399 protein-coding genes, 4 tRNA genes, 1 other RNA gene, 6 pseudogenes and 3 riboswitches (2 of these 413 only partly in view) are annotated in these 453,238 nt (G+C 72.8%); of the genes and pseudogenes, 194 read left to right on the forward strand and 216 right to left on the reverse strand.

From position 1 onward, the window contains the following. On the forward strand, positions 1-95 hold the 3' portion of the coding sequence (locus QSK45_RS05490) for a GNAT family N-acetyltransferase (RefSeq protein WP_285553779.1). It extends 463 nt beyond the left edge of the window; 95 of the gene's 558 nt are visible here — the last part of the coding sequence; its start codon lies beyond the left edge, outside the window; it ends in the stop codon at positions 93-95. Between the two features lie 763 nt (positions 96-858). Here QSK45_RS05490 and QSK45_RS05495 read toward each other — a convergent pair. The 3 genes from QSK45_RS05495 to QSK45_RS05505 all read right to left on the reverse strand — a co-directional run bounded on the left by QSK45_RS05495 (position 859) and on the right by QSK45_RS05505 (position 4,718). Further along, the gene (locus QSK45_RS05495) at positions 859-1,683 is read right to left on the reverse strand and encodes an SDR family oxidoreductase (protein WP_285553781.1); all 825 of its coding nucleotides are present in this window, start codon (positions 1,681-1,683) and stop codon (positions 859-861) included. A 113-nt stretch (positions 1,684-1,796) separates the two neighbouring features. Continuing rightward, complete coding sequence (gene pepN / locus QSK45_RS05500) at positions 1,797-4,289, reverse strand: aminopeptidase N (RefSeq protein ID WP_285553783.1); 2,493 nt, start codon at positions 4,287-4,289, stop codon at positions 1,797-1,799. Between the two features lie 96 nt (positions 4,290-4,385). Continuing rightward, the gene (locus QSK45_RS05505) at positions 4,386-4,718 is read right to left on the reverse strand and encodes a chorismate mutase (RefSeq protein ID WP_285553785.1); all 333 of its coding nucleotides are present in this window, start codon (positions 4,716-4,718) and stop codon (positions 4,386-4,388) included. A 549-nt stretch (positions 4,719-5,267) separates the two neighbouring features. Here QSK45_RS05505 and QSK45_RS05510 point away from each other — a divergent pair. Then, on the forward strand, positions 5,268-6,149 hold the full coding sequence (locus QSK45_RS05510) for a hypothetical protein (protein WP_285553787.1): 882 nt from the start codon (positions 5,268-5,270) through the stop codon (positions 6,147-6,149). Here QSK45_RS05510 and QSK45_RS05515 read toward each other — a convergent pair. Next, complete coding sequence (locus QSK45_RS05515; RefSeq protein WP_285553789.1) at positions 6,043-6,654, reverse strand: VWA domain-containing protein; 612 nt, start codon at positions 6,652-6,654, stop codon at positions 6,043-6,045. The two genes, QSK45_RS05510 and QSK45_RS05515, sit on opposite strands and share 107 nt — an antisense overlap. A gap of 149 nt (positions 6,655-6,803) precedes the next feature. On the opposite strand from QSK45_RS05515, the gene QSK45_RS05520 reads away from it, so the two are divergent. After that, a complete protein-coding gene (locus QSK45_RS05520; RefSeq protein ID WP_285553791.1) occupies positions 6,804-7,670 on the forward strand; it encodes a rhomboid family intramembrane serine protease in 867 nt (288 codons plus the stop codon). A 160-nt stretch (positions 7,671-7,830) separates the two neighbouring features. On the opposite strand, the gene QSK45_RS05525 is transcribed toward QSK45_RS05520, so the two are convergent. The 3 genes from QSK45_RS05525 to QSK45_RS05535 form a co-directional block, all read right to left on the reverse strand. Continuing rightward, positions 7,831-9,294, reverse strand: coding sequence for a glutamate synthase subunit beta (locus tag QSK45_RS05525; protein ID WP_285553793.1), 1,464 nt, complete (start codon positions 9,292-9,294; stop codon positions 7,831-7,833). After that, on the reverse strand, positions 9,287-13,798 hold the full coding sequence (gltB, locus tag QSK45_RS05530) for a glutamate synthase large subunit (RefSeq protein ID WP_285554631.1): 4,512 nt from the start codon (positions 13,796-13,798) through the stop codon (positions 9,287-9,289). The genes QSK45_RS05525 and gltB overlap by 8 nt, the downstream gene beginning before the upstream one ends. A gap of 540 nt (positions 13,799-14,338) precedes the next feature. Beyond that, the gene (locus QSK45_RS05535; protein ID WP_285553795.1) at positions 14,339-15,070 is read right to left on the reverse strand and encodes a VIT1/CCC1 transporter family protein; all 732 of its coding nucleotides are present in this window, start codon (positions 15,068-15,070) and stop codon (positions 14,339-14,341) included. A 273-nt stretch (positions 15,071-15,343) separates the two neighbouring features. Here QSK45_RS05535 and QSK45_RS05540 point away from each other — a divergent pair, with 273 nt between their 5' ends. The 7 genes from QSK45_RS05540 to QSK45_RS05570 are packed head-to-tail and all read left to right on the forward strand — an operon-like array spanning position 15,344 to position 23,427. Beyond that, entirely contained in the window at positions 15,344-16,888 is a 1,545-nt protein-coding gene (locus QSK45_RS05540) for an ADP-ribosylglycohydrolase family protein (RefSeq protein WP_285553797.1), read from the forward strand. Positions 16,889-16,908: 20 nt separating this feature from the next. After that, complete coding sequence (locus QSK45_RS05545; protein ID WP_285554634.1) at positions 16,909-18,003, forward strand: ADP-ribosylglycohydrolase family protein; 1,095 nt, start codon at positions 16,909-16,911, stop codon at positions 18,001-18,003. Between the two features lie 7 nt (positions 18,004-18,010). Further along, positions 18,011-19,189, forward strand: a complete 1,179-nt coding sequence (locus tag QSK45_RS05550; RefSeq protein ID WP_285553799.1) for an ADP-ribosylglycohydrolase family protein — start codon at positions 18,011-18,013, stop codon at positions 19,187-19,189. Beyond that, positions 19,177-20,538 (forward strand): ADP-ribosylglycohydrolase family protein, encoded by a 1,362-nt coding sequence (locus QSK45_RS05555; protein WP_285553801.1) that lies wholly within the window; start codon positions 19,177-19,179, stop codon positions 20,536-20,538. The genes QSK45_RS05550 and QSK45_RS05555 overlap by 13 nt, the downstream gene beginning before the upstream one ends. Then, positions 20,535-21,431 carry a ribokinase gene (gene rbsK, locus QSK45_RS05560; protein ID WP_285553802.1) on the forward strand — a complete coding sequence of 299 codons (897 nt, stop codon included), beginning with the start codon at positions 20,535-20,537 and terminating at the stop codon, positions 21,429-21,431. Before QSK45_RS05555 ends, rbsK begins: the two co-directional genes overlap by 4 nt. Continuing rightward, positions 21,428-22,624 carry a CaiB/BaiF CoA transferase family protein gene (locus tag QSK45_RS05565; protein WP_285553804.1) on the forward strand — a complete coding sequence of 399 codons (1,197 nt, stop codon included), beginning with the start codon at positions 21,428-21,430 and terminating at the stop codon, positions 22,622-22,624. The genes rbsK and QSK45_RS05565 overlap by 4 nt, the downstream gene beginning before the upstream one ends. After that, positions 22,621-23,427 carry an HpcH/HpaI aldolase/citrate lyase family protein gene (locus QSK45_RS05570; protein ID WP_285553807.1) on the forward strand — a complete coding sequence of 269 codons (807 nt, stop codon included), beginning with the start codon at positions 22,621-22,623 and terminating at the stop codon, positions 23,425-23,427. Before QSK45_RS05565 ends, QSK45_RS05570 begins: the two co-directional genes overlap by 4 nt. A 97-nt stretch (positions 23,428-23,524) precedes the next feature. Here QSK45_RS05570 and lgt read toward each other — a convergent pair whose 3' ends face one another. The 9 genes from lgt to QSK45_RS05615 all read right to left on the reverse strand — a co-directional run bounded on the left by lgt (position 23,525) and on the right by QSK45_RS05615 (position 30,512). Continuing rightward, the gene (gene lgt, locus QSK45_RS05575) at positions 23,525-24,481 is read right to left on the reverse strand and encodes a prolipoprotein diacylglyceryl transferase (RefSeq protein ID WP_285553809.1); all 957 of its coding nucleotides are present in this window, start codon (positions 24,479-24,481) and stop codon (positions 23,525-23,527) included. 82 nt (positions 24,482-24,563) lie between these two features. Further along, positions 24,564-25,340, reverse strand: a complete 777-nt coding sequence (locus tag QSK45_RS05580) for a DsbA family protein (protein ID WP_285553811.1) — start codon at positions 25,338-25,340, stop codon at positions 24,564-24,566. Between the two features lie 98 nt (positions 25,341-25,438). After that, entirely contained in the window at positions 25,439-26,257 is an 819-nt protein-coding gene (gene trpA / locus QSK45_RS05585; RefSeq protein WP_285553813.1) for a tryptophan synthase subunit alpha, read from the reverse strand. Continuing rightward, a complete protein-coding gene (gene trpB, locus QSK45_RS05590; protein ID WP_285553814.1) occupies positions 26,254-27,537 on the reverse strand; it encodes a tryptophan synthase subunit beta in 1,284 nt (427 codons plus the stop codon). The genes trpA and trpB overlap by 4 nt, the downstream gene beginning before the upstream one ends. Positions 27,538-27,607: 70 nt before the next feature. Next, positions 27,608-27,811: a tryptophan biosynthesis modulator TrpM gene (gene trpM / locus QSK45_RS05595; RefSeq protein ID WP_285553815.1), complete on the reverse strand. Its 204-nt coding sequence runs from the start codon at positions 27,809-27,811 to the stop codon at positions 27,608-27,610. Between the two features lie 20 nt (positions 27,812-27,831). Next, positions 27,832-28,641: an indole-3-glycerol phosphate synthase TrpC gene (gene trpC, locus QSK45_RS05600; RefSeq protein ID WP_285553818.1), complete on the reverse strand. Its 810-nt coding sequence runs from the start codon at positions 28,639-28,641 to the stop codon at positions 27,832-27,834. A 134-nt stretch (positions 28,642-28,775) separates the two neighbouring features. Further along, positions 28,776-29,168, reverse strand: coding sequence for a DUF2752 domain-containing protein (locus QSK45_RS05605; RefSeq protein ID WP_285554636.1), 393 nt, complete (start codon positions 29,166-29,168; stop codon positions 28,776-28,778). Positions 29,169-29,441: 273 nt separating this feature from the next. Beyond that, entirely contained in the window at positions 29,442-29,705 is a 264-nt protein-coding gene (locus tag QSK45_RS05610) for an HGxxPAAW family protein (protein ID WP_285553819.1), read from the reverse strand. Between the two features lie 168 nt (positions 29,706-29,873). Continuing rightward, positions 29,874-30,512 carry a TIGR02234 family membrane protein gene (locus QSK45_RS05615; protein ID WP_285554640.1) on the reverse strand — a complete coding sequence of 213 codons (639 nt, stop codon included), beginning with the start codon at positions 30,510-30,512 and terminating at the stop codon, positions 29,874-29,876. A gap of 259 nt (positions 30,513-30,771) precedes the next feature. Here QSK45_RS05615 and QSK45_RS05620 point away from each other — a divergent pair, with 259 nt between their 5' ends. Then, positions 30,772-31,980, forward strand: coding sequence for a S53 family peptidase (locus QSK45_RS05620; protein ID WP_285553821.1), 1,209 nt, complete (start codon positions 30,772-30,774; stop codon positions 31,978-31,980). Between the two features lie 11 nt (positions 31,981-31,991). On the opposite strand, the gene QSK45_RS05625 is transcribed toward QSK45_RS05620, so the two are convergent. Next, the gene (locus QSK45_RS05625; RefSeq protein WP_285553823.1) at positions 31,992-33,479 is read right to left on the reverse strand and encodes an anthranilate synthase component I; all 1,488 of its coding nucleotides are present in this window, start codon (positions 33,477-33,479) and stop codon (positions 31,992-31,994) included. Positions 33,480-33,490: 11 nt separating this feature from the next. Next, positions 33,491-33,940: a phosphoribosyl-AMP cyclohydrolase gene (gene hisI / locus QSK45_RS05630; protein ID WP_285553824.1), complete on the reverse strand. Its 450-nt coding sequence runs from the start codon at positions 33,938-33,940 to the stop codon at positions 33,491-33,493. Between the two features lie 82 nt (positions 33,941-34,022). Between hisI and QSK45_RS05635 the strand changes: the two genes are divergently transcribed. Both QSK45_RS05635 and QSK45_RS05640 read left to right on the forward strand, forming a co-directional pair. After that, positions 34,023-34,658: a TIGR03085 family metal-binding protein gene (locus QSK45_RS05635; protein WP_285553826.1), complete on the forward strand. Its 636-nt coding sequence runs from the start codon at positions 34,023-34,025 to the stop codon at positions 34,656-34,658. A 16-nt stretch (positions 34,659-34,674) separates the two neighbouring features. Next, entirely contained in the window at positions 34,675-35,073 is a 399-nt protein-coding gene (locus QSK45_RS05640) for a VOC family protein (RefSeq protein WP_285553827.1), read from the forward strand. 3 nt (positions 35,074-35,076) lie between these two features. Here QSK45_RS05640 and QSK45_RS05645 read toward each other — a convergent pair whose 3' ends face one another. From QSK45_RS05645 to hisD, 10 genes are all read right to left on the reverse strand, one after another. Then, positions 35,077-36,324 (reverse strand): MFS transporter, encoded by a 1,248-nt coding sequence (locus QSK45_RS05645; protein WP_285553829.1) that lies wholly within the window; start codon positions 36,322-36,324, stop codon positions 35,077-35,079. A gap of 398 nt (positions 36,325-36,722) precedes the next feature. Continuing rightward, on the reverse strand, positions 36,723-37,313 hold the full coding sequence (locus QSK45_RS05650; RefSeq protein WP_285553831.1) for an ArsR/SmtB family transcription factor: 591 nt from the start codon (positions 37,311-37,313) through the stop codon (positions 36,723-36,725). A 120-nt stretch (positions 37,314-37,433) separates the two neighbouring features. Further along, positions 37,434-38,204: an imidazole glycerol phosphate synthase subunit HisF gene (hisF, locus tag QSK45_RS05655; protein WP_285553833.1), complete on the reverse strand. Its 771-nt coding sequence runs from the start codon at positions 38,202-38,204 to the stop codon at positions 37,434-37,436. Positions 38,205-38,210: 6 nt separating this feature from the next. Continuing rightward, complete coding sequence (locus QSK45_RS05660) at positions 38,211-38,606, reverse strand: RidA family protein (RefSeq protein WP_285553835.1); 396 nt, start codon at positions 38,604-38,606, stop codon at positions 38,211-38,213. Continuing rightward, positions 38,603-39,328: a bifunctional 1-(5-phosphoribosyl)-5-((5-phosphoribosylamino)methylideneamino)imidazole-4-carboxamide isomerase/phosphoribosylanthranilate isomerase PriA gene (priA, locus tag QSK45_RS05665; protein WP_285553836.1), complete on the reverse strand. Its 726-nt coding sequence runs from the start codon at positions 39,326-39,328 to the stop codon at positions 38,603-38,605. The genes QSK45_RS05660 and priA overlap by 4 nt, the downstream gene beginning before the upstream one ends. Positions 39,329-39,331: 3 nt before the next feature. Beyond that, positions 39,332-39,982 (reverse strand): imidazole glycerol phosphate synthase subunit HisH, encoded by a 651-nt coding sequence (gene hisH, locus QSK45_RS05670; protein WP_285553838.1) that lies wholly within the window; start codon positions 39,980-39,982, stop codon positions 39,332-39,334. Beyond that, entirely contained in the window at positions 39,973-40,137 is a 165-nt protein-coding gene (locus QSK45_RS05675) for a hypothetical protein (RefSeq protein WP_285553840.1), read from the reverse strand. The genes hisH and QSK45_RS05675 overlap by 10 nt, the downstream gene beginning before the upstream one ends. A gap of 3 nt (positions 40,138-40,140) precedes the next feature. After that, positions 40,141-40,734 carry an imidazoleglycerol-phosphate dehydratase HisB gene (hisB, locus tag QSK45_RS05680; protein ID WP_285553842.1) on the reverse strand — a complete coding sequence of 198 codons (594 nt, stop codon included), beginning with the start codon at positions 40,732-40,734 and terminating at the stop codon, positions 40,141-40,143. Then, entirely contained in the window at positions 40,731-41,843 is a 1,113-nt protein-coding gene (locus tag QSK45_RS05685; protein WP_285553844.1) for a histidinol-phosphate transaminase, read from the reverse strand. The genes hisB and QSK45_RS05685 overlap by 4 nt, the downstream gene beginning before the upstream one ends. Continuing rightward, positions 41,840-43,165, reverse strand: a complete 1,326-nt coding sequence (gene hisD, locus QSK45_RS05690) for a histidinol dehydrogenase (protein WP_285553846.1) — start codon at positions 43,163-43,165, stop codon at positions 41,840-41,842. The genes QSK45_RS05685 and hisD overlap by 4 nt, the downstream gene beginning before the upstream one ends. Positions 43,166-43,360: 195 nt before the next feature. Between hisD and QSK45_RS05695 the strand changes: the two genes are divergently transcribed. The 4 genes from QSK45_RS05695 to ybaK all read left to right on the forward strand — a co-directional run bounded on the left by QSK45_RS05695 (position 43,361) and on the right by ybaK (position 47,518). Further along, positions 43,361-44,938 carry an oxidoreductase gene (locus QSK45_RS05695; RefSeq protein WP_285553848.1) on the forward strand — a complete coding sequence of 526 codons (1,578 nt, stop codon included), beginning with the start codon at positions 43,361-43,363 and terminating at the stop codon, positions 44,936-44,938. Positions 44,939-45,123: 185 nt separating this feature from the next. After that, entirely contained in the window at positions 45,124-46,209 is a 1,086-nt protein-coding gene (locus QSK45_RS05700) for a hypothetical protein (protein ID WP_395482687.1), read from the forward strand. Between the two features lie 11 nt (positions 46,210-46,220). Next, the gene (locus QSK45_RS05705; RefSeq protein WP_285553851.1) at positions 46,221-46,961 is read left to right on the forward strand and encodes an LON peptidase substrate-binding domain-containing protein; all 741 of its coding nucleotides are present in this window, start codon (positions 46,221-46,223) and stop codon (positions 46,959-46,961) included. An 11-nt stretch (positions 46,962-46,972) separates the two neighbouring features. Continuing rightward, positions 46,973-47,518, forward strand: coding sequence for a Cys-tRNA(Pro) deacylase (gene ybaK / locus QSK45_RS05710; protein ID WP_285553852.1), 546 nt, complete (start codon positions 46,973-46,975; stop codon positions 47,516-47,518). Between the two features lie 28 nt (positions 47,519-47,546). Here ybaK and QSK45_RS05715 read toward each other — a convergent pair whose 3' ends face one another. The 4 genes from QSK45_RS05715 to QSK45_RS05730 form a co-directional block, all read right to left on the reverse strand. Further along, positions 47,547-48,203 carry an AAA family ATPase gene (locus QSK45_RS05715; RefSeq protein ID WP_285553854.1) on the reverse strand — a complete coding sequence of 219 codons (657 nt, stop codon included), beginning with the start codon at positions 48,201-48,203 and terminating at the stop codon, positions 47,547-47,549. Positions 48,204-48,237: 34 nt separating this feature from the next. Beyond that, a complete protein-coding gene (locus QSK45_RS05720; RefSeq protein ID WP_285553857.1) occupies positions 48,238-49,059 on the reverse strand; it encodes an ABC transporter permease in 822 nt (273 codons plus the stop codon). A 73-nt stretch (positions 49,060-49,132) separates the two neighbouring features. Beyond that, entirely contained in the window at positions 49,133-50,146 is a 1,014-nt protein-coding gene (locus tag QSK45_RS05725) for an ABC transporter ATP-binding protein (protein WP_285553859.1), read from the reverse strand. Positions 50,147-51,378: 1,232 nt separating this feature from the next. Then, a complete protein-coding gene (locus tag QSK45_RS05730) occupies positions 51,379-52,599 on the reverse strand; it encodes an NYN domain-containing protein (RefSeq protein ID WP_285553861.1) in 1,221 nt (406 codons plus the stop codon). A gap of 225 nt (positions 52,600-52,824) precedes the next feature. On the opposite strand from QSK45_RS05730, the gene QSK45_RS05735 reads away from it, so the two are divergent. After that, positions 52,825-53,004, forward strand: coding sequence for a hypothetical protein (locus tag QSK45_RS05735; RefSeq protein WP_285553863.1), 180 nt, complete (start codon positions 52,825-52,827; stop codon positions 53,002-53,004). Between the two features lie 96 nt (positions 53,005-53,100). Here QSK45_RS05735 and dnaE read toward each other — a convergent pair whose 3' ends face one another. Then, complete coding sequence (dnaE, locus tag QSK45_RS05740) at positions 53,101-56,640, reverse strand: DNA polymerase III subunit alpha (RefSeq protein WP_285553865.1); 3,540 nt, start codon at positions 56,638-56,640, stop codon at positions 53,101-53,103. Between the two features lie 224 nt (positions 56,641-56,864). Between dnaE and QSK45_RS05745 the strand changes: the two genes are divergently transcribed. The 4 genes from QSK45_RS05745 (at position 56,865) to QSK45_RS05760 (ending at position 61,646) form a co-directional block, all read left to right on the forward strand. After that, positions 56,865-58,190, forward strand: a complete 1,326-nt coding sequence (locus QSK45_RS05745) for a DUF2252 domain-containing protein (RefSeq protein ID WP_285553867.1) — start codon at positions 56,865-56,867, stop codon at positions 58,188-58,190. 89 nt (positions 58,191-58,279) lie between these two features. Beyond that, entirely contained in the window at positions 58,280-58,963 is a 684-nt protein-coding gene (locus QSK45_RS05750) for a hypothetical protein (RefSeq protein WP_285553870.1), read from the forward strand. 74 nt (positions 58,964-59,037) lie between these two features. Further along, complete coding sequence (locus tag QSK45_RS05755; protein WP_285553872.1) at positions 59,038-59,847, forward strand: thioredoxin domain-containing protein; 810 nt, start codon at positions 59,038-59,040, stop codon at positions 59,845-59,847. A 128-nt stretch (positions 59,848-59,975) separates the two neighbouring features. Next, complete coding sequence (locus QSK45_RS05760; RefSeq protein ID WP_285553874.1) at positions 59,976-61,646, forward strand: alkaline phosphatase D family protein; 1,671 nt, start codon at positions 59,976-59,978, stop codon at positions 61,644-61,646. Positions 61,647-61,674: 28 nt separating this feature from the next. Here the strand turns inward: QSK45_RS05760 and QSK45_RS05765 are convergent, their stop codons facing one another. Continuing rightward, on the reverse strand, positions 61,675-62,253 hold the full coding sequence (locus QSK45_RS05765; RefSeq protein ID WP_285553876.1) for a dienelactone hydrolase family protein: 579 nt from the start codon (positions 62,251-62,253) through the stop codon (positions 61,675-61,677). Positions 62,254-62,408: 155 nt separating this feature from the next. Here QSK45_RS05765 and QSK45_RS05770 point away from each other — a divergent pair, with 155 nt between their 5' ends. Beyond that, positions 62,409-63,515: a mechanosensitive ion channel family protein gene (locus QSK45_RS05770; RefSeq protein ID WP_285553878.1), complete on the forward strand. Its 1,107-nt coding sequence runs from the start codon at positions 62,409-62,411 to the stop codon at positions 63,513-63,515. Between the two features lie 87 nt (positions 63,516-63,602). Here QSK45_RS05770 and QSK45_RS05775 read toward each other — a convergent pair whose 3' ends face one another. The 6 genes from QSK45_RS05775 to QSK45_RS05800 all read right to left on the reverse strand — a co-directional run bounded on the left by QSK45_RS05775 (position 63,603) and on the right by QSK45_RS05800 (position 69,409). Next, positions 63,603-64,343, reverse strand: coding sequence for an SDR family NAD(P)-dependent oxidoreductase (locus tag QSK45_RS05775; RefSeq protein ID WP_285553880.1), 741 nt, complete (start codon positions 64,341-64,343; stop codon positions 63,603-63,605). Positions 64,344-64,453: 110 nt separating this feature from the next. Further along, on the reverse strand, positions 64,454-66,040 hold the full coding sequence (locus QSK45_RS05780) for a Na+/H+ antiporter (RefSeq protein ID WP_285553882.1): 1,587 nt from the start codon (positions 66,038-66,040) through the stop codon (positions 64,454-64,456). A 130-nt stretch (positions 66,041-66,170) separates the two neighbouring features. Next, positions 66,171-66,632 (reverse strand): GNAT family N-acetyltransferase, encoded by a 462-nt coding sequence (locus QSK45_RS05785; RefSeq protein WP_285553883.1) that lies wholly within the window; start codon positions 66,630-66,632, stop codon positions 66,171-66,173. Further along, positions 66,629-67,573, reverse strand: a complete 945-nt coding sequence (locus tag QSK45_RS05790; RefSeq protein ID WP_285553885.1) for an RluA family pseudouridine synthase — start codon at positions 67,571-67,573, stop codon at positions 66,629-66,631. Before QSK45_RS05790 ends, QSK45_RS05785 begins: the two co-directional genes overlap by 4 nt. A gap of 107 nt (positions 67,574-67,680) precedes the next feature. Beyond that, positions 67,681-68,259 (reverse strand): signal peptidase II, encoded by a 579-nt coding sequence (lspA, locus tag QSK45_RS05795; protein ID WP_285553887.1) that lies wholly within the window; start codon positions 68,257-68,259, stop codon positions 67,681-67,683. A gap of 67 nt (positions 68,260-68,326) precedes the next feature. Next, positions 68,327-69,409 (reverse strand): TraR/DksA family transcriptional regulator, encoded by a 1,083-nt coding sequence (locus tag QSK45_RS05800; protein ID WP_285553889.1) that lies wholly within the window; start codon positions 69,407-69,409, stop codon positions 68,327-68,329. A 591-nt stretch (positions 69,410-70,000) separates the two neighbouring features. Here QSK45_RS05800 and ileS point away from each other — a divergent pair. Beyond that, complete coding sequence (ileS, locus tag QSK45_RS05805) at positions 70,001-73,144, forward strand: isoleucine--tRNA ligase (RefSeq protein WP_285553890.1); 3,144 nt, start codon at positions 70,001-70,003, stop codon at positions 73,142-73,144. A 297-nt stretch (positions 73,145-73,441) separates the two neighbouring features. On the opposite strand, the gene QSK45_RS05810 is transcribed toward ileS, so the two are convergent. The 16 genes from QSK45_RS05810 to rsmH form a co-directional block, all read right to left on the reverse strand. Further along, positions 73,442-74,623 carry a DivIVA domain-containing protein gene (locus QSK45_RS05810; RefSeq protein ID WP_285553893.1) on the reverse strand — a complete coding sequence of 394 codons (1,182 nt, stop codon included), beginning with the start codon at positions 74,621-74,623 and terminating at the stop codon, positions 73,442-73,444. A gap of 55 nt (positions 74,624-74,678) precedes the next feature. Further along, positions 74,679-74,969, reverse strand: a complete 291-nt coding sequence (locus QSK45_RS05815; protein WP_285553895.1) for a YggT family protein — start codon at positions 74,967-74,969, stop codon at positions 74,679-74,681. Between the two features lie 59 nt (positions 74,970-75,028). After that, the gene (locus QSK45_RS05820) at positions 75,029-75,670 is read right to left on the reverse strand and encodes a cell division protein SepF (protein WP_285553898.1); all 642 of its coding nucleotides are present in this window, start codon (positions 75,668-75,670) and stop codon (positions 75,029-75,031) included. Between the two features lie 127 nt (positions 75,671-75,797). Beyond that, positions 75,798-76,517 (reverse strand): YggS family pyridoxal phosphate-dependent enzyme, encoded by a 720-nt coding sequence (locus QSK45_RS05825; protein ID WP_285553900.1) that lies wholly within the window; start codon positions 76,515-76,517, stop codon positions 75,798-75,800. A gap of 6 nt (positions 76,518-76,523) precedes the next feature. Beyond that, positions 76,524-77,288, reverse strand: coding sequence for a peptidoglycan editing factor PgeF (gene pgeF, locus QSK45_RS05830; protein ID WP_285553902.1), 765 nt, complete (start codon positions 77,286-77,288; stop codon positions 76,524-76,526). Further along, a complete protein-coding gene (gene ftsZ / locus QSK45_RS05835) occupies positions 77,285-78,493 on the reverse strand; it encodes a cell division protein FtsZ (RefSeq protein WP_285553903.1) in 1,209 nt (402 codons plus the stop codon). The genes pgeF and ftsZ overlap by 4 nt, the downstream gene beginning before the upstream one ends. 279 nt (positions 78,494-78,772) lie before the next feature. Further along, on the reverse strand, positions 78,773-79,567 hold the full coding sequence (locus tag QSK45_RS05840) for a cell division protein FtsQ/DivIB (RefSeq protein ID WP_285553905.1): 795 nt from the start codon (positions 79,565-79,567) through the stop codon (positions 78,773-78,775). A 137-nt stretch (positions 79,568-79,704) separates the two neighbouring features. After that, positions 79,705-80,796 carry an undecaprenyldiphospho-muramoylpentapeptide beta-N-acetylglucosaminyltransferase gene (gene murG / locus QSK45_RS05845; RefSeq protein ID WP_285553907.1) on the reverse strand — a complete coding sequence of 364 codons (1,092 nt, stop codon included), beginning with the start codon at positions 80,794-80,796 and terminating at the stop codon, positions 79,705-79,707. A gap of 6 nt (positions 80,797-80,802) precedes the next feature. Then, positions 80,803-82,164: a putative lipid II flippase FtsW gene (ftsW, locus tag QSK45_RS05850; protein ID WP_285553908.1), complete on the reverse strand. Its 1,362-nt coding sequence runs from the start codon at positions 82,162-82,164 to the stop codon at positions 80,803-80,805. Between the two features lie 68 nt (positions 82,165-82,232). Continuing rightward, positions 82,233-83,669 carry a UDP-N-acetylmuramoyl-L-alanine--D-glutamate ligase gene (gene murD / locus QSK45_RS05855; RefSeq protein ID WP_285553909.1) on the reverse strand — a complete coding sequence of 479 codons (1,437 nt, stop codon included), beginning with the start codon at positions 83,667-83,669 and terminating at the stop codon, positions 82,233-82,235. Further along, the gene (mraY, locus tag QSK45_RS05860; RefSeq protein WP_285553910.1) at positions 83,651-84,724 is read right to left on the reverse strand and encodes a phospho-N-acetylmuramoyl-pentapeptide-transferase; all 1,074 of its coding nucleotides are present in this window, start codon (positions 84,722-84,724) and stop codon (positions 83,651-83,653) included. The genes murD and mraY overlap by 19 nt, the downstream gene beginning before the upstream one ends. Continuing rightward, the gene (locus tag QSK45_RS05865; RefSeq protein WP_285553911.1) at positions 84,721-86,127 is read right to left on the reverse strand and encodes a UDP-N-acetylmuramoyl-tripeptide--D-alanyl-D-alanine ligase; all 1,407 of its coding nucleotides are present in this window, start codon (positions 86,125-86,127) and stop codon (positions 84,721-84,723) included. Before QSK45_RS05865 ends, mraY begins: the two co-directional genes overlap by 4 nt. A 4-nt stretch (positions 86,128-86,131) precedes the next feature. Continuing rightward, positions 86,132-87,652 carry a UDP-N-acetylmuramoyl-L-alanyl-D-glutamate--2,6-diaminopimelate ligase gene (locus tag QSK45_RS05870; protein WP_285553913.1) on the reverse strand — a complete coding sequence of 507 codons (1,521 nt, stop codon included), beginning with the start codon at positions 87,650-87,652 and terminating at the stop codon, positions 86,132-86,134. Between the two features lie 220 nt (positions 87,653-87,872). After that, positions 87,873-89,825, reverse strand: coding sequence for a peptidoglycan D,D-transpeptidase FtsI family protein (locus tag QSK45_RS05875; RefSeq protein WP_285553915.1), 1,953 nt, complete (start codon positions 89,823-89,825; stop codon positions 87,873-87,875). A gap of 5 nt (positions 89,826-89,830) precedes the next feature. Then, the gene (gene ftsL / locus QSK45_RS05880; RefSeq protein ID WP_285553918.1) at positions 89,831-90,430 is read right to left on the reverse strand and encodes a cell division protein FtsL; all 600 of its coding nucleotides are present in this window, start codon (positions 90,428-90,430) and stop codon (positions 89,831-89,833) included. Between the two features lie 42 nt (positions 90,431-90,472). Continuing rightward, positions 90,473-91,429, reverse strand: a complete 957-nt coding sequence (rsmH, locus tag QSK45_RS05885) for a 16S rRNA (cytosine(1402)-N(4))-methyltransferase RsmH (protein ID WP_285553920.1) — start codon at positions 91,427-91,429, stop codon at positions 90,473-90,475. Between the two features lie 415 nt (positions 91,430-91,844). On the opposite strand from rsmH, the gene QSK45_RS05890 reads away from it, so the two are divergent. From QSK45_RS05890 to QSK45_RS05905, 4 genes are all read left to right on the forward strand, one after another. Further along, positions 91,845-92,393, forward strand: coding sequence for a beta-class carbonic anhydrase (locus QSK45_RS05890; protein WP_285553922.1), 549 nt, complete (start codon positions 91,845-91,847; stop codon positions 92,391-92,393). A gap of 277 nt (positions 92,394-92,670) precedes the next feature. Continuing rightward, positions 92,671-93,711, forward strand: coding sequence for an AAA family ATPase (locus QSK45_RS05895; RefSeq protein WP_285553923.1), 1,041 nt, complete (start codon positions 92,671-92,673; stop codon positions 93,709-93,711). Further along, positions 93,711-95,072 (forward strand): DUF58 domain-containing protein, encoded by a 1,362-nt coding sequence (locus QSK45_RS05900; RefSeq protein ID WP_285553925.1) that lies wholly within the window; start codon positions 93,711-93,713, stop codon positions 95,070-95,072. Before QSK45_RS05895 ends, QSK45_RS05900 begins: the two co-directional genes overlap by 1 nt. Next, positions 95,069-97,432, forward strand: coding sequence for a transglutaminase TgpA family protein (locus QSK45_RS05905; RefSeq protein ID WP_285553927.1), 2,364 nt, complete (start codon positions 95,069-95,071; stop codon positions 97,430-97,432). The genes QSK45_RS05900 and QSK45_RS05905 overlap by 4 nt, the downstream gene beginning before the upstream one ends. A 262-nt stretch (positions 97,433-97,694) precedes the next feature. Here QSK45_RS05905 and QSK45_RS05910 read toward each other — a convergent pair whose 3' ends face one another. The 3 genes from QSK45_RS05910 to QSK45_RS05920 all read right to left on the reverse strand — a co-directional run bounded on the left by QSK45_RS05910 (position 97,695) and on the right by QSK45_RS05920 (position 100,004). Beyond that, positions 97,695-98,078, reverse strand: coding sequence for an SCO2097 family morphological protein (locus tag QSK45_RS05910; RefSeq protein WP_285553929.1), 384 nt, complete (start codon positions 98,076-98,078; stop codon positions 97,695-97,697). A gap of 275 nt (positions 98,079-98,353) precedes the next feature. Beyond that, positions 98,354-99,181, reverse strand: coding sequence for a class I SAM-dependent methyltransferase (locus QSK45_RS05915; RefSeq protein WP_285553931.1), 828 nt, complete (start codon positions 99,179-99,181; stop codon positions 98,354-98,356). A gap of 133 nt (positions 99,182-99,314) precedes the next feature. Then, on the reverse strand, positions 99,315-100,004 hold the full coding sequence (locus tag QSK45_RS05920) for an SAV_6107 family HEPN domain-containing protein (RefSeq protein WP_285553933.1): 690 nt from the start codon (positions 100,002-100,004) through the stop codon (positions 99,315-99,317). Between the two features lie 161 nt (positions 100,005-100,165). On the opposite strand from QSK45_RS05920, the pseudogene QSK45_RS05925 reads away from it, so the two are divergent. From QSK45_RS05925 to QSK45_RS05945, 5 genes and pseudogenes are all read left to right on the forward strand, one after another. Beyond that, positions 100,166-100,914, forward strand: a pseudogene (locus QSK45_RS05925) (ATP-binding cassette domain-containing protein). After that, on the forward strand, positions 100,901-102,985 hold the full coding sequence (locus tag QSK45_RS05930) for a YhgE/Pip domain-containing protein (protein ID WP_285553935.1): 2,085 nt from the start codon (positions 100,901-100,903) through the stop codon (positions 102,983-102,985). The pseudogene QSK45_RS05925 and the gene QSK45_RS05930 overlap by 14 nt, the downstream one beginning before the upstream one ends. A gap of 47 nt (positions 102,986-103,032) precedes the next feature. Next, a complete protein-coding gene (locus tag QSK45_RS05935) occupies positions 103,033-103,662 on the forward strand; it encodes a TetR/AcrR family transcriptional regulator (RefSeq protein WP_285553938.1) in 630 nt (209 codons plus the stop codon). 311 nt (positions 103,663-103,973) lie between these two features. Continuing rightward, positions 103,974-104,576: a DUF4126 domain-containing protein gene (locus QSK45_RS05940; protein WP_285553940.1), complete on the forward strand. Its 603-nt coding sequence runs from the start codon at positions 103,974-103,976 to the stop codon at positions 104,574-104,576. A 58-nt stretch (positions 104,577-104,634) separates the two neighbouring features. Continuing rightward, the gene (locus tag QSK45_RS05945; protein WP_285553943.1) at positions 104,635-106,140 is read left to right on the forward strand and encodes a phytoene desaturase family protein; all 1,506 of its coding nucleotides are present in this window, start codon (positions 104,635-104,637) and stop codon (positions 106,138-106,140) included. Positions 106,141-106,249: 109 nt separating this feature from the next. Here QSK45_RS05945 and QSK45_RS05950 read toward each other — a convergent pair whose 3' ends face one another. From QSK45_RS05950 to QSK45_RS05975, 6 genes are all read right to left on the reverse strand, one after another. Beyond that, entirely contained in the window at positions 106,250-107,155 is a 906-nt protein-coding gene (locus tag QSK45_RS05950; protein ID WP_285553945.1) for an SCO2102 family sporulation regulator, read from the reverse strand. 56 nt (positions 107,156-107,211) lie between these two features. Next, a complete protein-coding gene (metF, locus tag QSK45_RS05955; RefSeq protein WP_285553947.1) occupies positions 107,212-108,135 on the reverse strand; it encodes a methylenetetrahydrofolate reductase [NAD(P)H] in 924 nt (307 codons plus the stop codon). Between the two features lie 133 nt (positions 108,136-108,268). Further along, positions 108,269-108,916: a thiamine phosphate synthase gene (gene thiE, locus QSK45_RS05960; protein WP_285553949.1), complete on the reverse strand. Its 648-nt coding sequence runs from the start codon at positions 108,914-108,916 to the stop codon at positions 108,269-108,271. A gap of 92 nt (positions 108,917-109,008) precedes the next feature. Beyond that, positions 109,009-109,374, reverse strand: coding sequence for a helix-turn-helix domain-containing protein (locus tag QSK45_RS05965; RefSeq protein ID WP_141361701.1), 366 nt, complete (start codon positions 109,372-109,374; stop codon positions 109,009-109,011). 121 nt (positions 109,375-109,495) lie between these two features. After that, the gene (locus QSK45_RS05970; protein WP_285553954.1) at positions 109,496-110,728 is read right to left on the reverse strand and encodes an NAD(P)/FAD-dependent oxidoreductase; all 1,233 of its coding nucleotides are present in this window, start codon (positions 110,726-110,728) and stop codon (positions 109,496-109,498) included. 32 nt (positions 110,729-110,760) lie between these two features. Beyond that, complete coding sequence (locus QSK45_RS05975; RefSeq protein WP_285553956.1) at positions 110,761-111,111, reverse strand: avidin-fold protein; 351 nt, start codon at positions 111,109-111,111, stop codon at positions 110,761-110,763. Positions 111,112-111,164: 53 nt separating this feature from the next. Continuing rightward, a riboswitch (TPP riboswitch) is annotated at positions 111,165-111,276 on the forward strand. On the opposite strand from QSK45_RS05975, the gene thiO reads away from it, so the two are divergent. The 5 genes from thiO to QSK45_RS06000 all read left to right on the forward strand — a co-directional run bounded on the left by thiO (position 111,274) and on the right by QSK45_RS06000 (position 116,545). Next, positions 111,274-112,470, forward strand: a complete 1,197-nt coding sequence (gene thiO / locus QSK45_RS05980; RefSeq protein ID WP_285553958.1) for a glycine oxidase ThiO — start codon at positions 111,274-111,276, stop codon at positions 112,468-112,470. Its footprint overlaps the riboswitch before it by 3 nt. Beyond that, positions 112,467-112,688: a sulfur carrier protein ThiS gene (gene thiS / locus QSK45_RS05985; RefSeq protein ID WP_285553960.1), complete on the forward strand. Its 222-nt coding sequence runs from the start codon at positions 112,467-112,469 to the stop codon at positions 112,686-112,688. Before thiO ends, thiS begins: the two co-directional genes overlap by 4 nt. A gap of 3 nt (positions 112,689-112,691) precedes the next feature. Next, positions 112,692-113,486, forward strand: coding sequence for a thiazole synthase (locus tag QSK45_RS05990; protein ID WP_285553962.1), 795 nt, complete (start codon positions 112,692-112,694; stop codon positions 113,484-113,486). Between the two features lie 190 nt (positions 113,487-113,676). Further along, a complete protein-coding gene (pknB, locus tag QSK45_RS05995; RefSeq protein WP_285553964.1) occupies positions 113,677-115,593 on the forward strand; it encodes a Stk1 family PASTA domain-containing Ser/Thr kinase in 1,917 nt (638 codons plus the stop codon). A 73-nt stretch (positions 115,594-115,666) separates the two neighbouring features. Continuing rightward, positions 115,667-116,545: a deoxyribonuclease IV gene (locus tag QSK45_RS06000; RefSeq protein WP_285553966.1), complete on the forward strand. Its 879-nt coding sequence runs from the start codon at positions 115,667-115,669 to the stop codon at positions 116,543-116,545. Between the two features lie 9 nt (positions 116,546-116,554). Here QSK45_RS06000 and QSK45_RS06005 read toward each other — a convergent pair whose 3' ends face one another. After that, on the reverse strand, positions 116,555-117,187 hold the full coding sequence (locus QSK45_RS06005; protein WP_285553968.1) for a sulfite oxidase-like oxidoreductase: 633 nt from the start codon (positions 117,185-117,187) through the stop codon (positions 116,555-116,557). 189 nt (positions 117,188-117,376) lie between these two features. Here QSK45_RS06005 and bfr point away from each other — a divergent pair, with 189 nt between their 5' ends. After that, positions 117,377-117,886, forward strand: coding sequence for a bacterioferritin (bfr, locus tag QSK45_RS06010; protein WP_285553970.1), 510 nt, complete (start codon positions 117,377-117,379; stop codon positions 117,884-117,886). Between the two features lie 8 nt (positions 117,887-117,894). Here the strand turns inward: bfr and QSK45_RS06015 are convergent, their stop codons facing one another. After that, positions 117,895-118,122, reverse strand: coding sequence for a (2Fe-2S)-binding protein (locus QSK45_RS06015; protein WP_285553975.1), 228 nt, complete (start codon positions 118,120-118,122; stop codon positions 117,895-117,897). 150 nt (positions 118,123-118,272) lie between these two features. Next, on the reverse strand, positions 118,273-119,625 hold the full coding sequence (locus QSK45_RS06020) for a class II 3-deoxy-7-phosphoheptulonate synthase (RefSeq protein ID WP_285553977.1): 1,353 nt from the start codon (positions 119,623-119,625) through the stop codon (positions 118,273-118,275). A 104-nt stretch (positions 119,626-119,729) separates the two neighbouring features. On the opposite strand from QSK45_RS06020, the gene QSK45_RS38320 reads away from it, so the two are divergent. Together QSK45_RS38320 and QSK45_RS06025 are read left to right on the forward strand one after the other, a co-directional pair. Beyond that, complete coding sequence (locus QSK45_RS38320) at positions 119,730-119,786, forward strand: trp operon leader peptide (protein WP_351876482.1); 57 nt, start codon at positions 119,730-119,732, stop codon at positions 119,784-119,786. Positions 119,787-119,885: 99 nt separating this feature from the next. Beyond that, positions 119,886-121,802, forward strand: a complete 1,917-nt coding sequence (locus QSK45_RS06025) for an anthranilate synthase family protein (protein WP_285553978.1) — start codon at positions 119,886-119,888, stop codon at positions 121,800-121,802. Here QSK45_RS06025 and QSK45_RS06030 read toward each other — a convergent pair. The 5 genes from QSK45_RS06030 to QSK45_RS06050 form a co-directional block, all read right to left on the reverse strand. After that, entirely contained in the window at positions 121,754-122,749 is a 996-nt protein-coding gene (locus QSK45_RS06030) for a 2-hydroxyacid dehydrogenase (protein WP_285553979.1), read from the reverse strand. The two genes, QSK45_RS06025 and QSK45_RS06030, sit on opposite strands and share 49 nt — an antisense overlap. A 183-nt stretch (positions 122,750-122,932) precedes the next feature. After that, positions 122,933-123,961: a 6-phosphofructokinase gene (locus QSK45_RS06035; RefSeq protein WP_285553980.1), complete on the reverse strand. Its 1,029-nt coding sequence runs from the start codon at positions 123,959-123,961 to the stop codon at positions 122,933-122,935. A gap of 134 nt (positions 123,962-124,095) precedes the next feature. Beyond that, on the reverse strand, positions 124,096-124,773 hold the full coding sequence (locus QSK45_RS06040) for a response regulator (protein WP_285553982.1): 678 nt from the start codon (positions 124,771-124,773) through the stop codon (positions 124,096-124,098). After that, a complete protein-coding gene (macS, locus tag QSK45_RS06045; protein ID WP_285553983.1) occupies positions 124,770-125,981 on the reverse strand; it encodes a MacS family sensor histidine kinase in 1,212 nt (403 codons plus the stop codon). Before macS ends, QSK45_RS06040 begins: the two co-directional genes overlap by 4 nt. Before the next feature lie 62 nt (positions 125,982-126,043). Next, positions 126,044-126,790, reverse strand: coding sequence for a lysophospholipid acyltransferase family protein (locus QSK45_RS06050; RefSeq protein ID WP_285554642.1), 747 nt, complete (start codon positions 126,788-126,790; stop codon positions 126,044-126,046). A 184-nt stretch (positions 126,791-126,974) separates the two neighbouring features. Between QSK45_RS06050 and QSK45_RS06055 the strand changes: the two genes are divergently transcribed. Together QSK45_RS06055 and QSK45_RS06060 are read left to right on the forward strand one after the other, a co-directional pair. After that, entirely contained in the window at positions 126,975-127,754 is a 780-nt protein-coding gene (locus QSK45_RS06055) for an alpha/beta hydrolase (RefSeq protein ID WP_285553985.1), read from the forward strand. Beyond that, positions 127,747-128,352, forward strand: a complete 606-nt coding sequence (locus QSK45_RS06060; protein WP_285553986.1) for a hypothetical protein — start codon at positions 127,747-127,749, stop codon at positions 128,350-128,352. Before QSK45_RS06055 ends, QSK45_RS06060 begins: the two co-directional genes overlap by 8 nt. A gap of 118 nt (positions 128,353-128,470) precedes the next feature. On the opposite strand, the gene QSK45_RS06065 is transcribed toward QSK45_RS06060, so the two are convergent. The 6 genes from QSK45_RS06065 to QSK45_RS06090 form a co-directional block, all read right to left on the reverse strand. After that, on the reverse strand, positions 128,471-129,229 hold the full coding sequence (locus QSK45_RS06065; protein ID WP_285553988.1) for an endonuclease/exonuclease/phosphatase family protein: 759 nt from the start codon (positions 129,227-129,229) through the stop codon (positions 128,471-128,473). A 127-nt stretch (positions 129,230-129,356) separates the two neighbouring features. Then, positions 129,357-130,310: an ROK family glucokinase gene (locus QSK45_RS06070; RefSeq protein ID WP_285553990.1), complete on the reverse strand. Its 954-nt coding sequence runs from the start codon at positions 130,308-130,310 to the stop codon at positions 129,357-129,359. 66 nt (positions 130,311-130,376) lie between these two features. Then, the gene (locus QSK45_RS06075) at positions 130,377-130,874 is read right to left on the reverse strand and encodes a DUF5304 domain-containing protein (protein ID WP_285553992.1); all 498 of its coding nucleotides are present in this window, start codon (positions 130,872-130,874) and stop codon (positions 130,377-130,379) included. A 57-nt stretch (positions 130,875-130,931) separates the two neighbouring features. Further along, positions 130,932-132,104: an ArsA family ATPase gene (locus QSK45_RS06080; RefSeq protein ID WP_285553994.1), complete on the reverse strand. Its 1,173-nt coding sequence runs from the start codon at positions 132,102-132,104 to the stop codon at positions 130,932-130,934. Positions 132,105-132,278: 174 nt separating this feature from the next. Then, on the reverse strand, positions 132,279-132,716 hold the full coding sequence (locus QSK45_RS06085; protein ID WP_285553996.1) for an SRPBCC family protein: 438 nt from the start codon (positions 132,714-132,716) through the stop codon (positions 132,279-132,281). 160 nt (positions 132,717-132,876) lie between these two features. Next, positions 132,877-133,674 (reverse strand): metallophosphoesterase family protein, encoded by a 798-nt coding sequence (locus QSK45_RS06090; RefSeq protein ID WP_285553997.1) that lies wholly within the window; start codon positions 133,672-133,674, stop codon positions 132,877-132,879. 298 nt (positions 133,675-133,972) lie between these two features. Between QSK45_RS06090 and QSK45_RS06095 the strand changes: the two genes are divergently transcribed. Beyond that, complete coding sequence (locus tag QSK45_RS06095) at positions 133,973-135,769, forward strand: AMP-dependent synthetase/ligase (protein WP_285553998.1); 1,797 nt, start codon at positions 133,973-133,975, stop codon at positions 135,767-135,769. Positions 135,770-135,866: 97 nt separating this feature from the next. Here the strand turns inward: QSK45_RS06095 and QSK45_RS06100 are convergent, their stop codons facing one another. Beyond that, a complete protein-coding gene (locus QSK45_RS06100; protein ID WP_285553999.1) occupies positions 135,867-137,009 on the reverse strand; it encodes a glycosyltransferase family 4 protein in 1,143 nt (380 codons plus the stop codon). A gap of 132 nt (positions 137,010-137,141) precedes the next feature. Here QSK45_RS06100 and QSK45_RS06105 point away from each other — a divergent pair, with 132 nt between their 5' ends. Further along, complete coding sequence (locus QSK45_RS06105) at positions 137,142-138,371, forward strand: glycosyltransferase 87 family protein (protein ID WP_285554001.1); 1,230 nt, start codon at positions 137,142-137,144, stop codon at positions 138,369-138,371. A gap of 35 nt (positions 138,372-138,406) precedes the next feature. On the opposite strand, the gene QSK45_RS06110 is transcribed toward QSK45_RS06105, so the two are convergent. From QSK45_RS06110 to QSK45_RS06130, 5 genes are all read right to left on the reverse strand, one after another. After that, positions 138,407-139,594: a hypothetical protein gene (locus QSK45_RS06110; protein WP_285554003.1), complete on the reverse strand. Its 1,188-nt coding sequence runs from the start codon at positions 139,592-139,594 to the stop codon at positions 138,407-138,409. Between the two features lie 30 nt (positions 139,595-139,624). Further along, a complete protein-coding gene (locus QSK45_RS06115; RefSeq protein WP_285554005.1) occupies positions 139,625-140,659 on the reverse strand; it encodes a C40 family peptidase in 1,035 nt (344 codons plus the stop codon). 243 nt (positions 140,660-140,902) lie between these two features. Continuing rightward, entirely contained in the window at positions 140,903-141,937 is a 1,035-nt protein-coding gene (locus QSK45_RS06120) for a C40 family peptidase (protein WP_285554006.1), read from the reverse strand. A gap of 212 nt (positions 141,938-142,149) precedes the next feature. Further along, positions 142,150-143,493: an NYN domain-containing protein gene (locus tag QSK45_RS06125; RefSeq protein ID WP_285554009.1), complete on the reverse strand. Its 1,344-nt coding sequence runs from the start codon at positions 143,491-143,493 to the stop codon at positions 142,150-142,152. Positions 143,494-143,539: 46 nt separating this feature from the next. Next, a complete protein-coding gene (locus tag QSK45_RS06130; protein WP_285554011.1) occupies positions 143,540-143,779 on the reverse strand; it encodes a hypothetical protein in 240 nt (79 codons plus the stop codon). A gap of 148 nt (positions 143,780-143,927) precedes the next feature. Between QSK45_RS06130 and QSK45_RS06135 the strand changes: the two genes are divergently transcribed. Continuing rightward, complete coding sequence (locus QSK45_RS06135) at positions 143,928-144,713, forward strand: rhomboid family intramembrane serine protease (protein WP_285554012.1); 786 nt, start codon at positions 143,928-143,930, stop codon at positions 144,711-144,713. Continuing rightward, the gene (locus QSK45_RS06140) at positions 144,710-144,991 is read left to right on the forward strand and encodes an Lrp/AsnC family transcriptional regulator (RefSeq protein WP_037652980.1); all 282 of its coding nucleotides are present in this window, start codon (positions 144,710-144,712) and stop codon (positions 144,989-144,991) included. Before QSK45_RS06135 ends, QSK45_RS06140 begins: the two co-directional genes overlap by 4 nt. A 43-nt stretch (positions 144,992-145,034) precedes the next feature. Here the strand turns inward: QSK45_RS06140 and QSK45_RS06145 are convergent, their stop codons facing one another. The 6 genes from QSK45_RS06145 to ctaE form a co-directional block, all read right to left on the reverse strand. After that, a complete protein-coding gene (locus tag QSK45_RS06145; RefSeq protein WP_285554018.1) occupies positions 145,035-146,375 on the reverse strand; it encodes an aminotransferase class V-fold PLP-dependent enzyme in 1,341 nt (446 codons plus the stop codon). A 163-nt stretch (positions 146,376-146,538) separates the two neighbouring features. Next, positions 146,539-146,655, reverse strand: a riboswitch (SAM riboswitch). Positions 146,656-146,727: 72 nt separating this feature from the next. Then, a complete protein-coding gene (gene trpD / locus QSK45_RS06150) occupies positions 146,728-147,792 on the reverse strand; it encodes an anthranilate phosphoribosyltransferase (RefSeq protein WP_285554021.1) in 1,065 nt (354 codons plus the stop codon). Positions 147,793-147,914: 122 nt separating this feature from the next. Beyond that, positions 147,915-149,552, reverse strand: a complete 1,638-nt coding sequence (gene qcrB, locus QSK45_RS06155) for a cytochrome bc1 complex cytochrome b subunit (RefSeq protein ID WP_285554023.1) — start codon at positions 149,550-149,552, stop codon at positions 147,915-147,917. Next, complete coding sequence (gene qcrA / locus QSK45_RS06160) at positions 149,549-150,607, reverse strand: cytochrome bc1 complex Rieske iron-sulfur subunit (protein ID WP_285554025.1); 1,059 nt, start codon at positions 150,605-150,607, stop codon at positions 149,549-149,551. The genes qcrB and qcrA overlap by 4 nt, the downstream gene beginning before the upstream one ends. Then, positions 150,604-151,416 (reverse strand): cytochrome bc1 complex diheme cytochrome c subunit, encoded by an 813-nt coding sequence (qcrC, locus tag QSK45_RS06165; protein WP_285554027.1) that lies wholly within the window; start codon positions 151,414-151,416, stop codon positions 150,604-150,606. Before qcrC ends, qcrA begins: the two co-directional genes overlap by 4 nt. Before the next feature lie 63 nt (positions 151,417-151,479). Continuing rightward, a complete protein-coding gene (ctaE, locus tag QSK45_RS06170) occupies positions 151,480-152,100 on the reverse strand; it encodes an aa3-type cytochrome oxidase subunit III (protein WP_070028641.1) in 621 nt (206 codons plus the stop codon). Positions 152,101-152,257: 157 nt separating this feature from the next. On the opposite strand from ctaE, the gene QSK45_RS06175 reads away from it, so the two are divergent. After that, positions 152,258-152,659 (forward strand): response regulator, encoded by a 402-nt coding sequence (locus QSK45_RS06175; protein ID WP_285554030.1) that lies wholly within the window; start codon positions 152,258-152,260, stop codon positions 152,657-152,659. An 80-nt stretch (positions 152,660-152,739) separates the two neighbouring features. On the opposite strand, the gene QSK45_RS06180 is transcribed toward QSK45_RS06175, so the two are convergent. From QSK45_RS06180 to ctaC, 4 genes are all read right to left on the reverse strand, one after another. Continuing rightward, entirely contained in the window at positions 152,740-154,002 is a 1,263-nt protein-coding gene (locus tag QSK45_RS06180; RefSeq protein ID WP_285554032.1) for a L,D-transpeptidase, read from the reverse strand. Positions 154,003-154,165: 163 nt separating this feature from the next. After that, complete coding sequence (locus QSK45_RS06185; protein WP_285554034.1) at positions 154,166-154,564, reverse strand: cytochrome c oxidase subunit 4; 399 nt, start codon at positions 154,562-154,564, stop codon at positions 154,166-154,168. Further along, positions 154,561-156,291: an aa3-type cytochrome oxidase subunit I gene (gene ctaD / locus QSK45_RS06190; protein WP_285554036.1), complete on the reverse strand. Its 1,731-nt coding sequence runs from the start codon at positions 156,289-156,291 to the stop codon at positions 154,561-154,563. The genes QSK45_RS06185 and ctaD overlap by 4 nt, the downstream gene beginning before the upstream one ends. Beyond that, the gene (gene ctaC / locus QSK45_RS06195) at positions 156,288-157,247 is read right to left on the reverse strand and encodes an aa3-type cytochrome oxidase subunit II (protein ID WP_285554037.1); all 960 of its coding nucleotides are present in this window, start codon (positions 157,245-157,247) and stop codon (positions 156,288-156,290) included. Before ctaC ends, ctaD begins: the two co-directional genes overlap by 4 nt. 325 nt (positions 157,248-157,572) lie before the next feature. Between ctaC and QSK45_RS06200 the strand changes: the two genes are divergently transcribed. Continuing rightward, positions 157,573-158,949, forward strand: a complete 1,377-nt coding sequence (locus QSK45_RS06200; protein WP_285554038.1) for a cysteine desulfurase/sulfurtransferase TusA family protein — start codon at positions 157,573-157,575, stop codon at positions 158,947-158,949. Positions 158,950-158,958: 9 nt separating this feature from the next. Here the strand turns inward: QSK45_RS06200 and QSK45_RS06205 are convergent, their stop codons facing one another. After that, positions 158,959-159,933, reverse strand: a complete 975-nt coding sequence (locus QSK45_RS06205; protein WP_285554040.1) for a carbohydrate kinase family protein — start codon at positions 159,931-159,933, stop codon at positions 158,959-158,961. A 130-nt stretch (positions 159,934-160,063) separates the two neighbouring features. Between QSK45_RS06205 and QSK45_RS06210 the strand changes: the two genes are divergently transcribed. Both QSK45_RS06210 and QSK45_RS06215 read left to right on the forward strand, forming a co-directional pair. Then, a complete protein-coding gene (locus tag QSK45_RS06210) occupies positions 160,064-160,300 on the forward strand; it encodes a hypothetical protein (protein WP_285554042.1) in 237 nt (78 codons plus the stop codon). Positions 160,301-160,410: 110 nt separating this feature from the next. Beyond that, on the forward strand, positions 160,411-161,817 hold the full coding sequence (locus QSK45_RS06215; RefSeq protein ID WP_285554043.1) for a hypothetical protein: 1,407 nt from the start codon (positions 160,411-160,413) through the stop codon (positions 161,815-161,817). A 102-nt stretch (positions 161,818-161,919) separates the two neighbouring features. Here QSK45_RS06215 and QSK45_RS06220 read toward each other — a convergent pair whose 3' ends face one another. After that, a complete protein-coding gene (locus QSK45_RS06220; RefSeq protein WP_046421274.1) occupies positions 161,920-162,276 on the reverse strand; it encodes an iron-sulfur cluster assembly accessory protein in 357 nt (118 codons plus the stop codon). Positions 162,277-162,551: 275 nt separating this feature from the next. Between QSK45_RS06220 and nadA the strand changes: the two genes are divergently transcribed. Further along, positions 162,552-163,736 carry a quinolinate synthase NadA gene (gene nadA, locus QSK45_RS06225; protein ID WP_285554049.1) on the forward strand — a complete coding sequence of 395 codons (1,185 nt, stop codon included), beginning with the start codon at positions 162,552-162,554 and terminating at the stop codon, positions 163,734-163,736. A gap of 99 nt (positions 163,737-163,835) precedes the next feature. On the opposite strand, the gene QSK45_RS06230 is transcribed toward nadA, so the two are convergent. The 5 genes from QSK45_RS06230 to QSK45_RS06250 all read right to left on the reverse strand — a co-directional run bounded on the left by QSK45_RS06230 (position 163,836) and on the right by QSK45_RS06250 (position 170,411). Then, a complete protein-coding gene (locus tag QSK45_RS06230) occupies positions 163,836-166,937 on the reverse strand; it encodes an efflux RND transporter permease subunit (RefSeq protein ID WP_285554051.1) in 3,102 nt (1,033 codons plus the stop codon). 221 nt (positions 166,938-167,158) lie between these two features. Next, complete coding sequence (locus QSK45_RS06235) at positions 167,159-167,839, reverse strand: response regulator (RefSeq protein WP_285554053.1); 681 nt, start codon at positions 167,837-167,839, stop codon at positions 167,159-167,161. Beyond that, entirely contained in the window at positions 167,836-169,119 is a 1,284-nt protein-coding gene (locus tag QSK45_RS06240) for a sensor histidine kinase (RefSeq protein ID WP_285554055.1), read from the reverse strand. Before QSK45_RS06240 ends, QSK45_RS06235 begins: the two co-directional genes overlap by 4 nt. A 178-nt stretch (positions 169,120-169,297) precedes the next feature. After that, a complete protein-coding gene (gene pspAA, locus QSK45_RS06245) occupies positions 169,298-169,576 on the reverse strand; it encodes a PspA-associated protein PspAA (RefSeq protein WP_285554058.1) in 279 nt (92 codons plus the stop codon). Positions 169,577-169,613: 37 nt separating this feature from the next. Beyond that, entirely contained in the window at positions 169,614-170,411 is a 798-nt protein-coding gene (locus QSK45_RS06250) for a PspA/IM30 family protein (protein ID WP_180331421.1), read from the reverse strand. A gap of 290 nt (positions 170,412-170,701) precedes the next feature. On the opposite strand from QSK45_RS06250, the gene QSK45_RS06255 reads away from it, so the two are divergent. From QSK45_RS06255 to QSK45_RS06265, 3 genes are all read left to right on the forward strand, one after another. Then, a complete protein-coding gene (locus QSK45_RS06255) occupies positions 170,702-171,325 on the forward strand; it encodes a DUF3043 domain-containing protein (protein WP_285554061.1) in 624 nt (207 codons plus the stop codon). An 83-nt stretch (positions 171,326-171,408) separates the two neighbouring features. Further along, positions 171,409-172,110, forward strand: a complete 702-nt coding sequence (locus tag QSK45_RS06260) for a class I SAM-dependent methyltransferase (protein WP_285554644.1) — start codon at positions 171,409-171,411, stop codon at positions 172,108-172,110. A 56-nt stretch (positions 172,111-172,166) separates the two neighbouring features. Then, positions 172,167-173,243 carry a S1C family serine protease gene (locus tag QSK45_RS06265; protein WP_285554063.1) on the forward strand — a complete coding sequence of 359 codons (1,077 nt, stop codon included), beginning with the start codon at positions 172,167-172,169 and terminating at the stop codon, positions 173,241-173,243. A gap of 64 nt (positions 173,244-173,307) precedes the next feature. Here the strand turns inward: QSK45_RS06265 and QSK45_RS06270 are convergent, their stop codons facing one another. Further along, positions 173,308-173,520 (reverse strand): hypothetical protein, encoded by a 213-nt coding sequence (locus QSK45_RS06270; protein WP_285554065.1) that lies wholly within the window; start codon positions 173,518-173,520, stop codon positions 173,308-173,310. 80 nt (positions 173,521-173,600) lie between these two features. Here QSK45_RS06270 and QSK45_RS06275 point away from each other — a divergent pair, with 80 nt between their 5' ends. After that, entirely contained in the window at positions 173,601-174,803 is a 1,203-nt protein-coding gene (locus tag QSK45_RS06275) for a bifunctional adenosylcobinamide kinase/adenosylcobinamide-phosphate guanylyltransferase (protein ID WP_285554067.1), read from the forward strand. Between the two features lie 30 nt (positions 174,804-174,833). Here the strand turns inward: QSK45_RS06275 and QSK45_RS06280 are convergent, their stop codons facing one another. Further along, positions 174,834-175,358 (reverse strand): methyltransferase domain-containing protein, encoded by a 525-nt coding sequence (locus QSK45_RS06280; RefSeq protein ID WP_285554069.1) that lies wholly within the window; start codon positions 175,356-175,358, stop codon positions 174,834-174,836. A 136-nt stretch (positions 175,359-175,494) separates the two neighbouring features. Here QSK45_RS06280 and cobT point away from each other — a divergent pair, with 136 nt between their 5' ends. From cobT to QSK45_RS06295, 3 genes are all read left to right on the forward strand, one after another. After that, positions 175,495-176,628 (forward strand): nicotinate-nucleotide--dimethylbenzimidazole phosphoribosyltransferase, encoded by a 1,134-nt coding sequence (cobT, locus tag QSK45_RS06285; protein ID WP_285554071.1) that lies wholly within the window; start codon positions 175,495-175,497, stop codon positions 176,626-176,628. A gap of 73 nt (positions 176,629-176,701) precedes the next feature. Then, positions 176,702-178,501: a phosphatidylglycerol lysyltransferase domain-containing protein gene (locus QSK45_RS06290; RefSeq protein WP_285554073.1), complete on the forward strand. Its 1,800-nt coding sequence runs from the start codon at positions 176,702-176,704 to the stop codon at positions 178,499-178,501. Positions 178,502-178,525: 24 nt separating this feature from the next. Then, the gene (locus tag QSK45_RS06295) at positions 178,526-179,248 is read left to right on the forward strand and encodes a hypothetical protein (protein ID WP_285554075.1); all 723 of its coding nucleotides are present in this window, start codon (positions 178,526-178,528) and stop codon (positions 179,246-179,248) included. Here QSK45_RS06295 and QSK45_RS06300 read toward each other — a convergent pair. Continuing rightward, positions 179,185-179,952 carry a hypothetical protein gene (locus QSK45_RS06300; protein ID WP_285554076.1) on the reverse strand — a complete coding sequence of 256 codons (768 nt, stop codon included), beginning with the start codon at positions 179,950-179,952 and terminating at the stop codon, positions 179,185-179,187. The two genes, QSK45_RS06295 and QSK45_RS06300, sit on opposite strands and share 64 nt — an antisense overlap. 64 nt (positions 179,953-180,016) lie before the next feature. Here QSK45_RS06300 and QSK45_RS06305 point away from each other — a divergent pair, with 64 nt between their 5' ends. From QSK45_RS06305 to QSK45_RS06340, 8 genes are all read left to right on the forward strand, one after another. Further along, positions 180,017-180,838, forward strand: a complete 822-nt coding sequence (locus QSK45_RS06305; protein ID WP_285554078.1) for an adenosylcobinamide-GDP ribazoletransferase — start codon at positions 180,017-180,019, stop codon at positions 180,836-180,838. 283 nt (positions 180,839-181,121) lie between these two features. Continuing rightward, positions 181,122-182,657: a leucyl aminopeptidase gene (locus tag QSK45_RS06310; RefSeq protein ID WP_285554079.1), complete on the forward strand. Its 1,536-nt coding sequence runs from the start codon at positions 181,122-181,124 to the stop codon at positions 182,655-182,657. Between the two features lie 268 nt (positions 182,658-182,925). Further along, on the forward strand, positions 182,926-184,314 hold the full coding sequence (lpdA, locus tag QSK45_RS06315; RefSeq protein WP_285554081.1) for a dihydrolipoyl dehydrogenase: 1,389 nt from the start codon (positions 182,926-182,928) through the stop codon (positions 184,312-184,314). Positions 184,315-184,375: 61 nt separating this feature from the next. Beyond that, entirely contained in the window at positions 184,376-186,193 is a 1,818-nt protein-coding gene (gene sucB / locus QSK45_RS06320; protein ID WP_285554083.1) for a 2-oxoglutarate dehydrogenase, E2 component, dihydrolipoamide succinyltransferase, read from the forward strand. Between the two features lie 578 nt (positions 186,194-186,771). Then, positions 186,772-187,395, forward strand: coding sequence for a GntR family transcriptional regulator (locus tag QSK45_RS06325; protein ID WP_285554084.1), 624 nt, complete (start codon positions 186,772-186,774; stop codon positions 187,393-187,395). A gap of 404 nt (positions 187,396-187,799) precedes the next feature. After that, a complete protein-coding gene (aceE, locus tag QSK45_RS06330; RefSeq protein ID WP_285554085.1) occupies positions 187,800-190,502 on the forward strand; it encodes a pyruvate dehydrogenase (acetyl-transferring), homodimeric type in 2,703 nt (900 codons plus the stop codon). Positions 190,503-190,578: 76 nt separating this feature from the next. After that, entirely contained in the window at positions 190,579-191,556 is a 978-nt protein-coding gene (locus QSK45_RS06335) for a helix-turn-helix transcriptional regulator (protein WP_285554087.1), read from the forward strand. Positions 191,557-191,614: 58 nt separating this feature from the next. Beyond that, positions 191,615-192,133, forward strand: coding sequence for a DUF4240 domain-containing protein (locus QSK45_RS06340; protein ID WP_285554089.1), 519 nt, complete (start codon positions 191,615-191,617; stop codon positions 192,131-192,133). Here QSK45_RS06340 and QSK45_RS06345 read toward each other — a convergent pair. Then, the gene (locus QSK45_RS06345) at positions 192,100-193,140 is read right to left on the reverse strand and encodes a peptidoglycan recognition protein family protein (protein ID WP_285554090.1); all 1,041 of its coding nucleotides are present in this window, start codon (positions 193,138-193,140) and stop codon (positions 192,100-192,102) included. The genes QSK45_RS06340 and QSK45_RS06345 overlap by 34 nt on opposite strands. A 195-nt stretch (positions 193,141-193,335) precedes the next feature. Between QSK45_RS06345 and QSK45_RS06350 the strand changes: the two genes are divergently transcribed. Beyond that, a complete protein-coding gene (locus QSK45_RS06350; RefSeq protein ID WP_285554091.1) occupies positions 193,336-194,517 on the forward strand; it encodes a MarP family serine protease in 1,182 nt (393 codons plus the stop codon). Positions 194,518-194,546: 29 nt separating this feature from the next. On the opposite strand, the gene QSK45_RS06355 is transcribed toward QSK45_RS06350, so the two are convergent. Next, positions 194,547-195,035 carry a GNAT family N-acetyltransferase gene (locus QSK45_RS06355; protein WP_285554092.1) on the reverse strand — a complete coding sequence of 163 codons (489 nt, stop codon included), beginning with the start codon at positions 195,033-195,035 and terminating at the stop codon, positions 194,547-194,549. Between the two features lie 1,370 nt (positions 195,036-196,405). Between QSK45_RS06355 and QSK45_RS06360 the strand changes: the two genes are divergently transcribed. After that, positions 196,406-197,770, forward strand: a complete 1,365-nt coding sequence (locus tag QSK45_RS06360; protein ID WP_285554094.1) for an NAD(P)/FAD-dependent oxidoreductase — start codon at positions 196,406-196,408, stop codon at positions 197,768-197,770. A gap of 362 nt (positions 197,771-198,132) precedes the next feature. On the opposite strand, the gene QSK45_RS06365 is transcribed toward QSK45_RS06360, so the two are convergent. Further along, complete coding sequence (locus QSK45_RS06365; protein ID WP_285554095.1) at positions 198,133-199,587, reverse strand: NsdA family TPR-like regulatory protein; 1,455 nt, start codon at positions 199,585-199,587, stop codon at positions 198,133-198,135. A gap of 232 nt (positions 199,588-199,819) precedes the next feature. Here QSK45_RS06365 and lipB point away from each other — a divergent pair, with 232 nt between their 5' ends. From lipB to QSK45_RS06385, 4 genes are all read left to right on the forward strand, one after another. After that, positions 199,820-200,617, forward strand: coding sequence for a lipoyl(octanoyl) transferase LipB (gene lipB / locus QSK45_RS06370; RefSeq protein WP_285554096.1), 798 nt, complete (start codon positions 199,820-199,822; stop codon positions 200,615-200,617). A gap of 117 nt (positions 200,618-200,734) precedes the next feature. Further along, positions 200,735-201,700: a lipoyl synthase gene (lipA, locus tag QSK45_RS06375; RefSeq protein ID WP_285554098.1), complete on the forward strand. Its 966-nt coding sequence runs from the start codon at positions 200,735-200,737 to the stop codon at positions 201,698-201,700. 242 nt (positions 201,701-201,942) lie between these two features. Next, complete coding sequence (locus QSK45_RS06380; RefSeq protein WP_285554100.1) at positions 201,943-202,140, forward strand: SCO2195 family GlnR-regulated protein; 198 nt, start codon at positions 201,943-201,945, stop codon at positions 202,138-202,140. 75 nt (positions 202,141-202,215) lie between these two features. After that, positions 202,216-202,914, forward strand: coding sequence for a DUF4191 domain-containing protein (locus QSK45_RS06385; protein ID WP_285554102.1), 699 nt, complete (start codon positions 202,216-202,218; stop codon positions 202,912-202,914). 78 nt (positions 202,915-202,992) lie between these two features. On the opposite strand, the gene QSK45_RS06390 is transcribed toward QSK45_RS06385, so the two are convergent. Next, complete coding sequence (locus tag QSK45_RS06390) at positions 202,993-203,460, reverse strand: RDD family protein (protein ID WP_285554104.1); 468 nt, start codon at positions 203,458-203,460, stop codon at positions 202,993-202,995. A 210-nt stretch (positions 203,461-203,670) separates the two neighbouring features. Between QSK45_RS06390 and glnA the strand changes: the two genes are divergently transcribed. Beyond that, positions 203,671-205,080, forward strand: a complete 1,410-nt coding sequence (gene glnA, locus QSK45_RS06395) for a type I glutamate--ammonia ligase (protein WP_285554106.1) — start codon at positions 203,671-203,673, stop codon at positions 205,078-205,080. A gap of 96 nt (positions 205,081-205,176) precedes the next feature. Here the strand turns inward: glnA and QSK45_RS06400 are convergent, their stop codons facing one another. Beyond that, positions 205,177-205,425, reverse strand: coding sequence for a hypothetical protein (locus QSK45_RS06400; protein WP_285554107.1), 249 nt, complete (start codon positions 205,423-205,425; stop codon positions 205,177-205,179). Positions 205,426-205,774: 349 nt separating this feature from the next. Between QSK45_RS06400 and QSK45_RS06405 the strand changes: the two genes are divergently transcribed. The 4 genes from QSK45_RS06405 (at position 205,775) to QSK45_RS06420 (ending at position 208,518) form a co-directional block, all read left to right on the forward strand. Beyond that, entirely contained in the window at positions 205,775-206,032 is a 258-nt protein-coding gene (locus QSK45_RS06405) for an SCO2583/SCO2584 N-terminal domain-containing protein (RefSeq protein ID WP_285554108.1), read from the forward strand. 128 nt (positions 206,033-206,160) lie between these two features. After that, positions 206,161-207,087: a zinc metalloprotease HtpX gene (gene htpX, locus QSK45_RS06410; protein WP_285554110.1), complete on the forward strand. Its 927-nt coding sequence runs from the start codon at positions 206,161-206,163 to the stop codon at positions 207,085-207,087. 44 nt (positions 207,088-207,131) lie between these two features. Continuing rightward, a complete protein-coding gene (gene pspAB / locus QSK45_RS06415; RefSeq protein ID WP_285554112.1) occupies positions 207,132-207,716 on the forward strand; it encodes a PspA-associated protein PspAB in 585 nt (194 codons plus the stop codon). 40 nt (positions 207,717-207,756) lie between these two features. Beyond that, a complete protein-coding gene (locus tag QSK45_RS06420) occupies positions 207,757-208,518 on the forward strand; it encodes an alpha/beta hydrolase (RefSeq protein WP_285554114.1) in 762 nt (253 codons plus the stop codon). Here the strand turns inward: QSK45_RS06420 and QSK45_RS06425 are convergent. Then, positions 208,506-208,820 carry a hypothetical protein gene (locus QSK45_RS06425; protein ID WP_285554116.1) on the reverse strand — a complete coding sequence of 105 codons (315 nt, stop codon included), beginning with the start codon at positions 208,818-208,820 and terminating at the stop codon, positions 208,506-208,508. The two genes, QSK45_RS06420 and QSK45_RS06425, sit on opposite strands and share 13 nt — an antisense overlap. A gap of 164 nt (positions 208,821-208,984) precedes the next feature. Between QSK45_RS06425 and QSK45_RS06430 the strand changes: the two genes are divergently transcribed. Then, complete coding sequence (locus tag QSK45_RS06430; RefSeq protein ID WP_285554117.1) at positions 208,985-209,353, forward strand: arsenate reductase family protein; 369 nt, start codon at positions 208,985-208,987, stop codon at positions 209,351-209,353. Positions 209,354-209,591: 238 nt separating this feature from the next. Here the strand turns inward: QSK45_RS06430 and QSK45_RS06435 are convergent, their stop codons facing one another. After that, a complete protein-coding gene (locus QSK45_RS06435) occupies positions 209,592-210,449 on the reverse strand; it encodes an alpha/beta fold hydrolase (RefSeq protein ID WP_285554118.1) in 858 nt (285 codons plus the stop codon). Positions 210,450-210,673: 224 nt separating this feature from the next. Between QSK45_RS06435 and glnII the strand changes: the two genes are divergently transcribed. Next, complete coding sequence (glnII, locus tag QSK45_RS06440) at positions 210,674-211,705, forward strand: glutamine synthetase (protein WP_285554120.1); 1,032 nt, start codon at positions 210,674-210,676, stop codon at positions 211,703-211,705. Between the two features lie 432 nt (positions 211,706-212,137). Here the strand turns inward: glnII and QSK45_RS06445 are convergent, their stop codons facing one another. Then, positions 212,138-214,003: a putative Ig domain-containing protein gene (locus QSK45_RS06445; protein WP_285554122.1), complete on the reverse strand. Its 1,866-nt coding sequence runs from the start codon at positions 214,001-214,003 to the stop codon at positions 212,138-212,140. Positions 214,004-214,587: 584 nt separating this feature from the next. Here QSK45_RS06445 and QSK45_RS06450 point away from each other — a divergent pair. From QSK45_RS06450 to QSK45_RS06500, 11 genes are all read left to right on the forward strand, one after another. Beyond that, on the forward strand, positions 214,588-215,052 hold the full coding sequence (locus QSK45_RS06450) for a hypothetical protein (RefSeq protein ID WP_285554124.1): 465 nt from the start codon (positions 214,588-214,590) through the stop codon (positions 215,050-215,052). 231 nt (positions 215,053-215,283) lie between these two features. Beyond that, entirely contained in the window at positions 215,284-215,406 is a 123-nt protein-coding gene (locus tag QSK45_RS06455) for a hypothetical protein (RefSeq protein ID WP_285554676.1), read from the forward strand. 119 nt (positions 215,407-215,525) lie between these two features. After that, complete coding sequence (locus QSK45_RS06460; protein WP_285554127.1) at positions 215,526-216,107, forward strand: winged helix-turn-helix domain-containing protein; 582 nt, start codon at positions 215,526-215,528, stop codon at positions 216,105-216,107. Positions 216,108-216,264: 157 nt separating this feature from the next. Beyond that, the gene (locus QSK45_RS06465; protein ID WP_285554128.1) at positions 216,265-217,308 is read left to right on the forward strand and encodes an NAD-dependent epimerase/dehydratase family protein; all 1,044 of its coding nucleotides are present in this window, start codon (positions 216,265-216,267) and stop codon (positions 217,306-217,308) included. A 31-nt stretch (positions 217,309-217,339) separates the two neighbouring features. Then, a complete protein-coding gene (locus QSK45_RS06470; RefSeq protein WP_285554130.1) occupies positions 217,340-218,593 on the forward strand; it encodes a sensor histidine kinase in 1,254 nt (417 codons plus the stop codon). Next, positions 218,578-219,234, forward strand: a complete 657-nt coding sequence (locus tag QSK45_RS06475; RefSeq protein WP_285554132.1) for a LuxR C-terminal-related transcriptional regulator — start codon at positions 218,578-218,580, stop codon at positions 219,232-219,234. Before QSK45_RS06470 ends, QSK45_RS06475 begins: the two co-directional genes overlap by 16 nt. Before the next feature lie 37 nt (positions 219,235-219,271). Then, positions 219,272-219,796 carry a tetratricopeptide repeat protein gene (locus QSK45_RS06480; RefSeq protein ID WP_285554646.1) on the forward strand — a complete coding sequence of 175 codons (525 nt, stop codon included), beginning with the start codon at positions 219,272-219,274 and terminating at the stop codon, positions 219,794-219,796. A 116-nt stretch (positions 219,797-219,912) separates the two neighbouring features. Beyond that, complete coding sequence (locus QSK45_RS06485; RefSeq protein ID WP_285554134.1) at positions 219,913-221,841, forward strand: hypothetical protein; 1,929 nt, start codon at positions 219,913-219,915, stop codon at positions 221,839-221,841. 86 nt (positions 221,842-221,927) lie between these two features. Beyond that, a complete protein-coding gene (locus QSK45_RS06490; RefSeq protein ID WP_285554136.1) occupies positions 221,928-222,842 on the forward strand; it encodes a metal-dependent hydrolase in 915 nt (304 codons plus the stop codon). Next, the gene (locus QSK45_RS06495) at positions 222,842-223,891 is read left to right on the forward strand and encodes a PDR/VanB family oxidoreductase (RefSeq protein WP_285554138.1); all 1,050 of its coding nucleotides are present in this window, start codon (positions 222,842-222,844) and stop codon (positions 223,889-223,891) included. Before QSK45_RS06490 ends, QSK45_RS06495 begins: the two co-directional genes overlap by 1 nt. Positions 223,892-223,959: 68 nt before the next feature. Beyond that, a complete protein-coding gene (locus QSK45_RS06500; protein ID WP_285554140.1) occupies positions 223,960-224,676 on the forward strand; it encodes a TetR/AcrR family transcriptional regulator in 717 nt (238 codons plus the stop codon). A gap of 5 nt (positions 224,677-224,681) precedes the next feature. Here QSK45_RS06500 and pulA read toward each other — a convergent pair whose 3' ends face one another. From pulA to QSK45_RS06530, 6 genes are all read right to left on the reverse strand, one after another. Next, positions 224,682-230,093 carry a pullulanase-type alpha-1,6-glucosidase gene (gene pulA, locus QSK45_RS06505; protein WP_285554648.1) on the reverse strand — a complete coding sequence of 1,804 codons (5,412 nt, stop codon included), beginning with the start codon at positions 230,091-230,093 and terminating at the stop codon, positions 224,682-224,684. Positions 230,094-230,285: 192 nt separating this feature from the next. Further along, positions 230,286-231,659, reverse strand: coding sequence for an alpha-amylase (locus QSK45_RS06510; RefSeq protein ID WP_285554142.1), 1,374 nt, complete (start codon positions 231,657-231,659; stop codon positions 230,286-230,288). Positions 231,660-231,794: 135 nt separating this feature from the next. After that, positions 231,795-233,507 (reverse strand): glycoside hydrolase family 13 protein, encoded by a 1,713-nt coding sequence (locus QSK45_RS06515; protein WP_285554145.1) that lies wholly within the window; start codon positions 233,505-233,507, stop codon positions 231,795-231,797. Between the two features lie 191 nt (positions 233,508-233,698). Continuing rightward, positions 233,699-234,604, reverse strand: a complete 906-nt coding sequence (locus QSK45_RS06520) for a sugar ABC transporter permease (RefSeq protein ID WP_285554147.1) — start codon at positions 234,602-234,604, stop codon at positions 233,699-233,701. A 19-nt stretch (positions 234,605-234,623) separates the two neighbouring features. Next, a complete protein-coding gene (locus QSK45_RS06525; protein WP_285554149.1) occupies positions 234,624-235,628 on the reverse strand; it encodes a carbohydrate ABC transporter permease in 1,005 nt (334 codons plus the stop codon). 106 nt (positions 235,629-235,734) lie between these two features. After that, positions 235,735-237,006 carry an extracellular solute-binding protein gene (locus QSK45_RS06530; protein ID WP_285554151.1) on the reverse strand — a complete coding sequence of 424 codons (1,272 nt, stop codon included), beginning with the start codon at positions 237,004-237,006 and terminating at the stop codon, positions 235,735-235,737. 379 nt (positions 237,007-237,385) lie between these two features. On the opposite strand from QSK45_RS06530, the gene QSK45_RS06535 reads away from it, so the two are divergent. Together QSK45_RS06535 and QSK45_RS06540 are read left to right on the forward strand one after the other, a co-directional pair. Then, positions 237,386-238,417, forward strand: a complete 1,032-nt coding sequence (locus QSK45_RS06535) for a LacI family DNA-binding transcriptional regulator (protein ID WP_285554153.1) — start codon at positions 237,386-237,388, stop codon at positions 238,415-238,417. Between the two features lie 68 nt (positions 238,418-238,485). Further along, positions 238,486-239,349 carry a phosphatase PAP2 family protein gene (locus QSK45_RS06540; protein ID WP_285554154.1) on the forward strand — a complete coding sequence of 288 codons (864 nt, stop codon included), beginning with the start codon at positions 238,486-238,488 and terminating at the stop codon, positions 239,347-239,349. A 130-nt stretch (positions 239,350-239,479) separates the two neighbouring features. Here QSK45_RS06540 and QSK45_RS06545 read toward each other — a convergent pair whose 3' ends face one another. Continuing rightward, a complete protein-coding gene (locus QSK45_RS06545; protein WP_285554156.1) occupies positions 239,480-242,491 on the reverse strand; it encodes a bifunctional [glutamine synthetase] adenylyltransferase/[glutamine synthetase]-adenylyl-L-tyrosine phosphorylase in 3,012 nt (1,003 codons plus the stop codon). 966 nt (positions 242,492-243,457) lie between these two features. Between QSK45_RS06545 and QSK45_RS06550 the strand changes: the two genes are divergently transcribed. Continuing rightward, positions 243,458-244,330 (forward strand): alkaline phosphatase family protein, encoded by an 873-nt coding sequence (locus QSK45_RS06550; RefSeq protein ID WP_285554158.1) that lies wholly within the window; start codon positions 243,458-243,460, stop codon positions 244,328-244,330. 15 nt (positions 244,331-244,345) lie between these two features. Here QSK45_RS06550 and QSK45_RS06555 read toward each other — a convergent pair whose 3' ends face one another. After that, on the reverse strand, positions 244,346-244,987 hold the full coding sequence (locus QSK45_RS06555) for a response regulator (RefSeq protein WP_285554160.1): 642 nt from the start codon (positions 244,985-244,987) through the stop codon (positions 244,346-244,348). Between the two features lie 1,368 nt (positions 244,988-246,355). Here QSK45_RS06555 and QSK45_RS06560 point away from each other — a divergent pair. From QSK45_RS06560 to QSK45_RS06570, 3 genes are read left to right on the forward strand one after another with little or no spacing between them, the layout of a single operon-like run. Beyond that, entirely contained in the window at positions 246,356-247,009 is a 654-nt protein-coding gene (locus QSK45_RS06560; RefSeq protein ID WP_285554162.1) for an adenylate kinase, read from the forward strand. 20 nt (positions 247,010-247,029) lie between these two features. Beyond that, a complete protein-coding gene (locus tag QSK45_RS06565) occupies positions 247,030-247,371 on the forward strand; it encodes a DUF485 domain-containing protein (protein WP_285554163.1) in 342 nt (113 codons plus the stop codon). Then, on the forward strand, positions 247,368-248,960 hold the full coding sequence (locus QSK45_RS06570) for a solute symporter family protein (protein WP_285554165.1): 1,593 nt from the start codon (positions 247,368-247,370) through the stop codon (positions 248,958-248,960). The genes QSK45_RS06565 and QSK45_RS06570 overlap by 4 nt, the downstream gene beginning before the upstream one ends. 218 nt (positions 248,961-249,178) lie before the next feature. Here the strand turns inward: QSK45_RS06570 and QSK45_RS06575 are convergent, their stop codons facing one another. Next, positions 249,179-250,540: a glutamine synthetase family protein gene (locus QSK45_RS06575; protein ID WP_285554167.1), complete on the reverse strand. Its 1,362-nt coding sequence runs from the start codon at positions 250,538-250,540 to the stop codon at positions 249,179-249,181. Between the two features lie 266 nt (positions 250,541-250,806). Here QSK45_RS06575 and QSK45_RS06580 point away from each other — a divergent pair, with 266 nt between their 5' ends. Then, complete coding sequence (locus tag QSK45_RS06580) at positions 250,807-251,988, forward strand: globin domain-containing protein (protein WP_285554169.1); 1,182 nt, start codon at positions 250,807-250,809, stop codon at positions 251,986-251,988. Between the two features lie 108 nt (positions 251,989-252,096). Here the strand turns inward: QSK45_RS06580 and QSK45_RS06585 are convergent, their stop codons facing one another. Next, positions 252,097-252,558 (reverse strand): RrF2 family transcriptional regulator, encoded by a 462-nt coding sequence (locus tag QSK45_RS06585; RefSeq protein WP_285554171.1) that lies wholly within the window; start codon positions 252,556-252,558, stop codon positions 252,097-252,099. A 145-nt stretch (positions 252,559-252,703) separates the two neighbouring features. Between QSK45_RS06585 and QSK45_RS06590 the strand changes: the two genes are divergently transcribed. The 4 genes from QSK45_RS06590 (at position 252,704) to QSK45_RS06605 (ending at position 258,571) form a co-directional block, all read left to right on the forward strand. Next, entirely contained in the window at positions 252,704-253,408 is a 705-nt protein-coding gene (locus tag QSK45_RS06590; RefSeq protein ID WP_285554173.1) for a thioredoxin-like domain-containing protein, read from the forward strand. Continuing rightward, positions 253,405-254,046: a DUF305 domain-containing protein gene (locus QSK45_RS06595; RefSeq protein ID WP_285554175.1), complete on the forward strand. Its 642-nt coding sequence runs from the start codon at positions 253,405-253,407 to the stop codon at positions 254,044-254,046. The genes QSK45_RS06590 and QSK45_RS06595 overlap by 4 nt, the downstream gene beginning before the upstream one ends. 237 nt (positions 254,047-254,283) lie before the next feature. Beyond that, positions 254,284-256,224 (forward strand): S53 family peptidase, encoded by a 1,941-nt coding sequence (locus QSK45_RS06600; RefSeq protein WP_285554177.1) that lies wholly within the window; start codon positions 254,284-254,286, stop codon positions 256,222-256,224. 538 nt (positions 256,225-256,762) lie between these two features. Then, complete coding sequence (locus QSK45_RS06605; RefSeq protein WP_285554179.1) at positions 256,763-258,571, forward strand: alkaline phosphatase family protein; 1,809 nt, start codon at positions 256,763-256,765, stop codon at positions 258,569-258,571. A gap of 50 nt (positions 258,572-258,621) precedes the next feature. Here QSK45_RS06605 and QSK45_RS06610 read toward each other — a convergent pair whose 3' ends face one another. Then, the gene (locus QSK45_RS06610; protein ID WP_285554180.1) at positions 258,622-259,536 is read right to left on the reverse strand and encodes a LysR family transcriptional regulator; all 915 of its coding nucleotides are present in this window, start codon (positions 259,534-259,536) and stop codon (positions 258,622-258,624) included. Positions 259,537-259,617: 81 nt separating this feature from the next. Between QSK45_RS06610 and QSK45_RS06615 the strand changes: the two genes are divergently transcribed. From QSK45_RS06615 to QSK45_RS06635, 5 genes are all read left to right on the forward strand, one after another. Further along, positions 259,618-260,538 carry a DMT family transporter gene (locus QSK45_RS06615; RefSeq protein ID WP_285554182.1) on the forward strand — a complete coding sequence of 307 codons (921 nt, stop codon included), beginning with the start codon at positions 259,618-259,620 and terminating at the stop codon, positions 260,536-260,538. Between the two features lie 171 nt (positions 260,539-260,709). After that, entirely contained in the window at positions 260,710-260,991 is a 282-nt protein-coding gene (locus QSK45_RS06620; protein WP_285554183.1) for an antibiotic biosynthesis monooxygenase family protein, read from the forward strand. A 16-nt stretch (positions 260,992-261,007) separates the two neighbouring features. Then, positions 261,008-262,129 carry an ABC transporter permease gene (locus QSK45_RS06625; RefSeq protein ID WP_285554184.1) on the forward strand — a complete coding sequence of 374 codons (1,122 nt, stop codon included), beginning with the start codon at positions 261,008-261,010 and terminating at the stop codon, positions 262,127-262,129. Then, a complete protein-coding gene (locus QSK45_RS06630; RefSeq protein ID WP_285554186.1) occupies positions 262,126-262,842 on the forward strand; it encodes an ABC transporter ATP-binding protein in 717 nt (238 codons plus the stop codon). The genes QSK45_RS06625 and QSK45_RS06630 overlap by 4 nt, the downstream gene beginning before the upstream one ends. A gap of 28 nt (positions 262,843-262,870) precedes the next feature. Beyond that, the gene (locus QSK45_RS06635; protein WP_285554187.1) at positions 262,871-263,458 is read left to right on the forward strand and encodes a TetR/AcrR family transcriptional regulator; all 588 of its coding nucleotides are present in this window, start codon (positions 262,871-262,873) and stop codon (positions 263,456-263,458) included. A 2-nt stretch (positions 263,459-263,460) separates the two neighbouring features. On the opposite strand, the gene QSK45_RS06640 is transcribed toward QSK45_RS06635, so the two are convergent. Continuing rightward, positions 263,461-263,664, reverse strand: coding sequence for a DUF397 domain-containing protein (locus QSK45_RS06640; protein WP_285554188.1), 204 nt, complete (start codon positions 263,662-263,664; stop codon positions 263,461-263,463). Then, positions 263,636-264,499 carry a helix-turn-helix domain-containing protein gene (locus tag QSK45_RS06645; RefSeq protein ID WP_285554189.1) on the reverse strand — a complete coding sequence of 288 codons (864 nt, stop codon included), beginning with the start codon at positions 264,497-264,499 and terminating at the stop codon, positions 263,636-263,638. Before QSK45_RS06645 ends, QSK45_RS06640 begins: the two co-directional genes overlap by 29 nt. Before the next feature lie 133 nt (positions 264,500-264,632). On the opposite strand from QSK45_RS06645, the gene QSK45_RS06650 reads away from it, so the two are divergent. Continuing rightward, positions 264,633-264,854 carry a hypothetical protein gene (locus QSK45_RS06650; protein WP_285554191.1) on the forward strand — a complete coding sequence of 74 codons (222 nt, stop codon included), beginning with the start codon at positions 264,633-264,635 and terminating at the stop codon, positions 264,852-264,854. Between the two features lie 41 nt (positions 264,855-264,895). Next, positions 264,896-265,132, forward strand: a pseudogene (locus QSK45_RS06655) (ATP-binding protein); the annotation flags it as partial. Positions 265,133-265,216: 84 nt separating this feature from the next. On the opposite strand, the gene QSK45_RS06660 reads toward QSK45_RS06655, so the two are convergent. The 5 genes from QSK45_RS06660 to QSK45_RS06680 form a co-directional block, all read right to left on the reverse strand. Further along, positions 265,217-266,026: an alpha/beta fold hydrolase gene (locus QSK45_RS06660; protein WP_285554193.1), complete on the reverse strand. Its 810-nt coding sequence runs from the start codon at positions 266,024-266,026 to the stop codon at positions 265,217-265,219. Between the two features lie 522 nt (positions 266,027-266,548). Beyond that, entirely contained in the window at positions 266,549-267,763 is a 1,215-nt protein-coding gene (locus tag QSK45_RS06665) for an MFS transporter (RefSeq protein ID WP_285554195.1), read from the reverse strand. Positions 267,764-267,856: 93 nt separating this feature from the next. Continuing rightward, entirely contained in the window at positions 267,857-268,906 is a 1,050-nt protein-coding gene (locus QSK45_RS06670) for an endonuclease/exonuclease/phosphatase family protein (RefSeq protein WP_285554196.1), read from the reverse strand. 179 nt (positions 268,907-269,085) lie between these two features. Further along, the gene (locus QSK45_RS06675) at positions 269,086-269,721 is read right to left on the reverse strand and encodes a TetR/AcrR family transcriptional regulator (protein ID WP_285554198.1); all 636 of its coding nucleotides are present in this window, start codon (positions 269,719-269,721) and stop codon (positions 269,086-269,088) included. Between the two features lie 127 nt (positions 269,722-269,848). Further along, a complete protein-coding gene (locus QSK45_RS06680) occupies positions 269,849-271,435 on the reverse strand; it encodes an MFS transporter (protein WP_285554199.1) in 1,587 nt (528 codons plus the stop codon). A gap of 239 nt (positions 271,436-271,674) precedes the next feature. On the opposite strand from QSK45_RS06680, the gene panB reads away from it, so the two are divergent. Further along, positions 271,675-272,541 (forward strand): 3-methyl-2-oxobutanoate hydroxymethyltransferase, encoded by an 867-nt coding sequence (gene panB / locus QSK45_RS06685; RefSeq protein ID WP_285554200.1) that lies wholly within the window; start codon positions 271,675-271,677, stop codon positions 272,539-272,541. Between the two features lie 91 nt (positions 272,542-272,632). Here panB and QSK45_RS06690 read toward each other — a convergent pair whose 3' ends face one another. Continuing rightward, positions 272,633-273,529, reverse strand: coding sequence for a class I SAM-dependent methyltransferase (locus tag QSK45_RS06690; protein ID WP_285554202.1), 897 nt, complete (start codon positions 273,527-273,529; stop codon positions 272,633-272,635). A 104-nt stretch (positions 273,530-273,633) separates the two neighbouring features. On the opposite strand from QSK45_RS06690, the gene QSK45_RS06695 reads away from it, so the two are divergent. Both QSK45_RS06695 and QSK45_RS06700 read left to right on the forward strand, forming a co-directional pair. Then, positions 273,634-274,659 carry an ATP-binding cassette domain-containing protein gene (locus QSK45_RS06695; RefSeq protein ID WP_285554204.1) on the forward strand — a complete coding sequence of 342 codons (1,026 nt, stop codon included), beginning with the start codon at positions 273,634-273,636 and terminating at the stop codon, positions 274,657-274,659. Further along, positions 274,656-275,519: an ABC transporter permease gene (locus QSK45_RS06700; protein ID WP_285554206.1), complete on the forward strand. Its 864-nt coding sequence runs from the start codon at positions 274,656-274,658 to the stop codon at positions 275,517-275,519. The genes QSK45_RS06695 and QSK45_RS06700 overlap by 4 nt, the downstream gene beginning before the upstream one ends. A 15-nt stretch (positions 275,520-275,534) precedes the next feature. Here QSK45_RS06700 and QSK45_RS06705 read toward each other — a convergent pair whose 3' ends face one another. Together QSK45_RS06705 and QSK45_RS06710 are read right to left on the reverse strand one after the other, a co-directional pair. Beyond that, a complete protein-coding gene (locus tag QSK45_RS06705; protein WP_285554208.1) occupies positions 275,535-279,179 on the reverse strand; it encodes an AfsR/SARP family transcriptional regulator in 3,645 nt (1,214 codons plus the stop codon). Positions 279,180-279,214: 35 nt separating this feature from the next. Beyond that, entirely contained in the window at positions 279,215-279,673 is a 459-nt protein-coding gene (locus QSK45_RS06710; RefSeq protein WP_285554209.1) for a DUF6578 domain-containing protein, read from the reverse strand. A gap of 128 nt (positions 279,674-279,801) precedes the next feature. Here QSK45_RS06710 and QSK45_RS06715 point away from each other — a divergent pair, with 128 nt between their 5' ends. After that, complete coding sequence (locus QSK45_RS06715; protein ID WP_285554212.1) at positions 279,802-280,605, forward strand: site-2 protease family protein; 804 nt, start codon at positions 279,802-279,804, stop codon at positions 280,603-280,605. Here QSK45_RS06715 and QSK45_RS06720 read toward each other — a convergent pair. Beyond that, positions 280,595-280,783 carry a hypothetical protein gene (locus QSK45_RS06720; RefSeq protein WP_395482775.1) on the reverse strand — a complete coding sequence of 63 codons (189 nt, stop codon included), beginning with the start codon at positions 280,781-280,783 and terminating at the stop codon, positions 280,595-280,597. The two genes, QSK45_RS06715 and QSK45_RS06720, sit on opposite strands and share 11 nt — an antisense overlap. A gap of 102 nt (positions 280,784-280,885) precedes the next feature. Further along, on the reverse strand, positions 280,886-281,590 hold the full coding sequence (gene npdG, locus QSK45_RS06725) for an NADPH-dependent F420 reductase (protein ID WP_285554214.1): 705 nt from the start codon (positions 281,588-281,590) through the stop codon (positions 280,886-280,888). A gap of 79 nt (positions 281,591-281,669) precedes the next feature. Here npdG and QSK45_RS06730 point away from each other — a divergent pair, with 79 nt between their 5' ends. Beyond that, positions 281,670-282,941: an MFS transporter gene (locus QSK45_RS06730; RefSeq protein WP_285554215.1), complete on the forward strand. Its 1,272-nt coding sequence runs from the start codon at positions 281,670-281,672 to the stop codon at positions 282,939-282,941. Here QSK45_RS06730 and QSK45_RS06735 read toward each other — a convergent pair whose 3' ends face one another. Then, positions 282,942-283,172: a hypothetical protein gene (locus QSK45_RS06735; protein ID WP_285554216.1), complete on the reverse strand. Its 231-nt coding sequence runs from the start codon at positions 283,170-283,172 to the stop codon at positions 282,942-282,944. Positions 283,173-283,235: 63 nt separating this feature from the next. On the opposite strand from QSK45_RS06735, the gene map reads away from it, so the two are divergent. Next, positions 283,236-284,093, forward strand: a complete 858-nt coding sequence (gene map, locus QSK45_RS06740; RefSeq protein ID WP_285554217.1) for a type I methionyl aminopeptidase — start codon at positions 283,236-283,238, stop codon at positions 284,091-284,093. A 138-nt stretch (positions 284,094-284,231) separates the two neighbouring features. Further along, positions 284,232-284,888, forward strand: a complete 657-nt coding sequence (locus tag QSK45_RS06745) for a biliverdin-producing heme oxygenase (RefSeq protein ID WP_285554219.1) — start codon at positions 284,232-284,234, stop codon at positions 284,886-284,888. A gap of 7 nt (positions 284,889-284,895) precedes the next feature. Here QSK45_RS06745 and QSK45_RS06750 read toward each other — a convergent pair whose 3' ends face one another. Then, positions 284,896-285,540, reverse strand: a complete 645-nt coding sequence (locus QSK45_RS06750) for a PhzF family phenazine biosynthesis protein (RefSeq protein WP_285554221.1) — start codon at positions 285,538-285,540, stop codon at positions 284,896-284,898. Beyond that, positions 285,533-286,393 carry a hypothetical protein gene (locus tag QSK45_RS06755; RefSeq protein ID WP_285554223.1) on the reverse strand — a complete coding sequence of 287 codons (861 nt, stop codon included), beginning with the start codon at positions 286,391-286,393 and terminating at the stop codon, positions 285,533-285,535. Before QSK45_RS06755 ends, QSK45_RS06750 begins: the two co-directional genes overlap by 8 nt. 114 nt (positions 286,394-286,507) lie before the next feature. Between QSK45_RS06755 and efeO the strand changes: the two genes are divergently transcribed. From efeO to QSK45_RS06775, 4 genes are read left to right on the forward strand one after another with little or no spacing between them, the layout of a single operon-like run. Next, on the forward strand, positions 286,508-287,662 hold the full coding sequence (efeO, locus tag QSK45_RS06760) for an iron uptake system protein EfeO (RefSeq protein WP_285554225.1): 1,155 nt from the start codon (positions 286,508-286,510) through the stop codon (positions 287,660-287,662). Beyond that, positions 287,659-288,906: an iron uptake transporter deferrochelatase/peroxidase subunit gene (gene efeB, locus QSK45_RS06765; protein WP_285554226.1), complete on the forward strand. Its 1,248-nt coding sequence runs from the start codon at positions 287,659-287,661 to the stop codon at positions 288,904-288,906. Before efeO ends, efeB begins: the two co-directional genes overlap by 4 nt. Before the next feature lie 3 nt (positions 288,907-288,909). Beyond that, positions 288,910-289,782, forward strand: a complete 873-nt coding sequence (gene efeU / locus QSK45_RS06770; protein WP_285554228.1) for an iron uptake transporter permease EfeU — start codon at positions 288,910-288,912, stop codon at positions 289,780-289,782. Beyond that, the gene (locus QSK45_RS06775) at positions 289,742-290,734 is read left to right on the forward strand and encodes an SCO2278 family lipoprotein (RefSeq protein WP_285554230.1); all 993 of its coding nucleotides are present in this window, start codon (positions 289,742-289,744) and stop codon (positions 290,732-290,734) included. The genes efeU and QSK45_RS06775 overlap by 41 nt, the downstream gene beginning before the upstream one ends. Before the next feature lie 51 nt (positions 290,735-290,785). Here QSK45_RS06775 and QSK45_RS06780 read toward each other — a convergent pair whose 3' ends face one another. The 4 genes from QSK45_RS06780 to QSK45_RS06795 all read right to left on the reverse strand — a co-directional run bounded on the left by QSK45_RS06780 (position 290,786) and on the right by QSK45_RS06795 (position 295,137). Then, a complete protein-coding gene (locus tag QSK45_RS06780) occupies positions 290,786-291,517 on the reverse strand; it encodes a bifunctional DNA primase/polymerase (RefSeq protein WP_285554232.1) in 732 nt (243 codons plus the stop codon). A gap of 106 nt (positions 291,518-291,623) precedes the next feature. Further along, positions 291,624-292,616: a small ribosomal subunit Rsm22 family protein gene (locus tag QSK45_RS06785; RefSeq protein WP_285554234.1), complete on the reverse strand. Its 993-nt coding sequence runs from the start codon at positions 292,614-292,616 to the stop codon at positions 291,624-291,626. A 98-nt stretch (positions 292,617-292,714) separates the two neighbouring features. Beyond that, entirely contained in the window at positions 292,715-293,896 is a 1,182-nt protein-coding gene (locus tag QSK45_RS06790) for a serine hydrolase domain-containing protein (protein ID WP_285554235.1), read from the reverse strand. After that, positions 293,836-295,137 (reverse strand): multidrug effflux MFS transporter, encoded by a 1,302-nt coding sequence (locus QSK45_RS06795; protein WP_285554237.1) that lies wholly within the window; start codon positions 295,135-295,137, stop codon positions 293,836-293,838. Before QSK45_RS06795 ends, QSK45_RS06790 begins: the two co-directional genes overlap by 61 nt. 186 nt (positions 295,138-295,323) lie before the next feature. Between QSK45_RS06795 and QSK45_RS06800 the strand changes: the two genes are divergently transcribed. After that, the gene (locus QSK45_RS06800; protein WP_285554239.1) at positions 295,324-296,082 is read left to right on the forward strand and encodes an SDR family oxidoreductase; all 759 of its coding nucleotides are present in this window, start codon (positions 295,324-295,326) and stop codon (positions 296,080-296,082) included. A gap of 222 nt (positions 296,083-296,304) precedes the next feature. Here QSK45_RS06800 and QSK45_RS06805 read toward each other — a convergent pair whose 3' ends face one another. After that, positions 296,305-297,567 carry a D-alanyl-D-alanine carboxypeptidase family protein gene (locus tag QSK45_RS06805; protein WP_285554240.1) on the reverse strand — a complete coding sequence of 421 codons (1,263 nt, stop codon included), beginning with the start codon at positions 297,565-297,567 and terminating at the stop codon, positions 296,305-296,307. A gap of 119 nt (positions 297,568-297,686) precedes the next feature. Next, entirely contained in the window at positions 297,687-298,013 is a 327-nt protein-coding gene (locus QSK45_RS06810; RefSeq protein WP_285554241.1) for a nuclear transport factor 2 family protein, read from the reverse strand. A gap of 148 nt (positions 298,014-298,161) precedes the next feature. On the opposite strand from QSK45_RS06810, the gene QSK45_RS06815 reads away from it, so the two are divergent. After that, positions 298,162-298,719 carry a DoxX family protein gene (locus tag QSK45_RS06815; RefSeq protein ID WP_285554243.1) on the forward strand — a complete coding sequence of 186 codons (558 nt, stop codon included), beginning with the start codon at positions 298,162-298,164 and terminating at the stop codon, positions 298,717-298,719. Between the two features lie 979 nt (positions 298,720-299,698). Further along, the gene (locus QSK45_RS06820; protein ID WP_285554244.1) at positions 299,699-300,058 is read left to right on the forward strand and encodes a MazG-like family protein; all 360 of its coding nucleotides are present in this window, start codon (positions 299,699-299,701) and stop codon (positions 300,056-300,058) included. A 100-nt stretch (positions 300,059-300,158) separates the two neighbouring features. On the opposite strand, the gene QSK45_RS06825 is transcribed toward QSK45_RS06820, so the two are convergent. The 6 genes from QSK45_RS06825 to QSK45_RS06850 form a co-directional block, all read right to left on the reverse strand. After that, on the reverse strand, positions 300,159-300,827 hold the full coding sequence (locus tag QSK45_RS06825) for a contact-dependent growth inhibition system immunity protein (protein WP_285554246.1): 669 nt from the start codon (positions 300,825-300,827) through the stop codon (positions 300,159-300,161). Between the two features lie 20 nt (positions 300,828-300,847). Further along, positions 300,848-301,147: an RNase A-like domain-containing protein gene (locus QSK45_RS06830; protein ID WP_285554248.1), complete on the reverse strand. Its 300-nt coding sequence runs from the start codon at positions 301,145-301,147 to the stop codon at positions 300,848-300,850. Further along, positions 301,147-301,743, reverse strand: coding sequence for a hypothetical protein (locus QSK45_RS06835; protein ID WP_285554250.1), 597 nt, complete (start codon positions 301,741-301,743; stop codon positions 301,147-301,149). The genes QSK45_RS06830 and QSK45_RS06835 overlap by 1 nt, the downstream gene beginning before the upstream one ends. A 154-nt stretch (positions 301,744-301,897) precedes the next feature. Further along, positions 301,898-303,841 (reverse strand): RNase A-like domain-containing protein, encoded by a 1,944-nt coding sequence (locus QSK45_RS06840; protein ID WP_285554252.1) that lies wholly within the window; start codon positions 303,839-303,841, stop codon positions 301,898-301,900. Beyond that, a complete protein-coding gene (locus QSK45_RS06845) occupies positions 303,841-304,152 on the reverse strand; it encodes a WXG100 family type VII secretion target (RefSeq protein ID WP_285554253.1) in 312 nt (103 codons plus the stop codon). The genes QSK45_RS06840 and QSK45_RS06845 overlap by 1 nt, the downstream gene beginning before the upstream one ends. A gap of 21 nt (positions 304,153-304,173) precedes the next feature. Further along, the gene (locus tag QSK45_RS06850) at positions 304,174-304,599 is read right to left on the reverse strand and encodes a WXG100 family type VII secretion target (protein ID WP_285554254.1); all 426 of its coding nucleotides are present in this window, start codon (positions 304,597-304,599) and stop codon (positions 304,174-304,176) included. Between the two features lie 116 nt (positions 304,600-304,715). On the opposite strand from QSK45_RS06850, the gene QSK45_RS06855 reads away from it, so the two are divergent. Then, entirely contained in the window at positions 304,716-304,868 is a 153-nt protein-coding gene (locus QSK45_RS06855; protein ID WP_285554256.1) for a hypothetical protein, read from the forward strand. A gap of 137 nt (positions 304,869-305,005) precedes the next feature. Here QSK45_RS06855 and QSK45_RS06860 read toward each other — a convergent pair whose 3' ends face one another. After that, on the reverse strand, positions 305,006-305,371 hold the full coding sequence (locus QSK45_RS06860; protein WP_285554258.1) for a hypothetical protein: 366 nt from the start codon (positions 305,369-305,371) through the stop codon (positions 305,006-305,008). 69 nt (positions 305,372-305,440) lie between these two features. Here QSK45_RS06860 and QSK45_RS06865 point away from each other — a divergent pair, with 69 nt between their 5' ends. Beyond that, the gene (locus QSK45_RS06865) at positions 305,441-306,280 is read left to right on the forward strand and encodes a methionyl-tRNA formyltransferase (RefSeq protein WP_285554260.1); all 840 of its coding nucleotides are present in this window, start codon (positions 305,441-305,443) and stop codon (positions 306,278-306,280) included. 5 nt (positions 306,281-306,285) lie between these two features. On the opposite strand, the gene QSK45_RS06870 is transcribed toward QSK45_RS06865, so the two are convergent. The 7 genes and pseudogenes from QSK45_RS06870 to QSK45_RS06900 all read right to left on the reverse strand — a co-directional run bounded on the left by QSK45_RS06870 (position 306,286) and on the right by QSK45_RS06900 (position 313,483). Then, the gene (locus tag QSK45_RS06870; RefSeq protein ID WP_285554262.1) at positions 306,286-308,652 is read right to left on the reverse strand and encodes an ATP-binding protein; all 2,367 of its coding nucleotides are present in this window, start codon (positions 308,650-308,652) and stop codon (positions 306,286-306,288) included. Beyond that, complete coding sequence (locus tag QSK45_RS06875) at positions 308,645-309,256, reverse strand: DUF6879 family protein (RefSeq protein ID WP_285554264.1); 612 nt, start codon at positions 309,254-309,256, stop codon at positions 308,645-308,647. Before QSK45_RS06875 ends, QSK45_RS06870 begins: the two co-directional genes overlap by 8 nt. Then, complete coding sequence (locus QSK45_RS06880) at positions 309,249-309,518, reverse strand: hypothetical protein (RefSeq protein WP_285554266.1); 270 nt, start codon at positions 309,516-309,518, stop codon at positions 309,249-309,251. The genes QSK45_RS06875 and QSK45_RS06880 overlap by 8 nt, the downstream gene beginning before the upstream one ends. Positions 309,519-310,241: 723 nt before the next feature. Beyond that, a complete protein-coding gene (locus QSK45_RS06885) occupies positions 310,242-310,967 on the reverse strand; it encodes a dienelactone hydrolase family protein (RefSeq protein ID WP_285554268.1) in 726 nt (241 codons plus the stop codon). Between the two features lie 350 nt (positions 310,968-311,317). Then, positions 311,318-311,720, reverse strand: an RNA gene (gene rnpB / locus QSK45_RS06890) — RNase P RNA component class A. 118 nt (positions 311,721-311,838) lie between these two features. Then, positions 311,839-312,615: pseudogene (locus QSK45_RS38325) on the reverse strand (DMT family transporter); the annotation flags it as partial. 22 nt (positions 312,616-312,637) lie between these two features. Beyond that, positions 312,638-313,483: a helix-turn-helix domain-containing protein gene (locus QSK45_RS06900; RefSeq protein ID WP_285554272.1), complete on the reverse strand. Its 846-nt coding sequence runs from the start codon at positions 313,481-313,483 to the stop codon at positions 312,638-312,640. 339 nt (positions 313,484-313,822) lie between these two features. Between QSK45_RS06900 and yaaA the strand changes: the two genes are divergently transcribed. Then, the gene (gene yaaA, locus QSK45_RS06905) at positions 313,823-314,605 is read left to right on the forward strand and encodes a peroxide stress protein YaaA (protein WP_285554650.1); all 783 of its coding nucleotides are present in this window, start codon (positions 313,823-313,825) and stop codon (positions 314,603-314,605) included. Positions 314,606-314,676: 71 nt separating this feature from the next. Further along, a pseudogene (gene eda / locus QSK45_RS06910) lies at positions 314,677-315,346 on the forward strand (bifunctional 4-hydroxy-2-oxoglutarate aldolase/2-dehydro-3-deoxy-phosphogluconate aldolase). Here the strand turns inward: eda and QSK45_RS06915 are convergent. From QSK45_RS06915 to QSK45_RS06925, 3 genes are read right to left on the reverse strand one after another with little or no spacing between them, the layout of a single operon-like run. Further along, the gene (locus QSK45_RS06915) at positions 315,338-316,525 is read right to left on the reverse strand and encodes a bifunctional RNase H/acid phosphatase (protein ID WP_285554274.1); all 1,188 of its coding nucleotides are present in this window, start codon (positions 316,523-316,525) and stop codon (positions 315,338-315,340) included. The pseudogene eda and the gene QSK45_RS06915 overlap by 9 nt on opposite strands. A 12-nt stretch (positions 316,526-316,537) precedes the next feature. Next, positions 316,538-317,281, reverse strand: coding sequence for a zinc ribbon domain-containing protein (locus QSK45_RS06920; RefSeq protein WP_395484865.1), 744 nt, complete (start codon positions 317,279-317,281; stop codon positions 316,538-316,540). 13 nt (positions 317,282-317,294) lie between these two features. Beyond that, positions 317,295-318,134: a Nif3-like dinuclear metal center hexameric protein gene (locus QSK45_RS06925; RefSeq protein WP_285554278.1), complete on the reverse strand. Its 840-nt coding sequence runs from the start codon at positions 318,132-318,134 to the stop codon at positions 317,295-317,297. A 186-nt stretch (positions 318,135-318,320) separates the two neighbouring features. Here QSK45_RS06925 and QSK45_RS06930 point away from each other — a divergent pair, with 186 nt between their 5' ends. Next, positions 318,321-319,517, forward strand: coding sequence for a hypothetical protein (locus QSK45_RS06930; RefSeq protein ID WP_285554279.1), 1,197 nt, complete (start codon positions 318,321-318,323; stop codon positions 319,515-319,517). Positions 319,518-319,613: 96 nt separating this feature from the next. Beyond that, positions 319,614-319,772 carry a hypothetical protein gene (locus QSK45_RS06935; RefSeq protein ID WP_285554281.1) on the forward strand — a complete coding sequence of 53 codons (159 nt, stop codon included), beginning with the start codon at positions 319,614-319,616 and terminating at the stop codon, positions 319,770-319,772. Between the two features lie 186 nt (positions 319,773-319,958). On the opposite strand, the gene QSK45_RS06940 is transcribed toward QSK45_RS06935, so the two are convergent. Further along, positions 319,959-320,828 (reverse strand): MaoC/PaaZ C-terminal domain-containing protein, encoded by an 870-nt coding sequence (locus QSK45_RS06940; RefSeq protein WP_285554282.1) that lies wholly within the window; start codon positions 320,826-320,828, stop codon positions 319,959-319,961. Positions 320,829-321,734: 906 nt separating this feature from the next. After that, positions 321,735-323,165 (reverse strand): MFS transporter, encoded by a 1,431-nt coding sequence (locus QSK45_RS06945; RefSeq protein WP_285554284.1) that lies wholly within the window; start codon positions 323,163-323,165, stop codon positions 321,735-321,737. Positions 323,166-323,400: 235 nt separating this feature from the next. Between QSK45_RS06945 and QSK45_RS06950 the strand changes: the two genes are divergently transcribed. The 4 genes from QSK45_RS06950 to QSK45_RS06965 all read left to right on the forward strand — a co-directional run bounded on the left by QSK45_RS06950 (position 323,401) and on the right by QSK45_RS06965 (position 327,801). Continuing rightward, positions 323,401-325,146, forward strand: coding sequence for an MFS transporter (locus QSK45_RS06950; protein WP_285554286.1), 1,746 nt, complete (start codon positions 323,401-323,403; stop codon positions 325,144-325,146). A 184-nt stretch (positions 325,147-325,330) separates the two neighbouring features. Next, on the forward strand, positions 325,331-325,981 hold the full coding sequence (locus QSK45_RS06955) for a class I SAM-dependent methyltransferase (RefSeq protein WP_285554288.1): 651 nt from the start codon (positions 325,331-325,333) through the stop codon (positions 325,979-325,981). 22 nt (positions 325,982-326,003) lie between these two features. Continuing rightward, on the forward strand, positions 326,004-326,918 hold the full coding sequence (locus QSK45_RS06960; RefSeq protein ID WP_285554290.1) for an N-acetylmuramoyl-L-alanine amidase: 915 nt from the start codon (positions 326,004-326,006) through the stop codon (positions 326,916-326,918). Positions 326,919-327,000: 82 nt separating this feature from the next. After that, complete coding sequence (locus QSK45_RS06965; protein WP_285554292.1) at positions 327,001-327,801, forward strand: DUF5336 domain-containing protein; 801 nt, start codon at positions 327,001-327,003, stop codon at positions 327,799-327,801. Between the two features lie 194 nt (positions 327,802-327,995). Here the strand turns inward: QSK45_RS06965 and QSK45_RS06970 are convergent, their stop codons facing one another. The 4 genes from QSK45_RS06970 to QSK45_RS06985 form a co-directional block, all read right to left on the reverse strand. Beyond that, on the reverse strand, positions 327,996-328,583 hold the full coding sequence (locus tag QSK45_RS06970; protein ID WP_285554294.1) for a hypothetical protein: 588 nt from the start codon (positions 328,581-328,583) through the stop codon (positions 327,996-327,998). Positions 328,584-328,685: 102 nt separating this feature from the next. Further along, a complete protein-coding gene (locus QSK45_RS06975; RefSeq protein WP_285554295.1) occupies positions 328,686-329,756 on the reverse strand; it encodes a prenyltransferase/squalene oxidase repeat-containing protein in 1,071 nt (356 codons plus the stop codon). Then, entirely contained in the window at positions 329,753-330,499 is a 747-nt protein-coding gene (locus tag QSK45_RS06980) for a class I SAM-dependent methyltransferase (RefSeq protein WP_285554296.1), read from the reverse strand. Before QSK45_RS06980 ends, QSK45_RS06975 begins: the two co-directional genes overlap by 4 nt. Next, positions 330,493-331,947, reverse strand: coding sequence for a glycosyltransferase family 4 protein (locus QSK45_RS06985; RefSeq protein WP_285554298.1), 1,455 nt, complete (start codon positions 331,945-331,947; stop codon positions 330,493-330,495). The genes QSK45_RS06980 and QSK45_RS06985 overlap by 7 nt, the downstream gene beginning before the upstream one ends. A gap of 220 nt (positions 331,948-332,167) precedes the next feature. Between QSK45_RS06985 and QSK45_RS06990 the strand changes: the two genes are divergently transcribed. Next, entirely contained in the window at positions 332,168-332,782 is a 615-nt protein-coding gene (locus QSK45_RS06990) for a TetR family transcriptional regulator (RefSeq protein WP_285554301.1), read from the forward strand. Positions 332,783-333,263: 481 nt separating this feature from the next. Next, positions 333,264-333,556, forward strand: a pseudogene (locus QSK45_RS07000) (MBL fold metallo-hydrolase); the annotation flags it as partial. 274 nt (positions 333,557-333,830) lie between these two features. Here QSK45_RS07000 and QSK45_RS07005 read toward each other — a convergent pair. The 4 genes from QSK45_RS07005 to QSK45_RS07020 all read right to left on the reverse strand — a co-directional run bounded on the left by QSK45_RS07005 (position 333,831) and on the right by QSK45_RS07020 (position 338,206). After that, on the reverse strand, positions 333,831-335,237 hold the full coding sequence (locus QSK45_RS07005) for an FAD-dependent monooxygenase (protein ID WP_285554303.1): 1,407 nt from the start codon (positions 335,235-335,237) through the stop codon (positions 333,831-333,833). Between the two features lie 90 nt (positions 335,238-335,327). Beyond that, positions 335,328-336,509: an MAB_1171c family putative transporter gene (locus QSK45_RS07010; RefSeq protein ID WP_285554305.1), complete on the reverse strand. Its 1,182-nt coding sequence runs from the start codon at positions 336,507-336,509 to the stop codon at positions 335,328-335,330. 15 nt (positions 336,510-336,524) lie between these two features. Continuing rightward, on the reverse strand, positions 336,525-337,661 hold the full coding sequence (locus QSK45_RS07015; RefSeq protein WP_285554306.1) for a DUF6545 domain-containing protein: 1,137 nt from the start codon (positions 337,659-337,661) through the stop codon (positions 336,525-336,527). Then, positions 337,658-338,206, reverse strand: coding sequence for a toxin (locus QSK45_RS07020; protein WP_285554652.1), 549 nt, complete (start codon positions 338,204-338,206; stop codon positions 337,658-337,660). Before QSK45_RS07020 ends, QSK45_RS07015 begins: the two co-directional genes overlap by 4 nt. 363 nt (positions 338,207-338,569) lie before the next feature. After that, positions 338,570-338,645: riboswitch (cobalamin riboswitch) on the forward strand. A gap of 133 nt (positions 338,646-338,778) precedes the next feature. Here QSK45_RS07020 and QSK45_RS07025 point away from each other — a divergent pair. The 8 genes from QSK45_RS07025 to QSK45_RS07060 all read left to right on the forward strand — a co-directional run bounded on the left by QSK45_RS07025 (position 338,779) and on the right by QSK45_RS07060 (position 347,407). Next, complete coding sequence (locus tag QSK45_RS07025) at positions 338,779-339,984, forward strand: SCO2321 family membrane protein (protein ID WP_285554308.1); 1,206 nt, start codon at positions 338,779-338,781, stop codon at positions 339,982-339,984. Further along, positions 339,981-340,634, forward strand: coding sequence for an SCO2322 family protein (locus QSK45_RS07030; protein WP_285554310.1), 654 nt, complete (start codon positions 339,981-339,983; stop codon positions 340,632-340,634). Before QSK45_RS07025 ends, QSK45_RS07030 begins: the two co-directional genes overlap by 4 nt. Continuing rightward, positions 340,631-341,794 carry an energy-coupling factor transporter transmembrane component T gene (locus QSK45_RS07035; protein ID WP_285554312.1) on the forward strand — a complete coding sequence of 388 codons (1,164 nt, stop codon included), beginning with the start codon at positions 340,631-340,633 and terminating at the stop codon, positions 341,792-341,794. Before QSK45_RS07030 ends, QSK45_RS07035 begins: the two co-directional genes overlap by 4 nt. Further along, positions 341,791-343,482, forward strand: coding sequence for an ABC transporter ATP-binding protein (locus QSK45_RS07040; RefSeq protein WP_285554315.1), 1,692 nt, complete (start codon positions 341,791-341,793; stop codon positions 343,480-343,482). Before QSK45_RS07035 ends, QSK45_RS07040 begins: the two co-directional genes overlap by 4 nt. Next, positions 343,479-344,318, forward strand: coding sequence for an ECF transporter S component (locus tag QSK45_RS07045; protein ID WP_285554317.1), 840 nt, complete (start codon positions 343,479-343,481; stop codon positions 344,316-344,318). Before QSK45_RS07040 ends, QSK45_RS07045 begins: the two co-directional genes overlap by 4 nt. 294 nt (positions 344,319-344,612) lie before the next feature. Further along, positions 344,613-345,026, forward strand: a complete 414-nt coding sequence (locus QSK45_RS07050) for a lytic transglycosylase domain-containing protein (RefSeq protein ID WP_285554318.1) — start codon at positions 344,613-344,615, stop codon at positions 345,024-345,026. 219 nt (positions 345,027-345,245) lie between these two features. After that, entirely contained in the window at positions 345,246-345,911 is a 666-nt protein-coding gene (locus QSK45_RS07055) for a YoaK family protein (protein ID WP_285554654.1), read from the forward strand. A 326-nt stretch (positions 345,912-346,237) separates the two neighbouring features. Next, positions 346,238-347,407, forward strand: a complete 1,170-nt coding sequence (locus QSK45_RS07060) for a steroid 3-ketoacyl-CoA thiolase (protein WP_285554319.1) — start codon at positions 346,238-346,240, stop codon at positions 347,405-347,407. Between the two features lie 39 nt (positions 347,408-347,446). Here QSK45_RS07060 and QSK45_RS07065 read toward each other — a convergent pair whose 3' ends face one another. After that, positions 347,447-349,474, reverse strand: a complete 2,028-nt coding sequence (locus QSK45_RS07065) for a bifunctional glycosyltransferase 87/phosphatase PAP2 family protein (protein WP_285554320.1) — start codon at positions 349,472-349,474, stop codon at positions 347,447-347,449. A 411-nt stretch (positions 349,475-349,885) separates the two neighbouring features. On the opposite strand from QSK45_RS07065, the gene proP reads away from it, so the two are divergent. The 3 genes from proP to QSK45_RS07080 all read left to right on the forward strand — a co-directional run bounded on the left by proP (position 349,886) and on the right by QSK45_RS07080 (position 353,321). Further along, positions 349,886-351,265, forward strand: coding sequence for a glycine betaine/L-proline transporter ProP (gene proP, locus QSK45_RS07070; RefSeq protein WP_285554321.1), 1,380 nt, complete (start codon positions 349,886-349,888; stop codon positions 351,263-351,265). 159 nt (positions 351,266-351,424) lie between these two features. Next, the gene (locus QSK45_RS07075; protein ID WP_285554324.1) at positions 351,425-352,537 is read left to right on the forward strand and encodes a DUF2330 domain-containing protein; all 1,113 of its coding nucleotides are present in this window, start codon (positions 351,425-351,427) and stop codon (positions 352,535-352,537) included. A 112-nt stretch (positions 352,538-352,649) separates the two neighbouring features. Then, a complete protein-coding gene (locus QSK45_RS07080; RefSeq protein ID WP_285554326.1) occupies positions 352,650-353,321 on the forward strand; it encodes an O-methyltransferase in 672 nt (223 codons plus the stop codon). A 21-nt stretch (positions 353,322-353,342) separates the two neighbouring features. On the opposite strand, the gene QSK45_RS07085 is transcribed toward QSK45_RS07080, so the two are convergent. Continuing rightward, positions 353,343-353,735, reverse strand: a complete 393-nt coding sequence (locus QSK45_RS07085) for an FHA domain-containing protein (RefSeq protein WP_285554328.1) — start codon at positions 353,733-353,735, stop codon at positions 353,343-353,345. Positions 353,736-353,837: 102 nt separating this feature from the next. Here QSK45_RS07085 and QSK45_RS07090 point away from each other — a divergent pair, with 102 nt between their 5' ends. Continuing rightward, positions 353,838-354,251 (forward strand): DnaJ family domain-containing protein, encoded by a 414-nt coding sequence (locus QSK45_RS07090; protein ID WP_285554330.1) that lies wholly within the window; start codon positions 353,838-353,840, stop codon positions 354,249-354,251. Between the two features lie 4 nt (positions 354,252-354,255). Here QSK45_RS07090 and QSK45_RS07095 read toward each other — a convergent pair whose 3' ends face one another. After that, positions 354,256-355,029 (reverse strand): hypothetical protein, encoded by a 774-nt coding sequence (locus QSK45_RS07095; RefSeq protein ID WP_285554332.1) that lies wholly within the window; start codon positions 355,027-355,029, stop codon positions 354,256-354,258. A gap of 91 nt (positions 355,030-355,120) precedes the next feature. Continuing rightward, positions 355,121-355,708: a hypothetical protein gene (locus tag QSK45_RS07100; RefSeq protein ID WP_285554335.1), complete on the reverse strand. Its 588-nt coding sequence runs from the start codon at positions 355,706-355,708 to the stop codon at positions 355,121-355,123. Positions 355,709-355,844: 136 nt separating this feature from the next. Between QSK45_RS07100 and QSK45_RS07105 the strand changes: the two genes are divergently transcribed. Next, a complete protein-coding gene (locus QSK45_RS07105) occupies positions 355,845-356,351 on the forward strand; it encodes a GNAT family N-acetyltransferase (protein ID WP_395482808.1) in 507 nt (168 codons plus the stop codon). Here the strand turns inward: QSK45_RS07105 and QSK45_RS07110 are convergent. Further along, a complete protein-coding gene (locus QSK45_RS07110) occupies positions 356,344-358,383 on the reverse strand; it encodes an MDR family MFS transporter (RefSeq protein ID WP_285554339.1) in 2,040 nt (679 codons plus the stop codon). The two genes, QSK45_RS07105 and QSK45_RS07110, sit on opposite strands and share 8 nt — an antisense overlap. 236 nt (positions 358,384-358,619) lie before the next feature. On the opposite strand from QSK45_RS07110, the gene QSK45_RS07115 reads away from it, so the two are divergent. Further along, positions 358,620-359,516 (forward strand): peptidoglycan-binding domain-containing protein, encoded by an 897-nt coding sequence (locus QSK45_RS07115; protein WP_285554341.1) that lies wholly within the window; start codon positions 358,620-358,622, stop codon positions 359,514-359,516. Between the two features lie 304 nt (positions 359,517-359,820). Here QSK45_RS07115 and QSK45_RS07120 read toward each other — a convergent pair whose 3' ends face one another. Both QSK45_RS07120 and QSK45_RS07125 read right to left on the reverse strand, forming a co-directional pair. Next, positions 359,821-360,489, reverse strand: a complete 669-nt coding sequence (locus tag QSK45_RS07120) for an HAD-IA family hydrolase (protein WP_285554342.1) — start codon at positions 360,487-360,489, stop codon at positions 359,821-359,823. A gap of 170 nt (positions 360,490-360,659) precedes the next feature. Beyond that, entirely contained in the window at positions 360,660-361,241 is a 582-nt protein-coding gene (locus QSK45_RS07125) for a TMEM165/GDT1 family protein (protein WP_285554344.1), read from the reverse strand. Between the two features lie 377 nt (positions 361,242-361,618). On the opposite strand from QSK45_RS07125, the gene QSK45_RS07130 reads away from it, so the two are divergent. After that, positions 361,619-362,263 carry an HNH endonuclease family protein gene (locus QSK45_RS07130; RefSeq protein WP_285554345.1) on the forward strand — a complete coding sequence of 215 codons (645 nt, stop codon included), beginning with the start codon at positions 361,619-361,621 and terminating at the stop codon, positions 362,261-362,263. A 127-nt stretch (positions 362,264-362,390) separates the two neighbouring features. Here QSK45_RS07130 and QSK45_RS07135 read toward each other — a convergent pair whose 3' ends face one another. From QSK45_RS07135 to QSK45_RS07145, 3 genes are all read right to left on the reverse strand, one after another. Continuing rightward, positions 362,391-363,014, reverse strand: coding sequence for a DedA family protein (locus QSK45_RS07135; protein WP_285554347.1), 624 nt, complete (start codon positions 363,012-363,014; stop codon positions 362,391-362,393). A 145-nt stretch (positions 363,015-363,159) separates the two neighbouring features. After that, the gene (locus tag QSK45_RS07140; RefSeq protein WP_285554349.1) at positions 363,160-363,618 is read right to left on the reverse strand and encodes a DoxX family protein; all 459 of its coding nucleotides are present in this window, start codon (positions 363,616-363,618) and stop codon (positions 363,160-363,162) included. 270 nt (positions 363,619-363,888) lie between these two features. Next, on the reverse strand, positions 363,889-364,137 hold the full coding sequence (locus tag QSK45_RS07145; RefSeq protein WP_285554351.1) for a DUF2277 domain-containing protein: 249 nt from the start codon (positions 364,135-364,137) through the stop codon (positions 363,889-363,891). A gap of 199 nt (positions 364,138-364,336) precedes the next feature. Here QSK45_RS07145 and QSK45_RS07150 point away from each other — a divergent pair, with 199 nt between their 5' ends. The 4 genes from QSK45_RS07150 (at position 364,337) to QSK45_RS07165 (ending at position 369,083) form a co-directional block, all read left to right on the forward strand. Continuing rightward, on the forward strand, positions 364,337-365,533 hold the full coding sequence (locus tag QSK45_RS07150; protein ID WP_285554656.1) for a glycosyltransferase: 1,197 nt from the start codon (positions 364,337-364,339) through the stop codon (positions 365,531-365,533). Positions 365,534-365,713: 180 nt separating this feature from the next. After that, on the forward strand, positions 365,714-367,888 hold the full coding sequence (gene helR, locus QSK45_RS07155; RefSeq protein WP_285554353.1) for an RNA polymerase recycling motor ATPase HelR: 2,175 nt from the start codon (positions 365,714-365,716) through the stop codon (positions 367,886-367,888). A gap of 67 nt (positions 367,889-367,955) precedes the next feature. Continuing rightward, positions 367,956-368,297: a DUF8825 domain-containing protein gene (locus QSK45_RS07160; protein WP_285554355.1), complete on the forward strand. Its 342-nt coding sequence runs from the start codon at positions 367,956-367,958 to the stop codon at positions 368,295-368,297. Between the two features lie 57 nt (positions 368,298-368,354). Continuing rightward, complete coding sequence (locus QSK45_RS07165) at positions 368,355-369,083, forward strand: lysoplasmalogenase family protein (RefSeq protein ID WP_285554357.1); 729 nt, start codon at positions 368,355-368,357, stop codon at positions 369,081-369,083. 54 nt (positions 369,084-369,137) lie between these two features. Here QSK45_RS07165 and QSK45_RS07170 read toward each other — a convergent pair. After that, positions 369,138-369,209 (reverse strand) — tRNA-Val (locus QSK45_RS07170). A 255-nt stretch (positions 369,210-369,464) separates the two neighbouring features. On the opposite strand from QSK45_RS07170, the gene QSK45_RS07175 reads away from it, so the two are divergent. Together QSK45_RS07175 and QSK45_RS07180 are read left to right on the forward strand one after the other, a co-directional pair. After that, the gene (locus tag QSK45_RS07175; RefSeq protein WP_490993510.1) at positions 369,465-370,868 is read left to right on the forward strand and encodes a hypothetical protein; all 1,404 of its coding nucleotides are present in this window, start codon (positions 369,465-369,467) and stop codon (positions 370,866-370,868) included. Positions 370,869-370,985: 117 nt separating this feature from the next. Beyond that, a complete protein-coding gene (locus tag QSK45_RS07180; RefSeq protein ID WP_285554358.1) occupies positions 370,986-371,567 on the forward strand; it encodes a DUF4383 domain-containing protein in 582 nt (193 codons plus the stop codon). Here QSK45_RS07180 and QSK45_RS07185 read toward each other — a convergent pair. The 3 genes from QSK45_RS07185 to QSK45_RS07195 form a co-directional block, all read right to left on the reverse strand. Continuing rightward, on the reverse strand, positions 371,555-372,679 hold the full coding sequence (locus QSK45_RS07185; RefSeq protein ID WP_285554660.1) for an amidase domain-containing protein: 1,125 nt from the start codon (positions 372,677-372,679) through the stop codon (positions 371,555-371,557). The genes QSK45_RS07180 and QSK45_RS07185 overlap by 13 nt on opposite strands. Positions 372,680-372,853: 174 nt before the next feature. Beyond that, the gene (locus QSK45_RS07190) at positions 372,854-374,152 is read right to left on the reverse strand and encodes a polysaccharide deacetylase family protein (RefSeq protein WP_285554359.1); all 1,299 of its coding nucleotides are present in this window, start codon (positions 374,150-374,152) and stop codon (positions 372,854-372,856) included. 45 nt (positions 374,153-374,197) lie between these two features. Then, entirely contained in the window at positions 374,198-376,555 is a 2,358-nt protein-coding gene (locus QSK45_RS07195; RefSeq protein ID WP_395482816.1) for a transglycosylase domain-containing protein, read from the reverse strand. Between the two features lie 38 nt (positions 376,556-376,593). Between QSK45_RS07195 and QSK45_RS07200 the strand changes: the two genes are divergently transcribed. After that, positions 376,594-376,809, forward strand: coding sequence for an FmdB family zinc ribbon protein (locus QSK45_RS07200; RefSeq protein ID WP_285554361.1), 216 nt, complete (start codon positions 376,594-376,596; stop codon positions 376,807-376,809). 9 nt (positions 376,810-376,818) lie between these two features. Here the strand turns inward: QSK45_RS07200 and QSK45_RS07205 are convergent, their stop codons facing one another. Genes QSK45_RS07205 through QSK45_RS07215 form a run of 3 tightly spaced genes read right to left on the reverse strand, consistent with a single transcriptional unit; the run spans position 376,819 to position 381,278 of the window. After that, positions 376,819-377,625, reverse strand: coding sequence for an HAD family hydrolase (locus QSK45_RS07205; protein ID WP_285554362.1), 807 nt, complete (start codon positions 377,623-377,625; stop codon positions 376,819-376,821). Next, positions 377,625-380,078, reverse strand: coding sequence for a phosphoribosyltransferase (locus tag QSK45_RS07210; RefSeq protein WP_285554364.1), 2,454 nt, complete (start codon positions 380,076-380,078; stop codon positions 377,625-377,627). The genes QSK45_RS07205 and QSK45_RS07210 overlap by 1 nt, the downstream gene beginning before the upstream one ends. A gap of 33 nt (positions 380,079-380,111) precedes the next feature. After that, positions 380,112-381,278: an HpcH/HpaI aldolase/citrate lyase family protein gene (locus QSK45_RS07215; protein ID WP_285554366.1), complete on the reverse strand. Its 1,167-nt coding sequence runs from the start codon at positions 381,276-381,278 to the stop codon at positions 380,112-380,114. A gap of 178 nt (positions 381,279-381,456) precedes the next feature. Here QSK45_RS07215 and QSK45_RS07220 point away from each other — a divergent pair, with 178 nt between their 5' ends. After that, positions 381,457-382,236, forward strand: coding sequence for a TerD family protein (locus tag QSK45_RS07220; protein WP_285554367.1), 780 nt, complete (start codon positions 381,457-381,459; stop codon positions 382,234-382,236). Positions 382,237-382,257: 21 nt separating this feature from the next. Here the strand turns inward: QSK45_RS07220 and QSK45_RS07225 are convergent, their stop codons facing one another. The 6 genes from QSK45_RS07225 to QSK45_RS07250 all read right to left on the reverse strand — a co-directional run bounded on the left by QSK45_RS07225 (position 382,258) and on the right by QSK45_RS07250 (position 386,687). Further along, complete coding sequence (locus QSK45_RS07225) at positions 382,258-382,983, reverse strand: TerD family protein (RefSeq protein ID WP_285554368.1); 726 nt, start codon at positions 382,981-382,983, stop codon at positions 382,258-382,260. A 90-nt stretch (positions 382,984-383,073) separates the two neighbouring features. Further along, a complete protein-coding gene (locus tag QSK45_RS07230) occupies positions 383,074-384,213 on the reverse strand; it encodes a DUF475 domain-containing protein (RefSeq protein ID WP_285554369.1) in 1,140 nt (379 codons plus the stop codon). Between the two features lie 63 nt (positions 384,214-384,276). After that, positions 384,277-384,855, reverse strand: a complete 579-nt coding sequence (locus tag QSK45_RS07235) for a TerD family protein (RefSeq protein WP_285554370.1) — start codon at positions 384,853-384,855, stop codon at positions 384,277-384,279. A 100-nt stretch (positions 384,856-384,955) separates the two neighbouring features. Beyond that, entirely contained in the window at positions 384,956-385,531 is a 576-nt protein-coding gene (locus tag QSK45_RS07240; protein ID WP_285554371.1) for a TerD family protein, read from the reverse strand. Between the two features lie 138 nt (positions 385,532-385,669). Further along, complete coding sequence (locus tag QSK45_RS07245) at positions 385,670-386,128, reverse strand: peroxiredoxin (protein ID WP_285554372.1); 459 nt, start codon at positions 386,126-386,128, stop codon at positions 385,670-385,672. Positions 386,129-386,249: 121 nt separating this feature from the next. After that, a complete protein-coding gene (locus QSK45_RS07250) occupies positions 386,250-386,687 on the reverse strand; it encodes a DUF3052 domain-containing protein (RefSeq protein ID WP_285554373.1) in 438 nt (145 codons plus the stop codon). Between the two features lie 459 nt (positions 386,688-387,146). Here QSK45_RS07250 and aceE (QSK45_RS07255) point away from each other — a divergent pair, with 459 nt between their 5' ends. Then, entirely contained in the window at positions 387,147-389,894 is a 2,748-nt protein-coding gene (gene aceE, locus QSK45_RS07255; protein WP_285554374.1) for a pyruvate dehydrogenase (acetyl-transferring), homodimeric type, read from the forward strand. 363 nt (positions 389,895-390,257) lie between these two features. Here the strand turns inward: aceE (QSK45_RS07255) and QSK45_RS07260 are convergent, their stop codons facing one another. Next, entirely contained in the window at positions 390,258-391,793 is a 1,536-nt protein-coding gene (locus tag QSK45_RS07260) for an MFS transporter (RefSeq protein WP_395484867.1), read from the reverse strand. Between the two features lie 206 nt (positions 391,794-391,999). Between QSK45_RS07260 and QSK45_RS07265 the strand changes: the two genes are divergently transcribed. From QSK45_RS07265 to QSK45_RS07275, 3 genes are all read left to right on the forward strand, one after another. Then, positions 392,000-392,626 carry a TetR family transcriptional regulator gene (locus QSK45_RS07265; protein WP_285554378.1) on the forward strand — a complete coding sequence of 209 codons (627 nt, stop codon included), beginning with the start codon at positions 392,000-392,002 and terminating at the stop codon, positions 392,624-392,626. A 184-nt stretch (positions 392,627-392,810) separates the two neighbouring features. Further along, positions 392,811-394,031 (forward strand): alpha/beta hydrolase, encoded by a 1,221-nt coding sequence (locus QSK45_RS07270; protein WP_285554380.1) that lies wholly within the window; start codon positions 392,811-392,813, stop codon positions 394,029-394,031. Between the two features lie 66 nt (positions 394,032-394,097). After that, positions 394,098-394,937 carry a DUF4429 domain-containing protein gene (locus tag QSK45_RS07275; protein ID WP_285554382.1) on the forward strand — a complete coding sequence of 280 codons (840 nt, stop codon included), beginning with the start codon at positions 394,098-394,100 and terminating at the stop codon, positions 394,935-394,937. On the opposite strand, the gene QSK45_RS07280 is transcribed toward QSK45_RS07275, so the two are convergent. Next, entirely contained in the window at positions 394,934-395,956 is a 1,023-nt protein-coding gene (locus QSK45_RS07280) for an aldo/keto reductase (RefSeq protein WP_285554384.1), read from the reverse strand. The two genes, QSK45_RS07275 and QSK45_RS07280, sit on opposite strands and share 4 nt — an antisense overlap. Continuing rightward, positions 395,953-396,417 carry a MerR family transcriptional regulator gene (locus QSK45_RS07285; protein ID WP_285554386.1) on the reverse strand — a complete coding sequence of 155 codons (465 nt, stop codon included), beginning with the start codon at positions 396,415-396,417 and terminating at the stop codon, positions 395,953-395,955. The genes QSK45_RS07280 and QSK45_RS07285 overlap by 4 nt, the downstream gene beginning before the upstream one ends. A gap of 95 nt (positions 396,418-396,512) precedes the next feature. Here QSK45_RS07285 and QSK45_RS07290 point away from each other — a divergent pair, with 95 nt between their 5' ends. The 3 genes from QSK45_RS07290 to QSK45_RS07300 all read left to right on the forward strand — a co-directional run bounded on the left by QSK45_RS07290 (position 396,513) and on the right by QSK45_RS07300 (position 399,629). After that, positions 396,513-396,989: a GNAT family N-acetyltransferase gene (locus QSK45_RS07290; protein WP_285554387.1), complete on the forward strand. Its 477-nt coding sequence runs from the start codon at positions 396,513-396,515 to the stop codon at positions 396,987-396,989. Positions 396,990-397,008: 19 nt separating this feature from the next. Next, positions 397,009-397,836, forward strand: a complete 828-nt coding sequence (locus tag QSK45_RS07295) for a serine hydrolase domain-containing protein (protein WP_285554389.1) — start codon at positions 397,009-397,011, stop codon at positions 397,834-397,836. Positions 397,837-397,901: 65 nt separating this feature from the next. Continuing rightward, entirely contained in the window at positions 397,902-399,629 is a 1,728-nt protein-coding gene (locus tag QSK45_RS07300; RefSeq protein ID WP_285554391.1) for a serine/threonine-protein kinase, read from the forward strand. Positions 399,630-399,633: 4 nt separating this feature from the next. Here the strand turns inward: QSK45_RS07300 and QSK45_RS07305 are convergent, their stop codons facing one another. Then, positions 399,634-400,290, reverse strand: coding sequence for a pirin family protein (locus QSK45_RS07305; protein ID WP_285554392.1), 657 nt, complete (start codon positions 400,288-400,290; stop codon positions 399,634-399,636). A gap of 93 nt (positions 400,291-400,383) precedes the next feature. Here QSK45_RS07305 and fasR point away from each other — a divergent pair, with 93 nt between their 5' ends. The 5 genes from fasR to fabF all read left to right on the forward strand — a co-directional run bounded on the left by fasR (position 400,384) and on the right by fabF (position 405,359). Then, on the forward strand, positions 400,384-401,589 hold the full coding sequence (fasR, locus tag QSK45_RS07310) for a fatty acid biosynthesis transcriptional regulator FasR (RefSeq protein WP_285554393.1): 1,206 nt from the start codon (positions 400,384-400,386) through the stop codon (positions 401,587-401,589). Between the two features lie 89 nt (positions 401,590-401,678). After that, entirely contained in the window at positions 401,679-402,605 is a 927-nt protein-coding gene (locus QSK45_RS07315; protein ID WP_285554395.1) for an ACP S-malonyltransferase, read from the forward strand. Positions 402,606-402,622: 17 nt separating this feature from the next. Next, entirely contained in the window at positions 402,623-403,654 is a 1,032-nt protein-coding gene (locus tag QSK45_RS07320) for a ketoacyl-ACP synthase III (RefSeq protein WP_285554398.1), read from the forward strand. Positions 403,655-403,735: 81 nt separating this feature from the next. Beyond that, positions 403,736-403,984 carry an acyl carrier protein gene (locus tag QSK45_RS07325; protein WP_030341284.1) on the forward strand — a complete coding sequence of 83 codons (249 nt, stop codon included), beginning with the start codon at positions 403,736-403,738 and terminating at the stop codon, positions 403,982-403,984. A 112-nt stretch (positions 403,985-404,096) separates the two neighbouring features. Continuing rightward, positions 404,097-405,359: a beta-ketoacyl-ACP synthase II gene (gene fabF, locus QSK45_RS07330; RefSeq protein ID WP_285554407.1), complete on the forward strand. Its 1,263-nt coding sequence runs from the start codon at positions 404,097-404,099 to the stop codon at positions 405,357-405,359. 78 nt (positions 405,360-405,437) lie between these two features. On the opposite strand, the gene QSK45_RS07335 is transcribed toward fabF, so the two are convergent. Next, positions 405,438-405,932: a DUF3145 domain-containing protein gene (locus QSK45_RS07335; protein WP_285554409.1), complete on the reverse strand. Its 495-nt coding sequence runs from the start codon at positions 405,930-405,932 to the stop codon at positions 405,438-405,440. A 256-nt stretch (positions 405,933-406,188) separates the two neighbouring features. Between QSK45_RS07335 and QSK45_RS07340 the strand changes: the two genes are divergently transcribed. Then, complete coding sequence (locus QSK45_RS07340; protein WP_285554411.1) at positions 406,189-407,073, forward strand: SGNH/GDSL hydrolase family protein; 885 nt, start codon at positions 406,189-406,191, stop codon at positions 407,071-407,073. Here QSK45_RS07340 and QSK45_RS07345 read toward each other — a convergent pair. Beyond that, the gene (locus QSK45_RS07345; RefSeq protein ID WP_285554413.1) at positions 407,048-407,530 is read right to left on the reverse strand and encodes an SRPBCC family protein; all 483 of its coding nucleotides are present in this window, start codon (positions 407,528-407,530) and stop codon (positions 407,048-407,050) included. The genes QSK45_RS07340 and QSK45_RS07345 overlap by 26 nt on opposite strands. A 46-nt stretch (positions 407,531-407,576) precedes the next feature. On the opposite strand from QSK45_RS07345, the gene QSK45_RS07350 reads away from it, so the two are divergent. Next, positions 407,577-408,554, forward strand: coding sequence for an aldose epimerase family protein (locus QSK45_RS07350; RefSeq protein ID WP_285554414.1), 978 nt, complete (start codon positions 407,577-407,579; stop codon positions 408,552-408,554). Between the two features lie 396 nt (positions 408,555-408,950). Here the strand turns inward: QSK45_RS07350 and QSK45_RS07355 are convergent, their stop codons facing one another. Both QSK45_RS07355 and QSK45_RS07360 read right to left on the reverse strand, forming a co-directional pair. Beyond that, on the reverse strand, positions 408,951-409,748 hold the full coding sequence (locus QSK45_RS07355) for an EI24 domain-containing protein (protein WP_285554416.1): 798 nt from the start codon (positions 409,746-409,748) through the stop codon (positions 408,951-408,953). 10 nt (positions 409,749-409,758) lie between these two features. Next, positions 409,759-410,193: a MarR family winged helix-turn-helix transcriptional regulator gene (locus QSK45_RS07360; protein ID WP_285554417.1), complete on the reverse strand. Its 435-nt coding sequence runs from the start codon at positions 410,191-410,193 to the stop codon at positions 409,759-409,761. An 88-nt stretch (positions 410,194-410,281) separates the two neighbouring features. Here QSK45_RS07360 and QSK45_RS07365 point away from each other — a divergent pair, with 88 nt between their 5' ends. Next, positions 410,282-411,289 (forward strand): NADP-dependent oxidoreductase, encoded by a 1,008-nt coding sequence (locus QSK45_RS07365; RefSeq protein WP_285554419.1) that lies wholly within the window; start codon positions 410,282-410,284, stop codon positions 411,287-411,289. Positions 411,290-411,317: 28 nt separating this feature from the next. On the opposite strand, the gene QSK45_RS07370 is transcribed toward QSK45_RS07365, so the two are convergent. The 3 genes from QSK45_RS07370 to QSK45_RS07380 form a co-directional block, all read right to left on the reverse strand. After that, the gene (locus tag QSK45_RS07370) at positions 411,318-412,478 is read right to left on the reverse strand and encodes a serine hydrolase domain-containing protein (protein ID WP_285554421.1); all 1,161 of its coding nucleotides are present in this window, start codon (positions 412,476-412,478) and stop codon (positions 411,318-411,320) included. A gap of 118 nt (positions 412,479-412,596) precedes the next feature. Then, positions 412,597-413,274 (reverse strand): SCO2400 family protein, encoded by a 678-nt coding sequence (locus QSK45_RS07375; RefSeq protein ID WP_285554422.1) that lies wholly within the window; start codon positions 413,272-413,274, stop codon positions 412,597-412,599. Between the two features lie 266 nt (positions 413,275-413,540). Further along, on the reverse strand, positions 413,541-414,704 hold the full coding sequence (locus QSK45_RS07380; protein WP_285554424.1) for a Dyp-type peroxidase: 1,164 nt from the start codon (positions 414,702-414,704) through the stop codon (positions 413,541-413,543). A gap of 88 nt (positions 414,705-414,792) precedes the next feature. Between QSK45_RS07380 and QSK45_RS07385 the strand changes: the two genes are divergently transcribed. Then, the gene (locus QSK45_RS07385; protein ID WP_285554425.1) at positions 414,793-416,133 is read left to right on the forward strand and encodes a right-handed parallel beta-helix repeat-containing protein; all 1,341 of its coding nucleotides are present in this window, start codon (positions 414,793-414,795) and stop codon (positions 416,131-416,133) included. A 7-nt stretch (positions 416,134-416,140) separates the two neighbouring features. On the opposite strand, the gene QSK45_RS07390 is transcribed toward QSK45_RS07385, so the two are convergent. Then, positions 416,141-416,914, reverse strand: coding sequence for a hypothetical protein (locus QSK45_RS07390; protein ID WP_285554662.1), 774 nt, complete (start codon positions 416,912-416,914; stop codon positions 416,141-416,143). 157 nt (positions 416,915-417,071) lie between these two features. On the opposite strand from QSK45_RS07390, the gene QSK45_RS07395 reads away from it, so the two are divergent. Further along, positions 417,072-419,582, forward strand: coding sequence for an SdrD B-like domain-containing protein (locus QSK45_RS07395; RefSeq protein WP_285554427.1), 2,511 nt, complete (start codon positions 417,072-417,074; stop codon positions 419,580-419,582). A 55-nt stretch (positions 419,583-419,637) separates the two neighbouring features. Here the strand turns inward: QSK45_RS07395 and QSK45_RS07400 are convergent, their stop codons facing one another. Then, entirely contained in the window at positions 419,638-420,096 is a 459-nt protein-coding gene (locus QSK45_RS07400; RefSeq protein WP_285554429.1) for an RrF2 family transcriptional regulator, read from the reverse strand. Between the two features lie 74 nt (positions 420,097-420,170). On the opposite strand from QSK45_RS07400, the gene QSK45_RS07405 reads away from it, so the two are divergent. From QSK45_RS07405 to QSK45_RS07420, 4 genes are all read left to right on the forward strand, one after another. Next, the gene (locus QSK45_RS07405) at positions 420,171-423,116 is read left to right on the forward strand and encodes a glycoside hydrolase family 35 protein (RefSeq protein WP_285554430.1); all 2,946 of its coding nucleotides are present in this window, start codon (positions 420,171-420,173) and stop codon (positions 423,114-423,116) included. Between the two features lie 81 nt (positions 423,117-423,197). Beyond that, entirely contained in the window at positions 423,198-423,803 is a 606-nt protein-coding gene (locus tag QSK45_RS07410; protein ID WP_285554431.1) for a toxin-antitoxin system, toxin component family protein, read from the forward strand. Next, positions 423,800-425,017 carry an MAB_1171c family putative transporter gene (locus tag QSK45_RS07415; RefSeq protein ID WP_285554433.1) on the forward strand — a complete coding sequence of 406 codons (1,218 nt, stop codon included), beginning with the start codon at positions 423,800-423,802 and terminating at the stop codon, positions 425,015-425,017. Before QSK45_RS07410 ends, QSK45_RS07415 begins: the two co-directional genes overlap by 4 nt. Before the next feature lie 81 nt (positions 425,018-425,098). Continuing rightward, positions 425,099-425,659, forward strand: coding sequence for a hypothetical protein (locus QSK45_RS07420; protein WP_285554663.1), 561 nt, complete (start codon positions 425,099-425,101; stop codon positions 425,657-425,659). Here QSK45_RS07420 and QSK45_RS07425 read toward each other — a convergent pair. Beyond that, positions 425,613-426,443 (reverse strand): SDR family NAD(P)-dependent oxidoreductase, encoded by an 831-nt coding sequence (locus tag QSK45_RS07425; protein ID WP_285554434.1) that lies wholly within the window; start codon positions 426,441-426,443, stop codon positions 425,613-425,615. The genes QSK45_RS07420 and QSK45_RS07425 overlap by 47 nt on opposite strands. Positions 426,444-426,540: 97 nt before the next feature. Between QSK45_RS07425 and QSK45_RS07430 the strand changes: the two genes are divergently transcribed. Further along, complete coding sequence (locus QSK45_RS07430) at positions 426,541-427,443, forward strand: LysR family transcriptional regulator (RefSeq protein ID WP_285554436.1); 903 nt, start codon at positions 426,541-426,543, stop codon at positions 427,441-427,443. A 7-nt stretch (positions 427,444-427,450) separates the two neighbouring features. Here the strand turns inward: QSK45_RS07430 and QSK45_RS07435 are convergent, their stop codons facing one another. Beyond that, positions 427,451-428,332, reverse strand: a complete 882-nt coding sequence (locus QSK45_RS07435; protein WP_285554438.1) for a D-cycloserine synthetase — start codon at positions 428,330-428,332, stop codon at positions 427,451-427,453. Positions 428,333-428,466: 134 nt separating this feature from the next. On the opposite strand from QSK45_RS07435, the gene QSK45_RS07440 reads away from it, so the two are divergent. The 3 genes from QSK45_RS07440 (at position 428,467) to QSK45_RS07450 (ending at position 432,414) form a co-directional block, all read left to right on the forward strand. After that, on the forward strand, positions 428,467-429,477 hold the full coding sequence (locus tag QSK45_RS07440) for a protein phosphatase 2C domain-containing protein (RefSeq protein ID WP_285554439.1): 1,011 nt from the start codon (positions 428,467-428,469) through the stop codon (positions 429,475-429,477). Between the two features lie 134 nt (positions 429,478-429,611). Continuing rightward, positions 429,612-431,057, forward strand: coding sequence for an acyl-CoA synthetase (locus tag QSK45_RS07445; RefSeq protein WP_285554441.1), 1,446 nt, complete (start codon positions 429,612-429,614; stop codon positions 431,055-431,057). Continuing rightward, positions 431,050-432,414, forward strand: coding sequence for a carboxyl transferase domain-containing protein (locus tag QSK45_RS07450; protein ID WP_285554443.1), 1,365 nt, complete (start codon positions 431,050-431,052; stop codon positions 432,412-432,414). The genes QSK45_RS07445 and QSK45_RS07450 overlap by 8 nt, the downstream gene beginning before the upstream one ends. 15 nt (positions 432,415-432,429) lie before the next feature. On the opposite strand, the gene QSK45_RS07455 is transcribed toward QSK45_RS07450, so the two are convergent. Beyond that, complete coding sequence (locus QSK45_RS07455) at positions 432,430-436,056, reverse strand: S8 family serine peptidase (RefSeq protein ID WP_285554445.1); 3,627 nt, start codon at positions 436,054-436,056, stop codon at positions 432,430-432,432. Positions 436,057-436,344: 288 nt separating this feature from the next. Here QSK45_RS07455 and QSK45_RS07460 point away from each other — a divergent pair, with 288 nt between their 5' ends. The 5 genes from QSK45_RS07460 to QSK45_RS07480 all read left to right on the forward strand — a co-directional run bounded on the left by QSK45_RS07460 (position 436,345) and on the right by QSK45_RS07480 (position 444,502). Then, on the forward strand, positions 436,345-436,728 hold the full coding sequence (locus QSK45_RS07460; protein ID WP_285554447.1) for a CU044_2847 family protein: 384 nt from the start codon (positions 436,345-436,347) through the stop codon (positions 436,726-436,728). Further along, the gene (locus QSK45_RS07465) at positions 436,725-438,518 is read left to right on the forward strand and encodes a VMAP-C domain-containing protein (RefSeq protein ID WP_285554449.1); all 1,794 of its coding nucleotides are present in this window, start codon (positions 436,725-436,727) and stop codon (positions 438,516-438,518) included. Before QSK45_RS07460 ends, QSK45_RS07465 begins: the two co-directional genes overlap by 4 nt. 34 nt (positions 438,519-438,552) lie before the next feature. Continuing rightward, on the forward strand, positions 438,553-439,596 hold the full coding sequence (locus QSK45_RS07470) for an AAA family ATPase (RefSeq protein WP_285554450.1): 1,044 nt from the start codon (positions 438,553-438,555) through the stop codon (positions 439,594-439,596). After that, positions 439,586-443,326: an SAV_2336 N-terminal domain-related protein gene (locus QSK45_RS07475; protein WP_285554452.1), complete on the forward strand. Its 3,741-nt coding sequence runs from the start codon at positions 439,586-439,588 to the stop codon at positions 443,324-443,326. Before QSK45_RS07470 ends, QSK45_RS07475 begins: the two co-directional genes overlap by 11 nt. Positions 443,327-443,464: 138 nt before the next feature. Continuing rightward, a complete protein-coding gene (locus QSK45_RS07480; protein WP_285554454.1) occupies positions 443,465-444,502 on the forward strand; it encodes a rod shape-determining protein in 1,038 nt (345 codons plus the stop codon). A 22-nt stretch (positions 444,503-444,524) separates the two neighbouring features. Here QSK45_RS07480 and QSK45_RS07485 read toward each other — a convergent pair whose 3' ends face one another. Beyond that, positions 444,525-444,719, reverse strand: a complete 195-nt coding sequence (locus QSK45_RS07485; RefSeq protein WP_285554455.1) for a hypothetical protein — start codon at positions 444,717-444,719, stop codon at positions 444,525-444,527. Positions 444,720-444,930: 211 nt separating this feature from the next. Here QSK45_RS07485 and QSK45_RS07490 point away from each other — a divergent pair. Next, positions 444,931-445,035: pseudogene (locus tag QSK45_RS07490) on the forward strand (IS481 family transposase); the annotation flags it as partial. Between the two features lie 53 nt (positions 445,036-445,088). Here the strand turns inward: QSK45_RS07490 and QSK45_RS07495 are convergent. Beyond that, positions 445,089-446,027 carry an anti-sigma factor RsbA family regulatory protein gene (locus QSK45_RS07495; protein ID WP_285554457.1) on the reverse strand — a complete coding sequence of 313 codons (939 nt, stop codon included), beginning with the start codon at positions 446,025-446,027 and terminating at the stop codon, positions 445,089-445,091. Positions 446,028-446,204: 177 nt separating this feature from the next. Between QSK45_RS07495 and QSK45_RS07500 the strand changes: the two genes are divergently transcribed. Next, on the forward strand, positions 446,205-446,897 hold the full coding sequence (locus tag QSK45_RS07500; protein ID WP_285554458.1) for an ANTAR domain-containing response regulator: 693 nt from the start codon (positions 446,205-446,207) through the stop codon (positions 446,895-446,897). Positions 446,898-447,290: 393 nt separating this feature from the next. On the opposite strand, the gene QSK45_RS07505 is transcribed toward QSK45_RS07500, so the two are convergent. From QSK45_RS07505 to QSK45_RS07515, 3 genes are all read right to left on the reverse strand, one after another. Further along, positions 447,291-447,367, reverse strand: a tRNA-Ile gene (locus QSK45_RS07505). Positions 447,368-447,543: 176 nt separating this feature from the next. Further along, positions 447,544-447,616, reverse strand: a tRNA-Asn gene (locus tag QSK45_RS07510). 6 nt (positions 447,617-447,622) lie between these two features. Next, positions 447,623-447,695, reverse strand: a tRNA-Asn gene (locus tag QSK45_RS07515). A 159-nt stretch (positions 447,696-447,854) separates the two neighbouring features. Here QSK45_RS07515 and QSK45_RS07520 point away from each other — a divergent pair. The 4 genes from QSK45_RS07520 to QSK45_RS07535 form a co-directional block, all read left to right on the forward strand. Further along, positions 447,855-448,160 (forward strand): YtxH domain-containing protein, encoded by a 306-nt coding sequence (locus tag QSK45_RS07520; protein WP_285554461.1) that lies wholly within the window; start codon positions 447,855-447,857, stop codon positions 448,158-448,160. A 29-nt stretch (positions 448,161-448,189) separates the two neighbouring features. Then, complete coding sequence (locus tag QSK45_RS07525) at positions 448,190-449,641, forward strand: FGGY family carbohydrate kinase (protein WP_285554463.1); 1,452 nt, start codon at positions 448,190-448,192, stop codon at positions 449,639-449,641. A 178-nt stretch (positions 449,642-449,819) separates the two neighbouring features. After that, positions 449,820-451,553, forward strand: coding sequence for an ABC transporter ATP-binding protein (locus QSK45_RS07530; RefSeq protein WP_285554465.1), 1,734 nt, complete (start codon positions 449,820-449,822; stop codon positions 451,551-451,553). Next, a protein-coding gene (locus QSK45_RS07535) for an ABC transporter ATP-binding protein (protein ID WP_285554466.1) crosses the window boundary here: on the forward strand, positions 451,553-453,238 show its 5' portion. The gene runs 243 nt beyond the window's last position; 1,686 of the gene's 1,929 nt are visible here — the first part of the coding sequence; its start codon is at positions 451,553-451,555; the stop codon falls past the right edge of the window. The genes QSK45_RS07530 and QSK45_RS07535 overlap by 1 nt, the downstream gene beginning before the upstream one ends.

Here is a 453,238-nt window from a genome sequence, read left to right on the forward strand (position 1 = left end):
GCCCGACCAGCGCCAATCGCCGACCGGGCCCACGGGAGGGCGGAGTACGGCGGGCGGAGCTGCGGCGGGGTGGGGGTCGTGGGGTGGGGGCGTGAGGCGGGGGTCCTGAGACAGGGGTCTTGAGGCGGCGGTCCTGAGACAGGCGACCTGAGGCGGGGGCCCTGAGGCGGGGATAGGGGCCGGGGCCGTGGGCACGGCAGGGAGGCGGGCCGTGGCCCCGGCCGGGTCCGGGACCGGTGCGCACGGCCGCGCGCGCCCGAGCGGCCCTTGACCGGGGCGGGACCACGGCACGGGGGCGGGGTGACGGCACGGGGGCGGGACCGGTTGACCGGGGCGGGACCACGGCACGAGGACGCGACCACGGCACGAGGACGGCCCACGGCACGAGGGCGGGGCGACAGCACGCGCGCATGGACCGGTAGCGGGACCACGCCACGAGGGCGGGACCGGTGGGTCAGGACGCGACCACGGCACAAGGGCGGGGCGACAGCACGCGCGCACGGACCGGTTGACCAGAGCGGGACCACGCCACGAGGGCGGGACCGGTTGACCCGGACGCGACCACCACACAAGGGCGAGACCGGTTGACTGGGGCGGGACGACGGCACGGGGGCGGGGCTGCCGCCCGGGGCAGGCCCGCCCTGGGGTCCGGTCGGGGACCGGTGCCCGAGCGCGCTCGGTCGAGCGGCGCGCCGCGATTCGGGGCGCCAGGCCGTGCTCGGGCCGAAGCTGCGATGCACGGGACGTGGGCGGGGCGGTCGGGGGCGGCCGTCCGGCGGCCTCATGCGCGGCTGAACCCCCCGCGCGGCTGCCCCCCTCGGGCCCGGGAGTTTCCCCGCCAGGCCCGAGGTCCGCTCCCTAGGCCCCGAAATCCGCCGCGTGGTCCCGGGCCCACCGGGTGAAGGCGCGGGCCGGGGTGCCGGTGATCTCCTCGACCGTGGTGGTGATCTCCGGGGGTGCGCCGATGGTGTCCTCGAAGGTCTTGAGCAGGCTTTCGAGCATCCGCGGGTCCAGGTGCGGGAACAGCTCCGGACCGGCCTTGTCTGGGTCGATCTCCACGAAGGTCAGGTCCCGGCCGACGGCGGCGCCGATCGCCGCGACCTGGTCGGCGTTGGTGGTCGCCTCCGGGCCGGTCAGCCGGTGCACGGCGCCCTCGTGGCCCTCGTCCAGGAGAACGCGCTCGGCGACCGCCGCGATGTCGTCCTCGTGGATCGGCGCGGACACCGCGTCGGCGTACACGCCCCGGACGGTGTCCCCGGCTCGGATCTGCGGCGCCCACTGGAGGGCGTTGGTGGCGAACCCGTTGGGCCGCAGGAAGGTCCAGGCCAGCCCGCTGTCCCGGATCAGCCGCTCGGCGTCGGCGTGCAGGACGTGGAGGGGGTGGGTCTCGTCGGCGCCCTCTCGGACGATGCCGCTGGAGAGCAGGACGGCGTGCCGGACGCCGGACGCGCGGGCCGCCGCCAGCAGGGGCGCCGTGACCGCCTGCGCGTACAGGAAGAGCCCGGTCGCCCCGTCGAACAGGCCGGCGGGGTCGTCGGCCCGGAAGCGCGCCACCTCGGCCCGTTCGGGCAGGGCGGCGCGCTCCGGGTCGCGGGTCAGCGCGCGAACCGGCCGGCCCGCGGCGAGGAGTCGGTCCACCAGGGCACGGCCCACGTTGCCGGTCGCGCCGGTCACTGCGATCACGATGGTTGCCTCCCGGCTCGGCTGTTCACTCTCGGACCACCGAGCCTAGGGGGGTGCCCCGGGGCGCCGCATCGTCGTTGAGGACCAGCCGCGCCCTAGGTCGTCGGACCTACTTACCGCTGTGCCTCTTCCTCGCGGGCCCGCAGGGCACGGCCCAGGTCGTCCAGGCGGTCGGCCAGGGCGCGGCGCAGGGAGGGGATGAGGTCCTCGCGGTCCAGGCAGGCTTCGCCCAGGCGCACGTGCTCGGCGTCGACTGCGTGGGCGGGGAAGCACCAGCGGCCGGCGGCGGCGGCGATGGCGGGGCCGCGGCGGGCGGCGAGCGGAACCACGTCCTCGTAGAAACGCGGCACGTACTCCCGTACCAGATCGGCCTGTTCGGGCTGCCAGAAGCCGTGGGCCGTGGCCGTGAACAGGTAGTTGGACAGGTCGTCGCCGGTGAACATCGCCTCCCAGGCCGCGCGCTTGGCCTCCGGGTCGGGCAGGGCGGCGCGGCAGCGGGCGGCGCCCTCCTGGCCGGTGGCGCTGGGGTCGCGGGCCAGCTCGGCGGCGATGGCGGCCTCGTCGGTGGCGCCGAGCACGGCGAGCCGGGCGAGGATGCGCCAGCGCAGGTCGGGGTCGAGCTCGGGGCCGCCGGGCACGGTGCCGTCGGCGAGCCATGCGGCGATGGTGTCCGGGTGCGCGGCCACGCTGATCAGGTGGCGGACGGCGATCAGCCGCAGGCCGGGGTGGTCGCCGTCCTCGGTGCGGCGCAGCAGGTCGCGGCAGAGGGCGGTGAGCGTGCCGAGCGCGGCCGGGCGCTCCTCGGCGGGGAGGTACTGGTCGGCGATCTGCCCGGAGGCGAAGACCAGCACGCCCTGCACGATGGCGAGGTCGGTCTCGCGCGGCAGGTGGGCGCGGGCGGTCTCCAGGTAGGCGGCGGGCGCGAGTTCGCCGTCGCGCACCGCGTCCCGCAGGGAGTTCCACACGATCGCGCGGGTGAGCGGCTCGGGCAGCCCGGACAGGCCGCCGCGGACTGTCTCGAAGGACTCCGTGTCGAAGCGGACCTTGGCGTAGGTGAGGTCCCCGTCGTTCAGCAGGAGGAGGGCGGGGCGCTTGCCGATGGGGCGCGGGGCGTCCTGCGGGACGTCGAGTTCGGGGCGCTCGCGCAGGACCAGCCGGCCCTCGTCGGCGACGTCGTGGTCGTACAGCCCGGCGATGATGCGGTGCGGGCGGCTGCCCTCGCGGTCGACCGTCAGCGTGCAGGTGCCGTCGGCGGTCTCGATCACGGGCGTGAGGGTGTCGACGCCGGTGGTGCGCAGCCAGCTGTCGGCCCACGCGCGCACGTCGCGGTCGGTGACGGAGGCGAGGGAGTCGAGGAAGTCGGCGAGGGTCGCGTTGGCGAACTTGTGCCGGGCGAAGTGGGTGTTGATGCCCGCGAGGAAGTCCTTCTCACCCAGCCAGGCGGCCAGTTGGCGCAGCGCGGAGGCACCCTTGGCGTACGAGATGCCGTCGAAGTTCAGCATGGCGGAGGCCGCGTCCTCCACGCCCTCGGGGGCGACCGGGTGGGTGGTGGGGCGCTGGTCCGCCTCGTACCCCCACGCCTTGCGGGTGACGCCGAACTCGGTCCAGGGGTCGGTGAAGCGGGTGGCCTCCGCGGTGGTCTGGTAGCCCATGTACTCGGCGAAGGACTCGTTCAGCCAGATGTCGTCCCACCACTTGAGGGTGACCAGGTCACCGAACCACATGTGGGCCATCTCGTGCGCGATGACCATGGCGCGCAGCTGGCGCTCGGTGTCGGTGACGGCGGAGCGGTAGACGAACTCGTCGCGGAAGGTGACCAGGCCCGGGTTCTCCATGGCGCCCGCGTTGAACTCGGGCACGAACGCCTGGTCGTAGGAGTCGAAGGGGTACGGCTCCTCGAACTTCTCGTGGTAACGGTCGTAGCACGCGCGCGTGACCTCGAAGATCTCCTCGGTGTCGACGTCGAGGTAGGGCGCGAGCGAGCGGCGGCAGTGGATGCCGAAGGGCAGCCCGCGGTGCTCGACGCGCACCGAGTGCCAGGGACCGGCGGCGACGGCGACCAGATAGGTGGAGATCGGCGGGGTGGGGGCGGCCCGCCAGACGCCGTCGGAGCCGCGCTCGGTGATGCCGTTGGCGAGCACGGTCCATTCCTCGGGCGCCTTGACCGAGACCTCGAAGACGGCCTTCAGGTCGGGCTGGTCGAAGGCGGGGAAGACGCGCTGGACGTCGTCCATGGCGAGCTGCGTGTAGAGGTAGGTCTCGCCGTCGGCCGGGTCGGTGAAGCGGTGCATGCCCTCGCCGGTGCGCGAGTAGCGCATGGACGCGTCGACGCGCAGTTCGTGCTCGCCCGCGGTGAGGTCCTTCAGCGACAGCCGGTCCTCGTGCAGCGACCGCGGGTCCAGGGGCTGTCCGTCGAGGGTGACGGAGCGCAGCTCGGCGGGCTTCACCTCGAGGAACGTGTCCCCGTCGGACCGCGCGGTGAACCGGATCACCGTACGGGAGTCGAAGGTCTCGTCCCCGGTGGTGAGGTCCAGTTCGACCGTGTAGCGGTGGACATCGAGGAGCTGAGCTCGGAGCTGCGCTTCATCGCGCGTGAGTACGGACATACACGCCATGCTGCCTGATGGGACTGACAGCGCACAGAGGAGGAGCGTTACACGACTATTATCCGAGCCGCCCTTTTCCTTCCCCTTGTTCGGAATTCAGTTCCCGTTGGTGTCCTCGGCGATGCGTTCGTGGTGCCTGATCACCTCGGCGATGATGAAGTTCAGGAACTTCTCGGCGAACGCGGGATCGAGCTTGGCGCTCTCGGCGAGCCGGCGCAGCCGCTCGATCTGGCGGGCCTCGCGGGCCGGGTCGGCGGGCGGCAGTTGGTGGACGGCCTTGAGCCGGCCGACCTGCTGGGTGGCCTTGAAGCGTTCGGCGAGCATGTGGACGACGGCCGCGTCGATGTTGTCGATGCTGTCGCGCAGCCGCTCCAGTTCCTGGCGGACCGCGGGGTCCACGTCACCCGTGCCGGTGTTGCTGGTGGTCATGGGTGCCCACCCTATGTGGTCGGCGGGGTGGACTCATGTGGTGTCCGAGGGGTGGATCGTCGGGGATTGCTCGGGATGGTCGACGTGGTCGGGACGGCCCGGGTGGAGGGCGTCGGCCGGACGGCCGGCGTCGGCCGGGTGATGGGCGTCCGATGATCGGCGTCGGGTGATCGGCGTCGGCCGGACGGTCCCGGCGGGGCGCCGGGGGCTCGACGGAATCGGCCGCCTGCGGAAGTCCCCGGACGGGGATCGGGGAGGGGCGCCGTCGCCGGCCGGTGGGGCCCCAGCGGTCGCTGTACGTTCCCGGGCCGGTGCCGCGGGAGGGTGCGAACGAGGTGCGGGTGCTGGAGACGGAGGGCGCGGGGGCGGTCTGGTGGCGCGGTTGTCGCCGGGATGAGGTGCGCGTGCGCGTGATCCGGGGGGCCGTGGCGGCGCTGCCGGTGGTGGGGGCGGGGCTGCGGACAGCGGCGGCGCGGGTCGCGGAGGGTGGCGGGGCATACCCTGGAGGGGCGGTCGTTGAGGCTCATCGGGGGCTTTGGGGGTGCCGGCGTGGCGAACGGCGGACCGGTGGAGCACGGGTTCCCGCACCTGGAGACGGTGCGGGCGGCGATCACCGCGCTGTACCGGCGGCTGTCGCCGACCACCGTGCGGACGTTCTCGGCCAGCGTGGCCCCGGCGGACGTCGCGTTCTGCGACACCGACGACCTGCATCTCGGGGCGCAGCGGGTGGCCCGTGAGATGGTGCGGCACTTCCGGTTGCCGGACGCGCGGCTGATCGTCGGCTTCCGGGAGATGACCCACGCGGCGAACATCGAACTGGCGGCGGGACCCGAGTACTTCGTGGAGCTGAACGACCGCTTCCGCACCCACCGCGAGGACATCGGCGCGGCGCTCGCGCACGAGGTGGCGCACGTGTACCTGCACCGGCTGGACCTCGCGCTCCCCACGACGGCGCAGAACGAGATCCTCACCGACACGGTGACGACGTACCTGGGCGCCGGGTGGCTGCTGCTGGACGCCTACCGGGAGGACCGGGTCTCCTCGCAGAAGCTGGGCTATCTCACCCCGGAGGAGTTCGGGTACGTCCTCGCCAAACGGGCCCTGCTCTTCCAGGAGGATCCCTCGATCTGGTTCACCAGTCCGCAGGCGTACACCGCCTACACCAAGGGGCTGGCCCGCGCCCGCCGCGACACCCAGCAGCCCCCGCTGACCGGCGCCGGCTGGACGGGCCGCCACCGCTACGCCCACGACCGCCGCCACGGCTCCTCCCTGCCGCCGGGCACCCCCTACGCCTTCGCCCCCGACCCCTCCGGCCGCCTCCACGTCACCTTCCCCTGCCCGACCTGCCACCAACGGATCCGGGTGCCGGTACGGGGGCGGGTCCGGGCGCGGTGCGGACTGTGCGGGGCGGTGCTGGAGTGCGACACGTGACGCCCCGGCCTTCGCCCACCCGCCGGTCCCTCGGCGGGCACCGGTACCGGCGGGGCGTCGGCCTGGCCCTGCTCGACCGTACGGTCGCCCACGTCCGCCGGCGCGCCCGGTCCGGGGTGCCCGTCGGCTCCTTCCAGGCGGCCGGTCCGGTCCTGCCCGTGTGGCCGAGCCCGGCGACGATCCGCTCGACGCCGCCTTCGTGGCGGTCGAGGGCGATGTCGGTGACGGCGTCGGTGACGGCGTCGATGTCCGTGGAGAAGAAGACCACCGGTACCCGGCCGTCGTCGTCCAGGTGCGCGGACAGCCCCAGCACCCGGTCGGCGAGCGCCTGGACGCTGCCGTCCTGGTGGTACGGCCGCATCGAGCCGGAGTGGTCGAGGACGAGGTGGACGGCGGCCCGCAGCCCGTCCAGTCGGTGTTCGCGCAGGCTGACCCCGGCCGAGCGGTAGGCGTCGACGAGCGCGGGCGCGGTCTCCTCGATCTTGCGCAGGCTGATCGCGGCCATGGCCCCCTGCGGCTGTCCGAGGGGCCGAGGCTACGCGATCACGCGCACCGGGCGTCGCGTCCGTCCCACCGGTTCGCTATTTTGTTCGCTGCCGCCCCACCGGCTCGTTCCGATCCCCTTTCGTTCATCCCTTTTCGAGGAGCCGGCCTGTGGCCGCCGAGTCCGTCGTGACCACCTGTTTCCGTCATCCGCAGGTGGAGTCGTACGTCCGCTGCACCCGCTGCGACCGCTTCATCTGCCCGTCCTGCATGCGGGAGGCGGCCGTCGGGCACCAGTGCGTGGAGTGCGTGAAGGAGGGCGCCCGTTCGATCCGGCAGGCGCGGACCGTGTTCGGGGGTCGGATCGCCGCGGTTCCGCTGGTGACCTACGTGCTGCTCGGGCTGAACGTGGTGGCCTATCTGGTGGAGCTGGCCCGGCCGTCGTTCGAGTACCGCTTCGCGATGCTGGGCACCACGCCCGCCGGCTATGTCCCGGAGGGGGTCGCGCACGGGGAGTGGTACCGGCTGCTGACCGGTGCGTTCCTCCATCTCACGCCCGGCGAGGGCACGTTCGGGATCACGCACATCCTGTTCAACATGGTGGCGCTGTGGAACATCGGCCGGGTCGTGGAGACCCAGCTTGGCCGGCTGCGCTACCTCGCCCTGTACCTGCTGTCGGCCCTCGGGGGCTCCGTGCTGGAGCTGCTGCTGGTCCCGGAGTCGTACACCGTCGGCGCCTCCGGCGCGATCTTCGGCCTCGGCGCCGCCTACTGGGTCATGGGCCGCCGCCTCGGCCACGACATGCGCGAGGTCAACCGGTACATGGCGGGACTGCTGCTGTGGCTGGTGATCTCCGCGGGGCTGACCTCCTGGCAGGGCCACCTCGGCGGGCTGCTCGCGGGCGCCGTCGTGACGCTGGCGTACGCCTACGCGCCCCGCGACGAGCGGCGTGCCCTGGTGCAGGCGGGTGTGTGCGTGGCCCTGCTGGCCCTGCTGATCGCCCTCACGTGGATGAAGGCGACCTCGCTGACCGCCTGAGCCGGCCGGGCCGCGCGCCCGGCGGGGCCCGGCGCGCGGAAGAAAGCGGAAGAAAGCGGAAGAAAGTCGACGGCGCCTGCCCGGTCGTCCGGTCGGGGACAGGTGGGCAGGCGCCGTCGGTGTTCCTGCACGCCTTTGTGCGGGACTCTCGTGGGTGCCGTCAGACCGCGAGCGCGCGGTCGGTCGGGCGGATCGGGGCCGGCAGGTCGCTGGCCCCGGTCAGGTAGCGGTCGACGCCGCGGGCGGCCGAGCGGCCCTCCGCGATCGCCCAGACGATCAGGGACTGGCCGCGGCCGGCGTCACCGGCGACGAACACCCCCGGCACGTTGGTCTGGAAGTCGGCGTCGCGGGCGATGTTACCCCGCTCGTCCAGGTCCAGACCGAACTGCTCCACCAGGCCGTTCTCCCGGTCGGTGCCGGTGAAGCCCATCGCCAGGGTGACCAGCTGCGCCGGGATGCGGCGCTCGGTACCCGGCTTCTGGGTCAGCTTGCCGTCCACGAACTCCACCTCGGCCAGGTGCAGCCACTGCACGTTGCCGTCCTCGTCGCCCTCGAAGCGGGTGGTGGAGGCGGAGTAGATCCGCTCGCCGCCCTCCTCGTGGGCCGAGGTGACCTTGTAGAGGATGGGGAAGGTCGGCCAGGGCTGGCCGGTCGGGTTCCGCTCCGCGTTCGGGCGGGGCATGATCTCCAGCTGGGTGACCGAGGCCGCGCCCTGCCGGTGGGCGGTGCCCACGCAGTCGGCGCCGGTGTCACCGCCGCCGATCACGACGACGTGCTTGCCCTCCGCCGAGACGGGCGAGACCACGTAGTCGCCCTCCTGGACCTTGTTGGCCAGGGGCAGGTACTCCATCGCCTGGTAGATGCCCTTCAGCTCCCGCCCGGGGACGGGGAGGTCACGGGCGGTGGTGGAGCCCGCGGCGATCACGACCGCGTCGTAGCGCTTCTTCAGGTCGCGCGCGTTCAGGTCGCGGCCGACCTCGACGCCGGTGCGGAAGCGGGTGCCCTCCGCGCGCATCTGCTCGATACGGCGGTTGATGTGCCGCTTCTCCATCTTGAACTCGGGGATGCCGTAACGGAGGAGGCCCCCGATGCGGTCCGCGCGCTCGTAGACGGCGACCGTGTGGCCGGCGCGGGTCAGCTGCTGGGCGGCGGCGAGGCCGGAGGGGCCCGAGCCGATGACCGCGACCGTCTTGCCGGACAGGCGCTCGGGGATGCGCGGGGCGACGTGCCCGCTGTCCCACGCCTTGTCGATGATGGAGACCTCGACGTTCTTGATGGTGACCGGCTGCTGGTTGATGCCGAGCACGCACGCCGACTCGCAGGGCGCCGGGCACAGCCGCCCGGTGAACTCCGGGAAGTTGTTGGTGGCGTGCAGCCGCTCGTAGGCGGCGGCCCAGTCGTCCCGGTAGGCGTAGTCGTTCCACTCGGGGATCAGGTTCCCGAGCGGGCAGCCGTTGTGGCAGAACGGGATGCCGCAGTCCATGCACCGGCTGGCCTGCTTGCCGATGATCGGCAGCAGGGAGCCGGGGACGTAGACCTCGTTCCAGTCCTTGACACGCTCACCGACGGGACGGGTCCTGGCGACCTCGCGGCCGTGGTTGAGGAAGCCCTTCGGATCAGCCATTGGTCGCCGCCTCCATCATCTTCTCGGTGATCTCGGTCTCGGAGAGACCGGCTCGCTCGGCGGCGTCCTTGGCGGCGAGCACTGCCTGGTACGTGCTGGGGATGATCTTGCTGAACCGGGCCGCGGCCGCGTCCCAGTCGGCGAGCAGCTTCTCGGCGACGGTCGAGCCGGTCTCCTCGGCGTGCCGGCGCACCACGTCGTGCAGCCACGCCTTGTCCGACTCGGCCAGCTCCTGGACCGCGTCCGCGTTGCCCGCGTTGACGTCGTCGCGGTCGAGGTCGATGACGTAGGCGACGCCGCCGGACATACCCGCCGCGAAGTTGCGGCCGGTCGGGCCGAGGACGACCGCGTGACCACCGGTCATGTACTCGCAGCCGTGGTCGCCCACGCCCTCGGAGACGACCAGCGCGCCGGAGTTGCGCACGCAGAACCGCTCACCGGTACGACCGCGCAGGAACAGCTCGCCGCCGGTGGCGCCGTAGCCGATGGTGTTGCCCGCGATCGTCGAGTACTCGGCGAGGTGGTCGGCGGCGCGGTCCGGGCGGACGATGACGCGGCCGCCCGAAAGGCCCTTGCCCACGTAGTCGTTGGCGTCGCCCTCCAGGCGCAGCGTGACGCCGCGCGGCAGGAAGGCGCCGAAGGACTGGCCCGCGGAACCGGTGAAGGTGATGTCGATGGTGTCCTCGGGCAGGCCCGCGCCACCGAACTTCTTGGTCACCTCGTGGCCGAGCATGGTGCCGACCGTGCGGTTGATGTTGCGGATGGCGACCTGGGCGCGCACCGGCTGGGCCTCGGTCGCGTCGTTCGCGGCCAGGGCGTCGGCGGCGAGCTTGATCAGCTCGTTGTCCAGGGCCTTCTGCAGTCCGTGGTCCTGGGCGACCACCTGGTGGCGGACGGCGCCCTCGGGCAGGTCCGGCACGTGGAACAGCGGCTCCAGGTTCAGGCCCTGCGCCTTCCAGTGGTCGACGGCGCGCCGCACGTCCAGCACCTCGGCGTGGCCGACGGCCTCCTCGATGGAGCGGAAGCCCAGCTCGGCCAGCAGTTCGCGGACCTCCTCGGCGATGAACCGGAAGAAGTTCACGATGTGCTCGGCCTTGCCGGCGAAGCGCTCGCGCAGCACCGGGTTCTGGGTGGCGATGCCGACCGGGCAGGTGTCCAGGTGGCACACGCGCATCATGACGCAGCCGGAGACGACGAGCGGGGCGGTCGCGAAACCGAACTCCTCGGCGCCGAGCAGCGCGGCGATGACCACGTCGCGGCCGGTCTTGAGCTGACCGTCGGTCTGCACGACGATCCGGTCGCGCAGGCCGTTGAGCAGCAGCGTCTGCTGGGTCTCGGCCAGGCCGAGCTCCCAGGGGCCGCCCGCGTGCTTCAGCGAGGTCAGCGGGGAGGCACCGGTGCCGCCGTCGTGACCGGAGATCAGCACGACGTCCGCGTGCGCCTTGGACACACCGGCCGCGACCGTGCCGACGCCGACCTCGGAGACCAGCTTGACGTGGATCCGCGCCCGGGGGTTGGCGTTCTTGAGGTCGTGGATCAGCTGGGCCAGGTCCTCGATGGAGTAGATGTCGTGGTGCGGCGGCGGGGAGATGAGCCCCACGCCCGGCGTCGAGTGACGCGTCTTGGCGACCCACGGGTAGACCTTGTGGCCGGGCAGCTGGCCGCCCTCGCCGGGCTTGGCGCCCTGGGCCATCTTGATCTGGATGTCGTCCGCGTTGACCAGGTACTCGGAGGTGACGCCGAAGCGGCCGGAGGCGACCTGCTTGATCGCGCTGCGCCGCGCCGGGTCGTACAGGCGCTCCGGGTCCTCGCCGCCCTCACCGGTGTTGGACTTGCCGCCCAGCTGGTTCATGGCGATGGCGAGGGTCTCGTGCGCCTCCTTGGAGATGGAGCCGTACGACATGGCACCGGTCGAGAACCGCTTGACGATCTCGCTGACCGGCTCGACCTCCTCCACCGGGATCGGCGCCCGGTCGGAGGTGAAGCCGAACAGACCGCGGAGCGTCATCAGGCGCTCGGACTGCTCGTTCACGCGCGAGGTGTACTTCTTGAAGATGTCGAAGCGGCCGGTGCGCGTGGAGTGCTGGAGGCGGAAGACCGTCTCCGGGTCGAACAGGTGCGGCTCGCCCTCGCGGCGCCACTGGTACTCGCCGCCGATGTCGAGGGTGCGGTGCGCCGGGGCGATGCCGGAGGCCGGGTAGGCCTTGGCGTGGCGGGCGGCGACCTCGCCGGCGATGACGTCGATGCCGACGCCGCCGATCTTGGTGGCGGTGCCGTTGAAGTACTTCTCCACGAAGGCCTCGTCCAGGCCGACGGCCTCGAAGACCTGGGCGCCGCGGTAGGAGGCGACGGTGGAGATGCCCATCTTGGACATGACCTTCAGGACGCCCTTGCCGAGGGCGTAGATCAGGTTCTTGATGGCCTTCTCGGGCTCGACGCCCTGGAGGAAGGTGCCCGCGCGCAGCAGGTCCTCCACCGACTCCATCGCCAGGTACGGGTTGACGGCGGCGGCGCCGAAGCCGATCAGCAGGGCGACGTGGTGGACCTCGCGGACGTCGCCGGCCTCGACCAGCAGGCCCACGTGGGTGCGCTGCTTGGTGCGGATGAGGTGATGGTGGACGGCCGCGGTGAGCAGCAGCGAGGGGATCGGCGCGTGCTCGGCGTCGGAGTGCCGGTCCGAGAGGACGATCAGCCGGGCGCCGTTCTCGATGGCCGCGTCGGCCTCGGCGCAGATCTCCTCGATGCGGGCGGCCAGCGCCTCGCCGCCGCCGCTCACCCGGAACAGGCCGGAGAGGGTCGCGGCCTTGAAGCCGGGCATGTCGCCGTCGGCGTTGATGTGGATGAGCTTGGCCAGCTCGTCGTTGTCGATCACCGGGAAGGGCAGCGTGACGGACCGGCAGGAGGCGGCGGTCGGGTCGAGCAGGTTGCCCTGGGGGCCGAGCGCGCTGCGCAGGGAGGTGACCAGCTCCTCGCGGATGGCGTCCAGCGGCGGGTTGGTGACCTGGGCGAACAGCTGGGTGAAGTAGTCGAAGAGCAGCCGGGGGCGCTCGGACAGGGCCGCGATCGGCGAGTCCGTGCCCATGGAGCCGATCGGCTCGGCGCCGGTGCGGGCCATCGGGGCGAGGATGACGCGCAGCTCCTCCTCGGTGTACCCGAAGGTCTGCTGGCGGCGGGTGACCGAGGCGTGGGTGTGCACGATGTGCTCGCGCTCGGGCAGGTCGCCCAGCTCGATCTCGCCGGCCTCCAGCCACTCGGCGTACGGCTGCGCGCCGGCGAGGGCGGCCTTGATCTCGTCGTCCTCGATGATGCGGTGCTCGGCGGTGTCCACGAGGAACATCCGGCCGGGCTGGAGGCGGCCCTTGCGGACGACGCGGGCGGGGTCGATGTCGAGGACGCCGACCTCGGAGCCGAGGACGACGAGGCCCTCGTCGGTGACCCAGTAGCGGCCGGGGCGCAGGCCGTTGCGGTCGAGCACGGCGCCGACCTGGGTGCCGTCGGTGAAGGTGACGCAGGCGGGGCCGTCCCAGGGCTCCATCATCGTGGAGTGGTAGCCGTAGAAGGCGCGCCGGGCCGGGTCCATGGAGGCGTGGTTCTCCCATGCCTCCGGGATCATCATCAGCACGGCGTGCGGCAGCGAACGGCCGCCGAGGTGCAGCAGCTCCAGGACCTCGTCGAAGGAGGCGGAGTCGGAGGCGTCGGGGGTGCAGACCGGGAAGATGCGGTCCAGCTTCTCCGCGGGGCCGAACAGGTCGGAGGCCAGCCGGGACTCGCGGGCGCGCATCCAGTTGCGGTTGCCCTGGACGGTGTTGATCTCACCGTTGTGGGCGACGAAACGGTAGGGGTGCGCGAGCGGCCACGACGGGAAGGTGTTCGTGGAGAACCGGGAGTGCACGAGCGCGATCGCGGAGGCGAAGCGGCGGTCGGACAGGTCCGGGAAGAAGGGCTCCAGCTGGCCGGTGGTCAGCATGCCCTTGTAGACGATGGTGCGCGCGGACAGCGACGGGAAGTAGACGCCCGCCTCGCGCTCGGCGCGCTTGCGCAGCACGAACGCCTTGCGGTCGAGGGCGATGCCCTCGCTGGCTCCGTCGGTCACGAAGACCTGCCGGAAGACCGGCATGGTGGAGCGGGCGGTGGCGCCCAGCAGCTCGGGGGCGACCGGCACCTCGCGCCAGCCGAGGACGGTCAGGCCCTCCTCGTCGGCGATCGTCTCGATCGCCGAGACGGCGTCCTCGGTGCCCTCCTCCGGCAGGAAGGCGATGCCCACGGCGTACGAGCCGGCTGCGGGCAGTTCGAATCCGGCCACCTCGCGGAGGAAGGCGTCCGGGACCTGCGACAGCAGGCCCGCGCCGTCGCCCGAGTCCGGCTCGGAGCCGGTGGCGCCGCGGTGCTCCAGATTGCGCAGCACGGTGAGGGCCTGCTCGACCAGGGCGTGGGAGGCCTCGCCGGTGAGGTTGGCGACGAAACCGACGCCGCAGGCGTCGTGTTCGTTGCGGGGGTCGTACATACCCTGCGCAGCAGGGCGAGCATCCATGAACGACCAGTTCTGGCCGTTCTCGGAATGCTGGGACGGCTGGCGCGGCGTACGCATCGGCTCTCCCGTCGTCGTCATGTGGCATGTGGCGTGTGCCGAGGGACGACGTTGGCCCTCTGCGAAGAATGGCTAAATTTCGTGCAGGTTACATGATGACCCGGTTCTCGGGAAGCGGATAGTCCGTTTCATCATGCGGACACCACGGGGTCCGTGGCGGGGTGCCGGGGTACCGCGCGAAGCGGCCGGTGCCGCACGGAGCGGCGGCCGGGAGCGCCGCGCGCGGCGGCCGGCCGCCGCGGTGGCGGCGAACGCGTGGGGTGGCCGCTGCGACACCATCGGTCGGATCGGTGTCCATCGGTCCAGGGGAACAGGGGGGTCGTCGTCGGCCCACCCCGCGGGGGGTGCGGCAGGCGTCATTGCCCACAGCGCTTACGGCTCATGCCCCGCGGTCACGCATCCGAAACCAACGGGTAACGGCTACTTATTCGCCCTCGCGTATAAGTACCGGCCGCGTCATCCTACGGCCGTTCCGAACAAGGCGCCCAGGGCGTACGTCACACCGGCGGCGGCACCGCCCAGCGCGAGCTGTCGCAGGCCGCTGAACCACCAGGTGCGGGCCGTCACCTTGGCGACGACGGCGCCACAGCCGAAGAGGCCGATCAGCGCGAGCAGCAGGGCCGGCCACAGGACGGTCGCGCCGAGCAGGTACGGCAGCACGGGCAGCAGCGCGCCGAGGGCGAAGGCGCCGAAGGAGGAGACGGCCGCGACCAGCGGGGACGGCAGTTCGCCGGGATCGATGCCCAGCTCCTCGCGGGCGTGTATCTCCAGGGCCTGCTCGGGGTCCTTGGACAGCTGCCGGGCGACCTCGCGGGCCAGTTCGGGACTCACGCCCCGGGCCACGTAGAGTGCCGCGAGCTCGTCCTCCTCGTCCTGCGGGTGCTTGCGCAGTTCACGGCGCTCGACGTCCAGCTCCGCCTCGACCAGGTCCCGCTGGGAGGCCACGGAGGTGTACTCGCCGGCCGCCATGGAGAAGGCGCCGGCGGCGAGCCCCGCGAGTCCGGTGATGACGATGGTCTGGGGGCTGACGGAGCCGCCGGCCACGCCGGTCATCAGGGCGAGGTTGGAGACCAGGCCGTCCATCGCGCCGAAGACGGCGGGACGCAGCCAGCCGCCGTTGACATCGCGGTGCGTGTGGTTGTCGCGGTGCGCTTCGTGCAGCGCGGCCTCGGTATCGATGAGGGCCATGAACTTCCCCGATTAAGCTTAGCCAAAGCTAACTTTGGACGAGATCTACTTTTCGACACCACAGAACGTACGCCCTCCCAGTCCTCGCCGCCAGCAAGGGAAGGCTGGGCTAACCTGCGGTTTTACCGATTTCGCGGTCGCCCGCACCACTCACCCGCTCGGGTTGCCGAGCGGGTGACAGGGGCGCTTCCGAGGCAGGTACGGCGACCCGTCGTGGGACACATCCGCAAAGGGTCCGCGGGCCCAGGTGGGCCCCGCCGAAGGAGGCCGCCCATGGCATCGACCGCCTGCACTCCCCCGCTCCCGGCGGCCGGGGGACCGCTCCAGGGGCCCGAGGGCCTCGCCGGTCCGCACGCACGGGCCCGGGGCGCCCTGCTCGGCCTGGCCGTCGGCGACGCGCTGGGCGCCCCCGCGGAGAACCTGAAGCCCTCCGAGATCCGGGCCCGCTGGGGCCGCATCACGGGCTACGTCACGGACCGGCCGCAGGGCACGGACGACACCGAGTACGCGCTCTTCTCCGGCCTGCTGCTCGCCCGGCACGGCTCGGCGCTCACCCCGGCGCACGCGGAGGCCGCCTGGCACGAGTGGATCGCCGACCGGGCCGAGGGCACGTTCCGCGGCGCGGGCTTCAGCGAGCGCGGCACGCTGGAGAACCTGCGCCGGGGCCTGGCCGCGCCGATCTCGGCCCAGCACCGGCACGCCTGGAGCGACGGCCTCGCGATGCGCGCGGCCCCCTTCGGCGTCTTCGCCGCCGGACGCCCTGGGGAGGCGGCCCGCCTGGTCGCGATCGACGGCTCCGTCAGCCACGAGGGCGAGGGCATCTACGGCGGCCAGGCGGTCGCGGCGGGCGTGGCCGCGGCGATGGCGGGCGCCCCGGTCCCGGTGGTGATCGCCGCCGCCCTCGCGGTGATCCCCGACGACTCCTGGACCGCCCGCTCCCTGCGCCGTGCCGTGGCCGTCGCCCACCGCGGCGAACGCGCCGTCCGCTCGGCCGTCGTCATCGGCGGCTACCCCTGGACCGACCTCGCCCCGGAGGCCGTCGCCCTCGCCTTCGGCGCGTACGCGACCGCCGACGGCGACTTCCGGGAAGCGGTCCTCACGGCCGTCAACATGGGCCGCGACGCCGACACGACGGCTGCGGTCGCGGGCGCGCTCTCGGGAGCGACCCAGGGTGCCCAGGCGATCCCTGCCGACTGGGCGAACGCCATCGGCCCGGCGCGGGGGAGGTGCCTGCCGTCGATGGCCGGGCGGCACGTGCTGGAGGTGGCGGAGCTGCTGGTGGCGGGGGCCGGTGCCGAACGCCGGGCGCGGGACGGGCGGGGGACGGAGCGCGCGCGGGAGGCAGCGCGCGAGCGGGAGGCGGAGGTGCTCCTGCCGTCCTCGCCGCGCGGGCCGGCCGCGCCGGAGGCCACCGGACCCGCGGCGGCCTTCCCGCCCCTCCGTCCGACCGGGTCCCCCGCGCTCGCCTCCGTACCCGCCTCCGCACCGCTCCGGCCGACCGAGCCCCCCGCCCTCGCCTCCACACCCCTCCCGCCGACCGAGCCCCCCGCCCTCGCCTCCGCACTTCTCCCCCCGGCCAAGTCCTCCGCACCCCCGACCGCACCCCTCCCGCCGACCGCCCCCTCCCCGTCACCCGCCCCCGCCTCGCGGTCCGCCGAGCCGCCCCCGTGCCTCCAGCCGTCCCCCCAGCCGGTGCAAGCGCCCCCGCCCTCCGTCCCACCCCTCGAACCGGTGGAGTCGGGTGGCGGGCGGACGACGGAGCGGGCGGACGACGGGCGAAGTCCCCTGGTCGGGGCGGACAGCGAGGCGCGGGCGTGAGGGCGGGCCGCGTGGAGGGGATGCTGCTCGGACTCGCCGCGGGGGACGCCGCCGGCTGGCCGGCCGCCCGGCACCGGGCCGCCCGCATGCCCGAGTGGACCCGCCGCCTCACCCGCGAGCTGGACACCTTCGCGGAACAGAACGCGACCACCACCCTCCCCGTGCCGATCGCCCTCAACCAACCCCCCGAGCCCCTGCGCCTGGGCCCCTCCGACGACGCCGAATGGGCGGCCTTCGCCGCGGAGGCGGTGCTGCGCGCCGGCACCGACGACGCCCTCGGCGACCTCAGCCGCGACCGCCGTACCCGCGCCGCCATCGACCTCACCTGGACCGCCGTCGCCTGCGAGGTCGCCGCCGCCGCGGACCGGGCGCCGGAGATCGAGTCGGCCGTACTGCCGCTGCGCGCCCGCATCTCCGTGCGGGCCGGTCTCGGCAACCTCGCCACCGGCCTGCGCCCACCCGCCACCGGCCACGACAACCCGCACTACTTCGACGACGCCGCCTGCGTCCGCGCCTGCGCCCTCGCCGTGGCCCACCCCGGGGACCCCGAACGCGCCGCAGACCTCGCCGAGTTCGACGCCCGCTACACCCAGGACGGCGACGGCGTGCACGGCGCACGGGCCATGGCGGCGGCCGTCTCGCTCGCCCTGACCGGCGCGGACACCGGCACCTGTGTCACCGCCGCCCTGGCCCAGCTCCCGGCCGACACGGAGATCGGCCGCAACGCCCGGCACGCGCTCGCCCTCGCCGAGGGCGGCGCCTGTGCCTTCGCCCTCGTCCCCCTCCTCGAACACCAGATCGTGGACCACGTCTACAGCTACGGCATCGCCGCCGCCGAGACCGTCCCCGTCGCCCTCGCGCTGACCACCGCCACCGGCGGGCGCCTCGCCGAGGCCGTACCCGCCGCCGCGTGTCTGTCCCGGGTCGCCGACTCCGCCCCCGCCCTCGCGGGCGCCCTCACCGGCGCGCTCGGCGGCGCCTCGGCGGTCCCGGAGCCCTGGCGGGAGGCCTGCCGCATCCTGCCCGGCTGCGCCCTGCCCCGCCTGACCGGAACCGACCTGGTGGAACTCGCCGGACTCCTGGAAGCCGCGCAACCGGCCCGCCCAGGAGGATGATTCGGGCATGACGCCCAAGCAACCCAAAGGCACCGGACAGCCCGATCTGGACGAACGGATCACCGGCGCCCTCGTCGGCGCGGCCGTCGGCGACGCCCTCGGCGGACCGGTCGAGGGGTACTCCCCCGACCAGATCGCCGAGCGCCACGGCGGCCCCGTGCACGGCTTCGTCGGCCCCTGGCACGGCGACGCCTGGCGTACCGCCCGTCCCCTCGCGCCGTACCACAAGGGCGACGGACACGTCACCGACGACACCTTGATGACGCACGCGCTGATCCGGGTCTACGACCGCGTCCGCGACCACCTCGACGCCTACGCGCTCGCCGAGCACCTGGTCCCGGACCTGATGACCAACCCCCGCTGGATCCCCGAGCTGGAGGCGGAGACGCTGCCGCTGCACCGCCTCTTCCTCGCCGAGAAGTGGCTGGTGGCCCGGCTCGCCTACGGGCACGCCGATCCCCGGGAGGCGGGCGTCGGCAACATCGTCAACTGCGGCGCCGCGATGTACATGGCCCCCGTCGGCCTGGTCAACGCCGCCCATCCGCGGGCCGCTTACGCCGAGGCGCTGGACATCGCCGGCGCCCACCAGTCCTCGTACGGCCGGGAGGCGGCCGGTGTCCTCGCCGCGGCCGTCGCCGCTGCCACCGCGCCGGACGCGACCCCGGACTCGGTGGTGACCGCGTGCCTGGCGCTGGCCAAGGACGGCACCCGGGAGGCGATCGAGAAGGTCTGCGAAGTGGCGTACGAGCACGACGACTTCGAGTCGGCGCTCGGTCCGCTGCGGACCGCGGTCGCGCCGTACGACACCGTCGGCCCGGATTACCGCGCCCCCTCGCTGGGCGCCCGCCGTCCCTCGCGGCTGCACTCCGTCGAGGAACTGCCCGTCGCGCTCGGGATGCTGGTGGTGTCCGGCGGCGACTACCGGCACGCGGTGCTCGGTTCGGTCAACTACGGCCGCGACTGCGACTCGATCGCCACCATGGCCGGTGCCCTCGCGGGCGCGCTCGGCTCGCCGGTGCCCGAGGAGTGGGCGAAGACGGTCGCGGAGGCCAGCCGCCTGGACCTGTGGCAGCCGGCCCGCACCCTCGCCCAGGTCGCCCGGGAGGTCTTCGCCCTCGACCGCGGCCGGCGCCGCGCCCATGAGGGTGCCTTCGCCGCCCTGGGAGGTGCGCCGTGCTCCGACTGACCTGGGTCCAGCCCGAGGACCTGCTCGGCCACGAACTGCGCCAGGCCCGCCTCGACGGCCGTGAGCCGTCCCGGATCGAGGAGCGCTGGCGCGCGGCGGGCGGTCCGGACGCCCCCGAGCGCGCGGGCGCCTCCCCGCATCGCGTCTCGCGCTACCTGCGGCTGCTCGCCGAGGACCTGCTCGACGAACTCGCCGACCTGCCCAGCCGGTTGGCCGACGACGAACCGACCGAACTGGCCGCGATCAAGGCCGCCTGTCCCGACTGGCCCACCCCGCGGCCGTCCGGAACGCCGGGGCCGCCCGCCTTCGAGGCGTCCTGGCTGGGCCGGGCCATCGGCTGCCTGCTGGGCAAACCGGTCGAGAAGCTGCCCCTGGACGCCGTCCGCGCCCTCGGCCGCGCGAGCGGGAACTGGCCGCTCACCGGCTACTTCACCGCCCGGGGCGTCCCCGCGGAACTGCTCGCCGCGCACCCCTGGAACCGCCGCTCGGCCGCCACCTCGCTCGCCGAGAACATCGACGGCATGCCCGAGGACGACGATCTCGACTACCCGCTGCTCAACCTGCTGCTGCTCCAGCGGCACGGGAAGGGCTTCACCACGACGGACGTCGCCCGGCTGTGGCTGGAGGAGCTGCCGCCCGGCCGCACGTTCACCGCCGAACGCCTCGCCTACCGCAACCTCCTCACCGGTGTGGAACCCCCGCACACCGCACGCCACCGCAACCCGTTCCGCGAGTGGATCGGCGCCCTGATCCGTGCCGACGTGCACGGCTGGACCAACCCGGGCGACCCGGCCGCGGCGGCCGAACAGGCATACCGGGACGCGGTGTTGACCCATACGGCCAACGGCGTCTACGCGGCCATGTTCACCGCCGCCACCCTCGCCGCGGCCGCCACCGGCGACCACGACGTCCACACCTGCCTGCGCGCGGGCCGGTCGGTCGTCCCGCACCGCTCCCGGCTGGCCCAGGCCCTCGACCACGCCGTTCGGCTGGCATCGGCGCACGAGGACTTCGACACCGTGGTGGACGAACTGCACGCCGTCTACGCCCACACCCACCACTGGGTGCACGCCCTCCCCAACACCGCCCTGCTGGCCGCCGCGCTCACCCACGCGGACGGCGACTTCACCGGCTCGATCCGGCGGGCGGTGGCGGGCGGTCTGGACACCGACTCGGTCGGCGCGACCGCGGGCAGCGTCGCCGGGCTGCTCGCGGGCTCCCCCGCCGCGCTTCCCGAGCACTGGCGGGCCCCGCTGAAGAACCGGCTCGCCACCACCGTCGCCGACCTCGACGGCACCGGCTTCGACACCCTCGCCCACCTCACCCACCTGGAGGCGAACCGCACATGACCCACATCGCCGTCCTCGGCAGCACGAACATGGACCTCGTCGCCTTCGTCGCCAAGGCCCCGCAGCGCGGCGAGACGGTGACCGGCCGGGAGTTCCGCACCGTCCCGGGTGGCAAGGGCGCCAACCAGGCGATCGCCGCCGCGCGGGCCGGCGCCACCGTCTCGATGATCGGCGCGGTGGGCAACGACGCGTTCGGGACGCGGCTGCGGGAGACCCTCGAACACTCCGGCGTGGACACCGACTTCCTGCGCACGGTCGAGGGCCCCTCCGGCACCGCGCACATCGTGGTGGACGACGAGGGCGGCAACTCCATCGTCGTCGTCCCGGGCGCCAACGGCACCGTCGACCATCTCTCGCCCGGCGACGAGGGGCTGATCGCCTCCGCCGACACCCTGCTGCTCCAGCTGGAGATCCCGCCGGCCGCGGTGGTCGCGGGCGCCGAGGCCGCCCGCCGGCACGGTGTCCGTACGGTCCTCACCCCCTCCCCCATCCAGCCGCTGCCGCCCGGACTCCTCGCCGCGACCGATCTGCTGGTGCCCAACCAGTACGAGGCGATCACCCTCACCGGCCGCACGGACCCGCGCGAGGCCGCCGCCGCGCTGCTGGAACTGGTACCGCGCGCGGTGGTCACGCTGGGCGCGACCGGCTGTCTGTACGTGGCCCGGGACGCCGCCGAGCCGCTGGTGGTGCCCGCGCCCCGGGTCGAGGCGGTGGACACCACGGGTGCGGGCGACACCTTCACCGGGGCGCTCGCGGTGGCCCTCGCCGAGGAGAAACCCGTACGGGAGGCCCTGTCCTGGGCCGCCGCAGCGGCCTCCCTCTCGGTCGAGCGGGCCGGGGCGTCGGCGTCGATGCCGTACCGCCCGGAGATCGACGCGCGGTTCACCTCGTGAGCGGGGGTACGGCGGCGCTGGACGGGCTGCGGGTGCTGGACCTGGCGACGCTCTTCGCCGGGCCCATGGCCGCGACGCTGCTCGGCGACTTCGGCGCCGAGGTGATCAAGGTGGAACACCCGGGGCGCCCCGATCCGTCCCGCGGGCACGGTCCGGCGAAGGACGGGGTCGGCCTGTGGTGGAAGGTGCTCGGCCGCAACAAGCGCACCATCACCCTGGACCTGTCCCGGCCGGGCGGCCGCGCCACCCTGCTGCGTCTCGCGGCCACCGCCGATGTCGTGATCGAGAACTTCCGGCCCGGCACGCTGGAGAGGTGGGACCTGGGCTGGGCGGAGCTGTCCGCGGCCAACCCGCGGCTGGTGCTCGCCCGGGTCACCGCGTTCGGACAGTTCGGGCCGTACGCGCACCGGCCCGGCTTCGGGACGCTCGCGGAGGCGATGAGCGGGTTCGCCGCGCTCACCGGGGAGCCGGAGGCGCCGCCGGTCCTGCCGCCGTTCGGGCTCGCCGACTCGGTCGCGGGCCTCGCCACGGCGTACGCCGTGCTCACGGCGCTGGCCGCGCGGGAGCGCACCGGCGCCGGCCAGGTCGTGGACATGGCGATCATCGAGCCGATCCTGTCCGTGCTGGGCCCGCACCCCACCTGGTACGACCAGCTCGGCTACGTCCAGGAACGCACCGGCAACCGGTCCGCGAACAACGCCCCGCGCAACACGTACCGCACCGCCGACGGCACCTGGGTGGCCGTCTCCACGTCCGCGCAGTCGGTGGCCGAGCGGGTGATGCGGCTGGTGGGGCGGCCGGAGCTGATCGAGGAGCCGTGGTTCGCCACGGGCGCGGAGCGGGCCGCGCACGCGGAGGTGCTGGACGAGGCGGTCGGCTCCTGGATCGCCGCCCGCACCCGTACGGAGGTGCTGGCGGCCTTCGAGAAGGCGGAGGCGGCGGTGGCGCCGGTGCAGGACGTGCGGGACGTGTTCGAGGACCCCCAGTACCAGGCACTCGACACGGTGACGACCGTGCCGGACCCCGAGCTGGGTCCCTTGCGGCTCCAGAACGTCCTCTTCCGCCTGTCCGCCACTCCCGGCGCGATCCGCTGGGCCGGGCGGCCGCACGGCGCGGACACCGACGCGGTCCTCGCCGAGCTGGGCCTCGCCCCGGCCGACATCGCCGCCCTGCGCGCGGAGGGCGCCCTGTGACCCCGCTGACGTGGCTGTACGTCCCCGGGGACCGGCCGCATGTGATCGCCAAGGCGCTGGTGGCGGGCGCGGACGTGGTGGTGATCGACCTGGAGGACGCGGTGGCGCCGGACCGCAAGGAGTACGCGCGCGCGGTCACGGCGGACCTCCTCGCGGAGCCGCGGCCGGTGCCGGTGCATGTGCGGGTGAACGCCCTGGGCACGCCGTGGGCGGCGGCGGACCTGGCGGCGCTGCGGGGGCTGCGGGGGCTGTCGGGCCTGCGGCTGCCGAAGGTGACGGGGCCCTCGGAGGTGCGCCACGTCGCGGCCGCCGTCCCCTTCCCGCTCTACGCGCTGCTGGAGACGGCGCTGGCCGTCGAGCACGCGTACGCCATCGCCGGCGCGCATCCGTCCCTGCGGGGCATCTCCCTGGGCGAGGCGGATCTCCGGGCGGACCTCGGGGTCCGGGCCGACTCGGGGCTCGACTGGCCGCGCTCCCGGGTGATCGTCGCGGCCCGCGCGGCCGGGCTGCCGCCGCCTCCGCAGACGGTCCACCCCGACATCCGCGACCTCGACGGCCTGGCCGCCTCCTGCGCCCACGGCCGGGCCCTCGGCTTCCTCGGCCGCGCCGCGATCCACCCGCGCCAGCTCCCGGTCATCGAGCGCGCCTACCTCCCCACCCCCGCGGAGCTGGAGCACGCCGAGACCGTCATCAAGGCGGCCACCACCGACCCCGGCGCCCAGGCGCTCCCCGACGGCCGCTTCATCGACGCGGCGGTGGTGGCCATGGCCCGCCGGACGCTCTCGCTGGCCCGGCGCGGATGAGGGCTCCGGCGGGGCTGACGCCGATCGGACCCCGCCGGACACGCGCGAAGGGCGCCCGGGGATCCCCGGGCGCCCTTCGCGTCGTACGAACCGCTCGTCAGCTCTTCTTCGTCGCCGACCCGGTCTCCTCGGCGGCCTCCTCGGAGGCCGTGTCCGGCTCGTCCGCGGGCTCCGGGGCGGACTCCCCGGGCTCGGCGTCCGGCTTCACGCCCGCTGCCGGGCCGCCGGGGGCGTCGGCGGCGAGGGGCTCGACGATCTCCTCGCGGCCGGGACGGAGGCGGGCCGAGACGATCATGTAGGTGACCGCCAGGAGGAAGACGATCAGGGCGGTCCAGTCGTTCAGGCGCAGGCCGAGGATGTGGTGGGCGTCGTCCACCCGCATGTACTCGATCCAGCCGCGGCCGAGGCAGTACGCGGCGACGTAGAGCGCGAACGCACGGCCGTGACCCAGTTTGAAGCGGCGGTCGGCCCACATGACCAGGAAGGCGACGCCGACGCACCACAGGGATTCGTAGAGGAAGGTCGGATGGTAGTAGCCCGGCACCCGGCCGCCCTCGGAGGAGGTGATGTGCAGGGCCCAGGGAACGTGGGTCTCCCTGCCGTACAGCTCCTGGTTGAACCAGTTGCCCCAGCGCCCCATGGCCTGCGCGAGGGCGATGCCGGGGGCGACCGCGTCGGCGTAGGCGGGCATGGGGATGCCCCGCCGCCGTGCCCCGATCCACGCGCCCAGCGCGCCCAGCGCGATCGCGCCCCAGATGCCCAGGCCGCCCTGCCACACCTTGAACGCGTCCACCCAGTCACGGCCGGGGCTGAAGTACAGCTCGTAGTCCGTGATCACGTGGTAGAGCCGGCCGCCGACCAGGCCGAACGGCACGGCCCACACCGCGATGTCGGCGACGGTGCCGGACTGGCCGCCGCGCGCGATCCAGCGCCGGTTGCCGAGCCAGACGGCGATGAAGACGCCGATGATGATGCAGAAGGCGTAACCGCGCAGCGGGATGGGGCCGAGATACAGCACCCCGCGGGACGGGCTGGGAATGTAGGCAAGTTCCATGGCAGGTCCGACGCTACCGTGCCGGGCCCCGGCGACACCAAGCCGCCTGGCTACGGGTCCGTAACAGGGACGTGAGAATCGCTTACCCGCGGGCCGCCGACTCCACCATCTGCTTGAGCTTGGCGGGGGTCATCGTCTGGTCCTGGTAGATGTTCTTCCCGCCGAGCAGCACCGTGGGCGTGCCGGTGAGGCCGCCGCTCTGGAAGGCCTTCTGGGAGCGGTCCACCCAGGCGTCGTGCGTCCCCGCGTCCACGCACTTCCGGAACGCCGGCGTGTCCAGGCCGCCGACCTTGCCCGACAGCGTGATCAGCTTGGCGTTGTCGGCGAAGGCGTCGTCGGTCTCCTTGGGCTGGTTCGAGTACAGCACGTCGTGGAAGTCACGGAACCTCCCGGCATCCTGGGCGCAGGCCGCCGCGTTGGCCGCGCGCAGGGAACCGGTGCCGCCGAGATTGCCGTCGATCAGCCGGACCAGGTGGTACTCGATCCGGAGCTTGCCCGAGTCGACCAGTTCATGGAGCGTGGGCCGGTACGCCGCCTCGAACGCCTGGCAGGCGGGGCAGCGGAAGTCCTCCCAGACCGTGAGCGTCGACTTCGCGCGGTCCTTGCCGACGGGGATCGCGAGACTGTCCTTGCCCTGGGCGCCGGAGGGCGCCACGACCGGGCCGGCGTTGCTGCTCGACTTGTTCTTGCCCGCGTTCGCGGCGATCACGCCGATCACCGCCGCCAGGGCCAGCACGCAGGCGACGCCGGCACCCACGATCAGGGTGCGCCGCCGCTTCTCCGCGGACTTCTGCTTCTCGCGCTCGACCGCCAGCCGCTCCCGGGCGGTCCGCTTTCCGTCACGGTTCTTCTCGCTCACACCCCCAGAACGAACCGGGGAGGCGCAGCGCGCCTCCCCGACCCGAGGTCCACCCGTTCGAGTGACCGGAATGACCTGGTATGCGACGACCCGAGCGGTTACGCCTGCCCGCGCACGCCCTTCGCCAGGTCCCCGGCCAGCTCGCGCACCGCCGCCATGCCGGACGCGTGGTCCGGGGCGTCCAGCATCCGCTTGACGAAGGCCGAGCCGACGATCACACCGTCGGCGAAGGAGGCGACCTCGGCGGCCTGGACCGCGTTCGAGACGCCGAGGCCCACGCAGACGGGCAGTGCGGTGCCGGTGGCGCGGGTGCGTTCCACCAGGTCCTGGGCCTGCGCGCCGACGGACTCCCGGGTGCCGGTGACCCCCATGAGCGAGGCGGCGTAGACGAAGCCGCTGCCCGCCGCGGTGATCTCGGCGAGCCGCGCTTCCTTGCTGCTCGGCGCCACCACGAAGACCGTGCCGAGGCCGTGCTTCTCGGCGTGTTCGCGCCACAGCGCCGACTCCTGCACCGGCAGGTCGGGCAGGATGCAGCCCGCGCCGCCCGCCTCGGCCAGCTCCGCGGTGAACCGCTCGACGCCGTAGCGGTCGACGGGGTTCCAGTACGTCATCACGAGCACGGGCTTGCCGGTGGCCGCGTGGGCCTCCCTGACCGTGCGCATCACGTCCGCGATCTTGACACCGCCGCGCAGGGCGATGTCGTCGGCGGTCTGGATGACCGGGCCGTCCAGGACCGGGTCGCTGTGCGGCAGGCCCACCTCGACCACGTCGGCGCCGCCGTCGAAGACGTTCTTGATCGCCTCGATGCCGCCGTCCACGGTCGGGAACCCGGCCGGGAGGTAGGCGATGAGCGCGGCCCGGCCCTCGGCCTTGGCGGCGGCGAGGGTGTCCGTCAACAGCTGGAGGTTCCCGCTCACTTGGCGTCCCCCTCGATCTCGGCGGTGGCGGCGGCGTCGGCGGCCACCTCGGCGTCGGTGTCGTACAGCCCGAAGTAGCGGGCCGCGGTGTCCATGTCCTTGTCGCCGCGCCCGGAGAGGTTGACGACGATCAGCCCGTCCGGACCCAGCTCCTTGCCGACGTCCAGGGCGCCGGCGAGGGCGTGGGCGCTCTCGATGGCCGGGATGATGCCCTCGGTGCGCGACAGCAGGCGCAGGGCCTGCATGGCGGCGTCGTCGGTGACCGCGCGGTACTCGCCGCGCCCGGAGTCCTTGAGGTAGGCGTGCTCGGGCCCGATGCCGGGGTAGTCCAGCCCCGCCGAGATCGAGTAGGGCTCGGTGATCTGGCCTTCCTCGTCCTGGAGGACGTAGGAGCGGGAGCCGTGCAGGATGCCGGGCTCGCCCGCGGTCAGGGTCGCCGCGTGCTCGCCGGTCTCGATGCCGTGGCCCGCCGGTTCGCAGCCGATGAGGCGGACGTCCGTGTCGGGGATGAAGGCGTGGAAGAGACCGATGGCGTTGGAGCCGCCGCCGACGCAGGCGACGGCCGCGTCCGGGAGGCGTCCCGCGCGCTCCAGGATCTGGCGGCGGGCCTCGACGCCGATGACCCGGTGGAAGTCGCGGACCATGGCCGGGAAGGGGTGCGGGCCCGCGACGGTGCCGAACAGGTAGTGGGTGCGGTCGACGTTGGCGACCCAGTCGCGGAACGCCTCGTTGATGGCGTCCTTGAGGGTGCGGCTGCCGGACTTCACGGCCACGACCTCGGCGCCGAGGATGCGCATCCGGGCCACGTTCAGGGCCTGGCGCTCGGTGTCGATCTCGCCCATGTAGATGGTGCAGTCGAGGCCGAACAGCGCGCAGGCGGTGGCGGTGGCGACGCCGTGCTGGCCCGCGCCGGTCTCGGCGATGACGCGGGTCTTGCCCATGCGCTTGGTGAGCAGCGCCTGGCCGAGCACGTTGTTGATCTTGTGGGAACCGGTGTGGTTCAGGTCCTCGCGCTTGAGGAACACCCGGGCGCCACCGGCGTGTTCGGCGAACCGGGGCACCTCGGTGAGCGCCGAGGGGCGTCCCGTGTAGTTGACCATCAGGTCGTCGAGTTCGCGGGCGAACTCGGGGTCCTGCCTGGCCTTGTCGTACTCGACGGCGACCTCGTCCACGGCGGCGACGAGGGCCTCCGGGATGAACTTGCCGCCGAACGCCCCGAAGTAGCCTTCGGAGCTGGGGACCTGACCCTCCGGGTCAGGGAAGAAGTAGTTGCTGGGCATGCCAGTACCTCACGGTGAGTGCGTGTGAAAAGACACTTTTCGCCGTGGGGGCGGAGCTGATGGGGCGACGTCAGGCCGTACGTGGCCGGTCGCGCAGTTCCCCGCGCCCCATGGGGGCGCGATGCCATCGACGTCCGTTCACCTGTCCCGGCTCGTCACCGATGACGTAGCGCACCCGGCGGCCGTGGACGCGCCGGGCGGGGGCACGGCAGCCCCTCGGGCGGCAGCCGCGCGCCAGGCGGGCGTAGCGGTCCACGGTCGTCACGGTGATCACGGGGTCAGCCTAGCGGGAGATCAGTCGCGGCCGTGCCGCAGCGCGGGGTGTTCGCCCGCGGCGACCAGGTCGGAGACCGCGGTCTTCGGGTCGCGGCCGGTGACCAGGGACTCGCCGACCAGGACGGCGTCTGCCCCGGCGTTGGCGTAGGCGATCAGGTCGTGCGGGCCGCGGACGCCGGACTCGGCGACCTTGACGATGTTCTCCGGGATCTCGGGGGCGATCCGCTCGAAGGTGCCGCGGTCGACCTCAAGGGTCTTGAGGTTGCGCGCGTTGACGCCGATGACCCGGGCGCCCGCGGCGACGGCGCGCTCGGCCTCCTCCTCGTCGTGCACCTCGACCAGCGGGGTGAGACCGATGGAGACGGCACGCTCGATCAGGGACTCCAGGGCCGGCTGCTCCAGGGCGGCCACGATCAGCAGCGCGAGGTCGGCGCCGTACGCGCGGGCCTCCCACAGCTGGTACGACGTGACGATGAAGTCCTTGCGCAGGACCGGGATGTCCACGCGGGCGCGGACGGCCTCCAGGTCGGCGAGGGAGCCGCCGAAGCGGCGCTGCTCGGTGAGGACGGAGATGACGGACGCGCCGCCCGCCTCGTAGTCCGCGGCGAGACCGGCCGGGTCGGCGATCGCGGCCAGCGCGCCCTTGGAGGGGCTGGAGCGCTTGACCTCGCAGATCACCTTGACGCCGTCGCCCTTGAGCGCGGCCACCCCGTCCTTGGCGGCGGACGCCTTGGCCGCGCGCTCCTTGAGCTCGTCGAGGCTGACGCGTGCCTGCCGCTCCGCGAGGTCGGCACGGACTCCGTCGATGATCTCGTCGAGCACACTCACGCGAGCGGCCCCCTTTCAGACGGTCGGTTCCTTCAGGTCGTGAAACCCGTGGTCACTCGATGGTATCCGGAGCAGGGCCCCGGCCCCGCATCCGGTGGACGCCGGTTTCACTCCTTGGACACCGGCGTCGCAGGTCAGGGGTGCAGCCAGGCGCCGAACGGCAGATTGCGCACGACGGTGAACACCAGCAGCAGCGCGCCCAGGGACCACATCTGGGCGGAACCGAGCCGGAGCTGCGCGGGCCGGCCGCGCCATGCCCGTGCGGCCCAGACCACCCACAGCACCGCGAAGAGGAGGTAGCCGGCCACGGCGGGCGCGTTGTCGTGCAGCGCGGCCACCAGGTCCCCGTGCACGAAGGCGTGCGCGCTGCGCAGTCCCCCGCAGCCGGGGCAGTACAGGCCGGTGAACCGGTAGAGGGGGCAGACCGGGTAGTGGCCGGGGTGGTTCGGATCGACGGCCCCGACGTAGGCGAAGGCGCCGACGACGGCCGCGAGCGTACCGGCGGGGGTGGCGAGGCGCCGCCACAGGGGCGCGGGCGGAGCGGTCGCGCCACCGGGCCGGGCGGCGGCCCATGGCCGCGGGACGGCCGCGGCGGCCGGCCCGGGGTCGGCCGGGAGAAGGGCGGGGGGCGCGGCGGGCGGGGCCGGTCGGTTGGCGGCGGTCACGGGAGCATTGTCGCCGACGCCGCCGCCGCGCGCGCGGGAAAGGACCCGCGTGCCGACCCCGGCGACCGCGAAGGGCGGCCCGGCTCCGTCAGGAACACCGGGCCGCCCTGGAGGAAGCGGTGCCGCGCTCGGCCGTCAGCTCTCCACCGCGACCGGCTCGCGCGCGGCGAGCCGGGTGTCGCCGACCATCGCGAGGGGCTTCGCGTCCTGGCCGAGGCCCATGGCCTTCATGATCCCGCCGACGACCCCGCCGCCGAGGATGAGAGCCATGCCGACCCAGAAGCCGATGACGCTGCCCATCACCATCAGGGCGCCGGCGACCAGGAAACCGATGAAGGAAATGATGACGCCGGTCCAGGCGGCCGGGGTGTGACCGTGGCCGTGGCTGCTGCCCGCCATGTCTGTGCTCCTCGTTGCTGTGTACGTGTCCCAGAAGAGCGACGTACGTGTCGTACGGCTCCGAGCCCGCCCGATCACTGTCCGAGCCGGACGCTCGTCGTCCATTGTCCCGTACGCGCACGCGCGCCGGACGCGGGGGTGGCGTCTGGTTCGCCACACCGCGGGGGGTCAGGCGCCGGTGGGGTCCTCGCCCCGGTCCAGGGCCTTCCAGATCTCCTCGGGCCGCTCCGGGTCGACGGGCCGGGCCGTCTTCCGCGGGCGGTCGGTGCCGCGCTCGTAACGCCCGGACATGGCCGGCCAGGCGCGGCCGAAGCGCAGGGCGAGCAGCCCGGCGAGCAGGATCAGCAGACCGCCGGCGGCCGCCACGTAGGGCCAGCCGGTGTGGGTCAGGGCCGCGACCGTGGCGGTGGTGTCGCCGCTGGCCTGGGCGGCCTTCTCGTCCAGCGCGGTGCTGTCGGAGGCGGAGGCCAGGGCGGCGGCGATGATGCCCGCGCCGGACAGCGCGAGCAGTCCGGCGACCAGGACCCGGCCGGCCCGGCGTACGGCGAAGACGGCGACGAGCGCGGCGAGGCCCACTATGGCGAGGGCCGCGGGCACACCCGTGACGTCGCTGCCCTTCGCGGTGAGCGGGAACGCGCCGCCGGCCACCGACGCGGTGCCCTCCGCCCAGCGCTGCCGGCTGGCGAGCAGCGCCACGGCCGCGCCGAGCGCGCCGAACAGCAGGGCCATGGCGAGGCTCCGGCGGCCGGACCGGGTGGGCGCGGCGGCTTCGGAACGGGGGTGAGGAACGGCAGTCACGTACTCCACTATCGCCTGACCCTCCGGGGAACCGTCATCCGGGTCCGTCAACCCATGATCCTTCCGTTTTTCGGTCACGACTCCCCCAGCAATGCGACATGAACATTACAGATACGGCAAAGGAACGCCCCTGGTCCAACATCCACCTTGTTGACGTGCCCCCGACATCCGTACGTTCTGCGCGACCCGGGCGCACCCCGTGCCACCAGGTCGAATCGCGCACCCCCCACAGCCCTTTCCGCCCCACCCGTCTCGCGGAGGACGTACGTTGCGCAGAACCGCTTCCCTCACCACCGTGGCCACCCTTGCCACGGCCGCCCTCGCCCTGGCCGCACCCGTCGGCCAGGCGGCCCAGGCCACCTCCCACGGCGTCACCGTCGCCCACGCCTGCGCCGCCCCGGCGAAGGGCCAGATGGCCTGTAACGCCCTCCAGGTCACCGGGGGCACCCCGAAGTCGGCGCACGCCGAGAGCGACCTGACCGCTGCCGCCGCCCCCTCCGGCTACGGCCCCGCCTCGCTCCAGGCGGCCTACAACCTGCCCTCCGCCACGGGCGGTTCGGGCCAGACGGTGGCGATCGTCGACGCCTACGACGACCCGAACGCCGAGGCCGACCTCGCCGTCTACCGCTCCCAGTACGGCCTGTCGGCCTGCACCACGGCCAACGGCTGCTTCAAGAAGGTCGACCAGAACGGCGGCACCAGCTACCCGCGCGGCGACTCCGGCTGGGCCGAGGAGATCTCCCTCGACCTCGACATGGTCAGCGCCGCCTGCCCCAACTGCAAGATCCTGCTGGTGGAGGCCAGTTCGGCCAGCATGACCAACCTCGGCACCGCCGTGAACACCGCGGTGAAGCTGGGCGCGAAGTTCGTCTCCAACAGCTACGGCGGCTCCGAGTCCTCCAGCGACTCGACGTACGACTCCTCGTACTTCAACCACCCGGGTGTCGCCATCACCGTCTCCTCCGGTGACAACGGCTACGGCACCGAGTACCCGGCGGCCTCCCCGTACGTGACGGCGGTCGGCGGCACCTCCCTCAGCTCGGCCTCCAACTCCCGCGGCTGGACCGACAGCGTGTGGAGCGGGGCGGGCTCGGGCTGCTCCAAGTACAGCGCCAAGCCGAGCTGGCAGAAGGACACCGGCTGCGCCATGCGCACGGTCGCGGACGTCTCGGCGGTCGCCGACCCGAACACGGGTGTCGCGGTCTACGACACCTACCGTACGGCCACCGGCTGGATGGTCTTCGGCGGCACCAGCGCCTCCTCCCCGCTGATCGCGGCGACCTACGCGCTGGGCGGCGCCCCGTCGGCCGGCTCCTCCCCGGCGTCCTTCCCGTACGCGCACACCTCGGCGCTGTACGACGTGACCAGCGGCTCCAACGGCAGCTGCGGCGGGTCCTACCTGTGCACCGGCACCACCGGGTACGACGGTCCGTCCGGGCTCGGCGTCCCGAACGGCACCGCCGCCTTCACCGGCTGACCTCCACTGGGTCAGAGCCGGTTGGCCGTGTGTACGGCGCGGAGGACCGCCGCCGCCTTGTTGCGGCACTCCTGGTCCTCCGCCACCGGGTCGGAGTCGGCGACGATGCCGGCTCCGGCCTGCACGTATGCCGTGCCGTCGCGCAGCAGGGCGGTACGGATGGCGATCGCGGTGTCGGAGTCGCCCGCGAAGTCCAGATAGCCGACGCACCCGCCGTACAGGCCGCGCCGGGACGGCTCCAGTTCGTCGATGATCTGCATCGCGCGGGGCTTGGGGGCGCCGGAGAGGGTGCCGGCGGGGAAGCAGGCCGTGAGCACGTCGAAGGCGGTACGGCCGTCGGCGACCCGTCCGGTGACGGTGGAGACGATGTGCATGACGTGCGAGTAGCGCTCGACGGACATGAAGTCCACCACCTCCACCGAGCCGGGCTCGCAGACCCGTCCGAGGTCGTTGCGCCCGAGGTCGACCAGCATCAGGTGCTCGGCGCGCTCCTTGGGGTCGGCGAGCAGTTCCTCGGCGAGCGCCTGGTCCTCCTGCGGGGTGGCGCCGCGGGGCCGGGTGCCGGCGATGGGGTGCACCATGGCACGCCCGTCCTCGACCTTGACCAGGGCCTCGGGCGAGGAGCCGACGACGTCGAAGGCGCCTCCCTCCCCGTGGGGGAACCGGAACAGGTACATGTACGGCGACGGGTTCGTCGCCCGCAGCACCCGGTAGACGTCGAGCGCGCTCGCCGTGCACGGGGTCTCGAAGCGCTGGGACGGTACGACCTGGAAGGCCTCACCCGCCCGGATGCGCTCCTTGACGTCCTCGACGGCGCGCCGGAAGTCGGGGCCGCCCCACAGCGCGGTGTACTCGGGCAGCTCGGAGGGCGGCAGCACGGCCGGGGGCTGGGCCACCGGGCGGCCGAGGTCCGCCTCCATGGCGTCGAGGCGGGCCACCGCGTCGGCGTAGGCCTCGTCCACGCCGGTGTCCAGGTCGTTGTGGTTGATCGCGTTGGCGATCAGCAGGACCGAGCCCTCCCAGTGGTCCATCACGGCGAGGTCGCTGGTCAGGAGCATGGTCAGCTCGGGCAACCCCAGGTCGTCGCGCTCGCCGGGGCCGATCTTCTCCAGCCTGCGCACGATGTCGTAGCCGAGGTAGCCGACCATGCCGCCGGTGAAGGGCGGCAGGCCCTCCTCACGCGGGGTGTGCAGGGTCTGGAGGGTGGCGCGCAGGGCCTTGAGGGGGTCACCGTCGACGGGGACGCCGACCGGCGGGGTGCCGAGCCAGTGGGCGGCGCCGTCGCGGGTGGTCAGGGTGGCGGCGCTGCGGACGCCCACGAAGGAGTAGCGCGACCAGGAGCGGCCGTTCTCCGCGGACTCCAGCAGGAAGGTCCCGGGGCGCTCGCCTGCCAGCTTGCGGTAGAGGGCGACGGGGGTGTCGCCGTCGGCGAGGAGCTTGCGGGTGACCGGGATGACGCGCCGGTCGGCGGCGAGCTTGCGGAAGGTCTCCAGGTCCATGGCGGCGGGCCTCACTGGTCCGCGCCGGACGGGAGACCGGCGTCCTTGAGGAGCACGTCCTCGTCGAAGCAGGTGCGCGCGCCGGTGTGGCAGGCGGCGCCCTCCTGGTCGACCTGGACCAGCACCGTGTCGGCGTCGCAGTCGAGCGCGACCGACTTGACCCACTGGACGTGGCCCGAGGTGTCGCCCTTGACCCAGTACTCCTGGCGGCTGCGCGACCAGTAGGTGCAGCGGCCGGTCGTCAGGGTCCGGTGCAGCGCCTCGTCGTCCATCCAGCCGAGCATGAGCACCTCTCCGGTGTCGTGCTGCTGGGCGATGGCGGGCAGGAGGCCGTCGGCGCTGCGCTTGAGGCGGGCGGCGATCTCCGGGGCGAGGCCGCTGGCGGGGACACTGTGGCGCGAAGCGCCTCCGTCAGGGGCGGTGGCCGGGTGACGGGCGGGCGTGCCGGGCGTACTGGTCATGGACGCCATTGTGCCGCGCCCTGCCGACGGCACCGGGCGGGTGTCCACTGCGCGGACCGGTGGCTGGCCGTAGGCTGACCCCATGTCGACCTTCGCCAAGCGTGAACGGCTCCTGTTCGCCGACCTCTTGGAAACCGTGGGCCCGGACGCGCCGACTCTGTGCGAGGGCTGGCGGACCCGGGACCTGGCCGCGCACGTGATCGTGCGCGAGCGCCGCCCGGACGCGGCCGGGGGCGCGCTGATCAAGCAGCTCGCCGGTCGCCTGGAGAAGGTGATGGCGGAGTACACCGCGAAGCCGTACGAGGAGCTGATCCAGCTGATCCGCACCGGGCCGCCGCGGTTCTCGCCATTCCAGGTCAAGCAGGTGGACGAGGCGGCGAACACGGTGGAGTTCTACGTCCACACCGAGGACGTGCGCCGGGCGCAGCCGGACTGGAGCGCGCGGGAGCTGGACCCGGTGTTCCAGGACGCGCTGTGGTCGCGCCTGGAGCGGACGGCGCGGCTGCTGGGGCGCGGGGTGCCGACCGGGCTGGTGCTGCGCCGGCCGGACGGGCAGACCGTGGTGGCGCACAAGGGCGCGCCGGTGGTCACGGCGACCGGGGAGCCGTCGGAGCTGCTGCTGTTCGCGTTCGGCCGGGACCGGGCCGCGCGGGTGGAGCTGGCGGGCGACGCGGACGCGATCGACAAACTGCACTCGTCCAAGCAGCTGGGGTTCTGACCAGGGGGGCCGGCCCGTGATCAAGGTCGCGATGACAGGGGTGTACGTGGACGACGTGGCGAAGGCGCACGCCTTCTACACGGAGGTCCTCGGCTTCGAGACCCGCACCCGCAGGGACCTCGGCGACGGCACCCTGTTCGTCACGGTGGGCGCGCCCGAGGGCGGCCAGCCGGACCTCCAGCTGCTGCTGGAACCGGGCCAGGGTCCCATCGCCGACTCCTACCGCCGCGCGCTGTACGACGCGGGCATCCCCTGCATCGTCTTCTCCGTGGACGACCTCGCCGCCGAGCACCGGCGGCTCAGCGGCCTGGGTGTCCGCTTCCCGCACGGCCCGCGGGAGCAGGGGCCGGTGCTGGCGGCGGTGTTCGACGACACGTGCGGCAATCTGGTGCAGCTGGTTCAGCCGAGAGGGTGAGCCTCAGCGGGGCAGTTCGGCGCGGCGCAGGGCCGGTACGACGAGGGCGACGACCCCGCCGAGGGCGGACACCCCGGCGCAGACGGCGAACACCGGGCCGGCCTCCCAGCGGGCCACGGACCAACCGACCAGCGGGAAGGTGAGCGGCGCGACGCCGTAACCGACCAGTGTGGACACCGAGGTGACCCGGCCGACGTAGGCGGCGCCCGCGTTGCTCTGGACCAGCGCGGCGGCGAGGGCCCCGGACAGGCCCGCGAGCAGTCCGACGACCAGGGCCGCACCGGCCGCGCCCGCGGCGGACGGGACGCGTGCCAGGGCGGCGACCGCGAGGGCCCCGGCGACCGTCGAGGCGGCCATCACCCGTCCGGCGTGCGGCACACGGCCGCGCCAGGCCAGCAGCACGGAGGCGCTTCCGGCGCCGGCGCCGAACCCGGCGAGCACCAGGCCCATGCCCGCGGAGCCCCAGCCGCGCTCCTGGGCGAGCAGGGTCAGGCCGAGGTTCATGGGGCCGACGAAGCCCAGGTCGTTCAGGGCGATGGAGAGGACAAGGAAGCGCAGGACGGGGTCGCGCCCGATGTGCCGCAGCCCGTCGCGCAGTTCGGCGAGGACCCCCCGCCGTGCCGGCGCGTCGTGCGCCGGCACTCTCACCCGCACGGCGGACAGGGTGATCAGGGACGCGCCCATCAGTAGGGCGGCGAGCCCGAACGCGCCGCCGGTACCGCCCAGGGCGACGCCGAGCCCCCCGATCGGGCCGCCGAGCACGTTGGCGAGCCGGGTGCCGAGGCCGCGCATGGCCTGGACGCGGGCGAGCTGGTCGCGCCCGGCGAGCAGGGCGGGCAGGGCGCCGGCGGCGGGCAGGAACACCGCGTCGACGACACCGAACAGCACGGCCACGATCCCGAGGCCCCACAGCCCGGGGCCGGTGGCGAGCAGCAGGACGGCGGCCGTGAGGACCAGCGCCGTGCGCGCTCCGGTGCTCGCCAGGACGACCCGTCGCGGCCCGTAGCGGTCGGCCACCACTCCCCCGCCCAGCATGAGCAGGGCCCGCGGCAGCGCGCTCGCCGCGGTGACGAGCCCGGCCTGGGCGGGGGTGCCGGCCTGGACGGCGGCCCAGGACAGCGCCAGGAAGTAGACGTTGTCACCGACCGCGGAGCCGACGTGACCGCCCAGCCAGCGCAGGACGTTGCCGTCCCGGTGGGCGACGCGTTCGGGCTCGGTTTCGGCGGAGGTGGACGCGACGGTCGAGCTCAAGGCGGGCTCCTGGTGAGGCCGGGACGGGGAACGCGAGCGGGGCGGGCTCCCCGTGGAGCCGCGACGGGGACGCGGTGGTGCGGTGGCGCGGCTCGGCCACGGAACCGGAACGCGGCGGGCACTCGGCCACGGAACGGAACACCGCGGCGGGACAGCACTCACGCCCCCGGAACCGAACACGGTGCCGGAACGACACCCGGACACGGAACGGAACTCGGCGCCGGGGAGCACCCCGGACACGGGACCGAACGCGGGGCGAGGCTCGGCCACGGAACCCGGAGGCGAGGCGACGCCCGGCACGGAACCGGAACGCGGCAGGCGCCTGGACACGGGACGGAACACCGCGACGGGGCGGCGCTCCGACGCGGAGCGGGAGCATGACGATGCCGCGGAGGGCCTCAGGTGCGGAACGGGAAGGCGTAGGTGTGCACGGCGACGTTCTCGCGGCCCGTCACGTCCCCGGCCGCCTCCGCGGCCCGACCGCGCTCGTCGTAGCGCCGGAGCAGCGCGCGCATCTCCCGTGTCAGCTCGGCGGTTTCCGCGGCGGTGAGACGCAGCGCGGACTCGGAGGACTCCGCCGCGTCGTTCCACTCCTCGCCCCAGTGGGCGCGCTCGTCCAGAAAGCGCCGGTACATGTCGGCGCGCTGCTCGAAGAACAGCCGGCTGGCGGCGGTGTGCGCGGCGGCCTTCTCGGGGGCGTCGCGGAAGTCCTCGTCGTGGATGGCGACACCCTCGGACGCCGGCCGCCACCACCGCTCCCGCCCGTCCGCGCGCTGCCGCTCGGCCTCCTCGATGAGCCCGTGCTCGGCCAGCTTGCGCAGGTGGTAGCTGACCAGGGACACCGCCTCGTCCACCTGCTCGGCCAGCTGGGACGCGGTCGCCGTACGGGCCAGGGTCAGGGCGCGGTACAGCCGTGCCCGCAGCGGGTGCGCGAGCGCCTTCAGCGTGCCCACGTCCCTGATCCGGCGGTCTCTCTCCCTCTCCGTCATGTCATCCACCCTAGATACGAAAGGAATCTTGCGCAATCTTTTTTGCGCAAGATTCCTTTCGTATTCGGGGGTGAAAAGACCCCGGCGGCTCCTGCCACCGGGGTCCGACCGCTTGCCGCGTCAGCGCACCGGGTGCCCCGCCTCCCGCAGCGTCTCCTTCACCTCGCCGATCCGCAGATCGCCGAAGTGGAAGACGGAGGCGGCGAGCACCGCGTCCGCGCCCGCGGCGACGGCCGGCGGGAAGTGCGACAGCTTGCCGGCGCCGCCCGAGGCGATCACCGGGACGGAGACGTGCTTGCGGACGGCCGCGATCATCTCCAGGTCGTAGCCGTCCTTGGTGCCGTCGGCGTCCATCGAGTTCAGCAGGATCTCGCCCGCGCCCAGCTCCGCGGCGCGGTGCGCCCACTCGACGGCGTCGATGCCGGTACCCCGGCGGCCGCCGTGCGTGGTGACCTCGAAGGACCCGGACGAGCCACTGCCGGAAGGGGTACGGCGGGCGTCGACCGACAGCACCAGCACCTGGCGGCCGAAGCGCTCGGCGATCTCGCGGATCAGCTCGGGGCGGGCGATCGCCGCGGTGTTCACGCCCACCTTGTCGGCGCCCGCCCGCAGCAGCTTGTCCACGTCCTCGACCGAGCGGACGCCGCCGCCCACGGTCAGCGGGATGAACACCTGCTCCGCGGTGCGGCGCACCACGTCGTACGTCGTCTCCCGGTCGCCCGAGGACGCGGTGATGTCCAGGAACGTCAGCTCGTCGGCGCCCTCGGCGTCGTACACCTTGGCCATCTCGACGGGGTCGCCCGCGTCGCGCAGGTTCTGGAAGTTGACGCCCTTGACGACCCGGCCGTTGTCGACGTCCAGGCAGGGGATGACTCGGACCGCCAGGCTCATGACTGCTCAGGCTCCTCTGAATGCTTCAAGCTCTACTTCGACCAGGATGCGCGGGTCCACGAAGCCCTCGACCACCAGCAGGGTCGACACCGGACGCACGGAGTCGAACAGCTCCTTGTGGGCCCGCCCGGCCTCGTCGACGTCACGCACATGGCTCAGGTACATGCGGGTGCGGATCACGGACTCGACGCCGAGACCGAACTCCTTCAGCGCTTCGAGGGCGTTGCCGAAGGCGACCCGGGTCTGCTCGTACGGATCGCCCTCGCCGTACAGGACCGTGCCCTTGAAGGACGTGGTGCCGCCCACCGACACCCGGTCCCCCGCCGCGACGGCGCGCGCGAAACCGAAACTCTCCTCCCAGGGACTTCCGCTCTGCACCCGCCGTACGGCTTCGGACGTCATGACGACACAGCCTCCAGGGCCTCTTCCAGGGTGAACGCCTTCGCGTACAGGGCCTTCCCGACGATGGAGCCCTCGACACCGAGGGGTACCAGCTCGGCGATGGCACGCAGGTCGTCCAGGGACGACACGCCGCCGGAGGCCACGACCGGGCGGTCGGTGGCCGCGCACACGTTGCGCAGCAGCTCCAGGTTGGGGCCCTGGAGGGTGCCGTCCTTGGCGATGTCGGTGACGACGTAGCGCGCGCAGCCCTCCTTGTCCAGGCGGTCCAGCGTCTCGTAGAGGTCGCCGCCGTCGCGGGTCCAGCCGCGGCCGCGCAGGGTGGTGCCGCGCACGTCCAGGCCGACGGCGATCTTGTCGCCGTGCTCGGCGATCACCTTGGCGACCCACTCGGGGCTCTCCAGGGCGGCGGTGCCGAGGTTGACGCGGGTGCAGCCGGTGGCGAGGGCGGCGGCGAGGGTGTCGTCGTCGCGGATGCCGCCGGACAGCTCCACCTTGATGTCCATGGCCTTGGCGACCTCGGCGATCAGCGCCCGGTTGTCACCGGTGCCGAAGGCCGCGTCCAGGTCGACCAGGTGCAGCCACTCGGCGCCGGACCGCTGCCAGGCGAGGGCGGCCTCCAGCGGGGAGCCGTAGGAGGTCTCGGTCCCGGACTCGCCGTGGACGAGGCGTACGGCCTGGCCGTCGCGGACGTCGACGGCGGGGAGGAGTTCGAGCTTGGCCATGGTCTACAGGGTTCCGATCCAGTTGGTGAGGAGCTGGGCACCGGCGTCGCCGGACTTCTCGGGGTGGAACTGGGTGGCCCACAGGGGGCCGTTCTCCACCGCGGCCACGAAGGGCTTGCCGTGCGTGGCCCAGGTGACCTTGGGCGCGGCGATCACCGGGTTGTTGGTCTCCTGCGTCCAGTCGTGGACGGCGTAGGAGTGCACGAAGTAGTAGCGGGCGTCGGCGTCCAGGCCGGCGAACAGCTCGGAGTCGGCGGGGGCGTCGACGGTGTTCCAGCCCATGTGGGGCACCACGTCCGCCTCCAGGGGTCCGACCGTGCCCGGCCATTCCTCCAGGCCCTCGGCCTCCACGCCGTGCTCGATGCCGCGCGCGAACAGGATCTGCATGCCGACGCAGATGCCCATCACCGGGCGCCCGCCGGACAGCCGGCGGTCCACGACCCAGTCGCCGCGGGCGGCGAGCAGGCCCCGCATGCAGGCGGCGAAGGCGCCGACGCCCGGCACCAGCAGGCCGTCCGCGTTCATCGCCTTGTCGAAGTCACGCGTGATCTCCACGTCGGCGCCGACCCGCGCGAGGGCACGCTCGGCCGAGCGGACGTTGCCGAAGCCGTAGTCGAAGACCACGACCTTCTTCGCGACAGGGCTCAATTCCACACCTCCAACCGCATGACGCCCGCGACCAGGCACAGGCCGGCCGCGAGGGAGAGGAGCACGATCAGGCTCGTGGGCATCTTCTGCTTGGCGAAGGAGATGATGCCGCCGACCAGGAAGAGGCCGACGACGATCAGGATGGTCGACAGACCGGTCATGGGTTACAGCGCGCCCTTCGTCGACGGGAGGATGCCGGCCGCGCGCGGGTCGCGCTCGGAGGCATAACGCAGCGCCCGCGCCAGCGCCTTGAACTGACACTCCACGATGTGGTGGGCGTTGCGTCCGTACGGTACGTGAACGTGCAGGGCGATCTGCGCCTGGGCCACGAACGACTCCAGGATGTGCCGGGTCATCGTGGTGTCGTACTCGCCGATCATCGGCGCCATGTGCTCGGGCTCGGTGTGCACGAGGTAGGGGCGGCCGGAGAGGTCGACGGTGACCTGGGCGAGGGACTCGTCCAGCGGGACCGTGCAGTTGCCGAAGCGGTAGATGCCCACCTTGTCGCCGAGCGCCTGCCGGAAGGCGGCGCCGAGCGCGAGGGCGGTGTCCTCGATGGTGTGGTGGGAGTCGATGTGCAGATCGCCGTCGGTCTTCACGGTGAGGTCGAACAGGCCGTGGCGGCCGAGCTGGTCGAGCATGTGGTCGTAGAAGCCGACGCCGGTGGCGATGTCGGTCCGCCCGGTGCCGTCGAGGTCTATCTCGACCAGGACCGAGGTCTCCTTGGTGGTGCGCTCGACGCGCCCTGCGCGGCTCATGCCTCAAGCTCCTTCTTGACTTCACGTGCGGCGTCGAGGAACGCGTCGTTCTCCTCGGGCGTGCCCGCGGAGACCCGCAGCCACCCCGGTACGCCGTTGTCCCGGACCAGGACGCCCCGGTCGAGGATCTTCCGCCAGGCCCCGTGGGCGTCGGCGAACCGGCCGAACTGCACGAAGTTGGCGTCGGACTCGACGACGTCGTAGCCGGTCGCGCGCAGCTCGGCGACCAGCCGGTCGCGCTCGGACTTCAGCTGCTCGACGTAGCCGAGCAGGGTGTCGGTGTGCTCCAGGGCGGCCAGCGCCGTCGCCTGGGTGATCGCCGACAGGTGGTACGGCAGCCGGACCAGCTGGACGGCGTCCACGACGGCCGGGTCGGCCGCGAGGTAGCCGAGGCGCAGGCCCGCCGCGCCGAACGCCTTGGACATGGTGCGCGAGATCACCAGGTGCGGGCGGCCCTTCAGCAGCGGCAGCAGCGAGTCGCCGTGGCTGAACTCGACGTACGCCTCGTCCACGACCACCATCGACGGCTTGGCCGCCTGCGCCGCCTCGTACAGCGCGAGCACCGTCTCCGGTCCGACCGCGTTGCCCGTGGGGTTGTTGGGGGTGGTGATGAAGACGACGTCCGGCTTGTGCTCGGCGACGGCCTTCCCGGCGGCGACGACGTCGATGGAGAAGTCCTCGGCGCGCGGCCCGGAGATCCAGCCGGTGCCGGTGCCGCGGGCGATGAGCCCGTGCATCGAGTACGACGGCTCGAAGCCGATCGCGGTGCGGCCGGGGCCGCCGAAGGTCTGGAGCAGCTGCTGGATGACCTCGTTGGAGCCGTTCGCCGCCCACACGTTCGCCAGGGTGAGCGGGAACCCGCCGGTCCTGGTGAGGTACTTGGCCAGCTCGGTGCGCAGCAGGACCGCGTCCCGGTCGGGGTAGCGGTTCAGGTCGCGGGCGGCCTCCCGGACCCGCTCCGCGATCCGCTCGACGAGCGGCTCGGGCAGCGGGTAGGGGTTCTCATTCGTGTTCAGCCGTACCGGAACGTCCAACTGGGGCGCTCCGTAAGGGGACTTGCCGCGCAGCTCGTCCCGGATGGGGAGGTCGTCGATCCTCACGTCGCTCACTTGCTTTCCGGTACCTTCCAGCCGAACCTCGCCTTGATCGCCGCACCGTGCGCCGGGAGGTCCTCCGCCTCCGCCAGCGTCACCACGTGGTGCGCGACCTCGGCCAGCGCGTCCTTCGTGTAGTCGACGATGTGGATGCCGCGCAGGAAGGACTGCACGGACAGGCCCGAGGAGTGGCAGGCGCACCCGCCGGTGGGCAGCACGTGGTTGGACCCGGCCGCGTAGTCGCCGAGCGAGACGGGGGCCCAGGGGCCGATGAAGACCGCGCCCGCGTTGCGCACCCGGTCGGCGACGGCGGCGGAGTCGGCGGTCTGGATCTCCAGGTGCTCGGCGCCGTACGCGTCGACCACCTTCAGACCCTCCTCGACGCCGTCCACGAGGACGATCGCGGACTGCTTGCCCGCGAGGGCCGGGCGGATCCGGTCGTCGGTGTGCTTGGTGGCCGCGACCTGCGGCTCCAGCTCCTTCTCCACCGCGTCCGCGAGCTCGGGGGAGTCGGTGACGAGGACGGCGGCCGCGAGCGGGTCGTGCTCGGCCTGGCTGATCAGGTCGGCGGCCACGTGCACCGGGTCGGCGGTGTCGTCGGCGAGGATCGCGATCTCGGTGGGTCCGGCCTCGGTGTCGATGCCGATCCGGCCGGTGAAGTAGCGCTTGGCGGCGGCCACCCAGATGTTGCCGGGGCCGGTGACCATGTTGGCGGGCGGGCAGGACTCGGTGCCGTAGGCGAACATCGCGACGGCGGTGGCGCCGCCGGCCGCGTACACCTCGTCCACGCCGAGCAGCGCGCACGCGGCCAGGATCGTCGGGTGCGGGAGACCGTCGAACTCGGCCTGCGCCGGGGAGGCGAGCGCGATGGACTCGACGCCGGCCTCCTGGGCCGGGACCGCGTTCATGATCACGGAGGAGGGGTAGACGGAGCGGCCCCCCGGCGCGTACAGCCCGACGCGCTCGACCGGAACCCACTTCTCCGTCACCGAGCCGCCGGGGACGACCTGGGTGGTGTGCGTCGTCCGGCGCTGCGCGCGGTGGACGAGCCGGGCGCGTCGGATGGACTCCTCCAGGGCGGCGCGCACCTCCGGGTCGAGGCCGGCCAGCGCGTCGGCGAGCGCCTGGGCCGGGACACGGACGGATTCCAGCCGTACTCCGTCGAACCTCTCCGCGAAGTCGATCAGCGCCGCGTCGCCACGATGATGCACGTCCTCGCAGATCGGACGCACCTTCTCCAGGGCGGCCTGAACGTCGAAGTCGGCTCGGGGCAGCAGGTCACGCAGGGCGGGGCCCTCGGGGAGGGCGTCGCCGCGCAGATCGATTCGGGAGATCACAGTCCCAATTCTCTCAGACCGCCGTCCGTAGTCGTCCGCACGTATCAGTGGCTGATACAGCACGTGGACCAATGCCTGGTACAGACGCTGGCCGGAACCCGGAAGATCCCCTTCACCCCTGGTGTTCCGGGCGTCACTCAGCGGGCATCAACGGCTGGACGAAACACCCGAACAGCGGAGAAAGAAGGAACAGCGGTGACCGAGGGGACCGGCTTCGCCGCCGGGGACCTGCCGGACGACCTGACCGCGGCCGAGGCGGGCATGTGGCAGGCGTTCCGCAACGGCAGCGTGTACGACCTGAGCAGCGGCGACCATGTCGTGGACGACCCGCACGGCGGGCATCCGTGGGGGCCCGAGCGGTCCGTGCGGGCGCGCATCCTGTGCTGGCTGCTCCTGGACGGGCCGCCGGCGCTGGCCGGGCGGGTGTCCGCGCTGAAGCTCGCCGGGGTGCGCGTCACCGGCACCCTGGACCTGGCGGGCGGCAGCGTGCGGCCGTACGCCGAGCTGCGCGACTGCCGCTTCGACGACCAGGTGCTGGTGCCGGAGGCGCGGTTCAGCACGTTGCGCCTGGTGAACTGCTCGGTGCCGCGCCTGGAGGCGGCCCGGGTGCACACCGAGGGCGATCTGCATCTGCCGCGCTGCCGGTTCCAGAACGGGGTCCGGCTGACCGACGCGCACATCGGCACCGACCTGCTGCTCAACCAGGCGATCGTGTACCGGGACCGCAGCGGCCGGTCGATCTCGGCGGACGGCCTGTCGGTCGGCCAGGACCTCCAGGCGGAGCTGCTGGAGTCGCACGGTGAGCTGCGGCTGCGCGGCGCCCAGATCGGGGTCTCGCTGAGCCTGCGCGGTGCGCGGCTGTCCAACCCGTACTCCCGGCTGGCCCTGAACGCGCCCCAGCTCAGCGTGGAGCGCACCCTGTACCTGACCCCGGCGGGGGTGGGGAACCCGCTGCTCAGCGGCACCACACCGGCGCGCGGCACCCGGATACAGCGGTTCGAGTGCGAGGGCGGGCTGCGGCTGGACGACGGGCGGTTCGGGGACGCGGTGGACCTGGAGCGGGCCCGGTTCACCCTCACGGACGACCAGGAGCTGTCGCTGCGCCGGGTGCACGCGCCCGAGCTGCGCTTCCTCGGGGACGGTCCGCAGCGCGGCAAGGTGGTCCTCTCCGGGGCGCGGATCGTGAACCTGGTGGACCGCGCGGGTGCCTGGCCGGGCGCGGGACGGCTGCACATGGGCGGCTTCACGTACGAGAACCTGGTGCCGCAGGGGCCGTTCCCGCTGACCCGGCGCCTGGACTGGATAGCCGCGGCCACCGCCGAGTACGCCCCGGAGCCGTACGAGCGGCTGGCCTCGGTGCTGCGGGGGGCCGGGGAGGACGAGGACGCCCGCGAGGTGCTCCTCGCCAAGCAGCGCAGACGCCGCGAGACCCTGCCGCTGGCGGGCAAGCTCTGGGGCTACGCCCAGGACCTGGCGGTCGCGTACGGCTACCGGCCCGGCCGCGCCGCGGTCTGGATGGCGGTCCTCTGGGCGGCGGGCACCCTGGCCTTCTCCCACGCCGCCCACCCCCCGATGAACCACGACGACCACCCCTACTGGAGTCCGGCCCTGTTCACCCTGGACCTGCTGCTGCCGGTCATCGACCTCGGCCAGGTCGGCGAGTGGCAGCTGCGCGGCGCCTGGCAGTGGCTGGCGGCCGCGATGATCCTGCTCGGCTGGATCCTGGCGACGACGGTGGCGGCGGGGGCGACCCGGCTGCTGCGGCGCAGCTGACGCCGACCCGTCCGCCCGGGACCCGGGCCGGGCGCGGGAGGACCCGGGTCCGTGAGGATCCCGCTTGCCCGCTCCCGTCGCACAAAAGCGGAACAGTCGCCCTTTACCGGTCCTTGACCCTCGGACGTACAACCTTCCCCGACTTCCCCCAACCCTCTGGCGCGGCCCCGACCTGCGGACTTTCAATGGTCCGCACCATGGTTCCGCTACCCGCGTTCATCCGCCGCTCCTGGCCGTCCCGACGTTCCGCGCGCCCGGTCGCGGGGATCGGTCCCGGGGACGAGGCCGTGCTCGACGCGCCCGACGACCGGCTCTCCCCCGCGCTGGTCGCGGCCGGGCGGGGCGAGTACCGGGCCGCGGCCGAGCTGCTGGCCGGCACCCGGGCCGCGGCCGAGTGGGAGAACCGCGACCGCTACGCCCGGCGGCTGGCCGCCTTCGCCCGGCTGCGCCCGGAGTGGTTCGAGGAGTGGCGGGCGGCCGAGCCGGACGATCCCGGCGCCCTGCTGGTCGCCGCCCAGCTGGCGGTGGACCGGGTGTGGCCCTCCCCGGCCCGCGCGGAGCTGCTGCGCGAGGTCAGCCCGCTGATCACGGCCGCCGCGCGGGCCGACGACCGGGACCCGGTGCCCTGGCGGATCGCGCTGGACCACGCGCGCGGCTCGCGCGCCGGGCACCGGTACTTCGAGGAGCTGTGGGAGGCGGCGCTGCGCCGCGCCCCGCACCACTACGGCTGCCATGTGGCCGCCCTGCGGTATCTGGCCGCGTTCTGCTGCGTGCGCTGGGGCGACACGCCGCACGTGCCGAGCGCCGCGCACCGCGAGTGCTTCGACTTCGCCGAGCTGGCCGCGCAGGACGCCCCGGCGGACTCGCTGGTGCAGACGCTGCCCGCGCGGGCCGCCTTCGGCTATCTGACCGAGGGCGGCGGCCCCGGGGTGGCCCGGGAGCGGCTGGACGCGGCGGCCGACCGCGCGATCGCCCTGTCGGCGCGGTTCGCGGCGGCCGACCCGTGGCCCGCCGGGGTGCGCAACAAGCTGCTGTACGTGCTGCTGCGCCTGGACCGCCGCGAGGACGCCCGCGCCCAGCTGCGGCTGATCGGCCCGTATGTGACCTCCTGTCCCTGGGACCGGTTCTCCGACGACCCGCTCGGCCACTTCCTGCGCCTGCGCGAACACCTGCTGTCGGGGGCCGACGCGCCCGCTCCGGCCGCGCTGCTGCCGGTGCCCGAGGACGTCCTGACCGGGCACCGCGGGCACGGCGGCGCCGCCGACCATTAGGCTGGGGCGCCGTGACCACCGTCCGTCTGCCGCTCTTCCCGCTCAACACGGTCCTCTTCCCCGGGCTCGTGCTGCCGCTGAACGTCTTCGAGGAGCGTTATCGCGCCATGATGCGCGAGCTGCTGAAGACCCCCGAGGAGGAGCCGCGGCGGTTCGCCGTCGTGGCCATCCGCGACGGGTACGAGGTGGCGCCGAGCGCCCCCGGCATGCCCGACCCCACGACCGAGCCCGCGCGGGGGCCGGCCGCGGGCTTCGGCCCCGACCCGCTCGCGGCCTTCCACCAGACGGGCTGCATCGCGGACGCGGCGACCATCCGGGAGCGTTCCGGCGGCACCTTCGAGGTGCTCGCGACCGGCACGACCCGGGTGCGGCTGCGGTCCGTGGACGCCTCGGGCCCCTTTCTGACGGCCGAGCTGGAGGAACTGGCGGAGGAGCCCGGTGACGAGGCGGGGGCGCTCGCGGAGGGCGTGCTGCGGGCCTTTCGGCAGTACCAGAAGCGGCTGGCGGGGGCGCGGGAGCGCTCGCTCGCGACGAGCGCCGAGCTGCCGGACGACCCGAGCGTGGTGTCGTACCTGGTGGCGGCCGCGATGGTGCACGACACGCCGACCAAGCAGCGGCTGCTGCAGGCGCCGGACACCGCGTCCCGGCTGCGGGACGAGCTGAAGATCCTGCGCGGCGAGACCGCCATCATCCGTAATCTGCCGTCGCTGCCCGCGTTCGAACTGACGCGGACGCCGACCAGTCTGAACTGAGCCGGGAACCCATGGCGAAGAAGTCGAAGAAGCAGCAGGACAACGGGGCGCGCGAAGCGCGTCCGAACAAGAGTGGCGGCGGGCGGGCCGGCACCCCGGCGACGGTCGCGCTGACCGCCGCGGGCGTGGAGTTCACGGTCCACGCCTACGACCACGACCCCGCCCACCCCTCCTACGGCGAGGAGGCCGCGGAGGCGATGGGGGTCTCCCCCGACCGCGTCTTCAAGACGCTGGTGGCCGACGTGGACGGCGCCCTGGTCGTCGGCGTGGTCCCGGTCGCCGGCACCCTCGACCTCAAGGCCCTGGCCGCCGCGGTGGGCGGCAAGCGCGCCGCCATGGCCGACCCGACGCTGGCCGAGCGCACCACCGGCTACGTCCGCGGCGGCATCTCCCCGCTCGGCCAGCGCAAGAAGCTCACCACCGTCCTGGACGACTCGGCCTCCGGCCATCCGACGATCTGCGTGTCGGCGGGACGCCGGGGACTCGAGGTGGAGCTGGCGCCCGAGGACCTGGCGAAGCTGACGGAGGCGGTGCTCGCGCCGATCGGGCGGGGCTGAGCGGGCGTCCTGCCGGTCGGTGCGGGGCCTACGGGGCGGGCGCGACCGGCACTTCGCCCGGGTACCGCGGTTCGGGGTCACGGGGGCCGAACAGCGCCGTCAGGCCGAGGTGGACCAGCACCGCGGCGAACGGCCACGACAGCAGCGCCGCCTTCGCGCCGAGGCGCAGCGGTGCCGGGAAGGTGACACCCTTGCCGACCGCCCGCGCGTGGGCGATCACGTTCGACGTGGGGCCCAGCCAGACACCGAGCCGCCAGGCCAGCAGGGAACCGAGCAGTCCGCCGAGAGCCAGGCCGACGACGAGCGGTACGCCGCCACGCCTGCGCCACAGGAACACCGCCAGCCCGCTCACCGCGCCGAACGCCAGCGCCAGCAGGGTGAACGTGCCGTCCACCCCGATCGCCTGCTCGCCCTCGGTGTCCTTGAGGTAGACCACCCAGCTCTCGCCCGACTGTTCGCCGACCAGCGGCACATGCGGCGCCAGCCGCCACCACAGCAGTCCGAGCAGCGCGCCGCACACCGTCACCAGCAGGGTGATCACGGCGCCCTCGCGCGCTTCGGTCCTCATCCCGGGGCCGTCCTCTTCGTGGGCGCCCACGACCGGCGCCCCGGCGGGCGGTGCCTGCCAGACCTGGTGCGCGGAGTGGTCGTGCGGGGGCTGTGGCGGATTCAGCGGTGCGGTCACCCTGCCATCGTGCCAGGTCGGCCTGTGCGCCGCGTCACCGGACGGCGGCCCTGCGGTACGCCCACGCCGCCACGGCCAGCGAGACCACTCCGACCCCCGCGCACACCCCCAGGTCAGCGAGGACGACGGCCCAGTCCGGGTGCGCCCCGAACGTACCGGCGTACGCCTCCACGCCGTAGGTGGAGGGCAGCAGGTCCCGCGCCAGCCGGACGATCTCCGGCATCCGGTCGGCCGGCAGCACCCCGAGCAGCAGCGCCGCCGACATGCCGAGCTGCCCGAGCAGCGTGGCCAGCTCGGGGCGGGGCGCCAGCAGCCCCAGCGCCGCGCCGAGCCCGGACAGCGCGGCACCGGCCAGCGGTACGACGGCCAGCAGGACCCACAGGTTGGACAGCGGCAGCCCGAACAGCACACAGCCGAAGGCGGCGGTCACCAGTGTCCCGGGCACGGTGAAGGAGGCGTACGCCGCCGCCGCGCCCAGCACCACCGCGGCGGGCGGCACCGGCAGCGTGGCGTAGTGGTCGAGCCCGCCGCCGGCCCTCAGCTGCCCGAAGTACTGGGCCAGCAGATTGAGCGCGACGAACGCGACGACCAGCACGGACGAGCCGGCCACCACGGACCGGGCCTCGAAGCCGTTGTCGACCACGCCGCGCATCATCACGGTGATGCCGACGGACTGGAAGGTCGCCACGAACAGCAGCGGGATGCGCGCCACCCGGGCCCGGGACAGCTGTGCCCGGTACACGGCCACCAGCGACGGCCACAGCCGCGCCGCGGGGGCCAGCTCGGCCGCGACGGGCCCCGCCTCCGGCACGGTCCGCGCTCCGTCCGGCAGCACCTGCGCGGGTACGACACTCACGACGAGCAGCTCCTCTTCCCTGCGGCGGCCGTACCGACCCCGTCGCGCACGGCGGCCCGTGCGGCCCGTGCGCTCATGCCTTCACCAGCCCCTGCCGCGCGGCGCCGCCCAGTGCCAGGTAGACGTCCTCCAGGCTGGGCGTGGCGAGCGTGAAGTCGTCCAGGGCGGCGAAGGCGGCGCCGCCGGTCACCGTGGCGACCACGGCGCGGGCCTCCTCGGGCGCGAGCCGCAGCGTCCAGCGCCGGCCCGACTCCACCGCGCGCTCGCGCAGCACGGCGACCTCGGGCACGTCCAGCGGCGCCCGCTCCCGCCACACCAGCTCCACCCGTACCTCGCCCGCGACCTGCTCCTTGAGCCCGGCGGGGGTGTCGCAGGCGATGACCCGGCCCCGGTCGAGCACGGCGACCCGGTCGAGCACGGTCTCGGCCTCGATGACGTTGTGGGTGACCAGGAGGACGGTGGTGCCGCGTTCGGCGCGGCGCCGGTCCACGGCCGCCCAGACCGCGCGCCGGGCCACCGGGTCCATGCCGGTGGTGGGCTCGTCCAGGACCAGCAGCGGACGCTCCCCGACCAGGGCCGCGGCGAAGCAGGCGAGCCGCCGCTGCCCGCCGGACAGCTTCTTCAGGGCCCGCCCGGCGATCGGGGTGAGCCCCAGCTCCTCCAGTACGGCGTCCCGCTCGGCCCGCGCCGTGCGGGCGTCCAGGCCGCGCAGGCGCCCGGTGGTCTCGGCGGCGAGGGAGACGGTCAGCTCGTCGAGGGCGGTGGACTCCTGACCGAGGTAGGCGAGGAGGCGCGCGGCGCGCTCGGGATGGCGCACGATGTCGTGGCCGAGGATCTCGACACTGCCCGCGTCGGGGCGCAGCAGGCCGGTGAGCTGGCGCACGAGGGTGGACTTGCCGGCGCCGTTGGGGCCGAGCAGCCCGAAGATCTCCCCGCGCCGCACCTCCAGCTCCAGGACGTCGGTGGCCCGCACCTCGGGCGTCCCGGGCGCACCGCGGCGGCCCTTGACGGCCGGATAGGTCTTGCGGAGCCCGCGGACGCGGACGACCTCGTCCTGCCGAAGTGCCTGCCCCACACGCGTACTCACAAGGGGAGAGGGTACGGGGTCGGGGGCCTTTACTCGCCCTTGGGGCCACCCGAGCCGCTACCGAGGACGACGCCACGCCCCGGCCACGACGAAGCCGCACCCTGGCCGGGACGGACCCAGCCACCCGCCCACGCACTGCCGTGCCGAGGACAGGCCCTGGGCCCGGCTGGTTCCGCGCCACGGCGGCCTGAGGGCCACGTAACGGCCGCCCTGGCGGCACGCCGCGGCCAGGCCGAGGGCCCCGTAACGGCCACCCTGGCGGCCCCACCGCAGCCAGACCGAGGGCCACACAGGGGCGCCCCGGCGGCCCCCCACCGCAGCCAGGCAGAGGACCACGTAACAGGAGCCCTGGCGGCACGCCGCGGCCAGGCAGAGGGCCGGCCGCGAACGGGACGGAACCGTGCCCTCTCCGGGCGGCACCGTGCCCTCTCCGGGCGGCCGGCCACGCCGCAAGCGGCCTGACACCGCCACACGGCTGTCGGACTGACCACCACGTCCTCATCACGTCGACGGACACACCAGTGTCGGGCCGAGGGCCACTCGGGACGGCGCCACGCCCCGGCCGGGAGCGAACCTCGCCTGCCGCGCCGGGGGCCACACCTGGATCGGGCTGGAGCCACGCCACGGGCGGACTGTCAGCCTCCTGACGGCCTGGCGGGCGGCCCCACGCCAACGCGCCGAGGTCCATGCCACGGCGAGGGGGTGGCCGCGCCCCGTCGGCCGACTGCCCCAGCCACCTGCCGGACCGGCAGCCACGCCATCGCCGGGACGGAGAGCCGCGACACGGCCGGGTCGAGGCCACACCCCGTCTGGGCAGCCGGCCTCCACGGCCGGGCTGACGACCCCACCAGAGCCGAGAGCGAGCCGGTCCCCGCACGAGCAGCCGACCACGCCACGATCGGGACGACGACCACACCACAGCCGAGACGGCCGCCGCGCCCCGACCCACCGAGGCCCACACCCCCACCGGACCGACGACCACCCAGAGCCGAGAGCGAGCCGGTCCCCGCACGAGCAGCCGACCACGCCACGATCGGGACGACGACCACACCACAGCCGAGACGGCCGCCGCGCCGCAGTCGGGACGGAGCCGTGCCCGGGTCGCACCGGCGGCCATCGCAGTGGACGGAGCCGCCCCCAGTCGGCGGGCAGGCCGTCGTCGAGCGGGGCCGTCCGCGGGGGGCCGTGATCCCCGTCTCAGTCCCCGGTTCGCCCCGGGCCCCGTTCCCGCCTCACTCCCCCGCGTTCGCGTGCTCCGCCGCGGCCGGGATGTCGAACTCGCGCCAGAAGCCCGCCCGGATGGCGTAACGGTCGTGCTCGTCGATCTGGTCGTCCTTGTGCGCGAGCAGGCCGAAGCGGGCCGCGTAGCGCAGCAGCTCCCCGTCGATGCGGTGCGGGATGCGCGGGTACATCTGGGACAGCCGCTGGAGGTGGCTCTGGTCGCCGAGCCGGGACATCCAGCGGCGGGCGAAGACCTGCCCCACCTCGTACGGATCGCCGCCGACGGTGGTGATGTCCTCCTCGCGGTCGGCCCAGCGCTGCTCGGCCGTGGTGAGCTGGGCGAGCGTCGGCATGGCGGCGGCCTCGGCCGGTTCGGGCACCGCGCCGGGCCGGTCCACCCAGCCCTTGTCGGAGGACCAGCGCAGGGTCGCGGTGGCCGGGTGCTGGGCGGGCTGGGCGGCGCCCGGGGCACGCAGCGCGGCGAGGTCCTTGGGCGTGGGGACGCCCTTGGCCGCGGGCACCCGCTCCTGGCCGCCGTTCTCCCCGGCGGCGGCCGGCGGACGCGTCTCCTGGCCGGTGGGGCGCTCGGTGGCCGCGGCGAGCGCGGACTCGGGCAGCGGGGCGGAGAGGATCGCGGCGATCTCGGGTCGGGGCACGGGAGGCGGGGCGCAGACGCCGGTCAGCTCCTTCGCCCGGACGGCCTGCGTGATCCAGGCCCGGTCGAGCACGCGCCGCTCGTCGGCCTCGGCGACCAGGTCCTCGGACTGGTTGTAGTCGCCGTCGGCCGCCTGCACGGCCCACAGGTGCACGGCGACGCCGTGCTCCTTGGCCGCCATCATGCCCGGCAGCAGATCGCCGTCGCCGGTGACGAGGACGACGTCGGAGCAGGCCCGGTTGCGGGCCAGCTCGGTCAGCTCGGCGTGCATGGCGGCGTCCACGCCCTTCTGCGCCCACCGTCCGTCACTGCGGGTGAGGGCACCGAGCCGCACGGTGACCCGGGGCATGACGCGCAGGCGGCGGTGCTCCGGCTGGGGAACGCGATCGGGGGCGCCGTCGAACCAGTAGATGCGCAGCAGGGGCCGCTCGGTGTCGGACTCCGCGCGTTCGCGCAGCGCCTGGACCAGTGCGGCGTGGTCGACGGTGATCCGGGACCGCGAGGGCTCACCCGCGAGGAGGCTGGCGGCAGCGCCCAGCAGGTACCCGGCGTCCACCAGGACGATGCAGCGGTCCACGCGACTCACCCTCTTCCCGGGAGGTATTGCTTCGGACTTCCTTCGAGTCTGCCCGACCACGCGGGGGTTAACGGCCCGAACTCGATCTTCGGCGTGGCGTTTGCGGCTCCCGTGCGCCAACCTACCCTGTCACACAGGGTAATTGTCCGACATGCGATCGATGTCAGCATATGTGAATCTGGTCGCGGTCCTGGCCCCTAGATCCCCCACAGGAGGCAGATCACCATGGCCAAGAACAAGAACCGTAAGCAGGGTGGCTCGCAGAACCGCGCCGCGCAGCAGTCCGGCCCGGCGCACGAGCACGCGCAGCGTTCCCCGGAGCACGAGTCCCCGGTGTCGCACATCCAGGGCAGCGCCTCGGACACCGCGCACGGCAAGAAGCAGAAGAGCTTCGGCCACAACTAAAGGGCACTTGACGCCCGTTGCGTGAAAAGAGGGGCGCACCCGCTTCCGGGTGCGTCCCTCTCGCGCTGGTGACGGCGCCGGCACACGCCGGCCGGTTCAGCCCGCGAGGCAGGACGGGCCGAGCAGCACCTTCAGGTCGCCGAAGAGCGCCGGGTCGGGCTTGACCCGGTGCCGGTCCAGGCGCAGCACCGTGGTCTTGCGCGGCCCCTGGAGCTTGATCCGCACCTCGCTGTCGCCCTTGTGGTGGCTGAGGATCTCGCCGAGCCGGCTGACCATGGGGGGAGTGACCCGGGTCGCCGGGATCGTGAGGACCACCGGCGCGTTGGCGCCCGCGTTGGACAGGTCCGGGACCATCAGCTCCATGGCGACGAGCCGGGGCACGTCCTCGCGCTTGTCGAGGCGGCCCTTGACGAACACCACGGCGTCCTCGACCAGTTGGGTCGACACCAGCTGGTAGGTGGCCGGGAAGAACATGCACTCGATGGAGCCCGCGAGATCCTCGACGGTGGCGATCGCCCAGGCGTTGCCCTGCTTGGTCATCTTGCGCTGGAGACCCGAGATGATGCCGCCGATGGTGACCACCGCGCCGTCGGCGTGCTCACCGCCGGTGAGCTGGGAGATACCCGCGTCGGCCTTGTCGGACAACACGTGTTCGAGACCGAACAGCGGGTGGTCGGAGACGTACAGACCGAGCATCTCCCGCTCCTGGGCGAGCAGATAGGTCTTGTCCCACTCGTCGTCGGTGAACTGCACGTCGAGTCCGAAGCCGGGCTCGTCGGCGCTGTCGTCACCCATGCCGCCGAAGAGGTCGAACTGGCCCTCGGCCTCCTTGCGCTTGACCGCGACCACGTTGTCGATCATCGGCTCGTACTGCGCCGTGAGGCCCTTGCGGGTGTGCCCCATGGTGTCGAACGCGCCCGCCTTGATCAGCGATTCGGTGGTCCGCTTGTTGCAGACGACCGCCTCGACCTTGTCCAGGTAGTCCGGGAAGGAGGCGTACTTCCCCTTGGACTTGCGGCACTTGATGATCGACTCGACCACGTTGGTGCCGACGTTGCGGACGGCGGAGAGGCCGAAGAGGATCACGTCGTCGCCCTGGGCGGCGAAGTTGGACTCGGACTCGTTGACGTTCGGCGGGAGCACCCGGATGCCCATGCGGCGGCACTCGTTGAGATAGACCGCCGACTTGTCCTTGTCGTCCTTGACGGAGGTCAGCAGCCCCGCCATGTACTCGGCGGGGTGGTTGGCCTTGAGGTAGGCGGTCCAGTACGACACCAGGCCGTACGCGGCCGAGTGCGCCTTGTTGAACGCGTAGCCGGCGAACGGCACCAGCACGTCCCACAGCGCCTGGATGGCCTCGTCGCTGTAGCCGTTCTTGCGGGCGCCGGTCTGGAAGATGGTGAAGTTCTTCGCCAGCTCCTCGGGCTTCTTCTTGCCCATCACACGGCGGAGGATGTCGGCCTCGCCGAGCGAGTAGCCGGCGATGATCTGGGCGGCCTTCTGCACCTGCTCCTGGTAGACGATCAGGCCGTAGGTGACGTCCAGGACCTCCTTGAGCGGCTCCTCCAGCTCGGGGTGGATCGGCGTGATCTCCTGCTGCCCGTTCTTGCGCAGGGCGTAGTTCGTGTGGGAGTTCATGCCCATCGGGCCCGGCCGGTACAGGGCCGACACGGCGGAGATGTCCTCGAAGTTGTCGGGCTTCATCAGCCGCAGCAGCGAGCGCATGGGGCCGCCGTCGAACTGGAAGACGCCGAGGGTGTCGCCGCGCTGGAGCAGGTCGAAGGTCTTGGGGTCGTCCAGCGGCAGGGACAGCAGGTCGATGTCGAGGCCCTTGTTGGCCTTCACCATCTTGACCGCGTCGTCCATGATCGTGAGGTTGCGCAGGCCCAGGAAGTCCATCTTCAGCAGGCCGAGCGACTCACAGCTCGGGTAGTCCCACTGCGTGATGGTCACGCCGTCGGTGTGCCTGACCCAGACGGGGACGTGGTCGGTGATGGTCTCGCTGGACATGATCACGCCGGCGGCGTGCACACCCATCTGCCGGACCAGGCCCTCCACGCCGCGCGCGGTGTCGATGACCTTCTTCACGTCCGGTTCGTTCTCGTACATCGAGCGGACCTCGCCCGCCTCCGAGTAACGGGGGTGGTTGGGGTCGGTGATGCCGGACAGCGGGATGCCCTTGCCGAGGACGTCGGCGGGCATGGCCTTGGTGATGCGGTCGCCCATCGCGTACGGGTAGCCCAGCACGCGCGCCGAGTCCTTGATCGCGTTCTTGGCCTTGATGGTGCCGTAGGTGCCGATCTGGGCGACCTTGTCGGCGCCGTACTTCTCGGTGACGTACCGGATCACCTCGGCGCGCCTGCGCTCGTCGAAGTCGATGTCGACGTCGGGCATCGAGATGCGCTCGGGGTTGAGGAACCGCTCGAAGATCAGTCCGTGCGGGATCGGGTCGAGGTCGGTGATGCCCATGGCGTAGGCGACGATCGAACCGGCCGCGGAGCCTCGGCCGGGGCCGACCGCGATGCCGTTGTTCTTCGCCCACATGATGAAGTCGGCGACCACGAGGAAGTAGCCGGGGAAGCCCATCGAGATGATGACGTCCATCTCGTAGTCCGCCTGCTTCTGGCGGTCCTCGGGGATGCCGCCCGGGAAGCGGCGCTCCATGCCGCGGCGGACCTCCTCCTTGAACCAGGTGACCTCGGTGTACCCCTCGGGGATGTCGAACTTCGGCATCAGGTCGCGCTTCTGGAACATGCCCGTGGTGTCCACCATCTCGGCCACGAGGAGCGTGTTGGCGCAGCCCTCCTGCCAGGCGTCCGAGGAGTCGATGGCGTACATCTCGTCCGTGGACTTCAGGTAGTAGCCGGTGCCGTCGAACTTGAAGCGGTCGGGGTCGGAGAGGTTCTTGCCGGTCTGGATGCACAGCAGCGCGTCGTGGGCGCCCGCCTCGTGGGCGTACGTGTAGTGCGAGTCGTTGGTGACCAGCGGGGGGATGCCGAGCTTCCTGCCGATCTCCAGGAGACCGTCGCGGACCCGGTGCTCGATGTCGATGCCGTGGTCCATCAGCTCCAGGAAGTACTTGTCCTTGCCGAAGATGTCCTGGTACTCGGCGGCGGCCTTGAGCGCCTCGTCGAACTGGCCGAGGCGCAGCCGGGTCTGCACCTCGCCGGAGGGGCAGCCGGTGGAGGCGACGATGCCCTCGGACCACTGGGCGATGGTCTCCTTGTCCATTCGCGGCCACTTCTGCAGCCAGCCCTCGGCGTACGCGTCCGAGGACAGCCGGAAGAGGTTGTGCAGCCCGGTCCGGTTCACCGCCCACATCGTCTTGTGGGTGTAACCGCCGGAGCCGGAGACGTCGTCGCGCTTCTGGTGCGGCTGGCCCCACTGGATCTTGCGCTTGTTGCGCCGGGACTCGGGGGCGACATAGGCCTCGATCCCGATGATCGGGGTGATCCCGGCCTTCTGCGCGGAGTGGAAGAAGTCGTACGCTCCGTGGAGGTTGCCGTGGTCGGACATGGCGATGTGCGTCATGCCCATTTCATTGCAGGCGTTGAACATGTCCTTCAGCCGCGCGGCACCGTCCAGCAGCGAGTACTGGGTGTGGACGTGCAGGTGCGTGAACGGCGGCTTTGACACGGTATGGCCTCCAACGGAAAACGTCAGGCGACGGGCGGACGGACACTCTGGGGGACAGCGTCGAATCCTATGCCCTGCCACTGACAGCCGGAGCGGATCTCCGCGTACGGTCGGGCGGGAACCGGGCACTCCCGCGCGGCGTCGCCCGTTGGAGACGGCGAAAGCGCTGTCGTGCCCGTGAACGCACAGTGACGCACCACTCCCGCACCAGGAGGCATCCCGCGATGTCGGTCCCCAAGCTCAGCGACGAGCAGCGCGGCGAGGAGATCCTCGCCGTATTCGACACCGCCTTCGGCAGGCTCCTGGCCGCCGACCCGGCCGCGTTCCGGGTGAAGTTCCGGAAGATGGCGGCCTCGGCCTTCGCCTTCTACCGGGGCACGGCGTGCCTCTTCTACCACGACATCGACGCCGAGAAGCGGGGCGGCCCCTACCTGGACGACCGCACCTCGCGCGTATGGATCCACGGCGATCTGCACGCGGAGAACTTCGGCACCTACATGGACTCGTACGGCCGCCTGGTGTTCAACGTCAACGACTTCGACGAGGCGTACGTCGGCCCCTTCACCTGGGACCTGAAGCGCTTCGCGGCCTCGATCGCGCTGCTCGGGTACGCCAAGGCACTCAGCGACGAGCAGATCACCGAGCTGGTGACGGTCTACGCGGCCGCCTACCGCGAGCGGATCCACGCCCTGGCCACCGGCGCCAAGAGGGACGAGGTGCCCCCGTTCACCCTGGACACCGCGGAGGGACCGCTGCTGGGCGCGCTGCGCGCGGCCCGCTCGCTCACCCGCTTCGAGCTGCTGGAGTCGATGACGGAGATCCGCGACTTCGAACGCCGGTTCGCACCGGGCGGCGGCGCCGTCGAGCTGGACGCGGCCGACCGCTACAAGGTCCTCGCGGCCTTCGACGGCTATCTGGAGACGCTGCCGGACTCCTCGCTGGCCCGCCCGGACTCCTACCGGGTCAAGGATGTCGTGGGCCGCCGGGGCGTCGGTATCGGCTCGGCCGGGCTGCCGTCGTACAACATCCTCCTGGAGGGCCACAGCGACGCCCTGGAGAACGACGTCGTGATCTACATCAAGCAGGCCCAGACCCCGGCCGTCTCCCGGCACATCACCGATCCGGCCATCGCCGGGTACTTCCGGCACGAGGGCCACCGCTCGGTGATCTCCCAGCGCGCCCTCCAGGCGCACGCCGACCCGTGGCTGGGCTGGACCGAGCTGGACGGCGCGGGCCAGCTGGTCGCCGAGGTCTCGCCGTACGCGGTCGACCTGGACTGGGGCGACATCGACGACCCGGAGGAGATCGCGCTGGTCGTGGCCGACCTGGGCCGGGCCACGGCGACGATGCACGCGGCGGCGGACGACACCTCCGGCGAGTCCCTGGTGCCCTTCTCCACCGAGCGGGCCATCGACGCGGCGATCGCGGCCGACGAGGAGGGCTTCGCGCCCCTGCTGGTGGACTTCGCGCACGCCTACGGCGCCCGCGCGCGCGCCGACCACCACATCTTCGTGGACCTGTTCCGCAACGGCCGGATCCCGGGGCTGTAGGACGCCGGACCGGGGCGGTGGCGTGCGGCTGCTCACAGGCCCCCTTTAGGGGTCCCTTACTCCGGTTCGTGACAGACTCTGCTTTCGCTATGGACATATCCGGGACCCAGCTCAGAACCGTACGCGCGGTGCTGTTCACGGCCTTCGTCGTGACCCTCGGCACCGCGTCGCACGTGCTGCTGTCCCGGACGCCGCTACCGGCGGCGACCGTGGCCGCGGTCGCCGCCGGCGTCTTCGCCGGCGCGTACGCGCTGGCGGGCCGCGAGCGCGGCTTCGGGCGCATCGCCGCCCTGCTGATCCCGCTGGAACTGGCCGCCGACACGGTGTTCACCACCGGCCAGCGGACCTGTTACGGCCGGGCGGGCGGTCCGGTGGCCGGCCCCCTGCACGCCTTCGGCTTCGACCTGCTGTGCCACGGCGGCGCCGTGGGCGCCCCGCTGGCCCAGGTGAGCCGCGGCCAGACGGCCGGACTGCTGGAGGACCCCGGCCCGGCGACCGCCTGGCTCCTGCTCGCCGCGCACATCGGCGTGGGCCTGCTGGCCGCCGCCTGGCTGCGCCGGGGCGAGCGGGCGCTGGTACAGCTGCTGCGCGCGGTGGCAGCGGCCTCCTTCCGGCCGCTTCTGCTCGCCGTGGCCGCGGTCACCGTGCGACTCCTGCCGGACCGCCGGCCGCCCCGCCCGGCCCCGCGCCGGGCCGCGGCCCGCGACCGCCTTCTCGCCCACTCCCCGGGCCGGCGTGGACCACCGTGCTCCGCCCCGCTCGCCGCTCGCTGAGCGGCAGCGAAGAGCACCGTCCACCCATCCTCGCGCGCACGACAGCTGCGCGTTTCCCCAGGGAGAACACCGACATGAGCAAGCGGAACAGCCAGGCGGCGAAGACGGCGGCCCGCGAGCGGCTGCGCCAGGAACGCGAACGCCAGGCCAAGCGCGACAAGGCGAGGAGGCAGGCGATCGTGGCCGGTTCGGTTTTGGTCGTCCTGGCCGCCGCGGGCGGCATCGGCTATGCCGTCGTGCAGGCCAGCAAGCCCGGCTACTGGGAGCGGATGAAGACCGCGAAGGTCGTCGCCCCGGCCCACACGGAGGGCACCAAGGGCACCACGGTCGTCATCGGCAAGGCGAGCGCCAAGAAGACCCTCAAGATGTACGAGGACCCGCGCTGCCCGGTGTGCGCCCAGTTCGAGCAGACCGTCGGCTCGACGCTGCACAAGGACATCGACGACGGCAAGTTCAAGTACCAGTACGTCGGCGCCACGTTCCTGGACGCCCACGACAACGGCGAGGGCTCCAAGAACGCGCTGAGCGCGCTCGGCGCCGCGCTGAACGTCAGCCCCGAGGCGTTCCTGGACTACAAGTCGGCGCTGTACTCCGCGAAGTGGCACCCGGACGAGAACGACGACAAGTTCAAGGACGACAGCTACCTCATCAAGGTCGCCGACACCGTCCCGGCGCTGAAGAACAACACCGGCTTCCAGAACGCGGTCAAGAAGGGCACCTACGACGCCTGGGCGATGGCCATGTCGAAGACGTTCGACGACAACAAGGACGGTGTGACCGGCACCCCGGGCTTCGTCATGGACGGCAAGCAGCTCAACGGCGGCAACATGATCTCGACGGTGGCCGAGTTCGACAAGGTGATCGACTCGGCCCTCAAGGGCTGAGAGAACACTCCGGGTTGACGAACCCGAAGGGCTGACGGCCTTTAGGGGCCCGACGGCTCAGTGAAGAGCGGGCGAACATTCCCTGTTCGCCCGCTCTCTTGTTCTACTGCTCGGTAACCTGATCGGCCGTGACGAGTCGAAACAGATCGCTTCCGGCCTCCCAGGGCCCCAACTCCCTTTCCCCCAGCCGCCGTACGGTCGTCAAGGCCGCGGCGGCGACCGCTGTGCTGGCCGGGCCGCTCGCCGCCGCTCTTCCGGCGCGGGCCGCCGGTCAGGCCCCCGCCTTCCTGCACGGCGTGGCCTCCGGTGACCCGCTGCCCGACGGCATCCTGCTGTGGACCCGGGTCACCCCGGCCCCGGACGCCGTCCCGGGCTCGGGCATCGGCCCGGACACCGTCGTGAGCTGGGTCGTCGCCAAGGACAAGGCGCTCACCCAGATCGTCGCCCAGGGCTCCACCACCGCGACGGCCGCCTCGGACCACACCGTGAAGGCCGACATCCGCGGCCTCCAGCCGGCCACCGACTACTGGTTCCGCTTCTCTTCCGGCGGCACCGACTCCCCGGTCGCCCGCACCCGCACCGCCCCGGCCGCCGCCGCGGACGTCCCCGGGCTCCGCTTCGGCGTGGTCACCTGCGCCAACTGGGAGGCCGGCTACTTCTCCTCGTACCGCCACCTGGCCGCGCGCAACGACCTCGACGCCTGGCTGCACCTCGGCGACTACATCTACGAGTACGAGTCCGGCGGGTACGCGGCCCGCGGCACGGTGGTGCGGCAGCACGCCCCCACCCACGAGATCATCACGCTCGCCGACTACCGCACCCGGCACGGCAAGTACAAGACCGACCCCGACCTCCAGGCCCTGCACCTGAAGGCGCCGGTCATCGCTATCTGGGACGACCACGAGTTCGCCGACAACGCGTGGTCGGGCGGCGCGGTCAACCACACCGAGGGCGCCGAGGGCACCTGGACCGCCCGCAAGGCCGCCGCCAAGCAGGCGTACTTCGAGTGGATGCCGGTGCGTCCCGCGATCGAGGGCACCACCTACCGCCGGCTGCGCTTCGGCAAGCTCGCCGACCTCTCCCTGCTGGACCTGCGCTCCTTCCGCTCCCAGCAGGTGTCGGGCACCAGCGGCTCGGTGGACGACGGAAGCCGCACCATCACCGGCCGGGCACAGCTCGACTGGCTGAAGGCGGGCCTGAAGTCCTCCGACACCAAGTGGCGGCTGGTCGGCAACTCGGTGATGATCGCACCGTTCGTCATCGGCTCGCTCACGGCCGACCTGCTCAAGCCGCTGGCCCAGCTGCTCGACCTGCCGCAGGACGGCATAGGCGTCAACACCGACCAGTGGGACGGCTACACCCACGACCGCCGGGAACTCCTCGACCACCTGACGTCCAACAACATCGGCAACACCGTCTTCCTGACCGGTGACATCCACATGTCCTGGGCCAACGACGTGCCGGTGGACGCGGGCACCTACCCGCTCTCGAAGTCGGCCGCCACCGAGTTCGTCATCACCTCGGTGACCTCCGACAACCTCGACGACATCGTCAAGGTCCCCGAGGGCGTGGTCTCCACGGTCGCCGCGCCGCTGATCGAGGCCGCCAACCGGCACGTCCACTGGGTGGACACCGACCGGCACGGCTTCGGCGTGCTCGACATCACCGCCGACCGCGCCCAGATGGACTACTACGTCCTGTCCGACCGCACCGACCAGAACGCCACCGCCCGCTGGGAGCGGTCGTACCGCACCCGCACCGGCACGCAGAAGGTGGAGCGCTCCTACGACCCGGTGTAGGCCCGCTGGTCACCCCCGGTACGGGCCGCTACGCGGACCGCAGGCCGTCGAGGAAGCCGAGCGCCACGCGCCAGGTCGCCTCGGCGGCCTCCGCGTCGTAGTCGGGCAGCCCGGGGTCGGTGTACAGGTGCCCGGCCCCGGCGTACCGGTAGACCTCCACGTCGGCGCCCGCCCGGCCCATCTGGAGGTACCAGGCGCTGAGCCAGTCGTCCGTCTCGAACGGGTCGGGCTCGGCCACGTGCAGCTGCACCGGCAGTTCGTCCACGTACGCGTTCGGCGCGATGTCCGAGGTGCCGTGCAGAAGCAGCAGACCGCGCGCCTTGTCGTCGCCGAGGGCGAGGGTCTGCGCCACGGAGGCGCCGAGCGAGAACCCGGCGTACACGAGCCCGCGCTCCGAGTACGGCGCCGCCGCCAGCACGGCCCGCTTCAGCAGCTCCTCCTTGCCGAGCCCGTCGCTGAACTCCATGCCCTCCTCGACGGTCTCGAACGTCCGCCCCTCGAAGAGGTCCGGCGTCCACACCTCGTGGCCCGCCATGCGCAGCCGGTCCGCGGCGTCACGCACCGCGGGCCTGAGCCCGTAGGTCGAGTGAAAGAGCATGATGTTCATGAGGCCATGGTGCCAGCCGCGCCCGCCTCGGCCCCATCCCGGCCGGGCTCGGCCCACCAGGGGGCCCTCCCCCTCCCCCTCCCCCGCGCCCCCTCCCCGCCGGAGCGCGCCAAGTCACAGGTTCACGATCGCCGTACCCGGTTACGTTCCAAGGCATGGAGACCGTACTGCGCCCCGTGGTCGTGGTCGGCGCGTCCGTGTTCCTGACCGTCCTCATCGGCTGGGCCACGGACGTGCTGCTGCGCAAGGCCGACGAACGCCACCCCGAGACCCCCTTGTGGGACCGGCTGCGGCGCGCCCGCGTGCCCTACCAGCTGGTCCTGTGCTCCGCCCTGCTCAGAGGCTCCTACGACCAGGCGGAACTGTTCAAGGAGCACCGGGTCGGCGTCGGACGGACCCTGACCCTGGTGCTGATCGGGGCCGCCGCCTGGCTGGTGATCCGGATCGCGGGGGCCGTGGTCGAGACGACGTACAGCCGCTACGCGCGCGCCCAGCACGACGCGGCGCGTGTCCGCCGGGTACGCACCCAGGTCACTCTGATCATGCGCGTGGTCTCGGCGATCGTCGGCGTGGTCGCGGTCGCCGCGATGCTGCTGACCTTCCCGGCGATGCGCGCGGCGGGCGCCTCCCTGCTGGCCTCGGCCGGTGTCCTCGGCATCGTGGCCGGCGTGGCCGCGCAGTCGACGCTGTCGAACCTGTTCGCCGGGCTCCAGATCGCCTTCGGTGACATGGTCCGGCTCGGCGACACGGTGGTCGTGGACGGCGAGTGGGGCACGATCGAGGAGATCACCCTGACCTTTCTGACGGTACGGACCTGGGACGAGCGCCGGATCACCATGCCGGTGTCGTACTTCACCTCCAAACCCTTCGAGAACTGGTCGCGGGGCACCCCGCAGATGACCGGGATCGTGTTCTGGCATCTCGACCACAGCGCTCCCATGGAGGCGATGCGCGAGAAGCTGCGCGACATCCTGCGCGAGTGCCCGGCCTGGGACGGCCGCGCCTACGGCCTCGTGGTCACCGACTCCACTCCGAACACCATCGAGGTGCGCGCGCTGGTGACCGCGAAGGACGCGGACGACATCTGGACGGTGCGGGTCGCCGTCCGCGAGCAGATGATCACCTGGCTGTCCGCGGAGCACCCCTACGCGCTGCCCCGGGTCAACACCTCGGACGCGGTGCTCCCGCCCTACCGCGTCCCCTCCCCGGATCGCGACTCCCTGCGCCGCGCCTACGAGTTCCCGCGCACCGGACGGGGCTGAACGGGGCGCGGACCGGTGGCCCCTGTCCGGTTCCCTTCGCCGGCCCGGTTCGGGATCTCCTCGCTCGGCACTCCCTTTCGTCCTGGCTCAGTGTCCGCGTTCCGCGCCTCCGTTGACCTGGATGATCTGTGAGGTGATGTGGCCGGCGGCGGGCGAGGCCAGCCAGTGCAGGGTCGAGGCGACGTCGCCCGGTTCACCGGCCCGGCCGGTGGACGTCTCCGCGACGAGCTGCCGACGCCGCTCCTCGGACAGGGTGCCGCCGAAGAAGTCGGTGTCCTCGATGTAGCCCGGCGCGACCACGTTCACGGTGATGCCGCGGTGGCCGAGCCTGCGGGCCAGATCATGGGCGTAGGGGTGCAGCGCGGCCTTGGACGCCGCGTAGGCGCCGCTGCCCGAGCCCCGGTAGGCGGCGATGGAGCCGAGGAAGAGCACCCGCCCGCCGGGCTCGGCGAGCCGGTCCTGAAGTGCCTCGGTGAGCAGCGCCGCGGTCAGGGTGTTGAGCCGGAAGGCGACGGTCCAGGCATGGGCCACCCGGTCGAGGGGGTCCTCGCTGTCCGCCGGGGGTTCCAGGGCGCCGGAGCCGCCGGCGCCGTGCACGAGCACGTCGACGGTGCCGAACTCCCGGGCGACGAGGCGGGCGACGCCCCGCACGTCGGCGGGCTCCGTGAGGTCGGCCGCGTGGGTGAGCGCCCCCGGTACCCGGGCCTTCTCCAGCACCTCCGCGCGCCGCCCGAGGAGCAGCACCCGGTCCCCGTCCGCGGCGAAGGCCCGTGCCGTCGCCAGCCCGATGCCCGTACCGCCTCCACTGATCACGATGTTGCGAGTCATGATCCGAGAGTAGGAGCCCGCCGCGGCCCGCGCTTCCGCTTGTCCACAGCCGCCATGTGTTCGTATGACTGGATATGCACAGCTAGCGGAGCAGTGCTAGCTGTACCCGGTTAGCGCATGCTGCGCACATCGAGGTGACGCAGGATCCGGTCCACGATCTCCGGGTCCATCCCCGGCTCGCTGCGCGCCGCCAGCACCTCGTGCCGGGCCGCGCTGAGCATCTCGCCCTGGATGCGCCGGACCCGCTTCAGCCGCTTGGCCCGCTGGTGCTGGGCCTCGCGCCGCTCCTCCTCGCCCATGTCGGGGCTGATCCGGATGCCGATGTCGAATGCCTGCCGCAGCATCTGCTCGGACAGGTCCTCGGGCAGGTCCTCCACCTGCTCGATCTCCCGCAGCCGGCGTTTGGCCGCCCTGGCGGCGCGCACCGCCAGCTCCTTCTCGTGCTCCTTCTCCCGTCCGGAGTCGGCCCGCACCCGCAGCCGCCTTACCAGCCACGGCAGGGTGAGCCCCTGGAGCACCAGGGTGGCGACGATCACCCCGAAGGCGATGAAGACGATCTCGTCCCGGTCCGGGAAGGGCTTCCCGGCATCGGTCTTCAGCGGGATCGCGAGCGCCAGGGCGACCGAGGCGACCCCGCGCATCCCGGACCACCACATCACCACCGTCTCGCGCCAGCTGGCCGGGATCTCCTCGTCCAGATCGCGCCGGGCGTGCAGCCGTTTGGTCAGCCAGGTCGCCGGCAGCAGCCACAGCAGCCGTACGACGATCACCACACCGGCGACGGCGGCCGCCCAGCCGAGCAGTTCGCCCCACCGTCCGCTGGCCGTGCGGATCGCGTTGTGCAGCTCCAGGCCGATCAGGCCGAAGGCGACGCCCGTGACGAGGGTGTCGATGATGTCCCAGAAGGTGTGCCCGGCGAGCCGGGTCATCACGTCGTCGGCGCCGGTGGCGTACTCGGAGAGGTAGAGGGCGGTGGTGAGCACGGCGAGCACACCGGAGCCCTGGAGCTTCTCCGCGAGCACGTAGGAGGCGTACGGCACCAGCAGGGTCAGGCCGATCTGGAGGGTCGGGTCGCCCAGCAGGTCCATCACCCGGTTCGCGCCCCAGCCCAGCAGCAGCCCGACGGCCACCGCGACCACGGCGGACAGCACCAGAGCCAGACCGGCCCGCCACGGCGAGAACACGCCGCTCACCGCGGCGGCGATCGCCACGTGGTAGAGCACGATGGCGGTGACGTCGTTGAACAGCCCCTCGCCCTCCAGGATCGACACCAGGCGGCGCGGCAGCCCGAGTCGTCCCGCGACGCTGGTCGCGGCGACCGGGTCGGGCGGGGCGATCAGGGCGCCGAGCGCCAGGGCTGCGGCGATCGAGAGACCGGGCACGATCGCGTGGGAGACGAAGGCGACGCACACCATGGTCACGAACACCAGGGCGACGGCCAGTGTCAGGATCGGGCGCCTGTTGGCCGCGAACTGGCGCCAGGAGGTACGCCGCACGGCCGCGTACAGCAGCGGCGGCAGCAGGCCGGGCAGGATCAGCTCGGGCGGGATGTTCACGTTGGGCACGAAGTCGGCCACCGCGAGGACCCCGCCGAACAGCGTCATCAGCACCGGGGCCGGCACCCCGAGCCGGTCGCCCACCGGGACGCTCACCAGGGCCCCGAGCAGCAGGGCGAACAACAGAGCCAACTGATCCAAGACCGGCGCTCCGGGATCGAGACGACACGAGAGGCTTCAAGCCTGCCATGCCGCCGGGGCACCGGCCGTTTCGACGCTTCGCCTCAGGGGGTGCCGCCGCATCCCCGCTCACCGGCTCCTTCGCCGGCCGCTACAGGGCGCGGCGCATCGCCCGGTGGGGCATGCCGGCGTCCTCGAACTCCGGGCCGTACGCCTCGTAGCCGAGCCGCTCGTAGAAGCCCAGTGCCTGGGTCTGCGCGTGCAGGTCCACCGCGGCGAGGCCCCGCGCGCGGGCCGCGTCCTCGATGGCTCGTACCAGGGCGGCGCCGATGCCGAGCCCGCGCGCCTCGCGGGAGACGGCGAGCCGCCCGAGGGAGCCGACGGACGGGTCCGCGCCGGTCTTGGCGACGGCCGCCTCGCCGGTCAGCAGCCGGCCGGTGCCCAGCGGCACTCCGTCCGCGCGGACGGCCAGCACATGCACGGCGACGGCGTCGTACGCGTCGTACTCGATGGTCTCGTCCACGCCTTGTTCGCGGACGAAGACCTCCTTGCGCACGGCGAAGCAGGCTTCGAGGTCGGCGGGGTCCTCGGCGACCCGGACGGTGGGGGTCACCCGTAGGTCTCCTCGCGCACCTGGTCGAGGGCCTGCTGGAGGTCCTCGGGGTAGTCGGACGCGAACTCCACCCAGCGGCCGTCGCCCGGGTGCTCGAAGCCGAGGCGTACGGCGTGCAGCCACTGGCGGGTGATCCGCAGCCGCTTGGCGAGGGTGGGGTCGGCGCCGTAGGTCAGGTCGCCGACGCACGGGTGGCGGTGGGCGGCCATGTGGACGCGGATCTGGTGGGTGCGGCCCGTCTCCAGCTTCACGTCCAGCAGGGAGGCGGCGCGGAATGCCTCGATGAGGTCGTAGTGCGTCACCGAGGGCTTGCCGTCGGCGGTGACCGCCCACTTGTAGTCGTGGTTCGGATGGCGGCCGATCGGGGCGTCGATGGTGCCGCTCGTCGGGTCCGGGTGGCCCTGGACCAGGGTGTGGTAGCGCTTGTCGACCGTGCGCTCCTTGAACTGGCGCTTGAGCGAGGTGTACGCGTACTCCGACTTGGCGACCACCATCAGGCCGGAGGTGCCCACGTCCAGGCGGTGCACGATGCCCTGGCGCTCGGCGGCGCCGGAGGTGGAGATCCGGTAGCCGGCGGCGGCGAGACCGCCGATGACCGTCGGTCCCGTCCAGCCCGGGGAGGGGTGCGCGGCCACGCCGACCGGCTTGACGATCACGACCACGTCGTCGTCGTCGTGCACGATCTCCATGCCCTCGACGGGCTCGGCGACCACCTGCACCGGCGCGGGTGCCTGCGGCATCTCGACCTCCAGCCAGGCGCCGCCGCTCACCCGCTCGGACTTGCCGACCACCGCGCCGTCGACCTGCACCTTGCCGGCCGCGGCCAGTTCGGCCGCCTTCGTGCGGGAGAAGCCGAACATGCGGGAGATGGCGGCGTCGACGCGCTCGCCCTCCAGGCCGTCGGGCACGGGCAGGTTACGGATCTCGGGAATCGTGCTCACCCGTCGAGTATGCCGGACGGGCGGAACGACCCCGACCGAGCCTGTGGAAAACCGGCTCCGGCCGGCCCCCTCGACCGGCTCCGGCGCGGTCCCCCGGGGCCGCGCCGTCAGTCCTTGTGGACCGTGCCGTCCGGGTCCAGGCCGCGGAAGGACAGCAGCACGATCAGGATGCCGCCGCACACGATGGCCGAGTCGGCGAGGTTGAAGATCGCGAAGCCCTTGGGCGCGATGAAGTCCACGACCTGGCCCTCGAAGACCCCCGGCGCCCGGAAGATCCGGTCGGTGAGGTTGCCGAGCGCGCCGCCCAGCAGCAGGCCCAGCGCGACCGCCCAGGGGAAGCTGTAGAGCTTGCGGGCCAGGCGCATGATCACCACGATGACCGCGGCGGCGATCAGCGTGAAGATCACGGTGAAGGCCGCGCCGAAACCGAAGGCGGCACCCGGGTTGCGGATGGCGTGCAGCTCCAGCAGGTCCCCGACGAGCTTGATCGGCGCGTGGCCCTCCAGCTTGGCCACCACCAGCGTCTTGCTGATCAGGTCGAGCGCGTAGGCGAACGCGGCCACGGCGAACAGCACGGCGATCCGGCGGCCCCGGCCGGTCCGCTGGTCCCGTGCCGGCTCCGGGGCCTCCTGTGCGCCGTCCCCCGGGGTGTCCGGCGTATTGATGATGCGCTCCGCCTCTGCCACGTGCGTCCCTCGACCTAGGTACCTGACTGGGGACGAGACTACGGCACGCTCCGGCGGCCCCACACGCTCAGGAGCGGCGTTCCTGCTTCTGCTTGCACTCCACGCACAGGGTGGCCCGTGGAAAGGCCTGCATCCGGGCCTTGCCGATGGGCTTGCCGCAGTTCTCGCACAGACCGTAGGTGCCCGCGTCCAGCCGTTCGAGCGCGCGCTCGGTCTGGACGAGCATCTCGCGCGCGTTGGCGGCCAGCGCCAGTTCGTGCTCGCGGGTGATGTTCTTGGTGCCGGTGTCGGCCTGGTCGTCGCCCGCGCCGTCCCCGGAGTCGCGCATCAGGCCGACGAGAGACTCCTCGGACGAGCTGATCTCCTGCCGCAGCCGCTCCATCTCGGACTGGAGCTCGGTGCGCGCCTCGGCGACCTCCTGTTCGGTCCAGGGTTCCTCGCCGGGACGCACCGCCAGCTCGCCGGGCTCCGCCGCGGCGAGCCGCGCCTTCGGCAGGGCGGTCTCCTCCGCCGTGGCCGTACCAGGAGTCTTCTTCGCAACCACGCTCGTGGCTCCCGTCTGCTTCGCGGCCCGCGCCGCGCCCGCCTTCTTGGCCGTGCTCTTCTCGCCCGGCTCCGCCTTGTGGGCCGCCGCCTTCGCGGCCTTCGCGGCGGTGGTTCCCGCTGCCGCGGTCTTCTTGGCGGCCGTTTTCCTCGCCGCCGTCTTCTTGGCCGCCGTCTTCTTGGCCGCCGTCTTCTCGGCCTCCGTCCTCTCGGCCTCCGTCTTCTTCGCCGCCGTCTTCTCGGCCTCCGGTTTCCCGGTCGCCGTCCTCCCGGCGGCCGGCTTCCCGGAATCCGCCCGCACGGCGGCCGTTCGTCCGGCGGCTGTCCTCCCGGCCGCCGTCGTCTTCCTCGCCGTCGTCTTCTTGGCGGCCGCCTTCTTCGCCACCGGGTGGGCGGCGGCCTCCTCGGCCACGCCTGACTGCTCCAGGACCGGCTTCACGGTGGCTCCCTTCCCGGCGGCGGCCTTCCTGGCCACCGCCTTCTCGTCCCCCTCCTCGGCCACGGCCTCCCTCACCACCGTCTTCTCGACGACGGTCTTCTCGGCAGCGGTCTTCTCGGCACCCGTCCTGTCGGCCACGGTCTTCTTCGCGGTCCTCTTCGCCACCATGGCCGCGGCCCCTTCACATATTGTGATATTGCGCGCGAATCGTGCTGGGACGATAAATCGACTCGCCTCCCGCGGCAACGGGGCACACCGCCCGATTCGCCCGCCCGCACCCCCCGCGCGACGGGCCTGCATCCGTTGTGCCCAGCTCCCCGCCGGGTAATCCGTCCCGCGCGGCATCACCCCCGCACCCTCCCCATTCGGGGCATACGGCGCCCGCGCCGGACCCGCGGCCACCGCCGCCCCGAAAAGCGGTCGGCCGCTGTCCGCGCGGCGCCGTACACTGGGCGAAGCGAAAAGCGTGGATGGGGACGAGTAGCGGCGTACGCAGCCCAGAGCGACCCGGGGTCGGTGGAAGCCCGGGGGCGAGCGCGACGTGAAGATCACCCCGGAGCCGCCGGAAGAAAGCCACAGCCCGAGGGCCCAGGCCAGTAGAACCGGTTTCGCGACCCAATGAGGGGGCTCACCGGCGCCTGAGGCGCGGCGGCGGGCCAAGGAGGGTGGTACCGCGGGAGCGCGCCGCACACGGCGTGAGGAATCGAAGCTCTCGTCCCTCCGACGGAAGGCAGAAAGTCCGTTGGAGGATGCTCGCAGATGACAGCGCCGACGTACCGCCAGGTGCCCGCACAGGTCGACCTGCCCGCGCTTGAGCACGCCGTGCTCGACTTCTGGCGCGAGCAGAAGATCTTCGCCAAGACCCTGGAGCAGTCCGAGGGCCGCCCCGAGTGGGTGTTCTACGAGGGGCCGCCCACCGCCAACGGCATGCCCGGCGCCCACCACATCGAGGCGCGCGTCTTCAAGGACGTCTTCCCCCGCTTCCGCACCATGCGGGGCTACCACGTGGCCCGCAAGGCCGGCTGGGACTGCCACGGCCTGCCCGTGGAGCTGGCCGTGGAGAAGGAGCTGGGCTTCTCCGGCAAGCAGGACATCGAGGCGTACGGCATCGCCGAGTTCAACGCCAAGTGCCGCGAGTCCGTGACCCGGCACACCGACGCCTTCACCGAGCTGACGACCCGCATGGGCTACTGGGTCGACCTGGACGACGCCTACCGGACCATGGACCCGGAGTACGTGGAGTCGGTCTGGTGGTCGCTGAAGGAGATCTTCGGCAAGGGCCTGCTGGTCCAGGACCACCGCGTCGCCCCCTGGTGCCCGCGCTGCGGCACGGGTCTGTCGGACCACGAGCTGGCGCAGGGCTACGAGACGGTCGTCGACCCCTCGGTGTACGTCCGCTTCCCGCTCACCTCCGGCCCGCTGGCCGGCGAGGCCGCGCTCCTGGTGTGGACGACGACCCCCTGGACCCTGGTCTCCAACACGGCGGTCGCCGCGCACCCGGAGGTCACCTACGTCGTCGCCACGAACGGCGAGGAGAAGGTCGTCGTCGCCGAGCCCCTGCTCGCCAAGGCGCTCGGCGAGGGCTGGGAGCCCACCGGGCGGACCTTCACCGGCGCCGAGATGGAGCGCTGGACGTACCAGCGCCCGTTCGAGCTCGTCGAGTTCCCCGAGCCGGCCCACTACGTGGTGAACGCCGACTACGTGACCACCGAGGACGGTACGGGTCTGGTCCACCAGTCCCCCGCCTTCGGCGAGGACGACCTCAGGGTCTGCCGCTCCTACGGCCTGCCCGTCGTCAACCCGGTGCGCCCCGACGGCACCTTCGAGGAGGACGTGCCGCTGGTCGGCGGCGTCTTCTTCAAGAAGGCCGACGAACAGCTCACCGAGGACCTCAAGCAGCGCGGGCTGCTCTTCAGGCACCTGCCGTACGAACACAGCTACCCCCACTGCTGGCGCTGCCACACCGCGCTGCTCTACTACGCGCAGCCCTCCTGGTACATCCGTACGACGGCCATCAAGGACCGCCTGATCCAGGAGAACGAGAAGACCAACTGGTTCCCGGAGACGGTCAAGCACGGCCGGTTCGGCGACTGGCTGAACAACAACATCGACTGGGCGCTGTCCCGCAACCGCTACTGGGGCACCCCGCTGCCGATCTGGCGCTGCGAGGACGACCACCTCACCTGCGTCGGCTCCCGCGCGGAGCTGTCCGAACTGTCCGGCACCGACCAGTCGGACCTCGACCCGCACCGCCCGTACATCGACGCGATCACCTTCGGCTGCCCGCACGAGGGCTGCCGCAAGACCGCCACGCGCGTGCCGGAGGTCATCGACGCCTGGTACGACTCGGGCTCGATGCCGTTCGCGCAGTGGGGCTACCCGTACAAGAACAAGGAGCTGTTCGAGAGCCGTTACCCGGCGCAGTTCATCTCCGAGGCGATCGACCAGACCCGCGGCTGGTTCTACACGCTGATGGCCATCGGCACCCTGGTGTTCGACAAGTCGTCGTACGAGAACGTCGTGTGCCTCGGCCACATCCTCGCCGAGGACGGCCGCAAGATGTCCAAGCACCTGGGCAACATCCTGCAGCCGATCCCGCTGATGGACCAGCACGGCGCGGACGCGGTGCGGTGGTTCATGGCGGCGGGCGGTTCCCCGTGGGCGGCCCGCCGGGTCGGCCACGGCACCATCCAGGAGGTCGTCCGCAAGACGCTGCTGACGTACTGGAACACGGTCGCCTTCCAGGCGCTGTACGCCCGTACGTCGAACTGGGCGCCGAGCGCGGCGGACCCGGCACCGGCCGAGCGCCCGCTGCTCGACCGCTGGCTGCTGTCCGAACTGCACGCGCTCACCGACCAGGTGACGCAGGCGCTGGAGGGGTACGACACCCAGCGCGCCGGCAAGCTGCTGTCCGCGTTCGTCGACGACCTGTCCAACTGGTACGTCCGCCGTTCGCGCCGCCGCTTCTGGCAGGGCGACAAGGCCGCGCTGCGCACGCTGCACGAGGTGCTGGAGACGGTCACCAGGTTGATGGCGCCGATCACCCCGTTCATCACCGAGCGGGTGTGGCAGGACCTGATCGCTCCGGTCACCCCGGGCGCGCCGGAGTCGGTGCACCTGGCGTCCTGGCCGGAGACGGACCTCGGTTCGATCGACCCTGAGCTGTCGAAGCAGATGGTGCTGGTGCGCCGGCTCGTGGAGCTGGGCCGTGCCACGCGTGCCGAGTCGGGCGTCAAGACGCGTCAGCCGCTGTCCCGTGCGCTGATCGCGGCGAGCGGGTTCGAGACCCTGGACCGCGAGCTGCACACGCAGATCACGGAGGAGCTGAACGTCTCCTCGCTGGCGTCGCTGTCCGAGGTCGGCGGCTCGCTGGTGGACACCACCGCCAAGGCCAACTTCCGTGCGCTGGGCAAGCGGTTCGGCAAGCGGGTGCAGGAGGTCGCCAAGGCGATCGCCGCCGCGGACGCCGCCGCGCTCTCGCTGGCGCTGCGGCAGGGCACGGCGTCGGTGGAGGTCGACGGTGAGACGATCACCCTGGCGCCGGACGAGGTGATCATCACCGAGACGCCGCGCGAGGGCTGGTCGGTGGCGTCCGACTCCGGTGCGACGGTGGCGCTGGACCTGGAGATCACGGAGGAGCTGCGGCAGGCGGGTCTTGCCCGTGACGCCATCCGGCTCATCCAGGAGGCGCGCAAGAACAGCGGCCTGGACGTCGCCGACAGGATCGCGCTGCGGTGGACGTCCACGGACCCGGCGGTGATCGCGGCGCTGTCCGAGCATGCCGAGCTGATCGCGGAGGAGGTCCTGGCGACCGACTTCGGTCAGGGTGAGGCCGACGACAGCTTCGGTGACGCCTTCACCGACGAGGGGCTGAGCCTGGCGTTCCGGCTGCGGAAGGCGTAAGCGCCGACGGCCGTCCGAGCAGGGCCCGTTCTCCGGTTCCGGAGGGCGGGCCCTGCTTCATGGGCGCGGGCGGGAAGCCGGACCGCGCGCCCGCGCGGCGGACCGCACATCGGTACGGTCCGGCGCCCCTGAAGCTTCAACGCGCCCCATGCACGGGGCGCGCCCCCCCGCAGAGAGCGCGCCCCGGCGCGAAGAGCGCGCCGCAGACAAAAGGACGCGGCCCCGGATCCATCGATCCGGGGCCGCGTCCTGGGCGCTGCCGACGCCTATGGCGTACTGCTCACCGTTCCCGGTGCTTCAGTTGTCGTCCTCGTCGATCAGGAAACCACGCATCGGCGAGGGGGCCTGGCCCATGGGGGACGGGCCCTGGGGGCGGACCGGAGCCATCGGCTGGGTCATCGCGGGCGTCATCTGCTGCTGACCGCCGTAGGACGGGCCGGACGCCGGGGCGGGCGAGCCGCCCATCGTCTGGTTGCCGCCGTAGGACGGGGCGCTCGCGCCGGCCGGAGCCATGGAGGGCGCCGGGGACGGCGGCAGGGACGCGGCAGCCGGGGTGCGCGGCGGGGCCAGCGAGTCGTCGGCCTGGGTCTCCAGCTGGCGCAGCTGCGACTCCAGGTACGACTTCAGGCGCGTGCGGTACTCGCGTTCGAAGCCGCGCAGGTCCTCGACCTTGCGCTCCAGCGTGGCGCGGGCGGACTCCAGGGAGCCCATCGCGACGCGGTGCTTCTCCTGCGCGTCCCGCTCCAGGGCGTCGGCCTTGGCACGGGCGTCACGCTCCAGACCCTCGGCGCGGCTGCGTGCCTCGCCGACGATCTTGTTGGCCTCGGAGCGGGCCTCGGCGATCGCCTGGTCGGCGGTCTGCTGGGCCAGCGAGAGGACACGGGCGGCGCTGTCGCCACCGGGGCCCTGACCGGGACCGCCCATGGGACCGCCCATCGGGCCACCCATCGGACCGCCCATGGGGCCACCCATCTGCTGCTGCATGGGCGGCTGACCGCCCATCGGGCCCTGGCCCATGGGGCCCTGACCCATCGGGCCCTGACCCATGGGGCCCTGTCCCATCGGACCCTGTCCCATCGGACCCTGGCCCATCGGGCCGGGACCCTGGGGACCACCCTGACCGCTGGGACCGGCGGGCAGCTGCGGGGCACCGCTCGGCAGCTGGGGCGGACCACCCATGGGGCCACCCATCTGCTGCTGCGGCGGGCCCGATATCCCGGCGGGTACCGGAGCGCCGGGACCTCGCATGCCCTGCTGCTGCTCCTGCTCCGGAGGTTTCCTGGAGTTCTGCTGGTTCTGCGCGGCGGCCCGCGTGGCGGCCGCCAGCTTCGCGCGCAGGTCCTCGTTCTCCCGGAGCAGACGGGTCAGTTCGGCTTCGACCTCGTCGAGGAAGGCATCGACCTCGTCCTCGTCATAGCCTTCTCGGAGGCGGACGGTCGTGAACTGCTTGTTCCGCACGTCCTCGGGGGTCAACGGCATCTCTTCACCTCAACGTAGTCATCGGCAGTCGGCAAGACCGGATCGTCCAACACGCTCATCTCACGAAGTTCTGCACGATGGCGATGAGAATGTAGACGATGATCATCAGTACGAAGAAGGACAGGTCGAGCGCCACGCCCCCGAGACGCAGCGGCGGAATGAACCGCCGCAGAAGCTTCAGCGGTGGATCGGTGACAGTGTAGGTGGCCTCCAGTACGACCACCATCGCCTTGCCGGGTTGCCATGAGCGGGCGAACTGGAAGACGTAGTCCATGACCAGCCGGAAGATGAGCACGACGAGAAACACCATCAGCGCGATGTAGATCACCTGCGCGAACACGCTCATGGCTGCGCTTCCCTCTCCCCTGTTTCCGTGCTCTTGCGTACTGCGGTCCGGTCTGCGTCTCAGCTCTGGTTGAAGAACCCGCCCTCTGCGATGCGGGCCTTGTCCTCCGCCGTGACATCGACGTTAGCAGGAGACAACAGGAACACCTTCTGCGTCACCCGCTCGATACTGCCGTGAAGACCAAACACCAATCCGGCCGCAAAGTCGACAAGTCGCTTCGCGTCTGTGTCGTCCATCTCAGTCAGATTCATGATCACCGGAGTGCCCTCACGGAAGTGTTCCCCGATGGTACGGGCCTCGTTGTAGGTCCGCGGGTGCAACGTGGTGATCCGGTAAGGCTCTCGTTCCGACACGACCTTGGGCATGATCACCGGCGCGTTCTTCTCCAGGGACTGACGTTCTTGTGTGATGGACGCCACGGGCGCGATCCGCGCCGGGCGACCCGATTCCGCGGCCGGCGAAGCCGCCCGGGAGACCGGCTCACGCGGCGCCGGAGGCTGCACCACTCGCACCGATTCATCCCTTTGGGGCTGATGCGCTTCATGTGGTTGATGCAACGGCTCATGCCGTCGGTGGTCCCGCTCGGGCTCGGGGTCCAACTCGGGCTCGAAATCGTCATCGGGGTCGAATCCGCGGCCGTCGTACCCATCGTCCTCCACGAGGCCGAGGTAGACCGCCATCTTGCGCATCGCGCCGGCCATGCTCTGAGTCCTCCGCTCTGTGGTGGATCGGCTGACGACTGCCAAGTGCCCGCGATCCACGCGGTCGTTGTGTCCGTTTCGCGAACACTGACCATATTTTCTGCTGTGGTCCGACTTCCTGGCGACGTTACCCGAGCCGGGGACGGACGCCGAGTACCGCAGTGCCGACGCGCACATGTGTCGCCCCGGCGGCCACGGCCTGCTCGAGGTCCGCACTCATCCCTGCCGACACCATGGTCGCAGCCGGATGGGCGCGGCGCAGGTCAGTCGACAAATCCATGAGGCGCTCGAACGCGGCCTGTTCGCGTCCCGCGTACTCCCCGGTGAGCGGCGCGACGGTCATCAGGCCGTCGAGCCGCAGTCCCGGCGAGCCGGCGACCAGATCGGCCAACTCTTCGATTCCCCCGGGAGCCACGCCTCCGCGCTCGCCCCGCCCGCTCGCGTCCGCGTCGAGCGCGACCTGGACGAGACACCCCACCTCGCGCTCGGCGCGCACCGCTTCCTTGGACAGCGCGGTGACGAGCCGGGCGCGGTCGATCGACTGCACGACATCGGCGTAACCGACCACGGAACGCACCTTGTTGGTCTGCAACTGACCGACGAAGTGCCACGTCAGCGGCAGATCGGCACAAGCCGCGGCCTTCGGCGCGGCGTCCTGGTCACGGTTCTCGGCGACGTGGCGCACACCGAGTTCCGACAGGATCCGCACATCGCTCGCCGGGTAGGTCTTGGTGACCACGATCAGGGTCACCTCCGCACGCCCCCGGCCGGCGGCCGCGCAGGCGGCGGCGATGCGCTCCTCCACATTCGCCAGATTCCCGGCGAGTTCCGTCTTACGGTCCGTCATTCCTCATCAGTCCAGCCAGACATAGCCCGCGAGTCGCCCGGTGATGCGGTCGCGACGGTATGAGAAGTGGTCGTCCGACTCCAGCGTGCACACCGGCGACTGCGCCCGGTCGCACACCCCGAGCCGTTCGAGCTGTGCGTGCACTCCGGCGCTCACGTCGACCGCCGGAGTGCCCCAGCTGGTTTCAGCGTGCGCCGTCGGCTCCACGGCCGCCACCTCGGCGCGCATCGACTCCGGCACCTCGTAGCACCGGCCGCAGACGGCCGGTCCGGTGCGGGCGACGATCCGCTCGGGCGCGGCGCCGAGTTCGACCATGGCCCGTACAGCGGCGGGGACGACCCCCTTGACCATGCCGGGCCGACCCGCGTGGGCCGCGGCGACCACGCCGGCGACGGGGTCGGCGAGGAGTACCGGCACGCAGTCGGCGGTGAGCACGGCGAGGGCGAGTCCGCGCCGGGCGGTGACGAGGGCGTCGACCTCCGGTACCGGGGTCCCCCCCTCACGGCTCCGCCGGAGCGGGTGGACCCCCGTGCCCCAGGGCTCGTCCACCACGGCCACCTCGGCGCCGTGCACCTGGTTCATCCACACCACGCGGGCGGGGTCCAGGCCGAGCGCCTCGGCCGCGGTCTCCCGGTTGGCCTTCACGGCCTCGGGCGTGTCGCCGACCGCGCCGCCGAGGTTCAGCTCCTCATACGGAGCGGCGCTCACCCCGCCCCACCTGTCGGTGAAGGCGAAGTGCGCGCCGCTCACGCTCTCGCGCTGTCCTATCACTTCAGGAAGTCCGGGACGTCCAGTTCCTCGGCCGCGCTGTCCGAGTAGGCGGGTCGCGGCGCCGGGGTGATCGGCGGGGCGACCGGGATGTCGGCCACCGGCTCGGGGGCCGGCTCCGGCTCCTCCTTCGGCTTCACGCTGCCGAGCGAGCCGAAGGACGGGCGGCTCTCGGGCTGCCGTACCGGAGCGGGCTCCTCGCGGCGGGCCGGGGCCGAAGTCGAGGCCGAGCCGAGCGCGTTGTCCCGGCGGGCCGGCGGCTGGCCGCCGTCGAAGCCGGCCGCGATCACGGTGACCCGGACCTCGTCGCCGAGGGCGTCGTCGATGACCGCGCCGAAGATGATGTTGGCCTCGGGGTGGGCGGCCTCGCTGACCAGCTGGGCCGCTTCGTTGATCTCGAAGAGGCCGAGGTCGGAGCCGCCGGAGATGGACAGCAGCACGCCCCGGGCGCCGTCGATGGACGCCTCCAGGAGCGGCGAGGAGATCGCCATCTCGGCCGCGGCCACCGCGCGGTCGTCACCGCGGGCCGAACCGATGCCCATGAGGGCCGAACCGGCCTCGGACATGACCGACTTCACGTCGGCGAAGTCGAGGTTGATCAGGCCCGGGGTGGTGATGAGGTCGGTGATGCCCTGGACACCGGAGAGCAGGACCTGGTCGGCGGACTTGAAGGCGTCCAGGACCGAGACCTGGCGGTCCGAGATGGACAGCAGCCGGTCGTTCGGGATGACGATGAGGGTGTCGACCTCTTCGCGCAGCTCGGCGATGCCGTCCTCGGCCTGGTTCGCGCGGCGCCGTCCCTCGAAGGTGAACGGGCGCGTGACCACGCCGATGGTGAGGGCGCCCAGGGAGCGCGCGATGTTGGCCACGACGGGCGCGCCGCCGGTGCCGGTGCCGCCGCCTTCACCGGCCGTCACGAAGACCATGTCGGCCCCCTTGAGGACCTCCTCGATCTCCTCGCGGTGGTCCTCGGCGGCCTTGCGGCCGACGGCCGGGTTGGCGCCGGCGCCGAGTCCGCGGGTGAGTTCACGGCCGACGTCCAGCTTGACGTCGGCGTCGCTCATCAACAGCGCCTGTGCGTCGGTGTTGATGGCGATGAACTCGACACCCTTGAGACCGACCTCGATCATCCGGTTGATGGCATTGACACCACCGCCGCCGACACCGATGACCTTGATGACTGCGAGGTAGTTCTGCGGTGCTGCCACGTCGAAGGCCTCTCGCCTCGAATTACGTCGTCGCCGCCGGGCGGTTCCCCGCGCCGGGACGACAGATGCCGAATGGGACGGTCCGTAGCGCCGACCCGAACCCTAAGCCTGAAGTTTAGGGTTACCAGTGTGTCTGTTCTCTGGAGTCTTCTGAACAGGACACTAAGTCGACAAGTGGCGCCCGTTCAACGAACACGCCGAACCTCCCGTTTTTCTTTTCACCCTATGTGATCAGCCATAGCGATGCCCAACCAGGGTGCTGGCCTGCGCTGATGTGCGTCAACTCCCGGATGACGCAGGGGCCGTGGGGGCGCTGACGTCGAAGTGCCGTGCGCCGGAAGCTGCTTTCATGAGTGCGGTGAGGGTCCGTGCCTTGGCGCGGCCGTTCTCCGCGCTGCCCCAGGCGACGGTGCGGCCGTCGGCCAGCTCCAGCTCGATGTCGTCGTAGGAGCGGACCTGGACGGTGCGGGTCAGGGTCCGGACGGGGCCCGGCAGTTCGCCGGCCACCCGGACCGCCTCGCGCACCAGCCGGCCGGTGCCGAAGCGGCGCAGGCTCGCGGCGGCCGGGCCCCGCGCCGACACGGACATCCGCAGCTGCGGAATGCCCGGGGGCGCCTGTGCGACCGTGGCGAACCGGACGCCCCGATGGTCGACTTCGTCGAAGTCCCCGCCCTTGCGGACGAGCAGTACCGGGGTCCGCTCGGTCACCTTCAGCTCGATGCCGTGCGGCCAGGAACGGGACACGTCGACCGTGTCGATCCGGGGCAGTTTCCGGCGCATTCGCGCCGCGATGGCACCGGTGTCGACGGACACCATCGGCGCCCCTACCGGAACGGCGGCCGCGTCGCGCACCTCGCCGGGGGTCAGCACCCGGGTGCCCGACACCGGGACGCGCTCGACGCGCAGCCACGAGGAGCCGTACAACACCCAGAGGGAACCGGCCGCCACGAGCACCACGGCCACGGCCAGGACGACGATCGTACGAAGACGTGGTCGTCCGATCCTTCCGACGAGCGGCGGGCCGGACGACTCCTGCTGGCGTTCCCCGCGTTCGCGGGTCGTCGGTCCGGCCACGCGCCATCCCTTCCTTGGCTCGGTTCGCATCCGGCGCGCCCGAGCCGGTGCCGAGAGCCCGGTCGTGCTCAGCGCCGCGCGCCTCCGCGCGTTCGGTCTCTCGGCACCGGCGCGCGCCTTCGGCTCACTCGCCGATGCTAGTGGTGGCGCGAGGCGATGGCCTCGTACACCATGCCGACGAGCAGGTCGTCGGCGTCCCGGCGGCCGAACTCGCTCGCGGCGCGCGACATCTCGTAGAGCCGGTGCGGGTCGGCGAGCACGGGCAGCACGTTCTGCTGCACCCACTCGGGCGTCAGCTCCGCGTCGTCCACGAGGAGTCCGCCGCCCGCCTTGACCACCGGCTGGGCGTTCAGCCGCTGTTCGCCGTTGCCGATGGGCAGCGGGACGTAGGCGGCCGGCAGCCCGACGGCGGAGAGTTCGGCGACGGTCATCGCGCCCGCACGGCAGAGCATCATGTCGGCCGCGGCGTACGCGAGGTCCATCCGGTCCAGGTAACTTACCGGGATGTAGGGGGGCATACCCGGCATCTGCTGCACATGCGGCAGTTCGTTCTTCGGGCCGACCGCATGCAGGATCTGGATGCCGGCCTGCTGGAGCCACGGGGCGACCTGCTGGACGACCTCGTTGAGCCGGCGCGCGCCCTGCGAGCCGCCGGAGACCAGCAGCGTGGGCAGGTTGGGGTCGAGGCCGAAGCGGTGCCGGGCCTCGGGGCGGACGGCGGCGCGGTCCAGCGTGGCGATGGAGCGGCGCAGCGGGATGCCGATGTACCGGGAGTTGCGCAGCTTGCTGTCCGGCGTGGAGACGGCGACCTGGGCCGCGTAGCGGGACCCGATCTTGTTGGCCAGACCCGGGCGCGCGTTGGCCTCGTGGATCACGATGGGCACACCGAGCCGCTTGGCGGCCAGGTAGGCGGGCAGCGCGACGTAACCGCCGAAGCCGGCCACGGCGTCCGCCTTGGTGCGTTCGAGGATCTGCTCGGCGGCCTTGATGGTGCCCCGCAGCCGGCCCGGGACGGTGATCAGTTCGGGGGTGGGCTTGCGCGGCAGTGGCACCGCCGGGATCAGCGCCAGCTCATAGCCGCGCTCCGGGACGAGCCGGGTCTCCAGGCCACGCTCCGTGCCCAGGGCCGTGATCCCCACGCTCGGGTCCCGCCTGCGCAGGGCGTCCGCGAGGGCGAGCGCGGGCTCGATGTGGCCGGCGGTCCCTCCACCGGCGAGTACGACATGCACCGAAATTCACCGCTCTCCGGACGAACGCGCCGCCGAGGCACGCCGTCGCATCGTGTTCCATCTCCGAGGCCCCCGCTCCGCACCGGAGCCTCCCGCCCGCTTTCTACCAAAGCGGGGTTGCCGCATCGCAAGCGCCGTCCGCGCAGCGGGATCGTCGCGCGCGAACGCGATCAGCAGCCCGATGGCGAACATGGTCGGCAGCAGGGCGGATCCTCCGTAGGAGAACAGCGGGAGCGGGACACCGGCGATCGGCAGCAGACCGAGCACCGCACCGATGTTGATCACCGCCTGCGCGATGATCCAGGTGGTCACGCCTCCCGCGGCGTACCTCACGAAGGGGTCCTTCGTGCGTCCGGCCACGCGGATACCCGCATAGCCTAGAGCCGCGAACAGGGCGAGCACCGACAGTGTCCCCGCCAGGCCCAGTTCCTCACCGGTGACCGCGAAGATGAAGTCGGTGTGCGCTTCCGGCAGTTGGCCCCATTTTTCCACACTCGCGCCGAGCCCGGAGCCGAAGAGTCCGCCGGAGGCGAGCGCGTAGATGCCGTGCACCGCCTGCCAGCAGTCCGCGCCCTTGGCCCGGGGCTCGGTGGCGCCGATGCAGGCGAGGCGGGCCATCCGGTTGGGGCTGGTCTCGATCAGGAGCACCCCGATCACGACCGCGATCGACAGCACGCCGGCGAACAGCCGGGTCGGGGCGCCCGCGAGCCACAGCAGTCCGAACAGGATCGCTGTGAGAATGATCGCGGTTCCCATGTCGCCGCCGAGCATGATCAGCCCGAGCAGCAGGAAGGCGACCGGCACCAGCGGCACCAGCATGTGCTTCCACTGGGTCAGCAGCTTCTTCTCCTGCTTGCGGGCGATCAGGTCCGCGCCCCACAGCACCAGCGCGAGCTTGCCGAACTCGCTGGGCTGGATCTGGAAGGAGCCTCCGAGCGCGATCCAGTTCTGGTTGCCGTTGACCGCCATCCCTATCCCGGGCACCTGCACCAGGGCCATCAGGAAGACGGCACCGGCGAGGATCGGGTAGGCGAGCGCCCGGTGCAGCTTCACCGGCATCCGGGAGGCCGAGAACAGCAGGACGCCGCCGATCACGGCGGCCAGCAGCTGCTTGCGGAAGAAGTACGACCCGGGCAGCGACATCTGGAGCGCGGTGACCTGGGAGGCCGAGTAGACCATCACCAGGCCGAGCACCGTGATCAGCATGCTGCCGCCGACGATCAGGTAATAGGCGGTCAGGGGCCGGTCCCAGGCCCGCCGGGCGCGCGTGACGAGCCGCTGTACGGGGTTCTCGCGCGCGGATCCGGGGACGGCGGGACGCCGGGACGCCCGCTGCACGGGGGGCTTTCCGGTACGGCTACTGGGCATCGGCGCCTCCACTGGACGTCTGCCGCCCCACGCGTCCCTCCCAGGATCCGCCCGGCGGGCGGCCGGGGTCAGGCGCGGAGTTCGCGGACCGCCGTCGCGAACGCGTCACCGCGCTGGTTGTAGTTGGTGAACATGTCCATGGAGGCGCAGGCCGGAGCGAGGAGCACCGTGTCGCCGGCGACCGCGAGCCGCCTGGCCTCCGTCACCGCCTGGAGCATCGCCCCAGTGTCGGTCCGGTCGAGGTCGACCACGGGTACTTCCGGCGCGTGTCGCGCGAGGGCCTCGCGGATCAGGGCCCGGTCGGCGCCGATCAGGACGACGGCGCGCAGACGCTTCGCCGAGGCGGCGACCAGTTCGTCGAAGGTCGCGCCCTTGGCGAGACCTCCCGCGATCCACACGATCGACTCGTAGGCCGCCAACGAGGCCTGCGCGGCATGGGTGTTGGTCGCCTTGGAGTCGTCCACGTAGGCCACGCCGTCGAGGTCGGCGACGTGCTCGATGCGGTGGGCGTCCGGCCGGAAGGCGCGCAGTCCGTCCCGTACGGCTCGGGCGGGCACGCCGAAGGCGCGCGCGAGGGCCGCCGCCGCGAGGGCGTTGGCGATGTTGTGCGGGGCCGGCGGGTGGATGTCCGAGACCTCGGCCAGTTCCTGCGCGTTCTTCTGCCGGTTCTCGACGAAGGCGCGGTCGACCAGGATGCCCTCCACGACGCCCAGTTGGGAGGGTCCGGGGGTGCCGAGGGTGAACCCGACGGCCCGGCACCCCTCTTCGACGTCGGCCTCGCGCACGAGGTCCTCGGTGGCCTTGTCGGCCACGTTGTAGACGCAGGCCACCTTGTTGCCCTCGTAGATGCGGCCCTTGTCGGCGGCGTAGGCCTCCATGGAGCCGTGCCAGTCGAGGTGGTCGGGCGCGAGGTTGAGGACGGCTGCGGAATGGGCGCGCAGCGAGGGCGCCCAGTGCAGCTGGTAGCTGGACAGCTCGACGGCCAGGACGTCGTACGTCTCCTCGCCGAGGACGGCGTCCAGCAGGGAGACGCCGATGTTGCCGACGGCCGCCGTGCGCAGGCCCGCCGCCTTCAGGATGGAGGCGAGCATCTGCACGGTGGTGGTCTTGCCGTTGGTGCCGGTGACGGCCAGCCAGGGGGCCGCGTCGGGCCCCCTGAGCCGCCAGGCCAGCTCCACGTCGCCCCAGACCGGCACGCCCGCCTGGGCGGCCGCCTGGAAGAGCGGCTTGCCGGGCTGCCAGCCGGGGGCGGTGACGATCAGCTCGGTGCCCTCCGGGAGGGTGGCCCCGTCGCCCAGGCGCACGGTGACGCCGAGGGCCTGAAGACCGGCGGCCTGCTCGCGGGCGCGGGCGTCGTCGCCGTCGTTGACGACCGTGACGATCGCGCCGCGCGCGTGCAGCGCCTTGGCCGCCGGGACGCCGGAGACGCCGAGTCCCGCGACGGTGACGTGCTTGCCCTGGAAGTCGTAGGGCGCCGAGCCGGTGGTCACTTTTCCGCTGCCCATCCCGCGTAGAAGAGGCCCAGTCCGACGATCACACAGATGCCTTGGATGATCCAGAAGCGGACCACGACCAGGACCTCGGACCAGCCTTTGAGTTCGAAGTGGTGCTGGAGTGGCGCCATCCGGAAGACGCGCTTGCCGGTGAGCCGGAAGGAGCCGACCTGGATGACGACCGACATGGTGATGAGGACGAACAGGCCGCCCATGATGGCCACCAGCAGCTCCGTGCGGGAGAGGATGGCCAGGCCGGTGAGGACACCGCCGAGGGCGAGCGAGCCGGTGTCGCCCATGAAGATCTTCGCCGGCGAGGTGTTCCACCACAGGAAGCCCAGGCAGGCGCCCATCAGCGCGGAGGCGACCACGGCGAGGTCGAGCGGGTCGCGCACCTCGTAGCAGGCGGCCGGGTTGGTCAGGGTCTGCGCGTTGGCGCAGGACTCCTGGTACTGCCAGACGCCGATGAAGGTGTAGGCACCGAAGACGAGGACGGAGGCGCCGGTGGCCAGGCCGTCCAGACCGTCGGTCAGGTTCACGCCGTTCGACATCGCGAGGATCATGAACAGCGCCCAGATCACGAACAGCACCGGGCCGATCGACCAGCCGAAGTCCGTGATGAACGACAGCTTGGTGGAGGCCGGGGTGTTGCCGCGGGCGTCGGGGAACATCAGCGCCAGCACGGCGAAGGCGATGCCGACGATCAGCTGGCCGGCCATCTTCGCCTTGGCCCGCAGGCCCAGTGAACGCCGCTTGACGATCTTGATGTAGTCGTCCAGGAAGCCGACCAGGCCCATGCCGACCATCAGGCCGAGCACCAGCAGGCCGGAGAACGTCGGCGGCTTGCCGGTGATCACCTTGGACAGGAAGTACGCGGCGACCGTCGCCAGGATGAAGGCGATACCACCCATGGTCGGCGTACCGCGCTTGCTGAGGTGCTCGCGCGGGCCGTCGTCACGGATGAACTGGCCGTAGCCCTTGCGGGCCAGCAGCTTGATCAGCAGCGGGGTGCCGACCAGGGTGAGGAAGAGGCCAATGACTCCCGAGAACAGGATCTGGTTCATCATCGGGCGGCAACCTCACCCTCGGCACCGGTCTCCAGCAGCGCCGCGGCGACACCTTCGAGCCCCACCGAACGGGACGCCTTCACGAGGACGACGTCCCCCGGGCGCAACTCGCTGCGCAACAGGTCGATCGCCGCCTGTGCGTCGGACACGTGCACCGACTCCTCACCCCACGAACCCTCGTTATATGCGCCCAGTTGCAGCCAGGAGGCCTCAATCCCCCCGACGGCGACGAGCTTGCTGACGTTGAGCCGGACGGCGAGCCGTCCGACGGCGTCGTGCTCGGCGAGCGCCTCGTCCCCCAGCTCGGCCATCTTGCCGAGCACCGCCCACGTGCGCCGTCCCTTGCCCATGGCCACGAGCGCCCGAAGGGCGGCCCGCATGGACTCGGGGTTGGCGTTGTAGGCGTCGTTGACGATGGTCACGCCGTCCGGGCGCTCGGTGACCTCCATGCGCCAGCGGGAGAGGGAGCCCGCCCCGGAGAGCGCGGTGGCGATCTCTTCCGCGGACATGCCCAGCTCATGGGCGACGGCGGCCGCGGCGAGCGCGTTCGACACGTGATGCTCACCGTACAGGCGCATGGTCACATCAGATGCACCGGAGGGTGTGTGAAGCCTGAAGAAGGGCTGTCCGGTGTCCGTGAGTCGTACATTCTCGGCGCGTACGTCCGCTTCGGCCGACTCTCCGAAAAGGACCACCTTCGCCTTGGTACGCGGTGCCATGGCGCGCACCAGCGGGTCGTCGGCGTTGAGGACGGCCGCGCCGTCCTCGGGCAGCCCCTCGATGATCTCGCCCTTGGCCTGGGCGATCTGCTCGCGGCCGCCGAACTCGCCGATGTGGGCGGTGCCGACGTTGAGGACGACGCCGATCCTCGGCGGGGTGAGGCCGGTGAGGTAGCGGATGTGGCCGATGCCGCGGGCGCCCATCTCCAGGACCAGGAAACGGGTTTCCTCGGTCGCGGTCAGGGCGGTCAGCGGCAGCCCGATCTCGTTGTTGAAGGAGCCCGGCGTGTACACCGTGGGCGCCTTGCTGCCCAGCACCTGGGCGATGAGGTCCTTGGTGCTGGTCTTGCCCGCCGAGCCGGTCAGGGCGACGAGGGTCGCGCCGAGCTTGCCGACGACGTGCCGGGCCAGGGCGCCGAGGGCGCTCTGTACGTCCTCGACCACGATCGCGGGCACACCGACCGGGCGCGACGCCAGCACGGCGACCGCGCCCGCCTCGACGACCTGTGGTGCGAAGTCGTGGCCGTCCACGCGCTCGCCGACGAAGGCGGCGAACAGGCTGCCGGGCACCACCTCACGGGAGTCCCGGACGACCGGTCCGGTGACCTCGACGGACGGATCCGGTATGTCGTGCGTCTGCCCGCCGACGACAGCTGCGATCTCGGCGAGGGAGAGGGCGATCACAAGTTCATCCCTGGGTCTTCTGGATAGCTTCGCGAAGCACCTGGCGGTCGTCGAACGGACGGACCACACCGGCGATGTCCTGGCCCTGCTCGTGGCCCTTGCCCGCGACCAGCACGGTGTCGCCGGCCTGGGCACGGCCCACGGCGGCGGCGATGGCGGCGGCCCGCTCCTCGAAGAGGAGCACCTCGCCGCGCTCGTGCGCGGGCACGGAGGCCGCGCCCTGGAGCATGGTCGCGAGGATCGCGAGCGGGTCCTCCGAGCGGGGGTTGTCCGAAGTCAGTACGGCCGTGTCGGCGAGCCGGGCCGCGGCGGCGCCCATCGGGGCGCGCTTGGTCTGGTCGCGGTCGCCGCCGCAGCCCAGGACGATGTGCAGCCGGCCCTTGGTGACCTTGCGCAGCGCCTTGAGCACCGACTCGACCGCGTCGGTCTTGTGGGCGTAGTCCACGACCGCGAGGTAGGGCTGCCCGGCGTCGACGCGCTCCAGGCGGCCCGGGACGCCCGGTACGGCGGCGATGCCGTCGGCGGCGGTCTGGGCGTCGAGCCCGGCCGCGGCGAGGGCGACGATGGCGGCGAGGGTGTTCGCCACGTTGAAGGGTCCGGCGAGCGGCGACCGGGCCTGCACGCGCTCGCCGCTCGGGCCGAGCACGGTGAACGTCGAGTCCAGCGGCCCGACCTGGACGTGCTCGGCGCGCCAGTCGGCGTCGGGGTGGCCCTCGGCGGAGTAGGTCACGACGGGGACGGTGGCCTCGGCGACGAGGCGGCGACCGTACTCGTCGTCCACGTTGACGACGCCGAGTCTGCTGCGTTTCGGCGTGAAGAGCTGTGCCTTGGCCCGGAAGTAGTCCTCCATGTCGGAGTGGAACTCCATGTGCTCCGGGCTGAGGTTCGAGAACACGGCGATGTCGAAGACGCAGCCGTCGACCCGGCCGAGGACCAGGGCGTGGCTGGAGACCTCCATGGCGACCGCCTCGACCCCGCGTTCACGCATGACGGCGAACAGGGCCTGGAGGTCGGTGGCTTCGGGGGTGGTGCGCTCGGACTTGATGCGCTCGTCGCCGATGCGCGTCTCGACGGTGCCGATGAGACCGGTGGACTTCGCGGTCCGCAGCCCGCCCTCGACCAGGTAGGCCGTGGTGGTCTTGCCGGAGGTGCCGGTGATGCCGATCTGGAGCAGATCCCGGCCCGGGTGGCCGTAGATGGTGGCCGCCAGTTCGCCCATCCGGGCCCGCGGGTCGGGCACCACCAGGACCGGCAGTCCGGTCGCGGCGGCGCGCTCGGCGCCCGTCGGGTCGGTGAGCACGGCGGCGGCACCGAGGCCGGCTGCCTGGGTGACGAAGTCGGCGCCGTGCAGCCGGGCGCCCGGGAGGGCGGCGTACAGGTCGCCGGGGCGGACGGCGCGCGAGTCGTGGGTGATCCCGGTGATCTCGGCGGTGGCGTCCGGGGCGGCGGCACCCAGCTGATCGGCCAGCTCCGCGAGGGGTGTGGCGGAGACGTGGACCGGTCGCGGCGGTCCCGGATATGTCACGGAAGCGCCCTTCTGGGTGGTTTGGGACTGATCAGCGTGTGGCACGGCGGTGAGCGTACCGGGCGCACCACCCTCGGAGCTAAAAAGGGGCCCGCGCGCAGCGGGGTCCGGCAAGGGCTGCGCTGGTGGCAGACGGGCGGGCGAGGGCTGGGGGCCGCTTCGGTTCCCGGGTCCCGGGGTGATCGTTGTCACTGGCTGAATCCTGTGCTCTCGACGCTGGTCAGGGCTTGTAGGCGACCGGCAGGTCGGCGGGCGGCGCGCCGGTGGGCGGGACCTGGAGGGTCTTCAGGGCGAACTCCATGACCTTCTTGTAGATGGGCCCGCAGATCTGGCCGCCGAAGTAGCCACCGGAGGTGGCGTTCTGGATGGCGCAGTAGACCGTGATGCGGGGCTTGTCCGCGGGGGCGAAACCGGCGAAGGACGAGGTGTAGCCGCGGTACCTGCCGGTGGCCGGATCCACTCGGTTGGCGGTGCCTGTCTTGCCGGCGACGTTGTAGCCGGGAATGCGCGCGGAGATGCCGGTGCCCTGTTCGTCGTCGACCACCGACTCCAGCATCTCGGCGACCGACTTGGCGGTCTTCGCGCTGACGACCCTCGTCTGCTCGGGCTTCGGCGCGGGGACGAACCGTCCGTCGGGGCCCTTGGTGCCGCGGATCAGGGTCGGCTGGATCCGGACGCCGCCGTTGGCGATGGTCGAGTACACGGAGGCGGCCTGGAGGGCGTTGATGGAGAAGCCCTGGCCGAAGGGAATGGTGTACTGCTGCGAGGTGGACCACTTCTGCGGCGGCGCGAGGATGCCCGGGGTCTCGCCGGGGAAGTGCAGCCCGGTGTAGCTGCCGATGCCGAACTTGCGCAGGTAGGAGTAGAGGACCTTGTTGGCCTGCGGCTGGGTCTTGCCGAGCTGGCCGGCGGCGAGGATGGTGCCGATGTTGCTGGACTTGGCGAGCACGCCGTTGAGCGTGAGGTCCCAGGTGGCGTGGTCGACGTCGTCCTGGAAGAGCCGGTCGCCGCGGTGCAGCCGGTTGGGCACGACGACATGGGTGAGCGGGGTCGCCGCGTTCTCCTGGAGGACGGCGGCCATGGACATCACCTTGGCGGTGGAGCCGGGCTCGTAGGCGTCCTGGAGGGCCGCGTTGCCGAGCGCGTCCGGGTCGGCCTTGGAGAGGTCGTTGGGATCGAACCCCGGCGCGTCGGCCATGGCCAGGATCTGGCCGGTGCGCGTGTCCTGGACGATGACGTAGCCGCGGTCCGCCTTGGACTTCTTCACCTGCTCGGTGATCGCGTTCTGCGCGGCCCACTGGATGTCGCGGTCGATGGTCAGCTCGACGTCGGAGCCGGGCACGGCGGGCGTCTCGGCGGAGCCCGCGGTGGGCACCTCGCGGCCGCCGGACTGGGCGTAGCGGATCTTGCCGTTCCTCCCGGCGAGCTGCTTCTCCAGCATCTGCTCGATGCCGCCGCCGCCCTGGCCGTCGGCGTTCACCCAGCCCAGTATCCCGGCGGCGAGGTCGCCGTTGGGGTACACGCGCTGGCTGCTGGGGTCGGCGAAGACGCCGGCGAGGACGTTGGCCGTGCCGGGCTTCTGGGCCAGGGCCGACTTCAGGTCCTTGATCTGCTTCCAGACCTGGGGGGTCTGCCGGGTGGCGAGCCGGGCGTAGCGGGAGTTCCTGTCCGCCGGCCGCAGCTTCTTCACCAGCGCGGCCTGGTCCTGGCCGAGGATCGGCGCGAGCAGCGCGGCGGCCCGTTCGGGACCGTCGTCGATCTTCAGCTGCTTGGCGCCGAACATCGTCGGGTCGGCCGTGATGTCGTAGGCGTCCTCGCTGATGGCGAGGGCCACCCCGTTGCGGTCGGTGATCCCGCCGCGCTCGGCGGCCAGCGTGTGGACGACGTACCGGTTCACCTCGGCCTTCGCGGCGTACGCGCCGGCCTCCACGACCTGCACCTGGAGCAGCCGCACCACGAAGGTGAGCAGCACCAGGCCGAGGGCGAGGCCGACCAGGCGCAGCCGGGGCCGGGGGCTGCCGAGCCGCAGCGGGCGCTGGGCGGGCACCCGGGCCGCGCTCGGGCGCCGGGCCGGGCGCGCGCCGGGCCCTGGCTGCCTGCGCACGGCACCCTGCGGCCGCGACGGCTTCGCGGGCCGGGGCACGCGGCGGCGCGGGGGTTCCCTGTCGGACACTTCCGTCACCTGCCGGGGGTCGGGGTGGGAGCGGACTGGGGGGTGGTGTGCGTGGGTGTGTTCCGCGTGGTCGCGGCGGGGGCCGGGGCCGTGGGCGTGGCGGCGCCGGGCTGGGGCGCGCCCGGCCGCGGGGCCGCGCTCGCTGACTCCCTCGCCGGGGTGGGGGTGGCCGGGAGCCCGGGTGGCGGGGTCAGGGTCAGTGACTCGGGGGCGGGGAGGCCGTCGAGGGCGGCCGCCTCGGGCGTGGCGGCGCCGGGTACGCCCTTGACCGTGCCGTTCGGGTCAAGGAAGGCGGGGTCGCCGCCGGGGACCATCCCGAGGTCACGGGCCCGGCGCTGGAGTGCGTCGGGGGACGAGTAGGCGTCGATGTCCCGTTGGAGGGCCTGTTCCTCGTCGGTGAGGTTCTTGGTCTGCTTCTGCAGATCGGCGAGTTCGAAGGAGCCCTCGCTCAGTGCGGAGTTCAGGACCAACAACCCGATGAGGCCGCCGCCGAGGAGCAGGACGACGAGGAGCACGAACGGGGTGCGGGCCGCCTTGGCGCGGCCCGCTGGGAAGAGCCGGGCGAGCCGGGCGGCCCTCCCCGTCAGTTCGGGTTTCCTAGGCACCGCTCCCCCAGTGAGTCCCGCAGACCAACCCACCCGTCTGGCTCACTCGGCGTCCTCCCTGATGCGCTCGGCGCCCCGCAGCCTGGCCGGGGCGGCCCGGCGGTTCTCCGCGACCTCTTCCTCGGTGGGAAGTTCGGCACCGCGGGTGAGCAGCTTGAGTCGCGGCTGGTAGCGCTCGGGCACCACCGGCAGTCCGGGCGGCGCGGTGTTGGCGGCCCCGGCCGCGAACACCTGTTTGACCAGCCGGTCCTCCAGCGAGTGGTACGACAGCACGGCGATCCGCCCGCCGACGGCCACGGCCTTCACGGCGGCCGGGATCGCCCGCTCCAGGACGGACAGTTCGCCGTTGACCTCGATGCGCAGCGCCTGGAAGGTGCGCTTGGCCGGGTTGCCGCCGGTGCGCTTGGCGGCCTGCGGGAGGGCGTCGCGGATGACCTCGACGAGCCGGGCGCTGTTGCTGAACGGCTCCTTCTCGCGCTCGCGCACGATCGCCCCGACGATCCGCTTGGCCTGCTTCTCCTCGCCGTAGGCGCGCAGGATGCGCACGAGTTCACCGGCCGGGTAGGTGTTGAGGACCTCGGCGGCGCTGATGCCGGTCGTCTGGTCCATGCGCATGTCGAGCGGCGCGTCCTGGGCGTAGGCGAAGCCGCGGTCGGCCTCGTCCAGCTGCATGGAGGAGACCCCGAGGTCGAACAGGACGCCCTGGACGCGCGGGACGCGCAGCCGCTCCAGGACGTCGGGCAGCTCGTCGTAGACGGCGTGCACCAGGGTGGCCCGCTCGCCGAAGGGCGCGAGGCGCTCCCCGGACAGGCGCAGCGCCTCCTTGTCCCGGTCGAGGCCGATCAGCCGGGCCTCGGGGAACCGGGTCAGCAGCGCCTCGCTGTGGCCGCCGAGGCCGAGGGTGCAGTCGACGACCACCGCTCCCGGGCGCTCCAGGGCGGGCGCCAGCAGGTCCAGGCACCGCTGGAGCATCACCGGGACGTGTCGACTCTGGCTCAAGGGGGCCTCTCATTCCGGCGAGGCGCCGTGCGCACCGCTGGCCCCGCCGGCTCGTGAACAGGGGGGCGGCCGGCGCCGGAAGCGTCAGCCGACCGGGAGCGGAAGGAGGCCGAGCCGTACGTACGCGCCGCGCACGCGGGGAGACGGTCGGGCGGGTGCCGGGTCTCCAGGGGTTTCACCAGCAGGGAGAGCCACGCCTCCCGCTTCGCGTCACTTTAGTCCACGGTGTCGCGCGGTCAATCAACCGGCCTGCGCGTCGCGCAGCGCCTCCCGACGGGCGCCGCCTTTCGAACGGATTCACCCCCCTGGTCCAGGTTTGCCGTCCGTATGGGGTAGCTCACAACAAGCCACGATGACGTTCTTTGTCCGCTCTCACAGCAGGCTGCGTCGGCAGGTGACCAGTAACGTCATGAGTATGACGACTTCCGCAGCAGTTCCCACTGGATCCGAAGGCGCCATAAGCGGCAGCGCCACAGTGACCGACCGCCTGGTGGAGGCCAACGGTCGGTATGCCGCCGAATTCACCGATCCCGGCATGGACGCCCGTCCGGTCCTCAAGGTCGCCGTGGTGGCCTGCATGGACGCCCGTCTCGACCTGCACGCCGCCCTCGGCCTGGACCTGGGCGACTGCCACACCATCCGCAACGCGGGCGGCGTGGTCACCGATGACGTGATCCGCTCCCTGACCATCAGCCAGCGGGCGCTGGGCACCCGCAGTGTCGTGCTCATCCACCACACGGGCTGCGGCATGGAGACGATCACCGAGGAGTTCCGGCACGACCTGGAGATGGAGGTCGGCCAGCGCCCGCCGTGGCCGGTGGAGGCGTTCCGGGACGTCGACCAGGACGTACGGCAGTCGATGCAGCGGGTACGCACCTCGCCGTTCCTGCTGCACACCGACGACGTGCGCGGCTTCGTCTTCGACGTGCGCACCGGCGCGCTGCGCGAGGTCGACCCGGCCTGACCGGCGCTCCCCAGGCCACCGAGGCCGCTCCGGGCCCTCCCCGGCCGGCTTCCGCCCCCTCGCATTCCACACCGAAACGTATCGAAAGCGTGGTCGAAAGGGCCGTACGACCGACATCGTGCGGGCAGTTGTCCACAGGCGCTGACACGAATCGGTAACGGCAGCAAGAATGCGGTGTGGGACATCACGCGGAACCATTTCCGCGTGGTGTCCGTGTTTCGGGGTGGGCCGGCCGCGATCACGCGTGCCGGCTCTGGAACGGGCCGAGGAGGGCCGGGTGACGACCTATGACGGTCGAGAGAACCTCAGCGATCTGAGCGCCACGGTGGAGCGCGTGCGCGGTTCGGTGGAGGGCGTGATCGAGGGCAAGCCCGAGGTCGTACGGCTCGCGCTGACCGTGCTGCTCGCCGAGGGCCATCTGCTGATCGAGGACGTGCCCGGCGTGGGCAAGACGATGCTGGCCAAGGCGCTGGCGCGGTCCATCGACTGCTCGGTGCGGCGCATCCAGTTCACGCCCGACCTGCTGCCCTCGGACATCACCGGCGTCTCCATCTGGGACCAGCAGCGCCGGGACTTCGAGTTCAAGCCGGGCGCGGTCTTCGCGCAGATCGTGATCGGCGACGAGATCAACCGCGCCTCGCCCAAGACCCAGTCGGCACTGCTGGAGTCCATGGAGGAGCGCCAGGTCACCATCGACGGGCAGACCTACGCACTGCCCAGTCCCTTCATGGTGGTGGCCACCCAGAACCCGGTCGAGATGGAGGGCACCTACCCGCTGCCCGAGGCCCAGCGCGACCGCTTCATGGCCCGCGTCTCCGTCGGCTACCCGAGCGTGGCGGCCGAGCTGCAGATGCTGGACGTGCACGGCGGGGCGAACCCGCTGGACGACCTCCAGCCGGTGGCGCACGCGCACGAGATCGTGAAGCTGGTCGAGGCGGTGCGCGGGGTGCACGTCGCCGAACCGGTGCGGCGGTACGCGGTGGAGCTGGTCGCCGCCACCCGCGTCCACCCGGACCTCAGACTCGGCGCCTCGCCGCGCGCCACGCTGCACCTGCTGCGCGCGGCCAAGGCGTCCGCGGCCCTGGCCGGCCGGGAGTACGCGCTGCCGGACGACGTCCGGGAACTCGCCGTGGCCGTCCTCGCGCACCGGCTGCTGCCCACCGCCCAGGCCCAGCTCAACCGCCGCAGCGCGGAGCAGGTGGTGCAGGAGATCCTCCAGCGCACCCCGGTGCCCGCGGCCCCGGGTCCGCGCGGCGGACTCGACGGCGTGGGCCGCGGCGTCCCGGCCTATCCCCAGCAGCCTCCGCGGAGTCTGTGATGAGCGACGGGGGGACGGAGCGGGCGGCGGCCGAGCGCCGGGAGGCGGGCGGGATCCGCACCGCGCTCGCCGGTCTGACCACCCGCGGCCGCTCCTTCCTGGCGGCCGGGATCGCCGCCGCGATCTGCGCCTACGTGCTGGGCCAGAGCGAACTGCTGCGGGTCGGCCTGCTGCTGGCCGCGCTGCCGCTGATCTGCGCGACGGTGCTCTACCGGACCCGTCACCAGGTCTCCGGCACCCGGACGCTCTCCCCCACGCGCGTCCCGGCCGGCGGCGAGGCCCGGGTCCGGCTGCGGATGGACAACGTCTCCCGGCTGCCCACCGGGCTGCTGATGCTCCAGGACCGGGTGCCGTACGTGCTCGGGCCCCGGCCCCGGTTCGTGCTGGACCGGGTGGAGCCGGGCGGCCGCCGCGAGGTCTCCTACCGGGTCCGCTCGGACCTGCGCGGCCGTTATCCGCTCGGCCCGCTCCAGCTGCGGCTCACCGACCCCTTCGGCATGTGCGAACTCTCCCGCTCCTTCGCGGTCTGCGACACCCTCACCGTCATCCCCCGGGTGACCCCGCTGGCACCGGCCCGGTTCGGCGGCGAGGCCAAGGGCTACGGCGACGGACGGCAGCGCGCCCTGGCCCTGGCGGGCGAGGACGACGTGATCCCGCGCGGCTACCGGTACGGCGACGATCTGCGCCGCGTGCACTGGCGCTCCACCGCGCGCTACGGCGAGCTGATGGTGCGGCGCGAGGAACAGCCCCGGCGCGCCCGCTGCACGGTGCTGCTGGACACCCGCGGCGGCGCCTACGAGGGAGCGGGCCCCGACTCGGCCTTCGAATGGGCCGTCTCCGGCGCCGCCTCCGCACTGGTGCACATGCTCGAACGCGGCTTCTCGGTACGGCTCCTGACCGACACCGGCAGCGCGGTGCCCGGCGACAGCGCCGACGGCTTCGCGGGCGGCGGCCAGGAGGGCGCGGACGCCGCCGGGCTGCTCCTGGACACCCTCGCGGTCGTCGACCACTCCGGCGGCGAGGACCTGTCCCGGGCCTTCGACGCGCTGCGCGGCGGCGACGAGGGGCTGCTCATCGCCTTCCTCGGCGACCTGGACGAGGAGCAGGCCACCACGGTCGCCGGCATGAGCCGCCGCAGCGGCGGCGCCGTCGCCTTCGTCCTGGACCCGGCCGCCTGGACCCGCGACCCGTCCGAGCCGCCACGTCCCGACGACCCGCGCCCGGACCGGCTCGACCTGCTGCGCGACGCGGGCTGGACGGCCTTGAGCGTGCCCCGCGGGGCCGCCCTCGACGAACTGTGGCGCCAGGCGGACCGGCAGCGGTCGGGCCTGGCCTCCGTGACGGGGGAGGCGCGGGCATGAGCGGGCAGGCGAGGCTGGCTTTGTGCGCGGCGGCGGCCACGCTGATGGCGTCGTGCGCGCTGCTGCCGCTGGTGAACGGGCCGTCCTGGCTGCTGGAGCTGGTGCCGCTGGTGGTGGTGCAGTCCGGCGTGGGAGCGGTGGCGCGGCGGGTGCCGCTCGGACGGCCGCTGACCGTGGTGGCGCAGGCGGTGACCACGCTGCTGCTGCTCACCCTGGTCTTCGCCCGCGGGCACGCGATCGCCGGGCTGATCCCCGGCCCGGACACCTTCCCGTACTTCGCGGAGCTGCTGCGCCAGGGCGCGCAGGACGTGAGCCAGTACGCGATACCGGCACCGCTCACCGACGGCATCCGGCTGATGCTGATCGGCGGTGCCCTGCTGATCGGCCTGCTGGTGGACACCCTCGCGGTGACCTTCCGCAGCGCCGCCCCCGCCGGGCTGCCGCTGCTCGCGCTGTACTCGGTGGCCGCCGGACTGTCCCATGGCGGCCCCGACTGGCTGTGGTTCCTCGTGGCGGCGGGCGGCTACCTGATGCTGCTGCTCGCCGAGGGCCGGGACCGGCTCGCCCAGTGGGGCCGTGTCTTCGGCGCGGTGCCTCGCGCCCAGGGCGGCGCTCAGGACGGCGGCGCGGTCGCCCCGGTGCGCACCGGGCGCCGGATCGGCGCGGTCGCCCTCGGGGTCGCCCTGCTGGTGCCGCTCGTGCTGCCCTCGATGCGGGGCGGCCTGCTGGCCGAGGACGGCACCGGGCCGGGCGCGGGCCCCGGGCGCGGCGGCACCATCTCCGCGGTCAACCCGCTGGTCTCGCTGCGCGACAGCCTGAACACCACGGACGACCGCACGGTACTGACCGTGCGCACCAGCAACCCCGACATCTCCGACCTGTACCTGCGGATCGTCTCCCTGGACGACTTCGACGGCACCACCTGGAAGCCGGCCCAGCGGCACATCGTGGGCGTGCCGGACACGTTCCCGGCACCGGCCGGGCTGAACCCGGACGTCCGCCGGGACACCACGCGGACCACGGTCAGGGCGGCGGACTGGTACGCCCAGGACTGGCTGCCCATGCCGTATCCGCCGAGCAAGGTGCGGATCGGCGGCAGCTGGCGGTACGAGCCGGTCGGCATGACGCTGGTGGGCGACCACGGCGAGACCACGCGCGGCAAGACGTACCAGGTGACCAGCCTGGACGTGCGGCCGACCGCACAGCAGCTGGCGTCCGCGCCCCAGCCGCCGGCCGCGCTGCGGCGCGAGTACACCACGGTGCCGGCCACCCTGCCGAAGGTGGTGGCGCAGACCGCCCGGGAGGTCACGGCGGGCGCGAGGAACCACTACGAGGAGGCCGTCAGGCTCCAGGACTGGTTCTCCGTCGACGGCGGCTTCCAGTACGACACGCAGGTGGCGGTCGGCAGCGGGCCCGGCGCCATCGCCAACTTCCTGCGGAAGAAGCAGGGGTTCTGCGTCCACTTCTCCTTCGCGATGGCGGCGATGGCCCGCACCCTCGGCATCCCGTCCCGGGTCGCGGTGGGCTTCGCGCCCGGCACCCCGCAGACGGACGGCTCCGTGACGGTGAGCCTGAAGGACGCGCACGCCTGGCCCGAGCTGTACTTCCAGGGCGTGGGCTGGACGCGTTTCGAGCCGACGCCGACGCGGGGCGTGGTGCCGTCGTACACCCGGTCGGTCTCGCCCGGGACCTCGCAGCCGGACCAGTCGCTGCCGTCCAAGCACGGCAGCGCGGAGCCGTCGGCCGCCGCGTCGGCCGGCGAGGACTGCACGAACGGGCAGGGGGCGTGCGACGCGCCGTCGGCGGCGGCGGTCCCCGCCGGGGACGGCAGCGGTCCGGGCCCGTGGTGGTTGGCGCTGACGGGTCTGGCCGCGCTGGTGGTGCTGGCCGTTCCGCTCGCGCCGCTGCTGTGGCGGGCCCGGGTGCGGTCGCTACGGCTCGGCGGGCACGCCCGCACCGAGGAGGGGGCGGCGGCGCACACACTGGCCGCGTGGCAGGAGCTGACCGACAGCGCGTGGGACCTGGGCATCCTGCCGGACGACTCGCTGACGCCGCGCGGCGCGGCCGGCCGGATCATCCGTCTGGGCCGCCTCGACCCGGCGGCCGGCGCCGCGGTCCACCGCGTCGCCGACGCCCTCGAACAGGTCCTGTACGCGCCCCGTCCTCGTCCCGCCGCGGGCGTGGCCGACGACGTACGCCAGGTCACGGGCGCCCTCCACGACACCGCGACCCGCCGGGCCCGCTTCAGAGCACGCTTCCTTCCCCGCTCCGCCGTGCGCGTCCTGTGGACGGCCTCGTCCCACTGGTCGGCGCTGCGCACCCGGGCCACGTCCCTACGACCGCGCACCTCGGAACGCTGACCTCGACGGGTGCCGTCGCGCCATGGAGGCCGACGGCCCCCGCGGGCTCCCGAAGGCCCGCGGGAAACCGCGCGACCGGTCGGCGCGGGAGCCGGGGACGGCGGGCATGGGACGGCGGGCATGGGACGGCGTGCGGCAGGCGGCAGGCGGCAGGCGGCAGGCGGCAGGCGGCAGGCGGCAGTACCGTGAGCCAACGCCTGAGGGGTGACCACCCTGTACCGGTGGTCACCCCTCGGGAAAACTCGGCCGAACCAGCGGAGCGCTATCGCCCCTGTTCGTCACGGCGTCTCTGCCACCGGTCCTCGATCCGGTCCATCATGGACCGCTTGGGCCTCAGCGGGCGCCGTACGGCGCCCGCGGGTCGCTCCCCCGGCTTGGGTGCCTTGCGCCAGCCGGTGACGGCGAGCACCGCGCACCCGAGCATGACGAGGAATCCGACGACGCTGACCCAGATCAGCTGGGCGACCATTCCGGCCATGAGGAGCGCGATACCGACGAGGAAGCCCGCGACCGCCTGGTAGACCCGCCGCCGGGTGTACGTACGCAGCCCGCTTCCCTCAAGCGCTGACGCGAACTTGGGATCTTCGGCGTACAGCGCTCGCTCCATCTGCTCGAGCATGCGCTGCTCGTGCTCCGAGAGCGGCACGGAGTCCTCCTCATCGTGCGGTCGCCGGGGCGACCCGGGGGGTCCCTTCAGGATAGGCAGGGAATCGCCCCCGTGAAACCCGCCCCTCTACGCCAACTGACCAACCGGGGTCCCGTCATGGCCGTCCCGACTCGCCGATGCTTCCATTCCCCGGCGGCCGACCCGTCATGCCGGGTGGTGTACCTCGATCATACGGCGCAAACCCCACGATCGGGGGTCTTGTGTTGTACTCCATCCGCCGCCGATGCCCTGATCAGCGGCGGTCGGCCCCGTCCTCAGACCTCGGCGGCGCCCGGCGTCTCGCCGAGCACGTGCAGCTGGGTGGCCACGGAGTGGAACGCGGGCAGCTCGGCCGCCGCCGCCTCCAGGCGCAGCAGCGCGTCCAGCGCGGCGGGTTCGGTGTCCACCAGGACGCCGGGCACGAGGTCGGCGAAGACCCGCACGCCGTGCACCGCGCCGACCCGCAGGCCCGCGCCCTCGACCAGCGCGGTCAGCTGGTCGGCGGTGAAGCGGCGCGGCATCGGGTCGCCGGGGCCCCAGCGGCCCTCGGGGTCCTCCAGGGCCTGCCGCGCCTCGGTGAAGTGACCGGCGAGGGCGCGGGCGAACACCGCGCCGCCGAGCCCCGCGGCCAGCAGGCTGAGGACGCCTTCGGGCCGCAGGGCCGCGACCGCGTTGCGCAGGCCCTCGGCCGGGTCGTCCACGTACTCCAGGACACCGTGGCACAGCACCGCGTCGTAGCCGCCGCGCTCGACCACGTCGAACAGGCCGTGGGCGTCGCCCTGGACGCCGCTGACCCGGTCGGCGACGCCCGCCTCGGCGGCGCGGCGCTCCAGCGCGAACAGCGCGTTCGGGCTGGGGTCGACCACGGTCACACGGTGGCCGAGGCGGGCGAGGGGCACGGCGAAGTTGCCGCTGCCGCCTCCGGTGTCGAGGACGTCCAGCGCGTCCCGTCCCGTCGCCTTGACCCGCCGGTCGAGGGCGTCCTGGAGGACCTCCGAGACCACGGCGGTACGCAGCGAGGCGCGGGTGCCGGAGCGGTCGGAGCGCAGCGACGCCGTATGCGGCTGGTGAGGGGAGACGGGCGGGCGCATCGGGTCCGACACGGCAGTTGGCTCCTCGGGGGATGGACGTCTTCCAGTCGTCTCCACCCTATTGCCTCCGGCGCTCCGCCTGGTCATCGCGGGGGTCGCGGCGGTGTCCGTCTCGCTCGGCGGACGCCGACCGCACCACCCGTGCTCAGACCGCATCCGGTAGGTCACCGCGGGCCCCCGCGCCGCCCGGGTCGCCGGCGTCCCGGCGGGGCCGGGGCAGGACCGGCTGGAGGACGAGCATCCGCTCCACGAGGCGCAGGAACATCGCCACGTCCCGTATCAGGTCGTCGGCGTCCCGTCGGCTCGCTGCACCCCGGATGCCGGCCTCGGCGCGGGCGCGGCGGGCGGCGCCGGAGGCGAAGAGCGCGCTCCACTCGGTCAGTTCGGGGGCGATCTCGGGCAGCACCTCCCAGGCGCTGCGGATCCGCGCGCGGCGGCGCGGGGAGGTCTCGGGGCGGCCGCGGGCGGCGAGCACGGCGGCGGCGGTGCGCAGGGCGGCGAGGTGGGCCGTCGCATACCGCTCGTTCGGCGCTTCCAGGGTGGCGGCCTCCGCCAGCCCGGCGTGGGCCTGGGCGAGCAGGCCGAGGGCGGCGGGCGGGGCCGTGGCCCGCCGGAGCACGGGGTGCACATCGCTCGCCGGGCCGGTCGAGGAGAGGGCGGCACCGGTCGGCGAGGGGGCGCGGCCGGTCGAGGAGGAAGCGGCGCCGGTGCGCGCGGGGGCGGCGCCGGCCGGGGACGGGGCGGGGCCCGCCGGTGCCGGTGCGGCGCCGGTCAGTGAGGGGGCAGGGCCGAGGGCGCGGCGCCGAGGTGCGGCGGCTGCGGACGAGTGGGCCATGACGAACCTCCTGTCGTCTGGGTGACGGCACGGGTGCCGTATGTGCCCATCGTGAGGTATGCCACTGACAATCCGTTCCGACCTGGGCTTTTGCCTCGGTCGAAGGTTCGGCATATTTTTGAACTGACCAGTCAGTGCAAAATACGACCGCAGGGGGGCTTGTGGACGGCGCGCACGTCACGGCCGAGGGCCTCGGGCTCAGGGGACCGCGGGGGTGGGCCTTTCGCGGCGTGTCCCTGGACGCGGAGCCCGGCTCGCTGATCGCCATCGAGGGACCGTCCGGCTCCGGCCGGACGTGTCTGCTGCTCACGCTCACCGGACGGATGAGGCCCACCGAGGGGTAGCCACCGTCGGCGGGTCCACACTCCCCCGGCACATGGCGGCCGTGCGCCGCATCAGCGCGCTCGCCGGCGTGGCCGGGGTGACGGACCTGGAGCCCGCCCTGACCGCCGGGGAGCACCTGCGCGAACGCGCCCTGCTCCAGCACCGGTTCGGCGACTCGCTGCGCGAACTGCTGCACCCGAGGGCCGGGCGCTCGCACGAGGCGCGGCTGCGCGTGGACGCGGCGCTCGCCGCCGCCGGGCTCGACCTGGAGACCCTGCCCAAGGGCTCGCGTACGGCGGTGCGCGACCTGGGGCGGGTACAGGAACTGCGCCTGTCCGTCGCCCTGGCCCTCGTCGGCCGGCCCCGGCTGCTGGGCGTGGACGACCTCGACACGAAGCTGTCGGACGCCGAGCGCGCCGAGGTGTGGGACCTGCTGCGGTCCCTGGCGCGCGGGGGGACGACGGTCCTCGCGGTGTGCCGCACCGCCCCCGAGGACTGCGTCATCGTGTCCACGCACCGGGACACCGCGAGCGGGAACACCACGAGCCGCGACGACGCCGAGGAGGACGCCGATGCGCTCGCCTAGGCTCGCCGCCCTCGAACTGCGCCGTTTCGGACGCGGGAGACTCCCCCGCGCCGCCCTCGTCGCCCTCCTCGTGCTGCCCCTGCTCTACGGCGCCCTGTACCTGTGGTCCTTCTGGGACCCGTACGGCCGCCTCGACCGCATCCCCGTCGCACTGGTCAACGACGACAAGGGCGCCACGGCGGGCGGCGAGAAGATCACCGCGGGCGACGACATCGTGGCCGGACTGCGCGACAGCCGGACCTTCGACTGGCACGAGGTGAGCGACACGGAGGCCCGCGAGGGCGTCGAGAACGGCACGTACTACCTGTCGCTTACCATGCCGGCGGACTTCAGCGAGCGCATCGCCTCCAGTTCGGGCGGCTCCCCGGAGACCGGCGCCCTCCGGGTGCGCACGAACGACGCGAACAACTACATCGTCGGCCAGATCTCCCGCACCGTCTTCAACGAGGTGCGCTCGGCCGCGTCCAGCAAGGCGTCCCGGAGCTTCCTGGACAAGATCTTCATCTCGTTCTCCGACATCCACGACAAGACGGTCACGGCCGCCAAGGGCGCGGACAAGTTGAACACCGGCCTGGGGAAGGCGGAGAAGGGCTCCAAGGACCTCGCCGACGGGCTCGCGGACGCCAAGAGCGGCAGCGGGAAGCTCGCCAAGGGCATCAAGAAGCTGCACACGGGCTCCGGGGACCTCCAGGAGGGCTCCCAGCAGGTCGCCGACGGCACCCAGGCGCTCGCCGACAAGGTCGACGGCGTCTACGCCGAGGCGGGCCCCTTCCTGAAGGACAACGAGAAGACCATCGGGGACACCGCGGGCCTGGTCGCCGACTCGGCCAAGACGGTCCAGGACAATCTCGACGTCCTGGTGAAGCACGCCCCGCAGGCCGCGAAGAGCGCGCATCTGTCCGCCGCCGTCCTGGCGGACGTCTACAAGGCGCGCTGCGAGACCGCCCCCGTCCCCGACCCGCTCTGCCCGCAGCTGAAGAAGGCGCGGCAGGCGGCCGAGGACGTGGCCGGCGTCGCCGACGACCTCGACACCCTCATCGCCGACCAGAACGGCGACCTGACGACCATGCGGGACAACCTGGGCACCCTCAGGAAGCAGGCCCGCGCCCTCCAGAAGAGCGCGCCCCACCTCTCGGAGGACGTCAGCGACGCCGTCAAGAAGATCGACAAGCTGAACGACGGCGCGCAGCGGGTCGCCAAGGGTGCCAAGAAGCTGCACACCGGCCTGGCCACCGCCGACACCGGTGCCACCACCCTGGACGCGGGCATCGGTACGGCCAAGACCGGCGCCCGGACCCTCGACGGGGGCCTCTACCGGCTCACCGACGGCTCCGGGAAGCTCGCCGGGGGGCTGCACGACGGCGCCGGGAAGATCCCCGACTACGACAAGCACGACCGCGACCGGCGCACCGGTGTCATGGCCGACCCGGTCCGGCTGGCCGCCCACGATCTGCACAGGGCGCCCAACTACGGCACCGGGTTCGCCCCTTACTTCATCCCGCTGTCCCTGTGGGTGGGCGCGATGGTGGCCTACATGCTGATCGCGCCCCTCAACCGGCGTGCCCTGGCGGCGGGTTCGTCCGCGTGGCGGATCGCGCTCGCGGGCTGGCTGCCGGTGGTCGCGGTGGGCGTGCTCCAAGTGGGCGCGCTGATGGCCGTCCTGCACTGGGCGATCGGACTTCAGATGCTGCGGGCGGCCGGCACGATCGGCTTCCTGTTCCTGGTCACCGCGTGCTTCGCGGCGATCGTGCAATGGCTCAACGCCCGCTTCGGCGCGGCCGGCCGGATCCTGGTCCTCGCACTGCTGATGCTCCAGCTGACCTCGGCGGGCGGCACCTATCCGGTGCAGACGAGTCCGGGCTTCTTCAACGCCATCCACCCCTTCCTGCCCATGAGTTACATCGTGGCGGCGCTGCGCCGGCTGATCACGGGCGGCGGGCTCGGGCCGGTGTGGCAGGCGTGCGCGGTGCTGGCCGCGTTCACCGCGGGCGCCCTCGCGCTGACCGCGCTCGCGGCGCGGCGCCGGCAGGTGTGGACACTGGACCGGCTGCATCCGGAGCTGAGCCTGTGAGCCCCGGTCGGGCCCGGCCGGCCCGCGTACCTGTGAGAATCGGTGCCATGGAAAGCAGCAGCGCCAGGTCCGGCGGCAGCACGCGCCGGGAGGCCACCCGGCAGAAGCTCTACGAGGCGGCCGTCACGCTCATCGCCGAGCAGGGCTTCTCCGCGACCACCGTGGACGAGATCGCCGAGCGGGCGGGGGTGGCCAAGGGGACCGTCTACTACAACTTCGCGAGCAAGTCGGTCCTCTTCGAGGAACTGCTGCGGCACGGGGTCGGCCTGCTCACCGCGTCCCTGAAGGAGGCCGCGGAGCGGACCGCGCACGAGGGCGGCGGCAAGGTGGACGCCCTGGACGCGATGATCCGGGCGGGCCTGGTCTTCATCGACCGCTACCCGGCCTTCACCCAGCTGTACGTGGCCGAGCTGTGGCGCACCAACCGCGCCTGGCAGTCCACGCTGATGGTGGTGCGCCAGGAGGCCGTCGCCGTGGTCGAGGGCGTGCTGCGCGAGGGCGTGGCGGCGGGCGAGTTCAGCGAGGAGATCGACGTCCAGCTGACGGCCGCCGCGCTGGTCGGCATGGTGCTGGTGGCCGCGCTCGACTGGAAGTCCTTCCAGCCGCAGCGCTCCCTGGACGACGTCCACGCGGCCCTGTCCCGGTTGCTCCAGGGCCGGGTCAGCGGCAGGGTCTGAGCCCGGCCGGCACCCGCGGTCCGCGCCCGGGGCGGCATGCGAAAGGCGCCGGTCCACTGCCGGACCGGCGCCTTCGCGTTCCCCCGTACTCTCCCCCGTACTCCCCCTGGGTCGCGGCCAGGCGGCGGGCGCCGTTCCGCCGCCCCGTGCCGGCGGTGCCGGGCCGCGCCCCCTTGCCGTGCTCCACTCTCCCGTCCCGGCCCCTCCCGGCCCATCCGTGCGCCTACTCAACCCGGCGCCTAGGTACGCGTACTCAGATGTGCGCGCACATGCCCAGGCGCAGGGCCCCGGGCCTCGCTACGATCGCCTGCGTGTCCGTACTCCCCCTCGTCTTCACCAGTGGCTGGGCCAGCGGCGTCAACGCCTACGCGGTGGTGCTCCTGCTCGGCCTGTTCGGCGTGACCGGGGTGAGCGACGACGTACCCCAGGCCCTCCAGCGGCCGGAGGTCCTGATCATCGCGGGCGTGCTGTTCCTGTGCGAGGCGGCCGCCGACAAGGTGCCCTACGTCGACTCCGTATGGGACTCCGTGCACACGGTGGTCCGGCCGGCCGCGGGCGCCTGGGTGGGGGCGCTGCTCGCCGGGCACAGCGGCTCGTCCTCGGAGGTGGCGGCGGCGCTGATCGGCGGTTCGACGGCGCTGGCCAGCCACTCGGTCAAGGCCGGTACGCGGATGGCGGTCAACGCCTCGCCGGAACCGTTCAGCAACATCGCGCTGAGCATCGGCGAGGACCTGGGCGTCGGCGCGGTGGTCTCCTTCGCGGTCTTCCATCCGCGGGCCGCGGCGGTCGTCGCGGCGGTGCTGCTGGTCGCGGGGCTGGCCGCGCTGTTCTTCCTGGTCTCCCGCATCCGGCGCTTCCTGCGCCGCCGCGCCCGGCGCAGGGAGGAGCGCCACTTGGCCTCGCGGGTGCCCTGAGCTGCGACGACCCCTCCCGGCGACCGGATTGTCGGTGGTGGTCGCTAGAGTCGCGGACATGGCACGGATCGTGGTGATGGGCGCCGGTATGGGCGCGATGGCGGCCGCCGCCCGGCTGGCCGTCGCGGGCCACCGGGTGGTGGTGTACGAGCGCACGGACACGTACGGCGGCGGGGTGCGCCGGTTCGAGCGGGACGGGTTCGGCTTCGACACCGGCCCGGGGCTGCTGACGCTGCCCGCCGTCTACCGCGACCTGTTCGTCAAGACCGGCAAGGAGCCGCTGGAGGACCGCGTCGGACTGGTCCAGGTCGACCCGTCCGCGCGGCACCTGTTCGCCGACGGCACCGAGGTGTCGCTGCCGAACGCCTCGCGCGCGGGTGTCGTCGCCGCGCTGGACGAAGCACTGGGCGGCGGCGCGGGCGGCCGCTGGGGGGACTTCCTGGTGCGGGCCCGCGAGGCCTGGGACCGCACCCGGCGGCCGCTGCTGGAGGAGCCCCTGTGGCCCGACTGGCAGGTGCTGACGGAGAAGGAGCCGTACCCGGCCGTCCCGCACAAGCGGCTGCTGCGCACCCGGCGGGCGAGCACCCTGGCCGAGGTCGGCGCCTGGGAACTGCGCGACCCCCGCCTCGCGGCCCTGCTCGCGGGATACGCGCTGGCCTACGGCGTCGACCCGGCCACCGCCCCGGCGAGCGCCGCCGTGCTGCCGTACATGGAGCACGCCTTCGGCACCTGGTATGTGCGCGGCGGCATGAGGGAGTTGGCGCGCGCGGTGTACGAGCGGTGCCTGGCGCGGCGGGTGGAGTTCGTCTTCGGCGCCGGGATCACGCGGGTGCTGCTGAAGGACGGCCGGGCCACGGGGATCGAGCTGGAGGGGGGCACCGAGGCCGAGGCGGACTTCGTGGTCGGCGCCGAACCCTGGCGCCTCGGCGGCCTGGTGGAGGGGACGGCGTACGGACCGGGGGCGGTCGCTCCGGAGCCCGAGGACCGGTTCCCGGGACGGATGGTGGTCTGCCTGGCCCTGCGCGGCGCGCGTGAGCCCGGCGCCGCGCACCGCACGGTCGTGCACTCGGCCGACGCCGAGGGCGAACTGGACCTGTTCCGGCACGGCACGCCGCCCGCGCTGCCGACGGTCCGTATCGACCGGCCGGACGACCCGGCGCTGCGCCCGGACGACGCGCACGAGTCGGTGGTGCTGACGGCGACGGTCCCGGCGGCGACGCGGTACGACTGGGGCGCGCCCGGTGTCGCGGACGCGTTCGCCGAGCGCATGATCGCCACGGCCGAGCGCGCGCTCCCGCGGCTGCGGGAGCGGACCCTGTGGCGCGAGGTGCGCACCCCCCTGGACACCGCGCGGGAGACGGGCGCGACGGGCGGAGCGGTCCCGCCGCCCGCGCTGGCCGCCCCGCGGGGCTCACTGCACCCGGCCAACACCACAGGGATTCCGGGTCTGTTCGCCGTCGGCGGCTGGTCCCACCCGGGCGGCGGTCTGCCGCACGCGGGCATGTCGGGCGCCCTGGTGTCGGGCCTGATCGTGGAGGGCCCGGACTTCCGGGGCTCTCAGTGACCGGGCGGCGAGGCCGGCTGCCCGCGGCGCCCGGCCCGCCCCCGGCCGGGGCCGAAGCCGGCCCGGGGCGGGTACCCACCCGGTCCCGCGGTCCGGTCGGCGCCGTGCCTCAGTAGCGGTACTGCTCGTCGTACCCGGCGCCCGGCTGTTGTTGGCCGTGACCCTGGTAGGGATACGGCTGCTCCTGCGGGAGTTCGCCGCCGTGGGTCTCGTCGGTGCGCTGCTGCGGGACCCAGACACCGCCGGGCGGGGTCTGGCCGTAGCCGCCGGCGGCGTACGGGTCCTGGGCGTAACCCTGCTGGCCGTACTCCTGCTGGGGCTGGGCGTAGCCGGGGTCGTAGCCGGTGCCGGTGTAGGACTGGCTGCCGATGTAGGGGTCGGAGTAGTCGGCGTAGCCCTGTTGGGGGGCGCCGTCGTAGCCGTAGCCCTGCTGCCCGTAGCCCGAGTAGTCGTAGGGCTGCCCCTGCGAGGGGACGGCGGCGGGGTCGCCGTAGACGCCGTAGTTGCCGGTGTCGTCGGGCATGGGCTGCGGCTCGTAGACGGCGGCGGGGTCGGCGGCCGGGGGGCGGCCGGGCGAGAAGACGTCGTCGCGGTCGTAGTCGTCGTAGGCGTCCGGGTCGGGACCGCCCCGGCCGTACGGGTCCTGACCGGGAGCCGGCTCGTCGTCGAGGGGGGCGGGGGCGGGGGCCTCCGCCGGTTCCTGGCGGTCGGCCCGGCCGCGGCGGCGCTTGCTGCCGCGGGGCTCCACGGCCTCCCCGTCGGGACGCCGGACCGCCCAGCCGGCCGCGAAGCCGCTGCGGAAGGACAGCGTGACGAGGGTCTGGCCGACCGCGAAGGCGATCGCGCCCGCCCCGATCACGAGGACGGACGGCATCATGACGCCGACCACCACGCCGAGGAAACCCGCGAAGGCGAGCAGTCGCCAGCGCAGACGCGCCTTGTACTGCAGCAGTACCTCGCCGAGCAACCACAGCGCGACGACGCCGAACGCGATGTAGAGGACCGTCCAGCCCATGTACGCCCCTCTCCCAGTGGCCGTTACGCAGTGTGTCGCAACAGGGTGCGGCAGGTCTAGGCCTGCGGGGGGTGGTGCAGGCCCAGGTTCTCGTAGATCTCCAGGGTCGCCGTGGAACTGTTGAGCGTGATGAAGTGCAGTCCGGGCACGCCTTCGGACAGCAGTCGCGCACAGAACTCCGTGGCGAAGTCGATACCGATGGAGCGTACCGCCGCCGGATCGTCCTTCGCCGCGAGGATCCGCTCTTTCAGGACGTCCGGGAACCGGGCGTTGCTGAGTTTGGGCAGCCGCTCCAGCATCCGCACGCTCGTGACCGGAAGGATCTCCGGGATGACCGGGGTCTCACAGCCCGCGTCCGCCACCCGGTCACGCAGCCGCAGGTAGGACTCCGGCTGGAAGAACATCTGGGTGATGGCGTAGTCGGCGCCCGCGCGGCACTTGTCCACGAAGTGGGCGACGTCGGTGTCCCAGTCCGCGGAGCGCGGGTGCATCTCGGGGAAGGCGGCGACGCCCACGCAGAAGTCGCCCGACTCCTTGATGAGGCGCACCAGTTCGGCCGCGTAGGTCAGGCCCCGGGGGTGCGGCACCCACTCGCCCATCGGGTCGTCGGGCGGGTCGCCGCGCACGGCGAGCATGTTGCGGATCCCGGCGTCCGCGTACTGGCCGATGATGTTGCGCAGTTCGGCGATGGAGTGGTCGACCGCCGTCAGGTGGGCGACCGGGGTGAGCGTGGTGTCGGCGACGATCTGCTGCGTCTCCTTGACGGTGCCGGCGCGGGTCGAACCGCCGGCGCCGTACGTCACGGAGACGAAGTCGGGGGCGACCGCCTCGACCCTGCGCAGCGCGGTCCACAGGTTCCGCTCGCCCTTGGGGGTCTTCGGCGCCGAGAACTCGAAGGAATACGTGGTCTTGCCGCCGGCGAGCATGTCACGCACGGTACGCGCGCGATCAGTCCTGGTGGATGCGGTTCCGAGGGCCATACCCGCAGGTTAGCCAGGGGACGCCGGTCCCCCAACCGAACAGCGGCAATTTGCCCGAATTGTCGACTTGTCGTCCACCCCTTGGGACGGACTGCCGCAAACGGGGTCGCGACGGCGGCCCTCGGCGAGGCGCTCAGACCTGCCGCAGCCGCTTCGCGAACTCGGCCGCCGCGGCACCCGGGTCGTCGGCCTCGGTGAGCGCGCGGACGACGACCACCCGCCGGGCGCCGGCCGCCAGCACCTCGTCCAGGTTGCCGAGGTCGATGCCGCCGATGGCGAACCAGGGGCGCCCGGTGCCGAGCGCGGCCGTGTACCGGACCAGGTCGAGGCCCGGGGCGGGCCGGCCGGGCTTGGTGGGGGTGGGCCAGCAGGGGCCGGTGCAGAAGTAGTCCACGCCCTCCTGGACGGCGGCCGCGGCGGCCTCCTCCTCGGTGTGCGTGGAGCGGCCGATCAGCACGTCGGGGCCGAGGATCGCGCGGGCCGCGGGGACCGGCAGGTCGCCCTGGCCGAGGTGGAGCACGTCGGCCCCGGCCGCGTGGGCGACGTCGGCCCGGTCGTTGACCGCGAGGAGCCTGCCGTGCCGGGCGCAGGCCTCGGCGAGGATCTCCAGGTACGCCAGTTCCTCGGCGGCCTCCATGCCCTTGTCGCGCAGTTGCACGATGTCGACACCGCCGGCCAGCACCGCGTCCAGGAACTCGGCGAGGTCGCCCTGGCGCCTGCGGGCGTCCGTGCACAGGTACAGCCGGGCGTCGGCGAGTTCGGCGCGGGCGGTGTCGGACATGCGTGGGTCCCCCCGGGGTCGTGTGTCTGCTGGGTCGGCGGGTGGCGCACGGCGCACCGGGCGTCGTGCGCCACCCCCTCAGGCGGTCGGGCTCAGACGGCGAGCGCCTGGGCGCGGCGCTTCACCTCCGTGCCGCGATTCTCGCTGAGAGCCTGCGCGGGGGTGCCGGGCAGGGTCGGGTCGGGGGTGAAGAGCCATTCGATCATCTCTTCGACCGTGAAGCCGTCGTCCCGCAGGAGCGTCAGGGTGCCGGACAGGCCCTTGACGACCTTGTCCCCGTCGATGAAGGCGGCGGGGACGTGCAGCGCGCGGTTCTCACCTCGGCGTACGGCGATGAGCTGGCCCTCCTTGACCAGCTGCCGGACGCGCGTCACCTCGACGCCGAGCTGTTCGGCGATGTCGGGGAGGGTGAGCCAGGCGGGGACGAGAGCGTCGATCTTCGTGTCAATCTCGGTCACGGGTACAGCGTAGGCGTTCGACGGGGGGTGGTGCCTTATGTCGCCTTCGACCGCGGCTGCGTCGGGGGTGGTCCGCGCGCGGGCGGGAGCAGCCGCCGACCGGTACCACCCCCGGCGCCGGCTAGTCCGCCGTGGCGTCCTTGAGGGGCCTTCCCGGGTCCGCCAGCGCCTCCGCGTCCATCGCGCGGCCCGCCTCGATCAGCTTCCGGCCCTGGGCCAGGTCCCGCGGGCGGCCCACCGCCAGGAGGGCGACGAGGCGGCCCTCGCGCAGCCAGCACACCGTCCAGGCCGGGCTCCGCGGGTCGCCGCGCCAGACCAGCCGGTCGGCGGCGGCGTGGTGGCCGGCGTACTGGACGAAGCGGCCGAACTGCTCGGACCAGAAGTACGGCACCGGGTCGTAGACCGCGGCGGTCTCGCCCAGGATGTTGGCGGCGACGGTGCGCGGGCCCTGGAGGGCGTTGTCCCAGTGGTGGACGAGCAGCCGTTCGCCGTAGCGGGCCGAGGGGAAGGAGGCGCAGTCGCCGACGGCGTACACGTCGGGCGCGGAGGCGCGCAGCCGGGCGTCGGTGACGACCTCGCCGAACGCGCCCAGTTCGATGCCGGAGCCGGCCAGCCAGGCCGTGGCGGGGCGGGCGCCGACGCCGACGACGACAGCGCCCGCGGGCAGCCGGGTGCCGTCGGCGAGCACCACCGCGCCGGGCTCGACGCGCTCCACCCGCGCGCCGGTGCGCAGTTCGGCGCCGCTGTCGGCGTACCAGCCGGCCATCGGCGCGGCGACCTCGGCGGGCAGCACCCCGGCGAGCGGCCGGTCGGCGGCCTCCACCACGGTCACCGCGCAGCCCGCCTCCCGGGCGGCGGTGGCGAACTCGGCGCCGATCCAGCCGGCGCCGACGACCACGATGTCGTGCCGCCGGGCGAGCACGGGCCGCAGGCGTTCGGCGTCGTCCAGGGTGCGCAGCAGGTGCACTCCGGGGACGCCCTCGGTGCCGGGCAGGGTGACCGGCTCGGCACCGGTGGCCAGCACCAGGACGTCGTACGGCACCGGGCCCGTCTCGGTGTCCAGTTCGTGGTCGGCGGGGCGGACGCCGAGGACCTCGCAGCCGAGCCGGAGGTCGACGCCGAGCGAGTCGAAGTCGAGGTCGAAGGCGGAGTCCTCGGCCTTGCCGAGCAGGACGGCCTTGGACAGCGGCGGCCGGTCGTACGGCTGGTGCGGTTCGGCGCCGATGACGGTCACGCCGCCCGTGAAGCCCTGTTCCCGCAGGGCGACCGCGGTCTGCACCCCGGCCATGCCCGCGCCGACGACGACCACGCGCCGCGTCCCTGCCGTGCCCTCCCGGGCCGTCTGCTCGCTCACCCGATCACCATAGACAGATGACGATCAGTCAGTCATCCGGCGTGCGCGCCGACCTCTTCCACGACGCTCGTGCCGGAGCCCGGACCGGATTCCCACTCCCACGTCTCCTCCAGGCGCGCCCGGCCGTCCGGCAGCTCCACGACCGTGGACACGCAGTGACCGCAGGCCGTGGTGCCGTCGGTCCGCAGCTGCACGTACCGGAAGTCCAGGCGGTCCCCCGCGCGGGTGCCGACCAGATGACCGCGGACGATGTCGCCGCCCTGGTACTCGGCCCAGACCGCGCCGTCCTCCTCGTGGTAGGCGAAGCGGGTCCGCGTACCCACCTGACCTGCGGACTGGTCGGCGACGGGGGCGAGGACCAGTCCGTCCAACGACAGGGTCATGAGCAAGGGCTCCCTTACGGGTGACGAGTGGGGCGGGCTAGGGTGGCCACCGTACAAGCACTCGCGGGAGCCCGGACGCACCGGGCTGAGAGGGAGGCTGGCGGCCTCCGACCGTACGAACCTGATCCGGGTCATGCCGGCGAAGGGAGGGGCTGGACGCCCATGTCGTCACGTACGTCACGTACATCCGGCACATCGGACACATCCGACGTCCTCGTCATCGGGGGCGGGATCATCGGCCTGGTCACGGCCTGGCGCGCGGCGTGCCGCGGGCTCGCCACGGCGGTGGTGGACCCGGCGCCGGGGGGCGGGGCCGCGCAGGTCGCGGCGGGGATGCTGGCCGCGGTCAGCGAACTGCACTACGGCGAGGAGGGGCTGCTCGCGCTCAATCTGGAGTCGGCGCGCCGCTACCCCGACTTCGTGGCCGAGCTGACCGAGGCGAGCGGCCGGGACCTCGGCTACCGCCGCTGCGGCACGCTCGCCGTCGCGCTGGACGCCGACGACCGCGCCCATCTGCGCGAACTGCACGCCCTCCAGCAGCGCTGCGGGCTCGACTCCGAGTGGCTGCCGGGGCGGGAGTGCCGGCGCCTGGAGCCGATGCTGGCACCCGGGGTACGCGGCGGGCTGCGGGTCGACGGCGACCACCAGATCGATCCGCGCCGGCTGGCCGCGGCGCTGGTGACCGCGTGCGAACGGGCCGGGGTGGTGTTCCACCGGGCGTGGGCCGAGCGGCTGGACGTCGCACGGGAGCGGGCCACCGGAGTCACCGCGGCGGACGGCACGACGCTGGCCGCCGGGCAGGTGGTGCTCGCGGGCGGGAGCCTCAGCGGGCGGCTCGCCGGGGTGCCGGAGGCGGCGCTGCCGCCGGTGCGGCCGGTGAAGGGCCAGGTGCTGCGGCTGACGGTGCCGCCGCGGTACGCGCCGTTCCTCAGCCGTACCGTGCGGGCCGTGGTGCGCGGCGGGCAGGTGTATCTCGTGCCGCGGGAGAACGGCGAGCTGGTCGTCGGCGCCACCACCGAGGAGCAGGGCTGGGACACGACGGTCACCGCGGGCGGGGTGTACGAGCTGCTGCGCGACGCGCACGAGCTGGTGCCGGGCATCACCGAGCTGCCGCTGACCGAGACGCGGGCCGGGCTGCGGCCCGGTTCCCCCGACAACGCGCCGCTGCTCGGGCCGTCCGGGCTCGACGGGCTGCTGCTGGCGACCGGGCACCATCGCAACGGGGTGCTGCTCACGCCGGTCACCGGGGATGTGATGGGGCAGTTGCTGGCCGGCGGTCCGCTGCCCGAGGAAGCCCGTCCGTTCACACCGGAGCGCTTCGGCGCGATCCGCACCCAGCAACTGGAGCAGCCCGCATGAGCGCCGTCCCGTCCACCGTCAGCATCTCCGTCAACGGACAGTCCCGGAAGGTCGCGCCGGGAACCGCGCTCGACGCCGTCGTACGGTCCCTCGTACCGGCCCCTTCCGGGGTCGCGGCCGCCGTCAACGAGACCGTCGTGCCCCGGGCGCAGTGGGCGGGGACGGCGCTCGTCGAGGGCGACCGGGTCGAGGTCCTCACCGCGGTGCAGGGGGGTTGAGCCGTGACCGACGATTCCCTTGTCCTCGGTGGTACGGCCTTCGGGTCGCGGTTGATCATGGGTACGGGCGGGGCGCCCAGCCTGGACGTGCTGGAACGGGCGCTGGTGGCGTCCGGGACCGAGTTGACGACGGTCGCGATGCGGCGGGTGGACCCGTCGGTGCACGGCTCGGTGCTGTCCGTGCTGGAGAAGCTCGGTATCCGGGTGCTGCCGAACACGGCGGGGTGTTTCACCGCCGGCGAGGCCGTGCTCACGGCGCGGCTCGCGCGGGAGGCGCTGGGTACGTCGCTGGTGAAGCTGGAGGTCATCGCCGACGAGCGGACGCTGCTGCCGGACCCGGTGGAGTTGCTGGAGGCGGCGGAGACGCTGGTGGACGACGGGTTCACGGTGCTGCCGTACACCAACGACGATCCCGTGCTCGCGCGGAAGCTGGAGGACGTGGGGTGCGCCGCGGTGATGCCGCTGGGGTCGCCGATCGGGTCGGGCCTCGGGATCCGCAACCCGCACAACTTCCAGCTGATCGTGGAGCGGGCGGGGGTGCCGGTGATCCTCGACGCGGGGGCCGGGACGGCATCGGACGTGGCGCTGGCGATGGAGCTGGGGTGTGCGGGGGTGATGCTGGCGTCGGCGGTGACGCGGGCGCAGGAGCCGGAGGTCATGGCGACGGCGATGCGGTACGCGGTGGCCGGGGGGAGGCTGGCTCGGCTGGCGGGGCGGATTCCGCGGCGGTACTGGGCGCAGGCGTCCTCTCCCGCGGAGGGTCTGGCCCGGCTGGATCCCGAGCGGCCCGCCTTCTGAGCCGGGACGCGCGCGCCGCCGGCGGTCACCGGCCGTGGCGGCCCGGGTCCGGGCGCGGAGCGGGTCGCCGCGCCGCGCCTCCACCGGAATATCGCGTCCCCGCGTGGGAAGCGTCACAGGTCCGCTGCAGTACGCGGGCGGGCGGGACCGACGGGCGGGGGATGTCCGCGGGGACTCGTAGACTCGGCGTGTGGACATGACCCTTCAGGACGCCCTCGTCGGGCACGTGCTCGACGGCCGGTACCGCGTGGACGCGCGGATCGCGGCGGGTGGGATGGCGACGGTGTACCGGGCGCTGGACACGCGTCTGGACCGGGTGCTGGCGCTGAAGGTGATGCATCCGGCGCTGGCGGCCGACGCGGCGTTCGTGGAGCGGTTCATCCGCGAGGCCAAGTCCGCCGCCCGGCTCGACCACCCGAACGTGGTGCAGGTCTTCGACCAGGGCACCGACGGGTCGTACGTGTACATGGCGATGGAGTACGTCTCGGGGTGCACCCTGCGGGACGTGCTGCGCGAGCGCGGCGCGCTGCGGCCGCGGGCCGCGCTGGACATCCTGGAGCCCGTGCTCGCCGCGCTCGGCGCCGCGCACCGGGCGGGGTTCGTGCACCGGGACATGAAGCCCGAGAACGTACTGATAGGCGACGACGGCCGGGTCAAGGTCGCCGACTTCGGCCTGGTCCGTTCCGTGGACACGGTGACCAGCACGACCGGCTCCGTGCTCGGCACCGTCGCGTACCTCGCCCCCGAGCAGATCGACCAGGGCACCGCCGACCCCCGCGTCGACGTGTACGCCTGCGGTGTCGTCCTCTACGAGATGCTGACCGGCGCCAAGCCGCACTCCGGAAACTCCCCGGCGCAGGTGCTCTACCGGCACATCAACGAGGACGTGCCGCCGCCCTCCGCTCAGGTGCCGGGGCTGGCGCCCCGGCTGGACGAGCTGGTCGCGTCGGCCACCGCCCGCACCCCCGAGGCGCGCCCGTACGACGCGGTCGCGCTGCTCGCCGAGGCCCGCGAGGCCCGTGCGGCACTGACCGGGGAGCAGCTGGACGCCGTGCCGCCGCAGGCACGGACCGTGGAGCACGAGAACGCGGAGAACCGTACGAGCGTGATCCCGCGCGCGCTGACGGTGCCGAGGCCGCTGCCGGTGAACGAGGACGACGACGGCGACGGCGTGAGCCGCACCGCCCGCTTCCGGGCCGCGCCCGTGCCCCCGCCGCGCCGGTCCCGGCGCCTCATACTCACCGTCGCCGTCGCCGTGCTCCTCGTGCTCGGCGCCGGCACCGGGGTCTGGTACATCAACTCCGGGCAGTTCACCAAGGTCCCCCCGCTGCTGACGAAGACCGAGACGCAGGCGCGGGACCGGCTGAAGCAGGCCGGGCTGGAGGTCGGGAAGGTCAAGCGGGCGTACGACGACACCGTCGAGCGCGGCACCGTGATCAGCACCGATCCGGCGCCCGGGGCCCGGATCCGGGACCACGACGCGGTGACGCTGACCGTCTCGCTCGGCCCGGAGACGGTCAAGGTGCCCGACCTGGCCGACCTGCCGCTCGCCCAGGCGCGGCAGAGGCTCAAGGCGGCCGGTCTCGAGCCGGGCATGGTCACCCGGGAGTTCAGCGCCGACGTCGACCAGGGCGCGGTGATCTCCACGGTTCCGGGGTCCGGCACCGAGCGGCACGCGGGTTCCGCGATCGCGCTGACCGTCAGCAAGGGCAGCCCCGTCGACGTACCGGACGTCACCGGCGACGACCCGGCCGACGCCGAGCAGGAGCTGACGGCGGCCGGGCTCAAGGTGAGGATCGCGAGCGAGCAGGTCAACTCCCCGTACGACAAGGGCAAGGTCGCCCGGCAGAGCCCCGGCGACGGGGATCAGGCCGCCGCGGGCGACACGGTGACGCTCACCCTGTCCAAGGGACCCCAGATGATCGAGGTCCCGGACGTGACCGGCGACAGCGTGGACGACGCCCACCAGGCGCTGGAGGGCGCCGGGTTCAAGGTCGAGGAGGACCGCGGGATCCTCGGACTCTTCGGCGACACGGTGAAGAAGCAGTCGGTGGAGGGCGGAAAGACCGCGCCCAAGGGGTCCACGATCACGATCACCATCCGGTGAATCCGCGAACCCGGTGACGGGGTTCACCCCGGCCGCGGTCCGGGCGCCCCTGCGGACATGACACCCTGAACGGGTGAGTTCCGATCCCTCCTCCCTCCCCCGCAACCCCGTCGGCGGCCATGTCCCGGTGGCCGGCGGCCTGCACTCGGTGGGGCTGTCGTACGCCCGTGAGCTGGAGGCGGAGACCGTGCAGGTCTTCGTGGCCAACCCGCGCGGCTGGGCCACCCCGGCCGGCAACCCCCGGCAGGACGAGGCGTTCCGCGCGGCCTGCGCCGAGGAGTCGATCCCGGCGTACGTCCACGCCCCCTACCTGATCAACTTCGGCTCGCACACCGAGGCGACCGTGGAGAAGTCCGTGGAGTCGCTGCGGCACTCGCTGCGGCGCGGGCGGGAGATCGGCGCGCTCGGCGTGGTGGTGCACACCGGCAGCGCGACCGGCGGGCGGGCCCGGGAGGTGGCGCTGAAGCAGGTGCGCGAGCACATGCTGCCGCTGCTGGACGAGCTGACCCACGAGGACGACCCGTTCCTGCTGCTGGAGTCGACGGCGGGCCAGGGGGCCTCGCTGTGCTCGCGGACCTGGGACTTCGGGCCGTACTTCGAGGCGCTGGACGCCCATCCGAAGCTGGGCGTGTGCCTGGACACCTGCCACGTCTTCGCCGCCGGGCACGACCTCACCGGCCCGGCGGGCATGCGCCAGACGCTCGACCTGCTGGTGGAGACCGTCGGCGCGGGCCGGCTGAAGCTGATCCACGCCAACGACTCCAAGGACGTGGTCGGCGCGCACAAGGACCGGCACGAGAACATCGGCTCCGGCCACATCGGCGAGGAGCCCTTCCGCGCCCTGATGAACCACCCGGCGACCGCGGGCGTCCCGCTCGTCATCGAGACCCCGGGCGGCAGGGAGGGCCACGCGGCGGACGTGGCCCGGCTCAAGCGCCTCCGGGACGGCTGACCCGGAGCCCTACAGCTCCGGCCCCTCCCCCGGCTCCTCCTGGTACGAGTACCGCTGCTCCTTCCACGGGTCGCCCACGTTGTGGTACCCGCGCTCCTCCCAGAACCCGCGCCGGTCGGCCGTCATGTACTCCACGCCCCGCACCCACTTGGGCCCCTTCCAGGCGTACAGATGGGGCACGATCAGGCGGACCGGAAAGCCGTGCTCGGCCGTGAGGAGTTCGCCGTCCTTGTGGGTGGCGAAGAGGGTGCGGTCGGTGAGGAAGTCCGTCAGGCGCAGGTTGGAGCTGAAGCCGTACTCGGCCCAGACCATCACATGGGTGACGTCCGGGGCCGGTGGGGCCAGTTCCGCGATCGCGGCGGCGGGGACCCCGCCCCATTCGGCGCCGAGCATGCTGAACTTGGTCACGCAGTGCAGATCGGCCACCACGGTGGCGTACGGCAGGGCCGTGAACTCGTCGTGGTTCCAGCAGTGCTTGTCGCCGTCGGCGGTGGCGCCGAAGACCCGGAAGTCCCAGCGCTCGGGCCGGAACTTGGGCACCGGTCCGTAGTGCGTGACCGGCCAGCCGCGCTGGAGTCGCTGTCCCGGCGGAAGCCCGGACCCTGCCGCCGCTCCAGACTCTCGCTCCACCGGATGACCCATGTAACCATCCTGACAGACCTGGGGCAGTGCCCTTGACCGCCCCTCCTCAAAACGGGCAAACACCATCAAACATCAGCACATTTACTAAGTACGCACTTACTGGACGATCTTCTCTTCCGGTGCAATCATGCGGCCCACACCTCCCCCGACGTCCGCGTGGGAGACATCCGTGTGGAAGGAGCCGCTGCGATGCAGGGCGACCCCGACGTCATCGAACTGCTCAACGAACAGTTGACCGCCGAGCTGACGGCGATCAACCAGTACTTCCTGCACTCCAAGATCCAGGACCACCGGGGGTGGTCCAAGCTCGCCGAGTACACCCGGCGCGAGTCGTTCGACGAGATGCGGCACGCGGAGATCCTGACCGACCGCATCCTGCTGCTCGACGGGCTGCCGAACTACCAGCGGCTCTCCCACATCGAGGTGGGGCAGACGGTGACCGAGATGTTCCGGGCCGACCGGCAGATCGAGGTCGAGGCGATCGACCGGCTGCGCCGGGGCGTGCAGATCATGCGTGACAAGGACGACATCACGTCCGCGAACATCTTCGAGGCGATCCTGGCCGACGAGGAACACCACATCGACTACCTGGACACGCAGCTGGAACTCGTGGACAAGCTGGGCGAGGCGCTGTACCTCTCGACGGTGATCGAGCAGAGCCAGCCGGACCCCTCGGGGCCTGGTACCAGCGGCTTCTAGCGGCGGGCCTAGGCGGCGTCGTCCAGCCGGTCGAGCGTCGCCGGGGCGCGCTGCTCGATCAGCTCGCGGCGGGGGCAGGCACCCCGGCCGAGCAGGGCCTGGATGCGTCGTACGCAGCGGCCGCAGTCCGTGCCGGCCTTGCACGCGGACGCGATCTGGCGCGGGGTGCAGGCGCCGTCGGCGGCGTGCTGCTCGACCTGGGCCTCGGTGATACCGAAGCAGCTGCACACGTACACGCGGACTGACCTCCCGACGGGATCGCCGTGACTCTGCCATCCCGTTCCCGGTGAGGCAAACCTAACCTTACCCGCCACTTCGCGACCGCAAAAGAGTGCGGGGCGCGGATCCGTTGTGATCCGCGCCCCAGAACAGCCCTCGGGAGCCGCTCACTGGTCCCGGTACATCTCCGCGACCAGGAAGGCCAGGTCGAGCGACTGGCTGCGGTTGAGCCGCGGGTCGCACGCCGTCTCGTACCGCTGGTGCAGGTCGTCGACGAAGATCTCGTCGCCGCCGCCCACGCACTCGGTGACGTCGTCGCCGGTCAGCTCCACGTGGATGCCGCCCGGGTGGGTGCCGAGCCCCTTGTGCACCTCGAAGAAGCCCTTGACCTCGTCGAGCACGTCGTCGAAGCGGCGGGTCTTGTGCCCGGAGGCCGCCTCGAAGGTGTTGCCGTGCATCGGGTCGGTCACCCAGGCCACCGTGGCGCCGGACGCCGTGACCTTCTCGACCAGCTCGGGCAGCCGGTCGCGGATCTTGTCGGCGCCCATGCGGACGATGAAGGTCAGCCGGCCCGGCTCCCGCTCGGGGTCGAGGCGGTCGATGTACTTCAGCGCCTCCTCGGCCGTGGTGGTCGGGCCGAGCTTGATGCCGATCGGGTTGCGGATCTTCGAGGCGAACTCGATGTGCGCGTGGTCCAGCTGACGGGTGCGCTCGCCGATCCACACCATGTGCGCCGAGACGTCGTACAGCTTGCCGGTGCGGGAGTCGACCCGGGTCAGGGCGGACTCGTAGTCCAGCAGCAGCGCCTCGTGCGAGGAGAAGAACTCGACGGTCTTGAACTCCTCCGGGTCGGTCCCGCAGGCCCGCATGAAGTTCAGGGCGTTGTCGATCTCCCGGGCCAGCTGCTCGTAGCGCTGGCCGGAGGGGGAGGTCTTCACGAAGTCCTGGTTCCAGGCGTGCACCTGGCGCAGGTCGGCGTACCCGCCGGTGGTGAAGGCGCGCACCAGGTTCAGCGTGGACGCCGAGGCGTTGTACATCCGCTTCAGCCGCTCGGGGTCCGGGATGCGGGCGGCCTCGGTGAAGTCGAAGCCGTTGACGGAGTCGCCCCGGTAGGTCGGCAGCGTGACGCCGTCGCGGGTCTCGGTCGGCTTGGAGCGCGGCTTCGAGTACTGCCCGGCGATCCGGCCGACCTTCACGACGGGCACGGAGGCCGCGTAGGTGAGGACGGCGCCCATCTGGAGCAGTGTCTTGAGCTTCTGGCGGATCTGGTCGGCGGACACCGCGTCGAAGGCCTCGGCGCAGTCGCCGCCCTGGAGGAGGAACGCCTCTCCCTTGGCGACGGCCGCCATCCGGGCGCGCAGCTGATCGCACTCGCCGGCGAAGACCAGCGGCGGATACGACTCGAGGTCCGCGATCACTGCGCGCAGAGCCTCGGTGTCGGGGTACTCGGGCTGCTGCGCCGCGGGCAGGTCTCGCCAGGTGTTGCCAGCGCTCGCGCTGGTCTTAGCGTTCACGGTCACCTCGTACACATTACGGGGTCGTGTCCCGTGTTCCACGAGACGCCCGAAAAGTGAGACGGGGCGACTGACCCGTGGACGGCGTGCGGTGCGGTAGGGTCTTCGGCATGTTCGCGCTTTCCAACCAGAACTGGTGGTGGACCGCTTCCTCGGCGGCCCACTGATCGCGCGCACCCAGACTTCGCGAAGGCCGCCCGAGGGGCGGCCTTCGGCGTTTCCGGGGTCGTTCCTCTCCCTCACCCGATCGAGTAGGAGCCCGACCCGTGGACCTCATGGACCTGCTGTCCGACCCCCGTCCCTTCGCCCTGCTGCGCCGCCGCGTCCCCGGCCGCGCCGAGCACCCGGTGGAGGTGCTGATCGGCCCGGTCGGCGCCCGGGACCGGCTCGCCGAGCTGCCGGACGAGTGCCTCGCCCTGGTGCCGTTCCGGCAGCTGCGCGAGCGCGGCTTCGACGTCCGCGACGACGGCACCCCGCTCCTGGTGCTGACGCCCGAGGAGTCGTACGAGATCCCGCTCGACGAGGCCCTGGAGCAGCTCCCGGCGCGGGAGGTGCGGGTCGAGGGCGGCGGCTTCGACGTCGGCGACGAGGAGTACGCCGGGATCGTCGGCCGGGTCCTGGAGCGGGAGATCGGCGGGGGCGAGGGCGCGAACTTCGTGATCCGGCGGACCTACGAGGGCGAGATCCCGGGGTTCGGCCGCGCGGACGCGCTGGCGCTGTTCCGGCGGCTGCTGGAGGAGGAGCGCGGCGCGTACTGGACCTTCGTGGTGCACACCGGGGACCGGGAAGGGCCCGAGGGGCCTTCCCCGGAAGGCGGGCGGACGCTGGTCGGCGCGAGCCCGGAGGTGCACGTGCGGATGTCCGGCGGCACGGTCGTCATGAACCCGATCAGCGGCACCTACCGCTACCCCGCCGAGGGGCCGACACCGGAGCACCTCCTGGACTTCCTCGCCGACGGCAAGGAGATCGAGGAGCTGTCGATGGTCGTCGACGAGGAGCTGAAGATGATGTGCACCGTCGGCGACATGGGCGGGGTCGTCGTCGGGCCGCGCCTGAAGGAGATGGCGCACCTCGCGCACACCGAGTACGAGCTGCGCGGGAAGTCCTCGCTGGACGCCCGGGAGGTGCTGCGGGAGACCATGTTCGCGGCGACCGTCACCGGGTCACCGGTGCAGAACGCGTGCCGGGTGATCGAGCGGCACGAGGTGGGCGGCCGGGGCTACTACGCCGGCGCGCTGGCGCTGCTCGGCCGGGACGCGGGCGGCGCGCAGACCCTCGACTCCCCCATCCTGATCCGCACCGCCGACATCGACGCGGCCGGGCGGCTGCGGGTGGCGGTCGGGGCCACGCTGGTGCGCGGCTCGGACCCGGCGGGCGAGGTCGCCGAGACCCACGCCAAGGCGGCCGGCGTGCTCACCGCCCTCGGCGTGCGGCCGGGGCGGCCGCGCGCGGAACGGGAACTGCCCCGGCTGGCCGACGATCCCCGGGTGCGGGCCGCGCTGGACGGTCGGCGGGCCGCGCTCGCGCCGTTCTGGCTGCGGATGCAGGAGCGGGCCGCCGAGGTGGGCGGCCGTGCCCTGGTGGTCGACGGCGAGGACACCTTCACCGCCATGCTGGCGCACCTGCTGCGCGCGGCGGGCCTGGAGGTGGCGGTACGGCGCTACGACGAGCCGGGGCTGCGCGCGGCGGTGCTCGCGCACGAGGGCCCGGTGGTGCTCGGTCCCGGCCCCGGCGACCCCGGCGACCTGGCCGACCCGAAGATGCGGTTCCTGCGGGAGCTGACCCGGACCGTCATCCGGGAGCACCGGCACGGGGTGCTGGGGGTGTGCCTCGGCCACGAGCTGATCGCGGCGGAGCTGGGCCTGGAGATCGTCCGCAAGGAGGTGCCGTACCAGGGGGCGCAGACCGCGATCGAGCTGTTCGGGCGGCCGGAGACCGTCGGCTTCTACAACAGCTTCACCGCCCGCTGCGACGAGGAGGCGGCGCGGGAGCTGGCGGCGCACGAGGTCGAGGTGAGCCGGGCGGCGAACGGCGAGGTGCACGCCGTACGGGGGCCGGGGTTCGCGGGGGTGCAGTTCCACCCGGAGTCGGTGCTGACCGTCAACGGGGCTGAGATCGTAAGGGAGTTGGTGAGTCAGCTGCGCGGCACGAGCACGTTCTCCGAGCGGCGTCCGGCGCGGTAGTCCAGGACGTTGCGCAGGGTGGCCGCCACGATCTGGGCGACGGCGTCCTCGGTGTAGTACGCCTGGTGCGAGGTGACCAGGACGTTGGGGAAGGTGACGAGGCGGGCCAGGGTGTCGTCCTCCATGGCCGTCAGGGACCTGTCGAGGAAGAACAGGCCCGCCTCCGACTCGTAGACGTCCAGGCCGACGCCCGTGAAGCGGCCCGCGCGCAGCTCGTGCACCAGGGCGGCGGTGTCGACGAGGCCGCCGCGGCTGGAGTTCACCAGGATGGCGTCGTCCTTCATCGTCTTCAGGGCGACCCGGTCGATGAGGTGCTCGGTCTCCGGCATCAGCGGCACGTGCAGGCTGACCAGGTCGGACTCGGCGAGCAGCCGCTCCTTGGTCACGTACTCCATGCCCAGGGCGCGGCAGTCGGGGTTCTCGGCGGCGTCCCAGCCGAGCAGCCGCATGCCGAAGCCGTGCGCGATCCGGGCGAAGGCGGCGCCGATCTTCCCGGTGCCGACGACGCCGGCGGTGCGGCCGTGCAGATCGCGGCCCATCAGCCCGTCGAGCCGGAAGTCGAAGTCGCGGGTGCGGGTGGCGGCGCGCACGATACGGCGGTTGACGGCCATGGCGAGGGTCCAGGCGAACTCGGCGACCGCGTACGGCGAGTAGGCGGAGACCCGGGCGACGGTCATGCCGAGGCGGGCGGCGGCGTCGAGGTCGACGTTGTTGAAGCCGGTGGCGCGCTGGGTGGCCAGCCGGGTGCCGCCGGCCGCGAGGATCTCCAGGACCCCGGGCCCGAGATCGCAGTTGACGCTGGTGGAGACCATCTCGTGGCCGGCCGCGATGCGCGCGGTGTCCTCGTCGAGGAACACGTCCAGGCAGCGGATCGCCTGCCGCCCCGCGAACGCGCGCTCCAGCAGCGGCTTCTCGTCGGACTGCACGCCGAATGCGAGGAGTTCCATGGTTTCTCCCATCCCGGGGCCTGTAGGTCGAATATACGACTTTCAGTTGTCCGACAGTCGCACGGCCCACAGCCCGGGTGCGCGCGGCCCGGGGCGCGCACGTCCCCGGGTGCGCGCGGCCCGGGGCGCGCACGTCCCCGGGTGCGCGCGGCCCGGGGCGCGCTCGTCCCCGGGTGCACCGGTTCAGCCGAAGAACACCCCGGCCTCGTCGTAGAGCTTCGGGTCGACCGTCTTCAGCTTGGCGGTCGCCTCGGTGAGGGGCACGCGGACCACGTCGGTGCCGCGCAGGGCGACCATCTTGCCGAAGTCGCCGTCGCGGACGCAGTCCACCGCGTGCAGCCCGAAGCGGGTGGCGAGCCAGCGGTCGAAGGCACTGGGGGTGCCGCCGCGCTGGATGTGCCCGAGGACCGTGGTGCGGGCCTCCTTGCCGGTGCGCTTCTCGATCTCCTTGGCCAGCCACTCGCCGACCCCGGACAGCCGGACGTGCCCGAAGGAGTCCAGCGACTGGTCCTTGAGCACCATGTCGCCGTCCTTGGGCATGGCGCCCTCGGCGACCACCACGATCGGGGCGTACGACGCCGTGAAGCGCGAGGTGATCCAGGCGCACACCTGGTCGAGGTCGAAGCGCTGCTCGGGGATGAGGATGACGTTGGCGCCGCCGGCCAGTCCCGAGTGCAGGGCGATCCAGCCGGCGTGCCGCCCCATCACCTCGCAGACCAGGACCCGCATGTGGGACTCGGCGGTGGTGTGCAGGCGGTCGATGGCCTCGGTCGCGATGTTGACGGCGGTGTCGAAGCCGAAGGTGTAGTCGGTGGCGGACAGGTCGTTGTCGATGGTCTTGGGCACGCCGACGCACGGCACCCCGTACTCGTCGGACAGCCGCGCGGCGACCCCGAGGGTGTCCTCGCCGCCGATCGCGACCAGGGCCTCGACCTCGTGCTTGGCGAGATTGTCCTTGATCCGGCGGATGCCGTCCTCGATCCTGAGGGGGTTGGTCCTGGAGGAGCCGAGGATGGTGCCGCCGCGGGGCAGGATGCCGCGCACGGCGGGGATGTCGAGGCGGACGGTGCGGCCTTCGAGGGGGCCCCGCCAGCCGTCCCGGAAGCCGACGAACTCGTAGCCGTACTCCTGTACGCCCTTGCGCACGATGCCCCGGATGACGGCGTTGAGCCCCGGGCAGTCGCCGCCTCCCGTCAGTACTCCGATCCGCATGGAAATGTCCCTTCACCCGCAGTGCCTGACGCTTTGTCACGCTAGTGGTGATGCGTGTCACATCGGGAGAGGCGGTACGGGTGAATCGGGGGGATGACGACGCCGGCCGGGGGCGCGCCGCGGGCGGCCGGGCGCTACTCCTCGTCGAGGCCGCGCTCGATCGCGTACCTCACCAGCTCGACCCGGTTGTGCAGCTGGAGCTTGCCGAGGGTGTTCTGGACGTGGTTCTGCACGGTGCGGTGGGAGATGACGAGGCGCTCGGCGATCTGCTTGTAGCCCAGGCCCTTGGCGACCAGCCGCAGCACCTCCGTCTCCCGCTCGGTCAGCCGGGGCGCGCCGGGCTCGTCGGTGTCGGGGGCGGGCGCCGGTTCGGCGGCCAGCCTGCGGTACTCGCCGAGGACCAGTCCGGCGAGGCCGGGCGTGAACACCGGGTCGCCGACGGCCGTGCGGCGCACCGCGTCCAGCAGCTCGGCGGTCGACGCCGACTTCAGCAGGTAGCCGGTCGCGCCGGACTTCACCGCCTCCAGGACGTCGGCGTGCTCACCGCTCGCGGACAGCACCAGGACGCGCAACGACGGGTCGTGGGCGACGAGTTCCTTGCACACCTGGACGCCGGGCTTGGCCGGCAGATTGAGGTCCAGGACCAGCACGTCGGGGGCGGCGGCCTTGGCGCGGCGCACGGCCTGCTCGCCGTCGCCGGCGGTCGCGACCACCTCGAAGCCGGACTCGGCCAGGTCCCGGGCGACCGCGTCGCGCCACATGGGGTGATCGTCCACCACCATGACCCTGATCGGGTCCTGCCGCTGTGTCATCGCTGCTCCGCCTTCTTCCCCCGCGCCGGCACGGCGCCCTTCGGTACCTTCAGTTCGACCTCCGTGCCCTGTCCGGGCACGGAGATCAGCTCGGCGCTGCCGCCGAGGTCGCGCAGCCGCCCCCGGATGGACTGCGCGACGCCGAGCCGCCCCTCGCCCTCGGCCTCGGCGAGCCGGCCCTCGGGGATGCCGGGGCCGTCGTCCCGGACGGTGACGAGAACGGCCTCCGGCTCGTCCTCGACCAGGATCCAGGCCCGCGCCCCCGCACCGGCGTGCCGGCTCACATTGTCCAGGGCGGCCCCGACGGCCGCGGCCAGCTCCCGGGCGGCGGCCGGCGGCAGCGGCACCGGGGCGCCGGGCTCGGCCAGGCTCACCCGGTCGCGGGCGAACGGCGCGAGGAGGGTACGCAGATCGACCGGGCCGTCCGCGTCCGGGGGCTCGACGGCGCGCACGACGCCGTCCCCCGCGATCCGGGAGACCGGCAGCAAACCGCCGGAGACCAGGGTGCGCAGGGCCACCTCCTGCTCGCCCGCGAGCCGGCCCAGTTCGGCCGCCTCGCCGCCGAGGGCGGTGCCGCGGCGCTTCACCATCGCCAGGACCTGGAGCACGCTGTCGTGGATGTCCCGGGCCAGCCGCTCCCGCTCCCGGGTCGCGGCCTGGATCTCCAGGGCGCGGGCGAGGGTGCGTTCGGAGGCGCGGGCCACCTCCACGACGTAGCCGATGCCGATGGAGGCCACCCAGACCAGGATCAGGCTGTGCACGGTGTCCTTGGCGATCTGGCCGCGCTCGACCAGGTTGGCGGCGGCCACCGCGGTGGAGGCGACGGCGGCCCAGCGCCAGCCGCCCTTGACCGCGAAGGCGAGGACCGCGCCGCCGGCCCATATCGTCGGCAGCGTCGGACCGCCCGCGGCCCGCTGGTGGCTGTCGGCGAACGCGGTGAGCAGGATGCCGGCGAGGGCGATGGTCAGGTCGGCGGCGAGGAAGCCCTTGGTGCAGGTGACCGCGCCCCGCACCCGGGGCAGGGTGGCGAGGGTCCACACCGTGAGGACGGCGTCGTAGCCGATCGCGATCCACGGGCGGGTGAAGTGCTCGTACGAGGTGACGCACAGGCCGACCGCGTACAGCATCGTCAGCACGCGGTACCCGGCGAGCGCCCGCCACAGCGGCAGCTCCACCGACATCCTCAGCACACGCTCGCGCCCGGCCATGTCCCCCCCCTGTCGGCCCCTTCTGCCTCGTCGTCCCCCGGCCCCCGCCGGGCCCCCCGCGGCTACTTCGCCTCCGCCGCCTTCTCGGCCGCCTTCTCGGCCTCCCTGGCGGTCTTCTCCGCTTCCTTGGCCGCCTTCGCCTCCTCCGCGATCTGCCGCTTGGCGGCGGTCGCGTACATGTCGACGTACTCCTGGCCGGACAGCTTCATGATCTCGTACATGACCTCGTCGGTCAGCGCGCGCAGCACGAAGCGGTCGTGCTCCATGCCCTGGTAGCGGCTGAAGTCGAGGGGCTTGCCGATGCGGATGCCGGGGCGCATCAGCTTCGGCATCACCTTGCCGGGCGGCTGGATCTTCTCGGTGTCGATCATCGCCACCGGGATCACCGGTGCCCCGGTCGCGAGCGCCACCCGGGCGAGGCCGCCGGGCTTGCCCCGGTAGAGCCGGCCGTCGGGCGAACGGGTGCCCTCCGGGTAGATGCCGAACAGCTCCCCGCGCTCCAGCACCTCTATACCGCTCTTGATCGCGGCCTCGCCGGCGCCGCGCGCCCCGGAGCGGTCCACCGGGAGCTGGCCGACCCCCTTGAAGAAGGCGGCGGTGAGCCTGCCCTTGACGCCGGGCGTGGTGAAGTACTCGGCCTTCGCGATGAAGGTGACCTTGCGGTCCAGCATCGTCGGCAGGAAGAACGAGTCGGAGAAGGACAGGTGGTTGCTGGCCAGGATGGCCGGTCCCGTGGCCGGAATGTTCTCCAGACCCTCCACCCAGGGCCTGAAGGCGAGCTTCAGCGGCCCTCCGATGGCGACCTTCATCGTGCCGTACAACACCCGTGTGCCTCCCGTTTCCGTCGAGGAGACCTTAACCCCCAGGACCGGCAAAGCACCCGACGGACCTGGTCGGTGTCCGTGCGGTCGCGTACGGTGAAGCACATCCGCGCGTTCTCAACGCCCCGGCCGCACGGCGCGGGGCCCTTCCCCAGGAACAGGAGCGTCGAAGGTGCCGGTTCTCCCTGGAGCCGAGCCGTACCGCCACTCCGGCGGCGAGGTGGGCGTCCTCTTCTGCCACGGCTTCACCGGCTCGCCCCAGTCGCTGCGCCCGTGGGCGGAGCACCACGCGGCAGGCGGCCTGACCGTGTCGCTGCCGCTGCTGCCCGGCCACGGCACGCGCTGGGAGGACATGCAGCTCACGGGCTGGCAGGACTGGTACGCGGAGGTGGACCGCGAGCTGCGGCTGCTGTCCGAGCGCTGCTCCCGGGTGTTCGTCGCGGGCCTGTCCATGGGCGGCGCCCTCGCGCTGCGGCTGGCCGCCCTGCACGGCGAGCGGATCGACGGCGTGGTCGTCGTCAACCCCGCGAACAAGGTCCACGGCCTGTCGGCGTACGCCCTTCCCGTGGCCCGGCACCTGGTGCGCACCACCAAGGGCATCGCCAGCGACATCGCCAAGGGCGGCGTGGCCGAGACGGGCTACGACCGGGTCCCGCTGCACGCGGCGCACTCGCTGCGCCGGTTCCTCCAGCGGCTGGACGGGGAGCTGCCCAGGATCGCCCAGCCGTTGCTGCTGCTGCGCAGCGCCCAGGACCATGTCGTACCGGCCGCCGACTCGGCCCGGGTGCTCGACCGGATCTCGTCCGCGGACGTCCGGGAGATCGTGCTGGAACACAGCTACCACGTCGCGACGTTGGACGTGGACGCGGACCGGATCTTCGAGGAGAGCCTCGGTTTCATCGGCCGGCTCGCACCGATTCCGGGCAAGGAAGGGACGGCCGCAGTTGGCTGAGCACGACCCGGGTCCCGAGGGCCGCGAGGACCGGGAGGACCGGGAGCCGGACGAGAGCGGGCTGCGCTTCGACGAGGACGCCGCCTGGCGGGCCATCGTGGCCGGATACGGCGAGGAGCCGCCGGACCCGCCGGGGAGCAAGCCCTTCAAGCCGGTGGAGGACCTGGCGCTGCTGGAGAAGGACGCGCTGCTGGAGCGGCTGGAGAAGGACACTCCGCCCGAGAGCGAGGGTTCCGGGGAGCAGCGGCCCGCCCGGCCGCTGGGCGGCTCGATCTCCTTCGCACCGGGCGTCGGCCCCCGCGACTACCGTGCGCCGGAGCCCTCCGAGGACGACTTCGACGAGGACGACGAGGGCCATTTCGTGCCGCCCGAGCCGCCGCCGCTGGAGACCGGCGACACCACGTCGAAGTTCGCGTGGCTCGGCGTCGTCGGCGGGCCGGTCCTGCTGCTGCTGGCGGTGCTGCTCGGCTGGGACATGACCTGGTGGCTGACGACGCTCGGCATCGGCGGCTTCCTCGGCGGCTTCGCGACGCTGGTGGCGCGGATGCGGACGGACGAGGACGACGACGACGATCCGGGGCGGGGGGCCGTGGTCTAGCCGGGTGGTTTTCCCGCCCGGCCTCCGGTCCGGCTGCCCGGCTCCGGGTCGGTCCCCGGCCCGGCTGCCCGGCTCCGGTCCGGCTGCCCGGCCTCCGGTCCGGCGTCCTGCCCGGCTCCTACGCGGCTTCGCGCGCGACGGCCGGGACCCGCAGGGCGGCCAGGACCGGGAGGTGGTCGGTGGCGGCGGCCAGGTCGGCGGGGGTGACACCCGGCTGGTCCAGGGGGACCCCGCAGCCGAGCACCTCGATGCCCTGGGTGGCGAACACCGCGTCGATACGCCGCCGGGGCGCGCGCGTCCAGGTCTCCTCGCCGCCCCAGGGAGCCACGGCCCGGCAGTCCTGGAGGGCGCCGGCGAGCAGCCCGAAGGTGCGGCCCGCGGGGTCCTCGTTCAGGTCGCCGCCCACGAGGGCGTGCTCCACGCCGAGTCCGTCGAGCCGGTCGAGCAGCAATCCGCCCTGGGCGTAGCGCTCCTGGGCGTCGAGACCGAGGTGGCAGCTGATCACGCCGAGCCGGGCGCCGCCGAAGCGGACCACCGCGGTGGCGAGGCCGCGCCGGTGCCGGCCGGGGGTGAGGGGCAGCAGGACGTCCTCGGTGCGCTCCACAGTGGCCCGCAGCGAGCACAGGATCGCGGGTCCCGCCGCGGTGGCGCCGCCGGTGAGGACGACGAGCCCCGAGGCCGCGGCGAGCCGCGCGAGCTTCTTGCGCCAGCGGAAGAAACGGGGGGCTTCCTGGAGGAGGACCAGGTCGGGGGCGCAGGCGGTGATCACCCGGGCGAGGGCGTCGGTGTCGTCGCGCATCGAGCGGATGTTGTAGCTCAGGACGCGCAGGACGGCTGAACCATCGGGCTCTGTGTGGGAGTTGGGGAGCGGCGCCATGTGGATCAATGTACGCCCAGGGGGGCGCGAGGTGCGTACGCGGCCGCCGGATGCTCGTGGCCGGCCGCCCCCGCGGCGGAGCCGCGGATCGCTACGGCCCCGCGCCCCCTTGGGTGCTGGACGTCCCTTACATGATCGGGTCGGGTTCGCGGGCCAGGTCGGCCGCGCCGACCAGGCCGGCCTTGTTGCCGAGCTGCGCCGCGATCACGTCGGCGACGGGACGCCAGTTGCCCCCGACCAGCCACCGCTTGTACGACTTGCGGATCGGGTCGAGGACCAGCTCGCCCTCGTCGGAGAGGCCGCCGCCGACGATGAAGGCGGAGGGGTCGAAGAGGGAGGCCAGGTCGGCGAGGCCGGCGCCGGCCCAGCGGGCCAGCTCGCGGTAGGAGTCGACCGCGACCGGGTCGCCCTGCCGGGCGGCCATGGAGATGTGCTTGCCCTCGATGCCCTCCGGGGTGCCGTCGCCGAGCGAGAGCAGCAGCTCCGCGTTCTCGGGCGTGGCGTTGGCACGCTGCTTGGCGTACCGGACCAGGGCGCGCCCGGAGGCGTACTGCTCCCAGCAGCCCTGCGAGCCGCAGCCGCACAGCAGGCCGTCCGGGACCATCCGGATGTGGCCGAACTCGGCGGCCACGCCGAAGTGGCCGCGGCGCAGCTTGTTGCCGATGATGATGCCGCCGCCGAGGCCGGTGCCGAGCGTGATGCAGATGACGTTGCGGTGGCCCTTGCCGGCGCCGAACTTGTACTCGCCCCAGGCGGCGGCGTTGGCGTCGTTCTCGACCACGACGGGGAGGCCGGTGCGGGCCTCGACCTCTTCCTTGAGCGGCTCGTTGCGCCAGTCGATGTTGGGCGCGAAGTAGACGGTGGAGCGCTGCCGGTTGACGTAACCGGCCGCACCGATGCCCACGCCGACGATCTCGTGCCCGGCACGCGCGCCCTCCACCGCGGAGGCGATGGCGTCCACGATGGCCTCGGGCGTGGTGGGGGTCGGCACCTTGAAGGTCGAGAGGATGTTGCCTTCCTCGTCGACCACGCCGGCCGCGATCTTTGTGCCGCCGATGTCGACGCCGATGGTGAGTCCCATGAATCCCTCAGTTCGGTCGAGCCCCGCTACGGCCAACCGTACCCGAGGCCCTTGCGGGCGAGGGCTTCAGTCCAGGTCGATGCGCTCCCCGGAGCCGGTGCCCTCGCCTCGGTCGCGCCCCGTGCCCTCGCCGCGGCGCTCCGCCCGCCACTCGTCCGCGAGGTCGGCCGGGCCGGAGGTCCAGCGGTGTTCCTGGGACTGGACCGCGGAGCGGTAGGCGGCGAGCAACTCGTTGCCGGCGGCGGCGAGGTGGTCGAAGACGTCCGGGTTGCGCTCTATGACGGGCTCGACGGCGGCCTTCGCCTGCTGGACGACCTGCCTGACCATCTGCTGGGCGGCGGGTCCGGCGAGGGCGCCGAGGGGGGACTGGAGGCCGGACAGCTTGTCGGCCACCGTGTCCACGAGCTTCTTCAGTTCCTCGGCGGCGGAGCCGGGGGGCGGGCCGTAGGTGGTGCGGCGGCGGGCCTTCTCGGCCTCCAGGTCCTCGGCGCAGGCCGTGGCCCAGGCGTCGGCGTCGCTCACCCGCGGCTCCTCGTGCGGTTCGGCGGGGCGCTCTTCGCTCATGGCGGACTCCTGACTGCGGTACGCCCTTACGACGTTACCCGAACGGGAGTCCCCGGTTCATCGTGCGGCGGCGGGCCACAGGCCGGGATCCGGTGCGAAGCGCACGCGCAGCTCGCCCTCGCGCAGGCCGGCGCCGGAGACGGTGCAGCGGCGCAGGGCGGAGGGCAGGGCGACGATCCGCCGGAAGGGGCCCGCGGTGATCACGAGTTCGTCGCCGCGCCGGATCAGGTCGAGTTCCTCGCGTATGGCGCCGGGCAGCGGGATGTGCCAGACCAGGACGCCGTCCTCGGCGATCCGGTCGGCGACGGGCCACTCCACGGGGCGGTCCGTCCCGGTGACGGCGGGTACGGCGAGGGCGGCGAGGTCGTCCGGGCCGTGCGGGTCGCGCCCGAGGTGCGGCACGGGGCGGACGTCGTACTCCCCCTCCCACTCCGTGATCGCCTTGCGCTGCTCGGCGACCAGGCCGGCGAGCCAGGTGTCCGGGCCGGTGTCGGGCAGGGCGCGGTTGGCGACGAGGACCTCGGTGCGCAGGCCGCGCAGGGCGAGGCCGAGGCGCGCGGTGCGCAGGGCGCGGGCGGCGGCGGGGCCGGGCTCCGCGACGAGGCGTACGGCGGTGTCGCGGTCGGTGAGCACGGCCTCCACGGCGGCCAGCTCCGTGTCCCAGCGGCCGGCCGTCTCGTACAGCCAGTCGGCGGGCATGGGGACACCGGCCAGCTTGCCGAGGACGGGGCGCAGCGCGCGGGCCGCCTGACGCTCGGGGGGCAGGAGGCGGCGCAGGTAGCGGCGCAGTTCCTCGGGGAGGGCGAGCAGGGCCAGTGCCCGCGGGAGCGGCGGCAGGTCCACGACGAGGAGGTCGTACCGCTCGGACAGCGCGGGGTCCCGCAGGGCGCGCAGGAAGGTCAGCTCCTCGGCGCCGGGCAGCGGGGTGACCTCCTCGGCGTCCAGCCGGGCGGCACCGAGCAGGTCGAGCACGCTCGCGGCACGGCTCTGGAAGTCGGCGAGGTCCTGCCGGAACCCGGCGGCGGCGTCGGGTCGCCAGACGCTGAGCCGTGGCGCGATCTCCGTCGGCCGCGCCCCCGTGCTCGCCCCCAGTGCCGCCCCCGGGGTGTCCGCCCGCTCCGCACTCAGCAACAGGGTCCGGCTGCCCGCACGGGCTGCGCCCAGGGCGGTGGCAGCGGCAACGGTCGTACGCCCACTGCCGCCGGGCCCCGTGATCAGGATGGTCCGCATGAGTCCGAACGGTAACGGACGCGACGTGCGGGGCGTCGCCGTGACGGGGCGCCGCGGCGACCGGCGGCCGGCCGGGCACCCGGCACCACGGCGTACCGCCGGGGGACGGTCACGCACCCGGCGCCGGGATCGGTTGCGCCGCTCCTCGGCCGGCGGCAAGGAGCGGGTGGGGATCTACTCGGACTCGACGCGCTTCTTCAGGCCCGCCAGGGCGCGGTCGATGATGACCTTCTCCGCCTTGCGCTTGATCATGCCGAGCATGGGGATCTTGACGTCGACCGTGAGCCGGTAGGTGACCTCGGTCGCGCCCGCTCCCACCGGCTCCAGGAGGTAGGAGCCGTCGAGGGACCGCAGCATCTGGGACTTGACCAGCGTCCAGGAGACCTCGTTGTCGCCGGCCCAGGTGTACGCCAGCGTCTGGTCGTCCTTGATGGCACCGGCGTCCATGACGAGCCGCACCTCCTCGGCACGCCCGCGGTCGTCGGTCTTGAGGACCTCCGCCTCCTTCACCTCGCCGGTCCAGTCCGGGTAGCGCGCGAAGTCGGCGATCACCGCCATGACGTCGGCCGGAGCCGCCTCGATCGTGATGCTCGAACTGGTGTGTTCCGCCATCGCCGTGGCTCCTCCAGATGCGGACCGAAGAGACTCTTCCCGTGCGCGGCCTGCGCACGTGTGTGCAGCGTGAAGGCTACCGTGCGGCCGACCGGCCCCCGCCTTCACCCCGCCTCCCGGCCCCCGGCCGCGCGCCCCGGCGAGCACCCCCGGCCACCGCTCACCACTCCAGCACCCACGGCGTCCCCCGCCCCGCGAAGTGCCCCACGTTCACGCACTCCGTCGCCCCGATCCGCATCCTGCGCGCCAGCGGCTGGTGCACGTGCCCGAAGAGCGAGTACCGGGGACGTGTGCGGCGGATGGCGTCCAGCAGGGCCCGGCTCCCCCGCTCGAAGCGGCGCGCGACGGTGTCGTACACCAGCTCCGGCACCTCCGGCGGGATGTGCGTGCACAGCACGTCGACCTCGCCCACGGCCTCGATCTTCGCGGCGTACTCCTCGTCGGAGATCTCGTACGGCGTCCGCATGGGCGTGCGCAGGCCCCCGCCGACGAAGCCGAAGGTCCAGCCGCCGATCTCCACGCGCTGCGCGTCCAGCACGGTGGTGCCGGAGCGGGCGTACTCCGGCCACAGCCGCGGCATGTCGACGTTGCCGTAGGTGGCGTACGTCGGGGTGGGGAACGCGGCGAAGAGTTCGGCGTACTGCTTGCGCACCGCCTTCTCGACGGCGGTGAAGCGGTCGCCCTCGATCCCGCCCCACAGCCGGGCGCCGAACGCGCGGGCCTCCTCGAAGCGCCGGGCGGTGCGCAGTTCCACGATGCGGTCGGCGTTCTCCTCGCCGAACAGGTCGGGGAAGATGCCGCGCGAGTGGTCGGCGTAGTCGAGGAAGAGGACGAGGTCGCCCAGGCAGATCAGCGCGTCGGCACCCTCGCCGGCCCGCGCCAGGTCCCGCGCGTTGCCGTGCACATCGCTGACCACGTGGACGCGGTGCCGGCTGTTTCGTCGCGGTGTGGAGGCCATGGCGATCAAGCGTAGGCGTGTGTGCCGCAGGTGAACAGTCCCGGTCGTGGCCTGCGGTTACTCGCCGGTCGAAGGGGCCGTGGACTACTGTGCGCGAAGGAACGCCATCGTGTGTGACGCAGCGAACATCTGGCCTGGACCCCCTGTCGGGAACCGCATACCGGCGGGTAACGTCCGGGCAGTCCAGTCGTGCTCTGGGTTTTCAACCACCGTGGGCCCGAGCACCAGCCCGAGCCTTGGACCGCACCGTCGCATCGCACAACGTCGTGGCGCCGGCGCCCTATGAGGAGCAGCAGTCTTGCGCGAGTTCAGCCTTCCGGCCTTGTACGAGGTCCCCGCGGACGGAAACCTGACCGACATCGTCCGCAGAAACGCCGCGCAGCATCCCGACGTCGCCGTCATCGCCCGCAAGTCGGGCGGGGTCTGGCAGGACGTGACGGCCCGGCAGTTCCTCGCCGAGGTGCACACCGCCGCCAAGGGGCTCATCGCCGCCGGGGTGCAGCCGGGCGACCGCGTGGCCCTGATGTCCCGCACGCGCTACGAGTGGACGCTCCTCGACTTCGCCATCTGGAGCGCGGGCGCGGTGACCGTGCCGGTGTACGAGACCAGCTCGCCCGAGCAGGTGCAGTGGATCCTCTCCGACTCGGGCGCGACGGCCTGCGTCGTGGAGCTGGACGCGCACGCGGCCGCGGTGGAGACCGTGCGCGACACCCTGCCCGCGCTGAAGAACGTGTGGCAGATCGAGGCCGGCGCGGTCGAGGAGCTGGGGCGGCTCGGGCAGGGCGTCTCGGAGGAGACGGTGGACGAGCGCTCCTCGCTCGCCCGCGCCGACGACCCCGCCACCATCGTCTACACCAGCGGCACCACGGGCCGCCCCAAGGGCTGTGTGCTGACCCACCGCAGCTTCTTCGCGGAGTGCGGCAACATCGTGGAACGGCTGCGCCCGCTGTTCCGCACCGGCGAGTGCTCGGTGCTGCTCTTCCTGCCGCTGGCCCACGTCTTCGGCCGGCTGGTGCAGATCGCTCCGATGATGGCGCCGATCAAGCTGGGCTGCGTCCCGGACATCAAGCACCTCACCGAGGAACTCGCCGCGTTCCGGCCGACGATGGTCCTCGGCGTGCCGCGCGTCTTCGAGAAGGTCTACAACTCCGCGCGCGCCAAGGCACAGGCGGACGGCAAGGGCGCCGTCTTCGACAAGGCGGCCGACACCGCGATCGCCTACAGCAAGGCGCAGGACACCGCGTCCGGGCCGTCGTTGGGCCTCAGGATCAAGCACAAGGTCTTCGACAAGCTGGTCTACGGCAAGCTGCGCGCGGTCCTCGGCGGCCGGGGCGAGTACGCCATCTCCGGCGGCGCCCCGCTGGGCGAGCGGCTCGGCCACTTCTTCCGGGGCATCGGCTTCACGGTGCTCGAGGGGTACGGCCTGACCGAGTCCTGCGCGGCGACCGCGTTCAACCCGTGGGACCGGCAGAAGATCGGCACGGTGGGGCAGCCGCTGCCGGGCTCGGTGGTGCGGATAGCGGACGACGGCGAGGTGCTGCTGCACGGCGAGCACCTCTTCAAGGAGTACTGGAACAACCCGGGCGCGACGGCGGAGGCGCTGGCCGACGGGTGGTTCCACACCGGGGACATCGGCACCCTGGACGAGGACGGGTACCTGCGGATCACCGGCCGCAAGAAGGAGATCATCGTCACGGCGGGCGGCAAGAACGTCGCCCCGGCGGTGATCGAGGACCGGATCCGGGCGCACGCGCTGGTCGCGGAGTGCATGGTGGTCGGCGACGGGCGGCCGTTCGTCGGCGCGCTGATCACCCTCGACGACGAGTTCCTGGCCCGCTGGGCCGCCGAGCACGGCAAGCCGGCGGGTTCCACGGCGGCGTCCCTGCGCGACGACCCGGACCTGAACGCCGCGATCCAGGAAGCCGTGGACGACGGCAACGCGGCGGTGTCCAAGGCCGAGTCGGTGCGCAAGTTCCGCATCCTCACGTCCCAGTTCACCGAGGACTCGGGGCACCTCACCCCGTCGCTGAAGCTCAAGCGGAACGTGGTGGCGAAGGACTTCGCCGACGACATCGAGGCGATCTACACCAAGTAGTACGCGCCGCGGGGAAGCTGACGGGCCGCCGGGGAAAGCCGGAGGACCGCGGGGAAGGCCCGAGGTCCTCCGGAGAAGGTGCCTCTTCGAAAGGCCTTCAGAGAAGGTCCTTGAGCCGCTCCGCCAGCAGGTCCCACCGCCACTTCTCCTCCACCCACTGGCGGCCCCGCTCCCCCATCCTGCGGCGGAGTCCGGGGTCGCCGAGCAGGGTGATGACACGGTCGGCGGTGTCGAGCGGGTCGCCACCGCGGACCACCCAGCCCGTCTCGCCGTCGAGGACGGCGTCCGGCGCGCCGCCGGAGTCGCCCGCGATGACCGGGAGGCCGGTCGCGGAGGCCTCCAGGTAGACGATGCCGAGGCCCTCGACGTCGAGGCCGCCGCGGCGGGTGCGGCAGGGCATGGCGAAGACGTCGCCCGCGCCGTAGTGGGCGGGCAGCTCGGACCAGGGAACGGCGCCGGTGAAGCGGACCGAGGCGTCGACGCCGGTCTCCCGGGCGAGGCGGCGCAGGTCCCGCTCGTAGGGGCCGCCGCCGACGATCAGCAGCACGGCGTCCGGCTGCGCGGCGAGGACCCGGGGCATGGCCCGGATCAGCGTGTCCTGCCCCTTGCGCGGCACCAGCCGGGAGACGCAGACCACGACCGGCCGGTCGGTGAGCCCGAGCCGGGCGCGCACCTCGTCGCCGCCGGAGGCCGGGTGGAAGGTCTTCTCGTCGACGCCGGGCGGCAGCTGCACCATCCGCCCGGCCGCCTCGGGAGTGAGCGCCCCGGCGATCCGGGAGCGGGTGTACTCCCCCAGATAGGTGATCGTGTCCGTGGACTCCCCGATCCGGCGCAGCAGCCGCCGGGCCGCGGGCAGCTGCGCCCAGCCCGCCTCGTGGCCGTGGGTCGTGGCCACCAGGCGTTCCGCTCCGGCCCGGCGCAGCGCGGGCGCCATCAGTCCGAGCGGTGCCGCGGCCCCGAACCACACCGAGGTGCAGCCGTGCTCGCGCAGCAGCCCGACCGCGCGCCGGGTCGCCCCGGGGGTCGGCAGCAGCATGGTCGTACGGTCGCGCACGACGGTGAAGGGCTGCTCGGCGTCGAAGGCGGCCGTCGCCTCGACGCCCTCGCGGCTCCGCTTCCACGTGGAGGCGTAGACGACCAGCCGGCCGGGTTCCAGGCGCAGGGCCATGTTGTGCAGGAACGCCTGGATGCCGCCCGGCCGGGGCGGGAAGTCGTTGGTCACGATCAGGGTCTTGTGCATCGCCGCCGACCCTACCCAATCGCCCGTCCGGGACCGGGCGCGGCCGGGTCGCGTTGGCACGGCCCCCAGGCCTCGGGACATCATGGTCCCGCGACGCGGGACTCGAAGCGGTATCGAACGGCAGGGGAACACGTGGAGACCAAGGACGCCCGGCGGTCGCCGGCGTACCTGCTCGCGACCTGGTGCGTCACCCGGGCGGCGGTGCTGCTCTTCGTCCTCGGGGTGTACGTCTTCCCGGGCCCGGACGTCACCACCGACGTCTCGGTGATCTACCGGAACTGGTACGAGGTGCTGCGCCACGGCACGTTCCCGCTGGACGACGTCACCTGGCAGTACCCGCCCGCCGCCGCGCTGGCGATCCTCTCCCCCGCCCTGCTGCCGTTCCTGTCGTACCCGCACGCCTTCTTCGCCCTGGCCTGCCTCGCCGACCTGGTGGTCCTGGTCCTGCTGCTGTGGTCGGCCCGGCACCCCGGCCGGTCGCGGCGCGGGGCCTGGGTGTGGGTGGTGGGCGCCCCGCTGCTCGGGCCGACGGTGTACGCCCGCTACGACGTGATGGTGACCGCGGTGGCCGTGGCCGCGCTGCTCGCGGGGGTACGGCACCCCCGGGTGATGGGCGCGCTGACCGCCTTCGGGGCGCTGCTGAAGGTGTGGCCCGCGCTGCTGCTGGCCGGTGCGGTGCGGCGGCGGGCGTGGGCGTCCGCGGCGGTGACCGGGGCGGGGCTCGCGGCGGCGTTCGCGCTGTGGATGCCGGGCGCCTTCGCCTTCCTGACGTTCCAGCGGGAGCGGGGCACCGAGGTGGAGTCGCTGGGCGCCCTGGTCTTCCATGTGGGCCGGCACTTCGGCTGGAGCGGGCAGGTGCTGCTGAACTACGGGTCGATCGAGTTCCTGGGCCCGTACGTGGACGTGGTGAGCGCGGCGGCGCTGGCGCTGACGGCGGGCGCGTTCGGCTGGCTGCTGCTGTGGCGGCTGCGGGCCCGGCGCTTCGCCCCGCACACGCTGGCGGACGCGGCGCTGACGGCCGTACTGCTGTTCACGGTGACCAGCCGGGTGATCAGCCCGCAGTACCTGGTGTGGCTGATCGGCGTGGCCGCCGTCTGCCTCACCCACCGCGCCTCGCGGATGACCGCGCCCGCGCTGCTGGTCCTGGCGGCGTCCTTCCTGACGGTCCTGGAGTTCCCCGCCGGCTTCGTCCACGTGGTGTCGAGCGACTGGTACGGCGTCGTCCTGCTGCTGCTCCGCAACGGTCTGCTGGCCGCCGCGACCCTGCTCGCGGCCCGCCGGCTGTGGCGCACGACCGTCTCCCGCCCCTCGGCCACCACAGCCGGCCCGACCCCCGCCCACCGGACCTCGGTCTCCTCCTGACCCCGCGCGCACCGCCGCCGGCCCGGCGGGAACGCTCAGCGCAGCTCGGTCCTGACGTAGGTCCGCCAGCGGGTCGTGAAGGACTCCGGGGTGAGGCCGAGAACCTGTTTCAGGGTGCTCTCGACGGCGCCGGGGCGCTGGGGGTGACCGCCGACGCCGCGGTAGAAGGCGGCGAGGCGCGCCGCGCCCCACTGGTCGGCGATCATGCGGCAGGCCAGCCAGCCGCTCTCGTAGGCCTGGGCCAGCTCGGTCGGGTCGCTGGTGAAGCCGAAGTCCTTGTCGGCGGGGAGCGCGGCGGGCACATGGCCGTCGCGCACGGCACGGGCCAGTTCCGGGGCGGCCTCCGTCGGGGTGCGGTCGGTGCCCAGGTAACCGATCCAGTCCGCGTAACCCTCCGACAGCCACAGCGGGGTGGCCGCGGTGGTGCGGGCGCGGGTGGCCACGTGGGTGGTCTCGTGGGTGAGGACGACCTGCTTGCCCATCGCGCCGAGGACGGCGTAGGCGTCCGGGTTGATCACCACCCGGTCCGCCGGGGTGCGCCCCGCGCCTCCCGCCTCCCCCGTCGTCACGGCGGCGATCCCCCGGTAGTTCGCGGCGGGCGAGCCGAGCAGGCCCGCCATGCCCTGGAGGGACTTCGGGACCAGGACCACCACCCGGCGCGTCCAGTCCGTGCCCCACTCCCGGGTCACCGCCGGCACCGCCTGGTCGGCCATCCGCGCGTACGCCCGCAGGTCGGCCGGCGGCTGCCCGGCGCCGAGCACCAGGCTGTGCGCGCCCGGTACGGCGGTCACGGTGCCCTGGTCCCACAGCTGCTGGCCGGACTTCCCGGCGGGCCGGTCGCCGGTGACGTACCAGGTGCCGGAGGCGGTGCGGGCCAGGGTGAGGGTACGCCGGGTGTCGACGGGCGCCCGGTCGTACCCGGCGACCTTGTACGCCAGGTCGGCGTCCACGGTGGCCCCCGCGGCGGTGCGGCGCAGGCCGGTGATCCGGTAGGCCCAGGACGCCAGCGGCAGGGCGCGCAGCCTGGTGTACTCGGTGCTCGCGCCCGTCGCGCCGTACGCCCCCGCGTCGTGCCGCAGCAGCGCCGCCGACCGCAGATCCAGCAGGTGCTGCACCTCGCTCCTGGCGGAGTCGGCCGCCGTCCGCCCGCCGCACCCGGTCAGGGACACCAGCAGGCACAGGGCCACCGCCCCGACGCCTCTCACCCGCCTGCCACCGGCCATCACACGATCGTACGGCGCGTCACGCGGACGTCAGGGCCGGGTCACCGAGGAGATCGGCATCATCCCCACCGGGTCGTAGCGCACCGCCGCCCCCGGGTGCGGCGCGTGGATGACCTGCCCGTGGCCGACGTACATCGCCACATGGCTGGCGTCGGAGCGGTAGACCACCAGGTCACCGGGGCGGACCTGGGACAGCGGGACGCGCCGCCCCGCGAACCGCTGCTCCTGGGAGGTGCGGGGCAGCTGGATGCCGGCGTGCGCGTACGCCCACTGCGTCAGGCCCGAGCAGTCGAAGCCCGACGGCCCGTTGGCACCCCACACATAGGGGCGGCCGAGCGCGGAGCGGGCGGCCGCCAGGGCCGCGGCGGCGCGCGCGCCGGTGGCGCCGGTCAGGGCGGGCAGGTCCAGGCGGTCGGGGCCGGCCGAGCGGGAGGAGCGGTCGTAGGCGGCACGGTCGGCCGCGGACAGCGAGTTCAGCAGCTGCCGGGCCCGCGCGAGCTTGCCCTCCACCGTCCGCTTGTGCGCGGCGACCGCCCGGCGGCTGCTCTCCAGCGCGTCCAGCTTCGCGTCCGCCTCCGTCCGCTCCTGGTGCAGTTCGCGCAGCGCGGAGCGCAACTCCCGCAGCCGGTCGGCCTCCTGGGCGCCGATGCGGTCGAGGGTGGCGGCCTTGTCGAGGTACTCCTCCGGGTCGTCGGAGAACAGCAGCGCGACGGCCGGATCGATGCCGCCCGAGCGGTACTGCGCCCCGGCCACCGAACCCAGTTCCTCCCGCAGCGTGTTCACGTCCTGCTGGCGGCGGGCGATGCGGTCCTGGGCGTGGCGGACCTCGCGGCGCAGCGCGTCCGTGCGCTCCTCGGCCTTGTCGTAGGCCTGAGTCGCCTGCTCGGCCTCCGTGTAGAGCCGGTCCACCTCGGCGCGGGCGTCGGGGTGCGGCGCGGCGTGCGCCGGGGCGGCACCGAGGGCCGCGGCGGCGGCCGACAGCGCGCACAGGGCGGCTGCGCCCCGGTCGAATCCGGCCGGTGCGCGGCGCTGACCGGACGGTGCAAGGCGGCGATGGGACCCCACGGGTTGCCGAACCCCTTCCACTGGCTGACACGGACGGCGTTCCCCGGCGCCTGGGGACGGGGAGGCCCCGGCGCCGGGGAAACGCGGCAGACAGTAGCCGTGCGGAAGGGCCGCGGCCAAAGACCGCGACGGGGACAAAAGGTGACGCCCCGCCGCTGACGCAGGTCACCGGCGGGGCGTGGAGTCAGTCTCCGTCCCGTGGATTCGCCCGATCGGACGACCTCCTCCGGGAGCGTCGGGGGTTTAGACCCGGACGCCGAACTGGAAGGGCATGTCGGACATCGCCTCATAGCGCACCACCGCACCGGTGTGCGGGGCGTGCAGCACCTGGCCGTTGCCCGCGTACAGGCCGACGTGGTGGATGTCGCCGTAGAAGAACACCAGGTCACCGACCTTGAGGTCGCTCTGGCTGTAGATCCGGGTGCCTATGTTGGCCTGCTCCTCGGAGGTGCGCGGGATGGAGACGCCGGCCTGCGCGTAGGCGTAGGACGTCAGACCCGAGCAGTCGAAGGAGGAGGGGCCGGTGGCGCCGTAGACGTACGGCTTGCCTATCTGGGCCTGCGCGGCGGAGAAGGCGGCCGCGGCCCGGCCGGAGGCGGGCGGGGCGTCGCCGAGGTTCACGCGCTGGCTGGAGGAGCGGTCGGCGCGCTGCTGCTGGGCGGCGAGGTCGGCCTTCTCCTTGGCGGTGAGGCTGTTGAGGATCTTCTGGGCCGCGGCGAGCTTGGCCTGGACTTCCTTCTTCTTGTTGCCCAGTTCGGTGCGGGTGTCCGCGAGGTCCTTGAGCTTCTCGGTGGCCTCGGAGCGCTCCTGGGCGAGCTCGCGCTGCTTGCTCTGGATCTTGCGCAGGGCGTCGACCTGCTGGCTGCTCAGCTGGTCGAGGGTGGACGCCTTGTCGAGGAAGGTGTCCGGGTCGGAGGAGAGGAAGAGCTGGACCGAGGGGTCGATACCGCCGGAGCGGTACTGGGCCGTGGCCAGCGAACCCAGGCCGTCGCGCAGCTTGTTGAGGTCTTCCTGACCCCGCGCGACGTTGTCCTGGATGGTGGAGATCTCCTTCTGCAGCTTCTGCTGCTTCTCCTTGGCGCCGTTGTACTTCTCGGTGGCCTGCTCGGCCTGCTCGTACAGCTTGTCGACCTTGGACTTGACCTGGTCCTTGCTGAGCTTCTCACTCGGCGCGGCGTTCGCGGCGTTCGCGCTGAGCACGACGGCGGCGGCTGCTGCGGTGGTCAGCACGGTCACGCGTGCACGGCTCTGCTGCTTGGGTCGACGGTGGGACGCCACGGAGGACGAACTCCTTCTTGTGAGTGTTCACCCGTTCGGAGGTTCGAGCCCAGACCCTAGTGACCCAGTTGTGATCATTCAAATCCCCACGGCAAAAAATCCCGTCACGCAATGCATTTTTTGCACACAACCCACAAGCAGTGATGGGCGATTGACCCTACGTTGCGTAACGGCCGGGATCAATCCGGGCATTGTGTACGCCGGTTGGACCTTCAGGACAGTCGCTTCAGAAGTACCGCAGAGGCCACGGGTCGGGCACCCGCCCGCGCGACGCCGTCGGCCACCTCGCGGTCGGTGGAGGCGACGATGACCGGGCGGCCCGGCGGCTCCGCGCGCACCAGCTGCCGGATCAGCTCGTCGGCGGTGACGCCCGGCTTGGAGAACAGCACGCGCACCCCGCGCGGCGGCGCGAGCAGCACCGGCGCGGCCAGCTCGGCGCCGTCGAAGACGCAGGTCACCTCGGCGCCGGTCTGCGCGGCGAGCGCGGACAGCTGGCCCAGCAGGCGCAGCCGCTGCTTCTCCAGCGGCATCTGCGGATAGCCGGTCTTGGTCACGTTGTAGCCGTCGACGACCAGGTGCGCCTGCGGCAGCGCGAGCAACTGATCGAGAATCGCCGGATCGTGCTCGGACAGGGCTCGCGCCGCGATGTCCTTCGGCGTCATCCGGCCGGGCTCCACCGCGTCCACGGTCTCGGCCGGGCGCACGGACACCGGGGGCAGCGCCAGCTCGCGCCGCAGCCCCTGGGTGGCCTCCAGCAGGGTGTCCAGGAGCAGCCGTACCCGCATGTCCTCCACGCTGCGCCCCTCGCGGGCGGCCTTGCGGGTGGCCTCCAGGGCCGCCTCCGCCTCACCGAGGCGGGCCTTGAGCCGCCGCGACTCGCTCTCCGCGGCCGACACCCGGGTGTGGGCCTCGGCGCGCACGGCGTCCATCTCGCCCTGCGCCTTGCGCAGCGCGGCCTCGCCGCGGCGCACGTCGCTCTGCGCGGAGCGCAGCTTGCGGTGCAGCGACTCCAGGTCCCGCTTCGCCGACTCCAGCTCCGCGCGCAGCCGCTCGGTCTCGGCGCGGGTGTGGTCGCGGGCGCGCTCCAGTTCGGCGCGCAGCCGCTCCAGTTCGGCGCGGCTCTCCTCGTCGGCCCGCTCGGCGTCGGCGCGCTGGGCCTCCTCCCCGGCCGCGGTGACCAGTTTCACCCAGCCCGCGGGACGCAGCACATAGGCCGCGGCCGCCACGTCGAGCGGGTCGACGGCCGCGGGCGCCGAGCCGGAGTCGAGGGCGCCCGCCAACTCCGGCTGCGCGGCGCGGAACTTCTCGCCGATCCGCTGCCGGAACAGCGTGTCGGTCTCCAGCGCCGCGGCCATCGCGTTCCCGGCGAACTTCGCGCGACGATTCGGGGTGAACCGGGCGTACTGCCGCAGTTGCGAGGGAAGTTCGGCCACGGTCAGCTTGCCGAAGCAGTCCGAGACGATCGCCACGACCCTGCGGCGCACCCCGTCGGGCAGCGGACGGTCAAGCACCTCAGCGGTGCCGTCGCCCGGCCCCCCGCCCGCGCTCTCCACCATCCGTCACACCCCACTACCTTGCCGATGCCTCTGCGGGCCCGCCCCCTCAGGAGTCGGTGCCCGGCCTGTCCACGAGTTCCACCCGGTCCACCGCGTTGCACCAGCGGCAGCGCACCGATTCGATCGTCTCACTGACCACCTGGCGCTCCTCCACCGTCGGCTCGCCCGCGAGGTCGAGGTGCACATACTCCACGACCTTCGAGGAACGTGTGACGTCGAAGCGGGTGAGGTTGCCGCACAGGGTGCAGCGCCATCGCGTCGTGGCGGTCGGCTGGGGAACCGTCATCGTGCCCTTCTCAGGTCGGCGGACCGCGCCGGCCGGGCCGACGCGTGTGGCTCGTAACCCTACGGCCTGGGGGCCGCTCGCCGCCCGTCCATCCATGGCGGCGAGGCGGTCTGTCAGCTTGCGTCCGGTTACGTCATGCTCTGTATTCATGATCAGCGAGTGGAGCACGGCAGCCGGCCGGACCTTCAGGACACTCAGGGACGCGCCGATCACGTACGGCCTCATCGTCCTGTGCTGTCTGATCTTCATGCTGGGGCCCGCCTCGGGGATGGCCCCCGGGTACGGCGCCGGGTACGTCCTGCTGGACGCGCAGCGGGTGTACTTCCGGCACTGGGGGGTGGTGCCGGCCGAGCTGTTCGCCGGGCCCTGGGGCCACGCGCTGAGCCCGGTCACGGCGCTGTTCGTGCACGGCAACTGGGTGCACCTGCTGGGCAACATGCTCTTCCTCCTCGTCTTCGGCGTGCTGACCGAGGAGCGGATGGGCCGCGTGGAGTTCACCCTGTTCTACGTGGGCTGCGGCTATCTGGCGCTGCTGGGGTACGCGGTCGCCAACGCCACGTCCGAGCAGTCGCTGGTGGGCGCGTCGGGGGCGGTCTCGGCGGTGCTCGGGGCCTTTCTCTTCCTGTTCCCGCGGGCCCGTGTCACCAGTCTCCTGCCGTTCCTGTTCTTCCTGCCGCTGCGGTTCCCCGCGTGGGTGGTGCTGCCGTTCTGGGTGACGCTGCAATGGCTGGCGGCGGGGCGTTCGACGCAGGGGCCTGGGGTGGCCTACCTGGCGCACCTGGTGGGCTTCGGGACGGGCTTCGTCTACGCGTGGGTGCGCTACGGGCGGTGGACGGGCCCGAGGGGCCGCCTCGCGAGGGCGGTGGCGGGGGAAGGGCGGGCTAGAGTGAAATGCGCACCCGAACCGGTATCCGAGGGAGAGAACCAGCCGTGATCACCGCGATCGTCCTCATCAAGACCAGCGTGGACCGGATCCCCGAGATCGCCGAGCAGATCGCCTCGCTGGAGTCGGTGAGCGAGGTGTTCTCCGTGACGGGGACGTACGACCTGATCGCCATGGTGCGGGTGCGGGAGCACGAGGACCTGGCCGACGTGATCCCGGGGCGGATCAGCAAGATCCCGGGTGTCGAGGCGACCGACACGCACGTCGCGTTCCGTACGTACTCCCAGCACGACCTGGAGGCGGCCTTCGCGATCGGTCTGGACTCCTGACCGTCCCGGCCACCCGAACGCCGCCCCACCGGTGGTTCGCCCCCTACGCCGCCGGGACGCAGCGGCCTCCCTCCGTGCGGTACGTCCACTTCGCGCCCTCGGTCACCAGCTGCCGTACCGCCTTGACGAACCGGTCCACGTGCTCGTCCGGGGTGCCCGCGCCGAAGCTCACGCGGATGGCGTTCAGGGACGGGGCGCCGCACTCGGCCGGGGCCTCGGGGGCCGTGCCGAGCAGGGTGTGCAGCAGCGGATGGGCGCAGAAGAGGCCGTCGCGGACGCCGATGCCGTACTCGGCGGAGAGGGCGGCCGCGAGGTGGGAGCTGTTCCAGCCCTCCACCACGAAGGAGATCACGCCGACCCGCGGGGCATCGTCGCCGAACAGCGACAGGACCCTGACCTGCGGAATTCCGGCGAGACCCGCGCGCACCCGGTCGATCAGGCAGTGCTCACGGGCGACCAGCGCCTCCCAGCCCGCCTCGGTGAGGGCCGTGCAGGCGGAGGCGACGGCGTAGGCGCCGATGACGTTCGGGGAGCCCGCCTCGTGCCGGGCGGCGCTCTCGTGCCACTCCACCTCCACTCCCCCGTCCGCGCGCCGGGCGACCCTGCGGCTGGCGCCGCCGCCCGCGAGGTACGGCTCGGCGGCCCGCAGCCAGTCGGCCCGGCCGGCCAGCACTCCCGCGCCGAAGGGGGCGTACAGCTTGTGCCCGGAGAAGGCGACCCAGTCGACGTCCAGGTCCACCAGGGACACCGGTCGGTGGGGGGCCAGCTGGGCGGCGTCGAGGACGATCCGGGCGCCGTGCGCGTGCGCCGCGGCGGCCAGCTCGCGCACCGGCCACAGCTCCCCGGTGACGTTGGAGGCGCCGGTGACGCACACCAGGGCCGGGCCGTGCGGGTCGCGGTCGGCGAGGGCGCGCTCCAGGGTCTCGACGGCCTGCCGCGGGCTGCGCGGCGCGTCGAGGTAGGTGACCTGGGCGTCCTGCCAGGGCAGCAGGGAGGCGTGGTGCTCGGTCTCGAAGACGAAGACCCGGCAGTCCGCCGGGAGCGCCCGGCCCAGCAGGTTCAGCGAGTCCGTGGTCGAGCGGGTGAAGACCACCTGGTCGTCGGCGCGGCAGCCGAGGAACTCACCGACCGTGCGGCGCGCCTTCTCGAACAGGTCGGTGGAGAACTGGGAGAGGTACCCGGCGCCGCGGTGGACGCTGCCGTAGTACGGGGCGTAGGCGGCGACGTCGTCCCAGACGCGCTGGAGGGCGGGGGCGCTGGCCGCGTAGTCGAGGGCCGCGTAGGTGATGGTGCCGCCGGTGACGAGCGGGACGGTGACATCCCGCCCCAGAACGGGCAGAGGGGTGCAGATCGACGGGTCGACGGCAAGGGTGGAGACAGACATGGGGAGACTCCCGTGCGCACGTACGCCGAAGGCACGTGCGAAAGAAAAGGTGAAAGGGGTGCGCGGAGGCGGGGCTCGGCGGCCCTAACGCATTCGCTTGCTCACGGGAGGCTCCCTCGTACGACCAGGACCCCTGGCCCGGCGCTTCTACGAGCGCCCGAGGGGTCCGCGCTTGCCGTGGACCTCGCTGCCCACGGCCTGGTCCTCACCCGGGGCACCCCGCCACGGACGGAGGGTTGCCGGACAGTCGGCCGGGGCCTCATGACTGTCACTCATGACCTGGTACGGAACGTACGCGAAAAGATCACCGTCCCGCAACCCGTGTCCGGATCGCGGGACGATCGACCACCGTTCACGCGTTGCTGGCCGCGACCCAGCGCTCCAGCGTCCGCTTCGCCGCGCCCGAGTCGATGGACCGCGCGGCCTTCGCCATCCCGGCGCGCAGCTGCTCGGTGAGGGGGGCGTCGGTCGGCTCCAGCGCCGCCAGGGCCGCCGCCGAGTTCAGCAGCACGGCATCCCGTACGGCGCCCCGCTCGCCGTCCAGCACCCGGCGGGCGACCTCCGCGTTGTACGCCGCGTCCGCGCCGCGCAGGGCCTCCACGGGGGCCAACTCGATGCCGACGTCGCGCGGGTCGAAGACCTCCTCGCGGACCTTGCCGTCCCGCACCACCCACACCCGGGAGGTGCCGGTGACGGTCAGCTCGTCCAGGCCGTCGTCGCCCCGGAAGACCAGTGCGGAGTTGCCGCGCTCGGCGAAGACGCCGGCCACGACGGGCGCCATGCGCGGGTCGGCGACCCCCACCGCCTGGGCGCGCACCTTGGCCGGGTTGGTCAGCGGACCGAGCACGTTGAAGGTCGTACGGATCCCCAACTGGCCGCGGGCCGCGGCGACATGGCGCAGCGAGGGATGGAACTTCACCGCGAAGCAGATGGTGATGCCGGCCTCCTCGGCGACCTCGGCGACCCGCTTCGGGGTCAGCTGGAGGTTGATGCCGAGCTTCTCCAGGACGTCGGAGGAGCCGGAGGCGGAGGAGGCGGCGCGGTTGCCGTGCTTGACGACCCTGGCGCCGCTGCCCGCGACCACGATCGAGGACATCGTGGAGATGTTGACGGTCTTGGCGCCGTCGCCGCCGGTGCCGACGATGTCGACGGCCGGGCCCGGCACCTCGATCACGTTCGCGTGCTCGTACATGGTGCGCACGAGCCCGGAGATCTCCTCGACGGTCTCGCCCTTGGCGCGCAGCGCGACCATGAAACCGGCGATCTGGGCGTCGGTCGCCTCGCCCCGCATGATCAGGTCCATCGCCCAGGCGGTGTCGTCGGACGAGAGGTCCTGGCCGTCCAGCAGGCCGTTCAGCAGGGCGGGCCAGGAGCGGCCCGCCGCGGTGTCGCCTCCAGCGGGGGTCACAGCGCTCATCAGCCGCTCCTTGTCGTGCACAGTGGTGGAACCTCGTGCACCACCTTATCGACCCCCCGGCACGGGGAAGGGCCCCGTCCGCGGTGCGGACGGGGCCCTTCGGTGGCGTGGCGACGCGGGGATCAGTGGTGGCCGTGGCCGCTCGTGATCTCCTTGTACTCGTCGGAGGTCGGCTTCGGGATCTGGTTGTCCTCGCCGTAGTAGGCGCTGGACAGCTTCACCCGGAGCTTCTCGGACGCCTTCACCTTGCGCTCGACACCGTTCTCGTCGACCAGGGGGCCGATCTCGGCCGGCGCGTACTGCGTGTGCGTGGTGAGCGTGTGCAGCTGCTCCTGGCTCAGCGGCTCGTGCACCTCGATGAACTCACCGTGCGGCAGCCGCTTGATGATGCCGGTCTCGCGACCGTGCAGCACCTTGTCGCGGTCGCGGCGCTGGAGACCGAGGCAGATCCGCTTGGTGGCGATGAACGCGATGACCGGACCGACGAAGAAGAAGATCCGGACGAACCAGGTCACGGCGTTGATCGACAGGTGGAAGTGCGTGGCCCACAGGTCGTTGCCACCGCCGACCAGGGTGATCATGTACATCGTCACCCAGGCGACACCGAGGCCGGTACGGGTCGGCGCGTTGCGCGGGCGGTCCAGGATGTGGTGCTCGCTCTTGTCGCCGGTGACCCAGGACTCGATGAACGGGTAGACCGCCATCGCGCCCAGCACCACGCCGAAGAGCACCAGCGGGATGAACACGCCCAGGACCAGGGTGTGGCCCCAGAAATTGATCTCCCAGCCCGGCATGAAGCGGATCAGACCCTCGGCGAAGCCCATGTACCAGTCGGGCTGGGCGCCGGTGGACACCTGGTCCGGACGGTAGGGGCCCATGGCCCAGATCGGGTTGATCTGCGCGACCGCGGCGATGGCCGCGATGACACCGAAGACCAGGAAGAAGAAGCCTCCGGCCTTGGCCATGTAGACCGGCAGCAGCGGCATGCCGACCACGTTGGTGTTGCTCTTGCCCGGACCCGCGAACTGCGTGTGCTTGTGGTAGAAGACCAGGATCAGGTGCGCCACCATCAGGCCGAGCATGATGCCCGGCAGCAGCAGGATGTGGATCGAGTAGAACCGGGCGACGAAGTCGTGGCCGGGGAACTGACCGCCGAAGAGGAAGTACGAGATGTACGTGCCGACGATCGGCATGGACAGGATCGCACCCTCGGTGAAGCGGACACCGGTGCCGGAGAGCAGGTCGTCGGGGAGCGAGTAACCGGTGAAACCGGTGAACATGCCGAGGACGAAGAGCAGGAAGCCGAACAGCCAGTTGATCTCACGCGGCTTGCGGAACGCGCCCGTGAAGAACACGCGCATCATGTGCACGAACATGCCGGCGAGGAAGATCAGCGCGGCCCAGTGGTGGATCTGCCGGACGAGCAGACCACCGCGCACGTCGAAGGAGATGTGCAGGGTCGAGTTGAACGCCTCCGACATCATCTGCCCCTGCAGCGGGACATAGCTGCCGTGGTAGACGACCTCGTTCATCGACGGGTGGAAGAACAGCGTCAGATAGACACCCGTCAGGATGATGATGATGAAGCTGTACATGCACACTTCGCCCAACATGAACGACCAGTGGTCGGGGAAGATCTTGCGCATGTTGGCCTTGGCCAGGGAGTAGATCCCGAGCCGGCCGTCGGCCCAGTCGGCGATGCGCTCGCCGGCCGGTGCCTTCCCGCGCGAACGGGCGGGTTCGTTGGCTGCAGTACTCATCCGCGCTCCCAGAATGCAGGACCGACGGGCTCCTCGAAGTCGCCGAGCGCCTGGAGGTAACCCTCGCTGTCCACACCGATGCGCAGCTGCGGCAGGGCGTGGCCGGCGGGACCGAAGATCACTCGGGCGCCGTCGGAGAGGTCGAAGGTGGACTGGTGGCACGGGCACAGCACGTGGTGCGTCTGCTGCTCGTACAGCGAGATGGGGCAGCCGACGTGGGTGCAGATCTTGGAGAAGGCGACGACGCCCTCGTGCGACCAGTCGAGCTCGCGCTTGTCCTTGATGTTGTCCGGCTGCAGCCGGACGATCATCAGGGCCGCCTTGGCCATCTCGTTCTGGAACTCCTCGTCCGTCTCCTCCAGGCCGTCCGGCTTGGCGAAGGTGAGGGAGCCGACGGAGATGTCCTCGGGACGCAGCGGCTGGTTGGTGTTCATGTTGACCAGGCGCTTGCCCTTGGCCCACAGGGTGTGCCGCAGGGAGGTGCCGGGCAGCGGACCGAGGTCGCGCAGCAGCATGACGCCGGACAGCGGCACCAGGGCCAGCGCGCCGAACATCGTGTTGCGGATCAGCTTGCGGCGGCCGAGCGCCGACTCCTTGGCGCCCTGGCGGAAGTCCGCGTGGACCTTCGCCCGGATCTCGGGAGCGGCCTCGATCGGGTGCCGCTCGTCGGCGACCTCGACGTCGGACATCAGGGTGCGGGCCCAGTGGACCGCGCCCGCGCCGATGCAGAACAGCGCCACGCCCAGCGTCAGGCCCAGCGCGAAGTTCAGCGCGCTGATGTGCCCGATCGGGAACACGAAGATGTTCTTGTCGTGCGGGATGGTCACGTACGAGACGATGAAGCCGACGGTGGCCAGCATCGACACCGTGAACAGCAGGGCGACCACGCGCTCGGACCGCCGGGCGGCCCGCTCGTCGATGTCCTGGATCCGGTGCTCGTGGGGCGGCAGCCCCGGGTCGGCGAACGGGTTCTCCTCGTCCGCGACGCCTACCGCGCCGTGCGCGTACTCCTGCTCAGCGGGCAGGTTCTCTTCTGGAATGTCTTGGCTACTCATGACTTCTTGGCCTTTGCGGTCCGAGCGGCGACCCAGACGGCGACGGCGATCAGCGCGCCGAGACCGAAGATCCAGGCGAACAGGCCCTCACTGACCGGCCCGAGGCCGCCCAGCTCCAGACCACCCGGGTTCGTCGTCTCGCTGCTGTCGACCGCGTGCAGGTACGCGATGATGTCCTTCTTGTTCTGGGAGGACATCGTGGTGTCCGGGAAGGACGGCATGTTCTGCGGGCCCGTCTGCATGGCCTCGTAGATGTGCTTCGGCTCGACGCCCTCCAGCGTGGGGGCGTACTTGCCCTCGGTGAGGGCACCACCCTTGCCGGTGAAGTTGTGGCACTGCGCGCAGTTGGTGCGGAACAGCTCGCCGCCCTTGGCGACGTCCGCTCCGGCCGGACCGTACTGCTGCTTGGTCGGCACGACCGGGCCGGCGCCCAGCGACGCGACGTACGCGGCGAGCTGGTCGATCTGCGTCTGCGTGTACACAGGCTTCTTGCGCGGGGCCTGGGCGCCCTGCGAGGTCGCGGCCGGCATACGGCCGGTGCCGACCTGGAAGTCGACGGCCGCGGAGCCCACGCCGACCAGGCTCGGCCCGTCGGAGGAGCCCTGCCCACCGGTGCCGTGGCAGCTGGCGCAGCCGACCTCGTAGAGCTTCCTACCCTCCTTGATGGTCAGGGACTGGGAGGTTTCATCGGCCTGTGCCTTGCTCGCGGGCGCGAACGCGGCGTACAGCCCCCCAGTGGCCGCCAGCGCGAGGAGTAGGACGACGACCGCCGCCAGCGGATGGCGTCGTCGTGCGGAGAGCTTTTTCACGGATTACCCCGGTGTCAGGATCTTCTGCGTCGGTGCTTCTGGACTTAGCGGGAGCGGTCCCGGCTACTTGATCAAATAGATCGTGGCGAAGAGGCCGATCCAGACGACATCGACGAAGTGCCAGTAGTAGGACACGACGATGGCGGCCGTCGCCTGCTCGTGGGTGAACCTCTTGGCCATGTAGGTGCGCCCGAGGACCAGCAGGAAGGCGATGAGACCGCCCGTCACGTGCAGGCCGTGGAAGCCGGTGGTCAGGTAGAACACCGAGCCGTAGGGGTCGGAGGAGAGCGAGAGGCCCTCTTCCTTCACCAGGCTCGTGTACTCGTAGATCTGACCGCCGATGAAGATCGCACCCATGATGAAGGTGAGGATGAACCAGCCACGGAGCTTCTTCACGTCGCCGCGCTCGGCCGCGAACACGCCGAGCTGGCAGGTGAGGGACGAGAGCACCAGGATCGTGGTGTTCGTCGCGGAGAAAGGCACATTGAGCGCTGAGGCCATGTGCTTCCAGTGAGCCGGTCCGGTCACCGACCGGAGGGTGAAGTACATCGCGAAGAGGGCCGCGAAGAACATCAGCTCGGAACTCAGCCAGATGATGGTTCCGACGCTGGTGAGGTTCGGTCGGTTGACCGACGGGTGCGCGTGCCCGGTTTCTACTGTCGTTGCTGTCGCCACGACCGACATTATGTCGGTCGCTTATCTCGCCCTCACTCCGGGGGGTGCCGTTCGGAGTGTTGCTGCCCTCCGAACCGGTGTTGACGTGGTGTTCATGGGAGTAACATCCGCCCAAACGGCCCCGTCCGTCCTGTCCGTACGACGCCGACGTCGACCCGGAGGAACAATGCAGCCGACCGCCACCGTGCTGGTCTACAGCGACGACTCCAACACCCGCGAGCAAGTACGGCTGGCCACCGGGCGGCGTCCCGCCCCGGACGTGCCCCCGGTGGAGTTCGTGGAGTGCGCCACGCCCGCGGCGGTGCTGCGCGAACTGGACCGTGGGGGCATCGACGTGTGCGTGCTCGACGGCGAGGCCGTGCCCATGGGGGGCATGGGGATGTGCCGGCAGATCAAGGACGAGGTCTTCCAGTGCCCGCCCGTGCTGCTGCTCATCGGCCGCCCGCAGGACGCCTGGTTGGCCACGTGGAGCCGGGCGGACGCGGCGGTGACGCTGCCGGTGGACCCGGTCGAGTTCGCGTCCTCGCTGGCCTCTCTGCTGCGACGGAAGAGGCTCGTGAGCGCCTAGCGGTCCGGGGCGCGGGGAGCGTACGCGCGGGCGGGCCCGTGGGGTCCTCCCGCCCGGCTCCGCGCGCCCCTGAGGGGCGCTCACACGGCCGTCGGCTGGAGGCGGACCGCGTCCGACGACGGGGACTGGCCGTTGCCCGGCAGGCCGGTCAAGGCGGAGCCCGTGCGCCACTTCTTCCAGGTGACGTTCCAGTCGCCGAAGCCGTTGCCGAAGGGTTCCATCGGCTCGCCGCCCGAGTTGACGACGCGCACGATGTCACCCTCTTGGACGGTGTTGAAGAACCACTGCGCGTTGGACGTACTCATGCCGGTGCAGCCGTGGCTGACGTTGGCGTAGCCCTGTGAGCCCACCGACCAGGGCGCCGCGTGCACGTATTCACCGGACCAGGTGACGCGGGTGGCGTAGTACACCGGCAGGTCGTAGGAGTCCCGGCTGCCCTCGGCGATGCCGACGGTGACCCCACGCATGCGTACGAAGTACTGCTTCTCCAGGACCACCTTGACGCCGTTGCGGGTCTCGTAGCCCGGCTTGCCCGTGGTGACCGGCATGGTCTTGATCACGGCGCCGTTGCGGAACACCGTCAGCTCGTGCGCGGCGGCGTCCGTGAGGGCCTCGACGCGGTCGCCCGTGGTCAGCTTCACCGGCTTCGACTTGCCGCCCCACAGCCCCCCGCCGATCTTCACACCGTCCAGGTTGCTGTGCACCTGGATCGTGGCGTGGGCGGGCCAGTAGTCCTTGGGCCGGTAGTGGAGCTCCTTGCCGCTCACCCAGTACCAGGAGCCGGGCACGGCCGGCACGGAGTCCACGCGCAGGCCGCGCTCCACGACGGCCCGCTGCGCCTTGTCCTTGATCTCCTGGCCGAGCTGGGCGGTGATGATCTGCCCGACGCCGTACTGGCCCGTGTCCGGCCCGAAGGTGACGCCGAGCTGCTTCTTGGTGGCCGGCTTGGTGGTGTCGAAGCTGAGGACCTTGCGGCCGGGCGCCCCGTCGTCGTCCTCGGTGCTCACCGTGACCGTGTAGTGGGCGCTCGCGGCCAGCGGGGAGGTGCTGTGCCAACGACTGCCGTCGGCGGCGAGTTCGCCCGCCACGTAGCGCCCTGTGGAGTCCTGGGCGGTCACGTCGGTGATGCGCCCCTCGTCCTTGACGGAGACCTCCAGGGGCTTGTCCGGGTCGGCCCGCTTCCCCACCTCGGTGGGGCCGTTGAAGGAGATCAGGCCCGCTGCGTCATACGGCGTAGCGGACAAGGGGTCGCCGTCCGAACCGCAGGCGGTGGTGCCCGCGCCCAGGGCGGTCACCAGCAGGACGCAGCTGACGACGGTACGGGTCCGCGGAGTGTGGTTCATACGATCACGCTATGAGATGGAGTCCTTACTGGCGCGGTACGTAACCCATACGAGGGAACGACACTCCGGCATCCGAAGGGCCCCCGGCACGGACGCGGAAAAGCCGGGAGCCCGGACCCTCCTGACAGAGGGTCCGGGCTCCCGGTGTGGGGCTCGGTGGGCCTTACTGGGTGCGGTTCTCACCGTGGTAGTACTCGAACACCCAGCCGAACAGACCGATCACGATGAACGGCGCGGAGAAGTAGATCAGCCACCAGCCGACCGCGATGCTGAGGAAGGCGATCGCGCCGCCGAAGCCCAGCATGAGCGGCTGCCAGCTGTGCGGGCTGAAGAAGCCCAGCTCGCCCGCGTCGTCCGCGACGTCGGCCTCCTTGTCGTCCTGCGCACCGGCGTCCACCCGGCGGGCGGTGAAGCCCAGGTAGAAGCCGATCATGATCGACAGGCCGAAGGCCAGGAAGAGCGCCGTGGTACCGGCCGGCTCCTTCGACCACACGCCGTACACGACGGCCATGATCAGCATGAAGAAGCTCAGCCAGATGAACATCCGGCCCTGGATCTTCACTTGCCGGCCTCCTTGCTGCCCGCGACGGCGGGCACCTGACCGGCGTGCTCGAGCTGCTCGAGCGCGGCGATCTCGGGGTGGTGCAGGTCGAACGCCGGGGATTCACTGCGGATCCGCGGCAGGGTGGTGAAGTTGTGCCGCGGCGGCGGGCAGGAGGTCGCCCACTCCAGCGAGCGGCCGTAGCCCCACGGGTCGTCGACGCCGACCGGCTTGCCGTACTTGGCCGTCTTCCAGATGTTGTAGAGGAACGGCAGGAAGGAGAGGCCGAGCACGAACGAACCGATGGTGGACACCGTGTTCAGCGTGGTGAAGCCGTCGGCCGCCAGGTAGTCGGCGTAACGACGCGGCATGCCCTCGGCGCCCAGCCAGTGCTGGACGAGGAAGGTGGTGTGGAAGCCGACGAACAGCGTCCAGAAGGTGATCTTGCCGAGGCGCTCGTCCAGCATCTTGCCGGTGAACTTCGGCCACCAGAAGTGGAAGCCGGCGAACATCGCGAACACGACCGTACCGAAGATCACGTAGTGGAAGTGGGCCACCACGAAGTACGAGTCGGAGACGTGGAAGTCCATGGGCGGCGCGGCCAGGATGACACCGGTCAGACCACCGAACGTGAAGGTGATCAGGAAGCCGGTGGCCCACAGCATCGGCGTCTCGAAGGACAGCGAGCCCTTCCACATGGTGCCGATCCAGTTGAAGAACTTCACACCGGTCGGGACCGCGATCAGGAAGGTCATGAAGGAGAAGAACGGCAGCAGCACACCACCGGTGACGTACATGTGGTGCGCCCACACCGTCACGGAGAGACCGGCGATCGCGATGGTCGCGGCGATCAGGCCCATGTAGCCGAACATCGGCTTACGGGAGAAGACCGGGATGATCTCCGAGATGATGCCGAAGAACGGCAGGGCGATGATGTACACCTCTGGGTGGCCGAAGAACCAGAAGAGGTGCTGCCAGAGCAGGGCTCCGCCGTTCGCGGAGTCGAACACGTGCGCCCCGAATTTGCGGTCCGCCTCCAGGGCGAACAGCGCGGCGGCCAGCACCGGGAAGGCCAGCAGGACGAGCACACCGGTCAGCAGCACGTTCCACACGAAGATCGGCATGCGGAACATCGTCATGCCCGGAGCCCGCATGCAGATGATCGTGGTGATGAAGTTGACCGAGCCGAGGATGGTGCCGAAGCCGGACATGGCCAGACCCATGATCCACATGTCGGCGCCGGCGCCCGGCGAGCGGACCGCGTCCGACAGCGGGGAGTAGGCGAACCAGCCGAAGTCGGCCGCGCCCTCGGGGGTGAGGAAGCCGCCCACCGCGATGAGCGAGCCGAACAGGTAGAGCCAGTAGGCGAACATGTTCAGCCGCGGGAACGCCACGTCCGGCGCGCCGATCTGCAGCGGCATGATCCAGTTCGCGAAGCCCGCGAACAGGGGCGTCGCGAACATCAGCAGCATGAGCGTGCCGTGCATCGTGAACGCCTGGTTGAACTGCTCGTTCGACATGATCTGCAGGCCCGGACGGGCCAGCTCGGCGCGCATGAGCAGCGCCATGACGCCGCCGATCAGGAAGAACACGAACGACGTGACGAGGTACATCGTCCCGATCGTCTTGTGGTCGGTGGTCGTCAACCACTTCACCGCGGCATTGCCGGGCTGCTTGCGCCGTACCGGCGGCTCCACGTACGAGCCTTCAGCGGCCGCGGCACCCTGGGGTTCGTTGAGGATGCTCACAGGTTGTTCGTCTCCCGGTTCTTCTCGTGGCTCGTCTGCGCGATGCCGGCGGGAATGTAACCGGTCTGCCCCTTCTTGGCGAGGTCCTTGAGGTGCTGCTCGTACGCCGCCGGGGAGACGACCTTCACGTTGAACAGCATCCGGGAGTGGTCGACGCCGCAGAGCTCAGCACACTTGCCGAGGAAGGTGCCCTCCTTGTTGGGGGTCACCTGGAAGGCATTGGTGTGGCCCGGGATGACGTCCTGCTTCATGAGGAACGGCACCACCCAGAAGGAGTGGATGACGTCACGCGAGGTCAGGACGAAGCGGACCGTCTTGCCCTTGGGGAGCCAGAGCGTCGGACCAGGGTTGCCGGTCTGCGGGTTGCGCGTACCCGGGGTGCCGACGTCGTAGACGCCGCCGGCGTTCGCCGGGAAGGCGGCCTTGTACCGGTCGGGGATCGCGGACAGGTTGGTGTCCGTCTTCGCGTCGCCGGAGACACCGGGGACGTTCTCGATGTAGTTGAAGCCCCAGCTCCACTGGAAGCCGACCACGTTGACCGTGACGTCGGGCTTCTTGTCGAGGCTCATGAGCTTCGTCTCGTCCCGGGCCGTGAAGTAGAACAGGACCGAGATGATGATGATCGGGACCACCGTGTACAGGGCCTCGATCGGCATGTTGTACCGGGTCTGCGGAGGTACCTCGACCTTGGTGCGGCTGCGCCGGTGGAACATGGCGCTCCACAGGATCAGGCCCCACACCAGCACGCCGACGGCGAGCGCGGCAGCCCAGGACCCCTGCCACAGGGAGAGGATCCGCGGAGCCTCTTCCGTGGTCGGGGTGGGCATGCCAAGGCGGGGGAAGTCCTTGTATGTGCAACCGGTTGCGGTCGCCAGGACCAGGCCCGCGGTCAGTGCCTGCAGCAGCTTCCGCCGCATCGGGCGCCGCGGCGAGCGGTCGGAGCCGTTGGGACTCACGTAGCGCCTTCCCGAGAGTCTCGCCCGCGCGGTCGGCTGCGGCCTTCTCGCTGGTCGGTCGCCGCCCTGCGTCGGGCAGGGGTTTGGATGTTTATGCGGACCAAACCCTAGCCGACGCCCTCCGGGGGTTCGCGGGGAGGGGGGCATACGCGTGGCGCCTCACTCAGTTGGGGTGCGAATGGGCGCCTATTGGCTCGGGTTGTGGGGGTTTGGAGGGCGGGCGCGGGTGGGTGGCGGTCCTTCGCCTCCCCCGGCGGAACAGGTGCCGGACACGGCCCCGCGCCCCTGGGGCCGGCGCGGGCCGCCGGCGTTCTACCGTTGCTGTGTGGCCTACTTCGACGCAGCCTCCGCCGCTCCCCTCCACCCCGTTGCCCGTCAGGCCCTGTTGGCCGCCCTGGACGACGGTTGGGCCGATCCCGCGCGCCTGTACCGGGAGGGGCGCAAGGCGCGCATGCTGCTGGACGCGGCGCGGGAGGCGGCCGCGGAGGCGGTCGGGTGCCGGGCGGACGAGGTGGTGTTCACCTCCTCGGGGACGCGGGCCGTACACACGGGTGTCGCGGGGGCGTTGGCCGGAAGGCGGCGCGTCGGACGTCACCTGATCGTGTCAGCGGTCGAACACTCCTCTGTCCTCCATTCGGCGGAGGTGTTCGAGGCGGAGGGCGGGTCGGTGACCCAGGTGCCGGTGCACCGGACGGGCGCCGTGTCCCCCTCGGACTACGCGTCCGCGCTGCGTGCCGACACCGCGCTGGCCGTGCTCCAGTCGGCCAACCACGAGGTGGGCACCGTGCAGCCGGTGGCCGAGGTGGCCGAGGTCTGCCGGGCGGCCGGGGTGCCGCTGCTGGTGGACGCGGCGCAGTCGCTGGGCTGGGGGCCCGTCGAGGGCGACTGGTCGCTGCTCGCCGCCAGCGCGCACAAGTGGGGCGGTCCTTCGGGTGCCGGGCTGCTCGTCGTGCGCAAGGGGGTCCGGTTCGCGGCCCAAGGCCCCGCGGACGAGCGGGAGTCGGGGCGGGCGCCCGGGTTCGAGAACATCCCGGCCATCGTGGCGGCGGTCGCCTCGCTGCGCGCGGTACGCGCCGGGGCCGCCGAGGAGTCGGTCCGGCTGCGGGGACTGACGGAGCGGATCCGGGCGCGGGTGCCGCGGCTGGTGCCGGACGTGGAGGTGGTGGGCGATCCGGAGCGGCGGCTGCCGGGGATCGTCACCTTCTCCTGTCTCTATGTCGACGGGGAGACCCTGCTGCACGAGCTGGACCGCGAGGGCTTCGCCGTCTCCTCGGGCTCCTCCTGCACCAGCAGCACCCTGACGCCCAGCCACGTCCTGAAGGCCATGGGTGTGCTCAGCGAGGGCAACGTCCGCGTGTCGCTGCCGCCGGGCACGGCCGAGGAGGACGTGGAGCGCTTCCTGGCCGTGCTGCCGGGTGTCGTCCGCGCGGTACGGGACAAGCTGGGCGCGCCCACCCCTCACACGGTCGCCGAGCCGGGCGCCCTGGTCGTCGACGCCCTCGGCAAGCGCTGCCCCGTCCCGGTCATCGAACTGGCCAAGGTGTTCCCCGGCGTCCCGGTGGGCGGGACCGTCCGCGTCCTCTCGGACGACGAGGCGGCCCGCCTGGACATCCCGGCGTGGTGCGCGATGCGGGGGCAGGAGTACGTGGGCGAGGAACCGGCGGATCGCGGAACGGCCTACCTGGTCCGCCGGCTCGGCTGACCGGCGGCCTCAGCGCAGGTGCGTCCTGACCTCTTCGCCGGCCTCGTCGCCGTACGCCTTCACGAACCGCTCCATGAAGTGCCCGCGCCGCAGCTGGTACTCCTGCGTGCCCACCGTCTCGATGACGAGCGTCGCGAGCATGCAGCCCACCTGGGCGGCCCGCTCCAGCGGGACGCCCCACGCGAGGCCCGACAGGAAACCCGCGCGGAAGGCGTCGCCGACGCCCGTGGGGTCGGCCTTCTGCTCCTCCTCCGCGCAGCCGACCTCGATCGGGTCCTCGCCGACCCGCTCGATCCGCACGCCCCGCGAACCGAGCGTGGTCACCCGGTGCCCGACCTTCGCGAGGATCTCCTCGTCGGTGAGCCCGGTCTTCGTCTGGATGAGGCCCTTCTCGTACTCGTTCGAGAACAGGTACGTCGCGCCCTCCAGCAGGATCCGGATCTCCTCGCCCTCCATCCGGGCGATCTGCTGGGAGAAGTCCGCGGCGAACGGGATCGAACGGGACCGGCACTCCTCCGTGTGGCGGAGCATCGCCTCGGGGTCGTCGGCGCCGATCAGCACCAGGTCGAGGCCGCCCACCCGGTCGGCGACCGTCTTCAGCTCGATCAGCCGGGCCTCGCTCATCGCGCCGGTGTAGAAGGAGCCGATCTGGTTGTGGTCGGCGTCGGTGGTGCACACGAAGCGCGCGGTGTGCAGGGTGTCGGAGATCCGCACCGAGTCGGTGTCGACGCCGTGCCGGTCGAGCCAGCTCCGGTACTCGTCGAAGTCGAAACCGGCCGCGCCGACCAGGATCGGCCGGGTGCCGAGCTGGCCCATCCCGAAGGCGATGTTCGCGGCGACACCGCCGCGGCGCACGTCGAGGTTGTCGACGAGGAAGGAGAGCGAAACGGTGTGCAGCTGGTCCGCGACGAGCTGGTCGGCGAACCGACCGGGGAAGGTCATGAGGTGGTCGGTGGCGATGGAGCCGGTGACTGCGATGCGCACGACGGGGAATCTCCTGCGGGAGGCTGGGTTGACAGTTCACGCTACCCGGTCAGGGGGCGACGCTGTAGTTGACGAAACTACCCGATAGTAGATCTTTCTTCGCAGCCTCGACCGTGCCTACGGTTCCGTCATGACGAACCCCAACGGCTCCTCGTCCGCCGAATCCGGCGCTCCCGTCCCCCCCGCCCCGGGCGATCTCGAGGGCGACCTCGCCACCCTGCGCGGCGACTGCGCCCGGATGGCCCAGCGCTGGCCGGCGCCCGCGCGCTCGGCCTCCCGCCCGGTGCCGCCGTCCCGCATCCGCAAGGTGTCCGTGTCGAAGCGTTCCGTCCGGCTGCTCGACGGGATGTCCGACTACGGGGACTGACCCCGCTCACCCGTACGGCGCAGGCGCGGGAACCTCCCGCCCGGCTCCCCCGTCCCACCGTCGTCCCCCGCGCGGGGCACACGGAGCACGAACCGGCGAGGAGCGATGCGGTGAACACGGAGCGGCCTGAGAACACGGGGGGAGTCCCCGAGGTGCCGGACGAGCGGGGGGCGGGGCGGTCCAGGCGGCGCTCGCGCGCCGTCGTCCTCTCCGCCGCGGCCGCCGTCCTGCTGGTCGGCGGCGGTGGCGCGTACGTCGCGGCGAGCGATGCCGCGGGCGTTCACGCGACCCCCGCCGTGTCGGACGGCACCACTCCCCCGCCGCTCCCCCTCGACGACCGGCCGGACCCCCACGGCGCCCACTACGTGGCACGGGGCGAGCTGCCGAAGGGGCCCGGGTCGGCGCCGGTGTACGGGCCGGGGGCCGAGGTCGGCGAGGACCAGGTGGTCCGGCTGGCCAAGGCGCTCGGGGTGACCGGGACGCCCGTGGCCGAGGGGCGCGGCTGGCGGATCGGCGGCAAGGACGGTTCGGGCCCGACCCTCCGGGTGAACCGGGACGCGCCGGGCAGCTGGACTTTCAGCCGGTACGCGCCGGGCACGGACGACTGCCGGAAGGGCCCCCTGTGCGCGACCGGCCCGGTGGGGCCGACCGGGGCGCCGGTGAGCGAGGCGGCGGCCGAGAAGGCGGCGGCGCCCGTGCTGGCGGCGGCCGGGCTGGACGGCGCGAAGACCGACGCGAGCCAGGTCATGGGGCAGCAGCGGGTGGTGACCGCCGACCCGGTGGTGGGCGGGCTGCCCACGACGGGCTGGACGACCGGGCTGACGATCGGCGGGCAGGGCGAACTCGTGGGCGGCCACGGCATGCTGTCGACGCCGGTGAAGGGGGCGACGTACCCCGTCCTCGGCGCGGAGAAGACCCTCGCGCTGATGAACGCGGCGCCGAAGGACGACCACCGGATGGGTCCCGGGGGCTGTGCGGCTCCGGGGCGGTTCGCGACACGGCTGGACCAGCCGTGCGGACCGGCTTCCGGGGGTGCCGGTGCGACGGTCGAGGTGGACAGGGCGGTGTTCGGGCTGGCCGCGCACCCGGTCGGCGGGCGAGCGACCCTGGTGCCCTCCTGGCTGTTCGAGACGCGGGGGCGGGGAACGGTGTCGTACCCGGCGGTCGATCCCCGCTACCTGACGTCCTCGTCGCCCTCCGCCGCGCCGACGGCCCCCGGCGGCCGGGTGAAGGTGAACGGCTACACGGCCGACGGCCGCAACCTGACCGTGGGCTTCTACGGCGGCCTGTGCGCCGACTACACGGTGGCGGCCCGGGAGAGCGCCACCCGGGTGACGGTCACGGTCACCGAGCACCGGCAGGAGGGCAGGATCTGCCCGATGATCGCCAAGGAGTTCGTCCGGACCGTCCGCCTGAAGGCGCCGGTGGACGGCCGGACGGTGGTCGGCGCGGACGGCGCCCGCATCCCGCGGGCGAAGCCGGGCGCGCTGCGGCCGTCGCGGACGTCCACCCGGTAGGCACGGGTACGGCTTCCCGCCGGTGCGGGACACGACGGAGGCGGCGGCCCCGCTCGTGGGGGCCGCCGCCTCAGTCCCGCTTCATCGGCTCAGCGCGAAGGCTCAGCTGAAGGAGTCGCCGCAGGCGCAGGAGCCGGTCGCGTTCGGGTTGTCGATCGTGAAGCCCTGCTTCTCGATCGTGTCCACGAAGTCGACGGTGGCGCCGCCCAGGTACGGGGCGCTCATGCGGTCGGTGACGACCTTGACGCCGCCGAAGTCCTTCTCCACGTCGCCGTCGAGCGAGCGCTCGTCGAAGAACAGCTGGTAGCGCAGGCCGGAGCAGCCGCCGGGCTGGACGGCGACGCGCAGCGCGAGGTCGTCGCGGCCTTCCTGGTCGAGCAGGGCCTTGACCTTGGCCGCGGCGGCGTCGGTCAGGATGATGCCGTCGCTGACGGTTGTGGTCTCGTCCGATACGGACATCTACATCTCTCCCGGGTTGTACGGAGACTGCTTGCCGACGAGTGCAACCGGCGCTTCCGCGGATTCATTCCGGGCCGGGCGTCACGTGGTCGCGATTTTGCCTTCTGCCTCTTCATGCTCGCATACGGCCGCGGAGGCGCACAGCGGCCCGCGGGGGGATCCGGGCGCCGGACCGGGATTCACGTCACATGGACGCGATGGCCCATCGTCAAACTGACGTGAAGCGTTTATGATAGATAGCGTCAGATCGACGAGAAATAGAAAGGGTGCGTGCCGTGACCACCGCCCAGACCCCGGAGCTCGACGTACAGCCGACTCCGCTCGCCCTGTTGCTGCTCGGCCGCGAGGCCGACCCGAAGAGCGAGCGGGGTGTCGAGTGCCCCGGTGATCTGCCCTCGCCGTCCGACCCCGCCCTGGTGGAGCGCGCCCGCGCCGCCAAGGAGAAGCTCGGCGACAAGGTCTTCGTGCTCGGTCACCACTACCAGCGCGACGAGGTGATCCAGTTCGCCGACGTCACGGGCGACTCCTTCAAGCTGGCCCGGGACGCGGCCGCGCGCCCGGAGGCCGAGTACATCGTCTTCTGCGGTGTGCACTTCATGGCCGAGTCGGCGGACATCCTCACCTCCGACGACCAGAAGGTGGTCCTGCCCGACCTGGCGGCCGGCTGCTCCATGGCCGACATGGCGACGGCGGAGCAGGTGGCGGAGTGCTGGGACGTGCTGACGGAGGCCGGGATAGCCGACCAGGTCGTCCCGGTGTCGTACATGAACTCCTCGGCCGACATCAAGGCCTTCACCGGCAAGCACGGCGGCACCATCTGCACCTCGTCCAACGCCAAGCGCGCGCTGGACTGGGCGTTCGAGCAGGGTGAGAAGGTCCTCTTCCTGCCCGACCAGCACCTCGGCCGCAACACCGCCGTGCGCGACATGGGCATGTCCCTGGACGACTGCGTCGTCTACAACCCGCACAAGCCGAACGGCGGCCTGACCGCGGACGAGCTGCGCGCGGCGAAGATGATCCTGTGGCGCGGCCACTGCTCGGTCCACGGCCGCTTCAGCCTCGACTCCGTCAACGACGTGCGGGCCCGCATCCCCGGCGTGAACGTCCTGGTGCACCCGGAGTGCAAGCACGAGGTCGTGGCCGCGGCGGACTACGTCGGCTCCACGGAGTACATCATCAAGGCCCTGGAGGCGGCCCCCGCCGGCTCGAAGTGGGCGATCGGCACGGAGCTGAACCTCGTCCGCCGCCTCGCGGACCGCTTCGCCCCCGAGGGCAAGGAAATCGTCTTCCTCGACCGCACGGTCTGCTTCTGCTCCACCATGAACCGCATCGACCTCCCCCACCTGGTCTGGGCGCTGGAATCCCTCGCCGAGGGCAACCTGGTCAACCAGATCCAGGTCGACCGGGAGACGGAGGCGTTCGCGAAGCTGGCGCTGGAGCGGATGCTGGCGCTGCCGTAGCCGCGTCGTCCGGTACGGAATCACCGAGGGGCGCCTCCGAAGGCTCGGAGGCGCCCCTCGACGCGTGCGGCGTCGCCGGACCCGGGCCGGGTCCGGCTGTCAGACCCGGGCCGGGGCCGGCTCCGCCGGGGCCGGCGGCTGGTGCCTGGCCGCCTTCTTCTTCGCCCGGCGTTCCTTGCGCAGTTCCAGCATCGCGTAGAGCGTCGGGACCAGGAGCAGGGTCAGCAGAGTGGAGCTGATCAGGCCGCCGATCACCACGACCGCCAGCGGCTGGGCGATGAAGCCGCCCTCGCCCGTGACGCCCAGGGCCATCGGCAGGAGGGCGAAGATCGTGGCCAGGGCGGTCATCAGGATCGGGCGGAGGCGGTGGCGACCGCCCTCGATCACGGCCTCGACCACGCCGTGGCCCTGGGACCGGTACTGGTTGATCAGGTCGATCAGCACGATGGCGTTGGTGACCACGATGCCGATCAGCATCAGCATGCCGATCATGGCGGGGACGCCCATCGGGGTGCCCGTGACGATCAGCAGGCCGAGGGCGCCCGTCGCCGCGAAGGGGACGGAGACCAGGAGGATCAGCGGCTGCGCCAGGGAGCGGAAGGTGGCGACCAGGAGCATGAAGACGATCGCGATCGCGGCCAGCATGGCGAGGCCGAGGTTCTTGAAGGCGTCGTTCTGGTCCGAGGTGACACCGCCGATCTGGGCCTCGGCGCCCGCGGGGAGCCTCAGGGCCTTGATCTTCGACTGGAGCCGGGTGCTGACCGCGCCCGTGTTGTCGCCGGTCGGCCTGGCCGTGATCGTGGCGGCCCGCCGGCCGTCGATCCGGGTCAGCGACACCGGGCCGTCCACCAGCTTCACCGTGGCGATGTCGCCGAGCTTCACCGGGCCGAGCCGCAGGTTCCTCAGCTGGGCCACGGTCGTGGCGGGCTCGGCCGACTTGATGACGACATCGCGCTCGGTGTCGTCGAGCGTCGCCTTCGCCGCCGTCGTACCGCGCACCGCCTGAGCCACCGCCGCGCCGAGCGTCTGGTTGTCGAAGCCGGCCGCGGCCGCCTTGGCGCCCGCCGTCACCGAGATCCGCGGCACGCTGGTCGCGAGGTCACTGGTGACGTCGGTGACGCCGTCGAGCCCGGCCACGGTGGAGCGGACCTGCTCGGCCGCCGTGCGCAGCACGCCCGGGTCGCCCGCCTTCACCACGACGCTGAGTTTCTGGCTGCCGAAGCCGTCGCCGGCCGACACCGTGGTCGTACCGATGCCCTTGAGGTGCTTCAGGCCGTCCTCCAGGTGCTTCTGCACGCTGTCGTACGACGTCGAGTCCTTCAGCATCACCTGGTAGGACGCCTGGTTGGTGTCCGTGCCGCCGCCGAAGGCCGCCATGAACCCGGAGGAGCCGACGGTGACCTGGTAGTCCTTGACGCCCTCGGTGGAGGCGAGCAGCTTCTCGACCTTCTTGGCCTGCGCGTCGGTGGCCGCCAGGCTGGTGCCGGGCCTCAGCTCCTGCTTGACCGTGATGACCTCCTGCTCGCCCTGGTCGAAGAAGTTCGTCTTGAGCAGCCCGGACATGCCGAAGGTGACCACCAGGACGACGAGCGCGATGAGCACGCTGGTGAGGCGGCGGCGCGTCGCGAAGCGCAGCACGGGGACGTAGGCGCGCTGGAGACGGCTGTTCGCCTCCCTCTCCTCGGCCCTGCGGCGGGCCTCCGCCGCGTCCTCGGGGGTGCCCTTGGGGGCACGCAGGAACCAGTACGACAGGACGGGTACGACCGTCAGCGACACCAGCAGCGAGGCCAGCAGGGCCGCCGTCACCGTGATGCTGAACGAGCCGAACAACGCGCCCACCATGCCGCCGACCAGGCCGATCGGCAGGAACACCGCGACCGTGGTCAGAGTGGAGGAGGTGACCGCGCCGGCCACCTCGCGCACCGCGTCGATGATCGCCGCCCGGCGCTCCTCGCCGTAGCCGAGGTGCCGCTTGATGTTCTCCAGGACCACGATCGAGTCGTCCACGACCCGGCCGATCGCGATGGTCAGCGCGCCCAGCGTGAGCATGTTCAGGGACAGGCCGTCGGTCCACAGCACGATCAGCGCGAGGACGACGGACAGCGGGATGGACACCGCGGTGACCATCGTCGAGCGCAGCGACGCGAGGAAGAGCAGGATGACCAGGACCGCGAAGAGCAGACCGAGCGCGCCCTCGGTGGTCAGGCCCTTGATGGACTTGGAGACCGCCGGGCCCTGGTCGCTGACGACGGTCAGCTTCGCGCCGGCACCGAGCTGCGCCCGCAGGTCGGGCAGCTTGTCCTTGACCGCGTCGGAGATGGTGACCGCGCTGCCGTCGTGGTCCATGGTCACGTTGACGGCGAGGCTGGGCCTGCCGTCGGTGCGGGTGAGGGAGTCGGCCGGGGCCGGCTGCTCCTCGACGGTGGCCACGTCACCCAGGCGTACGGGCTTGCGGGCGCCCTTTCCGGTGACGGCGAGGTCCTTGATCTGCTCCAGCGTGGTGAAGCCGCCGCCGACCTGGACGGTGCGGTTGGCGCCGTTCTCGTCGAACGAGCCGGCCGGGACGCTCGCGCCGCCCGCCTGGAGCGCACGGGCGAGGGCGGCGGGGGTGAGGCCGTCCCGCGCGAGCGCGGCGTTGTCGGGGGTGACGGCGACCTGGAGGTCGCGGACGCCGGTGACCTGGACGCGGCCGACGCCGTCGACGTCCTTCAGGGCCGGTACGACCGTCTTGTCGAGCTGGTCCGCGAGGGCCTGCTGGTCCTTGTCCGAGCTGGCGGCGAGCACGACGGTCGGCATGTCGTCGGTGGAGCCGGAGACCACCTGCGGGTCGACGCCGGCCGGCAGCTGGTTGCGGGCCCGGTTCACGGCCTGCTGCACGTCCGAGACGATCTGCTTGGTGTCGTTGCCGTAGTCGAAGGACGCCATGATCACGGCGTTGCCCTCGCCCGCGGTGGAGGTGACCGAGGTGACGCCGTCGACGCCCTGGAGGCCGTTCTCGATCGGCTCGACCACCTGCTTCTCGACCGCGTCGGGCGCGGCGCCCTGGTACGGCGCGATCACCGACACCATGGGCAGGTCGATGGTGGGCAGCAGTTGCTGTTTGATCTGGGGGATGGCTATCGCCCCGAAGACCAGGGCGACGATCGAGACGAGCCCGACGAGGGCCCGTTGGGCGAGGCTGAACCTGGACAGCCAGGACATGGGTGAGGGTCTCTCTTCTGTGAGCGTCAGAAGCGCTTCCGGTCACGGAGGGCCCCCTGAGGGTTCCGCTGGGGGTCCACGAAGGCCCCGGAGAAGCGACGGCGGACGCGCAGGAGCGTCCACCCCACCACCCTCGGCCATCCGGGCGGCCCGGACCGTAGGCCCCAGGTCCCGTTTCCTTACCCGGCTCCTACTCCGCGCGCAGTACACGCGGGTGGAGATCAGTCCGTCCGCGGACGGACCAGCCCGGACTCGTACGCGATGACGACGAGCTGGGCCCGGTCGCGCGCGCCGAGCTTGGCCATGGACCGGTTGACGTGTGTCTTCACCGTCAGCGGGCTGACCGCGAGGCGCTCGGCGATCTCGTCGTTGGAGTGGCCGCCCGCGACCTGGACGAGCACCTCGCGCTCGCGCCCGGTGAGCGCGTCGAGCCGCTCGGAGCGTACGGGGGCGCGGCCGTCGTCCCCGTCGCCCTGGGCGAGGAAGCGGGCGATCAGCCCCTTGGTGGCGGCCGGGGACAGCAGGGCGTCGCCGCCCGCGGCGATCCGGATGGCGCTGAGCAGTTCCTCCGGTTCGCTGCCCTTGCCGAGGAAGCCGGAGGCGCCGGCGCGCAGCGACTGCACCACGTAGTCGTCCACCTCGAAGGTGGTCAGGATGACCACGCGGACGTGCGCGAGATCGGCGTCCTCGCTGATCAGGCGGGTGGCGGCGAGGCCGTCGGTGCCGGGCATGCGGATGTCCATGAGGACGACGTCGGCGTGCCGCTCCTTGGCCAGCAGGACCGCCTGCGCGCCGTCGGCGGCCTCCCCCACCACCTCCATGTCCGGCTCGGAGTCGACCAGCACCCGGAACGCGCTGCGCAGCAGGGCCTGGTCGTCGGCGAGCAGGACGCGGATGGTCATGCGGGGTCTCCCGGGGCGGTCGTCGTACGACGGTCGGTGGGGGTGGCGGTGCGGGTGCCGACCGGCAGGATCGCATGGACGCGGAAACCGCCGCCGTAGCGGGGCCCGGTGGTGAGGGCGCCGCCGAGGGCGCTGACGCGCTCGCGCATGCCGAGGAGGCCGTGGCCGCCGCCGGTCCCCGGGTCGGGGTCCGGGGTGGCGTCGGGGGCGGGGTCGGGGACGGGGGGTTCGCCGGAGCCGTCGTCCACGACGGTGATCTCGATGTCCGAGCCGACGCGTACGACGCTCACCTCGGCCCTGGCGCCCGCGCCCGCGTGCTTGCGCACGTTGGTCAGGGCCTCCTGGACGATCCGGTAGGCCGCGAGGTCCACGGCCGCGGGGAGGCGGGTGCCCTGGTCGGCGCGGGCGACCTCCACCGGGAGGCCGGAGCTGCGGAAGGTGCCGGCCAGCTCTTCGAGGAGGCTGAGACCGGGGGCGGGCTCGGTGGGGGCCGCCGGGTCGCCGGACTGGCGGAGCAGGCCCACGGTCGCGCGCAGTTCGTTCAGCGCGCTGCGGCTGGCCTCGCGGACGTGCGCGAGGGCCTCCTTGGCCTGGTCGGGGCGCTTGTCCATGACGTGGGCGGCGACGCCGGCCTGCACGTTGACCAGGGCGATGTGGTGGGCGACGACGTCGTGCAGGTCGCGGGCGATGCGCAGGCGCTCCTCGGCGACCCTGCGGCGGGCCTCCTCCTCCCTCGTGCGCTCCGCGCGCTCGGCGCGCTCCCTGATGGCCTGGACGACGGCCCGGCGGCTGCGGACCGCGTCGCCCGCGGTGGCGCCGATGCCGGTCCAGGCGAGGATGCCCAGGTTCTCCTGCGCGTACCAGGGCAGGGGGCCGGCGAGCATCGCGGCGGCCGTCAGCACGGTCATGGTGAGCAGGCCGACACGGAAGGTGGTGGTGCGGTCCGTGGTGGAGGCGACGGTGTACAGGGCGATGACCGCGGACATCGTGACGGGGGCGCGCGGGTCGCCGGTGACGCACTCCACGACGGAGAGCGTGCCGGTGAGGGCGAGGACGGTACGGGGGGCGCGGCGGCGGAAGACGAGGGTGCCGGCGGCGAGGAGCATCAGCAGGAGGCTCAGGAGGCCGGGGGTGCGGGTGCCCCAGGTGACGCCGTCACCGTTCTGGGGGGCGACGAAGGAACCGGCGACCATGCACACGAGCACGGCCGCGGCGAGGGAGGCGTCAAGGGCGAGGGGGTGGGCCTTGAGCTCGCAGCGGGCGCGTTCGAGAGTGGTCACGGGAGGAACAGTACGGTGGCCCGTCGCGGGCCCGCGGTCGCGCGGCGGCGGACTCCGAGCCGCCGGGCGTCAGGACGCGCGGCGGAGCGCGGGCGTCCCGCGCCGCCCGGTGTACCCCGAGAGTCGCCCCCGGACCCGCCCGGTGTCCCCGAGCCGGTCCCGGGCGCCCGGTGCGGGATCAGTCCGGGATCAGCCCCTCCTCGCCGAGCATCGTCCGGACCTCGTCCAGCGACGCGTCCGGCGCCGGGAGGATCAGGTCCGAGGGTTCCAGCTCGTCGTCGGCGAGCGGCGTCCCGAGCCGGCGGACGGCGTCGAGGAGGGTGCCGAGGGTACGCCTGAAGCCCTCGGCGTCCCCGCTCTCCGTCTCGGCCAGCAGTTCGTCGTCCAGCTTGTTCAGCTCCGCGAAGTGGGAGTCGTCCAGCCTGACCTGGCCCTCCCCCATGATCCGTACGATCACGTCGGCCTCCTCGGCTCGTCCCCCGGCGGCGCCCCGCTTACTGCTTGTCGAAACGGGGGGTGTCCTGCGGCTGCTGCTGGGCCTGGGACTGGCCCTGCCCGGTGCCGCCCTCGATGGCCTGCTGCTGGGTGCCTCCGGCCAGTTCGGCCTTCATGCGCTGCAGCTCCAGCTCTACATCACTACCACCGGAGAGCCGGTCCAGCTCGGCCGCGATGTCGTCCTTGGCCATGCCGGTCGGGTCGTCCAGGGCACCGGAGGCGAGCAGTTCGTCGATCGCGCCGGCGCGGGCCTGGAGCTGCTGGGTCTTGTCCTCGGCGCGCTGGATCGCGAGGCCGACGTCGCCCATCTCCTCGGAGATGCCGGAGAAGGCCTCGCCGATGCGGGTCTGGGCCTGGGCGGCGGTGTAGGTGGCCTTGATGGTCTCCTTCTTGGTACGGAAGGCGTCCACCTTGGCCTGGAGGCGCTGGGCCGCCAGGGTGAGCTTCTCCTCCTCGCCCTGGAGGGTGGCGTGCTGGGTCTCCAGGTCGGTCACCTGCTGCTGGAGCGCGGCACGCCGGGACAGCGCCTCGCGGGCCAGGTCCTCGCGGCCGAGCGCGAGCGCCTTGCGGCCCTGGTCCTCCAGCTTCCCGGACTGCTGCTGCAACTGGTTGAGCTGGAGTTCCAGGCGCTTGCGGCTGGTCGCCACGTCGGCGACGCCGCGGCGCACCTTCTGGAGCAGCTCAAGCTGCTTCTGGTACGAGTAATCGAGGGTCTCGCGCGGGTCCTCGGCCCGGTCAAGGGCCTTGTTCGCCTTCGCGCGGAAGATCATCCCCATACGCTTCATGACACCGCTCATGGGCTTCGCGCGCCCCCTTCTGACGGAACTCCGGCTCACCGATCCTGCGACAAGACCCACAGTACGGGCCCTGCCTCCATTACCGCACTGTCCGGGGCGTGATGCGCTCATCCCCGAGGACGACTGCGGAGAGTGCCGCTCCGGCGCAGGGAGGAGGCGGTCCCTCACCCGGACCCCGATCCGCCCCCGATCCGCCCCCGGTCCGACCCCGCCCGACCCCGCCGCAACGCCCCCTCCGTGTCGTACAGACGCCCGGTGTTGCCGGATCGTTCCCGGGCGGGCTGGGGTCCATGCCTCGGATGCCCTTACCCTTGGTCTTTGTGTTCCGTAGCCGTGCCAAGGAAGAGAAGCCCCAGGCCGACAAGCCGGTGAACTTCTCCAAGCAGCCCCGTGACCCGCAGGCCCCCAAGGGCAGGCCCACGCCCAAGCGCAGTGAGGCCCAGTCCCAGCGCCGCAGCGTCGCCAACACGCCCACGACGCGAAAGGACGCCGCCAAGCGGCAGCGCGAGGAGCGCCGCCAGGCGTTGCAGCGGCAGCGCGAGGCGCTGGCCGGCGGCGACGAGCGCTACCTGCCGGCCCGTGACAAGGGGCCGGTCCGCAGGTTCGCCCGTGACTGGGTGGACTCGCGGTTCAACGTGGCGGAGTTCTTCCTGCCGCTCGCCATCGTGATCCTCGTGCTCAGCGTGGTGCGGGTGCCCTCGATCCAGAACATCGCACTGCTGCTGTGGGCCGCGGTGATCGTCCTCATCGTGGTGGACGCCGCCGTCAGCGGGTTCCGTCTGAAGAAGCGCCTCAAGGAGCGCTTCCCGGACGGCAACACCCGCGGCGCGGTGGCCTACGCCCTGATGCGTTCGCTCCAGATGCGTCGGCTCCGCCTGCCGAAGCCGCAGGTCAAGCGCGGAGAGCGGCCCTGAGCGCAGACGCTTTCACCGGGGGTGCGGCGCACTCCTGGCTGGACAAGGTGGGCAGGCTCCGGGATGTCGTACGCCAGGAACTGGTGGCGCGGCAGCTGGACGAGCAGATAGCCGGGCGGTTCCCGGTCGGGCGGCGGCTGCGGGTGCTCGACGTGGGGATCGGCCAGGGCACCCAGGCCCTGCGCCTGGCCCGGCTCGGCCATCAGGTGACCGGCGTCGAGCAGGATCCGGTGATGGTCGCGGCGGCGCGCGAGGCGCTGGCCCGGGAGCCGGAGGGCATCCGGGAGCGGGTGCGACTGGTGCAGGGCGACGGCCGGGACACCGGGGTGCACTTCCTGCCGGGCAGCTTCGACCTGGTGCTGTGCCATGGCGTGCTGATGTACGTCGAGGAACCCGACCCGCTGGTGGCGGGCCTGGCGCGGATGCTGGCCCCGGGCGGGCTGCTCTCGCTGCTGGTGCGCAACGGCGACGCGCTCGCCATGCGGCCCGGCCTCGCCGGCGACCCGGCGGGCGCGCTGGCCGCCTTCGACACCACCGCCTACACCAACCGCCTCGGCCTGAACGTCCGGGCCGACCGGCTGTCCGAACTCACCGCCACCCTCGCGGGCATCGCCGCCCCGCTGCACGCCTGGTACGGCGTGCGGGTCTTCACGGACCTGGCGGCGGACGACGCGCCGCTGCCGGACGACCTGGAGACGCTGCTCGCGGCCGAGGAACGGGCCGGCCGCACGGACCCCTATCGCGGGGTCGCGGCGTTGCTGCACCTGTGCGGGGTACGGGGCTGAGCCCGATCGGGGCAACAGGGCGGGCCCGCTGATCACCGCGCGGCCAGACTCGGGGCATGGACGCTTCCCGTACCCCTGTCCTGTGCCGGCTGCTCCCGGCCGTCCTGCTGGTGTGCTGTACGGCGCTCACCGCCGCCTGCGAGGGTCCCGGCACCCCGGGCGCGGTGGCGCGGTCCACGGCGGCGACCGGTCCGGCGACCGTGCCGATGGCCGCGGAGGATCTCCAGGGCGCGTACCAGCGGGTGATCAAGCAGGTCCTGCCCTCGGTCGTGCAGATCGAGGCGAGCCGTGACCTGGGCTCCGGGATCGTGTACGACGACCGGGGGCACATCGTCACCAACGCGCACGTGGTCGGCGACGAGAAGACCTTCCGGGTGACCACGGCGGGCAGCGAGGAGCCGCTCACCGCGAGCCTGGTCTACTCCTACCCCCAGCAGGACCTCGCCGTGATCAAGCTGGACCGGGTGCCCGACGGGCTGCGGGCCGCGGTGTTCGCGGACTCCGAGAAGGTGGAGGTCGGCCAGATCGTGCTGGCCATGGGCTCGCCGCTCGGACTGTCGTCCAGCGTGACGCAGGGGATCGTCTCGGCGACCGGGCGGACCGTCAGCGAGAGCGGCGGCAACGGGGGCACCGGCGCGACGATCGCCAACATGGTGCAGACCTCGGCCGCGATCAACCCGGGTAACAGCGGGGGCGCCCTGGTCAACCTGGAGGGGCAGGTCATCGGCATCCCGACGCTGGCGGCGGCCGACCCCAGTCTGGGCAACGCGGCGGCCGGGATCGGGTTCGCCATCCCCGCGTCGATGGCGCGGACCATCGCCGGTCAGATCGTGCGCGAGGGCCGGGTCGTGGACTCGGGGCGGGCCGCGCTCGGCATCACCGGGCGGACCGTGGTGGACGACCGCCTCCAGCCGGCCGGGGTCGCCATCGCGAGCATCCGGAGCGGGGGCCCGGCGGCGCGGGCGGGCCTGCGCACCGGCGACATCATCACCGGGGTGGGCCGGCAGTCCATCACCACCATCACCTCGCTCCAGGAGGCCCTCGCGTCCGAGCAGCCCGGCCGGCGGACGACGGTGACCTACCAGCGGGACGGGGCGGAGCACACGGCCGAGGTGACGCTGGGCGAGCAGTGAGGATGAGGAGGGGTACGGCCTTCCGGGTGCCCGGACTCCCTGGGCGCGCCCCTCCTCACCGGGGTCAGGAGGCGTCGGCGTGCAGGCTCATCGGGCCGTAGATCTCGGTGGTCTCCTCGAACAGCCGTACCTGGTCGGCGCCGCCCTCCAGCAGGGCGCGCCAGTGCTCCCCCACCCAGGACTCGGCGTCCCCCTGGGTGCTGAACTCCTCGGGCTGCACGGCCGGCTGGACCTCCGTCCCGTCGGCCTTCTCGAACCGCCACGTCCATGCCGTCATACGGGCCTCCTTGTGATCAGACACGTGCTGGAAGAGTAGACGGAAGCGCAATACCCGATCGGACAGGCGAAAATCGTTCCGTGGAAGTGACTCTGCTCGGTACCGGTGCCCCCGCCGGACTCCCCCGTCCCGACTGCCCCTGTGCCGCCTGCGCGACGGCGCTGGGTCCTGACGCGCGGGCGGCTACCGCGCTGCTGGTGGACGGCGCCCTGCTGCTCGACCTCACCCCGGGCGCGGCCTTCGCGGCGGCGCGGGCCGGGCATTCGCTGGGCGGGGTGCGCCAGGTGCTGCTGTCCCATCCGCACGACGGCCCCCCGGTGGAGGTGCCGGCCGGGCTGCCGCATCCGGTGCGGGTGCCGGACGGGCGGGAGCTGGCGCTGCTGACGGGGCATCGGGTGCGGGCGGTGGCGACGGACGCCGGCGGCACGGGGTACGCGGTGACCGGTCCGGACGGGCAGCGGCTGCTGTACCTGCCGCCGGGCGGGGCACCGGCGGGGCTGGAGACGGCGACCGCGGACTCGTACCACATGGTCCTCGCGGACGTCGTCGGACGCCCGGACGCGCTGGCCCGGCTGCGGGCGGTCGGCTCCGTCGGGCCCACGACGGATGTGATCGCGGTCCATCTCGACCACGACGTGCCGCCCGGCGGTGAGGTGCGGCGGCGGCTCGCGGCGGCGGGGGCGCGGGCCGTGCCGGACGGTACGACGCTGGTGGTCGGCGCGTACGAGGAGGTGCCGGACGTGCCGCGGCGGACACTGGTGCTCGGCGGGGCGCGCTCGGGGAAGTCCGTGGAGGCGGAGCGGCGGCTGGAGTCCTTCCCCGACGTGCTGTACGTGGCGACCGGCGGGACGCGGGGCGGGGACACCGAGTGGGCGGCGCGGGTGGCGGCGCACCGGGAGCGGCGGCCGGGGTCGTGGCGTACGTCCGAGACGACGGACCTGGTGCCGGTGCTCGCGCAGGACGGGCCGCCGGTGCTGATCGACTGTCTGTCGCTGTGGCTGACGGACGTGATGGACGAGGTCGGGGCGTGGGACGACGCGGAGTGGGCGGGCGGGGGCGAGAAGTCCCTGCGGGAGCGGGTGCGGGAGTTGACGGAGGCGGTCCGCCGCACGCGGCGGACGGTGGTGGCCGTGTCCAACGAGGTGGGCTCGGGGATCGTTCCGGCCACGGCGTCCGGACGCCGGTACCGGGATGAACTGGGGCGGCTGAACGCGGCGTTCGCGTCGGAGTGCGAGCAGGTCCTGCTGATCGTGGCGGGCCAGGCGGTGGTGCTGCGGGGGTGAGGGCGCCGCGCGGCGGGCGACGGGCCGCGGTCAGACGACGTCCCTGCGGGCCACGATCCGGTGGTGGTGGAGGAACGGGATCGGGCGCGCGCCGCCGAGGACCGTGCAGGCCCGGACGTCCACGTCGGCCGGCGACCAGCCGTGGCCCAGGATCACATGGCCGCCGGGGCGTACGACCGTGAAGGCGGCCGCGAGTTCGGCGGCCGGGGCGGAGGCCGGGGGCCCGAAGAGGCTCACCACGTCGTAGCGGGAGCGCAGGCGGGTCACCACGCCCGGTGTCGTCAGGTGGCCGCGGTGGGCCTCCTCCACCCGGCCCTCCGCCAGCGCACGCGCCACGCGGTCCGTCGGGTCCAGACCGTCGAAGCTGGTGTAGGGGAAGAACCGCTTCGCCGCCTCCGGGAAGCGGCCGTCGCCCGTGCCCACGTCCAGCCATGCCTCCGGTTCGGGGAGTGCCGACAGCGCGCGGGCGGTCAGCCGGTGCCGGAGGTTCTCCACGTGGCTTTCGTAGAAGCCTCGTTGGAGGAGGGCGCGCCAGGTGAGGGGCGAGGTCGGCATGGACGGCGGCTCCCTGTGTGACATTCCGCGGCAAAACGGAACGTATGGGATGCCGATCTCGGGCGCAACGACATCGCCGCGTCGTGGTGGCGATGTGACGCGGAGGCGTTCGCCCGCTGGCGGTACTGTTCGGCGAATGAGCAGGCTTAATCTGGACGACTTCACCGATCTGATCGAGCGCCCGGACGGGGGCGTGCGCCGTGACGCCGAGGCCCGGCGGGAGCGCCAGATCGTGCCGCCGGGGGCGCTGGGGCGCCTGGACGAGCTGGGCGAGTGGCTGGCCGCCGCGCAGAGCGCCGTACCGGTGCGGACCGTCGAACGGCCGCGGCTGGTCCTCTTCGCCGGCGACCACGGCATCGCCGAACTGGACGTCTCCGCGCGGCCCGCGGGCGGCGCCGGACAACTGGTGCGCGACGTGCTGGAGGGCGCGAGCCCCGCCGCGGTGCTCGCCCGCCGGCTCCAGGTGCCGGTGCGGGTCGTGGACATGGCCCTGGACTGCGAACCGGACACCTTCCCCGAGGAGGTCGGGCGCCACCGGGTGCGGCGCGGCAGCGGCCGTATCGACATCGAGGACGCGCTCACCCTGGACGAGGCGGAGGCCGCGCTGCGGGCCGGGATCGCGGTGGCCGACGAGGAGGCCGACTCCGGTACGGACCTCGTGGTGCTCGGCGATGTCAGCGTGGGCGGCACCACCGCGGCGGCGGTGCTGGTCGCGGCGCTGTGCGGGACCGACGCCTCGGTGGTGACCGGGCGGGGCGGCCACGCGATCGACGACCTGGCGTGGATGCGCAAGTGCGCGGCGATCCGGGACGCGCTGCGCCGGGCACGGCCGGTGCTCGGCGACCAGACGCAGCTGCTGGCGACGGTCGGCGGGGCGGACCTCGCGGCGATGACCGGGTTCCTGTTGCAGTGCGCGGTGCGGAAGCTGCCGGTGATCCTGGACGGCGTGGTGAGCGCGGCGTGCGCGCTGGTGGCGCAGCGGGTCGCGTTCCGCGCGCCGGACTGGTGGCTGGCGGCGCACGACAGCGGGGAGCCGGGGCAGGCGAAGGCGTTGGACCGGATGGCCCTGGAACCGCTGCTGGAGCAGGGTGTGAAGGTCGGCGAGGGCCTCGGCGCGCTGCTGGCCCTGCCCCTGGTGCAGGCCGCGGCGGCACTGGCCGCGGAGGTGCCGGAGCGGCCGGAGGCCGGGAAGGAGCCCGGCGCCGAGGAGGACCCGGGGACCGAGAGGGAGCCGGGGACCGAGGAGGAGCGGGACGCCGGGAAGGAGTAGCCGGCGGAACACGGACGGCCCAAAGAGGCGATAAGGGCGGTTCGTTCGGGCAACCCCCATATGATCCAGACCCATGGGAGATGCCCGAATCGCCGTCCCGCCCCCGCACGTCGAGGCGGAACGGCCGACCGAGGTCGGGCGGCGGGCCGGCGGGGCGTCACGGAGGGCCGCCGCCTTCGCCGTCTGGTATCTGCGGGTCGTCGCGTTCATCAACTTCCTCACCGCGGTGTGGGTCTCGCTGTACCAGGACGTGCGCCGGCACAACCAGGACGACTTCTTCACGCCCTACCTGCTGACCGCCGGCTTCGCCTCCGGCGTGTTCACCGCGTTCCTGGCGATCACCATGCGGCGCCGCAAACGCGCGGCGTGGATCCTCAACCTCGCGCTCAGCGGCGTCTTCCTCGCGCTGTTCGCGTTCGCCATGGCGTTCCCGGAGGTCCACCGGTACGCGCAGAACTGGGTGTCGCTGGTGCTGACGGCCGCGTTCGTCGGCGCGCTGCTGGTGGGGCGGCGGGAGTTCTACGCCAAGGGCGACCGGTCCAACCCCCGGCTCGCGGCCACCGTCGCCGTCGGCGGCGGGGCGGCCGCCAGCCTGCTGGCCGCGCTGCTGGTGACGGTCACCAACCAGGCGCCGGACGCCGCCCGTTCGACGTTCCCGGAACGCTGGCACTACGGCACCCTGCGCCTGGTATCCGTCTCCGCCGACGAGCGCCACTTCCCCGGCATCACCCCGCCCACCTGGGCCAACGTGGCCATCAACGTGCTCGGTACGGCCCTGGTCCTCGCCGTGTTCTACGCCGCCTTCCGCTCCCGGCGCGCCGTGGACCCGCTCACCGCGGACGACGAGAAGCGGCTGCGGGGCCTGCTGGAGCGGCACGGCGAGCGGGACTCGCTGGGCTACTTCGCGCTGCGCCGGGAGAAGAGCGTGGTGTGGTCGCCGACCGGCAAGGCGGCCGTCGCCTACCGCGTGGTCGGCGGGGTCAGCCTCGCCTCCGGCGATCCGCTCGGGGACCCGGAGGCCTGGCCGGGCGCGATCGTGCCGTGGCTCGCGAAGGCGCGGGCGCACGGGTGGATCCCCGCGGTGATGGGGGCGAGCGAGGAGGCGGGCACCGTCTACCACCGGCACGGCCTGGACGCCCTCGAACTCGGGGACGAGGCGATCGTGGAGGTCGCCGACTTCACCCTGGAGGGGCGGGCGATGCGCACCGTGCGGCAGGCGTACAACCGCGTGCGGCGCGCGGGGTACGAGGTGCGCGTCCGGCGCCACGAGGACATCCCGGCGGCCGAGATGGCGCTGCTCGTCGAGCGCGCCGACGACTGGCGGGACGGGGCGACCGAGCGCGGGTTCAGCATGGCGCTCGGGCGGCTCGGGGACCCCGAGGACGGCCGGTGCGTGATGCTGGAGTGCACGGACGCCGAGGGCCGGCCGCGCGCACTGCTGTCCTTCGTGCCGTGGGGGCCGAACGGGCTGTCGCTGGATCTGATGCGGCGCGACCGGGACTCCGAGAACGGCCTGATGGAGTTCATGGTCCTCGAACTGCTGCGCCGCGCCGGGGAACTCGGGATCACCCAGGTCTCGCTGAACTTCGCGATGTTCCGCTCGGTCTTCGAACGGGGCGCGCGGCTCGGCGCCGGGCCGGTGCTCCGGCTGTGGCGGTCGCTGCTCAGCTTCTTCTCCCGCTGGTGGCAGATCGAGTCCCTGTACCGCGCCAACGCCAAGTACCGGCCCATCTGGGAGCCGCGCTTCCTGTGCTTCGAGAAGAGCGCCGACCTGCCGCGCATCGGGCTGGCCGGCGCGCGGGCGGAGGGCTTCCTGGAGGCGCCGGGACTGCCCAAGTGGCTGCACCGCGGGCGCCTGGGGGCACACCGGTGACCGTGGCGGGGTAGGGAATTCCGCATGGGATCGCTCGCCCGCTGGGCCCGCGCCGAGTGGGGACCGCTGTACGGCACCGTGCGCGGGCCCCTGCTCAGGCCGCGCCCGCGGGCGATGCCCATGACCGCGGTGGCGGTGGCCCTGACCGCGCTGCTCCAGTTCGTGCAGAACCGGCCGTGGGGCTTCCGGCTGGTGCAGAACCTCGGCGCGGTGCGGGCCGAGGACCCCCTGTGGCTGGGCCTGCTGCGCACCCCCCTGTCGCTGTTCGTACCCGCCCTGGATCTGCCGGTGTGGGGGGCGCTGGCCCAGATCCTGTTCGTGTTCGGGATCGCCGAACTGTGCCTGGGCTGGTGGCGGACGCTGGTCATCGCCTACCTCGCCACGCTCGCCGGGACCCTGTACGCGCGCCTCGGCATCACCCTCGGCGCGCACGCCCCCTTCGGGCTGCCGTGGACGGACGCGCAGGTGGTGGACACCGGCCCGTCCGCGGCCGTGGTGGGCCTCGCGGTGTTCGTGGCCTGGCGGTACGGCGCGTACGCCACGACGGGCGCGGTGACGGTGGCGATGGTCGCGGAGGTGCTGCTCAAGGAGAACCTGGCGGGCAAGGAGCACCTGGCCGCGCTGATGGCGGTGGGCGCGCTGTGCCTGGCGGTGGCGGTACGGCACGGGTCGTACGGCCTGCCTCAGCGGCGGCCGCCGGGCAGCCGGGCCGGGCCCGGGTCGGGTCTGCCGCCGATCCAGTCCTGAAGGGCGCGGCCGCGGGGGGTCCAGCGACGGTCGTGGCGGTAGGCGCGCAGGGTGGCCCGAGCGCGGGTGCGGGGGCGGCGGCCGTAGAAGCGGCGGGCCCACAGCGAGTCGGGGCGGGCCAGGCGGAGCGCGCCGACCAGCGCGACCAGCGGCACGATCGCGCCGAACACGGCGGTGCGGACCTTGCCCTTGCTCAGGGCGATCAGGGACAGCACGAAGTCGGCGGCGATGTTGGCGATGACCGTGCCCCGGCCGGCGAGTTCCTCCTGGCTCAGGTCGTTGACGCCGAACGGCGCGAACCCGGCGAGCAGCAGGCCCACGAGGGCGGCGGTGAGCACGACGGCCTCGACGCTCTTGCGGCCCTCCTCGGTCCAGTACACGTCGGCCAGGTGCAGGATCAGCGCGAACTCGTCCAGGACCAAGCCCGCGCCGATTCCGAACACCACGGCGGCCACCGCCCCGCCGGCGCCGTGCCGGTCGCTGGCGACGGCGCCGAAGCCGCCGACGACGGTGAGCACGACCCCGGGGACGACGTGGTGGATGTGCAGGCCGCCCGCGCTGACGTTGCGGAACGGCCCCCTGCCGGCCCGGATCAGACGGGTGATCACCCGGGTGACGACGAAGGTCAGGACGAACGCGGTGAGGGCGAGCAGCAGCGGAAGCTTGCCCGGTTCGACGATGTTCCGCACCCACCAGTGCCCCATGTGCGCACTTTATCCCTGACGCCCGGCCGACGGCGGGCGGGCGCGTGCCGGGTAACCTGCGCCGGTGCGCACGTCCTCCCCGCCCTCCCCCGCCTCCCCGGCCTCCCCGGCCTCCCCGCTCGACGGCCTCCGGTTCGCCTTCGGCACGCTCACCGTGCTGCCCGTACGGGTGCACCGCTGGGACCGCGCCGCCGCGCGCGGGGGGATGCTCGCCGCCGGCCTCGTCGGCCTGGTCGCGGGCGTCCTCTCGGCCGGTCTGGGGCTGGTACTGCTCTTCCTCGGCGCGGGCCCGCTGCTCGCCGCCGTCGGCTCGGTCGCCGTACCCGCCGTGCTCACCCGCGGGCTGCACCTGGACGGGCTCGCCGACACCGCCGACGGGCTGGGCAGCGGCAAGCCGGCCGAGGAGGCACTGCGCATCATGAAGCGGTCGGACATCGGGCCGTTCGGGGTGCTCACCCTCGTCCTGGTGCTGCTGGCCCAGGTGGCCGTGCTGGCGCAGGTGTACGACGACGCGTGGGCGCGGGGTGCCGCGGCGGCGGTGACCGCCGCGGTGAGCGCCCGGCTCGCGCTGACCCTGGCCGCCCGCAGCGGGGTGCCGGCCGCGCGGCCCGAGGGGCTCGGGGCGGCCGTCGCCGGGGTGGTGCCGGTGCCGGGCGCGCTCGCGCTCGCCGCCCTGTGCGCCGCGGGCGCCGCCGCCTGGGGCGCCGGGTCCGGCCCGCAGGGCGCGCTGCGCGGCGCCGCCGCGGTGCTGTTCGCGCTCGGCGCCGCCGAACTCCTGCTGCGCCGCTGCGTGCGCCGTTTCGGCGGGGTGACGGGGGACGTGTTCGGCGCGCTCGCGGAGACGGCCGCGACGGCGGCCCTCGTGGTGCTGGCCCTCGGACACTGACCGACCGGCCACGCAACTCCCTTGTGCAAACGGGTACTTGGCGGTGAAGGGGGAGGCGACCTGCCAGGCCCCGGCGGGTGGAGCAGGCCACCGCGCCACGCACGGGTGAACACCCGCAGACATGAGCGAAGGGGGGCACGCGCGTACCCTCGTCCCGGGTGTTCGCCTACAAGGCGAGGCCCCCCGGTTGCCACCTGCCCCCAGACCCGGACCTAGGGTCGGCTGTCGGGCCCGGTCGACCCACCCCACAGCAACTTCACATCGGAAGCGAGAACTCACCACCGTGACTGCTCTGACTCTCAGCACCGCCGCGGCGCCCGGCCTGCGGGCCGACGCGATCGTGATCGGTGTCGCCAAGGGTGCCAAGGGACCCGTCGTCGCACCGGGCGCCGAGGCCGTGGACAAGGCGTACGACGGCGGGCTGGCCGGCGTCCTGGAGACCCTCGGCGCCTCGGGTGCCGAGGGCGAGCTGACGAAGCTGCCCGCCCCGGCGGGCTTCAAGGCCCCGCTCGTGGTGGCGGTGGGCCTGGGCACGGAGCCCGACGCCGAGGGCGGTTTCGACGCCGAGGCGCTGCGCAAGGCCGCGGGTACGGCGGCGCGGGCGCTCGCCGGCGCCAAGAAGGCCGCGTTCGCGCTGCCCGTGGACGGCGCCGGCGCGCTGGAGGCCATCGGCGAGGGCGTGCTCCTCGGCGCGTACTCCTTCGACGCGTACAAGGAGAACGGCGGCCAGGCGAAGGGTGCCCGCGCGAAGAACGGCAAGGCGCCGCTGGGTGAGGCCGCGCTGCTCGGCGGCAAGCCGCGCGACGCCGCCCACAAGGGTGCCGTCGCCCGCGCCGTCGCGGTCGGCGAGGAGCTGAACCGCGCCCGCGACCTCGTCAACACCCCGCCGAACGACCTCACCCCCGACAGCTTCGCCCGGATCGTGCAGGCGGCGGCCAAGGAGCACGGCCTCAAGGTGCAGGTGCTCGACGAGAAGGCGCTGACCAAGGGCGGCTACGGCGGCATCCTCGGCGTCGGCGGCGGCTCGGCGGCGGCCCCGCGCCTGGTCAAGGTGGCGTACACGCACCCGGACGCGGAGCGGCACCTCGCCTTCGTCGGCAAGGGCATCACCTACGACTCGGGCGGCATCTCCCTGAAGCCGGCCGGTCACAACGAGACGATGAAGTGCGACATGGCGGGTGCCGCCGCGGTCTTCGCGGCCGTCGTCGCCGCGGCCCGGCTCGGCCTGGAGGCGAACGTCACCGGCTGGCTGGCGCTGGCCGAGAACATGCCGTCCGGCTCGGCGGTGCGCCCGGGTGACGTGCTGCGCATGTACAGCGGCAAGACGGTGGAGGTGCTCAACACCGACGCGGAGGGCCGGCTGGTGCTCGCCGACGCGCTGTGGGCGGCCTCGCAGGAGGAGCCGGACGCGATCGTGGACGTCGCGACGCTCACCGGCGCGATGATGGTGGCCCTGGGCAGCCGGACGCTGGGTGTCCTGGCCAACGACGACGCGTTCCGCACCACGGTGTACGAGGCCGCGGAGGAGACCGGCGAGCCGGCGTGGCCCATGCCGATGCCGGAGCACCTGACCAAGGGCCTGGAGTCCCAGGTCGCCGACATGACCAACGTCGGCGAGCGCTGGGGCGGCGGCCTGCTGGCCGGCCTCTTCCTGCGCGAGTTCGTGGGCGAGGGCATCTCGTGGGCGCACCTGGACATCGCCGGCCCGGCGTTCAACGAGGGCGCTCCCTTCGGGTACACGCCGAAGGGCGGCACCGGGACCGCGGTGCGTACGCTGGTCCGCCTCGCGGAGCTGACCGCGGAGGGTGAGCTGGGCTGACGCCCGCCTCGACGGCGCGGCCGTACCGCTCGTGGTGCGGCTTCGGGGGCGCGGGGGCCGTTCGCACGGTTCTCCGCGCCCCTTTCGGGTGCTGGAGTGGGACGTCTCACACACCAGCCCGGCGTCTCGTCGGCCTCCAACAAGTGCAAAGATGGAGCCCGGCAGGACAGGGCCCCCACCGAAGGGCCGAAGCATCAAGCGGCCGGACACCAGCCGCCCGCCGGTCATCGAAGATCGGCGCAAGGCGCACATGCATGGAGGACGTGACGTGGCGAACGACGCCAGCACCGTTTTCGACCTAGTGATCCTCGGCGGTGGTAGCGGTGGTTACGCCGCGGCCCTGCGCGGGGCGCAGCTGGGCCTGGACGTCGCCCTGATCGAGAAGGACAAGGTCGGCGGCACCTGCCTGCACCGGGGTTGCATCCCCACCAAGGCCCTGCTGCACGCGGGCGAGATCGCCGACCAGGCCCGCGAGAGCGAGCAGTTCGGCGTCAAGGCCACCTTCGAGGGCATCGACGTGCCGGCCGTGCACAAGTACAAGGACGGCGTGATCGCCGGCCTGTACAAGGGCCTGCAGGGTCTGATCGCGTCCCGCAAGGTGACGTACATCGAGGGCGAGGGCCGCCTGTCCTCCCCCACCTCCGTCGATGTGAACGGTCAGCGCGTCCAGGGCCGCCACGTCCTGCTGGCGACCGGCTCCGTGCCGAAGTCGCTGCCGGGCCTGGAGATCGACGGCAACCGGATCATCTCCTCCGACCACGCCCTCGTCCTGGACCGCGTGCCCAAGTCCGCGATCATCCTCGGCGGCGGTGTCATCGGCGTCGAGTTCGCCTCGGCGTGGAAGTCCTTCGGCTCCGACGTGACCGTGATCGAGGGCCTCAAGCACCTCGTCCCGGTGGAGGACGAGAACTCCTCGAAGCTGCTGGAGCGCGCGTTCCGCAAGCGCGGGATCAAGTTCAACCTCGGCACCTTCTTCCAGAAGGCCGAGTACACCCAGGACGGCGTCAAGGTCACCCTCGCCGACGGCAAGGAGTTCGAGGCCGAGGTCCTCCTCGTCGCCGTCGGCCGCGGCCCGGTCTCCCAGGGCCTCGGCTACGAGGAGCAGGGTGTCGCCATGGACCGTGGCTACGTCCTGGTCGACGAGTACATGCGGACCAACGTCCCGACCATCTCCGCCGTCGGCGACCTGGTCCCGACCCTCCAGCTCGCGCACGTCGGCTTCGCCGAGGGCATCCTGGTGGCGGAGCGTCTGGCCGGTCTGAAGGTCGTCCCGATCGACTACGACGGTGTCCCGCGGGTGACGTACTGCCACCCGGAGGTCGCCTCCGTCGGCATCACCGAGGCCAAGGCCAAGGAGATCTACGGCGCGGACAAGGTCGTCGCTCTGAAGTACAACCTGGCGGGCAACGGCAAGAGCAAGATCCTGAACACCGCGGGCGAGATCAAGCTCGTCCAGGTGAAGGACGGTGCCGTGGTCGGCGTCCACATGGTCGGCGACCGCATGGGCGAGCAGGTCGGCGAGGCCCAGCTGATCTACAACTGGGAGGCGCTGCCGGCCGAGGTGGCCCAGCTCATCCACGCCCACCCGACGCAGAACGAGGCGATGGGCGAGGCCCACCTGGCCCTGGCCGGCAAGCCGCTGCACTCCCACGACTGAGCCCTCGGTCCACGAGCGCGACGACACAGACTTCCGCAATTCGTAAGGAGCAACCGAAACCATGGCGGTTTCCGTAACCCTTCCGGCGCTCGGAGAGAGCGTCACCGAGGGCACCGTCACCCGCTGGCTGAAGGCCGAGGGTGAGCGCGTCGAGGCCGACGAGCCGTTGCTCGAGGTCTCGACCGACAAGGTCGACACCGAGATCCCCTCGCCCGCCTCCGGCGTGCTGGCCTCCATCAAGGTCGCCGAGGACGAGACCGTCGAGGTCGGCGCCGAGCTGGCCGTCATCGACGACGGCACCGGCGCCCCCGCGGCCGCCCCGGCCCCCGCCGCCGCCGAGGCCCCGGCCCCGGTGGCCGAGCCCGCCCCGGCCCCGGTGGCCGAGCCCGCCCCGGCGCCGGTCGCCGAGGCCCCCGCCGCCCCGGCCGCCGCCCCCGCCGGTGGCGCCCAGGGCACCGACGTGGTCCTGCCCGCGCTCGGTGAGTCCGTCACCGAGGGCACCGTCACCCGCTGGCTGAAGTCGGTCGGCGACTCCGTCGAGGCCGACGAGCCGCTGCTCGAGGTCTCCACGGACAAGGTCGACACCGAGATCCCGGCTCCCGCCTCCGGCGTGCTGCTCGAGATCGTGGTCGGCGAGGACGAGACCGCCGAGGTCGGCGCCAAGCTCGCCGTCATCGGCGCCCCGGGTGCCGCTCCGGCCGCCGCTCCGGCCCCGGCCGCCCCGGCGCCGGTCGCGGAGCCCACTCCGGCTCCGGCCGCTCCGGCCGCCGCCCCGGCCCCCGTGCCGGCTCCGGCGCCCGCCCCGGCCCCGGCGCCCGCCCCGGCTCCGGCCGCCCCGGCGCAGCCCGCCGCCCCGGCGCCCGCCCCGGCCCCGGCTCCGGTCACCCCGGCCACCGCGCCGACCTCCCCGACCGCCACCCAGGCGACGGACGAGGGCGCGTACGTGACCCCGCTGGTGCGCAAGCTCGCCGCCGAGAACGGCGTCGACCTGGCCACCGTCAAGGGCACGGGCGTCGGCGGCCGCATCCGCAAGCAGGACGTCATCGCCGCCGCCGAGGCCGCGAAGGCCGCCGCCGCCCCGGCTCCGGCCGCCGCTGCCGCCGCGGCCGCCCCGGCCGCCCCGGCCGCCAAGAAGGCCCCGGCGCTGGAGGTCTCCCCGCTGCGCGGCCAGACCGTCAAGATGCCCCGCATCCGCAAGGTCATCGGCGACAACATGGTCAAGGCGCTGCACGAGCAGGCCCAGCTGTCGTCGGTCGTCGAGGTCGACGTCACGCGGCTGATGAGGCTGCGCGGCCAGGCGAAGGACTCCTTCGCGGCCCGTGAGGGCGTCAAGCTCTCCCCGATGCCGTTCTTCGTCAAGGCCGCCGCGCAGGCGCTGAAGGCCCACCCGGTCATCAACGCCAGGATCAACGAGGCCGAGGGCACGATCACCTACTTCGACGCCGAGAACATCGGTATCGCGGTGGACTCCGAGAAGGGCCTGATGACCCCGGTCATCAAGCACGCCGGCGACCTCAACATCGCGGGCATCGCCAAGGCCACGGCGGAGCTGGCGGGCAAGGTCCGCGCCAACAAGATCACCCCGGACGAGCTGTCCGGCGCGACCTTCACCATCTCCAACACCGGTTCGCGCGGCGCCCTGTTCGACACGATCATCGTGCCGCCGGGCCAGGTCGCGATCCTCGGCATCGGTGCCACGGTCAAGCGTCCGGCCGTCATCGAGACCGAGGAGGGCACGGTCATCGGCGTCCGCGACATGACCTACCTGACCCTCTCCTACGACCACCGCCTGGTCGACGGCGCCGACGCGGCCCGTTACCTGACGGCGGTCAAGGCGATCCTGGAGGCGGGCGAGTTCGAGGTCGAGCTCGGCCTGTAAGCCGCGACCGCCCCCACCGGCGACACGGCGGAGCCCCCGCCCGGAGTCCTTCTCCGGGCGGGGGCTCCGTCGCGTGCGGGGCACCGCCGTGCCGCCGTGCGAGGCGCGCCCCACCAGCGCGAGCCACCCGCTCGGACGAGCCGGCCGGGAGTCTCGGCCCCCGTGCCCGGCGGCCGCAACGCCGGCGGCGTACACGCTGTCGTCGAGCCGGGACCCAGGTGGGGCCCGCCCTCCGCCAGCTTCCTGCCGGGCCGGGTAGCGGTCCCCCTGGTCGTGGCCGCCGCTCCGGGCCGGCTCGTGGAGCCCTCCACCGCGGTCGCGGCGGCGACCACCGCAAGGGGGCGGCGACATCGCGGGGGCGCGCGAGTCCGTTCCGTGACGGGCGCCCGCCGCGGCGCGACCGGCCGTGTGCGGTCGGTGCTCGCCCGGCGACGACCGAACCGGGCCGATAGGCGCCCGTTTGCGCCGTCATACCCCGTGTAAGCCTCGTCTCACCTGCGCTGAAGCGCCCCCCGCACGCCCTCCCGTGAAGCGAACCCGCCGTATTGTCTAAATGTCAGCCCCCGGGAGGAGCCCTCATGACCGCGCCCGTAGTCCACTCGCTGCGCGAACAGATCCGCGAGCACATCGTGGAGGGAATCGTCAGCGGGCGCTGGCAGCCGGGCGAGCGCATCGTGGAGCGCCGTATCGCCACCGAGCTGGAGGTCAGCCAGACCCCCGTACGCGAGGCCCTGCGCGAGCTGGAGTCGCTGCGGCTGATCGAGTCGGCGCCGAACAAGGGCGTCCGGGTCCGCAACCTGACCGCGGCCGACCTGGAGGAGAGCTACCCCGTCAGGGCCGGCCTGGAGGCCATCGCCGCCGAGCTGGCCGCCGACCACCTCTCCAGGGACTGCTCGGCACTGGAACCGCACGTGCTGGCCCTGTACGAGGCCGACCGCGCCGCCGACGGCACCGCCCAGGTCCGGCACACCGTCGGCTTCCACCGCGAACTCGTGCGCGCCGCCGACAACTCCGTGCTGCTGCACACCTGGGAGGGCCTCGGCATCGAGGTCTTCACCGCCCTGTCGATCCGCTGGCTGGGCACGGTGCAGCAGTCGTACGCCGAGGAGCACGAGGAACTGGTGCAGGCGTTCAAGCGCCGGGACCCGCGGATCGCGGAGCTGGTGAAGGCTCACGTCCTGGGCTGCGCCCCACGCGCCTGACGCACGCTCGACGCCCGCCCGACGCACGCCTGAAGCGTGCCCGATGTCCCTGACGCCCGACTGACGCCCCTGATGCGCGGTGGACGCACGTATGGTGCGCGGTCGGCGTACGCCCTGGGCACCTGCCCCCCACGGCGGCCCGAGGCACCCGAGCGCACCCCCGCTCACCTGGGAAATCTCTGATCAAACACGGCACCGGGTGCCCGCTACCAAGGCACCCGGTGCCGACTTTCTTGGAATCGAGAGGTTTTACCACTCAACCCTTTGATCGATCATCGATCAGGGGGTTACAGTCGCCGACGGACTTCCACCCGAGGTCCCCCTGCCCTGTCCTGCCAAAGACCAAGGGCACCCCCGAACCCTTACCGATGAGGGAACCCCCTTCGACTGAGGAAGGCGGCGACATGACCGACCCCCACGCCATCCAGCCGAGCGAGCTCGACCAGCTCCCGGACCGCGACCCCGAGGAGACCGCCGAGTGGCGGGCCTCCCTGGACGCCGTGGCCAGGGAGGCAGGCCCGCATCGCGCCGCGTACCTGATGCGGCGCACGCTGGAGCGCGCCGAGGAGGGCGGCATCGCGCTGCCGAAGCTGCTGGAGACGGACTACGTCAACACCATCCCCACCTCCGCCGAGCCGGGCGTGCCCGGCGACCCGGAGATGGAGGCCCGGATCACCGCCTGGAACCGCTGGAACGCGGCCGCGATGGTGACCCGGGGCAGCAAGCACGGCGTCGGCGGCCACATCGCCACCTTCGCCTCCGCCGCCTGGCTCTACGAGACCGGCTTCAACCACTTCTTCAAGGGCAAGGAGGGCGACGGCTCCGGCGACCAGCTGTACATCCAGGGCCACGCCTCCCCCGGCATCTACGCCCGCGCCTTCCTGGACGGCCGCCTGGACGAGGCGCAGCTGGACAACTTCCGCCAGGAGGCCGGCGGCAACGGCCTGCCGTCGTACCCGCACCCGCGCCGGCTGCCCTGGCTCTGGGAGTTCCCGACCGTCTCCATGGGTCTCGGCCCGCTGTCGGCGATCTACCAGGCGCGCTTCAACCGCTACCTCACCAACCGCGGCATCAAGGACGTCTCGTCCTCGCACGTGTGGGCGTTCCTCGGCGACGGCGAGATGGACGAGCCGGAGTCGACGGCGGCCCTCGCGCTCGCCGCCCGTGAGGAGCTGGACAACCTCACCTTCGTCATCAACTGCAACCTCCAGCGCCTGGACGGCCCGGTCCGCGCCAACTTCAAGATCGTGCAGGAGCTGGAGGCCCAGTTCCGCGGCGCCGGCTGGAACGTCGTCAAGACGCTGTGGGGCACCGCCTGGGACGAGCTGTTCGCGCTCGACACCACGGGCGCGCTGGTCCGCCGGCTGCGCCAGGTGCCGGACGCGCAGGTCCAGACGTACCAGACCCGCGACGCCGCCTACATCCGCCAGGACTTCTTCGGCGCCGACCCGGCGCTGGCGGAGATGGCGAAGCTGCTCTCCGACGACAAGATCCTGGAGTGCTTCCACCTCTCGCGCGGTGGTCACGAGGCCCGCAAGGTCTACGCCGCGTACCGGGCGGCCGTCGAGCACAAGGGCGCGCCGACCGTGATCCTGGCCCAGACGGTCAAGGGCCACACCCTGGGCCAGGGCTTCGCGTCGAAGAACGCCAACCACCAGATGAAGAAGCTGACGGTGGACGAGTTCAAGGCGATGCGCGACCTGCTCGACCTGCCGATCAAGGACAGCGACTTCGCCGACGGCGTGGTGCCCTACGGCCACCCGGGCGCCGACTCCCCCGAGGTCCGCTACCTCCAGGAGCGCCGCGCGGCCCTCGGCGGTCTCGCCCCGGCTCGTCGTACGCACCCGCTGGCCCCGCTGCCCGCCCCGGCCGAGAAGGCGTTCGCCTCCTTCGACAAGGGCTCCGGCGCGCAGAACGTGGCCACCACGATGGCCTTCGTCCGCCTCGTCAAGGACCTGGTCCGCGACAAGGAGACGGGCAGGCGCTGGGTGCCGATCGTGCCGGACGAGGCGCGCACCTTCGGCATGGAGTCGCTCTTCCCGTCCCTCGGGATCTACTCCCCGAAGGGCCAGACGTACGAGCCGGTCGACCGCGACCAGCTGATGTACTACAAGGAGGCCAAGAACGGCCAGATCCTCAACGAGGGGATCACCGAGGCCGGTTCGATGGCCGACTTCATCGCCGCGTCCACCGCGTACGCGACGCACGGCGAGGCGATGATCCCGTTCTACATCTTCTACTCGATGTTCGGCTGGCAGCGCACCGCCGACCAGATGTGGCAGCTCGGCGACCAGCTCGGCCGCGGCTTCCTCGTGGGCGCGACGGCCGGCCGTACGACGCTGACGGGCGAGGGCCTCCAGCACGCCGACGGCCACTCGCCGGTGATCGCCGCGACCAACCCGGCGGCGCTGTCGTACGACCCCGCGTTCGCGTACGAGATCGCGGTGATCGTCCGTGAGGGTCTGCGCCGGATGTACGGCGAGGCCAGGCCGGGCGAGGACCAGAACGTCTTCTACTACCTCACCGTCTACAACGAGCCGCTGCCGCAGCCGGCGAAGCCCGCTGTCGCCGGCGTCGACGAGGGCATCGTCAAGGGCCTGTACCGCTTCAACACCGCGGAGTCCGCGGGCGTGACGGTCCCGGCGAACGCCCCGCGCGTCCAGCTGCTGGGTTCCGGTACGGCGATCCACTGGACGCTCCAGGCACAGAGGCTGCTCGCCGAGGAGTGGGGTGTCGCGGCCGACGTCTGGTCGGCGACGTCCTGGTCCGAGCTGCGCCGTGACGCGATGGAGGCCGACGCGGCCCTCCTGCGCGGCGAGGAGCGCGTGCCGTACGTCCGCCAGGCGCTCCAGGGCGCCGAGGGCCCGGTGCTCGCGGTCTCCGACTACATGCGCCAGGTCCCGGACCAGATCGCCCAGTGGGTCGACCAGGACTGGTCCTCCCTCGGCACCGACGGTTTCGGCATCTCCGACACCCGCCCCGCCGCCCGCCGCCACTTCGGCGTCGACGCCGAGTCCATCGTGGTCGCCGCCCTCGCCCAGCTGGCCAGGCGCGGCGAGGTGAAGGCGACGTCGGTGAAGGAGGCCCGGGAGAAGTACGGGCTGTAGGTCCCGAGGTCCGCGGAAGGGGTACGGCTGCTCGCCGTACCCCTTTTCGTCGGTGCCCGACGGCATGATGGGGGGCATGCGCGCCGCCCGCCTCATCAAGATGGTCCTCCTGCTCCAGGCGCGGTCCTGCATGACCGCCGGCGAGCTGGCACGGGAGCTGGAGGTGTCCGAGCGGACGGTGAACCGGGACGCGCAGGCACTGTCGGAGGCGGGCGTGCCGGTGTACGCGGACCGGGGGCGGGCGGGCGGGTACCGGCTGGTCGGCGGGTACCGGACGCGGCTGACGGGGCTGGGCCGGAGCGAGGCGGAGGCGCTGTTCCTCAGCGGGGTGCCGGAGGCGCTGCGGGAGATGGGGCTCGCGGACGCGGCGTCGGCTGCCCGGCTGAAGGTGGCGGCGGCGCTGATGCCCTCCCTCCAGGACGCGCCCCGCACCGCGGCCCAGCGCTTCCACCTGGACGCGCCCGGCTGGTTCCGGGCGCCGCAGACCCCCGCGCTGCTGCCCCGGATCGCCGAGGCGGTCTGGGACGACCGGTGCGTCACGGCCCGCTACCGGCGCGGCGACGGCGAGGTGGAGCGGCTCCTGGAGCCGTACGGCCTCGTGCTGAAGGCGGGCGCCTGGTACCTGTGCGCCCGGCTGCCGGACCCGGGGGCCTTCCGCACCTACCGCGTCGACCGGTTCACCTCTCTGGTCGCCCGGGACACCCGCTTCGACCGCGACGAGGACTTCGACCTGCCCGGCTACTGGGCGGCGCAGGCCGAGCGGTTCGCGCGCTCGATCCTGCGCGCCGAGGCCGTCGTACGGCTCTCCCCCGAGGGCGTGCGCGGGCTGCCCGGCGCCGTCGGACAGCCGTCGGCCCGGGAGGGCCTGGCCAGTGCCGGGGAGCCGGACGGGGCGGGGTGGGTGACGGTGACGCTGCCGGTGGAGTCGGAGGAGGTCGCGTACGCCCAGCTGACCGGGCTCGGGCCGGAGGTCGAGGTGCTGGCGCCGGCGAGCCTGCGCGCGCGGTTCGTCCGCGACGCGGCACGGCTGGCGGCGCTGTACGAGGAGGCGTGACGCGGCCGCCGTACTCCCGCGTGCGCCCCACCGGCCGAGGCCCGATGCTGGAGCGGTGATGGACGAGACGGAGTTCTGGGAACTGGTCGACACCACACGCGAGGCCGCCGGGGGCGATCCCGAGGACCAGGCCGAGCTGCTGGTGGACCGGCTCGCCCAGCTGGACCCGGAGCGCGTCCTGGACTTCGCCCGTCACTTCGAGGCCCGCTACAACCGCGCCTACCGCTGGGACCTGTGGGGCGCCGCCTGGGTGCTCCTGGACGGGGCCAGCGACGACGCGTTCGACTTCTTCCGGTGCTGGCTGATCGGCCAGGGCCGGGAGGTGTTCGAGGGCGCCCTGCACGATCCGGACGCGCTGGCGGAGCTGCTCGGCGACTTCGACGAGGAGGTCGACGGCGACGGCGAGGAGCTGGGATACGCGGCCGACGAGGCGTACGAGCAGCTCACCGGCACCGTGGCGGCCGACCTCGGCATCCCGCCCGCGCCCGCGGAACCGGCGGGCACCCCGGTCGACTTCGAGGACGAGGCGCTTCTCGCGCAGCTCTACCCCCGGCTCTGGGAGCGCTTCAAGGGCTGAGTGGCCGTCGGGGCGGCGGTCGCGGCGGTCACCGGACGGACGGTGGCGGGGGCGGTGGCGCGCGGTGCCGCGGGGGCCGCGGCACGGCCCTGGAGACGGGCGGCCGTCTCCCTGATGTCGGGCAGCCGGGCGGTCAGCGCGGCGCCGGGGCAGCTGGTCATGAAGCCGTCGTTGTGCCCTGCCACGGCCGGCAGCGTGACGGTGGCCCCCGCGCGGAAGCGGCTGTGCCCGTTGCTGGAGACCAGCGGCACCCGTGCGCGCGGGTCGATGTCCGCCGGGCCCAGCTTCCAGGCGGCGAGGGCCGCGATGGCGTCGGTCATGGCGCGGGGCACCGGCACGCCCGCCGTGAAGGTGCCGATGGCGGCGATCCCGGCGGTGCGGTGGTTGAAGCCCTGCGCGTGGGCGCCCATGACGGCCCGGTCGACGCCGCCCGCCCGGCCCTCGTAGATCGTGCCGCAGCGGTCGACGAGGAAGTTGTAGCCGATGTCGTCCCACTGCCGAACGCCGGTCTGGCCGGCGTAGAGGCGGCGGATGATCTCGGGGGTGTCTGCGCACCGGTAGGCGTTGGGCGAGTCGGTGTGGTGCACGAAGACCGCGATCACCTTGTCGTCGTAGCGCGGCGGCGGCTGGCTGTGCCCGACGGCGCCGTGCATCCAGGCGGAGCGCGGCACGATCAGCGGGCGGCTCGCGAGGTGGCTGCTCCCGGTGCCCGGCGCGGTGGAGCGCAGGTCGAGCGCGGCGGGCCGGTCGCCCGGCAGCCGCGCGGGGCGCTCCACGCCGCGCGTGTACAGGGCGAGCACGAGGACGGCCATCAGACCGGGCAGGACGGCCAGCGGCACGAGCAGCCGGCCGGGGAGGCGGGACGGCCGCAGCGGGCGCCGGGCCGGGTGCGGCGCTCCCGGCCGCAGCGGGCGTGGCGGCCGGGAGCGCCGTGACAGCCGTGACAGCCGTGACAGCCGTGCGGTGAGCGAGCCGGGTATGCCCCTGGCTCTCGGGACGACGGGCATGGTCCCACCCTCGGCCCGATCGCCCCCGCCCGCGATGTGCGCTGTGCCACCTGGCGGAACCATCGTCCCGGTCCGGGACGTTTCTGCGGGTACAGGCACACGTGGCCGGTTCGCCGTCGGCGCCCGATCATGTACCTGTGACCGTTCAGCGGGCCCGACCCGTCCGCGTGAGGGGTCCGAGAGAAAGGCGGCTCCGTGGACCTGCTCGACCTGCTGCTGGTGCTGGTGATCCTCCTGTACGCCGCGTCCGGCTACCGGCGCGGCCTGGTGGCCGGGTGTGTCTCGCTGGCGGGGTTCGTCGGCGGCGCGGTCGTCGGCGTGTGGGCGCTGCCCTGGGTGACCGGACAGGTGGCGCGGGGTACGGCGACGGCGACGGTGCTGGCGGTGCTGACGGTGCTGGTGCCCGCCGCCGTGGGCCATGAGCTGGCGGGCCGGCTCGCGCTGCGGCTGCGCGGGGGCCTGGACCGGGGCCCGCTGCGGGTGGTGGACGGCATCGGGGGCGCGGCGGCCAACGCGGTCGCGGTGCTGATCGTGGCCTGGGTGGCGGCGAGCGTGCTCAGCGCGGCCCCCTCGCCCACGCTGACCACGGCGATCCGGGACTCCTCGCTGCTCGGCGCGGTGCAGCGGACGATGCCGGACACCACGCCCGCGTGGTTCTCGCGGGCCACCTCGGCGCTGACGGACGCGGGGTTCCCGCAGGTCTTCAACCCGTTCGAGAACGAGTCGACGGCCCAGGTGCCGCGCCCCACCGGCGACAGCGTCACGGCGGCCGCGACGAACGCCGCCAAGGCGAGCACGGTCAAGATCGAGGGCGTCTCGGGCAGCGAGGGCCGGGAGGGCAGCGGGTTCGTCTTCGCGCCGGGGCGGGTGATGACCAACGCGCACGTGGTGGCGGGCATCGCCCGGCCGTCCGTGCGGGTGGGCGGGGTCGGTCCGGTGTACCCGGCGCGGGTGGTGCTCTTCGACCCCGACCGGGACGTGGCCGTGCTGTACGTGCCGGGGCTCGACGCGCCGGTGCTGCGCTTCGACACGGGTGCCTCGCGCGGGGACTCGGCGGTGGTGGCGGGCTATCCGCAGGACGGCAGCCTCAATCTCCAGGCGGCCACCGTGGGCAACCTGGTGCGGGCGACCGGGCAGAACATCTACAACGACGGCGCGGTCACCCGGGAGATCTACTCGATCCGCTCCACGGTCCGTCCGGGCAACTCCGGCGGGCCGCTGCTGACGACGGACGGCCGGGTCTTCGGGATGGTGTTCGCCCGCTCCACCTCGGACGCCGAGACGGGGTACGTGCTGACGGCGGCCGAGGTGGCGCAGGACGCCAGGCGGGCGGCCACGGCGACGGCGGCGGTGGACACGGGCGTGCTGGTGGGCTGACGCGGATCAGGGGCGTCGGGTCCCGGGTGTCACAGGGCGCGGCCCATGCAGATGTCGTCGACGTAGGCGCCGTCGAGGAGGAACTCCCCCGGCAGGACGCCCTCCACGGCGAAGCCCTCGGCCTCGTAGAGCTTCCTGGCCGGGGTGTTGTGGCCGAGCACGCGCAGGGTGAGGCGCCGGGCGCCGCGCGCGCGGGCCTCGGCGACGGCGGCCCGGATCAGCGCCCGTCCGAGACCCCGGCCGCGGGCCTCCTCGGCGACCACGAAGCCCTGGATGGTGAGGACGTGCGCATGGGCGGGGAGCGGGATCGTCTGGGCGAGGCGGACGTAGCCCGCGGCGCGCCCGTCCAGCTCGGCGACGAGGTACTCCTGGGGCGGGTGGCGCTCGTCGAAGAGCGGCGTGTACGGCGGCTCGGGCGGGGGCGTCACCGCGTGCAGGGTGGACCAGGTGGCCCGGTCGAGGTGGGCGAGGGCATCCTCGTCGGCGGGCGTGGCGGGGCGTATGCGCGGCTCGGACATGCGGATCACCTTAGGCGGGGCGGTACGGACGGCCCACGGGTTTTCCCGGGCGGGCACGGGTGGCGCACCGGCCACGGGGGCGCGAGGCCCGGAGATGCCGGATGCCGGGGGGCACCGGGGCCGGAAGCAGGGGAAGCCGGGGGCGGACGTGGGGGCCGAGGTCCTGTGCCGGGGACGCGGAGGACCACAGGCGGGCGTGCCGAAGACCGGGGGGCCGAGGGGTGCCGGACGCGGGATGCCGGAAGCCGAGGGTGCAGGACATGGAGACGCCGGGGCGGACACGGGGGACGCGTGGAACCCGGACGTGGGTGCCGAGGGCCGGGGGGCCGAGGGGTGCCGGACGCGGGACGCCGGAAGCCGAGGGTGCAGGACATGGAGACGCCGGGGCGGACACGGGGGACGCGTGGAACCCGGACGTGGGTGCCGAGGGCCGGGGAGTGCCGGACACCCGGGGCCGGACGCTGGGGGAAGGGCGCGGAGACCGGACACGGGCGCCCGGACACCGGACCGAGGCCCAGAGTGTGTTGGAGGCCCGGGGGCCGAGGGGTGCTGAACATGGGAGGCCCGGCGATGGGCCGAGGGCCGGACGCGGGGGACGCCGGACACCGGGCAAGGGGGCCGAGGGCCAGGGTGTGCCGAAGGCCGGGGGCCGAAGTGCCGGGCGCGCCGGAGGTACCCGGGGGGCGCGGCGGGACGTAGGAGTCAGGGGCAGCACGCGGAGTGGCCGAGGGCTGGGAGCCGGAGGCCGGGGAGACCGGGAGGCGGAGCCGGAGGGCGAGCAGGCCGGGAGGCCGAGCCGGACGGCAAACAGGCCGGGCGGTGGGCCAGACGGCGAGCAGGCCGGGAGGCGGAGCCGGAGGGCGAGCAGGCCGGGCGGTGGGCCGGAGGGCGAGCAAGCCGGGCGGTGGGCCGGAGGGCCGGAAATACCGAGGGCGGACGCGGCAGGACGCAGGGGCCAGGCGCAGCACGCGGAACGGGCCAGGGCAGGGGGGCCGAGACGCGAAGAGACCGGACGATGAGACCGGGCGGCGGAGCCGGAGGGCCGGGAGACCGGGAGGCGGAGCCGGACGGCGAGTAGGCCGGGAGGTGGGCCGGGAGACCGGACGGCGGGACCGGAGGGCCGGGGGACCGGACGATGCGGACGGAGGGCGGGTGCTGGGGCGCGCGCGGGCGCTCTGTGGTGGCGCGCACGGGCATTCTGCGGCGCGCGGAACGGATGTGACCGTATGCGACCTCCATGCGACCGTGCCCTGCCGATGCGCGACTCCTTACGACCGATCACGGCGCTGATACTCGACGCGAACTCGGGTATCCCTGACGCCGTTGGGGGCACAACGTCTCCACCGGCCGCGCAACCACAGGAGGGCCTCGTGCTTGAGCCCGCGTACCAGGTGGACGTCGTCATCGTGGGAGCCGGAATCGCCGGTCTCTCGGCAGCCCACCGGCTCACCAGCGCAGGAGTAACGACCGCAGTCCTGGAGGCCGCCTCGTGCGTGGGCGGCCGCATGGCGACGGAGAAAGTCGACGGATTCCGGCTCGACCGGATCGGACAGCTGCTGTCCACGTCGTATCCCGAGCTCCGGTTCACGCCGGGGCTGGAGCACCTGGTCCTGCGGCCCTTCGCGCCGGGCGTGCTGCTGCACCGCGACGGGCGCAGTCACCGGGCGGGCGCGCCGGCGAGCGGAGGAAGCGCAAGGGGCGCACTCCATGCGGTGCGCGCCCTGGCGAGCGCCCCCAGGGGCGCCGCGGCGCCGCCCGGCAGGAGTGGTGCGCCGGTGGGCGGCGCGATGGACCAGGCGCGGCTGGGCGCGGCGCTGAGCCGGATCGCCGGGATGCCGGTCGAACGGCTCCTCGCCCGCCCGGAACTGCCCGCCGCGCAGGCCCTCGCGGCCCGGGGGGTGCCGGCCCGCACGGTGGACGGGTTCCTGCGCCCGCTGCTCGCGGCGTTGCTGTGCGACCCGGAGCTGACGACGTCCAGCAGATGCGCCGACCTGGCGCTGCGGGCGTTCGCGGGCGGGCGGCTGTGTGTGCCGGAGGGGGGCGCGGACGTGCTGCCGGAGCTGCTGGCGCGGGCGCTGCCGCCGGGCACCGTGCACACCGGGGTGCGGGCCACGTCGGTCTCCACGACGTCGGTGACCACCGCGGAGCACGGGGAGATCCGCTGCCGCGCGGTGCTGCTCGCGACCGACGCGCGCTCGGCGGCGGAGCTGCTGCCGGGGCTCAGGGTGCCCGGGTTCCACCCGGTGACGGTGGTCCACCACACGACGGACGAACCGGCCGCGGCGTTCTCCACCGGCGCGTCGCTGCTGCTGGACGCGGACCGGGGCGGCCCGGTGGCCCACACGTCCGTGCTCAGCAACGTGGACCCGAGCCGGGCGCCCGCCGGGCGGGTGCTGATCTCCTCGACGGTCCTCGGCACCCCGCCCGAGGGCGTGGACACCGCGGTCCGTATCCACCTCTCCCGCCTCTACGGCACCTCCACGCGCCGCTGGGAGACGCTGGCCGTGCACCACACCCCGGAAGCGGTCCCGGTCATGCGCCCCCCGCACGACCTCCGCCGCCCGGTCCGCCTCCTCGCCGGCCTCTACGTCTGCGGCGACCACCGCGCCACCAGCACCGTCCAGGGCGCCCTCCACTCGGCCCGCCGCGCCACCCGCGCCATCCTGACGGACCTGGGCGCCACCGGGTCCCTGCACAACGCGGACCCGGCCCCGACACTGCCGAAGGCGGCCTGAGCCGGTCGTCCCCGGCGCCGGCGGGTCGGCACGCTCGCACCGGATCCCCGCCGCGACGCCCGGCCCGGCACCACCGGTCGCCGGCGCCGCGGCCGGCCACCACCGCGGCGGGAATCCCTCCGCCCCGTCCACCCCTGACGCCGCGACGGCGAGCACCCGCGACGACACGGTCCGGCGACGCCCGACGCCGCCCGGCCCGATCCGTGGCCGACGCCGGCCCCCGCACCGCCGAGCCCCGCCGTCGCGGCCGCGGCGGACGGCGATCGGCCGGCCCCGGGGCCGGGGGCGCTCCCCGCGAGCCGCCTCGAAGCCCCGCCGGCCCGGCCCGGTCCCCGGCCGTCCCCGGCCCGGCCGGGCCGGTGTCAGCCCAGGGCCGCCGCCCTCTCGTGGTACGTCCTGGCCGGGGCGGCGTCCTTGTAGGGCTCCAGGCGGCGTTCGAAGTCGCGGATGTACTCGACGGCTCGGGCGCTGCGCATGTCCGCGGCCTGGATCGCGGCTTCGGTGGCCAGCGCGCAGGCCTGGTCGAGTTCGCCGAGGCCGAGGCGGGCCGTGGCGAGGACGACCCGGCAGAACAGTCGGCTCCGGGCGTACGCCGGGGCGCGCAACTGGAGGGAACGTTCCGCGTGCTGGGCGGCCGCCCGGAACTGCTGGAGGTCCCGGTGGCAGTGCCCCAGCTCGTCCGCGAGCTGCGCCTCGTCGAAGAACCGGGCCCAGTACGGCACCTCGTCCCCCGGCCGGGCCGCCTCCAGCGCCCGCTCGGCCCGCACCAGCGCCGCCGTGCACGCCCGCACCTCCCCCAGCACCGCGTGCGCCCGCGCTTCCGCGGCGTTCAGCAGCGACTGCACGGCCGGCGGCCCGCCGGTGCCGATCCCCTGCTGGGCGACCCGCGCGAGTTGCACCGCCTCCCTGCCGTGCCCGAGATACACGGCCTGCCGGCTCATGGTGATCAGCACGAAGGAGCCGTACGGCCGGTCCCCCGCCGCCTGCGCGAGCCGCAGCGCCTGCACGAAGTACCGCTGGGCGAGCCCGTGCGCGGCGATGTCGTACGACGTCCACCCCGCGAGCCGGGTCAGATCCGCCGCGGCCGAGAACAGCCGGCGCCCCGTCTGCTCGTCGTAGCTCCCGCGCAGCATCGGCTCGCACTCGTGCTCCAGGTACCGCACCAGCGCCTGCCGCGCGTGCCCGCCGCCGAACCGGTCGTCGAGGGTGCGGAACAGCTCGCCCACCGAGCGCAGCGCGGCGATGTCGCCCCCGCTGACCCGGTGCCCGGGGACGCGCTCCAGCGCTCCGCGCACCCGTGTCCGCCCGGCCGGCGTCCGCAGCGCGCCGGGGCGGCCCTGCGCGGGCACCCGGGGCGCCGGTTCCCTCGCCACCCGGTCGTCGGGCTTGCCGATCAGCCAGTCCCGGCTGGGCACGACGAGCCCCGCCGGCGTGAACGCGATCTTGCGCAGCTCGGCATGGCTGCCGGAGTCCTTGCGCCACAGCCCGCTGACGATGTCCACGGCCTCCTCCGGCGTGGCCGCGAACTCCAGCCCGGCGTACACCGGCGCACACGCGTCCAGGCCGAGATCCTGGGCCGAGAGCCGGCGCCCGAGCCGGCGGGTGAACACCTCGGCGATCAGCGCGGGCGTCGTACCCCTCGGCTGCTGACCGCGCAGCCAGCGGGTGACGGAGGTCTTGTCGTATCTGAGGTCCAGCCCGTGTTCGAGGCCGAGCTGGTCGACGCGCCGGGCCAGACCCGCGTTGGAGAACCCCGCCTCTGCGATGAGCGCGGCGAGCTGGCGGTTGGGGGTGCGCTGCGCGGGTCGGTCCGTCATCTGTGGTGCGGTCTCCTGCCTCCGGGCCTCGTTACGTGCCGGAATTGCCTGTGAGCAGCCCTTTTGGCCTCATGAACGGCGTGAATGTAGCGGAGAGTGAGCACCCGCTCGGATACTTCAGCTTTCATTCATCCGATCGTGTGAGGATTGCCCGCAGGGCTGACGTGCGGCGGACGGACGTACAGTGGCGTGGGCGCGTTACGTGCCTGACATCGCGAGGGAGGCGCTTGCCGTGAGTGAGTTGCGGTTCGTCCGTATGGGTTTCGGCGCGGATGCCGTCGACTACCAGGAGGCGTGGGACGAGCAGCGCCGGGTGCACGCCGCCCGGTTCGCCGACGAGATCCCGGACACCGTGCTGCTCCTGGAGCACCCCCCGGTGTTCACCGCGGGCCGGCGCACGGAGGACAGCGAGCGGCCGCTGGACGGCACGCCGGTGATCGACGTGGACCGCGGCGGGAAGATCACCTGGCACGGTCCGGGCCAGCTGGTCGGCTACCCGATCCAGAAGCTCCCGCGCCCGGTGGACGTCGTGGCGCACGTACGACGCCTCGAAGAGGCCCTGATCCGCACGTGCGCGGAGTTCGGCCTGGAGACCACCCGGGTCGAGGGGCGCAGCGGGGTCTGGGTGCTCGGCGACCCCGTCGAGCAGCGGCCCTCCCTCGGGGGCCTCTCCCTCGACTTCGACCCCCGGCTGACCGACGAGGAGTTCGACCCCCGTCTCAACGGCCCCGAGTACGCCCCCTCCAACGCCGGCCAGCGCCGCGAGGACCGCAAGATCGCCCAGATCGGCATCCGCGTCGCCAAGGGCGTCACGATGCACGGCTTCTCGTTCAACGTCTGCCCCGACATGAAGTGGTTCGACCGCATCATCCCCTGCGGCATCCGCGACGCGGGCGTGGCCTCCCTGGCGAACGAGCTGGGCCGGGACGTCACCGTGGAGGAGGTCCTGCCGGTCGCCGAGAAGCACCTGCGCGAGGTCCTGGAGAACGCCGACCTGCGCCCGAGGCCGATCGAGAAGGCGACGGCCTGACCGTCCCCGGAGGAGGGAACGCGCCCTGCGGTCATGAGGTCGGTCTCGTCGCCAGGGCGCGCAGAACACGGGCGTACCCTGGGGGACGCCGAGGAATCAAAGCTTAGGGAGCCGGTCGTGTCCGCAGTCGCACCCGACGGACGCAAATTGCTGCGCCTGGAGGTCCGCAACAGCCAGACCCCCATCGAGCGCAAGCCCGAGTGGATCAAGACCCGGGCGAAAATGGGCCCCGAGTACACCAAGATGCAGAACCTCGTGAAGGGCGAGGGCCTGCACACGGTCTGCCAGGAAGCCGGCTGCCCGAACATCTACGAGTGCTGGGAGGACCGCGAGGCCACCTTCCTCATCGGCGGCGACCAGTGCACCCGCCGCTGCGACTTCTGCCAGATCGACACGGGCAAGCCCGAGGCCCTGGACCGCGACGAACCCCGCCGCGTCGGCGAGTCCGTGGTCACGATGGACCTCAACTACGCCACCATCACCGGCGTGGCCCGCGACGACCTGGCGGACGGCGGCGCCTGGCTGTACGCCGAGACCGTGCGCCAGATCCACCAGCAGACCGCGGAGCGCGCGGGCGGCCGCACCAAGGTCGAACTGCTCGCCCCCGACTTCAACGCGGTCCCCGAGCAGCTGGCCGAGGTCTTCGAGTCCCGCCCCGAGGTCTTCGCGCACAACGTCGAGACCGTGCCCCGCATCTTCAAGCGGATCCGCCCCGGCTTCCGCTACGAGCGCTCCCTGAAGGTCATCACCGAGGCGCGCGACTTCGGTCTGGTCACCAAGTCCAACCTGATCCTCGGCATGGGCGAGACCCGCGAGGAGGTCGGCGAGGCGCTGAGGCAGCTGCACGACGCCGGCTGCGAACTCGTCACCATCACCCAGTACCTGCGCCCCTCGGTCCGCCACCACCCCGTCGAGCGCTGGGTGAAGCCGCAGGAGTTCGTGGAGCTGAAGGAGGAGGCCGAGCAGATCGGCTTCTCCGGTGTGATGTCCGGCCCCCTGGTGCGCTCCTCGTACCGCGCCGGGCGCCTGTACGGGATGGCCGTCGAGAAGCGCGGCGGCTACGTCGCCGGCCAGGCGGTGTGAGCACGCGCCGGTACCGGCCGTGTGAATTCGCGCACAAGTAATTACCGGCCAGTAGTGACCGGTTCGGCGCGGCCCTGACCGTCCTCCCTGATGAGGACCACCGTCAGGGCCGCGTCGGCGTTCGCGGGCCCCGCATCAAGCCTTCATCGGTGTTTGACCGGTCGGACACGCCCTGGTAACACCGATCAGTGACCCTGGTATCACGCCTCGTACACCACCCGCTCGCAGGGGGTATCTCGACCATGCAGGCCCCGACGGTACGCGCCACCGCGATCCCCTCCCTCACCGACGCCCTCCGCGCCGTCGAGTCGCTGCTGATGAGCGGCGGCCAGCGCACCGCCCGCCGCAACGCCTGGACCTCCGTCCTGGAGGACCGCCGCCGGGCCAGGGACCGGGTCGAGGCGCAGCGCTTCCTGGAGCGGTCCGCGGACCGCCGGTGAGGCCCGTCCCGTACGACCCCTGCCCCGCGGGCACTGCCGTCGTCCGCGCTCCCGGGGCCACGTAGACTTCGTGGCATGGCGAGGAAGGAAACCGCGGCGGACGCCGCGAATGCCGGGCGACTGAAGCAGATCGCCCTCACGTACCGGATGACCCGCAAGGTCGACACCAAGATCGGCCTTGTGCTTGCGGCCGTCGGCCTCGGCACGCTCGCGGTGTTCCTCGTGATCGGCTTCTTGGTGGGCCACCCGGTGTACCTGGGCATCTTCGGCCTGCTGGTCGGCCTGCTGGCGACGGCGGTCGTGTTCGGCCGCCGGGCCGAGCGGGCCGCATTCGGCCAGATGGAGGGCCAGCCGGGCGCCGCGGCGGCGGTGCTGGACAACGTCGGCCGGGGCTGGACCACCACCCCCGCGGTGGCGATGAACCGCAGCCAGGACGTGGTGCACCGCGCGGTCGGCAAGGCCGGCATCGTGCTGGTCGCCGAGGGCAACCCGAACCGGGTCAAGAGCCTGCTGGCCGCCGAGAAGAAGAAGATGAACCGCATCGTCGCCGACGTGCCGGTGCACGACATCATCGTGGGCGGCGGCGAGGGCCAGGTCGAGCTGAAGAAGCTGCGCACCACGATGCTGAAGTTCCCGCGCGTGCTCACCGGCCCCCAGGTGACCGCCACCAACGACCGGCTGCGCGCGCTCGGCGACCTGATGAGCAACATGCCGGTGCCGAAGGGCCCGATGCCCAAGGGGATGCGCCTGCCGAAGGGCCAGCGCGGCCGCTAGGCCGCCTGCGCGATACGACGATGGGGGCGCCCGGTACTGCCGGGCGCCCCCATCGTCGTATCGCGTGGCCCGAAGAGGTCAGACGCGGACCTCGACGGTCTTCGCCAGCCGGTCGTGCAGGCCGCGGCCGTCGCGGTCCCAGACCAGTGCGGGGATGGCGAGGCACAGCAGGAAGGTGCGCAGCAGCGCGCGCAGCGGGTTGACGGTGCCGGTCTCCAGGGCCACGACCCGGATGCGGAACAGCCGCTTGCCCGGCGTGAAGCCGATGGTGCCGACCGTCAGGGCGCTCATGACGAAGAAGACGGCGAGCGCCCAGTTGCCGGTGCCCTGGTCATAGCCATGCGTGATCAAGCTGTATGCGATCAGCAGGCACAGCGCCCAGTCGACCGCGATGGCCCCGAGCCGCCTGCCCGGCCGGGCCAGGGAGTTGGGGCCCTCCTCGGGAAGACCCAGCTGTTCCCCCCGGTAACCGAAGTCCGCGCCGGCGTCTTCCATGGCCGCGCGGGGGCCGGAGAGCCACGATCCGATTGCCTGCCTGTTGTCCACCCGACCACGGTACTGCGTCCCCATATGACCGGGGGACGCCGGGGTGTCCCGGGGCTACCGTGGAGGAGTGGCCGGTTAACTTCTGCGAAACAATCGGGTCACGCCGGAGAAATCACCCGTCCCTAGGGTCAGGACGAGCGTGTGCCACCGCACTGGCCGCACGAACGATCTACCGCCCCGGCGAGGACGGTCGGGAGTAGGAGGAGCTGGATGTTCCAGAACGCCGACGAGGCCAAGAAGTTCATCGCGGACGAGGACGTCAAGTTCATCGACGTCCGGTTCTGCGACCTGCCGGGCATCATGCAGCACTTCACCGTGCCCGCCGAGGCGTTCGACCCGGACGAGGAGCTGGCCTTCGACGGGTCGTCGATCCGCGGTTTCCAGGCCATCCACGAGTCCGACATGGCGCTGCGGGCCGACCTGTCCACGGCCCGTGTCGACCCGTTCCGCCGGGACAAGACGCTCAACATCAACTTCTTCATCCACGACCCGATCACGGGCGAGCAGTACTCCCGTGACCCGCGCAACGTGGCCCGCAAGGCGGAGGCCTACCTCGCCTCGACCGGCATCGCGGACACCGCGTTCTTCGGTCCCGAGGCGGAGTTCTACGTCTTCGACTCGGTGCGCTTCCAGACCAGCGCGAACGAGTCCTTCTACCACATCGACTCCGAGGCGGGCGCCTGGAACACCGGCGCGCTGGAGAACAACCGCGGCTACAAGGTCCGCTACAAGGGCGGCTACTTCCCGGTCGCGCCGGTGGACCACTTCGCCGACCTGCGCGCCGAGATCTCCCTGGAGCTGGAGAAGTCCGGCCTGAAGGTGGAGCGCCAGCACCACGAGGTGGGCACGGCCGGCCAGGCGGAGATCAACTACAAGTTCAACACGCTGCTCGCCGCCGCCGACGACCTCCAGCTCTTCAAGTACATCGTGAAGAACGTGGCCTGGCGCAACGGCAAGACCGCGACCTTCATGCCGAAGCCGATCTTCGGCGACAACGGCTCGGGCATGCACGTCCACCAGTCGCTGTGGAACAACGGCGACCCGCTGTTCTACGACGAGGCCGGGTACGCGGGGCTGTCGGACACCGCCCGCTACTACATCGGCGGCATCCTCAAGCACGCCCCGTCGCTGCTGGCCTTCACCAACCCGACGGTGAACTCCTACCACCGCCTGGTGCCGGGCTTCGAGGCGCCGATCAACCTGGTGTACTCGCAGCGCAACCGCTCCGCGGCGATGCGCATCCCGATCACCGGCTCCAACCCGAAGGCCAAGCGCGTCGAGTTCCGCGCGCCCGACTCCTCCGGCAACCCGTACCTGGCCTTCTCCGCGCTGCTGCTCGCGGGCCTGGACGGCATCAAGAACAAGATCGAGCCGGCCGAGCCGATCGACAAGGACCTGTACGAGCTGGCTCCCGAGGAGCACGCGAACGTCGCCCAGGTCCCGACCTCCCTCGGCGCCGTCCTCGACCGCCTGGAGACCGACCACGAGTTCCTGCTCCAGGGCGACGTCTTCACGTCCGACCTGATCGAGACCTGGATCGACCTCAAGCGCACCCAGGAGATCGCCCCGCTCCAGCTGCGCCCGCACCCGCACGAGTTCGAGCTGTACTTCGACGTGTGACAGACCCGTCGGACCCGCGTGACCCCCACGCGCACCGGGGCCGCCTCCCTCTCGGGAGGCGGCCCCGGCCGTGTTCCACCAGCTGAGCCGGGTGCGTCAGGGCACCACGATCACCACCACGGGCGTGTTGTAGCCGAAGCGGTTGAAGCCGTTGTTGAAGAAGAAGCCGCCTCGGTTGAAGTCGTTGAAGCCGAAGCAGTTGTGGCCCCAGCAGCCACGGTTGGTGGTGACGTGGCTCGGGGTGGCCGCGGAAGCGGCGCCGGCGGTGGCGACGGTGGCTCCGCCCGCCAGCAGAACGCCGACGGCGGACACCGCCGCGAGACGCCTCGCACGCTGTGCATTCATCGAACTGCCCTCCTTCCATTCCCCCGGTGCCGTCGGGGGCACCAGAAGATGGCCGCGCCCGCGCGGTCGGCGGGACACGGTCGTGGGTGATGCCGCCTGGATTCAGGAAGCAGGGCTGACGTTCCCCTGGTCGGCGGGGATGGCGCACGTCCGGCGCACCCTGCGGCGCGGCTCTGCTGAAAATGCTAGCGGCCCGATCACCACCCGGCATCCGGACGCGAACCCGCCCCGTACGACCTGGTCAGAGCGTCCCTGTGCAACCTTTCGCCCCGCTCGGGCTTCCTATTTCCCGGGAGCTCGCGGGATCATGCTCCCCGCATCCGTCCGGACGAGAGAGGTTGAACGGGGAATGTCTGAACAGGACGACTGGGAGCTGGAGTTCGATCATGGCTGGGCGAACTCCGCCCAGCACAAGGAGCCGTCCGCCCGCGCCCGGATGCTCGCCGCCCGCTGGAGGGAGAACCCCCCGGACCCGGCACCCTTCCGCGCCGACCCGGAGCCCGCGGGGCCGCGCCGCTCGTCCTGGGTGTCGACGGCGGTGGTCCTCGGCTGCGTGGCCGCGGTGATCGTGCTCCTGGGGTACGCTCGAATAAGGAACGGTTACTGACCGATCACTGTGCGTAATGGGGCTGGCGAGGGGACCGTCGGCCGGGACTGTCGGCCCCCTCGCCACCCCGTCCCGCAGGTGCACACTGGACAGCGGGACGAGGGTGCCCGACTGCGGGGTGATGCAAGATGCGGAGCCGCTTTAGGAGCGACCGGCGACTGACCGTGCGGATGACGGTCACGATGTTCCTGCTCGGACTGCTGTACGTGGCCTTCATCGCCGCGCTGCTGGTGCTGCTGAAGTCCTGGCTGCTGGTCGTGGTCCTGATGGGCGCGATGTTCGTGGCCCAGTTCTGGTTCTCCGACCGGATCGCGATGTTCGCCATGCACGGGCGGGTCGTGGAGCGGGAGGAGTATCCGGAGCTGCACGCGGTGGTGGACCGGCTGTGCGCGATCGCGGACATGCCGAAGCCGACGGTCGCCGTGTCCGATATGGACATGCCGAACGCCTTCGCGACGGGGCGCAACGCCGATCACGCCGTGGTCTGCGTGACCACCGGGCTGCTGCGCCGCCTGGAGCCCGGCGAGCTGGAGGGGGTGCTCGCGCACGAGCTGTCCCACGTGGCGCACAAGGACGTCGCCGTGATCACCATCGCCTCCTTCCTCGGCGTGATCGCGGGCCTGATCGTGCGCTTCGCCTTCTACTCGCAGATCTTCGGCGGGGGCCGCAGGGACCAGAACACCGCCGTGGTCTTCGCCGGCGTGATGGGCGTCTCGGCGGCCGTGTACGCGATCAGCTTCCTGCTGATCCGGGCGCTGTCGCGGTACCGGGAGCTGGCGGCCGACCGCGCCGCCGCGCAGCTGACCGGCCGCCCCTCGGCGCTGGCCTCCGCGCTCACCAAGGTCACCGGGGACATCGCCCGCATCCCGACCAAGGACCTGCGCACGGCCCAGGCCTTCAACGCCTTCTACTTCACCCCGGCGACCGGCAAGGAGCCCGGCATCGAGCGGTTCTTCTCCACCCACCCGACCCTCCAGCAGCGGCTGGACCAGCTGGGCCGGATCTCGGCGGAGCTGGGCGAGACGACCGTGCCGGGGGAGGCCGACCGCGCGTGAGCGGACCGCAGAACACCACACCGCGACGGAAGGCGGACTGAGCGTTGGGCCTGCTGGACATCCTCTTGGGGCGCACCAAGCCCGTCGCCCCCGATCTCGACCAGCTCTTCGCGCTGCCCTCGGCCGCCATCACGCTCCAGGTGGCGATGGGCTTCACCCCGACCGGGGAGGGCGCGGTGTGCTTCGCCACCGTGGAGGGCGCGGCCTTCGAGCAGGCCCACCGGGAGGTGCAGGAGCTGCTGGACGCGGACGCCGAGCGCTCCGGCCCGCCGGTGGAGCTGCGCCGGGACGACTACGGCTACTCGTGGCTGGTCTCCCGCCGCTCCCCCGACCAGCTGCCGCAGCTCGTCAACGACCTGCACGCGGTGAACAGCACCCTGGAGACCAACGGCTTCGGTCCCCAGCTGCTGTGTTCACTGGCGGGCTTCACCAGCGACTCGGGGCGGCGGCTCGCCCTGGTCTACCTCTACAAGCGGGGCACCTTCTACCCCTTCGCCCCGCTGCCGGGCGGTGGTGAGCGCCGGGACAACGCGCTGGAGCTCCAGGTGAAGTCGGTACTCGCCGGTGACCTGCGGATCGAGCAGGACCTGTCCCGCTGGTTCCCGGTGTGGGGCGCCCCCGGCCTGTGAGGCTGTCGGGCGGGGCCCGTGCCGTGAGTGAATGGCGCCCATGGCTGAACTCACGGGCTTCACAGGGGACCACGACGGCGAACGGCTCAGCGGGGTGCGCGGCGGCCCCGCCGGCCGGGCGACGGCGGTGCTGCTGCACGGCGCGGGCAACGGCAGCAAGGAGCGGCTCCTGCCGCTGGCGGCCGAGTTCGCCGCCGCGGGCTGCCACGCGCTGGCGTTCGACTTCTCGGGCCACGGCGAGAGCAGCGGCGCGCTCGCCGAATCGAGCCTGCGGCGCAGGTACGAGCAGGCGGTGGCGGTGATCGACGCGCACGCGCCGGTGGCCGATCCGCTGGTCCTGGTGGGCTTCAGCATGAGCGGGCAGACGGTCGCCGATCTGGTGCGGCACTACGGCCGCCGGGTGGCGGCGCTCGGGCTGTGCGCGCCCGCCGTGTACGCGTCGGACGCCTGGGACCTGCCGTTCGGCGACGGTCGGGGCCGGTTCACCGGGATCCTGCGCACCCCGGACAGCTGGCGGGACTCCCCGGCGCTGGCGGTATACGGCTCGTACGAGGGCCGCGCGGTGCTGACCGTGCCGGGCACCGACACGGTCATCCCGGCCGCCGTGACCCGGGCGCTGCACGACGCGCTGTCCACGCGCGCCGACTTTCTTCGACTCGAACTCCCCGACGCGGACCACATGTTGGGGTTGTGGTTCCGGGATCACGCCGAGGACGTGCGGCGGTTGGTGAGCGCGCTGCTGGCGGCGCCGGGCACCCCGGTGCGCGAGGGGCCCGGCGCGGCGGTGGGTCAGCGGTTGTAGCGCATGAACGCCCGCACCATGTGGCAGGTGGTGGCGGACGGCGGGCGCATGCCGATCTTCTCGGCGGTGCCCCGGATGGTGTCGTCGCGCGCCTGGTCCGGCAGGTAGACGCCGGAGTCGAGCAGGGCGATGGCGAGGCGCATGGCCTTCAGGCGCCGGTTGTGCGTGACGTACCACTCCCGGGGCCGGCCGGCCGGCAGGGGCCGCTTCGTGGTGGGCTCGTACGGCGAGTCGAAGAGCACGGGGTGCTTGGCGGTGGACTGGGTCGGCGACGGCTTCGGCTTCAGAGCGGCAGCGGGCACGGGCATCCTCCTGACGCGATCAGGGCACCGGCCGGCGAGCCCGGCGGCACCCTCGAACACTGCTTCTATTCTACGGCCGGCCACTGACAAACACCCCTGGCCACAAGGGCTTTCGGGGCTCGCGGGACAGGGGTGGTGAACGGGTTCTCGCGTACCGTGGACGCATGGAGATCTGGATCAATCCCGCCTGTTCGAAGTGCCGCAGCGCGATCAGCCTGCTCGACGCCGAGGGGGTCGGGTACACCGTGCGGCGCTATCTGGAGGACGTGCCGAGCGAGGACGAGATCAGGGCGGTGCTCGGGCGCCTCGGCCTGGAGCCGTGGGACATCACGCGGACCTCGGAGGCGGTCGCCGGGGAGCTGGGGCTCAAGGACTGGGCGCGGGACGAGGGTTCGAGGGAGCGGTGGATCACGGCGCTGGCCGAGCACCCGAAGCTGATCCAGCGGCCCATCATCACGGCGGACGACGGCACGACGCTGGTGGCACGCACGGAGGAGGCGGTGCGGGAGGCGATCGCCCACAGCCCCTCCTGACGGCACCGCCCGGCCGCACGCGACGGCGGCGCCCGGCCGCGTGAGGGGGACGGGGCTGCCGCCCGGTCCCCCACCGGCCGGCTCCCCCGGCGCCCCGGCGGGAGGGCGCGGTGGAAGACCCCCGGCAGGATCCCGGTCGTCACCCACGGCAGCGACGCCGCGCCCCCCGTCGGCCACCCCGCCGGGACCACCCACCCGACCGCCCCCGACCCGCCCGGCGCAGCCCTCCCCACCAGGCTCAGTCCGACAGGAAACCCGCAAGCCGCTCGGCCAGTTCCCCCGACGCCCCTTGCGGAAGGGCGTGGTGGGAGACCCCCGGCAGGACCCCGGTCGTCACACACGGCAGCAGCGCCGCGGCGCCGGTCGCCACCCGGGACGGGTCGTGCGCCTTGCTGTTCCCGGCCGCGAGGAGGAGCACCGGTGTGCGGAGCGCGCGCAGGGCGGCCGTGGCCGGGCGGGGACCGGTCACCGGTTTCGTGGCCGGGAACCCGGCGCCGGCCTCCTGAAGCCGTAGCCATGCGGGGTCCTGGGCCGCCGCTCCCCCGGTCTCCCACTCCAGGAAGGCGCGGACCCGGCCCGGTGTGGGCCGCAGCAGCATCGGCAGGGCGTGCAGCAGATAGTCCGTCCGGTATCCGGCGAAGCACTTGGTCGGGTCCAGCAGGAACAGGCGGCGGACCCGGTCGGGGGCACGCAGGGCGTACGACAGCGCTATCCAGCCGCCGTACGAGTGCCCGCCCACGTCGGCGCGGTCGGCGCCGAGGCCGTCCAGGAGCGCGTCCAGCCAGCCGGTCAGGTCGGCGAGCGTGCGGGGACGGCGGCCGGGGGCCGGAGTGCTCAGGCCGGGGGCGCCGATGAGGTCGACGGCGTGGACCCGGTGGGTGCGGGCGAGGTCCGCGATCTGGGCGTACCAGGAGACGGAGGTGGACGCCCCGCCGCTCGGCAGCAGGAGCAGCGGGGGCGCGTCGCGTGGGCCGCATGCGTTGACGCGGGTCTCGCCGTAGGGTGTGCGGACGGTCAGCGCCTCGCGTTCGGCGGGCCATTTCGCGAGGAGTGCGTCGTACGCACCGCGAAAGACGTCGCTGTCGTAACCAGTCACCGGACGGCCCCCTGCTGTCTCGTCGACGGTAGTCGCCCGGTCACCCTACCGGCCGGGCCACCCCTGCGTGATCCTGGGCACAGAACCCCCAGGTAACACGGGGTTCACACAAGAGCAATGGTCGAGAAACGGCCTGTTGGCAGGCTTCCGGGCAGATCGAGGCGGCGCGCGGCGCCGCGCCCAGCACCCGCAAGTGCGCCCGAACCACCGAAGGAAGTGGCCCCGTGACCTTCAAGGCTGAGTACATCTGGATCGACGGCACCACGCCGACGGCCAAGCTCCGTTCCAAGACGAAGATCATCACGGGTGCTCCGGCCGGTCTCGACGCGCTGCCGCTGTGGGGCTTCGACGGATCGTCCACCAACCAGGCCAAGGGCCACGCCTCGGACCGCGTGCTCAAGCCGGTCTTCACCTGCCCGGACCCGATCCGCGGCGGCGACGACGTGCTGGTGCTGTGCGAGGTCCTGAACACGGACATGACGCCGCACGCCTCCAACACCCGCGCCGAACTGGCCGAGGTCGCCGAGCGGTTCGCCGCGCAGGAGCCGATCTTCGGTATCGAGCAGGAGTACACCTTCTTCGACGGCGCCCGTCCGCTGGGCTTCCCCGAGGGCGGCTTCCCTGCCCCGCAGGGCGGCTACTACTGCGGTGTCGGCGCCGACGAGATCTTCGGCCGTGACGTCGTCGAGGCGCACCTCGAGAACTGCCTGAAGGCCGGTCTCGGCATCTCCGGCATCAACGCCGAGGTCATGCCGGGCCAGTGGGAGTTCCAGGTCGGCCCGCTCGCCCCGCTGGAGGTCTCCGACCAGCTGTGGGTGGCCCGCTGGCTGCTGTACCGCACCGCCGAGGACTTCGACATCTCCGCGACCCTCGACCCCAAGCCGGTCAAGGGCGACTGGAACGGCGCGGGCGCGCACACCAACTTCTCCACCAAGGCGATGCGCGAGGGCTACGACGCGATCATCACCGCCTGCGAGTCGCTGGGCGAGGGCTCCAAGCCGCTGGACCACGTCAAGAACTACGGCGCCGGCATCGACGACCGCCTGACCGGTCTGCACGAGACCGCCCCGTGGGACCAGTACACCTACGGCGTCTCCGACCGCGGCGCCTCGGTCCGCATCCCGTGGCAGGTCGAGGTGGACGGCAAGGGCTACATCGAGGACCGCCGCCCGAACGCCAACGTCGACCCGTACGTGGTGACCCGCCTGCTGGTGGACACCTGCTGCTCGGCGCTGGAGAAGGCCGGCCAGGTCTGATCCACCCGGAACCCCGCCGAGGGCGCTCGCGATTCGCGGGCGCCCTCGCTCGCTTCGCCCCGCCGAGTCCCGACTCGGCGGGGCGAAGCCGTGTGCGGGAACCGTCCGGGTGCGATCCCGGCGCGTCCCGGCGAGGAGGGCTTCATAGGGAGGACTTCATAGGGCGGGCTTCGTAGGGCGGGCTTCGTAGGGCGGCGTCCATCGCCGGCCCGCCCCTCCGGCCCGCTCCCCGCCTGGGGCTCGGCACCCCCCACCACACGACGACGTCGGCTCCCCGAGACCCGGTCGTGGTCTCGGGGAGCCGACGTCGCACACAGGTCCGGCCCGGCCGCGGCGTCCGCCGCGGCCGGGCCGGGGCCCCTTCGCGTCCCCCGTGCGGAGATCCCGCACGCGGATTCCCTCTCGCGTGCGGGATCGGCCTGGCTCGTTCGGTCAGCTGGTCGTCAGGGCGGTGTCGTCCACGACGAAGCTGGTCTGGAGCGAGGAGTCCTCGACACCGTTGAACTTCAGGGTGACCGTCTGGCCCGCCAGCGAGGACAGGTCGAAGGTCTTCAGGACGTAGCCCGTGCCCGCGTTCAGGTTCGAGTACGAGCCCAGGGTGGTCGAACCGGCGGTGACCGTCAGCTTGTCGTACGCCGAGGTGGTGGTGGTCTCGGCCGTGTCGACGTGCAGGTAGAAGCTCAGGGTCGCCTTGCAGCCCGCGGGGATCGTCACCGACTGCGACACCGTGTCGGTGTGCGAGGTGCCGTAGCCGTCCATCCAGGCGTAGTACGAGCCACCGTGGGCCGTCTCACCGGTGCCGTTGGTGATGACGCCGCTGGACGCGGTCCAGCCGGTGTTGCCCGACTCGAAGCCCGGGTTGGCCAGCAGCTGCGACGAGGAGCAGCCGCCACCGCTGGTGCTCACGGTCCAGGTGAAGGACGTGGAGCCGGTGGCGCCGGTGGAGTCCTTCGCCGTGACGGTCGTGGAGTAGGTGCCCGCGGTGGACGCGGTGCCGGAGATCACGCCGGTGGAGCTGTTGATCGACAGGCCGGTCGGCAGGCCGGAGGCGCTGTAGGTCAGGGCCGCGCCCGCGCTGTCCGAAGCCTTGATCGACAGGCTGACCGAGCTGCCCGTGGTCGTGGACTGGTTACCGGGGTTGGTCACCGTCACGGTGTTGCCCTGCGAGCCGCCGCCGACGATCGGGTGCGAGATGGCGCAGGAGTTGGTGTCGTTGGACCAGCTGGCCTGCTCGGCGAAGGTGCCGGTGCCCATCTTGACGTTGGCCGCGCCGCCCGTGCTGCCCGGGGCGATCCAGGCGCACTCGTCCGAGTTCTCCTGGCCGTTGTACGAGCTGCCGGTGTGGTTGGTCCAGCCACCGGCCGGGTTCTGGTCCGACATCATCTCGTGCCACTCGTGGCCGAGCGTCATGGTCCAGCCGTCGAGCGTGCCGGGGGAGTTGACGAAGCCGACGCCGCAGCCCGAGCCCGAGTCCATGTTGTACGGCTGGTTGCTGAACGCGATGTCACCGTAGGAGGAGGACACCGGGCCGCCGGTGAGGGTGCTGTCGCCGTTGTAGTCGTGCCAGGCGCAGTACTGACCCTGGTAGCTGTCCGGGTTGGTGCCGTGCGGCGACAGGATGACGTAGTAGGCGTCGCGGTTGGACGCGGCGGTGGTGTTGCCGAAGTGGGCCGCCGCGTTGACCGCTTCCTGGCCGAGCTGGTGGCCGGTGGCGGCACTCGGCGAGGCCGCCGAGTTGTCGTACCACACGCCGGAGAGCACGCCGCCGCTCTGGTACGGGATGAAGTTCGCGTTGGACGGGCAGCTGGTGGCGCCCGACGCCACGTTCGGTCCGTCACACCACTGGGTGAGGTCGGCGGACCACAGCTCGCTTCCGGTACCGATGTCCTTGAACATCTCCTGGGCGACCGGGGCCGCGCCGTCCGGGTCGCCGGAGAAGGTGGCGTCGCCGCTGCTGTTGGTGCTCTGAGTGCCCCACTGCGAGCCGTAGAAGACCAGGTAGACCTTGGAGTGGCCGCTCTGGACGCCGATGCCGTCGACGCCGCCGCCGTAGGACAGCGTCTCCGTACCGGTCGCCGCGGTCGTGGCCGGGTGGTTGGCCGCCCACGACTTCATCTTGGCGTGCTGCTGGAGGGTCGGGACGGCACCGTGCCGGTACGGGTGCTGGTAAGCCGGGCTGTAGGGGTTCTTGACCGCGGCGGCGGGGCTCGGCGACGCGGGGGCGCTGCCGGCGAACGCCGGGGCTCCAGCGGCCAGCATGACGCCTGTGACCAGGGACAGCGACGCGATCCCGGTCATGGCAGCGCGGACTGCTCTGCCTATGTGGGGACTACCCATGGGTGGGCTTCCTCTCTCGTGCGGACCGCCGGGGCGCCGGGTGGGCGTGGCCGGTCCGCTGCCGTGGGTTCGGGCGGCGAGGCGCATCCGGGCATGCCGGAGTGCGCTGAACACAGCGGTGGGAATGGGTCGAACCAGGGGCGCGCCGACGCCGGACCAGACGAAGACGCTGGTTCCGCGCTGGTGCGCATCGTTCCAACTACACCTGCGAACACGCTTGCTGACAGTCGGCCAAACACTGCGCTCACTGCCCAGGGAAGAAAAGCAGGGCGCCGGGGCGCGGACAACTTTCCCGATCAACTTTTGACAGGGTCATGAAGATTCGCTGGTCTCGGCTTGCCTAAGGCGCGCCGATGTGCCGCCTATGCGCCACCTGTGCCGATGTGCGTTCCGGCGTGCCGGCGCCGTGCGCCGCGGTTCCGGCGATCACGTCACAGACCCGGACGTACGGGACACGGACGGAGCCGATCCGGCCGGCGTCACGTCAGATGCACGTCCACCGGGCCGCGTTCGGTTCCCGGGCGCTCGAAGAGGAAGAGTCACCCATGACGAAGATCAAGCCGTCGGCGGCGAGCACCGCACTGTGCTGCTGCGCCGTCCTCGGGACGGCCGTACTGGCAGGGTGCGGTCCGCACGGCGCGGCACGCGCCGCCGCACCATCGGCGACCGCCGGGGGCCGGCGAACCGTCACCCTGGACGAGCGCGCCGACCACACCACGGTCACGGTCGGCGTCGGTACGACCGTCCGCGTCGAGTTGCACAGCACCTACTGGTCCTCCTTCGACAGCTCGGCCCCGCGGCTCCTGGCCCCCGCCGGCCCGCCCTCGTCCGCACCGTCCACCGGACCGTCCTGCCACCCGGGCGGCGGCTGCGGGACCGACACCGCCGACTTCGTCGCCCGCGCCGCCGGCACAGCCGACCTGACCTCCTCCCGCACCATCTGCGGCGAGGCCGAACCCTGCGCACCCGACCGGCGGACCTTCACCGTGACCGTCGAGATCTCCGGCTGACGCCTGGGCGAACGCCCCTGCCAGGGTGCCGGTGCGCGTACCGAAGTCCCGGGCCGCCTTCGGGCTGTCCGAATATCGAGACGGGTGACTGGACTCGTCCGCACCGGAATCCCCTGTTCAGGGCCGTGAAACCGGCCGTGCGGCCCCTGCCATGCCGAGTTCACGCCAAGGACACGTCCAGCAGGTGAGAGGAGGCTCGTGCCGGGCGCGCGCCTCTGCTTCAATGGGCGCATGGCCAGCTTCCAGAAGATCACCGCGACGGGTCGCCACGACCTGGAGCCCTTCTGGCCCTCCCGCCAGCACCACGACTTCGACCGGGTGTGTTGTCGCGCCACCGACGCGCGGGCCCTGTGAAGCCGTAACCCCCCGGCCTTCGGCCAGCGCGGAACGACGTACGTCCCGGCGCGCCCCGACCACGAATCGCGGCCGTCGCCCCTCCCGACGAACCTCTCGCGCGAAAGAGCTGACCCCTCATGGCGACCACTCGCTCCCTCCCCTCCGCCTCCCCCCTGACCGCCCCCGCACGGCACCGGCTGCGCGCCGTCGACCGGGACGAGGTGGTCGACGTCGCGGAGTTCCTGCCGCCGGGCGCCACCTGGCTGCCCGCCCCGCAGCACACCCTGCCCGTCCTGCCCGGCCAACCGCCGATGGTCGGCTACCTGGTACTGGTCCCGGCGGACCGGCAACCGCCGTTCCTGACGGCCCCCGTCCCGGAGCAGACCGGACGCGCGGACCGGGCGGCCGCGTCGGGCCAGGCCCCCGAACCGCTGGTGCGGATCGACCCCGTGCGGCGCACCGCCTTCGTCGACGGCCGTGAACTGGACCTGACCTACCTGGAGTTCGAGCTGCTCGCCCACCTGGTGGCCCATCCGCACCGGGTGCACACCCGCGACCAGCTGGTCACCACGGTGTGGGGATACGGCCATGTCGGCGACGGCCGCACCGTGGACGTCCACATCGCCCGGCTGCGCCGCAAGCTGGGCGCCGAGCACCGCCGGACCATCCAGACCGTGCGCCGGGTCGGCTACAAGTACATTCCACCGACCGGGCGGTGACCCAGCGGCTGCGCCGGGCCGGACGTCGGCGGCACCGCTTCTGCCCCGCCGCTCCCGCCCGCGACGCCGACCCCGGCTTCCGCCCGACGCCGGCCCCCGCTTCCGCCCTCGGCAAAGTCCCGTGCCGGCCGCGCCCCGACCGGGCAGGCTCCCCGGCATGAGACTTCTGGTGCTGGGCGGAACGGAGTTCGTGGGGCGGGTCGTGGCCGAGGCGGCCCTCGGGCGCGGCTGGGAGGTGACCGTCTTCAACCGGGGACGGCACGAACCCCCGGCCGGCGCACGGCTGTTGCGGGGCGACCGCACCGCGCAGGGCGGCCTCGCCGCGCTGGCCGGGGGCGACTGGGACGCCGTGGTGGACACCTGGTCCGCGGCCCCGCGGGCGGTGCGGGAGACGGCGCGGCTGCTGCGCGGCCGCACCGGGAGGTACGCGTACGTCTCCAGCCGCTCGGTGTACGCCTGGCCCTGTCCGCCCGGAGCCGGCGAGGACGCCCCGCTGGTCGAGGGCGCGGCGGCCGACGCGGGGTCGACCGAGTACGCCCTGGACAAGCGGGGCGGCGAGCTGGCCGCGCTGGAGTCCTTCGGCGCCGAGGGCTCGCTGCTGGTGCGGGCGGGGCTGATCCTCGGGCCGTACGAGAACATCGGCCGCCTGCCCTGGTGGCTGAACCGGATCGCCCGCGGCGGCCCGGTCCTCGCGCCGGGCCCGCGCGACCTGCCGCTCCAGTACATCGACGCCCGCGACCTCGCGAACTGGCTCCTCGGCGCCCTGGAAGGGGCGGTGAACGGCCCGTACGACCTGGTGAGCCCGCCCGGTCACACCACGATGGGCGCGCTTCTCCAGGCGTGCGTCGCGGCCACCGGCTCGGACGCCGAACTGTGCTGGGCCGAGCCGGAGTCGGTCCTGGCCGCCGGGATCGAGCCGTGGACCGGGCTGCCGGTGTGGGTGCCGCCGGGCGGCGAGATGTTCGACTCCGTCCACCGGGCCGACGTGTCGCGGGCGCTGGCGACCGGGCTGGTGTGCCGTCCGGTGACGGAGACCGTCGAGGACACCTGGCGGTGGCTGGCCGGGATCGGCGGCGTCCCGCCCCGCCGGACCGACCGCCCCGCCGTGGGGCTCGGACAGGAGGCGGAGGCGAAGGTGCTGGCCGCGCTGCGCGGGGGTGTACCTGGCACCACCCCCCGAGAGGGGGCCTCGGGCCAGTGACCCCCCGGCGGGGGTCGGCGAGACTTGCCCCATGAACAGCGAAAAGAAGAGCATCCGCGAGGTCGTGCTCGCCGCCGTACGGGGGCTGGTGCTGGCCCTGGTCTCGCTGCCCTTCGGCATAGCCTTCCTGGTGCTGGTACCGCTGTCCCTCGCCTTCATCCCGCTCGGCGTCGGGATCGTCACGACTCCGGTCGTGCTGACGGGCGTCCGGGCGCTGGCGGACGTGCGCCGGAGGCTGGCGGCCGAGTGGTGCGGGGTGCGGATCCCGGCGGCGTACCGGCCGATCCCGCGCGGCACCAACCCGTGGACCCGCACCTTCACGATGCTGGGCGACCCGCAGACCTGGCGGGACGTGCGCTGGCTGCCGGTGGACACCACGGCCGGTTTCGTCACCGCCCTGCTCCCGGCCATGCTGCTGTTCTTCTCCGTCGAGGGGCTGATGCTGCCCTTCGGGCTGTGGCGGTCCTACACGCACGGAGGAACCTACTGGTACGCGTTCGTACCGGTCTCCGGCGAAGCGAGCGCCATCGGCGCGGGCGTCCTCGCCCTCGTCCTCCTCGGGGTCTCCCGGCGCATCGCCCCGCGCCTGCTGACCGTCCACTTCCGGCTCACCCGGGCCGTGCTGGGCAACGGCGACAGCGAACTCGCCGAGCGGGTGCGGGTGCTGACCGAGACCCGGCGCGACGCCGTGGACACCTCCGCCGCCGAACTGCGCCGCATCGAACGGGACCTGCACGACGGCGCCCAGGCCCGGCTCGTCGCCATGGGCATGGACCTCGGCACCATCGAGATGCTGCTCGACAAGGACCCGGCGCGGGCCCGGCAGCTGCTCGCGCAGGCCCGCCGCAACTCCGTGGACGCCCTGGAGGAACTGCGCGACCTGGTCCGCGGCATCCATCCGCCGGTCCTCGCCGAACGCGGACTCGGCGACGCCGTACGGGCGCTGGCGCTGCGGCTGCCGCTGCCCGCCGAGGTCACGGTGGAGCTGCCGGGCCGCGCCGACGCGCCGGTGGAGTCGGCCGCCTACTTCGCGGTCAGCGAGGTGCTCACCAACGCGGCCAAGCACTCCGGCGCCGACCGGATCTGGATCGACCTGCACCACACCGACGGCCGGCTGCGGATCACGGTCACCGACAACGGCAGGGGCGGCGCGGCGGTCGGTGCCGGCTCCGGGCTCGCCGGGGTCGAGAAGCGCCTCGGTACATTCGACGGCGTCCTGGCCGTCAGCAGCCCCGCGGGCGGCCCCACCATGGTGACCATGGAGCTCCCGTGCGTGTTGTCCTAGCCGAAGACCTCTTCCTGCTGCGCGACGGACTGGTCCGGCTGCTCGAGGCGTACGGCTTCGAGATCGCGGCGGCCGTCGAGTCCGGCCCCGAACTGGCGCGCGCGCTGGCCGAGTCGGAGCCCGACGTGGCGGTGGTCGACGTACGGCTGCCGCCCACGCACACCGACGAGGGCCTGCAGTGCGCCCTGGCCGCCCGGCGGGCGCGGCCGGGGCTGCCGGTGCTCGTCCTCTCGCAGCACGTGGAGCAGCTGTACGCGCGGGAGCTGCTCGCCGACGGCGACGGCGGGATCGGGTACCTGCTCAAGGACCGGGTGTTCGACGCGGAACAGTTCGTGGACGCCGTACGACGGGTCGCGGCGGGCGGGACGGCGATGGACCCGCAGGTCATCCAGCAGCTGCTGGCCCGTGGTTCGGCCGGTGACCGGCCGGTCGGCCGGCTCACCCCGCGCGAGCGCGAGGTGCTGGAGCTGATGGCCCAGGGCCGGTCGAACGCGGGCATCGCCGCACAACTGGTCGTCACCGAGCGGGCGGTGGCCAAGCACACCTCCAACATCTTCGGGAAGCTGGGCCTGGAGGTGTCGGACGACGACAACCGGCGTGTGCTCGCGGTGCTGGCGTACCTCGACGGCGGGCCCCGCTGACCGCCGGCCCTCCGCTGCGGTGACCGGCGGGGCACATGTGTGCGAGGGTGACGCCGTGAACCAGGACTGGGAAGACCGCGTGGCCGACGCTTGGGCCGCCTTCGACCGTGACGAGTACCCCGAGGAGCGCGCCGAGGAGTTCCGCGCCCTGATCGACGGCCTCGTCGCCGAGCTGCCCGACGACAGCCCGGTGGGCCCCTTCGAGCGGGCCTGCGCCTTCGACTCGACCGGGCACTCGGACCGCGCGGTGCCGCTGTACCGGGAGGCGCTCGCGCGCGGCCTCGACGGCTACCGGGGGCGGCGGGCCAGGATCCAGCTGGCGAGTTCCCTGCGCAACGTCGGGCAGCCGGAGGAGGGAGTCAAGCTGCTCACCCCGGAACTGGACGCGCCGAGCGACGAGTTGGACGACGCGGTGCGCGCCTGTCTGGCGCTGTGCCTGTCCGGCCTCGGCCGCGACCGCGAGGGCCTGTCCCTGGTGATCGAGGCCCTGGCCCCCCATCTTCCGCGCTACCGGCGGTCGATGGCCAACTACGCGCGGGCCCTGGTCGACCGGGAGGCGTGAACGCGCCGGTCGCGAGGGCGTGGACGCGCCGCTCCTCCGGCGTGGACGCGCCGGTCCGCGGCCGTGCGGGTGCCGCTTGACGGTGACCAACCAAGGGCTCGCTCGTTTTCCCGGACGTGCAGTCACAGGATGTAGCCCAGCGTCACGCACCCGCCTCCGGACCGGCCGGCGTCGAGCGGGCCGAGGACCCGCTCGTCGAGCACTACCCACGGCTGGTCAGGCTCGCCTACCTGGTGCTGCCGCCGGGCCTCGGCCGCGTCCGCCGGGTGCTGACCGCACACGCCCTCGCCCAGCGCGCGCTTCCCCGGGGCCGCAAGGACGCCGCCAGGGTCCCGGTCCAGCCCTCGGGCCGCGGCTCCGCGCGCCGGGGTCCCGCGGACCCGGCGTCCCGGGAGAACGACCCCGGCTACGCCTACCTCCGCGAACGGGTCCTGCGCGCCGCCCTGACCGCCGCCCGCCCGCACCGCGGCCTGCCCCCGCTGCTCCCCCGCGTCTGGGGCCTGCGGCTGGTCCCGCGCTCCGGCGGCGCCGACGAACTCGCCCTCGAACAGCGGCTGTCGCAACTGTCCGCACCGGCCCGCGCCGCCTATGTGCTGCGCGGCCTGGACCGGCTGCCCGACCAGGAGATCCGCAAGATCCTGAAGGCCGCCAGGGTGGACGACCCGGGCAGCGCCCTGGCCGGCGCGAACACCGTGCCCGCGCAGCCCGGCCTGCTGTCCTCCCCCGAGTTCGACCCCTGCGCCCTCCAGGCCCGGCCCACCGATCTGCAGCGCCGCCGCCGGCACACCAGGGCCGCCCTCGGCGCCGCCGCCGCCCTCGCGGTGTGCGGGGCGCTGCTCGCGCTGCCGCACTCCGGCTGGGGCCCGGACGGCGCCGCCGCCCCCGTCTACGCCGGGAACCCCGCCGCCCAGGCCGCCCTCGACCCGGCCAGGCTGACCCGGGTCTCCCCCACCGCCTGGCGCTCCGCGGCCCGCACCGACTTCTCCGCCTGGCCGGCGCGCGGCCCGCTCACCGGCGACAAGGACCTGCTGCGCCGCGCGCTCGCCGTCTGGGCCCGGCCCGGACAGCGCGTCCGGGTCTCGGCCACCCCCGAGACCCAGACCGGCGGCCCGGCGGGGCCGCCCCAACTGCTGTACGCGGGGCGGCTGGACGCCGCCCGGGTGGTGATCCTCTACGACGGCCTGCGCATCGCCCGCTACGCCGAACCGGCCGACGGCACCCAGGGCGCCGCCATGGACTTCGCCCGCGTGGACGGCGCGACCGGCGCCGAGGCGAGCGCCCTGGTCCTCGGCCGCGCCGACGGCAACGTGCGGTACCTGCTCGCCCCCTGGGTGAAGGAGGCCGCCACCCGCGACCTGATGAAACCGGCCTCGCCGCCCATCCCGCTCGCGGTCACCGACGGCGTCACCGCTCCGCTGACCAGCCCCGCCCTGGCGACCGGGAACTGCGCCTCCTGGACCGTGCTCCAGTTGTCCGACGGCTTCGGCACACGGCTCTCCAGCGACCTCGGCGAGCTGGTCCCGGCCCATCTCACCGCGGGCCGCCCCGGCGCGCCCGACGAGGCCGCCGGGCCCGAGGGGCTCCGGGCCTGGGCGCCGTTCGCCTGCTCGCTGGCCACCGAGCGCTCCGCGGGCGTGCGCAGCGTCAACGCCTGGGACTACGCGGAGCAGCCGCTGCCCGACGGCAGCGGGGCCGCGCGGTGGGCGTGCACCCGGGCCGAGACCTGGCGCGGCGACGGCGCCGCCGCGCTGGCCCAGTTCCACGTCCCCGGCTCCCGGTACGGGGCGGTCGCGGCGAAGGGCACCGACACCGCGGCGTGCGGTCCGCGCGATCCCCATGTGCTGGCCGGGGTGCTGTGGAAGTCCCGCGGCGGGCACTGGTACCTGCTGGCCGCGGGCTCCCCGGACACGGTGGCGATCCACGCGAGCGGCGGGATCACGGCGTCCGCGCCGGGCTCGCTGATGATCTCCAAGGCGGCCGAGGGGGCGCGGGCCGAGCTGAAGGGCACGTTGGCGGGCGGCCGGGTGATCGACGGGCTGCACTGACCGCCGCCCGCACTTGGTTGACTCCGGCGTCAACAAGGGGTGCCCCAGGGCTTCTCAGAGGCCGTACCCGTCAGTACATTGACGCCATGTCTAACACGCAGGCCCGGCCGGTCGAGTCCGAGCGCGTCGCGCTCAAGGCCCGCAATGTGTCCTTCTCGTGGGAGGACACGCCGCTGCACTGGGTGCCCGGCGACCCGTTCACCACGCACACCATCAATGTGCTGCACCTGCTGCTGCCCGCCGGCGAGCGCTGGTTCGTGCACGTGTACAAGCAGGCGCTGCCGCTGGTCGAGGACGACCGGCTGCGCGAGGACGTCCTCGGGTTCATCGGGCAGGAGGCCGTGCACTCCCGGTCCCACGACGAGGTCCTGCCGCACCTGCGCGCACAGGGCCTCGACCCGACGCCGTACACCGCGCAGGTCGACTGGTTCTTCGAGAAGCTGCTCGGCGACCGCACCCTGCCGCCGGGCCGGGCGCGCCGCTGGTGGCTGCTGGAGCGGGTGGCCCTCATCGCGGCCATCGAGCACTACACCGCGTTCCTCGGCGACTGGGTGCTCGGCGCGACCGAGCTGGACCGGCGCGGCGCCGACCCCACGATGCTGGACCTGCTGCGCTGGCACGGCGCGGAGGAGGTCGAGCACCGCTCGGTCGCCTTCGACCTGTTCACGCACCTGGACGGCGGCTACCGGCGGCGGGCCCGCACCTGGGCCTCCGCCTTCGCCGCCATCGTCTTCCTGTGGCAGCGCGGGGTCCGCTTCTTCCTGGAGAACGACCCGACGGTGACCGACCCCAAGGCCTCCCTGAAGGACTTCTACGACCGCGGCCGCGAGGGTGTCCTGCCCGGCACCGGCGCCATGCTGCGGTCGATCCCCCGCTACCTCGGCCGCGGCTACCACCCCTCGCACGAGTTCTCCACCGCCCAGGCCGTCGCCTATCTCGCCGCCTCCCCGGCCGCGCTCGCCGCCGAGCGGGCGGAACGCTCCCCGAAGGGTGCCGCCTGATGCCGAAGCTGCGTACCGCCGCCCTGATCGCGGGCGCCGCCCTGCTCACCCGAGGCGCCCTGCGCCGCCGCGTCCGGGCCTCGCCGCTGTGGCCGATGCCCGCGCTGGACCCCCCGCTGTCCGGCCGGCCGCGCTCACGGCCCCTGCGGCTGCTGCTCACCGCGCACGAGACGGTCGCCGACGGCGTCGTACGCCTGCGTCTGGAGGGGACCGCGTTGCCGCGCTGGACGCCCGGGGCGCATCTGGACCTGGTGCTGCCCTCGGGCCTGGTACGGCAGTACTCGCTGTGCGGGGACCCCGAGGACACGTCGTCGTACACGATCGCCACCCGGCTGGTCGAGGACGGGCGGGGCGGCTCGCGGGAGGTGCACGAGCGGCTCGCCGAGGGCATGGAACTGGAGGTGCGCGGGCCGCGCAACCGGTTCCCGCTGGTCGAGGCGGAGTCGTACGTCTTCGTCGTCGGCGGGATCGGCGTCACGCCGGTGCTGCCGATGCTGCGCGCGCTGCCGGACGGAGCGGCGTGGCGGCTGCTGTACTGCGGGCGGACGCGGGCCTCGATGCCCTTCGTCGAGGAGGTGCGGGGGCTGGCCGGGGACCGGCTGACGCTCGTCGCGGAGGACGAGGACGGGCGGCCGGACCTGGACGCGCTGCTCGCCGGGGTGGCGCCGGGCACGGCGGTGTACTGCTGCGGACCCGAGGGGCTGATGGAGGCGGTCGCGGAGCGGGTGCCCCAGGGGGCGCAGCTGCGTCTGGAGCGGTTCGCGCCGCGCGCCCCGGCGGACGGGAACACCGCGTTCGAGGTCGAACTGCGGCGCAGCGGGCGGACGGTGAGCGTGCCGGCCGACTCCACCGTGCTGGCCGCCGTGCGCCGGGAGCTGCCGGGCACGGTCTACTCCTGCGAGCAGGGCTTCTGCGGGACCTGCCGGCAGCGGGTGCTGGAGGGCGAGGTGGAGCACCGGGACGAGCTGCTCACGGACGCGGAGCGTGCCGACTCGATGCTGATCTGTGTGTCCCGGGCCCGGAGCGAACGCCTCGTACTCGACCTGTGACGCCATGATGTGAACACCGGTTCGGGTCTGGACCGTTGGCGGCCGAATCGGATCGGTAAAGTGTTCGCATGAGTACCGGGGTTCGCCGCAGGATGGGCGTCGAGGAGCGACGGCAGCAGCTGATCGGCGTCGCGCTCGACCTGTTCAGCCGACGCTCGCCCGACGAGGTCTCCATCGACGACATAGCGGCGGCCGCGGGCATCTCGCGGCCGCTGGTGTACCACTACTTCCCGGGCAAACTCAGCCTGTACGAGGCCGCGTTGCGGCGTGCCTCCGAGGAGCTGAAGGCCCGCTTCACCGAACCGCACGAGGGCCCGCTCGGCGCTCGGCTGCTGCACGTGATGCACCGCTTCTTCGACCATGTGGACGAGTACGGCCCCGGCTTCTCGGCCCTGATGCGCGGCGGTCCCGCCGTGCCCGCGAACAGCGCCCGCGAGAAGGAACACGTCTCGACCACCAACGCGCTGATCGACGGCGTACGGCAGTCCGCCTACGACCAGATGCTCTCCCACCTCGGGATCGCCGAGGCGCCCCCGCGCCTGGAACTGGTCATCCGCTCCTGGATCTCGCTGGCCGAGTCCACCGCGCTGATCTGGCTCGACGGCCGCCGCATCCCGCGCGAGGAGCTGGAACTCCAGCTGGTGCACGACTTCGCCGCCCTGGTCGCGGTGAGCGCCACCGTGGACGCCGGCATGGCGGACGTGCTGCGCGCCATGCTCAGGGACGAGCCGGCCGACGGCCCCTTCGCGGAGCTCGTCGGCCGGCTCACCTCCCTGGCCTCGTAGCGGCCCTAGGACCGGGTGAACACCGCCACGGTCCGGGCCGGCACGGTGAACGTGCCCGTGTCCGCCGCGTAACCGGAGGTCTTCACCACCGGGTCGGCGCCGGACGCCTGCACCGGGTGCAGCCGGTACGGCGTCCCGGCCAGGCCGGAGACCGTCTGCTTCTGCGCCTGCGGGGTCGCGTTGAAGACGACGACCAGGTCGCCGAGCTTCATCGTGATCACGCCCGGGGTCTCGTCCTTGCCGGACAGCGGGAAGGACAGCTGGTCCTGCACCTGGCCCGAGGTGCCGAGCGAGAACGCCCTCTCCGTCGTACGGATCCTCAGCAGGTCCCGGTAGGCGGCCGACGTACCGTCGATCTGCGGGCAGCCGACCTTGATCGCGGTCAGCAACGGGGTGGCGTACGGCCACTTGTCCTGGTTGTCGGCCGCCATGGGCAGGCCCCGGCCGAAGCCGTTGCCGTCGGCGCAGTTCCAGTGGATCGCGTTGAACCAGTCACCGCTGTCGAAGGAGTTGCGGTCCAGCGACTTCGAGCGCAGCAGATCGGTGCCCGCCTGCGACAGCGACGGGCCCTGCGAGAGGGTCGCCGTGGCCATCGCCAGGACCTGCATCCGGGCGCGGTCCGCGGCGGACGTGCCCTTCGGCAGCTTGTAGGCGAGCGCGTCGAACAGGGACTCGTTGTCGTGCGCGTCCACATAGGCGAGGGCGTCGCCCGGCGCGTCCGCGTATCCGGCGGGCGAGCCGTTGTAGTCGACCTCCGCGCCCGTGACCTCCTTGCCGTCGGTGTCCGTGAAGTGGTACTTGGCGAGGTTGCCGGTCAGCCCGACCTTGATCAGGTCCTGGTAGTGCAGCAGCCGGGCCTTCTGTTCGGCCGACGTGCCGTTGGCGGCCGAGCCGTTGGGGTCGGTGTACAGGCCGGAGGCGAAGCCCTGGACGCCGGGGTCGGCGTCGAAGGGGCTCCCGCCGCGCACCGCGTCCCGGGCCCGGTCGGAGAAGGTGGCGATGCCGGTGCCGGCCATGTTCGCCTGCGTGGCCTGCACGAAGCGGGCGTTGTCGGCCACCTCGCCGAAGTTCCAGCCCTCGCCGTACAGGATGATCTTCTTGCCGTCGACGCCGTCCTTCTCCGGGGTGAGAGCGTCGAGGGCCCTGCGCACCGCGAGGATGTTGGCCTTCGGGTGGTGGCCCATGAGGTCGAAGCGGAACCCGTCGACCTTGTACTCCTTGGCCCAGGTGACGATCGAGTCCACGACCAGCTTGCCCATCATCGCGTTCTCGGGCGCGGTGTTGGAGCAGCAGGTGGAGTCGGCCACCGAGCCGTCGGCGAGCAGCCGCTGGTAGTAGCCGGGCACGATCTTGTCCAGGACGGAGGTGTCCGCCTGGCCGCTGGCCGAGGTGTGGTTGTAGACGACGTCCATCACGACCCGCAGGCCGTCCTGGTTGAGCCCCTGCACCATCTGCCGGAACTGCTTGGTGCGCGCGGTGCCGTCCGGGTCGGTGGCGTACGAGCCCTCGGGCACGGTGAAGTGGTACGGGTCGTAGCCCCAGTTGTAGGCGTCCTTCGCGGCGGTCTTCGCCACGCACGCCTGCTGCCGGTCGGAGTCGGCCGGGTAGGAGGCGAGGTCGCAGTCGGGGCTCTGCTGGTCGGCCTTCTTCTCGGGGACGGTGGCGAAGTCGAAGACGGGCAGCAGGTGCACGTACGACGTCCCGGACCTCGCCAGCTCCTTCAGGTGCCTGGAGCCGTCGCTGTCCTTGTCCGTGAAGGCCAGGTAGGTGCCCTGGTCCTTCGCCGGTACGGTCTTGTCCGCGACCGAGAAGTCCCGGACGTGCAGCTCCTGGATCTGCGCGTCCTTCAGCGGTACGGCCTTGGGCTTGTGCAGCGTGGACCAGCCGCTCGGGGCGAGGGCCTTGTCGTCCAGGTCGGCGACGACGCTGCGCTCGGAGTCCGCGGTGAGGGCGACCGAGTAGGGGTCGGTGACCTTGTTGGTGACCATCCGGCGGACGCTGGGCGCCCACACCTCGACCACGTACCGGTAGGTCCTGCCCTTCCAGGACGCCGGGCCCGTGACGGACCAGACGCCGGTGGTGTCGTCGCGGCGCATCGGCTCCACCGTGCCGTCCAGCTCCAGGGAGACGCTCTGGGCGGTCGGCGCCCACACCGACAGGGTCGGCCTGCCGTGGTGGAAGACCGGGCCGAGCCGCGCCTGGGCGGCGGCCGGGTAGAGGTCGTCCAGGACGCCCGCGGTCTGCACGCCGGTCGCGGCCAGCACGGCGCCGTTGGCGGCGCGCTGCGAGGCGACCAGCTGACCGGTGAGCGCCTCGCGCACCCGGCCTCGGTCCCGCGGGTCCACGGACCAGGCCGTGTAGTCCTTCAGGTAGGGGAACCTGGCCTTCTGGGCGTCGGTGAGGGTGGTCTTCCCCAGCCGGAGCCAGCGCTCGTCGTCGCTGGTCAGCGCGCCGTCCTTGGCGGCGATGGAGCCGTCGTGGGAGTACAGCAGCTGGGTGGAGGCGGCGCCGTCGACGCCGTCCCAGGCGACCGTGTCCCGGTCGATCCAGACCGCCTTGGAGGTGGTCAGGTCGAGGGCGGCCGCGCTGCCCGCGGGCTGCGGCAGCAGGTGCTTGTCCTGGCCGTTCAACAGCCACACCTCGTAGCCGTCGGCCTTGAGGTCGAGGGACTGGTCGGCGGCGAGGTCCTTCTCGTCGCCCTTGTGGATGATGTAGCTGAGGCTGGTGGCACCCGCGGCGAGCGGGACCTCGAAGACCGCGCCATAGGCATCAGTCTTCACCGGCTTCAGCGGGGCCGACCAGTCGGTGGGGTTCGCGGCGCCCGTCCAGACGTGCAGGCCCCAGCCGTCGTAGGCGCCGTCGGCGCGGTGGTAGTGGATGACCGCCTTGGTGGTGTCCGGCGCGGGATACGAGGACGGCCGCTGGGTCAGGAGGTCGGACGTGCCCTGCTCGACCCAGACCTCACCCGTCTTGGTGACGTCGATGCTCCGGTCGGAGTCGACGTCCTTGGTGCCGTTCTTGTCCACGACCAGGAAGCCCACGTTCGAGGCGCCCGGCTTGACCTTGACGTAGGCGAAGGCGCCCCAGGCGTCCCGGCCGGTGAAGGGGTGCCCGGCCGGCCAGGTGGTGCCCTCGCCGTCGGCGATGTCGCCCCAGGCGTACAGGCCCCAGTCGCCGTAGTCGCCGTCGGCGCGCTGGTAGTGGACGATCACGTAGTCGCGCGAGGAGGCCGTGGGCGGGGCGGGCGCGGGCACGGCGCCGGTGGTGCTGCCGGCGGTGGCGCTCGCGGTGTGCCCGGCGCTGTCGATCACGACGGCCTTGTAGCGCAGCGCGGTACCGGCCGGGACCTCCGCGCCGAGGGTCTGGGTGACCTGGTACGGCGCGTGGTCGGCGGAGCCGAGGACCTGCCACTTGGCGTCGCCGACCTGGGCGGCGAAGACCACCCGGTTCAGCCGGCCGCCCGCGACGTCGGCCCCGACGGTCACCGTGCCGGTGGCACCGGGGGCCGGGGCGTTCAGGGTGAGGGCCGGCTTGGTGGCGGGCTCGGCGAGGGTGCCGGCCGCCTTGTAGACGACGGCGGACTCGGCCGGGACGGTGATGGTGATCTCGTGGCCTCCGTCGGAGGTCACGGTGCCGGTCGCGCCGTAGATGCCCCGGTACGGCATCCCGGCCGAACCGGTCGCGAAGGTGGCCGACTCGGCCTCGCTCGCGTTGTTGAACGCGACGACGTACTCCTGGCCGGTGCCGGCGTCGGTGCGGGTGAACGCGTAGATCCCGGCGCCGTCGGCGGCGTACCGCTCGGTCTGCACCCCGTCGGTCAGGGCCGGGTTGGCCCTGCGCAGCGCGGAGAGGCCGGAGATCTGCCGGTAGAGCGGCGCGTGCGTGTCGTACGAGTCGTCGGCGTGGGTGCGGTCGGTGCCGATCTCGTCGTCCGCGAGGTAGGCGGGCACCTGGGAGGCGAACATGGTCTGGCGGGCTTCCTTGTCGCCGCCGTTGCCGGTGAAGCCCTGTTCGTCGCCGTAGTAGACGACCGGGTTGCCGCGGCTGAGGAACATCACCTCGTTGGCCAGTTCGTCCTTCTTCAGGAGTTCGGCGTCCGAGGCGTTCGGGTTGTCCTGCTTCAGGAAGTACCCGATGCGGCCCATGTCGTGGTTGCCGAGGAAGGTGACCTGCTCGTACGCGTTGGCCCGGTCGGTCGTGTACTTGTAGTCGTCGCCGAGGACGCCCGCCAGCTTCCGTGCGCTCGCGCCCTGGGAGGCGTAGCCGCGGGCCGCGCCCTGGAACGGGAAGTCGAGGGTGGCGTCGAGGCGGCCCCGGGTGACGTACGGGGCGGTCACCGAGGTGTCGGTGTCGTACGTCTCGCCGAACATGAAGAAGTTCTTCCGGCCGTGCGCCGCCGCGTACCTGTCGAGCGCGGTGGCCCACTGGGTCCAGAAGTCCAGGTCGACGTTCTTGGCGGTGTCGATGCGGAAGCCGTCGACGGCGAAGTCCTTCACCCACCGCTCGTAGATCCGCTCCATGCCGTGCACGACCTCGGGACGCTCGGTCCACAGGTCGTCCAGGCCGTCGAAGTCGCCGTAGGTGCCGGACTCGCCGGCGAAGGTGGAGTCGCCCCGGTTGTGGTACATCGTCGGGTCGTTGAGCCAGGCCGGGACCTTGGACCGGCTGGTGACCCGCGGGGTGTACGGGAAGGAGGCGTCGGAGACGGCCGGGAACCCCTTGGTGCCGTCGGCGTCGTCGGCGTCGTCGAAGGGCCTGCCGTCCTTCGTGAGGTACGGGTAGGCGCCCTTGGAACGGTAGTCGGAGGAGTTCTCCTCGTTCGTGACCAGGTCGGCGGTGTGGTTGGTGATGACGTCGAAGAAGACCTTCATGCCCTTGGCGTGCGCCTTGGAGATGAGGTCCTTCAGGTCCTCGTTGGTGCCGAAGTGCGGGTCGACCCGGGTGAAGTCGGTGATCCAGTAACCGTGGTAGCCGGCCGAGGCGGCGGCACCCGTGCCCTGCACCGGGACGTTCTTGAAGATCGGCGCGAGCCACAGGGCGGTGGTGCCGAGCCCCTTGATGTAGTCCAGCTTCCGTGTGACGCCCTTGAGGTCGCCGCCCTGGAAGAAGCCCTCGTCGGTGGGGTCGTACCCGGTCGTCATCCGCGAACCGGTGAGCCCGCCCCTGTCGTTGGACCGGTCGCCGTTGGCGAACCGGTCCGGCATGACGAAGTAGAACTGCTCACGGGTGTCGCCGTGCCGGGCCGGCTGGGCCGCGAGGGCCGCGTCCGACGGGGGCGGGGGCGGGGTGGCGGCCTGCGCGGCGCGCGCGGCCAGCGGCTGCACGAGGGCGGCCGTGAGTGCGGCGACGGCGAGCGCCGCGGCTCTCCTGCGGTGGGTGGTGCGACGCCACGCGGGCGTCGGCCATCTCGGTATCACAGGCATGAACTCCTTGCGATGGCGGCTCATTCGGGTCCGACCCCACGCCGCGGCTCGGCTTCGAGGCCGGGCGCCCGCGTGACCGTATCCTCCGCGAAAGGGTTGCAGCAAGAGTCGTGAAACGGTCGGCAAGGAATTTCAAACCCCGTGGCCCGCACCGCCATGGGGGTACGGTGCGGGCCGACCCCCCGTTCAGCAGGAGGACTTGCCGGCGTAGATCGCCAGCGCGGTGTTCGGGGCGACCGAGGCCGTGAACCAGCCGGTGTCGTTGACCGTCACCGTGGTGTTGTTCTGCACGTTGCAGTAGGTGCCGGCGGGCAGCGAGGTCTGGAAGGAGCGACTGGCCGTCGCGCCCTCGTGGTTGATCACCACATAGCCCTTGTTGCCGCGTCCGAAGGCGATCAGGTTGTTGCCGTCGTCCCACCAGTTGGAGACCGCCTGGCCGCGTGTGGCGTTGCGGAAGGCGACCATGGACTTGATCTCGGGCCAGGCGTGCTGGCACTTCCAGCCGTCCTGCCAGCAGGCGTTGACCTGGCCGTTGTTGGGCGGGCCCGCGTCGGCGTCGCTCCACTCGTAGCCGGAGTTGATGTCCGGTGCGCCGTAGGGCCAGGCCAGCATGAAGACGTTGGCCAGGGTGTAGTTGGCGCCGTCCTTGTAGTTCAGGGTGGCGCCGTTGCGCTCGGTGTCGTGGTTGTCGACGAAGACGCCGGCCACGCCGCTGGACATGTAGCCCCAGCCCTCGCCGAAGTTGTTCAGGTAGGCGAGCTTCTCGCTGTTGAACACGCGCTTGAGGTCGTAGGCGTAGCGGAACTCCTGGACGTCCCCGTTGCCGGTGTACTCGGTGGGCTGGACGGCCTCGCCCGCGCCGTAGATGACCTCCTGCTTCCAGTAGGCACCCGGGTTGGTCAGCCGGCTCTTGATGTTCGCCAGGTCGTCGGCGGCGATGTGCTTGGCCGCGTCGATCCGGAAGCCGTCCGCGCCGAGCGACAGCAGGTCGTTCATGTACCCGGCGATGGTCGCGCGGACGTGCTCCTCGCCGGTGTCCAGGTCGGCCAGCCCCACGAGTTCGCAGTGCTGCACGTTCCAGCGGTCCTGGTAGTTGCTGACCGGGGAGGTGCAGTCGTCGAAGTCGGACATCGAGTACAGGCCCGGGTAGCTGTACTTGGTGTACGCCGTGCCGCCCGTTCCGGTGCCGCTGCCGGCCGTCATGTGGTTGATGACCGTGTCCACCACGACCTTCACCCCGGCCGCGTGACAGGTGTCGATCATGTTCTTGAAGGTGGCCCGGTCACCGAGCCGCCCCGCGATCTTGTACGACACGGGCTGGTACGAGGTCCACCACTGGGAGCCCTGTATGTGCTCCTCGGGCGGCGAGACCTGCACGTATCCGTAGCCCGCGGGGCCCAGGGTGCTGGTGCACTCGCGGGCCACCGAGGCGTAGTTCCACTCGAACAGGACGGCGGTGACGTCCTTCGTGCCGGGCGGCGAGGCGTCGGCGGTAGTCGGGGTCATGACAAGGGCGGCGGCCGCGAGGGCGACCGCCCCGGAGAGAGTCTTGCGTACCATGTGGGGGTTCCTTCGTCCTTGAAGGGCTTTTCGCAAAGTTTCAGAAACCTTGCGGTGACGCAGATGTTAAAGGCCCGCTGCCGGAAAAGGCAGCGGGCCGTAGTGAAGTTGATGCAAGAAATTTCAGACGGGGCGTCAGACCGCCACGGTCCACCACACCGTGGTGTCGGCGGGCACCGTCGCCTCGCCACCGGTCTCGGCCACCTCACCGCTCGCGAGCAGCACCCGGCCGTACGCCGGAGTCGTCACCGGCTCACCCGTGGTGTTGGTGACGCACACGAACCCGCCCCGGCGGAAGGCCAGGACGCCCTCGGGCGCGCGCAGCCACTCCACCGACTCGCCGGCGCCCAGGTCCGGCTGGGACCGGCGGGCGGCGAGGGCGGCGCGGTACAGCTCCAGGGTGGAGCCGGCCACCCCCGTCTGCGCCTCCACGCTCAGCTCGCCCCAGCACTCCGGCTGCGGGAGCCAGCTGCCGCCGTCGCCGAAGCCGTACGAGGTCCCCGTGCGGCTCCACGGGATCGGCACCCGGCAGCCGTCGCGGAAGCCGTCCTGGCCCTCGCCCCGGAAGTACGCCGGGTCCTGGCGCACCTCGTCGGGCAGGTCCACGACGTCCGGCAGGCCCAGTTCCTCGCCCTGGTAGAGGTAGGCGGAGCCGGGCAGCGCCAGCATCAGCAGGGTGGCGGCGCGGGCCCGGCGCAGGCCGAGGGCGCGGTCGCCGGCCTGGCGGATCTGGGTGCCGAGGCCGGGCGGGTTGGCGAAGCGGGTGGCGTGCCGGGTGACGTCGTGGTTGGACAGCACCCAGGTGGCCGGGGCACCGACCGGACGCATCGCCTCCAGGGTGCTGTCGATGACCGCGCGCAGCTCGGCCGCGTCCCAGGCCGTCGACAGGTACTGGAAGTTGAACGCCTGGTGCAGCTCGTCCGGGCGGACGTAGTTGGCCGTGCGCTCGACGGTCGGCGTCCATGCCTCCGCGACGAAGATGCGCTCCGGGGGTCCCCCCTGCCCAAGGCTGGGGGAGTACTCGTCGAGGATCGTGCGCCACTGGCGGTAGATCGCGTGCACGCCGTCCTGGTCGAAGAACGGCATGACATCGTTGCCCAGCAGCTTCAGCTGCTCGCCGGAGCCGAGGTCGGGCAGGCCCTCGGCCTTGACGAGGCCGTGCGCCACGTCGATGCGGAAGCCGTCCACGCCCATGTCCAGCCAGAAGCGCAGGATGGAGCGGAACTCGTCGCCGACGGCCGGATGCTCCCAGTTGAGGTCGGGCTGCTCGGGCGCGAACAGGTGCAGGTACCACTCGCCCGCCGTGCCGTCGGGCTCGGTGACCCGGGTCCAGGCCGGGCCGCCGAAGATCGACTCCCAGTCGTTGGGCGGCAGTTCGCCGTTCTCGCCCTTGCCCGGCCGGAAGTGGTAGCGCTCCCGCAGCGGCGAGCCGGGGCCCTCCGCGAGGGCGCGCTTGAACCACTCGTGCTGGTCCGAGGAGTGGTTGGGCACCAGGTCCACGATGATGCGCAGGCCGTGCCCGTGGGCGTCGCGGATCAGCGCGTCGGCGTCCAGCAGGGTGCCGAACATCGGGTCGACCGCGCGGTAGTCCGCGACGTCGTAACCGGCGTCGGCCTGCGGGGAGGCGTAGAAGGGGCTGAGCCACACCGCGTCGACGCCGAGGTCGCGCAGGTACGGCAGGCGGGAGCGTACGCCCTCCAGGTCGCCCATGCCGTCGCCGTTGCTGTCGGCGAAGCTGCGCGGGTAGACCTGGTAGATGACCGCCTCCCGCCACCAGTCACGGGGGTGCCCGGCGACGGTGGCGGTGTCGGTGTCGGTGCCCGGGGCGGCGGTGTGCTGCTGGCTCATGGCTTCCTTGGTGGTAACGGAGTTCGGGTCGTCGGCGCGTGGGGAACGGACGCTGGGGCCCGGACGGTACGGCGGCGGAGGCGGGCCGGGGAACGGAATGCGAGGCGGCCGCGATGTCAGCGGGGTCGGATGGACACCGCGGCCGCCTACCCGCGCGCCGGGCGCGCGGGAGCCTCTGGTGCGTCGGGGCGTCAGCCCTTGGTGCCGCCGGAGGTGAGACCGGTGACGAGGTTCTTCTGCACCAGGTAGAAGAACAGCGAGACGGGTATCGCGATCAGCACCGCGGTGGCGGCCATGTAGTTCCACTCGGCGTCGTGCTCGCTGACGAAGGTCTGGAGGCCGACCGAGAAGGTGTACTTGGAGTCGTCCAGCATGAAGGTGGTCGCGAAGGCGACCTCGGCGACCGCGGTGATGAAGTTGTAGAACGCGGCGACGGCCAGGCCCGGACGGGCCAGCGGCAGGATCAGCCGGAAGAAGGTGCCGAACGGGGTGAGCCCGTCCACCCGTCCCGCCTCGTCGATCTCGATCGGGATCGTGTCGAAGTAGCCCTTGAGCAGCCAGGCGCTGTACGGCACCGCGGTGGTGCAGTTGACGAGGATCAGCGCCCAGTAGGAGTCGATGAGGCCCAGGTCGCTGAAGATCTGGTACATCGGCACGATCAGGACGGCGATCGGGAACGCCTGGGTCAGCAGCAGGACCCACATCAGCTGCTTGTGGCCGGGGAAGCGCATCCGGGAGACCGCGTAGCCGGTGGTCGCGGCGAGCAGTACACCGACGACGGTGGTGCCGAGGGCCACGATCATCGTGGACTTGAACCAGTCGAAGAACTCGGTGTGCTGGAGCACGAAGCTGTAGTTGGAGAAGCTGATCTTCCCCGCGATGCCGCCCGGGTGCAGGTAGTCGTTCTTGTCCGGGCCGAGCGAGAGGTAGACCAGCCAGGCCACCGGGGCCAGCGCGACGAGGCTCGCGATCACCAGGCCGGCGTGCAGCAGGACGGTGCCGAGGGGGCCGCGCTCGCCCGGTCGGCGGCCCTGGCGGACGGGCTTCGCGGCGGGGGCCGGTGCGTCGGCCGGCTTTTCGAGGGTGGTGGTGCTCATGGCGGCGGCTCCTGCGGCGTCAGACGGCGAGCTGGTCATTGCGCTTCAGCCAGCGGAAGTAGAAGGAGGTGAAGACGGTGACGATCGACAGCAGCAGTACGCCGTAGGCGGCGGACTGGGCGAAGTCGCGCGGCTGCTGGCCGAAGCCCAGGTAGTAGGCCCAGGTGACGAGGATCTGGGCGTCCGGGGCGCTGGTCGGTCCGAACAGCAGGAAGATGATGGCGAACTGGTTGAAGGTCCAGATGACGCCGAGCAGGACCACCGTGGAGCTGACCGAGCGCAGCCCCGGCAGGGTGACGTGCCGGAAGCGCTGCCAGGCGTTGGCGCCGTCCATCCGCGCCGCCTCGTACAGGGCGGTGTCGATGGACTGGAGACCGCCGAGCAGCGAGAGCATCATGAACGGCACACCGCACCAGGTGTTGACCATGATGGCGGCGAAGCGCTGCCAGAAGGTGTCCTCCAGCCACTGCGGCTGCGGCAGGTGCAGCGCGTGCAGGATCTGGTTGACCGCGCCGGAGTCGGCGAGCATGATCCGCCAGGAGAAGACGGTGACGAAGGTGGGCACGGCCCACGGCAGCACGAGCAGCACGCGGTAGACGGTGCGGCCGCGCAGCTTCTGGTTCAGCATCAGCGCGAGGCCGAGGCCGAAGGTGTAGTGCAGGGTCACACAGGCGACCGTCCAGACGACCGTCCACACCATGTGGGACCAGAAGCGGTCGTAGGACAGCGGGCCCCAGAGGATGTTCTTGTAGTTGTCCAGACCGACGAACTTGTAGGTCGCGGCGATGTGGTTGACGCCGATGGTGCGCGCGGAGTTGAGGCTGTTGGCGTCGGTCAGCGTGAGGTAGAGACCGCGCACGAGCGGGTAGCCGACGAGCACCGCGAGCACGATGACCACCGGGGCGATCATCGCGTAGGCGTACCAGTACCTCTGGAGGCTGTTCCTGATGCGCTGCCCCAGCCCTGGCCGAGGCGCACGGTCACCGCGGCTCTTGCCGGTCGCGCGGTCGATGGCGACTGTCATGGTTCGACACCTTCGAATGGTTCAAGGATGAGGGCCGGGGGCCGGGCACAGGCCGGTGGCCGCCGGCTGCCTCCTCGTGGGTGAGGCAGCCGGCGGCCGACCGGGCTTACTTGCTGAAGTCGGGGACGAGCTTGCCGATGGCGATGTCGGCGTTGCTCAGGCCCTTGTCCAGCGACTCCTTGCCACTGGCGATCTTCGGCAGCTCGGTGTCGAGCGGCGCCCACAGGGAGCCGTACTCGGGCAGCGACGGGCGGGGCTGGGCGGCCGACAGCACGCTCTGGAAGCCGGCGGTGCCCGGGTCGGCCGTCACCTTGGCCGTGTAGGCGTCCGAGCGGGTCGGCAGGGTGGCGTTCTTCAGGGCGATGGTCTCCTGGGAGGAGGCCGACGTCATGAAGTTGACGAACTTCAGGGCCGCCGCCTGGTGCGCCTTGTCGGAGCCGGCGTAGACCGCGAGGTTGTGGCCGCCGGTCGGGGCCTCCGCCTTGCCGGTGGAGCCGGCCGGGACGACCGCGACGCCCAGGTTGGTCTTGTCCTTGAAGGCGCTGCCCTTGTAGATGTTCGTGTTCTCCCAGGGGCCCTGGATGATCGCGGCGACCTTGCCGTTGGAGAACGCGTCCATGATGTGGGCGTAGGCGTCCGGGGTGGTGTCGGCCTTGTGCAGGCCCTTCCCGGAGAACAGGCTCAGCCACGTGCCGTACGCCTTCTTGGCGGCCGGCGTGTCGATGGTGACCTTCTTGGCGTCGACGTCGACGGTGTCGGTGCCCTCGCCGTAGAGGAACGGCTGGCCGTAGTAGCCGGCGGTGGAGCCCCAGTAGCCGTCGGCGCCGGTCTTGTCCTTGACCTTGGCGGCGTCGGACCTCAGCTCGTCCCAGGTCTTGGGCGGCGTGGTGATGCCGGCCTTCTTGAACAGGGCCTTGTTGTAGACCAGGGCCAGGGTGTCGGTGACCAGCGGCACGCCGTAGGTCTTGCCCTGGTACTGCGCCTGCTTGATCAGGTTCGGCTCGAACTTGGCCTTGTCGGCGAGGGCCTCGGTGCCGTCCAGCGGCAGGAAGTAGCCCTTCTTGGCGAAGGCGGGGGTCCAGCCGACCTCGGAGCGCAGCACGTCCGGGGCACCGGAGGCGCCCGCGGCGGTGTCGAACTTGTTCTGCGCCTGGTCGAAGGGGACGTTGACGTACTTGACCTTGATGTTCTTGTTGGCAGCTTCGAACTGCTGCACCAAGGCCTTGTACGTCGGTGCCTCATTGGTGGCGTTGGAAGTGTCCCACCAGGTGATGGTGACCGGCCCGTCCGACTTGCTGTCGCTGCTCCCGCCGCCGCAGGCCGTCGCCGCGAGGGCGAGGGACGCCACCAGCGCGGAGGCCGCTATGCCACGCCGCATGAGTTCTCCTTGAGGGTTTAAGCCCGAGTGGTACAGGGGGCGGTCCCGCCCGCCCCGTGCGACTTGCCGACTGCGCCGTTGCCGCGGCCGGGCGACCAGGAACGTAACAGCGTTGTAAGCGCCGCGAAAGACCTTGCAGAAAAAAAGTGCAAGAGAACACGATGGTTACCCCGTCGTGACCGGCTCTCGACCTGCTCGCAACCGCACAACGAAGCCGGTTGAGCGTCGGCAGCCGACTTGTGCAAGACTCTGCAAGCTCTTGCCACAACGAACTCAAGGGAGCGCAATGAGGCAGCAACCCGCAGGGGCTCGTTCGACCGGGCGCACCCGGCGCCCGAGCGGTGTGCAAGGCGAGAGGCGACCGGTACAGTCCAGTGGCGTGACCACACGGCTTGCCGACATCGCAGCGCAGGCGGGGGTGAGCGAAGCGACCGTCAGCCGGGTCCTCAACGGGAAGCCGGGCGTCGCCGCCACCACCCGCCAATCCGTGCTCGCCGCGCTCGACGTGCTCGGCTACGAACGGCCGGTACGGCTGCGCCAGCGCAGCGAGGGCCTGGTCGGGCTGATCACGCCGGAGCTGGAGAACCCGATATTCCCTGCCCTGGCGCAGGTCATCGGGCAGGCACTGACCCGCCAGGGCTACACCCCGGTGCTCGCCACCCAGACCCCGGGCGGCTCCACCGAGGACGAGCTGACCGAGATGCTGGTGGACCGCGGTGTCGCGGGCATCATCTACGTCTCCGGGCTGCACGCCGACACCACCGCCGACATGCAGCGCTACGAGCGGCTGCGGGCGCGGGGGGTGCCGTTCGTGCTGGTGGACGGCTTCTCGCCGCAGGTGCAGGCGCCGTTCATCTCCCCCGACGACCGCGCGGCGATGACGCTCGCGGTGACCCACCTGGTCTCGCTCGGCCACACCCGGATCGGGCTGGCGCTCGGGCCCAAGCGGTTCGTGCCGGTGCAGCGCAAGATCGAGGGCTTCGTGCGGGCGATGCAGGACCAGTTGGGGCTCAGCGCCGAGGTCGTGGAGAACGAGCTGGTGCAGCACTCGCTGTACACCCTGGAGGGCGGTCAGGCGGCCGCGACGGCACTGATCGACCGGGACTGCACCGCGGTGGTCTGCGCCAGCGACATGATGGCCCTCGGCGCCATACGGGCGGCCCGCCAGCGGGGCCTGGAGGTCCCCCGGGACGTGTCCGTGGTCGGCTTCGACGACTCCCCGCTGATCGCCTTCACCGACCCGCCGCTCACCACGGTCCGCAAGCCGGTCCCGGCGATGGGGCAGGCGGCGGTGCGTACGCTGCTGGAGGAGATCGGCGGTACGCCCGCGCCGCACAGCGAGTTCGTGTTCATGCCGGAACTGGTGGTGCGCGGGTCCACGGCCTCGGCGCCGCATCTTCGGACGCCGTAGCGGGTGCGGCGCGGACCCGACCCTGGGATGATCGGGCTCCGAAGCCTTTTCTGGCAGACTTGATGCCCATGAGTGACTCGACCGTGACGCAGTGGGAAGGTCGCGACGAGGCGGCCGGTCCGCGGGCTGTCACGGGCAGGGACGGAAGAGGCGTCCTGGGCCGGCTGCGGCGGCCACGCAGGCCCCGGCTCTGGTTCGAGATCCTTCTGATCGCGGTGAGTTACTGGACGTACTCGCTGATCCGCAACGCGGTGCCGGAGCAGAAGGACGAGGCGCTGCGCAACGCGGACTGGATCTGGAGCGCCGAGCGGCTGCTGGGCATTGATGTCGAGCGATCCGTCAACCACGCCCTGAACTCGGTGACTTGGCTGATCATCGGCATGAACTACTACTACGCGACGCTGCACTTCGTCATGACGATCGGCGTCCTGGTGTGGCTGTACCGATGGCATCCGGGCCGGTACGCGGCCGCGCGGCTCGCGCTCTTCGCCACCACGGGCGGCGCGTTGGTCGGCTACTACCTGTTCCCGCTCGCCCCGCCCCGCCTGATGCGGGGCGGGTACTTCGTGGACACCGTACTGGTGCACCACACCTGGGGATCGATGGCCTCCGGGGACCTCAAGCACATGTCCAACCAGTACGCGGCGATGCCGTCCATGCACATCGGCTGGTCGCTGTGGTGCGGGCTCACGATCTTCGCGCTGGCGTCGGTGCCGTGGGTGCGGGTGCTGGGGCTGCTGTACCCGCTGGCGACGCTGGTGGTGATCGTGTCCACGGCCAACCACTTCTGGCTGGACGCGGTGGGGGGCGTGGTCTGTCTTTCGTTCGGGTTCGCGGTGGCACGGCTCTGGTACGGCGCGGTGCCCTACGCGCTGCCGCGGGTGGTGGCGGGGCGGGGCGTGCCGGAGGCGGCTCGGGCGACCGCTTCGTAGGGAGCGGGGGCGGCGCGGGGCGGCGCGGGCGTGGGGCGAGCGAGGGTTCGGCTGCGGGTGATGACGCCCGTCATGCTCCATCGCCGTGGCGTGCGGCGAGCGAGGGTTCGGCTGCGGGTGGTGACGCCCGTCACGCTCCGTCGCCGTAGAAGAGTTCTTCCATGACGGCCCGTGCCCTGCGGGTGGTACGGCCGTACGCGTCCAGCATGTCGCCGGCGTGGCCCTCGCCGTAGCCCAGGTAGCGGCCGACCGCGGCCAGCTCGCGGGGCTGGGTCGGGAAGGTGTCGCCCGCCCGGCCGCGCACCAGCATCACCGCGTTGCGGACCCGCGTCGCCAGCACCCACGCCTCGTCCAGGGTCGCCGTCTCCTCCGCGCCCAGCAGGCCCGCCTCGTGCGCGGCGGCCAGGGCCGCGCGGGTGCGGGTCGTGCGCAGGCCGGGGACCTCGTGGGCGTGTCTCAGCTGGAGCAGCTGGACGGTCCACTCCACGTCCGAGAGGCCGCCGGGACCCAGCTTGGTGTGCAGGCGGGGGTCGGCGCCGCGTGGAAGCCGTTCCGATTCCATGCGGGCCTTCAGCCGGCGGATCTCGCGCACCGCGTCATCGGTCAGGCCCCGCGCCGGGTAGCGCAGCGGCTCGATCAGCGCCACGAAGCGGCGGCCGAGATCGGCGTCGCCCGCGAACGGCTCCGCCCGCAGCAGCGCCTGGGACTCCCAGACCAGGGACCAGCGGCGGTAGTACGCCTCGTACGACTTCAGGGTGCGCACCAGCGGGCCCGACTTGCCCTCCGGGCGCAGGTCCGCGTCGATCAGCAGCGGCGGGTCGGCGCTGGGCAGCTGGAGCAGCCGGCGCATCTCGGCGACGACCTTGTTCGCGGCCGCGGCGGCCTCGTGCTCGGCCACGCCGTCCTGCGGCTCGTGCACGAACAGCACGTCCGCGTCGGAGCCGTAGCCCAGTTCGTGACCGCCGAAGCGGCCCATGCCGATGATCGCGAACTTCGTGGGCAGCGTGTCGCCCCAGCCGGCCCGCACGACCGCGCGCAGCGTGCCCGCCAGGGTGGCCGCGGTGAGGTCGGAGACCGCCCCGCCGACGAGGTCGACCAGAGCGCCCTGGTCGGCCTGCACGGGGGTGTTCTCCGTGCCGTACGAGGCGACGATGTCGGCGGCGGCGGTGCGGAAGAGTTCGCGGCGGCGGACGCCGCGGGCGGCGGTGACGCCCTGCTCGGCGTTCTCCGCGCGGCTCACCGCGGCCAGGATCTCCTGTTCGAGCGCTGTCCGGGTGCGGGCGGCGAGGCCCGTGCCCGCTCCCGCGCCGTCGCCGTCGCCGAGCAGGGCGACGGCCTCGGGGGCGCGCATCAGGAGGTCGGGGGCGAGGCGGCCCGCGGACAGGACGCGGGCCAGGTTCTCCGCGGCGGCGCCCTCGTCGCGCAGCAGGCGCAGGTACCAGGGGGTCTTGCCGAGGGCGTCGGAGACCTTGCGGAAGTTCAGCAGTCCGGCGTCCGGGTCGGCGGAGTCCGCGAACCAGCCGAGGAGGACGGGCAGGAGCGTGCGCTGGATCGCGGCCTTGCGGGTCACGCCCGAGGCCAGGGCCTCCAGGTGGCGCAGGGCCGCGGCGGGGTCCGCGTAGCCGAGGGCCACGAGGCGTTCCCGGGCGGCCTCGGGACTGAGGCGGGCCTCGCCGGGGGCGAGCTGGGCGACGGCGTCCAGGAGCGGGCGGTAGAACAGCTTCTCGTGCAGCCGCCGCACGACGGTGGAGTGCCGCTTCCACTCCCTGTTCAGCTCGGTGATCGGGTTGGCGCGCATGCCGAGGGAGCGGCCCAGGCGGCGGAGGTCCTCCTCGGCGGTGGGGACGAGGTGGGTGCGGCGCAGGCGGTAGAGCTGGATGCGGTGTTCCATCGCGCGCAGGAAGCGGTACGCCTCGTCCAGGCGGGCGGCGTCCTCGCGGCCCACGTAGCCGCCGGCGGCCAGTGCCCTGAGGGCGTCCAGGGTGGTGCCGCTGCGGAGGGTGGGGTCGGTGCGGCCGTGGACCAGCTGGAGGAGCTGGACGGCGAATTCGACGTCCCGCAGGCCGCCGGGGCCCAGTTTCAGTTCGCGGTCGACCTCGGCGGGCGGGATGTTGTCGACGACGCGTCGTCGCATCTTCTGCACGTCCGCCACGAAGTTGTCGCGGTCGGCCGCCTGCCAGACGAGGGGGTGCAGCGTGTCCAGGTAGTCCTGGCCGAGGGTCTCGTCGCCGGCTACCGGGCGGGCCTTCAGGAGGGCCTGGAACTCCCAGGTCTTCGCCCAGCGCTGGTAGTAGGCGAGGTGGGAGGAGAGGGTGCGGACGAGGGGGCCGTTGCGGCCCTCGGGGCGGAGGTTGGCGTCGACCGGCCAGATCGAGCCCTCGACGGTGGTCTCGGAGCAGATCCGCATCAGGGCGGATGCCAGCCGGGTGGCCGATTTCAGGGCCTTGGTCTCGTCGGTGCCGTTCGTCGCTTCCGCCACGAAGATCACGTCCACGTCGGAGACGTAGTTCAGTTCGTGGCCGCCGCACTTGCCCATGCCGATGACCGCGAGGCGGCAGGCCGCGGCGTCCTCGGGGGCCGCGGCCTGGGCCAGGGCCAGGGCGGCGCGGAGGGTGGCGGTGGCGAGGTCGGCGAGTTCGGCGGCGGTCTCGGCGACGTCCGTGGTGCCGCAGACGTCTCGTGCGGCGATGGAGAGGAGGCAGCGGCGGTAGGCGACGCGGAGGCCGACCGCGTCGGTGGCGCCCGAGAGGCCGCGTTCGAATTCCGTGAGGCCGGGGTGGAGGTCGTGGGGTTCGTAGGTGACCAGGGCCTGCCAGTCGGTGGGGTGGCGGGCGAGGTGGTCGGCGAGGGCGGCGGAGGCGCCGAGGACGCCCAGGAGGCGGTCGCGCAGGGGTTTGGCCGCGATGAGGGTGTCGAGGAGTTCGCGGTGGGCGGGCTGGGCGGGCTGGGCTTCCAGGAGGCGGACGAGGCCGTGCAGGGCGAGGTCGGGGTCGGCGGTGGCGCCCAGCGCTTCGAGGAGGAAGGGGTCGTCGCGGACGGGGGCGAGTTCGGGGGTGTCCAGGAGGCGCTCGGCGGCGGCGGCGTCGGTGAAGCCGTGTCGGAGAAGGCGCGTGAAAGTGCTGCTTCTGCGGCCCGGCGTCATGTTCTGGGCTCCCCTCGGGGTCACTCTGGTCCTGGAGGGAGCGTAGTCGCCTGCGGCGGGCCGCGCCGGGTCGGGTGCCTGCGGTGACGCCTCCGCGGGGGCCTGCGGCGGCCTCGCGGCGGAGGCACGCGGGGGCCTCGCGGCAGCCCCCACCGTGCCGGCAGCCTGCGGCGACCTCGCACCGGAGCCCTCGCGGCGGGGGCCTGCGGGGACCTCACGCCCAGAGCCTGCGCGCGAGGGGGCCTGCGGGGTTCCGCGCCCAGGAACCTGCGGGAGCCTCGCGGCAGCCCCCACCGTGCCGGCAGCCTGCGGCGGCCTCGCACCGGAGCCCTCGCGGCGGGGACCTGCGGGGACCTCACATCCAGAGCCTGCGCGCGCCTCGCCCCAGGGGCCTGCGGCCACCTCGCGCGGGGACCCTGCGGGGCCTCGCGCCGGGAGTCTGTGGGGGCCTCGCCCCGAGTGCCTGCGGCGGCCCGTCGGGCGCCGTCGTGGCTCGGGTGCGCCACGGGAGAGGTGGTGAGTCGCTGCCGCGGCGGGTGGTACCCGTCCTCGGTCCGGCGGACTGTTCGTTTGGAGGTGGAACGAGTTGACGCCGGCCGCTGCGGGCGGATACCACCCGCCGCGTCCCCTCCCCGCCGTCGGCGGCCGCGGGTAGCTGCGAAGGGTTCGGATCGGACCCTGCGGCGGCCCCGCTCCAGGCGGATGGGGGGTAGTGCCGCGGGTAGCTGCGGAGGGCTCGGGTCGGACGCCTGCGGCGGTCCCGCTCCGGGCGGATGGGGGGCGGTGCCGCGGCGGGTGGTAGCGGTGCTCGGGCCGGCGGACCATTGGTGTGGCGGCTGCGGGTCGCAGGGGCGGATACCGGCCATTCAGTGAATTCACCCCGGCTTCACGCGCGTGGGGGGCAGGCTTGGGTTGGCGTGTGCATGCTCATCGCCAGTTCTGTTGCCCCTCGACTCGGAGGTCGATGTGTCGCGTCGTTCCCTGTACCGCCGTGCCCTTGCCGTCCTGGCTGCCGCCGCCGCTTTCGGCGGGATCGGGATCGGCGGGTCTCCCGCGCAGGCCGCGGGCGGCGTGCCCACGCCGGATCACGTGGTCGTCGTGGTGTTCGAGAACCATGCCTACAGCCAGATCATCGGGTCCTCCAGTGCGCCGTACATCAACTCGCTGAAGTCGGGCGGGGCGTCTCTGTCGCAGTCGTACGCCATCACGCACCCGAGCCAGCCGAACTACTTCGCGCTGTTCTCCGGGTCGACACAGGGCATCACGGACGACAGCTGCTACACACCGGGGTTCTCGTCCGCGCCGAACCTGGCGTCCGAGGTGATCGCGGCCGGGCGCAGCTGGGCCAGCTACAACGAGTCGTTGCCGAGCCAGGGGTCGACGACGTGCAGCAGCGGCAAGTACGCGCGGAAGCACAACCCGTGGTTCGGGTTCAGCAATGTGCCGACGTCGAGCGCCAAGACCTTCGCACAGTTCCCGACGGACTACTCGACGCTGCCCCAGATGTCGTTCGTGATCCCGAACCTGTGCAGCGACATGCACGACTGCTCGGTGGCCACCGGTGACACCTGGCTGAAGAACAACCTGGGCGCGTACGCGAGTTGGGCCAAGACGCACAACAGCCTGCTCGTGGTCACCTTCGACGAGGACAACTCGCTGAACGGAAACCGGATTCCGACGGTGCTGTACGGGCAGCCGGTGGTGGCCGGGTCCTCCAGTTCGACCACGTACAACCACTACGACATGCTGCGCACCCTGGAGGACAGCCAGGGGCTCGGTACGCACGCGGGCAACGCCGCCTCGGGTCAGGACATCAGCGGGATCTGGGCCACCTCCTGACGCCGCCGGCCCGGCTCAGCCCCGCTGGGCCGGGAACTCGCCGACTCCGCGCAGGAGTTGGAAGAGTTCGGTCGACGAGGCGGCCACGCCGCTTCCGCCGGCCTCGGTGACCTCCGCGCGCAGGGCGACGGCGCGGGCGGTCGCGTAGACGAAGACGGGGGTCGTCTGGCCCCCCGCGCGCAGGGCTCGGATCAGGTCGAGGCCGGCGGTGCTGTTGTTGCGGAAGCGCTCCTTGCGGCTCATGTCGGAGAGGATCGCGTCGAAGGGGCGCTGAGCGCCGGCGAGGGCCTGGAGGCCCTCGTCGGTCGACTTCGCCAGGCTGACCTCGACGCCCAGGGCCCGGAGTTGGGCCACCTCGGTGAGGTTGTTCTTCGGGCGGTCGTCCACCCAGAGAATCCTGTCCAGGGTGCGGGAGTCGGCGGTCTGCGGTGCCACGGCGCTGACGGTGGCCAGTCGCCCCTGGATCTCGGCCGTGGCCCGGATCAGGCTCTCGGAGTACTCCTGGACCGTCACCTCGGCCTCGCCGACCTTGATCGTGAAGCCCCGGGAGCGGACTATCTCCTTGATCAGGGGGAAAAGGCGCCACAAGGCGACACCCGCCATGAGCGGCCAGGCCAAGCCCGTCAGGGCCCTGATCAGTTCCGTCGCGTCCTTCACGGCACTCCCCCGAGGTCGATGGGCTGCCGTGATTCTTCCAGGACTCGGCGGGGCGGGCCGACGGTTTTCGACGGCCACGAAGGAGCGGCGGCGGGCCACCGTGCCCAAGGCAGGCCGAGTGTGGCACGGGTGCGCTGCGGACCGGGTGGAGGGCGCGCCGCTCGCCTCGGCCCCGGGCTCGCCGACGGGCCCGTTCAGGCGACCGGTGAGGTGGACCGGTGGGCGGCCGGGCGGCGGTGACCCTCCGGGCCGTACCGCTCCCGCGCCCGCCCGGTGGAGGTTGAGCGGCGGGCACCGCGCGCTGGTCTCCCGCACTTCTCGTGCGACGCGCTGACCGCGATCGCCTCCCTCCCGCGCACCGATCCGGAAGGGCCCGCGCTCCTGCCCGGTGGATGCCTCCGTGACACCGGGGCCCGGCCACCTCCGCCGGAGGTATCGGACGGCGACCGCGGACCCGGTCGGCAGGCGGCAGGCGGCCATCTGCCCAGCCCCGCCCCGCGAGACCGGTGTCCGTTCACGACCCAGTGAGCCTTCCCCCGGCCACGCCCGGCAGGACGTCGGCGGCCACCTCGGCGACCGCAACGTGCCCCCGGCCACGCCCGGCAGGAAGTCCGCGACGACCCCGGCGGAACCGGCCCGGCCACCTCCGCCGGAGGCATCGGACGGCGACCGCGGACCCGGTCGGCAGGCGGCAGGCGGCAGGCGGCAGGCGGCCGTCTGCCCAGGCCCGCCCCGCGAGACCGGTGTCCGTTCACGACCCAGTGAGCCTTCCCCCGGCCACGCCCGGCAGGACGTCGGCGGCCACCTCGGCGACCACAACGTGCCCCCGGCCATGCCCGGCAGGAAGTCCGCGACGACCCCGGCGGAACCGGCCCGGCCACCTCCGCCGGAGGCGTCGGGTGCGGGGCGCGGCCGGCCGCTCGGCGGTGGCGGGCGACCGTTCGTCGCACGCCCCCGTCCGTCCGTCGCGCGACGCGCGCCGCTGATCGACAAGTCCCTTACCGGGACTCCCCGTAGGGGCACGGATGCCGCACAGTAACCGGCCAGAGCGAGACACCACGGAACGCCCTGCCGCCAAGCCGCGCTCCCGGACCGGGAGCGGCAGCCGGACGTACCCGTGCCCTCCGCCCGCGCGCGGTCTCCCGGCCCCGAGCCGTCCCGCCGCCCGCACCGCACCCCGCACCTTCTGCCGTCATCCGCGCCCCGGACGGTGCACCACCCGTGCCGAGCAGGCACCCCGATCCAAGGACCGCGCCATGACCCAGCCCCGGACGCCCGCCTTCGTAGAGCCGTCCGCCCTCGCGGAGCGGACACCGGCCTCCGGCACCGCTGCCCCGGCCGAAGACTGACCACCGAACAGGAACTGAGATGCGCATCGTTCTGATCGGCCCTCCCGGGGCCGGCAAGGGCACCCAGGCCCGTGTCCTGGCCGGCCTCCTCGCCGTCCCGGCGATCTCCAGCGGGGACCTGTTCCGCGCGGAGACCAGCCGGGGCTCCGCGCTCGGCGAGCTGGTCCGCCGGCACACGGACGCCGGTAAGCTGGTGCCCGACGAGCTGACCGCGACCCTCGTCACGCGCCGCCTGCGCGAACCCGACGCGGCGGACGGCTTCCTGCTCGACGGCTATCCCCGGACCGTGGGGCAGTCCGAACCCCTGGAGCGGGCCCTTGACGAGGACGGGACCGTGCTCGACGCGGTGATCGCCCTCGACCTGCCGGACGACGAGATCGTACGGCGGCTGACGGGCCGGCGCGTGTGCCCGGCGTGCGGCACGACCGTGCACACCGTGTTCTCCCCGCCCCGCGTCCCGGACCGCTGCGACGGGTGCGCCGGCCCCCTCGTCAGGCGCGCCGACGACACCGAGGAGACCGTGCTGCGGCGCCTCGCGGTGTACGCGGAGCAGACCGTCCCGCTGCTGCGGTGGTACACGGACCGGGAACTGCTGCGCCCCGTGGACGCGACGGGAACGGTCCCGGAGGTCTGCGACCGGATGCGCTCGGCCCTGTCCTTGGGGGCGCGGTGAACCCCTATCCCCGACCCCCCGTGCACCGCGAGCCGTACGGCACCCCGGCGACGGCGGCCCCGCCGCCCGTCGATCCGCGGGAACTGCGCCGCCTGCGCCTCTCCTTCGCCACCCCGGCCGCCGTCGGCGTCGTGGGCGGCTATCTGCTCCTCGTCCTGCTGTCCGGCTTCACACCCGGGCTGATGGCCACCGCGTTGTGGGGACGTCTCACCTTCGGACTGGCGCTCGGCCTGGCCCTGTTCGGTGCCCTGTTCCTGACCGCGTGGCGCTACCACCGGCACATGCGCACCCGCTTCGACCCGCTCGCCGACGCACTGCGCGCGCACCGCGACCGGACGGGCGCCGAAAGGAGCAAGCGATGACCGCCGCATCGGGCGCCATACCCCTCAGCCACCTCCGGCTGCCGCTGGTGCTGTTCCTCACCTTCCTCGCCGTCACCATGTTCACGGCCGTCATCAACAGCCCGCACCGCGACGAGGTCAGCGAGTTCTACCTCGGCAGCCGGAAACTGTCGCCGCTCAAGTACGGCATGGCGATGTGCGGCGACTACATCTCGGCGGCCACCCTGCTGGGCAGCACCGGCCTGGTCTGTCTGACCGGCTACGACGGCCTGCTGTACCTCGTGGGCACCGCCATCGGCTGGATCATGGTTCTCCTGCTGATCGCCGAACCCCTGCGCAACACGGGCCTGTTCACCCTCGGCGACACGGTCGCCCAGCGGATGCGGGACCGGCAGCGACCGGTCCGGCTCGCCATCGGCGTCTGCGCCCTCATCGTGTCCGTCCTCTACCTGGTGGCCCAGTTGTCGGCGAGCGTCGCGCTGCTGGCCCAGTTCACCGGGATGCCCGGGAGCACGGCGCGCACCCTGTGCGTCGCCCTCGTCGGCTTGCTCGTGGTCTTCTACGTCGCGGTCGGCGGAATGCCCGGCACCACCTTCATCCAGATCGCCAAGACCGCGCTGCTGGTGGCCGTGGTCGCGGTGGCCGTCGTCCTGGTGCTGCGGCACTTCGCCTGGAGCGGCGGCGGCCTCCTCGACGCGGCCGCCGCGAACAGCGGGCACGGGGACGCCTATCTGCGGCCCGGCCTGCGGTTCGGCGCCAGCACCACCAGCAAGCTGGACTTCCTCAGTCTCGCGCTCTCCATGGCGCTGGGCGTCGGGGGGCTCCCGCACATCGTCATGCGCCTGCTGTCCCCCGGCACCGCGCACCAGCTGCGCACATCGGTGCTGTGGACGGTCGGCCTGGTGGGCGCCGTGTGCCTGGCGGTCGGTGTCCTCGGCCTGGGCACGGCCGCGATCGTCGGCACCGACACCGTCAAGGCCGGCGACTCCACCGGCAACTCCGCGGTGCTCCTGCTCGCGCAGTCGGTGGGTGGGTCCCTGCTGGTGGCGGCGTTCTCCTGCCTCGTCTTCGCCACGATCCTCTCCGTGGCCGCCGGCGTCACACTCGCCGCGGCCTCGTCGCTGGCCCACGACGTGTACGCGTACGGTGTCCGCGGGGGCCGGGTGGAGGGCCGTCAGGAGGTGGCCGTGGCACGGGTGTCGGCCGGTGCGGTCGGCGTGGTGGGAATGCTCATCGCCCTGCTGGCCTGGGACTGGAACGCGGCCTCGCTCGCCTTCCTCGCCTTCGCCATCGCCGCCTCGTCCCTCGTGCCGACCATTTTCTACACGCTGTTCTGGCCCCGCTTCACCGCGGCCGGCGCGCTCTGGGGTCTGTACGGCGGCCTGGGCTGCTCCCTCCTGCTGGTCGTCTTCAGCCCGTTCATCTCCTCGACACCGGCGTCCGTGCTGCCCACGGCCCACTTCGCCTGGTTCCCGCTGCAGAACCCGGGCATCGTCTCCGTCCCGGTCGGGTTCCTGCTGGGCTGGCTCGGCACCGTCCTGAGCCCCAGGTCGGCCGACGTCGCCGGGTACCGCGAGTTCGAGGAGCGCTGTCTGACGGGTGCGGGCTGAGCCCGCGTCTCCGGCACGGCCCGCGGGCCGTGATCAGCTCCCAGAGGCCCGGTTCCGCCCCTGGCAACCCGGTGAGCGCGCACCTCGCGCGCACCGGGGGAACCGCGGATCCGTGATCGCCGGGGAGCGGGAGCCGGGGTCGTGGGACGCGTGGGGCCGACGGTCGGTGACCGTCGGCCCCACGGACCGCTTCGGCGGAATCCCCCGCCGACCTGCCGCTACAGCACCGGCAGGTTCTTCCTCAGCTCGAACGCCGTGACCTCCGAGCGGTACTCGTGCCACTCGGCCTGCTTGTTGCGCAGGAAGAAGGCGAAGACGTGCTCGCCCAGGGTCTCGGCGACCAGGTCGCTGCGTTCCATGAGGGTCAGGGCCTCGCCCAGGTTCTGCGGGAGGGGCTCGATGCCCATGGCGCGGCGTTCGGCGTCCGAGAGGGCCCAGACGTCGTCCTCGGCGCCCGGCGGCAGTTCGTAGCCCTCCTCGATGCCCTTCAGGCCGGCGGCGAGGAGGACGGCGTAGGCCAGGTAGGGGTTGGCGCCGGTGTCCAGGGAGCGGACCTCGACGCGGGCCGAGCCGGTCTTGCCGGGCTTGTACATCGGGACGCGGACCAGGGCGCTGCGGTTGTTGTGGCCCCAGCAGATGTACGACGGCGCCTCGCCGCCCGCGCCCGCCGTGCGCTCGGAGCCGCCCCAGATGCGCTTGTAGGAGTTGACCCACTGGTTGGTGACCGCGGAGATCTCCGCCGCGTGCCTGAGCAGGCCGGCGATGAAGGAGCGGCCCACCTTGGACAGCTGGTACTCCGCGCCCGACTCGTAGAACGCGTTGCGGTCGCCCTCGAAGAGGGAGAGGTGGGTGTGCATGCCGCTGCCCGGGTGCTCGGAGAAGGGCTTGGGCATGAAGGTGGCCTGGACGCCCTGTTCGAGGGCGACCTGCTTCATGACCTGGCGGAAGGTCATGATGTTGTCGGCCGTGGAGAGGGCGTCGGCGTAGCGCAGGTCGATCTCCTGCTGGCCCGGGGCGCCCTCGTGGTGGGAGAACTCCACCGAGATGCCCATCGATTCCAGCATCGTGATCGCCTGGCGGCGGAAGTCCATGCCGACGCTGGTCGGCGTGTGGTCGAAGTAGCCCGAGTTGTCGGCCGGCGTCGGACGGCTGCCGTCCAGCGGGCGGTCCTTCAGCAGGAAGAACTCGATCTCCGGGTGGGTGTAGAAGGTGAAACCCAGGTCGGAGGTGCGGGCCAGGGCGCGCTTGAGGACATAGCGCGGGTCGGCGAAGGACGGGGAGCCGTCCGGCATCAGGATGTCGCAGAACATCCGGGCCGTGCCGGGGGTCTCCGCACGCCACGGCAGCATCTGGAAGGTGGACGGGTCCGGCTTGGCGATCATGTCGGACTCGTACACGCGGGCGAAGCCCTCGATGGCGGAGCCGTCGAAGCCGATGCCCTCGTCGAAGGCCTGTTCCAGCTCGGCCGGGGCCACGGCGACGGACTTCAGGAAGCCCAGCACGTCCGTGAACCACAGGCGTACGAACCGGATGTCGCGCTCCTCCAAGGTACGGAGCACGAACTCCTGCTGCTTGTCCATCTTCCGATTCCCATCCTTGCTGGTCAGGAGCATCCCACCACAACAGCGTTTCATGCGTGTTGCGGACCTTGATCGCCCTGGCGTCCACGTCCTGAACGTCTCTCCTACGGCAGGTGTACTGCCCTGTCGCCCATCTTGCCTGTCGGCGGCGGCATCCGTAACGGCCGGGCCCCGCGGGGGCGTGAGGCAGAACACGTCTCTTAAATTTGCATCCTGGATGCAAATTTAAATAGCGTTCGATCAGTCGAGATCGCAAGGAGTCCGCGATGCTGTCCGAGCAGTCCGCCGCCACCGTCCGCGCCACGCTTCCCGCCGTGGGCGCGGCGATCGAACAGATCACCGAAAACTTCTACTCCAGGCTCTTCACCGCCCACCCGGAGCTGCTGCGGGATCTGTTCAACCGGGGCAACCAGGCCTCCGGCGCCCAGAAGTCGGCCCTCGCGGGCTCCATCGCTGCGTTCGCCGGCTACCTCGTCGAGCACCCGGACGAGCGCCCGGACGTGATGCTGAGCCGCATCGCCCACAAGCACGCCTCCCTGGGCGTCGTGCCGGAGCAGTACCCGATCGTCCACGAGCACCTCTTCGCCGCCATCGCCGAGATCCTCGGCGAGGCCGTCACGCCCGAGGTCGCCGCCGCCTGGACCGAGGTCTACTGGCTGATGGCCAACGCCCTCATCGCCATCGAGAAGCGGCTGTACGAGGAGAGCGGCAGCCAGGAGTTCCGGGACTGGGAGGTCGTGGGGCGGGACGAGGAGACCGCCGATGTCGTCTCCTTCCGGGTGCGGCCCGTCGACGGGTCCCCCGTGCGCGGCTTCCGGGCCGGCCAGTACGTCTCCGTGGGGGTGAGGCTCGCCGACGGCGCGCGGCAGATACGGCAGTACAGCCTGTCCGGAGGGCTCGGGGAGGACGTGCGGCAGTTCAGCGTCAAGCGGGTGCAGGGCGGTACGACGCCGGACGGCGAGGTGTCCAACCACCTGCACGCGAACGTGCGGGTCGGTGACGTCCTCCAGCTGTCGGAGCCGTACGGCGACCTGGTGCTCGACGACGTCGCCGGGCGGCCGCTGCTGCTCGCCTCCGCGGGCATCGGCGTGACCCCGATGGTCGCCATGCTGGCCTCGCTCGCGGCCGACGGGCACGACGCGCCCGTCACCGTCGTGCACGGCGACCGCTCCCCCGCGGACCACGCCCTGCGCACCGACCACCAGGCGTACGCGGCCAAGCTCACGGACGCGGCCGTCCACTTCTTCTACGAGCGGGACGCCGAGCCCGGCAGCCGCACCGGCCTGGTCGACCTCTCCGGGATCGACGTCGCGCCCGGTACGCGGGCCTACCTCTGCGGGCCGCTGCCGTTCATGCGCGCCGTGCGCGGTCAGCTGATCGAGAAGGGTGTGGCGCCGGCCGACATCCACTACGAGGTCTTCGGGCCGGACCTGTGGATCGCCGGCTGACACCGAGGAGCCGAGGAGCCGAGGAGCCGAGAAGATGCGGAGGGCCGCCCGCCGGGATGCCGGTGGGCGGCCCTCCGCGTGGTTCAGGACAGGGGGTCTCCGCGCGGTTCAGGACAGGGGGGTCTCCGCGGCGCCGGGCGGGCGCAGGGAGATCCCCAGCAGGACCGGTCCGGTGGGGTCCGTGACGATCTGGTCCAGGGTGATCGGGTCCAGGGTCGCGTAGAAGGCCTCCTGGGCCCGGCGCAGGGCGCCGCGCAGGCGGCAGTCCGAGCGCAGGGGGCAGGGGGTGGCACCCTCGCACTCCACGACCTCGTCGTCGCCCTCGAAGGTGCGGACGACCGCGCCGACGGACGCCGTGCGGCCGCGTTCGGTGAGCGCCAGGCCGCCGCCGCGACCGCGGCGGGCGTCGACCAGGCCGAGGTGCTGGAGTTCTGCGACGACCTTCGCGGCATGCGTGTAGGGCACGTCCATGTCCGCCGCGACCTTGCGGGTCGCGGGCGTGTCGTCGGTGGATACGGCGAGGCGCATCAGAATGCGCAGGGCGAGGTCGGTGGAACGCAGCAGCCGCATGGAAGCGAGCGTAAATAATACGCATCCCGGGTGCAAATTCAACTCTTTTGCCGTGCTCACTCTACGGCACTGCCCCACTCCGCCATTACGATCAGCGGGCCCCACCCCTCTGTCCGCCCCTCTCCCCCCAGAAGGACATCGCCTCATGGGTTCCGCCAACAACAGCAACAGCGCGGCGCGCAAGGCGCGCATCGAGGAGATGCGGCGCGCCGAGCGTTCGCGCGAGCGCCGGAACCGGGCGCTCGTCGTCGCCGCGTCCGTGGTGGTCGTCGCCGGGCTCGTCGTGGGCGGTGTCGTCCTCGTGGACTCCCGGTCCGACAAGAAGGACACGACGGCGAGCGGCGACAACGGCAAGCACCCCGGCGACGCCACCGACAAGAGCTCCGGAGACTCGGGGCACTTCACCACCGGGAAGGACGGCGTGCGCACCTGGAGCGGCACGCTGTCGCGGACGCACGTGACGACCAGGGTGACGTACCCGATGCACCCGCCGGTCGGCGGCAACCACAACCCGGTCTGGGCCGACTGCAACGGCGACGTCTACAACCAGCAGTTGCACGACGAGAACGCGGTGCACTCGCTGGAGCACGGCGCGGTGTGGGTGACGTACACCGCCAAGGCGGCCAAGGCCGATGTCGAGGCGCTCGCGGCGAAGGTGAAGAAGACGCCGTACTCGCTGATGAGCCCGTACGAGAACCAGGCCGCGCCGCTGATGCTGTCGGCCTGGGGCCGCCAGGTGACCGTCAAGAGCGCGACCGACCCCGAAGTGAACAAGTTCTTCGCGGACTTCGTGCAGGGCCCGCAGACGCCCGAGCCGGGCGCGTCCTGCACCGGTGGAGTGATGAAGTGAGCCCGCGCGCCATCGGCTGGGCGGCGGGGGCCGCGGCGGCGGCGCTCGTCGCGGCCGGCGCCGTCACGTACGCGGTCGCCGACTCCGGCTCCGGTGACGGCAAGGCGGCGCCGAGCACGCCGAGCGCCGACTCGGCGGACGCGGGCTTCGCGCGGGACATGGCCGTGCACCACCAGCAGGCCGTCGAGATGTCGTACATCGTCCGCGACCGCACGAAGAACGAGGACGTACGGCGGCTCGCCTACGACATCGCGCAGACGCAGGCCAACCAGCGCGGGATGCTGCTGGGTTGGCTGGATCTGTGGGAGCTGCCGAAGGTGTCGGCGGACCCGCCGATGACCTGGATGGGCATGGGCGGCATGGTCACGGCCAAGGACGGCTCGCTGATGCCCGGCATGGCCACCGACACGCAGATGAGGAAGCTCGGGACGCTGAACGGGAAGCAGGCCGAGATCTTCTACCTCCAGCTGATGACGAACCATCACAAGGGCGGCATCCACATGGCGGAGGGCTGCGTGGCCAAGTGCACGGTCGGCGTGGAGAAACGGCTGGCCCAGGGCATGGTCGACGCCCAGCAGTCGGAACTCCAGGTGATGGCCGGAATGCTCAAGGAGCGCGGAGCCGGACCGCTTTCCTGACCAGGGAACAAGTCGCTTCGTAATACAGCTGTAAGGAAAAAACGCCCAAACCCCCCTAGTAGACGGTTACTTGAGCTTCTCTTGACCAATCCGTTTACCTGGCATGAACGGTTCATCGGTCAGAGTTGCCCCCATCGTGTGATCCATTCGCCGGCCGTCACCACCGCCGCGGGCCGGCGCACGATCCGCGATGCACCTACCTACTACGTGCATGCGCATCGCATCGCAGGGGGTTCTATGAGATCCAACCGCGCCAAGACGCGCGCCGTGAGCATGGCAGCCGCGCTGCCCATGATCGCCGGCGCGCTGGCGCTGGGCATACCGGCGGCCCATGCCGCGGACAGCCCCGCCCGTAACGCTCTGATGGGCACCAAGCCGCTGTGGGCCACGGCCAAGGCGGACAAGGGCGCCACCGACAACCGCGCCCAGGTCAAGGCCCGGGTCTACCTGGCCGGCCGGAACGCGGCGAGCCTCGCGGCCTACGCGAAGGCCGTGGCCGACCCCAGCTCGCCCCTGTACGGCAAGTACCTCAGCGCCAAGCAGGCCCAGGCCCGCTTCGGTGCCACCAAGGCCCAGGTTGCCGCCGTCAAGGCGTGGCTGACGTCGGCCGGCCTGAAGGTCACCGCGGTCACCCCGCACTACGTCGCCGTCTCCGGTGACGTGGCCTCCGCGGAGAGGGCGTTCGGCACCCAGCTGCACAACTTCGCCAAGGGTTCGAAGACCTACCGCGCCCCGGCGCGGGCGGCCTCCGTCCCGGCCGGCCTCAAGGGCACCGTGCTGACCGTCACCGGTCTGGACAGCGCCCCGCACAAGGCGAACCACGACGACCAGCTGCCGCCCCCGGACGCCGTGTTCAAGAACGCCGGTCCGTTCTCGTCGTACTACGGCTCCAACATCGCCACCACGATGCCGGACGTCTACGGCCAGAAGGCCCCGTACGCCGTCAAGGGCTACACCGGCAAGCAGCTGCGCGCGGCCTACGGCGCCGGCGACTACACCGGCAAGGGCGTCCGCGTCGCCATCACCGACGCCTACGCCTCGCCGACCATCGCCTACGACGCCGGCACGTACGCGCTGAAGAACGGCGACAAGGCGTGGAAGACCGGTCAGCTCCACCAGGTGCTGCCGAAGAACTACACCAAGACCGCCGAGTGCGGCGCCGCCGGCTGGTACGGCGAGGAGACCCTCGACGTCGAGGCCGTGCACGCGGTCGCGCCGGACGCCGACGTCACCTACGTCGGTGCGGCGTCCTGCTACGACGACGACCTGCTCGACTCGCTGAGCAAGGTGGTCGACAACCACCTGGCCGACATCGTCTCCAACTCGTGGGGCGACATCGAGGCCAACCAGACGCCGGACCTCGCGGCCGCCTACGACCAGGTCTTCCAGCTGGGCGCGGTGCAGGGCATCGGCTTCTACTTCTCCTCCGGTGACAACGGCGACGAGGTCGCGAACACCGGCACCAAGCAGGTCGACACCCCGGCCAACTCCGCCTGGGTGACCGCCGTCGGCGGCACCTCCCTCGCGGTCGGCAAGGGCGACAAGTACCTGTGGGAGACCGGCTGGGGCACCGAGAAGGCGACCCTGTCGGCCGACGGCAAGAGCTGGGTCAACTTCCCCGGCGCCTTCACCTCGGGCGCGGGCGGCGGCACCAGCAGCACGGTCGCCGAGCCGTACTACCAGAAGGGCGTCGTCCCGGACTCGCTCGCCAAGGCGAACAACGCCTCCGGCAACCGCGTCGTCCCGGACATCGCGGCCATCGCCGACCCGAACACCGGCTTCCTGGTGGGCCAGACCCAGACCTTCCCCGACGGGTCGCAGCAGTACAGCGAGTACCGCATCGGCGGCACCTCGCTGGCCGCGCCGACCATCGCGGCGGTCCAGGCCCTCGCCCAGGAGGCGCGCGGCGGCAAGGCGATCGGTTTCGCCAACCCGGCGATCTACGCCAAGTACGGCAAGAAGGGCGTCTTCCACGACGTCACGGACAACCCCACGGGCCAGGGCCTGGGCGTCGTCCGCGTCGACTACGCCAACGGCCTGGACGACACCGCCGGTCTGCGCTACTCCGTCCGCAGCCTGGGCAAGGACAGCTCGCTGTCCGCGACCGAGGGCTACGACGACGTGACGGGCGTCGGCTCCCCGGCCGCCGGCTACGTCGTGTCGTACGCGAAGCACTGAACGGTGCCGCCTAGCTGAACCGAGCTGGGCGCAAGGGGGCGCGGGTTCCGTCCGGAACCCGCGCCCCTTTCGTGTCGCCGTCGGCCGGGCCGGCGATTCGCGCGGTCTCAGCGGCTGCCCACGTCGTCGCCCTCGCAGGCGGGTCGGTCGACTTCCGCGGTGGGGCTCGGCGTCGTATCGGGCACCCGTCCTGACGGACCGCGCCATGGGCACGTGCCTCCGGCTCCCGTCGCGACCGGGCGGCGCTCCGGCAGAAGTCGGTGGGCACGGAGGTTGATTGACGGTCCGTCAGTCCACGCTCACGGGCCCGCCGCCCAGGCAGCGGAACCCGGCGGCGGTCGGCCGTGCCGTCGCTGCCGCCGCTCCGGCGCTCGCGGGGCCGCCCGACTGCGACTTGTCTGATCAAGACTGCTCAGATTCGGCGAACTTGTCTGGTCAAGTTTGACCTTCATTCTTCCCGTCGACAGCAGCAGCCTGTACTTATGTCCCGTCCATGACATCTCATGGGCGCCACCCTCATGACGGGACGAGGTACACCATGCGTATGCGCCGGAGCGCCCTGGGCGGGACGCTCGCCCTGCTCGGCACCCTGATCGTCGCCACCCCGGCCCCCGCGCAGGCGGCGGTGAGCAGTGGAAACCTGATCGTCAACGGCGACGCGGAGGCCGGCGGCTTCTGCACCGACGACTGGAGCGCGGCCACCACGGTGCCCGGCTGGACCGTCCAGTCCGGCGGCATCGACGTGATGTGCCAGTCGGTCGCGTCCTTCGGTCATCCGAGCGACGGCGGCACGCCCGGCAAGGCATTCTTCGCGCCGGGCAACTTCGGGGACGGCTCGATGAGTCAGACCGTCGACGTCTCCTCCGCGGCCTCCGCGATCGACGGCGGCGGTGTGCACTACGACCTGTCCGGCTGGCTCGGCGGCTGGACCGTCTACGGCGGCTACGTCGCCGCGAGCCTGCACTTCCAGGACGCGAACGGGAACCCCGTCGGCGCGACCGCCAAGCTGCCGACGGTCTCCGCCGGCGACCGCGGCCTGCTGACCGAGTTCCTCGCGCGCAGCGCCACCGGCTCGGTGCCGGTCGGCACCCGGCGCATCCAGGTCGAGGTGCAGTTCCTGGACACCTCCAACGAGACCGGCTACCTGGACAACCTGTCGCTGACCCTGGACACGCCGGTCGCCGCTCCGGCGCCGCCGGCTCCGCCGGTCTCGAAGGTGCCGGGCTACGACCACGTGTTCACCGTGATGATGGAGAACACGGACTACTCCCAGATCATGAACGACCCGGCGGACACGCCGTTCATCCACAGCCTGATGGCCAAGGGCGCGACGATGACGGACGCCCACGCGGTCTACCACCCGAGCGACGAGAACTACCTGGCCATCGCGGGCGGCGACACCTACGCCCGGGGCGCCACCTACTGGCCGAACATCAACTCCCCCGAGCGCAACCTCGGTGACACCATCGAGGCCGCCGGCAAGACCTGGAAGGCCTACGAGCAGGGCATGGGCACCCCCTGCAACGCCACCAAGGGCGGCGCCGACAGCTACTACGAGCCCGACGACGCACCGTTCATCAACTACACCGACATCAGCGGCGACGCGGCCCGCTGCGCGGCGCACCTGTTCGACACCTCGCAGCTGACCACCGACCTGAAGTCGGCCGCGACCACACCGGACTTCTCCTGGATCGCCGCGGACGACTACTACGACGGCGAGTCCTCCGGCAACGGCAACGCCACCAGCCTGAAGACGCAGGACGGCTGGCTACAGCAGACGCTCGCGCCGATCATGTCCTCCCCCGCCTGGACCCAGCAGCGCTCGCTGATCCTGCTCACCTGGGACGAGAGCGCGAGCGAGGGCTACGACCACGTCGCCACCATCGCGGTCGGCTCGCAGGGCACCGTGCCGGCCGGCACCACCAGTCCCGGCCACTACGACCACTACGGCATCGCCCGCACGATCGAGGACACCCTCGGCCTGCCGGGCCTGACCGCGAACGACACCTACGCGACCCCGCTGAACGACGCGTTCGCGCCCGCCACGGCGACCTCCCCGACGCTGACCGGTGACCTCAAGGCGGTGAGCAACGGCGGCAACGTGACCTTCCGCTACGCGCTGCCGTCCACGGCGCAGGTCAGCGCGAAGAACTGGATCGGGATCTACCCCGCGGGGGTGAAGCCGGGTGCGCGGTCCTCGCTCACCTGGGCCTACGCCCCGAACCAGAGCGGCGCGGCCACCTTCTCCACCGGCAAGCTGAACGGTGCGGGCGGCTACGACGTCTACTACCTGGCCGACGACGGCTACGGCGTGCTGGCCGGACCCTTCCGCCTGACCGTCGGCTGACTCCTTCGCGCGCATCCGCCGCACGGACGTCCGGTCCGCCCCGTGACGCGTCACGTCGCCGAGGTGTCCCGGCCCTGGATCCGCGCGGCGATGCCGTGCAACTCGGCGAGCACCGTCCGGACGGCCTTCCGGGCGGTGCGCTCGGGCCGGTGGAGCACGTCGATGTGGCGTCGGGCGTGCACTCCGCTCAAGGGCCTGAGGACGACGCCGGGGTGCGCACGGGTGGTCCAGCGGGGCATCAGGGCGAGGCCGCCGCCGGCGGCCACGACCTCGGCGACCACCGTGAACTCGTTGATCCGGTGGACGATGTCGAGCCGGCGGTCGGCGAAGGCGGCGAGGGCCTCGATGGTGGCCATCAGCGGGAAGCCGTCGTGCACCGTGATCCACGGCTGGTCCGCCACGTCCCGGGGGGAGAGCAACGGCTTGGCGGCCAGCGGGTGGCCGGCCGGCAGGGCCACGTCGAGGGGCTCGCGCAGCAGTGTGGCCGAGGTCACGGTGCGCGGCCACGGCGGAGCGTGGTCGAGGCGGTGGGCGAGCACCAGGTCGTAGTCGCGGGTGAGGGCGGGGAAGCGGTCCTGGGCGACGTCTTCGTCGGCGAGCGCCGGCCTGGGGTGTTGCGGGGCGGCGAGGCCGCGCAGCAGGGGCGGGAAGAACGCCGAGGCGGCACTGTGGAACGCGGCCACCGACACGACGCCGCCGGGTCGTTCGGCGAAGTCGGTGACGGCGTGCCGGGCCCGCGCCATGGCGGACTCCACCTCGACGGCCGCCGCGGCCAGGGCGTGCCCGGCGTCGGTCAGCACCACCCGGCGGCCTGCGCGCTCGGTGAGCGGGACCGGGATCGAGCGCTGGAGCAGCCGGAGTTGCTGCGAGATCGCGGACGGCGTCACGTGCAGGGCCTCGGCGACGGCGCTGACGCTGCCCAGGTCTCCGAGTTCACGCAGGATCCGCAGCTGCCGTTCGTCCACCCCTCCAGTGTAGAGCTGCTACACCTTCATTGTAGAAGTTGGTTGTGGCCTTCAATGACCTGGTGGTGCAGCGTGGGGGGCATGAACGTTGCCCGCCGTACCGATGCGGTACTTCTGCTGGTCGCGCTGGTCTGGGGTTCCAGCTATCTCGCGGCCAAGACGGCCACCGCCGCGCTCCCGGTGACCGTGGTGCTGTTCGCGCGGTACGCGATCTCCGCGCTCGCCTGCGGGGCCCTGGTCGCCGCCCGCCGCCGGGGCCGCTCCTGGACCCGGGCCGAGGTCCGCGTCGGGTCGCTGCTGGGCGTCACCCAGGCGGCCGTGCTCGTGCTGGAGACCTATGGCGTCGCGCACACCAGTGCCGCGAACGCCGGGCTGATCATCAGCCTCACCATCGTGCTGACGCCGCTGCTCGACCGCGTCGGCAGCCGCCGGCTGCCCCCGTCGTTCTTCCTCGCCGCCGGTCTCTGCGTGATCGCCGTCGGGCTGCTCACCGCCGGCACCGGGCTGCACACGCCACGGCTCGGGGACGCGCTGATGCTGGCCGCCGCCGTCGTCCGGGCCGGTCACGTCGCGCTCGTCGGGCGCCTCACGGCAGGTCGCCGCATGCACCCGATGCGCCTGACGACCGTCCAGACCGCCGTCGGCTCGGCGCTGTTCCTGCCGGCCGCCGCCCCGCACCTGACCGACCTGGCCCACAGCGGTGCCGTCACCTGGGCCCAGCTGGTCTACCTCGCCCTGTTCTGCAGCGTGTTCGCCTTCATCGCCCAGACCTGGGCGGTCCAGGGCACCTCCGCCAGCCGGGCCAGCCTTCTCCTGGGGACCGAGCCGATCTGGGCCGTCGCCGTCGGGATCGGCCTCGGCGGCGAACGGTTCACCCTCTGGGCCACCCTGGGCGCCGTGCTCATGGTGGCGGGCACCTACTGGGGTCAGACCATCGAGCGCGCCCACCGCACCGTCACGGCGAAGACCGCGGAAGAGCCTTCGCTCGCCGCCACGGCCTGAGCGTGGCGCCGGACGGCCCCGGAGGGCGACGGCGGGAAGGAGACCGGGGACCCCACCACCAACATGCTGACACTCGCGTCGGGAAGATGCCCTATGATCCTGACACGAGTGTCGGCAAAGCATGTCGGCGCTTCCTCCTACCCGTGGAGTGATCGACAGATGTTTACGGTGATGAACCGGATTTCGGTCCCGGCGCCCGCCGAGGCGTTCGAGGAGCAGTTCACGGCGAGCATGCGCGAGCACCTGGCCGGTGTGGACGGCCTCCTGGGGGCCCGCCTGCTGCGCCCGCAGAGCGAGGGCGGCGCGTACGTGGCGGTGATGGACTTCGTCTCCCGGGACGCGTTCACCGCCTGGATGCGGTCGCCGTCCTTCCGCGCGGCGCACCAGTCCTCCTCCCCGGACATGGCCAGTGAGGTCGAGTCCTTCGAGACCGTCGTCGCCGTCGGCGCCTGAGCGGACGGGTACAGACGTGTTCCTCGCCCTACGCGACCTGCGGTTCGCCCGCGGTCGTTTCGCCCTCATCGGTGCCGTGGTCGCCATGATCGCGGTCCTCGGCGTCATCCTGTCCGGCCTCGCCACCGGCCTCGCGGACGCCGGCGTCTCCTCGCTGCGCGCGCTGCCGGTGACGCACCTGGCTTTCGACAAGTCCGCCTCCGGTGAGCTGTTCTCCCGCTCCACCGTCACGCGGAGCACCTGGCGGCAGTGGGCCGCGCAGCCCGGCGTGCGCAAGGCCGAGCCGCTGGGCCAGCAGCTCGTCCACGCACAGCTGACCGGCCCCAAGGCCAAGCAGCTGGACCTGGCGGTCTTCGGGGTGGAGCCCAAGGGCTTCCTCGCCCCGTCCCCGCTGAAGGGCAAGCCGCTGTCCGAGGCACCCGCCGACGGCGTCCTCATCAGTGAGGAGATCGCCAAGGAAGGGGTCGGGATCGGCGACCGCCTCACCGTCGGCCAGGCCGACACCCCGCTGACCGTCGTCGGCACCATCGGCCACGCCTCCTTCGGCCACGTCGGCGCCGTCTACGCGCCGCTGCCGCTGTGGCAGAAGCTGCACTACGGCCTTCCCGGCCAGGTCCCCGCCGCGGCGGCCGAACAGGCCACCGCCGTGGCCCTCCAGCTGGCCCCCTCGGCCGACACGGCCGCGATCGACAAGCGGCTGGGCACGAAGACCGTAGACCGGGCGGGCGCCTTCGCCGCCTCGCCCGGCTACGTCGCGGAGTCCAGCACCATGACCTTGATCCGCGGTTTCCTCTACGCCATCTCCGCCCTGGTCGTCGGCGCCTTCTTCACGGTGTGGACCATCCAGCGCCGCCAGGAGATCGCGCTGCTGAAGGCGATGGGCGCGAGCACCGGCTACATCCTGCGCGACGCCCTCACCCAGGTCACCGCCATCCTGCTCGCCGCCACCGCCGCCGGCACCGCCGTCGGCCTGGCCCTCGGCGGGGCCATGAACGGCTCCGCGCCGTTCTCGCTCCAGACGGGCCAGGTCACCATGGCGGGGGTGCTGCTGATCGTCCTCGGCCTGGCCGGCGCCGCCGTCGCGGTCCGCCGCATCACCAAGGTGCAGGCCCTCACCGCCCTGGGAGCCAACCGATGACCAGTCCCACCCCCGCCCCCGCCCCCGCCGACGGCACGGCCGTCCCGCCCGCGCTGCGGCTGACGGACGTCACGCTGAGCCTGGGCTCCGACGAGCAGCGGGTCACCGCCCTCGACCAGGTCACCCTGGCCGTCTCGCCGGGAGAGTTCCTCGCGGTCACCGGCCCCTCCGGATCGGGCAAGTCGAGCCTGCTGGCCGTCGCGGGCGGTCTCCAGACCCCGACCGAGGGCACCGTCCATGTCGCCGGCACCGACCTGACCGCCCTCACCGAACGCCGGCGCACCGCCCACCGGCGCCGGCACATCGGCTACGTCTTCCAGCACGCCAACCTCTTCGCCTCCCTGACCGCCCTCGAACAGCTCCTCCTGCCCGCGCATATCGCCGGGCGGCTCGACGCCGCCGCCCGCACGCGCGCCACCGAGCTGCTGGAGGCGGTCGGCATGACCCATCGCGCCGACCGGCGCCCCCACCAGCTGTCGGGCGGGGAACGCCAGCGCGTCGGCCTGGCCCGCGCGCTGGTCCTGGCCCCGGAGGTGCTCCTGGTCGACGAGCCCACCTCCGCGCTCGACCGGGCCCGCGCCCGCGACGTCGCGGACCTCCTGGCCGAGCAGACCCGTGCGAACAACACGGCGACGGTCATGGTCACCCACGACACGGAGATACTGGACGCAGCCGACCGCGTCCTGACGCTCAGGGACGGCCGGCTCGTCTGACCGCCACGTCGAAAGGCCCGCCCGCACCATGCCGAAGATCAGCGCCGCCACCGTTCCTGAGCACCGCGCCCAGCAGCGAGCGGCGCTGGTCCGGGCGGCCGTCGACGTCCTCGCCGAGCAGGGCGCCACCGCCGTCACCCCGGCGGCGGTCACCGCGCGCGCGGGACTGGCCCGCTCCAGCTTCTACCAGTACTTCCCCTCCAGCGCGTCCCTGCTCGCGACCATCGTGGAGGAGGCGTTCACCGCCGCCAACGACGCGATGTCCCAGGCGCTGGAGACGGTGACCGAGCCCCGTGCCGGCATCGACGCCTTCGTGCGCACCGAACTCCGCCTCGCCGCGGAGGGCATGCACCGCCCCGCCGCCGCCCTGATGCGCGCGGACCTTCCCGGCGAGTGCCGTGACCACGTCCACGAGCTGCACCGCGTCCACTACGCGCCCCTCCTCGCGGCCGTCACCGAACTCAGCCCCGCGGACCCGTATCTGACCACGCAGCTCTTCGGCGGCCTCCTCCAGGCGGCGATGACCGCCGTCGAGAACGGCGCCGACCCCGACCACGTCGCCGACCGCACCCTGAGCCTGATCCACCAGGGCCTTGGGGCGGAACCCCGGCCGTAGCCCTACTCCGCCTTGAGCGAGGCGACGAAGGGGACCCAGGCGGTGGCAGTGAGGAGGAGGGCGGGACCGTCCGGGCGCTTGGAGTCACGGACGGGGACGAGGCCGGGGATGTTGTCGGCGATCTCGACGCAGTTGCCGCCGCTCTCGTTGCTGTAGCTGCTCTTGAACCAGAGAGCGTCACTCAAGTCGGTCCGGTTGCTTGCCATTTCGGTAATCCTCTGTCGCAGCCCTGATCATGGCGAGGGACGTGTCTGGTGCCAATGCGACGGCCCTGAGGCGATCGTATGCCTTGCGGTACTGCATCACGAGGGCAGGATCATCGACGGTGCCTCCGCTGAAGGACGCCTCCATGTAGATGAGCGGTGGGGCCTCCGCGAAGGTCATACTCATGGTGGAGGCCGCCATGAGGGGGTACGCCCCCCGCTTCCGCGGAACGATTTGCGGAGTGATCCGCCGTCGCTCCGCAAGCTCCACAACGCGAGCAAGCTGCACGGCCATGTCCTGGTCGCCAAGGAGTGGATCGGTGATCAGCCTCTCATGCAGGATCACCCAGTACTCGGGTTTGCCATGGTCCGCCTCGAAAAGCTCAGCTCGCGCCATTCGGCCGCTGACCTTCTCCTCTACCTCGGCATCGAGCGACAGCGGGAGCCCCGCCAGAATGACGGCCCGCGCGTACGCCGGAGTTTGCAGCAGCCCGGGGAAGAGCATGGGGCACCACTCCTCGATGGTCAGGGCGTGCTTCTCCGCCTCCAGGACCTTCTCGAAGTACGCAGCGTGCCCAGACCTCTTGGCCTTCTGCACATCCTCGCAACGCCGCTCGAAGAAGCCGTCGGTCTTCAGGACGCGATCCGCATGCCGAGCCAAGTCCAGCGGCATCCTCCGCTCACCGTGCTCGATGTCGCTGAGGTACGACTTGCCGTAGAAGCTGCCCTGAAGAAACGTCTCCAACGACAGCCCCGCCGCCTCCCGCTTCCACCGCAGCTCCTTGCCGTAGAAGGTCGGGACGCTCATCGAGCCGTCGATGTCCTTGCGCCGTGCCACGCGCTCACCGCCGTAACTCACCGTGCCGGATTCCGCTGTTCGCGCCGTGGACGCGAAACGTCTTCCACGGTAGCGATCCGGGCGACACTCTGTGAGGCGTTCGTCACACAACGCACAGAAGGCAGACCACCCCATGTCGGATCACTCCCCCACGGCCTACGACGTCACCCTCTGCGTGGAGGAACTGCGCGCCGCCCTCGCCCTGCACGGCGTCAAGCTGCCCTCCCTCACCGTCCACCTGCCGAGCTTCGCGGCGAGGTACGGGGAGTCGACGGGGCTCGTCGCGCTGGGGAACTGCAACATGGCCACGGCACGGGCGCTCGCCGCCGTGCTGAGGAAGGCGGCGGGCGAGTGACGCGGGCCGTCGAACTGCGCGTGCGGGCGACGCCGAAGGCCGTGCCGGAACTGCGGCGCCGGCTCCGCGGGTACGACCACGACGTCCGCCTGTGCGCGACGGAGCTGCTGACGAACGTCATCGAGCACGTCGGGGAGGGAACCCCCGTGCGCGTCAGGGTCGTCGGCTCGCCGGATTCCGGTCGTACCCGCGTCGAGGTGGCCGATCCCGACCCGCGCGGAACGCCCGCGCCACGGCCGGCGACGGAGACGGAGGAGTCCGGACGGGGACTCGTTCTCGTCTCGGCGCTGGCGGAGCGGTGGGGGACGGAGCGGGGGCCGGGGGGCAAGACGGTCTGGTGCGAGCTGGTCCGGGTGCGGGGGTCAGCCGACGTCGGCGAGGTGTTCGCCGAGCCTGGCGGTGAGGAGGGAAGGGTTCTCGGCGGGGAGGGCGTGGCCGCCGGGCACGCGGACGAGGCGGGCGCGGGGGATGCGGTCGGCCATCTCGTGCTGGTGGTGCGGGGGGACGACGCGGTCGTCGGCGCTGGAGATGATCAGTGTCGGGGCCGTGACGCGCGGCAGCAGCTCGGTGAGGTCGAAGGCCGCGTCGGCCTGGGCCTGGCGCGCGAAACCGTCCCGGGAGGACCCGAGCTGTTCGGCGAAGCCGGCCGCCGTCTGCTCGAAGGCGGCCTCGTCCCAGCCGCGCAGGGTGTTCTTGCCCATGGCGGTCAGGAGCAGCAGCCTCGCCAGCGCGGCGGGGTCGGTGAGCGCCAGCCGCTGCCACAGCCGGAACTGGAACACCATCCGGGCGTCGGCCCGTGACCAGCCGCCGTGCGCGGTGAGGGAGTCGACCCGTGCGGGGTGCAGGGCGGCCGTGGCCGTGGCGACCACCGCGCCCAGGGAGTGCCCGGCCAGGTGGAAGCTGTCGAGTCCGGCGTCCCGGGCGGTGGCCACGACATGGGCGACCAGGTCCTCCAGGACGAGCGGGCCGCCGGGGTCCCGCGTGCCGCCCGAGCCGGGGAGGTCGGGGGCCACGATCGTGTAGCTGTCGCTCAACGCCTCGATGACCGGGGCCCAGCCGCTCTGGGCGGTCGCTCCGGTGCCGTGCACCAGCACGAGGCCGGGCCCCTGACCGACGACGGTGTAACTGGCCTTGCTGACACCGGCGGTGACCGGGACGTCGACGATCGGCATGGCGTTTCCCCTTCGGTGGTGGGAGGGTCCGCGGGGCCGCGCGGAGTGTCTGCTCGAAGCGGTCGGGCCGGTCCTGCCGGAACGTGCGGCCGCGGGTCGTCGTCGGCCCGGTCGACCACGACGCGGTCGTCGCTCCCCGTCGGGTTCCTGCCCTCCAGGGCCCCCGACCGCCCCCGGAACACCGGGAGTCTGCCACCGAGTCATCATGATCATGCCTACGTAGTGCCGGCCCGGGTCGGGGCGCTTCGCAGCGCGGCGACCCCGACGAGGGCGCCTTCTGCCAGGCGAACGCGAAGGAGCACGCAGCGACTGCTGCGGCCGGAACTACTTCGGCGTGGCCGTGGGCGGCGACGGCAGGATCACCGAGATGACCGAGCTGTACGGCTCCTGGCCGACCGGGGCGCGGGACGGCCTCTCGCGTCGGCCGCCGAGGTCGCGGCCGCGAGGGTCACGGCCGTCCTGACCGGTACCCGCCTCCCGGCGGGTGCCCCGGTTCCCGCCCCGACGCGCCGGGGCGGCGGCTCAGGGGCGCAACGCCCCGGATTCCTCGGGCACATGGGACGTGACCACCCGTCCGGCCGACGGGGTCCGCCGGCTCCGGTCCACCGCGTACGCCACCCCTGCCACGCCCAGCCCCAGGACCGCCAGCGCCGCGCCCGCGAGCGCCGGGGACGTCGCGCCGAAGCCCGCGGCCAGGGCGACGCCGCCCACCCACGCGCCGCCCGCGTTGGCCAGGTTGAAGGCGGCCTGGTTGGCTGAGGAGGCGAGGGAGGGTCCCGCGGCGGCCTTCTCCATGACCATCAGCTGGAGGGGGGAGCCGGTGACGAAGGCGGCCACGCCCAGCAGGGTCACCGCCAGCGCCGCGCTCCACTGCGCCCGCATCAGCGGCGGGAAGAGCGCCAGGACCACGGCCAGGGAGGTGAGACCGCCGAACAGGGTGCCCCGCAGGGAGTGGTCGGCCAGGCGGCCGCCCAGGAGGTTGCCCGCCGTCGCGCCCACGCCGAACAGGGCCAACAGGAGGGTCACGCTGCCCTCGGCGTAGCCCGCCGCGCCCGTCAGCATCGGCGTCACGTAGCTGTACGCCGCGAACAGCGCGCCGAAGCCCGCCACCGTCGTGGCGAGCGCCAGCCACACCGGCAGGGACCGCAGCGCGGCCAGTTCGCCGCGCAGGCCCGCGGGCGAGGCGTGGGTGTGGTCGTGCGGGATCAGGAGGGCCAGGGAGGCGATCGCGGCGAGGCCGATCGCGCTCACGGCGAGGAAGGTGGCCCGCCAGCCCAGGTGCTGGCCCATCAGGGTCGCGGCGGGCACGCCCGCGACGTTGGCGACCGTCAGCCCGAGGAACATCAGGGAGACCGAGCGGGCCTTGCGCTCCGGCGGGACCATGTTCGTCGCCACCACCGCGCCCACGCCGAAGAACGCCCCGTGCGGCAGCCCGCTGAGGAAGCGCGCGGCGAGCAGGGAGCCGTTGCCGGGGGCGAGGGCGGACAGCGCGTTGCCCGCGACGAACAGGGCCATCAGGCCGATCAGGACCGTACGACGGGACGTGCGGGCCGTGACGGCCGCCAGCAGCGGGGCGCCGATGACGACGCCCAGCGCGTACGCCGAGACCAGGTGCCCGGCGGAGGGTATGGAGATGTGCAGGTCGGACGCGACGTCGGGGAGCAGTCCCATCATCACGAACTCGGTCGTACCGATGCCGAAGGCGCCGACGGCCAGGGCGAGCAGGGCCAGGGGCATGGAGGGCCTGTGCCTTTCGAAAGCGTGGAGAGAGCGTCGTACCGAAAAGTTCAAGTACGGAACAAAGTCTCTCAGGCCCGCTGTTCCAGCAGGTTACGAGGGTGTGTCCAGGTTCACACGGGCCGCCACCGGGAGGTGGTCGCTGCCTGTGCGCGGCAAGGTCCAGCTGCTCTCCGGCTCCACGCCCTTGACCATGATCTGGTCGATCCGCGCCATCGGGAACGCCGCCGGCCAGCTGAACCCGAAGCCGCTGCCCGCCGCGCCCTGGGTGGAGCGCAGCTGGGAGGTGACGGCGTTGAGCGAGCGGTCGTTCATCGTGCCGTTGAGGTCGCCGAGGAGGATGACCCGGCTCAGCGTCTCGTCGGCGACGGCCTCGCCGAGCGCGTCGGCGCTGGTGTCGCGCTGCCGCGCGGTGAAGCCGGCCCTCAGCTTCACCCGCACGGAGGGCATGTGGGCGACGTACACCGCGACCGGCCCCTCGGGCGTGGCCACGGTCGCCCGCATCGCCCGCTTCCAGCCGAGCTTGATGTCCACGGCCCGCACCCCGCTCATCGGGTACTTGCTCCACAGCCCGACCGTGCCCTCGACCGCGTGGTACTTGTACGTCGGCGCGAGCGCCTTCTCGTAGACGGACACCTCGGAGGCGGGGACCTCCTCCAGGGCCAGGATGCCGGCGCCGGAGGCGGCCACGTCGCGGGCGGTGCCGACCGGGTCGGGGTTCTCGGCGTTGACGTTGTGCGTGGCCACCATCAGGTCGCCGCCGCCGGTCGACTTGTCGGTGAGCAGTCCGCCGAAGAGGTTCAGCCACACGATCGCCGGCAGCAGTACGGCGATCAGCGCGATCGCCGACCTGCGGAACAGGCCGAGCAGCAGCAGGACGGGCACGGCCACGCCCAGCCAGGGCAGGAAGGTCTCGGTGAGGCTGCCGAGGTTGCCCACGGTGTTGGGCACGTGCGCGTGGAGCAGCATCACGAGCGCGAGCAGCAGCGCGACCGCGGCGAGGACGGCGCCCCGGCGCCAGATGCCCGGGTCGTCCCGCCAGGGGGCGAGCAGGCGGTGCAGCAGGCGCCGGAGCCGGGATCCGGGTCGCTCGGGTCCCGAGCCGCCGTCCGCCGTCTCCGTCACGTATGCCTGCTGCGCCATGCCGTCTGCCTCACTGCCTGCCGTGCACACCGTTCGCCCCCCGTGGTTCCGACCCTAGGGGATGATCGGCTCCGTTCTCGCCGTCCCATGACGGCCGTACGGAAGACGAGGACGAACGGGTGGTGCGGGGAGTTCCGGTCAGTGGTCCGGTTGGCGTGGTCTGTTGCAGAACATGCACATCAGTGCGACGAGACTGTGGAGCTGACGGGGCGTAGGCCCTCCAGGACGGTGTCCACGATGCGTTCCGCCAGGTCCTCGGGGAGGTCGCCGTCGGGGCGCATGATGGTGCGCACCAGCATGGCGCCGACGAACATGTCGTTGGCCAGTTCGAGGTCGACGTCGGTGCGCAGTTCGCCGTCGCGCTGACCGCGCCGCAGCACGTCGAGCATGAGGACGCGGCGGGGTGCGACGACGCCCGCGTGGTACGCCGCCCAGATGCGGGGGCTGGACTTCATCTGCACGTACACGTTGTGCAGGATCGCCGACGAGCGGCTGACCAGGCCGCGTTGGCGCAGGGTCTCCAGCAGGACGATCAGGTCGTCGCGCATGGAGGTGCCGGGGAGTTCGGGGTCGGGGGGTTCGGCGGCGCGCAGGACGTCGACGAACAGCTCCTCCTTGCCGCTCCATCGGCGGTAGATGGTGGCCTTGCCGACCCCGGCGGTGCGGGCGATGCGCTCGATGGAGAGTTCGGCGAGCGGTACGCCGTCCTCCAGGAGCTGCATGACGCCTTCCAGAATGGCCTGTTCCACGGCCTCGCTGCGGGGCCGGCCCCGGGCGGGACCGGCCGGGCACGACCGGTTGTCGGCAAGGCTCACGTCATTCCGTCCTCTCACTGTGCTGCGGGAATTCTCCCGCAGCCGCCTCCTTCCCCCGTGGAGTCGTCATGGAGCCGTTCGCGGACACGGGGCCGGCCGTTCGGCCGACGCCCCCGGGTCCACGCCCTCAGTCCATGGCGGCGACCAGCTCCTGTTCCTCGTTCTCCTGCTCGTCCGCCCGCGGCTTGCCCGGCAGGTACAGGGCCGTGACCAGGGCGCCGATCAGCGCCACGCCCGCGCCCCACCACGCGGTGACGTGCATGGCGTGCAGGAAGGCGTCGTCGGCCGGGCCGACCAGGAGCTTGCCCTGCGGGCCGAGCTTCTGGGCGATGCCGAGGGTGGCCTCGATGGAGTCGCCGGCCTTGTCGCGCAGGCCGGCGGGCAGCACGGCGAGCTTGTCCTCGATGCCGCCCCGGTAGGCGGTGGCGAGCACCGAACCGAGGACGGCGATGCCGAGGGCGCCGCCGACCTGGCGGAAGGTGTTGCTCAGCGCGGAGGCGGAACCGGCCTTCTCGCGCGGCAGGGCCTGCATGATGACGACGGAGGTCGGCGTCATGATGTGCGCCATGCCGGCGCCCATCAGGAAGAAGACGACCTCCAGCAGCCAGATCGGCGTGTCGGCGTCGAAGGTGGCGAAGGTCGCCAGCGTGCCGGCGATCACCACCAGGCCGACGGTCGTCGTGAGCTTGTTGCCGAACCGCTCGACCACCAGGCGGGCGCGCGGCGCGAAGATCATCTGCGCGGCGGCCAGCGGCAGCATCAGCAGGCCGGACTTGAGCGGCGAGTAGCCCCGCACGCTCTGGGTGTAGAAGACCGAGAAGAAGGTGACGCCCATCAGCGCGAAGAAGACCAGCGCGATGGCGGCCATGGCGGCCGAGAACACCTTGTTCCTGAAGTAGCTCACGTCCAGCGACGGGTGGTCGCTGCGCTTCTCGAACACCACGAAGGCGGCGAGCACGACGATGCCCGCGCCGATCGTGGCGAGCACGGTCGGGTCGGTGAAGTCGGCCAGCTGGCCGCCCTTGATGATGCCGTAGACCAGCAGGACCAGGCCGACGACGGACAGCACGACGCCGATCGGGTCCAGGCGGCCCGGACTCGGGTCGCGGGAGTCGGGGACGAGCCAGACCATCAGCGCGAGGGCGACGACCACGATCGGCACGTTGATGAAGAAGACCGAGCCCCACCAGAAGTGGTCCAGGAGGGCGCCGCCGGTGATCGGGCCGATGGCGATGGCGAGGCCGACGCCGCCCGCCCAGATGCCGATGGCCTTCGGCTGCTCCTCGCGCTCGAAGACGTTCATCAGGACGGCCAGCGTGGCCGGCATGACGAACGCGGCACCGAGGGCCATCACCGCCCGGTAGGCGATCAGCTGGCCCGGGGAGCCGGACTCGGCGGCGAGGGCCGAGCCGATGCCGAAGACGGCGATGCCGCCCAGCAGCACCTTCTTGCGGCCGAGACGGTCGCCGATCAGGCCCGCGGTGAACAGCAGACCCGCGAAGACGAGGGTGTACGCGTTGATCGCCCACTCGATCTGGCTCTGAGTGGCGCCCAGGCCGGTCGGGGCCGGGGTGGAGATGGTCTTGATGGCGACGTTCAGGATCGAGTTGTCGAGCACCACGATGAGCAGGCTCAACATCAACACGCCGAGGATCGCCCACCGGCGGCGGTGCACCGCCTCCGGTATGCGGGAGGCAGGGACGGAAGTTGTCATGTGTTCGAGCGTAGAGGTATTCCGATACGGAACCGTCTCGTATCTTAATTCTTTTACCGAGAACTTACCCGCCCAGGGGGTTGACGCTGCCCGAAGCGGAGGGGGTGGTTCGACCCCGGCGAGGACGTCGGTGAGGATCACGGGGGGCCCTATGGCCCTGGATGGCACGAGGTGCCACCATGGAGGGGATCCGGGGACGCCGTCAGGGCGCCTCGAGATGAACTGAAGGAGCCGTTGCCATGACGCAGCTTTCGGCTGCCCAGAACAAGCCTTCCGACGGCAGCAAGGCGCTGTACGGGGGGAAGGGCACCCGCCGCATCACGGTCCGCGACATCGCCCTCGCCAAGGAGCGCGGCGAGAAGTGGCCCATGCTCACCGCCTACGACGCGATGACCGCGTCCGTCTTCGACGAGGCCGGCATCCCGGTCCTGCTGGTCGGCGACTCGGCGGGCAACTGTCACCTCGGTTACGACACGACGGTGCCCGTCACCCTCGACGAGATGACGATGCTCTCGTCGGCGGTCGTCCGCGGCACCAGCCGCTCCTTGATCGTCGCCGACCTGCCGTTCGGCACGTACCAGGAGGGCGCGACGCAGGCGCTGCGCTCCGCCACCCGGCTGGTGAAGGAGGCCGGGGTCGGCGCGGTCAAGCTGGAGGGCGGCCAGCGCTCGCACGAGCAGATCCGGCTGCTGGTCGAGGCCGGCATCCCGGTCATGGCCCACATCGGGCTGACCCCGCAGTCCGTCAACGCGATGGGCTACCGCGTGCAGGGGCGCGGCGAGGAGGCGGCGGCGCGGATGCTCCAGGACGCCAAGGCCGTCCAGGACGCGGGCGCGTTCGCGGTCGTGCTCGAACTGGTCCCGGCGGAGCTGGCGGCCGAGGTGACGCGGTCGCTGCAGATCCCCACGGTCGGTATCGGCGCCGGTCCCGAGACCGACGCGCAGGTGCTGGTGTGGACGGACATGATGGGCCTGACGTCGGGGCGCGTCCCCAAGTTCGTCAAGAAGTACGCCGATCTGCGTGACGTGATGGGGTCCGCGGCGAAGTCCTTCGCGGAGGACGTGGTCGGCGGGTCCTTCCCGGCGGAGGAGCACTCCGTCCACTGACGCCCACGGCACCCCCGCAGCCACTACGGCACCACCGGCAGCCCCGCTGATCTTCCCCCGTCGGCGGGGCTGCCCCCTTCGCTCCCGCGCCTCAGGTCAGGGGCGCCCGTTCCGCGACGGCCACGCGTCCCGACGCCAGGGAGGTCCGCGCCCCGGCCGGGCCGCCGTACGAGCGCGCGAGGGTGAGGAGGTCGTCGTCCGACGTCACGCGCAGGCCGTGCGCGGCGAGCAGTGCGGCCATGCGGTGCGGCTTCCACAGCGAGCGCCAGGGTTCGCCCGCGGTGACGGAGCTGCCGAGCACCCGTGTCAGCAGTCGGCCCGCGGACACCTTCGCCGACGGTGCCTGGTAGTTGACCACGAGGGTGCTGCCCGGGGCCGTCCGGGCGGCGAGCGCGGCCAGGGTGGCGCGCACCTGGTCGCGGGTCAGGTACGGCACGACGCCCTCCCACAGCCAGGTCGTCGGCACCGACGGGTCGTGGCCGGCGGCGCCCAGTGCCGCGCCGAGGTCGTCGACGGCGAGGTCGACCGGTGTGAACCGTACGGAGCGGGCGAGGGCCGGCAGCGCGCGGTCCCCTCCCGCGGCCTCGTCGAGGCGGGCGCGCTTGTCCCGCTGGGAGGCCGGGTGGTCGACCTCCCACACATCCGTCCGGGCCAGTCCGGGCAGCCGCCACGCGCGGGTGTCGAGCCCGGCGCCGAGGATCACGAGCTGGCCGCTCGCGCGGGCGCGCAGGGCCTCGTCGATCGCGACCGTACGCGCCGCCGTGATCTCGGCGCACGCCCGCACGCTCTCGTACACCGTGCGCGCCTGCCAGCCCCGCGGCGGGGTGCCCGCGCGCACCTCGTCCACGGGCGTGCGCTCCGCGGCGCGCAGGAGCCGCACCGCCACCGGGTCGGCGAACCGGCCCACCGCGACCCTGCCGTCGGCGGCCGCCCGCCCCTGGCACACCAGCACCGCCGTCCGGCTCGCCGCACGCTCGTCGTCGTCCATGCGGCCGTATTCAACACGACCGCCCGCCGCCGGGTGAGGCGCTGTCGGCGCGCTGTCGGCGTCCTGTCGGTGGTTTGTCGGTGGGGCCTGGCACTGTCAAGGGCATGACGCGAATCGATGAGAACCCCGTCGGCGGACGCAACGCCGTGACGGTGCGGGGTCTGGTCAAGCACTACGGCGAGACCAAGGCGCTGGACGGCGTCGACCTGGACGTGCGCGAGGGCACCGTGATGGGTGTGCTCGGCCCGAACGGCGCGGGCAAGACGACCCTCGTACGCATCCTGTCGACCCTGATCACCCCGGACGCGGGCGAGGCCACCGTGGCCGGGTACGACGTCGTGCGGCAGCCCCGGCAGCTGCGCAGGGTGATAGGCCTCACCGGCCAGTACGCCTCCGTGGACGAGAAGCTCCCCGGCTGGGAGAACCTGTACATGATCGGCCGGCTCCTGGACCTGTCCAGGAAGGACGCCCGCGCCCGCGCCGACGAGCTGCTGGAGCGGTTCTCCCTGACGGAGGCCGCCAAGCGCCCGGCGAGCACGTACTCCGGCGGTATGCGCCGCCGCCTCGACCTCGCGGCCTCCATGATCGGGCGCCCGGCCGTGCTGTACCTGGACGAGCCGACGACCGGACTCGACCCCCGCACCCGCAACGAGGTGTGGGACGAGGTCCAGGCGATGGTCGGCGACGGCGTGACCGTGCTGCTCACCACCCAGTACATGGAGGAGGCCGAGCAGCTGGCCTCGGAGCTGACCGTGGTGGACCGCGGCAAGGTGATCGCGACCGGCGGCATCGAGGAGCTGAAGGCCAGGGTCGGCGGCCGCACCCTGCGCGTGCGCCCGGTGGACCCGCTGGAGCTGCGCCCGCTCGCCGCGATGCTGGACGAGCTGGGCATCACCGGCCTCGCGTCCACCACCGTGGACGGCGAGACCGGCACCCTGCTCGTGCCGATCCTCAGCGACGAGCAGCTGACCGCCGTGGTCGGCGCGGTCACCGCGCGCGGCATCACCATCTCCTCCATCGCCACCGAACTGCCCAGCCTGGACGAGGTGTTCCTCTCCCTCACCGGCCACCGTGCCGGCGACCCGCAGGACGCCACGCCCGCCGACGCCCGCCAGGAGGTCGCCGTATGAGCGCCCAGCCGTCGCCCGCCACCACTCTGGACGAGGCGCCCCGCACCGCACCCGTGAGCACCACCGCTTCCCCGGCCGACGTCCGGATCACACTGCGCGGGCATCTGCGGCACACCGGCGCGCTCATCCGCCGCAACCTGCTGTGGATCCGGCAGGACCCGGAGTCGATGTTCGACGCGCTGCTGATGCCGGTCGTCTTCACGCTGCTGTTCGTGTACGTCTTCGGCGGCTCGATCGGACAGGCGCTCGGCGGCGGCCAGGAGAGATACGTCCAGTACGTCATCCCCGGCATGCTGGCGATGATGAGCATGACCCTGTCCCAGGGCGTCGGCACCGGCTTCAGCCAGGACTTCAACAGCGGTGTGATGGACCGGTTCAGGTCGCTGCCGATCGGGCGCGGCTCGGTGCTGTTCGCGAAGATCGCCGTCGAGCTGGGCCGGATGCTGTTCGCGACCGCGGTGCTGATGGTCGTCGCCGTGCTGGTCGGCTTCCACATCGCCAACTGGCCGGGGCTGTTCGCGACCATCGGTCTGTCGGCGCTGTTCGCCTCCTCGATCATGTGGGTGTTCCTCACCCTCGGCGTGATGCTGAAGAGCGCGCAGTCGGTGCAGGGCGTGGGCTTCCTGGTGCTGTTCCCGCTCCAGTTCGGCTCCTCGATCTTCGCGCCGACCGCGTCGATGCCGGGCTGGCTCCAGGCCTTCACCGACTACAACCCGCTGTCCACGCTCGCCGACGCGGCCCGGGGCCTGATGGTCGGCGGCCCGGTGGCCCACGACCTGTGGGTGACCGTGGGCTGGGCGGTGGCGATCACCGCGGTGATGGCGCCGGTCGCGATCCACAAGTTCCGTACGAAGAGCTGACGTCCACGCCGTACGTCACACCAGGGCGGTGGCCTCCGCGAGGGAGAGGCCGCCGCCTTCGGCGTACGCCGCCTCGTACGACTCCTCGTCCAGCGCCTCGCGGACCCGGGCCTCGGTGATGCCACGGGCCCGGCGCTCCATGCCGGAGGAGACATGGCCGGCGGGCAGCAGCCGGTCGGCGGCGGCCAGCGCGCGGGCGGCGTCGGCGGCGCGGGCGCCGGAGTCGACGCGGGCGAGCGCCATGGCGCCCACCGTGAGGGCGGTGGACGGCAGTTGGGGGATGACGGCCTCGGCGAGCGGGTCGGTGGCGTGCCCGAGTGCGGTGCGGATCTTTTCGAGCGACGCCTCGTTGTGGTCGTCCATGGCGTCCACCCAGGCCTCCTGGCAGAGCAGCAGCGCGTCGAAGACGACGAAGTTCGCGATCCTGAACTCCTCGCGCAGCAACTGGAGTTGCTCCCGGGCCTCGGTGGTGCGGCCGGTAAGTCCCAGCCAGCAGGCCAGGAAGAGCCGGGCGGCGGGCATCGCCTCGCTGTGCAGGGCGTCCTGGCTCTCGACGACCTCCCGCAGCAGCCGTTCGCCCTCCGCCGGCTCGCCCGACTCCATGAGCACGTTGCCGAGACGGGCGCCGAGGACGGCGGTCTGGGCGCGGGCACCGAGGCGTTCGGCGTGCTCGATGGCCGCGCGGTAGTCGGCGGCGGCCGCGTCGTAGACGCCCTTGCGCTCATGGGACTCGCCGCGCGCGGACAACGCCTCGGCGGTGCCCCAGTCGTCGCCGAGGCGGCGGTATATCTCCAGCGCCTCGTCCGCGTCGCGCGTGGCGTCGCCCGCCCAGGCGGTGCGGTTCGCGAGGAAGTTCGCGCGCATCTGGAGGGCGCCGGCCAGCTCCCACTCGTAGCCGGGGGTGGCGCGGCAGGTCTCCACGTTGGCGTCGGCGATCGTCAGTATCCGCTCCGCCCCGCCGGTGAGCATCACGGCGAAGAACCACACCATGCCGGGCGACCGGCAGGTCTGCGGCATCCCCGGCTCGTAGGCACGGGCGACCGCGCGCAGTTTGGCCTGGGCCGCGGGGGTCTGCCAGGCGTCCAACTCGGTGTCCATGCAGGCGAGATGGGCGAGATGGAGGCCGCGCCGGGCCTCTTCGAGCACCTCGCCGGCGTAGGGAGGCGGGGCGTCGGTGCAGCGCTGCCACACCGGTTCCGCGCGGCGCACCGGCTCGGCGAACGGGTCGGGGCCGAGCGCCATGACCTCCCGGCACCAGGTGCGGGCCTCCAGACGCTGGTCGCGCATCTGCCAGAACCACACCAGGGACAGCACCAGGCCCAGCCCCTCCTGCTCGTCGCGCGCGGCGACGGCGTGCCTGAGGGCGACGCGCAGGTTCTCGTACTCCAGCTGGAAGCGGTCGATGGCGGCGCGCTGTCCGGGACCGCGCAGCAACGGGTCGGTGGTGCGGGCGAGTTCGCGGTAGTACGTCAGATGCGCGCGCTCGGCCTCGCCGCGGCGGCCGGTCTGCGCGAGCCGTTCGGTCGCGTACTCGGCGACGGTCTCCAGGAGCCGGTAGCGCATGGTGCCGTCGGCCGAGGGAGCCGCCACCACGAGGGACTTGTCGACCAGGGAGCCCAGCGCGTCCAGGGCGACGGGCCCGCACACGGCCTCGGCGGCGGCCAGGTCGCAGCCGCCGGCGAAGACGGAGAGCCGGGCGAGCACGTCGCGTTCGTCGGCGTCCAGCAGGTCCCAGGACCAGTCCACGACGGCGCGCAAGGTCTGCTGGCGGGGCAGGACGGTACGGCTGCCGGAGGTGAGCAGCCGGAACCGGTCGTCGAGCCGGTCCGCGATCTGGCGCGGCGTCAGCATCCGCAGCCGGGCGGCCGCCAGTTCGATGGCGAGGGGCAGTCCGTCGAGGCGGCGGCAGATCTCCGCGCACGCCTCCCGGTCGTCCTCGACGCGGAACCCGGGCCGGGCCGCCGCGCCGCGCTCGGCGAACAGCCGCAGCGCGACGGGTTCCGGCAGCGGCTCCACCGGGCGCACCAACTCCCCCGGTACGCCGAGGGGTTCGCGGCTGGTGGCGAGCACGGTCAGCTCGGGGCAGCGGGCCAGCAGGCGCTCGGCCAGGCGGGCGGCGGCCTCGATGACGTGCTCGCAGTTGTCGAGCACGATCAGCATCCGGCGCCGGGCGCAGTGCTCCACCAGCCGGTCCACCGGGTCGTGCCCGTCGACCACCGCGCGCATGCCCTCCGCGCCGGCGCCGTGCAGCACGGTCTCCCGGGCGCCGATCGCGGTGAGCACGGCCTGGGGCACGGCGTCCGGGTCGTCCACCGGGGCGAGTTCGGCCAGCCATACGCCGTCGCGCACGGTATGCCGTACCGCCTCGGCGGCCTCCTGCGACAACCGGGTCTTCCCGGCGCCGCCGGGCCCCAGCAGGGTGACCAGCCGGGCGGTTTCGAGGTCGGTGCCCAGCGCGGCGAGATCGGCTTCCCGGCCGACGAAGGAGGTGAGACGGGCGGGCAGGTTTCCCTGCCCGCCCCATGGGGGCACACCGGCCCGGTCACCACCGCGGCCGCCCCGGCCGGGTCGGTCGACGCCGTGGCCGCCCCGGTCCGGGAAGGCGTGGTCGCCCCGATCGGCACGGCTGTCCGGTTCGGGGCGGCCGGCGCGATCGGCACTGCTGCCCCAGTCGGGGTGGCCGCCGCGGTCGGCAAGACCGTCCCGGCCGCCCACGCCGTTGCGGCTGCCCCAACCATCGTCACCGTCCCCGTGGCCGCCCCGGCCGGCACGGCTGTCCCACCCGGCAAGACCGTCCCTGTCGCCGTAGCCGCCCCGGCCGCCCGTGTCGCCCCGGTCCGCCAGGCCGTCCCCGCCGCCCACGCGACCCCGGTCGGCGTGGGTGTCGCGGACGCTCCGCGGCGGTCCCGGGGGCCGTCCGGGGCCGCCGTCCGGGCCCAGCAGCAACTCCGCGTGCAGCGACCGCAGTTCGGCGCCAGGGTCGGAGCCCAGGCGGTCGGCCAGCAGTCGTCGTACGTCCTCGTACGCGGCGAGCGCCTGCGCCGGGCGGCCGAGGTCGCGCAGGGCGCGCAGCCGCAGTGCCTGGAGGGGCTCGTCCAGGGGGTGGGCGTCGCACAGGGCGGTCAGGTCGGGGAGGGCGCCCTCCGCGTGACCGAGGGCGAGAGCCGCGGTGTGCCGGGCGCGCCGGGCGTCCAGTCGGCGGGTCTCCCAGCGGGCGGCCTCGGCGGTACGGTCGGGCAGGTCGGCGAGGGCCTCGCCCTGCCACAGGGCGAGGGCGTCGTCCAGGAGGCCGGCGGCCTTGGCGGGGTCGCCCTCGGCGAGGGCGGCGAGGCCGTCGCCGGTCAGCCGGTCGAAGCGGGTGAGGTCGATGTCGTCGGCTCCGGCGGCGAGCCGGTACCCGCCGTCCACGGAGACCACCGCGTCCGCGCCGAGCGCACGCCGCAGTCGGCCCACGAGCGCCTGGAGCGCACCGGCGGCGTCGGCGGGTGGGCGCGCGCCCCACACCTCGTCCACCAGCACCCCCACCGGCACGGTCCGCCCGACCCGCAGCGCCAGCACGCTGAGCAGCGCACGCAGCCGCGCTCCGCCGATCGGGACGGCCGTGCCGTCGGGGCGGAGCGCCTGGGTGGGACCGAGAAGGCGGTAGCGCACGGGGTCCATTGTCTCCGGAGGATCAGGTGACGGTCAGAGGGTGGTCACCGGCCGCGGCGGGCGCTTCCGGTGATGTCCAGGGTGACGAGGACGCCCACGGTACGACGGATCCGGACGAGCCCTTCCACCGTGCCGAGGTCGGTCTCCTCGAACCACCTCGGGCACCCGTCGACGGACTCCCTCGTCACGGACCCCGGCACCGGTTCCAGGCCGCGCCCCGCGGCCCGCAGCACCAGGCCCCGCCCCCGCGGGGCCGGCTCGGGGGCGGCCGGGCGGTAGGTGTACTCCTGGTGCACCAGTTCGATGGCCCGGACCCGGCCCACGGCCTGCTCGGCGGGTCCGCCGTGATGCTCCACCCACGCCTCGGCGCCGTGGCCCACGCCGTCGCGCCGGTCCTTCGCGTCGTAGGCGACCAGCGTCCAGGTCACCTCGTCGTCCACCGCGAACGGTGTGCCGCAGCAGGCCAGCTGCCAGTCCGCATAGAAGACACTCTTCTGTGGCATTCCCCCACTCTCCAGGAACCCGAAGGCGTGTGCGAGACGTTTTCCGCGTGTCGCCGGGTACTTCCGGACCCGCCCGCCCAGCCGTCCGTACGTCCACCGGTCCACCCCGCCCGTCACAGGAGCCGCCCATGACCACCGCCACCACCCGCCGTCCCGGCGACCGCAGGATCAGCCCCGTGTTCCTCGGGATCCTCGCCGTCGCGGCCGTGGCCGGCTGGGCCGCCTGGACCGGGTTCGCGGCGCGGCCGGGCGTCGCGGTCTTCCTGTTCGTGACGGCGGCCTGGATCGTCTCCCTGTGCCTGCACGAGTACGCGCACGCGCGCACCGCCCTGCACAGCGGCGACATCACGATCGGCGCGAAGGGCTACCTCACGCTGAACCCGCTGAAGTACACGCACGCGCTGCTGAGCATCGTGCTCCCGGTGCTGTTCGTGATCATGGGCGGGATCGGGCTGCCGGGCGGCGCGGTGTTCATCGAGCGCGGCCTAATCCGGGGCCGCCGGCGGCTGAGCCTGATCTCGGCGGCGGGCCCCTTGACGAACGCGCTGTTCGCGGCGGTGTGCACCGCCCCGTTCTGGCTGCACGCGCTGGACGGCGTGCCGACGGTCTTCCGCTCCGCGCTGGCGTTCCTCGCGCTGCTCCAGGTGACGGCCGCGCTGCTGAACCTGCTGCCGGTGCCGGGCCTCGACGGGTACGGCGTGCTGGAGCCGTGGCTGCCGTCCGGGGTGAAGCGGCAGGTGGAGGCGTTCCCGATGTTCGGGCTGCTCGTCGTGTTCGCGCTGCTGTGGATCCCGTCGCTGAACATCGCGTTCTTCGACCTGATCCACGCCGTCCTGCGGGGACTCGGGGTGGACACGGCGTACTCGGACTGCGGGTACTGGCTCTACCGCTTCTGGAGCGGCACCCCCGAAGCCTGCGTGGTCAGCTCGTGACCGGCCCGTCCTGCCCCGCGGCGCGGGCGCGCTTGACGTAGTACCACGTCATGTTGGACGACAGGCCCGCCAGCAGCACCCAGACGACGCCCAGCCAGCTGCCCTGCACGAAGGAGACCACGGCCGCCGCCAGCGAGAGGACGCAGACGACGAGGGTGTAGAGGGCGATGCGGGGCATGACGGGTGGCTCCTGTCGGGGGACACTGCTACGGCGAACAGTGTCCCCCATGGCCATGGCCGGCACATAGGAAGGTCGGCCCGGACTCGCGGGCCGAACGGCTCACACGTCGGTGAGCCGGAGTCCCGCGTGCGCCTTGTAGCGGCGGTTGACCGAGATCAGGTTGGCCACCAGGGACTCGACCTGGTGGGCGTTGCGGAGCCGGCCCGCGAAGATGCCGCGCATGCCGGGGATGCGCCCGGCGAGCGCCTGCACGATCTCCACGTCGGCGCGCTCCTCGCCGAGCACCATCACATCGGTGTCGATCCGCTCGATCCCGGGGTCCTGGAGCAGGACGGCCGACAGGTGGTGGAAGGCGGCGGTGACCCGGGAGTCCGGGAGCAGCGCGGCCGCCTGCTCGGCGGCGCTGCCCTCCTCGGGCCTCAGCGCGTAGGCGCCCTTCTTGTCGAAGCCGAGCGGGTTGACGCAGTCCACGACGAGCTTGCCCGCCAGCTCGGCGCCGAGCGACTTCAGCGTGTCGCCGTGCCCGTCCCACGGGACGGCCACGATCACGATGTCGCTGCGGCGCGCGGCCTCGGCGTTGTCGGCGCCCTCGACACCGTGGCCGAGTTCCGCCGCGGCGGCCTGGGCGCGGTCGGCGGACCGGGAGCCGATGATCACCTTCTGGCCGGCCCTGGCGAGCCGGTAGGCGAGGCCCTTGCCCTGCGGGCCGGTGCCGCCGAGCACGCCGACGACGTGCCCGGAGACGTCGGGCAGGTCCCAGGGGTCCTTGGCGGGGGCCTTCTGTGCGCTGTCGGTAGAGGTCATGGGGTGACTCTACGTCGCCGGTAGGGGCGGGCGGAGAAAAGGAGTTGCCCCCTCCTCCCCCTCGGCCGAGCATGCCCGGGTGACCTCCGCCCTCCTGCCCGACCTCGCCCCCTGGAAGGCCTCCGCGGATTTCCGGCGGCTGTGGAAGTCCGGCCTCGTCAGCAACTTCGGCAGCTTCCTCACCCTGGTCGCGCTGCCCGTCCAGCTGAAGGACCTCACGGAGTCCACGGCGGCCGTCGGCGCGATCGGTGCCGTGGCACTGCTGCCGCTGATCGTGTGCGGTCTGTACGGCGGCGCGCTCGCCGACGCGCTGGACAAGCGGAGCCTGATCGTGTGGACCGAGGCCGGCCAGGGCCTGCTCAGCGCGGCGCTGCTGCTCAACGCGCTGCTTCCGCGCCCCGCGATCTGGCCGCTGTACGCCGTCGCCGCCCTCTCCTCCGCCCTCGGCGCGGTCCAGCGCCCCGCCCTGGACTCGCTGTGGCCGCGGATCGTCGCGCACGACGACATGCCCGCCGCGGCCTCGCTGAACTCGCTGCGCTGGACGGTGGGCGGCGTCGCGGGCCCGGCGCTCGCGGGTGTGGTGGTCGCCTACGCGGGCCTCGGCTGGGCGTACGCCGCCGACCTGCTGACCTTCGCCGTCTCGCTGGCGTACATCGTGCGGATCGCCGCCTCCCCCGCCGCCCACGAGGCCGCGAAGCCCTCGCTGCGGGCGATCGCGGAGGGCGCCCGGTACGCGTGGAGCCGCAAGGAACTCCTCGGCACCTACGTCGTGGACCTCGCCGCGATGTCCCTGGCCATGCCGCTCGCGGTGCTGCCGTTCCTCGCCGACGAACTGGGCGCCGACTGGGCGCTCGGGCTGATGTACGCGAGCATCCCGGCGGGGTCCCTGCTGGTGAGCCTGACCAGCGGCTGGGCCTCGCGGGTGCACCGGCACGGCCTGATGGTGGCGCTGGCGGCGGCCGGCTGGGGCCTGTCGATCGCCGCGGTGGGGCTGACGCGCCACGTCTGGCTGGTGCTGCTCCTGCTCGTCGTCGGCGGCGGGTTCGACATGGTCAGCGGGATCTTCCGGTCCGCCATGTGGAACCAGACGATCCCCGACGAGCTGCGCGGCCGGCTCGCCGGGATCGAGCTGCTGTCCTACTCGGTGGGCCCCCAGCTGGGCCAGGTCCGCGCGGGCGGCCTCGCCGCGTGGACGGGCCTGCGCCCGTCGATCGCGTACGGCGGCCTGGCGTGCGCGGGCGCGGTGGGCCTGCTCGCGCTGTGCCTGCCGGGCCTCATGACGTACGACGCGCGGACGAACGAGCACGCGGTGCGCGTGCGGGAGCGCCGCGCCGCGACCGCGAGGGCGTGATCACTCCTCCCCGGAGTCCGCCTTCGGGGCGTCGTGCCACCGCGGATCGTTCTCCCACTCCAGGTTCCGCTCGGCCGCCAGCTCCATCGCCCGCTGCGCCTCCTGGCGCGAGGCGTACGGACCGAAGCGGTCCTTGCCCGGACAGTCCGGGCCCTCCTCGACCTTCTTGTGCTCCAGGCAGTAGTACCACTCACCCGGCTTGCCCGCGGTGCGCTTCTTGAACAGGGCCATGGACCGCTCCTCTCGCCGACCAACGACATGTTCCCCCATGCCCGCTGGAATAGACTCGCCGGCATGTCTGGCCAGTCGCTGCTCGTACCGGGGGAACAGTCCCCCACCCGTTCCGTCCCGGGGAACATCCGTCGCCCCGAGTACGTCGGCAAGCCCGCGCCGACGCCGTACACCGGGCCCGAGGTGCAGACCCCGGAGACCGTCGAGGCGATGCGGATCGCCGGCCGTATCGCCGCGCGGGCGATGGAGGAGGCCGCGAAGGTCATCGCGCCCGGGGTCACCACGGACCAGCTGGACAAGGTGGCGCACGAGTACATGTGCGACCACGGCGCCTACCCCTCCACGCTCGGCTACCGCGGCTTCCCCAAGTCCCTGTGCACCTCCGTCAACGAGGTCATCTGCCACGGCATCCCGGACTCGACGGTCCTCAGGGACGGCGACATCGTCAACCTGGACGTGACCGCGTACATCGGCGGGGTGCACGGCGACAACAACGCCACCTACCTGGTCGGGGACGTGGACGAGGAGTCGCGGCTGCTCGTGGAGCGCACCCGGGAGGCGCTGAACCGGGCGATCAAGGCGGTCAGGCCCGGCCGGCAGATCAACATCATCGGCCGGGTCATCGAGTCGTACGCCAAGCGCTTCGGCTACGGCGTGGTGCGGGACTTCACCGGGCACGGCATCAACACGTCGTTCCACTCCGGGCTGATCATCCCGCACTACGACAGCCCGCACGCCACCACGGTGATGCGGCCGGGCATGACCTTCACCATCGAGCCGATGCTGACGCTGGGCACGCACGAGTACGACATGTGGGACGACGGCTGGACGGTCGTGACGAAGGACCGCAAGCGCACCGCGCAGTTCGAGCACACGCTCGTGGTCACGGACGACGGCGCGGACATCCTGACCCTCCCGTAAGCGCCGTACCAGCCCATGAGGGCCCACCTCCGACCCCGGGGTGGGCCCTTTTCGCGTGCCCGGACCCCCTCCTGATGTGTTTCCGACAGGTTGTCGGTAAACTTACCGACACCACGTCGGCAAACCCGGGAGTGTTCCATGGAGCCGTTCTCGACGCTGATCCGCACCGCCACCCGCGCACAGCACACGGCGGCGGAGACCTCGACCTTCATGAGCGACCTGCTCGGCGGCCGGCTGGGCGTGGCGGCGTACGCGCGCTACACCGAGCAGCTGTGGTTCGTCTACGAGGCGCTGGAGAACACCGCCGGGGCGCTGGCCGCGGACCCGGTGGCGGGGCCGTTCCTGCGGCCGGAGCTGCGCAGGCTGCCCGCGCTGGAGCGGGACCTGGCGCATCTGCGCGGGCCCGGATGGCGGGAAGGACTCGGCGCCCTGCCCGAGACGCGGGCGTACGCCGACCGGGTGCGCGCGTGCGCCGAGGAGTGGCCGGGCGGGTATGTCGCGCACCACTACACCCGGTATCTCGGCGACCTCTCCGGCGGCCAGGTCATCCGCGACCGCGCGGAGCGCACGTGGGGCTTCGGGAAGAAGGGCGACGGGGTGCGGTTCTACGTCTTCGACGAGATCGCCAACCCGGCCGCGTTCAAGCGCGGTTACCGCGAGCTGCTGGACCGGATACCGGCGGACGCGCTGGAGCGGCAGCGGATAGCGGTCGAGTGCGGGCGGGCCTTCGCGCTGAACACGGCCGTCTTCCGGGCGCTGGGCGAGGAGTTCCCGCTCGAACCCAGCGCCGCCTGACGCCGGGTCAGCGCTCCAGGAACACCCGCCCGCCCAGCTCCACCCAGCCCTCCGGCTGCGGGGCGGTGAGGAGTTGGGAGCCCTTGCCCTGGGTGATGTTGAGGGCGCGGTCCAGCCGGGCCGTGAGCTGGAGCGCGGCCGCGCCCGTCGCCTCGTCCTCCTCGATGCCGTCGCCCCGGCCGGGGAAGGCACGGGCGCGCACCCGGCCGGCGGCCTCGTCCTCCCAGGCCCAGGCGTACACCCACTCACCGGGCGGCGGCACGTCGAGCGCGTCGACCTCGGCGGGGGTGGCGTACTGGCGCAGGGTGCGCGGCTCGGGCCACTCCGGGCGGGCCTCCACCCAGCAGAACTCGCCGTCCTGCCGGGCGCCCACCACCCCCGCGGGGACGACGAGTTCGGGGACGTCCAGCAGCCAGGCGGTGCCGACGCAGGGGTGCCCGGCGAACGGCAGCCGTACGGAGGGCGTGTAGATGTCGATCACGCCGCGCTCGGGGTCGTCCACGAACACGGTCTCGCTGAAGCCGAGTTTGGCGGCGAAAGCCTGCCGGTCGGCGCGCTCGGGCAGCGTGGAGCCGTCGCGGACGACGCCGAGTTCGTTGCCGTAGCCGCCATGCGGTGCGCAGAAGACGCGCAGTACGTCGTAGTCAGTCACCGGGGAATTGAAACACCGCCCGCGCGGCGAGCGCGTCGAAGGCGGGGGCGCCGCCCGCCAGCGGCCAGGAACGCGTCCGCCCTTCGGACCAGGGCAGGGCGCGCAGGACGTCGTCGTACGCCCGCAGCCGTTCCGCCCGGCGCCGTTCGTCGCCGGGCTCGGTCCACACCCGCCGGCGCGCCTCGGCCACCTCGTCGGCCTGCCGGCGCCAGTCCTCCTCGTCCAGCAGCCGCGTGAGCACCACGCAGGGCGGGGTCAGCCCCTCTTCGAGCGCGGCGACCGCCCGGTCGTGGCCGTCGAGCAGCAGCCAGCCGTCCAGGGCGGTGACCCACCACAGCAGCACGGGCGCCAGCGTCCCCGCGCGGGCGTGCTTGCGGTAGGCCTTCACCCGCCCGGCGTCCGGCGGGGACAGCGGTCGCAGGGGTACGACGCCGTGCCAGCCCTCGGCCGACCAGTCGAGGTGGCAGGCGGGCCAGTCCCGGACGAAGTCCCGCCCGTGCCAGACGTAGGGCGGGAACACGTGGCGGACGCGGAGGCCCCAGCGAGCGTCGTGCAGGGGGCCGTCCGGCGCCTCCTCCAGCCGGCGCGCGTAGGCGTGCACCCAGGCGCCCGGGTCCCGCGTCAGCGCCGAGCGGACCGGCGGCAGCGGCGAGCGGTACCCGTCGTACCGGCACAGGCGCACCCCCTGGTTCCACTCCTCCACCCGGCCGAGCAGCAGGATCCGCCGGCCCTGGCGCAGCAGCACGCGGCCGCCGTCGGCCACTTCGAACCGCAGGGGCGGCGGCCCCGGGCGGCCCCGCACCCGCAGTACGACCGCCTCGGCCCCCGTCCGTTCCCTGTACGCCCTTTCCACGCCCGCGACCCTCCCCCTCGTGAGATCCGGATCACGACCCCCCAAGGGTATGGGGAAGGTAAGCCTCAGGTAACTTAGGGAAGCCTCACCAAACTGGATCTCCAGGGAGTCCGCATGCGTGCCGTCCGTCCGACCGCCATCGCCGCCGTCACCGCGGCCGCACTGACCGTTCTCTCGGCCTGCACCGCCAAGAGCGAGGCCAAGGGCGGCGACGCCATCCAGGTCACCGCGGCCGACTCGACGTGCGACACCTCCGCCACGTCGGTCCCGGCCGGCCAGGTCACGCTGAAGATCGAGAACAAGGGATCGAAGGCCACCGAGGTGGAGATCCTGTTCCCGGACGACCGGATCGTCTCCGAGAAGGAGAACATCGGCCCCGGCACCACGTACACGCTGACCGCCGAGGTGAAGGCGGGGTCGTACGAGATAGCCTGCCGCCCCGGCATGAAGGGCCACGGCGTCCGGCAGCGGCTCACCGTCACCGGTGGCTCCACGACGGCCGCGCGGGACCCGAGGCTCGACAAGGCGGTCGCCGAGTACCGGCAGTACGTGCAGGCCCAGGCCGACGCCACCGTGCCGCTCGCGCGGAAGTTCGCCGACGCCGTCAAGGCGGGCGACCTCGACGCCGCGAAGAAGGCGTACGCCCCCTCGCGGCTCGGCTGGGAGCGCACCGAGCCGGTCGCCGAGTCCTTCGGTGACATCGACCCGAAGACCGACACCCGCGAGGACGGCCTGGAGAAGGGCCAGGAGTGGACCGGCTGGCACCGGCTCGAAAAGGCCCTGTGGGCCGACAGGAAGATCGGCGCCGAGGAGAAGACCCTCGCCGACCGGCTGGTGAGCGATCTGAAGGACTGGCAGGAGCGGGTCGGCGAGGCCGAGATCACCCCGACGTCCATGGCCAACGGCGCCAAGGAGCTGCTGGACGAGGTCGCCACCGGCAAGGTCACCGGCGAGGAGGACCGCTACGCGCACACCGACCTGGCCGACTTCCAGGGCAACGTCGAGGGCGCGCGGAAGTCGTACGAGCTGCTCAAGCCGGTCGCCGTGAAGAACGACCCGGCGCTCGCCAAGGAGCTGGACAAGCAGTTCGCCGCGCTCGACGGCGTGCTGGACGGCTACCGCTCGGACAAGACGTCGTACGGCTTCGTCTCCTACGACAAGGTCACCGAGGAGCAGCGCAAGGAGCTGTCGGACGCGGTGAACGCGCTCGCCGAGCCGCTGTCGAAGCTCGCCGCCGCGGTCGTGAAGCAGGCGGGGACGGAACGATGACCGAGATTCAGGAGACCCGCCCCTCGCGCCGGGCGCTGATCGGCTGGGGCGGGGCCGGGATCGCGCTCGGGGCCGTGGCGGCCGGGGGCGCGGTGGCGCTGACGAACACGGGGTCCGGGGCGCCGGACGCGGCCGGGGCCGGGGGCGCGGTGGAGTTCCACGGCGCCCACCAGGCGGGCATCGCCACCCCCGTGCAGGACCGGCTGCACTTCGCCGCGTTCGACGTGAAGACCGACGACCGCGAGGCGTTCGTCCAGCTCCTGAAGGACTGGACGGCGGCGGCCCGCCGGATGACCGCGGGCAGGACGGTCGGCGAGGGCGCCTACGGCGGGCTCGCCGAGGCCCCGCCGGACGACACCGGCGAGGCGCTGGGCCTCACGCCCTGCCGGCTGACCCTGACCATCGGCTTCGGACCGTCGCTGTTCGACAGGTTCGGCCTGCGCGGCAAACGGCCCGCGGCCCTCGTCGACCTGCCCGAGTTCCCCGGGGACAACCTGGAGAAGGCCCGCACCGGCGGGGACCTGTGCGTCCAGGCCTGCGCGGACGACCCGCAGGTCGCCGTGCACGCCATCCGCAACCTCGCCCGCATCGGCTTCGGCAAGGTCGCCGTGCGCTGGTCCCAGCTCGGCTTCGGCAAGACCTCCTCGACCACCCCGGACGCGCAGACCCCGCGCAACCTCTTCGGCTTCAAGGACGGCACCCGCAACATCGCGGGCACCGAGACCGACCGGCTGGAGAAGCACGTGTGGGTCGGCGACGGGGACGGACCGGACTGGATGACCGGCGGGTCGTACCTCGTCGCCCGGCGCATCCGCATGAACATCGAGACCTGGGACCGTACGTCGCTCCAGGAGCAGGAGGACGTGTTCGGGCGGGACAAGCGCGAGGGCGCGCCGGTCGGGAAGGCGGGCGAGCACGACGAGCCGTTCCTGAAGGCGATGAAGCCCACCGCGCACGTGCGGCTCGCGCACCCGGACGCCAACGGCGGCATCACCATCCTGCGCCGCGGCTACTCCTTCACCGACGGCACCGACGGCCTCGGCCGCCTCGACGCGGGCCTGTTCTTCCTGGCCTACCAGCGCGACGTGCGCCACGGCTTCATCCCGCTCCAGCGCAGGCTGGCCGCGCACGACGCGCTCAACGAGTACGTCCAGCACGTGGGTTCGGCGGTCTTCGCGGTCCCGCCGGGCGTCCGGGACGCCGATGACTGGTGGGGCCGTTCACTGTTCTCGAAGGAGGCGTAGCCCGTGTTCTCCAACTACCTGATCGGCCTGCGGGAGGGGCTGGAGGCGTCGCTCGTCGTCTGCATCCTGATCGCGTACCTGGTCAAGACCGGCCGCCGGGACGCCCTTCGGCCCATCTGGACCGGCATCGGCATCGCGATCGCGCTGGCGCTGGGCTTCGGCTGCGCGCTCGAGTTCGGCTCCCAGGAAATGACGTTCCAGGCACAGGAGGCGCTCGGCGGCTCGCTGTCGATCCTCGCCGTGGCCCTGGTGACCTGGATGGTGTTCTGGATGCGGCGCACCGCCCGGTACCTGAAGTCGGAGCTGGGCGCCAAGCTGGACGCGGCGCTCGCGATGGGCACCGGCGCGCTGGTCGCCACGGCGTTCCTCGCGGTCGGCCGGGAGGGCCTGGAGACGGCGCTGTTCGTGTGGGCGTCGGTGCACGCGGCCAGCGACGGCACCCCGCGTCCGCTGATCGGCGTGGCCCTCGGCATCGCCACGGCGGTGCTGCTCGGCTGGCTGTTCTACCGGGGCGCGGTGCGCATCAACCTGGCGAAGTTCTTCACCTGGACCGGCGGCATGCTGGTGGTGGTCGCGGCGGGCGTGCTGGCGTACGGCTTCCACGACCTCCAGGAGGCGGGCTGGATCCCCGGCATCAACCACCTGGCCTTCGACATCAGCGGCACCATCGCGCCGGACAGCTGGTACGGCACCCTCCTCAAGGGCGTCCTCAACTTCCAGCCGGACCCGACGGTCGTCCAGATCACGGTGTGGGCGCTGTACCTGCTCCCGGTGCTCACGGTGTTCCTCGCCCCGGTAGGGTTCGCCTCCGGGAAGGGGAAGGTGAAGGAGCCCGATGACCAGGGAACGCAGTCCTCGACGGCTTCGCCGGCGTGACCGGAACGCACTGGCGGCGGCGGCGCTGACCGCCTTGTCACTCACGGCGAGCGGGTGTGTGGTGGTGCACGGGGAGCGCGAGGTACTGCCCGGCGCCACCCGGGCGGAGGCCGCCAAGGCGCTGGCCGCGTTCACCGACGCGTACAACAAGGCCGACAAGGCGTACGACAGTTCGCTCGACGCGCCCTACGTCACCGGGCCGCTCGCCGACATCGACGCCGCCCGGCTGAAGGCGGGGCACGTCAACAGCCCCTCCGGCAACGCGAGTCACGTCCCGCTGAAGCTGTCGGACGTCAGGATCACGATTCCGAAGAAGGCGGGCTGGCCCCGCTGGTTCCTCGCGGACGCGCGGGGCAACAAGGCCGGTGACTACCGCTGGCTGCTGGTGTTCACGCGGGCGGATCTGGGTGAGCGGTGGCGGGCGGCGTACCTGACGCTGGCGGCGCCGGGCACGGTGCCGCGGTTCAGGACGGACAAGGACGGGTGGGGCGAGGCGGTGCCCGCCTCCTCGTCGCGGCTGGCGGTCACGCCCGGCGACCTGAGCCGCTCCTACACCGACTACCTGAAGAACGGCGGCACGTCGTTCGCCGACGGGCCGAACACGAGCCAGTTGCGCACCTACCGCCAGGGCCAGGCCCGCAAGCCGGGCCTCGTGCGCCAGTACATCGACCAGCCCCTGACCCGGGGCGACTACGCCCCGCTCGCCCTGCGCACGGCGGACGGCGGCGCGCTGGTCTTCTTCACCACCCACCACTACGAGAAGCAGACCGCCGCCGCGAACACGTCGGTACCGACCCCCAGCAAGGCCGTCCAGGCCCTCACGACGGGCGAGATCCACCAGTCGCTGACCCTGGAGTCCATAGCCGACCAGGCGGCGCTGGACCCGGCGGGGAAGGGGACGGTGTCGATGGTGGGGCGGGTGCAGGGCGTCACGGGGGCGAAGGGCGAGTAGGCCGCCGGGGCTCGCCGTCCCCCGGGCCGGGCCGGTGGCGGCCGGCGGCCGTCAGTGGCGCAGGGGCCACGGCTGCTGGGGCGGAGCCTCGGAGGCGTGGCGGGCGCAGGCGTCGGTGAGCGCTTCCAGCAGGGTCAGCGGTTCCGGTAGCGGGTGCTCCGGGCCGCGCAGCCAGCGGACCCGCTGGTCGTCGTCGCCGGGGAGGCGGGCCGGGGGGACGAGGACGTAGGAGCCCCGGCAGTGCCAGCGCAGGCCCGGGTGCTCGGCCATCGTCTCGGGGTGGCAGTCCAGCTCGCAGGGCCACCACTCGTCCTCGTCCTCGGGGGTGCCGCGGGTGAGGGTGAAGAACAGCATCCGGCCGTCGTCGCTCTCGGCGACCGGCCCCACCTCGACGCCCTCCGCGAGCAGCCGCTCCAGCGCCTCCCGGCCTGCCCGCACGGGCACGTCCAGGACGTCGTGGACCATGCCGGTCGCGGTGATGAAGTTGGCCTGCGGCTGGTGCCGGGCCCACCGCTCGATCTGGGCGCGGTCGGTCGTGGACTGGGTCTGCCAGGCGAACGACACGGGGTGCCGGGCCGGGGTGGGACAGCCCACGCGGTCGCAGGAACACCGGTAACCGGGCGCGGGGTACGCGGCGGGCGCGAGCGGCAGCCCCGCGCCGGCGGCGGCGAGCAGCAGAGCCTCCCGACCGCCGTCGCCGGCGGCTTCCTTCGGGCGGCGTCCACGCAGCCACTGGGAGAGCTTGCCCTGCCGGCCGACCCGGCCGCCGAACGTCCCGCTCATCTATCCCCTCGCCTCGCTGGTGTGCGGACAGCATGCCTCATGGTCCCACCTTCGTGCGCTTCGGGGGGCAGCAGGCGGATACGGGGGGATTCGGGAGAGACGTACCTCACCGTGCCCGGTCCGGGGGCCACGGATCGCCCCAGTCCGTGTCCCGTGCCGATCTGTACAGGTCGCCGTGGCGCTTGGTGACGGTCGCGCGGTGGAGGCGTTCGTCCGGTTCGCACAGGTCGAGGAGGACCTGGCCCTTGCGGATCTGGGGGCGGCGGACGACGCGGGCGGGGGCCGGGCGGGCGGGCAGGCGGGTGGCGGCGACGTAGGAGAACTTCTCGTCCTCGTAGGCCAGGGAGCCGCCCTTGACGCGGCGGTGCAGCGAGGAGCGGCCGACGCGGGCGGAGAAGTGGCACCAGTCGGTGCCGGGCGCGATCGGGCAGGCGGCGCTGTGCGGGCAGGGCGCGGCGACGCCGAACCCGGCGCGGACCAGCCGGTCGCGGGCCTCGATGACCCGGGCGTACCCGGCGGGCGTGCCGGCCTCCACGATCACCACGGCCTGTGCGGCGGCCGCGGCGGCGTCGACGAGTGCGGTGCGGTCGGCCTCGGTGAGTTCGTTGAGGACGTACGACACCGTGAGGAGGTCCGTCGGCTCCAGGGCGAGCGCGGCGCCGATCCGGGCGCGCTGCCAGCGGGCGCCGGCCAGGACGGGGTTGGCGGCGGCCAGCTCCCGGCCGAGGGCGAGCGCGGGCTCGGCCCAGTCGAGCACGGTCACCGGGCGGGTGCCGGCCCAGGTGTCGGTGACCGCCCAGGTCGCCGCGCCGGTGCCGCCGCCGACGTCCACATGGCTGCCGGGAACCCAGCCGGGGACGGCGTCCGCGAACGCCGCGAGGGCCGAGCGCACCGCTTCGAAGGTGGCCGGCATCCGGTACGCGGCGTAGGCGGCGACGTCGGCGCGGTCGCGGAGGATCGGGGCGTGCGTCGGGGTGTCGCCGCGGTAGGCGGCGATGAGCCGTTCGACGGCGCCGGCGGCCTGGCTGGGCGGAAGCCCGTCGAGCAGCTCGGCAAGGCTCCGACGCAGGGTTTCGGCCGGTGGTACGGGGGCGGTCACCTGGAGATTCTATGGCGCGCGGGGGTGGCGCCGGACCGGCTGGGGCCCGGCCGCGGCACGACGGCGCGGCTGACCGGCCGGGCCCGCGACCCGCCCCCTCACACCACCGCCCGCGCCAGCCACGTCCCGATCGCCGCCCTCGGGAGGCTGTCCGCCGGGCGGCGGCGGGGGTGCACCGTGTTCGCCAGGAGCACCAGGAACGTGTCCGTCGCCCGGTCGAGGACCAGGGACGTGCCGGTGAAGCCCGTGTGGCCGGCGGCGCCGTGGCCGGAGAGGGTGCCCATGAACCAGGGTTGGTCGAGGGCGAAGCCCAGGCCGGGTGGGGTGAGGAGGAGGGAGGTGAAGTCGGGGGCGAGGATGCGGGCGGGCCCGTAGGAGCCGCCGGCGAGCAGGGCGCGGCAGAAGACGGCGAGGTCGCGGGCGGTGGAGAAGAGGCCCGCGTGGCCGGCGACGCCGCCGAGGGCCCAGGCGTTCTCGTCGTGGACGACGCCCCGCAGCATCCCCCGGTCGGCCTTGGCCCAGGGCCGCCACTGGTCCTCGGTCGCCGCCGCCCCCGGGCATGGTCCGAACCCGGTCGCGGTCATGCCGAGCGGCCGGGTGATGCCGTTGCGCACGAGCACGTCGAGGGTGCGGCCCGTGATGCGCTCCAGCACGAACTGGAGGAGCAGCATGTTCAGGTCCGAGTAGCGGTAGGTGCCCGGCGGGCTCGACGGCGCCTCGGCGCGCAGCATCGTCATGCGGGCGGCGCGGTCCGGGCAGTCGTACAGGGGGAGTTCGGGGCGCAGTCCGGAGGTGTGGGTGAGCAACTGCCGTACCGTGACGCGGTGCCGGGCCACGGCGCGGAACTCCGGCAGATAACGGGCCACCGGGGCGTCCATGGCCAGCGTGCCGCGCTCGATCTGCTGCACCGCCGCGACCGAGGTGAACAGCTTGGTCAGGGAGGCCAGGTCGAAGGGGGTGTCGACGGTGACCGGCACCCGGTCCTCGGGCGGCAGTTCGACGCCGGCGTCGGTGCCGGGGTCGTAGGAGGAGTAGCGGACGGCCCAGCCCGCGGCCTGCGCCACGGCGATGACGGGCCCGCGGCCGGCCATGACGACCGCGCCGGCCGCCCAGGGACGCGGTCCGGCGGTGAGGGCGTGCACCTCGCCGACCAGGTGCCCGAGCGCGTCGGGGTCCAGCCCGGCCCGCTCCGGTGTGTCGGCGCGCAGTCTCGGGGCGCTCAGTTCTCGTCTCCTTCCGACCCCGTACGGGTGTTCTCCCGCGTGTTCCAGGGACGGCACATTCCCACGAAGCAGGCCCCCGCGACCAGTGCGGCCGCCAGTTGGACGACGGCCATCGGAACGGCGGTGCGTTCCCCGGCGATCCCGACGAGCGGCGAGGCGACCGCGCCGATGAGGAAGGCGGAGGTGCCGAGCAGCGCGGACGCGGAGCCGGCGGCGTGCCTGGTGCGCAGCAGCGCGAGGGTCTGGGCGTTGGGCATGGTCAGGCCCAGCGCGGACATCAGGAGGAACAGCGCGGCGGCGACGGGCGCGAGTCCGACCTCGCCGAGGGCGCCGGTGGACATCAGCAGCAGCGCGGTCGCGGCGAGCGTGATCACCGCGAGCCCGGTGGCCAGCACCTTGTCCAGGCTGACCCGGCCGACCAGCACCTTGCCGTTGAGCTGCCCGGCGGCCACCAGGCCGACCGAGTTGAGCCCGAACAGCAGGCTGAAGGTCTGCGGGGAGGCGCCGTAGATCTCCTGGATCACGAAGGGAGACGCGCTGACGTAGGCGAACAGCGCGGCGAAGGCGAAGCCGCCGGCCAGCATGTAGCCGGTGAAGGGCAGGTCGGCGAGGAGCGAGCGCATCGAGCGCAGTGCGTCCCCCGCTCCCCCGCCGCGCCGGTCCCGCGGCGCCAGCGTCTCGGGCAGCCGCAGCCAGACCAGCACACCGAGCAGCGCCCCCACCACGGTGAGCACCACGAACACCCCGCGCCAGTCGGTGACCCGCAGGATCTGCCCGCCGATCAGCGGCGCCACGACCGGCGCGACCCCGGAGATGAGCATCAGGGTGGAGAAGAAGCGGGCCATGGCGACGCCGTCGTAGAGGTCGCGTACGACGGCCCGCGCGATGACGATGCCGGCCGCGCCCGCGAGGCCCTGGGCCAGCCGGAAGGCGACGAGGGTCTCGATGCTGGGGGCGACGGCGCACAGGGCGGTCGCGACGAGGTTCACGGCGAGGCCGATCAGCAGCGGCCGGCGCCGGCCCCAGCGGTCGCTCATCGGGCCGACCGCAAGCTGGCCCAGCGCCATGCCCAGCAGACAGGCGGTGAGGGTGAGCTGGACGGTCGCGGCGGGTGCGTGCAGGGAGCCGGTGACCTCCGGCAGGGACGGGAGGTACATGTCCATGGCGAGCGGGGGCGTCGCGGTCAGGCCGCCGAGGATGAAGGTCACGAGGAGGCCGGCGCGGCGGGCGGCGGGGGACGCGGGCGGTGCGGTGGTGTTCTCCGTCTGCGGTGTCGGTGCCGCCGCGTGCTCGGGCATGAGTCCCCTTCCTGGGTAGCGGCACCCCCGATGAGGCGCCCTTGGTTGAAACTTCCACTGAATCGCGGCTCCTATGTTCCCAGCCCGGACAAACTATCGGGGAACATATGCGCGACAAAGGAAGGCGACCGCCGTATGGCGGACAGTCAGTTCCGCATCGCGGACAGCCCGCCTACTGTGCGGGCCATGACTGACACCCCATCGAAGATCGCCGTCGTGACCGGCGCCGGTTCCGGGATCGGCCGGGCCGTCGCCCTGGAACTGCTGCGGACCGGCTGGTCGGTGGCACTGGCCGGGCGGCGCCCCGAGACGCTGGAGGAGACGGCGGCGCTCGCGGCCGGGGCGCCCTCGATCGTCGTGCGCACCGACGTGGCGCGGCCCGAGGACGTGGCGGCACTGTTCACGGCGACGGTGGAGCGATTCGGCCGGCTGGACCTGCTGTTCAACAACGCGGGCACGTTCGGGCCCGGCGGCGTCCCGGTCGAGGAACTCCCCTACGAGGCCTGGCGGCACGTGGTGGACACCAACCTCAACGGGGCGTTCCTGTGCGCGCAGGCGGCGTACCGGACGATGAAGGAGCAGGACCCGCGGGGCGGCCGGATCATCAACAACGGCTCGATCTCGGCGCACACGCCCCGCCCGCACTCGGTCGCCTACACCGCGACCAAGCACGCGCTGACCGGCCTCACCAAGTCGCTCTCGCTGGACGGGCGTTCGTACCGGATCGCGGTCGGGCAGATCGACATCGGCAACGCGGCCACGGAGATGACGCGGCGCATGCGGACCGGCGCGCTCCAGGCGAACGGCGAGACGGTGCCCGAGCCGATGATGGACGTGGCCGAAGTGGCGCGCACGGTACGGCACATGGCCGAGCTGCCGCTGGAGGCCAATGTGCAGTTCGCGACGGTGCTGGCGACGGGGATGCCGTACATCGGGCGCGGCTGACCGCCACATCCGGCCAACTCCCGCTCCTCGCAACCCTGTTCATACGGCCCGCCTTCCGGCATCCCGGGTATTGCGGCGAGTCGAGACCCTGTGCTCCACTCTTCTCCACGAGAGCTTCACAGTTGGGGCGGATGGGTTCCGAGGCCATCGCGAGGGGGGGACACGGCGGTCGTTCCGTCCCACCGGCCGCCTCGCCGGAGGCGGGACGACCGCCGTACGACGTCAGCGCCGGTGCCGTCCGCCGCCCTGGTCGGTGGGGGCCGGGGGCTCCTGGGGGTCCGGCTCCGCCGCGCGGGGCGCGGGGGGCTTGCGGGTGCCGGTCGTAGCGCGGGCCGCGAGGACCTGGCGTCGGCGCCGCAGCAGAAAGCCCCCCGCCGCCGCGAGCAGGGCCGCCGTGCCCGCCGCGCCCTCCACGAGGCGCGTGGCCGAGGGACCCTTGGCCGGTGCGCCCGCCGCGCCGGCCGCCGCCTGCCCGACCCCGTGCGCGGGCGCCGGGGACGCGGTCGCGCCGCCCTCGCTGAGCGGCTTGACCAGCGCGCCCACCGGCTGGGCCGCGCGGCCGTGGGTGAAGCCCCAGTCGAGGAGGGCCGCGGTCTGCTCGTAGACGGCGTTGCTGCCGGCGACCGGGTGCATGACCGTGACCAGCAGGGTGCGGCCGTCGCGGGTGGCGGCGCCGGTGAAGGTGTTGCCGGCGTGGCTGGTGTAACCGTTCTTCACGCCGATCAGGCCGTCGTACGTCTTCAGGCCCCACGCCCCGGTCAGCAGGCGGTCGGTGTTCTGGATCTGGAAGGTCTTCCTGCCGCCCGCCGGGAAGTCCGCGACGCGGGTGCCGCAGTAGCCGCGGAAGTCGGGGTCCCGCAGCCCGTGCCGGGCGAAGAGCGTGAGGTCGTACGCCGACGACAACTGGCCGGGGTGGTCGAAGCCGTCGGGGCTGACCACATGGGTGTCCAGGGCCTGGAGGTCCCGCGCCTTGGCCTGCATCTCCGCGACGGTCTTGGCGATGCCGCCGTTCATGTGCGCGAGGACGTGCACGGCGTCGTTGCCGGAGCGCAGGAACACGCCCTGCCACAGCTGCTCGACGGTGTAGGTGATGCCCGCCTTGATCCCGACGAGGCTGGAGCCGGCCGGGACGTCGGAGATGTCGGAGTCCTTGACCGTGTACTTCTCGGTGCGGTCGAACTTCTTCAGCACGGTGTCCGCGAACAGCATCTTCAGCGTGGACGCGGGCGCGAGGCGCTGGTGGGCGTTGAAGGAGGCGAGCACCTCACCGGTCGTACCGTCGGCGACGAGCCAGGCGCGGGCGGTGAGCAGCTTGGTGGGGACCGCGGTGGCGCCGTCCACCTGGAGCCCGCGGCGGGCCAGCCGTTCGCCGCCGATGGCGGTGGCCGCCGGCGCGGCGAGGGCCGGGGCGGCCGCGGACAGGGGAAGGGCGGCGGCCGTCAGCCCGAGGACGGCACGCCGGCTGAGCCGGGAGGAATCGCGCACCCCGGGACGGTACACCGCGCCGAGCAGCGGATTCGGCACTGAAGGGCGGTGAACGCCAGGGAATTTGCCACGTTATGAAAATCTGACCGGATACCGTGCGCCGGCCGACGTGAGCAGCCTCACGCCTGGCCGGTCTCGAAGCGCGAGATCCGTCCGTCCTCGTCCACGGTGAAGCTCCACCTGGTGTTCATCTCGCCCCAGGTGTCGTTGCGGTACCGGGCGACCAGGGCACGGCCGCCGCGGGACTCGTTGTCGACGTCGATGTGACCGTGGGACGAGAAGATCTCGCGGTCGATCCAGTCGGCGAGATCGCGGTCGGAGCCGTCGTCGGACATCGTCGCGTCGGGGGCGAGCAGGGCCAGGAAGCCCTCGCGATCATGGGCGTTGACGGCGTTGACGAAGGCCCGGACGGCCGGATCGCGGAGTTTGGCTGGCTGAATCGTCATGGCGCCAGGCTCACACCGCGCCTCTCGCCCCGCCACCGGAGCGCCCGGCGGGGGGCGTCCGATGGTGTGACCGGTGTGACGGTGGTAACACGAAGAGGACAGAAGAGGAACTCTGCCTCATCGGCTCGGCATCGGCTTGGGAGTCACCGTGACCTGTTACGACCGACGTGATCTGGGCCTGCTGCTGCTCCGGCTGGGGACGGGCGGGGTACTGGCGGCGCACGGCACACAGAAGCTGTTCGGCTGGTTCGGCGGCCACGGCCTGGAGGGCACCGGCCAGTTCATGGAGTCCGTCGGCTACTCCCCCGGCAAGGCGAGCGCCACGGCCGCGGGCCTCGCGGAGACCGGCGGTGGGACGCTCCTCGCGCTGGGCCTCGCCACCCCGGCGGCGGGCGCGGCGGCCGCGGGCGCGATGGCGGGCGCGGCGGCGGTGCACGCGCCCAACGGCTTCTTCGCCCAGGAGGGCGGCTACGAGCACGCGGCGACGCTGGGCCTCGCGGCGATCGGCCTCGCGGTCGCCGGACCGGGCCGGCTCTCCCTCGACCACGTGCTCGGCCACGTCTTCGACCGCGGCTGGATGGTCCCGGCCGCCCTCGCGGCGACGGCGGCGGGCACGGCGGTGGTGGTGGGCGCGCGGGCGAGGCGGGTGCGGGCGAAGAAGGAGGGTGAACAGGAGGCGTTGTTCCAAGACGTCGAGGGGCAATAGGGCGGAGGGGAGCGGGGCACCGGGCCGTGGAGACGGCGGGCGGCGGACGGCGGGGGTTCGCTGCGGTGGGGCGGCGGGTCCCATGGCGTGGCGCGCCGTCGGGAGCCGACACGGCGGACGCGGGCGCGGGGCTCTGTGACGTGCCCTGGGACTCGGGCAGGGCCCTGCGGCACCCCCGGGAACCGCGGCTCGACGGGACACCGGGCGCGGGACTCGACGGGGTGACCTGGAAACCCGGCTCGACGGGAGACCGGGCGCGGGCCCCTACGGCACGCCCTCGGGCTCGACTCGGCGAAAGGCCAGGGCGGGGCCCCACGGCGCCCCCGGGAACCCGGCTCGCCCGGACACCGGACCCAGGACTCCACCGGGTGACCTGGAAACCCGGCTCGACGGGAGACCGGACGCGGGCCCCTACGGCACGCCCTCAGGCTCGACTCGGCGAAAGGCCAGGGCGGGGCCCCACGGCGCCCCCGGGAACCCGGCTCGCCCGGACACCGGACCCAGGACTCCACCGGGTGACCTGGAAACCCGGCTCGACGGGAGACCGGACGCGGGCCCCTACGGCACGCCCTCAGGCTCGACTCGGCGAAAGGCCAGGGCGGGGCCCCACGGCGCCCCCGGGAACCCGGCTCGCCCGGACACCGGAACGGACCCCTACGGCACGCCCTCGGGCTCGACTCGGTGAAAGGCCAGGGTGGGGCTCTGGGGCGCGCTGTGAGGAATCGACTCGGCGAAAGGCCGGGGAAGGGCCGCACCGTGTGCCCTGAGTGCTCGGATCGACTCGGCTCGGCGGGAAGCCGGGGCGGGCTCTACGGCGGGCAGTGGGGAGTCGGCGCGATGGACGCCGGCCCGGGAACCCGCAAGGCGCCGGGGCATGTTGGCACGGCGGGCGCCGGGCGCGGGGCTCTGCGGCGTGCCCGCGTGGCGGGCGCGGGGCTCTGCGGCGTGCCGCGTGGCCGCGCGTGGGAGGCTGCCCCGTATGACCGACCAGGACTCGACCCGCCAGGACTCGACCCCCCTCGGCCTCTGGCCCGCCATCGACGAGCTCTTCTCCCGCCTGGAGGCCACCCAGACGGCCCAACCCGGCCGGGAGGGACTGCTGCTGCGCATCCTCAAGCTGTCGGAGGAGGCCGGCGAGGTCGCGGAGGCGGTGATCGGCGCCACCGGCCAGAACCCGCGCAAGGGCATCACCCACACCTGGGACGACGTCCAGGCGGAACTGTGCGACGTGGCGATCACGGCCCTGGTGGCCCTGCGCACCCTGACCCCGGAGGCCGGGGAGGTGTTCGAACGGCATCTGAAGGGGGTGCGGGAGCGGCCACTGAAGCGGTCGGTGTAGGGGGCCGGCCGCCTCCTGGAGCCGGACCCGCCCGGTGCGTCCCGGCAGCGGGGTCGGGCCCGCCCCGTCGACGGCGAGGTGTCGCACCGGGGGGCGCGGCTCAGTCCCCGAGGGCCGGCACGGCGAGCTGCCCGGCGACGACCGTCAGCCAGCCGCTGGGCGAGTAAGGCGCCGGAGGGTCCACCTCCATGCCGAGCTCCGCGAGGGCGAGGGCATAGTCGGACTCGTCCAGCTCCAGTGCGAGCAGTTCCTGCAACTCCCCGACGAGGCGGGCCACGAGCTGCCGGTCGGTGGTGTGCCGGTAGTCCTCGACGGCGGCGTGATGGTCGTCGAACTCGTCCGGCATGTCCTGGGAGAACCATCCCCCGAGGAACTGCCCGAGTTCCGGGAAGCGGGCGTGCCACTCCCAGTGGGTGGCGGGGACCGCGGGCGGCGGCACCTCCCCCGTCTCGATGCTGTCCTTGACGTGGTCCGCGAGGCAGCGCAGCCAGGACTGGATCTCGCCCTGGGGCAGGCCGACATCGGGCACGGCGTAGAACTCGCCGAGACGCAGCCGAAGCCGCCCCGGCGGGTTGTCGGCGTACTCCCGCAACTGCCGTTCGGCCACGGCGAGCGCCCACGGCCGGCTGTGCCAGGTGTACCGCAGGTAGGCGGTCAGGGCCGCACCGGGCCGTTCCGGGGTGTCGTCGGCCGGTTGGCCGAGGTAGGCGCGCATGACCTGGTCGAGCTCGCCGTAGCGGCGGTCGTGTTCGAGGGGGCTCAGGGGCACGGTGGTCAGCCTCTACGGGTCTACAGATAGATCGGGAACGTGGAGTGCACGGCGAAACCGTGCGGGCGTGCGGGGTCCCTCCTGAGGACCACCCGTGCGGCCCGCACCTCGACGGGCTCCCGGCCCGCCAGCATCATCGCCTGCAACAACACCCGTCCCACCGGCTGCTCCCGAGCGGGCCAGGCCGCCTCGATACTCAACCGCGCCCGCGTGGACTGCGCGAGCCAACGGTGAATGAGCTGCTCGTTGGCGGTGACGACCTGCTGGGTGGCCCATTGGGCGGTCTCGCGGTCGGGGTAGGTGGCGGATCGGGTGCGCATCAGCCGACGCCCCCGCTCCGCTGTGCGCCAGGCGGTGTCCAGAGCGGTGAGTGGGCTTCCTTCAGGTGCTCGATGCAGTGCCGGGCGAGCAGCGGGAAGAAGTCGAGGAAGTCCGCGCTGCCCGATCCACCGCCCATCACCCCGAAGAAGAACGTGTCCATCTGCTCCTCGGTGTGGAAAAGAGCGAGTGCCTGGTAGCACTCGGACACGACGCTCGGCAGCTGCCACGGGCACTGCGGGTGTGACTCCTCGATGAACATGCGGATTCCTTCCTCCACGGTGGAGTCCTGCATGTCGTCGCTGACCGCCGCGCCGTCTTGGCCCCAGTAGATCGGCATGATCTGGGAGAAACGCGGGAATCGCAGACGCAGCTCATCCGCGCTCAGCGGGACGTCCTCGGAGGACCGCCAATTCCCGCTCTCCAGATGCTCGGCGATCTCCCGGAGGACCTGGGGCGTGCGGTCCTCGGTCTCCGCGCGAGGAATCCGACCGAGAGCTTCGTGCGTGGGACAGACCTCGAACAACTCGGCGGCCACACGCAGTTCGGCGGCGATCTCGCGCAGATTGCGGCCACCGTCCTGTTCGGCAGTCCGCATTCCACGGATGAGAGGGAACAGTCGCCTCCGCCACTGAGCGGAGTCGTCGGGAATCCTTGTGTTCCACCCGTCATACGGGGCCAGGAGTACGCGAGCCCCCTGAAGGCTCCAGTAGTCCACAGATCTCGCATCCGTCATGTGATCATCCTACTTCTTACAGATCTTTCGGCATCGAGGTCATCACGGTGAAGGGAGGATCGAGATCCTCGTTGTAGACGAGGCGCGTCTCGACGCCCTGCACAGGCCTCGCTTTGTCCGCCGGGAAAGGATCGCTCTTGAGTTCCGCCTTGCTGATGCTCCGGCCGCTGTCTCCGTACGGAGTATTGGGGACGCTGATGTCCAGTCGCTTCCGCTTGCCGGGGTCGTTTTCCTTCTGCTCGGCGATCCATTCGCTGATCTGCTGGGAATTCTGGTCGATGTTGTACTGCGTCATCTTCTGCGCGGAATCCAGATCGGCAAAGGTCGACGCCTCCCCGACCTGGGGCTGGCCATAAGGCCAGTCCGTACCCGGGCGAGGCGGTTTCTTGAGCTCGTCCCGCAGACGTTGCGCCAACTGCTCATCGGTCAGGCCGACATGCTTGGTGACGGTGTGCGAGTTCTGCATCCACTCCGTGGAGGCCAGATCGACCTTGTACACCCCGTGGTCGGCGTCACCCGGCGTGCTCCACTTGTGCTCGTTCTTGAAGTCGTTGAGCGAGCGCGCCCCGAACGCCTCGGCCCGCGCCTCCTCCGCCACGTACGTCGGAGCGCTCAGCGCCGCCTCGTTCAGCTCGGGGATGAGCGCCCGGAGCTTCTCCGCCCCTTCGTGGAACGCCTTGTTGTAGTCGTCCACCGCCTTGTCGGCCCCGGACTTGTCCATGTGCGAGCGGAAGACCACGACCACCTTGCCGAACGTCGCGATGGCGGCCATCTTGGTGAAGTCCTCCCAGCTGAAGCCGTCGGGCGTCAGGTCCTTGACCGTGGCCTTGGCCGCCTCGATGCCGAGGTGTTCGGTGATCTTGCGGCACGTCTCCGCGGCGGTCGCCACATCGTGGAATGCCGTCTTCATCTCGTCGCCGGTCTTTTTCAGCACCTCGATGATGGGGCGGCGGGCAGACGGCGCCATCGAGGGATTGGTGCGCCAGTCCCGCCCTCCGGTGTCCTGGGGGCCCATGAAGCCGCCGTCCGGCTTCCAGCTCCGCCCCCAGGCAGTCGTGCCCCAGATCGACTGGCAGAAGGCGTTCATGGCGCCCTGCCACTCGCTGTTGCCGCTGTCGGTCAGGTACGCCATGCAGCCGGTGAACGACTCGGCGGACTTCTGCGCGGACTTTCCCGCGGCTTCCCAGGCGTTCCCGATACTGCGCAGATCGTCGGTCTCGGCTCCGGGAGTGATCTCGGCCGTCTTGCCCAGCCTCAGGCCCTCCTCGATGGCGGGCTTGATCAGGTCGGCCAGGAAGTCGGGGACTTCGCCGATCGCGCCCACGATGGGGATGTCCGTGCCATCGCCGGTCCCCGTCCACTTGATCGAGGCGACGGGACCGTAGGACACGTTGCCCACGCCGATCGGCGGATCTCTGCGCGGTGGCGGCCCATAGACGCCGCGGGACGCCCAGTCGGCTGCCACGTAGTTGTTCGCCGTCAGGGTGAGCCCGACGGCGACCCCGCCGATGCTGGCCACGGCTTTCGCCCAGACCTCCAGGAACAGCTTGGCGACCTCGTCGTACGCCTTCACGAAGTCGTCGGGGCCTGACCCCTTTCCAGCCGCTTGCCGGTGGTTCACGTCCTCGACCAGGTGCGTGGCGGCCTTGTGGAAGGTGAATTGTTCGTCGCGGACGAGCGCGGACGTGTAGTAGACGTGACCGGGCTCGATGTGGAAACCCTTGCCGTCACTTCCCGGCGCGGCCTGCTTCAGCTGCTCCCGCTCCCACTTGCGGCGGGCGTCCGACGGCCGGCCGTCGGCGCCGGTGGGAGGCGGCGGCGGAGGCTCGTAGTTCGGATCCGGGGACGTGCCGGGACTGGGACTCGGCAGCTTGGGCGAGCTCGGCCCGGAGTTCGAGGGGTGGGGGTCCGCGGAGGGACTGGCGGAGGGAGACGGCTGTGGCGGGGGCGGGGTCGCCATCAGGCCGCCCCCCAACCACGCAGTACCGCACGGTGCGCCGCCGCGTAGTTGGCGTGGCCGGTGGTGACGTACTCGTGCAGCCACTTCTGGGCCGCCTGGAGATCCTGGGCGGAGCGGTCCCACTCGTCGAGCTTCTGCACGAAGACCTCGCGGGCTTCACCCTTCCAGGACAGGACGACCGGTTCCGCACGGTCGAAGAGGTCCTCCAGCTCGCCGTTGAGTTGTCTGAGGATGTCTTCCAGGTCGGAGGCGAGTTCGTGCAATGTGGAGAACGAGACGGTGATGTGGTCGTCGCCGGAGCCGGCCGACATGATCCCCCCTGTGTCGGTACGTCAGAAGCCGTCGAGTGCGCTGCGCGGGTGAACTGGTGTGCCGTCGGCTTCGGCATACGGCGTGGAGAGCCTGTCGACCGCGCTGTCGATGTCGATGTGGATCCGCCGCATGTGTTCGAGCACCTGGAGGTCATCGGCGCTGAAACCGTCGCGGCTCAGCCGCACGGCCTCTTCGAGCTGCCTCAGCACTTCCCGGATGCGCACGGCGTCCTCCGCCGCCGCGCGGTGGAACTCCCGGTACGCCGTCGCCGCGGGCCCCCGCCAGCCGGCCTCGATGCGGTCGACCAGCTCGTCCATGCGCCGGACCTGCTGGTCGAGATGGTTCTGCATGTGGTCGAGGTCGTTCGCCAGCTTGGTGAGGTCCTCGGACGACACGTGCAGGTCGGCGCCTTGCTGGTGCCCCTGTCCCGTCCCTCGCCTGCCCATGTCGCATCTCCCCCGGTCACCAGCGGTACCAGCGGCCCGCCGACGAGGCCATTCTACGGCGGGCCCGCCGGAAGACCTTCCGGGTGCTTCCGGTAGTCAACTCCTCACCCGCGCAGGTGAACTGGACGCGCAGCGGTCGCACGGCGGCTCATCCGTTCGACAGCGCCACGGCCCTGGTCGCCGCTTCCGTCACCGACGCGTTCGCGCCCGGCGGCATTCCCCGCGATCCGCGTCGCGGCATTCTGCTCGGCCTTCGCCCGGACCCGTGACACCCCAGGTGACGCCTCCTCGACCGGGCAGCCCCGTCCGGCAGCATCTGCACGGTCGTCTCCAGGGGCGTCACACCGGCTCCTTATCGGTATCGGCACGAGCCTCACAGCGGCGTCGCGCCCCTCCCGGACGCCGGCTACTGCGGCCCGAAGGAGATATTGCCGTGGACGTCACGAGCCTGGACGAGGTTCGTGACGGTTCCGCTGTTGGTGTTGTGCAGGCCAGGCATGTCGGGCAGCTCACGTACGACGTCGAGCAGAGTCGGGCGCTCGGCCAGGACAGCGGCGAGGTATCCGGCCCAGTACGCTCTCTGGGCGGCCTCGTCGTCGCCCATTCCTGCGGCCTGGCGGTGGGCCGTGTCGAGGCGGCGCTCGACATCGGCTCGCGCTTGGCCGGTCTGCCGGCTCCAGCGACGCGCCAGGGTGTCGCGTACGTGTGTCCAGCCGTCGGTGAGAATCGCCGTGACAAGGGCCTGGGCGCTGGGCAGGAGCACGGATGTCATCGGGTCCATGAGATGATCACGCACCTTTGCGGTTCGGCTTCGCCCGTCATGGTGGAAGGTGGCTGACGGATGCGCGTAGTGCTGATGTCGTACGGGGCTGAGGGCTTCGAGGACCTGCAAGCGGCATGCGAGGCAGCCGGTCATTCCCCGGTCGCGTACGTGTGCGCTGCATCGCAGGATGGGGCTGCCGCGGATGAGGTTCTGGCGGCGATGCCGCCCGGTCCCGATCTGCTGGTCCCTCGCAGTCCGCAGGGTCTCGCGCTCGGCCTCGCCGGATACGAACCCGATGTCGTCGTGTGCTACGGGATTCCATGGCGCCTGCCCGCGTCTGTGCTGCGCATGCCACGGCTTGGGGTGTTGAACGTCCATCCGTCGCTGCTTCCGCGGCACCGGGGGCCGATGCCGGTGCACTGGGCCCTGCGGCACGGTGACGAGGAGACCGGGGTGACGGTCCACTGGATGGACAAAGCGTTCGACAGCGGCCCGGTCGTGGCCCAGCGCGGTGGCATTCTGCTGCCGGACGACCTGGTCGGCGACGTGGTCTTCACACAGGTCCGGGAAACGATCCGGGCTCTGGTGCCGGAGGCGCTGGCCCTGGCGGAAGGGGGTTTCGCAGGGACGCCGCAGGACGAGTCGCTGGCGTCGTACGAGGGTTCCATGGGGCCCGAGAGCTCGGTCATCGACTGGAGCCGGCCGGCTCGGGAGATCCACAACCTGGTGCGGGCCTACCGTTTCGGCCTGTTCGCCGTGCCGGGGCCGCTGGCGGTCGTTCGGGGCGAGTGGGTCAGTGTGCTGCGGACCAGCGTCAGCGAGGTGAGCGGTGTGAGGATGCGGTGCGGGGACGGGTCGCTGTGGGTCACCGAATCGGTGCCGCTTCCGGCTCGTGATCACTGGCTGGCCCCGGCGTGAAGTCGTCACCGCTGGACGATGCTTTCCCGTAGTCGTACAGCGCGTGGATCGGTGAACGCCGTGAGCAGGTCGCATGCGTCCGCTCGTGCGTCAGCGGCCTCCTGCGGTGCGCCGGCACGGTCCAGGGCATCCGCCAAGTGCGCCAGCGTTCTTGCCATCTCCCATGTCTGCTCGAGGTCGCGGTAGATGGTCACTGCCCGGCGGTGGCATTCGGCGGCTTCCTGGGCGCGGCCGAGTTGCAGATGCGTCTGCCCGAGGCCGTTCCGAGCTGCGGCTTGGCGGGCGCGGTCCCCCAACTGTTCTTGGAGCGCGGCGGCGCGACGGTAGGAGACCAGTGCCTCGGTGGGATGTCCAGTGGCGCGTTGGGCATCACCCAGGGCCAGTAGCCAGTAGCCTTCCGCGGCTGCGCTGCGGATCTCCGTGGCGATGGCTACGGCCTGCTCGGCGTGTGCCAACGCGGCATCCGGGTTTCCGCAGTCCAACTCCGCCATGGCGAGGAGCCGGAGAGCATTGCCCTCGGCGTGACGGTCGCCGCGGTCCCTGAACACCTCGATGCCCCGGCGCAGCGGGCCGAGGGCGCCGACCGGGTGCCCGAGTTCCAGTTCCACCTGCGCGAGGTTGACTGCTACGCGAGGCTCCCAGAACCCGTCGTTCAGCGCGGAGAGCAGCTGCCTGCTGTCTTCGAACGCCGCCTGCGCCTGTGCGAGGTTGCGGCGGCGCAGTTCGAGCAGGCCGAGGCCGTTGAGCGTCAGCGCCTCACCGAAGGTATCGCCAAGCTCCCGGCGCAGGGTCAGCGCCGTCTCGTAGTGCTCGGCGGCGGATGCCAGGCACTGGGACTGGGCGTACGCCATGCCGAGGCTCTCCTCCAGTTCGGCTTCGGCGCCCACGTCGCCGTCGCGCCGGGCGGCCTCCAGACCGATCTGCGAGGTGGCGAGCCAGTCCTGGAACGGATTGTTGGTCATGTAGACGGCACGCAGGACAACCGCCAGCTGCCAGGCGATCCGGTCCAACCTGCCGCCCGCGGCCGCACGCACGGCAGCCACCAAGTTGTCCCGCTCCGCCTCGTACCAGCGCATCGCCTGCGCCTCGTCGGCGAAACGCAGCTCCGGCAGTCCCGCGTCGGCAGGTACCAGCTCCACGCGGGGCTCCTGCGGTGCGACGCGTGCCTGCACCGCGTCGGCGGTGTGCAGGTACCAGGTCAGCACCCTGTGCAGCGCGTCGTGGCGCTCCTCCGGGCTCTGCTCCACCCGCGCCTGATCGGCGGCATAGGCACGCAGCAGGTCATGCAGGCGGAAGCGATCAGAGGCGGTCTGATCGACCATATGCGCGGCAACGACGACATCAAGCAGGCGTCGCGCGGTACGGATGTCGACTCCTGCGAGGGCTGCCGCGGCCGTGTCGCTGAAGTCCGGCCCGGGGTGCAGTCCGAGCAACCGGAAGAGCCGGGCGGCATCTGAGGGCAACGCGCGATATGACCATGTGAACACGGGGCGCACCGCCTCGGACTCCTCGTCGCCGTCTGCCGACAGGACTTCCCACCGACCGGACTCGTCACGCAGCTCACCGATCAATTCCGCCAGGTCCATCAACGGCCGCCCCGCCGCGCGCTCGGCAGCGATCCTGAGTGCCAACGGCAGGCGCGCACACAGCGAGGCGAGCTCCGCCACCTGCGCTGGATCGTCCTCGTCCCGGTAGCCCCGGGTGACGCTGCGCAGCAGAGCGACCGAGCCGTCCTGGTCGAGGACATCCAGCGTGAGACGCCGTGCTCCCTCCCGAATCGTCAGGCCAGGCAGACGGTGCCTGCTGGTCACGATGACCAGGCAGCCCGGCGTCGCCGGCAGCAAAGGCCTGACCTGGGACGCGCTGGCCGCGTTGTCGAGCACGATCAGCAGCCTGCGGCCGACAAGCCCCGAGCGGAAGGCCGCAGCCATGTGCTCGCCCTCGGCATGAACCGCGTCCGCGGGGGCGCCAAGCACCCGTAGGAAGCTTTCGAGGACACGCTCGTACCTGACCGGGGCCTGGAGGTCGTAGCCGTGGAGGTCGGCATACAACTGGCCGTCCGGGAACCGGTCTCGGACCGCGTGCGACCAGTGCAGGACCAGGGACGTCTTGCCGACTCCCGCAGTGCCGGTCACCAGCAGCACCTGTGGATGGGCGAGACCGTCGTCGAGCAGACGGTCTAGGGCCTCGCGCTCGGCGCGTCGATTGACGAAGCCCTGCCCAGCCAAAGGGAGTTGGTAAGGCACCGGTGGCCGCACGCGATCGGGCGCCGGAGCATGGAAATGCACACCGCCCCGCACGTCGCGGGCCTGCACGACGTCACGGGCGGTGCCGGAGAGTGAGGAGTTGACTTCCTCGCGCGGCTCATGCACCCGTCGGAGGCTTGAGGTGAGCCACTTCGCTGTCGAAGAACGTGCCGATGTCCTCACCCAGCACGTACAACTCCCCAACCCGCGTCGCGACGCGATCCCTCGTGCTCTCACCGAGATACCGCACAGCCCCGTCCAGGACACCCTCCGCGTCGTAGAGGATCTCGTACACCGTGTCGTCGTTGAGCGTGACCAACTCCGGTACCGGATGCTCGCCTTCGTATGCCGCGATGTGTTCCGGGCCGATGACACGGATCAGCTCACCGCACTCGGCCCGCACACGCAGCAGATGCAACTCCCACTGCAAGTACGGCGTGAGCGGCTGCTCCACCACACGGACACGCAGCAGACGACACCGATGGCGCGCAGCCACACGGGACACGTCGAGGAGCTCGGCACGCCGGGCCTCCATCAGCCTCAGCGCCTCCTCCCAGTCCCCCCGGGCAAAGGCCTCCCAGCTCGCATCGCCCGGCTCACGGAAGTGCTGGCGACGTTCGAGCTTCCACGAATCGCACCCGTCAACAGCGAAATCCCTGCTGCGGAAGTCCTCGCGGTAGGCCTCTAGTCCCAGCCGCTCTCCGGACGAGGCGCCAAGAAGGTCACGCATCCGGAATGTGTGTCTTGGCGGTCAACAGAGTGACGCGCGGGATGACCACGAGGCGTTCCCCACCGCCGATCACCGCATCCTCGGGCAGCCCCTCGGAATAGACCGCCGTAAGGTCACGACCGATGACCGCGAAGTCGCCGTTGTCGAGCTCCCAGATGTCCGGGCAACCGTCCCGGCCCCCAGTCGTGCCCAGCTCCGATGGCGCGACGCCGATGCGCCGGGCCAGCCGCGCCTGCGGATCCGCGTCCCACGTACCGCCCATGCGTCGCCCCCTGTGTGATCTGGCCAGACCGCCTACCCAGCGTACGGATGGGGCGACAGACCGTCCACGGGTACTCGCGGGAATCAGCCATCTGGTACACAGACGGCATCGAGCTGTTGACCGGACTACCGAGTGATACGCCGGGAGCGAGCACATCCCCCGCTTGGCCTAGTCGGTAGACGTTGCGCATCCGAACGACGAAGGAGCGCACCGAAGTTGGACGCGGCATGTCGTCAGATCCTGTCGATCTGCCTGCCCCGATGGGGGCGGGTGGCTGAAGGCGCAGGGGCCGCGACTTCGTGCTGTGGCTGCGTGCCGCGTCAGCTCCCGCGGCAGATCAGCGACGCCGCCCGCGCCTCCGAGCTCCTTGAGGTCCGCGGCGTCGACATCGACTGGGGGATCAGCGAGTACGCGTCGAGCGGAAGGGTTCCCAGGCTGAGCAGTGGCTGCCGTCCAGCCCGGAGTCGTTCATCTGGTTGCGGCTCTACCAGTGCGATCAACTCCCGGACAAGGGCGAGGTCGTCCCGCTACTGCAGATCGTGCCGTCCAAGAGACCCCGGCCTTGCCCCCGACACGCCTGGCCTCGTTCGGCTGCCCGCACCTCCACGGGCCGGGCGGCAGGCCGATCCCGTCGGCCGCTGACCGCGTCGGGGGTGAGACCACCGGAGCCGGTGGCGGTCGAGGGGCCTGGTCCGCGGCCCGGAAACGCGGTTGCCGACCAGATCACTCCGTTGCGGTCAGGCACTCGGCGAGCAGGTCGACGACGTCGTACCAGGCTCGCCGCGCGTGCCGTGGGTGGTAGCCGACGCCGGGGACCACGGGGTGGTCGACCGGCGGGTGGTGGAAGGCGTGCAAGGCGCCGCCGTAGACCACGAGGCGCCAGTCGACGCCCGCGGCCTGCATCTCGGCGGTGAACGCGTCCCGTTGCGCGGGCGGCATGATCGGGTCTTCCGACCCGACCCCGGCCCACACCGGGCAGCGAATGCGCGCCGCCTCGCCCGGTCGGCCCGTGGTCAGCGCGTTGACTGTTCCGATCGCGCGCAGGTTGACGCCGTCGCGCCCGAGTTCCAGCCCGACGGCGCCCCCGGTGCCGTAGCCGACGGCGGCGATCCGGTCGGGGTCGGTCCGCGGGTCGGCGCGCAACACGTCGAGCGCCGCATGCCCGATGCCCCGCATCCGGTCGGGATCGGCGAGCAGCGGCGTGCAACGGGCCAGCATCTCATCAGGGTCACCCAAATAGCGCCCGCCGTGGAGGTCGAAGGCCAGCGCCACGTATCCCAGCTCGGCGAGAGCATCGGCCCGGCGACGCTCGACGTCGCTGAGCCCCATGCCCTCCGGCCCGAGCAGCACCGCGGGCCGGCGATCGACTCCGGCCGGGAGTGCGAGGTGCCCGATCATCGTCAGACCGTCGGCCGGGTACTCGACCGTGTGCGTGGTAATCGTCGCCATGCGACTGGACGGTAGTGATCGTCGCGTCCGGTCGGGCCGCTGTTCCGCCGCTGGCAGAACAGCGCTGTTCCTCTGAGATGCGGCGACGGCTCATGATCCGCCACAAACCCTGTTCCCGCGGCAGCGGTTTCGGGCCACCTGCCCTGGCCAGGTGCTGGAGGTGGACCTGCCGGTTCTCGCCGAGCGCAGATCGCCGACGGTCTCCTTGATCGTCCTGGCGGCCTCCGTCAGGAATCACCGAGACCGCCGGCCGTCGTCCCGTCGGCCGGCTCCACCATGGCCCAGCCTGTCGCGCGAAGACCTCCGACCGAGGTCAGAGGCCCTTTCCCGGGCGAAGCCGCAGGTGGCGGCAGACGAGTCGGGCTGTACGCCGGGTTCTGTTCCCCAGGTCCCTCGCGGGGCCCGGGGCGACGGCCATCCATCTAGGGCCGGTGTTGCCACCGGCCTCGTGCGGTCTACCCGCGGACTCGGGCGGGCAGCCCTCGAACGTCCGCGCAGAAACACCGGGGTGTTTCCTTTTGACCTTGCTCCGGGTGGGGTTTACCTAGCTGCCCAGGTCACCCTGGGCACTGGTGGTCTCTTACACCACCGTTTCACCCTTACCGAGGACCGAGGTCCCCGGCGGTCTGCTTTCTGTGGCACTGTCCCGCGGGTCACCCCGGGTGGCCGTTAGCCACCACCCTGCCCTGTGGAGCCCGGACGTTCCTCGGGAAGCCCCCTAGGGGGACTCCACGCGGCCGTCCGCCCGGCTCGTCTGCCGTGCCGACCATGGTACCGGTCGTGTGCGGCGCCGCGGACCCGCGGCCGTCCCCAGCACCGAGCCCGCCAGGATGAAAGCGAAGGCCAGGAGCACGGGGAGGGTCAGGGGCTCGTGCAGGAAGGCGGCGCCCGCGGCCACCGCCACGGCCGGGTTCACGTAGGTGATGACCGTGGCGCGGCTGGGGCCCGCCTCCTTGATCAGTTCCAGGAACGCCACGAACGCCAGGGCCGTGCAGATCACGCCCAGCGCCGCGAGCGCGGCCAATGCCCGCGGCGAGGGGACGGCGGTCGGGTGGGTGAGGGCGGCAGCGGGGGCGTAGACCAGGGCGGCCAGGGTGAGGCAGGGGGCCGTCAGGTGCAGGGAGGGCACGTCCCCGAGGTGGCGGGCGGCTATCAGGGGCGCCGTGGCGTAGCCCACGACGGTGAGCAGGACCTCGGCGAGGGAGCGGGCGTCGCCGCCGGTGAGGTGGGGCAGGGCCAGCACCGCGACCCCGGCGAGGCCGAGGGCGAGGCCGGCCAGCCGCCGGACGCCGAGGTGTTCGGTGGTGCCGAGGAAGCGGGCGGCGAGGAGGCCCACGATCGGCACGCCCGCGATCAGCAGGCCGGACGTCGAGCTGGACAGATGGCGCTCGGCGTCGGTCAGGGTGAACCAGGGGACGACGATCTCCAGGACCGCGAAGGCCAGCATGGGGCGCCAGTGGGTACGGATCGTGCGGGGCAGGCCGCCCTGGCGCAGGGCGAACGGCAGCAGCAGGGCCGCGCCCAGCGCGCAGCGGGTGAACACCAGGACGGGCGGTGACACCTCGGCCACCGCCACCTTGATCAGCAGATAGGGAATGCCCCAGACCACTCCCATCAGGGAGAACAGGAACCAGCCACGTGCAGTCATGCGGCGAGTCTCGGCCACGCCCTCAGCGGGCGTCTTGAACGCTGTTGCGGTACGCCGCCGGGGTCACCCCGACCACCCTGCGGAACCAGCGGGTCAGATGCGCCTGGTCCGCGAAGCCGACGAGCCCCGCGACCTCCGCCGGCCGCAGCCCCGCCGCCAGCAGGCCCCGTGCCCTGGCCACCCGGTACTGGGCGAGCCAGGCGTACGGCGGTATGCCCGTCGCCGTGCGGAAGGCGCGCAGCAGCTGGTACCGGGAGAGGCCCAGGTCGGCGGCGAGCGAGGCGAGCGTCGGCGGGGCGGTCAGCTCGTCGGCCAGCCGGTCGCGGACGGTTCGCGCGACGGCGGCCGCGCCGGGCACGCGGTTGTGGATCGGGCGGGCGGTGGAGTGCCGCCGGGCGAGCGCGGTGAGCAGCCAGGGCAGCCGGGACTCCGCCTCCAACGGATCCGGGCAGGCGCTGAGTTCGGCATGCGCGCGGGCCAGCGCCATGGCCAGTTCGGGGTCGTCCAGGAGGGGCTCGGAGAAGTGCGGTGCTCCCCCGGCGGTGCCTTCCCCCAGGAGGGACGGCTCGGCGTACAGGGCCCGGTACGCGTACCCGTCGGTGGCGTTCGCCGGCCCGCCGGTGTGCACCTCGCCGGGGTCGAGGACGACGATCGTCCCGGCGCCGGTGCGGATGTGCCCGCCCCGGTAGCCGATCACCTCGTACCCGCCGACGCAGACGCCGATCGTGTACTCGTCATGGGCGTGCGGGGCGTACGTGTGCCTCCGGAAGCTCGCGGTGAGCAGATCGAGCGGCGGACCGCCGTGGCCGAGTCTGGCCCGCCGCCACAGGGCCTGTTCCGCCCCGGACGCGCTCACTGCCTCTGCCATCGGGCGCCCCCTCGTCGCACGGCGGCCACCCCGCCCGCCGGTGCAACACCCGCCGGGGCCCGCTCCCTTCCGCGACCGTCCGGCGGCGCACGGCGTGACGCCGGTGCCGGACGTCCGTGACGGGTGTGGAGCGGGTGTGGAGCGGGTGCGGATCGGGTCGGACCGGGTGCGGCCCGGGTGCGTGGGGACACGCGGATACCGCCGGAGGCGCTCAGGGCCGTACGGCGGGAGACGCGGAGGCGCTCGTGGGGGCGCTCATCGCGGGGGTGAAGCGGGGGTGAAGGGGACGTGGGCAGCACCCCGTACGCTGGCGTGCGAGCGCAAGAGAAGGAGTACGTGGTGCTGGTCCTGCTGCCGCCCTCGGAAGGTAAGGCCGACTCGGGCGAGGGTGCCCCGCTGCGGCTGGAGTCGCTGTCCCTGCCGGGGCTGGCCGACGCGCGGGAGGCCGTGCTCGGGGAGCTGGTCGGCCTGTGCGCGGGCGACGAGGAGAAGGCGCGCGAGGTGCTCGGGCTCAGCGAGGGGCTGCGCGGCGAGGTCGCCAAGAACGCGGCCCTGCGCACCGCCGGCGCCCGTCCCGCCGGGGAGATCTACACCGGGGTCCTGTACGACGCCCTCGGCCTGGCCTCCCTGGACGCGGCGGCGAAGCGGCGGGCGGCGCGCTCGCTGCTGGTCTTCTCCGGGCTGTGGGGCGCGGTGCGGGTGACCGACCGGATCCCCTCCTACCGCTGTTCGATGGGGATCAGGCTGCCGGGGCTCGGCGCGCTGGCCGGGCACTGGCGGGCGCCGATGGCCGAGGTGCTGCCGGAGGCGGCCGGGGACGGCCTGGTGCTGGATCTGCGCTCGACGGCCTACGCGGCGGCGTGGAAGCCGAAGGGCGAGGTGGCGGAGCGGACGGCGACGGTCCGGGTGCTGCACGCACCGACCCGCAAGGTCGTCAGCCACTTCAACAAGGCGACGAAGGGGCGGATCGTACGGGCCCTGGTGTCGGCCGGCGCCGCGCCTCGGGACCCCGCGGAGCTGGTGGAGGCGCTGCGGGAGCTCGGGTACGTGGTGGAGGCGGCGGAGCCGGGTCGGGCGGGGAGGCCCTGGGAGCTGGACGTGCTGGTGGAGGAGGTCCACTAGGAACCGTGGGCGCCGTTGCGGTACGTGCGACGGTGATTGCGGGGAGTGCGGCGGCTCGACACGATGAGGGCATGATCCCGCCCTATCCCCCGCCCGCGCCGCCACCGTCGCCGCCGGTCGTCTCCGTGCTCGACCTCGCGCCCGTCGTGCCCGTGGTGGTGGTCCGGGACACCGCCGACGCCGTACCGCTCGCGCGGGCGTTGGCGGGCGGGGGGTTGCGGGCGGTCGAGGTGACGCTTCGTACGCCCGCCGCGCTGGAGGCGATCCGGGCGATCGCGGACCAGGTGCCGCAGGCCGTGGTCGGGGCGGGGACGGTGCTCACGCCGGGGCAGGCGGAGGCGTGTGTCGCGGCCGGGGCGCGGTTCCTGGTCAGTCCCGGGTGGACGGAGGGGCTGCTGGCGGCGATGCGGGCGTGCGGGGTGCCGTTCCTGCCGGGGGTGTCCACCGCTTCGGAGGTCGTGGCGCTGCTGGAGCGCGGGGGTGCGGGAGATGAAGTTCTTCCCGGCGCAGGCGGCGGGGGGCACCGCGTACCTGCGGTCGCCGGCCGGGCCGTTGCCGCAGGCGCGGTCCTGTCCGACGGGCGGCATCGGGCCCGCGAACGCGGCGGAGTACCTGGCACTGCCCAACGTCGGGTGTGTGGGCGGGAGTTGGACGGTACCGGCGGATGCGGTGGCGGCCGGGGACTGGGCGCGGATCGAGGCGCTCGCGCGGGCGGCGGCGGGGATGCGCGGGTCAGCGTAGGTGCGAGGTGTCGTTGAAGAGGCGGACGCTCGCGTTGCCGTCGGCGTAGTACGCCACGGCGGAGAGGGAGGCGGCCGAGAGTTCCATGCGGAACAGGGACTCGGGCGGGGCGCCGAGGGCCAGGCGGACGAAGGTCTTGATCGGGGTGACGTGGGTGACGAGCAGGACGGTGCGGCCCGCGTGGGCGGTGACCAGCTCGTCCTTCGTGGCGGCGATGCGCACGGCGGTCTCGGCGAAGCTCTCGCCGCCCCCGGTGGGGCGGGCGGCGGGGTCGGCGAGCCACGCGTTCAGGTCGTCCGGGTAGCGGTCGCGCACCTCGCCGAAGGTCAGCCCCTCCCAGGAGCCGAAGTCCGTTTCGCGCAGGCCCTCTTCGACGACGACGTCCAGGTTCAGGCGGGCGGCGACGATCTCGGCGGTTTCGCGGGTGCGGGTGAGGGGGGAGGCGAGGACGGCCTGGACGGTGCCGCGCTTGGCCAGCGCCTCGGCCACGCGGTGGGCCTGTTCCCGGCCGATCTCGGACAGGGGCGGGTTGGTGCCACCGCTGCCGGAGAATCGCTTCTGGGGGGTCAGCGGGGTCTCCCCGTGCCGGAGGAGGACGAGGGTGGCGGGCGCGCCGAGGTCGGGGGCGGCGGACCAGCCTCGGGCGGTGGGCCGCTGGTCGCCTGGGCCGCGGGGGTCCTGGCGGCCGGGAGCGTCGAGCGGCGGCTCACCCGCGCCCGGGGCACCAGCCTCCGGCTCCGCGGTCGACCCCTTCGCCGACCACCGCTCGCCCCGTGCCCCCGCGTCCATCGCCTCGTTGGCCAGACGGTCGGCGTGCTTGTTCTCGGCGCGGGGGATCCACTCGTACGTCACCCGGTCCGGGGGGAACACCCCGCGCGCCTCCAGGGCCAGGGGCTTCATCGCGGGGTGTTTGACCTGCCAGCGGCCCGACATCTGCTCGACGACCAGTCTGGAGTCCATGCGGACGTGGACAGCGGCGGCGGGGTCCAGGGTGTGGGCGGCGTGCAGGCCGGCCAGGAGGCCGCGGTACTCGGCGACGTTGTTGGTGGTGACGCCGAGGTACTCGGCCGCCTCCAGCAGCGTCGCCCCCGTGGCCGCGTCGCGGACGACGGCGCCGTACCCGGCGGGGCCGGGGTTGCCCCGTGACCCGCCGTCCGCCTCGACGATGAACTCCCGCACGCCGTGCGCCTCCTAGAGCCCGGACTCGGCGGTACGCACGAGGATCCGGCGGCAGTTCTCGCAGCGCACCACCGTGTCCGGGGCGGCCGCGCGGACCTCGTTCAGCTCGGTGATGGCCAGTTCCTGGCGGCAGCCCTGGCAGGTGCGGGCGTACAGCTTGGCCGCGCCGATGCCGCCCTGCTGCTCGCGCAGCTTGTCGTACAGCTTGAGCAGGTCCGCGGGGACGGAGGCCGCGATGACCTCGCGCTCCTTGGTGACGGACGCGGTCTCGCGGTCGATCTCCTCGAACGCGGCGTCCCGGCGGCCGGTCGCGTCGTCGATCCTCGACTGGACGGAACCGACGCGCTCGGTCAGCTCGTTCACCCGCTCCTGCGCGGACTCGCGGCGCTCCATGACCTCCAGGACGACGTCCTCGAGGTCGCCCTGCCGCTTGGCGAGCGAGGTGATCTCGTGCTGGAGGTTCGCCAGGTCCTTCGGCGAGGTGACCGCGCCGGAGTCGAGGCGCTGCTGGTCGCGGGTGGCGCGCTGGCGCACCTGGTCGACGTCCTGCTCGGCCTTGGTCTGCTCGCGGGCGCAGTCGCTCTCCTCGGTCTGCGCGGCCACGAGCAGGTCGCGCAGCTGGGTGAGGTCCTTGTTCAGCGACTCGATCTCGGCGTGCTCGGGCAGGGACCTCCGCTTGTGCGCGAGCTGCTGCAGGCGGACGTCGAGGGCCTGGACGTCGAGGAGTCGGATCTGGTCGGCGGGCGCGGCGTTCAGTTGGGGGCTCCCATTAGCTAGTGGTGGCGGAGGACGCCGCGTGGGCGGTCCAGGGGTCGGTGACCGTCTTGGAGACGTGGACCCGCAGGTCCCAGCCGTGGCGGTCGGAGATCTCGTCGAGCTGTCCCGCGGCCAGTTCGCACCAGGGCCACTCGGTGGCCCAGTGTGCCGCGTCGAGCAGCGCGAGCGGGCTCTGCGCGACGGCCTCGGAGGCCGGGTGGTGGCGCAGGTCGGCGGTGAGGAAGGCGTCCACACCGGCCGCGCGCACGTGGTCGAAGAGGCTGTCGCCGGAGCCGCCGCTGACCGCGAGGGTGCGGATGACGGCCTCGGGGTCGCCGGCCACCCGGATGCCCTGCGCGGTGGCGGGCAGCCGCTCGGCGGCACGCGCGGCCAGCTCCCGCAGGGTGAGGGGGTGGTCGAGCGCGCACACCCGGCCGAGTCCCCGACGGCCGTTCGGGTCGGTGGGGTCCGGCACGAGGGGGCGTACGACACGGAGGTCGAGCGCGCCCGCGAGGGCGTCCGAGACGCCCGGGTCGGCGGTGTCGGCGTTGGTGTGGGCGACGTGCAGCGCGATGTCGTTCTTGATCAGCGTGTGCACGACCCGGCCCTTGAAGTGCGAGGCCGCGACCGTGGTCGTGCCGCGCAGGTAGAGCGGGTGGTGGGTGACCAGCAGGTCGGCGCCGAGCCGTACGGCCTCGTCGACGATCTCCTGGACGGGGTCGACGGCGAACAGGACCCGGGTGACCTCCTGGTCGGGGTCGCCCACGACCGTGCCGACCGCGTCCCAGGACTCGGCCCGCTCGGCGGGCCACAGGTTCTCCAGCGCGGCGATGACTTCAGACAGACGGGGCACGGGAAAAGGCTACCTGGCTGTTCGGCGGGACCGTACCGCGTCCGCTCCTCCTGGTCACGCGCGGCACAGTCATGTCCGCTTCCTCAGAGGAATCGCTTCTGCGCCACCCGTACGTGTGAAGCGGGGGTCGGCCCCCCGCACGGCCGTGCGTTCAAAACTAGCTTCGTCGCCGGAGGTGACCGAACGATGACGGCCTGTGCTATCGAATCCCCGTCCGTCGGTACGGACGACCGCTCCCCGGAGCGCGGTTGCGTGCTCACGGCGGACGGCGCGTACGCCGCGCGGCTCACGCGGGACGGTGACTCCTGGTTCCCGGAGCGCTGGACGCTGGACGGCCCGGAGCCGTACGCGGTGCCGCTGCCCGGCAACCAGCCCGAGGAGCCCGGCACCGGGCTTCAGCCGCTGGGCGACGGGCGGGTCCTGATCCACCGGCGGGCGGGGGTGCGGCACCTCTTCGCGCTGCTGTACCCGACCGGTCCGGGCACCGGGGAGCTGCCGCTGGGCGCCGTGGAGTGCGCCGAGCCCGGCGCCCGGCTCGCCCTGCTGCCGCCGGTGCCGGGGGGCGCGCGGGCGTACGCCGTCGCCGTCGGCGCCCGTACCAGCGCGGTGTGGCAGGTGGCCGGCGGGCCGTCCGGGCCCGAGCGGCTCGTGGAGGTGCCGGGGCGCTGCTCGGGCGGGGTGTGGCTGGACCGCGCCGGCCGGCTGCTGGCGCTGGACCGGGAGCTGGAGGGGTGCACCAAGACGGTCGTGGTGGACCTGGAGCTGGGCGAGGTCTCACCGCTGCTCCAGATCACGCCGGCCAGTGACGACCGGCTGCTGATGGCCGACCTGGACAGCGGACTGCTGCTGATCTCCTCCGACGCGCCCTCGCCGGGAGCGGAACGGCTGGGCTGGGGCGTCCTCGGCTCCACCCTGCCGGTGCGCTTCCCCACCTCGCTGCGGCTGCCGGAGTGCACGGCGGTGCCGTTCGCGATCCAGCCGGGGCAGGTGCTGGAGCCGGAGAACTGCGCGGTGGCGCTGCGCGTCGAGGGGCCGGTGGGCACCTGGGTGGGCCTGTGGCGGCCGGCCGAGCGGCGGGTACGGCATCTCGCGGCACCCCAGGGCTGGTTGACCGGGTCGGGCTCGTGGACCCGGGAGGGGGTGCTGCGGCTGCCGTTCTCCACCGGGGAAACCCCGTGCGGGGTGGCCGAGTTGCGGGTGCCCGCGGGGGAACCGGGCGCGACGGCTCCGGCGGTTCCGGCGGGTCGGGACCAGGACGGCACGGCTGCCGGGACGCCCGACGAGGCGCCCCGGAGTGCGGCGGAACCGGGGCCCGCGGAACCGGCGCCGCCGCGTCCGGTGCCGTTGCAGCAGGCGCCTCTGGGACGTCTTGTAACGAACTAGTGCCGGTCGGCGTGTACGCCTGGATTCGGCCCGTGGTGTGCCGGTTACACTCCTCCGGCTGTACGAAAGATGATGTTGACGGGGTGAATACGTCCGATGAGCGACACCAGCACGACGAACCAGCTGTCTGCCGACTCTCTGGAGAACAACGGCCACGGTAAGCACCGCGGCCCGATCTCGGCTCAGGAGAGCGACACGACTCCGCACGGCCGACACCGCAGGCCCGCCGAGGAGACCGCCGAGGCGGCTGCCTGAGGGTAGTGGTGACGGAAGCAGGGGGTACCCATCGGGTGCCCCCTGCTTCTTTTCGGCCCCGCTCCGGTCCGAGCACCTCCGCCGCCGCGAACGCCTCCCCGGCCGCCGGGCGTGGGGCGGGGTGAGCAGCGCGTCCAGCTCGTCGTACGTGAACGTCTCCTGCCCGCTGCCGGACGTCGCCCGGGTTCAGGAGTGCTCGACGACGGTGTCCGCGAGCACGGGGGCGTCGTCCCGCTCGGCGGCGGACACGGTGACCCGTACCCGCCGTGCTTCCCCCTCTTCTTCCCGCCACATGCGGATGCGCAGGGTCTCGCCCGGATAGACGACGCCCGCGAACCGGGTGGTGTACGACCGCACCCGGCCCACGTCACCGTCGAGGAGGGTGTCGACCACGGCCTTGAGGGTCATCCCGTAGGTGCACAGCCCGTGCAGGACGGGCCGGTCGAAGCCGGCGAGCCTGGCGAACCCGGGGTCGGCGTGCAGGGGGTTGTAGTCGCCGGACAGGCGGTAGAGCAGGGCCTGGTCGGGGCGGATCGGGCGCTCGGCGATCCGGTCCGGCTCGCCGCCCGGCTCCGCCGGACGGGCCGAGGGGCCCCGGTCGCCGCCCCAGCCGCCCTCGCCGCGGACGAAGATCCGGGCTTCGTCGGTCCACAACGGGCCCTGCGCGTCGCCCACCTCGGTGCGCAGCACCAGGACGGCGGCCTTGACCTTGTCGTACACGGCGGCGATGCGGGAGGTGGCGGTGGCGCTGCCACGGACCGGGATGGGCCGGTGCACGCGCAGGCTCTGTCCGCCGTGCAGCACCCTGGCCAGGTCGACGTCGACGCCCGGCACGGACAGCCCGCCGATCACCCCGGGCGAGCCCGCCCCCGCGACGGTGGCGAAGCTCGGCAGGACGTGCAGCCGGGACTCCAGCGTGTAGCGCAGTTCGTCCGGGTCGGTGGCGGGGCTGCCCGCGCCGATGCCGAGGTGGTAGAGCTGGACGTCCTTCGCGGTCCAGCTGATCCGGCCCGAGCGGGGTTCGGCGGCGAGGGCCTTGGCTGCGTCGATGGGCATGGGGCTCCTGAGAGGTATCGGGACCTCGGCGCGTCGTCCGCACCGTCGGCCGCGACGAGGTCGTCCACGGTGCGGAGGCGGGACGCCCCACGGTCACGGGCCTAGAACGCGTTCCAGTCCGACGCCCCCTGTATAGCCCAGCCCCTCGCGGTTGGGAAGGCTCCTGACGGCACGTCAGCTTCCTGTCGGGCGCGCTCGCGCGGCGGCAGGGCTCCGGGCCGGTGCGGCCGTCGGGCCGGCGGGTCGGCCGCCGGGGTTCGGGTCGTACGCCGCACTGTCGCACCGCGGTGCGGTGGCGACCGTCCGGCCGGGGGTACAGGAAACACGTCGGGGTGGGGGGAGGCACGGTGCCGGGCGCGGGCCCGGCGGGCGGCGCGGCCGGGACGCGCGGCGGAGCCGGAGCGCCGGAGGGCAGGGAGCGGTTCGAGGTCGCCTCGCGCGCCGCGAGCGGGTCGGGGCACCGGCCGCCGGCGATCCGGACCGCCGACCACCGGCTCGCGCCGCCGCCCTGGCCGCCGCCGGGGACGGGCGCCCTCCCCCATCCGCTCCGGGGCGGGCACCGAACCGGCCGGCCGGGGCTGTCCGTCTTCGACCCCCCTTCGCGTCCCCTCGCGCCTACGTCACGTTCCGCCGCTTCGACCGGGGCAGGCGCGAGTCGCCGCGCACCCGGACCACGCCGCCGTCGGCCCCGCCGACCGCGGGCCCGGCGCTCGGCCGCGGCGGCTGCCGGCCGATGTCCTCCCGCCGCCGGGCCCGGTCCCGGGCGTCGCCCTGCGCGGGCCCCCGCCCGGACCGCACGGGCCACCGCACGCGACCACCCGCCCTCGACCATCAGGAAGACCGGCACCCGCAACCGCGCGGAGGCGGTGCGGGTCGCACGGCGGCAGGGCCGGCTCCGAGCCGGGGTCAGTGCGCCGAGGCGCGGCGCGGCAGCCACAGCAGCATCAGCGCCGCCCCGCCCAGCAGCACCGCCGTGGAGGCACGGAAGGCCAGGGCGTAGCCGTCGGTCAGGGCCTGGGGTCCGGTGCCGGTGCCCGTGCCGGTCGCGGCGATGGTCGACATCACCGCGAGGCCGAGCGAACCGCCCATCGTGCGCGAGGTGTTGACCAGTCCCGAGACCACGCCGGCCTCGTGGTGCGCCGCCCCCGAGGTCGCGAGGGCGGCCAGCGGGGTCATGGCGAGGCCGCCGCCCAGCATCATCAGGATGCCCGGGAACATGATGGCGGTGACGTACGCCTCGTGCGCGCTCATGGTCGACTGCCAGGCGAACCCGCCCGCGGCCACCAGCGTGCCCAGCACGGCCACGCTCCGCGCCCCCGCCGTGCGCATCAGCCGCGGCGCCACCTTGGAGCCGACGACGACGGCGAGTGAACTGGGCACGAGCGCGGCACCGGCCTCCAGGGGCGAGTAGCCGAGCACGTTCTGGGCGTACAGCGTCATGAAGTACCACATGCAGAACATCGCGGAGCCGGACACCAGCATCGCCGCGTTCGCCGAGGCCACCGGGCGCCTGCGCAGCAGCCCGAGCGGCATCAGCGGGGCCGGGGTCCGCGCCTCGACCAGCAGGAACAGGCAGACCAGCAGCACCCCGGCGGCCAGCGGCACGAGGGTGGCCGCGGCGGTCCAGCCCTTCTCCTGGGTGCGCGAGATGCCGTACGCCAGCGTGCCCAGGCCGGCGGTGACCAGCAGCGCGCCCGGCAGGTCGAGGCGGCGGCCGTCCCCGGCGCGGCTCTCCACCAGCCAGCGCAGCGAGCCGGCCAGCACCACCGCGCCCACCGGCACGTTGATCAGCAGGACCCAGCGCCAGGACAGCACGTCCACCAGCACGCCGCCGACGAGCCCGCCCGCGGCGCCGCCGCCCGCGCCCACCGCGGCCCAGGTGGCGATGGCGCGGGCCCGCGCGGCACCCTCCGGCACCGCGGCCGTCAGCAGGGTGAGGGTGGAGGGCGCGAGGACCGCCGCGCCGAGTCCCTGCGCCGCGCGGGCGAGCAGCAACTGCCAGCCCTCCTGGGCGAGTCCGCCGCCCAGCGAGGCCAGGGTGAACAGGCCGAGGCCGACCAGGAACATCCGCTTGCGGCCGAAGAGGTCGCCGGCCCGGCCGCCGAGGAGCATGAACCCGGCGAAGGCGATCGCGTACGCGTTCACCACCCATTGCAGGCCGGACGCGCTGAGGCCGAGGTCCGTGCGCATCGACGGCAGCGCGACGTTCACCACGGACACGTCCAGCACCACCAGGAACTGCCCGGCACAGGCCAGAGCCACCACCAACCAGGTCGGAGGTGCCGTGCGACGGGATATGAGGGGCGGGGTGTCGGCGGTCTCCAGCATGGGTGTCATGGTCTCAGGCCGGTAGCGGTCCTTGCATCGGCATTTCGGACCAGGGGGTCTGCTCCGCGCGGACTACGCCACCCGGCCCGACCCGATCACAGGGTCCAGTACGGTCACCGCGACTGACGGAGATTCAGAAACCCATAGGATGGTCAAATAATCATTAGGCGCCCGAAGCAACGGAATAGTTGCGCGTGCATACGAGGTTTACCCGGCACTCATGTCTTACGGGAGGCCGCACTCAATGACCCACACGACGACCGACGAACCGCAGCGGAAGGCGAGCGGGGCCGTCGTCCCGGTGCTCGCCTTCGCGGGCATCGTGGTCGCGGTGATGCAGACCCTGCTGGTGCCGGTCATCAAGGACCTGCCCCAACTGCTGCACACCGCGCCCAGCAACGCCACCTGGGTGCTCACCTCGACCCTGCTGTCCGGCGCCGTGGCCACCCCGATCATGGGCCGGCTCGGCGATCTGTACGGCAAGCGGCGCATGCTGATCACCAGCCTCGCCGTGATGGTGGTCGGCGCCCTGGTCAGCGCGCTCACCAGCCAGCTGCTCACCATGATCGTGGGCCGTACCCTCCAGGGCTTCGCGATGGGCGCGATCCCCCTCGGCATCGGCCTGATGCGCGACATGCTGCCGCGCGAACGGCTCGGCTCCGCCATGGCGCTGATGAGCTCCTCCATAGGCGTGGGCGGCGGCCTCGCCCTGCCCGCCGCCGCGCTGGTCGCCCAGCACACCGACTGGCACGCGCTGTTCTACGGCGCCGCGGGCCTCGGCGTGCTCGCCATCGCGCTCACCCTGCTCACCGTGTCCGAGTCGCCGATGCGCGCCGAGGGCTCCTTCGACCTGCCCGGCGCACTCGGCCTGTCCGCCGGCCTGGTGCTGCTCCTGCTGCCCATCACCAAGGGCAGCGACTGGGGCTGGGCCTCGGGCACGACCCTCGGCCTGTTCGGCGCGGCCGTCGCCGTCCTGCTGCTGTGGGGCCTGTACGAGCTGCGTGCCGACGCGCCGCTGGTCGACCTGCGCACCACCGCCCGGCCCGCCGTGCTCTTCACCAACCTGGCGTCGATCATGGTCGGCGTCGCCTTCTACGTCGTCTCGCTCGTCCTGCCCCAGTTGCTCCAGCTGCCGAAGGCCACGGGGTACGGGCTCGGCCAGTCGATGGTCGTCGCCGGTCTGTGCGTGGCGCCGCTGGGCCTGACGATGATGTTCACCGCGCCGGTGTACGCCCGCCTCTCCGCCCGCTACGGCCCCAAGACCACGCTCATCATCGGCCTCCTGGTCATCGCGATCGGATACGGCGGCGGGCTCGGCCTCATGCAGGCGGCCTGGGAGACGATCCTCACGTCCGTGGTCCTCGGCGCGGGCATCGGGCTCGCGTACTCCTCGCTGCCCGCGCTGATCGTCGGCGCGGTGCCGGCGTCGGAGACAGGGGCCGCGAACGGGCTCAACACGCTGATGCGGTCCATCGGTACGTCGGTGTCGAGCGCCGTCATCGGGATGGTGCTCGCCAACACGGCGCACTCCGTGGGGGGCATGGCGATTCCGACGATGCACGGGTTCCGGGTGTCGTTCCTCATCGCGACGGGGGCGGTGGCGGCGGGGCTGCTGCTGGCACTGTTCCTGCCGAAGGGCGGCCGCCCGGCTCAGCGGCACGTCCAGCTTCGGGCCAGCAGCGAGGAGGACGCCGCGCTGGAGCGGGCGGAGGAAGTGCTGCGGGGGTTCCGGGGGCGGGTACTGGACGCCGCCGGTGTTCCCGTCGCCCGCGCCAAGGTGACGCTCATCGACCGGCGGGGGCGGCAGGCCGGTGCGGCTGTGTCCGGTGAGGACGGGGGGTATGTGATCGCGGTGCCGGGGCAGGGCGCGTACGTGCTCGCCGCACGGGCGGCCGGGCACGGGCCGTTGGCGTCGGCTGCGACGCACCACGGCGAGGAGAGGGCGGTCAAGGTGGACCTCTCCCTGCCCGGTGAGGCGGTGAGCGTGTAGCACCCGCCGGGGAGCCGGGGGCGTGGCCCCGCGGCTCCCCGGTTCGCCGTGGCCGGTCGCGCCCGCGCGCCGGGGGCCGCGTCCGGACACGGCCCCGCGCCCCCGAGAGGGCGCCCCACGTGACGCCGGCTGACAGGTGTGCGGCAGCATGGGCCCGAACAGCCGTACCACCGAAAGGCGTCCTATGGCCCCCGCTCCCGAGTCCGAGATCCTCGCCGCGTTCGAGGCGGCCAAGGGGTTCATGCCCGTGGACGAGGGGCTGGCTCTGTACGCGGCGGCGGTGGAGGCCGGGGGGCTCGGGTTGCCGCTGCTGGAGGTGGGGACCTACTGCGGGCGGTCGACCGTGCTGCTGGCCGACGCGGCGCGGGCGGCCGGGGTGACCGCGCTGACCGTGGACCACCACCGGGGCAGCGAGGAGCAGCAGCCCGGCTGGGACTACCACGACCCGGAGACCGTGGACCCCGAGGTCGGGCTCATGGACACGCTGCCCGCCTTCCGGCGGACGCTGTTCAAGGCGGGGCTGGAGGAGCACGTGATCGCGCTGGTCGGGCGGTCGCCGCAGGTCGCGGCCGTGTGGGGCGGCCCGCTGGGGTTCGTGTTCATCGACGGCGGGCACACCGACGAGCACGCGAACGCCGACTACGAGGGCTGGGCGCCGCACGTGGCCGAGGGGGGACTGCTCGTCATCCACGACGTGTTCCCGGAGCCCGAGGACGAGTTCACCGGCCAGGCGCCCTACCGGGTCTACCTGCGGGCCCTCGCCTCCGGCGCGTTCACCGAGACGGCGGCCACCGGCTCACTGCGGGTGCTGCGGCGCACGGGGGCGGGGATCTGAGGTCCCGGTTAGAGTCGCTGACGTGTCATACACAGGCCCGGAGTGCGCACCCCCGCAGCAACAGCGACGCCCGCGCCGGCGCGCACCGCTCGTCGTGGCGCTCGCCGCGCTGGTGCCCGGAGCGCTGATCGGCTGGCTGGTGTACGAGGCGGCGGGCGCCGGCGGGTCCGGCGGCACGCGGCACGCCGGCGCGTCGTCCGCGCCGGCCGCGCACGCCTCGCCGTCCGCCTCCGCGGGGGCCGACGACAAGGGGGGCGCCCCGCTCAAGGGCAGGGTCGTCGTCATCGACGCGGGGCACAACGTCGGCAACTTCCGGCACACGGCCGAGATCAACCGCGAGGTGGACGTCGGCAACGGGCGAAAGGAGTGCGACACCACCGGCACCTCCACGGATGACGGTTACCCGGAGGCCCGGTTCACGCTCGACGTGGCGCACCGGCTGCGGACGCTGCTCGAACGGCAGGGCGTCACCGTGCGGCTGACCCATGACGACGGGGGCCCCGACTGGGGTCCGTGCGTGGACGAGCGGGCGGAGATCGGCAACAAGGCGCACGCGGACGCGGCGATCTCGATCCACGCCGACGGGGCGTCGGCGGGGGACCGGGGCTTCCACGTGATCCTGCCGGGCCCGGTGCACGCGGGCGCCGCCGACACCCGGCCGATCGTCGGGCCCTCGCGCGATCTGGGCAGGCGCGTCGCCGCGGCCTTCCTGCGGGTGACCGGTGAGCCGCCGTCCAACTACATCGGTCACGGCACCGCTCTCGATACCCGCACGGACCTCGGCGGTCTCAATCTGTCAACGGTTCCCAAGGTGTTCATCGAGTGCGGCAACATGCGCGACGCCACGGACGCGGCCCTGCTGACCAGCGAATCCTGGCGGCAGAAGGCCGCGCAGGGAATGTCTGAGGGAATCGTGAGTTTCCTGCGCGAGTCCTGACCGGGGCGGCGACAGGCCGGACAGCCGGATCTTGCGGACGGTAGTGTCTACCGACGACGAGACGACTCACGAAGGACCTGAAGTGAACATCCGCTCCCTCACTAGAGGCGACGGCGTGGTGATCGGGGCAGCGGTGTTGCTGTTCATCGCGTCGTTCCTCGATCTCTACTCCTACTCGGCCTCCGGCTTCTCGGACAGCCAGGGCGTATGGGACAACCTTGGGACGGGCCTCGGCACGTACATGGGGGCCGTCATCGGTGCCGCGCTGATCGTCCTCAACCGCTGCATGCCGCAGCAGCGCAAGGTGCTGGGCCTCGATCTCGGCATGGTGGGCACCGGGTTCACGATCCTTTCCGCGTGGACCCTGTTCTGGACGCTGGTGGACGTGCCGGACCACATCGACGCGGGCTCCGGCCTCGTGCTCGGGTTCATCGCCGCCCTCGTCCTCGCCGCCGCGGCCGTCGCCGGTCCGCTGGTTCCGGCGCTCCAGGGCGCGCTGCTCCCGGCCCCCAAGCCGGTCGCTCCGCAGCCCTACGGCGCCCAGCCGCCCACCGGTTACGGCTACCCGGGCGCCCAGGGCACCCCGCAGCAGCCGTACGGCGCCCAGCCGCAGCAGGGCCAGCCGTACGGTCAGCCGCAGCCGGCGCCCACGCAGGGTGCCGCGCCGCAACAGCCCGCTCCGGCGGACTTCTCGCCGTTCTGGTTCGCGGTGCCGGTGACCCGTCCGCTGTTCGCGGAGGACGGTTCGCCGACCCCGATCGCCGAACTGGCGCCGGGTACCTGGTACTTGGCGGTCGAGCAGCGCGGTGCCGCGCTGGTGGCGCAGACCCAGGACGGCCGTCGCGGCGTACTGCAGGACACCTCGGGCATCCAGCGCGGCTGATCCCGTTACGGCAACGGCCCCCCGCCCTTCCGGGCGGGGGGCCGTTGCCGTACGGTCGCCTCCCCATGCCGCTGACGGTGCGTCAGGAAGTGGCCGCATGCGGTTCGGTGTCGCACTCGGCCCCGAGGAGGCGGCCCGGACGCCGGTCATGTGCCGCTCGCTCCTGGTGCGAACCCGCGGTGCTCCTTGAGGACTTACTGTCCGCCGCTGCGGAGCTGACCCGCCGTCGGCACCTTGTTCTGGACCGGGGCGCCGGCGCCCTTCCCCGCGTCCTTCACGTTGTTGATGACGTCGTCGAAGTCGCTCGCCGCGCCGGTGTCACCGTGGCGCAGCTTGGCCGGCAGGTTCTTCAGGTTCTCGATACTCTTGCTCAGCGGTGCGAGTGCCTTGGAAAGCAGCGGGTCGCCCTTGGCGTTGCGCTCGGCCGCCTTCAGCCGGTTGTAGGCGAAGAGACCGGCGACGCCGGCCTTCACCAGGGTCATCCTGCGGCCATCGGCACCCTTCTTGAACTTGCCCGCCTTCCAGGGCTTCACGATCCACTGGTAGGTGGCGCCGGCCGCGAGGCCCGCGTTCGCCACGAACCTGGTCTTGGCGAACTTCTGCTTCTCGGCGGACGTGGTGGGGCTGGGCTCGGCCGCGGGCTGGTCCAGAGCCGCGGCGGTGACCGTCGCCTTGGTGCTGGTCCGGGAACCGGCGTTGCTGTTTCCGCAGGCCGTCGCACCGGCCACCAGGGCACAGCACAGGGTCAGCGCCACGCACAGACGCCGTATCGGTACAGGCACAAGGTCCTCCCGACGTGTCTTTCCGGGTGGGGGCTTCCTTCTCCACCGTCACTCCGGGCGGATGGTCGCGCCACTCGGGGGACACGCCGGGCCGGCGACAGGTCAGCGGCAGCAGTCCGGGTCCAGGCCCGCCGGGAGGTACGCGCCGCCGAAGACCGCGCAGGTGGCCTCGTGGCCGCCGAGCGCGGCGACCGCGAGCAGCAGGGACCCGGCCGTCCAGGTGGTCAGTTCGCGCGGCCATACGGCGTCGTCGTCGAAGACGTAACCCGTCCAGTACAGGCCGGACTCGGAGTCGCGCAGATGCTGGATCGACTTGAGGATCTCCAGGGCCCGGTCCGACTCCCCCACCGCCCACAGCGCGAGCGCCAGTTCGCAGGACTCGCCGCCGGTCACCCACGGATTGGGCACGACACAGCGCACCCCGAGCCCGGGGACCACGAACCGGTCCCAGGACCCGGCTATCCGCGCCTCGGCCTCCGCACCGGTCAGGGCGCCGCCGAGGACCGGGTAGTACCAGTCCATCGAGTAGCGGTCCTTGTCCAGGAAGCGTTCCGGGTGCCGGCGGATCGCGTGTCGCAGTGCGCCGGCCGCCAACTCCCAGTCCGGCTGCGCCTCTTCACGCTGCTCGGCGATGGCGAGCGCGCAGCGCAGCGCGTGGTGGATGGAGGAACTGCCGGTCAGCAGCGCGTCCGTGGTCGGCGTCCCGTCCTCGTCGCGCCGCCAGCCGATCTGCCCGCCGGGCTGCTGAAGGGCGAGCACCCACTCCACGGCCGCGTAGACGCACGGCCACAGGCGGTCCAGGAACGTGTCGTCGCCGGTGGACAGGTAGTGGTGCCAGACGCCGACGGCTATGTACGCCACGAAGTTGGACTCGCGGGCGCGGTCGGTGACCTCGTCGTGGGCTCCGTCGGCGTAGGCCGCGTACCAGGAGCCGTCCTCGTTCTGGTGCCGGGCGAGCCACAGGTAGGCACGCTCCGCCGCCTCGTGCTCGCCGGCCGCGTCCAGGGCCATGGCGGCCTCGGTGTGGTCCCAGGGGTCCAGGTGGTGGCCCCGGAACCACGGGATCGCACCGTCCTCCCGCTGAACGGCGAGGATGCCACGGACGGTCGCGGCAGCCTGCTCGGCGGTGAGGACCCCGGGCAGGACGAGGTGTTCTGTCCGGGGGGTGGTCACTGGGCGGCCGCCTCCTCGGCGAGCCGGGGCAGGTGGGGCTTGGTCGCGTAGACCACGAAGCTCTTGCCCATCACCGGGTTGAGCGTCCGCTCGGCGAGCCGGGTGGCCAGCGGCTTCTTCATGATGTCCCAGACCAGCAGCTTGTGGTACGCGCGTACCGGCAGCGCCTTGTCGTTGTCGACGCCGAAGGCGCACTTCAGCCACCAGTAGGGGGCGTGCAGGGCGTGCGCGTGGTGGCTGCCGTACGGCTTCAGGCCGGCCTCGCGGACCTTCGCCACCAGCTCGTCGGCCTTGTAGATGCGGATGTGGCCGCCCTCGACCTCGTGGTAGGCGTCGGACAGTGCCCAGCAGACCTTCTCCGGGCCGTAGCGGGGCACGGTGATCGCGATCCGGCCGCCGGGCCTGAGCACGCGCACCATCTCGGCGAGCACGCCCTTGTCGTCGGGGATGTGCTCCATCACCTCGGAGATGATCACCACGTCGAACGACTCGTCCGGGAACGGCAGCGCCAGCGCGTCGCCCTCCATCGCGGTCGCGGTGGCGCCCTCGGGGGCCTCGCCGGCCTCCTTCATCGCCGCGAACCACTTCGCGACCTCGCGGATCTCCTCGCCGTTCTGGTCGAGCGCCACGACCTGGGCACCGCGCCGATAACACTCGAACGCGTGCCGGCCGGCCCCGCAGCCGAGGTCCAGGACACGGTCCCCCGGGGCGAGCGGGAACCGGGAGAAGTCGACGGTCAGCACGTGGCCCTGCTTTCGGGAGAGACGCTGGTGTCACTTGCGGGGGTTGCGGAGGCGGCGACCTGCGCCGGGGCCGCGGAGCGGCCGGGAGTCCGGGGCGCGGAGCGGTCCGGGGTCCGAGGGGCGGAGCGGCGGGGGCCGACGGCGGAGCCGCCGGGGACGGGCGCGGAGCCGCCACGGGCCATCGCCTCGCGGTACCGGGCGACCGTGCCCTGCGCCGCGCGGGCCCAGGTGAAGTTGGCCAGGACCCGCTCGCGGCCCGCCTCGCCGAGCCGGGCGCGCAGCCCGGCGTCGCCCAGGAGCCGGCCGAGTCCGGCGGCCAGCGCCCCCGCGTCGCCGGGCGGCACCGCCAGGCACGTCTCGCCGTCGCGCCCCGCGACCTCGGGGATCGCGCCGCCGGTCGTCGCGACCAGCGGCGTCCCCGTGGCCATGGCCTCGGCCGCGGGCAGGGAGAACCCCTCGTACAGCGAGGGCACGCAGGCCACTTCGGCGGACCGGAGCAGATCGACCAGCTCGGCGTCCGAGATGCCCTTGACGAACTCGACGGCGCCGTCGAGGCCGTACCGCTCGACGGCCTGCGCGACCGGCCCCTCCTCGGGCCGCTTGCCGACGACGACGAGATGCGCGGCCGGATGCTCCGTGCGCACCTTGGCCAGCGCCTCCACGAGGAACACCAGCCCCTTGAGCGGCACATCGGCGCTGGAGGTGGTGACGATCCGCCCCGGCACCTCGGGCACGGCCGGATTCGGCGCGAAGAGGTCGGTGTCGGCACCGATGTGCACCACGTGGACGCGGTCCGGCCGTACCCCGAGATGGTCCACGATCTCCTGGCGGGAGCTGCCGGAGACGGTGAGCACCGAGGGCAGCCGGCGCGCGACCCGCTTCTGCATGCGCGTGAAGGCGTACCACCGCCGCACCGAGTACCGCCGCTGCCAGCCCTCCGCCGCGTCCAGCTCCAGCTGCCGGTCCACGGTGATGGGGTGGTGGATGGTGGTGACCAGCGGCGCGCCGACGTCACCGAGGAGGCCGTAGCCGAGGGTCTGGTTGTCGTGGACGACGTCGAAGTCGCCGCGCCGGGCCCGCAGCATCCGGCGGGCGCGCAGCGAGAAGGTGAGCGGCTCGGGGAAGCCGCCGGTCCACATCGTGCCCACTTCGAGGGCGTCGATCCAGTCCCGGTACTCGTCGCGGCCGGGGGTGCGGAAGGGGTCGGGCTGGCGGTAGAGGTCGAGGCTGGGCAGCTCGGTCAGGGTGAGCCCGGGGTACCCCTCGTCGAGGACGGGGTACGGCTGGGAGCCGATGACCTCCACGCGGTGTCCGAGGCGGGCCAGCTCGCGCGAGAGGTGCCGGACGTAGACGCCCTGACCGCCGCAGAACGGGTTCCCCTTGTAGGTGAGGAGCGCGATGCGGAGCGAGTCCTCACGGGCACCCGCTTCCCGGGCCTCAGCGGTCACTGCGTGCCCCCTTCTGCCAGCACTGTCCCGCGAGACTACGACGGGACGCTAATCTAGAACAAGTTTCAGACTTGATCGTTCAGGAGGCTCCGAATCTACCGGCAGGTAGGGGTGCTGTGACCAGTGGATCAGGTGATTCACGCCACGGCGCGCGGCCCTGCCGTGCCGTCCGATCACACGCCCTGCCGACACCCTCACCGATAGTCACGGAACGGTACCCATGCCCGCGGAAGCCAGTACGTCGCGCCCTGCCCCGTCACCGCTCACGGAGCGTCAGGAAGCCCGCCGTCGCCGGATCCTGCACGCGAGCGCGCAGTTGGCGGGCCGGGGCGGTTTCGACGCGGTGCAGATGCGCGAGGTGGCCGAGTCCTCCCAGGTGGCCCTCGGCACGCTGTACCGCTACTTCCCCTCCAAGGTGCACCTGTTGGTGGCCACCATGCAGGACCAGCTGGAGCGCATGCAGGGCACCCTGCGCCGCAGGCCGCCGGCCGGTGACACCGCCTCCGAACGGGTCGCCGAGACCCTGATGCGCGCCTTCCGCGCCCTCCAGCGCGAGCCGCATCTGGCCGACGCGATGGTCCGCGCCCTGACCTTCGCCGACCGCAGCGTCAGCCCCGAGGTGGACCAGGTGTCCCGCCAGACCACGGCGATCATCCTGGACGCCATGGGCCTGGACGACCCGACCCCCGAGCAGCTCTCCGCCGTCCGCGTCATCGAGCACACCTGGCACTCGGCCCTCGTCACCTGGCTCTCCGGCCGGGCCTCCATCGCCCAGGTGAAGATCGACATCGAGACGGTCTGCCGGCTGATCGACCTGACCACCCCGCGGGAATGACACCGGGCCCGCTCACCCCCGGGCGGGAACACCGGCTCCCCGCCGCCTCGCGGGTGAGGAAGGCGGCCTCCGCCGGACAGCCCCCGGCCGCCGCGCGGACGGGTTCGGCCGCGCCGGTGCCCGGGGCCGTCGGGCGGGACCGACGGGCGGGGCGGAAGTGGTCGGGCGCGCGGTGCGGGCACTCCCCGAGCCGATGCGCGGGGACCGGCCGACCTCGATGCGCCGGCGGTCGGCCATGGCTCACGCCCCCGCCGAGGCGGATCGTCCCGTGCTCCAGGTGGGCGCCGCACCCCCGGGCCGATGACCTCCTCGGCGTGCGGCGGGATCACCCGACGACGTCCTCGCCCGGCGGATCGGCCGACTCCGCCGCTGTACCGCCGTCCGTGTGCCACGAGCCCGGCCGCGACCGCCTCCCGCCGCGCCGCCTGCCGCACGCCGCTCACTGACGCCACGTCAGGACGGACGTGGGCCGTCTCAGGCCGCCGAGGTGCTGCCCGCGCACCGGCACGCCTTCACCGACTCCCGCCCGGGTACCGGGAATCGCTCGCGCACCACGAGGAGCGCCCGGCCGGTCTCCTCGCCCTGCTCGCCGCCCCGCCGACCCCCTGGCACCCGGCCGGGCGCATGGAGTGGAACCGCCCCTGGGCCGACACCCCGCCCGCCTCCCGCGGCATCGCCGTCTCCGAGGCCGGGTCGCGTCCGCGGCACCTCCTCGTCGAGCAGGGCCGCGCGGAACCGGCCCCGGGGAGCGACCCGGTGACGTACGTGGCGGTCCGAACCCACCGCCCCGGCCTCGGTGGACCCACCGAGGCGGCCGGGCGGTTCACCGAGGACGGCAGCCGGGAGCGGCCCCGCCCGAGGACGGGCACGGGGCGGGGGCGGCCGGCGGGGCGGGAGCACCTCGGCGCCCGCCCCGCCGACCCGCCGGCCGATGTCCGGCGTCCTCGTCACGGTCGCCCCCGGAGACGGCCACGGGGGTGCCGTACGTCTCCGCCCACCGCGTCGGCGGGCGCCGGCCGCTCGCCTCCCGGGTGCTCCGCCCGCGGTCCTACGCCGAGGGTGCGAGGCCGGCCAGGAAATCCCGTTCGGCGGCCGTGAGCGGCGGGCCCGACAGGGCGGGCAGGGGCGGCCCGGTGAGGGCGTGCAGGAGCGCGTCCGGGCGGAAGAGGCGGGAGGGCGGGGTGCGCAGGGTGGTGACGTCCCACAGGGCGGCGGCCGCGGCGTAGGAGCCGGTGGCCGCGTGGTACAGCCGCCGGGAGTAGGCGGCGGCCACCCGGTTCCCGACCGTCGCGCGACCGCCCTCCACCCCGGGGTAGAGGACGTCCGTGCCGACGGCCGCCGACCAGGCGCCCTCCGCCGACCGGGCCACCGCCCGCTGCACCCGCCGGGCCAGCCCCGGCGCCTCGATCCCGTGCTCGCGCACCGCCTGCGCCAGGGCGCGGGCACCGAGCGCGGCGGCCGACATGCCCTGTCCGTAGACCGGGTTGAACGTGGCCGCCGCGTCCCCGAGCGCGACCAGCCCCTCCGGCCAGCGGCGCGCCTTCTCCAGGTACCGGCGGGAGTTGCTGGTGCTGCGGCTGACGTGCACCGGACCGAGCGGCTCGGCGGCCTCGATCAGGCGACCCACCAGGGGACTCGGGAGGTTCAGCGCGTACGCGACGAAGGCGTCCGGGTCCTTCGGGGGCTCGCTGCCGCGCATCCCGCCGAGGCTCACCATCCACGCGCCGTCCTCGATCGGCACGATCATGCCGCTGCGTCCGGGCCGCCCGCTCCAGGGGTCGGCCTGCACCAGGGTCATCGGCCAGTCCCGGGCGCCGGGCGGGGTGCGGTAGACGCGGGTGGCGTTGGTCAGGCCGCTGTCGACGTTGCGCTCGCGGACGCCGCCCACGCCGAGGGCGTCGAGCCAGGGCAGCAGCCGGGTGCCGCGGCCGCTCGCGTCCACCACCCAGTCGGCGTCCAGGTCCTCCAGCGGGCCGCCCTCGGCGTCGGCCAGGTGGACGCCGGTCACCCGGCGGGCGCCGCCGCGCAGCCCGGTGGCCTGGGCACGGCGCACCACCACGTTGCGGCTGCCGTCCAGCACCGCACGGCGCAGGCCCCACTCCAGCAGCGGCCTGCCGGCGGTCATGGTGACGAAGGTGCGGTGCCGCCAGCGGCGGAACCACCCCACCGGGGCGAGCGCCAGCAGGTCGGAGCTGAGTGCCGTCTCCCGGGCTCCGGCCGCCACCAGCCTCCCCCGCAGGTCCGCCCCGGGCAGCAGTTCCTCCATCACCTCCAGGCCGCCGGGCATCAGCAGGTGGGCGTGCCGGGACTGGGGCACCCCCCTGCGGTGCTCGGGCCCCTCGGGCAGCTCGTCGCGGTCGAGCACGACGACCTCGTCCACGGCGGGCGACAGCGCCGCGGCGGCGAGCAGACCGGCCGGGCCGGCTCCGATGACAACGGCTCTTCGTGCGTTCACGGTTCCCCATTCTTCGCTGGGACGTCCGGTGACACGTGTGCGCGGACGTCCGCTTCGGCGTCGTTCTCCGCCTGCTGCTGCCGGCGTCCATCAGCTCCGGGCGGTCCCCGCCGCGCCTTCCCGCGCCGCCCTGACGACCGGCGAGTCGGCCAACGCCCGTGCCAACCGCACGAGTTCGCGGGTGTCGGAGAAGAGGGCGGTGTGCAGCCGGGAGCCGCCCTCCGGCTCCGGGCGCTCGGCCGGCCGCGGCCGTCCGGCCTGGTGCGCGGCGTCCGCGACCATCGCGGCCGCCGCGATGAAGTGCGCCTCGCCGGGCGGACTGCCCTGGCCCCGGGCCTGCCGGTACGCCGTCTCGCGCACCCGGCCGTCGCAGCGGGACTGGAGGGCGAGCAGCGCGTCGAGGATGCGCAGTTCGCGGTAGTAGAGCCGGCCGCGCGGCAACTGCCAGCGCGGGGGCGCGGGTTTGGGGGCGGTCGGCACGTTCCGCAGCTCCGCCCACAGGGGGCCGAGGGCCCGGTAGTCCCAGATGCTGTGCCACTGGGCGAGGGTCGCGGGCAGCAGCCGGGGCAGCACGAACCCCGCGGCGCACAGCAGGGCGCCGAGCGCGGCGGCGCGCGGGGCGAGGCCGGTGGACAGCCGGTCCAGGTCGTGTCCCGTCCAACGGGCCGCGACCGCGGTCAGCTTGGCGCCCTCGAAGCCGAGCACGTCCACCGCGAGGCCCGCCATGATCAGCCGCAACCCGACCCGCAGTATCCCGGTCACCTCCCGGGACCAGCGCAGACCCACATAGATCGTGATCAGCGCGCAGGCGCCGTGCCCGACGAGATACAGCACGATCATCTCGCGCATGTACGGCGTGTTCGCGTAGTAGGTGTCGAGGTCCCGCAGCCGTTCGACGGGCGCGTGGGCGAGCGCGAACAGCGTGATGACGGCGACGATCACCAGGCTGTACACCGTGGCGACCCGCACCACCTGGCCGCGCACCCGCGCGGCGGGTCCGCCGCGCCAGTTGATCAGCAGGATGAGCAGGGAGGCGCTGTAGGCGGAGATGACGCTGTAGGTCATCGGGGCGCCGAAGTTGGGGACGCGGGTGAGGTCGTTGACCGCGCCCAGGGTGACGGGGGCCGAGCAGAAGAAGCAGAGCCCGCCGAGGAAGATCGACACACAGGTGGAGGCGGTCAGCGGGTCCCGCAGGGCGAGGCGTGGCCGGCGGAAGATCAGCAGGGCGGTCAGGGTGAACAGGCTCGCCACCGTGTACACGATCAGGCTCATGGTGCGGTGGCCCCCTCAGCACACGGCCAGGGCGCGGTCACCGGTGCCCGCGGCGAGGGCGTCGGAGATGCGCAGCAGCGCGGGGAGGTCGGGCCGGCCGGCGAGCGGTACGGCCGCGTCCTCCCGCTCCTCGTGCAGGGCCCGGGTGGCGGCGGCGATGGCCGCGGCCCACGCGGCGGCCTCGGCCTGGCACGGGTCCCCGCCGGTCCGCAGCCGGTCGGCGTACGCCTGCCGGTACAGCCCCTCGTCCAGGTAACGCCCCAGGTAGTGCAGCCCGTTGTAGATGGAGCTCTGCCGCCAGGTGAGCCAGCGGGTGGCCGACGGCCACAACGGGCGCGGCACGCGCAGGCTCTCCCGGGTGAGCAGCCCGGTCAGCGTCCGCTCCAGCGGGCCGAGCCGCGCGTACTCCCGCCAGCAGCGCGCCCGGACGGCCAGGAAGGGGGCGAGCAGCGGGATCACGATGCCGACGACGGTGGTCGCGGCGCTGATCCCGGCACAGGCCGAGGGGAACGTCGTGCCGAGCGCGGACCAGTCCCGGTCCCACCAACGGGCGGCCACCGCGAGGAGTTTGGAGACGCTGTACCCGCCGCCGATCAGGGTGCCGGCGCCCAGGGTCACCAGTCCCGCGCGCAGCGAGCCGCGCAACCGCCGGGCCCAGCACAGGGACCGGCACGCGGTGACGAGGACGGCGGTCAGATGCGCCCCGAGGTAGAGGACGATCATCTCGGCGATGTACGGCGTGGTGGCGTAGTAGGTGTCGAAGTCCGTACGGCGCTCCACGGACGCGTCGCCGAGGACGAACAGGGCGCCGACGCAGGCGAGTACGGCGGTGTAGCCGAGGGTCCAGCGGCGGATCGCGCGGGCGGTGCCGGGGCCGCCGCGCCAGCGCATGACGAGCGCGAGGGAGGCGGCGCCGTACGCGGTGATGGCTCCGTACGTCAGCGGGGCGGCGAGGTTGGGCACGCCGCTGGCACCGTTGACGAACCCGACGGTGTCGGGGGCGCCGAGCAGGAAGCACAGCGAGGAGAGGGCGAGCACGGCGCTGAGGGTGAGCAGGAACGGGTCCCGCGGACGGCGCACCAGGTCGGGCGCCTTGGTGAGCAGGCCGAGCCACAGCAGCCCGCAGCTGGCGTAGTTGATCAGATCGCTCACCGTCTGGCCCCGCGGTAGTTGAGGGCCGCGCCGATGCGTCCCGCGAGGTCGTCGTGGCCGGAGGTGTGCGCCGCGTACACGGAGTCGGGGGACGCTTTCAGCCAGGGGCGCAGCCGGTCGCCGATCAGCATGCCGAACAGGTCGGCCCGCTGTTCCGCGGCCTCCAGGAACCGGGTGCGGGCGGCGGTCGCCACCGCGCCGTCGGCGCCGGCGGGCGCGGGGGCGCCCTCGGCGTGCGCGGCGCGGTGGGCGGGGTCGTCGTCGGCCATGTGCCACAGCTCGTGGCCCAGGATCACGAGCTTCATCCAGGGCGGGGCGTCGGCCTCGATGACGATGTCGTCCCGGCCGCCGCGCTCGATCCACAGCCCGGTCGCGGAGGTCTGCGGCGGAAAGTTCGCCTGATGGACGACGATGGGGCGACCACGCCAGCGGATCGCGGACTCGACCAGCGCGTCCAGCAGGTCGTCGGGGTCGGCGGGGATCGGCACGCGCAGGGGGTCGATCAGCTCGTTGGCGAACCGGCGCATCTTCCTGGTCGTACGCACCATTCCCCCGGAGGCTGCGAGCGGTCACGTCTGACCGCAATATGCCAACTCCCCGCCGCTCGGGCCACCTTCACGTCCGCGACCCGGGCCACGCAAAGAGGGCATACCTCGGAATCGGGACGGCTCCCACCCCGCTTCCTGGCCGAAACGGACGCTCCACGCCCGTCCGTGCCGCGCTGGCGCACCGTCGCTTTCAGCCAACGCGAAAACGCGCGCGCCGCGTACCGCGCCGGCTCGCCGCACCCCGGAACCGGCACCGGGATCGGCCGTGACCCTCATCACCGTCACAGTGTGCTCACGGGCACTCCCCGGCGCCCGTGGGGCTGCCGGTAAAGTGGCGGGGTCGTCATCACACCCGTACGGGGGGAAGCCGGTGCAATTCCGGCGCTGACCCGCAGCCGTGAGCCGTTCCGCCAGGAAACGGCGAGCCGGAATGCCCCGGACGGACGTGACCGGCTCGCGTGCGCCGGCCGCCCGTCGCGCACGGCACCGTCGAGGTATACGGAGTCGAGCCGCCCGGGGCTCCTCCCGTGCGCTGCCCGGCTCCCCGCAGGGAGAGGCAGTCGCCGACCATGAACGTCCGCCGCAACGCCGCGGCTCTCGCCGCCATAGGCGTGCTGGCCGCAGCCGCGCCCGCCACGGCCGCCGGCCCGTCCCCTTCCCCCAAGGCCGCGGTCCCGTCCGGCCTGTACGGCACGTCGGACCCCACCTACGACGGTGTGTGGCGCCAGTCGCTCACCCTCGTCGCCCAGCGCACGCTCGGCTACGACCCGGCCACCGCCGCCGTCGACTGGCTCACCGGCCAGCAGTGCGCCGACGGCTCCTTCGCCGCCTTCCGCGCCACCCCCGCCAAGGCATGCGACGCCAAGACCGTGGTGGACACCAACAGCACGGCCGCCGCCGTCCAGGCCCTGCACGCGACCGGCGGTCACGACGCCGCCGTCACCAAGGCCGTGGACTGGCTGAAGTCCGTGCAGAACAAGGACGGCGGCTGGGGCTACAACCCCGGCGGTCCCAGCGACGCCAACTCCACCTCCGTCGTCGTCGGCGCGCTGGCCGCGACCGGCGCCGACCCGGCGAGCGTCCGCACCTCCGGCAAGTCCCCGTACGACGCGCTGGCCTCCTGGTCCATCCCGTGCGACCAGGACGGTGGCGGCGCGCTCGCCTACCAGCCGGACAAGAAGGGCAAGCTGGCCGCCAACGCCGACGCCACCGCGGCCGGTGTGCTCGCCGCGCTCGGCAAGGGCTTCGTGGCCGAGGCCGGCAAGGCCCCCGCCGCGCATGCCTGCGCCGAGGGCGACGGCCCCGCCCGGATCGCCGACAACGGCGGCGCGTATCTCGCGGCCGCGGTCGCCAGGACCGGCCACCTCCTGTCCGTGATGCCCGGCGCCGAGAACCAGCCCGACTACGGCAACACCGCCGACACCGTCGTGGCCCTCGCCGCGGACGGCCGCACGGCGCCCGCGAAGAAGGCGTACGCCTTCCTGGAGAAGCACGCCGGCCCCTGGGCGGCCCAGACCGGGCCGGCCGCGTACGCCCAGCTGATCCTCGCCGCGCACTCCGTCGGCGCCCAGCCCGGCGACTTCGGCGGCACCAGCCTCGTGACGTCCCTCAACGCCCTCGGCCCGGCCCCGAAGACGCACAGCGCGGCCGCGAAGCCGGCCAAGGCGTCCGACGGCGGCTCGCACGCGGGGGTCTGGTGGAGCGTCGGCATCTGCCTCGTCGCGGGCATCGGCATCGGCTTCCTGCTCAGCACCCGGAAGAAGCGGCAGTCGTGACCGCGGTCCGCCGTACGGCGCCGGTCCTGGCGGCCGTCCTCGCCCTGCTGCTCGGTGCCGGTGCCGGGCAGGCACACGCCACCGGGTACCGCTACTGGTCGTTCTGGGAACGCTCCGGTGGCCACTGGACGTACGCCACCCAGGGCCCCTCGCTCGCCCGCCCCGACGACGGTGCCATGGAGGGCTTCCGCTTCTCCGTGAGCGCGGACTCCGGCGACGCGAGCAAGCCGCGCGGTACGGCGGACTTCGCCGCGATCTGCTCGGGTACGCCCGCCGAGTCCGGCACGAAGCGGGTGGCCCTGGTCATCGACTTCGGCGTCCCGGCCGACGCGCCCCCGGGCGAGACCCCTCCGGCCCGCCGCACCGCGTGCGCCCGGGTCGCGCCCTCGGCGTCCGCCGCGGAGGCGCTGGCCGCCGTGGCCAAGCCGCTGCGGTACGACGCGAACGCCCTGCTGTGCGCGATCTCCGGGTATCCGCGCAAGGGGTGCGGCGAGCAGGTGTCGGGGAGCGGCGCGTCGACGACCCCGGGCCGCACGGAGAAACGGACCGCTTCCTCCGACGGCCCGTCCCTGGGACTGCCGATCGGTGCGGGTGTCGTCGTTCTCCTCGCGGGCGCGGCGGTGTGGCAGTCCCGACGGCGACGCGTATGACCTCGTCGGACGGCCCGTCCGTGGCTGCTCGGGCGGTTCCCCGCGCCCCCGGGGAGCCGCGGTCGACCGCGCCCGCGGGGGAAGGCGTCCCCACCCGGCGCCGGGCCACCGTGCACCCCGGTGCCTGGTGGCTGTGGGCGATATCGCTCGGCACGGCCGCCACCCGCACCACCAACCCCCTCCTGCTCGCCCTCCTCGTCGCCGCCTCGGCGTACGTCGTGGCGACGCACCGCTCCGCCGCCCCCTGGGCCCGCTCCTACACCGCCTTCGCCAGACTCGCCCTCGCGGTCCTCCTCGTCCGCCTGGTCTTCGCGACGGTCCTCGGCTCCCCGATCCCCGGCACCCACACCCTCCTCACCCTCCCCGAGATCCCCCTCCCGCACTGGGCCCAGGGCATCCGCCTCGGCGGCGAGGTCACCGCGGAGGCGCTCGTCTTCGCCGCCTACGACGGTCTGAAGCTGGCCACCCTGCTGATCTGCGTCGGCGCCGCGAACGCGCTGGCCAGCCCCTCCCGCCTGCTGAAGTCCCTCCCCGGCGCCCTGTACGAGACCGGCGTCGCCGTCGTCGTCGCCCTCACCTTCGCCCCGCACCTCATCGCCGACGTCCAGCGCCTGCGCGCCGCCCGCCGGTTGCGCGGCCGCCCGGACCGCGGCATCAGGGGCCTGCTCCAGGTCGGACTCCCGGTCCTGGAGGGCGCGTTGGAACGCTCCGTCGCCCTCGCCGCCGCCATGGAGTCCCGCGGCTACGGGCGCACCGCCGAAGTCCCCGCACGAGTGCGCCGTACGACCGCCGCCCTCACCCTCGGCGGCCTGCTCGGCATCTGCGCGGGCACGTACGGGCTGCTCACCGCCGAGGGCGGGGGCTACGGCGCCCCGCTGCTCCTCGCCGGGACCGCCGCCGCCCTCGCCGGGCTGCGCCTCGGCGGCCGCCGTTCGCTGCGCACCCGGTACCGTCCCGACCCCTGGGACACGCGCGCCTGGCTGGTCACCGGCTCCGGCGTCGCCGTGGCCGCGCTGCTGACGCTCGCCTCGGCCCGCGCGCCCGAGGCGCTGCACCCCGGCGTGGTCCCGCTGACCGCCCCCACCCTCCCCCTGTGGCCCGCCGCGTCGGTCCTCCTCGCCCTGCTGCCCGCCCTCGTCGTCCCCAGGGAGCGCTCGTGATCCGCTTCGAGAAGGTCAGCGTCACGTACGACGGCGCCGCCCGACCCAGCGTCCGCGACGTCGACTTCGAGGTGCCGGAGGGCGAACTGGCGCTGCTCGTCGGCCCGTCCGGGGTCGGCAAGTCCACCGTGCTCGGCGCGGTCAGCGGACTCGTCCCGCACTTCACCGGCGGCACCCTCGGCGGCCGGGTGACCGTGGCCGGGCGCGACACCCGCACCCACAAGCCGCGCGAACTCGCCGACGTCGTCGGCACGGTGGGCCAGGACCCGCTCGCCCACTTCGTCACCGACACCGTGGAGGACGAACTCGCCTACGGCATGGAGTCGCTGGGCCTCGCCCCCGATGTGATGCGCCGCCGCGTGGAGGAGACCCTCGACCTGCTGGGCCTCGCCGGCCTGCGCGACCGCCCCATCGCCACCCTCTCCGGCGGCCAGCGCCAGCGCGTCGCCATCGGCTCCGTCCTCACCCCCCACCCCCGGGTCCTCGTCCTCGACGAACCGACCTCCGCCCTGGACCCCGCCGCCGCGGAGGAGGTCCTCGCCGTCCTCCAACGCCTCGTCCACGACCTCGGCACCACGGTCCTCATGGCCGAACACCGCCTCGAACGCGTCATCCAGTACGCCGACCGCGTGGTCCTCCTCCCCGCCCCCGGCGCACCCCCCGTCATGGGCACCCCCACCGAGGTCATGGCCGTCTCCCCGGTCTACCCCCCGGTCGTCGCCCTGGGCCGCCTGGCCGAGTGGTCCCCGCTGCCCCTGACCGTCCGGGACGCCCGCCGCAAGGCGGCACCGCTGCGCGACCGCCTCGCGGACGCCCCCGCGCGCCCGGAGCCCGGCGCGGGGGTGCCCGGCGAGGACCGGCGAGCGACCCCGCCCGCGGCCGGCCGCGGCAGCGGGCGCCTGTTCCGGCGCCGCCCCGCCCCCGGGCCCCGGCAGCCGCACCCGGCCGACGCCCACGCCCTCACCGTCCGCCGCGACCGCGTCACCGCCCTGCACCGCGTGAACCTGACCGTCGCCCCCGGCGAGACCATCGCCCTCATGGGCCGCAACGGCGCCGGCAAGTCCACCCTCCTCAGCACCCTCGTCGGCCTCCTCGAACCCACCACCGGCACGGTGACCGTCGGCGGCGCCACCCCCCACCGCACCCCGCCCCGCGAGCTGATCCGCCACGTCGGCCTGGTCCCCCAGGAACCGGGGGACCTGCTCTACGCCGACACCGTGGCGACCGAGTGCGCCGCCGCCGACCAGGACGCCGACGCGCCCCCCGGCACCTGCCGCGCCCTCCTCTCCCGGCTCCTGCCGGGCATCGCCGACGACACCCACCCCCGCGACCTCTCCGAGGGCCAGTGCCTCGCGCTCGCGCTGGCCGTCGTCCTGACCGCCCGCCCGCCCCTGCTCCTCCTGGACGAGCCGACCCGCGGCCTGGACTACGCCGCGAAGGCCCGCCTGGTGACCGCGCTGCGCGGACTCGCGGCGGAGGGGCACGCGATCGTGCTGGCCACGCACGACGTGGAGCTGGCCGCGGAGATCGCCCACCGGGTGGTGCTGCTGGCCGAGGGCGAGGTGATCGCGGACGGCCCGACGGCGGAGATCGTGGTCTCCTCCCCCTCCTTCGCCCCGCAGGTGACCAAGATCCTGGCCCCGCAGCGGTGGCTGACCGTGGCCGAGGTCCAGGAGGCCCTGGGATGACCCCGCCCCCGCCCGCCGCGTCCCGCCGCGTCCGCGCCGTCCGCCTCGGCCCGCGCTCCGTCGCCGCGCTCGCCCTCGTCACCGCGGTCGGCGTGACCGCGTTCGGCTGGCCCTTCCTCGCCCCGCCCACCTCCCGGCTCAGCGCGCACGCCCAGGACGCGCCCTGGCTGTTCGCGGGTCTGCTGATCCTGCTCGTGGCGGTGGTCGCGGCGACGATCTCGGAGTCGGACCTCGGCCCGAAGGCGGTGGCGATGCTGGGCGTGCTCGCCGCCGCCGGTGCCGCGCTGCGACCGATCGGCGCGGGCACCGCCGGGATCGAGCCGATGTTCTTCCTGCTGGTGCTCAGCGGCCGCGTCCTCGGTCCCGGCTTCGGCTTCGCGCTGGGCTCGGTGACGATGTTCGCCTCCGCGCTGCTGACCGGCGGCGTCGGTCCCTGGCTGCCGTTCCAGATGCTGTCGATGGGCTGGTTCGCGATGGGCGCGGGCCTGCTGCCGGGCCCGGTGCGCCTGCGCGGCCGGGCCGAGCTGCTGCTCCTGGCCGGGTACGGCTTCCTCGCCGCACTCGCCTACGGCACGGTCATGAACCTGGCCGGCTGGCCCTTCATGAGCGCCGCCGCCTCCGGCATCTCCTTCCATCCGCACGCCTCGGTCGCCGCCAACCTGGCCCGCTTCGTCGCCTACTGCCTCGCCACCTCCCTCGGCTGGGACCTGGGCCGGGCCCTGTGCACGGTGGTGCTGACCTGCGCGCTCGGCCCCGCGGTGCTGCGCGCGCTGCGCCGGGCCACCCGGCGGGCCGCCTTCGAGACGCCGGTCACCTTCGACGGCCCCGTGGCGTGAGGGGTCGTACCCAGGCGGTGAGGGGGCCGGTGAAGCGCCCCACATGACGCAGCTCACCTACGAACCGGGACCGTAGTGCCTTTTGTCCGATACGCACCGCCGGACCCCCCCTCCGACCTGGGCTTTGAGACCCACGTCACAAAGGGCGCATTCCCGGACCGTCCGGCCACAACTAGTAAAAGGGGTGATTGCGGGCGGATCTCCGGGCTGCTTGTCTGGACGCCGTCGCCGGGCGCGACGAGCCCTCAGGGGTCCGCGCCGGCGGTCCCCCGTCCCCGACGCAAGAGGTGCTCCGTGTCCGTCTCCTTCATCCGTCGCATCGCGTCCCCGAAGAAGGCCCTCACCGTGGCCGCCGTGGCCGCCGCCACCGCCGGCATGGCGCTGTCCGCGGCGCCCGCCCAGGCCGCCCCGGCCTCGGCCTCCTCGGCCCAGGCGATCGCGCACCAGATGATCCCGGACGCCGCGCAGTTCAACGCGTTCAGCAAGATCGTCCAGCACGAGAGCGGCTGGAACCCGACCGCCACCAACAGCTCCTCCGGCGCCTACGGCCTGGTCCAGGCGCTGCCGGGCTCCAAGATGGCGTCGGCCGGCTCGGACTGGAAGACCAATCCGGCCACCCAGATCAAGTGGGGCCTGGACTACATGAACTCCCGCTACGGAAGCCCGGCCAAGGCCTGGTCCTTCTGGCAGGCCAACGGCTGGTACTGAGCCGGCCGACTCCCGGGGGCGGCGGCCCCCAAACCGAGCGGACGCGCCCTCGCCCCACACGGCGGGGGCGCGTCCGCGTTCCCGTGTCCGTGCCGCCGGAATCGTGGTGGAGTTGTCGTCCCCACCCCGCCCGCCCGGCGAACCGGAGGAACCGTGACGACGCCGCCGACCCCGCCGACCCCGCCGACCCCGCCGACGACGCCCGGAGCAGCGGCGACCATGCCGGACCCGGAGGCGCGCGGGCTGCGCCTGGTGCTCGTCCTGCTCGCGCTGACCGTGGTGAGCGGTCTGATCGACGCCGTCAGCTATCTGGGCCTGGGCAGGGTCTTCACGGCGAACATGACCGGCAACGTGGTGGTGCTGGGCTTCGCGGCGGCCGGGGCGCCCGGGTTCTCCGTGCCGCACACCGCCACCTCGCTGGCCTCCTTCCTCGCCGGCGCGGTGGTGGGCGGCCGGGCGGCGGCACGGTTCGGGGGCGGGTCCCGGCGCCGGTGGGCGCGGCTGACACTGGCGGCCGAGGCGGCCCTGGTGGGGCTGTCGGCGGCGGCCGCCTTCGCCTGGCCGGGCCGCGCCGGCACGGTCTACGCCCTCATCGCCCTCACGGCCTTCGCGATGGGCGTGCGCAACGCGACGGTCCGCAGGCTCGGGGTCCCCGATCTGACGACCACGGTGCTGACGATGACCCTGACGGGCCTGGCCGCCGACTCCCGGCTCGGCAACGGCACCGGGCACCGCTCCCCGCGCCGTACGGCCTCGGTGGTCGCCATGCTCGGCGGCGCGTTCCTCGGCGCCTGGCTGGTGCTGCACCACGGCCTGGGCATCCCGCTGCTGATGGCGGCCGTCGCCTCGGCGGTGCTGGCGGTCGCCGCCTCCGGCACGGAGTAGCCCCCGACCGGCGGCCGGCCGAAGCCGTGCGACGCCGTCGATCCGGCCCGAGCGCGGCCGGCGCGGGGCGTCGACGCCCCTCGGACCGGGCAGGGCGTCGGCCACGGCGTCGAGGACGAGGCCGGTCTCCAGGACCGCGGGCGACCCGCCCGGTCCCAGGGCCGGCAGGGGCGAGGTCCGGCCAATCCGTGCGGAATTCGCGCGGATCACGACTTCGGCGACCGCAGGACCCTTGCGGTGACGGACGTCACGTCCGCAGACTGCACCCCAGAACTAGTACGCGTTCTAGTTCTGGAGGAGAGCCCTCTCGGAGAGGACCCGCACGCATGGCCGCGGAACCCGTGATCGTCGAAGCCGTCCGCACCCCGATCGGCAGGCGCGGCGGCGCGCTCGCCGACCTGCACCCCGCCTGTCTGCTGGGCGAGACCTACCGTGAACTCCTCGGCCGTACCGGCATTCCCGCCGACGCGGTCGAGCAGATCGTCGGCGGCACGGTGACCCACGTCGGCGAGCAGTCCATGAACCCCGCGCGCACCGCGTGGCTGGCCGCGGGGCTGCCGTACGAGACCGCCGCGACGACCGTGGACTGCCAGTGCGGGTCCTCGCAGCAGGCGTCGCACATGGTGGCCAACATGGTCGCGGCGGGCGTCATCGACGTCGGGATCAGCTGCGGCGTCGAGGCGATGTCCCGGGTGCCGCTCGGGTCCGGGTCCCGGCACGGTCCCGGGAAGCCCTTCCCCGACGAGTGGAACGTCGACCTGCCCGACCAGTTCGAGGCGGCGGAGCGGATCGCGCGCCGTCGGGGGCTGACACGCGAGGACGTCGACGCGTTCGGGCTGCTGTCCCAGGAGCGGGCCGCGCTCGCGTGGGCGGAGGAGCGGTTCGAGCGGGAGACGTTCGCGGTGCGGGTGCCCACGACGGAGGAGGAGCAGTACGCCGGTCAGGGCATGTGGCGCCTGGTCGACCGGGACGAGGGGCCCCGGGGCACGTCCCTGGAGGCGCTGGCCCGGCTGAGGCCGGTGATGCCGACGGCGGTGCACACGGCGGGCAACTCGTCGCAGGTCTCCGACGGTTCCTCGGCGATCATGTGGGCCTCCAAGCGGATGGCCCGCGCGCTCAGGCTCAGGCCCCGGGCCCGCATCGTCGCCCAGGCGCTGGTCGGCGCCGACCCGCACTTCCACCTCGACGGCCCGATCGACGCGACACGGGCGGTGCTGGGCAAGGCGGGGATGTCCCTCGGGGACATCGACCTCGTGGAGGTCAACGAGGCGTTCGCGTCCGTGGTCCTGAGCTGGGCCCGGGTCTTCGAGCAGGACCTCTCGAAGGTCAACGTCAACGGCGGGGCGATCGCCCTCGGTCACCCGGTCGGCTCGACGGGCGCCCGCCTGATCACCACGGCCCTGCACGAACTGGAGCGCACGGACAAGGAGTTCGCCCTGATCACGATGTGCGCGGGGGGCGGTCTGGCCACGGGCACGATCATCCAGCGCCTGTAGCGGACCGGCGGGCACCGCCGGCCGGCCGCCCCCGCTCCGCTACTTCACCGGCACCGGTTCCATCAGTCCCGTCGGCGTCAGCCTCGTCGCCCTCGCCGCCCTCGGGCCCTGGACCACGTAGGACAGGGCGAAGCCGGCGGAGACGACCAGCGCGCCGCCGGCCGCGTCGAGGACCCAGTGGTTGGCGGTGGCGAGGATGGCGCTGACGGTGAAGAAGGGGTGGAGGAGGCCGAGGGCCTTCATCCACCACCTGGGGGCGAGGACGGCGATGACCACGCCGCACCACAGGGACCAGCCGAAGTGCAGGGACGGCATCGCCGCGTACTGGTTGGTGAGGGCCGTCATCGCGCCGTAGTCCGGGTGCGCGAGGTCCTGCGCGCCGTGCACCGTGTCGATGAAGCCGAGGCCCGGCATCAGGCGCGGCGGGGCCAGCGGGAAGAGCCAGAAGCCGATCAGGGCGAGGAAGGTGGCGAAGCCGAGGGAGGTGCGGGCCCAGCGGTAGTCGACGGGTCGGCGCCAGTAGAGGACCGCGAGGACCGCGAGCGGGAGCACGAAGTGGAAGGACTCGTAGTAGAAGTCGAGGAAGCCCCGCAGCCAGCCGATCCCCGCGACCGTGTGGTTGAGCCAGTGCTCGATGTCTATGTGCAGGAACCGCTCGACGCGGACCACGATCCGCCCGTGCTGCTCCGCGGCCACCCGCCCCCGGTCGTCCCCGCTCGCGCCCGCGGCCAGCCGGACCTGCGCGTACGCGGCGTACACGACGCGGATCAGCAGCAGCTCCAGGAGGAGGTTGGGGCGGGTGAGGACCCGGCGGAGGAAGGGGAGCAGGGGGATGTTGCGGAAGCGGGCGGCAACCGGGGGCGCGTACTCGGTGGGGACGGGTTCCCCGTAGTACGGCGAGGTGCGCGACAGGAACGGTACGGCGGTGGCGGCGGCCAGCGCCGCGACCAGGACCAGGTCGTCGCGCAGCGCGTACAGCGCCGGGGTGTTCGGCAGCATCATCTTCGCCGGCAGGGTCATCACCAGCACCACCGCCACCGGCCACACGGTGCGGTCCGAGGCCCGGCGCCCGACCCGGCCGACGACCGCGAGCAGCAGCCACAGCAGCTGGTGCTGCCAGGTGGTGGGCGATACGGCGACCGCGGCGCACCCGGTGATCGCCACGGCGAGCAGCAGCTGGCCGTCGTGTGCGTAGTGGACCGCGCGGCGCAGGGCGAGGACGGAGACGGCCGCGCCGAACAGCAGGAAGAGCGCGATCTCCAGCGGCCCGGTGAGGCCGAGGCGCAGCAGGGCGCCGTGCAGGGACTGGTTGCCGAGGGCGTCGGCCTCGCCGCCGAGGCCCACGCCGGCCGTGTGCTGGAGCCAGTAGGTGACCGAGTCGTGCGGCAGCGCGGCCCAGGCGAGCGCGGTCAGCGCGGCGAAGCCGCCGGCCCCGGTGAGGGCGGCCCGGCGGCGGCCGGTGAACCACAGCAGGGGCGCGAAGAGCAGCATCGTGGGCTGGAGCGCCGCGGCGAGGCCCAGGCACAGCCCGCTCGCCCGCTCCCCCCGCACGGTGAAGCAGCCGAGCAGCACCAGCAGCACCGGGATGATGCTGGTCTGGCCGAGCCAGAGCGCGTTGCGCACCGGCAGCGACACCATGAGCAGGCTGATCGCGACCGGTGCGGCCAGCAGCGCGGTGCGGCGGCTCACCGGCTGCGGCAGCGCCCGCGCGGCGATCATGCCGAGCGCGACCACCAGCAGCAGGCTGCCGAAGGTCCAGCTCCAGCCGAGGGCGGCCTCCGCGGCGCGGGTGAGCGGCTTGAGCACCAGCCCGGCGAAGGGGGTGCCGGTGAACTGCGTGGAGTCGTAGAGGGAGCCCTTGACGTGCAGGACGCCGTTCGGGCCGACCCAGGTCTCCAGATCGACGAGGCGTTTGCCGCTCGGGCTGGTGAGGACGGCGGTCATCTGCCGGACCGCGAGGGTCGCGGCCACCGCCCACAGCGCGAGTCGCGCCGCGCGCAGCCGTCCCTCCGCGTCCGCCGTTCCGAGACCGTCCCTCGGTCCCCCGCCGTGTTCCACGTTCGCCACGCCCCGTCGGCCTCCCGCCCCGTCTTCGTCCCGGCCGTGCGTCGTTCACGCCGGGTCACCTCTGCGCAACCCTACGAGGCTCGCAGACCCCTCGGAAGGGGACGCAGGCAACCCCCGGTTCGCCTGGCGTCCGCTGCCGTTTTGTCCGGATGACAAGGGTGTGCGGGGGTTGCGGCCGCCCCGCACGGGCGCGAGAAGGGTCACAGCGGGGGCGCGGAGCGGTCGGGCCGGAGCGGGCGGAGATGCCTGCTGGCACCCCCTTTGGCTGCACTGTGCACGCGTTTCCGTACGTCATGTAACGGTCGAATCCGTGCCTATGGTCGATTTTCGGCCCATCGGACGTCAGGCGTTCTCCCCGCCGTCGTACGGGGCCGCGTCTCTGTCCCCGTCGAAAGGCAGGCGAGCCCCGTTTTGGCGACCGTCACAGCCGTCACCCCCCACACGAAGGCCCGCGGGGCCGCCACGCCGGCAGTCCGCGACGTCACCGTCACCGATCCCGCGCTCGTCAGGCGCGCCGTGCAGGCCGCCGCGCTCGGCAACGCGATGGAGTGGTTCGACTTCGGTGTCTACAGCTACATCGCGGTCACCCTCGGCAAGGTCTTCTTCCCGTCCGGCAGTCCGACGGCACAGCTGCTGTCGACGTTCGGCGCCTTCGCGGCGGCGTTCCTGGTCCGGCCGCTCGGCGGCATGGTCTTCGGCCCGCTCGGCGACCGGGTGGGCCGGCAGAAGGTCCTCGCGGTCACCATGATCATGATGGCGGCGGGCACGTTCGCGATCGGCCTGATCCCGTCGTACGCCTCGATCGGCGTGGGCGCGCCGCTGCTGCTGCTGGCGGCACGTCTGGTGCAGGGCTTCTCCACCGGCGGCGAGTACGCCGGCGCGTCCACCTTCATCGCCGAGTACGCCCCCGACAAGAAGCGCGGCTTCCTCGGCAGCTGGCTGGAGTTCGGCACGCTGGCGGGGTACATCGGCGGCGCCGGTCTGGTGACGCTGATGACGGCGCTGCTGTCCTCCGCCGACCTGCTGTCCTGGGGCTGGCGCGTCCCGTTCCTGATCGCCGGTCCGATGGGCGTCGTCGGCCTGTACCTGCGGATGCGCCTGGAGGAGACCCCGGCGTTCGCGGCGGAGGCCGAGAAGGCGGAGGCGGCGCGGCGGAAGGTGCCGCTGCGGGAGATGGTGGCGGGCCAGTGGCGGGCGCTGCTGCTGTGCATGGGCCTGGTGCTGGTCTTCAACGTCACCGACTACATGCTGCTGTCGTACATGCCGAGCTACCTCACGAGCGAGCTGGCGTACGACGAGACCCACGGCCTGCTCGTCGTGCTCGGCGTGATGGCGCTCATGATGATCGTCCAGCCCTTCGCCGGGGCGCTGACCGACCGCGTCGGGCGCCGGCCGGTGATCGCGGCGGGGTGCGCGGGGTTCCTGTTCCTGTCGGTCCCGGCGCTGCTGCTGATCCGGCAGGGCAGCCTGCTCGCGGTGGCCCTCGGGATGGGCGCGCTGGGTCTGCTGCTCGTCTGCTTCACCGCGGCCATGCCGGCCGCGCTGCCCGCGCTGTTCCCGACGCGGGTGCGGTACGGGTCGCTGTCCATCGGGTTCAACGTGTCCGTCTCGCTGTTCGGCGGGACGACGCCGCTGGTGGTGACGGCGCTGATCGGTGCGACCGGGAACATGATGATGCCCGCGTACTACATGATGGCCGCGGCGGTCGTCGGCGGGTTCGCGGTGTGGCGGATGTCGGAGTCGGCGGGGCGCCCGCTGCCGGGTTCCGCCCCGGCGGTGGAGGGCCGGTAGGCACCACAGGGGTGCGGGTCGCGACGCCGGGCGCGGCCCTCGCGCCGTTCCCGCATCCCTCGCGCCGTTCCCCGCGTCGCTTCAGGGAGCCCCGTCGCGGAACCGGAGCCCCACCGCCCTCGTCCCTCCCCTGCGTAACCGCAACACGGGGGACGGGACATGCGCAGAATCCGAGCCGCACGCGTACTCGCGGTCGTACTCACACTCCTCGGCATCCAGCTCGCGTGGTTCCTCTCGCCCGCGTGGGCGTGCGGCTGCGGCGCCATGGTCGTGGACCCCGCCCGGCGGATCGCGGTGTCCGACGAGCAGTCCGTCCTCCGCTGGGACGGCCGCCAGGAGCAGATCGTCATGCGGCTGACCGTCACCGGCGACGCCCACCGCGCCGCCTGGATCATGCCCGTACCGCACCGCGCCACCGTCCGCCTCGCCGACCCGGCCGTCTTCGACCAGCTGGCCCAGGCCGTCGCGCCGGTGCACCGCACCCGGCACCACTTCTGGCCGCGCGACGGCGACTGGCCCTTCGACGACCACGCGGACGGCGCCGCGGCCGCACCGGCGCCCGGTGCCGGTGCCGTGGGCGTCGTCGGACGGCAGCGGCTCGGTCCGTTCGACGTGGCCCGGCTGACCGCGACCGATCCGGCGGCCCTCGACCACTGGCTGCGCGCGAACGGCTTCACGCTCCCCGCCCGCCTGAGGAAGGCCCTTGAGCCGTACGTGGCCGAACACTGGGAGTACGTGGCCGTCCGCCTCGCCCCGGACGCCGAGGGCACGGCCCTCGGCGGCGCCCTCGACCCGCTCCGCCTCACCTTCGCCGCCGACCGCCCCGTCTACCCGATGCGCCTGTCCCGCCTGGCGGGCACCCCGCAGTCGCTCGGCCTGTACGTCCTCGCCGCCCACCGCATGGAGCCGAGCACGTCGATCGGCGGTCTCCCGCCCCGCACGGTCTTCGCCGGCCGTCTCACCGCCCCGCACGGAGCCCTCGGCGCCCTCGCCCACGGGGCGCCGTACCTGACCGCGCTCACCCAGCGGTTCCCGCGGCCCGCCCGCATCTCGGGCGACCACGAGCTGCGCCGGTCCGGCACGGACACCCCGGTGCGCCAGGTGGTCCAGGACGACGAGCTGGACCGGATCGCGGGCATCCCCGCCTGGCTGCTCACGGTCGCCGGCCTCGCCGTCCTCCTCGCGGCCGCGATCGCCCTCGCGGCCGTACGACGCTCACGGCGCCCGGTGCTCCCGCCGCCGCCCGTCTCCCCTCCCCCGCCCCTCGCCTGATCCCCCGGTCCCCGGCCGATTCCTTTCCCTTCCCGGCGCCCCAACTGAGATGATCGGAGGCGGCAGCGGGCCGGCGGCCTCGCGGCAGGCACTCGGGAAAGGCGGCAGGCGCATGAGCGGGCAGCAGCTCTGGGACGACGTCGACGACTACTTCATCAGCAACCTCTCGCCCGACGACGAGGCGCTGCGGGCGGCCCTGCGGGAGAACGACGCCGCGGGGCTGCCGCCCATCGGGGTCACCGCGGCCCAGGGCAAGCTGCTCCAGCTGCTCGCCCAGGTCCAGGGCGCGCGCACCATCCTGGAGATCGGCACGCTCGGCGGTTACAGCACGATCTGGCTGGCCCGCGCGCTGCCCGAGGACGGCAGGCTGGTCACGCTGGAGTACAGCGCCCGGCACGCCGAGGTGGCCACCCGCAACATCGCCCGCGCGGGTCTGGACCGGATCGCGGAGGTGCGGGTGGGCCCGGCACTGGAGTCGCTGCCCAAGCTCGCCGACGAGAACCCGGCCCCCTTCGACCTGGTCTTCATCGACGCGGACAAGGCCAACAACGCCCACTACGTGGAGTGGGCGCTGCGCCTCACCCGCGCGGGCAGTCTGATCGTCCTGGACAACGTGGTGCGCGGCGGCCGTGTCGCCGACCCGGGCAGCACCGAGCCGGACGTGGTCGGCACCCGTAACGCGATCGAGCTGATCTCCTCCCACCCGAGGCTCAGCGGCACGGCCATCCAGACGGTCGGCACCAAGGGCTACGACGGCTTCGCGCTCGCCCGCGTGCTGGCCTGACCTCCCTACCCGGCCGGCTTCTCAGACCTCGTGGTAGAAGCCGACGTTGACGCTGCGCGGGGCCGTGCGGTCCTGGACGACTATCTCGCCCGAGCCCCCGCGCGAAAGCGGCACCGTCGCGCCGTAGACCAGCAGCTGTACGGACTCCCCGGCCGTCAGCCGCACCTCGGAGGCCGGGTCGGGCTGGGAGCCGCGCAGCCAGGTCAGCCGCCAGGCACCGTCGGCCCCGCAGGAGAACTCCAGGTGGACGCGGGAGACGAACAGCCAGTCCTCGGGGGTGACCAGCCGGCACGCGGCGGCGTCCCGGCCGACCCGCAGCACGGCGCCCGGCTCGCTCGGCGCCTCCGCCATCGTCATGCCGGCGGTGGCCCCCGCGTCGGCCGCGGAGACGGTGGCCATGGTGAGTTCGAGCACCTGCGTTCCCCCTGAAACGTCGTTGCGCGACGGGCGGTTGCCCTGCGCGCCGCCGCCGCATGATAGAACGCCCCGCCGGACCGTGTCCGGCACAATGGGGGCATGACCGAGCGAAAGCCACCTGGCGTGCCGTTCGAGAGCTGGGTCGACAAACAGATCCGGGACGCACAGGCGCGCGGTGAGTTCGAACGGCTGCCGGGAGCGGGCGAGCCGTTGCCCGCCGAGATCGACTCCACGTACGACGAACTGTGGTGGGTCAAGCGGAAGATGGCGCGCGAGGGCCTCGCGGTGCTGCCGCCCGCCCTGGCCCTGCGCAAGGAGGCCGAGGACGCGCTGGCGGCGGCGTACGCGGCCCCCTCGGAGCGGATCGCCCGGAAGATCATCGAGGATGTCAACGTCAGGATCCGCGACATGATGTTCAAGCCGCCGCCGGGTCCCCCGCTGGGGAAGAAGCCGTACGACGTGGAGGAGGTCGTACGGGAGCGGCGGCGGCTCAGGGGACCGGACGGCGCCTGACGCGCTAGAGGTGCAGCAGCCGTCCCGCCAGGTCCCGGTAGTCCCGCAGCGCCAGCCGCAGCTGCTCGGTGTCGGCCTCGTTCGCCGGCCCCTGCTCCCCGGTGTCCTCCCAGGACATCCGCAGGGAGCGGCGGCGCCGGTTGACGGCCTCGCCGAACCGCGTGGCGATCTCGTCCAGCGCCCGGTCGGCCTCCTCCACGGCCGCCCGGGGCCGGTCCACGAACCCGGCCGCCACCTGCCGCATCCGCTGCTCCCACCGCTCGGTCTCCTCGTGCGGCAGCAGCGGGGCTCCGGCGCCCGAGGGAGCCCGGGTGGCCCCCGGTGCCGTCGGCCAGGCGTCCGGCGCGGTGCCCTCGGTGGTGCCCGCCTCCCGTGCGGTGACGTCACCGGGTGAGGGCGCGCCGAGGCCGTCGTCCGGCATCCGCGCCGTGTTCGGGGCGGGCGCGGACGTACCGAGGTCGGGCTCGCCGCCCGCGGTCGTCGAGCGGTCCCGGCCGGCCGCCGCGCCCGAGGGGCCGGCGGTGCCGCGGTCGTCGATCCCCGCGGGGCCCGGCGGCGGGGGCGGCTGGGCCCCGCGCGGCTCCCCCGGCATCCGCTCCCCGGGTGCCCGATCCCCTTGTTGCAGCCGCTCCCCGTGCGCCGGTCGTCTCGTCGGCCGCTCGCCCGTCTCCGGGCGCTCGGTCTGCTCGGCCTCCGGCACCCACTCGTCGTCCGGCGGGCGGGCGTAGCGGCCCGTGGGGAACCGCTCGTCGCCGGGTCCGTTCCTCCTGTCCGGCATGGCTCTCGTCCTTCCTCGGTAGTCGGGCCCTTCGTCCGTAGTCGGCAGTCGGCCCTTCGTCCGCGGGCGGGCCTGCGCCCGTCCGGCGGGCTCAGGCCGCCCGGTGCCGGCCGGACGTCGAGGCGCCGCCCACGCCGGTCAACTCGTCGAAGAGTTCGTGCGCGCCGACCAGGGCCGAGCGCATCTCCTCGGTCCCGGCGCCCGTGCCGCCCGCCCCGGCGGCCCGTGCCATCCGGTGCACCCGGCGGTAGCCGTCGACGTGGTCGGCGTGGTGCACGGACAGCGCGGCGAGCTGCTCCTCGTAGCGGCCTCCGTCCGGGTAACCGCGCACCTGGGCGACCTCCCCGAGCAGCCGGTCGGCCTCGGCCACGGCCTGCCGCGGGGACTCCACGAAGTGTTCCTGGACGCTCGCCCAGCGGGCGGCGTAACGGTCCCGCTCCTCGCGGGCGAGGGGCCGCTCGCGCAGGTCGCCGTGGCGTTCGACGCGTTCGTTCAGCTCGCGTTCGGCGGCCCGTGTGTCACCGTCGTGGGCGGCCACGGTCCGCTCGTACTCGGGACCGAACCGCCGCTTGAGCCCGGGACCGCCGCCGCTGCGGTGGCCGATCAGCATGGTGACCAGCGCGGCGACGACCACGAGCGCCGCGATCACGACCAGCAAGATGATCAAGCCTGTGGACATGGTTGCCTTCCACTCGGATCGCGGACCGGCCCGGCGGGCCGGTCTCCTCCCGGGTCACCCGGAACCCCTTCCACAAACGGCACCGGTACGCCCGGCGCGGAAAACCGTTCGGACCGCTCCGGGTCACCGCCCCACAATGACCCGCATGACGAAGTGGACGATCAGTCCGGAGGCCCCCGACTCGCCGGTCGCCGCCGCGCTCTGGCGGGCGTACTACACCGAGGTCAGCGACCGCTGGTACCTGCTGCACGAGGGCCACCGCACCGAACCGGCGGAGCTGGAGCGGGAGATCGCCGCGACCACGGGCGCCGAACTCACCCCGCCGACCGGCCGGTTGCTGGTGGGGCGGTACGGCGGTGAGGCGGCGGGCAGCGCGGGCGTACGGCTCCTGGACCGCGGGACCGCCGAGCTGACCCGGGTGTACGTGGCCGAGGGCATGCGCGGCACGGGCGGCGCCGCGCTGCTGGTGGCCGCCGCCGAGGAGGCCGCCCGCGCGCTCGGCGCCCGGCGGCTGGTCCTCGACACCCGCGGCGACCTGGTCGAGGCGCGCGCCCTGTACGCCCGCCTCGGCTACACCGAGACCGGCCCGCACAACTCCGCCGAGTACGCCGAGCACTGGTTCCGCAAGGAGCTGGTCAACTGAGCCCGTCCTCGGAGGCGTTGTGCGGGCGCTCACGCTCGGCGCCGCACAGTTCGGCGGACAGCTCCCTGACCAGTTTCGGCAGGTCCGTGGAGCGGCCCGGTTGCCACCAGTCGCCGAGCAGCTCGGCCAGCGACTCCTCGCGGGCCGCCGCGAGCCGTTCGGCGGCCTCGCGCCCGCTCGCGGTCAGGTAGAGGTCCAGGCCCTGACGTTCGGCCAGCCGCCGCTCCTCTACCTGGCGGGCGGCGTCGAGGACGGCCTCCAGCGGGACGGGGCCGCGCTCGGCGAGCACCCCGGGTTCGACGGAGCCGTTGCGGCGGATGCGCAGCAGCAGCCAGCTGGCCGCGGGCAGGAGGTCGTACCCCGCCCGCTCCGTGATGTCCCGGTAGATCCCATGGCGCCCCTCGCGGGTGCCGAGCACGGACAGGGCGCGGCACACCTCGTCGTAGGAGGACCGCTCGACCGGGTTGGGCGCGAGGGTCTCGGAGACCTCCGGCGCGGTGACCGAGCCGCGCAGCCGGTCCTCCTTCAGCAGCCAGGCCAGCAGGAAGCCGAGGAGGGCGACGGGGGCGGCGTAGAGGAAGACGTCGGTGATCGCCGACGCGTAGGCGTGCAGCGCGGCGGGGCGCAGGGCCGGCGGCAGCCCCGCGATGCCGCGCGGGTCCGACGTGAGCGTGTTCGTGGTCACCCCGGGCGGCAGAGGGACGCCCGCGAGCGCGGCGCCGAGCTTGTCGCCGAGGCGGCTGGCGAAGACGGTGCCGAAGACGGCGACGCCGAAGGAGGCGCCGATCGAGCGGAAGAAGGTGGCCCCGGAGGTGGCCACGCCCAGGTCCTCGTACGAGACGGCGTTCTGCACGATCAGCACCAGGACCTGCATGACCAGGCCGAGGCCGAGGCCGAAGACGAAGAAGTAGGCGCTCATCTCGGCGGTGGGGCTGGTCTCGTCCAGCCGGTGCAGCAGGAGCAGCCCGATGGTGGTGACGGCGGTGCCGGTGACCGGGAAGACCTTCCAGCGGCCGGTGCGGCTGACGATCTGCCCGGAGATCGTGGAGGACAGCAGCAGCCCGACGACCATCGGCAGCATGTGCACACCGGACATGGTCGGGGAGACGCCGTGCACGACCTGAAGGAAGGTCGGCAGATAGGTCATCGCGCCGAACATGGCGAAGCCGACGACGAAGCTGATGACGGCGGCGAGGGTGAAGGTACGGATGCCGAACAGCTTCAGCGGCAGCACCGGTTCGGCCGCCCGGCGCTCCACGGCCACGAACGCGGCCGCGAGCAGCACGCCGAGTACCGCGAGGGAGATGATCTGCGGCGAGGCCCAGGCCCAGGTGATGCCGCCGAGGGAGGCCACGAGGACCAGGCAGGTGGCGACGCAGGCGATCAGGAAGGTGCCGAGGTAGTCGATGACGTGGCGCTCGCTGCGCACCGGTACGCGCAGGGCGGCGGCGATCACCGCGAGGGCCACGATGCCGACGGGCAGATTGACGTAGAACACCCAGCGCCAGTTCAGATGCTCGGTGAACAGCCCGCCCAGCAGCGGTCCGAGCACGCTGGTCGCGCCGAACACGGCTCCGAACAGGCCCTGGTAGCGGCCCCGGTCGCGGGGCGGCACGATGTCGCCGACGATCGCCATCGACAGCACCATCAGCCCGCCGCCGCCCAGGCCCTGGAGGGCGCGGAAACCGATCAGCTGGGGCATGTTCTGCGCCATGCCGCACAGCGCCGAGCCGACCAGGAAGATCACGATGGCGGTCTGGAACAGCTTCTTGCGCCCGTACTGGTCGCCGAGCTTGCCCCACAGCGGGGTTGCGGCGGTCGAGGCCAGCAGGTAGGCGGTCACCACCCAGGACAGGTGCTCCAGTCCGCCGAGGTCGCTGACGATGGTGGGCAACGCGGTCGACACGATGGTCTGGTCGAGCGCGGCGAGCAGCAGCCCGAGGAGCAGCGCCCCGATCGAGACGAGCACGCCGCGCGCCACGCGTTCGTCCCCGCTCACGTCCTTCGCCGCACCGTGCGTCTCCAGGGCCATGGGGACCTCCCGGGGTGGGGCTGGGACTGGGGCTGGGGGCTGGGATGTCACCTCCCATCCTGGTCGGTGTCACCGTTCGTGGCCTGTCGAGTCCTGCGGATGTGGAGGGAACGGGCCTACCCTGTGTGGCTTCGGCGGACTTTCGCGGCCGCGAAGGCTCCGGCGGCTCGCGCGGAGGTCCCAGGGCTGCCGGGGTTTCCGGGGGCGGCCGGGGGTTTCCAGGGGAGGGGACGAACGTGACCGGGGAGAAGGGCACGACCTGCCCGGAGTGCGGCACACCGAGGGACGCGGCGGGCGCCCCGGCCTGCGACTGCGCCGCGCGCACGGCAGAGGCGCTGCACCGGACGCGCACGGCGGAGGCGGCGGCGGCGGAGGACTTCGACCCGCTGCGGATCCGGCCCTACGTGGACGTGGGGCCCGGGGACGGCGACGACGTCCGGCCCGTCGAGGCCACGATGCCGCTGCGCCCGGTGGCGGGGTCCGCCGTACGGCTCTTCGCGCACGCCCCCCGTGAGCCCGAGCCCCCCGAGGAGCCGCGGGTGCCGCGGGGTCCGGGCCGGCGCCGCCGGTTGGGTCGTGCGGCGACGATCGCCGCCGCGGGCGCGGGCGCGGCGGCCCTCGCGGCGACCGGTCTCGCGCTGTTCTCCTACCACTCGCCGACCCGGGACGACGCGGCCCCGGAGGTCAGGGAGAGCGTCCCGGACGTGCCGCCGCCGGCCACGGCGACCCCCTCGGCACACGGCGCCTCCGGTCCCTCCCGGTCGACCGCGCGATCGGCGCCCTCGCCCCCGCCGAGCCCCTCGGCCACCCCGGTCCGGCCGTCCGCACCGTCACCGACGCCGACCCCGAGCCGTACACCGCCCCGCAGTCCCTCCCCCAGCGCCTCCACGCCGGTGACCCCGGCGAGCGCGGCGGTCCTCGAACGCGGGGACTCGGGCCCGCAGGTCGCCGAACTCGAGTACCGGCTGTGGCAGTTGAACCTGTACGAGGGTGCCATCGACGGTGTCTACACGCGCCGCGTGGAGTACGCCGTCAGCACCTACCAGGCGGCCCGGGGCATCCAGGACGATCCCCCGGGGGTGTACGGACCGCGGACGCGGGCGAGCCTGGAGACGGAGACGTCGGGACCGTGAGCCGCCCCCGCCGGCAGAGCCGTCAGCCGACGCGCAGCCGGATCCCGCCGCCCGGCAGGCCCTCCACCCGCACCCGGGTCAGATCCGGCACGACCACGTCGAGACAGGTGATCCAGGTCGACCTGGACGACTTCAAGCCCGTCACCACGAGCCGCAGCCCGGCGCCCGACCCCCACCACGACCATCCCCCGCGGCCCGCACCGCCGCGATCCCCGCGCCGGAGACCTCGAACACGTACCGCGGACCCGAGCGAGCCCGCAGGCCGAGACGCCGGGACCGCGAGCCGCCCCCACCAGCAGAACCGTCACCCGACGCGCAGCCGGATCCCGCCGCCCGGCAGGCCCTCCACCCGCACCCGGGTCAGATCCGGCACGACCACGTCGGGGCCATGAGCCGCAGCCCGGCGCCCGACCCCCACCACGACCATCCCCGCGGCCCGCCCCGCCGCGATCCCCGCGCCGGAGTCCTCGAAGACGACGCACTCGCTCGGGGCGACCCCCAGTTCGGCCGCGCCCTTGAGGAACCCCTCCGGGTCCGGCTTGCTCGCGCCCACCGACTCGGCCGTGACGCGGACCTCGGGCAGCGGCAGCCCGGCGGCGCGCATGCGGGCGGTGGACAGGCCGACGTCCGCCGAGGTCACCAGGGCGTGCGGCAGCTCACGGAGCGAGGCGAGGAAGGCGGCCGCGCCGGCGATCTCGACCACGCCGTCCATGTCGGCGGTCTCCTCGGCGAGCATGCGCGCGTTCTCGGCGAGGTTCTGCTCCACGGGCCGGTCGGGCAGCAGCGCGGCCATGGTGGCGTGCCCCTGCCGGCCGTGGACGACCTCCATCACCGCGTCGCCGTCCAGCCCGTGCCGCCCGGCCCAGCGCCGCCAGACCCGTTCGACCACCGCGTCCGAGTTGACGAGGGTGCCGTCCATGTCGAGCAGCAGGGCGCGGGTGTGGAGGACGGTGCGGGCGGGGGTGGCCGTCATCGGCGGTGGCTCCAGGAACGAGAGGCCCCGCATCAACGATGCGGGGAGGGACAAGGCGGCCCCGCCCGCCGGTCAGGGAAAACGGGCGGGAGCCACTTTGTTTTCCTACGGTACAAAACCCGGGGGCATTCCCGCCACCATCCACGGCGATGATTCACCCGGTGTTCGGCTCAGCCCGCGACCGCCTCGTACAGGCTCCAGACGCCGAGGCCCAGCATCAGCAGCGCCGCGATCTGCGTGATCAGCCGCAGCGGAACCTTCTTCATCAGGGCCTTTCCGCCCACGATGCCGAGTCCGGCGACGGCCCACAGGCCGAGCACCGCACCGAGACCGACGGAGATCGGGTCGTCGTAGCGGGCGGCGAGGTTGGCGGTCATGATCTGGGTGAGGTCGCCGAACTCGGCGACCAGGATGAGCATGAAGCCGGTGCCCGCGACCTTCCAGAAGGTCTGGTCGGCGGGCTTCTTGATCTCCTCCTCCTCCTCACCCTTGCCGAACAGCAGCATCGCGGCGCCGCCGAGGAAGAGCAGGCCGGTGACGGCGTGCACGAGGCGCTGGGGCAGCAGGGTGAGCACGCTGCCGGCGGCGACGGCGAGCACGACGTGCACCAGGAAGGCGGCGGCGACGCCCGCGAAGACGTAGCTCGCGCGGTAGCGGGTGCCGAGGACGAGGCCGGCGAGCGCCGTCTTGTCCGGCAGTTCGGCGAGGAAGATGACGCCGAAGACGAGCGCCGTCACGGTGATGCTGATCAAGGGTCCTCAATCGGTCGGGGCCGCCCCGCCGAGAGTGCGCTGCTTGCTGCGGAAACACCTCGGCACGGCAGCACACTCGGCGTCCGCGCCGGGACGGGCGGACGTGCACTGCTTGCCGAAGGTCTCGCTGGGCGGTGAAAGGTCCGCCTCCGGGCGCCGGCTCAGGCTGGCTGAGCAGTATGTCGACGGTCCGGCGAAGAGCTACTCCCCTTCTGCGGCTCCCATGATACGGGACGGCAAAGTCCGCCCCGGAGCCCTTGCCTTGACATGCGCACGTCACTAACTTCTTACCGGGCGCTCACCTTCCGGAAAGACCACGCCGCGAGCATTCCCTGACTCGTGGCCCAATACCCCACCCCCACAAGGGAGTTCTCCGCATGCCCAAGTTCTACGCGCGTCGACGCCTCAGCGTACTCGCCGGCGTCACCGGAATGATCGCCACCGCCGCGCTCTTCAACTCCCCCACCGCCTCCGCCGCCCTGCCCACGCCCGTCTCCGGGTCGACCGCCCGCGGCTACCTCTCCCAGCTCACCGTCGCCACCGAGGACCGCACCGGCTACAGCCGCGACAAGTTCCCGACGTGGATCACGATCGAGGGCACGTGCAACACCCGCGAGTGGATCCTCAAGCGGGACGGCTCGAACGTCGTCACCGACTCCGCGTGCACCGCCACCAGCGGCAGCTGGTACTCGCCGTACGACGGAGCGACCTGGACCGCCGCGTCCGACGTGGACATCGACCACCTCGTGCCGCTGGCCGAGGCCTGGGACTCCGGCGCGAGCAAGTGGACCACGGCCCAGCGCCAGGCGTTCGCCAACGACGTCACCCGCCCCCAGCTCCTCGCCGTCACGGACAACGTCAACCAGTCCAAGGGCGACCAGGACCCGGCCACCTGGATCCCGTCCCGCACCGCGTACGTCTGCACCTACGTCCGCGCCTGGGTGCAGGTGAAGTACTACTACAACCTGTCCGTCGACCCGGCGGAGAAGACCGCGCTGCAGAACGACCTCGCGAGCTGCTGAGCCGAGCACCGTCGGCACCGTCGGGAAGGGCCCGGCCGACCAACCCCGGCCGGGCTCCGCGGCGTCCCGGCACCTCGCGGCCCGACGGGATCACCGCGGCCCCGGGGAACCCGGCGCCGCCGCGCCCTCAGGCGACCGGACGCCGCCGCATCAGATAACCCGCCGCCGCGCCCGCCCCGAACAGCGCGGCCAGCGACACCCCCGTGGCCAGCCAGGTGGCGCCGAGCCAGCGGGCGCCAAAGTAGCCGAGGGCGACGCTGTAGGCGGCCCAGGAGAGCCCGGCCAGGGCGGACCAGGGGAGGAAGTCGCGGGCCCTGCGGTGGGCGGCGCCGGCGCAGAAGGAGACGACCGAGCGTCCCGCGGGAGCGAAGCGGGCGAGCACGACCAGCGCGCCACCGCCCCGGGCGAGGGCGTCGCCGAGACGTTCCTGCGCGGTGGTCAGCCGCCGGGAGCGGGCTATCGCACGGTCCAGCCGCTCCCCGCCCCGCCAGGCCAGCCGGTAGGCCACCAGGTCACCGAGGACCGAGGCCACCGCCGCCAGGAGGACCAGGGCCAGCAGGTCCGGCACCTCGTGCGGGACCCGGCCGGTCGCCGCGGTCGCCGCGCCCGAGCCCGCCGCCGCCGCCGTGCCCGCCGTGATGACGAGCACACCGCTCGGCAGCACCGGCAGGAACACGTCGAGCAGCACGGACAGGGACACCACGGCATAGATCCACGGTCCGGCCGCCAGCGACCCCACACTCTCGAACACGTCTTCTCCTGACACTTCCCCCGATGACAGCCGTACAGCGTACGCCGAAGGTGTGACAGGAGGTGCGCGGGGGGCTACGGAATCGGCCGGACGCGACGGCGCCCTCCCCCGGTCCGACCGGGGGAGGGCGCCGGGAGGACGGCCGTCACGCGGCCATCGGGGCCTGCTCCGCGACGGCCTCGCCCTGACCCGCCGCACGCCGGACGAAGAGCCGGTCGAGACCGAAGGCGCCGGACCCGGTGAAGACCAGCAGCAGGAACGCCCAGCAGAACATGACGGCCGGCTCGCCGCCGTTCTGGATGGGCATCAGCGCGTGCTGCTGGTGGATGTCGAAGTAGGCGAACGCCATCGAGCCGGAGGCGATCAGCGCGGCACCGCGGGTGCCGAGGCCGACCAGTACGAGGGCGCCGGCGACCAGCTGGATCACGGCCGCGTACCAGCCGGGCCAGGTGCCGGTCGCGACGGTGCCGCCGTGGGTGCCCATCGCCCCGCCGAGGACGCCGAAGAGCGAGGCGGCGCCGTGCGCGGCGAAGAGCAGGCCGACGACGATGCGGAACAGTCCGAGGACATAGGGCTGCGCGGTGCTGAAGCGAGCGGAAGGCATGGGGAGGTGACCCTCTCGGTGTCGGACGAGCCCGCCGGGGACAGGCGGGCCGGTGGGGGCGGCGGTACCGAATGGAAGTCCCAGGTTAGGAGTGCCTAACCGATACTTGCAAGTTCAACTTTTCGCCAACGTTCCGCTTGTGGTGAGAGCCCCGCCCCCGACCCGACGGCATGTAGGGTCGCATGCGGAACTGTGCCGCCTCCCGAAAACATGACCGAATACACCCTTGGCCGACCGGCCCGATCGCCCACCGACGCCACGGGCCCGGTGTCACGGCCGTTCTTCCGCCGCCGTGACGGCGCGTGACACGTGCCCGCGTACCTGGAGGCCGCCGAGCAGTTCGGCGGTGGCGCGGGCCACGGCCTCCACGGCGGCGTCGAAGACCTCACGGTTGTGGGCGGCGGGGGCGCGGAAGCCCGAAACCTTGCGCACGTACTGCAGCGCGGCGGCGTGGATGTCCTCCTCCGTGGCCTCACCGGGCAGCACGGGCGGACGCAGCGTCTTGATACTCCGGCACATGCCTTCAGTCTCACGCGGCGGCCGGAGCCGCGGGAGGGCACCAGAGGCGGGCGGCAAAAGGAAGGGCAAGGAATCACCGGACTCCTCGCCACTCTCAACGTATAGCGCACGGGGGGCCTTGCGGCAAGGCCCCCCTGATGGCGCAGAATCGCCCGCCTGGCCCGAAAGCCGCCGAAACGGGGAGCTGCGAGACGTGCGTGTGCTGTTGTCGACCTACGGGTCGCGTGGAGATGTCGAACCGCTGGTGGGGCTCGCGGTACGGCTGCGGGAGCGCGGCGCCGAGGTCCGGGTGTGCGCCCCGCCCGACGAGGACTTCGCACGCCGCCTGGCCGACGTGGACGTCCCCCTCGTCCCGGTGGGCCGCTCGGCCCGCGTCCTGACCAGGGCGGCACCCCCGCCGTCCTCCCTGCCCGAGCGCGCGGCCCTGGTGATCGCCGAGCAGTTCGAAACCGTGGGCGCGGCGGCGGAGGGCTGCGACGCGGTGGTGGCCACGGGCATGCTGCCCGCCGCGGCAGGCGCCCTCTCGGTCGCCGAGCGGCTCGGCGTCCCGGCCGTGTCGGTGACCTTCCAGCAGCTGACCCTGCCGTCCCCGCGGCGCCGGCCGCTCGCCTACCCGGGCCGGCCGTCCCCACCGGAGGTGACCGACCCGGGCGAGCTGTGGGAGCTGGACGCCCGCTCCATCGACGCGTTGTTCGCCCCGGCGCTCAACTCGCGGCGGACGGCGCACGGTCTGGCCCCGGTGGACGACGTGCGCGCCCATGTCCTCGGCCCGCGGCCGTGGTTGGCGACGGACCCGGTGCTCGATCCCTGGGAGCCGACGCCGGGACTCGACGTCGTGCAGACCGGCGCGTGGTTCCTCCCGGACCCGCGCCCGCTCCCCGAAGAGCTGGAGGCGTTCCTGGAGGCCGGTCCGCCCCCGGTGTACGTCGGCTTCGGCAGCATGCCGATGCACGGCTGCGCCGACATCGCCCGGGTGGCCGTCGACGCGGTCCGTGCCCACGGCCACCGCACGGTCCTGTCCCACGGCTGGGCCGACCTCACCGCGGCCGACGGCCACCCCGACTGCCTCACGGTGGGCGAGGTCGACCACCAGGCGCTCTTCGGGCGGGTGGCGGCGGTCGTCCACCACGGCGGCGCGGGTACGACGACGACGGCGGCGCGCGCGGGAACTCCCCAGGTGGTGGTCCCCCAGCCGGCGGACCAGCCGTACTGGGCGAGCCGGGTGGCCGCCCTGGGCATCGGCGCGGCTCACGACGGCCCGGTGCCCACGTGCGCGTCCTTGTCACGGGCACTGGGGAGGGCCCTGGCCCCCGAGACGGGTGCGCGGGCGGCGGAACTGGCCGCGAGGGTCGGCACGGACGGCGCGACGGTGGCGGCTCAGGCGCTGTGCCCTTGAGTCCACGGAAGGGGCCGCGGGGCGGGCACGCACGGCCACCACCGCCCCTCTTCTCCCCCTTCTCCCCCGTCCCCTTCTCCCCCGTCCCCTTCTCCCCGTCCCCTTCCCCCCGTCCCCTTCTCCCCCATCTCCCCTTCTCCCCCATCTCCCCTTCTCCCTCCCCCCGAACCGGAGTCCCCCATGCCCACCGCCACCAGCGCCTTCGACCTCCCCTCCCGTCTCTCCCAGAAGGCCGCCCCCGCGCTGATCGCCGCCGACGAGCACCACTTCACGGCGATCGCGCGGTGCCTGGAGCGGACCATCGACGAGGTCTCCGACCAGCTCGACGACGAGCGCAGGGCCCCCGGCGGCCTGGGCCGGCAGGCACTGGACCGGGACGTCGAGGTGCACCGCCTGACCGCGCGCCTGGGCGCCCTGCGCCGCTTCGGTCTCGACCTGTGCCTCGGCCGCATGGTGACCGCCGGGGACCCCGACGAGCCGGTCTACGTCGGCCGCCTCGGCCTCACCGACCACACGGGCCGCCGCCTGCTGCTGGACTGGCGCTCCCCGGCCGCGGAGCCCTTCTTCGGCGCCACCCACGGCAACCCGATGGGCCTGGCGAGCCGCCGCAGATACCGCTGGACGCAGGGCCGTGTCAGCGACTACTGGGACGAGGTGTTCGCCTCGGACGCGCTGGACGGACACGCCGCGCTGGACGACCAGTCGGCGTTCATCGCGAGCCTGGGCGGCAACCGGTCGCCGCGGATGCGCGACGTGCTCGGCACCATCCAGGCCGACCAGGACGCCATCATCCGGGCGGGCTCGCGCGGCGCGCTCGTCGTGGACGGCGGTCCGGGCACCGGCAAGACGGTCGTCGCCCTGCACCGCTCCGCGTACCTCCTCTACTCCGACCCGCGCCTCGGCCACCGGCGCGGCGGGGTGCTGTTCGTCGGCCCGCACCGGCCGTATCTGGCGTACGTCTCCGACGTGCTGCCGAGCCTCGGCGAGGAGGGCGTACAGACCTGCGTCCTGCGGGACCTCGTCGCCGAGGGCGCCGACGCGCGCCCCGAGACCGACCCGGAGGTGGCCCGGCTGAAGTCGTCCGCGCGGCTGGTGGGGTCGATCGAGAAGGCGGTCCGCTTCTACGAGGAGCCGCCCACCGAGCCGTTGACGGTCACGACCCACTGGGGCGACCTCGAACTGACCGTCGCCGACTGGGAGTCGGCGTTCGACGCGGCCGAGCCCGGCACCCCCCACAACGAGGCGCGCGAGCAGGTCTGGGAGGAACTGCTCACGATCCTGGTCGACCGGCACGACGGCGGCGCCCCCGAGCAGCTCCTGCGCAGGTCCCTGACGGGCAACCGGGAACTGCGCACCGCCTTCGACCGCTCCTGGCCGCTGCTGGAGGCGGCCGATCTCGTCGGCGACCTCTGGTCGGTGCCCGCGTACCTGCGGCTGTGCGCCCCCTGGCTCACCCCCGAGGAGGTACGACGGCTGGGGCGCGCGGACGCGCAGGCGTGGACGGTGTCCGACCTGCCGTTCCTGGACGCGGCACGGCAGCGGGTCGGCGACCCCGGCGCCGCGGTGCGCGAGCGCCGGCGCAAGGCGGCGGTCGCGGCCGAACGGGCGCGCATGGACCGGGTCATCGACAACGTGCTGGAGGCCGACGAGGACGGGGAGGGCGCGGTGACGATGCTGCGCGGACAGGATCTGCGCGACGCCCTGGTGGACGAGATGGTGCTGCCCGGCGTCGAACCCGACGCGCTCGCGGGGCCGTTCGCGCACATCGTGGTGGACGAGGCGCAGGAACTCACCGACGCGGAATGGCAGATGCTGCTGTCGCGGTGTCCGTCGCGCAGCTTCACCATCGTCGGGGACCGCGCGCAGGCCCGGCACGGGTTCACGGAGTCCTGGCGGGAACGGCTCGCCCGCATCGGCTTCGACCGCGTCGAGTCGGCCGGTCTGACCGTCAACTACCGTACGCCGCGGGAGATCATGGCGGAGGCCGAGCCGGTCGTACGCGCCGCGCTCCCGGACGCCAACGTGCCGACGTCGATCCGCAGCAACGGCCTGCCGGTGCGCCACGGCTCGACGGCGGAGCTGGACGCGCTCCTCGACGGATGGCTGGCCGCCCACCCCGAGGAGACCGCCTGCGTCATCGGTGCCCCGTCCTTCCGCCCCGCGAGCCCCCGCGTCCGCTCCCTCTCCCCCGGTCTGTCGAAGGGCCTGGAGTTCGACCTGGTCGTCCTGGTGGACCCGGAGCGGTTCGGGGAGGGCGTGGCGGGCGCGGTGGACCGCTATGTGGCGATGACCAGGGCCACCCGGCAACTGGTCGTCCTCACGAGCCCCGCCCCGGTGTCGGGCCCCCGCGGGTGAACCCCCGTTCGGATGAACATCCCGATCGACCTCGCGACCGTAAATCGAACAGGCGTAGCATTGGCGCGTGGCTACGACCTATGAATTCCCCAGTGACCTCCTCGCCGGCCAGGAGGAGCTGCATCAGGTCAGGGCCGAGCTGTCGGCCCTGCTCAGGCGGCTGCCCTGGTCGGTCGAGCCGTTGGACGGCTTCAGCGACGACAACGGCTGGCGCAAGACGGAGCGGCCCGCCTCCCCCGGCTGGACGGCCGACGAACAGGCCGAGGTGGAGAAGCTCCGCCGCCGCGAACACGAACTGGCGGTGTTCATCAGCACCCACCGCTTCTGGGCCGAGATCGCGGCCGAGAAGCGCATGCAGGCCCGCAGCGCGCTGAAGCACGCCCACGAGGAGGGACCGCGGGCCTCCTGAGGAGCGATCCGGTCCAACCAGTTGACCACCGCCCCCGGCGCCTCCACTCTGATCGCCATGGCTGAGGGACACATACCGGAGCGAGGCGGCCCGGGGCCGGCTCCCCACCGCCCGGCGCGGGCGGCCGGGGCGCCGCCGCTGATCGTGGTCTTCGCGGTGCTGTGCGCCGTCGAACTCGTCGGCGTGGCGGCCGGGAAGCACGCCGTGGAGTGGGTCGCCAAACCCTTCCTGGCCCCGCTCCTCGCCGCCCACCTGTGGCGGCTGACCGGCACCCGGCACGCGTACGTCCTGGCCGGCCTCGGCCTCGCCGCCGCCGGGGACGTGGCCCTGCTCATCCCGGGCACCCCCGCCTTCGGCATCGGCCTCGCCCTCTTCCTGGGCGCCCAGCTCTGCTGGATCACGGCCTTCCTCCGCGCCGGTGCCCTGGCCCACCTGCGCTCCCGCCGCCTGGTCTGTGCCTCCTACCTCGCGGTCTGGGCCGCCGCCGTCGCCGCCCTCGCCCCCGCCCTGGGCCCCGCCCTCGGCTCCGCCGTCGCCGTCTACGCCCTCGCCCTCCTCACCATGGCCCTGACCGCCCGCGTCCTCGGCGCCAAGGCCCTCTGGGGCGGTCTGGTCTTCGTGGCCTCCGACTCCCTGATCGGCCTCGGCTCCGCCGGCCTCGACTTCCCCGGCCGCTCCACCCTGTGCATGGCCACGTACATCGCGGCCCTGGCCCTCCTGGTCACGTCCTTCACCACGCAGGGCTCACCGCACGAGAACACCCCCGCGCACGAGGCGACGGCCTAGCACGAAGAACACAGGAGCCCCCGACCGCGACGGCCGGGGGCTCCTCTTGTCGTGTGGGCGCGGACGGTTTCGAACCGCCGACATCCTGCTTGTAAGGCAGGCGCTCTACCCCTGAGCTACGCACCCGCGTCCCGGGCGCGCGCCCAGGTCGAGTCGACAGCCTACCTTGCCCGGGGCGGTGCACGGCAATCCCGAACCACGGGCGGTGAGGGCTGACCAGCCGGTTCCGGAGACGAGCCGGACGGGACGGGCGCGGCGTGGCCGACGGCTCCGCCGGGAGGAGGTCACGGTGCGTGCGGTGAACTGACAGGCCCGTGTGTTCGTCTGTACCGGGTGGGAGAATGACACCACCCAGGGCGGACCACAGCACGGGAGAGGGATGTGACGGCGAGACCGGGCACGCCAGTGGCAGAGCCGTACCCACCGTCGTCCACCGCGGGGACCCGGCGCGGGGCCGCGGGCGCCCTCCGTGGCGGCCTGACCCTGGTGGCCCTGCCGGTCCTCCTCGCGCTCGCGCTCCCCGCGTCCTTCGCGGGCGGTGGTACGCGGCGCTGGTTCGGAGGGCGGGCGGAGAGTCAGCGGGCCGAGGCGCAGGCGGCCAAGGACGCGGCGGCGGCGGCGTTCTACGAGCTGGACACCGCGCAGCGGGATCTGCGGATCTCGGTCGAGACCATCACGGCCGTGGACGACTCGCCGGCCGCTCGCCGGGCCGCCGCCGACTTCGAGGGGCTCGGCCGGCGGATCGACGAGGTCAGCCGGCGGTACATCCAGGCGGTCGACGCCCATGACCTGGACCGGGCCGACCTGGAGGCCGGGGCCGCGGCACGGGCGCGGGGTGAGCTGACGGCGGCACGGGACGAGCTGGTGCGGGTCAAGCAGGAGCTGGACCGGTTCGGCAGCTCGCTCGGTCCGCTGCTGGGCTCGGCCGAGACCCTGCTCGCCCGGGTCGCGCCCGCCGTGGAGCGGGCCCGGCAGGCGCTGCTGGCCGCGAGCGACGCGCTGGACGGCGCCCGGGGGCAGGGCCTGCGCGCCGACGACCTCGCGGGCCGACTCGCCGCGCTCGCGCCCGAGCTGACCAAGCTCAACCAGGGCGCCGGCCGGCACGGGGTGCAGCAGACGCTGGAGCGGGCCGAGCGGGTGCAGCGGGAGGCCGGGGCGATCCGGGCGGAGGCCGAGCGGCTGCCGGAGCAGGCGGCCGAGATCGACCACCGGCTGGTCTCGCTGCGCACCCGCGCCCAGGCGCTGACCACGCGGGCCGGTCAGGTGGAGCCGGTGCTCAGCGAGTTGCGGCGGCGGTTCGCCGCGGCGTGCTGGCAGGACCTCCAGCAGGTGCCGGCGCAGGCGGTGGAGAACGTACGGCAGGCCGAGCTGAAGCTGGGCGAGGCGCGGTCCGCGCGGGACGCGCAGCGCTGGCCGGAGGCCACCTCGCTGCTGTCGACGGTGCGGGCGCTGCTGAACGCGACCGATGACGCGGTCTCGGCGGCCGGCGACCGGCTGGCCCGGCTGAACGCCGTGCAGAAGGACCCGGGGGCGGAGGTCGAGCGAACGCGGTTCGCGATCCGGGACGCGCAGCGGCTGGCGATGGCGGGGCGTACGACGCCGGACCCGCGTCATGCCCGGCCGCTGGACGACGCGGTGGCGCGGCTGGACCGGGCGGTCGCGGGACTGGAGGGCGGCCGGCATCCGGACTACTGGCACTTCCTCACCGAGACGGAGGCGGTGCGGCAGACGGTGGCGCAGGTGGTGGCGCGGATCCGGGAGGAGCGCGGGGGCGTCGCGCACTGAGGGCGTCGAGCGGGTCGTCATGTTGCCGGATGCCCCGGTTCGGGCGGATATTGAGGAGAGCCACGTTCCGGGATGGCTGGGATGGACGGCCGCCGCTAGCGCCCCAGGGAGGCGGAGATGGCCACACATGCGCACCCGCGCGAGAAGCAGCGGATCCGGTTCGATCAGCACCTGCCGACGGATCACCGGCTGAACCTGGTGTACCGGATCGGCGCGGGGCTGATCGGCGCGTTCCTCGTCGTCTTCGGCATCCTGGGCCTGATCAACCACATCGGGTTCTTCGACATCGGCGGTGCGACCGTCGCCGGGCTGAACACGAACGGCACGCTGAGCGTGCTGTCGATCTGCATCGGGGCGTTGCTGCTGGTCGGCATGGTGATCGGCGGGAACCTCGCGTCCACGCTGAACATGGTGCTGGGGGTCCTGTTCCTGCTGAACGGGTTCCTGTTCCTGGCGCTGCTGGACACCCCGAACAACTTCCTGGCGTTCCGGATCCAGAACGTGCTCTTCAGCTTCGTGGTGGGGCTGTTGCTGATGACCTTCGGGATGTACGGCCGGGTCGGTCACGCCCTGCCGCACGACAACCCGTACTGGCGGGCCCGCCACCCCGAGCCCTCGCCCCGCGAGTCGCGCGACACGCGTGAGCTGCGCGAGGGGGGAGGGCCGGGGCGGCAGGACCGGCGCGGTCAGGTCCTGTAGGCGTAGTAGTACGCGCTCGGGTAGGACGCGACCAGGCTGGCCACCGACCTGTTGTAGGTGTTGGTGGAGTGGTAGGTCACGTACGGCACACCGGAGCCGCTCCGGTAGGTGACGACCATGGAGTGGTCCTTGGACCCGTCGCGGTTGAAGTCCATCTGGATCACGTCACCGAGGTCCGCCTGGTACACGTTGGCGAGCGGGGTGACGCGCTGGGAGGACAGCGCGAACCAGGAGAACTCGTTGACGCCGACGAAGGAGTCGGACTGGATGTCGGCGGTGCCGAACCACTTGGTGTAGTCGTCGGTGTAGCCGGGGACGTGCTTCCAGCCGCCCGCCTTCAGCACCTGGCTGACGAAGTTGGTGCAGTCGCCGCCGGCGCCCTCGCCGTTGTAGTCCGGGTACGCGGTGTTGTAGTGGTTCCAGTACTTCTGCGCGTACGCGACCATCGCCTTGTAGTCGTACGTGCCGCCGGTGAGCTTCTTGGGGTTGGCCGGTGCCGGGTAGCTGGTGGCCGCGCGCGGTGCGGTCGGCGGGCCGTCGGAGGCGGCGGCGGCCTTGTCGTCCTTGGGCGCGGAGGGCGTGGCCACCTGGTTGACGGCGAGGTAGCCGTCGTCGGTGTCCTTGATGCCGGTGAGCTGCCAGTCCCCGTTTCGGCCGGCCTTGAAGGTCAGCTCGTGGTGGGCCTGGAATCCCGTGGTCGTCGGGCCCTTGGCCGAGGTGGTGCCCGCCTTGTAGGTCAGCGTCGTGGTCTCGGTGACGGCGACCTTGGCGTTGCGGCCGTGCACCTCGGTGGCGTCGAGCGTCACCTTGGTGCTGCCGGCGCTGTACTTCTCGCCCAGCTCGGCGAGGCGGTCCTTGCGGGCGCGCAGCTGGCCGATGGCGGAGGACTGCTCGCGGGTCTGGCCGCCGGAGAGGCGGACGGACCCGGAGAAGCCCTTGGTGTGCTGCGTACGGGCGCTGGTGGAGCCGTCCACCAGGGCCTCGGTGCGGTCGGTGAAGACCGCGTCGGCGAGCTTCTGGAAGGTCGCCTTGGTGGCCGCGTCCACGGTCGGGTCGTCGGTGACCGCCGCGCCCGCGCTCCAGTTGGGTATGAGTGCCACGCCGGCGACCACGGCGGCGGCCGAGGCGCCGATGATGGTGGTGCGACGCCCCTTACGGCTGAGTTTTCTCGACTTCAATGATGTTCCCCTCTACGCCGGTACACCTACCGGGATGGGGCATCTTCGCATGGCGTAGGCGGCAGTTGTGTAGGGGGTTGCACAAGTGGAACCCGGCCTGCGTTCACGTCACTTGACGACCGTGGACCAGTCCGGGGACTGGGCGGGGTCGAGGCTGCGCAGCGCGGCCAGCGTCGAGGGCTTCTGGACGTCCATCCAGTCGGCCAGTTCCTTGAAGGACACGCATTTGACGCCCTTCTTGGTGCAGATCCTCGGGATGACCTGGTCGATGGCCTTCATGTAGATGCTGCCGTTCCAGTGCTCGAAGTGGTTGCCGATGAACAGCGGTGCGCGGCTGCCGTAGTAGACGCGGTCGAAGCCGGCCATGTAGGAGTCGACCGTCTGCTGTTCCCACTGCGGGTACTTGGCGGCATCGCCGTCGGTCTCGCCGCCCGACTGGTTGTAGAGGAAGTTGAAGTCCATCGACAGGCCCTGGAACTTGCCGTTCTCGTAGGGGAGCATCTCCAGCGGGAAGTCCCAGACGCCGTTCTTCTTGGCGGGCCATATCTGGAAGTCGCCCGGGGAGCTGGCGTCGTAGCGCCAGCCGTAGCCCTTGATGGCCTTCAGCAGGTTGGGCTGGCCCTCCAGGCAGGGGGCGCGGCCGCCGACGACCTCCTTCTTGAAGTCGAAGGGAAGCGGCGGGATGTCGGTGTAGCCGGTGTTGGTCTTCCAGTTCTCCACGAAGGAGTAGAACTGGTCGATCTCGCTCTTCCACTCCTCGACGCTCCAGTCGCCGCCGCCCTTGGCGCCGCAGAAGTGGCCGTTGAAGTGGGTGCCGATGTCGTTGCCCTGCTCGTAGGCGAGGCGCAGCTGTTCCAGGGTGGTGCGGATGTGCGCGTCGGTGGGGTAGTCGATGGCGGCGTCGCCGGGCTCGTGCATCGGGCCGTGGTAGAGGCTCTTCTTGCTCTTGGGCAGCAGGTAGATGCCGGTGAGGAAGAAGGTCATGTGGGCGTTGTACTCCTTGGCCATCTCCCGGTAGTGCGAGAAGAGGTGGTCGTCGCCCTCCAGCGCGCCGTCCCAGGAGAAGACGACGAACTGGGGCGGCTTCTCACCGGGCTTGAGCGGTACGGGCTTCAGCGTGCCCTGCTGCGGGCCGGTGTAGGAGGTGGAACCGTCGCCGATGACGTGTGTCCTGCCGTCCCACTCGGGGGTCGGGGAGGGCTTGGGCCCGGCCCCCGTGCGGCCGTTCTTGCCCGAGGCGGCGGTGGGCGTGGGGTCGTCGGGGCGGCTCAGCGCGAGGTAGCCGGCCACCAGGGAGGCCACGACGAGGAGGGCGGCGAGCGTGAAGATCTGCGGGCGGGTGGCGGCGGGGACGCGGCGGCGGCCGGGGGCGCGGCGGCGGCCCGTCGGTTGCTTCTTGCGAGACATACGCGGCTCAATCTCCGTGGGGACGAGGTGGTCGGGGCTGGGGGGTCAGTCCAGTCCCATGGCGGCCGACCAGAGGGCGTAGGGCACGGTGTTCGGCGAGTCCCCCGCGAGGCCCTTCAGGGGCAGTGGTTCCAGGGACTTCGCCAGGTCGATGCGGTAGACGACGACCGCCGTCGAGACGGAGTCGGTCGTGCCGGCGTACCAGGCGGCGGTCTCCTCGTCCGCGGCCCCGGCGGTCCCGGCCTTCCCCGCGACGCCCGGTGTCGTCACGCCCGGGTGGGCGGCGCGGAAGGAGTCGGTGAGCGCCTCGTCGACGTCTTCGGCGACCTGGGCGCGGACCGCGCGGGTGGATCGCGGGGTGGCCAGGGCGACGGGGGCGCCGTTGCGGGTGATGCGGCGCACCGAGTACGGCTCCGTGTGGGTGCCGTCGGCGGCGAAGGTGGCGTATCCGCTGGCCATCCGGATGGCACTGGGCGTGGAGCTGCCGAGCGACAGGGCGGGCACCTGGCGGCCGATGCTGGAGGACAGCAGTCCGGCGGCCTGGGCGGTCTGCCGTACCTGGCTGAGGCCGGTGTCCATGCCGAGTTGCATGAACGGGGTGTTCACCGACTTGGCGAGGGCCTCGCGCAGGGTGATCCTGCCGTAGGACTTGTCGCCGTCGTTGTGCGCGGAGACCTTCTTGCCACTGCGGTCCCAGTAGGGGCCCTCGGGGGTGGTGACGGGGATGTCGTCGTCGCCGTCGTAGACCGACTCGGGGGTGACGGGGGTGGCGGGCCCGCCGCGCGTCTTGTGGACGCCGTGTTCGAGCCCGGCGGCGTAGACGAAGGGCAGGAAGGCGGTGCCCGCCGGGACGGTGGTCGCGTTGGACTCGTTGTAGCCCTGGGTACGGTGGTCGGGTCCGCCGTAGACCGCGAGGATCCGGCCGTCGGTGGCCACCGAGGCGGCTCCGTAGTGGCCGTTCTTCGCGGCGTCGGGGTTGTCCCGCCTTGCCTGCTTGCGGGCCTTGGTGACGGCGTCGGTGAGCGCCTTCTCCCGGGTGCGGTCGAAGGTCGTGTAGATCTGGTAGCCGCCCAGGTCGAACTGCTGGTCGGTGAGGTGCGCGGACTTCTTGGCGTACTGCGAGGCCAGCTCCACCAGGTAGTCGCTCTGCTCGCCGGTGTTGTACAGCGGGTTGGACTTCAGCGGCTCGGGAAACGTCTTGTACCGGGCGCGCTGCTGCGGCGACAGCTTGCCGATCTTGACCATGCGGTCGAGGATCCAGGACCAGCGTTCCTCGGCCCGCTGGTGGTTGGCCTTGCTCAGGGTGGGGTCGTACAGGCCGGCGCCCTTGAGCAGTCCGGCGAGCATGGCCGCCTCGGACACGTCGAGCTTGCTGACGTCCTTGCCGTAGTAGGCCTGGGAGGCGCGCTGGATGCCGTAGGTGCCCCGGCCGAACCAGCTGGTGTTGAGGTAGCCCTCGAGGATCTTGTCCTTGCTCATCTTGTTGTCGAGCTTGAGGGAGATCATCGCCTCGGTGAACTTGCGGCTGACCGTCTGGTTCTGGTTGAGGTAGACGTTCTTCACGTACTGCTGGGTGATGGTGGAGCCGCCCTGGGTGTCCCCCTCGCCCACGGTGCGGAACAGGGCCCGGCTGATGCCCTTCACGGAGATGCCGGGGTCCGAGTAGAAGGTCTCGTTCTCCGCCGCGAGCACCGCCCAGCGGACGTCCGGGGGGATGTCCTTGAGGGGCATCGCCTGCCGCTGCACCCAGCCGGTGCGGGCCATCGGGGTGCCGTCGGACCAGAAGTAGACGTTGTCCTGCTGGGTCGCGTACGAGTTCAGGTCGCTGGGTATGTCGGTGAGCGCGTACGCGGTCACCAGGAAGGCGCTGAGCAGGCCGAAGGAGGCCAGGGTGGCGCCGGCCCACTGCCGCCAGGACGGCATCCAGCGCCGCCAGCCGGTGCGGCCGGGGCGGGGGTAGGCGGGCCTGAGGCGGCGTGTGTAGGGCGCGAGCCGGCGCGTGTACGGCGCGAGGAGCCGTGCGACGGGGGCCAGCGGGCCCGTTATTCGGGCGGTCGCGCTCCCGGCGCGCTCCCGTGCCGAGGGGCGCGTGCTGCGCCTGCGCTCGGCCCGGCCGCCGGTGGGCGGCGGCTCGGGGGGCGCGGGCACGCGCAGCTGCATGGTCTCGTCAGCCCTGAGAGCGTCCACTCTCAGATGCAGGGTCTGATCGGAGTCGAGCGGCTGCTCGCCCTGGCCGGAACGGCCCTCCCCCTGCGACGCATCGGTCACTATGCGTCTCCCCTCCGCACTCGCTCCTGCTCGTGCGGTGAGCTGAGCGTCCTCGCAACGGCCTTCACAAGTTATCAGCGAAGTTTTCGATTCCTCCGCACGCGTGTCGGGTGTATCCCAACACTCATCAAACATTGAGACGCCCCGTTCGCCCCCACGGTTACCCTGACCTCATGCCTCGCTATGAGTACCGCTGCCGGAGCTGCGGCGACACATTCGAATTGAGCCGGCCGATGTCCCAGTCGGCGGCGCCGGCGGTATGCCCCGCCGGGCACGAGGACACGGTGAAGCTGCTCTCCACCGTGGCCGTGGGTGGTACGGCCGGGACGTCCGCGCCGGCACCCCGGGCGGCGGGCGGCGGCTGCTGCGGCGGAGGCTGCTGCGGGTAACCGGGAGCGCTACCGCCTCGCCTCTGCCAGGAACTCCCGCAGGATGCGCTCCCCCGCCAGGACTCCCCGTTCCGGCAGCGCGCTGATCTGCGGCGCCAGCCACCCCGTGTCCGCCAGCTCACCGTGGCCCGGACGCCAGCCCCGGTCGGCGGCCTGGAGGAGGTCGGCGTCCAGGAGGGAGTCGCCGGCGGCCAGGACCAGGTCCGCGCCGGTGCGCCGGGCGACCTCGCGGACCGCGGCGCTCTTGGTGAGGGGCTGGGGGACCGCGTAGACCTTGCGGCCCTGGAGGGAGACGGTCCAGCCGCGGTTCTCGGCCCAGGCCGCCAGTTCCTTGACCCAGTCCTCGGGGAGCAGTTCGCGGTCGACCACGAGGTAGGCGAAGAGGTCCTCGGCGACCCGCTGCTTGCGCAGCCACACCGGGTCCGCGGTCCGCGTCAGGTGTTCCCGGACCTCCGCCAGCGGTGCGCACTCGTCGGCGAGGCGGCCCAGCACCCGGGCGTGCCAGTCGCGGTCGGTGACGCCGTCGACCAGCAGGTGGCCGCCGTTGGCGCAGATCGCGAACGCGGGCGGCGGGCCCGGCAGGTTGATGCGCTGGAACTGCTTGCGGGTGCGGGTCGTGGTGGGCACGAAGGCCGCCACGTCCCCGAGGTCGGTCAGCAACCGGGCCGCCGTCTCCGTCATGTAGGACAGCGGCCTGCTCTCGTGCACCTCCACGCACAGCAGCCGGGGCGCCCGCGCGTCCGGCATGGTCAGCGCGAGGGCCGCCGAGGAGTAGATCAGCGTACGGTCGAGGTCGCTCGCCACCAGCACCGGCATCAGACGTTCACCGCCCTGCCGTCGGCGCCGGTCGCCCCGCGCGTGTACCGGGGGTGGATCAGTCCGACACAGGTGTACGGCAGGCCGTCCACCTCCTCGACCGGCACTCCGCGCTGTTCGGCGAGCAGCCGGACGTGGTCCAGGTCCGCGCCCGCGCCCTTGCGGGCGAGGATCTTCCAGGGCACCCGGCGCAGCAGCACCCGGGTGGTCTCGCCGACGCCGGGCTTGACGAGGTTCACGTCGTGGATGCCGTACTCCTCGCTGATCCGCTCGACGGCCCGCCAGCCCGCCCAGGTGGGGCTGCGGTCCTCCGCCAGCAGTTCCTTGACCGCGTCCGCCACGCTGTCGGCGACCTCCGGGAAGCGCCCGGCGACGGTGTCGAGGAAGGCCGCGGAGACGTCGGCGCCGGCGAGTTCGCGGTAGAACTTCGCCCCGTGGAAGTCGTCCGGGCCGACCAGGTCGGCGCGCAGGACCGTACGCGAGATCAGCCCGGAGACGGTCGAGTTGAGGCAGGCGGAGGGGATGAGGAAGTCCTCGCGGGTGCCGTAGGTGCGCACGCAGGAGCCCGGGTCGGCGAGGACGGCTATCTCCGGGTCGAAGCCGGTGACGCCCTCCTTCCTCTCGAACTCCTCGATGGCCTGGGCGAGTTCACGGGTGATGGCGCCCTTGCCGGTCCAGCCGTCCACGAACACGACGTCCCGGGGGTCGTGGTGGGCGCGCAGCCAGCGCAGCGCGTTGGCGTCGATGCCCCGGCCGCGCACGATCGACACGGCGTAGTGGGGCAGTTCGAGCCCGTGCCGCAGCCGTGCCCAGCGGCGCATCAGCACGCCGACGGGGGTCCCGGCGCGGGCCAGCGAGACCAGCACCGGTCGGGGTGACCGCTCGGTGAGGACGGTCTCGGTCACCACGCCGACGGCGCGGGCGATCCGGGCGGCCGAGGTGTCGAGGGCCGTGTGGAAGAGTTCCTGGTACTGCGCGCTCGGCTGGTACTCCACGGGCAGCGACTCGGCGTAGTGCGCGCCGCCGCTCTGGATGGCCTCCTCCCGCTCCTCGGTCGGCGCCTCCAGGACGGCGTCGGAGAGGTCCTGGAGCAGCCAGCCGACCTCCTCGGGCGCGTACGAGGAGAATGCGGGGCCGCGGAGGGGCTCGGGCAGCATGGCCGGCCTTTCGGGAGCGTGCGGGGGCTCGGGAACGCGGGAGGGGACGACCGCGAGCAGGACGTGCGGCACCTGCGCCGCGAGCTGTGCCAGCAGGCCGTCCGGCGCGTGCAGCAGGGGGGTGTCGCCGGCCGAGTCGACCACGGCGACGACGGCGTCGAAGCCGCCGCCCGCCACGTTGTAGGCGTACCGCTCCCCCGGCCCGTCGGCCGGGTCGTCGTGGGCGGGGAAGACGATGCGGCTGCGGATCGCATATCCCGGGTCGTCCACCGCGAGCACGGGCGACCGCGTGGTGGTCGAGAACCGCACCTCACCGTCGAGGGTCCGCTCCAGCTCGCAGGCGAGCCGGAGGGGGACGTACATCAGCTCCTCGAAGCCGAGGACGAGGACGCGACGGGCGTCGGCGGGCAGCGCGTCGGCCATTCGCCCGGCCATCGCGGGAAGGGCGGCTTCGAGCCGGGCCCGGTGCGCGGGCGTGAAACCGTGCCGCCCCCCGTCGGGAAGGCCGGCCGGCCAGCCGAGGTCCACCCGCCTCGGGGCGCGGAGGACCGCGGCGGCCGCCGTGTCCGGCCCGCGGCCGGACTCGTACCGCGCGACCAGTCCCTGCCCCTTCTCCAGCACGCCCTCGGGCAGCCGCACGACCCCGGACGCCGCGGCGACCAGATCCACCCGCGCCCCGATCTCCCCCGCGAACCGCTCCAGCCGCTCGGCGTCCTCCGCCGAGCGCATGTCGACCAGCGCGACCACCACGTACCGCCGCCGCGGATACCGCGCGTGCAGATCACGGATCGTGTTCAGCACGGTGTTCCCGGTGGAGAACTCGTCGTCCACCAGCACCAGCGGACCGTCCCCGCCCAGCAGCCCGGGGTCCGAGGGCAGCAGCAGATGCGACGTGGCGTGGGAGTGCGACTCCTCGAAGCCGCCCGCGGGGGCGATCCCGGCGACCGGCCGCCGCGTGGAGTGCAGGTACGGCGCCCCGAGCCCGTCGGCCACCGCGTGCCCGAGCCCCGTCGCCGTCTCCGCGTACCCGAGGACGACGGCACGGGCCGCCTCCGCCCCGCCGAGGAGCGCGTGCACGCGGCGGCCGAGCCGCACCCCGTGGCCGTAGACCACCGAGGGTGCCTGCGGGACGTGCTTGCCGAGGACGTTGGAGACCAGCAGGTGGGCCCGCTTGGGGTTGCGGCGCAGGGCGAGGCCCAGCATGGCGGACAGGCCGTCGTCGCCCTCGAACGCCACCCCGAGCCGCTCGGCGACCCAGCTGCCGGACCAGACCCCGTCGTTCACTGCGTTGTTCATGCGTTCCTTGGATGTTCCTGGGACAGGAGAAGATCAGCCGGGTATTCCGGCGGCGAGCAGTTCCACGAAGCCGACGTCCTCGTGGGCGACGCCGAACACCTCCGCGCGCAGCAGGGTCCGCTCGGCCCAGGCGCGGTGGGGTTTCACCTCGTTCATCTTGTTCGTGTAGGCGGACCTGAGGACGCCCCCGCCGCCGCGTTCCGGCCGCAGGATGTCCTGGGCGTCGCTGTACTCCTCGTGGCTGACCACGGACAGCGCGTGCACGGGCAGGACGTGGGAGGGGTGGATACAGGTCTTGCCGAGCAGGCCGTTGGCCTGGTCGAGGGAGATCTCCCGCAGCAGCCCGTCCATGGCGTGCTCCAGCAGCTTCTCGCGCAGCTCGACGGCCTGCACCTGGAGGAAGGGGCTCTGCCTCAGCTGGGGCTTGAACATGCGCTCGGACAGGCGGAAGTACTCCCACACGGGCCCGGTGACCGTGAATCCGGTGCCGTCGGCGCGGCCCAGCATGTTCACGACGTCGGCGATGACGGACGCGACGACCTGGACGTCGTACGCGGTCATGTCGGGGGCGCGGCGCAGCCCGTAGGAGGAGCAGAAGTCGGTGACGCCGAGGCGGAGGGCGAGGACGCGGTCGCGGTACTTGTCGACGGCGCGGAAGATGCCCTCCAGGGTCTCCACGCGCGACTCGCGGTACAGCAGCTCCGGGGATTCCAGGACCGGCATGGCGAAGAGCCGGCGGCCCGCGGCGGCCTCGGCGGCGGTCAGGGCCTCCAGGAAGGGCAGGCCGCGCTCCCCGGTGAACTTGGGCAGCACGAAGCCGGACAGCAGCCGCCCGGAGGGGCCGAGGCGGCGGACGAGGTCGGTGATCTGCTCGGGGAAGCGCACCCGGACGAACAGCAGCGGGGGCTCCGCGCCGGGCCGGGAGGCGAGGTCGGCGAACTGCCGGACCAGGTTCTCCTCACCGGCGAGGACGTCCTCGTCGCCGATGGAGTCCTCCAGGCACAGCACCATGGAGACCACGCCGTTGCCCGCCTGCCTGAGGATGTCGTCGGCGAGCCGCGGCCGGGTGGCCGGGCTGTACAGCGTGGCACCGAGCGCGGCGGAGAGCAGCCGGGCGGGCGAGTCGGCGGTGAACGCGCAGGGCTCCCGGTGGAAGAGGCGCTGCCGGGCCTCGGGGGCGATGTGCCCGAAATGACGCATTGGACTCCCCCAAGAGTGCAACCCGGGTCTGTGGATTCGGTAAAGGGTGGCCGGTAATAGTACGTAGAGGGACGTGTCCGGGGTTCCCGCCCGGCGTGAATTTCCGGTAACCCGGCCGTGTCGGTCGCCGATACCCCCCGCATTGTCGTGGCCAGGGCCGAGAGGGCAGGATGACGCCATGACGCACGCGATGCTGAAGGGGTCGAACGTCCCGCTGGAGGCCACCACGGTGCGCGCCGTGCTGCGCTGGACGCCGGGGACGTCGGTCCCGGACGTGGACGCCTCGGCACTGCTGCTGGGCCCCGACGGCCGTGTGCGCTCGGACGAGGACTTCGTGTTCTACAACCAGCCCCGGCACCCGTCGGGGAAGGTGTGGCGGCTGGGCAAGAAGCGGGTCCCCGAGGGGCTGACCGACACGATCCAGTCGGAGCTGGTCGGGGTCGAGCCGGAGATCGGGCGGATCCTGCTGGTGGCGTCCGCGGACGGGGTCACGTTCGACCGGGTGCCGGGCCTGAGCATCGCCCTGTACGACGCCTCCGTCGCCGACGGCGAGCCGTGGGCGGTGTTCGACATCAAACCGGAGACCGGCGCGGAGACGGCGATGATCTGCGGCGAGTTGTACCGCCGCGGCGAGGGCTGGAAGTTCCGGGCGCTCGGCGAGGGCTACTCCAACGGACTCAAGGGCCTCGCCACGGACTTCGGCATCTCGGTGGACGAGTCGGAGGAGCCGGAGGAGTCGGCGGCGGACGAGGGCGTCACGGTCTCCCAGCCGCTGCCCCCCGAGCAGCCGACGTCGGCGGTGCCCCAGCAGCCGGGCTACGCCTATCCCCAGCCGGCCCCGGCCCAGACCTCCGCGGCCCCGGCGTACGGCTACCCCCAGCCCGTACCGGCCGTCCCCGTCGTCCTGGACCCGGACTTCCGGCTGCCGCCGCAGGGGCCGCAGTTCATCGGCCGGTAGGAACCGGACCGCCGGCGGCGGCTAGACCTTCGTCTTGTAGCCCCGGCCCCACTGCAAGCCCCACCCGTACAGCCGGTCCAGCTCCGCCTGGAAGCCGTAGACGAACTTCACCTCGCGACGGACCGTGAGTTCGCCCTTGACGTTCTCGATGAGGAGGACGGCGCAGGAGCGGGCCTCGGGGTGCCGCTCGTCCAGGCTGATCTCCAGGCGGGGGCCGCTGCTGGGGTACAGGGTGACGATGGCGTGCGTACGGTCGAACGCGGGCGTCTGGTCGTAGATGTACACGAAGACCAGCACGCGCTTGATGGACTCGCGGTGGTCGAGGTTGATGTACATCGTCTCGCCGGAGCCCGAGCCGAACCGGTCGTCGCCGCTGATCTTGATGTACGGCGCCGCGTTGATGTCGCCCAGGTAGTCGCCCAGCGGCTGGACGACCCCCTTGGTGCCGTCGGTCAGCTCGTACAGGCACCCCAGGTCGAGGTCGACGTCGACCATGCTCTGCCCGTGGCCCAGGATCTCCGGCGGCTTCAGGGCCTTGAGCGGGTGCCGCAGCAGGCTGGGCCGCTGGTCACCGAAGTCGGAGGTGCGCATCCGCCAGGTGAGGTTGACGCGCAGATGGCCCGTGGCCGCGCCCTGTTTGGTGAGCGACACCGACTGGCGCCGCTTGGTGAGTTCGATGGCGTTGGTGGCGTTGCCGGAGTCGAAGTCGACCGCGCGTGCGCCCAGCAGTCCGTCGAAGAAGCCCATGTTCCCGCCCCCAGGTACTCGTTCTCATGCGTTCGGGGCGGCCGGCCGTGCCCGCCGCCCCGAACAGAGCGTTCCTCATCGGTCGGGGTGTCACACCCCGGAGGAGACCTCGGCCTTCTCCCCGGCTCCCGGTTCCTGCGCCGCGAGGGCGCGGTTGCGGCGCACGGAGGACCAGAAGGACAGGGCGATCAGGACGACGCCGACGAGGCCGGTGATCACCTCGTTGATCTCGTACTGGATGGTGACCATGAGGATCACGGCCAGGGCGCCGATCGCGTAGTGGGCGCCGTGCTCCAGGTAGACGTAGTCGTCGAGGGTGCCCTGCCGGACCAGGTAGACGGTGAGCGAACGGACGTACATCGCGCCGATGCCGAGGCCGAGGGCCATCATCACGATGTCGTTCGTGATGGCGAAGGCGCCGATCACGCCGTCGAAGGAGAAGGACGCGTCCAGGACCTCCAGGTAGAGGAACATGAAGAACGCGGCCTGGCCGGCCAGCAGGACGGCCGACTTCTTCCTGCCGGTGCGGGCGGCCTCTTCGTCCGCCTCGTGCTCGCGCTCCTCCTCTTCCTCCAGCCGGTCCTCGAAGAACCCGGAGAGACCGCCGACGATCATGTAGGTGATCAGGCCGGCGATGCCGGAGATCAGGACCGTCTGCGCCTTGTCGACGTGCGCGCCGCCGTGCTGGTGGGCATGGGTGGCGAAGGTGAAGGAGGTGATCAGCAGGACGATCAGGGCGATGCAGACCGACAGCATGTCGACCTTGCCGAGCTTGGCGAGCGGCCGCTCGATCCAGCGCAGCCACTGTATGTCGCGTTCCTCGAAGATGAAGTCCAGGAAGATCATCAGCAGGAACATGCCGCCGAAGGCCGCGATCGCCGGGTGGGCGTCGGTGACCAGCTGCTGGTAGCGGTCCTTGTCCGCGAAGGCGAGGTGCACCGCGTCGACCGGGTTGAGCTTGGCGGTGATGGCCACGATGACGACGGGGAAGACCAGTCGCATACCGAAGACGGCGATGAGCACACCGACCGTGAGGAAGATCTTCTGCCAGAAGGCGTTCATCTTCTTCAGGATTCCGGCGTTGACCACCGCGTTGTCGAAGGACAGCGAGATCTCCAGGACGGCGAGGATCGCCACGACCCCGAAGGCCTCCCAGCCCCCGTAGAAGACGGCGGCGACCAGGCCGAGCGCGGTGACCGCGAACGACCAGCCGAAGGTTTTCAGTAGCACTGGATACCCCATCGTGTTGTGGGGGCGCCTCCGAGGAGAGTTTCCCCCGCGCCGAGCACGGCTTTACGAAACGTTGACCCCAAAGTCTAGAGCGATTCCGCGCAGTCCCGACGCGTACCCCTGACCTACCGCCCGGAATTTCCATTCACCCTGGTAGCGGTACAGCTCGCCGAAGATCATCGCGGTTTCGGTGGAGGCGTCCTCGCTGAGGTCGTAGCGCGCGAGCTCCTGGCCGTCGGACTGGTTGACCACGCGGATGAACGCGTTGGAGACCTGTCCGAAGGTCTGGCCGCGCTCGTCGGCCATATGGATGGAGACGGGGAAGATGATCTTCTCGCACTGGGGCGGCACCTTGGCGAGGTCCACCAGGATCGACTCGTCGTCGCCCTCGCCCTCACCGGTGAGGTTGTCACCGGTGTGCTCGACCGAACCGTCCGGGCTCTTGAGCTGGTTGTAGAAGACGAACCACTCGTCGCCCAGCACCCGGTTGTTGGCGCCGCACAGCAGCGCGCTGGCGTCCAGGTCGAAGGGGGCGCCGGTGGTGGAGCGCGCGTCCCAGCCGAGTCCGATCATGACGTTGGTGAGGTTCGGTGCGGCCTTGGAGAGGGAGACATTGCCTCCCTTGGCGAGCGTCACGCCCATGATTGCTGGTCCTCCCCTGACGGTGCTTCCCTGTTTCCTGCGCGTCCGGCGCCGGCCGTAAACGGCGCGGCGCCGGACGTTTCCCCAGTTCTGACGGGCGTCAGACGTTGACGCCGAAGTCCTGGGCGATGCCGCGCAGCCCGGAGGCATAGCCCTGGCCGATGGCGCGGAACTTCCACTCCGCGCCGTTGCGGTACAGCTCGCCGAAGACCATCGCGGTCTCGGTGGAGGCGTCCTCGCTGAGGTCGTAGCGCGCGATCTCGGCGCCGCCGGCCTGGTTGACCACGCGGATGAACGCGTTGCGCACCTGGCCGAAGGACTGCTGGCGGTTCTCGGCGTCGTAGATCGACACGGGGAACACGATCTTGTCGACGTCGGCGGGGACGCCGGCGAGGTTGACCTTGATCTGCTCGTCGTCGCCCTCGCCCTCACCGGTGAGGTTGTCACCGGTGTGCTCCACGGAGCCGTCGGGGCTCTTGAGGTTGTTGAAGAAGACGAAGTGCTGGTCGCTGACGACCTTGCCGGAGTTGTTCAGCAGCAGCGCGCTCGCGTCGAGGTCGAAGTCGGTGCCGGTCGTGGTGCGCACGTCCCAGCCCAGTCCGACGATGACGGCGGTCAGGCCCGGGGCCTCCTTGGTCAGCGAGACGTTGCCGCCCTTGCTGAGGCTGACTCCCACGAGTCCTCCATGTGGTGTCGAGGGGCGGGGAGCCCCGTCGTGCTTCGGATATGGGATCAACGAGCCGATCCTAGTGACGAGTTCCCGCCCCCCGCAGACCCTGGACCCGAAGGTTCCCAGGTTCGGCCGACCGGCCGACTACAGGGCGTCGAGCGCCTTCACGTACTCGTTCAGGTCGCGCGCGTCCGGCAGGCCGTTGACCACGGTCCAGCGCACGACGCCGTCCTTGTCGATGATGAAGGTGCCTCGCACCGCGCAGCCCTTGTCCTCGTCGAAGACGCCGTAGTCGCGGCTGACGTTGCCGTGCGGCCAGAAGTCGCTGAGCAGCGGGTACTCCAGGCCCTCCTGCTCGGCGAAGACGCGCAGGCTGTGGATGGAGTCGTTCGAGACGGCGAGCAGCTGGGTGTCGCGGTCGGCGAACTTCGGCAGGTTGTCGCGCAGCTCGCAGAGCTCGCCGGTGCACACGCCGGTGAAGGCGAAGGGGTAGAAGAGCAGGACCACGTTCTTCTCGCCGCGGAAGTCGGCGAGCCGCACGGTGCGGCCGTGGTTGTCCTTGAGCTCGAAGTCGGGTGCCTTGTCGCCGACCTGGATCGCCATGTCGTGCTTCCCTTCGGTGGGCTGTTCGGGTGAGAGCACAGCAAACGCTCGGGTCCACCCTACGCAGCGATCACCTGGGTTCCGGACGGGCCGGGGCGAGATCCGGCCCGTCCGGACGCGGTCACCGCTTCGACTTGGCCGCCTTCGGCGTGGCCAGCCGGCTGCCGCTCCAGTCCTTGCCGACGCTGACGCTCTTCGCTGCGGTCAGGCCGGCCGTCGTCGCGGCTTCCGAGATGTCGCTCGGTTCCACGTATCCCGAACGGCCGGTCTTCGGCGTGAGGAGCAGGATCGCGCCGCCCTCTTCGATGTACGTGGTGGCATCCACCAGCGCATCCGTCAGGTCGCCGTCGTCGTCACGGAACCACAGCACGACGGCGTCGGCCACGTCGTCGTATTCCTCGTCCATCAGGTCGCCCTCGACGGCTTCCTCGATGGCCTCGCGGAGTTCCTGGTCGACGTCGTCGTCGTAGCCGATCTCCTGGACCACCTGTCCGGGCTGGAACCCCAGCCTGGCGGCAGGGTTCGTCCGCTCCTCCGCGTGGTCCGCGGTCGCGCTCACGGGGTGCCTCCTGATCATGTCTTGGGGAATATCTCAGCCACGCGCGTGCGCGAAGCATTGGCCGTAGTCCACACGGGCGGGGCGGATAGCGCAAGTACCCGGCCGTCCCGACCGTCGAAACGGTGACGATACAGGCCGTGTCGTGGCAACTTCTGGCACCGTATCCCGATTCCGTGCCGCCCACATCACCCGCATGTGCCCGGTTTGCCCTCAACGGAATCATCCACGGATGGAACCATCGAACAACTTTGCCAAGCGCGTCACACCCCGGGCGTATCGTTGCGTTTTGACCGGCGGTGTGCTCCGGCGGTACGGCGGGGTGGCGACGGTGGAGATGACGGACGACCTCCCGCGGTACACGATGGGGAACGGCGCGGGCACTGGCAGTAGGCACGAGCAGTACCTACGGGCAGTAGGCACGAGCAGCAAGAACCGCCCCTCCGACAGGTAAGGAACAGCGTGGCTTCCGGATCCGATCGTTCCCCGATCATCATTGGCGGCCTTCCGAGTCAGGTTCCTGACTTCGATCCCGAAGAGACCCAGGAGTGGCTCGACTCCCTCGACGCCGTCGTGGACGAGCGCGGCCGGGAGCGGGCGCGCTATCTCATGCTGCGGCTGATCGAGCGGGCCCGCGAGAAGCGCGTGGCCGTGCCCGAGATGCGCAGCACGGACTACGTCAACACGATCCCGACCAAGAGCGAGCCGTTCTTCCCGGGCAACGAGGAGATCGAGCGCAGGATCCTGAACGCGACGCGCTGGAACGCGGCCGTGATGGTGTCGCGCGCCCAGCGCCCCGGCATCGGTGTGGGCGGCCACATCGCCACCTTCGCCTCCTCCGCCTCGCTCTACGACGTGGGCTTCAACCACTTCTTCCGCGGCAAGGACGAGGGCGACGGCGGTGACCAGGTCTTCTTCCAGGGCCACGCCTCCCCCGGCATCTACGCCCGCGCGTTCCTGCTCGACCGGCTCACCGAGAACCAGCTGGACGGTTTCCGCCAGGAGAAGTCGAAGTACCCGAACGGCCTGTCCAGCTACCCGCACCCGCGCTCCATGCCGGACTTCTGGGAGTTCCCGACGGTCTCCATGGGCCTCGGCCCGCTGGGGGCGATCTACCAGGCGCGGATGAACCGCTACATGGAGGCGCGCGGCATCGCGGACACCTCCAGGTCGCAGGTGTGGGCGTTCCTCGGCGACGGCGAGATGGACGAGCCGGAGTCGCTCGGCCAGCTCACGCTCGCGGCCCGGGAGGGCCTGGACAACCTGACCTTCGTGGTCAACTGCAACCTCCAGCGCTTGGACGGCCCGGTGCGCGGCAACGGCAAGATCATCCAGGAGCTGGAGTCGGTCTTCCGGGGCGCCGGCTGGAACGTGATCAAGCTGATCTGGGACCGCTCCTGGGACCCGCTGCTCGCGCAGGACCGGGACGGCGTCCTGGTCAACAAGATGAACATGACCCCGGACGGGCAGTTCCAGACGTACGCCACGGAGTCGGGCGCGTACATCCGCCAGCACTTCTTCGGCGACGACCACCGGCTGCGCGCGATGGTCGAGAACATGACCGACGACCAGATCCTGCACCTGGGGCGCGGCGGTCACGACCACCGCAAGATCTACGCGGCGTTCAAGGCGGCCAGCGAGCACAAGGGCCAGCCGACGGTCATCCTGGCCAAGACGATCAAGGGCTGGACGCTCGGCCCGAACTTCGAGGGCCGCAACGCCACGCACCAGATGAAGAAGCTGACGGTCGACGACCTGAAGCGCTTCCGGGACCGGCTGCACCTGCCGATCTCCGACCGGGAGCTGGAGTCCGGCCTGCCGCCGTACTACCACCCGGGGCGGAACTCGGAGGAGATCCAGTACATGCACGACCGCCGCAAGGGCCTCGGCGGGTACGTCCCGACGCGCGTCGTGCGTTCCAAGCCGCTCGCGCTGCCGGACGACAAGGCGTACGCGACCGTGAAGAAGGGCACGGGCCAGCAGTCCATCGCGACGACGATGGCCTTCGTGCGCCTGCTCAAGGACCTCATGCGGGACAAGGAGATCGGGCGGCGCTTCGTGCTGATCGCGCCGGACGAGTACCGCACGTTCGGCATGGACTCCTTCTTCCCGAGCGCGAAGATCTACAACCCGCTCGGGCAGCAGTACGAGTCCGTGGACCGGGAACTGCTCCTCGCCTACAAGGAGTCGCCGACCGGCCAGATGCTGCACGACGGCATCTCCGAGGCGGGGTGCACGGCGTCGCTGATCGCGGCGGGTTCCGCGTACGCGACGCACGGCGAGCCGCTGATCCCGGTGTACGTCTTCTACTCGATGTTCGGGTTCCAGCGCACGGGTGACCAGTTCTGGCAGATGGCCGACCAGTTGGCGCGCGGCTTCGTCCTCGGTGCGACCGCGGGTCGTACGACGCTCACCGGCGAGGGGCTCCAGCACGCCGACGGGCACTCGCAGTTGCTGGCCTCCACGAACCCGGCGTGCGTCGCGTACGACCCGGCGTACGCCTACGAGATCGCGCACATCGTCCAGGACGGCCTGCGCCGGATGTACGGCGGCTCGGAGGAACACCCGCACGGCGAGGACGTCTTCTACTACCTCACCGTCTACAACGAGCCGATCCAGCACCCCGCGGAGCCGGCCGGCGTGGACGTCGAGGGCATCGTCAAGGGCATCCACAAGCTCTCCGACGGCCCCGGCGGGTCGGTCCCGGCGCAGATCATGGCGTCGGGCGTCGCGGTGCCGTGGGCGCTCCAGGCGCAGCGGATCCTCGCGGAGGACTGGAACGTACGGGCCTCGGTGTGGTCCGCGACGTCCTGGAACGAGCTGCGGCGCGAGGCGGTGGCGTGCGAGGAGCACAACCTGCTGCATCCCGAGGAGGAGCAGCTCGTGCCGTACGTGACGCGCAAGTTGAGCGGGTCGGAGGGTCCGTTCGTGGCCGTTTCCGACTGGATGCGCTCGGTCCCGGACCAGATCGCGCGCTGGGTGCCCGGCCCCTACCAGTCCCTCGGTGCCGACGGTTTCGGCTTCGCCGACACCCGCGGGGCGGCCCGCCGCTTCTTCCACATCGACGCGCAGTCGATCGTCGTGGCGGTCCTGACGGAACTGGTCCGCGCCGGCCGGATCGACCGCTCGGTACTGAAGCAGGCGATCGACCGGTACCAGGTGCTGGACGTGACGGCGGCGCACCCGGGTGCGGCGGGGGGCGACGCGTAACGGTGCCGGAGGGCGCGGGCCGGCTGCGGCGGGCCGGGCGCCGGGTGGCGTACCGGCGCTGACCGGGTGCTGTCCGCGCCCACCCGTGCCGCCCCGGCGGCACGACGGCCCGCAGTACGGGCGCTCCGCCGGCGGCCGGCGGAGCCGCAGTTCCCCGGGGGCACCGGGAACTGCGCGACCGGCCACGACGGAGCCGCACCCGGCGCACGGCCCGGCCCCACCGCGGCGGACCGCAGACGCGACACCGCTCCCCTCCTGCGCGGTGCGCGTCTGCGGTCGGGCTGCCGGTGCAGAACTCTGTCCCGCGCCCACCACGCCACGCCAGGGAACGCCGATCACGTCACCCGGCCGGGCGACCGCAGGTCAGATGTGGCCCACGCCCGCCCCCGCCTCCGCGTTGCCGCCCCGCTTGGTGAGGAAGGCCACCAGGACGGCGACCACGGCGACCCCCGCGGCGACCAGGCACGCGAGGCTCATGCCGGAGATGAACGTGTCGTGCGCCACGGCCGTGATCTTGGCGGCTATCGGCGCCGGTATCCCCTTCTGCACCGGCGCCACACCGGCCTGCACCGCCTCCGACGCCTGGTCCAGCTGCGCCGGCGTCAGCGGCTGCAGCCCCGCGCCCTTCCAGTTCCCCGGCAGCGCGCTGTCGACCTTGGAGGCCATCACCGCGCCCAGCACCGCCGTACCGAGGCTGCCGCCGATCTGCATGGCGGCCTGCTGGAGACCGCCGGCCACGCCGGACAGCTCCATGGGCGCGTTGCCCACGATGACCTCGGTCGCGCCGACCATGACCGGCGCGAGGCCGAGGCCGAGGAGGGCGAACCAGATGGACATCACGCCGCTGCCGGTACCGGCCTTGAGCGTGGACATCCCGTACATGGCGATCGCGGTCGCGGCCATGCCGCCGGCCAGCGGGACCCGCGGGCCGAGCTTGGTGATCGCGGCGCCGGCGAGCGGCGAGGCGACGATCATCATGCCGGTGAGCGGCAGCAGGTGCAGGCCCGCGTTGACCGGCGTCATCCCGTGCACGTTCTGGAGGTAGAAGGTCACGAAGAACAGGCCGCCCATGAAGGCGATGGCCATGAGGACCATCAGGACCACACCGGCCGACAGCGGCACGGAGCGGAACAGGCCGAGCGGGATGAGCGGTTCGGCGACCCTGGTCTCCCAGAACGCGAAGAACGCGAAGAGCAGGACCGAGGCGACGATGAAGCCCCAGGTCCTCCCCGCGCCCCAGCCCCAGGACGGCGCCTTGATGAGCGCCCAGACGAGGCAGAACATCGCGCCGGACAGCAGGGCGATGCCGAGCACGTCGAAGGAGCGCGGCGCGTTCTTCGCGCGGTGGTCGAGCAGGATCAGCAGGCCGAGGACCAGGGCGATCGCGCCGACCGGCACGTTGATGAAGAACACCGACTGCCAGTTGACGTGCTGGACGAGCACGCCGCCGAGGATCGGGCCGCCCGCGGTGGACGCGCCGATCACCATGCCCCAGATGCCGATGGCCATGTTGAGCTTCTCGGCCGGGAAGGTGGCCCGCAGCAGGCCGAGCGCGGCCGGCATGAGCAGCGCGCCGAACAGGCCCTGGAAGACCCGGAAGGTGATGACGGCGGAGATGCTGTGGGACAGCCCGATCGCGCCCGAGGCGGCGGCGAAGCCGGTCACGCCGATGAGGAAGGTCTGCCGGTGGCCGAAGCGGTCACCGAGCTTGCCCGCGGTGATCAGGGTGACCGCGAGGGCGAGGAAGTAGGCGTTGGTGATCCACTGCACGTCGGCGAAGGTCGCGTGCAGATGGTCGCGGATGGCCGGGTTGGCGATGGCCACGATGGTGCCGTCCAGGGCCACCATCATGACCCCTACGGCGACGGTGATCAGGGTGAGCCACGGGTGGCCGCGCATCCCCGTGACCGGGGCTTGCTCCGCCGGGGCCGGCGGGGCTCCGTCACCCGGCTCCGTCGTGTCGATGGTGGTCTGACCAGTCATGTGTTCGAGCCTAGTGACAGCCACTGACAGTTGACAAACAATTTCATAAGTCGGTAACTGACAGGGCACACTGCCATAGGGCTGAGCTGGCCGGATGTTCAGGAAGGGGCCGACGAGGGGCCATGGAGACGCTGCGCGAGCGCAAGAAGCGGCGTACCCGGGAGTCGCTGCTGCGGGCCGCTCTCGAACTGTTCACCACCCAGGGGTACGAGCGCACCACGGTGGACGAGATCGCCGCGGCCTGCGAGGTCTCGCAGCGCACCTTCTTCCGCTACTTCGCGGGCAAGGAGGACGCGGCCTTCGCGGTCCAGGAGATGACGGAGGCCCTGTTCCTGGCCGCCCTGCGCGCCCGGCCGGCGCACGAGGCGCCGATGGAGGCGCTGCGGCAGGCGGTCCTGGAGGGCTGGGACACGCTCCGGGAGACCGTCGAGTCGGCCGTGCCGATGGAGCTGTACCTGCGCATGTACCGGACCATCGAGTCGACGCCCGCGCTGCTCGCCGCCCACCTGCGCCGCTCGACCGCCGTCGAGGAGACCCTCGCGCGACTGCTGGCCGAGCGGGAGGGCGTGGACGTGGACACGGACCCCCGGCCGAGGCTCGTGGTGGCGGTGTTCGGCGGGGTGATAAGGGTCACGGAGCGGCAGTGGTGCACGGGCCGGGACTTCAGCCTGGAGGCCGTCAGGTCGCTCACCGCCTCCTACCTCGACCAGGTGACGTCGGCCCTCCGGGGGAACTGGCGCACGGGCTGAGGCCGTTGCCCCGGCGCCGGAAAGATCGTCGGAGGTGCGCCCGGAGGGGCGCGGCCGGGGTGCCCGGCGGACCGACCGGGGCACGCTCGAAAGATCGTTCACCGAGTGTTCGATCTCCACCGAAACGTGATCCCTGTCACTGGGTTACCGCGAGACCGTCTCGTTCTCCTAGTGTGTCCTCCCAGTGACTTCCTTCGACACCTCCTCCCCGCAACTCAACGTCTGGCGCGCGATGCTGGCGCTGGCCGTCGTGTTCGTGATGCTCGCCACCACCGGCTGGACCGCCCTGCGCACCCACCGGGAGTCCGGCGAACTCCAGGCCTCGCTCGACAGCTGGAAGCACGGCAGCCTCCACGGAGCGCGGCTCCCGGACCCGGGGGCCGGTCCCACGCGGCTCACCCGGTTCTTCACCTCGCTCTCCGCGCAGGACCGCGCCCGCCTCGCCCGCCGCTACCCGCTCGCGGTGGGCAACATGAACGGCGCGCCGGTCTCCCTGCGCTACCGCGCCAACCACATCGCCCTGGAACAGCAGCGCGCGGTCGAGCGCACCCGCATGCACGACAGCCGGCTCAGCGCGGCGGGCCAGCAGGACGCCGGGCGCCGCATGCACCGCTACGCGTCGCTGCTGGACCCCGGCCGCCAGATCCTCTCCTTCGACCCGGAGGGCACCGGCCGCGTCGCCGAGGTGTTCGGGAACCTGACCAGGGCGCAGCGGATCTCGGTCGTCGTGCCCGGCGTGGACACCGACCTGCTCAGCTTCCAGAAGACCAACCGCCCCTACACCGCCCCGGTCGGCATGGCCAAGGCGCTGTACGCGGCGGAACGCGCGGCCGCCCCCGGGACCCGTACGGCCGTGATCGCCTGGGCGGACTACACCTCCCCCGACGGCCTCGGCGTGGACGCGGCCACCGGAGCGCGCGCGGCGGAGGGCTCCCTGCGGCTGAACGCGCTGCTGCGCGCCCTGCCGGGCCGGGCCCCGGTGTCGATGTTCTGCCACAGCTACGGCTCCGTGCTGTGCGGGGTCGCCGCGCACGACATGCCCCGGCGGGTCGCCGACATAGCGGTGGCCGCCAGCCCCGGCATGCGCGTCTCCAGGGCCGCGAACCTCGGCACCACCGCCCGGGTGTGGGCCATGCGGGACGCCACCGACTGGATCCAGGACGTGCCGTACCTGGAGCTGGGCGGGCTCGGGCACGGCGCCGATCCGGTCGCCGCGGGCTTCGGCGCCCGGGTGCTGTCCGCGCGGGACGCGCAGGGCCACGCCGGGTACTTCACGCCGGGCACGGACAGTCTGCGCAACCTCGCGGACATCGGCACGGGCGCGTACGACTCGGTGGAGTGCGCCGGCGGAAGTGACGCCTGCCGGGCAGGTCTGCCCGCGACGACGACGGCCCAACGCGCGTAGAAACAGCAGGAAGTGCGGTCTGCGCGGGTGGCGACGGAGGGGCACGTGCCGCATACGATGAGCCGCATGGGTGACGTACTGGCGGGTTTTCATGCCGTCTGGGAGTTCGAGTCCGACTCCGTGCTCATCCGCTACGAACGGGGGATTCGAACACCGAAGTTGTTCCAGGCGCTCGGGGAGCGGCGGATACCGCTGTCCGCCGTCGAGGAGGTCACGCTCGCTCCGGGCAAGCGCGGCACCCTCGTGCTGCGTCTGGTGCCCCGTTCCGGTGCGGATCCGCTCATGGAGGCGGCGGACGGGCAGCTGAAGGAGGGTTCCGACCCGTACCGGCTGGTCCTGCCGGCCGAGCGGGAGCCCGAGGCGGCGTCCCGCGCCGAGGAACTGGCGGCGCGGCTGACGGAGCCGGGGCCGGCGGACCGCTATCTGGTGGCCGCGCCCGCGGCGCCGTTGCAGTTCAAGGCGTACGACGGGAAGGCGACGTTCGACGGGACCTCCGTGCAGTTCCGGTGGTCCTGGACCGGCGCGTCCACGGCCAAGTGGAAGGCCGGCGACCAGAGTTACGCGGTCGCCGACCTCAGCGGCGTGGAGTGGCGCTCCCCCGAAGCGCTGGAGGGGTACCTACGGCTCCGCGCCTCGGGTTCGGACCCGGTCGCCGCGCCCGACCAGGACCCGGCCGCGGTGGTGTTCGGACTCGGGTACGGCCCGGTGCACGAGTCGCTGCCGTTCGCCGCGGCGGTTCTCGCGGCGGTCCGCTCACGCGGGCCGGTGCCGGCGGTGCCGCGGTGCCGTCGTGATCCCGCGGACATCGCCGAGCGGATCCGGCACCTGGGGGACTTGCATCAGGCCGGGTTGGTCACCGACGAGGAGTTCTCCAGCAAGAAGGCCGAGTTGCTGGCCGAACTCTAGAGCCGCTCCCGGCCCGCCGAGGTGAACGTCATGTCCGCGTACCGGTCGCCCGCCACCTTGCCCGCGATCGGCTCCAGTCGGGCCAGCTCGGCCTCGGTCAGGGTGATCCGGGTCGCGGCCACGTTCTCCTCCACCCGGTTCGCCTTGCGGGTGCCCGGGATCGGGACGACCGGCAGGGAGTCGACGGCGGCGCGCTGCTGGACCCAGGCCAGGGCGATCTGGGCCGGGGTGGCTCCGTGGGCGGCGGCGATGGTGTGCAGGGGCTGGAGCAGGGCCGCGTTCGCGGCGGCGTTGTCGCCGGTGAAGCGGGGCTGCTGGCGGCGGAAGTCGTCGGTCGTGAGGTCCTTGTCGGCGTTGGCGAAGGACCCCGTGAGGAAGCCCCGGCCGAGCGGCGAGTACGGCACCAGGGCGACGCCCAGCTCCCGCGCCGCCGGCACGACGTGCGCCTCGATGTCCCGGCTGAACAGCGACCACTCCGACTGCACGGCCGCGATCGGGTGCACGGCGTGCGCCGCGCGCAGTTCCCGCGCCGTGACCTCGCTGAGGCCCAGGTGCTTGACCTTGCCCTCGCGCACCAGCTCCGCCATCGTGCCGACGGTCTCCTCGATCGGCACGTTCACGTCGCGCCGGTGCATGTAGTAGAGGTCGATCACGTCGACGCCGAGCCGCTGGAGGCTGCCCTCGACGGCCTCGCGGATGTACGGGGCGTCGTTGCGGATGATCCGCCTGGTCGGGTCGTCCTCGGGAATGGACAGGGCGAACTTGGTGGCGATCACCACCTCGTCGCGGTGGGCCCGGAAGAACGGGGCGAGGAACCGCTCGTTCTCGCCCGCGCCGTACGCGTCGGCGGTGTCGTAGAGGGTCACGCCCAGCTCCAGCGCCCGGTCCAGGGCGGCGCGCGCCTGCGCGGTGTCGGTGGGGCCGTAGCCGAAGCTCATGCCCATGCAGCCGAGTCCCTGTACGCCGACCTCGGGCCCCTGCGCTCCCAGGCGTGCCGTCGGAATCCTGGCGTCGGTCATCGATTGTTCCCCTCTGTGGCGTAAAAACTGATCTTGCGGTCGAGCACGGCGAGCGTGTCCCGCAGCTCCGCGATCCGGCCGAGCACGTCCCGGCGGGTCTGCTCCAGCAGTTCCTGCCGCTCCCGGTAGGTACCGGCCCCCTCGCGCACCAGTTCCGCGTACCTGACCATGTCCGCCACCGGCATGCCGGTCAGCCTCAGCTTGGTCACCAGGTCGAGCCAGTCCAGGTCGCGGTTGCGGTAGCGGCGCTGACCGGTGTGCGAGCGGTCGACGTGCGGCATCAGGCCGATCCGTTCGTACCAGCGCAGCGTGTGCGCGGTCAGGCCGGTGAAGGCGGCGACCTCACTGATCGTGTAGTGGTCCTGCCCGTCCGGGCGCGGGTGGCGCGGGGGACGCGCGGAGCAGATGTCGGCGGGGCGGGAGTCCTCAAGGGTCGCAGGGGTGGTCTGCATCACCGTCATGGCTCAACGCTATGGCCTTCGAGTGCACTCCAAGCAAGCGGAGCCGGTAAGAAAACCGCGGGACCGGGCGGGGGCCGCCGGATAGCGTGCGGGGCATGAGTCTCGCACGACGGGCCACGCCCGAGGACGCCACCGAGGTACTGCGGCTGCGTCAGGTCATGTTCGATTCACTGGGGCGGCTGGGCGCGTCCGGAGCGACGAGCTGGCAGGCCGAGTCCCTGCCCCTGGTGCGCGAGCGGCTGGCCGAGGCCGACGGGGACTTCGCGGCGTTCGTCGTCGAGTCCCCGGAGCGGCCGGGCGGGCTGGCCGCGCTGGCGGCGGGCACGGTGGACTACCGCGTCGGCAGCCCCCGCGACCCGCGGGGCCGGGTCGGGACCGTCTTCAGCGTGGCGACGGACCCGGACGCCCGGCGCCGCGGCTACGCGCGGATGTGCGTGGAGGAGCTGCTGGCCTGGTTCCGGGCCAGGGGCACCGGGCACGTCCTGCTCACCGCCTCGCCGGACGCCCAGCCGCTGTACGAGGCCCTGGGCTTCACCCAGGACCCGGACCCTTCGATGCGGCTGCTGCTGTGAGCCGCATAGGCTCGGCCCCATGTCGTTGAACAGCCTGGCGTCGATCGAGAACTGGCCCGTGCCCACCGCGGCGGCGGGTGTCGTACGAGCCGACGGGACCGTCCTCGGGACGCACGGCCCCGTCGGCCACCGCTTCCCCCTCGCCTCGGTCACCAAGCCGCTGGCCGCGTACGCGGCGCTGGTGGCGTACGAGGAGGGGGCGATCGAGCTGGACGAGCCGGCCGGACCGCCCGGGGCGACGGTGCGGCACCTGCTGGCGCACACCTCGGGCCTCGCCTTCGACGAGCACCGGGTGACGGCGCCGCCCGGGGAGCGGCGGCTGTACTCCAACGCCGGGTTCGAGCAGCTCGGCGACCACATCGCCAAGGCGACGGACATCCCGTTCGCCGAGTACGCGCGGCAGGCGGTGCTGGACCCGCTGGGCATGACGTCCACCTCGCTCGCGGGCTCCCCCGCGAAGGACGGCGTCTCGACGGTCGAGGACCTGCTGCGGTTCGCGGCCGAGGTGCAGGCACCCCGGCTGCTGGACCCGCGCACGGTCGCGGAGGCGATGACGGTCCAGTTCCCCGGTACCAAGGGCGTGTTGCCGGGCTACGGCCACCAGAACCCGAACGACTGGGGCCTCGGCTTCGAGATCCGCGACGCCAAGTCCCCCCACTGGACGGGCCGTTCCTCCTCCCCGCGCACCTTCGGCCACTTCGGGCAGGCTGGTACGTTCCTGTGGATCGACCCCGACGCGAACCTCGCCTGCGCCGCCCTGGCCGACCGCGCCTTCGGCCCCTGGGCCATCGAGGCGTGGCCGGTGTTCACGGACGCGGTACTGGGCGAGACGCGCGGGGTGCGTTGACCGTCGGTCCGATAACCTCCCCCGTGCACCAGGAGATTCACCAGCGGTAGGCATCGGGGGAGACGATGAGCGGGGTTCGGGCCGACGGCGGGTTGCGGCCGTTGGACAGCGGTGATCCTCAGGCGGTGGCGGGCTACCGGCTCGCCGCCCGGCTCGGTTCGGGCGGCATGGGCACGGTGTACCTGTCGTACACACCCGGCGGGCACCCGATCGCCCTGAAGACGATCCGGCCGGAGCTCGGCGAGGACGGGGAGTTCCGGCGCCGGTTCCGGCAGGAGGTACAGGCGGCGCAGCGGGTGCAGGGCCTGTACACCGCGCCGGTCATCGACTACGACACCGAGGGCGCCCGGCCCTGGCTGGCCACCGCCTACGTCGCCGGGCCCTCGCTGGCCTCGGCGGTCGCCGAGCACGGCCCCCTGCCGCTGCCCTCGGTCCTGCTGCTGCTCGCGGGGGTGGCCGAGGCGCTGTCGGTGATCCATGGCGCGGGCATCGTGCACCGCGATCTGAAGCCGTCCAATGTGCTGCTGGCCGGGGACGGCCCCCGCGTGATCGACTTCGGCATCGCCCGCGCCGCCGACGCCACCGCCCTGACCGGCACCGGCGTCTCCGTCGGCACCCCCGCGTTCATGTCGCCCGAGCAGGCGGCGGGCCGCGAGGTCACGCCCGCCTCGGACGTGTTCGCGCTGGGCCAGGTCGCGGTGTTCGCGGCGCTCGGCCAGGGCGCGTACGGCGACGGCCCCTCGCACGCGGTGCTGTACCGGATCGTGCACGAGGAGCCCGACCTCGCCGGCATGCCCGGCCAACTGGCGTTCGTGGCGCGGTGCCTGGCCAAGGACCCCGCCGCGCGGCCCACCCCCGCCGAGGTGGTCGCGCTGTGCCAGCAGGCGTCGCCGACGCCGCTGCGGCAGTCCGGGTCCTGGCTGCCGAAGGCGCTCACCGCGCAGATCACCCAGCGCGTCTCCGCCTCGGCAGCGCTCGCGGCCGCCCCGGCCGCCCCGCCGCCCACGGCACCGCTCACCCGGCCCGGCCCCTTCGCGCCGGCCGCCCCACGGGCCACCCCTCCCCCGCCCGGGGCGACCCCGCCGCACGCCGCCCCCACGGCAACCGCCCGGCCGCCGCACGCCCCCGTCCACCAGCACCCGGCACCCCCGCGGCCGTACCCCCCGTACGTCCAGCCCTACCTCTATCAGCCGCCGAAGCCGAAGCGCGGCGTCGGCCGGAAGATCGCCATCGGGGCCGCCGTCGGCTTCGCCCTGCTGTGGGGCGCCGGCTGCGTCTCGGTGCTCAGCAACCTCGGCGACTCCTCCGGCAACGGTTCCTCGCAGGCCCCCTCGTCCTCGACCGGTCGGCACCGGCCCGACCCCAAACCGGTCAGTTTCAAGGGCATCAACCTCCCCAGGGGCTACTGGGTCCGGTTCGCCGACTCGCCGCCCAAGCCGGTGAACGAGCAGAACACCTCGAACGCCAGTTTCGGCGACGGCGCGGACTTCTACTACGACGACGACCCGGACTACTCCGAGGACGAGACGCCCGTCGTGGGCACCGCCGGGGACAGGGTGGTCCTGCTCGACAACGCCGAGCACGGCTCCCTGGCCACCTGCCGCAAGGTGACCCGCTACGCCGAGAAGATCCACCTGTCCCAGCTCAGCGCGGGCTCGCAGATCTGCGTGCACACCGTCTCCGGCCATATCGGCCTGGTCACCTACCGGGGTTCCGCCGGCCGCGGCAGCCCGAGCGACTACATCACGCTCGACATGACGATCTGGCGCAACGCGGAGCCCGCGAGCGACTGAGCCGTCAGCCGGTCAGCTCCCACACGAGCAGCTCGGCCGGGGTCACCGCCACCGCCGCGAGAGCGCGGGCGTCGGTGATCCGGGCCGCGTCCCCCGCCCCCAGCTCCTCGCCGTCCAGCCGCACCTCGCCGCGCACGACATGGACGTACAGGCGGGCCGCGTCCGGTACGGCGGTCCGCTCGCCCGCGGCCAGGCGGCGCACGTGCAGCATGGCGCCCGCGGCCGGGACGGCGTAGGGAGTGGCGTCGGCGATGCCCGGGACGATCTCGTAGGACGGCTCGCCGCCCGGCTCCAGCGGGGCCAGCCACATCTGGAGGAAGGTCAACGGCCCCTCGCCGTCGTTGCGTTCGACGTGCCGCACGCCCGCCGCCGCACCGAGGTGCTGTACGTCACCGGGACGGACCCGGGACTCGTGGCCCGCGGAGTCGCGGTGGGTCAGCTCGCCCTCGACGACCCAGGTGACGATCTCGGTGTGGCTGTGCGGGTGCTCGTCGAAGCCGGCGCCGGGCGCGAGCCGTTCCTCGTTGCAGGCGATCAGCGGGCCGAAGCGCAGGTTGTCGGGGTCGTAGTGCGGGCCGAAGGAGAAGGCGTGGCGGGTCTCGATCCCGGCCGCCGGGTCCCCGCCCGGGTAGCGCTCGGCGGCGCGCCGTACGTCGATCACGGTCCCACCGTAGACCCGTCCCGGACGCGGACGGGGGCCGGGTTCCCTACCCGGCGACGCATGCGCCCGTCCGGATAAGGCACTCTTGTCCCCGTGCCCGAACCCGAATCCCACCGCGGTGATCCCGCGACATCCGCCGTCCATACGCACGCCGCGACCCTGAAGCGGCTGGAGAGGTCCTCGGGGAGTCTCGCCGCGCAGGCCATCGCGCGGATGGACGAGACCCTGCCGTGGTACCGGGCGATGCCCCCGGAGAACCGGTCCTGGATCGGGCTGGTCGCGCAGGCGGGCATCGCGGCCTTCACCGAGTGGTTCCGGCACCCGGACGCCCCGCAGGCGATCTCCACGGACGTCTTCGGGACCGCGCCGCGCGAGCTGACCCGGGCGATCACGCTGCGGCAGACCGTGGAGATGGTGCGCACCACCATCGAGGTCATGGAGAGCGCCATCGACGAGGTGGCCGCCCCGGGCGACGAGCGCGTGCTGCGCGAGGCGCTGCTGGTGTACGCCCGGGAGATCGCCTTCGCGACCGCCCAGGTGTACGCCCAGGCCGCGGAGGCACGCGGTGCCTGGGACGCGCGGCTCGAATCGCTGGTGGTCAACGCCGTGCTCAGCGGCGAGGCCGACGAGGGCGCGGTCAGCCGCGCCGCCGCGCTCGGCTGGAACTCGCCCGAGCACGTGTGCGTCCTCCTCGGTACCGCGCCGGACGGGGACAGCGAGCTGACCGTGGAGGCGATCCGGCGGGCCGCGCGCCATGCCAAGCTCCAGGTGCTCACCGGCGTTCTCGGGGACCGCCTGGTGGTGATCGCGGGCGGCAGCCCCAACCCGCTCGCGGTGGCGAAGTCGCTGATCGGGCCGTACGCGGCCGGTCCGGTGGTCGCCGGTCCCGTCGTACCGGACCTGCTGGCCGCGACCCGGTCCGCGCAGGCCGCAGCGGCGGGGCTGAAGGCGTGCACCGCCTGGCAGGACGCGCCGCGACCGGTGCTGGCGGACGATCTGCTGCCGGAGCGCGCCATCGCGGGCGATCCGAGCGCCCGTGACCAGTTGGTGGAGGAGATCTACAGACCGCTGGAAGAGGCCGGATCCGCGCTGCTGGAAACCCTGAGTGTCTACCTGGAGCAGGCGAGCAGCCTGGAGGGCGCGGCCCGGATGCTCTTCGTTCACCCGAACACCGTGCGCTACCGGCTCCGACGTGTGACAGACGTCACCGGTTGGTCGCCGTCGGATGTACGATCCGCGTTCACGCTGCGGATCGCGCTGATCCTGGGGCGCCTGGCCGACGGCGACCCCCAGACATAGGGTTTTGTCGGAGGTCAACAAAAGCCCTTCGTGTTCTTCGTCCCTGTCCCCACGGGCGGCCGTGCCCGTACCCAAGAGAGAGTGTGAGAGTGCTCGTACTCGTCGCTCCCGGCCAGGGCGCCCAGACGCCCGGCTTCCTGACTCCCTGGCTCGAACTCCCCGGTGCCGCGGACCGTGTCGCCGCGTGGTCGGACGCCATCGGCCTCGACCTGGTGCATCACGGCACCCAGGCCGACGCCGACGCGATCCGGGACACCGCGGTCGCCCAGCCGCTGCTGGTCGCCGCCGGGATCCTGTCCGCGGCGGCACTCGGTGCCATGTCGGAGATCGCGCCGGGCGCGGTGGCCGGGCACAGCGTCGGCGAGATCACCGCGGCCGCCTTCGCGGGCGTGCTGACGGACGCCGCGGCCCTGAAGCTGGTCCGCACCCGCGGTCTGGCCATGGCGGAGGCCGCCGCGATCACGGAGACCGGCATGTCGGCGCTGCTCGGCGGCGACCCGGAGACCTCGGTCGCGCACCTGGAGAAGCTGGGCCTGACGCCGGCGAACATCAACGGCGCGGGGCAGATCGTCGCGGCGGGCACGCTGGAGCAGCTGGCCGCGCTGAACGAGGACAAGCCCGAGGGCGTCCGCAAGGTCGTTCCGCTGAAGGTGGCCGGCGCCTTCCACACCCGGCACATGGCCCCGGCGGTCGAGACGCTGGCCAAGGCCGCCGCCGACCTCGCCCCGGCCGACCCCAAGGTCACCTACGTCTCCAACAAGGACGGCGCGGCGGTCGCCTCCGGCGCCGAGGTCCTGGAGCGCCTGGTCGGCCAGGTCGCGAACCCGGTGCGCTGGGACCTGTGCATGGAGACGTTCAAGGAACTGGGCGTCACCGCGCTCATCGAGGTGTGCCCCGGCGGCACGCTGACCGGACTGGCCAAGCGGGCGCTGCCCGGCGTCAAGACGCTGGCCCTGAAGACCCCTGACGACCTCGACGCGGCCCGTGCGCTCATCACCGAGCACGTCGACGCCTGACGCCTAAGGAGCCGTAGATGGCGAAGATCAAGCCCAGCAAGGGCGCCCCGTACGCGCGCATCCTCGGTGTCGGCGGCTACCGCCCGACCCGTGTGGTGCCCAACGAGGTGATCCTGGAGAAGATCGACTCGTCCGACGAGTGGATCCGCTCCCGCTCCGGCATCGAGACCCGGCACTGGGCGGGCCCCGAGGAGACCGTGGCCGCGATGTCCGTCGAGGCGGCCGGCAAGGCGATCGCCGACGCCGGCATCGACGCCTCGCGGGTCGGCGCGGTCGTCGTGTCGACGGTGTCGCACTTCGCCCAGACCCCGGCCATCGCCACCACGATCGCCGACAGGCTCGGCACCGGCAAGGCGGCCGCCTTCGACATCTCGGCCGGCTGCGCGGGCTTCGGCTACGGCCTCACCCTGGCCAAGGGCATGATCGTGGAGGGCTCCGCCGAGTACGTCGTCGTCATCGGCGTCGAGCGGCTCAGCGACCTGACCGACCTGGAGGACCGCGCCACGGCCTTCCTGTTCGGCGACGGCGCCGGCGCGGTCGTCGTGGGCCCCTCCAAGGAACCGGCCATCGGCCCGACCGTGTGGGGCTCCGAGGGCGACAAGGCCACGATCATCAAGCAGACCGTCTCGTGGGACCGTTTCCACGTCGGCGACGTCAACGAGCTTCCGCTGGACAGCGAGGGAAACATCAAGTTCCCCGCGATCACGCAGGAGGGCCAGGCGGTGTTCCGCTGGGCCGTGTTCGAGATGGCGAAGGTCGCCAAGGAGGCGCTGGACGCCGCCGGGCTTTCGCCGGACGACCTGGACGTCTTCATCCCGCACCAGGCCAATGTGCGGATCATCGACTCGATGGTGAAGACTCTCAAGCTGCCGGAGCACGTCACGGTCGCCCGTGACATCCGCACCACCGGCAACACCTCGGCCGCCTCGATTCCGCTCGCCATGGAGCGGCTCCTGGCGACCGGGGAGGCGAAGAGCGGCGACACCGCGCTCGTCATCGGATTCGGGGCGGGTCTCGTCTACGCCGCCACGGTCGTTACCCTCCCCTAGGCACTCCGTGCCGGATCATGCGATCCGGTGGGGGGAAAAATGCCACAAACCGTCTGGAATATCGAAGAAGGAGCGCCTGACATGGCCGCCACTCAGGAAGAGATCGTCGCGGGTCTCGCCGAAATCGTGAACGAGATCGCCGGCATCCCGGTTGAGGACGTCCAGCTGGACAAGTCCTTCACCGACGACCTGGACGTCGACTCGCTGTCCATGGTCGAGGTCGTCGTCGCCGCCGAGGAGCGCTTCGACGTGAAGATCCCGGACGAGGACGTCAAGAACCTCAAGACGGTCGGCGACGCGACCGACTACATCCTCAAGCACCAGGCCTGAGCCATTCGCTGAGGCCCTACGGCCCGTCAGGCCGCAAGGCTGTCAGGCTGCAAGGCCCCGCCACCCGGCGGTGGCGCCGTAGATTCCCGCATCCGTTGGAGAGAGAATTCCCGTGAGCCCGACCAATCGCACCGTGGTCGTCACCGGTATCGGCGCAACCACACCGCTGGGTGGCGACGCAGCTTCGTTCTGGGAGGCCCTGGTCGCCGGCAAGTCCGGTGTCCGTCTCCTGGAGGAGGAGTGGGCGGCGGACCTCCCGGTCCGCATCGCCGCCCGCGTCGCCGTCGAGCCGGGCGAGATCATCCCCCGGCCGCAGGCCCGCAAGCTCGACCGCTCGGCCCAGTTCGCGCTGATCGCCGCGCGCGAGGCATGGAAGGACGCCGGCTTCACCGCCAGGGCCGGCGAGGACGCCTCCGTCAACCCCGACCGTCTCGGTACCGTGATCGCCTCCGGGATCGGCGGTGTGACCACGCTTCTGGACCAGTACGACGTGCTGCGCGAGAAGGGCGTCCGCCGCGTCTCCCCGCACACCGTGCCGATGCTCATGCCCAACTCCCCGGCGGCCAACGTCGGTATCGAGCTGGGCGCACGCGCCGGCGTGCACACCCCGGTGTCGGCCTGCGCCTCCGGCGCGGAGGCCATCGGGTACGCGATCGAGATGATCCGCACCGGTCGTGCGGACGTGGTCGTGGCCGGTGGCACCGAGGCCGCGATCCACCCGCTGCCCATCGCCGCGTTCGGCAACATGATGGCGATGTCCAAGAACAACGACGACCCGGCGGGCGCGTCCCGGCCGTTCGACTCCGGTCGCGACGGCTTCGTGCTCGGCGAGGGTGCCGGTGTGATCATCCTCGAATCCGAGGAGCACGCGAAGGCCCGCGGCGCGCGGATCTACGTGGAGGCGGTCGGCCAGGGCATCTCCGCCGACGGCCACCACATCACGCAGCCGGAGCCCTCGGGCAACGGCATCGCGCACGCGCTGCAGAACCTGCTGGACAGCACGGATCTGAAGCCGGCCGAGGTCGTCCACGTCAACGCGCACGCCACCTCCACCCCGCAGGGTGACGTCGCCGAGATCAAGGCGCTGTGGAAGGTGTTCGGCGACGACGTCGAGCACATGGCGATCTCCGGCACGAAGTCGATGACCGGTCACCTGCTCGGTGGTGCCGGCGGCATCGAGACCGTGGCGTCGATCCTGGCGCTGGTGAACCGCACGGCGCCGCCGACGATCAACGTGAAGGACCTCGACGCCGAGGTGGACGCGGACGTCGTCGTGGGCGAGGCCCGTCAGCTGCCGGAGGGTCGCATCGCCGCGCTGAACGACTCGTTCGGGTTCGGCGGGCACAACGTGGTGCTGGCGTTCCGCACCGTCTGAGTACACGCGGAAGGGCCCCCACCGGCCGGTGGGGGCCCTTCCGCGTGCGGGTGGACCGGGCGGCCCGCCCGGTCGTCCTCAGACCACCTGGTGGAGCCAGCGCACCGGCGCGCCCTCGCCCGCGTACCTGAAGGGCTCCAACTCGTCGTCCCACGGCTTGCCGAGCAGCTTGGCGATCTCGGCCGCCAGGTCGGTCTCCTCGCGCTGCGAGCGGGTGAGGGCGGCGCGCAGGCGGTCCTCGGGGATGAGGATGTCGCCGTGCATGCCGGTGACGGCGTGGAAGATGCCGAGGTCGGGGGTGCAGCTGTAGCGCTCGCCCTCGGCGGCGGCGCAGGGCTCGGCGGTCACCTCGAACCGCAGCAGGTGCCAGCCGCGCAGCGCCGAGGCGAGCTTGGAGGCGGTGCCGGGCCGGCCCTGCCAGGAGAACTCGGAGCGCCAGGTGCCCGGGGCCGCGGGCTGGCGGATCCAGTCGAGGTTGACGCGCGTGCCGAGCACCCCGGCGACGGCCCACTCGACGTGCGGGCACAGCGCGCGCGGCGCGGAGTGCACGTACAGAACTCCACGTGTCGTCACCGGAACCTCCGGGCAGAGCGGGACATCTTGCTGGCTTGCTGGCGGCTGTGGCACGACGGCCGCGCTGATGGCGAGGCTACCGTGCGGCGGGGCGAGGAGTGTGACGTACCGTCGGTCCCGGTGCCAGGAATCCTTCACCATTCACCCAGGGGGACGCCTGTACGGGCCCCGTCCGTTCCAGCGGGCCGGGCGCCGGGAACCCTCGCACGTTGTCATAGGGGGAAGCACCCGACTTCGAGCGAGGAGAACTCCAGGGATGCGGAAGCGAAGCCACCGGGCGCGGGCCGCCCTGGCCGTGGCGGCGGCCACCGTGCTGGGCGTCGCCGGGTGCGAGGCCGGGGGTTCGCCCGCGGCCCGGGGCACCGGGGCGCGGGCCGCCAAGGCGCCGGTGTGGAACCGCAGTCCGGCCTCGATCGCCGCGGTCGGCGACTCCATCACCCGCGGTTTCGACGCGTGCACGGTGCTGTCCGACTGCCCCGAGGTGTCCTGGGCGACGGGCAGCGACGCCACGGTGGAGAGTCTGGCGGTACGGCTCCTCGGCGCGTCGGGCGCGGCCGCGCACAGCTGGAACTACGCGATGACGGGCGCCCGAATGGCTGATCTGTCGCAGCAGATGGCGGACGCGGCGAGTCGCGACCCGGAACTGGTCACGGTGATGGTCGGCGCGAACGACGCCTGCCGGTCCTCCACCCGCGCGATGACCTCGGTCGCCGGCTTCCGCGCGGACTTCGAGGAGGCGCTGCGCACGCTGCGCTCGGCGGCCCCGAAGACGCAGGTGTACGTCGCGAGCGTGCCGAACCTGAAGCGGCTCTGGGAGCGGGGCCGGGGCAATCCGCTCGGCAAGCAGGTCTGGAAGCTCGGCATCTGTCCCTCGATGCTCGGCGACGCCGACGACCTCGGCGAGGCGGCCGAGCGCAGGCGCGACCGTGTCGAGGAACGGGTCGTCGCCTACAACAAGGTCCTCAAGGACGTCTGCGCCGCCGACCGCCGCTGCCGCTTCGACGGCAACGCGGTGTACGACTACCGCTTCGACACCGACCAGCTCAGCCACTGGGACTGGTTCCACCCCAGCAAGGACGGCCAGGCGCGCCTCGCGGCCATCGCGTACCGGGCGGTCACGGCGGCGGGTCCGACGGCGTAGCGACATCGCCCTCGTGCCGGGCCAGTTCGACGGCCAGGCGCCGCATGACCGTGTCGTTGGCACGGCGCATCGCGGCGCGGACGAGGGGGGCCAGGAGGCGTTCGGCCAGGGGTGCCCGGAGCCAGGTGTAGGTGAAGGACACCCGGCTGCCGCCGTCCGGGAGGGGGGCGATGGTGTATATGCCGTGGGCCTGGCGGCGGCCGGCGGCGCTGACGTTGTGTTCGACGATGCGGTGGGGCGGTTCGGAGTTGATGACCTCGATGGCGATGTCGGTCCTCGCGCCGCCCAGGGCGGTGGTGACGGTGGCTCGGGCCCCCAGGCCCCGGCTCGGGCCGCTGTAGCGCCAGTCGGTCAGGTAGTGGTCGGTGAAGCGCTCGTGGTGGGCCATCACGTCGAGGAAGTCGTGGACCTGTGCGGGTGTGTACGGAACGTCGGTCGACACGGTGACGGGTCGCATGCACCGCACGGTACAGACGACCGCGCCGGTCACCTAGGGTTTCGACATGAGCGAACTCTTCGGCACACTTCCCGACGGCACCGAGGTCCACCGCTGGACGCTGGAGCGGGGCGGGACCCGGGTGGAGATCCTGACGTACGGCGGGATCGTGCGGTCGGTGGAGGTTCCGGACCGGGAGGGCCGGACGGCGGACGTGGTGCTCGGCTTCGCCGGTCTCGACGACTATGTCGCGCATCCGGAGCCGTACCTGGGCGCTCTGATCGGCCGGTACGCCAACCGGCTCGGCGGGGCGCGGTTCCCGCTGGACGACGCCGTGTACGCCCTGGAGCCGAACGAGGGGCCCAACGTGCTGCACGGCGGGGCGCGGGGGTTCGACAAGCGGGTGTGGGAGGCGGCGGGCGTCGGGCACGGGGTGCGGCTGAGCCGGGTGAGCCCGCACGGCGAGGAGGGCTTCCCGGGCCGCCTCGACGTGGCGGTGACGTACACCCTGGACGCGTCCGGCGCGCTGCGGATCGCGTACGAGGCGACGACGGACGCGCCGACGGTGGTCGCGCTCACCAGCCATGGCTACTTCAACCTGGCCGGTGCCGGGTCGGGTTCGGCGTCCGGGCACGAACTACGGCTCGCCGCCTCCCGGTTGACACCGGTCGCCGAGGACCTGATCCCGACGGGGGAGCTGCGGGACGTGACCGACTCGCGCTTCGACTTCCGCACCGCCCGCAAGGTCGGTGCGGGCTACGACCACAACTTCGCGCTCGACAAGGGCGTCACCCGGACTCCGGAGGAGGTCGCCGAGCTGCACGACCCCGCCTCCGGGCGCACCCTCACGGTCTCCACGACCGAACCCGGCCTCCAGCTCTACACCGGCGACCACCTCCCGGCCCCCTTCTCCCCCTGCGACGGCATCGCCCTGGAGACCCAGCACTTCCCGGACTCACCGAACCACCCCGACTTCCCGTCCACGGTGCTGCGCCCCGGTGAGGTGTACCGCTCGGAGACGGTGTACGGCTTCTCGGTCCGCTGAGGGGGCGCCGGCCGGTCCCGGGCGGGGCGTGGGCGGGTCCGCCGTGCGTCCGCCCGGCGGCTCGGCAGGGAAGCGGCCCCCGGCGACGCCCTCGGGCAGAGGCCGGCCGGTTCCCGTGGGGGCGGCGGGACGCGGCGGCCGTCGGGACGGGCGCCCGGGGCGGCGGCCTCGCGCGCGGGGGAGGTGCGCGCCATGGCAGCGCCGGACGTCCGCCGCGATCACCCGCGACCGGCGCCGCGGCCCTCGCGGTCCGTGCGCTCGGCCTTCTCCCGGCCCGTCACGGCCGACTCGCGCGGGACGGGGGTGCGACGGGGTCCCGCCGCACACGGCTGGGCCCGAGGGCGAGCGCGGGGAGGGGACGGCGTGGGTCCGGGGGCGGCACCCGCGCCGGCGGCATCAGCGCTCCGCGGTCTGTGCCGGGGAGGCGGGCTCGGGCTCCGCGGGGGCGTTCTCCTCTCCCAGCAGGTCCCGGACGAGGAGCGTCGCGCCGGCCACCGCCCCCGGCATCAGGAAGATCGCCACGAAGGGGACCAGGAAGGCCAGGCCCAGCGGTGTGCCGAAGCCCCAGACCAGCATGCGGCGGGAGCGCAGCAGGGTCAGACGGGTGCGGAGGTCGACGCCCCGGCGCTGGAGGGCGACCGAGGTCAGTTCCTCGGTGAGGAAGAAGCCGGTGACGAAGAAGCCGAGGACGGGGACGACGCTCTGGCCGACGAAGGGCAGCAGGCCCAGTGCGAAGAGCAGGACGCCCCACACCGCGGCCCGGACCAGGATCCGTACGCTGTCGCGGGCCGAGATCCACAGCTCGCGCGCGAGGGGCAGGTCCGAGCGGGGAGCCGTGCCGTCGGGCGAGACGTCGGCGTCGACCCGCTCGGAGAGACCTTCGTAGAACGGCTGGCCGATCAGCAACGTCACCGCCGTGAAGGTCAGCACCGCCAGCAGCAGCCCCAGCGCGAACAGCACGGCCGTGAGGAAGCCCCGGAACAGGGTCCCCCAGGGGCTCGGCCAGTCGTCCGCGAACGGCGTCGCCCAGCTCACCGCGTCCCCGCCCCACACCGCGAGCGCGACCAGCGCGGCCGCGTACAGGACCAGCGCTATCAGGCCCGGCAGCAGCGCGACGCCGTACTGCCGCCCGTGCCGCGCCACCCACCGCTGGCCGTCGAGCACATATCCGAATCCCGCCCCCAGATCACGCATGGCGGAAACCTTACGCGTCGAGCATGCGGCGCAGCAGATCCCGCAGCGTCCCCCGCTCCTGCTCCGACAGCCCGGCCAGCGGCTCGCGCGCGAAGCGCAGGCCCTCGCGCAGGTCGCGGGCCACCCGCAGCCCCTCATCGGTGGCGGCGGCCATCTTGACTCGGCGGTCGGCGGGGTCCGGGCGGCGCTCGGCGAGGCCCCGGGCCTCCAGGCGGTCCACGATCCCGGTCACGTTCGACGGCTCGCACTTCAGCTTCTGCGCGAGCTTGCGCATGGGCAGCGGCCCGAGGGACAGCAGGCTGAGCAGCTTGGCCTGCGCGCCGGTCAGGGCGTGCGCGGCCGCCGCGTCGTCGTAGTCCGCGTGGTAGCGCGCCACGACCTCGGCGATCAGTTCGACGACGTCCAGGGTGAGCCCGTCCGGACGACTGGGATGCGGTGGTGCCATGCCCCCAGCCTACCGTCTTACTTGACAACCTTAAATATTCAGCCTAACCATTGTTTCAGGCACTGAAGTAAATGGAAGGCACCGCGCGATGACGACGCACACCAACCGCGAATGGCACCTGCTCAGCCGCCCCGTCGGCTGGCCGAGGACGGAGGACTTCGCGCTCGTGGAGACGCCCGTCCCGACCCCGGGCGAGGGCGAGATCCTGGTACGGAACACGTACCTCTCCGTGGACCCCTACATGCGGGGCCGGATGAGTGCCGCGAAGTCGTACGTCGAGCCGTTCGAACTCGGCAAGGTCATGCAGGGCGGCGCGGTCGGCGAGGTGGTCGAGTCGCACGCGGAGGGGATCTCCGCCGGTGACCACGTGCTGCACTTCTTCGGCTGGCGCGAGTACGCCGTGATGGACGCGCGGCACGCCGTCAAGGTCGACCCGGACGCGGCCCCGCTGTCGGCGTACCTCGGGGTGCTCGGCATGACCGGCCTGACCGCGTACGCGGGCCTGCTGCGCACCGCCTCCTTCAAAGAGGGCGACATCGTGTTCGTGTCCGGCGCGGCGGGGGCCGTCGGCAGCCAGGTGGGGCAGATCGCGAAGCTCAAGGGGGCCTCGCGGGTGATCGGCTCGGCCGGTTCGGACGAGAAGGTCCGGCTGCTGGTGGAGGAGTACGGCTTCGACGCGGCCTTCAACTACAAGAGCGGGCCGGTGTCGAAGCAGCTGCGCGACGCCGCGCCCGACGGGATCGACGTCTACTTCGACAACGTCGGCGGCGACCACCTGGAGGCGGCGATCGGGTCGCTGCGGCAGGGCGGCCGGATCGCGATCTGCGGCATGATCTCGGTCTACAACGACACCGAGCCCGCGCCCGGCCCGCGCAACCTCGCCCGGCTGATCCAGACGCGGGGCCGTATCGAGGGCTTCCTCGTGAACGACCACCGCGATCTCCAGCCGCAGTTCGTCGAGGAGGTCGGGCCGTGGGTGTCCTCGGGGCGGCTGAAGTACCGCGAGACCGTCGTGAACGGCATCGAGAACACCCTTGAGGCGTTCCTGGGACTGCTGCGGGGCGACAACACCGGAAAGATGGTCGTCAAGCCGTAGCCCCCGGCGCAGCGGGCCGGCCGAGGGGTCACCCGGCGCCCAGCGCCGCCCAGTGCACCGCGCGCGCCAGCGCGTCGTTCTCCGGGGCCGCACCGGCGGGGTGGCCGAAGCGGCGCCGCGTGTACCCGTAGGCGAGACCGGCGCGGGGGTCGGCGAAGCCCTGGGTTCCGTTGGCGCCGCTGTGGCCGAGGGAGCCGGCGCCCAGGAAGGGGTGCCAGAGGTCCGCGGTGGCCTGGAAACCGAGGGCGAAGGACCTGTGGTCGCGGGTCACCAGGTCGTAGCCGACGGAGTGGACACGGCCGAACTCCGCGACCGTGTCCGGTTTCAGCAGCGGCGCCTTGCCGTCGACCTCGCCGATCATCGCCGCGTACATCCGCGCGAGCCCCCGCGCCGAGGCGATCCCGCCCACCGAGGCGGGGCCCTTGGCGCGGATCCGCGGGTCCTCGTACAGCCGCTCCACGTCGGTCGGTTCGGCCGCGTGCCGGTTGTAGGCGATCGCCTCCAGGGTGTGCGGCCCGGTCGGCCGCGCGGCGATGAGCGCCCGCTGCTCGGGCGTGGGGTCGAGCGGCTGGACGGACCGGAAGCGGGGCGCCGCGCAGGCCGGGAGGCCCAGGTGGAAGTCGAGGCCGTACGGGGCGCGGACCCGGTCCTCGTACAGGTCCTGGATCGTACGGCCCGTCGCCCGCCGCACCACCTCGCCCGTCAACGCGCCGATGACCAGTGCGTGGTAGCCGAACGCCGCTCCCGGGCGCCAGAACGGCCGCTGGTCGGCGAGGTGTTCGGCGATCACCCGGTCGTCCGCCAGTTCCGCGCGGGTGAACCCGGCGTCCGTGCCGACCAGGCCGGCCCGGTGCGCCAGCAGGTCCCGCAGGGTCAGTTCGCCCTTGCCCTCGGCGCCGAACTCGGGCCAGTAGTACGTGACTTTGCGGTGCAGCTCCAGTGTGCCGTCCTGCACCAGCAGCGCCGCGACCAGATGGGCCGCGCCCTTGGTGGCCGAGAACACGCCGTACAGGGCATCGCCCGCCCCGTCCTCGCCCGCCCACAGGTCCACGACGCGGCGCCCGTGCACATAGGCGCACAACTGGCCCTCGTAGTCGTCCCGTTCGGCCGCTACTAACGCGGCGAACTCCTCTCGCACCGCCTCGAATCCCTCGGCGACGGTGCCGTGCACGGCGATGTTCTGCGTCATCCGTTCTCCTTCAGAACCTGTCCCTGTAACGACTCAACCGCCGCGGCGGCCCTTCGGTGTCATCGATGCCCCGGATGGCCGATGGCATGGGAGAGGCGCACGTCTTCGGCGGCCCCGATCAGGTGCACCACCACAGGAAGCGGTCGCAGGTGCGGGTCGGGGACGGCGCCGGAGGCGGGGCGGAGGTCGCCGGGGCGGTGGTGGGGGGCGCGGCGGTCGGCCGCGTGGTGGGCGGGGCGGTGGAGGGCGGGACGGACGCGCCGCCGGCGGAGGTCGCGGACGGCGGCGGCGCGGACGCGGCGGAGGCGGAGGGCGAGGCGGAGGCGGACGCCCCGCCCGAGGGGGATCCGGTGGCGGCGGGCGCCGGGGCGCCGGGGGGCGCGGAAGCGCCGCCGGCCTGGGCGGGTGCGGTCGTACGGCCCTGCGGGGCGGAGGTGTCGCCGCCGGCCGAGGTGTCGGTGGCCGCGGCCGTACCGCCGCCGGTGAACGGCAGCGGCGCGTCGGTCCCCAGTTCGGCGAAGCCGAGCCCGCCCGCCGCCAGGACGAGGCCGGCGCCGAGGAGGACGGCACGGCGGCGACGGCGGCGGTGGGCGGCCGCCCTGCGGCTGCGCCGGTCGGAGCGGCCCCTCGCGGGCTCCTCGCGCGGGGCCTCGCCCTCCGGCCCCGACCCGGGCTCCGGCCGCGCGTGTTCCGGCTCCACGCGTGCCGGACCGGGTATGCGGTCGGCCGGTGTTCCGCACCCCGGGCAGACCAGGGCGCCGTTGAGGTGCCGTCGGCACGGGAGGCAGTAGTCCATGACGCCCGGAAGACTAGGGTCGACGCGCGCCGCGTTCCTAGGCACCGCTGTGAATGTTTGGTGCGAGACCGAAAACATTCTCGAAAGACGCCGGTACGGCCCTCCGTCTCCCACGCCGGCGTGCAGGGCCGACACGGGGGGCGCCCGCCGCGATGCCATCGACGCGTAGGTCAGGGACGTCCCCTGCGCCTCGCCCAGCCGCACCCGCATCGACGCCCGGAGGACGGCGGCCCTGCGGCTGCGCCGGTACGAACGCCGAGTCGGACTCAGCCGAACAGCCGGGAGCCGAGCGGGTGCCGGCGGTCGAAGCCCGGCAGGACCAGGAACGACGCGCTGGCGGTCGTCGTGGTGAAGGACAGCAGCGCGTCGGACGCGTCCATGCGGGTGAGGGTGGCGGTGAAGGTGCGCAGGTCGTTCTGGAAGCTGATGAAGAGCAGGCCCGGGGCGGGCTCGTCGATGCTGTAGGAGCGGCGGAGCATGAGGCCGACCCCCACCGCGGTGGCGTGCGCCCGGCGCACATGGGCGTCCACGGGGACGAGATAGCGCCCGTCGGGCGTCCTCGCGCCGAGTTCCGGGCCGGACGCGGCGGTGCCGCCGGAGAGGGGCACGCCGCTGGCCCGGCGCCGCCCGAAGACCGCCTCCTGCTGGGCCACGGACAACGCGGCGAACCGCGGCAGGTCCAGCTCCATGCGCCGTACGACGGCGAGGGTGCCGCCGGCGACCTCCGGGGGCCCGGACAGCCACAGGTCGCGACGCTGTTCGGCGGCCGTGTGCGGGCCCACGATGCCGTCGATGAAGCCGAGCAGGTTGCGGGGCGCGGCGAGACCCTCACCGACGGGCACGTCCGCACCGCGGCGTGCCGACTGCCGCCAGCGTTCGCGGACGCGGTCCCCGGCCTGGTCCAGGAGCGCGGCGGCGGCGACCGGGACGAGCAGCGCGTCGCTCGCGCAGATCTGCAGCAGCAGGTCGCCGCCGCGCTCGCGGGGGGCGATCCGTTCGCGGGAGAACCGCGGGAGGCCGGCCGCGCCGGGCAGCGAGGCACCGGCCGCGCGCACCAGCCGCGGCCCCACGCCGACGGTCACGGTGAGATCGCCCGGCGAAAGGCCCAGCAGCCGGCGGTCGGTCCCCGCGGTCAGGGCCCGGATCGTGTCGCCGAGTTCGGCCAGCAGCGGGCCGACCGCCGCTCCGGCGGCGAGGTCGGCCACCACGGCCAGCAGGTTGTGCTGGGCCGGCCGGGGAAGCGTGACACCTGCCTGGTACCGGCCCGTCGCCGGCACCGCCGCGGTGGTCGCCGCCGCGGGTGTCGCCGTCGCGGCCGGGCGGGGCCGGGCGGGGTCCGGGGTGCACCCGGCGGTCAGCCCGGCGGCCGCCAGGGCGCCGGTGACATCCAGGAACGCGCGGCGTGACGGGCGGTGATCGACTCGGCGCATGGGGTGCAGAGTGCCACACCCGAACCGCGCATGCCGCCCAACTTCGCGATTCCCGTGCGGAATTCGCCGATCATGCCATTCTGGGGCCATGTCTCGATTAGCTCTTCGCGTGATGGCGGCGGTGCTCGGCACGCTGACCCTGGTGGCCGGCTGCGGCGGTGGCGGCGGCGGACAGGACAAGGGCCGCCGGCCGGACGGAGCGCACGTGACGATCCGCGTGCCCGCCGACGCCCCGACGATCTCGGCGGCGGTGTCCCTGGCCCGGCCGGGTGACCTGGTGCTGGTGGCGCCGGGCGTGTACCACGAGTCGGTGAAGATCCGCACGCCGCGCGTCACCCTGCGCGGCGCCTCCCGGGACGAGGTCGTCATCGACGGGCGGCTGCGGCAGCCGAACGGTGTCGTCGTCGCGGCGCCCGGGGTGGCCGTGGAGAACCTGACCGTCGAGAACAACACGCAGAACGGGGTGCTGGTGACCGGTTCGGCGGCGGCGGTCGCCGGACTGCCGGGGCACAGCGGCGGCTACGACACCGGCGACGAACCCGTCACCTTCCTGAAGTCGTTCCTCGTCTCGTACGTGACCGCGACGCGCAACGGCCTGTACGGCATCTACGCGTTCTCCGCGCAGAACGGCGTCATCGAGCACTCCTACACCTCGGGCGGCGCCGACTCAGGGATCTACGTCGGACAGTGCAGGCCGTGCCGCGTCGTGGTGCGGGACAACATCGCCGAACTCAACGCGGTCGGCTACGAGGGCACCAACGCCAGCGGCGACATGTACGTGGTCGGCAACCGCCTCGTCGGCAACCGCGTCGGCCTGACCACCGACTCCGACCACCAGGAGAAACTGCTCCCGCAGCGCGGTGCCGTCATCGCCGGCAACCTGATCGCGGACAACCAGCAGCCGAGGACCCCCGAACAGGCCGACGGGGGCTGGGGCATCGGCGTCGGCGTCGACGGCGGCAGCGCCAACCAGTTCCTGCGCAACCGGATCACCGGCAACGCCGACGCCGGGTTCGTGATCACCGCGACCGCCGACGTGCCGTCCGACGGCAACCGGATCACGGACAACGAGTTCACCGCCAACGGCGTCGACGTCGGCTGGACGTTCCCCACCGCCACCCACGGCCGGGGCAACTGCCTGCACGGCAACACGCTGCGCAAAACCGTGCCCGCGCGGCTCGCGGCGACCGCGGCCTGTCCGCAGGGCGCCGGCTCGCCCAGCCCGGCCGGCACCTGGTCGCGGCCCCCGGCGCCCCGGGGCATCCCGTTCACCGACGTGGCCGCGCCCGGCCCCCAGCCGCAGTTCCCGAACGCCACGACCACCGGTGCCACCGTGGTGCCGGCCGTCCCGGAGCTGCCGGACACCGCGGGCATCCACCTGCCGCCGCCGTCCCTGCTCGCCGCCGGCGCACGGGTGAAGACCTCGTGAGCGGCGGCTACCGCGCCGGTGTGATGCCGGGCGCGGGCCGCACGGGAACGTACTTCCCGGTGCCGAAGTCGATGACGAGCGGCCGGCGCTCGGAGGCCACGGCGGCCCGCACCCGGTACATGGTGCCGTCCGAGCCGATCCAGTAGCGCACGGTGCCCGAGGTGCCGGCCCTGGCACGGGCGTCCGGCCCGGTCATGACGTCCACCGGATGGCCGTCCACGGTGTCCCGTCCGATCCGGGCGGCGCCGTTCTGCGGCAGCAGTTCGGCGTTGTCCGGCCGGTCGGCGCCGAGACTCAGCGCGATGGCGAGGGAACTGTCCAGGGAACTGCCCGACGCCTGGAGCGGGCGGCGGTACCAGCCGGACGCGGGCGGCGAGGGCGGCGCCGTCGCCGGGACGTCCGCCAGGGGGTGGACGAGCACGGTGCCGGCCGTCCACTGGATCAGCCCGTCGCCGGAGGCGTCCCGGCCGGTGCCGCGCACCACCCCGTACCCGATCCCGGCGCGGTAGTCGACGGAGCCGGTGACGACCAGCCCGCCCGCCGCGCTCGGCACGGTGATCGTCACCGCGCGGCCGCCCGCCTGGTAGTTGCGGAACCGCGTGATCGCCAGCCGGTTCGCCTCGTCCGGCGTCACGGCGCGGCGACCGGTCTGACCACCGCTGTTCCCGATGAGGACGAAGGCGGCCGCCGCGACCGCCGCGAGGGCCGGCGCGACCGCCGCCCAGCGCAGTTTCGGTGATCGACGGCGCCCGTCTGCCGCGCGCCCTGACCCGCTCTTCATGGTCCGCACGCGGCGCAACGCTAACAGCCGCTCACCCTGTGTCCTCTTTTTTTCCTGTTTCACGTATGTGACGTCCCGTCAACTTGTACCGTTCCCGCGGGGGTTTGCTGCCGAATTGCCGAGTCGGGCGATGACGTAGACGACGCAAAGGAATGCGATGCCATTACGTAGGCTGGTGCGGGTAGGGCTGACCTGTCTGTTACTGACGGGCGGCGCCACAGGCACGATCGTGACGAGCGCCGAGCAGGCCGGCGCCTCGACCTCCGACGGCACACTGACCGTCGAGACACTGCGGGACTTCTTCGGCACCGGCGTGATCAACACGACCATGGACGTGCCGCAGCGGGGGATGAAGGTCAGCGTGACCGACCCCTCGGGACATCACCTCACCGGCGTCACCGACGCCACCGGAAAGGTCGTGGTCGCGCCGTCGAAGGAGCTGACCGGCGGCCGCTACCGCGTCGACGTCACCGTCCCGGCGCCGTACAACGGCTATCTGCGGGCGGCGCCGGCCTCGACGGCCCAGAACCACTTCGACAGCTTCACCACGTTCGTGGACGTCTCGGACGGCAAGGACGCCTCGGTGATCACCGGCGTCTGGAACCCGGCCGACTACGCGCTGCCGGACTCGCGGTACTTCGTGCCGATCCAGAACGGCGGCAGCGGCACGGACACCCGGTCGCTGGTGGCCTTCGGGACGAACGCCCGCGGCACCTGCCCCGACAAGGCGGCCTGCCCGGACGTGCTCGACACCCAGGCCCAGGTGGGCACGACGTTCGGGCTCGCCTACGACAAAAACCACAAGCGGCTCTTCCAGGCGGAGTTCGCGCGCCGGTACACCAAGTACGGGCCGGACGGCGGCGACGCGATCTACGCCGTGCCGGCCGACGGCAAGGCCGCCCCGAAGCTGTTCGCCAAGGTGCCGGGCGCCTCGGTCACGCCGCACGACACCGCCCGGCTGATCAAGGACGCCGGGTTCACCGACGCGCCCGGCAAGGAGAGCATCGGCGGGCTGGCCCTGTCCGAGGACGGCTCGACGCTGTACGCGGTGAACCTGCGCACGCGCGCGCTGGTGAGCTTCGACGCGACCGGGACGTCCGCCTCGGCGCCGAAGGCGACCGTGCCGATCCCCGACCCGGGCTGCGCGGCGCCCACCGACTGGCGGCCCCTCGGGCTGACCGCGCACGACAACGCCCTGTACGTCGGCGGTGTGTGCAGTGCGGAAAGCACGCAGAGGCGCGAGGACCTGAAGGCCGTCGTCTACGCCTACGACGGCAAGCGGTTCACCACCGTGCTGGCCCACCCGCTGACCGCCGAGCGCGGGAACGTGCTCAGCGGCGACGCCGCCTTCCCGCAGGCCCACTTCTGGAACCCGTGGAACACCCGCCTGGACACCTGGGACGACCTCAAGGTGAACGGCACGATGATCGACCCGCAGCCGGAGCTGGCCAGCATGGCCTTCGCCCGTGACGGCTCGATGATCCTCGGCTTCCGCGACCGGTTCATGGACGTGGTCAGCTGGGGCGGGCTGGACCCGCGGCCGTCGAACGACACCCCGGAGAACGGCATGTCCGGCGGCGACATCACCATGGCCTGCGCGACGCCCACCGGCGGGTACGCGTGGGAAGGCACCGGGAACTGCCCGAACCACGCGACCGGTGCCGCCGTCGACGGCGCCGAGGCCGACGGCGTCGTGGAGTACTTCCCGGGCGACTTCTTCCCGAACACCGGCGCACCGACCCAGCCCGGACCGCACCAGGAGTCCTCGCTGGGCTCGGTCGCCTACATCCCGCAGCAGCAGTGGGTCGTCAGCACGCAGATGGACCCGACCGCCAACGTGATCACCGACGGGACCGGCTACTACGACATCACCACCGGCGTCGGCCCCGGCAACGACCCGTCCGCCAACGCCTACCAGTTCATCGGCCAGAACCAGAACGGGTTCGGCAAGGCCGGCGGCCTCGGCGACATCGCGTACGCCGCGGCGAACGCGCCGATCCAGATCGGCAACGTGGTCTGGTACGACGGCGACCACAACGGCGTCCAGGACGCCGGGCAGGTGCTGCTGCCGGGCGCGACCGTCAACCTGCTGGACGCAGGCGGCAAGCAGGTCGCCACGACCAAGACCGACGCCCACGGCGAGTACTACTTCGGCGGCGTCGGCGCGGCCTACCAGCTGACGCCGGGCGCGAAGTACACGGTGGAGTTCGACGTGTGCACCGCGGACACCGGCGAGGTGCCGGGGAAGCCGGCGGCCACCGACCTGCGGTTCACCCTGCCGAGGGCCGGCGCGGACCGGGCACACGACTCCAACGTGACCCCGCCGACGTCCGGGCGGCTGTGCAAGGGCTCGGCGCCGGTCACGGCACCGGCGAAGCCGGGAGGGGTCGACCACACCATCGACGCCGGTGTGTACATCCCCAAGGCGGCCTCGCCCACGCCCACTCCGTCGGCGTCCTCGTCCACCTCCCCGACGTCCGCTCCCTCGGCGTCGCCGACCGCCGGGACGCCCGGCCCGGCCCCGGGTGGCTCGAACCAGGGCGGCGGCCCCCTCGCCAGCACCGGTATGGCCAACGTGGGGAGAATCGTGTCCCTCGTCGCCCTGCTGCTCGGCGCGGGCTCGGCGATCGTCCTCATGAGCCGTAGGCGTCTCGCCAGGCGCCGCTGAGGCTCGACCCCGCGCGAACGACGGGCCGGTGCGACGCACCGGCCCGTCCTGGTGTCTAGGGGTTCTCCCAGGCCGCCGGTTCCGCCGCCAGGGCCCGCACCGCCTCCGGCAGGGTGCCCGTCGCCAGGTCCGCGACCGTGACCCCCTCCAGGATGCGGCGGACGTTGGCCCGCAGCGCGATCCAGAGCGGCAGCAGGGGCTCGGCCGTGCCGGTGTACGACAGGTCCGTGGGGCGCTCCCCCCGGACCGAGACGATCGGGCCGTCCACGCCCCGTATGACATCGGCCACGGTGATCGCCGTACTTGCGCGGGCGAGCCGGTAACCACCGCCCCCGCCACGCCGGCTGTCCACGATCCCCGCGCGTCGCAGATCGCCGAGAATCCCCTCCAGGAACTTGTGCGGGATCCCTTGCGCGGCGGCGATTTCCTCTGCTTTCACCGGCCCGTTACCCTGCCGTACGGCCAGTTCCAGTACCGCCCGTACCGCGTAATCCGCCCGTGCCGAGATCCTCATGAATTTATTGTGGGATGTCCTCGCGTGGAGAATGGCCGCACCCGCGCCCCGTAAGACCGCCGGGAGGATCCACCTTGGCGCTCAGCAGACGTACCTTCAGTGCCCTGGCCGGCTCGGCCGCGCTCGGTCTCGCCCTCGGTGGCAGCGGCGGGACCGGGTCCCCCTCGGCGTACGCGGCCCGCAGCGTGCCGACCGGTCCGACGCCCGCGCCGCCGCGCGCGGACGGCGAGCACCACACCATCGGGTACGACCGCTACTCCCTGCTGGTGGACGGCAGACGGCTCGTCGTCTGGTCCGGCGAGCTGCACCCCTTCCGGCTGCCGAGCCCGTCGCTGTGGCGGGACGTGCTCCAGAAGATGCGCGCGCACGGCTACAACGCGGTCAGCGTCTACGTCGCCTGGAACTACCACTCGCCCGCGCCGGGCACGTACGACTTCTCCGGCGTCCGCGACCTGGACCTGTTCCTGCGCACGGCCGCCGAGACCGGGCTGTACGTCATCCTGCGCCCCGGCCCGTACATCAACGCCGAGATCGACGGCGGCGGCTTCCCCGGCTGGCTCACGGCGGCGAAGGGCCGGGCCCGGTCGAACGACCCGGCCTATCTGGCGCACGTGGACGAGTGGCTGACGCACGTCGACCGCATCGCCCGCGAGCACCTGTTCACGCGGGGCAAGGGCACCGTGCTGCTCTACCAGATCGAGAACGAGTTCGACGCCCGGGTGGACTCGGCCGACAGCCGCGCCTACATGTCCCACCTGTACAAGAAGGTGCGCGCCGACGGCATCGACGTCCCGCTGTTCCACAACGACAAGAGCCGCAACGGGTACTGGACTCCCGGCTCCTTCGACACCGGTGGCGAGCGCGGCGGTTGGCTGTACGGCTTCGACGGCTATCCCTCGCCGGCCCGGACCCCCGCCGACTGGGGCACGTTCGGGCCCGGCGGGGCCAGGGGCGGGGCGAGCGCCTCGCCCACGACGCCCGGGTTCGTACCCGAGTTCGGCGGCGGCTGGTTCGACCCCTGGGGCGGCTCCTTCTACGACGGCAAGGGGTACGCCGAGGCCCGGCGCACCCGCGACGCCGCCTACGAGCGCCGCTTCTACCTGACCAACCTCGCCAACGGCCTCACCCTGCACAACGTCTACATGACCTTCGGCGGGACGTCGTGGGGCTGGCTGCCCGCGCCGGTCGTCTACACCTCGTACGACTACGGCGCCGCGATCGACGAGGCGCGCAACGTCACCGCGAAGATCGCGCCGATGCACCAGCTCGGGCATCTGCTCCAACGCGTGCCGGACTTCGCCAAGCTGGACCGCGCGGCGGACGTGACGGCGAAGGGGCTGAAGGTCTACCACCTGAAGAACCCGGACACCGGCGCGCACGTGTACGTCGCGCGCAACGACGGCGCCGACCCGGTGACCTCCGATCTGCCCACCGCCGAGGGCCGCGTGAGGATCACGGTGCCGGGCAAGGACGCCAAGCTGCTGGCCACGGGGCTGTCGCTGGGCAGGCGGACGCTGAAGTACGCCACCGTGCAGCCGACCATGTGCCTGACGGCCGGGCGGCAGGACGTCGCCGTGTTCACCGGCCGCAAGGGCGAGATGGCCGAGCTGGTGCTCGCGTGCGACACCGACCCGGACGTCATGCGGCTCGACCCGGAGGCGGCCTGGGGCGTGGACGACTCGGGCCTGCACGTCAACGCCCCGCTCGGGCAGAGCGGTCTGATCCGCGTGCTGGTGGAGAAGGGCGACACCGACACCCCGCTGCTGCTCCTCTTCGCCGACGACGCCACCTCCGTACGGCTCTTCCCGTACGACACCCCGTCCGGGACCCTGCTGGTGTACGGCCCGCAACTGCTGCGCCACGTCGAACTGCGCGGTTCCGAGGTCCACTTGACCGGTGACGTCACCGACACGACGAGCATCGAGGTGTGGGGGCCGCGCGGCATCGCCGGCCTGGTCTGGAACGGGCGAAGGGTACCCACCCGGGTGACGATGTCCGGCAGCCTGATGACCACGGGGATGCTGCCCGCGGTGCCGGAGGTGCGGCTGCCGGAGCTGGGCGGCTGGCGGATGCGCCGGGAGAACCCGGAGGCGGGGCCGGGCTACGACGACTCGGGGTGGAAGGCCGCGGACAAGAGGACCTCGTTCAGCACGACGGCCGTCCCGAAGGGGCAGCCGGTGCTGTTCGCCGACGACTACGGGTTCCACTACGGCGATGTCTGGTACCGGGGCACGTTCGAGGACTCGTCCGGCATCTCGGGGGTCGCGCTCGGCTACAGCACCGGGACGCAGGGGCTGTTGATGGCGTGGCTGGACGGGGAGCCGCTGGGCACGCACCGGATGCCGGTGCCGGACTCCGCCACGATCCGCAAGGGGACCTGGACGGACACGGCCGCGTTCCCCGTGCGCGAGGCGCTGCGCTCGCCCGGCCGGCATGTGCTGTCCGTCCTCGTACGGCGGATGCAGCACGACCAGGACGGCAGGGCGGACGACACCCACAAGGCCGCGCGCGGCCTCACGGCGGCGGTCTTCGAGGGCGCCTCCCCGAAGGTGCGCTGGCGCATCCAGGGCGAGGGCCGGGTCGACCCGGTACGGGGGCCGCTGAACAACGGCGGGCTGCACGGGGAGCGGGCGGGCTGGCATCTGCCGGGGTTCGGGGACGGCGACTGGGAGTCCGTGGGCTTCCCGCGTTCCGAGCGGTACCAGGGGGTGACCTGGTACCGGACGACGTTCCGGCTCGCCGTGCCCGGGGACGTGGACGCGTCGATCGGGCTGACGCTCCAGGACGACCCGTACCGGGCGTACCGGGCGCAGATCTTCCTCAACGGCTGGAACATGGGCCAGTACATCAACGACGTGGGCCCGCAGCATACGTTCGTGCTGCCGAACGGGGTGCTGCGGACGCGAGGCGAGAACACGCTGGCGCTCGCGGTGCTGTCGGAGTTCACGACGCTGTCGGGGCCGGGGAGGGTCCGGCTGACGCTGCTGGGGAGGGCGGCCGGAGGAGTGGTTGTGTCTTGAACCACGCCCCCGGGACCGGGTGACGCGGGCATATCCCGGCGCGTACGCTCGGAAGGGCTCCGGCGGCGAGAAGGGGAACGGATGGGCATCGCGGGCGCGCGGGCGCGGGCGGCACGGCTGACCGCACGGCTGCGGCGCTCCGGCGGCTCCGGCACGGCCATGCGCGCCCTGGCCAACGAGCTGGCGGCCGCGGTCCGGTCCCGGCCCGACGTCCCCGGCGACGTCCGTGGGTTGTGCCGGGCGCTGTGCGAGGAGATGAGCGCGCTGCGCGGCGGCCGGCCGCTGGAGCTGCGGTTCGAGCGCTTCCCGGACGAGATCGAAGTGACCGGGCTGTGGGTCGAGTTCGCCGACTTCGACCTGGTCATCGTGGAGGACCGGGCCGAGGACGTGCAGCAACTGGTCATTCTCGGCCACGAGTTGTGGCATCTGCACGCCGGGCACCGGCACCACCACCTCGCCGGCGACGCGGCGGCGCGGGCCTTCGCGGACACGCCCGGCTGGCCGGACAGGGCGCTCACCGTGGCCGCGCGCAACGGGTCCCGCGAGGCGGACGAGGCCGAGGCGGACGACTTCGGCCACCGGCTCGCCACACTGTTCCGGGCGCGGCTCGGCGGGTCCGGGGACGCGCCGCCCGACCCGTTGCAGCGTGCGCTCGGCTACCGCGGGCGGGGCGGAGCGGCGCGGTGAGCACGCTGGCGCTGGACCCGTCGGCGCTGCTCGGCCGGTTGTACATCTCCTTCTGGATCCCCGCGGCGCTGCTGACCGTCGCACTGCTGCTGAAGCTGCCCACGATCATCCGGCTGTGGCAGGACCCCCTGCTGCGCGCGGTCGGCGGGGTGCTCCTGTTCGCCTGCACGGTGTTCGTGTTCTGCACGCCGTCGATGATCCACCGGGTGAACGTGGTCACCGGGGTGCCCAACTTCGCGGCGCCCTGGTGCTATTCGCTGATCACCGCGAACTGCGGGGCGGGGCTGCTGTTCATCGTCACCTGGCGCAACGGTCCGGCGCAGCGGTCCGCCGTCACCCGGCGGGCGACGTGGTGGATCGTCTCCGGGTACGCGGTGGTGATCGTCGCGCTGTGGGTGCTGTTCGCGCTCGCCGACGTGCCGGTGGAGCGGGTGCGGGACCTGGACACGTACTACGCCCGTACGCCCTTCATGCGGGAGGAGATCCTCCTCTACCTGCTGGCCCACACGGTGGCGTGCGCGCTGAGTTCCCGGCTGATCTGGGACTGGGTGCGGGACCGGGGGCTGGACGCGTGGCTGCGGTGGGGGCTCCGGCTGCTGGGCGCGGGGTACGCGCTGAGCCTTCTGTACGACGCGTCCAAGGTGACGGCGGTCGTGGCGCGGTGGCTCGGCGGGGAGTCCGACTGGCTCAGCACGAACCTGGCGCCGCCGGTGGCCTCGCTGTCGGCGATCCTGCTGGCCGCGGGCTTCATCCTGCCGCACGCGGGCCAGGCCCTGCACGACCGCTACCGGACCGGGCTGGCCCATCACCGGCTGGGCCCGCTGTACCGCCTGCTGCGCTCGGCGGGCGGGCCGGGGCCGCGGTTCTCCCTCCGGGCACCGGCGGAGCTGCGCCTGACCCGCCGCGAGACGTACATCCGGGACGCGCTGCTGCCGCTCGCGCGTCACGTGGACCCGGACCTGACGCGGCGCGCGTACGCCGCCGCGATCGACCTGGGCCATCCGGTGGAGCGCGCCCGGGGGCTGGCGGCGGCGGTGGGCGTCCTGGACGCCGTCGAGAACGGCGGGCGGGGGACGGCGGCGGACTTCGACCCCGCGGGTCTCCTGCGCGACATCTCCGCCATCTCGGCGGCGCTGCGGCGTCCGAAGGACCTCGCGACGGTCCGCGCGTCGGCCGGGGCGACGCCGGCGGCGAGCGTGCGCGTACCGGAGTGACGGGTGCGGCCGGCTCGCGGGCCCGCGGCCGGGCACCATGGGTGAGTGGCTCTTGACTTCCAGCTGGTGCTGCTGCGCCGTATGGCCGATCACAACCCCGCTCTCGTGGACGAGGCCCGGCGGAGGCTCGGCGTGTCGATCGCGGAGATGCGGGAGACCAACAAGCGCTGGCAGGCGATGGTCCGCTCGCCGAGGGCGCGGGGCGGCGCCGCGCGGTACCGGTCCGTGCTCGGGGAGCCCGAAAGCGCCGAGCCGCGCAGGATCGGGGACGTCGAGTGCGAGGCCCGGCGCTGGGCGCTGCCGCTCTGGCCCGACCTGCGGTTCGAGGTGCTGGTCGGGCCCCGTGGCGCCGTGTGGAACGAGTGGCTCGTGCGGGCCCCGGGCGCGGCGGGGCCCGCGCTGCGGACCGTGGAGGACCTCGCCCCCTGGTCCTGCACCGTCGACGAGGTCGCCCGTGCGTTCCCCCCGGCCCGCCCCCTGGAGGGCACCGCCCCCACCCGCTGGGGCCTCGCCCTCACCGCGCCCGACCGCAACGGCGTACGCCACGACGTGGTGGCCGAGTTCACCTGGGGCCTGCTCCAGCGGACCGCGCGTGTCAGTCCTCGAACCCCGTCGCCCGGGTCCGCTCCTCCCACGCCGTGACGTCGTCGCGGACCTGGTCGAGATGGGCGAGGACGGCCGTCACGCCGTCGTCGCCGAGCGGCAGCCGCAGCGGCGTCCGCTCCGCGGCCAGCGCCGCGAGCACGAGCCGCGCCGCCTTCGCGGGATCGCCCGGCTGGGCGCCGTCCCCGCCGGCCACGTTCCCGCGGGTCTCGCCGACCTTGGCGTACACCCCGCTGTCCGCGCTGACCGCCGTGCGCCGCGCGTCGAACAGCGACGTCCGGAACGCCCCCGGCTCCACGATCAGCACCTTGATCCCGTACTCGGCCACCTCGTCCGCGAGCGCCTCGGACATCCCCTCCAGCGCGAACTTCGTCGCGCTGTACCCGCCGAACCCGGCGAACGACATCTGCCCGCCCATGCTGCTCATCTGCACGATCGCCCCCGACCGCCGCTCCCGCATCCCCGGCAGCACCGCCCGCACCAACGCCGCCGGCCCGAAGAAGTGCAGGTCGAACAGGTCCCGCAGCTCCTGGTCGCCGGTTTCCTCGACGGCACCCACGTGCGCGCGCCCCGCGTTGTTGACCAGGACGTCGATCCGCCCGTGCCGGGCCAGCACGTCCGCCGCGGCCGTCTCCACCGCGGCGATGTCCGTCACGTCCAGGGCCAGCGTCTCCACCTGGTCGGGGTGCGCGGCCACCAGGTCGTCCAGGGCCTCGGGGCGGCGCGCGGCGCCGATCACCACGTCACCGGCCGCGACCGCGGCCTCGGTGATGTGCCGCCCGAACCCGCTGCTCGCCCCGGTCACCAGCCATACCTTGTTCACGACGACTCCCCTCGAACGGCCCGTTGCCTTCCGACGCGCACCAGCCAACCGCCCGCACGCCTTGCCCGTCCAAGACCCCCGGTGATAGCCAACGGTTATGACGGCCGACGCCCACATCCGCGATCTGCGCTACTTCCTCGCCGTAGCCGAAGAACTGCACTTCACCCGCGCCGCCGAACGGCTGTACGTCTCCCAGCCCGCCCTGAGCAAGCAGATCCGGTCGCTGGAGCAGCAGTTGGGGACGGAGCTGTTCCGGCGGGACCGGCACGGGGTCGCGCTGACGGCCGCGGGCGAGGCGCTCCTGCCGCACGCGCGGGCGGTGTCGAGCGCGTGGGCGGCGGGCGCGGCGGCCGTGGAGTCGGCCAAGGCGGTCCAGCGTGCCACGCTCACCGTGGGCATGAGCACCAGCCCGGTCCGGGGCGGGCTGCTGCCGGCGATCCGGTCCCGGTTCACCGCCGCCCACCCCCGAGTCACCGTACGGCTCCGCCAGGTGAGCTGGGACGACCCGACCGCCGGGCTCGCCGACGGCACCGCCGACGCCGCCTTCGTCTGGCTGCCACTGCCCGACGAGGAGCGCTACGACTGGACGGTCCTCGCCGAGGAGCCCCGGCTGCTCGCCCTGCCCGCGACGCATCCGCTCGCCGCCCGCGCCGAGATCGACTTCGCCGAGCTGCCGGCCGAACCGTTCCTCGCCCTGCCGGCCGGCGCGGGAGTGCTGCGCGACCACTGGCTCGCCCTGGACGCCCGCGCGGGCCGGCCGCCGGTGATCGGCGCGGAGATCGCGGGGGCGGAGGAGACGTACGAGGCGCTGGTCGCGGGGCTCGGGGTCTGCCTCGTCGCCGCGGGCAACGCGCCGTTGATCAGCCTGGGCGGGGTCGTCACCCGGCCGGTGCGGGGCGTCGGGCCGAGCCGGTACGCGCTGGCGTGGCGGCGGGCGGACGGGGAGCGTCCGCTCGTCCGGGCGTACGCGCGGGCGTGCCGGGAGACGGTGGACGGGTAGCCCGCGCTCAGGCCCGCGCCTCGGCCAGGATCGCGTCCACCGTGCGGGGCAGCGAGCCCGGGTGGAGGAAGAGGAAGAGGTTCGGCTCCACCAGTTCGAGTTCCATGAGGCGGGGCGCGCCGTCGGGGCCGTCGGCGAGGTCGACGCGGGCGTAGAGGAGCGGCGCGGAGGCGGCGGGTACGGCCGCCAACGCCTTTTCGGCCACGGCGAGTTCGGCGTCCGTCGGCTGCCAGGGAGTGAGGTCGGGGTGGGCGACCTTGTCGGCGTCGTACGGCGTTCCGGGCGCGAGGACGGCACCCTTGCGGCTCGCGTGCAGCAGACGGCCGCCGAAGAACTGGAGGGCGCGCTCGCCGGTCACGTCGATGCCCTCCAGGTAGGGCTGCACCATCGCGGTGAAGCCCTCGGCGTGCATCCGCGCGAGGTGCCGGACCGCCGTTTCACGCTCGGCCGGGGTGTAGCGGGCGGCGAAGCGGGCGCCCGCGCCGGAGGTCGGCTTGACGACGTACTCGTGGTCGGTGGGGAGGCCGTGCCCGGCCGCCTCGCCCGGGGCGATGTAGGTCGTCGGGACGGTGGGGACGCCGGCCGCGGCCAGCTCGCCCAGGTAGCGCTTGTCGACGTTCCACCGGATGACGTCGGCGGGGTTGGCGACCCGGGTCACCCGTGCCACCCGGTCCAGCCAGGCCGTGAACTCCGCGGCGCGCCAGCTGTAGTCCCAGGTGGAGCGGACGACGACGAGGTCGTAGGCGGACCAGTCGGTGCCGGGGTCGTCCCAGTAGGGGGCGTCGGCCCGCGCGCCGGCGTCGTTCAGTGCCTGTACGAGGACCGGGAGGTCCGCGTCCTTGCCGGGCCCGGTGCCGGGGTCGTAGGTGGCGAGGGCTATGCGGGGCACGGCGGGACTCCCTGTCGTACGGCGTTCGAACACCCGCGAGGCTAACAAGCGGGCCGGAACCGGGACAGGGGGTTTGACCTTCACCTTCGGTGAAGCCCCAGCATCGGTGGCGGACGACGAGAGGCGGGGACGCGATGGAACTGCTGACGATCGGGGCGTTCGCCCGGGTGAGCCGGCTGTCGCCGAAGGCGCTGCGGCTGTACGACGAGCTGGACCTGCTGCGACCCGCGCGGGTCGACCCCGGCACGGGCTACCGGTACTACTCCGCCGGGCAGTTGGGGCGGGCGCGGCTCGTGGCCTGGCTGCGGCGGCTCGGGATGCCGCTCGCCGGGATACGCGCCGTGTGCGCGCTGGAACCGGCCGAGGCCGCGCGGGAGATCGGCGCGTACTGGGCGCGGGTCGAGGCGGAGACGGCGGTGCGGCGGGACCTCGCGGCGTTTCTCGTCGACCAGCTGACCGGCGAATCGGGAAGGGAACCGATGACGATGTGGGAACTGCGGCACTCCGCGCACACCGACCGCGGGCTCGTGCGCCCGGCCAACCAGGACACCCTGTACGCGGGCCGCAGGCTGCTCGCCGTCGCCGACGGGTTCGGGCCCGCGGGGCTGGCGGCGAGCGGGGCGGCGGTGGCGGCGCTGCGCTTCCTGGACGAGGCGGAGTCGCTGCCCGCGGAGGGGGTGCTGGGGGCGCTGGAGGACGCGGTGCGTGCCGCGGGGGCGGCGGTGGCGGCGGTGGCGGAGCTGGCGGGCGCGACGAACGAGGTCGGCACCACGCTGACCGCGCTGCTGTGGACCGGGTCCCGGATGGCGCTGGCGCACATCGGGGACTCGCGGGTGTACCTCCTGCGGGACGGCTCGCTGCACCGCTTCACCCAGGACCACCGGGTCTCCCCCGAGTCCCCGATGCTGCACAAGGCACTGACCGGCGGCGCGGACCCCGTCCCCGACCTGCGCGTCCAGGAGCCGGTGCCGGGCGACCGCTACCTGCTGTGCTCCGACGGCCTGACGGAGGCCGTCCCCGACGCCCGCATCCGGGAACTGCTGGCCTCGGGCTCGGGGCCGCGGGAACTGGTGGCCGCGGCGCTGTCGGCGGGCGCCCCGGACAACGTGACCTGCGTCGTCGCCGACCTCCACGCGGCCGTCTGAGGGACGGACCCCGGGGACGGCCCCGACCGGATCGCGCCCCACGCCCGGGATGGGCGTGGTCGTCGCGGGCAGGATCGTGGTGTAGGAAGGGGCTGGCAGGGGCTGGATGGTCCTGAGGGTGAAGGGGTGCGCGGGTGTCCTCACTGTTCGGCGGGCTTGATGGTGGTGCGCGGGAGCGGGTTGCCGTGCGGTTCGATGGGCGGTCGCTGACGTACGGCGGTCTCGCGGGGGCGGCCGGGGTCGTGGCCCGGCGGGTCGGCCGGGGCGGGCGGGTGGCCGTGTGGGCGACGCCCGGGATGGAGACCGTGGTCGCCGTCGTCGGCGTGCTGCTCGCCGGTTCCGCCGCCGTGCCGCTCAACCCCAAGTCGGGTGAGAAGGAGCTGGCCCACATCGTCTCCGACAGCGCGCCCTCCCTCGTCCTCGCGGCTCCGGGTGCGCGACTCCCCGGCGCGCTGGGCGGCTTGGAGCGCGTCGACGTCGACGTCGAGGCGAGGGCGGAGGTCCCGCAGCCCGAGGTCTCCGAGGAGGACCCCGCCCTCGTCGTCTACACCTCCGGCACCACCGGCCCGCCCAAGGGTGCCGTACTCCCCCGTCGCGCCCTCACCGCGACGCTGGACGCGCTCGCCGACGCCTGGCAGTGGACGGAGGCCGACGTGCTGGTGCACGGTCTGCCGCTGTTCCATGTGCACGGGCTGGTGCTCGGCGTCCTCGGCCCGCTCCGCCGCGGCGGGTCCGTGCGGCACCTGGGGCGGTTCTCCACCGAGGGCGTCGCACGCGCGCTCACGGACGGCGCGACCATGTTCTTCGGGGTCCCGACGATGTACCACCGCATCGCCGAGGCCCTCCCGGACGACCCCGGGCTGGCCGAGGCCCTCCGCGGGGCCCGGCTGCTCGTCTCCGGCTCGGCCGCGCTGCCCGTCCACGACCACGAGCGGATCGCGGCGGCCACCGGACGCCGGGTCGTCGAGCGGTACGGCATGACCGAGACCCTGATGAACACCAGTGTGCGCGCGGACGGGGAACCCCGGGCCGGAACGGTCGGGGTGCCGCTGCCGGGGGTGGAGCTGCGGCTCGTGGAGGAGGACGGGACGGAGATCGCCGGACTCGACGGGGAGAGCGTCGGGGAGATCCAGGTCCGCGGGCCCAACCTGTTCACCGGGTACCTGAACCGGCCCGACGCCACCGCCGCGGCCTTCACCGCCGACGGGTGGTTCCGGACCGGCGACATGGCCGTGCGCGAGCCGGACGGGTACGTGCGGATCGTCGGCCGCAAGGCCACCGACCTCATCAAGAGCGGCGGTTACAAGATCGGGGCCGGCGAGATCGAGAACGCGCTCCTCGAACACCCGGGCGTCCGCGAGGCCGCCGTCACCGGCGAACCGGACGCGGACCTGGGTGAGCGGATCGTCGCCTGGATCGTCCCGGCGGACCCCGGTAACCCGCCCGGCACCGAGGAGCTGGCGGACCACGTCGCCCGGCGGCTCGCCCCGCACAAGCGCCCCCGCGTCGTCCGCCACCTGGACGTCCTCCCCCGCAACGACATGGGGAAGATCATGAAGCGGGCCCTGACCGATGCCTGACCAGCGGCTCAACGCGCGCGGGACGCTCGATCTCGTCACGGACGACGGCACCTTCGCGGAACTCCCCTCCCCGGCACGGGAGCCCCGGCCCGACGGCCCACTCGCCTGGCACGGGTACGACGCCTCGCGCGCCCGCGCCGCCGAACGCACCGGCGAGGAGGAGTCCGTCGTCTGCGGCACCGCGACCGTCGCGGGCACCCGCGCCGTACTGATCGCCTTCGAGTTCGGCTTCCTCGGCGGCTCCCTGGGCGAACGCACCGGCGACCGGCTGGAGGGAGCGTACGCGTACGCCCGCGAACACCGCCTGCCCGTCGTGCCGTTGATCGCCACCGGGGGCAGCCGGATGCAGGAGGGCATGGTCGCCCTGACCCAACTCCAGCGCGTCGCCCGGCAGTCCGCGCTCACCCGTGCGGCCGGCCTGCCCCAGATCGCCGTCCTGCGCGACCCCACCACCGGCGGCGGCTGGGCCACCCTGGGCGCCGGCGCGGACGTGATCCTGGCCCTTGGCGGGGCCCAAGTGGGCTTCGCCGGCTCCCGCGTCCGCCCACCCGGCGCCGACCCCGCCGCCTACACGGCCGAGGCCCAGGTGGCGGCGGGGGCGGCGGACGCGGTGGTGCGGACGGAGGACCTGAAGGAGTCCCTGGGGGCGTGGCTGCGGCTGCTGTCCCGGACGGACCCGGGGACCCCCGCCCCGGTCCCGGCCGCCCTCGGCACGCCCGGCCTCCCCGCCACCGGCTGGGACGCCGTCCAGCGCGCGCGTTCCCCCGAACGTCCGCGCGCCCGCGCCTACTTGGACGCCTACTTCGCCCACCGGGTCCATATCAGCGGCGACCGGTGCGGCGGCAGGGACCCCGACGGCATCCTCTGCGGCTTCGGCGAGCACCACGGTCGTACCGTCGCGTTCGCCGCGCAGACCGGGGCGGGGACGCGGCCCGCCGGGTACCGGACGGCGGCGCGGGTGATCCGGATGGCGGACCGGCTGGGGGTGCCGGTGCTGACGCTGGTGGACACCCCCGGTGCCGCGAACGACGCGGACGCCGAGCGGCAGGGGGCGGGTGCGGCGATCGCCGAGGTGTTCGGGGCGGTGGCCGGGGCACGCGTGCCGGTCACCACACTGGTGATCGGCGAGGGCGGCTCCGGCGGCGCCCTGGCGCTGGCCGCCCCCGGCAACACCTGGGCCACCCCGGACAGTTACTTCTCGGTCATCGCCCCGGAACTGGCCGCGGCCATCCTCAAACGCCCCCCGGAGGACGTCGAGAACACCGCGGACCAGCTCCGCGTCCGCCCGCAGGATCTGGTGGAGCTGGGCCTGGTCCGGGGCATCGTCCGCGGGTCCGGGCCGGCGGGCGCCCCTTGAGGGGCGCCCCGAGGGCTACCTCACCCCCACCGCCCTGACGATCTCCTGCGTCACCGACCCGCCCTTGTCGTCCCGGGCCGACGCCCGCAGGGAGACGGAGGTGGCCGAGTTCGGCACCGTCAGCGTCCCGCGCCAGTCCGCCGCACCGGCCCCCTCCAGGGACACCGCCTTCCACGTCGCCCCCTCGTCGTACGAGACCTCCAGCCGGCCCCCGCCGAGCGTCCCCGTCCCCGCGGCGCCGGCCATGTACCGCGCCCCGAGCGTCACGGGCAACCGCTTCCCCCCGCGCACCGTGCCGGCGAGATCCGTGTCCAGCCCGTAGGAGAGGTTGATCAGCGGCAGCGTCGTCGCCCGGTCGTCCGGCGTCCGGGCCGAGCGGAACGTCCACTCGGTGTGCCCCCTCGTCGCGAGCGTCCAGTGCTCCAGGTCCAGCGAGGTGTCGGTCACCACCTTGTAGGTGTGCTCGTCGGCCGGCGCGTCCCAGACGAACGCGGTCGAGCCGCTGCCACCGTCCGCCAGGTTCCCGTCCAGGTACACGGACGTCGACTGGCTCATCCCGCTGTCGCCCCACACGTCCCCGGATCCCGTGTGATCGGGGCCCGAGTCGCCCCATCCCGGCGTGTTCAACTGGATCAGGTTCCCGGTCCGCTGCTCGCCCCAGCCGAGGCCGGTGCCGAGCCACGGGTGCCACACCGGCTGGAACCAGTGCAGCCGGGGCCGGCTGCCGCCCTCGTAGCGCACCAGCCCGCCGCGTTCCTCCAGCGTGCCGAGGCCCAGGGTGACGGACTCGGTCCACAGCTGGCCGGGGCCGGTGGAGACGTAGTCCGTGCGCCGGGCCGGCAGGTCGATGTCCTCCTGGGAACCGATGCCGACGGGGAAGGCGTCGGTGACGGAGTAGCGGAACTCCCCGCCGCTCGTCGGCCGCGCCGCGTGGAACGAGACGTGCAGGGCGGCCAGTTGGTTCGAGGAAGGCCGGTAGGTCAGATCGCGGTCCGGGATCGAACCCCTGTGGCCCTCGGAGAGGTCGTACACGTACGGCGAGTCGGGCGTCCCGGTCATGTCCACGGAAGCGTCCGCCCGCAGCCGCGCCGCGTCCGCCCGGTCCACCGTGGCGATCACCAGCGGGCGGTTCGTGTTGTCGTCGTTGCCCCACCAGTCCATCAGCCGCCCCGGTGCGTCGTCCGTGACGAACAGCGCCTTCGCGCCCGCGTCCTGGGCCGCCCGCGCGAGCGCCGGCGGGTCCTCGCCCTCGGCGAGGTGGGCCAGCACCGCCTTGCCCGAGACGGACGAGGGCATCGCGCCGTCGCCGACGTCCACCAGCGGCAGCTTCTCCCGCCCCGAGACCAGCGTGCCGCCCGGCTGGACCGTCGCCTCGGCGACGCCCCTGACCTCCAGCCGCGGCTTCGCCAGCCGCCACACGGTGCGGTACTCGAAGGTGCCCCGGGTGACCTCGGGCGTGGGCGCGGCGAAGACGCTGTCGTAGGTGAGGGGCACCTGGACCGCGCCGGAGAGGTCGGCGCCGTTCGCGGCACGGTCGTACTCCACGAGGAGCTGGTGGGTCTCGGTGCGCCGGGACACCGCCGCCTTCACCTCCCGCAGCTTCGTGCCGTCGAGGGTGACGTCGCTGTCGTGGTCGAGGGTGACCTCGGGCGCGGAGAGGAAGCCGAGGCCGAGGGAGTCGGCGCCGTGGCTGCCGTGCACGTCGAGGAAGGACGTGAGGGCGTAGGTGCCCGGCTTCAGGCGGAGTCGGAGGGTGCCGGAGTCGCCCACGTGCTCCTGTAGGGGGTCCGCGTTCGGGGCCAGTTGCTGCACCGTGAGGTCGGCGGCCGTGGGAGCGCCCGCGCGGTCCTTGACGTGGACCGTGAGCGTGTACCGCTCGTCCTCTTTGACCAGCCCGAACACGGTGTGCGCGCGCACCGCGCCGGAGTCGTCGGCGGCCACGATCTGGCCGCTGGTGTCACCGACGGGCGCCTTGGTGCCGTCGCCGGTGACGGTGGTGGTGGCGGTCCCGTGCGCGGGGACGGTGAGGGAGGAGTCCGCGAGGGTGGCGACGCCGTCCGGGGCGCCCCGCGCCGACAGGGTCAGGTGGATGTCCCGGTCGGAGGAGTTGGTGTAGGTGAGCGTCCTGGTGACCGGCTCGTCCGCGGTGTAGGGCCAGCGGTGGAAGCCGAGGTCGGCGCTGCCGGTGGCGGTCACCGTGGCCCCTACGGCGTCCGGCACGCTGACCCGTCCGGCGCCCACCGTGTACGCGGACGCGTCGAGCTGCCTGGACGTGGACATCAGCGCGTCCTTCAACTGGGCGCCGGTCCAGTCGGGATGCTCCTGCGCGAGGAGGGCGGCCACGCCCGCGACGTGCGGCGTCGCCATCGACGTACCGCTCATCGTGGTGTAGTAGCCGCTGCCGCCGACGAGTTGGGAGCGGGCGGCGAGGATGTCGACGCCGGGGGCGGAGAGGTCGGGCTTGAGGGCGTTGTCGCCCGGCCGGGGGCCCGCGCTGGTGAAGTAGGCCGGCCGGTCCGCGGAGTCGACCGCGCCGACGGTCAGGGCCGCGTCGGCCGCGCCGGGCGAGCTGATGGAGGAGGGCGCGCCGGTGTTCCCGGCGGCGACGACGAAGAGCGCCCCGGTCTCCCGGGAGAGGCTGTCCACGGCCTGGGCCATCGGGTCGGTGCCGTCGCTGGGCTCGGCGGACCCGAGGCTCATCGAGACGATCCGGGCGTGCACGTCGCGCGCGGCCCACTCCATGCCGGCGATGATCTGCGACTCGCTGCCCGAGCCCTGGTCGCTGAGCACCTTGCCGACGGCGAGCGTGGCGTCCGGCGCGACGCCCTTCTCCCTGCCGTCGGAGGCGGCGCCGCTGCCGCCGACGGTGGAGGTGACGTGGGTGCCGTGCCCGTAGCGGTCGGCGACCTCCTCGCCGTCGACGAAGCTCCTGGACCGGCTGACACGGTCGGCCAGGTCGGGGTGGGTGAGGTCGGCGCCGGAGTCGAGGACGGCGACGGTGACGCCCTTGCCGGTCAGGCCGGCGTCCCACGCGGCCGGGGTGCCGATCTGGGCGTTGCTCTCGGCCATGTCGGCCTCGACCCGCCCGTCCAGCCACACCTTGGCGACGCCGTCGCCGCGCGTGAACGACCGCCAGAACGTACGCCCCTTGGCCGCCTCGACGGCCGCGCCCCGCACGCTGGGCAGGCCCCGGCCGCGGGAGGTGCCGGCCGGGGCGGCCGCGGGGACGCGGGTCTCCTTGCCGTAACTCACGATCAGGGGCGTGGATTCGGCCTTGCCGTCGGTGAGGCCCTGGCGTATCAGCGCGCTCACGTCGAACAGCCGCCGGTCCAGCTTCCCCGCGCGCAGGTACGGCAGCGTCTCGTCCGGCACGACCGTCAGGTCGCCGTTGCCCGTCTGCGTGCGCACGGCCCCGGTGGCGCCCCGGGGCCGCCGCACGGTGACGGTCCTCCTGCCGTGCCCGAGGTCGGTGACGGTCACCCGGTCGCCGGTGAGGAGGGTGACGGTCACCGGGGCGGGGGCGGCCGATCCCACCGCCGCGGCCTTCCCGTCCGCGGCCGTCGCCCCGGGTACCGGCACGGCGGCCAGCACGAGCCCCGCCGACAGCAGGGCCGTCCGGCGTCTGACTGGTCCTCTGGTCATCCACGCCCTCTTCCGCGTCCGGATCGCGCCCGGAACGACCCTTCCGGGACGGCTGGTCCGGAATGGCTCGTCCGGCGCTGTCGAGTACTGCGCCTCACGTGCAGGCAAGAGTGTGGTGCGACCGGTGGGAGCGCACAGGGGCCGGGCGTGGCGGGTTGTCACGGTGGCGGGTTCCCGCCATGTTCCGGCGGTTGACCCGCCGGGGCGTAATGAGTGGGCCGCGCGAAGCGGCGTCCGTACCATGGGGGTTGCGCACAGGTCCGCGGACGAGGGGGAGCGAGCGGCGGCATGGACCAGTTGGTGGAGTTCGAGACCGAGGACGGCGCCCGCGTGGTGGTCGAGGGGGCCGCGGGCGCCCGGACCGGCACCCGGCTGGTCTCGCGGGGCGACGGGGTGGTGCAGGCGGCGCGCACCTTCGAGGGCGCGCTGGACGGCGTGCGGGCGGCGGCCGAGGCCGCGCTGCGGGTCTTCCGGGACGGCAGCCTGCGGCCCGACTCGGTGGAGATCGAGTTCGGGGTGAAGATGTCCGCGGAGGCCGGTGCGATCATCGCCAAGGGGTCCGCGGAGGGTCAGCTGGTCGTCAAGCTCAGCTGGGCGCCCGGGACTTCGCCCGCCGTGTCCGGCGTGCCCGCTCAGACCGCCGTCGGCCCGGAGTCCGCCGAGCGCCCATGAACAGTGCCGCCTGGCATGCCCGGATCCACTGCGGCCACGAGGTGGGCGCGGGATTCCTGGTCACCGCCCGCCGGGTGCTCACCTGTGCCCATGTCGTCCGTTTCAGCGACCAGAAGGCGGTGTCCGTCGTCTTCCCGCACGCCGGGGAACTGGGCGAGGTGTCCGCGTCGGTCGTCGCGCACGGCGGCTGGGCGGGCGGCCTCACCGACCCCGGCGACGTGGCCGTGCTGGAACTCGACCGGGAGGTCCCGCTCGCCCCGGCCCGCTTCGCACCGCCGGGCGCCGCGTACACCGAGCCGTACCCCCGGCTGGTCGCATACGGCTTCCCCGAGGGCTACGACGAGGGCACGCTCGCCGAATACCGGGCCGTGTCGGGCCAGTTGATCGCGGGCGAGTGGCTGGAACTGGTGGCCTGGCAGGGGCACGGGCAGCCGATCGCGGCCGGGTTCAGCGGGGCGGCGGCGACCCTGCCGGACGGCCGGGTGGTCGGCATGGTCACCTCGGCCTCGGACGCGCCGGACGTGCGCAAGGGCCGGATGCTGCCGCTGGACGTACTGGCCCGGTACTGGCCCGAGTTGGGCGAGCTGGTGCCCACGCCGGGCCATCGGGCCGACGCCCGGCGGGAGTTGTACGAGCTGCTGCGGTGTCTCCCGGGCGGCCGGGAGTGCGATCCCAACCGGCTGTACGTGGACGCGGTGGGCGCGTTCGGGCCGCCGCTGCCCGCGGGCGGGTTCCCCACGCTGGGGGCGGCGGCCGCGTACGTGCAGTGGGAGGTGCCCGATCCTGCGGCGGTGGAGCGGTTGGCCGGGCGGCTGCGGGAACTGGTGGACGGGGGCCCGGTGGCCCCGTCGGCCGCGGAGGACGGGAAAGCGGCGAAGGCGTCCCCGCCCTGGGCGCCGGTCGTCGTCGAGATCGACCACAGCGGCGCCGGGCCCGACCAGGTGACCGTGGAGGTGTCGGCGTACCGCGACGGACAGCGCCGCCCGGTGGGCACGCGCCGGCTGCCGCGCACCGGCGTACGGTCGTACGTCCAGCACCGCATCGACGAGGCCGTCGCCCATCTCGACCCGGACGCCGAGGAACTGGTGACCTTCGTGCTGCCGCGCGAGTGGCTCAACGAGGCGGTGGCGCACTGGGAGTGCGGCGCGGACGACAGCACGCCACTGGGCTGCGCCTACCCCCTCGTGGTGACCGACCGCGCGCGGCACCGCAGCAACCGGTTGCGGCACCAGCTGCGCAAGAAGTGGCAGAAGCTGGACGGCGGGCGCCCGGTGGAGGTGCACCGCGTGGAGTGCGGCAGCCAGGAGCGGCCGCCGCGCCTGCGCAAGCGGCTGTGGGACGGCGACGCGGGGCTCGCCGGGTTCGCGGTCCCGCCGACGGCGGCCCGGGAGTACTTCGAGATCGGCCTCAACGTCCCGGTCCCGGTCCTGCTGTGGTCCCGCACGGGCTGCCCGGCCGGGGTGCACGGGGAGCAGGCGTGCGCCGAGCCGTGCGAGGACCCGCGCCGGGCCTGGAGCGGACACCGGGAGGCGGCCGCCACCGCGACCGGCACCGCCGCCTTGCCCCGTACCGGGTCCCGCTGCCCCGGCGCCGCCTTCCTGGACCAGCTCGCCGTCGCCGTCGCCGAGGTCCCGCCAGCCGAACTGCCCCGCCACATCCGGTCGTTACGGATGACCGCGGACGCCGCCGACGAGCCCGACCGGCACTGGGCGCGGGACCTGCAACTGCTCTGGGACGATCCCCGCTGCTTCCCCGAGCCCGTCGCCAGCCTGCACTCCCCCGTCGACTGACCGCCCGCACCCCGACCACGGAGAAGAAGAAGCCATGCCCCTGTGGCCCGTCTACACCGGTACGAGCGCGCCCCACGACGGCATCGCGCAGCTGCCCCCGCCGCCGCCCTGGCGCGCCTTCGACGGCGGCCCGGTGCTGGACCCGCCGGACGCGTCCGCCGACCACTCGGCCGTCTCCCCGGACCGGGTGCACCGCGCCGAGACGTACCGGGCCACCGAGGAGACGGTGCAACTGGTCAACGCGGCCCTGTACCTGCGCCGCCCGCTGCTGGTCACCGGGCCGCCCGGCACCGGCAAGTCCTCCCTGGTGTACGCCGTCGCGCGCGAGCTGCGGCTCGGTCCGGTGCTGCGCTGGAACATCACCAGCCGCAGCACCCTGCACGACGGGCTCTACCAGTACGACCCCCTGTCCCGCCTGTACGCGGCACGGCAGCGGGCCGCGCACCACGACCGCCCGGAACCGCCGGGGGAGGCGTCCGACGAGAGCGGCATCGAGCACCATCTGCGCCTCGGGCCCCTCGGCACCGCCCTGCTGCCCTACGGCCGCCCCCGCGCGCTGCTCATCGACGAGATCGACAAGAGCGACCTCGACCTGCCCAACGACCTGCTGAACGTGCTGGAGGAGGGCCAGTACCAGATCCCCGAGCTGGTGCGCGCCGCCCGGCTCACCCCGGACGGCACCGCCCGGGTCCTGGCCGACGGCACCGACGAGCGGGTCCCGGTGGTGCGCGGCCACGTCCGGTGCCGGGCCTTCCCGTTCGTCGTGCTCACCAGCAACGGCGAGCGCGAGTTCCCGCCCGCCTTCCTGCGCCGCTGCGTCACGCTGCATCTGCGCCGGCCGGACGACCGGCACCTCGCCGACATCGTCCGCGCCCATCTGGGCGAGCCCGACGCCTACGCCCAGGAACTGATCGGCCGCTTCCTGGAGCGCACCAGCGCGGGCGACCTGGCCACCGACCAGCTCCTCAACGCGATCTACCTCGCCCGTACCAGCGACCTGGGCACCGAGACCCTGGACCAGCTGGCCGAGCGGCTGATGCCGCACCTGGGACAGAGCACGCAGACCGATGTCTTCTGACACCCCCGGCTCCCCGGAGTCCGCGGACGCCCTGGGCCGCCTCGCCGCCGTGCTGGCCGAGGCGGGCCGGGGCGTGCCGCCGACCCCGCGCGAACTGGCCGAACTGCTGTGGCTGGCCGGGCACATGGGGGCCGAGAACACCGGGCGCGGCACTCCGCCCCCTCCCGCCGAGAACCGTGGGACCGCCGCACCGCGACCATCGCCCTCCCTGCCCACCGACGAGCCCCCGCCCCGGCCCCCGCGGCAGGAGCGGCACCAGCCGCTCCCCGCCCCGCCGGCCGTCCCCGAACCCCCCTCCCGGATCCCGCTGCGCCTCCCCTCCCCCGCGCCTTCCGCGGACCGCCCGCCGCACACCACCCTGCTGGCCCCCGCGCCCCCGATGCTGCGCCACCCGCTCGCCCTCCAGCGGGCGCTGCGTCCCCTGCGACGCCGGGTGGACGCGCCCGTCGGCCGGGAGCTGGACGAGCGGGCCACCGCCGACCGCATCGCCCGCCTGGGCGCGCGGCCCGACGGGTGGCTCCCGGTGCTGCGGCCCGCCCGGGAGCGCTGGCTGAGCCTGAACCTGGTCCACGACGCCGGTCCCACGATGCCGGTCTGGCGCCCCCTGGTCCGCGAACTGCACACGGCGCTGGCCCAGTCGGGCGCGTTCCGCACGGTCACCCTGTACCGCGCCGACGCCGACGGCACGGTGCGCGGCCCCGACGGGCGGCTCCCCGCGGACGGCCGTACCGTCACCCTCCTGATCAGCGACTGCATGGGCCCGCAGTGGCGCGAGGGCCCCGCCGGCGCCCTCTGGTACGCCACCCTGCACCGCTGGGCGCGCCGGATGCCGCTGGCCGTCGTGCAGCCGCTGCCCGAGCATCTGTGGCGGGAGTCGGCGCTGCCCGCCACGCCCGGCCGGCTGTCGGCGCCGCACCCGGTGGCGCCGTCCGCCGCGCTCACCTTCACGCCGTACGAACGGCCCGAGTCCGACGACCCGGTGGCCGCCGTCACCCTCCCGGTGCTGGAGCCGGAGCCGCGGTGGCTGGCGAACTGGGCCGGTCTGATCAGCACGGCGGGCGGCACCCGGTTCCCGGCGGCCGCGGCCCGGTTGGGGCGGCCGTTGCCGGCCGACGCGGAGGACCGTACGGACATCGGGGGGCTGTCCGCCGAGGAGCTGGTGCTGCGGTTCCGGGCGACCGCGTCCCCGGAGGCGTTCCGGCTGGCCGGGCATCTCGCGGTCGGACGGCCCGACCTGCCGGTGATGCGGCTGGTGCAGGCGGCGGTGGAACCGGACCCGCGGCCGCAGCACCTGGCGGAGGTCGTGCTCAGCGGCATGCTCACCGCGCTGCCGGGGGCGCCGGCCGGGTCGTACGCGTTCCGGGAGGGCGTACGGGAACTGCTGCTGCTCGGCCTGCCGCGCACCGAGCGCAATCGCACCGTGGAACTCCTCGGCCGGATGGGCGAGTTCATCGACGAGCTGGCGGGGCGGGCGCCGGGCGGATTCCGGGCCGCGGTGCCCTCCGAGCAGGGCCTGCCGACGCCCGTGGAGCACGAGCCGGTCGCCATGCTCCGCGCGGAGAGCGTGCGCAGGCTGGCGCCGGCGGGCGGCGGGCGGCTGGTCGCGGGGCGGTACCGGCTGGTGCGGAGGTCGCACACGGGGCACCGGGGGTGGGTCGCGGAGGACCTGCGGGACGGGGGTGCGCCGGTCGTCGTGTGCCGGTACGCGCCGGACGAGCTGCTCGGCCCCTTCGCCCGGCTCTGCCAGGACCTCATGGAGGTGGACGAGCCGGGTATCGCACGGGTCCTCGATCACGGGTTCGACGGCGAGACCCCCTATCTGGTCCGGGAGTTCGTCGAAGGCCCCACGCTCTTCCAGCGCATGGCCGCCCTGCGGGAACGGCTGTCCCCCGCCGAGACGGACGCCCTGACGCGGAAGCTCGGCGAGGCGGTCCTCGCCCTGCGCGGGCGGGAGGGTCCGTGCGGCGAGCTGAACACCCGGTCCGTGGTCCTCTCCCCGAACGGGCCGGTCCTGACCTGTCTGGACGCCGCTCCGGTCGTCCACGGGAGCCGCGCGGAGACCGTCGCGGCGTTCTCGGACATCGTCGACGCCCTTCAGGGCAGCCCCCAGGTCCTCTTCACCACCGGCGACCTCACCGGCCGCCCGGAGACCCGCATCACGCTCGAAGCCGCCGTGCACGAGGTCTTCTCCCGGTCGCTGCCCTCCGACCGGTTCCGGGTCGAGGCCCGCCCGGACGGTTACCGGGTGCGCACCGATCCCGGCGCCTACCTGCTGCCCGTCCTCGTCGCCGTGCTGCGCGAACTCCCCTTCACCGCGGCCGGGCTGACCGGGCCGACGCCGTTGCGGGTGATGTTCGGGACGCCGTTCGTCCAGCTGCCGCAGCCCGCCACCGGCGTCGACGTCCTCGTACCGCCCGCGCTCTACGACGAGTTCGCCGCCAGCTCCGCCGCGCGGGACGCCCCGCCCTTCGAGCCGGTCTACTACGACGACGCCCCGGACGCGCCCGCTGCCGCCTGGCACTGCCCGCTCACCACCGAGCGCCCCCGCCGCCAGCTGGTGGAGGGCCCGTTCATCGCCCAGGACCTGGGCGAGCTGGGCGTGCCCACCCCGGGGCGTTCGGCCGTCGTGCACACCCGTCCCGGCGGGGCGCTCACCCTGCTCGACCCCATCCGCCCCTACGCCCCCCGCCCCGAGACGTACTACACGGTCGACCTCACCGTGCAGCAGGCCCGGCACACCCTGTCCCTGCCCGGCTCCGGGAAGACGGCGTTCACGGCCGTGGCGGAGCTGACCTGGCAGGTGACCGACCCCGTCGCCTTCGTCCGGGCCGGTGTCGTCAGCGTCTCCGCCGTGCTGCTGGAGCACCTGCGCGAGACGGCCGCCCGGATCACCGCCCGGCACCCGGCGCGCCGGGCGGGTGCCGCCGAGCGCGCGGTGAACGACGGGGTGCGCGACTGGCCGGTGCCGGGACTCACCGTGTCGTACGCCGTGCGGCTGGGGACGCGGAGCGCGCCGGGGCCCGGACGGACCGCCACCCCGCCGCCGGGGGCCCTGCTCACCGGGGCCGAGTGCGTACTGGTCGGCTTCGAGGGGCCCCTCACCCGGTTGTTCACGGCGCGGGGCGCACACGCGGCCGTGCTCGATCTGCTGGGCATCGTGGCCGAACACCGCGATCCGCGGAGCGCGTTGGCGGGGCAGCCGCTGCCGGTGGCAGGGGGGCGGGCGGTGTTCCCGCATCCGCTGGACCTGCTGCGCGCGTTCGCCCGGGACCATATCGGGCCACTGCTGGAGCGGCGCCTGGAGGAGCTGGAACTGGCCGCCGTGCCCGACGCGCCGATGACGCACCGCTCGCTCGCGCTGGTGCGCGCGCTGCACACGTCCGGGCGGCGGGTGAGCGTGGTGTCGGACGTGAGTTCCCGGGCGGTGCAGTGGGGTGTGCAGTCGTACAGGCTGCCGCTCGCGGGGGTGCACGCGCGCCGCGAGGACCTGGGCCTGCTGACGCCGAACCCCGGCTGTCTGCTCCGGGCCCTGGCCCACCTCGACGTGCCGGCCCGCCGGGCCGTGCTGCTCGGTTCGTCGGTCGCCGAGCTGACGGCGGCCCAGCGGCTCGGCCTGCCCTTCATCGGGTTCGCCCCGTCCGCCGCCGGGCGCCGGCTGCTGCGCGAGGCCGGCGGGGAGGCGGTCGTCCCCACGCTCGAACCCCTTCTGGAGGCGATCCGCGCCGCCTGACCCGGCGACACTCCGGGGAGCCCCGCGATTACCCCCGTTCGGCGGCGCCCCGCCCGGCCCCCCACAAAGAGCGGGCGGCCCGGCGCGGCGCGCAGGATGCGGAGAGTAGGGAACGCCCCGCGCCCGGAAGGAGCTGCCGTGTCCGTCAGCCTGGAGCAGTTGCGCCGCTGTCACTTCGCCGTCGACCTGGGCGCGGCCCGGACCCGGGTGTACGTGAAGGGCGCGGGGCTCGTCGTGGACCAGCCCTCGGTCGCGGCCGTGAACGTCCGTTCCGGCTCGCTGATCGCGGTGGGCGACTTCGCGGAACAGATGACCGGCCGGACGCCGGACTACATCAGGGTCGTACGGCCCGTCTCCGGCGGCACGGTCGTGGACATCGACATGGCCCAGCGCATGCTGCGGCACCTGATGGGCGACAAACTGCGCCGGGCGCTGCGGCGCAAGGCCCGGCTGCGCGCGGCCGCGTGCACCCCGCACGACGCCGATCCGCTGGCCCAGCGGGCGACGATCGAGACGCTGCTCGGGCTCGGCGCGCGCCGGGTGGAGCTGGTGGACACGCTGATCGCGGCGGCGGTGGGCTGCGGGCTGCCGGTGGAGCGGCCCGAGGCCACGATGATCATGGTGTGCGGGGCGGCGGCCACGCAGGTCGCGGTGCTGTCGCTGGGCTCGATCGTCACGGCCGAGCGGATCCCGGTGGGCGGGGAGGCCGTGGACCACGCGATCGTGCAGTACCTGCGGCACACGCACCAGCTGCTGCTGCCGAGCCAGTCGGTACGGCCGCTGCAACTGGCCCTGTCCGGCACCGGACTCACCCCGCAGGGTCCGGACCGGGCCGAGATCAACGGCCGGGACGTGGCCACCGGGCTGCCGCGCACCGTGCGGATGGACACGGCGGCCGTGCGCAAGGCGATCCAGACCCCGCTGACGGCGGTCCTGGACGGCATCGGCAAGGTGCTGCGCGAGTGCCCGCCGGATCTGGTGGCCGATCTGGTCGACCGCGGGGTCATCATGGTCGGCGGCTCGGCGCTGCTGCCCGGACTCGACCAGATGGTGCGCGAGGCCACCGGGATGCCGGTGTTCATCGCCGAGCGCCCGGACCTGTGCGCGGCCCGGGGTCTCGGCGAGATGCTGGAGGGCCGGATCGAGCCGCTGGTCCTGGATCCGCTGGCCTCCTGAACTCCCGGCGGCCGAGGGGGTTTCAGTAGGCGTGGTCGGCCGTGATGTCCGCGGACAGGCCGAGACGGCGCCGCGCGGTCTCGGGGCGCAGGCTCATCAGGAGATGGGTCAGGGCGTCCACCGCGGCGAGACGGGCGATCCGGCCGGCGGAGGTCTCCAGACCGAAGACGAGGTCCTGGCCGCCGACCACGGGCACATGGCGGCTGGCCTCGCTCACCGGTGAACGGGCGTAGCTGGTCAGCGTGACGACCGTGGCCCCGGCCTGCCGGGCACGGCGGGCCGCGTCGACCGTGGTGCGGGTCGCCCCGGTGTGGCTGATCGCGGGACAGACGCCGTCCGGCGGGAGCTGGGCCGCGGCGAGCTGCGGGTGAGAGCCTTCTGGCCTGGTGTGGATTGCGACATCCGCACCAGCGACCAGAGAGGCCCTCGTGCCCCACCGTGACGCGCCCCTGGCCGAGACCGGACGCCCGCGCCTGGCCCGCTGCGTGGTCGAGGACGGCCGGCCCCCCCTCGCCGGGCCGCCGGACGCTTCGCCCGCAGGCGAACCACCCGCCGGCCGCGTCCCCACCCTCTCGGGGCGACACAGCTAGCGCGGTCCGCCGAGGTGACAGCGGATCGTCGTGCCCTCCGCGCTCGTGTGCGTCCGCACCAGGTCCGCCACCAGGTTGACCAACAGCAGCCCGCGGCCGCCGCGTTGGTCGCGGGCCGCGGGCCGGCGCCCGGCCAGCGGATCGGTCAGCCGGCCCCCGTCGCGCACCTCGCACAGCACCTGGCCGTCCTGCGCCCACACGGTGAGCGTGCCCCGACCACCGCCGTGCACCACGCTGTTGGTGGTCAGCTCGGCGGCGACGAGGGTCAGGTTCTCCAGCGCCTCACCGGCGAGCCCCAGCCCGCCGCCGTGCCGGGTGGCCAAGTGCCGCACCGCGGACAGCCGGTCCGCGTCGAACGCGACGCGGAGCACCCCGGGACCGTCCGCCGGCGCGGGCGGCAGCGGCACGTTGCAGCGGACGACGACGCCCTCCGGGTCGTAGGCGGCGCTGAGCCGCTCCTCGGCGCCCTCGATGACGACGGGATGGGTGGCCCACGCGTCGGCCAGCGCCCGCGGGTCCAGCGCGGCGGTGTCGTACGGGCACAGGATGGTGATCCCCCGCCCCCGGAACGCGGCGTTGATCAGTGCCTCGTGCTGCACGCAGGCGGGGTACTCGGCCGGGCCGCGCCCCGCCCAGACCGGCTCGCCGATGATCCGGGTGCGCCGTCCGGGCGGCTGGGCGTCGGCGAAGGCGCGCAGCACACCGGGGATGATCCGGCCGGGGTTGCGCCCGGCCTCCCGCATGTCGAGGAACCGCACCCCGTCGCCGTCGGCGCCCAAGGCGTCCCGGATCAGCTCCAGCTTCTCCCCGGGCACGACGACGGCGACCGGCTCACCGGCGGCCAGCGCGGCGCGGACGAAGGGCACGGTGCCGGCGAGGTAGGCGCGGGTGTCGCCGTAGAAGAGCGCGGGGTGCGCGAAGGGCTCGCCGCTCATGAGACACCTCGCTTCCCGGCAGCCTGGGCCACGCCCGCGCCTGCCCCCGCCGGCGAAAACAATGCGGCCGGGATTCCGCGGCGGGTTATGCCGCCCTCGGGGACACGCGGGGTGTAGGCGTCGGCACGCAGGGCAGGCGACCCGCGTGGTGCCCATGGACCGAGCAGGAGGGGAGACATGACCTCAGCGGGACTCGCAGCCCACACCGTACGACTGGACGCCCTGGCGATCGACGCCCGTACGGAGGGCCGGCGCGCCCTCCTCGCCGCCCGCGGCGAGCTGGTGCACGGCGGCACGGACACCCTCGGCGACGCACTGGCCGCCCTGCCGCCGGACATCACCGCGGTGGAGCTGGACATGGCCGGGGTGTCCTTCCTGGACACGACCGGGCTCGCCTGTCTGGACCTGCTGACCGAGTACGGCCGCCGCCGCGGCGCACGGGTCACCGCATCCGGCTGGCGGGGCCAGCCGCGCCGGGTCCTGGAACTGATGGGCCTGGACCTCACCGATCCGCTGCGCACCGGCGAGGCCGCCGCGGGGGGCCCGGCCGAACCCCCGGTCCGCGCCACCTCCGCGGTCGCCCGGGAGCGCGCCGAACAACTGGACGTCCTGCGCCTGGAGATAGCCCAGCTGCGGCAGGCGCTGGACTCCCGCCCCGTGATCGACCAGGCCCGCGGCGTCCTGATGGCCGCCCACGGCTGCACCCCGGACCAGGCGTGGGAGATCCTGCGCGACGCCTCCCAGCACTCCAACACCAAGCTCCACCGCATCGCCGCCGCCATCATCGCGAGCGCGGCCCCGGACGGCCCGCCCCCGCCGGAACCCCTGCGCAGCGCCTTGCGCACCGCCGCCGCCCGGCACCTTCCCTGAGGCGCGGCGCGCTTCAGTAGGGCAGCACGCGCCCCGACGGCGTCCTGCGATCGATCTCCTGCTCCCGCGGCGCGACCGGCCGCCGGCTGACCCGCACCCGAATCCGACGGTCCATGACGCCTCCTCCTGCCGACATCGGTAGGAGGTCCGTGCCCACGGGAGGGAGGCTTCAAGCCCCGGGGCCGCTGCGGATCCACGCCATGGCCTTCGCGGGCCAACGGCCGGACCCGGTACCGGCCTTCGGGAGGCGGGGCCGGAGCACGTCGACAGCGCCGTTTCGGCCATGCGGGAAGGGCGCTGCGCCGACCGGGTGCACGGAGGCCGCCATGCTCGGCATGGCGGCCTCGTTGCGACGGGGTCCACAGGTAGAAACGCTTCTGCACCTGTAGCGCCTGGTGGGGCGGGTGGGACTCGAACCCACGGCCGACGGATTATGAGTCCGCTGCTCTAACCGGCTGAGCTACCGCCCCATAGCGGCGTGTCGCGTACACGTGTGCGCGCCGTCTGCCGCAGCATAGCCGCTCATACGATCTCCTGCTTCGGATGGTCGGCTTCCGCGCTGCTCATGACCTTGAGGACATCGGCGCGGGCGCGGCGGTTCCCGCGGACATGAAAAAGGACCCCTGAGGGGTCCTCGTTCAGCGTGCTCCCCCGACTGGACTCGAACCAGTAACCTGCCGGTTAACAGCCGGCTGCTCTGCCAATTGAGCTACGGAGGACCGAAGCTCCCCCGACTGGACTCGAACCAGTAACCTGCCGGTTAACAGCCGGCTGCTCTGCCAATTGAGCTACGGAGGATCGCCTCGATTGCATCGAACGCACCTCCCTGGGTATTCGCCGGGGGGCGGTCGCTCGCTGCGACACATACATTAGCGCAAGCAGGGGGGTGCTCCGCCAATCGGTTCCCTCCGGGACCTGCGCCGCACCACGGAACTACGCACGGGAAGGGTGGCAGCCATGCGCTACCGGCTCACGTTCATCGCCGGACTGGCCCTCGGTTACGTACTCGGCACACGGGCCGGACGCGAGCGCTACGAGCAGCTGAAGAAGTCCGCTCGCCGGTTCGCCCAGAACCCGGCCGTCCGCAACACCGCCGAGACCGCCGCACAGCAGGGCCGCGCGTACGCCGGCAAGGCCGTCCACACGGTCACGGACAAGGTGGGCGACCACGTGCCCTCGTCCGTGGCCCAGCGGGTGCGCTCGCTGCGGGACCGGGCGTCGGGTGGCTCGGCGGGCGACGACTGGGGCACCAGCAACACGTAGCGCCCCGTACATACGGCAAGATTCTCCGCATGGGGATAGTCGCCGGTTTGGACAGCTCACCTGATTTCACCCGCATCGTGGTCTGCGACACGGACACCGGTGCCGTACTCAGGCAGGGGTACGCGCCCCATCCGGTCGATCCCCTGGAAGGCAACGCGCGGGCCGGCGACGTCGACCCGCAGGCGTGGCTCCTCTCCCTCGGGGAGGCCGCCGGCGGGGGCCTGCTGGAGGGCGTGCAGGCCATCGGTGTCTCCGCCCAGCAGCACGCGCTGATCCCCCTGGACGCCCAGGGCAACACCGTGCGCCCGGCCCTCACCGGCGGCGACCGGCGCGCGCAGGTCGCCGCGGCCGATCTCGTGGACGCGCTCGGCTCCCGGGAGGCCTGGGCGCAGGCCGTCGGCTGCGTGCCGGGGGCCGCTCAGCCGGTGACCAAGCTGCGCTGGCTCGCCAAGAACGAACCCGAGAACGCCCAGCGCACCGCCGCCCTGCTCCAGGCCCACGACTGGCTGGTGTGGCAGCTGCTCGGGCGCCCGGCGCGCCGCACCACCGACCGCGGCGGGGCCTCCGGCACCGGGTACTGGTCCGCGGCCACCGGCGTCTACCGCTCCGACCTGGTCGAGCTGGCGCTCGGCCACCAGGCGATGCTGCCGGAGGTGATCGGCCCCTCCGAGGCGGCCGGCACGACCCCGGAGGGGCTGCTGATCTCGGCCGGGACCGGGGAGACCATGGCGGCCGCGTTCGGGCTCGGCATCGGGCTCGGGGACGCGGTGGTCTCCCTCGGCGCCTCCGGCTCGGTGATGGCCGTCCACCCCCAGGCACTGGCCGACCAGTCCGGGATGATCACCTCGCTCGCCGACGCCACCGGCATGCACCTGCCGGTCGTCACCACCCTCAACGCCGTCCGCACCCTGCGCGGCACCGCCGAACTCCTCGGCCTGCCCGACCTGGACAGCCTCTCCGAGCTGGCGGCGAAGTCGACGCCGGGCGCCCACGGCCTCGTCCTCCTCCCCTATCTGGAGGGCGAGCGCACGCCGAACCTGCCGCACACCGCGGGCACCCTCACCGGGCTGCGGCGCGAGTCGATGAAGCCGGAGCACCTGGCGCGGGCCGCGTTCGAGGGCATGCTGTGCGGGCTCGCCGACGCGCTGGACGTGCTGCGCGCGCGGGGCGTGGAGGTGCGGCGGGTCTTCCTGCTCGGCGCCGCCGCCGAGCTGACCGCGGTGCAGGCCGCGGCACCGTCGCTGTTCGGCGCGCAGGTCGTCGTGCCGCAGCCCGCGGACTACACCGCGATCGGCGCGGCCCGGCAGGCGGCCTGGGCGCTCGGTGTCTCGCAGGGCACGCTGGACCCGCGCGATCCGCCCGCCTGGCAGGGCGCGGCGGCGCGGGTCCTGGAGCCGGGCGAGGAGCTGGCCGTCGGGCAGGCGGTACGGCAGCAGTTCTCGGCGGTGCGGGAGCAGACCCACCCGGGGGCGTTCCACTGAGTCACGGGCGACTTCGCCGCACAGAACGCCTCAAACCAACCCGCGCTGCCCGGCACTCATAGGCCGTACAAAAATCCGCTGTTGGGTTAATCGGTTGAGGTAACGCGGGTGGAGTGTCCGACGATAGGGGCCAAGGGCACACCGACCAGCCCCTGTCGCCGACTCCGAGAGACGTAGCGTGCTCATACGACTTCTGCGGACCTATCTCAGGCCCTACAAGAAACCCATAACCGTGCAGGTCCTGCTGCAGTTCCTGCAGACCTGCGCCACCCTGTACCTGCCCACCCTGAACGCCCACATCATCGACAACGGTGTCGTGAAGGGGGACACGGGCTACATCCTGTCCTTCGGCGCCCTGATGATCGGCATCTCGCTGGTGCAGGTCGTGTGCAACATCGGCGCCGTCTACCTGGGCGCCCGCACCGCCTCGGCGCTCGGCCGGGACGTGCGCGGCGCCGTGTTCGACCGGGTGCAGTCCTTCTCCGCCCGTGAGGTGGGCCACTTCGGTGCGCCCTCGCTCATCACGCGTACGACGAACGACGTCCAGCAGGTCCAGATGCTGGTCCTGATGACGTTCACGCTGATGGTGTCGGCGCCCATCATGTGCGTCGGCGGTATCGTGCTCGCGCTCGGCCTGGACGTGCCGCTGTCCGGGGTGCTGGTCGCGGTCGTTCCGGTGCTGGCCGTCTGCGTGACGCTGATCGTGCGCCGGCTGCGCCCGCTCTTCCGCACCATGCAGACCCGCCTGGACAAGGTGAACCGGGTGCTGCGCGAGCAGATCACCGGCAACCGGGTGATCCGCGCCTTCGTCCGCGACGAGTACGAGCAGACCCGCTTCGCCCGGGTCAACGGCGAGCTGACCGAGATGCAGCTGGCCACCGGCCGGCTGCTGTCGCTGATGTTCCCGATGGTGATGACCGTGGTGAACGTGTCCTCCATCGCGGTGGTGTGGTTCGGCGCGCACCGCATCGACAGCGGCGGGATGCAGATCGGCGACCTGACGGCGTTCCTCGCCTATCTGATGCAGATCGTGATGGCCGTGATGATGGCCACCTTCATGTTCATGATGGTGCCGCGCGCGGAGGTGTGCGCCGAGCGTGTCCAGGAGGTCCTGGACACGGGCTCCAGCGTGCTGCCGCCGCTCGCGCCGGTCACCGAGCTGCGCCGGCACGGGCATCTGGAGATCCGCGAGGCCGGCTTCCGCTATCCGGGTGCCGAGGAACCGGTGCTGCGCGCCGTCCGGCTGGAGGCCCGGCCGGGCGAGACCACGGCCGTGATCGGGTCCACCGGCAGCGGCAAGTCGACCCTGCTCGGGCTGGTCCCGCGGCTGTTCGACGCCACCGAGGGCGAGGTCCTGGTGAACGGCGTCGACGTCCGCGAGGTCGACCCGGCGCTGCTGGCACGGACGGTCGGACTCGTGCCGCAGAAGCCGTACCTCTTCGCGGGCACCGTCGCCTCCAACCTGCGCTACGGCAACCCGGACGCCACCGACGAGGAGTTGTGGCACGCGCTGGAGGTGGCGCAGGCCAAGGAGTTCGTGACCAGGCTGGAGGGCGGGCTGAACGCGCCGATCGCCCAGGGCGGCACCAATGTGTCGGGCGGCCAGCGCCAGCGGCTCGCCATCGCGCGCACGCTCGTGCAGCGCCCGGAGATCTACCTCTTCGACGACTCCTTCTCCGCGCTCGACTACGCCACCGACGCGGCCCTGCGCGCCGCGCTGGCCGAGGAGACCGCCGAGGCGACGGTCGTCATCGTCGCCCAGCGGGTGGCGACCATCCGGGACGCCGACCGGATCATCGTCCTCGACGAGGGCCGGGTGGTCGGCTCCGGCCGGCACCAGGAGCTGATGGCGGGCAACGACACCTACCGGGAGATCGTGCTCTCCCAGCTGACGGAAGCGGAGGCCGCCTGATGTCCGGGCCCATGGGACGCATGATGGCCGGGGGCGGCCCGGACCAGCGGTCGATGGACTTCAAGGGGTCGGGCAAGCGGCTGCTCGCCCAGTTCAGGCCCGAACGGTTCACCGTCTACGGCCTGCTGGCGTGCGTGGTCGTCAGCGTGGCCCTCAACGTGATCGGCCCGAAGATCCTCGGGCGCGCCACCGACCTGGTCTTCTCCGGCATCATCGGCCGGCGGATGCCCGCCGGGGCCACCAAGGAGCAGGTGCTGGCGCAGATGCGGGCGCACGGCAAGGGCGCCGTCGCGGACATGCTCCAGAGCACCGACTTCACCCCGGGCAAGGGAATCGACTTCGGCGCGGTCGGCGACGTACTGCTGCTCGCGCTCGTCGTCTTCACGGTGGCCGGGCTGCTGATGGCCGTGGCGACGCGGCTGGTCAACCGGTCGGTGAACCGCACGATGTACCGGCTGCGCGAGTCCGTGCAGACGAAGCTGTCCCGACTGCCGCTGTCGTACTTCGACAAGCGCCAGCGCGGCGAGGTGCTTTCGCGGGCGACCAACGACATCGACAACATCGGGCAGACGCTCCAGCAGTCGATGGGCCAGCTGATCAACTCGGTGCTGACCATCATCGGCGTGCTGGCGATGATGTTCTGGGTCTCCTGGATCCTCGCGCTGGTCGCGCTGGTGACCGTGCCGCTGTCCTTCCTGGTCGCCACGCGGGTCGGCAAGCGCTCGCAGCCGCACTTCGTGCAGCAGTGGCGTACCACGGGCAAGCTCAACGCCCATGTGGAGGAGATGTACACCGGGCACACGCTGGTGAAGGTGTTCGGGCGGCAGGAGGAGTCGGCGAAGCAGTTCGCCGAGCAGAACGATGCGCTGTACGAGGCCGCGTTCAGGGCGCAGTTCAACAGCGGTGTGATGCAGCCGCTGATGATGTTCGTGTCGAACCTGAACTACGTGCTGGTGGCGGTCGTCGGCGGACTGCGGGTCGCGTCCGGCGCGCTGTCCATCGGTGACGTGCAGGCCTTCATCCAGTACTCGCGGCAGTTCTCCATGCCGCTGACGCAGGTGGCCTCGATGGCGAACCTGGTGCAGTCCGGCGTGGCCTCGGCCGAGCGGGTCTTCGAACTCCTGGACGCGGAGGAGCAGGAGGCGGACCCGGTACCGGGCGAGCGGCCGGCGGAGCTGCGCGGGCGGGTGGAGCTGGAGCACGTGTCCTTCCGGTACGACCCGGAGAAGCCGCTGATCGAGGACCTCTCGCTCACGGTGGAGCCCGGCCACACGGTCGCCATCGTCGGCCCCACGGGCGCGGGCAAGACCACGCTGGTCAACCTGCTGATGCGGTTCTACGACGTCTCCGGCGGGCGGATCACCCTGGACGGGGTGGACGTGCGCAGCATGACCCGGGACGAACTGCGGTCCGGGATCGGCATGGTGCTCCAGGACACCTGGCTGTTCGGCGGCACCATCGCGGAGAACATCGCGTACGGCGCCGCGCGGGAGGTCACCCGGGGCGAGATCGAGGAGGCCGCGCGGGCCGCGCACGCCGACCGGTTCATCCGGACGCTGCCCGAGGGGTACGACACCGTGATCGACGACGAGGGCACGGGGGTGAGCGCCGGTGAGAAGCAGCTCATCACCATCGCGCGGGCGTTCCTGTCCGACCCGGTGATCCTGGTTCTGGACGAGGCGACG

This window comes from Streptomyces hygroscopicus subsp. hygroscopicus, assembly GCF_030269125.1.
In the GTDB taxonomy this organism is placed as follows: Bacteria; Actinomycetota; Actinomycetes; order Streptomycetales; family Streptomycetaceae; genus Streptomyces; species Streptomyces hygroscopicus_C.

What these genes read in the sequence shown, in the direction of transcription:
- QSK45_RS06175 (WP_285554030.1), top strand. Translation starts at nt 152,258, where the DNA reads ATGCAGCCGACCGCCACCGTGCTGGTCTACAGCGACGACTCCAACACC.
- QSK45_RS07035 (WP_285554312.1), top strand. Translation starts at nt 340,631, where the DNA reads ATGACCTCGTCGGACGGCCCGTCCGTGGCTGCTCGGGCGGTTCCCCGC.
- QSK45_RS06520 (WP_285554147.1), bottom strand. Translation starts at nt 234,604, where the DNA reads ATGAGCACCACCACCCTCGAAAAGCCGGCCGACGCACCGGCCCCCGCC.
- ybaK (WP_285553852.1), top strand. Translation starts at nt 46,973, where the DNA reads ATGGCGAAGAAGTCGAAGAAGCAGCAGGACAACGGGGCGCGCGAAGCG.
- QSK45_RS06300 (WP_285554076.1), bottom strand. Translation starts at nt 179,952, where the DNA reads ATGGGGCACTGGTGGGTGCGGAACATCGTCGAACCGGGCAAGCTTCCG.
- QSK45_RS05770 (WP_285553878.1), top strand. Translation starts at nt 62,409, where the DNA reads ATGGAGACCGTACTGCGCCCCGTGGTCGTGGTCGGCGCGTCCGTGTTC.
- QSK45_RS06065 (WP_285553988.1), bottom strand. Translation starts at nt 129,229, where the DNA reads ATGGCGCCGCTCCCCAACTCCCACACAGAGCCCGATGGTTCAGCCGTC.
- QSK45_RS06070 (WP_285553990.1), bottom strand. Translation starts at nt 130,310, where the DNA reads ATGGGACTCACCATCGGCGTCGACATCGGCGGCACAAAGATCGCGGCC.
- QSK45_RS05535 (WP_285553795.1), bottom strand. Translation starts at nt 15,070, where the DNA reads ATGGCCCTCATCGATACCGAGGCCGCGCTGCACGAAGCGCACCGCGAC.
- QSK45_RS07465 (WP_285554449.1), top strand. Translation starts at nt 436,725, where the DNA reads ATGAACAGTGCCGCCTGGCATGCCCGGATCCACTGCGGCCACGAGGTG.
- QSK45_RS06420 (WP_285554114.1), top strand. Translation starts at nt 207,757, where the DNA reads ATGGCTGAACTCACGGGCTTCACAGGGGACCACGACGGCGAACGGCTC.
- priA (WP_285553836.1), bottom strand. Translation starts at nt 39,328, where the DNA reads ATGGCCAAGCTCGAACTCCTCCCCGCCGTCGACGTCCGCGACGGCCAG.
- QSK45_RS06630 (WP_285554186.1), top strand. Translation starts at nt 262,126, where the DNA reads ATGACCAGTCCCACCCCCGCCCCCGCCCCCGCCGACGGCACGGCCGTC.
- QSK45_RS07220 (WP_285554367.1), top strand. Translation starts at nt 381,457, where the DNA reads ATGACGCACGCGATGCTGAAGGGGTCGAACGTCCCGCTGGAGGCCACC.
- QSK45_RS06470 (WP_285554130.1), top strand. Translation starts at nt 217,340, where the DNA reads ATGAACAGCGAAAAGAAGAGCATCCGCGAGGTCGTGCTCGCCGCCGTA.
- QSK45_RS05825 (WP_285553900.1), bottom strand. Translation starts at nt 76,517, where the DNA reads ATGACGGACCGTAAGACGGAACTCGCCGGGAATCTGGCGAATGTGGAG.
- QSK45_RS06835 (WP_285554250.1), bottom strand. Translation starts at nt 301,743, where the DNA reads ATGCGGACTGCCGAACAGGACGGTGGCCGCAATCTGCGCGAGATCGCC.
- QSK45_RS06340 (WP_285554089.1), top strand. Translation starts at nt 191,615, where the DNA reads ATGGACGAGACGGAGTTCTGGGAACTGGTCGACACCACACGCGAGGCC.
- QSK45_RS06840 (WP_285554252.1), bottom strand. Translation starts at nt 303,841, where the DNA reads ATGGCGACCCCGCCCCCGCCACAGCCGTCTCCCTCCGCCAGTCCCTCC.
- QSK45_RS05950 (WP_285553945.1), bottom strand. Translation starts at nt 107,155, where the DNA reads ATGGGCTGGACGGTCCTCTACATCGCGTTCGGCGTCGTCGCGCTGTGG.
- lgt (WP_285553809.1), bottom strand. Translation starts at nt 24,481, where the DNA reads ATGGAACTTGCCTACATTCCCAGCCCGTCCCGCGGGGTGCTGTATCTC.
- QSK45_RS07165 (WP_285554357.1), top strand. Translation starts at nt 368,355, where the DNA reads ATGGCTGAGGGACACATACCGGAGCGAGGCGGCCCGGGGCCGGCTCCC.
- QSK45_RS06450 (WP_285554124.1), top strand. Translation starts at nt 214,588, where the DNA reads ATGACGAAGATCAAGCCGTCGGCGGCGAGCACCGCACTGTGCTGCTGC.
- map (WP_285554217.1), top strand. Translation starts at nt 283,236, where the DNA reads ATGTCTGGCCAGTCGCTGCTCGTACCGGGGGAACAGTCCCCCACCCGT.
- macS (WP_285553983.1), bottom strand. Translation starts at nt 125,981, where the DNA reads ATGGCCGGGCGCGAGCGTGTGCTGAGGATGTCGGTGGAGCTGCCGCTG.
- QSK45_RS07345 (WP_285554413.1), bottom strand. Translation starts at nt 407,530, where the DNA reads ATGCGACCCGTCACCGTGTCGACCGACGTTCCGTACACACCCGCACAG.
- QSK45_RS06665 (WP_285554195.1), bottom strand. Translation starts at nt 267,763, where the DNA reads ATGCCCCTGGCCCTGCTCGCCCTGGCCGTCGGCGCCTTCGGCATCGGT.
- QSK45_RS06990 (WP_285554301.1), top strand. Translation starts at nt 332,168, where the DNA reads ATGCCCGCGGAAGCCAGTACGTCGCGCCCTGCCCCGTCACCGCTCACG.
- QSK45_RS06325 (WP_285554084.1), top strand. Translation starts at nt 186,772, where the DNA reads ATGACCGCGCCCGTAGTCCACTCGCTGCGCGAACAGATCCGCGAGCAC.
- QSK45_RS07470 (WP_285554450.1), top strand. Translation starts at nt 438,553, where the DNA reads ATGCCCCTGTGGCCCGTCTACACCGGTACGAGCGCGCCCCACGACGGC.
- QSK45_RS07325 (WP_030341284.1), top strand. Translation starts at nt 403,736, where the DNA reads ATGGCCGCCACTCAGGAAGAGATCGTCGCGGGTCTCGCCGAAATCGTG.
- QSK45_RS05635 (WP_285553826.1), top strand. Translation starts at nt 34,023, where the DNA reads ATGTCGACCTTCGCCAAGCGTGAACGGCTCCTGTTCGCCGACCTCTTG.
- QSK45_RS06430 (WP_285554117.1), top strand. Translation starts at nt 208,985, where the DNA reads ATGGAGATCTGGATCAATCCCGCCTGTTCGAAGTGCCGCAGCGCGATC.
- QSK45_RS07060 (WP_285554319.1), top strand. Translation starts at nt 346,238, where the DNA reads ATGGCCGCGGAACCCGTGATCGTCGAAGCCGTCCGCACCCCGATCGGC.
- QSK45_RS06705 (WP_285554208.1), bottom strand. Translation starts at nt 279,179, where the DNA reads ATGGACCCCGTGCGCTACCGCCTTCTCGGTCCCACCCAGGCGCTCCGC.
- QSK45_RS06880 (WP_285554266.1), bottom strand. Translation starts at nt 309,518, where the DNA reads ATGGGCGGTACGTGGGACGCGGATCCGCAGGCGCGGCTGGCCCGGCGC.
- QSK45_RS06620 (WP_285554183.1), top strand. Translation starts at nt 260,710, where the DNA reads ATGAACCGGATTTCGGTCCCGGCGCCCGCCGAGGCGTTCGAGGAGCAG.
- QSK45_RS06885 (WP_285554268.1), bottom strand. Translation starts at nt 310,967, where the DNA reads ATGGCGACGATTACCACGCACACGGTCGAGTACCCGGCCGACGGTCTG.
- QSK45_RS07205 (WP_285554362.1), bottom strand. Translation starts at nt 377,625, where the DNA reads ATGCCGGTGCTGGTGGCGAGCGACCTCGACCGTACGCTGATCTACTCC.
- QSK45_RS07285 (WP_285554386.1), bottom strand. Translation starts at nt 396,417, where the DNA reads ATGACGGTGATGCAGACCACCCCTGCGACCCTTGAGGACTCCCGCCCC.
- QSK45_RS07290 (WP_285554387.1), top strand. Translation starts at nt 396,513, where the DNA reads ATGAGTCTCGCACGACGGGCCACGCCCGAGGACGCCACCGAGGTACTG.
- QSK45_RS06030 (WP_285553979.1), bottom strand. Translation starts at nt 122,749, where the DNA reads ATGGAACTCCTCGCATTCGGCGTGCAGTCCGACGAGAAGCCGCTGCTG.
- QSK45_RS06040 (WP_285553982.1), bottom strand. Translation starts at nt 124,773, where the DNA reads ATGACACAGCGGCAGGACCCGATCAGGGTCATGGTGGTGGACGATCAC.
- QSK45_RS06250 (WP_180331421.1), bottom strand. Translation starts at nt 170,411, where the DNA reads ATGAGCGGTGTCATGAAGCGTATGGGGATGATCTTCCGCGCGAAGGCG.
- QSK45_RS06365 (WP_285554095.1), bottom strand. Translation starts at nt 199,587, where the DNA reads ATGACGGACCGACCCGCGCAGCGCACCCCCAACCGCCAGCTCGCCGCG.
- QSK45_RS05540 (WP_285553797.1), top strand. Translation starts at nt 15,344, where the DNA reads ATGGCATCGACCGCCTGCACTCCCCCGCTCCCGGCGGCCGGGGGACCG.
- QSK45_RS07410 (WP_285554431.1), top strand. Translation starts at nt 423,198, where the DNA reads ATGGGCATCGCGGGCGCGCGGGCGCGGGCGGCACGGCTGACCGCACGG.
- panB (WP_285554200.1), top strand. Translation starts at nt 271,675, where the DNA reads ATGACGCAGCTTTCGGCTGCCCAGAACAAGCCTTCCGACGGCAGCAAG.
- QSK45_RS06715 (WP_285554212.1), top strand. Translation starts at nt 279,802, where the DNA reads ATGACCACCGCCACCACCCGCCGTCCCGGCGACCGCAGGATCAGCCCC.
- QSK45_RS06465 (WP_285554128.1), top strand. Translation starts at nt 216,265, where the DNA reads ATGAGACTTCTGGTGCTGGGCGGAACGGAGTTCGTGGGGCGGGTCGTG.
- QSK45_RS07390 (WP_285554662.1), bottom strand. Translation starts at nt 416,914, where the DNA reads ATGAAGAGCGGGTCAGGGCGCGCGGCAGACGGGCGCCGTCGATCACCG.
- QSK45_RS06745 (WP_285554219.1), top strand. Translation starts at nt 284,232, where the DNA reads ATGGAGCCGTTCTCGACGCTGATCCGCACCGCCACCCGCGCACAGCAC.
- qcrA (WP_285554025.1), bottom strand. Translation starts at nt 150,607, where the DNA reads ATGAGTAGCCAAGACATTCCAGAAGAGAACCTGCCCGCTGAGCAGGAG.
- QSK45_RS07100 (WP_285554335.1), bottom strand. Translation starts at nt 355,708, where the DNA reads ATGTCCACAGGCTTGATCATCTTGCTGGTCGTGATCGCGGCGCTCGTG.
- QSK45_RS07430 (WP_285554436.1), top strand. Translation starts at nt 426,541, where the DNA reads ATGACGGCCGACGCCCACATCCGCGATCTGCGCTACTTCCTCGCCGTA.
- QSK45_RS06635 (WP_285554187.1), top strand. Translation starts at nt 262,871, where the DNA reads ATGCCGAAGATCAGCGCCGCCACCGTTCCTGAGCACCGCGCCCAGCAG.
- sucB (WP_285554083.1), top strand. Translation starts at nt 184,376, where the DNA reads ATGGCGGTTTCCGTAACCCTTCCGGCGCTCGGAGAGAGCGTCACCGAG.
- QSK45_RS06270 (WP_285554065.1), bottom strand. Translation starts at nt 173,520, where the DNA reads ATGACGGCATGGACGTGGCGGTTCGAGAAGGCCGACGGGACGGAGGTC.
- QSK45_RS06080 (WP_285553994.1), bottom strand. Translation starts at nt 132,104, where the DNA reads ATGCGGACCATCCTGATCACGGGGCCCGGCGGCAGTGGGCGTACGACC.
- QSK45_RS06955 (WP_285554288.1), top strand. Translation starts at nt 325,331, where the DNA reads ATGGCCCCCGCTCCCGAGTCCGAGATCCTCGCCGCGTTCGAGGCGGCC.
- QSK45_RS05675 (WP_285553840.1), bottom strand. Translation starts at nt 40,137, where the DNA reads ATGACCGGTCTGTCGACCATCCTGATCGTCGTCGGCCTCTTCCTGGTC.
- QSK45_RS06690 (WP_285554202.1), bottom strand. Translation starts at nt 273,529, where the DNA reads ATGGACGACGACGAGCGTGCGGCGAGCCGGACGGCGGTGCTGGTGTGC.
- QSK45_RS07095 (WP_285554332.1), bottom strand. Translation starts at nt 355,029, where the DNA reads ATGCCGGACAGGAGGAACGGACCCGGCGACGAGCGGTTCCCCACGGGC.
- QSK45_RS06110 (WP_285554003.1), bottom strand. Translation starts at nt 139,594, where the DNA reads ATGGCCGGTGGCAGGCGGGTGAGAGGCGTCGGGGCGGTGGCCCTGTGC.
- efeB (WP_285554226.1), top strand. Translation starts at nt 287,659, where the DNA reads ATGACCGAGATTCAGGAGACCCGCCCCTCGCGCCGGGCGCTGATCGGC.
- QSK45_RS06455 (WP_285554676.1), top strand. Translation starts at nt 215,284, where the DNA reads ATGGCCAGCTTCCAGAAGATCACCGCGACGGGTCGCCACGACCTGGAG.
- QSK45_RS07525 (WP_285554463.1), top strand. Translation starts at nt 448,190, where the DNA reads ATGGGGATAGTCGCCGGTTTGGACAGCTCACCTGATTTCACCCGCATC.
- QSK45_RS05525 (WP_285553793.1), bottom strand. Translation starts at nt 9,294, where the DNA reads ATGGCTGATCCGAAGGGCTTCCTCAACCACGGCCGCGAGGTCGCCAGG.
- QSK45_RS06850 (WP_285554254.1), bottom strand. Translation starts at nt 304,599, where the DNA reads ATGGGCAGGCGAGGGACGGGACAGGGGCACCAGCAAGGCGCCGACCTG.
- QSK45_RS06515 (WP_285554145.1), bottom strand. Translation starts at nt 233,507, where the DNA reads ATGAGCCAGCAGCACACCGCCGCCCCGGGCACCGACACCGACACCGCC.
- QSK45_RS07275 (WP_285554382.1), top strand. Translation starts at nt 394,098, where the DNA reads ATGGGTGACGTACTGGCGGGTTTTCATGCCGTCTGGGAGTTCGAGTCC.
- QSK45_RS06235 (WP_285554053.1), bottom strand. Translation starts at nt 167,839, where the DNA reads ATGACCATCCGCGTCCTGCTCGCCGACGACCAGGCCCTGCTGCGCAGC.
- QSK45_RS06860 (WP_285554258.1), bottom strand. Translation starts at nt 305,371, where the DNA reads ATGACATCCGTGCTCCTGCCCAGCGCCCAGGCCCTTGTCACGGCGATT.
- QSK45_RS06545 (WP_285554156.1), bottom strand. Translation starts at nt 242,491, where the DNA reads ATGACGCCGGGCCGCAGAAGCAGCACTTTCACGCGCCTTCTCCGACAC.
- metF (WP_285553947.1), bottom strand. Translation starts at nt 108,135, where the DNA reads ATGGCCCTCGGAACCGCATCCACCAGGACTGATCGCGCGCGTACCGTG.
- QSK45_RS06220 (WP_046421274.1), bottom strand. Translation starts at nt 162,276, where the DNA reads ATGTCCGTATCGGACGAGACCACAACCGTCAGCGACGGCATCATCCTG.
- QSK45_RS06090 (WP_285553997.1), bottom strand. Translation starts at nt 133,674, where the DNA reads ATGGCCTCCACACCGCGACGAAACAGCCGGCACCGCGTCCACGTGGTC.
- QSK45_RS05890 (WP_285553922.1), top strand. Translation starts at nt 91,845, where the DNA reads ATGACGACTTCCGCAGCAGTTCCCACTGGATCCGAAGGCGCCATAAGC.
- QSK45_RS07260 (WP_395484867.1), bottom strand. Translation starts at nt 391,793, where the DNA reads ATGCGCGGCCACCCGTGGCTCACCCTGATCACCGTCGCCGTAGGGGTC.
- QSK45_RS06210 (WP_285554042.1), top strand. Translation starts at nt 160,064, where the DNA reads ATGACGAACCCCAACGGCTCCTCGTCCGCCGAATCCGGCGCTCCCGTC.
- QSK45_RS05765 (WP_285553876.1), bottom strand. Translation starts at nt 62,253, where the DNA reads ATGAACATCATGCTCTTTCACTCGACCTACGGGCTCAGGCCCGCGGTG.
- QSK45_RS07105 (WP_395482808.1), top strand. Translation starts at nt 355,845, where the DNA reads ATGACCCGCATGACGAAGTGGACGATCAGTCCGGAGGCCCCCGACTCG.
- QSK45_RS06510 (WP_285554142.1), bottom strand. Translation starts at nt 231,659, where the DNA reads ATGGTACGCAAGACTCTCTCCGGGGCGGTCGCCCTCGCGGCCGCCGCC.
- thiO (WP_285553958.1), top strand. Translation starts at nt 111,274, where the DNA reads ATGTCGTCACGTACGTCACGTACATCCGGCACATCGGACACATCCGAC.
- QSK45_RS06050 (WP_285554642.1), bottom strand. Translation starts at nt 126,790, where the DNA reads ATGAAGGTCGCCATCGGAGGGCCGCTGAAGCTCGCCTTCAGGCCCTGG.
- QSK45_RS05945 (WP_285553943.1), top strand. Translation starts at nt 104,635, where the DNA reads ATGGCACGGATCGTGGTGATGGGCGCCGGTATGGGCGCGATGGCGGCC.
- QSK45_RS06035 (WP_285553980.1), bottom strand. Translation starts at nt 123,961, where the DNA reads ATGCGGATCGGAGTACTGACGGGAGGCGGCGACTGCCCGGGGCTCAAC.
- QSK45_RS06345 (WP_285554090.1), bottom strand. Translation starts at nt 193,140, where the DNA reads ATGCCCGTCGTCCCGAGAGCCAGGGGCATACCCGGCTCGCTCACCGCA.
- QSK45_RS05905 (WP_285553927.1), top strand. Translation starts at nt 95,069, where the DNA reads ATGAGCGGGCAGGCGAGGCTGGCTTTGTGCGCGGCGGCGGCCACGCTG.
- QSK45_RS06775 (WP_285554230.1), top strand. Translation starts at nt 289,742, where the DNA reads ATGACCAGGGAACGCAGTCCTCGACGGCTTCGCCGGCGTGACCGGAAC.
- QSK45_RS06795 (WP_285554237.1), bottom strand. Translation starts at nt 295,137, where the DNA reads ATGCCCGAGCACGCGGCGGCACCGACACCGCAGACGGAGAACACCACC.
- QSK45_RS07360 (WP_285554417.1), bottom strand. Translation starts at nt 410,193, where the DNA reads ATGGCACCACCGCATCCCAGTCGTCCGGACGGGCTCACCCTGGACGTC.
- trpB (WP_285553814.1), bottom strand. Translation starts at nt 27,537, where the DNA reads ATGCCCAGCAACTACTTCTTCCCTGACCCGGAGGGTCAGGTCCCCAGC.
- QSK45_RS06290 (WP_285554073.1), top strand. Translation starts at nt 176,702, where the DNA reads ATGGGAGATGCCCGAATCGCCGTCCCGCCCCCGCACGTCGAGGCGGAA.
- rbsK (WP_285553802.1), top strand. Translation starts at nt 20,535, where the DNA reads ATGACCCACATCGCCGTCCTCGGCAGCACGAACATGGACCTCGTCGCC.
- QSK45_RS06615 (WP_285554182.1), top strand. Translation starts at nt 259,618, where the DNA reads ATGAACGTTGCCCGCCGTACCGATGCGGTACTTCTGCTGGTCGCGCTG.
- QSK45_RS06085 (WP_285553996.1), bottom strand. Translation starts at nt 132,716, where the DNA reads ATGGCGGAACACACCAGTTCGAGCATCACGATCGAGGCGGCTCCGGCC.
- QSK45_RS06945 (WP_285554284.1), bottom strand. Translation starts at nt 323,165, where the DNA reads ATGACACCCATGCTGGAGACCGCCGACACCCCGCCCCTCATATCCCGT.
- QSK45_RS05750 (WP_285553870.1), top strand. Translation starts at nt 58,280, where the DNA reads ATGGACATATCCGGGACCCAGCTCAGAACCGTACGCGCGGTGCTGTTC.
- npdG (WP_285554214.1), bottom strand. Translation starts at nt 281,590, where the DNA reads ATGACCTCTACCGACAGCGCACAGAAGGCCCCCGCCAAGGACCCCTGG.
- QSK45_RS07380 (WP_285554424.1), bottom strand. Translation starts at nt 414,704, where the DNA reads ATGCGCCGAGTCGATCACCGCCCGTCACGCCGCGCGTTCCTGGATGTC.
- helR (WP_285554353.1), top strand. Translation starts at nt 365,714, where the DNA reads ATGCCCACCGCCACCAGCGCCTTCGACCTCCCCTCCCGTCTCTCCCAG.
- QSK45_RS07090 (WP_285554330.1), top strand. Translation starts at nt 353,838, where the DNA reads ATGACCGAGCGAAAGCCACCTGGCGTGCCGTTCGAGAGCTGGGTCGAC.
- QSK45_RS07280 (WP_285554384.1), bottom strand. Translation starts at nt 395,956, where the DNA reads ATGACCGACGCCAGGATTCCGACGGCACGCCTGGGAGCGCAGGGGCCC.
- QSK45_RS06585 (WP_285554171.1), bottom strand. Translation starts at nt 252,558, where the DNA reads ATGCGGCTGCTGCGTTCCACCGACCTCGCCCTGCGCATTCTGATGCGC.
- QSK45_RS07295 (WP_285554389.1), top strand. Translation starts at nt 397,009, where the DNA reads ATGTCGTTGAACAGCCTGGCGTCGATCGAGAACTGGCCCGTGCCCACC.
- QSK45_RS07475 (WP_285554452.1), top strand. Translation starts at nt 439,586, where the DNA reads ATGTCTTCTGACACCCCCGGCTCCCCGGAGTCCGCGGACGCCCTGGGC.
- QSK45_RS07180 (WP_285554358.1), top strand. Translation starts at nt 370,986, where the DNA reads ATGGCCACACATGCGCACCCGCGCGAGAAGCAGCGGATCCGGTTCGAT.
- QSK45_RS07225 (WP_285554368.1), bottom strand. Translation starts at nt 382,983, where the DNA reads ATGGGCTTCTTCGACGGACTGCTGGGCGCACGCGCGGTCGACTTCGAC.
- QSK45_RS07075 (WP_285554324.1), top strand. Translation starts at nt 351,425, where the DNA reads ATGCGCAGAATCCGAGCCGCACGCGTACTCGCGGTCGTACTCACACTC.
- QSK45_RS05660 (WP_285553835.1), bottom strand. Translation starts at nt 38,606, where the DNA reads ATGACGTCCGAAGCCGTACGGCGGGTGCAGAGCGGAAGTCCCTGGGAG.
- aceE (WP_285554085.1), top strand. Translation starts at nt 187,800, where the DNA reads ATGACCGACCCCCACGCCATCCAGCCGAGCGAGCTCGACCAGCTCCCG.
- gltB (WP_285554631.1), bottom strand. Translation starts at nt 13,798, where the DNA reads ATGTACGACCCCCGCAACGAACACGACGCCTGCGGCGTCGGTTTCGTC.
- QSK45_RS07120 (WP_285554342.1), bottom strand. Translation starts at nt 360,489, where the DNA reads ATGACGGCCACCCCCGCCCGCACCGTCCTCCACACCCGCGCCCTGCTG.
- QSK45_RS06460 (WP_285554127.1), top strand. Translation starts at nt 215,526, where the DNA reads ATGGCGACCACTCGCTCCCTCCCCTCCGCCTCCCCCCTGACCGCCCCC.
- QSK45_RS06865 (WP_285554260.1), top strand. Translation starts at nt 305,441, where the DNA reads ATGCGCGTAGTGCTGATGTCGTACGGGGCTGAGGGCTTCGAGGACCTG.
- QSK45_RS06820 (WP_285554244.1), top strand. Translation starts at nt 299,699, where the DNA reads ATGACCGACCAGGACTCGACCCGCCAGGACTCGACCCCCCTCGGCCTC.
- pepN (WP_285553783.1), bottom strand. Translation starts at nt 4,289, where the DNA reads ATGTCCGTACTCACGCGCGATGAAGCGCAGCTCCGAGCTCAGCTCCTC.
- QSK45_RS07520 (WP_285554461.1), top strand. Translation starts at nt 447,855, where the DNA reads ATGCGCTACCGGCTCACGTTCATCGCCGGACTGGCCCTCGGTTACGTA.
- QSK45_RS07355 (WP_285554416.1), bottom strand. Translation starts at nt 409,748, where the DNA reads ATGCGTGATCTGGGGGCGGGATTCGGATATGTGCTCGACGGCCAGCGG.
- QSK45_RS07210 (WP_285554364.1), bottom strand. Translation starts at nt 380,078, where the DNA reads ATGAACAACGCAGTGAACGACGGGGTCTGGTCCGGCAGCTGGGTCGCC.
- QSK45_RS06405 (WP_285554108.1), top strand. Translation starts at nt 205,775, where the DNA reads ATGTCTGAACAGGACGACTGGGAGCTGGAGTTCGATCATGGCTGGGCG.
- murD (WP_285553909.1), bottom strand. Translation starts at nt 83,669, where the DNA reads ATGGGCAGCGGAAAAGTGACCACCGGCTCGGCGCCCTACGACTTCCAG.
- QSK45_RS05550 (WP_285553799.1), top strand. Translation starts at nt 18,011, where the DNA reads ATGACGCCCAAGCAACCCAAAGGCACCGGACAGCCCGATCTGGACGAA.
- QSK45_RS06650 (WP_285554191.1), top strand. Translation starts at nt 264,633, where the DNA reads ATGTCGGATCACTCCCCCACGGCCTACGACGTCACCCTCTGCGTGGAG.
- QSK45_RS07340 (WP_285554411.1), top strand. Translation starts at nt 406,189, where the DNA reads ATGCGGAAGCGAAGCCACCGGGCGCGGGCCGCCCTGGCCGTGGCGGCG.
- hisB (WP_285553842.1), bottom strand. Translation starts at nt 40,734, where the DNA reads ATGAGCCGCGCAGGGCGCGTCGAGCGCACCACCAAGGAGACCTCGGTC.
- QSK45_RS06780 (WP_285554232.1), bottom strand. Translation starts at nt 291,517, where the DNA reads ATGAGCGGGACGTTCGGCGGCCGGGTCGGCCGGCAGGGCAAGCTCTCC.
- QSK45_RS06950 (WP_285554286.1), top strand. Translation starts at nt 323,401, where the DNA reads ATGACCCACACGACGACCGACGAACCGCAGCGGAAGGCGAGCGGGGCC.
- QSK45_RS05775 (WP_285553880.1), bottom strand. Translation starts at nt 64,343, where the DNA reads ATGACTCGCAACATCGTGATCAGTGGAGGCGGTACGGGCATCGGGCTG.
- QSK45_RS06380 (WP_285554100.1), top strand. Translation starts at nt 201,943, where the DNA reads ATGCAGGCCCCGACGGTACGCGCCACCGCGATCCCCTCCCTCACCGAC.
- QSK45_RS07300 (WP_285554391.1), top strand. Translation starts at nt 397,902, where the DNA reads ATGAGCGGGGTTCGGGCCGACGGCGGGTTGCGGCCGTTGGACAGCGGT.
- QSK45_RS06720 (WP_395482775.1), bottom strand. Translation starts at nt 280,783, where the DNA reads ATGCCCCGCATCGCCCTCTACACCCTCGTCGTCTGCGTCCTCTCGCTG.
- efeO (WP_285554225.1), top strand. Translation starts at nt 286,508, where the DNA reads ATGCGTGCCGTCCGTCCGACCGCCATCGCCGCCGTCACCGCGGCCGCA.
- QSK45_RS05515 (WP_285553789.1), bottom strand. Translation starts at nt 6,654, where the DNA reads ATGGCCGCGATCAGCCTGCGCAAGATCGAGGAGACCGCGCCCGCGCTC.
- QSK45_RS06670 (WP_285554196.1), bottom strand. Translation starts at nt 268,906, where the DNA reads ATGGCGCAGCAGGCATACGTGACGGAGACGGCGGACGGCGGCTCGGGA.
- QSK45_RS07440 (WP_285554439.1), top strand. Translation starts at nt 428,467, where the DNA reads ATGGAACTGCTGACGATCGGGGCGTTCGCCCGGGTGAGCCGGCTGTCG.
- QSK45_RS07145 (WP_285554351.1), bottom strand. Translation starts at nt 364,137, where the DNA reads ATGTGCCGGAGTATCAAGACGCTGCGTCCGCCCGTGCTGCCCGGTGAG.
- QSK45_RS06710 (WP_285554209.1), bottom strand. Translation starts at nt 279,673, where the DNA reads ATGCCACAGAAGAGTGTCTTCTATGCGGACTGGCAGCTGGCCTGCTGC.
- QSK45_RS05650 (WP_285553831.1), bottom strand. Translation starts at nt 37,313, where the DNA reads ATGACGGAGAGGGAGAGAGACCGCCGGATCAGGGACGTGGGCACGCTG.
- QSK45_RS05625 (WP_285553823.1), bottom strand. Translation starts at nt 33,479, where the DNA reads ATGGACCTGGAGACCTTCCGCAAGCTCGCCGCCGACCGGCGCGTCATC.
- QSK45_RS06580 (WP_285554169.1), top strand. Translation starts at nt 250,807, where the DNA reads ATGCTGTCCGAGCAGTCCGCCGCCACCGTCCGCGCCACGCTTCCCGCC.
- QSK45_RS07140 (WP_285554349.1), bottom strand. Translation starts at nt 363,618, where the DNA reads ATGCCTTCCGCTCGCTTCAGCACCGCGCAGCCCTATGTCCTCGGACTG.
- QSK45_RS06540 (WP_285554154.1), top strand. Translation starts at nt 238,486, where the DNA reads ATGAGTGACTCGACCGTGACGCAGTGGGAAGGTCGCGACGAGGCGGCC.
- QSK45_RS06605 (WP_285554179.1), top strand. Translation starts at nt 256,763, where the DNA reads ATGCGTATGCGCCGGAGCGCCCTGGGCGGGACGCTCGCCCTGCTCGGC.
- QSK45_RS07460 (WP_285554447.1), top strand. Translation starts at nt 436,345, where the DNA reads ATGGACCAGTTGGTGGAGTTCGAGACCGAGGACGGCGCCCGCGTGGTG.
- QSK45_RS06570 (WP_285554165.1), top strand. Translation starts at nt 247,368, where the DNA reads ATGACCGCCGCATCGGGCGCCATACCCCTCAGCCACCTCCGGCTGCCG.
- QSK45_RS06575 (WP_285554167.1), bottom strand. Translation starts at nt 250,540, where the DNA reads ATGGACAAGCAGCAGGAGTTCGTGCTCCGTACCTTGGAGGAGCGCGAC.
- QSK45_RS07400 (WP_285554429.1), bottom strand. Translation starts at nt 420,096, where the DNA reads ATGAGGATCTCGGCACGGGCGGATTACGCGGTACGGGCGGTACTGGAA.
- QSK45_RS06525 (WP_285554149.1), bottom strand. Translation starts at nt 235,628, where the DNA reads ATGACAGTCGCCATCGACCGCGCGACCGGCAAGAGCCGCGGTGACCGT.
- QSK45_RS06640 (WP_285554188.1), bottom strand. Translation starts at nt 263,664, where the DNA reads ATGGCAAGCAACCGGACCGACTTGAGTGACGCTCTCTGGTTCAAGAGC.
- QSK45_RS07235 (WP_285554370.1), bottom strand. Translation starts at nt 384,855, where the DNA reads ATGGGCGTGACGCTCGCCAAGGGAGGCAATGTCTCCCTCTCCAAGGCC.
- QSK45_RS06830 (WP_285554248.1), bottom strand. Translation starts at nt 301,147, where the DNA reads ATGCGCACCCGATCCGCCACCTACCCCGACCGCGAGACCGCCCAATGG.
- QSK45_RS07420 (WP_285554663.1), top strand. Translation starts at nt 425,099, where the DNA reads ATGGCCGATCACAACCCCGCTCTCGTGGACGAGGCCCGGCGGAGGCTC.
- QSK45_RS06875 (WP_285554264.1), bottom strand. Translation starts at nt 309,256, where the DNA reads ATGCGTGACCTTCTTGGCGCCTCGTCCGGAGAGCGGCTGGGACTAGAG.
- QSK45_RS07455 (WP_285554445.1), bottom strand. Translation starts at nt 436,056, where the DNA reads ATGACCAGAGGACCAGTCAGACGCCGGACGGCCCTGCTGTCGGCGGGG.
- QSK45_RS06265 (WP_285554063.1), top strand. Translation starts at nt 172,167, where the DNA reads ATGGACGCTTCCCGTACCCCTGTCCTGTGCCGGCTGCTCCCGGCCGTC.
- QSK45_RS05820 (WP_285553898.1), bottom strand. Translation starts at nt 75,670, where the DNA reads ATGGCCGGCGCGATGCGCAAGATGGCGGTCTACCTCGGCCTCGTGGAG.
- QSK45_RS06385 (WP_285554102.1), top strand. Translation starts at nt 202,216, where the DNA reads ATGGCGAGGAAGGAAACCGCGGCGGACGCCGCGAATGCCGGGCGACTG.
- QSK45_RS07365 (WP_285554419.1), top strand. Translation starts at nt 410,282, where the DNA reads ATGACGACGCACACCAACCGCGAATGGCACCTGCTCAGCCGCCCCGTC.
- QSK45_RS06135 (WP_285554012.1), top strand. Translation starts at nt 143,928, where the DNA reads ATGATCAGCGAGTGGAGCACGGCAGCCGGCCGGACCTTCAGGACACTC.
- cobT (WP_285554071.1), top strand. Translation starts at nt 175,495, where the DNA reads ATGAGCAGGCTTAATCTGGACGACTTCACCGATCTGATCGAGCGCCCG.
- QSK45_RS05975 (WP_285553956.1), bottom strand. Translation starts at nt 111,111, where the DNA reads ATGACCCTGTCGTTGGACGGACTGGTCCTCGCCCCCGTCGCCGACCAG.
- QSK45_RS07450 (WP_285554443.1), top strand. Translation starts at nt 431,050, where the DNA reads ATGCCTGACCAGCGGCTCAACGCGCGCGGGACGCTCGATCTCGTCACG.
- QSK45_RS06500 (WP_285554140.1), top strand. Translation starts at nt 223,960, where the DNA reads ATGAGTACCGGGGTTCGCCGCAGGATGGGCGTCGAGGAGCGACGGCAG.
- QSK45_RS06280 (WP_285554069.1), bottom strand. Translation starts at nt 175,358, where the DNA reads ATGCCGACCTCGCCCCTCACCTGGCGCGCCCTCCTCCAACGAGGCTTC.
- QSK45_RS06660 (WP_285554193.1), bottom strand. Translation starts at nt 266,026, where the DNA reads ATGCCGATCGTCGACGTCCCGGTCACCGCCGGTGTCAGCAAGGCCAGT.
- QSK45_RS05700 (WP_395482687.1), top strand. Translation starts at nt 45,124, where the DNA reads ATGGTCCGCACCATGGTTCCGCTACCCGCGTTCATCCGCCGCTCCTGG.
- QSK45_RS06935 (WP_285554281.1), top strand. Translation starts at nt 319,614, where the DNA reads ATGAGCGACACCAGCACGACGAACCAGCTGTCTGCCGACTCTCTGGAG.
- htpX (WP_285554110.1), top strand. Translation starts at nt 206,161, where the DNA reads ATGCGGAGCCGCTTTAGGAGCGACCGGCGACTGACCGTGCGGATGACG.
- QSK45_RS07195 (WP_395482816.1), bottom strand. Translation starts at nt 376,555, where the DNA reads ATGTTTGATGAGTGTTGGGATACACCCGACACGCGTGCGGAGGAATCG.
- hisF (WP_285553833.1), bottom strand. Translation starts at nt 38,204, where the DNA reads ATGAGCCTGGCGGTCCGAGTCATCCCCTGCCTGGACGTCGACAACGGC.
- QSK45_RS07110 (WP_285554339.1), bottom strand. Translation starts at nt 358,383, where the DNA reads ATGGCCCTGGAGACGCACGGTGCGGCGAAGGACGTGAGCGGGGACGAA.
- QSK45_RS06130 (WP_285554011.1), bottom strand. Translation starts at nt 143,779, where the DNA reads ATGACGGTTCCCCAGCCGACCGCCACGACGCGATGGCGCTGCACCCTG.
- QSK45_RS07130 (WP_285554345.1), top strand. Translation starts at nt 361,619, where the DNA reads ATGCCCAAGTTCTACGCGCGTCGACGCCTCAGCGTACTCGCCGGCGTC.
- QSK45_RS06845 (WP_285554253.1), bottom strand. Translation starts at nt 304,152, where the DNA reads ATGTCGGCCGGCTCCGGCGACGACCACATCACCGTCTCGTTCTCCACA.
- ftsW (WP_285553908.1), bottom strand. Translation starts at nt 82,164, where the DNA reads ATGCCCAGTAGCCGTACCGGAAAGCCCCCCGTGCAGCGGGCGTCCCGG.
- QSK45_RS06125 (WP_285554009.1), bottom strand. Translation starts at nt 143,493, where the DNA reads ATGGTGGAGAGCGCGGGCGGGGGGCCGGGCGACGGCACCGCTGAGGTG.
- QSK45_RS05735 (WP_285553863.1), top strand. Translation starts at nt 52,825, where the DNA reads ATGGCCAAGAACAAGAACCGTAAGCAGGGTGGCTCGCAGAACCGCGCC.
- QSK45_RS07500 (WP_285554458.1), top strand. Translation starts at nt 446,205, where the DNA reads ATGACCTCAGCGGGACTCGCAGCCCACACCGTACGACTGGACGCCCTG.
- QSK45_RS06295 (WP_285554075.1), top strand. Translation starts at nt 178,526, where the DNA reads ATGGGATCGCTCGCCCGCTGGGCCCGCGCCGAGTGGGGACCGCTGTAC.
- QSK45_RS05930 (WP_285553935.1), top strand. Translation starts at nt 100,901, where the DNA reads ATGCGCTCGCCTAGGCTCGCCGCCCTCGAACTGCGCCGTTTCGGACGC.
- QSK45_RS05935 (WP_285553938.1), top strand. Translation starts at nt 103,033, where the DNA reads ATGGAAAGCAGCAGCGCCAGGTCCGGCGGCAGCACGCGCCGGGAGGCC.
- QSK45_RS06230 (WP_285554051.1), bottom strand. Translation starts at nt 166,937, where the DNA reads ATGTCCTGGCTGTCCAGGTTCAGCCTCGCCCAACGGGCCCTCGTCGGG.
- QSK45_RS06100 (WP_285553999.1), bottom strand. Translation starts at nt 137,009, where the DNA reads ATGCACAAGACCCTGATCGTGACCAACGACTTCCCGCCCCGGCCGGGC.
- QSK45_RS05800 (WP_285553889.1), bottom strand. Translation starts at nt 69,409, where the DNA reads ATGGTGGCGAAGAGGACCGCGAAGAAGACCGTGGCCGACAGGACGGGT.
- QSK45_RS05505 (WP_285553785.1), bottom strand. Translation starts at nt 4,718, where the DNA reads ATGACCACCAGCAACACCGGCACGGGTGACGTGGACCCCGCGGTCCGC.
- QSK45_RS07025 (WP_285554308.1), top strand. Translation starts at nt 338,779, where the DNA reads ATGAACGTCCGCCGCAACGCCGCGGCTCTCGCCGCCATAGGCGTGCTG.
- QSK45_RS06590 (WP_285554173.1), top strand. Translation starts at nt 252,704, where the DNA reads ATGGGTTCCGCCAACAACAGCAACAGCGCGGCGCGCAAGGCGCGCATC.
- QSK45_RS06180 (WP_285554032.1), bottom strand. Translation starts at nt 154,002, where the DNA reads ATGAACCACACTCCGCGGACCCGTACCGTCGTCAGCTGCGTCCTGCTG.
- hisI (WP_285553824.1), bottom strand. Translation starts at nt 33,940, where the DNA reads ATGACCAGTACGCCCGGCACGCCCGCCCGTCACCCGGCCACCGCCCCT.
- QSK45_RS07215 (WP_285554366.1), bottom strand. Translation starts at nt 381,278, where the DNA reads ATGCGTCATTTCGGGCACATCGCCCCCGAGGCCCGGCAGCGCCTCTTC.
- QSK45_RS06600 (WP_285554177.1), top strand. Translation starts at nt 254,284, where the DNA reads ATGAGATCCAACCGCGCCAAGACGCGCGCCGTGAGCATGGCAGCCGCG.
- QSK45_RS06680 (WP_285554199.1), bottom strand. Translation starts at nt 271,435, where the DNA reads ATGACAACTTCCGTCCCTGCCTCCCGCATACCGGAGGCGGTGCACCGC.
- QSK45_RS07395 (WP_285554427.1), top strand. Translation starts at nt 417,072, where the DNA reads ATGCCATTACGTAGGCTGGTGCGGGTAGGGCTGACCTGTCTGTTACTG.
- QSK45_RS06695 (WP_285554204.1), top strand. Translation starts at nt 273,634, where the DNA reads ATGACGCGAATCGATGAGAACCCCGTCGGCGGACGCAACGCCGTGACG.
- QSK45_RS06005 (WP_285553968.1), bottom strand. Translation starts at nt 117,187, where the DNA reads ATGGGTCATCCGGTGGAGCGAGAGTCTGGAGCGGCGGCAGGGTCCGGG.
- QSK45_RS06490 (WP_285554136.1), top strand. Translation starts at nt 221,928, where the DNA reads ATGTCTAACACGCAGGCCCGGCCGGTCGAGTCCGAGCGCGTCGCGCTC.
- QSK45_RS06700 (WP_285554206.1), top strand. Translation starts at nt 274,656, where the DNA reads ATGAGCGCCCAGCCGTCGCCCGCCACCACTCTGGACGAGGCGCCCCGC.
- QSK45_RS05545 (WP_285554634.1), top strand. Translation starts at nt 16,909, where the DNA reads ATGCTGCTCGGACTCGCCGCGGGGGACGCCGCCGGCTGGCCGGCCGCC.
- QSK45_RS05745 (WP_285553867.1), top strand. Translation starts at nt 56,865, where the DNA reads ATGTCGGTCCCCAAGCTCAGCGACGAGCAGCGCGGCGAGGAGATCCTC.
- QSK45_RS07245 (WP_285554372.1), bottom strand. Translation starts at nt 386,128, where the DNA reads ATGGCGATCCAGGTCGGCGACAAGGCACCCGACTTCGAGCTCAAGGAC.
- QSK45_RS06400 (WP_285554107.1), bottom strand. Translation starts at nt 205,425, where the DNA reads ATGAATGCACAGCGTGCGAGGCGTCTCGCGGCGGTGTCCGCCGTCGGC.
- QSK45_RS07080 (WP_285554326.1), top strand. Translation starts at nt 352,650, where the DNA reads ATGAGCGGGCAGCAGCTCTGGGACGACGTCGACGACTACTTCATCAGC.
- QSK45_RS06445 (WP_285554122.1), bottom strand. Translation starts at nt 214,003, where the DNA reads ATGACCGGGATCGCGTCGCTGTCCCTGGTCACAGGCGTCATGCTGGCC.
- QSK45_RS06145 (WP_285554018.1), bottom strand. Translation starts at nt 146,375, where the DNA reads ATGTCTGTCTCCACCCTTGCCGTCGACCCGTCGATCTGCACCCCTCTG.
- QSK45_RS07370 (WP_285554421.1), bottom strand. Translation starts at nt 412,478, where the DNA reads ATGACGCAGAACATCGCCGTGCACGGCACCGTCGCCGAGGGATTCGAG.
- ctaE (WP_070028641.1), bottom strand. Translation starts at nt 152,100, where the DNA reads ATGTCGGTCGTGGCGACAGCAACGACAGTAGAAACCGGGCACGCGCAC.
- QSK45_RS06355 (WP_285554092.1), bottom strand. Translation starts at nt 195,035, where the DNA reads ATGTCCGAGCCGCGCATACGCCCCGCCACGCCCGCCGACGAGGATGCC.
- QSK45_RS07190 (WP_285554359.1), bottom strand. Translation starts at nt 374,152, where the DNA reads ATGTCTCGCAAGAAGCAACCGACGGGCCGCCGCCGCGCCCCCGGCCGC.
- QSK45_RS05610 (WP_285553819.1), bottom strand. Translation starts at nt 29,705, where the DNA reads ATGGCGGGCAGCAGCCACGGCCACGGTCACACCCCGGCCGCCTGGACC.
- QSK45_RS07495 (WP_285554457.1), bottom strand. Translation starts at nt 446,027, where the DNA reads ATGAGCGGCGAGCCCTTCGCGCACCCCGCGCTCTTCTACGGCGACACC.
- QSK45_RS07265 (WP_285554378.1), top strand. Translation starts at nt 392,000, where the DNA reads ATGGAGACGCTGCGCGAGCGCAAGAAGCGGCGTACCCGGGAGTCGCTG.
- QSK45_RS06255 (WP_285554061.1), top strand. Translation starts at nt 170,702, where the DNA reads ATGCCTCGGATGCCCTTACCCTTGGTCTTTGTGTTCCGTAGCCGTGCC.
- QSK45_RS06810 (WP_285554241.1), bottom strand. Translation starts at nt 298,013, where the DNA reads ATGACGATTCAGCCAGCCAAACTCCGCGATCCGGCCGTCCGGGCCTTC.
- QSK45_RS07375 (WP_285554422.1), bottom strand. Translation starts at nt 413,274, where the DNA reads ATGGACTACTGCCTCCCGTGCCGACGGCACCTCAACGGCGCCCTGGTC.
- QSK45_RS06075 (WP_285553992.1), bottom strand. Translation starts at nt 130,874, where the DNA reads ATGAGCGAAGAGCGCCCCGCCGAACCGCACGAGGAGCCGCGGGTGAGC.
- QSK45_RS05900 (WP_285553925.1), top strand. Translation starts at nt 93,711, where the DNA reads ATGAGCGACGGGGGGACGGAGCGGGCGGCGGCCGAGCGCCGGGAGGCG.
- QSK45_RS05810 (WP_285553893.1), bottom strand. Translation starts at nt 74,623, where the DNA reads ATGCCGTTGACCCCCGAGGACGTGCGGAACAAGCAGTTCACGACCGTC.
- mraY (WP_285553910.1), bottom strand. Translation starts at nt 84,724, where the DNA reads ATGATGAACCAGATCCTGTTCTCGGGAGTCATTGGCCTCTTCCTCACC.
- QSK45_RS07010 (WP_285554305.1), bottom strand. Translation starts at nt 336,509, where the DNA reads ATGAGCCTGATCGTGTACACGGTGGCGAGCCTGTTCACCCTGACCGCC.
- QSK45_RS06530 (WP_285554151.1), bottom strand. Translation starts at nt 237,006, where the DNA reads ATGCGGCGTGGCATAGCGGCCTCCGCGCTGGTGGCGTCCCTCGCCCTC.
- ileS (WP_285553890.1), top strand. Translation starts at nt 70,001, where the DNA reads ATGACAGCGCCGACGTACCGCCAGGTGCCCGCACAGGTCGACCTGCCC.
- QSK45_RS07385 (WP_285554425.1), top strand. Translation starts at nt 414,793, where the DNA reads ATGTCTCGATTAGCTCTTCGCGTGATGGCGGCGGTGCTCGGCACGCTG.
- QSK45_RS06930 (WP_285554279.1), top strand. Translation starts at nt 318,321, where the DNA reads ATGACGGCCTGTGCTATCGAATCCCCGTCCGTCGGTACGGACGACCGC.
- trpD (WP_285554021.1), bottom strand. Translation starts at nt 147,792, where the DNA reads ATGAGCGCTGTGACCCCCGCTGGAGGCGACACCGCGGCGGGCCGCTCC.
- QSK45_RS07045 (WP_285554317.1), top strand. Translation starts at nt 343,479, where the DNA reads ATGACCCCGCCCCCGCCCGCCGCGTCCCGCCGCGTCCGCGCCGTCCGC.
- QSK45_RS05755 (WP_285553872.1), top strand. Translation starts at nt 59,038, where the DNA reads ATGAGCAAGCGGAACAGCCAGGCGGCGAAGACGGCGGCCCGCGAGCGG.
- QSK45_RS06335 (WP_285554087.1), top strand. Translation starts at nt 190,579, where the DNA reads ATGCGCGCCGCCCGCCTCATCAAGATGGTCCTCCTGCTCCAGGCGCGG.
- QSK45_RS07200 (WP_285554361.1), top strand. Translation starts at nt 376,594, where the DNA reads ATGCCTCGCTATGAGTACCGCTGCCGGAGCTGCGGCGACACATTCGAA.
- QSK45_RS06900 (WP_285554272.1), bottom strand. Translation starts at nt 313,483, where the DNA reads ATGGCAGAGGCAGTGAGCGCGTCCGGGGCGGAACAGGCCCTGTGGCGG.
- QSK45_RS05815 (WP_285553895.1), bottom strand. Translation starts at nt 74,969, where the DNA reads ATGAGCGTGTTCGCGCAGGTGATCTACATCGCGCTGATGGTGTTTCTC.
- QSK45_RS05920 (WP_285553933.1), bottom strand. Translation starts at nt 100,004, where the DNA reads ATGGCCCACTCGTCCGCAGCCGCCGCACCTCGGCGCCGCGCCCTCGGC.
- QSK45_RS06735 (WP_285554216.1), bottom strand. Translation starts at nt 283,172, where the DNA reads ATGGCCCTGTTCAAGAAGCGCACCGCGGGCAAGCCGGGTGAGTGGTAC.
- thiS (WP_285553960.1), top strand. Translation starts at nt 112,467, where the DNA reads ATGAGCGCCGTCCCGTCCACCGTCAGCATCTCCGTCAACGGACAGTCC.
- bfr (WP_285553970.1), top strand. Translation starts at nt 117,377, where the DNA reads ATGCAGGGCGACCCCGACGTCATCGAACTGCTCAACGAACAGTTGACC.
- QSK45_RS07350 (WP_285554414.1), top strand. Translation starts at nt 407,577, where the DNA reads ATGAGCGAACTCTTCGGCACACTTCCCGACGGCACCGAGGTCCACCGC.
- qcrB (WP_285554023.1), bottom strand. Translation starts at nt 149,552, where the DNA reads ATGAGTACTGCAGCCAACGAACCCGCCCGTTCGCGCGGGAAGGCACCG.
- QSK45_RS07055 (WP_285554654.1), top strand. Translation starts at nt 345,246, where the DNA reads ATGCCGGACCCGGAGGCGCGCGGGCTGCGCCTGGTGCTCGTCCTGCTC.
- QSK45_RS06800 (WP_285554239.1), top strand. Translation starts at nt 295,324, where the DNA reads ATGACTGACACCCCATCGAAGATCGCCGTCGTGACCGGCGCCGGTTCC.
- QSK45_RS06495 (WP_285554138.1), top strand. Translation starts at nt 222,842, where the DNA reads ATGCCGAAGCTGCGTACCGCCGCCCTGATCGCGGGCGCCGCCCTGCTC.
- QSK45_RS06560 (WP_285554162.1), top strand. Translation starts at nt 246,356, where the DNA reads ATGCGCATCGTTCTGATCGGCCCTCCCGGGGCCGGCAAGGGCACCCAG.
- thiE (WP_285553949.1), bottom strand. Translation starts at nt 108,916, where the DNA reads ATGTCCGACACCGCCCGCGCCGAACTCGCCGACGCCCGGCTGTACCTG.
- QSK45_RS07320 (WP_285554398.1), top strand. Translation starts at nt 402,623, where the DNA reads ATGGCGAAGATCAAGCCCAGCAAGGGCGCCCCGTACGCGCGCATCCTC.
- glnA (WP_285554106.1), top strand. Translation starts at nt 203,671, where the DNA reads ATGTTCCAGAACGCCGACGAGGCCAAGAAGTTCATCGCGGACGAGGAC.
- QSK45_RS06940 (WP_285554282.1), bottom strand. Translation starts at nt 320,828, where the DNA reads ATGCCCATCGACGCAGCCAAGGCCCTCGCCGCCGAACCCCGCTCGGGC.